The following is a 461,373-nucleotide window of genomic DNA, read 5'->3' as shown; positions in this document are numbered from 1 at the left end:
ACAGGTCCTCGACGAATGCGCGGTCCTCGTCGACGAGAACGGACCGCTGCCCCGGCAGACCCGGCCCCATGTACCCCATCTCACGGCCCCCCATGGCGTTCGGTTGCCCGGTGAGAGAGAAGGGGCCGGACCCCGGGCGGCAGATCGCGCCGGTCGCCAGATGCAGGTTGACCAGGGCGTTGGTGTTCCAGGTGCCGTGCGTGGACTGGTTGAGGCCCATGGTCCACAGGCTCATCCACTCGCCCGCCCGGGCGATCAGCGAAGCGGCTTCGCGGATGTCCGCCTCCGGGATGCCGGTGATCTCGGCGACGGTGGCGGGCGGATAGTCGGCGAGGAAGCCGGGCATCGCCTCCCAGCCCTCGGTGTGCGCGGCGATGAAGGCGGGGTCGGTGTGGCCGTTCTCGTACAGGAGGTGCAGCAGCCCGTTCAGCAGCGCGAGATCCGTACCCGGCTTGATCTGCAGATACAGGTCGGCCTTCTCGGCGGTGGCGGTACGCCGCGGATCGACGACGATGAGCTTCGCGCCCGCCTTGACCCGGTCCCTCATCCGCAGGAAGAGAATCGGATGGCAGTCGGCCGTGTTCGAGCCGATGACGAAGAAGACGTCGGCCTTCTCGAAGTCCTGGTACGAGCCGGGCGGACCGTCGGCCCCCAGGGACAGCTGGTAGCCGGCGCCCGCGCTCGCCATGCACAGCCGGGAGTTCGACTCGATCTGGTTTGTCCCTACGAAACCCTTGGCCAGCTTGTTCGCCAGATACTGGGCCTCCAGGCTCAGTTGCCCGGAGACGTAGAGGGCGAAGGCATCCGGACCGTGCTCGTCGATGATAGCGCGCAGCCGCCGCGCGGTCTCGGCGATCGCCGCGTCCACGGGCACCGGCTCCGCACCGCGCTCGTCCCGTACGAGGGCGGTGCCGAGCCGCCCGGGTGCGGCGAGCATGTCGGCGGTGGTCGCGCCCTTGGTGCAGAGCCGTCCGAAGTTCGCGGGGTGCGTCTTGTCACCGGACGCCTTCAGGACCGTACGCCGTCCGTCGGGGCCCCTCCCGATGTCGAGGACCACTCCGCAGCCGACGCCGCAGTACGAACACACGGTCCGTACCTGTGCGTTGCTGCTCTCAGGGCCCTGTACGGCCACGGCGGGCCCTTTCGGTCGTCTGGTCGCCTGGTCGATGTCCGGCGGGGTGTCCCGCGGTTGCCTGTTGATACGCAGCCCGATGCTTGAGCGTTTAATGACTGGCCGCCGTCCGGCGCTGGAAACGTGATGTGCGGCACGACCGGGTCGCGGCCCGTGTCGCTGTTGGGCCGAACGGGTGAGCATGCGCAAGAATTGCCCGGTGCAGGTAATCAGTGCGAGTCAGGTCGGGGGGAGCCGGTGAACGGCCACGACGTCACCGATGAACAGTGGGAAGGGCTCGCCCAGGTCGTCCCGCTGCGCGGCCGCGACGCCTGGCCCTCGGCGGTCGACCACCGGTCGATCCCCGACGCGGACACCGAACCGCGCCGCCGCTTCGTCGTGCTCCGGGTCAATGTCTTCGGTGACGCGCGCGAGGTCGCAGAGACACTGATGGCTGGTGTCCCGGTCCTCCTCGACCTCACCGGCGCCGAACGGGAAGTCGCCAAGCGCGTACTGGACTTCAGTACGGGCGTGGTCTTCGGGCTTGCGAGCGGCATGCACCGCGTCGAGCGGAACGTGTTCCTGCTGACGCCACCGGGCACCGAGGTGGGCGGACTGATGGAGGGCGCGGGGGTCCCCGGCGCCTGACGATCACGCGCTTGACCTGCTGATCCCTCGATCGTAGGAAGGTCTGCCGGGCGGAACGGTTCGGCAGGCCCGCGGAAGCCTACGGTCCGGATATGACCGTGCCTTTCCCGAGCGCCGCCGCCGCGGATGCCGATGCCGATGCCGTGCCCGCCGAAGACGCCGCTTGTGGCGGGGCGGCCTGCCTGGAGCGGCGGCCGAGCGTCACCGCGCTGCGCCTGTCGGCCTTCGCCGCACACCGGCGCGCGGAGTTCCCGCTCGGCCCGCTGACGCTCTTCGCGGGGCCCAGCGGCAGCGGCAAGAGCAGTGCGCTGCGGGCTTACGAGGCACTGGCGCGACTGGGCGGCGGGGCGTCGCTGGGCGAGGTGTTCCCGGATCCCGCCGCCTGCGTTCCCGAGCGGGCCCGGCCCGATGCCGGGCGGCGGCGCGGGTTCCGCATCGGCTGCACGGTCGACGGCCCGGCGGGAGTCGTACGGCTCGACCTTGCGGTGCAGGCCGAGCCCGAACTCCGCATCGTCGGCGAGCGATTGACGACTGGCGGAGTCACCCTGCTGGAGACAGCCCTCCGCGATCCCAACCGCCCCACCGTGCAGGCGGCCTGGCACACCGCGGGCTCGTCCGCCGTGACCCGTGCTCCGTTCCCCGACGACCGGCTCGGCACCGCGCTGCTCCCCCTGCGCGTGTCCGGCCGGACCGACGGCCAGCGCCAAGTCCTCGCCGCCGCCGAGCAGATGGTGGTCGCCCTGCGCTCCGTCTTCGCCTGCGACCCGGTACCCCGGCACATGCGCGTGCCCGTACCGATCGGTGCGGGACGCCTGCTGCCCGGCTGCGGCAATCTGGCCGAGGTGCTGTGGCGTACGCGGTCGGAGTGCGGACGGCGGCATGGGCTGCTGGTGGCGGCGGTACGGGAGGGGTGTGCGGGTCGGGTTGTGGACGTGCTGGCCGAGGAGGTTTCGTCCGGCGCCGGACAGGGATCGGCCACGGTGCCTACGGCTCGGGCGGTCTCGGCTGGCCGGGTGCCACCGGCGGTCCGGGCGGTCAAGGCTGGCTCGGCGTCACCGGTGGTCCGGGCGGTGCTGGACCGGGGCGACGGGCTGCGGACGCCTCTGGGACTGCTGGGAGACGGGGAGTTGAGGTACGTGGCCCTCGCCTTGGTGCTGCTCACCGGGCCGGGTGTGCTGGACGTCGACACGGCGGGGGAGGTGCCCGAGGCGCTTCAGACGCTCACGGTTCTGGCCGACGGGTTCGACCGCGATCTGGACGGGCGTCAGCGGGACCAGCTCGTACGGCTGGCGGCGCGGATGTGCGAGCGCGGGCACATCCGGCTGGTGGGGGCCGTGAGCGACGCGTCCTGGGCCTCGGGAGTGGACGGGGTCACGGTGGTACACCTTGAGCCGTGACAGAACTTGATCTGGCCCGGCTCCAGCGCAGACTGGCCGAGTTCGCGGCGGCGCGGAACTGGCAGCAATACCACACACCGAAGAACCTGGTCGCCGCGCTCAGCGTCGAGGCCTCCGAACTCGTGGAGATCTTCCAGTGGTTGACGCCGGAGGAGTCTGCCCGCGTGATGTCCGACCCGACGAAGGCGTCCCGCGTGACGGACGAAGTCGCGGACGTGCTGGCGTACTTGCTCCAGCTGTGCGAGGTGCTCGACATCGATCCCCTCGCGGCGCTGTCCGCGAAGATCGACCGCAATGAGGAGAGGTTTCCGGCAGGGGAGTCCTGACGTCCTTTTCGTCACTCTCCGGAGTCATCGAGTTGTCCACAGTCGAATTATTGTCCACAGATTTCCGGCTTCCTCTGGCCTTTTGCCCTAAGGGGCTTCACTCTGGGTAGTGGCAGGCGGAGTTCGGGCAGGCGTGTGAAGAGCGCGTCGGGACAGACGAGGACAGCGCATGGACGCGGTGCGGCTCATCGGTGCGAGCAGACGGGCCCTGATGGGAAGTGAGGACGCGGGGGGCATCATGGCGGAGGCCTGCCAGGCACAGGCCCTCGCCCAGGCGATAGGCAGTCGCCTCGCCATGTCCGGCCCTCCCGAATTACGAGGCGAGGCAGTGGGGTTGACCGAGCTGGCGGGCAGAGGCTGCAGCGTCCTGGACGTGCCCCTGTCGAGAGCCGGCACCCTGCGCGCCGCGCAACTCACGGACCTGGGCGATGCCCGCCAAGCGCTCGTCGACCTCGGCGGCCTCTTGGGCGAGGTGGGCATCGCCCTCGTGAGCGTTGCGTCGGCAGCGGATGAGGCCATGTACTGGCAGTGCATGGAAGCAATCGATGCGGCGGACGAGTCTCGCGACAGGGTGTTGGAGATGTTGCGGAGGCTGGCGGTGCGGGATGAGGCGGAGCGGGAGCGAGGGTCTGCGGCGTAGGAGAGCGCCCCGGTCGCCCCGATCCGTCCCATTCTCGGGGCGCTGCCCCGGACCCCGCCAGGAGCGCCTGCCCCCTGAACCTGGCTGGGGCGCTGCCCCGGACCTCATCGGCCTTGCGGCGAGTTGGCGGCGGGCTCCCCGGATCAGGCCGAGGCCCTGGGCGACGCTGCCGGCCTCGACTTCGAACTGAAGTGATGGTGTGTGGCCATACCAGCAGGGCCGCTTGGGCCAGTGTCAAGGGGCGGAACGACCGACGGCCCGCCAGCCGGCCATCACCAGGGCGGTTGTGCCCGAGATGAAGATCAGGTCGCCGAGCAGGTCCAGCCACAGCGGGACCTCGACCAGCGACTGCTGCGCCACGGCGAAAGCCAGATGGGGCACCAGTGCGCCGGCGGCCAGGGCGAGGTTGTGACGCGGCGACCAGTCGGGGCGGGCCGACCATCGTCTGACCGCTGTCACGCCCCAGGCGACGAGGACCAGGTAGACCGTCACCACCGCCGGCGCGGGCCCGACCTGGGCGGCGCCGGCGACGAAGAGGAGCGTGGCACTCACGGCAGCTGCTGCGGCCCGTTGAGGCTTGGGCGCCGCCCCGGCGGGAACCACGGGTTGACCGGAGGCAGCGAGTTCCGGTGGCGCCCCGGGAGGGGCGGCGCCGTCGCCTGCGGCTCGGGACGAACGACGCAGCGTGCGGGCCAGGCACCCGGCGAGCGCGATAAGTGCCATCACCGCTACCACGGCGCCGGACAGGTGTGCGGACGATGGCACGAAGTCGTCCTCGGACAGGGTGATGCCGGCCGTCGCCGCTCCGCCCAGGCCGATGGCCAGTACGGCCCAGGCAAGGCCGCGGGGGGTGAGCCAGGGTCGATCGGCGAGGTCGCCGGCCAGGGCCTCCACCAGGGCGATGGGCACGCAGATGCTCCACACGGCATGGAGCAGTACGACGAACGTCGTCCACCACGACCCGATACCGAGCGCCGGGATCCACCCGAAGTCGAGCAGCCGCAGGTCGGCGTAGTCGGGGTTGAACAGCGAGAAGCTGATGAACGACTCCTCGATCACACCGTAGGCCAAGCCCAGGGTGAAGATGACCGGCCAGGGTCGCGCGGAGCGACGGCCCGCGTCGCGGATGAGTACGGCGGCGCCGCCGTACAGGGGCGCGTAGATCACCAGCAGCCACACGTAGGTGACTGGCAAGTTGCCCGAGGCGAACTCGGCCACCAGCGGCGCCGTGACCACCAGCGCCCAGGCGAGACGACGGCGCCGCCGACGGTCGGGCGTGTCGGCCCGCGGCACGTCGGCCGGCGTCACCCCCGCCACGAGCTGACCACGCAGGCGCCGACGAACACGCCCGCGAACAGCACGGTGAGGGCGAGCAGTGTCCCGTCGGGCTCGCCCCGGGCCACGCTGACCAGGTACCACCCGGTGACGACCAGGCCGAGAACGCCACCGGCTATCGCCAACGAGCGCATGTACAGGGCACGGTTGCGCTCGTCGCCGGCGCCCCCGATGGCCCGGATGGCGTCGATGCGGCGACGGCCCAGCGCCAGGACAAGGGTGAAGACCAGCATGCTCGTACCGGCCACCAGCCCGGCCACCAGCCCCTGGCCCAACCCGAAAGCCAGTCCTGACGCGACGGCGATGCCCAGGTACCAGGCCATGTCGCCTCGCCACTCCGTCACGGGATCTACGTCCGTCATCACGCGTCACCTTCGCTCGGTGTGAACAGCTCCTCGATGGCCGTGCCGAAGAAGCCGGCCAGCGCGAACGCGAGCGGGAGCGAAGGAAGATAGCGCCCGGTCTCGATGGCGTTGATGGTCTGCCGTGACACACCCACGGCCTCGGCCAGCGCGGCCTGAGAGATCCGTCGCTCGAGTCGGTGCTCCCGCACATGGTTCCGCACGATGACAAGCTTCCTTGACACTCCAAGTAGATGTCAAGGAAGCTTGTCATTCTCCCGGCGTCAAGGCCCGCTCAGACCTTGATCAACCACAGGCTGACCCCGGCGGCAGAAGCTGATTCCTCGTACGTCGTGACATGACAGAGGAGGTGGGTTGCGCGGAGCGCGAGCAAGCGCAGAGCCGCCGAACACCCGCTGCACCGGCACCAGCGCCTACTTGAGCTTCTGGAGGGTCGTAGAAGCCGCTGCCGCGAACCCGTCCCCGCCCACACGGCAGATGATCCCGACCGCGGGCCGTCGCGGGCGGTCAGTAGTTCTCCCACTCGTCCAGTACGTACTCCAGCACGGCCGGGTCCATCAGCGTGCTCGGCCGTACGTCCTGGCGGCGGCGGTCCACGGGGAACACCGCGGCGGCCTTCAGGACCGCCTCGTCCAGGTAGCGCAGTTGCGGGGCGTCCGATGCCAGCCGCAGCGGTGGGGACGTGCCGCCGCCCGGGGTGGCCAGGACGTAGCCCCAGTTACCGAAGCTCGGTACGTCGACCTGGAACTGGTTGGTCGCGTAGCCCGCCGTCTCGATCGTCTTCGCGATCGACCAGTACGTCTTCGGCGCGAAGAACGGCGACCCGCTCTGCACCATCACCCTGCTCTGCGGCGTCAGGACCTGGCCGAGCAGGTGGTAGAACTCCACCGAGTACAGCTTGGCCAGCGCCGCCGTGTCCGGGTCGGGGAAGTCGATGACGACCGCGTCGTAGTGCTGGCGGGCGCCGCGCAGCCAGTTGAAGGCGTCGGCGTTGACGACCTTGACCCTCGGGTCGTCGAGCGCCTTGTCGTTGAGGTCGCGCAGGGGCTCGAAGTCGCGTGCGAGCCGGGTCATCGCCGGGTCCAGTTCCACGAGGGTGACGTGCTGGACGTCGTCGTAGCGCAGTACCTCGCGCAGGGCGAGCCCGTCGCCGCCGCCCATGATCAGCACGTTGGCGCGGGGGCCGGAGAGGGCGGGGTGGACGAGGGACTCGTGGTAGCGGTACTCGTCGACGGAGCTGAACTGGAGGTCGCCGTTGAGGAAGAGGCGGATGTCCGGTTCGCCGGTGAAGGCGGTGGAGCGGGTGACGACGATCTCCTGGTACGGCGTCGTCTCCGTGTGGACGATCGGGTCCCGGTACATCTGCTGGCGCGCGGTCACCTCCAGGTCGTCCGCGAGCGCGTACGTCGTACCGAGCACGGCCAGGACCGCCGTGACCCCGGCCAGCAGGGCGCCCTGCACCCAGCGCCGGATCTGCCGGCGGAAGATGAACACCACCACGATGACTCCGGCCACCGCGTTGACCGCGCCGACCACCAGCGTGCCCTTGAGCTGGCCGAACGTCGGCAGGAGCCACAGCGGGAAGCCCAGGCCGCCGACCAGCGCACCGATGTAGTCGACGGCGAACATGTCGGCGACCGCGCTGCCCGCCTCCTGCCGCCGGATCCGCTGGAGCAGGGTCATCAGCAGCGGGATCTCGGCGCCGATCAGCAGGCCGACGGCCACCGCGACCACGATCATCGCCGGGGTGTACAGCTGGAGCCAGGCGAACGCCGCGTACAGCACCAGCACCGACAGTCCGCCGACCAGCGCCAGCACACCCTCCACCAGCGCGAACGCGCCCACCGCGCGGCGGCGCAGAGGTTTGGCGGCGAGAGAGCCGAGCCCCATGGCGCACACCATCACGGAGATCACCACGGAGGTCTGGAGCACCGAGTTGCCGATGAGGTAACTGCCCAGCGCCGTCAGGGCCAGCTCGTAGACGAGGCCGCAGGCCGCGCAGAGGAAGACGGCGAACAGCAGCAGGAAGCGAGCCCCCCGGGTGTGCACGACGGCCGGGGGGCGGGAGGGCGCCGTGGTGGTTTCGCGGCCTTGCGCGGTGGTGGCGCTCATCGAGGGGCGCCGTTACGAGATCGCCGCGCCGACCATGAACCCGGTGCCCAGGTACATGCCGGCCTGAACCCAGGCGGCGGGGTGCGGACGGTCGTCCTGGTCGTCGAGGACGACCGCGCCCATCTGGCCCGGCGTGACCACGCCGATCACGATGCCGACGACGGTCATCACCAGCACCCCGGCCAGGCCGTACAGCAACGTGCTGATCAGGCCGTAGCCGAGGCCCTGCTCGGACTCGCTCGCCTCGATGGCCTTCATGATGACCAGGCCCACGGCGACGGACTGGCTGCCCAGCAGGACGGCCGCGCCGCGGTTCCGGTCGGTCCACACCACGTGGTACAGCTTGCCCGGCGTGACGAGGTCGAGGGCGATGAAGCCGACGGCCATCACGACGAGGCCCACGACTCCGTAGAGCAGGGACTGGCCGGTCGACTCGAAGATCTCGGTCACTGCGTTGCCTTTCTTGGGGGCGGGGTCGAGGCGTGATCAGGTGCTGTGCGGGAGGAACGCGGGATGCGTCGGGGGTGATCCGGCCGGTCACGGGCGTTACTTGCCCTACTTGCCCTCGCCGGGGCCGCCGCCGCGGAAGCTCGCGCTGTCCGGGTCCGGCCAGGAGATGAGGTGCCGCTTGTGGCGGCGGTAGCCGTCGCGGTAGTCATCGATCTCGATCAGACTGCCGCTCCGGTGCGGCGAGACGGTGACCAGGTCATCGTCGTAGCGCAGGAACTCCATGCTGTCGCCGGAGGTACGGTCCTGTGCCGCCCGCTCCGTGTGGATCGCCTGGGCGACCTCGCTCGGGGTGCTGTTCGAGTCGCGCCAGTCCGCCCCGGTCTCGGTGTACGTCTTACTGATCCAATCGCGCGGGACCGCGTCGTCGTCCCCGTCGCCGGAGCAGGCGGTGAGCAGGGTCGCGGCCAGCGCGGCCGCCACCGCTGCGCGGACGAGTCGGGCGCTGTTCATCGGGGCCTTCCTTTATGGATGCCCCGGCCTGAGGCCGGGGGGTACCTCCCGCTTGCGGGGGGATAAACGAAGCTCCTGCGAAGCAGGGCAGGAAAAGCCGGTTCGCCGCCAGGGCGGACCGGCGTCCACCGTCCACCGGCCGACACCTGCCACTCACCGGGCCTCCAGCTGGCTGTACGTCGATACGATCTGGCCGTTCTGCGGATACGTGTGCCAGGTGCGCCAGACGAGCCCGGCGCCGTATGGTCCCTCGACCGTCTCGACGACCACCGCGGTGACCGCCTCCGGCGAACCGGGAAAGACGCCGCACAGGCTGTGCTCGGAGTCGGTGGCCTGGCCGAGGACCTGCGCCACCTCAGCACTGAACTCCTCGGGAGTCAGCCGGCGGGTGGTGGCGCCGAAGTCATAGTCCCAGCCCGGCAGTTGACGGGTGCAGGTCTCGGGCAAACCCCTCACCGCGCCCTGCAGACAGGCCACCGTCTCTCTCACAGGACCGGCGAACACCTGGTGCGAGGCCCCGAGCAGCCGCAGCCGCACATCCAGCCCGCCGAGCGACACCACACGCTCTGCCAGCGCCGGACGCTCCATCAGGTCCAGCGAGAAGCAGAGTTGATCCGCATCCGTGTCCAGATAGGGGGCGACCAGAGAAACGGCGTACACACGGCCCCCCGGTCGTTTCTTGTCATGATCGGCGGCCGAGTATGGCACATGTACGCGTGGGACTTGAGGGGTGGGGAGAGGGATGACGCCGATGGGTCGGCTCGGTCCGATGAGTTCCGAGGCCCGGTGGGGTCTACCTCTGTACGAGCGAAAGCTGCACACGAGTTCTGGGAGGGAACCATGACCACCCACGCACTACCACCCATCGTCGACGCCACCTCGTGGGAGCGCCAACTCGAGGCGCTGCGTGCCCGGGAGAAGGCCGCGACGCGGGAGCTTGACGCCATCGCCGCCGAGCGTCGTCGCCTGCCGATGGCCGAGATGCCCGACTACATTCTGGAGGGCGAGGACGGCCCCGTTCGGCTGGCGGACGTATTCGAAGGCAAGCGGCAACTGATCGTCTACAACCACATGTGGTTCGCCGGCGAGGAATGGCAGTGCCCGGGCTGCACGGGGTTCACGTCGCAGTACACCCGCCTGGAGTTCCTGGACAACTACGATGCTCGATTCGTCATCGTCACCCAGGGCCCGATCAAAGAGGCACTCGCCTACAAGCAGCGGGTCGGCAACCAGATGACGTGGTACTCGACTGCCAACAGCTCATTCGGGGCCGATGTCGGCGCACCGCCCGACGGGGGATACGCGGTCAACGTGTTCCTGCGCGACGGCGACACGGTCTATCGCACCTGGCACACCAACGGCCGGGGCACCGAACAGCTCAGTCACACCTTCTCGCTGATCGACGTCCTGCCGTACGGACGGCAGGAGGAGTGGCAGGACTCGCCCGAAGGGTGGCCTCAGTCGCCCACCTACAGCGGGTGGGCGACCTCCGAAGACATCGCTGCGCTCTACGGCTCGGGCTCTGGCGGCGGCTGAACGACGAGAGGGGGCCTGTTCAAGGCCCGGGAAAGTTCAGCCCGTCTGGGGGCACCTCGGGGGCAACCCCCAGCGGTAGCTGGAGGAGTTTGAGGACCGGAGCCCGGGGCTGGCCCCCGAAACGGGGCCCGGGGCGGAGCCCCTAGCGGGGTCCAGGGGCGCAGCCCCTGGTGGGGCTCTGGGGCGAAGCCCCAAGGATGGGACGGGTAGGGCGGCGGGGGCGAAGCAAGCCAGCCGCAGGCGGCGTCACGCCGGCTCGGAGCCGTCCCTCGGGGACGCGTCCGGGCGCGTGGCGGACTGTTGGAGGCCGGCGTCGAGTTCGGACAGGTCCGCGTCGAGGGCAGCCATCAGCTCCTCCATCTGCTGCAGCAGCCCCTTCGGCTGCGACGGGGGAACGGCTTCCTGGGACATGACGGCCTCCTCGGCAACGCGCCGGTCGGTCCGGCTTCGACCAAGTCCAACGAAAACCACCGGGGCCAGTCACTGCCCCGCCCTCACCCCAGGCGCCGAGTTGACGCCACCGTGCAGGATGGAGGCATGGATCTTCGAATCTTCACCGAGCCCCAGCAAGGGGCCGGCTACGACACCCTGCTCGCCGTGGCCAAGGCCACCGAAGACCTCGGCTTCGACGCATTTTTCCGCTCCGACCACTACCTGCGCATGGGGTCCGGGGACGGCCTCCCCGGCCCCACCGACGCCTGGATCACCCTCGCCGGACTCGCCCGCGAGACGAAGCGCATACGCCTCGGCACCCTGATGTCGGCCGCCACCTTCCGGCTGCCCGGCGTTCTGGCGATCCAGGTCGCCGGGGTCGACCAGATGTCCGGCGGCCGGGTCGAACTGGGCCTGGGCGCGGGCTGGTTCGAGGAGGAGCACAAGGCGTACGGCATACCGTTCCCGAAGGAGAAGTTCGCCCGCCTGGAAGAACAGCTGGCGATCGTCACGGGCCTGTGGGCGACGGAGGCCGGCCAGACCTTCAGCCACCACGGCACGTACTACGACCTGACCGACTCGCCCGCGCTGCCCAAGCCCGCACAGGCCAAGGTCCCGGTCCTCATCGGCGGCCACGGCGCGAGCCGTACGCCGCGCCTCGCGGCCCAGTTCGCGGACGAGTTCAATATGCCTTTTGCGTCGATCGAGGACACCGAGCGCCAGTTCGGCCGCGTACGGGCGGCGGCGGAGCAGGCGGGGCGCAAGGGCGACGACCTGGTCTACTCCAACGCCCTCGTCGTCTGCGCCGGCAAGGACGACGCGGAGGTCGCCCGCCGCGCCGCCGCGATCGGCCGCGAGGTGGACGACCTGAAGGCCAACGGCCTGGCCGGCTCCCCGGCCGAGATCGTCGACAAGATCGGCCGCTACGCGCAGATCGGCGCCCAGCGCATCTACCTCCAGATCCTCGACCTCGACGACCTGGACCACCTGGAACTGCTCTCGTCGCAGGTCCAGTCCCAGCTGTCGTAAGGAAAGCAGGACCCCTGCCGACCGGCGGGGGCCCTCTTTCGCTTCCGTTCCTTCTTTGCCTCAGTAATCCAGTACCGCCATGAGCCCACCAGCACAGATACTCGACCTGTGTTCCTGACGATCTCCACCACCGGCACCCCAGAGCGCCCCGCGACCGACCTCGGCTTCCTGCTGCACAAGCACCCCGAGAAATCGCAGGCGTTCTCCACCTCCTACGGGACGGCCCACGTGCTGTACCCCGAAGCGAGCCCCGAGCGCTGCACGGCCGCGCTGCTGCTGGAGGTCGACGCGGTGGCGCTGGTGCGGCGCGGCAAGGGCAAGGGGCGTGGGGGTGCGCCGGACGCCGCGCTCGCTCAGTACGTCAACGACCGGCCGTACGCCGCCTCGTCGCTTCTCGCGGTGGCGCTGAGCAGCGTGTTCTCCAGCGCGATGAAGGGCATGTGTCGCGCGAAGCCCGAACTCCCGGAGCAGGCACGGCCGTTGCGTATCGAGGTGCCCGCATTGCCCGCCCGAGGCGGCGCCGAGCTCGTACGGAATCTCTTCGAACCGCTTGGATGGACGGTTACCGCCGAGCCCGTCGCGCTGGACGCCGAGTTCCCGGAGTGGGGCGAGTCCCGCTACGTAAGCCTCGTACTCGAAGGCGAACTTCGGCTGGCCGAAGCCCTGCGGCACCTGTATGTCCTTCTCCCCGTCCTCGATGACGCCAAGCACTACTGGGTGGCGACCGACGAGGTCGACAAGCTGCTGCGGGCCGGTGAGGGCTGGCTGCCCGAGCACCCGGAGCACAAGCTGATCACCAGCCGTTATCTGTCCCGCCGTTGGTCGCTGACGCGGCAGGCCATGGAGCGCCTGGAGCTCGTACGGCTGGCCGAGGCGGACGACAGCGACGTCGAGGAGATCGACAACGCCGTCGACGAGACGCAGGACACGGACGAGAAGCCGGTACCGCTCGCCGTGCGGCGGCGCGACGCGATCGTCGAGGCGCTGCGCGCCGCCGGGGCCGGGCGGGTGCTCGATCTCGGCTGCGGGCAGGGCCAGTTGGTGCAGGAGCTGCTGAAGGACATCCGGTTCACCGAGATCGTCGGTGTCGATGTGTCGATGCGCGCGCTCACCATCGCCTCGCGCCGGCTCAAGCTGGAGCGGATGGGGGACCGGCGGGCCGAGCGCGTGAAGCTCATGCAGGGCTCGCTCGCGTACACCGACAACCGGCTCAAGGGGTACGACGCCGCCGTGCTCAGCGAGGTCATCGAGCATGTCGACCTGCCGCGGCTGTCCGCCCTGGAGTACGCCGTGTTCGGCTCCGCCCGCCCGAGGACCGTGCTCGTGACGACGCCGAACGTCGAGTACAACGTCCGCTGGGAAACCCTCCCCGCCGGGCACACCCGGCACGGCGACCACCGCTTCGAGTGGACGCGCGAGGAGTTCCGTACCTGGGCGCGGGCGGTGGCCGAACGGCACGGATACGACGTGGAGTTCGCGCCCGTCGGAGACGAGGACCCCGAAGTAGGGCCGCCGACTCAGATGGCCGTCTTCACGATCACGACATCCACGACGACAGCAGCGAAGGAGGAGAAGGCCGCATGACCAGCAATGAGCCCCATGAGACCAATGAGCCCCATGGCACCAAGGGTCGTACCCTGCCCGTCACCGACCTCTCCCTCGTCGTGCTCATCGGCGCCTCCGGCTCGGGCAAGTCCACCTTCGCCCACCGGCACTTCAAGCCGACCGAGGTGATCTCCTCCGACTTCTGCCGTGGCCTCGTCGCCGACGACGAGAACGACCAGAGCGCCAGCGGGGACGCCTTCGACGTACTCCACTACATCGCGGGCAAGCGGCTCGCGGCAGGCCGGCGCACCGTGGTCGACGCGACCAGCGTGCAGCAGGAGAGCCGCAAGCAGCTGGTCGAACTGGCCAAGAAGTACGACGTGTTGCCCATCGCCATCGTGCTCGACGTACCGGAGGAGGTCTGCGCCGAGCGCAACGCCGCGCGCGAGGACCGGGCCGGCATGCCGCGCCGCGTCATCCAGCGACACATCCGCGAACTGCGGCGCTCCATACGGCACTTGGAGCGCGAGGGCTTCCGCAAGGTGCACATCCTGCGCGGAGTGGAGGAGGCCGAGAGCGCGTCGATCCGTACCGAGAAGCGGTTCAACGACCTGACCCACCTCACCGGGCCCTTCGACATCATCGGCGACATCCACGGCTGCGCCTCCGAACTGGAGTCGCTGCTCGGCAAGTTGGGCTACGTGGACGGAGTCCACCCCGAGGGCCGTACGGCCGTGTTCGTCGGCGACCTCGTCGACCGCGGCCCCGACTCCCCGGGCGTGCTGCGCCGCGTGATGGCGATGGTCGCGTCGGGCGACGCGCTGTGCGTGCCCGGCAACCACGAGAACAAGTACGGGCGTCACCTCAAGGGCCGCAAGGTCCAGCACACGCACGGGCTCGCCGAGACGATCGAGCAGATGGAGGGGCAGAGCGAGGAGTTCAAGAAGCAGGTACGGGAGTTCATCGACGGGCTCGTCAGCCACTACGTGCTCGACGGCGGCCGGCTCGTCGTCTGCCACGCCGGTCTGCCCGAGAAGTACCACGGCCGTACGTCGGGCCGGGTGCGCTCGCACGCGCTGTACGGCGACACCACCGGCGAGACGGACGAGTTCGGGCTGCCGGTGCGCTACCCGTGGGCGGAGGAGTACCGGGGCCGCGCGGCGGTCGTGTACGGCCACACTCCCGTCCCCACCGCGACCTGGCTGAACAACACCATCTGCCTGGACACCGGCGCCGTCTTCGGCGGCAAGCTCACCGCACTGCGCTGGCCGGAGCGCGAGCTCGTCGACGTACCGGCCGAGCAGGTCTGGTACGAGCCGACGAAGCCGCTGCGGACCGAGGCGCCGGGCGGGCAGGACGGGCGGCCGCTGGACCTCGCGGACGTGCACGGGCGCCGCGTCGTCGAGACCCGCCACGCGGGCCGGGTGTCGGTCCGCGAGGAGAACGCGGCGGCGGCCCTCGAGGTCATGAGCCGTTTCGCCGTGGACCCGCGGCTGCTGCCGTACCTGCCGCCGACGATGGCTCCGACGGCGACCTCGCGTGTGGAGGGCTACTTGGAGCACCCGGCCGAGGCCTTCGCCCAGTACGCGGCGGACGGTGTCACGCGGGTCGTGTGCGAGGAGAAGCACATGGGCTCGCGGGCGGTGGCGCTGGTGTGCCGGGACGCGGAGGTCGCGCGCGAGCGCTTCGGGGTCGACGGGCCGACCGGTTCGCTGTACACCCGTACCGGACGGCCGTTCTTCGACGATGCCGCCGTAACCGAGGAGATCCTCGGGCGGGTGCGTAACGCCGTCACCGAGGCCGGGCTGTGGGAGGAGCTGGCCACCGACTGGCTGCTGCTCGACGCCGAGTTGATGCCATGGTCGCTCAAGGCGTCCGGGCTGCTGCGCAGTCAGTACGCCGCTGTCGGAGCCGCTTCCGGGGCCGTGTTCCCGGGTGCGGTCGCCGCGCTCGAAGGGGCGGCGGCGCGGGGTGTCGACGTACAGGACCTGCTGGTGAAGCAGCGGGAACGGGCTGCGGACGCCGCCGCGTTCACCGAGGCGTACCGGCGGTACTGCTGGCCCACGTCCGGTCTGGAAGGTGTACGGCTGGCGCCCTTCCAGATCCTCGCCGTGCAGGGGCGGAGCCTGGCCGCTCTGCCGCACGACGAACAGCTCGCGCTGATCGACCGCTTCGTGTCGAGCGACGCGTCCGGGCTGCTGCAGACCACGCGACGGCTGTTCGTCGACACGGGCGATCCGGACTCGGTGCGGGCCGGTGTCGACTGGTGGCTGGAGATGACCGGACGTGGCGGTGAGGGCATGGTCGTCAAGCCGGTCGGGGCAGTGGTGCGCAGCAGGGAGGGGCGGCTCGTGCAGCCCGGCATCAAGTGCCGGGGCCGCGAGTACCTCCGGATCATCTACGGCCCGGAGTACACGCGCCCGGAGAACCTCGACCGCCTCCGGGGCCGCTTCCTGAACCACAAGCGCTCGCTGGCGATCCGGGAGTACGCCTTGGGCCTGGAGGCCCTGGATCGGCTGGCGGAGGGCGAACCGCTGTGGCGGGTGCACGAGGCGGTGTTCGGGGTGCTGGCGCTGGAGTCGGAGCCGGTGGATCCGCGGCTGTAGGGCGACTACCCGCGCGAACCTCCAGCGGGAACGAGAAGGCGGACCGGCCCGCCCACCGCAATCTCGTCCCCGTCACCTCGGCCGATAGGTGGGTGAACGCGTGTCCGGATGGTCAAGATGGAGGCATGGGATTCCAAGTCGACTCCGAGGCCGGGCGGCTTCGCCGCGTCATCCTGCACCGGCCTGATCTTGAGCTCAAAAGGCTCACCCCCAGTAACAAGGACGCCCTGCTCTTCGACGACGTGCTGTGGGTGCGCCGGGCGCGAGCGGAGCACGACGGGTTCGCGGACGTGCTGCGGGACCGCGGGGTCACCGTCCACCTCTTCGGCGACCTGCTCACCGATGTGCTGGGGATCCCGGCCGCCCGGGAGCTCGTACTGGACCGCGTCTTCGACGAGAAGGAGTACGGGCCGCTCGCCACGGACCACATCCGGGAGGCCTTCGACGCCATGCCGGCGGGCGAGCTGGCCGAGGCCCTGGTCGGCGGCATGACCAAGCGGGAGTTCCTGGACGCGCACGCGGAGCCGACGTCCGTGCGCTTCCACGTCATGGAACTCGACGACTTCCTGCTCCGCCCGCTGCCCAACCATCTCTTCACCCGCGACACCTCCGCCTGGATATACGACGGGGTCTCCATCAACGCCATGCGCTGGCCCGCCCGCCAGCGCGAGACCGTGCACTTCGAGGCGATCTACCGGCATCACCCGCTGTTCGCGAAGGAGACCTTCAACATCTGGTCGGAAGGGCAGGCGGACTACCCCTCCACCATCGAGGGCGGCGACGTGCTGGTGATCGGCAACGGCGCCGTGCTCATCGGCATGAGCGAGCGGACGACACCGCAGGCCGTGGAGATGCTCGCGCACAAGCTGTTCGCCGCCGGTTCGGCGACCACGATCGTGGCGCTCGACATGCCCAAGAGACGGGCCCTGATGCACCTCGACACGGTGATGACGATGGTCGACGGCGACATCTTCACGCAGTACGCGGGACTCGGCATGCTCCGCTCGTACACCATCGAACCGGGTGTGGACGACAAGGAGCTCAAGGTCACCGACCACCCGCCGGAGCACATGCACCGCGCGATCGCCGCGGCCCTCGGGCTGAGCGAGATCCGTGTACTGACCGCCACGCAGGATGTGCACGCGGCTGAGAGGGAGCAGTGGGACGACGGGTGCAATGTGCTGGCGGTCGAGCCGGGGGTGGTGGTCGCTTACGAGCGGAACTCGACCACCAATACCCATCTGCGGAAGCAGGGTATTGAGGTGATCGAGATTCCGGGGAGTGAGCTGGGGAGGGGGCGGGGCGGTCCGCGCTGTATGAGCTGCCCGGTCGTACGGGATGCAGTGTGAGCGGACTTGCCGAAGTTCGGTGCGGTGCCGCGGCCCTAAGGAGGCCGCAGGCCTCTTAGGGGTGCGGGGCTGTGGCAAATGCGGCTCCGCCGCGATGGGGGTCCCCCCGCTCTGGGGGTCCCCCCAGGCCCTTAAGAACCCTTAAGACACTGGGGGAGCAGCCGAGAGTGGGGGAGCGACCAGCCGCAACGAACCCGCAACTTCGAACGCATAGAAGTCGCGAAGGAGTCGCATAGAAATGCGGACTTTCGTATAGACTTCCAAGCGTCCGTGTCCCCGCATGTCTGGAGCGCCCCATGGCGACAGCCCCGACCGCCCTCGCCGGTCGCCACTTCCTGAAGGAGCTGGACTTCACGGCGCAGGAGTTCCGCGGTCTGATCGAGCTTGCCGCCGAGCTGAAGGCTGCCAAGAAGGCCGGGGCCGAGAGCCAGTACCTGCGAGGGAAGAACATCGCGTTGATCTTCGAGAAGACCTCGACGCGCACCCGGTGCGCGTTCGAGGTCGCGGCCGCGGATCAGGGGGCTTCGACCACGTATCTCGATCCGTCCGGCTCACAGATAGGGCACAAGGAGTCCGTGAAGGACACCGCGCGGGTGCTCGGGCGGATGTACGACGGGATTCAGTACCGCGGGGACAGTCAGGCGAACGTCGAGGAGCTGGCCGCGTACGCCGGTGTGCCCGTCTACAACGGACTCACCGACGCCTGGCACCCCACGCAGATGCTCGCCGACGTGCTGACCATGACCGAGCACACGGACAAGCCCCTGTCGGAGATCGCCTTCGCGTATCTCGGTGACGCCCGCTTCAATATGGGCAACTCCTACCTGATCACCGGCGCGATCCTCGGGATGGACGTCCGCATCGTGGCCCCGCAGGCCTACTGGCCCGCCAAGGACGTCATCGCCGAGGCTCACAGGATCGGCGAGACCAGCGGTGCCCGTATCACCTTCACGGAGACCGTCGCCGAGGGTGTCGCGGGCGTCGACTTCGTCGCGACCGACGTCTGGGTGTCCATGGGGGAGCCCAAGGAGGTCTGGGACGAGCGGATCGCCGCCCTCGGTCCGTACGCCGTGACGATGGACGTGCTGCGTGCCACCGGCAATGCGGACGTCAAGTTCCTGCACTGCCTGCCCGCCTTCCACGACCTGGGCACGAAGGTCGGGCGCGAGATCCACGAGCGGCATGGCCTGGACTCCCTCGAGGTCACCGACGAGGTCTTCGAGTCGGCGCACTCGGTCGTCTTCGACGAGGCGGAGAACCGGCTGCACACGATCAAGGCGGTCCTGGTGGCGACGCTCGCCTGAGCCCCGCGCGGAGGGTCCCGCCGGCGTCTACTCCGAGGGTCCGCGCTGCTGCGGCACCGCCGGCAGCCTGAACCAGACCGCCTTGCCGGACTCCGTGGGCCGGTGCCCGCAGGACGAGCTGAGGGCGCGGATCAGCAGCAGGCCGCGGCCGTGCTCCTGCCAGGGGTCCGGGTGGTCCGGGCCGGGGCGGGTGAGACTGCCGGGCGGGGCCGGGTCGGGATCGTGCACTTCGACCTGGCAGCCGGTCGGCAACAGCTGTACGACCAGCTCTATGGGGGCGTCGCCCTTGGTGTGCTCCACGGCGTTGGCCACGAGTTCGGCGGTGAGCAGCTCGGCCGTGTCGCAGTCGGCGGCCTGCTCGATCTCGGCCAGTGCGGTACGGACCAGTGCGCGGGCGACGGGCACGGCCGCGGCGGAGTGCGGCAGCGCGACGCGCCAGGAGGCTGGGGCTGAGGGCTCGTGCAAGGCGGGTCCGTTCATGGAGCAGGAATTCCTGCTTTCAACTATCTGAATAGTACTGCGATGTCGGCGGTAACGCCCGGCGGGTGTCTTTCTGGACGTTCGGTCTGCTTTCGGGCTGTACGGGCTGTACCCAGATCAACGGCCCGGCTCGCGCCGGAAGTCCCGCTGTTACTGCGCTGTCGCGCACCCGTGACTCCGTGACTGTTGTGTCGAGGCTGCGTCTTGTGGCGTACCAAAACTCACGTATCGAACTTCATGTCGGTTCACGTGCGGAAGCACACATACCGACGTCCTGGGTCGTCCCGGCCGCATGCGCTTATTGCGCACTCCTGACGACAGTCAAAGATGGGTGATAGATTCATGGGTAGCGCTCGCAGTGCGAGACCGCCGCCCCCGTCCGAGGAGGCCGCACCTCATGAGTCCCTTCACCGGCTCCGCGACCCGCACGCCCGACTGGCAGCATCTGCGCTGCGAGTACGTCGACGGGGTCGCCACCGTCACTCTGGCCCGCCCCGAGAAGCTGAACGCCCTCACCTTCGGCGCCTACGCCGACCTGCGCGACCTGCTCGCCGAGCTGTCCCGCGAGAAGTCCGTACGGGCCCTGGTGCTGGCCGGCGAGGGTCGCGGCTTCTGCTCCGGCGGTGACGTCGACGAGATCATCGGGGCCACGCTGTCGATGAACACGTCCCAGTTGCTCGACTTCAACCGCATGACCGGGCAGGTCGTCAGGGCCGTACGCGAATGCCCCTTCCCCGTGATTGCGGCGGTGCACGGTGTCGCGGCCGGCGCGGGCGCGGTCCTCGCCCTGGCCGCCGACTTCCGGGTGGCCGACCCGAGCGCCCGATTCGCCTTCCTCTTCACCCGCGTCGGCCTCTCGGGCGGCGACATGGGCGCTGCCTATCTGCTGCCGCGCGTCGTCGGCCTCGGCCACGCGACCCGCCTGCTGATGCTGGGCGAACCGGTCCGCGCACCCGAAGCCGAGCGGATCGGCCTCATCAGCGAGCTCACGGAGGAAGGCCACGCCAACGAGGCCGCCCAGGCCCTGGCCCACCGCCTCGCCGAGGGCCCGGCCCTCGCATACGCCCAGACGAAGGCCCTACTCACCGCCGAACTGGACATGCCACTGGCCGCTTCGGTGGAGCTGGACGCCTCGACTCAGGCCTTGCTGATGAACGGCGAGGACTACGCCGAGTTCCATGCGGCGTTCACCGAGAAGCGGCCCCCGAAGTGGCGGGGGCGGTGACGGTGGCTCCGCCACCTAGAGGGCCGCTCCGGGTCGCGGTCGTGGGAGGAGGCCCCGGTGGCCTCTACGCCGCCGCTCTCCTCAAGCGCCTCGACCCGTCCCGCGAGATCACGGTCTGGGAGCGGAACGCTCCCAATGACACCTTCGGCTTCGGCGTCGTCCTCTCCGACGAAACGCTCGGCGGTATCGAGCACGCCGACCCCGTCGTGTACGAGGCGCTGCGGGACGAGTTCGTGCGCTGGGACGACATCGATATCGTCCACCGGAACACCCGCCACACCTCCGGAGGACACGGTTTCGCGGCGCTCGGGCGGCGCAGGCTGCTGGAGATCCTGCACGAGCGGTGCCGTTCGCTCGGCGTCGAGCTGCACTTTCGTACGCCGGCGCCGGACGTGGCGCGGCTTTCGGAGTCGTACGACCTCGTCGTCGCGGCGGACGGAGTGCACAGCGCCACGCGCGAGGCGTACGCGGAGGTGTTCCGGCCGCGGGTGACCACGCACCGCTGCCGCTACATCTGGCTCGCCGCCGACTTCCCGTTCGAGGCGTTCCGTTTCGAGATCGCGGAGACCGAGCACGGGGTGATGCAGCTGCACGGGTATCCGTACTCCCGCCCGTCGCCCGACCACCACCCCTCAACGAGGCCCTCCGGGCCGCCGAATCAATTCGGCGCCTCCACCGTCATCGTCGAGATGCGCGAGGAGGTGTGGGAGGCGGCCGGGTTCGCGGAGTCGGAGGTGCAGGAGTCCGTCGAACGGTGCGCCAAGATCTTCGCGGACGCGCTCGGCGGGCGGGCGCTGCGATCCAACAAGTCGGCGTGGACGGCGTTCCGTACCGTCGTCAACGAGCGCTGGTCAAACGGCAACGTGGTCCTGCTCGGCGACGCCGCGCACACCGCGCATTTCTCCATCGGTTCCGGTACGAAGCTCGCCGTCGAGGACGCGCTCGCCCTCGCCGCCTGCCTGGAGGAACAGCCTTCGCTGGGCGCCGCGTTGGCCGCGTACGAGGAGGAACGGCGCCCGGTTGTCGCCTCCACGCAGCGGGCGGCGCGGGCCAGCCTCGAGTGGTTCGAGAATCTGGGGCTCTATCTCGACCAGCCTGCGCGGCAGTTCGCGTTCAATCTGCTCACCCGTAGTCGCCGGGTCACGCACGACAACCTTCGGCTGCGTGACGCGCCCTTCACCGAGAGCGTGCAGCGCGAGTTCGGCTGCCCGCCCGGTACGCCGCCGATGTTCACGCCGTTCCGGCTGCGCGGGCTGACCCTGCGCAACCGGGTCGTGGTTTCGCCGATGGACATGTACTCGGCCGTGGACGGTGTACCCGGCGACTTCCATCTCGTCCATCTGGGCGCGCGGGCGCTCGGCGGCGCCGGGCTGGTGATGACGGAGATGGTGTGCGTGAGCCCGGAGGGCCGGATCACGCCGGGCTGTGCCGGTCTCTACACCGGGCAGCAGGCCGAATCCTGGCGGCGGATCGTCGACTTCGTGCACGCGCAGGCGCCGGGGGCGGCGATCGGCGTACAGCTCGGCCATTCCGGTCGTAAGGGCTCCACCAAGGTGATGTGGGAGGGCATCGACGAGCCGCTGGAGGAGGGCAACTGGCCGCTCGTGGCCGCGTCCCCGCTCCGGTACAAGCCGGAGAACCAGATCCCGTGCGAGCTGACCCGGGCTCAATTGGCCGATGTACGCGAACAGTTCGCGTCCGCCGCGCGGCGGGCCGCTCGCTGCGGGTTCGATCTGCTCGAACTCCACTGTGCGCACGGCTACTTGTTGTCCGGGTTCCTCTCTCCCCTGACCAATCGGCGTACGGACGCCTATGGCGGGCCTCTGGAGAACCGTTTGCGCTTTCCGCTGGAGGTCTTCGATGCGGTGCGTGCTGTGTGGCCCGCGGAGCGCCCGATGACCGTACGCATCTCGGCCACCGACTGGGCGGACGGCGGCACCACGGCGGATGATGCCGTCGCCATCGCGCGGGCCTTCGCCGCGCATGGCGCCGATGCGATCGACGTCTCTACCGGCCAGGTCGTGGCGGAGGAGCAGCCGGAGTACGGGCGCTCCTACCAGACGCCGTACGCCGACCGGATCCGTAACGAGACGGGGATTCCCGTGATCGCGGTGGGTGCCATCTCGTCATGGGATGACGTCAACTCCCTGATTCTGGCCGGGCGTACGGATCTGTGCGCGCTGGCCCGCCCCCACTTGTACGACCCGCACTGGACGTTGCACGCGGCGGCGGAGCAGGGGTACACGGGGCCCGGCGTCAGCTGGCCTGCCCCGTACAGGGCGGGCAGTCGGCGCCCGCAGACGGGGCGCACGGATGCGCCTAAGCAGCGGCTCACGTTGGGGAGTTGAGGGCAACTCCCCAACGTGCCTCCTCCGGGCGGGGGGTTCGCATTCGTTAGCGAGTGTGGGTTGAGTGTGGCTGGCCGCGCCCACGCGGCGGAGCCGCAAATTGATACAGCCCTGCGCCCCAAGATGCGCCCTCCGGGGTGGGGGGTTTCTATTCGTTGGCGAGTGCGGGTTCGTTGTGGCTGGTCGCGCAGTTCCCCGCGCCCCTAAGGGGCGCCCCACCGGCACGTGGGTTGGCAGGGCGCCCTGTCTGCTGTTGAGCTTGACCACCCCTGCCGTCAGCGTCGCGCCTGAAGGGGTCCCCCCGGCGCGTGGGGCAGAAGGGCGCTCTACCGGAGCTTGACCACCCCTGCCGTCAGCGTCGCGCCTGAAGGGGTCCCCCCGGCGCGTGGGGCAGAAGGGCGCTCTACCGGAGCTTGACCACCCCTGCCGTCAGCGTCGCGCCTGAAGGGGTCCCCCCGGCGCGTGGGGCAGAAGGGCGCTCTACCGGAGCTTGACCACCCCTGCCCGTCAGCATCGCGTCTAAAGGGGCGCCCCCGGCACGTGGGGCAGGACGGTGTCCTACTGGAGCTCCACCATCCCCGCCGTCAGCGTCGCCCCATCCTCCGGGTCCACCAGCAGAAACGCCCCCGTCCTACGCGAAACCGCATAGTCGTCCAACGCCAGCGGCTCCGCCGTGCGCAAATTGACCTTGCCCAAATCGTTCGCGGCCAGCTCAGCCACCCCGCCCAGGTCCTTCACGAGCGCCTTCACCGTTCGCGTCGTATGCCGGACCAGCACCCGGTCACCCACCCGCAGCGGCCGGTCGGCGAGATGGCAGACGTTCGCCGAGACATCCTGTCTCAGCGTGGGCGCGTCCGACCCAGCCGTGAGCATGTCGCCGCGCGACACGTCGAGTTGGTCGGCCAGGCGCACCGTCAGTGACTGCGGGGCGTACGCCACCGGCGCGTCCTCGCCGAGCACGTCCAAGTCTGTGATCGTGGACGTCTCGCCGGAGGGGTGCACCGTCACGCGGTCGCCGACACGCAGCGTGCCGGACGCCAACTGGCCTGCGTAGTAGCGAACTTCGTCGTGCCGGATCACGTACTGGACGGGGAAACGGGCCGGTTCGCGCGCCACGTCGCCGCCGACCGGGACCGTCTCGAGGTGTTCGAGGAGTGCCGGGCCCGCGTACCAGCCCATGTGCGTCGAACGGTCCACCACGTTGTCGCCGACCAGGGCCGATACCGGGATCGGTGTGAAGCCGGGCAGGCCCAGCTCGTCGGCGTGGACCGCGAAGTCCGTGACGATCCGGTCGAACTCCTTCTCCTCGTAGCTGACGAGATCCATCTTGTTGACAGCCAGCACCACGTGTGGCACCCGGAGAAGAGCCGCGATCGCGGCGTGCCGGCGGGTCTGCTCGACGACGCCGTTGCGGGCGTCGACGAGGATCACCGTCAGCTCGGCCGTGGAGGCACCCGTCACCATGTTGCGGGTGTACTGCACATGGCCGGGGGTGTCGGCGAGGATGAACCGGCGGCGGGGCGTGGCGAAGTAGCGGTACGCCACGTCGATGGTGATGCCCTGCTCGCGCTCGGCCCTCAGCCCGTCCGTGAGGAGGGCGAGGTCGGGCGCCTGCTGCCCCCGGCTCTGCGAGAAGCGCTCCACCGCCTCCAACTGGTCCGCGAGAACGGACTTGGAGTCGTGCAGCAGTCGGCCGACGAGCGTGGACTTGCCGTCGTCGACCGACCCGGCGGTCGCGAACCGCAGCGTGTCGATGGCGGCCCCGGCCACCGGATCGATGAGGCCGGCCAAGGGGTCGATGGTGCTGGTCATCTTTAGAAGTACCCCTCGCGCTTACGGTCTTCCATCGCGGCCTCGGACAGCTTGTCGTCCGCTCGCGTCGCGCCCCGCTCGGTGAGCCGGGAGGCGGCGATCTCCGCGATGACGTCCTTCAGGGTCACCGCGTCCGAATCCACCGCGCCCGTACAGGACATGTCGCCCACCGTGCGGTAACGGACCTGCCGCTTCTCGACCTTCTCGTCCTCGCGGGGGCCGCCCCAGTCACCGGCGGTCAGCCACATGCCGTTCCGCTGGAAGACCTCACGGTGGTGCGCGAAGTAGATGGACGGCAGTGCGATGGCCTCGCGGGCGATGTACTGCCAGACGTCCAGCTCGGTCCAGTTGGACAGCGGGAAGACGCGTACGTGCTCACCGGGCGCGTGACGGCCGTTGTACAGGTTCCACAGCTCGGGCCGCTGCCGGCGCGGATCCCACTGCGAGAACTCGTCCCGCAGCGAGAACACCCGCTCCTTGGCCCGCGCCTTCTCCTCGTCCCGGCGTCCTCCGCCGAACACGGCGTCGAACCGCTCGGACTGGATCTTCTCCGTCAGCGGCACCGTCTGCAGCGGATTGCGCGTGCCGTCCGGCCGCTCCCGCAGCTTCCCGGCGTCGATGTACTCCTGCACGGAGGCGACATGCAGCCGCAGCCCGTGCTCGGCCACCACCCGGTCCCGGTAGGCGATGACCTCGGGGAAGTTGTGCCCGGTGTCCACATGCAGCAGCGAGAAGGGGATCGCCGCCGGGGCGAACGCCTTCAGCGCCAGATGCAGCATGACGATGGAGTCCTTGCCGCCGGAGAACAGGATCACCGGCCGCTCGAACTCGCCCGCCACCTCACGGAAGATGTGCACACCCTCCGACTCCAGCGTGTCCAGATGGGACAGCGTGTACGCCCGCTCGGCGCTCACGGCGGTCACACGAGCCCCCTCTCCGCCAGCACCGCGTAGACCGCGTCCGCGGACTCCTCAGGTGTCTCCCCCTGGGTCTTCAGCGCGATGGCCGGGTCCAGCGGCGGCTCGTACGGGTCGTCGACGCCGGTGAGCCCGGTCAGCTGGCCCGCGGCCTGACGGGCGTACAGCCCCTTGACGTCACGCTCGGCGCACACCTCGACCGGAGTGGCCACATGAACCTCGATGTACGGAGTCCCGCTCGCCTCGTGCCGCTTGCGGACCGCCTCGCGGCTGTCGGCGTACGGCGCGATGACCGGGACCACCGCCAGCACCCCGTTGCGGGCGAGGACTTCGGCGACCAGGCCGATGCGCTGCACGTTCGTGTTGCGGTCCTCGCGGGAGAAGCCGAGGCCGGCGGAGAGGAAGCGGCGGATCTCGTCGCCGTCGAGTACCTCCACGCGGTGGTTCTCGGAGCGCAGCCGGCCGGCGAGAATGCGGGCGATCGTGGTCTTGCCCGCGCTCGGCAGCCCGGTGAGCCAGATCGTGGCTCCCTGAGCCTTTGCCGTGTGGGTCATACGCGCAGTCCTTTCGGGGCGTCGGCGGTGCCGAGCCGTTGTTCGTGTAGTTCGGTGAACAGGGCTTCCCAGCGCGGGTGTACGGCGTCCGGGCCGTACGAGGCGGCCGTCATCACGGCCGCGACGCCCATCTCCGAACGCAGCGACTCGTCGGCCATCAGCTTGGCCATGGCCTGGGCGAGCGCGTCCGGGTCCTCCGGCGGAACCAGCAGCCCGTCCACTCCGTGCGTGAGCACATCGGAGGGCCCGGTCGGGCAGTCGAAGCTCACCACGGGCAGTGCGTGGCTCATCGCCTCGATCATCACCATGGGCAGGCCTTCGAAGCGTGAACTGAGCACGTAGAACGAGGCCTTGGCGAGTTCGTCGTCCAGCCGGTCGGTGTGGCCCATCAGGAACACATGGTTGTAGAGGTGGTGCTCCTCGATGAGGGCCCGCAGCTCGGCCTTCTTCTCGCCGCTGCCGTAGATCCTCAACTGCCAGTCGGGGTACGTCTCGACGAGCTTCGACCAGGCCTCGATGAGCATGTCGAAGCCCTTCTGCGGGAAGAGCCGCCCGGCCGCCACGGCGATCTTCGCGTGATGGTCGGAGGGGACCTGGTCGAGCGAGTGCACGGCATTGGGGATGCGTACGACCCTGGTGCCGGGCAGCAGTTGCTCGTACTCCTGGCGGTCCCGTTCGGTCAGGACGGCGACCGCGTCGAAGCTCGGATAGGTCTCCCGGATGCGCTGTTGCACATCACGCTTGTGCGTGCCGTGGTTCATGTGCTCCTGCGCGACCCGGACCACGCCACCCGTCGCGTGCCGCGCGGCCAGGAAGTTGAGCGCGGGCCGGGTGGTCACCAGGACGCCGTCGTGCAGCGCGGACAGGTACGCGATGAGCTGCTCCTCGACATACCGGTTGAAGTACCGGTAGCCGAACTCGCCCGCGGGGATGTGCTTCCCGGGCCGCTCGAGCAGCTTGGTCCGGCGCCAGTCCTGCCAGCGGCCCGCGACACCGGGCGGCGGGGTGTACGCGCCCTCCCGCAGGTCGACGACCGTGGAGACCGTCACCCGCGGATCGAGCGGGAACTGGATGTCCTCGCGGCGGCGCAGCGCACTCACCAGCTCGACGTCCCAGCCCGCCCGCACAAGGGAGTTGGCCTGGTTCATCACCGTGCGGATGGTGCCGCCGCGGCCGTACGCGTGCAAGAGCAGATAGCGGACCTTCGGACGCTTTGGGGCCTCGTGCGCCGTAAGTCGGGGCGCCTGATTCCGGACGTTCATATCGCCTCTCCCGCAAGGGATTCCGGACGGCATTCCAGCGACAGGTTGTCCTTGACCGTGTAGTACGGACGGACACTCAGGCCGCTCACCCGCTGCTCGGGGAACACCATGATCTTCTTCTTGCCGCGGATGTCGTCGAGCTGCCGCCCGACCCGCAACTCCGCCTCGCCGTCGGTGAGATGGAGGTCCCACTCCTCAACGTCCCCGTCGGCTTCCGCGTCACGATCGGCGAGGTCGGAACGGTCGGCGAGGTCGGCGATGGGCAGCTCGCTCTCGAAGCGGTCGCCCTTCACGCGCGCGTCGTAGCGCAGCCGCCGGTCGGTCCCGCGCAGCACGAGCAGCAGCCGCCAGCCGTCGGCGCTGTCGACGGCCCGGCCGTGGATACGGCCCACGAGGCGGATACGACCGTCACGCGGCCAGACCTCGTCAACCTCGGCGTGCGGCTTCATGACACATAACCCCAGGACATACACATGGGGCGCAGCAGCTCGGGGACCTCGTCGTCCTTCGGCAGCGCACGACCGGCCTGCACCTGACCGGACTTGATCTTGTCGCGCCAGTCGCCGAGCCCCTTGACCACCTGCGAGTCGTCCTTCTTGCCGTACTCGAGCATCGACGGCTCGAACTCCACATCGAGGAACCCGCACAGGCTCCGCATCTCCTTCTCGGGATCGGCGGTGATGTCCTCGTAGCGCACGGTGTGGCCGCCGGTGATGCCCTGACGGGCCTTCTCCACGGCCTTCATATAGCGCAGCGCGTCGGCCGCCGCCTCGTCGTAGGTGCGCTTCTCGGGGTCGCCCTCGTGCCAGGACTTGGCGATGGACACCGGGTGGCGGAGCAGGAAGACGAAGCGGGCGTCGGGCCAGCAGTCCTGGATGCGCTGGTAGACGAACGCGTTGCTCGGCGTCTTCTCGACCAGGAAGTCCTTGCCCGATTTGACCAGTTCGCGGTGCAGCACCCGGTCCCACAGCAGATGCTCCAGATCGCCGCGCTCCAGGTCGAGGGCGCTCATGGCGCGCTGCGACAGCTTGCTGCCGTAGTCGACCTCGAGGCGGCGGATGTGCGTCTCGTGCGGGGAGTGCAGCCGCGAGTGCGCGTTCAGGAGCATCCGTAGCAGAGTCGAGCCGGAGCGCACGGGCGACATGATGAAGACCGGCTGCCGCAGCAGTCGGTCCGTCTCCAGGTCCTCGGCCGTGGGGCGTCGGTACACCGGTGTGGGCCGCTTGGCGGTTTTCGCCGGAGCGGCCTTCGGCTGCTTCGGTACGACTGGGGCGGTAGGGGCCCGGTGTACCTGGAGACCGGTGGTGGCGGTGAGCGCCCGGTTGAGATTGCGCATCAGACTCATGCGTCGCAAGCCTAGGTAAGAAACATGAGAAGAGGCTAGGAGCGGGCTGAGCGTTGCCCGAGCTGAGGATAATGTGACGCAACTCACGCCGCCACACGTTTCGTTCAGATTTCGGACAGCCCGGCCGGTACTCCCGCAAAGGCGGCGCCCGCGTCCCGCAGCCGCTCGTGCAGCGCCCGGAAGACGGCCGCCGAGTGCGCCCCCGGCCAGTCCGGCGGCAGCAGCGCGGGCGGCAGTCCCGGATCGGCGTACGGGAGATGACGCCACGAGTCGAGGGCGAGCAGATAGTCCCGGTACGCCTCCTGTGGCGGAGTGTCCGGCCGCGGCTCCCAGTCGTGCAGCACGCGCGCGTGGCGGTCCAGAAACTCCTCGTGCTGTTTGGCGATCGAGGCCAGGTCCCACCAGCGCGCGACCGCTTCGGCCGTCGCCGTGAAGCCCAGGTGCCGGCCGCGGAACAGCTCCACATACGCGTCGAGACGCAGCCGTTCCAACGTATGACGGGTCTCTTCATAGAGGCGGGCCGGCGCCAGCCACACCCCGGGAGCGGCCGTTCCGAAGCCGAGGCCCGCGAGCCGGGAGCGCAGCACATGCCGCTTCTGCCGCTCGGACTCCGGCACGGAGAACACCGCGAGCACCCAGTCGTCGTCCTCGGGGGGCGCCGCCGCGTAGACCCGCCGATCGCCGTCCTCGAGCAACTGCCGTGCGTCCGGCGACAGTGCGTACCCGGCCGCACCCGTCGCCGTACGCGCCGAGAGAAGTAGTCCGCGGCGTTTGAGCCGGGACACGGACGACCGTACGGAGGGCGCGTCCACGCCGGCCGCTGCCAGCAGCCGGATCAGCTCGGCGACCGGTACGGGACCGGGCACGAAGCGGCCGTACGCGCCATAGAAGGTGACGATGAGGGACCGGGGAGTGTGCTGCTCGGACACGTTGATCATTCTAGGTGGTCGGCATCATGCCTGGTCACCTTGCGTGGACTGGAGATCGCTTTCCGTGCCTCCGGAACTGTCTTCCGTATGGCCGGGGTTGACGCCCGTACGCAATCGGTAGCGCTGAAGCTTCCCCGTCGCCGTCCGTGGCAGCGCGTCCATGAAGACGATCCGGCGTGGGCATTTGTACGGCGCCAGCTCGGCCTTGACGAAGGCGCGCAGCGCCTCGGGGTCCCGGCGCGCTCCGGCCCGCAGCACCGCGTACGCCACCACGGCCTGGCCACGCGTCTCGTCGGGCAGCCCGACGACCGCCGTCTCCACCACGTCCGGGTGACGCAGCAGCGCGTCCTCGACCTCCGGGCCCGCGATGTTGTACCCGGCGGAAATGATCATGTCGTCCGCGCGCGCGACATAGCGGAAGTAGCCGTCGGCCTCCCGGACATATGTGTCGCCGGTGATGTTCCAGCCGTCGCGTACGTACTCCGACTGCCGTGGGTCGGCGAGATAGCGGCAGCCGACCGGGCCGCGTACGGCCAGCAGTCCGGGCTCGCCGTCGGGCACGGGTTCGCCGGTCTCGTCCTGCACGCGCGCGTGCCACCCCGGTACCGGAACGCCCGTGGTTCCCGGACGGATGTCGTCGTCGGCCGCGGAGATGAAGATGTGCAGCAGCTCGGTGGCGCCTATGCCGTTGATGAGGCGCAGTCCGGTGCGCTCGTGCCAGGACTGCCAGGTGGCGGCGGGCAGGTTCTCGCCCGCGGACACACAGCGCCTGAGCGAGGAGATGTCGTACGAGTCCAGCTCCTCCTGCATCGCGCGGTACGCGGTCGGCGCGGTGAACAGCACGGACACGCGGTGCTCGGCGATCGCGGGCAACAGCTGCTTGGGGCCCGCCTGTTCGAGCAGCAGCGCACTGGCGCCGGCGCGCATCGGGAAGACGACCAGGCCGCCGAGCCCGAAGGTGAAGCCGAGTGGGGGGCTGCCGGCGAAAACGTCGTCGGCATGCGGCCGCAGCACGTGCTCGGAGAAGGTGTCCGCTATCGCCAGGACGTCACGGTGGAAGTGCATACAGCCCTTGGGGCGGCCGGTGGTGCCGGACGTGAACGCGATGAGGGCGACATCGTCGGCGGCGGTGTCCACGGCGGGGTACGGCTCGTCGGGGGTTCCGGGGCTCACCCGGCGCCGTATTCGGTTCAGCAGGTCGTCGGGGGCGTCCCCGCCGTACGTCGTGATCCGCAGCCCGGGGATCTCCGCCTTCGCGAGGTCGTCCACGGACCGGATGTCGCACAGCGCGTGCCCGACCCGCGCGATCTCGCACATCGTGGCCAGCTCGTGGGGGCGCTGCTGGGCGAGCACGGTGACGGCGACCGCGCCCGCCTTCAGGACGGCCAGCCAGCACGCGGCAAGCCAGGGCGTGGTGGGCCCGCGCAGCAGGACACGGTTGCCGGGCACGACACCGAGCTCGGAGGTCAGTACGTGCGCGATCCGGTCGACTCGGGTGCGCAGATCGCCGTACGTCCATGAGTCGCCGGACGGCGTACGGAAGACCGTGCGGTCCGGGGCGGCGTGGTCGAGGAGCTCGGCGGCGCAGTTCAGCCGTTCTGGGTAATGAAGCCCTGGGAGGTCGAAGCGGAGCTCGGGCCACTGGCCGGGGGGTGGGAGATGGTCGCGGGCGAAGGTGTCGACGTGGGCCGAGGTCGTCGGCCGCCCGGTGTCGATGGCGTCCCTGGAGTCCGTGTGTTCCATGGCGGTTCGCCCCCTGTGTCGTGGTGGGCTCGCGCATCGAGCGTATCGTGTTGGTGACGACAGTCAACGGCCCGCGATAGCCTTGAGGGGTGGCCCGACTGGGGTCTCTCCGGCGGATCAGGTCGGAGGAGAGCCAGGGCCCGCGTCTCCGGCATGACCCGCCGGGCAGGCCCTGGGGAGAAGGGACCGGCGTAATGACCGCATTCTCGCTCGATCCGGAACAATCCGCCTGGTGCGCGAAGCTACGGGCCGTCGCCGCCGACTGTCTGCGCCCCCTGGCCGAGAAGGGCGAACCTGGCCACGTCAACCGCCCCCTCCTCGCGGAACTGGCCCAACTCGGACTCCTGAAGCGCCTGTTCACCTCCGGCGCGCTCGACCTGTGCCTGATGCGCGAGTCCCTCGCCTACGCCTGCACGGAAGCGGAGACGGCCCTGGCTCTCCAGGGCCTGGGCGCCCACCCGGTCCACGCGTACGGAACCCCGGCCCAACGCGACCGCTGGCTGCCCCGCGTCGCCGAGGGCACGGCGGTGGCGGCCTTCGCCCTGAGCGAGCCGGGCGCGGGCTCGGACGCCGCGGCGCTGGCGCTGCGGGCGGAACCGGACACCTCCCCGCAGGCCGAACCCGACGGCGCGCATCACTGGCGTCTCACCGGCGAGAAGTGCTGGATCTCCAACGCGCCCGAAGCCGACTTCTACACCGTCTTCGCCCGCACCACACCCGACGCCGGCGCCCGCGGAGTGACCGCCTTCCTCGTGCCCGCCGACCGCCCCGGACTCACCGGCACCCCCCTCGACATGCTCTCCCCGCACCCCATCGGCACCCTCACCTTCGACGCCGTACCGGTGAACGCGGGCGACATCCTCGGCGAACCCGACCGAGGGTTCCGCGTCGCGATGAACACCCTCAACCTGTTCCGCCCGAGCGTCGGCGCCTTCGCGGTCGGCATGGCCCAGGCCGCGCTGGACGCCACCCTCACCCACACCGCCGGACGCGAGGCGTTCGGCGGCAAGCTGAGCGACCTCCAGGCGATCGCTCATCAAGTGGCCGAGATGGCCCAGCGGACGGAGGCGGCTCGCCTGATGGTCTACGCGGCGGCAGCGGCGTACGACGAAGGCGCCCCCGACGTCCCGAAACGCGCCGCGATGGCGAAGCTGCTCGCCACCGAGACCGCTCAGTACGTGGTCGACGCGGCCGTCCAACTGCACGGCGCCCGCGCCCTGCGCCGCGGCCACCTCCTGGAACACCTCTACCGCGAGGTACGCGCCCCACGCATCTACGAGGGCGCGAGCGAGGTCCAACGGACGGTCATCGCAAAGGAGTTGTACAGGGAGCTGGCCAGCAGGGACCCGCAGGCGGAGGAGGACAGCGCATGACCACCGAGCGCATCAACCCACCCGAACTCTCCCCACCCACCGGCTTCTCCCACGCCGTTACCGCCACCGGCTCCCGCGTCGTCTACCTAGCCGGCCAGACCGCCCTGGACACCGAGGGCAAGGTCGTCGGCACCACACTCCCCGACCAGTTCGAACGCGCCCTGACCAACCTCCTCACCGCGCTGAGCGCCGCCGGAGGCACCCCCACCGACCTGGCCCGCGTCACCGTCTACACCACAGACGTGGCCGAGTACCGCAAGCACGCACCCGAACTGGGCCGCATCTGGCGCAAGTTGGCAGGCTCCGACTATCCGGCGATGGCGGTCCTCGGAGTCGTACGCCTCTGGGACACCCAGGCTCTGGTGGAACTGGACGGGGTCGCGGTCCTGCCGTAGAGCTACGTCGCCGGAACGGGCGATACGGACTCGCCACCGAAGGAGTGACGGTCACGGCCGTCGCGACGAGTGCCGGGTACCTCTGGGAATCCCAGCCTAGGAGGTATTCCGATGTTCCTACCCAAGATCGTCGGCGTGGCCGCCGGTGCGGCGCTGCTGATGCTCGCCGCCCCGTCCGCCACCGCTCTCGGTGAGCCGGCCGGCCCCGAGCCCACCGAGCCCGCCGCCAGCAGCACCACCACGGCCACAGCCGAGGTGGTGACCGTGGACGAGACCGGCCGGATCGCGTCGGACGGCACCGTCACCCTCTCGGGCACCTACCGCTGCACCGACGCCTCCGGCCCGGTGTACGTGGGCTCGTCGCTGGCGCCGCGGGAGACCAGCTATGTGCGGTACGGCATCGGCGGCACCCGCGCGGTCTGCGACGGAGAGCTGCACGCCTGGACGAACACCGGGCGGACGCCCCTGGACCGCCTCCAGCCCGGACCGGCCTATGTCGAGGCCACGCTGATGGAACTGCGGGGCAGCGGCGGCATCCTCAACCTGCCTCAGCCGCGTCTCCACGCGACCGAAGAGCAGGAGATCACGCTCGTCCGGACCTGACGCCCCGCACGGACCTCGTCCACCAACGTCCGGCCCGGAGGCGCCCCAAGTCTCCGGGCCAGAAGCAAGGAGCGCGGGATGTTGTCAGTCGTGGTGCCCTGCTTCAACGAGGAGCAGGTGCTCGAGGCGTTCAACGACGAACTCCACGCGCGGCTCGGCGAACTCGGGGAGCCGTACGAGGTGGTGTTCGTCGACGACGGGTCCACCGACGGCACCCTGTCCCTGCTGCGCGCCTTCGCCTTCCGTGACCCTCGCGTCCGCTACCTGTCCCTGTCGCGGAACTTCGGCAAGGAGGCCGGACTGCTCGCCGGTCTGCGCGAGGCCACCGGGGATCACATCGCCCTCATGGACGCCGACCTCCAGCACCCGCCCGCCCTGCTCGGCAAGATGCTCGACCTGCGGCGCGAAGGCTTCGACCAGGTCGTAGCCCGCCGCTCCCGCAACCACGACGGCCGGCTGCGGACCCTGCTGAGCCGCGGCTACTACCGGCTCCTCAACCACTGGGCCGACGTCGAACTCGTCGACGGCGCCGGGGACTTCCGCCTCCTCTCGCGCCGCGCCGTGGACGCGCTCGTGGAGCTGGGCGAGCGCAACCGCTTCTCCAAGGGCCTGTTCTCCTGGATCGGCTTCAGCGCCGTCTTCTTCGACTACCAGGACACCCCACGCGCCGGAGGCAACAGCAAATGGAGCTACCCCAAGCTCCTCAACTACGCGGTGGACGGCCTGGTCTCCTTCAACAGCCGCCCCCTGCGACTGGCCCTGCACCTCGGGCTCCTGCTCTCCGGACTGGCCCTCACCTACGCCGCCTGGACGGTCGGCGCCGTGCTCATCGGCGGTGTCACCGCACCCGGGTACGTCACCCTGCTCGTCGCGATCACCGGCTTCGGCGGTATGCAGATGGTGCTGCTCGGCCTGATCGGCGAGTACATCGGCCGGGTCTACTACGAGTGCAAGCAGCGCCCGCACTACCTGGTGAGCGAGCGCCAGCCCGCGGACGCCGGCCGTTCGCCCGCACTGCGGACCCGCTCCTCGTGAAGGGTCAGCTCCTGCGGTTCGCGCTGGTCGGGGCCGTCAACACCGGGACGTACTACGCCCTTTACCGGCTGCTGTGCCTGTGGACGCCCTACCTGGTCGGGCACGTCCTGGCGACCCTGCTGAGCATGATCGGCTCCTTCTTCATGAACGTCCGCTTCACCTACCGCACGAATCCGAGCTGGCAGAAGTTCGTGCTGTTCCCGCTGACGAACGCCGCGAACCTCCTGCTGACCACGGTCGGGGTGTACGTGCTGGTCTCCGGCCTCGGCATGGACGCGCGGATCGCCCCGCTGATCGCCGCCGTCGGCGCGATCCCCGTCACTTTCCTGATCGCCCGCCGCATCCTGGTGCCCGCATGAAGACCCGCGCCGCCGGACCCGGTCTGGCCGCGGCGATCGCCATGGCCGCCTTCGTCCTCTCGGGTGCGATGCGCGGCACGTATCCCTTCGGGGACCGCTCGCGTGCCCTCAACGACCTCGGCAACCAGTTCGTGCCCTTCCACGCCCACCTGTGGGACCTGCTGCACGGCACCGCGTCCGGCGACCTCTTCTTCAACTGGAACAGCGCCTTCGGAGTGCCGTACTGGGCGGACTTCGTCAGCTTCCTCGGCAACCCCTTCTCGCTGCTCGTCGCGGCCTTCCCGCGCCGCCAGGTCGACCTGGGCGTGTACGTGGGGGAGTGCCTGAGCATCGGGCTCGGCGCGGCCGTCATGACGCTGTGGCTGCGACGGCTGCAGCCCGGCTGCTGGTGGCAGCCGGGCCTGCTCGGTGCCGCGTACGGGCTGTCGGGCTGGACGCTCAACGACGGCGCGTTCGACCCGATGTGGCTGTGGGGCCTGACGGCGTTCCCGCTGATGCTGCTGGCGCTCGACCGGTGTACGCGCGAGCGCGGCTGGCTGTGGGCCGCGCCGATGGTGGGTGTGGCCTGGGCGGGGAACTTCTACACCGGGTTGATGGCCGCCGTGGGGACCGTCGTGGTCGGTGCCGTGCTGCTGGCCACGCGCGAGTGGGGCCGGACGGGTCTGCTGCGGTTCCTCGGCCGTACGGGCCTCACCTTCGCGCTCGGTACGTTGCTCGCCGCGCCCGTGATCTGGCCCGCGTACCTGGCCGCCGCGGGCGCCCAGCCGATTCCCGCGCTGCCCTACAGCCGTCCGCCGGCATTGGAGTATCTGCTCCAACTGCTGCCCGCACAGCGGGGGTTCGGCAGTCTGCCCCGGTTCTTCGTGGGCATGCTCGCGCTGCTGCTGGTGCTCGTCTTCCCGCTGAGCCGGCATATCCCCGTGCGTACGCGAGTGGCGTGGTGCGTGGCGCTGCTCGCCGTCGTCGCCTCCTTCTGCTCGCTGCCCACGGTCCGGCTCTGGTACGGACTCTCGCTGCCCAACGGTAGTCCGTACCGTGCGACGTTCGTGCTCTCCGGCCTGCTGGTCTCGGTCGCGTGGCTGTGCCTCGCTCACCGGCCACGGCTCGGGCCACTGCTCGCCGCGGGTGCGGCCGTCTGCGTCCTCGCCGCCGCGTCCGTGCGCAACGAGAACGGCGTGAGTCATCTGACCTGGCTCGTGGTCCTCGGCTCGGGAGGGCTCACTCTCGGGCTCTTGCTGCTGCTCGTGCGCAAGCGCGGTGGTCGGCTGGTCGCCGCCGCCCTCGCTGTGCTCGTACTCGCCGAGTCCGCGGCCAGCGGTGTGGCCGTCGACCAACAGCGCCACAAGCTGGCCTTCTACACCCCCAAGCCCACCTGGGGCGCCCGGCACGACGCGGTACGCGAGGCCGTCACCCGGGTCGCCGACTGGCCCGCTCATCGCACCGACACCGGCCCGCCCGAGATCGTCAACAACGACCCTCAGCTGCTGGGCAGCGAGGGCCCGGCCTACTACAGCAGCTACGTGCCGAAGCAGACCGCCCGCCTGCTGCGACGCCTCGGCTACTCCTGGACCATGTACGGCCGCCATCTGATCCCCCAGGACAACCCGGTCGCCGACGCGGTCTTCTCCGTCGGCGCCCGCATCCGGCACAGCGACGGCCCGGGACCGGTACGCGTCGAACGCTTCCCCGCGCCACCGCTGGTGACCGTCCACCCACGCCGGGCACCTCAACTGCCACCCGGTTCCTCGTCGTTCGCCCACCAGCAGGCGGCACTGGGACACCAGGTGTACGAGCAGCCGCGGATCTCCTTCGCCGGTGCGCACGGCTCGGAGTCGCGGCGCGCGACAGGCCCGTACCGGCTGACCGCCGCGGGAGCCCCGTACCGGATCACCGCCCGATGCCGCCCCGGCAGCCGCCTGTACGTCGACGGCTCCTGGACCGACGCGATGCTCGCGGGGCCCGGCGGCAGATCCGTACGCCTGTGGGGTGAGCGCCCCGAGAAGGCGGTGGCCACCAAGCCGCTCGGCACTGTCCCGGCGGACGGCCGCGTCACGGTCACCATCGCTACGGTCTTCCGGGACACCGAACTTCCGCGCTCACCCCTGGCCTGCCTGGATCCGGCCGCACTCCGGCAGGCGGTCACGGACCTGCGAGCCCGGGGCGCCACGCACGTCACGGCGGGCGGCCACAGTGTGCGCGCCACACTCCCGGCCGGTTCCACGGGCACGGCCGTCATCGCCACCGCGCGCGTGCCGGGCTGGCGCTGCGCGGTCGACGACGGCCCGATGCGCGTCGCGCGGAGCCGTCTGGGCCTGCTCGCGGTCCCACTGCCGAAGAACGCTGCCTCCGAGCACCAACTCCATTGCTCCTTCCGCCCACCCGGCCTGCGCGCGGCGTCGGCAGCGAGCGCGGGAGCGGTGGTGCTGTTGCTGGGCCTGACCGCGTTTCTTCGTCGCAGGGCGCGGAGGGAACCCGATCTCAGCAGGTCCGGCGGTAAGGCAGTCCGGGAAGGAAGCGCTGCCACTCCTCTCGGGTGAGGTTCTGGTCGAGGGTGGCGCAGAGTTGCGTTGTCACCCGGCGTGGGGCGGTGGTCCAGAGGCGGGCCGTGTGGTCGTCGGCCGCGGTGGCGAGGGTGCGGCCGTCGGGGCTGAACGCGGCATCCGTCACCCAGCCCCGGTGCCCGCGGGCTGTCGTGCCGGAACAGCGGGATGCGCGCGGGATCCCACAGGACGACCCGCCCGCTCTCGTCGCCCGGTGCCGCGCGGGGTGGAAGGCGAGCCCGTACACATTGCTGGTGTGCCCGGTGACCCCGTACGAACTCGCCGCCACGCTCTGCCTTTTGTCCACTCTCTGAACGGGCCTGACAGACAATTCACAGATTCACAAGGGTCGTTGACACCCGTTCAGCGGGTGACCAGCAGGCCCCGGCTGCGCAGCACCCAGTTACTCGGCTACTCGGCGCCGAGACCGGCGTCGTCGATCTCGTCCTTGACCTCGGCCTTGAGGACCTTGTTCAGCGGGGCGAGGTCGTAGATGCCCTTCAGATCGGGCTTCTCCAGCAGGCCGGCCTTCACCGCGTGCTCCGCCTCGGTGTTGAGGGTGGCGGCCAGCGGGTCGTCGAGGAAGGTGATGGACTTCCAGGCCGGGTCGATGACCTCGGCGGGCAGGGCCTTGCCGGACTCCTCCTTCAGTGCCTCGTTGGCGGCGGCCTTCGCCTTCTCCGGGTTGGCGTTGATCCAGGCGTTGGTCTTCACCGAGCCGCGCAGCACGGCCTCGACGACGTCCGGGTGCTCCTTGAGGAACTTCTGCGACACGATGATGTTCGTGATCACGAACTTCTTGTCCGGCCACAGATCGGCCTCGTCCAGCAGTACCTTGCCGCCCTCGGCGACCAGCTTGGACGCGGTCGGCTCCGGCACCCAGGCGCCGTCGATGGAGCCGGACTTGTAGGCGTCCGGGGTGATCTTGTTGTCCGTGCGGACCACGGACACGTCGCCTCCGCCGCTCTGCGGGTCGACCTTCCAGCCCTTCTCCGCGATCCAGTTGAGGAACGCGACGTCCTGGGTGTTGCCGAGCTGCGGCGTGGCGATCTTCTTGCCCTTGACGTCGTCCAGGGACTTGATCTTGTCCGGGTTGACGACGAGCTTCACGCCACCGGAGGCGGAACCGCTGATGATGCGCAGGCTCTTGCCGTTCGACTTGGTGTAGCCGTTGATGGCGGGGGAGGGGCCGATCCAGCCGATGTCGATGGACCCGGCGTTCAGCGCCTCGATCTCGGATGGGCCGGCGTTGAAGGTCGACGGCTTGATCTTGGTGCCGCCGAGCTCCTTCTGGAGCAGGCCCCCCTGGACGCCGACCAGGGCGGTGGCGTGGGTGAGGTTGGGGAAGTAGCCGATCTTCACCTCGTCGAGGCCGTCGATCTTCTTGGCGTTCGCCGCGACCTCGGTCTGCTTGTCGTCGTCAGCGGAATCGGCGCCGTAGCCGCAGGCGGTGAGCAGAAGAGGCAGCGCGGCGATGACGGCGATGGTGCGCAGGGCGGTGAGCGGTCTTGCGGCAGACACGGAGGTGTCCTCTCAGGGAATGGGCGATCAGGGAGGTACGAAAACGCCAGGCGTACTGATGTGCCGGCATGCACCAGCACTCCACTCCTCGGCCTCGGCGGCACGCATGCCGTCGCGGGCTGAGAAGCGGAACGTGGGGGGAGTGGTCCGCGGACGCTGTCCGATCCGGAGGCGGAGGCGGAGGCGGAGGCGGAGCGGGCGGGGAGGCAGTCCTGGTTCGGGCAGAGTCAGGTTCTGCGCGTCAGACGGGCCGACAGATGGCACTGGACGTACGGCCGAGGTCGATGTGACGGCGCGAGGTCAGGAGGGGCAGCGACCTGCCTGTGCGGTCGAGCGTTCGCATGGTCACCCCCGCATTTCCCTAGTTTTCCTACCTGGTTGCTAGGGATCGTGCCGGAAGAAGGCGCCCACCCCAAGGGGGTGTTCGTATGGTGGACGATGCCATCCCGCATCATGAGATCGGTTGTGGGTGGCCCAGCGTGTCCGGGGTTCGCCCAGGAGTCCGGGTGCTGATCAGCACGGCTATGTCGGCGGGCAGTTGGGCCGATGCGACGTCGCCAAGCCGCCGGGGAGGGGCACGTGTCCCTCCCCGGCGGCTGCTGGGCTCAGGCCGAGGCGGGCGTGTAGTGGGCGGCTTCGTGCGGTCTTACCAACTCCTCGCAGAGGAATGGCAACGCCGATAGCCGGTCGCGGGCTTCGATGACCGGGGGAGCGGGAGACGCGGTCCTCCTGGGGGAGTGACCCCGCCGCCCCGTCAGCTGACGGGGCGGCGGGGTCACTCCCCCAGTTGTCCGTGCGCCATGGTCAGTCGTTCGTGCGGTCCGCCGTGACCTTGCCGGAGTTGGGGTTCACGCGCCAGTCGCTGCCGGTGCCGTCGGCGGCGGTGGTGTCGACCTCCCAGGCCTGGTCCTTGCTCTCCTCGTCGAGGCCGACGGAGGTCACCGTGCCCTTGGCGGCGGCGGCCTCGGCGGCCTCCGCGGCGGTTACGGAGCTGCCCTTCAGGGCGGCGCGGATCTGCGCGGTCTCGGCGGCGTCGTCGCCGTCTTCGTCCTTCTCGGTGTGCGAGCCGAGGACCTTGCCCTTGGCGGGGTCGATCTGGATGCTGTGCCAGGCGCCGCCCTTGGTCAGCACATCGACGTCCCACACGTGGGCCGTGCCCTCGTCGTCCAGGTCGGCCGAGACCGCCGTACCCTTCGTGTGCTTCAGCGCCGCCTTGATCGCGTCGGCGGCGGTGATCTGCCCGGCCTTCGCGTCGGCGGCGTTCTCGGCCTTGTCCTCGGCGTCCTCGTCCTTGTCGCGGGCGGCCTGGTCGTCGGCCCCGTCCTGGGCCTTGTCGTCAGTGTTATTGGCGTCGCCGCGGTCGTTGTCGTCGTTCGACACCGACACGGTCTTCTTCGCCGGCGCCTCGTCGTCAGCCGTGACCGCGATGGCGGTCGCGGTGCCGCCGCCGATCAGGGCGACGGCCGAGATGGTGGCGATCACGACGTTGCGCTTCATGGGATTCCTCCGGGATACGGCTGGTCATCTGCTGGTCGTCTGCTTTCGACGGGAACCAATCTGGCCGACCGATGCTGAAGCGAACCTGAAGCGCCCTGAAGGCCGCTTCAGGTTCGGTTTGCCAAGCTGCACGTATGCACGCACCCGACCCGCGCCCATCGCGATCCAGAGTGGAGGCCCGCCCGTGAAGCGCCGACTCGCCTCCGTGAGGGCCCGCGCCACCCTCGCCGCGACGCTCGTCGTCGCCATAGCCCTGGTCGCCGCGGGCACCGCCGTACTGATGTCGCTGCGGTTCAGCCTCACCGACAAGGCGGATGCCGAGGCCGACTCCGTGGCCCGCAACGCCGCCTCGGCGCTGGCGAACGGATTCGCGTACGACGAGCTGAATCTGCCGGACGGCGACGAGAACCCCGTAGAGGTCCTGGACCGGAACGAGAAGCCCGTCGCGGTCGGCGAGGACGTCGAGGCCATGAACGTGACCGCCGCCGCCTCGGACCGGCTGAACTCCGAGGCCAACGACGACGCCGACGACAAGGCGGAGGGCGATCGCGAGGCGGAGGACGGCGGCACTCTCTCCGCCGGGGAGATCACCGACGAGACCTGGTACGGAGAGGGCACAGCGACCGTCGAGGGCACGACCGCGGACTACCGGTTCGCCGCGGTCGACGTGATCACGCCGGGAGGCGTCATGCTCACCGTCTACGCGGGCGCCCCGCTCTCCACCGAGGAAGAGGCCGTCGACACCGCGCTGACGACGATGCTCATAGGGCTGCCTCTGCTGCTGTTGACGGTCGGGGGCGTGACGTACGTCGTCACCAGGCGGGCGCTGCGCCCCGTCGAGGGCATCCGCGCCGAGATGGCCGCCATCACGGCCTCCGAGGACCTGTCACGGCGCGTCCCCGAGCCGGACACCCACGACGAGATCGCCCGCCTGGCCCGCACGACGAACGAGACCCTCGCCGCCCTGGAGACCTCGGTCGAGGGGCAGCGCGCGTTCGTCGCCGATGCCTCGCACGAGCTGCGGAGCCCCATCGCGTCCCTGCGCACCCAGCTCGAAGTGGGCGCCGCACACCCGGAGTTGCTGGACCTGGACGGGGCCGTCGAGGACACCGTACGACTGCAGAGCCTCGCCGCCGACCTGTTGCTGCTCGCCCGCCTGGACGCGGGGGAGCGGCCCGCGCCGGACGCGCGCTTCGACCTCGCAAAGGCCGTGGCGGAGGAGGTGTCCTCCCGAGAATCCCGGGACGGAGTGACCCTCGACAGCGTCAAGTCCGCGGAGGTACGCGGCTCCCGCAACCAGATCTGCCGTGTCCTCGGCAACCTCCTGGACAACGCCCGCCGCCACGCCCGCGACCGCGTCGCCGTCACCCTGCGCACCGACGCCGGCCAGGCGGTCCTCCAGGTCGCCGACGACGGCTCGGGCGTCCCCCTCGCCGACCGCGACCGCATCTTCGAACGCTTCGTCCGCCTCGACGAATCCCGAGCCCGAGACGACGGCGGCGCCGGCCTGGGCCTCGCCATCGCCAAGGACATCGCCACCCGCCACGGAGGCACCCTGACCGTCACCGACGCCCCAGGCGGAGGCGCATTGTTCGAACTGAGGCTGCCGCTCACCGGCCGGGCGGCTCACCAGAACGACTGACGACTGAGCCGTACTCAGATGTCCCCTCAGTTTTCCTCTCAGATATCCCGGAAGATCTCGATCTGCGCCCCCACCGTGTTGAGCCGCTCCGCCAGGTCCTCGTACCCCCGGTTGATGACGTACACGTTCCGCAGTACCGACGTGCCCTCGGCCGCCATCATTGCCAGCAGGACGACCACGGCGGGGCGCAGCGCGGGTGGGCACATCATCTCGGCGGCGCGCCAGCGGGTCGGGCCCTCTACCAACACCCGGTGGGGGTCGAGGAGTTGGAGACGCCCGCCCAGACGGTTCAGATCCGTCAGGTAGATCGCGCGGTTGTCGTAGACCCAGTCGTGGATGAGGGTCTTGCCTTGTGCGGAGGCCGCGATGGCTGCGAAGAAGGGGACATTGTCGATGTTCAGGCCCGGGAACGGCATCGGGTGGATCTTGTCGATCGGTGCCTCCAGCTTGGAGGGGCGGACCAGCAGGTCGACCAGTCGCGTACGGCCGTTGTCCGCGAAGTACTCCGGCGTACGGTCGTGATCGAGGCTCATCTCCTCCAGGACCGCCAGCTCGATCTCCAGGAACTCGATCGGCACTCGACGTACCGTCAGTTCCGACTCGGTGACGACGGCGGCGGCCAGCAGGCTCATCGCCTCGACCGGGTCCTCCGAGGGCGAGTAGTCCACGTCCACGTCGATGTTCGGCACGCCGTGCACGGTCAGAGTCGTCGTGCCGATGCCTTCTACCCGTACGCCCAAGGCCTCCAGGAAGAAGCACAGGTCCTGGACCATGTAGTTGGAGGAGGCGTTGCGGATGACGGTCACGCCGTCGTGGCGTGCGGCGGCGAGCAGCGCGTTCTCGGTCACTGTGTCGCCGCGCTCGGTCAGCACGATCGGCCGGCCGGGGGTGACGGACCGGTCCACCTGCGCGTGGTAAAGCCCCTCGGTGGCGGTGATCTCCAGACCGAAGCGGCGCAGCGCGATCATGTGCGGCTCGATCGTCCTGGTGCCGAGGTCGCAACCGCCCGCGTACGGCAACTTGAACTGGTCCATACGGTGCAACAGCGGGCCGAGGAACATGATGATCGAGCGCGTACGGCGGGCCGCCTCCGCGTCGATGGTGCCCAGGTCCAGATCCGCCGGGGGCACGATCTCCAGGTCCACCCCGTCGTTGATCCACCGGGTGCGTACGCCGATGGAGCCGAGCACCTCGAGAAGGCGGTACACCTCCTCGATGCGGGCCACCCGGCGCAGCACCGTGCGCCCCTTGTTCAGGAGGCTCGCGCACAGCAGCGCCACGCACGCGTTCTTACTGGTCTTCACGTCGATGGAGCCGGAGAGCCGACGGCCGCCGACCACTCGTAGATGCATCGGACCCGCGTACCCCAGCGAGACGATCTCACTGTCCAGGGCCTCACCGATGCGGGCGATCATCTCAAGACTGATGTTTTGGTTCCCCCGCTCGATGCGGTTCACGGCGCTCTGACTGGTGCTGAGCGCTACGGCCAGCTGTGTCTGTGTCCAGCCACGGTGCTGACGGGCGTCACGGATGAGCTTGCCGATGCGTACGAGGTAGTCGTCTGCCATGCCGGAAGGCTATCTCGGATATGAGATGCCACCTTCCCGGGGGGTCCATTCGGGTGACGGGCCCTCAGGCCCCGCCACGAAGACGCCTGGTGAGGGCGGCACCGCGACGACGACGCCGGGTCTCTGCGCGTGTCCTGCGCCACCCGAAGGGCCCGGGCAGATCGAACGACGTGGTCCGCCGCCCGGTGCTGCTGCGCGTGTGCCGAGGCCCGTGCCGCCCGCCCGTGGTGATGGACCAGGAACGCCGGTTGATGTTCAACCGCACTCCCGGCAGGATCCGGAAACTCTTACGGAACGTGAGGGGCATGACTGCCTCCTTTCCTCCCCGGATGGGTACCCGGGAGTCTCATCCCCGGATGGGTACCCGGGATCGGGGACGACACGCCGCACCGCACGGCCACCGGCTGCTTGCGGAGGTACGGTGCGGCCCCGCGCCCCTTCGACGAAGGGGCGCGGGGCCGTGGCTACGGGAGTCTCACTGCCCGGCCGTCATCCCAAATCCCAAGCGGACCCCGGCCCTCTCCGGCAATTCCAGACGCTCGCCCCGGAACCGCTTCCGCAGCGCGCGATCATGCGTGACCAGAGCGATCGCGCCCGGGTAGCCGGCCAGCGCCGCCTCCAGTTCCTCGACGAGCGCCGGGGACAGGTGGTTGGTCGGCTCGTCGAGCAGCAGGAGGTCCGCGGGTTCCGAGACCAGCCGTGCCAGGTCCACGCGGCGGAGCTGACCGTACGACAACTCGCCGATACGCAGCCGGAGTTCCGCCGGGCGGAAGAGGCCGAGGGCCAGCAGCGCGTCCGCGTGCTCGTCGGCGGAGCCTACGCGGCCCAGTGCGAAGGCCTCCGCCACCGTCAGGTCCGGCGGCCACGGCGTCTCGTCCTGGCGAAGATGGCCCACCCGGCCCGGTACCTCCACCGAGCCTTCGTCGGGCCGCAATTCACCCGCGAGCAGCTTCAGCAGCGTGGTCTTGCCCGCGCCGTTGGGGCCGGTGACCAGCAGCCGGCCGGAGTGGCCGAGGGTGAGGGAGTTCAGGCGGAGGCGGTCTCCTACGCGTACGTCCGACACCTGGACGGAGGGGAGTTCCGCCGCTGACGCATCCGCGCCATCCCCGGCCGTACCGACCTGCGCGGTGAACGTCAGCGGCTCCGGTGGCGGAGCCACCGGGTTCGCCGTCAGCCGGTCAACCCGCTCGCGGGCGTTGCGGATCCGGGCCATCACGCCGTGCGCCCGGCCACGGGCCCGGAAGCCGCCGTGGCCGAAGTTGGCCAGCGGCGCCTTGCGTGGGATGCCGTCGAGGCGGACCGCATGGCCGACTGCCAGCCGCTCGTTGCGGGCCAGCTCGGCCCGCCAGTCCTCGTACTCCTGGAGTCGGCTGCGGCGTTCCGCAGCCTTGGCGGTGCGGTAGCCGGCGTAGCCGTCTCCGTACCGGGTGACCTTTCCCGCCTCGGCCTCCAGGATCGTGGAGGTCAGGCGTTCCAGAAAGACGCGGTCGTGGGTGACCGCGAGCACCGTGCCGCGGTGGGCACGCAGTTGCTCCTCCAGCCAGTGAACGGCCTGGTCGTCCAGGTCGTTCGTCGGCTCGTCCAGGAGCAGCAGCTCCGGGCGGCCGGCGAGGACGGCGGCCAGGGCCAGCCGGGAGCGCTCGCCGCCGGAGAGGGTGCCGAGTCGTCGGTCGCGGGGGAGGGCGGGCAGGCCGAGATGGTGCAGGGCGAGGTCGACGCGGTGGTCGGCGTCGTAGCCGCCGCGCGCCTCGTAACGCTCGACGAGAGCGGCGTACGCGGCGAGTGCCGACGGGTCCGCGCCGTCGCCGAGCGCCTGCTCGGCCCGGCGCAGCTTCGCCTCCAGTGCGCGCAGGTCCGCGAGGGCCAGGTCGACGGCGTCCTGGACGGTGGCGGTCGGCGGCAGGGGGATGGTCTGCGGCAGGTAGCCGATGCCGCCGGCGGCGGTCACGGTCAACTCGCCGCTGTCCGGGCGTTCTTGGCCCGCGATGAGCTTGAGGAGGGTGGACTTGCCGGAGCCGTTGTCGCCGATGAGCCCGGCCTTCTCACCCGGCTTGAGGGTGAAGGAGACCTGGTCGAGGACGGTGCGGCCGGGGTAGCGCTTGGTGACGTGGTGAAGGGTGAGTTGTGAGCCGCGCATGAGCGGTTCCCTCCTGGCCGCGGGCTGCGGCCCGGGCCGGATCGGGTGGATGAGAGGGCACGACGGGGCGCGGCGACGGCGGAGCGGTGCTCTACGCCATCGGCGCCGGCTTTCTCACAGGGAACCCATGCGGAGGACCGTACGGCATGGCGGACGATTTGGCAAGACGATACGTCTCGTCGCGCAAGTGGGTGCGCGCAGGGCCGGGCGCATCGCGACCCGACTCGGCCCGGCTCCGCCCCCGACCATGGGGGCATACGGACTGTCGACCCGGGCCATCTCGTAGAGGCGGGTTCACCTGCACTGTTGGACAGGCGCTGTCAGGGCTCGCAGAACTCGGTCTCGACGGCCGCGTCCTCCAGTCGCTGCTCGCCCCAGTCGCCGTTGCGGTTCATGGTCATGACGCGACGGCCGTCCGCCGAGGCGAGCGTCCGGGTCGCGGAGCCGGGGATCATGCCGCCGTGGCCCCAAGCCCAGCAGCCCTCCTTGAGCTTGAAGTGCCGTATGCCGAGGCCGTAGCGGTCCTGTGGACCACCGTGTCCCTTGTCCCCGTCGACGTGGACCGCGTCTTGCAGCTGTCGCTGTTGGGCGGGCGGCAGCAGCTCACCGGCCAGCAGCTTGGACAGGAAGGTGTTCACGTCTCCGACGGTCGAGATCATCTGCCCGGCGGAGAAGGCGACGGTGGGGCTGAACTCGGTGACGTCGCGCACCTTCGCCTCCGGCCCGTCCTCGAACAGCGTGGAGTAGTGCCGCGCGTGCGGTGCGGGCAGTCGGGGCGAGGTGCCCGGCACACTCGTGCCGCGCAGGCCGAGCGGCCGGATGACGAGACGCTCGACCGCCCGCGCGTAGGTGCCGCCGGTGGCCTTCTCGATGACCATGCCGGCGAGGATGTAGTTGGTGTCGGAATAGTCCCACCTGCCTGGCCTGCCGGGCTTGCTGCCTTGCTCCGGCTGGAAGTTGGGCGGGTGGGCGAGCGCGATGTCCACCAGCTCTTCCGGGGACCACCTGGTGTGGCGGTTCCGGTCGAACTCGTCCCCCGCGTACAGGGCGCGGAAGCCCTCGTCCATGTTGTAGTCGAAGATGCCGCTCGTGTGGTTGAGCAGGTGCCGCACGGTGATGCTCCCGGGCCGGTAGCCCTTGCCGCGCACCACTCCGGGCAGCCATTCCTCCACGCTGTCGTCCAGCGAAATCCTGCCCTCGGCTTCGAGCCCGAGCAGCACCGTGGCAGTGAAGGTCTTGGTCACGCTGGCGATACGGAACTTCTCGCCGGTGCTCCTCGGCCGCTCGGTGACGAGGTCACGGACGCCGGCCCGGCCATCCCACACACCGCGCGCGTCTCGTACCCGGGCGATGACGCCTGGGGTGCCCTGCGCGACGATCTCGTTCAGTACGGCCTGGGTCTTGGCGTGCGCGGCCTGGGCGCTCGAGGGTAATCGGGGCGGAGCATCGTGGGGTGGCACAGCCGGTGCGCCGGTGGTGGCGGCGATCGTTCCCAAGGCGACGGCTGCGACGGCAAGGGCGACGGAGAGTCCACGAGAGGACCGTTGACGGCTCATGAGAACAGCTCACCAGGCGCCCCATCCCCACACCATCGGGAATGTCCTGGAAAGGGATCGGGGACCCCACCTAGGGACCCCTAGCGGGCCTAGGGGTTTGCCGCCCGCCCGAGGGTCGCGAACCTCCCGCTGAGACGAGACAAAGGTGTCCTGTCTCAGGGGCCGTGGCCCTGGAAGCGGGCGGTGACCTGGGGTTGGACAGATGTGGTGAGACACCGGTCTTCTGGTTGTCTCACCACTGCCGGCCATTGCGGGCGGGCATGGAAAATCTCACCTGTGTGGCCAGCTAGTGCTGCTGCCAGACCAGGGTGTAGCGCCAGAACAGCCGACGGCGTAGCCGTGCACCGGGCAGTACTCGGCGGGCGTCCCGAACGATGTCGGGGAAGCCCATGGTCGCCGGTCGGGTCGGTGCGGTCATTGAGGCCGGCCGCGGGGCCTTGCGGCCCTTGTTCTTGATCCAGGCCATGGCGACGTTCGACGGAATGGCAGCAGCGCCGAGTAGATGATCGCCGAGAGACTGTGCGTAGGCGAGGCCAACGACGACCAGGGTTCCGCCGGGCGCCAAGTGCTGACGGAAGTGGCTGAGAGCGTCGCTGAAAGGCAGATGGTGGATGGTGGCGACGCAGGTGATGACGTCGTAGGAGCCAGACGGTATGTCGATGAGCGCATCGCCGACGGTGAAGGTCACGGGGGCATCCGGAGCAGTGAGCTCCCGCGCGCGAGCGACGATTGTCGGGTCGGCGTCGATTCCTTGCACTGTTCTGGCACGTGTGGCCAAGAGCCTGGCCAGGTCACCGCTGCCGGATCCGACGTCCAGGGCGCTGTCAAAGCGCCTGGGCAGCTGCCGCAGAAGCCACTGGTGGTAGTGGGCGTTGTGGTCCCAGGGGTGGTCGGCATGGAACTGTTCAAGTGCGTGAAGGACCCGGGGCGCCAGTGTCGTCATGGCGTGAGTCCATCACGTCATCGGGCGACACCACCGTCGAAGAACGCCTTCTCCAGCCGGCCGCTCCTTTAGTAGGACGGGAGGGGGATGAGGCGGAAGTCTCGGGCGGGTCTGTTCTGGGTGGGGCGGGTGGTCTCTTCGGGATGGAGCGCTCCGAAGGAGCGCGGGTAGTAGCGGGTGAACTTGTGGAGCGCGATGCGGTCGGTGATCCACCGGTAGAGGGGGTCGTCGGTTTCCTGGAGTTCGTATCCCGCGAGCACTTCCCGACGTGTGATCTCGGCGATGAAGAGCCGTAGGCCGCCCGCTCCGGCGAAAAGCCGACGCTCCCACCGGTCGGAGGCGAGAAGGCCTGTCAGCATGACGATCTCCGGATGGAAGATCGTGGGCAGGACCGCGTCCTTGGCCAGAGGGCGTCGTGTGGCGCTGGCGAGGGCGATCATTCGGCGGACAACCTCACGCTGTGAGGCGAATTCGTGCTGTTCATACCACTTCAGATAGATGGCCTGTGCTTCGCGGAAGCGTCCGTGAATCCAGCGCCGGCCGTGCCGGGCCAGCAGATTGCGGTGATGGCGTTGCGCGAGGCAGACCTGGGGCAGCCGCCGGAGATCGGCCTGGTCCTGGGGGTTTTGGCAGCCTGTGCCGATCCAGAGCCGATGGCGGAGGCAGACGTTGTGCTCGTGAGTGACCCAGCATTCCACCGATGTGGTGATCCCCGCTGCGCGGACGCATCGTCGGCAAGCGGGCCGTGCCAGTGACTGCGGTCGAGTGGTCAGGGGCCGTTCGGTGAGACCGGGCTCGTCGGTGTACTTGGCCGTGATGAATTCCGGCATTGCCAGACGGAGGGTTGAGGCGGGGTATCCGGAGACGGCGGAGAGCGGCTCCAGCAGCACGGTCACCGGGGTTGTCTTCAGGGTGCGGACGCCAAGGTAGCTGCGGAGTTCGTCGACGCGGAGGTGGTTGGCTGCGGCCAGACGTGCGATGAACGACTCGACGGTCTCGTTGTGGAACGGCCGGACCGTGCAGGGGAGACGACGGTTCGGAGGCATCAGCGGCGGGCCATCCGGTGCTGCCGGAGGCGGAGCCTGACGGTGGAGTACGACACCGAGACGGATGCTTCGTCCATCAGGTGGATCCAGATCTCCCGGGCGGACTCGCCGAGCTCGATGCGTTGGTCGATCACGGCCATGAGCGGGTCGGAGACCGTGCTGGCCTCGATGGTGTGGGGTCTCTCGCGCGGTGGTGGGAGCGGCGTCGTCAGCGCGGTGCGTACTGCGCAGCGGCTGACGCCGTGGCGGATGGCCAGGGCCGCGAGCGAACGGCCGTGGTCCTCGGCGTCCGCGCGGATGCGCCGATAGAGCTGGAACCTGTCCGGCTGCATCGGTGCGGGGCACAATCGCAGATTGTCACGACGGCGGGGAACACGGCAGTCGGTCAGGGCTCGAACGAGGACAGCCCGGGGGCGGCCGCTGACCGCGGCGAGCCGTTCGATCCGGGGTTTGCCGAACCAGAAGGGCGGGCCGCAGAGGTAACCATGGAGTGCGCTCGGCCGCAGGTGGTTGGCGCGGGCAAGGCGGCGGACGTAGGAGTCGGTGCTCTCCCCCAGGTGCGGGCGGACAGCAATGGGGAGCCGGGCGGGGACGTCACTGGCAGGAGCGGAAGGGGAGGTCATCGGCGGCGTCCCTTTTCCGACCGGGTGACGGTCGTAGCCTGCTGGGCGGTGTGGTCGAGGGGGATCTTCGTCAGACCCTCGCGCGTCACTTTCTCGGTGCCGCTCAGGATGGCGTCGAGTGCGGCGCCGCGGACCTGGAGTAACAGGGAGCCGATCATGCCGCCTGTGCGGGTGTGCAGGAAACGGTCCAGGCTGGTGAGGGTTTCCGGCTTGTGGTCGAGCAGACGGAGGTTGTCCTCTAGCTGCGCGACCAAGCCCTGCCATTCGGTGCCGTAGGGGAAGGGGCTGGTGGGGATGAGGGTGAAGCGCCCGGCGATCTGTCCGCCGCGTGTTCCGGAGAGCAGGCCCTCTTTTTCCACGTTCACACCGGCATAGACGAAGGTTGCCGGGATGCGCTCAGAGAAGTACTTGAGTGTGTCGGAGACTTCCGCGCCGGAGCGTGTGGCGAGGGAGATGTTGTGCACCTCGTCGACGAGGATCAGACCGCACCGGGTGTCGGTGAGCACGCCCACGACGGCCTCCATGATGTCGGTCATGTTCGCGCGGGTGCGCACTGGAAGACCCAGGAACCGCGCGAACTCCACCGCGATCATGCGCGGGGTCGCCGCAGGCGGAACGGTGATGTAGACCACCGGGATCCGGTCGGTGATTCCGGGGTGGCGTGCCCGGTCCTTCAACTCGTGCCGCAGACCGAGCTGGGTGATCGCCGTGGTCTTCCCGGTCCCGGCCAGTCCGGACACCATCAGGCCGCGCCGTGCGCTGATCGTGTGCCGGTTCAGCAGGATCAACCGGCTTCCGCAGATCACGGTGTGGTCCACCAGGGACGTGGCAATCACGAGCATCTGGGTGTGATGGTCGATGCGCTCCTCGTCGTAGCGCTCGCGCTCGGTGGCCGGCAGCTCACGCCACTGCCGGCGCGACAGCCGCTGGGGCATCTTGGAGGGCCGTCCCACGAAGTTGCGCCAGCCCTCCTTGGTGGTCAACTGCAGTTCAGGAGCGTCGTCTTGCCCGGTGGGCAGCGGGAGCGCGGAACTCATCGCTTCCTCCACGGATCCTCGAGCGGGTCGAACAGCCCCAGGGGGATGACCTTGGCGACGGCCTCGTCCTCGGACGCCTTCGTCTCTTCCGGGCTCTCGGGCGGGTTCTCCGGCGGGGGCGGGACAGCCGTGCGGGCGGCTGCCCGGGTGCGGGCCGCGACTCGCTTGCGGCGCGATGCCTCACTGCCGGTGAGGGCCGGGCCCTGATGGGCGCGGTCCAGCAGTTCGGCCACTGCCCGGGCGCGTTCTTCCTCGGTGCCGTCGGGCACTTCCCGGCGAGCGTGATCCCAGGCCAGCTCCCCGAACGGGCCCGGAACCGTGGACAAGTGCCTCCAGGGCACGGTGATCCATTCGCTGTTCCGCCTGCGTACCCAGATGCGGGACACGTCGTAGGGGTCGTGGTGCACCTCCCACAACCCGTGGTGTGCATGATTGCCGGAGTCCTGCCCACGCAGAGGGTTGAGATCAGTGCAGTCATAGACGCGGTGGTTGACCTTGATGCCCTGGGCGCCGACGGTCCGCCAGCACGTCGGCAGCAGTTCGACGTAGTCCTCGCTGGACAGCGCGACAGGAACGTAGCCGGCCGTGGCTACCAGAGTCGCGTACTTCTCGTTCGGGGTGAACGCCCGTCGGGGAGCCGACGGATCCCGCAGCCCGTCGTGGGGCCTGTTCTGCCACTTGGCCACGATCCACTCGTCCAGCAACTCCTGCAGCTGCAGCATCGACCACAGCGGCCCGTTTTCGACATTCCGTCCCCGCAGCTCCGCCGATCGGCCCAGATGGCTGGCCACGAACTGGCAGAACAGCGTCGAAATCGAGCCCAGGGTCCGCTCGATGTGCGGCTTGTCCGTGGGGGTGTTGGGATGCGCGGGCTGGACGCTGATGCCCAGCGCCCGGCACGAGGCCCTGAAGTTCCGCGACAAGAACACAGCCCCCCGGTCACAGACGATGAGTTCCGGCACGATGACCGGCCGGGCGGCGGCATGCTCCAGTCGCTGGTCGATCTCCAGCAACGGCTGGTAGGGCAGCACCGACCGCGCCATTGACAACGCGTCCTTCCAGCCCGGTCGCATCACCTCCGGTGTCACCGTGCGGGCGAGCAGCAGCGAAGCGTCCACCGACTTCGTGGTGGGCCGCAGCACCGCGGCGGTCACCGTCCGGGTCGCCAGATCGACCATGCCGGTCAGTTCCACCCGCCCCGGCACTCCGTCGTCCAGCAGCACCAGGACGTCGAACGGGGTGGAATCGATCTGCATCAGTTCACCCGGCCGGGATGCCGTCACCTGGCCGAACGGTCCCTCCGGCCGCTGGGCGAGGGATCGGCGGGTGCGGGCCGAGCCGATCGTGTGCCGCCCCGCATCCACCTTGGCGAACAGCCGGTAGAACGACGCCCGCGACGGCATCGCCACCACGCCGTCCCCATACTGCGCAGCCAGGATCCGCTCTGTGCGCCAGCGGAAGTACTCCACCGTCCGCGAGGACTCCTCGACCGCTTCCGTCATCGCCTGCCGCAACGCGGCCACCATCCGCTGATCGGCCCGCTCCAGCAGTGGCCGCCCTCGATCCCCACGGCGGTCCACCAGACCGGCCAGGCCTCGTTCCTGGTAGCGCTTCCGCTTGCGACGCAGCGTCCGCTCCGAGGTGCCCTCGATGCCCAACTCGGCGAGCTCGGCGGCCTTGGCGCGTTCACGTGCCGCCAGGGAGTGCACCGCCGGGTCGTATTCGGGGCGCGGCGCCGTATCCGGATCGGCTTGCGGGGGCAGCCCGGTCAGCACCTCATGCAGATGCGTCTCCCACCACTCCGCGACGCGCATCTCCTCAGAGGAAAGTCCCTCCAGCCGGCTCGTCTGGGGAAGCGGAAGCCGGTCCGCCCGGTCAACCCGCTCGAAACCGGCTGACATCAGCAGGTGCGGCAGGTGGATCACCGCCACCGATCCGCCCTCATCGGCCAGCCGTACCAACGTCCCCTCCAGCCCGACCACGCTGTGCAGCCGGTCCTCGAAGCGCACCTGGTCACCGATCCGCAGCCCCACCGGCCGTGACGTGCTCACCGCGCACCACCTTCCGGCAGCCGCACGATCGAATCGGCACTGAGCAGAGCCGATTCCAGATCCGCGACCAGCAGCTGCCGCCAGAGCAGGTGAAACAGCACCGGCAGGACCGCCAGCCGGGAACCGGCTGCCTCCGCTCCCGCGACAGCGGCCTCGGGGAGGCGAACGCGTCCCAGAGCCGGCCCGCGACCTCGGGCCGCATGCAGCGCGGGTGCCGGTAGCCGGCCAGCCACCGAAGATTTGCCTCCCGCGCCGCGGGAGGTTGCCCGATTCGCCTGAAGCCCCAGCCCGCCCGGGCACACGCCTCCGCCGTGGCTGCGAACGCCTCAGCGTCCCGAGCCTCAATCCGGTCATCCGCCCGGACATCGACCACGTCAGCCGAACCGTCAGCGCGGCGCACGAAATAGTCCGGCGCATGCCGCCGCGGCCGTGGGCCGTCGAACCAGTGCAGCCAGAACGGCTGCGACGAGATACCCACTACATCCGGGTCGAAGTCGAGGCCGATCAGCACCGCCCGCTCAAGCCACGATTCGTAGCCCACATGCGTGTCTGTCGTCGCGGTCCACCACCAACCGGTGAAGTTCTTCTGACCCCGGTAGACGGGAAACGCCCGGGACGGGCGGCAGCCCTCGAACCGGATATGCCAACACTGCGTCAGAGCCGAACGGACTACCCGGCCCACGCCGTCGACGTACTCCACTTCAAACGGATCGGCCCCGCTCAGCGGGACCGCCGCAGCTACCGGATCCGCCATGCCCACCCCCGGCACCGCAACGTACGGACTCTCGTGAACGTACGGCGGACAGCGGGGCACGTGGCCACATGGCCGAGATTTTCACTCGAACGTGGCCAGGCCAAGTGAGATCTGGCCACCTCCACGGAGACGGGACAAAAGGACACCGGGCATGACCGAACAGCGGTCATGTACTAGAGTTATCTCGACATCGAGATATCTGCCGAGACGTACCTCAGCCGCACGGACCGGTAAGGGTCACCTAACTTAGCCTTACCTTAGCTGATCGGCCAACCGGCGTGGCGGCAGGATGCGGTGGTACGCGCACATGAATGAAGGAGACTGTCGTGTCGGCGAACAGCTTCGACGCCCGCGCCACGCTGAGCGTGGGCGACGAGTCGTACGAGATCTTCCGGCTGGACAAGGTGGAAGGCTCGGCTCGCCTTCCGTACAGCCTGAAGGTGCTGCTGGAGAACCTGCTCCGGACCGAGGACGGCGCGAACATCACCGCCGACCACATCCGGGCCCTCGGCGGCTGGGACTCGCAGGCCCAGCCCAGCCAGGAGATCCAGTTCACCCCCGCCCGTGTGATCATGCAGGACTTCACCGGCGTGCCCTGTGTCGTCGACCTCGCCACCATGCGTGAGGCTGTCAAGGAGCTCGGCGGCGACCCGGCGAAGGTCAACCCGCTCTCCCCGGCCGAGCTGGTCATCGACCACTCCGTCATCGCCGACAAGTTCGGCACCAACGAGGCCTTCGCGCAGAACGTCGAGCTGGAGTACGGCCGCAACCGCGAGCGCTACCAGTTCCTGCGCTGGGGCCAGACCGCCTTCGACGACTTCAAGGTCGTCCCGCCCGGCACCGGCATCGTCCACCAGGTCAACATCGAGCACCTGGCCCGTACGGTCATGGTCCGCAACGGCCAGGCCTACCCCGACACCCTCGTCGGCACCGACTCGCACACCACGATGGTGAATGGCCTCGGCGTCCTCGGCTGGGGCGTCGGCGGCATCGAGGCCGAGGCCGCCATGCTCGGCCAGCCCGTCTCGATGCTCATCCCGCGTGTCGTCGGCTTCAAGCTGACCGGTGAGCTCAAGCCCGGCACCACCGCCACCGACCTCGTGCTGACCATCACCGAGATGCTCCGCAAGCACGGCGTCGTCGGCAAGTTCGTCGAGTTCTACGGAGAGGGCGTCGCCGCCACCTCCCTCGCGAACCGCGCCACCATCGGCAACATGTCGCCGGAGTTCGGCTCCACCGCCGCGATCTTCCCGATCGACGCCGAGACCATCAAGTACCTCAAGCTGACCGGCCGTTCGCAGCAGCAGCTCGCGCTCGTCGAGGCGTACGCCAAGGAGCAGGGCCTCTGGCTCGACCCGGCCGCCGAGCCCGACTTCTCCGAGAAGCTGGAGCTCGACCTCTCGACGGTCGTCCCCTCGATCGCCGGCCCGAAGCGCCCGCAGGACCGCATCGTCCTCGCGAACGCCGCCGAGCAGTTCAAGAGCGACGTACGCAACTACGTCGACGACGTGGACGAGGCGGGCCAGGAGTCCTTCCCGGCCTCCGACGCCCCGGCCGTCGCCCCCAACGGCGCCCCGAGCCGCCCGACCACGGTCACCGCCCCCGACGGCTCGACGTACGAGATCGACCACGGCGCCGTGACGGTCGCCGCCATCACCTCCTGCACCAACACCTCGAACCCGTACGTCATGGTCGCCGCCGCGCTCGTGGCCAAGAAGGCGGTCGAGAAGGGCCTGACGCGCAAGCCCTGGGTCAAGACCACCCTCGCCCCCGGCTCCAAGGTCGTCACCGACTACTTCGACAAGGCGGGCCTCACCCCGTACCTCGACAAGGTCGGCTTCAACCTGGTCGGCTACGGCTGCACCACCTGCATCGGCAACTCCGGCCCGCTGCCGGAGGAGGTCTCCAAGGCGGTCAACGAGCACGACCTGGCGGTCACTTCGGTCCTCTCCGGCAACCGCAACTTCGAGGGCCGGATCAACCCCGACGTCAAGATGAACTACCTGGCGTCCCCGCCGCTGGTCGTCGCGTACGCCCTCGCCGGCTCCATGAAGGTGAACATCACCAAGGACGCGCTGGGCACCGACCAGGACGGCAAGCCCGTATACCTGGAAGACATCTGGCCGACCGAGGCCGAGGTCAACGACGTCGTGGCGAACGCCATCGGCGAGGACATGTTCAACAAGTCCTACGCCGACGTCTTCGCGGGCGACGCCCAGTGGCAGGCGCTGCCGATCCCGACCGGCAACACCTTCGAGTGGGACCCGCAGTCGACGTACGTCCGCAAGCCCCCGTACTTCGAGGGCATGACGATGGAGACCACGCCGGTCACCGACTTCACCGGCGCCCGCGTGCTGGCCAAGCTGGGCGACTCGGTCACCACCGACCACATCTCCCCGGCCGGGGCCATCAAGGCCGACACCCCGGCGGGCAAGTACCTCACCGAGCACGGCGTCGAGCGCCGCGACTTCAACTCCTACGGCTCCCGCCGCGGCAACCACGAGGTCATGATCCGCGGCACGTTCGCCAACATCCGCCTGCGCAACCAGATCGCGCCGGGCACCGAGGGCGGCTACACCCGCGACTTCACCCAGCCGGACGCGCCCGTCTCCTTCATCTACGACGCCTCGCGCAACTACATCGAGCAGGGCATCCCGCTGGTCGTCCTGGCCGGCAAGGAGTACGGCTCGGGTTCGTCGCGTGACTGGGCCGCGAAGGGCACGGCGCTGCTGGGCGTCAAGGCCGTCATCGCCGAGTCGTACGAGCGCATCCACCGCTCGAACCTCATCGGCATGGGCGTACTCCCGCTCCAGTTCCCGGAGGGCGCCACGGCCGAGTCCCTGGGCCTGACCGGCGAGGAGACCTTCTCCTTCACCGGCGTCACCGAACTGAACGAGGGCCGCACGCCCCGCACGGTCAAGGTCACCACGGACACCGGCGTCGAGTTCGACGCGGTCGTCCGTATCGACACTCCGGGCGAGGCGGACTACTACCGCAACGGCGGGATCATGCAGTACGTGCTTCGCCAACTTGTCGGTTGATGAGCTGATCGGCTCGGATGTCAGAGGATCTGGTCGCTGACCCGCTGCCAACGGCCGTCGCACCAGAGTCTCGCACAAGCGTCCCGCCAGGCTTCGGCCTGGCGGGGCGCTTGCTGGTTCATGCTGATTGCGTAGTGGTCGGTACACGGTCAGGCTGACGCAAGTTGCTCTGGCTCGCGACGGCCCGCCTCGGCCTCGTGCTGCTGGGCTGTGTGCCGCTCGTCGTCGCGGCGACCCGCAACGCCCAGTACGTCGCGACGCTCTCGCTTATCTCGTTCAGGTCCGGGACACGGACACCCGGGCACGCGCCCTGGAAAGAACAAAACCGTCCCCTTCAAGGAGTTCGACAGCGACCTGCGCGGGAATCCTGACCGACAGGGTCTGCACAGCAATCAGGTCGTCGGCGGTCCCTACGTTCGCGACCGCCTGACGGCCCCCTCCGCTGGCCAGATGCTCGGAACGACTACCCGTGAACGGCACTGCTTCATCGAGCAGGCCGGCGCCGAAGCAGCATCGGAGATCGGATACGGCGTGATCAGAGATGATGAGGCCGTTCAGACGGTGAGCGAGCGGCGGTTGACTCAATGCCGCAACCAGGTGGCGAAGGCGTCGACTAGACCGGCGTAGAACCGCTCGTCGGGCACCGATCCCGGGTTCTTGCTCGCGTCGCAGAAGGCGACGTTGGTGAAGGTGGCTGAGGCGGATGCGTTGAGGTTCTTGTAGAACGCGAGCTTGCCACGACGGAATCCGACGAACAGCCAGAAGACACCAAGTGATGCGGTGTTCTGCAGCAACCAAGCGCTACAGCCGACGCCTCCAACGCGTCTACTACACCTCCGCGTTGATCAGCATCCGCTGCTGCGACGAGTCCCGCCGCTTCCACGACCGGAAGCGAGCCGAGGGAAAGCGCCACGTCCCAGCAGTAGCCACCGCTGAAGATCACCAACAGCATCCCGACTACGGGCCAGAGCCGCTCTTTTGACAGACCCGGCACTCGGTGCGCTGGAACTGACCGGTGTGTTGGAGCTGAACAGCGGATCGCCGGGGTGGGGCTTCGCCCCTGGGCTATTCCTTGCGGACGGACAGCACCTGGGTGTTGGGTGTACTCCAGCACGCCTTCGACGCCGTTCTCGGTGCCCAGGCCGGAGGCTTTGTGGCCGCTGAACTGCTGCATCGGGGACAGCATCTGTTCCTGGTTGATCCACACCGTGCCGGTCTCGATCCGGGCGGCGAGTTCCTCGGCCGCCGCGAGGTCGCGGCTCCAGACGGTGCCGCCGAGCCCGTACTCGGAGTCGTTGGCGCGGCGGACCACCTCGTCGACGTCCCGGAACCGCAGCAGGGGGACAACCGGGCCGAACGGTTCCTGGGTGACGATCGCCGAGTCGTCGGCCGGGTCGTCCACCACGGTCGGGTGCACGAAGTAGCCGGGGCCGTCCGGGATCGAGCCCTCCACCAGCAGCTTGGCGCCGGAATCGACGGTCTCCTTGATCAGGCCGACGACCTTCTCGTACTGTGCGCGGTTCTGGATCGGGCCCAGCTGGACCCCTTCCTCCAGGCCGTTGCCGACCTTGACGGACCGCGCGATCTGCGCGAACCGCTTCGCGAACGCGTCGTAGACGTCCTCGTGCACATAGACGCGCTTGGCGGCGATGCAGATCTGGCCGCTGTTGCCGAAGCAGGTCCAGAAGACACGCGGCGCGACTTCGTCCACGTCCACGTCGGGCAGCACGATCGCGGCGTCGTTGCCTCCCAGCTCCAGGGTGACCCGGGTGAGGCTGCGGGCGGCGGAGGCCATGACCTTGCGGCCGGTAGCGGTGGAGCCGGTGAAGGCGATCTTGCGGATGCCCGGGTGCTCGGAGAGCCTCGGACCGAGGCTGTCGCCGCCGCTGATGACGTTGAGCACACCGGCGGGCACCACGTCGGCCAGCAGTTCGCCTATGCGCAGCGTAGTGAGCGGCGTGTACGGCGACGGCTTGGCCACGATGGTGTTGCCGGTGAGCAGCACCGGGGCGATCTTCCACGGTTTCCGCGACTGGCGTGGCCTTCCGCCGCACTGGAGTCACGACAGGGCGGCGCCCTCAGCCACAGGCCACGCACTTTCGATCAACTGCCCTCTCCCCGCACACGACGGGTCACCCCAGGGGTCACCCCAACGCGACACGAGTCGAAGCCCCAGACCTGGTGTAAAGCGACACGACGTGCGAGGGACACGGTCACTGCCGACACAAAACCGGCGTGGAAGGGATCGTGGCGAAGCCCGCTGCGGGGCGCCTACAAGGCAGGCCGTGTGTGGTCGAAGCTGAGGCACGCGGACACGATCGATGCCACCGTGGTCGGCTTCACTGGCAGTTCCCAGCATCCAAAGGCGCTCGCCGTACGGCTGCCCAGCGGACGCGTCGCGCTGTCCCAGCGGCTGACCACGGCACTCGCTTCCACCATCGGTCCACCCCTGCTCCCCCAGGCCGGTCGCGCGTCACGAAGGCCAGCGACTCCTAGCCAACTGCCCTGTCTCACATCCGGTGGTGACGGAGGGTGTTGTTATCCGAGAAGAATGCGGTGGCGGAGGAGGGTGAAGCCTGCTCGTCCGCGCATCTGGCGGGCGATCCGCTTGGTCTTGGTGTGGACGCCCTCGGTGGGACCGTTGCTGTAACGGAGTGTGAACGCGGCGATCACGGCGTCGAAGTCTCGCTCCAGCCCTCGGGTGGAGGCATGCAGGTGCGGCAATCGGCAGTGCGGACCTGGGTGATCCAGAGCTCGAGCACGTCGGCATTGTCTGGGGGAGGCTTCAGGAGGTGGGCGAAGTCTCCGATGCAGACGGCGAGTTGGGTCATCTCGGGGCAGGCCGCGATGAGCCGGTCCAGTAGGTGCTGAGGCCCAGCAGGTGCTGTGCGCCGAAGTCGTCGACGCCGATCACGCGAGGTACTCGGCCGGCGGGCAGCGGGATACGCAGCAGGGTCCGCCGGGCGGTCTGCCGCGAGACGCCCACCGCGAGTATCGCCAGCAAACGAGCCCCGGCCCGGCCCGCCAACCCCTTGACCACGGCCTTTACTTGCCTGGTCAGACGGGCCGTGCGTAGCTGGTATCGCTCCAGTACCCCAGGCACCTGCTCACGGAAGGGGTGCGGACAGCCTTGCGGGGGACACACCAGCCGCCGCACCCGCACACGGACTACTGCCCGTCGTCCGTCCACCGGTACGTCGGCCACCGTCCGCAGGTGAAAGCCATGCACCCGTCCGGACGGCGCCCCGCAACTCGGGCACGGCACCATGTCCGCCGGCGTCCGTGCCCGCCGGCCGCGCGGACGGCGACCAGATCTCACTCAGCCTCGGCTCGCGCCGGGGCAGTTCCACCTCCTTGAGCACCTCGGGAGAACCGTGGGTGTCCTGGCGGATGGCGCGCTGGTGGGGGCATTGAATTCGTCATGCGTCCAGCGTCGCGGCGTTCCACTCCTCGGCGCCATGGCATGAATGCCAACGGGATCACGCCGTGGCGCAGGGCGGAGGCAGGCGATCTACGAGTCACCGCCTGACGAGGCGGCGGCGCCTCAGGTGTGCTGCTCAGGGCCCAGCAGGGCCTACGCCGCTCAACGCGGTCACGCCCAGCTGGTCATGGTCGGCGACTCCCCATGCTGCTGCCGGGTTGCCAGGCACCGGTGACCGCGAGGCAGGCGGAGTGCTCACGTGCCGTGGCTCAGCTCTACAACGCCTGTGGTGCTGCCCGCTCCCGGCCATAGCTTGACCTGTTGGCCGGCAAGCCCGCTCATGCGAACTGCCTCGCGAGACGATACGACGTTCGGGTGCCGCCCGGGTCCCGGCGCGCCCCCATCCAGGCACTCGGCCACGGTCGGCCGGGGAGGCACACCTGGATCTGGACACACGCGGGTTCCCGGCCATCCACGGTCGCCGCCACCCTCGCCCAACGGCAGGGAGGAGTCAGTCAGGGTCATGAGGTGGTCAGTGGAAGCGCGTTGAACACGTGGTCCTGCCAGAGGCGGCGTGAGGCTTCCTCCGGGTAGGTGGTGGTCATCGGCTCCGTGTCGAGGATGCGCGTCGGGCGGTGCTCGGTGTCGTAGGCGGGCCAGCCCGGATCGCCGGTGGTCGCGAAGGAGGTCCAGGCGGCGCGGACCAGACCGGAAAGGGCATCGGCCTCGTCGAAGTGCGCGGGGCCGATCAGTTCTCCGCCGAGGCCGCCGAACGTACCGAAGACGAGGGGGATGTCCAGCGCGTGGCAGGCGCCCAGGGCACCGCCGTTCGCCGGTGCGGCCCAGGTGAGTTCGTAGAGGTGGGCCCGGCCGCCTCCCGCCACCTGGGCTTCCGCGAGGTGCAGTGAGGGCATGCGGAAGAGCCAGTCGGACTGGACGAGCTCGAAGAGGCGCTCCGCCGGAGCATCGGGGAAGGCGGTGCGGTAGGCGTGCCCGGGGTCCGCGCCCGGCCCGAACGTATGCAGCGCTGCGGCCGCCAGTTCCTCGCCGACCTGGCCGAGGAGCCCGCCCAGTGCCATGAACAGCCGGTACTCGTCCCGGTTGTGCCCGATGATCAGCTCCACCTCGCGTGCGGCGCCGTCGGCGAGCGCCTGCCACGGTGCGGTCGGCAGGACCTCTCCGTCGACCACGGGGGAGTAGGCCGTCGACGTGTGGGCGATCGGTCCCCAGCGGTCCGCGTACTGACTCATCCGGGTGCCGAGGGCAGCCCCCGCCCCTGGGAGTTTGTGCGGATCCACCGCCGAGAGGTCGCTCACCGTGGGCCGCAGCCCGAGTTCGCCCGCCAGGGCGGTGGCGATGTCGGTGGCCAGTTCGTCGGAGAAGAAGGTGCCGCACACGCTCTGTGCGATGGCCCGTCGGAACAGGCCTCGCGCGCTCGGCATCGCCAGCAGCGCGGCGACGGACCCGGCGCCGGCTGATTCGCCGAACACGGTGACCTGGCCGGGGTCGCCGCCGAAGGCGGTGATGTTCTCCCGCACCCACGTCAGGGCCGCGACCTGGTCGAGCAGTCCGCGGTTCGCCGGTGCTCCCTCGATGCGGGCGAACCCCTCCATGCCGACTCGGTGGTTGAAAGTCACCACGACGAGATTCCCGTCACGGGCCAGCCGGCCGGCATCGTAGGCGGGGTCGTCGACGGAACCGAACTTGTAGGCCCCGCCGTAGATCCACACCATCACCGGGCGCCTCGTCGCCGGGTCCGGATCCGGTGTCCAGACATTGACGGTGAGCCAGTCCTCTCCTCCGGCGGTGGGAGCGGGTATGGCAGGGCTCAACGGCTCCTGCGGTGGCGGGGGACCGAACACGAACGTCTCGCGCGTGCCCTCCCATCGACGCACCGGCCGCGGCGCGGCGAAACGCAAGCTCCCCACCGGGGGTTCGGCGAACGGGATGCCCCGGAAGACCGCGAGACCGTCCTCGTGGCGGCCGCGCACGACGCCCCCCACGGTGGCGACGTCGGGAATCGGTTCTGTGGTCACGACACTCCTCATTGAGCTCTACCGACCGCCATGCGGTCGCTGTACGAGGGCCAGGCGTCGGCTGCGTGCTTCTCCGGGGTCCCGGACGGCCGCGCGGGTTCGATCGTGGAGCCGGGGCGACGACGAGATCCTCGTCCGGGCGGACGGGCGTCCGGGCGGACGGGCGGACGGACAGGCGGAACGGCCGCGCATCATTTTCAGGATCGTGCGGTCCGAACCCGCGGGGGCCGCCTGTCCGCGACGGGCGGGCACCTCAGGCGAGCGAGGTCCACACGCTCTTGACCTCCGTGTACGCGTCGATGGCTCCGCTGCCCATCTCCCGGCCCCAGCCGCTCGCCTTGAACCCGCCCCAGGGGGCGGAGGCGTCCACGGGGTTGGGCATGTTGATGAACACCGTGCCCGCCCGGATGGAGCCCGCCACGCGGTGCGCCGCGCCCACGTCGCGGGTCCACACGGCCGCCGCCAGGCCGTACTCGGTGTCGTTGGCGCGGGCGACGGCTTCGTCCTCGTCGTCATATGGCAGGACGGACAGCACCGGACCGAAGATCTCCTCGCGGGCGATGCGCATGTCGTCCCGTACACCCGTGAACACGGTCGGCTGGTAGAAGAAGCCCGGCAGGTCGTCGACGGGGGCCCCGCCGGCGAGCAGCTGGGCGCCTTCCTGGACCCCGCTGCGCACCAGTGCGTGGACGTGGTCACGGTGTTCGCCGGTGACCAGGGGGCCGAGCTCGGTGTCGGGCGCGCTGCCCGCGCCGAGTCGCATCCCGCTGACGGCCTTGGCACAGCGCTCGGCGAACTCGTCGGCGAGGGAGCGGTGGACGAGGAACCTCGTGTAGGCGGCGCACACCTGGCCGCTGTTGAGGAGCGCGCCCTGAAGACAGCCCGTCACGGCCGCGTCCAGGTCGGCGCCGGGCAGTACGAGGCTCGGTGCCTTGCCGCCGAGTTCGAGCGTGACACGCTTGAGGTTGCCCGCGGAGGCCCGGACGATGTCCCTGCCGGTCTCGGTCGAGCCGGTGAAGGAGACCTTGTCCACGCCGGGGTGCTCGACGAGGGCCCGGCCGGCCTCGGGACCGCCGGTCAGCAGGTTGATGGCCCCGTCCGGCACACCGGCCGCCCGGCACAACTCGACGAGCCGCACCGTGGTCATCGGGGTCTGTTCCGCGGGTTTGACGATCACGGTGTTCCCGCAGGCGAGGGCCGGTGCGATCTTCCAACTCGCGATCATGAGAGGGAAGTTCCACGGGGTGATCAGCGCGCACACTCCCACCGGCTCGCGCTTGGTGTACTGCAGCACGCCGGGGATGGACAGGGGCGCCGTCTCGCCGTAGATCTTGGTGACCCAGCCGGCGTAGTGGCGGAAGTGCTCGGCAGCCGCGGCGACGCTGACCGCCATGGAGATGCCGAGCGGCTGGCCTTGGTCGCGGGTCTCCAACTCGGCCAGTTCCTCGGCGTGTTCCTCGATGAGGTCGCCGATGCGCCACAGGATCCGGGCGCGCCGGGCCGGGGTGAGTCCCGCCCACTCCGGGTTCTCGAGGGCGGCGCGGGCGGCCCGTACGGCCGCGTCGGCGTCCGCGGTCCCCGCCAGGGACACCTGGGCGTGGGGCTGTCCCGTCGCCGGGTCCAGGGTCTCGAACTCCGCTCCGGAGGCCGCGGCTTGCCACTCGCCACCGATGAGAAGGGTATTGGTCACAGCTGTGCTCCCAGGATGAAGTCGGCGCAGCGCTCGCCGATCATGACGGCAGGTGCGTGGGTGTTGCCGGAGGTGACGGAGGGCATGACGGAGGCGTCCGCGACGCGCAGCCCGGCCACGCCGTGGACGCGCAGCTGCGGATCGACGACCGCCATACGGTCGATGCCCATACGGCAGGTGCCCACCTGGTGGTGATAGCTGAGGAGGGTCCGCTTGATGTACGCGGCGACCTCCGCGTCCGTACGCACGTACGGTCCGGGTGCGACCTCGCGGGCCCGCCAGTCGCCCAGCGACTTCTCCTCGCCGATCTCCCGCACCTGCTGCACGGCCCGCACCATGGCCGCGAGGTCCGAGGGCTCGGAGAAATAGCCAGGATCCAGGGCAGGAGCCTGGGTGGGGTCGGCCGAGCGCAGCCACAGGCGGCCCCGGCTGAGCGGACGGATCGTCCCGGCGAGGACCGAGAAGCCGTGGCCCTCTTCCGGAACGTTCATGTCGGGCACCGGCAGTGGCAGGTGAGACATCAGCGGCTGCAGGTCCGGCACGGCCAGCGCCGGGTCTGACTTGGCGAAGTAGTGGGCCTCCAGTTTGTTGGCCGTACCCTGCGGCACCGGCCGTGCCGACTCCCACACCACCGGAGCGAGGGTGTGGTCGTGCAGGTTCGCGCCCACTCCCGGCAGGTCCACGGTCGCCCCGATCCCGAGGGCCCGCAGCTCGTCCGCCGGTCCGACACCGCTGAGCAGGAGCAGCTGGGCCGATCCGATGGTGCCGCCGGACAGGATCACGTCCCCTTCGCAGCGGATCTCCGTCGTACGGCCCTCGCGCAGCAGCTCGACGCCCCGCGCCCGGCCACCGTCCACCAGGACGCGCGTGACCGCCGCGCCGGTCATCACGGTCAGCAGCGCACTGTCGAGCACCGGCTCCATGAAGGCGGTCCACGCGCTGACCCGCCTGCCGTCGCGGATGTTGCGGTGCAGCAGGTTCACACCGAGCTGGTCCTGGCCGTTGCAGTCGTCGTTGTACGGGATCCCGTAGTCCTGGCAGGCCTCCACGAAGGCGGTGGTCACCGGGTTGGGGGAGTGGTTCCGGCTGACGGGCAGCGGACCGCCGGCCCCGTGGTAGTACGACGCGCCGTCCTCGAAGTCCTCCGAGCGTTTGAAGTACGGCAATACCTCGTCGTACGACCAGCCCGCAGCTCCCTGGTAGGCCCAGCTGTCGTAGTCGGCCCGGTGGCCGCGGACGTAGATCATGCCGTTGAGGGCGCTGGAGCCGCCGAGGACCTTGCCGCGCGGCCAGTACACCTGGGTGCCGGAGGCGTGCCGTTGGGGTTCAGTGGTGTACGCGTGGTCCTGCGGGGAGTTCCACAGCTCCCACAGGCGCCCGGGGTCGTGGATGGCCGGGTTGTCGTCCCGGTCGCCCATCTCGATCAGCAGGACGGTCCGGCCGGCGTCCACGAGTCTGCGGGTGAGGGCACAGCCGGCGGAGCCGGCGCCCACCACGATGTGGTCGTAAACGGTGTGTGTTGCTCGCATGACGGGAGGGTCACAGGCGGACGGGCTGCCCGCTTGCGCTGTTGTGCACGGGCTGTTGCGGAGGCGGGCACGAACGGCTGTGCACGGACGGACGGACCGGCCCTGCGGCCGGGCGCACATTGCCCCTGCCGGCCTGTGGGCGACCTGGCAGCTGCGGTGGGTGACCGGGCCGGACCGAGTGGGCGAACGGCTGGTCCGAGGCAGCACGCGACGGGCCAGGACCACCGAGGTGGTCCTGGCCCGTCACGGGAGTCGCAGAAAGGGGGGCGGGTCAGGACACGGCGGGTGCGCTCGTGGTTCGCTCCGCAGCGCCGGCGCGGACCGCCGCCGCGTTCTTCCTGCGCAGGACGGCGGGAGCCGTCTCCTTCAGCCCGAGCGCGAGCAGGACGACCAACACGGCACCCGCCGCCGAGATGTACATGGCCGTCTCAAGCCCCCAGTTGTCGGAGGCCCACCCGGCGATCACCGGAGCGAGGAAACCGCCGGCGAGCTCCCCGATGCCCATGACCAGGCCCAGGGCGGTCGCCAGTGCGCCACGGGGGACGGTCTCCGCGGGGATGGTCGCCATGAAGAGGGTGAAGCAGCCGAGACCCGTATACGTGAGCACGATCACTGCGCCGAGCACCAGAGGGCTGCTCACATACACCACGGCCAGGGGACAGAGCGCGGCCATCACCGTGAAGACGATCAGTGTGCTCTTGCGGCCGAACCGGTCCGAGATCCCCGGTGTGACGAAGCCCCACACGACCCACGCCACCCCGAGGCAGGTCACGACGCCGCTCATCGTCGCGGGTGAGAAGCCCTTGACCGAGGTCATATAGACAGGCGCGAACGTGATGATGACGAAGAACCAGGTCATGTACGCGCAGGCGATCAGCACGCAGAGGATGATGTTGCGCTGCCGGAGGATGCTGCCGATGCTCGGCTTGGCCTCGGCATCCACGGATTCCGCCACGGGCTGCGTCATCACACGGCCACCCGGCGGCTCCTCCCGTACCGACCGCCAGATCCACAGGGCGAGCAGCAGGCCCGGGACGATGGTGATGACGAACGCCAGTCGCCAGCTGTACTGCGTGGCGATCCACACCACCGCGAGCGGGCAGAGGATGCCGCCCAGCAGCCCGGCCGAGGACCCCTGCAGCAGGCCCATGTTCAGCCCGCGCCGGTGCTCCTGTGACGCCTCCACCATCAGGGACTGCGACGCAGGCAGTACGGCACCTTCCGCCAGCCCCATCAGCGCTCGGGCCGCCAGCAGTGTGGCGAATCCGGCGACCAGTCCGCTCGACGCCGAAAAGCAGGAGAAGAGCACCACCGCGATGATGATCACGGGCTTACGGCGGCCGAGCCGGTCGGACAGGCGTCCGGAGATCATTCCGGACAGGGCCCAGGTCAGCGCGAGGACTCCGGAGAGCGTGCCCAGGGCGGTGTTCGAGAGGGGGATGTCCTCATTGATGAAGGGGACGAGGAAGAGAAGTGCCTGCCGGTCGAAGAAGACGAGGCCGAAGCCCAGGAAGAGGATGACGAGCAGCTTGTTCTCGTAGCGGCGGGCCTCGGGGCCGGCGCCACCGAGTGGAGGGGGTGCGGCGGATCGCTTTCTCAGCATGGATGCCTCATTCGTCGGATGAGCGGGAGCCGGAGAGGCAGGAAGGGGGAGTGCCGTGGGGAGAAGAGACAGCACAGGGCTGTCGATCAGCGCGGTGATGCTCTTCGGCCCTGGGGGAGGTCGGGACGTCAGCCCGTTCTTGTGTCTGCGGATGTTCCTGCGTAAGCCGCTCACCGGCGCCCGCGAGGCGGGCCCGAGAGGAGTGTGCGGCTCTCTCTCACGCACGGAGGGTGCACCACGGCGGCCCACTCCGGCTTGCGTGATGGTGCACCGGCCCTTGCTGGGGCGGGCACGATCGGTAGATCCGCCGTGTTCGGGACGTACTGCGACAGGCAGCGAAAGGGCAGCGAAACCGCGTGATCGCCGCTGAGCGCTCGCTAGGCGCCCAGCGCTGTGCGCCCGGCCCCGCGTGCCTCCGACGGGCTCATGCCGTAGGCGCTCTTGAATGCGTGGCTGAAGTGGGCGGGGTCGGGAAAGCCCCAGCGGCTTCCGACGGTGGCGACGGGCATGTGGGCGAGCGCGGGGTTTGCGAGGTCGCGCAGGCACTCGGCGAGGCGACGCTCCCGGAGCCAGCCCGAGACCGTGTATCCCCGCTCGGCCAGCAGCTTGTAGAGGAAGCGCCGCGAGATGTGGTGGGCGGCCGCGATCCGGTCGGGGCCGAGCCCCGGGTCGGAGAGCCGCTGCTCCATGTACGTGAGGATCCGCCGGGCCAGCAGCTCCCGCCCGTCGTCCTGCTGCGTCACGTGCACGGCGCACCGGTCCGAGAGCATCGCGCCGACCAGGTCGACCACGCTGTCCGCGAGCCGCTGCGTGCCGAGAGCGTCCAGTTGCCGCACCTGCCCGGCCAGTCCGCGCAGGAACGGGTGCACCACGGGCCCCAGTCCGTCGCTGCATGACACGGGGGTGGCGATCATGCGGGTCAGGTCGCGTTCGGGTAGCCGGAGCATGACCCGCGGGAACATCAGCACGAGTGTGCGGTACGGCTGGTCGAAGTCGAGTGTGTACGGGTGTCGGGTGTCGTAGATGGCCAGCTCGCCCGGCTTGAGCAGGGCCTGGCGGTCCGCCTGGGTCAGCATGCACTGCCCGGCCAGCTGAAGACTCACCTTGACGAAATCGGCCGGGTCGGAGGCGATGTGCCTACGGGTGTGGGCGACGCCGTGCGGATCCGCGGCCACGACGGACACCTGCACCGCGCCGAGTTGGGCGGTGTGCAGGGAGGCGCGGAAGTCGGGAACCTCGCGCGGTAGCGCTTCCAGCGGCACAAAACTCTGGCCGACCACGTCCCGCCAGAACTCGAAGCGTCCTGCGGAGGTGTCGTCCGACGGAGTCGTCATCGAGGGCATGGGTCTCCTCTGCGGGCCCTTCGGCAAGCCGGCAGGTAGGCGTGCCGCCGGATAGTAACTGTCGTATCCGGTTTTTACAAAGTGTGATGAATGGGATGTATGAGAAGATCCCGTGTCTGTCGAGGGCGCGGCGAGGGGTCCCGGAAGGGCTCGAAGCACCTCCGGGCCCCCACCGCCCGGAGCGTCAGCCGAGGCCGTCCGCACCCACCTGAACCGCGGACTCGTCGAGGACGGTGTCGGTCACGGGCTGCGGGCGTCCGTCCAGGTCGAGGACGGGGGCGGCATCCTTGTACCAGGACTTGATGACGGCGTTGCCCCAGAAGTCGCGGCGGCGGTCGTCGCGCACGTTCCAGCGGTACGTCTCGTGGTCCGGGTCACCGGTGTAGTAGTCCGAGGTGTAGATCTCCACGCGGTGGCCGTCGGGGTCCCTCAGGTACAGGTAGAAGGCGTTGGAGACGCCGTGCCGGCCTGGCCCACGTTCGATGTGGTGCTCCTTGCGGATCGACCCGAACAGGTCGGCGCATCGCAACACCTGGTGGGACTCGTGGGTGGCCACACCCAGGTGGTGCAGGCGCGGGCCCGCACCGCCGGTGAAGGCGACGTCGTGGACGGTCTGCTTGCGGTACATCCACGCCGCGTACAGCTCGTGCTCGTCGCCCTCGATGGTCTCCGAGCAGCCGAAACCGAGTGACTTGTAGTGGGCGTAGGCGGCGGGGATGTCGGGGGTGCAGATGTTGAAGTGGTCCAGGCGGGCGATCTCGGCGCCGTGGCGGAGGTCGTAGCGCTGGATGAGGCGTTCGGCGCGCTCGATCTCGTGGAAGAACTCCACTGGGAAGCCCAGCGGGTCGATGACGCGCACGGCCTCGCCCACGCCGTGCGTGCCCTCCCCCTTCTTCAGCCGCTTCACCGGGCGGCCGAGCCTGCGGAAGAACTTCTCGGCCTTGTCGACGTCGTCCGGGGTGCGGACGCGGTAGGAGATGTGGTCGAGGGCGGCGACGGCGCCCTTGCGCAGCACCAGGGAGTGGTGCGTGAGTTCGTCGGTGCCGCGCAGGTAGAGGGAGTCGGCGGTCTCGTGCTGGACGTGGAAGCCGAGCATGTCGACCCAGAACCAGCGGGCGGCGCCGAGGTCGGTCACGGCGAGCTGGGCGTAGGCGGAGCGGATGACGTCGGGTGCGTTCGGGTGCGGGTGCATGCTCATGCGGGGGCTCCGAAGCGGGGAGTGTGGACATCGCCGAGGGCGACGTGGACGATCTTCGACTCGGTGTAGAAATCGATGGAGTGGGCGCCGCCCTCGCGGCCGACACCGGAGGCCTTGACGCCACCGAAGGGGGTGCGCAGGTCGCGGACGTTGTGGGAGTTGAGCCAGATCATCCCGGACTCGACGGCGTGCGCGATGCGGTGGCCGCGCTTGAGGTCCGAGGTCCAGATGTAGGCGGCCAGGCCGAACTGGGTGGCGTTGGCGAGCTCGATCGCCTCCGCCTCGTCGTCGAAGGGTGCCACGGCGACGACCGGGCCGAAGATCTCTTCCTGGAAGATGCGGGCGTCGCGCTCGACGTCGGCGAAGACGGTGGGCTGGAGGTAGTTGCCGTCGGCCAGATGGGCGGGGCGGCTGCCACCTGCGACCAGACGGGCCTCCTTCTTGCCGATCTCGACGTAGTTCTGGACGCGTTCGTAGTGCTCGGGGTGGACCAGCGCGCCGACCTCGGTCGCCGGATCGGAGGGCAGCCCGACGCGGACGTTCGCCGCACGCTCGCCGAGCCGGCGGGTGAACTCCTCGTACACCGGCCGCTCCACCAGGACCCGTGAACCGGCCGTGCAGCGCTCGCCGTTGAGGGAGAACACGCCGAACACGATGGAGTCCAGAGCGGCTTCGAGGTCGGCGTCGGCAAAGACGACGGCCGGGGACTTGCCGCCCAGCTCCATGGAGGTGGTCTTCAGGTGCTGGGCGCTGGAGCGGATGATGTGGCGGCCGGTGTCCGTGGAGCCGGTGAAGGAGATCAGCGGTACGTCCGGATGGTCGACCAGCGCCTGGCCCGCCTCCTCGCCGATGCCGTGGACGATGTTGACGACGCCCGCGGGGACGCCGGCCTCGGCGAAAATCTCCGGCCACAGCGACGCGGACAGCGGGGTCCACTCGGCCGGCTTCAGGACCAGGGTGCAGCCGGACGCCAGGGCCGGGGCCAGCTTCCAGCTCTCCAGCATGAACGGCGTGTTCCACGGCGTGATCAGCCCCGCCACCCCGACCGGCTGCCGGACGACGTAGCTGAACTGCTCCCCGCCCTGCCGGAAGGCCTCCTCGCCGAGCCCGACGATGACGTCCGCGAAGTATCGGAAGTTCTCCGCCGCACGCCGGGCCTGCCCCTTCGCCTGGGTGATCGGCAGTCCGGTGTCGTACGTCTCGAAACCGGCGAGCCGGTCATGCCGCGCCTCGACGGCGTCGGCGATGCGGTACAGGATGTTCGCGCGTGCCCGGTTGGACAGGCCCGCCCAGGCGGGGAAGGCGGCGCGGGCCGCTCCCACGGCACGGTCGACGTCGGCCGCCGAGCCCCGCGCGGCCTGGGCGTAAGCCGTGTTGGAGACCGGGTCGCAAACGTCGAAGGTACGGCCGTCGGCGGCGTCGACCAGGTCGCCGCCGATCCAGTGCCGGATGAACGATGGCAGGTTCTCAGGGGTCACTTGTCGGCTCCGATCGGTGCGGTGAGGTCGCCGCCCTCGGCGAGCAGCGCGCGGATCTTCGTCAGACCGGCCTCGGTGGGCGTGGTCAGCGGCGGACGGACGAGGTCCGAGGCGATGCGCCCCTGCCGGGCCAGCACCCACTTCGCGGGCGCGGGGTTCGTCTCGACGAACAACAGGTCGACCAGCGGGTGGAGCCGGTAGTGCAGATCACGGGCGGCGTCGAACTCGCCCGCCTCCCACAGCTCGTACATGCGGGCCACGGCATTCGGCGCGAGATTGGCGACCGCCGACACGAACCCCGCCCCGCCCAGCGCCAGCAGCGGCAGGCACAGCAACTCGATGCCCGACCACACCAGCAGCGAGCGTCCGCAGGCGTGCAGCACACGGGAGAAGTGCTCGAAGTCCTTCGTGGTCTCCTTGACCCCGACGAAGTTCTCGAAGTCGGTGAACAGCCGCTTCACCGTCTCCGGCGCGATGTCGACGGCCGTGCGGGAGGGCACGTTGTAGGCGACGATCGGCAGGTCCGGGAACTCCCGGGCCACCCTTGCGTACCACTGGTAGAGGGCCTCCTGGGTGGGCCGCGCGTAGTACGGCGTGATGACCAGCGCCGCGTCCGCACCCAACTCCTGTGCTGCTGCGGTGAGTTCGAGGGTTTCGTCCAGCTTGTGCGAGCCCGTGCCGGGCAGGAAGGCCACCCGGTCGCCGATCTCCTCGACAGCGGTGCGCATCCCCGCGATTCGCTCGGCGACGCTCTGCGCGCTCGGCTCGCCCGTCGAGCCGCCGAGCGAGATGCCGTGCGAACCGGACTCCAGCTGGAAGCGGATCAGGGCGCGCAGGCCGTCATGGTCGACGGCGCCCTGCGCGGTGAACGGCGTGACGACGGGGGCGATGGACCCGCGGATCGCCGAAGGGTCGCTGCGGAACTTCACTGTGTTTCTCCCTTGCACCAGTTCTCGTAGGCGTCCCGCCAGGCCGGGCCCAGCGGATAGAGGCCGTCGACGCTCTCGCCCGCGGCGACCTGCTCGGTGATGAAACGCTCCTGCCGTTCCTGCTCGCGGCAGTCGGCGATCAGCTCGTCGGCCAGGTCGGGGGGCACGACGATCACGCCGTCGTCGTCGCCGACGATCAGGTCCCCCGGCTGCACCAGGGCCCCGCCGCACCCGACCGGTACGCCGGTGTCCCAGGGGACATGCCGGCGGCCCAGGACGGAGGGGTGTCTGCTTGCCGCGTACACCGGCAGGCCCAGGCCGGCGACGGCGGCGCTGTCGCGGACCGCGCCGTCGGTGACGACCCCGGCAGCGCCCCGCCTGGCGGCCCGCAGCGCGAGGATGTCGCCGAGCGTGCCGGCGGTCGGATCGCGCCGGGCGTCCATCACCAGGACGTGTCCGGGGCGCAGCTCCTCGATGGCCCGCTTCTGGGCGTTCATTCCGGTGCCGTACTGCTTGAAGAGGTCCTCACGCAGTGGCAGGTAGCGCAGAGTGTGGGCGACACCCACCATGCGTGTGCCGGGTGTGAGAGGGCGCACGTCGTCGATCGACATGTGCGGCAGCCCACGCCCCCGCAGTTGTGCACTGAGGGTGGCGACGGCGACCGAGCGCAGCCCGTCGGCCAGTCCCGGGGGGAGCAGCGGCATCGGTTCGTAGGCGGCTCCGTAGGCGGCCTCCCGCTCGGCCGGGTCGGTCCTGGGCATCGCGCCGTACGGAGCGAGCGTGTCACCTTCGGCGATCGGGTTGCGCAGCCGCCCGGTGGAGAGCTCTCCGCCGGTGACCTCGACCTCCACGAGGTCCCCGGGCCGCACGACAGAGGCGCCTGCCGGGGTGCCGGTGAGGATGACGTCCCCCGGTTCCAGGGTGACCAGCCGTGACAGGTCGGCGACGAGCTGCCCGAAGGGGAACAGGAGTGCGTCCGTCGTGTCGTCCTGCACCACCTCGCCGTTCACCCAGGTTCGCAACCGCAGTGCGGCCGGGTCCATTCGGCGGGCGTCCAGCAGGCGCGGTCCGATCGGCGTGAAGCCGTCCGCGCCCTTGGAACGGAGGTTGGAGCCCCGGTCGGCGTAGCGCAGGTCGTACACACCCGCGTCGTTCGCGGCCGTCACCCAGCGGACGTACGACCAGCCGTCCTCCGGTGCCACACGCTGCGCGCGAGAGCCGATCACGAGGGCGATCTCCCCCTCGAAGCCGAGGAGTTCGCACCCGGCGGGGCGGACGATCGCCTCCTTCGTGCCCGCCAGGGACGACGGCGGCTTCAGGAAGTACGACGGCTGGGAGGGAGTCCGGCCGCGTTCCCTCGCCCGACTGGGGTAGTTGAGGTGGACCGCGATGATCTTCGTCGGCGGGTTCCCGAGCGGGTGCGTCATCAGGAGCGCTCCAGGAATGCCTGCACCTTGGCCTTGTGGGGCTCACGGTCGTAGGACTTCACGTACGCGCCCGCCATACGGACCGGATCGCCGAAGAAGTAGTACTCGTACAGCGCCTGGCGGCTTGAGAACGCGGAGATGCAGGTGTCCCACACCAGGCGGAAGAGCCTGACCCGCTCGGGGCCGGTCAGGGTCGCGGACTGCAGGTACGCCTCGATGTCCTCGGCGGCTGGGCCGGTGATGTCGAGTTCGGTCGGAGTGGCCATCAGACCGGAGGCGCCGAGCTTGCGCAGGATCTGCGGGAAGCGCTGGTAGAGCTTGGGGTAGAGGTTCCGGGCGGCGTTGAGCGGGGCGAAGGCCGGGGTGAGGACGCCGTGCTCGTTGAGCTCGGCGTCGGCCTCGGCGGCGCGCAGGAAGGCCCGCAGCATCTCCAGCGTGGTGATGATCTCGGCGATGTCCTCCTGGACGTGCTGGAACTGCTCGATGCCGATGGCCTCGGTCAGCAGCGACACGAGGCCGAGCACGTACTCGGTCTTGGCGGTGGTGCGGGTGACGACCTGGTGGGTCATGTGCACCACGGACGAGGTCTGTGTGTAGAAGCCGTTGCACAGCTCGGCGTCACCGAGGGCGAAGCAGCGCTCGTAGGGCACGTGCACGTTGTCGAAGACGACCACGCAGTCGGACTCCTCGAAGCGGGAGGCCAGGGGGTGGTCGTGGCGCGGGCGGTCATGGTCGAGGGGCTCGCGGGCGATGTAGCGCAGGCCGGGGGCGTCGTTGGGGATGGCGAAGGCGTACGAGTACGGCTTGTCCTCGGGGGTGCCGCGCAGCACCGTGGACGGGAAGACGAGCATCTCGTCGGCGAACGGGGCGATGGTGGCAAGCATGCGCGCACCGTGGATCACGACCCCGTTGTCGTCCTCCTTCACGATCCGCGCGGCCAGCTTGCCGCCGGCCTGCTGGGTACCGGCGACGGACCGGTTGACCTGCGGCGGGATAAGGGTGTGGGTGCACAGCAGGTCCTCTTCGCGGACCTTCTCGTAGTAGCGGCGAATGTTCTCGCCGAATGCCGGGTTCGCCTGGGCGAACCAGTCGGCGGCCGAGGCGAGCGCCATCAGGGAACTGTTCATGTAGTCGCCGGTGCGGCCGAGCATGCCGTTGCTGTGGTCGGCCCACACCTTGAACGCCTTGCGGCGCTTGACCAGGTCTCCCGGCGTCTTCGGGGTGAGGAAAGACGTGCCGACCGGCTCACCGGAGGAGGGGGAGCTGTAAGTGAGGGTGTCTCTGTGGTCGGCGGAGTGCTGGAGGTCGTACAGCTCGGCATAGGTGCGCACCACGTTGCGGAACGCGGGGTGGTCCTGGACACCGCCGGTGAGGGTCTCGCCCTGGATGTGGACGGTGGGGCGGGAGGCGGCGAGGCGATCGAGGTATTCCTTGCCGGTGCGTGCGGCCATGTTCGTGCTCCTGGTGTTCTCGGGGGGTGAGTGGGCCGTTCAGATGAGGTGTTCGATGCCGTCGGCGGACTCGGCCGCCGTGCCGAAGCGGCTCCAGGCATAGGTGAGGGCGTCGCCGTCGCGGTGACCGAGATCGGTGACGCGGCCGAGGACGAGGGTGTGGTCGCCGCCGTCGTACGAGCGCCACGGGTCGCACTCGGCCCAGGCGAGCGGATGCGCGAGGCGGGGGACGCGGGCGCCCTCCACCCAGCGGGGCTCCGCCGCGCCCTTTGCCCCGGCGAACTGCCGGGCCAGCGGCTCCTGTTCGGCGCCGAGGATGTTCACACAGAACGGCCGGTCGACGAGCTGGTCGTGGCAGCGGGCCCGGCGGGCGATGCTGATGAGCACCAGTGGGGGTTCGGCGGAGACGGACGTGAAGGAGTTCATCGTCGCGCCGCGCGGGCCGTCGTTGCCCGCGTACGTCACGACGGTGACGCCGGTCGCGAACCGCGACATGCAGGCACGCAGCGCGCCGGGGCTGGGTGGGGCGAGTGATTCAGGCATGGCGGACTCCCTGGGAGCCGGCCGGGCTTCGAGCGTGATGCGCGGCCGGGAAGACCTGCCCTCTCGGGATCGGTGGACAGTCGACTGGAGGGGCGAAACGGTGGATACATAGACCAAAGCAAGTAATCAAAGCTTTGATTAATTGGGGACCGTACTCGTGACGAGGGCGCTTGGGAAGCCCCGAGACGAAGAATCCGTTACTCGCGGGAAACATCGCGGGAATGAGGTGGGCCCATGGTTCTCCGCCGTCGGTGGCCCGGCTTCCCGCGCGAGTCGACGGCGTGCCCGACCGCCCGCCTACACTCCTGGTGTGAACCAGCAGCCGGGCCCGGACAGCGAGCACCTGCACTTCTGGTCGTTCATCGACCACGCCGTCGACCGCGTCGGCCGGGAGTTGCCCGGCGTCGACCCGCTCGCCATGCGGCTGGTGCTCACCCTGCACCGGGCGGCCAACATGCTCGTGTACGACCTAGAGTCCACCGTGCACCGTCCTCGCGGCTGGTCGTGGCCGGGCTTCCGGATCCTGTTCGCGATCTGGCTGTCGGGCCCGGTGGAGGCGAAGAAGGTCGCCGAGCTTTCCGGTATGAGCAGGGCGGCCGTATCGGCACTGGTGAACACCCTGGAGCGGGACGGCCTGGTCAGCAAGGAGCGTGCCTCGTACGACGGGCGCGCGGTCCGGCTCGCCCTCACGGACGCCGGACTGGAAGCGATCACCACCGCGTTCCGGGCCCACAACGAGCGCGAACAGGAATGGGCCGGCTCGCTCAGCGAAGAGGAGCAACGCACTCTCATCGACCTGCTGGGCAAGCTGACCGCCCACTCCGCCCACTTCGACGCCCGGCACCGCGCGTGACGGCCGACGCACGCCGACCTGTGAAGATCGTTTGACCGCTCGGCCAGGACGGTTCTCTGGTTCTGCTGCGCCTGCGTCAGCGGGCCGCCTACGATCCGTCACCGTGTCGGTGCGCCGGAGGTCGTGGGGAGGGTATGGGGATGTCCGACCTGGAGCGGATTACGGCTCGCCGTAGCGAACTTGACGCGCTCGCCGAGGAGCTGGCCAAGCGGCTTCAGGAGGTCGAGGCCGAGCGGGAGGAGCTGGGGATCGCTGAGCTGGTCCTCGACCGCCGGCCGAACAAGGCCGGGCTGATACGGAGGCGCTGGGGTGGCGGCCCCGATGAAAGCGCAGGTGGCGGGGCGTGCGGTGCTGCTGATCCCGCACCGCGGTGAGACCGGCGACGAGGCCGCGCTGCCCGGTGACTACCGCCGGATCCTTCAGATCGTGCGGGCCGCCGGCCGTCGGGTGCAGGTCAGGACGGTGGGTGAGGAGCTGGGGCCTGAGGTGGCGGTGCGCGGGAAGCTGGAGCCGCTGCGGGTGAAGATGACCAAGCTCGCCGATCCCGGCTGGCCGCACAAACGGCCCGACGGGAAGTTCACCACGCGCCTGTAATCGCGTCGGACCGGGGCAGCAAGGGGCGTAATCGGCGGGCCCCGGCGGCAGTTGAGTTTGGTGCGAAGACTGCCACCGGCGGTACTTGCGCGGATGCTGCTGTTCCTGGGCGCGGACCAGGCCATTGCGGGACAGCACCCGGTGGACCGTGGCCCGCGACGGCGCCGACTCCAGCCCGCGGCCGGACAGCTCGTGGGAGATCCGGCGGGCACCCCACCGGGGATGCCGGCGGCGCAGCTCGCAGATCTCGGCCTCAACCTCGGCGGACAGGCGCGTGGGACTGTTCCACGGTCGGCGGGAGCGATCCAGCAGACCGGGCATGCCCTCCTGCTCGAACCGCCGCCGCCAGCTGTGCAGGGTCTGGCGCGAGGTGCCGTACCGGGCCGCGACCTCACCGATCGGAGACCCGCCGAGCACTTCGCGGACAGCCCGGTAGCGGTACTCGGCCAACTGCTGTACATCCACGACTCAGACGGAAGCACCCCTGCCGCACCGGCAGTTGGGGGATAGCGGACGTTCAGCCGAACGTGTCAACCATGTCCGGAGCACAAACGGTTAAGCATCTCCTGAGACCTCACACCGACAGCCTCCTTCCTCACGTACGAGCCGCTCTCGACTCGTCAGCCGAACGCGTCGGTTTCGCTCAGGACGACTGGTCTTCGCCTGCCCGCAGCAGCGCTGCCATGCCCACCCATGACCGACGAAGCCGGTGCCAAGCGCAGAACCTCGGCTCGGACCCCGGGTCGATCGCAACGTCGGATTTCAGGGGAGGTGGCGATCTCAAGTACCGCGACCGAAGCATGTGAACTGAGGTGCTTCACCAACTGAGAGTCAGTGCCTATTTGTATCCCTCGGCACGCCTCTGACCAGGCGTTTTGTGTGGTTGGCCGAGAGTGAGGTCAAACGGCGGCGGTGAATAGGGTTAAGAACGGCAATCGAAGCATGTCTCAGTACGTGCTGCGCTCGCTGATCCGCAAGTAGGCGGATTCGGTACGGCAGTTGAGGGCCGCATCCCTGGTAGCAGGTGTGCGGCCCTTTGCCGTACGGCAGCTTGTGCGCCAGGCGTTTACAAACGCGCCGCTCGGCGCTACTTTCCCCCTGAGTGAGGTGGGAGCGCTCCCATCAGACTCGTGGAAAGGCAGACCGGAACCTGCCCGAACCACCGGGGCCCTCCCACCTCACCCGCACGTCCTCAGAGAACCGCAGCGACCCCACATCCGCAGCGCGAAGGGACGTACGTCGTCATGAGTCCTCGAAATCCTCGATTACTGCCCTTAGCGGCATCAACTCGCTTCAGAGCATGGCTACTTGTGCTGCTCGCCCTCGTCGTCACCGCCCCCGCACTCGGCCTCGTGGTCGCGTCCGGCGGCGAGGCGGAGGCCCACGGCACCCCCATGAAACCCGGCAGCCGAACCTTCCTGTGCTGGCAGGACGGCCTGACCGACACCGGTGAGATCAAGCCCGTGAACCCGGCCTGCAAGGCGGCGCAGCAGGTCAGCGGCACGACGCCGTTCTACAACTGGTTCTCCGTACTGCGCTCGGACGGCGCCGGCCGCACCCGCGGTTTCGTGCCCGACGGCGAGCTGTGCAGCGGCGGCAACACCAACTTCACCGGCTTCAACACCCCGAGCGACAAGTGGCCGTTGACCCACCTGACCTCGGGCGCGACCGTCGACTTTTCGTACAACGCATGGGCCGCGCACCCGGGTTGGTTCTACGTCTACATCACCAAGGACGGCTTCGACCCGACCAAGCCGCTCACCTGGAACGACATGGAGGAACGGCCGTTCCTGAGTGTCGACCACCCGCCGCTCAACGGCTCCCCGGGCACGGTCGAGGCCAACTACTCCTGGTCCGGCAAGCTTCCGGAGGGCAAGGACGGACGCCACATCATCTACATGGTCTGGCAGCGCTCCGACAGCCAGGAGACCTTCTACTCCTGCTCCGACGTCGTCTTCGACGGCGGAAACGGCGAGGTCACGGGCATCCGCGAGCCCGGCAATCCCACCGAGCCGGTGCAGGGCACCTGCACGGCCACCCGCAAGACGACGGGCAGCTGGAACGGCGGCTACCAGTCCGAGGTGACCGTCACCAACTCCGGCGACGTCTCGATGCTCGGCTGGATGGTCGACTGGACGCTGCCCAGCGGCCAGAAGGTCGAGAGCCTCTGGAGCGGCAATGCGACGTACAGCGGGCAGAACGTGATGGTCCACAACGTCGACTGGAACGGCTCGCTGGATCCGGGGGAGAGCACGACGTTCGGGTACACGGTCGAGGGCTCGGGGGGTGACGCAACGGCGACCCTGCCTTGCCGGGTCGGCTGAACCTCCGCTCGGGCGGGCCCGGTGTCGGTGACAGCCATCGGCCACCGGGTCCGCCCCCCAGCGATGACCTTCAGGCGTTGACGCTCTGTGTCGATGTACAATAATGCGCACCGTCGTAGCGTCGATATGTACATTCGGGAGGTCTCGGTGGCGCTCACCCACATCGATATCGACGATGAATCCCTGGAGACAGCCAAACGCCTGGGCGGCCACCGGACCAAGACGGCCGCGGTGGCAGCGGCACTGGAGGCGTACAACAAGCGACTGGCTCGAGCAGCGGCGTACGACAGATATTTCGAGATGGCCCAGGACTGGGACATCGAGGGAGCCGAGCAGGCTCACCGCGCGGACAAGAAGGCTGTACGTCCGTGATGCGCTACCTGCTCGATTCCTCGGCGCTGTGGCGCCTGCTCCGGGACCGCGAGCTTCATGAGGCATGGAGACCGGTGGTCATGGACGGAGACGTTCTCTCCTGCTACCCGCAGCGAGCGGAGTTCCTCCGGTCCGCACGTGACTCCAAGGAGTACAGAGCGTTCAGCGACATGTTCGCAGACCTCTACGACGATGTTTCCGTAGCCAAGAGCGCAGGCCAATGGGTCAGCGCCTTCCAGGAGCGGGCAGCAGACCAAGGTGCGCACAGGGCACTCTCGGCCGTCGACCTCCAGATCTGCGCAACGGCGGCCCACCACGGACTCGTCGTTCTCCATGACGACGCCGACTTCGTCACGGCGTCCCGGTTCGCTGTGGAACTGAGCCAGCACAACGTCCACGACGGCCCTCGCAATTGACCGAGTACAGGGGGCGGGCGCGGAGACTCTCTCCGCGCCCGCCCTTCCCGTGGGGGGATTGTCCCGGCGCTCGTCAGGCCAGCAACTCCACCTCCGCCAGCGTCGCCTCGCCATCGAGGACCAGCCGATAGCGCTCGTACGTTCCCGGCTTGGCGATCGAGAACGCGCGCGTCTGCTTGTCCCAGGCGAAGGACTCGCCGGAGCGTTTGTCGAGGTCCTTCCACGTACTGCCGTCGTCGGAGGAGCCCTGGAGGACCCAGCCCTTCGGAGCCTTCGCCCGATCCGACGACGTGAGCGTGTACTGAACTGCCTTCGCCCCCTTGGCGATTGGGAGATCGATGGAGGCCGCGGAACCGGCCGTCGCCGACGTGTTGTCGAACAACGACCCTTCCCCCTCGATGACATCGGCCCGTGGCGACGGCACCTTGCCGTCATCCGTGATCGACGGCGGCGCCGCGTTCTTCCCCGTGCCCCACGACGACGGCTTCGGGCCCATGTCGAACTCCAGAACCCCGCCGCGGGAGATCAGCGAGTGGGGGAGTGAAGTCGACGTCCACGTACGGCCGTTGACCTTCAACCCCTGTACGTACACGTTCTTCGCGCTGTTCTTGGGCGCCTTGATGACCAGGTCCCTGCCGTTGTCCAGATGGACCGTCGCCTTGGTGAACAGCGGGGAGCCGACAGCGTATTCGCCGCTGCCCATCACGAGCGGATAGAAGCCCAGCGCGGAGAACAGGAACCAGGCCGACTGCTCGCCGTTGTCCTCGTCGCCGTGGTAGCCCTGCCCGATCTCGCTGCCGGTGTACAGGCGCGACAGCACCTCGCGGACGTTCTTCTGGGTCTTCCAGGGCTGGCCGGCCGCGTCGTACATGTAGTTGACGTGGTGGGCAACCTGGTTGGAGTGGCCGTACATGCCCATCCGTACGTCTCGTGCCTCGGTCATCTCATGGATGACGCCGCCGTACGAGCCGACGAACTCCGGCGATGCCGTCTCGGGCGTGGCGAAGTACTCGTCCAGCTTCTCCGCGAGCCCCGACCGTCCCCCATACAGGTTCGCCAGGCCACGGGAGTCCTGGGGTGCGGTGAAGGCGTAACCCCAGCCGTTCGTCTCGGTGTAGTCGTAACCCCACACGCGCGGGTCGTACTTGGCGGACTCGACCCGCCAGTCGCCCTTCTCGTTACGGCCCTGGAAGAAACCGGCCTTGTCATCGAAGAGGTTGACGTAGTCCTGGGCCCGGTCGAGGAAGTACTCCGACTCCTCTCTGTAGCGCTTCTCGCCCGTCTTCTTGTAGAGGGCCTGGCCCATCTTCGCGATGCCGTAGTCGTTGAGGTAGCCCTCGAGCGCCCACGACAGGCCCTCTTTGGTGTCGGTGCTCGTGTAGCCGAGGAACGGCGAGGTGCCCATCCCCTTGCGGCCGACTCCGGACGAGGGCGGGACCACGGTCGCGTTCTTCAGGGCCGCCTCGTACGCCGACTTGGCGTCGAAGTCGACGCCCTTGACGTACGCGTCGGCGAACGCCACATCCGAGGACGTGCCGGTCATCAGATCCGCGTACCCGGGCGAGGACCAGCGCGAGGTCCAGCCGCCGTCCTTGTAGTGCTGCACGAAACCGTCGACCATCTCGCCCGCCTGACCTGGCGTCAGCAGCGAGTACGCCGGCCAGGTCGTCCGATACGTGTCCCAGAAGCCATTGTTGACGTACACCTTGCCGTCGACGATCTTCGCCCCGGTGTGCGTCGGGGTGTCCGGGCCGGGCATCGGCGAGAAGGGGGAGGCGTACTGGTACTTCGACCCCACCTTCTCGAAGCCGGAGTTGGGATACAGGTACAGCCGGTAGAGGCTGGAGTACAGCGTCGTCAGCTGGTCCGGCGTCGCGCCTTCCACCTCCACCTTGCCGAGGATCCGGTCCCACTGTTTCTGGGCGCGCGACTTGACCGTGTCGAAGGACGTGCCGTCGGGGATCTCCTGGCGGAGGTTGTCCTTGGCCTGGTCGACGCTGATGAGCGAGGTCGCCAGGCGGAGAGTCACGGTGCGGTCGGGGCCCGCGTCGAAGCGCAGATGGCCCTTGACTCCGGACGCGTCTCCGTCGGTCACGGGTGCGTCGAAGGTTCCGTACACGAAGAGCCGTGTCGCGCCCGTCGACAGTCCGGACTTCACGTCCGAGTAGCCGGTGACGGTCCCGTTCTCCTTGTCCAGGGTCAGGCCCGCCTGGTCGGTGACGTTGTCGAAGAGCACGCTCGCGTCGTCACCGGGGTAGGTGAAGCGGAGGGCCGCCGCGTGATCCGTGGGCGCCATTTCGGCCTTGAGGCCGTTCTCGAAGCGGACTCCGTAGTAGTACGGGCGTGCCGTCTCGTTCCCGTGCCGGAAGGCGAGCTCCCGGGCCTCACGTCCCGTGTCCGGGGTGCCGGAGGCGGCCGACGGCATCACCTGGAAGGTCTGCCGGTCGCCCATCCAGGGGCTGGGTTCGTGGCTGGCGCTGAACGCCTGGATGGTCGGCAGGTTGTCCGCGTTGTTCGCACGTGCGTAGTCGTACAGCCAGCTGAGCGAGCCCGCGTTGGTGACCGGCGTCCAGAAGTTGAAGCCATGCGGCACGGCCGTGGCGGGGAAGTTGTTGCCGCGCGAGAAGGCGCTGCTGGAGTTGGTGCCGCGGGTCGTCAGCGCGTAGTCGGACAGATGCGCCTTGGGCTTCTCGGGAGCTACGGACCGCAGCGCCACGTCGTCCAGCCAGCCGCGGAACTTCGCGGGGCCCTTGGGGGAGTCGTACGCGACCAGGATCCGGTCCACCGTCTTGCCGGCCGCGACCGACCCGATCCGTGAGGCGACGTTGTTCCACTGGTTGACGTACAGGACCTTGGCGGCGCCCTGCCCCTGCGGGGTCAGCGCGAATCCGTGCTGGTCGGTGGCGCGCAGGCCACTCAGGTAGGTGCCGTCGGTGAAGGCCAGGTCCACGGACGCGTTGGTGGCGGCGTAGTCGCGGTCGCCGTCCGCCATCGACGGGAAGATCCGGTACGCCAGCTCGGTGTTCCGCCCGACGCGGACGTTGACGTCGAAGACCTTGTTGTACGAGTAGGCGCGGCCGTCCGCCTTGTGGGTGCCCGCGTAGCGCAGGGCTCGCTTGCCGGTGAAGCCGGCGCCCGCCTTCGCGGTCGGGGAGCCGCTTGGGCCGCGGTCCACGAGGGAGAGCATGTCCTTGGGTACGGGCTCCTCGTCGCCGCCGGTCGAGAACTGCACGTCGGCGAGTTGCAGGGCGTCGGAGGCGCCGTTGTTCTTGGTGAAGTCGAGCCGGAAGTGCTGGTACTCGGCCGGCTCGGCGAGGTTGTACGACTTCGTCTGGAAGCGCTCGCCGAAGGATTCGCCGGTGCGGCTGTCGAGGGTCTTCCAGTCCTTGCCGTCCGTGGAGCCCTTCAGGGTCCAGTCCACGGGGTCGCGCTCGTCGTGGTCGTTGGCCGAGGTCAGCGCGTAGGTGGCCAGCTTGACCGGGGCGTCCAGGTCGAACTCGGCCCAGCCGGTGGGCGCGAAGGTCAGCCACTTGGTGCTCGGTTCGACGTCGACGAGGTTCTCCTTCACCTCGCCGCCGCCGGTGTTCTCGGCGCTCGCGCGGACGTCGGTGACGTGCTCGGTGACATTGCCGGGGATGCCGGTGCTGAAGCCGCCGTCCACGCCCGAGGAGCGTTTCGTCCCGTCAGGTGTCGTATCGACCGTATTGAGCCAGTCGGGGGCCGGATCGTCCGCCTCGAAGGAAGAGGTGAACTCCCGGTCTGCTGCCGCCGCTTGGACCGGGCGGGCGACGGCGGCGCCCTGCGAGGCCACCACCAGTGCTAATGCCGTCGTTCCGAGAAGTGCCGTGGAACCCCATCTGTGCCGAGATCTGTGCCGCATCTACCAGAATCCCTCGCGAAGTGGACAACGTTGTCAATCCGCTGTGCGGGGTCCAGTAGGGCGTCAAGTGGCCAGTGGTGTCAAGGGTGTTGGAAGGGGCGTATGCGATGTGAAGAGCCGCAAGGTGCCGGCATCGCTCAATTGGCCGAGGTCAGGAGAGGTTCGGCGGACGCGCGGGAAATTCAATGGCGTGTCATATATCCGCGAGATCTCAACTAGGGAAAGAGTGCCGACCTAAGCTGCATTCGATCTTGCCCCCGCGTCGGGAAGTGGACTATACCTGTCAGCGTCCGCAGGAGGGCTCGTTCGTCCGTGGGCGTCCCAGCATGACCCGAGTTCCATCGACACCCCTCGCAGGGGCGCACCGAGTACGTCGTCCTACCCGGCCTCAGGGCCGGGGGTCCGGCCCGTGACGCAGCCGCTTTCGGCCATGTGTCGCCGGGAAAACAGAGCACATCATCGCGGTGCCCGGGAGGATCCGGTTCACCGCCTGAGTCCTGGAGAAGGCGAGGACTTGAGCATGGGATCCACTTCCGCCCACAGCGGCCGTGAAGGTGTCGGCCGCCGCGATCTGATCAAGCGGTCCGCAGCGCTCGGCCTCATCGCCGTGCCCACGATGAGCTTCCTGTCCGCGTGCGCCAGCGGTGACGGCGGCGGCGAGGACAAGGTCGAGAAGGGCCAGAAGACCAAGGAGAACCCACTCGCCGTCAACGAGAGCGCGCCGCTGGAGATCGTCATCTTCGACGGCGGTTTCGGCACGAAGTACGCCGAGGACGCCAAGGCGGTCTACGAGGAGAAGTTCCCCAAAGCGAAGGTGAAGTTCTCTGCCACGCAGAAGATCCAGTCGGTTCTCCAGCCGCGCTTCAACCAGGGCACTCCGCCGGACTTGATCGACAACTCCGGTGCCGAGCAGATGGACATGGGCGTCCTCGTCGGCAAGAAGCAGCTCGCCGACCTGACCCCGCTGCTGGACGCGCCGTCCATCGACGACCCGAGCAAGAAGGTCCGGGACACTCTGCGCCCCGGCATCGTCGAGATGGGCCAGTTCGACGGCGACCCAGTGTGGATCATGTACTACGCGTACACGGTGTACGGCGTGTGGTACTCGCAGAAGGCCCTGGACTCGCTGGACGCCACGTACCCGGAGACCTGGGACGAGATGCTCGCGGTCTGCGAGAAGGCGAAGAAGAAGGGCATCGCGGGCTGGACGTATGCGGGCAAGCACCCGTACTACATCCCCTTCTCGCTCTACCCGATGATCGCCAAGGTCGGCGGCCCGGAGACGCTCGACGCCATCGACAACCTCGAGCCGAACGCCTGGAAGCACCCCGCGGTCAAGACCTGCTTCGAGGCCTACTACGAGCTCTACAAGAAGGGCTACATCCTCGAGGGCACGCCGGGTCTGGACCACATCCAGTCGCAGACCGCCTGGACCGAGGGCAAGGCGCTGTTCATCCCGAACGGCTCGTGGGTGGAGAACGAGGCGGCGAAGACCATGCCGAAGGACTTCGACCTCGCGGTGTCCGCGCCCAGCGGAATCGACAGCTCGGACAAGATGCCCTTCGGCACCATCTGGGCGTCGGGCGGCGAGCCCTTCATCGTCCCCGCCAAGGCCAAGAACCCCGATGGCGGTATGGAGCAACTGCGCATCATGCTCAGCGAGGAGTCGTCGAAGAACTTCACCACGTCCGTCAAGTCGCTGTCCGCGTTCAACGGCGGCACCGACGGTATCGAGCTGACCCCGGGCCTGAAGTCCGGTGTCGCGGCCCTGGAGAAGGCCGGCGAGAACGTGGTCAACCCGCGCCTCCAGGACTGGTATGTGGCGCTGCAGAAGGAGAAGATCGGCGTCGGTGGTCTCGGCGAGATGATGGCCGGGCGGCTCACCCCGGCCGAGGCGATCAAGAAGATCCAGGCGTACGCCGACGAGGCGGCCAAGGACGACTCCATCCAGCACTACAAGCACCAGTGAGCGCGGCGGGGGACTCCGGGCGTGACCGGGGTCCCCCGCTCTCGATGGTCGTGGCGTCGGCGGCAGCGCCCGCGGGAAGATCGGGTCGGTAGGAATGCAGCACGGTAAATACCGTTTCATCGTGGGGTTCTTGTCGGCCCCTCTGGCGATTTACGTCCTTTTCGTCATCTGGCCCTTCATCCAGTCCATCTACTATTCGTTCACGGACTGGAGCGGACTGAGCCCCGAGTTCAAGATGGTGGGCTTCGCCAACTTCACGAGGATGCTGGAAGACGACGTCTTCTGGAAGTCGTTCCAGCACAGCGTGATGTTCGTGGTGCTGCTGCCGCTGGTGACGCTGACACTGGCGCTGTTCTTCGCCTTCATGCTGAATGTGGGCGGACGGCGCAGGAAGAACGCCGCGATCGCAGGCGTACGCGGCTCGGCCTTCTACAAGGTCGTCTACTTCTTCCCGCAGGTGCTGTCGATCGCGATCGTGGCGCTGTTGTTCCAGTTCGCGTACAACCCCAACAGCGGTGCGATCAACTCCGCGCTCAAGGCGGTCGGTCTGGACAATGTCCAGCCCAACTGGCTGGGCGATCCGGATCTCGCGCTGTGGTGCGTCTTCGCGGTCCTCGTCTGGTGCACCGTCGGATTCTTCGTGGTGCTCTTCTCCGCCGGAATGGCGTCCATTCCCAGGGACTATTACGAGGCGGCCCTGCTGGACGGCGCGAACCGCATCACCACGTTCTTCCGGATCACCCTGCCGTTGCTCTGGGACACCGTGCAGTCCGGCTGGGCGTATATGGGCATTCTGGCGCTGGGCGCCGAGTCCTTCGCGGTGGTGCAGATCATGACCGTGGGGCCGAACGGGGGTGGCCCCGACTATTCGACGACGGTTCTGCCGCTGTACGTCTATCAAAAGGCGTTCCGTGACGGCCAGGCCGCCTATGCGACGACGATCGGTGTTGCCCTGCTCATCGTGACGCTGCTGTTCGTGGCGGTCGTGATGCGGCTGGGCCGGCGCGAGCGGTTGGAGTACTGACTATGAAGACGACCGACACCCCTCCCGCCGACGCCACTTCGGACGAACCGCCGCCCGTCGCCAAGACGAAGGCCGCGCCCGGTCCGCTGGAGAAGCCGTCCGAGGGCAGGACCCTCAATTTCTTCTCGCACGGCATGCTCATCCTCTGGGCGTTCATGGTCGTGATGCCGCTGCTGTGGGCGGTGATGACCTCGTTCAAGACGGACCGGGACATCTTCAGTTCGCCGTGGGCGCTGCCGGATTCGCTGCACTTCGAGAACTGGTCGCGGGCGTGGACCGAGGCGCACATGAGCGACTACTTCCTCAACACGTTGATCGTGGTGGGGTTCTCGCTCTTCGGCACGATGCTGCTGGGTTCGATGGCGGCGTACGTCCTCGCGCGTTTCGAATTCCCCGGGAACCGCTTCATCTACTTCCTCTTCATCGGAGGAATGAGCTTCCCGATCATCCTGGCGCTGGTTCCGCTGTTCTACGTCATGCAGAACCTTTCGCTGCTGAACACACTGCCCGGGCTGATCCTGGTCTACATCGCGTACTCGCTGCCGTTCACGGTGTTCTTCATGACGTCGTTCTTCCGTACGCTGCCGACCTCGGTGGCCGAGGCGGCCTTCGTGGACGGTGCCTCGCACACCCGGACGTTCTTCCAGGTGATGCTGCCGATGGCCAAGCCCGGACTGATCAGCATCAGCATCTTCAACTTCCTGGGGCAGTGGAACCAGTACATGCTGCCGACGGTTCTCAACACCGAGCCCGACCGGAAGGTCCTCACCCAGGGCCTCGTCCAGCTCGCCGTGAGCCAGGGCTACAAGGGCGACTGGTCCGGTCTCTTCGCGGGCCTGGTCATGGCGATGCTGCCGGTCCTCGCCGCGTACATCATCTTCCAGCGCCAGGTGGTGGCGGGTCTGACGGCGGGCGCACTGAAGTAGCGAACCGGTCGTAGGAGCGGTTTGCGAGGGTGGTCCCGGATTGATGCCGGGACCACCCTTATGTATGGGCCCTGGCATGTGCCCCTCTGCTCAACCTCTTGACGGGAGGCAGCCCCAACAGCTCAGCTTAGAGTTCACTAGTTGCACATAGACGGGGTCTCACCGAGGCGGCCCCGTACGCAGGAGGTCGTCGTGGAGACTCCGGGGTCGCAGTCGTCGCTGCACCGAGCCAATCTCGAGCGGGTCGTACGCGCGGTGCGTCTGGCCGGATCACTCACGCAGGCGGAGATCGCGAGGACGACGGGCCTGTCCGCGGCGACGGTCTCCAACATCGTCCGCGAGCTCAAGGAAGGCGGAACCGTCGAGGTCACGCCCACATCGGCGGGCGGACGGCGGGCCCGCAGCGTCAGCCTGAGCGGCGACGCCGGCATCGTCATAGGAGTCGACTTCGGCCACACGCATTTGCGCGTCGCGATCGGGAACCTCGCCCACCAGGTGCTCGCCGAGGAATCCGAACCCCTCGACGTGGACGCCTCCGCCGCCCAAGGCCTCGACCGGGCCGAACAGCTGATCAGCAGGCTGATCGAGGCCACCGACGTCGACCGCAGCAAGATCGCCGGTGTGGGCCTCGGTGTGCCGGGACCGATCGACGTGGAGTCCGGCACCCTCGGCTCGACCGCCATCCTGCCGGGCTGGACCGGCACCAAGCCCGCCGAGGAGCTGCGGGGGCGGCTCGGCGTGCCGGTGCATGTGGACAACGACGCCAACCTCGGCGCCCTCGGCGAGCTCGTCTGGGGTAGCGGCCGGGGGGTGCGGGACCTGGCGTACATCAAGGTCGCCAGCGGTGTCGGCGCCGGCCTTGTGATCAGCGGACGTATTTACCGCGGACCGGGTGGTACGGCGGGAGAAATCGGTCATATTACTCTTGATGAGTCCGGCCCCGTCTGCCGCTGCGGAAACCGGGGCTGTCTGGAGACCTTCGCGGCCGCGCGCTACGTACTGCCGCTGCTCCAGTCCAGCCACGGCACGGATCTGACGATGGAAGGCGTCGTACGGCTGGCGCGGGACGGCGACCCTGGCTGCCGTCGCGTGATCGCCGACGTCGGCCGACACATCGGCAGTGGAGTCGCCAATCTCTGCAACTTGCTCAACCCGAGCCGGGTCGTCCTCGGCGGTGATCTCGCCGAAGCCGGTGAGCTGGTGCTCGGGCCCATAAGGGAGTCGGTCGGCCGTTACGCGATCCCCAGCGCGGCGCGTCAACTATCCGTTCTTCCAGGGGCACTTGGCGGCCGGGCGGAGGTCCTCGGGGCTCTCGCTCTCGCACTCAGCGAGATGGGGGATTCAACCCTTTTGGACGGGACCCTCCCCGCGGCCGCTCCTGCCTTCACTTAGAGAACGGATGGCACCGTTGCCATCTCGTTAAGGATTTACTTCTTGACGTCGCACTAATGGCCGAGTTGACTGCCAGCCACCTCGGCCGCATCGTCGCGGCCTCGTCAGGGAGGTATCTGAAAGTGAATACGCGTATGCGTCGCGCCGCTGTTGCCGTTGCCGCAGGTGCGATGGCCATCTCGCTGGCTGCCTGTGGCAGCGCCGAGGAAGCCGGCGGTGACAAGGAAGAGACCGGCGCCGCCAAGGGCGACGCGATCAAGGTCGGTCTGCTCCTTCCGGAGAACCAGACCGCGCGTTACGAGAAGTTCGACAAGCCCCTGATCGAGAAGAAGGTCAAGGAGCTCACGAACAACAAGGGCGAGGTCGTCTACGCCAACGCCAAGCAGGACGCCACCACCCAGAACCAGCAGGCCGACACGATGGTCACCAACAAGGTGGACGTGCTGATCGTGGACGCTGTGGACTCCAAGGCCATCGCCAACTCGGTGAAGAAGGCCAAGGAAGCCGGTATCCCGGTCGTCGCGTACGACCGTCTTGCCGAGGGCCCGATCGACGGCTACGTCTCGTTCGACAACGAAGAGGTCGGCCGTGTCCAGGGCAAGGCGCTCCTGGAGGCCCTGGGTGACAAGGCCACACCCTCCACCAAGATCGTCATGATGAACGGCGCGATCACCGACCCGAACGCCGCCTTCTTCAAGAAGGGCGCGCTCTCCCAGCTCGAGGGCAAGGTCGACATCGCCAAGTCGTACGACACCAAGGAGTGGAAGGCGGAGAACGCCAACGCCAACATGGAGGGCGCGCTCTCCTCGATCGGCAAGAACAACATCGCCGGCGTCTACTCCGCCAACGACGGCATGGCGGGCGGCATCATCACCGCCCTGAAGGCCGCCGGTGTCAACCCGCTGCCGCCGGTCACCGGCCAGGACGCCGAGCTCGCCGGTGTGCAGCGCATCGTCGCGGGCGAGCAGTACATGAGCGTGTACAAGCCCTACCCGCAGGAGGCGGACGTCGCCGCGGAGATGGCCGTCGCCCTCGCCAAGGGCGAGAAGCTCGATTCCATCGCCAAGACCGAGGTCGACAGCCCGACCACCAAGGGCGTCCCGTCGGTCCTCGTCCCGGTCATCTCGCTGACCAAGGACAACATCAACGACACGGTCATCAAGGACGGCATCTACACGGTCGACGAGATCTGCACGCCCAAGTTCAAGGCCGCCTGCGACAAGGCCGGCGTCAAGTAGCAGGTCCGCACAGCTCCTCCGGCGCCCCGCCACCAACAGCCCCGCAAGCTCGCGCGGGGCGCCGGACGGAACAGCTCCCAAAAACTTCAGTACTGCCTCTCCGCCGGGTCAGGCGGCTAAGGAGATGGTTTACGTGTCCGCTACGCCTGTGCTGGCGTTGCGCGGGGTCTCCAAGCGGTTCGGTGCCGTGCAGGCGCTCACCGACGTAGAGCTCGAGGTCCACGCCGGTGAGGTGGTCGCCCTGGTCGGCGACAACGGCGCCGGAAAATCCACGCTGGTCAAGACGATCGCCGGCGTGCACCCCATCGATGAGGGCGTCATCGAGTGGGACGGCAGGTCCGTCCAGATCAACAAGCCGCACGACGCCCAGAACCTGGGCATCGCGACCGTCTACCAGGACCTCTCGCTGTGCGACAACATCGACGTCGTGGGCAACCTCTATCTGGGCCGTGAGCTCAAGAGGCGCGGCGTGCTCGACGAGGTCGAGATGGAGCGCCGCTCCCGCGAACTGCTGCAGACACTGTCGATCCGCATCCCCAGTGTCCGCATCCCGATCGCCTCGCTCTCCGGTGGCCAGCGGCAGACCGTGGCCATCGCCCGTTCCATGCTCGGCGAGCCCAAGCTGGTCATCCTCGACGAGCCCACCGCCGCCCTCGGCGTCGAGCAGACCGCGCAGGTCCTCGACCTGGTGGAGCGGTTGCGTGAGCGCGGCCACGCGGTGCTGCTCATCAGCCACAACATGGCCGATGTGAAGGCCGTCGCCGACAAGGTCGCCGTACTGCGCCTCGGCCGCAACAACGGCGTGTTCGAGGTCAAGTCGACCTCGCAGGAGGAGATCATCTCCGCCATCACGGGCGCCACGGACAACGCCGTGACCCGTCGCGCGGCGCGGGGCAACGGAGGGGTGCAGAAGTGAGTATCGACAAGACACAGGACACCGCCCCGAAGACCACCGGCGCAGTGGTCGAGAACCCGGAGGCGGCCGCCGGCGCGGATGTCGCCGTCGACCCGCGGCTGCTGGTGCGTGAACGCGGCTTCGCCGGCTACGTCATCGAGTTCAAGCGCAAGATCCGCGGTGGTGACCTGGGCTCGCTCCCGGTCGTCATCGGCCTGATCGCCATCGCGATCATCTTCCAGACACTGAACTCGAACTTCCTGTCCGCCGAGAACCTCAACAACATCGCCGTCGCGATGGTCGCCACCGGCATGATGTCCGTCGGCATCATCTTCGTGCTGCTGCTCGGCGAGATCGACCTCTCGGTCGGCTCCGTCAGCGGTGTCGCGGGTGCCATCGCGGCCGTACTGAGCGTCACGCACGGCATGAACGAGTGGCTGGCCGTGCTCATGGCCCTCGGCGGCGGCGCGATCGCGGGCGCGCTCCACGGCTTCTTCTTCGCGAGGATCGGTGCGCCCGCGTTCGCGGTCACCCTGGCCGGCCTGCTGTTCTGGCTCGGCTTCATGCTCCAGCTCCTGGGCGAGAACGGCACGATCAACCTCGACGGCGACGGTGTGATCGGCAAGCTGACGACGTACTACTTCTCCGACATCGCGGCCGCCTACGGGCTCGCCACGATCGCGGTCGCCGTCTTCTTCGTCTCGTCGTTCCTCGACAGCCGCCGTCGCGAGGCCGCGGGCGTCCCGTCCCGGCCGCTCGTCGACATCCTGCTGCGTACGGGCCTGCTGGCGGTCGTCGCGTTCGCCGCGGCGGTCATGTTCAACCAGTACAAGGGACTGCCGCTGGCGCTGCTGCTGTTCCTCGTGGTCCTGGTGACCACCGACTTCGTGCTGCGCCGCACGGGCTACGGGCGCAAGATCTTCGCGCTCGGCGGCAGCGTCGAGGCGTCCCGGCGTGCGGGTATCAACGTCACGGCGGTACGGATCTCCGTGTTCGCCATCGCCGGTTTCTTCGCGGCGGTGGGCGGTCTGTTCTGGGCCTCGAAGATCGCCGCGGCCAACCAGAGCGCCGGCGCCGGTGACCTGCTGATGAACGTCATCGCGGCGGCCGTCATCGGCGGCACCAGCCTCTTCGGCGGTCGCGGCCGTACCTGGAACGCGCTGCTCGGCGTCATGGTGATCACCTCGATCCAGTACGGGCTCGCACTCGAGGGCATCGCCACACCGATCCAGTACATGATCACGGGCAGCGTCCTGCTGGCCACGGTCGTGATCGACTCCATCACGCGCAAGACGCAGCGAACGGCGGGCCGCGCGTAGCGCTCCGCTAGGAGCAGGGTTCGCCCAATAGCTCGGGGCGGATCGTAGATTGGCGGCTGCGGGTTGTATGTGGCTCGTCGCGCAGTTCCCCGCGCCTCTGCAGGGGCGCGGTGGCTCGCTCCTCTTATGACAGTGCCCGGCACCATTGGCGGTGCCGGGCACTGTCATGAAAGGCGGAACATTACACTCGACGAGCCCGGCAAAAGCCAGAACAGCTCTACAGCAAGGAGGCACGGGTGCCGCTGCTGACCCGTATCACGGGACCGCGCGATCTGGACCGGCTCAGCCTGGAGCAGCTGGACCAGCTGGCCGAGGAGATCCGGACCTTCCTCGTCGACGCGGTCTCCAAGACCGGCGGCCACCTCGGCCCCAACCTCGGCGTCGTCGAGCTCACCATCGCGCTGCACCGTGTCTTCGACTCGCCGAAGGACAAGGTGCTGTGGGACACGGGCCACCAGTCCTACGTCCACAAGCTGCTCACGGGTCGTCAGGACTTCTCCAAGCTGAAGATGAAGGGTGGCTTGTCCGGCTACCCCTCGCAGGCCGAGTCCGAGCACGACATCATCGAGAACTCGCACGCCTCCACGGTCCTAGGCTGGGCCGACGGCCTCGCGAAGGCGAACCAGGTCCTGAACAAGGACGATCACGTCGTCGCGGTCATCGGCGACGGCGCCCTCACCGGCGGCATGGCCTGGGAAGCGCTCAACAACATCGCCGACGCCAAGGACCGCCCCCTGGTCATCGTCGTCAACGACAACGAGCGCTCGTACGCCCCCACCATCGGCGGCCTCGCCAACCACCTGGCCACCCTGCGCACGACGGACGGTTACGAGCGCTTCCTGGCCCGGGGGAAGGATCTGCTGGAGCGCACCCCGGTCGTCGGCAAGCCCCTCTTCGACACGCTGCACGGCGCCAAGAAGGGCCTCAAGGACTTCATCGCCCCGCAGGGCATGTTCGAGGACCTCGGCCTGAAGTACGTCGGCCCCATCGACGGCCATGACATCGAGGCCCTGGAGTCCGCGCTGGCCCGCGCCAAGCGCTTCGGCGGCCCGGTCATCGTGCACTGCCTCACCGAGAAGGGCCGCGGCTACCAGCCCGCCCTCCAGGACGAGGCCGACCGCTTCCACGGCATCGGCCCCATCCACCCCGACACGGGCCTGCCGATCAAGGCCTCGGGCGCCGACTGGACCTCGGTCTTCGGCGAGGAGATGGTCAAGCTCGGCAGGGAGCGCGAGGACATCGTCGCGATCACCGCGGCGATGCTGCAGCCGGTCGGCCTGAAGAACTTCGCGGACACCTTCCCGGACCGCATCTACGACGTCGGCATCGCCGAGCAGCACGGCGCCGTCTCCGCCGCGGGCCTGGCGACCGGTGGCCTGCACCCCGTCTTCGCCGTGTACGCGACGTTCCTCAACCGCGCCTTCGACCAGGTCCTGATGGACGTGGCCCTGCACAAGTGCGGAGTCACCTTCGTCCTCGACCGGGCGGGCATCACCGGTACAGACGGCGCCTCCCACAACGGCATGTGGGACATGTCGATCCTTCAGGTCGTGCCCGGCCTCCGGCTCGCCGCGCCCCGCGACGCCGACCAGGTCCGCGCCCAGCTCCGCGAGGCCGTCGACGTGGACGACGCGCCGACCGTGGTCCGCTTCTCCAAGGGCGCGGTCGGTCCCGCCGTACCCGCCGTGGGCCGTATCGGCGGCATGGACGTACTGCGCGCGCCCGGCACCGACGCCCCGGACGTCCTGCTCGTCTCCGTCGGCGCACTCGCGCCCATGTGCCTGGAGATTGCCGACCTGCTCGACAAGCAGGGCATCTCCACGACCGTCGTCGACCCGCGCTGGGTCAAGCCCGTCGACGAGGCCATGGCCCCGCTCGCCGAGCAGCACCGCGTGGTCGTCACCGTCGAGGACAACTCCCGCGTGGGCGGCGTCGGTTCGACGATCGCGCAGGCCCTGCGCGACGCGGGCGTCGACCTCCCGCTGCGCGACTTCGGCATCCCGCCGCGGTTCCTCGACCACGCCTCCCGCAAGGAGGTCCTGACGGAGATCGGCCTGACCGCCCCGGACGTCGCCCGCCAGGTCACAGGCCTGGTCGCCAAGCTCGACGGGCCAAGCGAGCGCCCGACGACCCGCATCGACTCGGCGGAACCGGCCCGCGACTGACGGCCACAGGACGGCTTTGCAGGGGCCGGACGACGGCTCTGAATGGGCCGGTTTCACCCATCCTTCACGGTGGGGAGACCGGCCCATTCGCGTGAAACCGCCTGCGCCCGGGCATACGCTCCACGCCCCCTCTCGATCATGTCGAGATCGACAAGCGTGGGAGGTAAACCCGTGACCAGCCCCCTCTTCAGGACCAAGAAGGTCGAGCAATCCATCCTCGATACCGAGGAGCCGGAGCACGCGCTCAAGAAATCCCTGTCGGCCCTGGATCTGACCGTCTTCGGCGTCGGCGTCATCATCGGCACCGGCATCTTCGTCCTCACCGGCACGGTGGCCAAGAACAACGCAGGCCCCTCCGTCGCCCTCGCCTTCGCCGCGGCCGGCGTCGTCTGCGCGCTCGCCGCGCTCTGTTACGCCGAGTTCGCCTCCACCGTCCCGGTGGCGGGCTCCGCCTACACCTTCTCGTACGCCTCCCTCGGTGAACTGCCCGCCTGGGTCATCGGCTGGGACCTGGTCCTGGAGTTCGCGCTGGGCACGGCGGTGGTCGCCGTCGGCTGGTCCGGCTACATCCAGTCGCTCATGGACAACGCGGGCTGGCAGATGCCCGCGGCCCTGGGCAGCAGAGAGGCCGCCGACGGCTTCGGCTTCGACATCCTCGCCGCGGCCCTGGTCCTGGTGCTCACCGCCATCCTCGTCCTCGGCATGAAGCTGTCCGCGCGGATCACCTCCCTTGTCGTCGCCATCAAGGTGACGGTCGTCCTCGTCGTGATCATCGCGGGCGCCTTCTTCATCAAGGGTGACAACTACGACCCGTTCATCCCGAAGGCGCAGGACGTGCCGCCGGGTGAGAGCCTCGAAGCCCCGCTGATCCAGCTGATCTTCGGATGGGCCCCGTCCAACTTCGGCGTGATGGGCATCTTCACCGCCGCCTCCGTCGTCTTCTTCGCCTTCATCGGCTTCGACGTCGTCGCCACGGCCGCCGAGGAGACCAAGAACCCGCAGCGCGACATGCCACGCGGCATCCTCGGCTCCCTCTTCATCTGTACGGCCCTGTATGTCGCCGTGTCGATCGTCGTGACCGGCATGCAGCACTACAGCGAACTCTCCGTCGACGCCCCGCTCGCCGACGCCTTCAAGGCCACCGGACACCCCTGGTACGCGGGCTTCATCAGCTTCGGTGCCGCGGTCGGCCTGACGACCGTCTGCATGATCCTGCTCCTGGGCCAGACCCGGGTCTTCTTCGCGATGAGCCGCGACGGACTGCTGCCGCGCTTCTTCTCGCGCGTCCACCCCCGCTTCAAGACCCCGCACCGGCCGACCATCCTGCTCGGCGTGGTCATCGCGGTCCTCGCGGGCTTCACCCCGCTGAACGAACTCGCCGCACTGGTCAACATCGGCACCCTGTTCGCCTTCGTGGTCGTCGCGATCGGCGTTCTCATCCTCCGCAAGACGCGCCCCGACCTGCACCGGGCCTTCCGCACTCCCTGGGTGCCGCTCATCCCGATCCTGTCGGTGTGTGCCTCGCTGTGGCTGATGCTGAACCTGCCCGCCGAGACGTGGGTGCGGTTCGGCATCTGGATGGCGGCCGGTTTCCTCGTCTACTTCGCGTACGGCCGCACGCACAGCCTCCTCGGCAAGCACAGGGAGACCACGGTCGACGACGTCCTCAAGCCGCCGCCGAACGGCGGGACCCCGTAGACGCGCGCCTGCAGTAGACGTGCCGGCGGCGAACGGCGGGTCAGGGGCGGACTGTTCGCGGGCCTGTGACCTCCGCCCCCAACGCGCCCACCCTGTCTCGCAGTTCGCGGTCGGCCGTGACCACCAGACAGCGGCGCCCCGCGGCCTCGGCGGCCAGCTCCACGATGCGGTCGTCGCCGCTGCCGGGCGCCGAGTCGACCCGTACGCCCGCAACGGACGACACACCGCGGGCGGCACCCTCGACCACGAGCACCACCTCCAGGGGACCCGGGAACGCGGGCAGTCCCTCATCGGCGTACAGCACCAGCGAGTCCCGTAGCCGCTCGGCCGCCCCGCGGCGATCCCGCCACCAGCCGTCCGGAACCGAGCCAACCACATTCGCGGCGTCGACGATCATGAGAACAGGGGCGCTCATGAGGCCAGGGTCGCACGGGACCGCCCTGGTCGGCCCGACTAGAGTGGGGGAGTGTCGATGGTCCGTACAGTGAACGGTTCCTGGCTCATACGCGGCCGGGACGGCCGGCTCAGCGCATACGCTCCGCGGGACGAGGCGGTGTGGTGCTGGGCCCAGCGAACCCCGGGCGGTTCGTGGATCGCGCCCCGTACGGTGGGCGGCGACCAGCGTTTGCATCCCGTGCTCGCCGTGGGTCAGGGAACCGACGGTTACGCCCACTTGGTGGCCTGGCGTCCCACCGGCCCGCAGGAGGCGGGGCTCGTCCACACCACGCACTTCCGCCCGCATCTCGCCGCGCTCGACTGGAACCGGCTCGGGCACCCCAACAAGGCGGGGGCGCAGACCGGCGTTCCGTCCGTCGCGGTCGATGTGGAGGGCCGCGCCCATGTGTTCGTGCCCAACGCCGGTGGTGGCGTGAGCATGCGCGGCCAGAAGGAGCGCGGCGGCTGGGGCCCCTGGCGCGACCTGAAGGGTCGTGAGGTGGAGGGCGAACTGGCCGCCGTGACAAGGTTGTCGGGCCGCGTCGAGCTGTACGCGACCTCGCCGGAAGGAATCCTGCGCTGGACACAGGCAGGCTCCGGCCACATACCCGCGCTCGACGGCGAGCCCCTGAAGGCGGCGGCCCGCCCCGGCACATTGCGGGCCCTCGCCACCTCCGAAGAACACGTGACCCTCTTCTTCACGGACGAGTCGGACACCCTGTGCGCCTGGCGCCCCGGCACCGAGCCCGTCCCGCTCCTCCCTTGCGCAGGCCCCGGACCCGTCTCCGCCATACGCTTCACCCTCGACGACGTCGACTGCACCCTCCTCGCCCAACGCTCCAGAAGCGGCCGAGTCGCCTTCGCCGCCTACCCGACCGAGCAGGAGTCCGCGGGCGCCTGGTGGACGGAGTCGGGCCCCCAACTCCCCCCGGACACCCAGGTGTCGCTGAGCAAAGACCACCAGGGCCACCTCGTGGCGGCAACACTCCAGCCGGCCAAGGGGGCCAAGGGGGAACTCCTGATGACCCGTAGGAAGGCCGAACCGGGGCTGGCGCTGGAGGCGTGGCATCCCATCGTCCTCGAGTAGCGCAGATGGCCGGGTAACACCGATGCCCGGCACACCGGTTGGTGTGCCGGGCATCGGCGCGCCCCTTCAGGGGCGCGGGGAACTGCGCGACCAGCCACAGACGGGCCCGCAGTTTCCCGATCGCTCCAGCCGAGCGCTAAGCGGGAACGCTCGCCACACCAGGCTCGAGGAACTTCTTGCCGTTCACGCGCTCCGAGACGCCCTCGCGGTCCAGGTACGGCGTGATGCCGCCCAGGTGGAAGGGCCAGCCGGCGCCCGTGATCAGGCACAGGTCGATGTCCTGGGCCTCGGCGACGACGCCCTCGTCGAGCATGATGCCGATCTCCTGGGCCACCGCGTCCAGGACGCGGGCGCGGACCTGGTCCTCCGTCAGGACCGTGTCGCCCTGCTTCAGCAGCGCGGCGACCTCCGGGTCCAGCTCCGGCTTCCCGGAGTCGTACACGTAGAAGCCGCGCTTGCCCGCTTCGACGACCGCCTTGAGGTTCGGGGAGACCGTGAAGCGGTCCGGGAACGCCTTGTTGAGCGTCTCGGAGACGTGCAGGCCGATCGCCGGACCGACGAGCTCGAGGAGGACCAGCGGCGACATCGGCAGACCGAGCGGCTCAACGGCCTTCTCGGCGACCTCGACCGGGGTGCCCTCGTCGATGACGTTCTGGATCTCGCCCATGAAGCGGGTGAGGATGCGGTTCACGACGAACGCCGGGGCGTCCTTGACCAGAACCGCCGTCTTCTTCAGCTTCTTGGCGACGGCGAAGGCCGTGGCCAGCGAGGCGTCGTCCGTCTGCTCGCCGCGCACGATCTCCAGGAGCGGCAGGACGGCGACCGGGTTGAAGAAGTGGAAGCCCACGACCCGCTCGGGGTTCTTGAGCTTCGACGCCATCTCGGACACCGAGAGCGACGAGGTGTTCGTGGCGAAGATCGCGTGCGCCGGAGCGACCGTCTCGACCTCCGCGAACACCTGCTGCTTGACGCCGATCTCCTCGAAGACGGCCTCGATGACGAAGTCAGCGTCCGAGAAGCCCTCGGCCTTGTCCAGGACACCGGTGACCAGGGCCTTCAGCCGGTTGGCCTTGTCCTGGTTGATACGTCCCTTGCCGAGCAGCTTGTCGATCTCGGCGTGGACGTAGCCCACACCCTTGTCGATGCGCTCCTGGTCGATGTCGGTCAGCACGACCGGCACCTCCAGGCGGCGCAGGAACAGCAGCGCGAGCTGCGAGGCCATGAGGCCCGCGCCCACGACGCCCACCTTGGTGACCGGACGCGCCAGGTTCTTGTCCGGGGCGCCAGCCGGACGCTTGCCGCGCTTCTGGACCAGGTTGAACGCGTAGATACCGGCGCGCAGTTCGCCACCCATGATCAGGTCGGCGAGGGCCACGTCCTCGGCGTCGTAACCCTGCTGGAGGTCGCCGTTCTTGGCCGCGGCGATGATGTCCAGCGCGCGGTACGCGGCCGGGGCCGCCCCGTGCACCTTGCTGTCCGCGATGAAGCGGCCCTTGGCGACCGCCTGGTCCCAGGCCTCACCACGGTCGATCACCGGGCGGTCCACGACGATCTCGCCCTTGAGGACGGAGGCCGTCCACAGCAGCGACTGCTCCAGGAAGTCCGCGCCCTCGAAGATCGCGTCCGCGATGCCGAGGTCGTAGACCTGCTGGCCCTTGAGCTGCTTGTTCTGATTGAGCGAGTTCTCGATGATCACCGAGACGGCCTTGTCGGCGCCGATGAGGTTCGGCAGCAGGGTGCAGCCGCCCCAGCCGGGGACCAGGCCGAGGAACACCTCGGGCAGCGAGAACGCCGGGATCGCCTTCGACACCGTGCGGTACTTGCAGTGCAGGCCGACCTCGACGCCGCCGCCCATCGCCGCGCCGTTGTAGTACGCGAAGGTCGGCACCGCCAGCGCGGCCAGGCGCTTGAAGACCTCGTGGCCGCCCTTGCCGATGGCCAGCGCGTCCTCGTGCTTCTTGAGCAGCTCTACGCCCTTGAGGTCCGCGCCGACCGCGAAGATGAACGGCTTGCCCGTGATGCCGACACCGACGATCTCGTCGGCCGCGGCCTCCCGCTCGACCTGGTCGATGGCGGCGTCGAGGTTCGCCAGCGACTGCGGTCCGAAGGTGGTCGGCTTGGTGTGGTCCAGGCCGTTGTCAAGGGTGATGAGCGCGAAGCGCCCGGCGCCGAAGGGCAGGTCGAAGTGGCGTACGTGCGCCTGGGTCACGACCTCGTCGGGGAACAGCTCGGCCGCGCCCTTCAAAAGCTCAGCTGTGGTGCTCACTTCTCCCCCTCGAAGTTCGGGTTCTCCCAGATGACCGTCGCGCCCATGCCGAAGCCGACGCACATGGTGGTCAGGCCGTAGCGGACGTGCGGCTGCTCCTCGAACTGGCGGGCCAGCTGCGTCATCAGACGGACGCCGGAGGAGGCCAGCGGGTGGCCGTAGGCGATGGCGCCGCCGTACTGGTTGACGCGCGCGTCGTCGTCCGCGATGCCGTAGTGGTCCAGGAAGGCCAGGACCTGGACGGCGAAGGCCTCGTTGATCTCGAAGAGGTTGATGTCCTCGATCGACAGGCCCGCCTTGGCGAGGGCCTTCTCGGTCGCCGGGATCGGGCCGTAGCCCATCACCTCGGGCTCGACCCCCGCGAAGGCGTACGAGACGAGGCGCATCTTGACCGGCAGATTGTTCTCGCGGGCGAAGTCCTCGGACGCGATGATCGAGGCGGTGGCGCCGTCGTTCAGACCGGCCGCGTTACCGGCGGTGACCCGGCCGTGCACACGGAACGGCGTCTTGAGGCCCGCCAGGTTCTCCAGCGTGGTCCCCGGACGCATCGGCTCGTCGGCGGTGACCAGGCCCCAGCCCGTCTCACCCGCCTCCTCGTTCGTACGGCGTACGGAGATCGGCACCAGGTCGGCCTGGATCTTGCCGTTCGCGTAGGCCTTCGCCGCCTTCTCCTGCGAGCGCACGGCGTACTCGTCGGCGCGCTGCTTGGTGATGTGCGGGTAGCGGTCGTGCAGATTCTCCGCGGTCATGCCCATGAACAGGGCCGACTCGTCGACCAGCTTCTCGCTCACGAACCGCGGGTTCGGGTCCACGCCCTCGCCCATCGGGTGGCGGCCCATGTGCTCGACACCACCGGCGATGACGGCGTCGTACGCACCGAAGGCGATGGAGCCCGCGGTCGTGGTGACGGCGGTCAGCGCACCGGCACACATACGGTCGATCGAGTAACCGGGCACCGATTGCGGCAGCCCGGCCAGAATGCCGGCCGTGCGGCCGATGGTCAGGCCCTGGTCGCCGATCTGCGTGGTGGCGGCGATGGCGACCTCGTCGACCTTCTTCGGGTCGAGACCGGGGTTGCGGCGCAGCAGCTCCCGGATCGCCTTCACGACGAGGTCGTCGGCGCGGGTCTCGTGGTAGATGCCCTTCGGGCCCGCCTTGCCGAACGGGGTACGGACGCCGTCGACGAAGACGACGTCCCTGACGGTACGAGGCACGATGGCTCTCCTCCAGATGCGGGATAGGCGCTGCCGGCACGCACGGCTGAGCGCGCGCTCAGCACCATGCTACTTACGGGTAACCGCGCTGCCCAGTCCAAGACACGGGAGCGGCGAAGGTCACATGGTCACTTTGCCGCGTGGGGGTGACTGCCGCCCGTTTTGGGGCGCGGGGCTGGAACATGTGGGGCTCCGCGGGGATGGGGGTCCCCCGCTCATGGGGCCCCCCTCGCTCGAGCGAAGCCGAGAGTGGGGGAGCAGCCGAGAGTGGGGGGAGCGACAAGCCACATCGAACCCGCGGCGTGCAACGGGGCGGGACCCGGGCCCCTCCCGGAGATCACCCCAACAACGGCGTGATCTCGACGTAGCTGTTCCGCTTCAGGGCCCGTTCGGCGCGCATCGGGAGAACATCTCGGCCGGTGCGGTCCTCGTCATTCCCCGGGGGGCGACGAAGCGAGCGCCGGCAGCAGCACCGGCGTCACCTGCTCGACCTGCCACGGCCGCGCCCCGTACCCGGCGAGCGCGGCCGCGACGGACTCGGCGTTCACTTCGGCAGGCGGCTCCCAGCACACCCGGCGCACGGTGTCCGGGGTGATCAGGTTCTCCTGAGGCATGGTCAGGGTCTCCGCCAGCGCCGACACCGCGGCCCGCGCGGCGACCAGCCGGGCCGCGGCCACCGGGTCCTTCTCAGCCCAGGCGCGCGGCGGCGGAGGACCGGTCACCGGCTGCCCCGGCTGCGGCAGTTCGTGGTCCGGCAGCGCCTTCGCTCGGTCCACGGCGGACTGCCACTGCTCCAGCTGACGCCGGCCCATACGGTGCCCGAACCCGTTCAACGCGGCGAGCGCCTGCACATTGGTCGGCAGGGAGAGGGCGGCCTCGATGATCGCCGCGTCGCCGAGCACCTTGCCCGGCGAGATGTCCCGGCGCCGCGCAACCTTGTCCCGGGCCTGCCACAACTCCCGTACGACCGCCATCTGCCGCCGTCGGCGCACCTTGTGCATTCCGGACGTACGCCGCCAGGGATCCTTGCGCGGCTCGGGCGCCGGCGCCGAGGCGATCGCGTCGAACTCCTGCCGGGCCCACTCCAGCTTGCCCTGCCGGTCGAGCTCCTTCTCCAGCGCGTCTCTGAGGTCCACGAGCAACTCCACGTCGAGCGCGGCATAACGCAGCCACGGCTCGGGCAGCGGACGCGTCGACCAGTCGACCGCGGAGTGCCCCTTTTCCAGTACGAAGCCCAGGACACCCTCGACCATCGCGCCGAGCCCGACGCGCGGGAACCCGGCAAGCCGACCGGCCAGCTCGGTGTCGAACAGGCGGCTGGGGACCATACCTATTTCGCGCAGACACGGCAGATCCTGCGTGGCAGCGTGCAGCACCCACTCCACACCGCCCAGCGCCTCGCCGAGACGCGAGAGATCGGGACACGCGACGGGGTCGATGAGCGCGCTGCCCGCACCCTCGCGGCGCAACTGCACGAGGTACGCGCGCTGGCCGTACCGGTAACCGGAAGCACGCTCGGCGTCCACGGCGACGGGACCGCTGCCCGCGGCGAACGCGGCGATCACCTCGGCGAGCGACGCCTCATCGGCGATCACGGGCGGAATCCCGTCCCGGGGCTCCAACAACGGAATGGGCACCTCTGCTTCAGAGGATCCGCCGTCGTCCGGAGGGGCGCCTCCGGTGGTTCGCAGTGATGTGTCTGCTGCGGTCTCTTGGGCGTCGGTCACATGTCAAGGGTATCTGTACGCCCCACCGTCTGACCCGTACTGCCGCTCGACGCGGGGTCTGACCGGCCAGAATCGGTCTCCGCGTGGCGCAGGCCCGCGATGAGCAGCTCGACCAGCCGGCGCGCGTCGTAGTCGGGGTCGCTGTCCGCGCCGATGCAGAGGTTCCCGACGCCGCGCATCAACTCGTAGGCCTCCAGGTCGGAGCGGATCTCGCCGGCTTCGGCCGCTGCTTCGAGCAGCGCGGTGCAGACGGGCACGAGGCGGTCGAGGAAGTAGGCGTGCAGCGCCTCGAAGCCGGCGTTGTCCGACTGCAGCACGGCGGCGAGTCCGTGCTTGGTGACCAGGAAGTCGACGAACTGGTTGATCCACTGGGCCAATGCGGCATGCGGAGACGCGCTGGTCGCCAGCAGGGCCGGCCCGGCCTCGGCGCAGGCGTCGACCTGGTGCCGGTAGACGGCGATGATCAGATCCGCCCGCGTCGGGAAGTGCCGGTAGATCGTGCCGAGGCCGACGCCGGCCTTGGTCGCGATGTCGCGTACGGGCGCCTCCACGCCTGACGTGACGAAGACGGAGGCGGCCGCGTCGAGCAGAGCCTCCTTGTTGCGCCGGGCGTCCTTCCGCCTGGGCTGGGCTTCGGACTGGGCCTCGTGCCCCGAGCCCTCGTCGCTGTCGTTCACCGCGCCGCTCCTTCTGCTGCCGTGCTTGCTGAGCCTGAACGTACTTGCCAAACGGAACAGTGTTCCGTATCGTCATTCCGGAACGAGGTTCCGTTTGTTCGCGATGTTAGCAATGGAGGAACAGGTCATGCAGTACCGCACCTTGGGCCGCACCGGTGTGCAGGTCAGCTCCCTCGCGCTCGGCGCGATGAACTTCGGCAAGATAGGGCGCACCACCCAGGACGAGGCCACCGCCCTCGTCGACGCCGCCCTCGAGGGCGGGATCAACCTCATCGACACCGCCGACATGTACAGCGACGGCGAGTCCGAGGAGATGGTCGGCAAGGCCATCGCCGGCCGACGTGACGACATCGTGCTGGCCACGAAGGCGACCATGCCGATGGGTGACGAGCGCAACCACCGGGGCAGTTCGCGCCGCTGGCTGGTCACCGCGCTGGACGACAGCCTGCGCCGCCTCGGCGTCGACCACGTCGACCTCTACCAGGTCCACCGCTGGGACCCGAGCACCAGCGACGAGGAGACCCTGTCGGCCCTGACCGACCTGCAACGCGCGGGAAAGATCCGCTACTTCGGCTCCTCGACCTTCCCCGCCCACCGCATCGTGCAAGCCCAGTGGGCCGCCCGCGAGCACCACCTGAGCCGTTACGTCACCGAACAGCCCAGCTACTCGATCCTGCAGCGCGGCATCGAGACCCATGTCCTGCCTGTGACCGAGGAGTACGGGCTCGGAGTGCTGGTGTGGAGCCCCCTGGCCTCGGGCTGGCTGTCGGGCGCGATCCGCGAGGGCCGCGACATCACCACCAGTCGCTCGACGTTCATGCCGCAGCGCTTCGACCTCACCATCCCCGCCAACCGGGCCAGGCTCGACGCCGTCGAGCAGCTGGCCAAGGTCGCCGACGAGGCCGGCTTGACCATGATTCAGCTCGCGCTCGGATTCGTGACCGCGCACCCGGCCGTGACCAGCGCGCTCATCGGCCCCCGCACACTCGACCACCTGCACTCACAGCTCGCCGCCGCCGACACCGAGCTCTCCGCCGACGTACTCGACGCGATCGACGCCATCGTCGCCCCCGGCACCGACCTGGCCTCGCACGAGAAGTACGACACTCCGCCCGCGCTGCTCGACCCGGCACTGCGGCGCCGCTGATCGTCCGACGGGCGGCGGTCGTCGGGGACATGCGGAACGCCCGTCGACGGAACGTTCCGTCGACGGGCGCCTGCGGGATGTAAAGCAGTCGGCTCAGTGGATGATGCCGGTGCGCAGGGCCACCGCCACCATGCCGGCGCGGTCGCCCGTGCCGAGCTTGCGGGCGATGCGGGCGAGGTGGCTCTTGACGGTCAGGGCGGACAGGCCCATCGAGACGCCGATGGCCTTGTTCGACTGGCCCTCCGCCACCAGCCGGAGCACCTCGACCTCGCGGCCGGACAGTTCGCGGTAGCCGCCCGGGTGGCCCGGGGCACCCGGGGGGCGGCGGTGCATACGGGCAGCGGCGGCCGAACCGATGGGGGCGACGCCGGGGCGGGTGGGGAGGCCGATGTTCGTACGCGTACCGGTGACGACGTATCCCTTCACGCCACCGGCCAGGGCGTTGCGTACGGCGCTGATGTCGTCGGCGGCGGAGAGGGCGAGGCCGTTGGGCCAGCCCGCGGCTCGGGTTTCGGAGAGGAGGGTGAGGCCGGAACCATCCGGCAGATGGACTTCGGCGACGCAGATGTCCCGGGGGTTGCCGATGCGGGGACGAGCCTCCGCGACGGACGAGGCCTCGATCACATCGCGCACTCCGAGGGCCCACAGATGGCGGGTGACGGTGGAGCGCACGCGCTGATCGGCCACGACCACCATCGCGGTGGGCTTGTTCGGGCGGTAGGCGACCAGGCTTGCGGGCTGCTCGAGGAGAACGGACACCAGGCCTCCTGGGGGTGGGGGGGTGTGGGACGGGGCCGGCTCGGGGGGGGAGGGAACCGGGGGGAACCGTGCTTTCAAGGTCACAGAGGTCTTCGGCACTAAACCCGTCTGCCTTTAGAGAAAGATCACGATTTGGTGAGTAACAATCCGTGCAATTCGGACGGACGATCGATCACCCGAAGATCGAACGAGTCCACTCCGCTTCGTTACGCGGCTGAAAGTGGTCGTATCGACAAAGCGATTGGTGCGGGTGGGTGAGGGATCGGGTGGCAAACGTGAAGGGACTGATCAGAAGCGATTGATCAGAAGCGATTGATCAGGAGGGGGTGATCAGGCGGTTCGTCAGGGGGGAGCGGGGTGGGGCTCAGCGGGGCTGGGGGCCGCGGCGCTGAGGGAGGGTTACGACCGAGGGGTCGCCCGGGGTGGCCGGGGGCAGGCCGGCGATCTGGGACAGCAGGTCGCACCAGGCGGCGAGGTGGGAGGCCGTGTCCGGGACGCCGCCGAGGCCCTCGCGCGGAGTCCAGGAAGCGCGGATCTCGATCTGGGAGGCGGGTCGGCGTTCCGAGAGGCCGCCGAAGTAGTGAGAGCTCGCGCGGGTGACGGTGCCGCTGGGTTCGCCGTACGACGGGCCGCGGGCCTGGAGGGCGCCGGTCAGCCAGGACCAGCAGACGTCGGGGAACAGCGGGTCGGCGGCGATCTCCGGTTCCAGTTCCGCGCGTACGAGCGTGACCAGGCGGAACGATCCCTGCCAGGCCTCGTGTCCGGCGGGGTCGTGGAGGAGGATGAGGCGGCCGTCCGCCAGGTCTTCGTCGCCGTCGACGACAGCGGCCTCCAGGGCGTATGCGAACGGGGCGAGGCGCTGCGGCGGCTTGGTCGGGTCGATCTCGATCTCCGGCCGCAGGCGGGCCGTGCCGAGTGCGTCGACGGCTGTGCGGAAGGCCAGCGGAGTCGCGTCCGCTTCCGTTCGCAGTGCCTCGTCGTTCCTGGCTTCCCCGCCAGCGTCGTCCGAGAGTCGTCCTTGAGCCGCAGCCATGCGGGGAAGATTAAGGGGAACGGCGCCTTTGTGCAGGGAGAGACACCCTTGCCTCCGGCGGTTGGGCGGGAACGGTGCCGTTTCGTTGTGTTTGTGCTGTGACTGAGTGTCGCTGTGGGCGGATCGTCGGGGGTTGTTCGGTTCTTTGGTGCTGCGGGTTGGTTGTGGCTTGTCGCGCCCGCGCGGCGGAGCCGCAAATTGATACAGCCCCTCGCCCCTAAAGGGGCACTTGCGCGCCCCACGCGGAGAGCCGCAAATCGACATAGCCTCGCGTCCCTCACGGGGCCCGCTGCCCCCGAGGCTTCTTCTCCGTGCGGCGTGCGAGACTTTCGGCGTGAGTTCCAATGAGCGCCCTGCGGGCCAGCCGACAGCCACGTACGAATCCGCCTTCATGAAGGCGTGCCGGCGCGAGCCCGTGCCGCATACGCCGGTGTGGTTCATGCGGCAGGCCGGGCGTTCGTTGCCCGAGTATCGGAAGGTGCGTGCGGGGATTCCCATGCTTGAGTCGTGTATGCGGCCCGAGCTGGTTGCGGAGATCACGTTGCAGCCGGTGCGGCGGCACAACGTGGACGCGGCTATCTACTTCAGCGACATCGTCGTACCGCTCAAGGCCATCGGTGTCGATCTCGACATCAAGCCGGGGGTCGGGCCGGTCGTCGAGAAGCCGATCCGGTCCCGTGCCGACCTGGCGCAGCTGCGGGATCTGACGCCCGAGGACGTCGCATACGTCACCGAGGCCATCGGGCTGCTCACCGCCGAGCTCGGCGAGACCCCGGTCATCGGCTTCGCCGGCGCGCCCTTCACGCTCGCCAGCTACCTCGTGGAGGGCGGGCCGTCCCGCAACCACGAGCACACCAAGGCCCTCATGTACGGCGACCCGCAGCTGTGGGCCGAACTGCTCGACCGGCTCGCGGAGATCACGGCCGCCTTCCTGAAGGTGCAGATCGAGGCGGGGGCCTCGGCCGTGCAGCTCTTCGACTCGTGGGTCGGCGCCCTGGCACCGGCCGACTACCGCCGCTCCGTCATGCCCGCCTCCACGAAGGTTTTCGAGGCCGTGAAGGCGTACGGGGTTCCGCGCATCCACTTCGGCGTCGGCACCGGCGAGTTGCTCGGCCTCCTGGGCGAGGCGGGCGCGGATGTCGTAGGCGTCGACTGGCGCGTACCGCTCGACGAGGCCGCGCGCCGCGTTGGCCCGGGCAAGGCGCTCCAGGGCAACCTCGACCCTGCGGTCCTCTTCTCCACCACCGAGGCCGTCGAGACCAAGACGCAGGAGATCCTCGACGCCGCCGCGGGCCTGGAGGGCCACATCTTCAACCTCGGCCACGGCGTTCTGCCGAGCACGGACCCGGACGCGCTGACCCGGCTCACGGAGTACGTCCACACGCGGACCACCCGCTAGCGAGGTCTCCATGTCTGCCGCGGCCGCGCCTGCCTGCCCCACAGCAGGCCGCGCGGCTCCGGGGGCGGCGGGGTGCCCGGGCGCAGGGGCCAGGCGAGGAGCATGCCTGCCACGAAGCCGACGACATGGGCGACGTACGCGACGGTGCCGGCCTCGGTGACGCCGGCACCGGACGAGTACACCGCCTGGAGGACGAACCAGAAGCCCAGGACCAGCCAGGCGGGCAGTCGCAGCGGCAGGAAGATCAGGAACGGTACGAGGACCCAGACGCGGGCCTTCGGATAGAGGACCAGGTACGCGCCCAGGACGCCGGCGATCGCACCGGACGCGCCGATCAGCGGGTCGCCGGAGGTGGCGTTGACGTAGGCGAAGGCGTACGCCGCCGCGTAGCCGCAGACCACGTAGAACAGCAGGTAGCGGATGTGGCCGAGGCGGTCTTCGATGTTGTTGCCGAAGATCAGCAGGAAGAGCATGTTGCCGAGCAGGTGCAGCCAACTGCCGTGCAGGAACATCGCGGTGAGCACCGACAGCGGGGGCGACTTGTCGTAGTCGGGCGAGCCCACGACACAGCCCGGTCCCTGTGGGCCCACGCCCACGTCGCCGGTGGGTACGACGGTCGGCGTCCGGTCGTGGATCATCTCGCGCGGCACCGCCGCCCAATGGTCCAGGAACGCCTGCAGTTGGCAGAGCTGCGCGAGGCTGCTCTCGCCGACCAGCGAGGCGGCCACACCCGGCGTGGCCAGGAAGACAAGGACGTTGGCGCCGATCAGCGCGTACGTCACGACCGGCGTGCGGCGGGCCGGGTTCACATCATGGACGGGGATGACCACAAGGAACTCCTGCCCGCGAGCGGGCCCTTCTGAACGGGTGTGAACGGGAGCGCGGGTGTCTGCGTATGTTTCGGCAACCACCGTGATCCCAGCAACACGTGAGGAACAGGTCAATGAACGACCGAGTCACTCCGACTATGACCGCCACGCCGGACGGCGAGGCGGAAGTAGCCCTCGTCCTCAGACTGTCGTGGGAGGACGTGGCCGCGCTCGGCCAGGAAGCCGGTCGGCTTGCCGCGAGCATGCAGCGTCCCGTGACCCTCGACGAGGCCGCCAGCCACCGGCTGCGCAGCCGTCAGCCCGGTACGCACGCCCGGCCCCAGGCGGCGCCACAGCCGCCGCAGGTTTCGCCGGTCTCGTCGTTGCCGCGGTCGCCCGGCGAGCAGGCTCGGCAGGCCATAGAGAAGATCAACGGAACCACTCCTGGAGCGGCTCAGGGTGCCTGAGACGTCGTCAGGGCTCCGGGGTCCTTTGAGGCTCCAGGGCTTCGGGCCTTGACGTCCCCAGGCGTCTCCGGCGCCCTGGGCCGTGAGAGCGTGCGCGTGGCCGGCGCGGAGGGCCACGCGTACGCTCCGCTGGTTGAGCAGGGGGTTCGTTGTGGTTTTGGTTGCATCCGGGCTGCGAGTTCGTTGTGGCTGGTCGTGCAGTTCCCCGCGCCCCTGAAGGGGCGCCTCCAGTGGGCCCCCGGATAGACGGTTACCCTCGGCCGAATACCGCCCTTACCGCTTTGCGGGCCGCCACCTGTACCGGGTCCCAGACCGGGGAGAACGGGGGCGCGTAGCCCAGGTCCAGGGACGTCACCTGCTCTACCGTCATGCCTGCTGTCAGGGCTACCGCTGCGATATCTACTCGTTTGCCCGCGCCCTCGCGGCCCACTATCTGGACGCCCAGGAGGCGGCCGGTGCGGCGTTCCGCGAGCATCTTCACCGTCATCGGGGCGGCGCCGGGATAGTAGCCGGAGCGGCTGGTGGACTCGATGGTGACCTTCTCGTACTGGAGGCCTGCTCTGCGGGCGTCCTTTTCGCGGAGGCCGGTGCGGGCTATCTCCAGGTCGCAGACCTTGCTGACCGCCGTGCCGACCACGCCGGGGAACGTGGCGTAGCCGCCGCCGGCGTTCGCGCCGATGACCTGGCCGTGTTTGTTGGCGTGCGTGCCCAGCGCGATGTGCCGTTCGCGGCCGGAGACCAGGTCGAGGACCTCCACGCAGTCGCCGCCGGCCCAGATGTTCTCGTAGCCGCGTACGCGCATGGCCTGGTCGGTCAGCAGCCCTCCGTGGTCGCCCAGCTGGAGCCCCGCCGCCTGCGCCAGCGTCGTCTCCGGACGTACGCCGATGCCGAGCACCACCACGTCCGCCGGGTACTCGGCGTCCTCCGTGGCCACCGCGCGGACCCGCCCGTCCTCGCCGGTGAGGATCTTGGTGACCTCGGCGTCGTTCACCATGGTGATGCCCAGGCCCTCCATGGCCTCGTGCACCAGCCGTCCCATGTCGGGGTCGAGCGTGGACATCGGCTCCTTGCCGCGGTTGACCACCGTCACTTCGTAGCCGCGGTTCACCAGCGCCTCGGCCATCTCCACGCCGATGTAGCCGGCGCCGACCACCACCGCGCGCCGACCGGACGTACGGGCCAGCGTGTCGATCAGGGCCTGCCCGTCGTCGAGCGTCTGTACTCCGTGCACTCCCGGGGCGTCGATCCCGGGCAGCGGCGGCCGGATCGGCCGGGCGCCCGTCGCGATCACGAGCTTGTCGTACGACGTCCACGCCTCGGCCCCGGACTCCAGGTCACGGGCGCGAACCCGGCCGCCCGCGACATCCAGCGCCGTCACCTCCGTACGCATCCGCAGGTCGATCCCGCGATCCCGGTGCTCCTCGGGGGTGCGCGCGATCAGCTGGTCCCGGTCGGTGACGTCGCCGCCCACCCAGTACGGGATGCCGCACGCGGAGTACGAGCTGAAGTGGCCGCGCTCGAACGCGATGATCTCCAGTTCGTCGGGGCCCTTCATACGGCGTGCCTGGGACGCGGCGGCCATGCCCGCCGCGTCCCCTCCGACGACCACCAGGCGTTCTCTCGTACGGCTCATGTCCATATGAACACGCTACGGGGGCGCGGCATTTCAGTCCCGCCAGCCCTCCTGTCAGTCCTCCTTGCCGTCCTCTCCCGGCGCAGGCCGGGCGACCGGCAGGGACATGCCGGCGGTCGCCGTACCCGCACCCGCTGTGGCCGGGCGGCGCGGCAGCCGGGGGCGAAGGACGCGCGTCCACAGCAGCAGGAGCAGCGCCGCGCCCACGAGGAAGGGGAGTACGGCGGCCAGGGCCATCGCGATCCAGCGGAACGTCTCGATGAACGCGTTCCAGCCACCCGCGAGCGCGTCCGCGAGCCCCGGGTCCTCGTCCTCCGCCGCTTTCACCGGTGTCTCGGACAACGACAGGGTGATCGTGGCCAGGCTCGTACGGTCCTTCAGGGATGCCTGCTGGGCCAGCAGGGACTCCAGGTCGGCCTGACGGGTGCTCAACTCGCCTTCCAGCGTGACCACATCGCTGAGCTGGGTCGCCTGGTCCATCAGCTCACGGATCCGGATCACACTGGCGCGCTGCGTCTTGATACGGCTCTCCACGTCGACGACCTGGTCCGTGACGTCCTCCGCCTTCGCGGTCCGGTCGATCAGTTTGCCGGAGCCCTCCAGGTCATCGAGCACCTCCTCGTAGCGGTCCGTGGGCACGCGGAGGACGACGCGCGAGCGCTCGCGGCCCTTGGAGTCGCGGTCGGTGGTCTCCTGGCCGACGACGCCGCCCGCGTTCTCCACGGCGGTACGGGCCTCGGCAAGCGCCTTGGGTACGTCCTTGACCTGCACGGTCAGGGACGCCGTACGGATGATGTGGGCGGCGCTCAGCTTGGGCGGCGCGGTGGCCTGCCGGCCCTTGCCACCGCTGTCCCGGGCGTCGCCCGCGCCCTGCTCGGACTGGGCCGCGGCTTTATCGCCGCTGTCCGAGTCCGAGGTGGTGCCGCCGGCTTCGTCCGCTCCGGTGCATCCCGCGAGCGCGACGGCGGCGGCCAGCAGCAGGGCCACGAGGGCGTGGAGAGGCCGTGGGGATCGTACGGATCGGAGCCCGGACGTTCGCTGCCTGGGCGTGGTGCTGCGTGTCTGCATGTCGGCGTACCCCCGATGGTGTCGTAATGATTGACGCTCCTTCGACGCCGGAGCGGGGCGGGACGTTGGAGGGATCGGGTCCCGAACTGGTCACGGTCAGGACTCGTCATGGACACCGGGTGCCGGAGGGACTGTCAGTGCCGGGTGCGACAGTGGAGACATGCAGCACGCAGACACTCGTACGAGCCCGGGTCACGTCGTCGTCATCGGGGGCGGCATAGCCGGTCTGGCCGCCGCCCACCGGCTGCTCGACAGCGGCGTGCGCGTGACCCTCCTGGAGGCCTCGGACCGGCTCGGCGGGAAGCTGCTCCCCGGTGAGATCGCGGGTGCGCGGGTGGACTTCGGCGCCGAGTCGATGCTGGCACGGCGCCCCGAGGCGGTGGCGCTCGCCCGCGAGGTGGGCCTCGACGCCCGGCTCCGGACGCCCGCGACGGCGAGCGCGTCGATCTGGACGCGCGGGGCGCTGCGGCCCATGCCCAAGGGCCACGTCATGGGGGTGCCCGGCACGGCCTCGGCTCTCGCCGGGCTGCTCTCCGAGGAGGGCGTGCGCCGCATCGAGCGTGACGCCGACTTGCCGCGTACGGAGGTCGGCGACGACGTGGCGGTGGGGGAGTATGTGGCGGCTCGCCTCGGCCGCGAGGTGGTAGACCGCTTGATCGAGCCGCTTCTGGGCGGCGTCTACGCGGGCGACGCGTATCGCATCTCCATGCGCTCGGCCGTCCCTCAGCTCTTCGAGGCGGCGCGTACGCACGCGTCGTTGACGGAGGCGGTCCGGGGCATCCAGGCCCGCGCGGCTGCCGCACAGCAGACGGGCCCCGTCTTCATGGGCATCGAGGGCGGCGTCGGCCAACTGCCGCTCGCGGTCGCGGAGTCGGTGCGGGCGCGGGGCGGCGAGATCGTCACGGGGGCGCGGGTGACGGAGCTGCGCAGGGTCTCGGGGGAGGTGGCTGGGCGCTCCGGTGAGGTCTCGGGGGAGGTGGCTGGGCGCTCCGGTGAGGTCTCGGGGGAGGTGGCTGGGCGCTCCGGTGAGGTCTCGGGGGAGGTGGCTGGGCGCTCCGGTGAGGTCTCGGGGGAGGTGGCTGGGCGCTCCGGTGAGGACTCGGGGGAGGTGGCTGGGCGCTCCGGTGAGGACTCGGTGGTGGCGGCTGCGGGCGGGCCGGGAGAGGCGCGGGCGCGTGGTGGAGGGCTGCCCACCGTCTGGCGCGTCGTCGTCGGAGGGCGGGTGCTGCATGCCGACGGTGTTGTCGTCGCCGTTCCCGCCGGTGTGGCTGCCGTGTTGCTGCGGGACGAAGCGCCCGCTGCCGCGGCCGAGCTGGCAGGCGTCGAGTACGCCTCCATGGCGCTCGTCACGCTCGCCTACCGGCGCGAGGAAATCCGCCTTCCTGAAGGGAGCGGTTTTCTGGTGCCGCCTGTCGACGGGCGGACCATCAAGGCGTCGACGTTCGCCTCCCAGAAGTGGGGGTGGATCGACGAGGAGAACCCGGACGTGCTGGTCCTGCGGACGTCCGTGGGGCGGTACGGCGAGACCGAGATCCTCGGGCGCGAGGACGGCGAACTCGTCGAGGTCTCGCGGCACGACCTGCGGGAAGCCACCGGGCTCGACGCCGAACCCGTAGCGACCAGCGTCACGCGCTGGACCGACGGCCTGCCCCAGTACCCCGTCGGGCACCACGCGCGCGTGGCCCGCATCCGGGAGCACGTGGGCAAGCTGCCGGGCCTCGCGGTGTGCGGAGCCGCGTACGACGGAGTGGGCATCCCGGCGTGCATCGCTAGCGCGTACGCCGCGGTCGATCAGCTCGAGGGCGATGCGAGCGGTGTGCAGGAGCTCACCGCCCACCCGGTGCAGAGTCCGCACGGCGGAGCGGGAGAATGAGGACATGAGTGACGACGCCCCCACCACCGAGTCCGGCAGGATCCCGAACAAGGGCAAGCTGGCCAAGGACCTGAACGAGGTCATCCGCTACACCCTGTGGTCCGTCTTCAAGCTACGAGACGTCCTCCCCGAGGACCGCGCCGGCTACGCGGACGAGGTCCAGGAGCTCTTCGACCAGCTCGCCGCCAAGGACGTGACGATTCGCGGCACGTACGACGTGTCCGGCCTGCGCGCCGACGCCGACCTCATGATCTGGTGGCACGCGGAGACCGCCGACCAGCTCCAGGAGGCGTACAACCTCTTCCGCCGTACGAAGCTGGGGCGCGCCCTGGAGCCGGTCTGGTCGAACATGGCGCTGCACCGCCCCGCCGAGTTCAACCGCTCGCACATCCCGGCGTTCCTCGCCGACGAGACGCCGCGCAATTACGTCAGCGTCTACCCGTTCGTGCGCTCCTACGACTGGTACCTGCTGCCCGACGAGGACCGCCGCCGCATGCTCGCCGACCACGGCAAGATGGCCCGCGGCTACCCGGACGTGCGGGCCAACACGGTCGCCTCGTTCTCGCTGGGCGACTACGAGTGGATCCTCGCCTTCGAGGCCGACGAGCTGTACCGCATCGTCGACCTCATGCGCCACCTGCGCGCGTCCGAGGCCCGGATGCATGTCCGGGAAGAGGTCCCGTTCTACACCGGGCGGCGCAAGTCCGTGGCTGAGCTGGTCGCGGGGCTGGCCTGAGCGGCTGCCGCAGCGCGGTAGCGCGTCAGCATCTGCGCGCGTCCGAGGCCCGGATGCATGTCCGGGAAGAGGTCCCGTTCTACACCGGGCGGCGCAAGTCCGTGGCTGAGCTGGTCGCGGGGCTGGCCTGAGCGGCTGCCGCAGCGCGGTAGCGCGTCAGCGCCTCAGCAGGACCCGGCGGGTGGCCCGTGCCAGGCGGGCCGCCGGGCGGCGGGACAGCGGGGCGGGGCCTGAGCGCTCCAGCCACCAGTCGCTCAACTGCCGCTGTACGTCGGCGTCTTCGAGGCGGCCGTGCAGGAGCAGGTGTTCGGCGAAGGCCAGGGCGTCGTGGCGGTAGCCGTCGGTCATCGGGTGGTCGGTCGCGTACGCCAGGAAGTGCGTTCGGTACGTCCCGGCCAGGATCTCGGGCAGTTCCGGGGCGACCTTGGCGACGACGTCGGCCCGTTTCGCGGCGAGTGCTCGTGCCTGCACGGCCAGCCGTGAGCGGTCGAAGCCTTCGGGGGTGGGGGTTCCGGCGACGAGGGCGGAGAGCAGGGCCGTTTGGGCCAGTGCGAGGCCCTGACGGGGCGCTTCGGTGTCTTCTGCGTTGTCCTGCGGGGCGCCACCGTCCTGTACGCCGGAGGTCTCGGCCCGTACGCCTGAAGGCTGGGCGTTTGCCTTCGGGGCCTGCTCCACGGTTTCCCTGATCGCTGCCAACTCCCGCTCCAGCTCGGCCGGTTCGGGGAAGTTCTCGTCTCGCTCCAGGAGTACGCCCGGTGGGCGGACTCGGGACGCCAGGTCCGCGAGGATGTCGAGGACCGCCGGGGGTACGGGGTGGGCGTGGCTGTCGTGCCAGACACCGTCGCGTTCGAAGCCGCCGGCGACGTGGACGTACGCGATGGCCTCGACGGGCAGTTCGTCGAGGGCCTTGGCGGGGTCTTCGCCTCGGTTGACGTGGTTGGTGTGGAGGTTGGCCACGTCGATGAGCAGGCGTACGCCGGTACGGTCGACCAGGTCGTACAGGAACTGTCCCTCGGTCATCTCCTCGCCCGGCCAGGAGATCAGTGCTGCGATGTTCTCGACGGCGAGGGGTACGGGGAGGGCGGCCTGGGCGATGCGGATGTTTTCGCACAGGACGTTGAGGGCGTCTCGGGTGCGGGGTACTGGCAGGAGGTGCCCGGCCTCCAGGCGGGGGGTGGCGGTGAGGGGGCCGCCCGCGCGGACGAAGGCGATGTGCTCGGTGACGAGCGGGGCGGTGAGCGCTTCCGCGCGTTCGGCGAGGGCGGTGAGGCGGGCCTCGTCGGGGCGCTCCGCGCCGCCGAGGCCCAGGGAGACGCCGTGCGGTATGACGGTGACGCCGCGGGCGCGCAGGCGCTGCAGTGAGTCCGGGATGTGTCCCGGGCACACGTTCTCCGCCACGGCCTCGACCCAGTCGATGCCGGGCATACGCTCGACGGCCTCGGCGATTTCTGGCCGCCATCCGATTCCCGTACCCAGTGGCTGCATGACGGGGTGATGACCCCGAAGCGTGGGGTCGAACCCCTTGGCGGGGACGTTCAGAGCAACATTTGAGGTTCGTTTTTGAGTGCGGCGCGGGGTGCCTCCGGCGGTTGGGCGGTTGGGCGGTTGGGTTCGTTGTCGGCTGCGGCGCCGTTGTGGCTGGTCGCGCCCACGCGGGGTGCCTCCGGCGGTGGGGCGGCTAACGGTCCGTTGTGGCTGGTCGCGTCCACGCGGGGTGCCTCCGGCGGTGGGGCGGCTGCGGGCTGAGTGTGGCTGGTCGCGCCCACGCGGCGGAGCCGCATATGTCACAGCCCCGCGCCCCTTGGGTGGGTGGTGGGTGCGGGGCCGCGTCGGGGGTGTCCGTCCTCGGACCGGCGCGCGTTGCTGTCGGCTGGTAGAGGGTGCCGGTGTTGGCGCGCCGGCCGCTGCGGGCGCACACCCCCGCCCCGTCCCCTCGCCGCCGTGGGCGGCCGCGGGGCCATGGGGGTGCGGGCTCCCTTCCGGGCCGCGGGCTTGCTCGGGGCGCAGGCGCCTTCCGGGCACGGGTTGCTCGGGCGCGGGCCCCTTCCGGGCGGGGGTTTCGGTTCGCGTGCTCGTCGAGGGTGCGGGCAGTCGCAGGCGTTTTAGGGGCGCGGGGAACTGCGCGACAAGCCACGACGCACCCGCAGCCGCGACACGACTGTTACCCCGCCCCGGTAGGCACACCCCACCCACCCACCCGCCGTAGGCGCCCCACCGGCCGGAGGCAGGGGGCCTGGGGGCGCAGCCTCCCCACGCGGCGGAGCCGCAAATTGATACAGCCGGGAAGGGGCGGGGCTGGGGAAAGAAAACCCTCCTCCCACGAACCCGCAGCTCACCTCACGGCGACAGCCGGTAGAAGTGCCACAGCTCGTGGGCGACGGGCAGGACCTCCGTCGAGCCGTACCCCGCCTCGCGGGCATACGCCCGCACCGTAGTCGGCCGCAACACCGTGCCCGCCTCCACCTTCGCCCCCTCCGCGCGAGTAGCGGGAAGGCAATGCAGCACGCTGAACGCGTAGTTGAGCCGATCCAGATCCGGTCCCGGAGCGGTGAACCCCTCGCTCACCTTCTCGTCCGCGATGAGCACGGCACCCGACGGAGTCAGCAGCCGGCGCACCGAGGCCAGCGCCCCGATCGGGTCCGCCATGTCGTGCAGCGCCTCGAACACGGTGACCAGATCCACGGCCCCGTCGAGCCCCGCCCCGGCCGCATCCGTGTTGACGAAGGCGATCCGATCGCCGAGCCCGGCCTCGTCGGCGTGGCGCCGGGCCCGTTCGACGGAGGCGGCGTCCAGGTCGATACCGGTCAGCCGGGCGGCGGGAAAGGCGCGGGCCAGAGCGATCGTCGACCAGCCGAGGCCGCAGCCCAGGTCGAGTACCCGGGCACCGGAGTCGTCGGTGAGCCGGCGGTGGACGTCCGGCAGGGCCGCCACCCAGGAGCGGACCGTCTCCGGCTGGAACATGGGACGGTTCAGGCCCGCGATGCCCTCGCGCGTGCCCTCGCCGTAGCGCTCGTACGGCACACCCCCGCCCGTGCCGAAAGCCTCCAGCACCTCGGGCAGCGTCGCCGCGATCGAGGCGATGAACCGCGGACCGGCCGCCATGTAGCACGGGTCGTCCGGGTCTAGGAGTACGCGACGGTGTTCGTCGGGCAGGGAGAAGCGCCGCTCGTAGTCGTCCTCGGGAGTGGAGCTGGTGGACCCGGACACGGTCAGGATCCCGGCGACCGCCTGCTGCTCCAGCCACTCGCGGGCGTACCGCGCATGGACGCCCGCCGTCGCCGAGAGTTCGCGCGGCGTCATGGGACCGTGCGCGGCCAGCGCCTCGTACAGGCCGCGGCGTACGCCGACCTCGACCGTGAAGATCTCCAGGGCCGAGAGCATCCTCGTGAGGATCTCCTCGGCCAGCCGTTCGGCGTTCGGGGTGGGCGCGGGTGCGTCGGTCATGGTCGTGACCTCCTGGGTCGGCGGTCCGCCGGTGGACCGGTCCTGTTCACCGTGCCACGTACGACTTCATGGCGTCACGGCGTTGTCGCGGTGTGTACTCCCGTCAGCCCAAGGCGGTCCGTGGCGTGGGTTCCGGCTGCGGGGCGAGCAGGGACGGGTGCGCGGTCCTCGCCTGTTCCCTGGTCAGGGCTGCGGTGATTCTGCGAGCCAGGAGCGGGTCGGCCGGGAGCACGTGTGAGGCGAACCAGCGGGCGGCCGAGGGGGTGGGGGAGGGGTCGACGAACTCCGGGCCCGCGTAGTCGTCGAGCGGCGGGTCGTAGATGTAGCCGGCGATAACGCCGTGGTTCACCAGGCGTTCGACGAGGGCGTCGCGGTCGTGGACCAGGAGCGGGACGCGGAAGACGGGAGGGGGGCCGTCGTGGGTGGCTCGGTCGCGCAGTGCCGGGGAGGCCCAGGCGGTGCCTGAGAGGAGGGCGGTGCCGGCCCTGCGGTGGGCGAGGTTCGTGTCGAGGCCCGCCAGGCGGAGCCTCAACTGGCCGCGGACCAGGGCTCCATGGCGGGAGCGGAAGTCGTGCAGGTCGACGCGTACCCATGGCTCGTACGCCTTGAGGCTGGGCGCCTCGCGGGCGCTGCGGGTCAGTCGTGGTGCGTGCAGGGGCATGCGGAAGTCGTCCCGTTCCAGCAGGCCGAGGCGCTGCATCGTGCGCCATGCGGGGCGCACCAGGTGGAGGGTGCGTACGGCGGAACGCGCCAGCGGGCGCAGGGTAGCGGCCAGGTCGGTGCGCAGGCGGGCCGGTTCGAGGAGATCGTCGCGCAGGAGCTCCAGCTCGCGTCGGGTGCGCGCGTCCTCGACGGCCAGGAAACCGCCTGCCATCGCCGCCACGTGCTTGGACAGGCTGAACGCCGCCGCCTTCCCGAACGTCCCGATCGGCTGCCCGTCCACATGCGTGCCGATCGCGTGTGCCGCGTCCTCGAGCAGGGGGATGCCCAACTCATCGCAGCGGCGCCGTAGTTCGATGACGCGGTCCGGCATGCCGTACAGGTTCGTGGTGAGTACGGCGTCCACGTTCCGCCAGGTCGACTCGGGTACGGCGGCGGGGTCGATGTTGCCGTCCCACATGGACACCGGGGCCTGCACCGGGCGCAGCCCGGCCGCGAGGACGACGAAGAGGATCACGTCGTCGTTCACTGGCGACATCAGCACGCGTGCGCCCGGCCGGCACCAGCGTCGTAGCGCCAGATACAGCGCCAGCCGTGCCGAGGGCGTGTAGACGCATTCGCGTCCGAGCCGCCGTGTCATCGTCGCGGCGAGTCGCGATCCGTACGGCATGGTCACCTCTTCCGTCGAAGGGCCGTTGAAGGGTCGTTCGCGGGGGTGCACAAGGGGGATGAGCATGGGGCGTACGGGGGTGTGCGGGCGTGGCCTGCTCAGCGGGCGCGGGGTGCGGCTCCGGCGGAGCTCGTCCGGGCCGACGTACGCAAGGTGCCGACCGTCTTCAGGAGCCGGTCGGCCGGTTCGCGCAGGGTGGGGTGGGCCAGGACCGTGTTGCGCAGGCCGCGTACCGGTCTGCGCCACAGGCGGTGTGCGGTCGCCACCGGGTGGGGGCGGGTCGCGAAGCCTTCGGCGACGCGCAGTTCACGGGTCTTGAGCCAGTCCTTGTACTCCTTGTCGCCACGGCCCATGTCCATGAGGCGTACGCCGTCCCGGGCCGCCGCCTCGGCCATGCGCAGGTGCATGATCAGGCCGGGGGAGTAGTAGCGGAACTCGGGGTCGTATGCCGTGAACCAGGCCGCGAAGACCGTGCGCGATCTCGGGCCGAAGTGGGCGGCCACCGGGCGGTCGCCCGCGTACACGACGGACAGCACACCGGTGAAGTGCTCCTCGCGCACCTGGAACAGATGGTCCACCAGGTCCACGATCCACGGCCGCGCGAACCGGTCCATCCGGCCCGTCCTGCGGTACTGCGCGGACTTCCACCGCATCAGCGTGCGCAGCGCCCTCGGGTCGCGCTCGTCGAAGACGAAACGCATCTCGCCCAGGTCGCGCCCCAGGCGGCGTTCCTTCTTCAGCGTCGTCTTGGCCAGCCCTGGGTACGTGGCCCGCAGCCACTGGGCGTAGTCGCCGTCGCCGGGCTTCAGGTCGAGGACCGGTGAGGGGAACGTCCCCGTGACGTACGGGCCGAACGGCTGCTGCTCCGCGACGAGATGGTCGAACTCGAAGACGGACAGCCCGCAGGCGCGCAGCAGTTGCCCGGTGTCCCATGTGATCCCGGGGCGGTGGACGAGGGCCTGGCAGTCGGAGAGGCCGAGGCCTATGGCCCGGCCGACGCCGAAGGAGTTGCGTTCGTACGGGAGGAAGCCGACGGGTTCGCCGTCCTCGTGCAGGACCGCCACCCGCGCCCCACCGCGGCATCCGCCGATCCCGGCCGCGAACTCCGGCGCCAGGAAGGGGTTGGCGAAGTCGGGCGACTCGTCCATCGCCTTGTGCCAGGCCCGGCTGAGCGAGGCGTCGAGCTGCCCGGCTCTGTGGATGGTGATGTGCGTGCCATTGCTGATCGATCGCATGGGCGACCGCCCCCCGTTTCCCCAACGCGCTTTGTTCGCGCCCCACTTGTTCTGCACAGTGGCAGAGCTCAAACGTGGCGAAACGGCCTGCAAGCTGTCAAGGGTGTCTGTTGCAATGAAATGCTATAGATCGGGTGACAAGCTCTGTTCAGGGATATCTGCCGCAACTCTCGTGAACTCGCGGCGAATTGGCGACTCATGGCAACTCCCGACCCCTTCAGCTCTGTGGGCACCTCCGCGGTAGCTGGGGGAGGTGGCTGGGGGGAGTTCGAGGACCGGAGGCTCGGGGACCGGGGTTCGGGGTCCGGGGTTCGGGGTTCGGGGTTCGGGGTTCGGGGTTCGGGGTTCGAGGACCGGAGGCTCGGGGAGCGGAGGGCCGGGGGTCCTGGGGCCGGGGGTCCGGACCCGGGGGCCCGGGGGCCGGCCCCCGAAACGGGGCTCGGGGCGGAACCCCGACGGGATCCCAGGGGCGTAGCCCCGTGGAACCCACCCATACTCCGCCCGCGTCCGAGCGCACAGTGAGGTGCGTATTCCGCGCCTGCCGGACATCATGGACGGCACAGACATCCGGGGAGCAACACGCCCTCCGGCTGGTTCAGGGGGGCCCATGGCACAGCCGTTGGAAAACAGCGACCCGCGGCAGGTGGGGCCGTACCGCATCATGGGGCGCCTCGGAGCCGGCGGGATGGGGCGCGTCTATCTGGGGCGGTCACCGGGCGGGCGTGCGGTCGCCGTCAAGACCATCCGGCCCGAATTCACCGACGACCCCGAGTTCCGACAGCGGTTCGCCCGGGAGGCGGCTGCCGCCCGGGCTGTCAGCGGGGCGTTCACGGCCGCGGTCGTCGACGCGGATCCGTACGGGGACCCGCCGTGGCTCGCCACCGTCCATGTCGCGGGTATCTCGCTGGACGCCACCATCGCGCGGCACGGACCGCTGCCCGAATCCTCGGTGCTCGCGCTGGGCGCCGGGCTGAGCGAGGCGCTCCAGGCCATCCATGCCGCGGGCCTCGTCCACCGGGATCTGAAGCCCTCCAATGTGCTGCTGGCTCCCGACGGGCCCAAGGTGATCGACTTCGGGATCGCGATCAGCGCCGGTTCGAGTTCGCTGACCCGCAGCGGAGTCGTCGTCGGCACGCCCGCGTTCATGTCGCCCGAGCAGCTGACGGGTGGGCGCGCCGGTACGCCCGCCGATGTGTTCGCCCTCGCGAGCGTGCTCGTGTACGCGGCCTGCGGCGAAGGGCCCTTCAGCTCCAGCCCCGGGGCCGGGATCGGCTTCGGCGTGGTCCACGACGAGCCCGATCTGTCCTCGGTGCCGGCAGGGCTGCGCCCGCTCCTTGCCGACTGCCTTGAGAAGGATCCGGCACGCCGGCCCACGGTCGCGGAACTGCTCACGGAGTTCGCCCGCCGGATCCTTGCGGCGCCCGCGGCGGCCTCCGGCCAGTACGGCCCGTACGGAAAGGACACCGTCACCGTCGCCCTGCACGGCGGGGCCTGGCTGCCCGCGCCCGTGGCCGCCTCGGTGCGGCGGGCCGAGGAGGCCGGCGCGGGCCGCCAGGTGTCACCGACGGGCCCGCGGGCCGCGACAGCCGGGGCTGCCGGAGCCGGCGTCGCGGTGGATCCCCGCCTGCCGCAGGAGCCGTCCGGGCATACGGCGGGGGCACCCGAGGCGCTCCGGAGACCGACCGTCGTCTCGCCCGAGGGCCCGCGGTATCCCGGTCCGGGCGCCCCCGGCCCTGTACCCCCGAGCGGTCCACCCACCTGGACGGACGCGGGGCTGAGACCGCAACCGTCACCACTCGGGACGTCGGGCCATCCGTCGCCGTGGCCGTCGGGGAGCGGGCAACTCCCGACCGGCGGACCACATCCGACCGGCGGACCGCTTCCGGGCGGCGGAGGAGACCGCGACCCCGGTACGCCCACCCGTCGCCGCGTGCTGATCGCACTCACCGGAGCGGGCGCCGTCGCCGCCCTCGGCGTGGGCTCCTACCTGCTGGGGCTCGGCGACCAGGACGACTCCGACAAGAGCACGGGCAACGACCCCCTCAACGACCCGGCGGCCGCCCCGACTCCGGGCAGCCAGAGATGGGCGTACAGCACCGGAGGCCCGGTCGCGCCCGCCCTTCTCGCCGCGGGCGGGCTGGTGTTCGCCGGCAGCAAGGACGGCAGCATGTACGCCCTGGACGCCGAAACCGGCAAACGACGCTGGGCGTTCAGCACCGGCAACGGCGTCTACACCTGTCCCGCCGTGGCCGGGGGCCTCGCCTACTTCGGCAGCGCGGATTACCACCTCTATGCCGTCGACGTGAAGACCGGCGACCAGCGCTGGCAGTTCAGCGCTCGTGGAGAGGTCAACTCCTCACCCGTGGTCGCCGGGGGAGTGGTCTACGCGGGCAGTGACGACGGCCGGCTGTACGCGGTGGGCGCCCGTTCCGGCGACCGGAAGTGGGCGTTCGCCGCCGAGGGCCGGATCCGTTCCTCCCCGGTGGTCGCTTGGGGCAAGGTCGTCGTCGGCAGTGAGGACTCCCGGCTGTACGGCATCGACGCGGCTACCGGAGAACGAGCCTGGGCCTTCGATACGGACGGCGACGTCAAGTCCTCACCGGCGATCGCCGATCGCGTCGTCTACGCGGGCAGCTACGACGGCAACCTCTACGCCGTCAACTGCGATACCGGCGAACGCCTTTGGACCTTCGCCACCCGGGGCGGCGTGGGCTCCTCGCCCGCGGTGTCCGACGGAGTCGTCTACGTGGGGAGCGACGACGGCCATCTGTACGCGGTCGACGCCCTCACCGGGAAGCAGAGGTGGAAGTTCACCATCGGCAGCATCGTCTACTCCTCACCCACGGTCCTGGGCGACACCGTGTACGTGGGCAGCAAGAGCGGCAACCTTTACGCCGTGCACAAGGCCACGGGCAAACAGCGGTGGAGGCACCGCACCGGCGCGGACATCCGCTCCTCACCCGCGGCGTCCGGCGGCACGGTGTACGTCGGCAACGACAGCGGCACGGTCTTCGCGGTCAACCGCTGAACGCCGCGGGGAGACTGGCGGCGGGTGCCCCGGTATGCGCCACGGCCCTTGAGCATCTGTCGGACTCGAGGGAGTCAGGGGCGTGACATCTGCTCATAGCGGGAGAGACGGGATCGCCCTACGTTCGGTGTTGCGGCAATCCGCGCGGGTGATCCCCGCCCAGCTTCGCCGACGAGTTCGGCCTGCTCCGCCGCCAAGGGAGCCTTCAATCCCGTACTGCTCTCGGCTGTTTGTATGCGCCCGCGCCGTGTCACCGTGCCCCGCCAACCGCGCTCCACCCCGATGGGAGTAGTCCATGAGCTTCGCCAGCAGTCGTCCCGTGCCGGGAACCGCCGGCACCCGCCGCCGACCGGATGTGGACCAGGAATCCGAGGATCCGAGTGACCCCACATGCCACTGCGGGCGATCGCTCACCCGATGCGGTGGCTGCCAGACGCTCCGATGCCTCGACTGCGACCCGTACCGCTCAGATGACTGCGTCTTCGTTCTCTGAGGGCGAGGCGGAGCAGCAGTACTACGTCGTGATCGGCGGCGATGCGGCGCGCAGGGTCTGCGGTTCTCTGCAGTCGGCGGAGAACGACGTGTGCCACCTGACCCAGCCCACGGACGACGAACTGCGCAAGGCCCTGGACCGGAATGTGGCCGGCGTCGCGGTCCTCTTCGACGACGACGCCGAGTCCCTGCGCTACGCGCTCGCCGTCGAGCACATCCGTCCGGGCGTCGCCCTGGTGGTGACGGTCTTCGACCGGACGGTCGCGGGCCAGCTCGAGAGCACGGTTCCCAACTGCCGGGTGACCTCACCGGCCGATGTCGCCGCCCCCGTCCTGCTGGCGGCCTGTCTCCAGCCCGAGTTGCTGGCGCTCCACGGGACGCCCTCGGGGCATGTCGGCGCCCGCTGGGGCGAGGAAGCCGTACGTCTCGAGCCGTACCGGCCGCCGCGCTCCCTGCGATACCGGGCCCGCCTCGGCAAGATCAGAGGCCAGCTACGGCCCCACGACGGCAGCTCACGGATCATGCTGACCGGACTTGCCGGTCTCTTCGCGGTGCTGTTGGCGGACTGGATCTGGGCCGTCACCCTCAACCACCGGTCGCCGGTGGAAGCCCTCTTCGAAGCGGCGCGCATCCTGGCGACCGTCGGCCCAGCGGCCGCGCACGGCGGGACCGCCTACCTGGTGTTCAGCAGTTTCGCCATGCTGATCACCATCGTGTTCACCGCCGTCTTCACCGCCGGAATGGTCGACCGCCTGCTGGCCCCGCGCTCGATCGGCATGGTGGGCCCCAGGGCGCTTCCCCGGGCGGGCCACGTCGTGGTCGTCGGCTTCGGACAGGTCGGGCTCCGGCTGTGCACCCGGTTGCAGGCGCTAGGCCTCGGTGTGATCGCGGTGGAACGCAACCCGGCGGCCCCCAACCTCCGGCTGGCGAAGGCACTCGGGATCCCCGTCGTCGTCGCCGACGCCCGGGACAGGTTCGTACTGCGGAAGCTCGGCCTCGACACGGCCCAGGCCATGGCCGCCGTCGCCTCCGACGACCTGGACAACATCGCGGTGGCCGTGGCCGCACGGGCCGTCGCACCCGATCTGCGGGTCGTCATACGGGCGGGCGACCACGAGGCCATCGCCGAGACCCAGTCCCTGTTCAGCATCGGCATCGTCCGCGACCTCGCCAGCCTGAGCGCCGCCTACACGACCGCGAGCCTGACCGGGCTGCGGCCACGCGGAGTGCTGCCACAGGGCCGGCGGTTGTTGGTGGAGCGCGAGAACGGGTCGTTCACGCAGTGGCCGCACGCGGCGCGGTGCTGTCATCAGCAGGACACCTGATCCGGTTCAAGTGATGCTGTTCGATCCGTCTCGGCGCCAGGTGACCGGTCGGCGCACGCGTTCCGGCAGGGCGCCGGCCCGGTCGTATCCCTCGACGGCGACCGTCAGCCCGGGCGCGATCTCCGTGAAGCCCGCGTCGCGTACCAACGGGAGCCCGCTCGTGGTGAGTTGGGCCCACAGGGCGGGACGCGCGGTGCGGACCGAGAGGGGAAAGCCGGCGTCGCTCCAGGCTTTGCGGGCCTCGTCGGGGAGTTCCCACCAGGCGAGCTGGGCGCCGTGACCGGCCTGGGCCATGGCCTTACCGGCCGACATGTCGACATCGGGGCTCATCCAGAGCACGGGGGCCGTCGGGTCGGGGTCCCCTGGTGTTTCCGGGTCGTCGAGTTCCGTCCCGGAGACTTGAAGGCGGGCCAGGTCCTTGGGCCAGCCGTCCAGCGGGACCGGCGGAAAGACGCGGACCTCGGCCGACCTGCCGGTGACCGTGATGCCGGGCAGGGCTTCGGCCCGTCGCCACTCGGCGCCCCGCGCCCGCCGCACCACCTTGCGGATCCGGGCGTCCTGCCAGTCCCGCATGGCCTGCGCCCACTCCCCGTCCCCTTGCGACCGCTCGTCGCTGAGCATCACCAGAACGGCGCGGGCAGCGGTTTCGAGCGCGTCCGTACGCGCCGGGGGCTCGCTCCGCTCGATACGTACGACCAACGGCAGCACGTACTGAGGCGCCTTGTCGCGGTGGGTCAACTCATGACGGAAGGGACTGTCCTCACCACCGACCCCGCCACCCGAGGTGGCCGTCTGCTCGCTGCTCACGCCCTCAAGTCTGCCAGGCGCAAGATCGGTTCTTCTGCGCATGGCCGAACGTATGGGCGACGATGGCCCGCATGAACCGCGAGTGGTTGCTTGAGGGAGTCGGTCGCCGCTATGGCCTCGGCGGCCCCTGGTCCTGCGCGGAGTCGACCTGACACTGGCCCCCGGCACGCAGGCCCGCGTTCGCAGCGCGGGTCGGGAAGGCACGCCCGTGCTCAGGCGTAGTCAATGCCGACGGCGCCACTCCTAACGGCTCCCTGATCGACGAGATCGTCCGCGAGGGCGCCCGGAGGATGCTTGCCGCCGCGCTGGAAGCCGCGCGACGGTCCGGCTGCGGACGAAGGCCACCCGGGGGGGCCGGCAGTGCGGCCACAGCCCTGGCCATGGTGTTCAAGCTGGTCGAGTCCGCCCAGGTCCGCTGGCGGGCCGTGAACGGCATCCCATCTGGTCGCCCTGGTGCGGTCCGGCGCCCGCTTCGAGCACGGTCAGATGATCGAACGCTCCGAAGCTCACGCAGCCTGAACAACTTCAACTGACCTGCAGGTTTTGGCAATTGCTCGGACTATCGCCCCTGAAGCCGGTGAGCGGCACACTGGCACCACCTCCGAAAGTTGTTCTAGTATGACGCGAACAAGGGGGTAAAAATGACTCGCTCCGCAGGACGCGGCACCCTCGCCGCGCTGGCCGCACTTCCGTTCACCGTCGCGCTCATCGCCGACCTGACCCTGTTCGCCGTCGTGCGCGACCGGCTGCCCGACCCGCTCGCCATCCACTTCGCGGGCACCACACCCGACCGCTTCACCAGCACCACCTGGTTCCTGGCCGCCTGCGTCGGGGCGCTCACCGGGACCGGCGCGCTGTTCACCGGGATCTGCGCGGCCCGCGGAGCGTTCACCCGCTGGGCGCTCACCATCGGGTACGGGCTCGCCGGGCTGCTCGGCGGGGCCCTTGCCTCGGTGCTGCTCGTAAACGCCGACGCAGGCGGGAACGCCACCGCCACCAGGATGCCGCTGTGGCACATGGCCGCCGCCGCGGCGGCGGGCGCGGCGGCGGCCGGGGCAGGATGGCTGACCGCGCGGGCGCTACGCCTGCCCGACAGCGGGCGGCTGTCGACCGCCGGGAACGCCCCCGTCCTCGGCCCCGCCCTCGCCGAGGGCGAGATCGTGGGCTGGACCCGTACCGTTTCCTCCCGCCCTGCCCAACTCCTCGGCCTGCTGGTGGCTGCCGTCGGCTGTGTGCTGCTCCCGCCTGTGGGATGGGCGGTCGCCGTACCGCTTCTGCTCCTCGGGCTGCTCATGCTCGGCGCCTCCCGGCTCCAGGTCACCGCGGGCCCGCGCGGCCTGACCGTGTCACCCGCCGTGGCACCATGGCCCCGCACCCGGGTCCCGCTCGCCGAGATGGACCTGGCCGTGAGCCGCGACATCCGCCCGGCTGCGGACTTCGGCGGCTGGGGCTACCGCATCCGCCCCGACGCCACCGGTGTAGTGGTGCGCTCCGGTGAGGCCCTGGTAGTACGGCGCACCAGCGGTCGCGAATTCGCCGTCACCGTCGACGACTCCGCGACGGCCGCAGCCCTCCTCAACTCCCTGCTCCGCACCACCGTGAGGCACTGACATGCTCATCCGGGTCGACACCGGCTCCGCCACCCCGCTCGGCGACCAGATCGCCGCGCGGGTCCGGCTCGCGATCGCCGACGGCGAGGTGGCCCCCGGCGACCGCCTCCCCTCCGCCCGCGCGCTCGCTGAGTCCCTCGATGTCAACATCCACACGGTTCTCCGCGGCTACCAGCGTCTCCGCAACGAGGGCATGATCGAGCTCCGCCGTGGGCGCGGCGCGGTCGTCCTGGACAACCAGGGCACGTCGGCCCGCGCCCGCCTCCTCACCTACGTGGACACCTTGGTCAGCGCATCGCGCGAACTCGGCCTGAGCGACGAGGAGATCCTCGGGCTCGTACGGACGGGGATGGCCACGCCGGAGCCCCGAGAGCGCGGTGCGCCCCGGCTGGTCGACGTGAGGGATGCTCGGCCGCCGCATGGACGCACGGCATCGCCGGATCTGTGAGCTCACCCAGGCCAAGCCCTCGTGCTCATAGAAAACGACAGCACCAGCGGCTCGGGCAATTCGACGCTTGTCGGGCGATTCGCGAACGGCCCCCTGTTCGAGCGACCCGAGACCGACGCAGCCTGATCACCAGTCAGCCGATCCACAGCTCTTGACAATTACTCCACACAAGCAAGAGGCCCCCAACTATGCGCCTTGCTCACGTAGTTGGGGGCGCTCAGTGTTCGCGCGACCAGCCACGACGAACCGTCAGTCGACAACGAACCCAACCGCTCAACCGCCGGAGGCAACCGCGTCCAGGCGGGACAGCTCCTCGGCCGACAGCGTCAGCTCGGCCGCGGCGACCGAGTCGCGGATCGTCTCCGGCCGGGAGGAGCCCGGAATCGGGATCACCACCGGCGCCTTCGCGAGCATCCACGCCAGGCACACCTGCTGCGGGCTCACCCCGTGCGCCTGCGCCACGTCCGCGAACGCGGCGAACCGCGAGCCCAGCTCGCCGGCCTGGGCGATGCCGCCCAGCGGGCTCCACGGCAGGAACGCGATGCCGAGTTCCGCGCACAGTTCCAACTCCCGCTCGCTGGAGCGGAAAGCGGGCGAGAACTGGTTCTGTACGCTCACCAGCCGGCCACCGAGGATCTCGTTGGCCAACCGGATCTGGTCGGGGTCGGCGTTCGAGATGCCCGCGAAGCGGATCTTGCCCGCGTCCAGCAGATCGCGAATCGCCCCGACCGACTCCGCGTACGGGACCCTCGGGTCGGGCCGGTGGAACTGGTAGAGGCCGATGGCCTCGACACCGAGCCGCTCCAGCGACGCGTCGCAGGCCTTCTTCAGGTACTCCGGCGAGCCGTTCAGTGTCCACGAGCCGTCGCCCGGACGCAGGTGACCGCCCTTCGTCGCGATCAGTACGTCAGACGTGTCGCCGCCGTACTCGGCGACCGCCCGGGCGATCAAGGACTCGTTGTGACCGACCTCGTTCGCGTCCCGGTGATAGGCGTCCGCCGTGTCGATCAAGGTCACGCCCGCCTCCAGCGCGGCGTGGATCGTCGCGACGGAACGCCGCTCGTCGGGGCGCCCCTCGATGGACATCGGCATGGCGCCCAGACCGATCGCGCCGACCTGTACCTCGCCGAGGTTGCGTGTCTGCATGGAGGTTCCTCCTGGGGCTCCTGGGGGTTCATTCGGTACGGCCCAGCCTCCACCTCGACGTTTTCGCCGTCCAACACGAGGATTCGATCGCTTTCAGCAGCAGGGGTGATGAATCGACAGGTTCAAGCCGCCGACTGCCCGCGCTCGGCACCGCATGGCGGGGCGGGGCTACCTACGCCAGGGACCCGTCACCGCGAACGTCGTTCCCGGCGCGTAGCAGTTCACATACATCGTCTTGCCGTCCGGCGAGAAGGTGACGCCCGCGAACTCGCCCCACTCCGGCTCCTCGGGCGTACCCACGTTCTGGCGGTTGCGGGCCATCGCGTACACCTCTCCGCGCCGCGTCACGCCGTACACGTGCTGGGCGCCTTCGCCGTCCTCGCAGACCATCAGGCCGCCGGAGGGGGCGAGGGCGATGTTGTCGGGGGACTCGCCAGGGAGTTGTACGTCGGTGTCGGGGCCGAAGACGATCACCAAGGTGAGTTGGCGGGCGGCAGGGTCGTAACGCCAGATCTGGCCGTAGTGGTCGGCGGCGGAGCCTTCGTCGCTGCGGGCGAAGGACGAGACGAAGTAGACGCTCCGGCCGCCCCAGTAGCAGCCCTCCAGTTTCTGGGCGTGGGTGATGCCCTTGGGGCCGAAGTCCTGGAGGCGGATGGGGGTTTGGGCGGCGAGCGGGTCCGGTACGTCCGCCCACTCGATGCCGTCGAAGGTGGCGCCCGTCTCCTGGATCTTGGACAGGTCCGGTACGCCGGGCACGCGCATCGCCTGGAGCCGGCCGCCCGCGCGGAGCGAACCGCGGCCGCCCTCAGGCTTGTTGGGCAGGAAGCGGTAGAAGAGGCCGAAGGGCTTCTCGAAGGCGTCCTCGGTCTCGTAGACGATGCCGCGCTTCGGGTCGACGGCGATCGCCTCGTGCTGGAAGCGGCCCATCGCGGTGAGGGGCACGGCGCCGGTGCGGTGCGGGTCCGCCGGGTCGACCTCGAAGATGAAGCCGTGGTCCTTGGTGTAGCCGTTCGTGCCGGCCTTGTCCTCGGTCTCCTCGCAGGTCAGCCAGGTGCCCCAAGGGGTCGGTCCGCCCGCGCAGTTGACGGCGGTACCGGCGATCGCGACGCATTCCTCGAGCACCTTCCCGCGCGCGTCGAGCGTCAGCGTCGTACAGCCGCCCTTGCCCTCCGGGTCGTACGTCAGCCCCTTGACCGTCGGGACGGCGAGCTTCGCGGTGTTGCGGTTCTCGTGGTTGCGGACCAGGTGGACGCGGCCTGAGTGCCTGTCCGCGGAACGTCCGGCGAAGGCGGCCATGCCGTCGTGGTTGCTGGGCACCTTGCCCTCGCCGGAGCGGAGTTCGTCGCCCTCGCGGGACAGCACGCGGTAGCGGAAACCCTTCGGCAGGTCGAGCAGGCCCTTCGGGTCGGGGACGAGGGGGCCGTATCCGGAGTGGCCGAGCGCGGTGGCCGTAGTACCGACGAAGAGTTCGGACAGGGCGCCGGAGAACGCGATGCCCGCTCCCAGGGCACCGGAGCGGGCGAGTACTTGGCGTCGTGTGGTGGACATGGGGGGCCTTCCTGTTGGCGGACAGGACTATGACCCGCACGTGTGTATCACGCGGTGGGGGCGGCGTGAACCACGCGCGTAGCGTGGGGTCTCACTGATCGTCGGGCGACGCGGGGGATCCGAGCGGCTCGCGTGACCCCTGCGCCTCGGGCGCCTCGGGCGACCCGGGGGACCTGAGCGAGTCGGGCGGTGACTGATCGTCAGGCGAACCGGACGGCGCGGCAGTCGCGGACTGCGAGGGAGTCGCAGGCTCCCCCCGCCCCCCTTCGCCAAGCGCCGGAGCGCCCTGCTGCGCCCGCTCCAGGAACCGCAGCAGCTCCACCGGGAACGGCAGCACCAGCGTGGAGTTCTTCTCGGCGGCGACCGCCACCACAGTTTGCAGCAGCCGGAGTTGGAGCGCGGCGGGCTGTTCGGCCATCACTCCGGCGGCCTGTGACAGCTTCTTCGAGGCCTGGAGTTCCGCGTCGGCGTTGATGATCCGGGCGCGGCGCTCCCGGTCGGCCTCGGCCTGGCGGGCCATCGACCGCTTCATCGTCTCCGGCAGCGATACGTCCTTGATCTCGACGCGGTCGACCTGTACGCCCCAGCCGACGGCCGGGCTGTCGATCATCAGCTCCAGGCCCTGGTTGAGTTTCTCGCGGTTGGACAGGAGGTCGTCGAGGTCGCTCTTGCCGATGATCGAGCGCAGTGAGGTCTGCGCCATCTGGGAGACCGCGAAGCGGTAGTCCTCGACGCGGATGATCGCGCTGGCCGCGTCGATCACCTTGAAGTAGACGACCGCGTCGACCCGCACCGTGACGTTGTCCCGTGTGATGCCCTCCTGGGCCGGCACGGGCATCGTCACGATCTGCATGTTCACCTTCTGCAGCTTGTCGATGCCGGGGATGATCATGGTGAAGCCGGGCGGGCGCGGGTCACCGAGCAGCCGCCCGAGCCGCAGGACCACACCCCGCTCGTACTGCCTGACGATGCGGGCCGCTGCCGCGAAGTACACCAGTCCCGCGCTTCCGGCCGCGATGCCTGCGGCCAGCAACTCCTCAAGCATGGTGACGACCCCCTGTCGTTTGAGTCGTCCGAGTCGCCGCTTAAGTAACTTCTTTCACGATATGCCCGGTCCGAGACTCGGTCGAGCCTCGGACCAGGTTCTTGATCGCGCGTGAGGGCCGGTTACGGAGTGTTGACCTTCACCGGCTCCGTTCCCGTCGCGCTGTGCCGCTCGGCCCAGTTCTCCAGGGCGGTACGGCAGGCGTGGTCCAGGTGGTGCAGTCCGGACAGGTCCAGCTCCACCGGCCGGTCCTGGGGCAGCGCCTCCAGGTTGTCGAGGATCTTCGGCAGTCGCAGGAAGGTGGCGTTGCCGGACAGGTACGCCTGTACCGGACCCGCCCCCTTGTCGATGATCTCCAGCTTGATGTGCGAGGCCTCCCAGGCCGTCTTGGCGACGGCCAGGGCGAGTCCGATGAGGACGCCCTCGAACATGTTCACCGCGACGATCGACACAGCCGTGACGATCAGGATCAGCGCCTCGCCCCGGTGCTCACGCCACATCGACGCGATCCCCCGCAGCGGGATGAGCTTCCAGCCCGCGTGCACCAGGATGCCCGCGAGCGCCGACAGCGGAATGTAGGCGAGCACCGCGGGCAGCAGCGCCGCGAACAGCAGCAGCCATACGCCGTGCAGCACCCGGGACGCCTTGGTCTTCGCGCCCGCCGCGACGTTCGCCGAGCTGCGCACGATCACCGCGGTCATCGGCAACGCGCCCAGCACACCGCATACGGTGTTGCCCGCGCCCTGCGCCATCAGCTCCTTGTCGTACTCGGTGCGCGGTCCGTCGTGCAGCCGGTCCACGGCGGCCGCGCTGAACAGCGACTCCGCGGAGGCGATCAGTACGAAGGCCGCGATCGTGCCGAACAGGCCCACGCTCGCCAGCTCACCGAAGGCGCCGAGGCCGGGCGGCTGGATCGAGTCGAGCAGGCCCTGGACCTCGACGGTCGCGACGGGCAGCGAGAACACCAGCGCCGCGATCGTGGCCAGCGCGACCGCGCCGAGCGCCCCCGGCACCGTACGGACCTGTCGCGGCAGGTGCTTCCACAGCACGAGGACGGCGATCGTGCCGGCCCCGAGACCGAGCGAGGCCAGCGCCTCGGTGGACATGGCGGAGTCGGCGAGCAGCCCCGGCAGCCCGGCCAGCTTGGCCAGACCGGAGGCGGGGGCTTCCACGCCCGCCGCCGAGTAGAGCTGCCCGGCGATCAGAACGAGCCCGATGCCGGCCAGCATGCCCTCGACGACGGCCACCGAGATGGCCCGGAAGTAACGCCCCAACTTCAGGGCGCCCATGAGGAGTTGGATCAGTCCGGTGGCCAGCACGATGACACCGAGTACGGACAGCCCGAATTCGCGTACGGCCTCGAAGACCAGCACGGTCAGACCGGCGGCCGGGCCCGAGACCTGAAGGCTGCTGCCGGGCAGGAACCCGGTGACGAGCCCGCCCACGATGCCGGTGACCAGGCCGAGTTCGGCCGGCACTCCGGAGGCGACGGCGACGCCCACGCACAGCGGCAGGGCGACGAGGAAGACGACGAGCGAGGCAGTGAAGTCCTGCCGCAGATAGGGGTACTTGTTGAGCATCCTGGCCTCAGAGCTCCGTGAAGACGTCGGACTGGGCGTCATGAGCCAGTACGGAGCCGGTGTGGATCTCGTAGAACCAGCCGCTCAGGCGTAGCTGACCGGCTGCCAGGCGACGCTCCACGCACGGGTACGAGCGGAGCCTGAGCAGCTGCGTGAGTATGTGGCCCTGAACGGCGTCGGTAACGGTCGGGTCCTCAACTGCCCCTGTCGGCTTGGGCGTTGCGTGCGCGAGCCAGTCGCGGACGGCGGGTACGGCGGTCAGGTCCTCGTCGCGCACCAAGGCGCCTACGGCACCGCAGTGGGAGTGGCCGCAGACGACGATGTCGTCGACCCCGAGGACTTCCACCGCGTACTCGATGGTGGCAGCCTCGCTGGTGGGCTGCTCGGAGGCGTAGGGGGGCACGATGTTGCCCGCGGTGCGCAGTTCGAAGAGTTCACCGGGCCGGGCTCCGGTGATCAGGGCCGGGACGACCCGCGAGTCGGAGCAGGTGATGAACAGCACCTGCGGGGACTGGCCTTCGGCGAGGCGGGCGAACTCCTCCGGGCGTTCGGCGGACTGCTTGCGGAAGGAGCGTGCGTGATCGATGAGGGGCTGCATGTGTCAGTTCCTCCTGGCGCGCCATGAGGGGGCGCGTCGGTGTGTACCTGGCGTGCCGTGACGGCACGTCGGTTGACAAGTCAGAGCGCATACGGGCACGTCGGCGACCCCCACGTCGCGCGCTCGGCAGACGTGGCGTGGTGAGGGTGGGTCGTGAACGGTCCGTTTCCGGCGGTCAGATCAGCAGCGAAAGACCTGAAGTGCCGCCGGGGAGTGGGCTCTTGACCATCTGGGTGTACGGAGCGACGCGGCGGCCACGGCGTGTGCCGGGTCCCCGTGCTCGGCCTCGGGATTCCGGGCGCACAGGGCGCGCGCCGGATTCTCCTGGGCGGAGTCCGCGGAGCGCTGCCGGTCGCGGACCCTCAGGGGTGCTGTCTCGGCGTTGAGATGCTTGCCCTCGCCGCAGCCTGCCGGTTCGGCGCCGGCTGCGGATTCGGTCGTCGGGTGTGCGGACGCGACGGAGACAGTGGGAGCAAAGAGCTGCAGGGCCAGTAGGACGGCGGCGAGTACGCCATACAGCGTCCGGGCCGTCGTGCCTTGTAACATGCGCCCCCTCTCAGCCGCTCTCCGGTCAAGACTTCTCACGTCAACAACCAAGCTAACGCGGGAAGTTGTTTGCAGGGTTAACTTAGCGTTTCACCCTGAAGAGAACCTGAAAGGTACCCGTGAGAGTTCCCGGGGATCAGTTCTCCACGTTCTCCACGAGACCCTTGGCGTCGCGGGCCAGCGCGGTGAGCCGCGAAATGGCCCGGAAGTACTTCTTCCTGTAGCCGCCCTTCAGCATCTCCTCGCTGAACAACTGGTCGAAGGGCAACCCGGAGGCGAGGACCGGCACTTCACGGTCGTACAGCCGGTCGGCGAGGACCACGAGCCGCAGCGCGGTCGACTGGTCCGGGACCGGTCCCACGTCCGTGAGGCACACCGCCTTCAGGCCGTCGGTCAGTGCGCCGTAGCGGCTGGGGTGCACCCGGGCGAGGTGTGCCAGCAGATGCGGGAAGTCGTCGAGCGCGGCGCCTTCGGTGGCGTACGCCGCCTTGGTGACCAGCTCGTCGGAGAACGGCGGCGGGGCCTCGGGCAGCCCGCGGTGGCGGTAGTCCTCGCCGTCGATGCGCAGCGCGCGGAAGTGCGCCGACAGGCCCTGGATCTCGCGGAGGAAGTCGGCCGACGCGAAGCGGCCCTCGCCGAGCTTGCCGGGCAGCGTGTTCGAGGTGGCCGCGAGCGCCACGCCTGCCTCCACCAGCTTGCCCAGCAGCGTGGACACGAGGACGGTGTCGCCGGGGTCGTCGAGCTCGAACTCGTCGATGCACAGCAGACGGTGACCGGACAGCGTCTTCACGGTCTGCTGGAAACCGAGCGCGCCGACCAGGTTCGTCAGCTCCACGAACGTGCCGAAGGCCTTGAGCGCGGGCTCCGCCGGGGTCGCGTGCCACAGGGAGGCGAGCAGGTGGGTCTTGCCGACGCCGTAGCCGCCGTCGAGGTAGACACCGCGCGGGCCGGCCGGCCGGGCCTCCGGCTTCCGGGAGAACCAGCGGCGCCGGCCTGTATTGCCGGCGTGCGCTCCGCCGAGCCCGGTCGCGAAGCCGTCGAGCACCCTGACGGCCTCGCTCTGGCTGGGCTGGTTCGGGTCCGGGATGTACGTACTGAAGCGGACCGAGTCGAAGCGCGGCGGCGGCACCATCTCGGCGACCAGCCGGTCCGCGGGGACGTGCGGCTCGCGGGCGCACAGGGACAGCGGGGTCGCATCGGCACTCGGGCCGGTCCCGGAGGCTGCGGTGGAAGTGGACACGCTTACTCACTCTACGGGGCGTGCCACACTGCCGATATGCGACGCCTGTTCCCTGTGACCGATGAGACAGCGCCCTCGGGGGGCGACGCGGACCGCGAGTGGAGCCTGGCCGAGCTGGCCGCGGCCTACGCGTATCCCGAACACGGTCCTGGCGGCCGCGAGCCCTGGCTGCGGGCCAACATGGTCGCCACGCTCGACGGCGCCGCCCAGCACGACGGCCGCTCACAGCCCATCTCCGGCGCCACCGACATGCGGATCTTCGGCACGCTGCGAGGGCTCGCGGATGTGGTGGTGGTCGGTGCGGAGACCGTACGACAGGAGGGGTACCGGCCCGCACGCGCGCGCGAGGGCTTCGCCGCGCTCCGGGAGGCCGCCGGACAGGGGCCCGCGCCCGCGATCGCGGTGGTGAGCGCCAGCCTCGAGCTGGACTTCACGCTGCCGCTGTTCACCTCGCCGCTGGTGCCCACGCTGCTGCTCACAGGGGCCGCGGCGGCTCCCGACCGGATCGCGGCCGCCGAGAAGGCCGGTGCGCAGGTGGTGATCGCCGGGGACGGCATGGGGGTGGACCCCGCCCGTGCCGTACGCGCCCTGGGTGAGCGCGGTCTGCACCGGCTGCTGACCGAGGGCGGGCCGCGACTGCTCGGTCAGCTGGTGGCGGCGGGGGTACTCGACGAGCTGTGTCTGACCGTTTCGCCGATGCTGACGGCGGGGGACGCGCAGCGGATCGCGGGCGGGCCTCGGGTGGCGGTGCCGAAGCGGTTCGAGCTGACGTCTTTGCTGGAGGAGGCCGGATTTCTGTTCAGTCGCTACCGTCGGACGTGACGTGACGTGACGTGACGTGACGTGACGTGACGTGACGTGACGTGACTGGCCTGGACTTGGGACGTGACGGGGCGGAACTGATCGTTCCGATTGACCGTCGCGGGCACACTAGTTCCCGCGGTATCCGTGCGGGTACGGGGCAGGATGATTTTCGCGGGCCTGGAAACGGGTCCACGGAGGAGCAGGGCCGACGACGGCCCTCACTGGAGAAGGGGCGCCTGTCGTGTTCACAAGCGTTTTGATGATCGAGAAGGCCCTCACGTCCGCCGACGTGGAGTTCGTCACCGGCTTGCACGGGGACGAGGAGGTCGCCTTCCACGTGCTGCTCCAGCCACGTGGCGAGCAGGCGGCGCGGCTGCTGCGGGCCATCGACGACGTGGCGCTCGGCTCGCTGGACGAGGCGGCGCGCGAGCTTGAGGCTCCCGCCGGGGAGCAGGCGGTCAGTGAGGGGCAGCGGGCCCTCGACGTCTCGCTGGTTGCCCTGCGGGCTGCGGGGGCGCAGGCGGTGGGGCGGTTGATCGAGCACCACCCCTTGGACTCACTCAAGTCCCTTGTCGACGAGGCCGACGCCGATGAGGTGATCGTGCTCACGGATCCCCACTACGTGGAGGAGTTCTTCCACCGCGACTGGGCCTCGCGGGCTCGGCACAAGGTGGGGGTGCCGGTTTTGAAGCTTTTCTCGCACAGCAAGGTGTAGCGGTGCCGCGGGTTGCCTCCGGCGGTTGGGTTCGTTGTTGGGTGCGGGCCCGTCGTGGCTGGTCGCGCAGTTCCCCGCGGGTGCCTCCGGCGGTTGGCGGGTGCGGGTGCGGGTGCGGGTGCGGGTGCGGGTGCGTTGTGGTTGCTCGCGCCCCGCGGCGGAGCCGCGAATGTCACAGCCCCGCGCCCCTTGGGTCCGTGCGTGAGTCGGGGCCGCGGGCCGGTGCGTCAGCCCGTCGCAGGGCGGGCATACGGCCCTTAGCTGGTACAGGGTCCTGGTTCTCCGAGACCGAACCTGAGCGACGGGCATACGACGCACCGGCCCACGACCCCTCCCGCCGGAGGGCAAGTGCGGGCACATCGTGGCTGACGGCAAGACAGGACTGCGTGACGGGCACCTGACGCGGCGGCCCACGTCCCCTCCCGCCGGTGGGTAAGTGCAGGTACGGAATAGGCTGGGGCCGCGTCCGTACGGGGCGCGAACCGTTGTCGTACCGCACCCTGGGAGAAACTCGCATGGCAGCCGGCCTTCCTACCGCCATGGACCGACCGCACTTCATCGGGATCGGTGGGGCCGGGATGTCGGGGATCGCGAAGATTCTTGCTCAGCGTGGGGCCAAGGTGGCGGGGAGTGACGCCAAGGAGTCCGCGACCGCGGATGCGTTGCGGGCGCTGGGCGCGACCGTGCACATCGGGCACGCTGCCGAGCACCTCGCCGAGGACGCCACGTGCGTGGTCGTCTCGTCCGCGATCCGTGCGGACAACCCGGAGCTGGCCCGGGCCGCCGAGCTCGGGATCCCGGTGGTCCACCGGTCGGACGCCCTCGCCTCGCTGATGGAGGGACTGCGGCCCCTCGCGGTGGCGGGTACGCACGGCAAGACGACGACCACGTCCATGCTGGCGGTGTCGCTGTCGGAGCTGGGCCTTGCTCCCTCGTACGCGATCGGTGGGGACCTCGACGCCCCCGGCTCGAACGCGCTGCACGGCGACGGTGAGATCTTCGTCGCCGAGGCCGACGAAAGCGACCGCAGCTTCCACAAGTACGCGCCCGAGGTGGCCATCGTGCTGAACGTGGAGCTGGACCACCACGCCAACTACGCCTCCATGGACGAGATCTACGAGTCCTTCGAGACGTTCGCGGGCCGCATCGTGCCCGGCGGCACGCTGGTGATCTCGGCGGACCACGAGGGCGCGCGGGAGCTGACGTCGCGGGTTGCCGGTGGGCCCAGGGTCGTGACGTACGGCGAGGCCGAGGACGCGGACGTACGCATCGTCTCGATCGTGCCGCACGGCCTGAAGAGCGAGGTCACGGTCCTGCTGGACGGCGAGGAGCTGACCTTCACGGTCTCGGTGCCCGGCCGGCACTACGCGGGCAACGCGGTGGCCGCGCTGGTGGCAGGCGTGGCGCTCGGCGTCCCCGCGGCCGAGCTGGCGGAGGCGCTGGGTGCGTACACCGGAGTCAAGCGCCGCCTCCAGCTCAAGGGCGAGGCGGCCGGCGTGCAGGTCATCGACTCGTACGCGCACCACCCGACAGAGATGACCGCCGACCTGGAGGCGATGCGGGCGGGCGCCGCCGGCCGCATCCTCGTCGTCTTCCAGCCGCACCTCTTCTCCCGTACCCAGGAACTGGGCCGGGAGATGGGCCAGGCACTGTCCCTGGCCGACGCGTCGATCGTCCTCGACATCTATCCGGCGCGCGAGGACCCGATCCCCGGCGTGACGAGCGAGCTGATCGTCGAAGCGGCTCGGGCGGCGGGCGCGGAGGTGACGCCGGTGCATGACAAGGCGGACGCCCCGGCCGTGGTCGCGGGAATGGCCGGGCCGGGGGATCTCGTTCTCACCATGGGCGCGGGTGACGTGACCGACCTGGGCCCGCGGATCCTGGACCGCCTCCAGTCGAAGTGAGGGGCTGAGCTTCATGTCGTACGACATCGAAAAGCCGGACGAGCAGTGGCGAGCCGAGCTGACCCCGGCCGAGTACACGGTTCTGCGCCAGGCCGGCACGGAGCCCGCGTTCACCGGCGAGTACACCGACACCAAGACGAAGGGCGTCTACTCCTGCCGCGCCTGCGGCGCCGAACTGTTCACCTCCGACACGAAGTTCGAGTCCCACTGCGGCTGGCCTTCGTTCTACGACCCCAAGTCGGCGGACAACGTCGAGCTGATCGCGGACCGGTCACATGGGATGGTGCGGACGGAGGTGCGGTGCGCCCGGTGCGGCTCGCACCTGGGGCACGTCTTCGAAGGTGAGGGCTACCCGACGCCCACGGACCAGCGGTACTGCATCAACTCGATCTCGCTGCGGCTGACGGCTGACGAGGGCTGACGCGCGACCGGCCGTCGATGGGCTGGAGGATACCTCGCAAAAGGAGTCTTTTGCGGGGCATCGGTGCCTGGGAGGTGCTCTCCCCGCCTCGGCCTACGAGGCGCGTTGCCGGTACGTCGTGGAGCGCCCTTTCCCCCCGAGCTGCTCGACGAGACCCCGCTCGCGCAAGTCGCGGAGGATCTTCCTGATGTTGGGTGCTGTGAGGTCGAGTTGTTGTTGGAGCTCTGCGACGCTGCGGGGCGCTGCGGCAAGGGCGTCGTAGACCCGCAGCGCGTTGGTGTGGAGCTGAGGAGCTGCGGGAGTTTCCACGGTGCGGTGCAGGAGGACGGTGAAGCGGATTCCCGCGTCCATGTAGCGGGCCGGTGGCAGTCCGGCGTGGGCCAGCGCCTCGGTGACGGTGGGGATTCCGGTGGCGAGGGCTTCGATGACGCGGGCGCCGGATTCAGGAGTGCGGGCGTGCTGGCAGAGGGCGACGAGGCGGGCGTTGCGGGCGGAGGTGACGGCGTCGTGGCCGAGGCGGTCGACGGTGATTCCGTACAGGCCGCCGGGGTTGGACATCACAAGCCGGTCGCGGCGCAGGCGTACTTCGACGGCCATACCTGTGGACCAGTGGTCGAGATCGCGGTGGACGAGTGCGTTGGCGATCAGTTCGCGGAAGGCGATGTAGGGGTAGTCGGGCTGATCGCGGACGGTGCCGTCCGGGGCCGCGACGATGGTCGTGTCGAAGGAGCGTCGGGCCCAGTCCAGGGCGGCGTCGAGCATGCGGGGGATCGGTCCGGTGATGGTGGTTTGGTTGCGTGCCCGGCTGGAGGTGGGGTAGCCGTCTTCGGGTTCGGCAGAGGCTTGGATGACGAAGCGTGGGAAGAACTGCTGGGGGTGTACTCCGAGGGTGAGCAGCCCTGCCACGGTGGGGGCGCTGTCCGGGGAGACGGCTCCTGCGCGGCGGAGTAGTTCGCTGTCATCGGTGAATCGGCCGAGGCCATGGGGGTCGTGTTCCCGTACCGAGCTGAGGAACTCGGCGGTGAGCTCTTTGTCAAGGTCGTCGATGGTTGCGTCTGTGACTGGGCTTCGGTCGAAGCGGGGTGCGCTGCGTGCGGCCAGGAAGGCCTGTTCCTCGAGAGGGGAGAGCTGGAAATCACCGTCGTACCCGCGGAGGTACGAGGCGCCGGATGCGGTGATTCGGCATGGCTTGGCCGATGGATCGCATTCGTGCACCTGCGCAACGACCACGGGATGGCCGTCGGCCTCTGCATCGCTGATGGTGAGACGCACCGGAGGTGTGAAGGAGCGGGCTTTGAGCGCGAGCCCCTGCTTCAGGGCCTGCGGGTCGGTCAAGGGGGAGGGGCGGAACCCCGTCCGTTCGTCGAGGCCCAGGACGACCGTGCCGCCGCCAGGGAGGTTGGCCAGCGCGCTGAGCGTCGAGGCGAGCGACTGGGGCAGCCCACCGGCGGCGGACTTCACCTCGATGTCGTCGCAATCGCCCCCTGCGGCGCGTAGACGTGTGATCAGTGCATTCAGGTCGGTCGTCACACCGCAAATGTAACGACGCTGGAGTTACATTTGCGGCGGTCCTGATTACATTTCATTCGGATGGGTGAGGCGTACGCGCAGGTGGTTGACGTGCGGGCCTGTCGCCGGACGGATCCTGATGCGCGGCGGCAGGTTCGAGCCCGAGGACCGGTGGCCGGCGGGCCGGGAACGTTCCTGGCCCTCGGGGCGTTGTAGGCAGTGGTTGTAGTTGAAGTTTGCGAACGTGGAAGCGCCCGCGGAGTTCTGACAGCGGGCGCTTTGTCGTTTTCGGGGGTTTTCTTCGACGGCTGGCGACCAGCAGCCCGGGAGCGTGCGAGTGCGCGTTCCCGCACTATTCGCCATCTCGAAGGAGACATCACATGGCTCAAGGAACCGTGAAGTGGTTCAACCCGGACAAGGGATTCGGCTTCATCGCCCCCGATGAGGGCGGCGCCGACATCTTCGTCCACCACTCGGCGATCGACACGGATGGTTTCCGCTCCCTGGAGGAGAACCAGAGGGTGGAGTTCACCGCCAGCCAGGGCCCCAAGGGCATGCAGGCCGACCAGGTCCGCGCGCTCTGAGGGCAGTCGGCCGAACCCCGTTCCGAGGCAGGCCCGCGCCGCGGGCCTGCCTCGTGCTGCCTCCGTACGGTGCCGCAACCGGCGCCCCTCCCCACGCCGGGCAGGCAGCGCCCGTGCACCCCGAAAGGAAACCTGTGGCCACTGACATCAGCGCCCGGAGTACTGATCCGGCGGACTACGCCGCGACGACCGAGCCGCCGCCCGGCAGCCGGGGCAGCGACTACGCCGTGCTCTCCCGAGAGGTGAAGCAGCGCGGGCTGCTGAAGCGGCGACCCGGCTACTACTCCGTCAAGATCGGGGCGAACCTGCTTCTGCTGGCCGCCGGATGGACCGCGTTCGCCCTGATCGGAGAGTCGTGGTGGCAGCTGCTGACCGCCGCCTTCCTCGCGGTGATGTTCACCCAGACCGGGTTCATCGGGCACGACGCCGGCCATCACCAGATCTCCGGCTCCAAGCGCGTCAACAACCTGCTCGGCCGCGTGCACGCCGACTTGCTGATCGGCCTCAGCTACGGCTGGTGGATCTCCAAGCACAACCGGCACCACTCCCACCCCAACCACGTCGACCGCGACCCGGACATCGAGGACGGCGCGATCGCCTTCACCGAGGACCAGGCCCGTGTGCGCAGCGGAGCGTACGCCTGGCTGGCCCGCCACCAGGCCTGGCTGTTCTTCCCGATGCTGCTTCTGGAGGGACTCGCCCTGCACGTCGCCGGCGTGCGGGCGCTGCTCGAGCGCACCGGTGCCCGTACGACGCGAAGGACGAAGCTGGCCGAGGCCGGCCTGCTGACGGCGCATCTCGGCGGCTACCTCGGCGCCGTGTTCTGGGTACTGCCTCCCCTGCAGGCCGTGTGCTTCGTCGCCGTGCACCAAGGGCTGTTCGGGCTGTACATGGGGTGCTCGTTCGCCCCCAACCACAAGGGCATGCCGCTGTTCGCCAAGGACGACAAGATCGATTTTCTTCGCCGACAGGTACTGACCTCACGCAACATCCGCGGTCGACGGCTCACCGACTTCATGCTCGGCGGGCTGAACTACCAGATCGAACACCACCTGTTCCCCTCCATGCCGCGGCCCAGCCTGCGCCATGCCCAAGAACTGGTGCGCTCCTTCTGCGCCCGGCACGGCATCGCCTACCACGAGACCGGGCTCTTCGACTCCTACGCCCAGGTGCTGCGGCACCTTCACACGGTCGCCGGCCCGCTGCGCCTGCGCCCCGAGCTGGAGTACTGATCACCTGTCGGCCCCCAGACGGCCCGTACGACGTCGGCTGGAGGGCCGTCGAGCCGGCCGGCCGCGTCACCTTCGCAGGGTGGGTTCGCCGGTCGGCCGACCCTCACATGTGCACCACGGGCGCCGCGTCCGGGTCGGTGGACGGTACGCCGCGCCGGTAGAGGATCACGCTGATGACCAGGCCGGCGATGAAGAAGACGGCCGACCACCAGTACGCGGTGGAGTAGCCCTCCAGCCCGGCCTGGGCGAGGACGGCGGGGTCCTTGGGGTTCTTGCCGTCCAGGTAGTCGGTGACGGCGCCGGAGAAGAGGGTGTTGAGCAGGGCCGTGCCCAGCGAGCCGCCGACCTGCTGCATGGTGTTGACGGCGGCGGAGGCGACCCCGGAGTCCTCGGCGGCCACGCCCTCGACGGCCAGGCTCATGGCGGGGGCCATCACCATGCCGAGGCCGAGTCCCGCCACGATCAGCGGGGGCAGGATGCCGGTGGCGTACGAGCTGCTCATGTCGAGGCCGGTCAGCCAGATCATGCCGGCGGCCGCGGTGCCCATGCCGAGCGGCACGATCGTCTTGGGGCCGATACGGGGGATGAGCACGGTGGAGGCGAGGGTGGCGGCGAGCATGAGCGCGGCGGTCATCGGCAGGAAGGCCAGGCCGGTCTTTACGGGCGTGTAGCCCAGGCTCTGCTGCAGGTAGTAGGTGAGGAAGAGGAAGACCCCGAACATGCCGGCGCCGGTGATCAGGATGGCGATGAAGGAGGCGCCGCGGTTGCGGTCGAGCAGGACGCGCAGGGGCAGCAGGGGGTGGCTGGAGCGGGTCTGCCACCAGGTGAAGGCGGCGAGCAGTACGGCGCCGGCGAGCAGGTAGCCCCAGGTCTGCACGGAGCTCCAGTCGTGGCTTTCGGCGTTGGCGAAGCCGTACACGATGCAGAACAGTCCGCCGCCGACGAGGATCGCGCCGGGGATGTCGATGGTGGCGGTCTTGTCGCGGGTGGTGCGCTGCAGCAGGAGGGCGCCGCCGACGAAGGCGACCGCGGCGAAGACGAGGTTGACGTACATCGTCCAGCGCCAGTCGAGGTACTCCGTGAGCAGGCCGCCGAGCAAAAGCCCGATCGCGCCGCCGGCCCCGGCGATGGCGCCGTAGACACCGAAGGCCTTGGCGCGTTCCTTGGCGTCGGTGAAGGTCGTCGTCAGTAGGGACAGGGCCGCCGGAGCGAGTAGCGCGCCGAACACGCCCTGTCCGGCCCGCGCGGCGATGAGCACCTCGAAGCTGCCCGCGGCGCCGCCCAGGGCGGAGGCACCGGCGAAGCCGACAAGGCCGACCAGGAACGTCATCTTTCGGCCGAACAGGTCGGCTATACGTCCGCCGAGCAGGAGCAGGCTGCCGAAGGCGAGCGCGTAGGCGGTGACCACCCACTGCCGGTCGCCGTCGGAGAAGCCCAGGTCCTTCTGCGCGGAGGGCAGGGCGATGTTCACGATCGTCGCGTCCAGGACCACCATCAGCTGGGCGATGCCGATGACGGCGAGGATCCACCAGCGGTGACGGGGCGGTGTGTCGGCGGTGGGGAGCGGGGACACGGTGGCCGTACCGGCCGTGTCCTCGGAGGTCTTGGGCATGACGAAACTCCAGAAGAAGCGAGGTAAGAGGGGCGGGGCGGTGCCGGGTGACGGGACGGCTGCGTCGATGGAGCTCGTCATCTGGTCCGGCCGACGCGGGAGCCCGTGAGTCGACCGGGACTCCACATCGTCTGACGTATGTCAGATTAGGCCGTATCTGACGCCTGTCAAGTAAACTGGGCGAGGGTCCCTAGGATGGCCGGCGCAGTACGCGGCGCACGGGCACGTACAAGCAGCGATGGAGGAACCGGTGGGAGCAACAGCCGAATCCGCTCGACGGCCGGGCCGCCCCGGCGCGCACACACCCGCAGTGCCCGAGGAGCAGAGCATCCTGCGACGAGGGCTGGAGGCCTTCGCCGAGCTGGGCTACGACCATGCCTCCGCACGCGAACTGGCCCGCCGCCTGGGCGTCAGCCACAACTTCATCAACGACCGGTACGGATCCAAGGCCGCGTTCTGGCGCGCGGTGGTGGACGCCGCCCTCGGGGCACAGGTGGCGAAACTGCCCCAGCCGGACCCCGCGCTCGACGAAGCCGAGCAGCTGCGGCAGATGGTCACCGGCTTCTACCTGACGGCGGCGAACGATCCGCTGGTCGGGCGGCTCTTCGTCAACGAGTTCACTCTCGACACCGAGCGGCTGGACTACCTGTACGAGAACTACCTCGGCCCGATACTGCAGACGCTGGTGTCCGTCATCGACAAGCTCGTGGCCGCCGGACGTATGACGCCCGTCCCGATCGACGTGCTGTTCTTCGCCGTCATCCCTCCCGTCTCGGGAATGGTGGAGACGCCTCTGGCCCGGCGCATGGGCAGGCCCGACCCCGAATCACCGCAGCAACTCACGGCCACGGCAGAGGCGTTGGCGAATCTGGTGGTCAACGGACTGCTCGCGACCGGTTCGGGGACCGGCCGCTGAGCTGCCCTCGGGTGTCTCGCCGACGGTGACGAGACACCCGGCGCCTGTGTGGCTCAGGGCGTGGTCAGTTCGTAGAAGCCCCTGCCGAACGTCGCGGCCAGCAGGCGGCGGTGGTCCGGGTCGTACTCGATGTCGTCGACCGGTACCTGAGGCATGCCGCGGCCGAGGCGCAGCCAGCGGTTGCCGCCCGTGATGCTGGTGAACACGCCCTGGTCGGTTGCCGCGTAGAGGCTGCCGCCTCGCGCCACGACCAGGTCGTTGACGGGCGCCGCCGGGAGGTTGCCCGACAGGTTCCGCCAGTGTTTGCCGCCGTCGGTGCTGCCGTACACGTGAGGGAGTGGGGAGCCGGAGCGGTAGCCGGAGTGCGTGGTCCAGACGCGGTGGGGGTTCTTCGGGTCGACCACCGGTACAGCCCCGTCCCCTCGTACGTGATGCTGCCGCCGCCCGGATTCGGCTCACCCGTGCCCACGTACAGCGTGCCGTCCGGCGCGGTGGCGACCGCGCCCATGGCCTGGGTCCAGTTGTCGGGCCACACCGAGTGGAACGTCTCCCCGGCGTCGGTGCTGCGCCACAGCCCACCGCTCGCGGCAGCCGCGTACAGGGTGTCCGCGCGCTTCAGGTCGAGCGCGAGGGAGACGATCCGCACCCGCCGATGTTGGTGGGCCCAACGCCCTTCCAGCGCCCGCCGACGGTGGGCAGTTCGCGCGCCTGCGCGGCGGCCAGCTCGTGCGCGTGGCGCGGAATCGACTCTCCCGGCACGGTCTTCTGCATATAGCGGTACTCCGCCGGGGCGGACGGCCCACGCACGGGCCGGTAGACATCGCCCGGCGGGGGAGGCGCCGCGGCTCCCGACGCGCCTGACACCGGTGCCGTGGCCGTCGGCGGTGCCGCGGCGGCCGGTGCGACGAGCAATGCGGCACTGGTGGCCGCGGCGAGAACCAGCGAAAGCAGACCTCTGCCCATAAGACCCTTCCCAACGTCATGCCCACAACAAACAGCAACGACGTTACGAGAGAAGGGAGTTGAGCAGAAGGGCGCGAGTGAGCCCCTGTGACGCCCCGGTCGGCCTCCCGAGCCCCGGGGCGTACCGCGCGTCGGCTTATAGCAGGCTTACAGCACCTTGCGCTGCACCAGCCACGAGAGCACCAGCATCCCCGGCAGCAGCGGCACCCAGATCGTCAGAACCCGGTAGCCGATGATCGTCGCCGTGGCCAGGCTCATGGGGGCGCCGAAGAGGACCATGGTGAAGATCAGGGCCGCGTCGATGGGGCCGATGCCGCCCGGTGCGGGTACAGCCCCGGCCGCCGTGCTGGCGACGAGGAGCGCGAACGTCACCTGCGCCCAGCTCAGCGGCAGGCCCAGCGCGAAGCCGACCGAGGCGATCACACTGGCCTGGAGCAGCGGGGTGGCGGCGGCTCCGCCCCAGAGCGCGAGGACGCGGCTGGGCCGGGTGTGCAGGATCCGTGCGTCGGTCAGGGCGGTGCGTACGAAGTTGAGAATCGGGCGACGCAGCGGGTGTACGAACTTCAGGAGCAGCGCGGCCACGGCCAGAGCGAGGCCCGCGCTCCCGGCGATCAGGTGCAACGTCCGCTCGTCCGGCACGAGTTCAGCGAGCCCCAGCACCCCCGGGAAAGCCAGGAGGAAGACGAGTAGTACCACCGTCTTCGCCAGCGGTTTGACCAGCGAGTACAGCGCGAGCGAGGCGGTGCCCCTGGTGAGGGAAATGCCCTGCCGCTGGAGGAAGCGAAGGGTGACGGCATGGGCGCCGATGCTCGCCGGGAGTACGTGGTTCGCGGTGCCGGCGGCGACCTGGGAGGCGAGCAGCAGCCCCGGTGGGAGCCGTTCGGGCACGGCGCCCTGCCGGACGCAGGCGGCCGCCACCCAGCCCATGCACATGAAGAAGAACGCGGACAGCAGCCACAAGGGGTCGGCGGAGGCCAGCTGGACGGCGCCGTCGGACACGGTTCGCCAGTCGAACGCCGCCCAGACCGCGACCAGCAGCAGGGGGAGCAGGCTCAGCGCCCGTAGGGAGTGGCGGCTGTAGGAGGGGGAGTGGGTGGGGGAGTGGGTGGGGGCGGGGTCGGGGCCGGGGGTGGTGGCGGGGAGCGGCCCGGGGAGTTTGTCGAGCGGGAGCAAGGACACAGGGCACGTCGTCCTTTCGCGTCACGACCGTGGGGGCGGCCGTGGCGGATTCAAGGCAAGGCAAAACGGGGACAGCGGGAACCGTTCCCTCCCGGTGTGACGGCACGGTGTCCTGGAGCCGAAGGGGCGCCAGCGGGCGGGCGACGGTGCCGGAGATGATGCCCTGTTTCCGTGGCAAGAATGGCTCTCTGTGTCCTTTGTCTCTTTACGCCCCGTCTGGTCTTGTCTTCTTACGACTCTTCTTACGGCGCCGGGGCTCTTGTTTACTCACGACGCCGAGGCTCTAGTTTCCTTACGACAGTTTCCTTACGCCGTTTCCTTACGACGCCGAGGTCTTCGCCGAAGCCGCTATCAACTGGTCCAGCAGAGCGATCAGTACATCCCGGGATGACTCGCGCTCGCGGGCGTCGCAGAGCAGCACCTGGGTGCCCTCCGGCAGCGCCAGGGAGTCCCGGATCTCCTCGGGCGTGTACGGATGCTTCCCGTAGAAGCCGTTGACGCCGACGACGAAGGGGATGCCCCGCCGCTCGAAGAAGTCGATCGCGGCGAAGCTGGACTCGGGTCTGCGGACGTCGAGGAGGACCACGGCCCCCAGTGCGCCGATGGCGAGGTCGTTCCACATGAACCAGAACCGCTGCTGTCCGGGCGTACCGAAGAGATACAGCACCAGATCCCGGCCCATGGTGATCCGGCCGAAGTCCAGCGCCACGGTGGTGGCCGTCTTCCCGGCGAGGCCCTGAAGGTCGTCGACGCCCAGACTGGCCGAGGTCAGTCGCTCCTCGGTGCGCAGCGGGACGATCTCGCTGACCGAGCCGACCATGGTGGTCTTCCCGACCCCGAAGCCGCCGGCGATCAGGATCTTGACCGTGTCCGGTGCCGAGGCCCCCTGGACCGCGGCCCGCGAAGTCCGAGGTGCTGGAGTCCCGTTGACGGGTGCGTCAGAGCCGGCCAAGGCCGTCCCTCACTTTCTGCAGCAGGTCCCGGTCCAGGGTCCCGGAGGCGGGACAGGGCGGATGGACGGTGATCCGGCCCGCCGCCAGCAGATCGCAGAGCATGATGGAGACCACGCTCACCGGCAGGTCGAGATGCGCCGCAAGCTCGGCGACGGCGATCGGCTCGGCGCACAGCCGCAGGATCCGGGTGTGCTCCGGCTGCGTCCGGGCGGCCCAGGCGGGCGGCGGGTCCACCGCGGACACCGTCGTGATGAGGGAGAAGTCAGTGCGGTCGGGGCTGGTCCGGCCGCCGGTCAGCGCGAACGGCCGTACGAGACGGCCGGCCGCCTCGCCTCCGCTCACCTCACTCGCCGCGGTCGGCGGCGACCGGGCCCCGCGGCGCCGCACTCAGGTGCTCGCCGATCTTCTTCACGAGCAGGTTCATCTGGTACGCCACCACGCCGACGTCCGCGCCCTGGTGGGTGAGCACGGCGAGATGGGCGCCGGTTCCGGCGGCGGTGATGATCAGGTAGCCGTTGCGCATCTCGATGAGCGCCTGGCGTACGGGGCCGCCGCGGAAGTCCATGCTGACGCCCTTGCTGAGGCTCACCAGGCCGGAGGCGGTCGCCGCCAGCCGCTCGGCGTCGTCGCGCAGGAACGCCGTGGACCGGCTGACGACCAGTCCGTCGTCGGAGAGCACTACGGCGTGGTTCACCTCTGCGACCCGGTCCACCAGTCCGGTGAGCAGCTGGTCGAGCTGGCTGTGCGTGGCGGGGATGGGGCGTGTCATTTCTGTGTCCTTCATGAGCGGTCTGCCGGCGGAGTCGAGGTGACGGTTCTTCCGGGGACGGGGACCTGCGTACCTGGGCTCGCTGGTGGGGCTTCCTCTCCTGCGCTTTCTGGTTCTGCCGGTTCGTTTCTTCCTTCGTTGTACGTCCACTCCTCACCGTCGTCACGGGCCCGAAGCGTCCCGCGCTGGAACCCGGACAACGAGGAGGCGGCGCGCTCGGCGTCAAAGTCCTCGAGCGGGTCGTCTGGGCGGGCGGGTGCGGAGTCCTCTCGTAGCTCGTTGGCGAGACTGGTTTGCGGTACGCGGCGGGGGAGGGGAGGGGGGCCGCTGCGCTGGCTTGAAGCGGGGGCGCTGCGCTGGCTTGAAGCGGGGTCGGTGTCGGAGCTTGGCGTGGTTCCGGAACCCGGCCTGGACCCGGACCCGGACCCGTCCACGGAGCCCGCGCTGGACCCGGACCCGGAACCCCGGCCGGACCCGGCCACGGAGCCCGCGCTGGACCCGGACCCGGAAGCCCGGCCGGACCCGGACCCGGACCCGTCCACGGAGCCCGCGGCGGACCCGGACCCGGCTCCGGAACCCTGGCTGGACCCGGGTCCGGCCACGGAACCCCGGCCGGTCCCGGTCCCGGAACCCCGGCCGGACCCGGACCCGGAACCCCGGCCGGACCCGGACCCGCGGTCGGACCCGGCTACGGAGTGCGGGCCGGTCCCGGTCCCGGACCCGCGGTCGGACCCGGCTACGGAGTGCGGGCCGGTCCCGGACCCGCGGTCGGACCCGGCTACGGAGCCCGCGCCGGTCCCGGTCCCGGACCCGCGGTCGGACCCGGCTACGGAGCCCGCGCCGGTCCCGGTCCCGGAACCCCGGCCGGACCCGTCCACGGAGCCTGCGCCGGTCCCGGAACCCCGGCCGGACCCGTCCACGGAGCCTGCGCCGGGCCCGGACCCGGAACCCCGGCCGGACCCGGCTACGGAGCCCGCGCCGGTCCCGGTCCCGGACCCGCGGTCGGACCCGGCTACGGAGCCCGCGCCGGACCCAGCCGTGGAGCCCGCGCCGGGCTCGGCGGTATCGGCCGTCCGCGGCCGGGTTGCGGGCCGGGCCGCGCGGCTGCGCGCGTGGCTGTGCCGGCCGGGGCCCTGCCTGTCGGCCGAGCCGGGTCCGGTCGAGCCGGGTCCGGTCGAACCCGATCCGGGCTCGCCCGGGCCTGCCGAGCCCGGGCCTGCCGAGCCCGGGCCTGCCGAGCCCGGGCCTGCCGAGCCCGGCCCGGACCTACCGGTCGAGCTCTCCGCGAGAGCCGCTGCCGGCTCGGCGTCTTCCTCGGGCTCCCTAGCCGACCGGGTTTCCGGGCCCGTCTGGGCAAGGACGGCCGCTTCGCCCGCCGAAGCGTCCGCCGGGACCGAGCCGACGGCATCCGTATCCGCCGTCGGCCGCTCCCGCACCACGATGTCGTGCGGCACCAGCACGATCGCCGTCGTGCCGCCGTACGGAGACGATCGCAGCGTTACGGCGATGCCGTGCCGGGTCGCGAGGCGGGCGATCACGAACATGCCGAGGCGGAGGTCGTCGGCCAGCGCCACCACGTCGAACTGCGGCTCCACCGCCAACTGGGCGTTGAACGCCTCGTAGTCGTCCTCCGACATCCCGAGGCCGCGGTCCTCGATCTCGATGGCCAGGCCCTTGGCCACCATCGCGGCCCGTACCCCGACAGGGCTGGGCGCGGGCGAGTACGCGGTCGCGTTGTCGATGAGTTCGGCCAGCAGATGGATGACGTCCGCCACTGCGGGCGGGGCGAGATACACCTCCTCGTCGGTGTGCACCTCCACCCGCTGATACTCGGCGACCTCTCCGACGGCACTGCGCAGGATGTCGATCAGCGCGACCGGTTCGGCCCAGCTGCGTCCCGGCCGCTCGCCACTGATGATGACCAGGTTCTCTTCGTAACGGCGCAACTGGCTCGCGTTGGAGTCGAGTTCGTACAGGCCCTTGAGGATCTGCGGGTCCTGGTGCTCGCGTTCCAGCGAATCGAGCTTGCTGAGCTGGAGGTTGACCAGGTTCTGGCTCTGCCGGGCGATCCCCAGGATCACCTTCTGGAAGCCGCGCCGGGTGTCGGCGAGTTCCACCGCCGTATGGACCGCCGTGCGCTGGGCGGTGTTGAACGCCTGCGCCACCTGGCCGAGTTCGTCCCGGCCGTAGTCCAGCGGGGGCGCGGCGGAGTCCACGTCGACCTTCTCGCCCCGGTCGAGCCGTGCGACCACATCGGGCAGCCGCTCCTGGGCCAGGCTCAGCGTGGCCATCCGCAGCCCGCGCATCCGCCGGAACAGGGAGCGGGTGATGCGCCAGGACAGTACGACGCTCAGCAGCAGCGCTACGAATCCGCCGACGCTCAGGAGGGCGGCCTTGACCAGCAGGTCATGGGCCTCATCGCTGCTGCGGTCGAGCAGTTCCCTGGTCTGCCGTTGGATCAACTCCGGGTACTGGATGGTCAGTTGGCCCATCGCGTCGTTCCATTGTTCCCGCGCATCCGGCAGGTTGACCTTCCGGGCGTCGCCTCTGCCTGTGACAGGTGCCTCGAGCACCCGGGCCTCGATGGCCTCCAGGTTCTTCCAAGCCGCCCCCTGGAGGATGCGCTCGGTCTGCGACTTCACCGAGCCGGTCAGAGAGTGGATGATCTGGTCCTCCACCAGCCAGCGCCGGGCGTTCACCAACTGGACGAAGGCGGCGTGCGACTCCTCGTCCAGCCGGCCGGACGGCCAGGCCAGGGTGAGCAGGGTGTTCTCCTGGGAGACCAGTTCCGCGGCGTGTTCCAGCGCGACGAGCGGTTCGGCCTGTGAGGTGAGGTCGCCGTCGTCGACCTTGGAGAGCTCCTGGAAGGCGTGGATCTGGTCGTCGATGATCGCGGTGTACTGGTCCAGTGCCTGCGCGCCGCTGATGCCTTTGCTGTCGCCGACGTGACCCTGGTCGATCTGATTCCGGTAGAACTCCAGGCTTCCCGCCGCGGCGATGACCGAGTACAGCCGGTCTCCTATCCGTTCGGGTGCCCTGGCGATCGCTTCCGACCGGCCGATCAGTTTGGCGACCTGCGCGTCTGTACGTTCCCGCTGCTTGTCGAGGGCGACCCTGGAGCCGCCGGGATCGGCCAGCCAGGCGGCCGACAGGCTCCGCTCCCGTTGCAGCGCGAGCGTCGCGTCGGTGCCCATGGCGCCGGTCGACCTGCTCAGCTCCGTCTGGGCCCGCAGCCGTAGCCCCTCGGAGAACATCTGCGTGGTCGTCACCCCCCACATCGCGGCGAGGGTGACGCTGGGGACCAAGGCCAGAAGGATCAGGGAGAGACGTATGGAACCGAGACGGCGGGGACCTGTCCGTGGAGACATCGTCGTCCTAGTAGGGCGAGGAGCGATGAACTGTGAGCTATGAGCTATGAGCGGTGAGCGGGCGGTATGGGGCAAAGGGGAGGCGGGCGGCGATGCGAAGGCGGTGGGTGGCCGCGTGTCCGACATCACACAAGGGGTGCGCAGGATGCTATCCGTACCAGCGTCCGTACGCACCGTGAGAGACCTAAAACCTTGGTGATGGACCGGTAAGAGAGCGATCTGTGACCGTACGCTGACTCCCCGTCCGCAACGCTTCGTTGAGGACCACCGCGATCTCCGGAAATCTTGTTCCTCCACCGCGTCGCCTCGTGGGAATGTGCCAGCATGAGACCTGATACCAGCACCGATGTCCTGCGCTACTCCGCCTTCACCCCGGAAAGGTCCGGCGCTGACGGCGGCAATCCCGCCGGGATCGTTCTGGACGCCGCCGGGCTCGACCCCGACCGGATGCTGGCCATAGCCGCCGAGGTCGGTTACTCGGAGACGGCGTTCGTCACGGCGCGGGACGATGCCGGTCGCCGCTTCCGGGTGCGGTACTTCAGCCCTCTCGTCGAGGTTCCGTTCTGCGGGCACGCCACCGTGGCGACGGCCGTGGCGCTCGCCGAGCGGGAGGGGCCCGGGGAGTTCGTCTTCGACACCCCGGCCGGAGAGATCCCGGTCTCCACGACCGCCGACCCCGACGGGACCGTGCGCGCCACCCTCACCAGTGTTCCCACCCGCTCCCGCCCGGCCACCCCGGACGAGACGGCCACGGCGCTTGCCGCACTGCGCTGGGCCGAGGCCGACCTGGACCCCGAACTGCCGCCGCACGTCGCCTTCGGCGGAGCCGAGCACCTCGTCCTCGCCGTCGCCTCCCGCGCCCGGCTGGCGGATCTCTCGTACGACTTCGACGGCCTCGCCGAGGTGATGCGGCAGCACGGCTGGACCACGCTCCAACTGGTCTGGCGCGCGGCGGACGACCTCTTCCACGCCCGCGACCCGTTCCCGGTCGGGGGCGTGGTGGAGGACCCCGCGACGGGAGCGGCGGCCGCCGCCTTCGGCGGGTATCTGCGCACCCTCGGCCTGGTCCGCGAGCCCATGACCCTCACGGTCCGCCAGGGCGAGGACATGGGGCGCCCCAGCGAGCTCCTCGTGGACGTCGACCCGACGGATCCACGGGTACGGGTCACCGGCCGGGCGCGCCCGATCGGTGACCCGCACTAGGCGCTCCGCGCGAAATGCAGTATTCAAAGGTGCGGGCCATCCGTGGCTGGGCGCGCCCACGCGGCGGAGCCGCAAATTGATACAGCCCCGCGCCCCTTACGGGGCGCGAGTCACCGGCCGAGCGTGCCCGGCCGGTGACTCGCGCCGAGACAGACCTACTACGGCAGCCCCCACGGCTCGCCCGGCTCGCTCAACTCCACCGGAGCGATGTCGAGTTCGGGGCGTTCACCCGCGTACAACAGCACCTCCCGGCCCTTGGCCAGCTCGATCACCAGGGTGCCGTCGTCCGTCGTGTGCGTGCGCGCCCGGCTGCCGTCGTCGAGCACCGCCGTCACCGCCCCGCCCGTCAGACCGTGCCGGATCTCGAGCCGCTCACCCGCCAGGCTCCGTACGCGTACGAAACGGGTGACCCCGCCCTTGCGGACCGCGCTGACCAGGAAGGCCCCCTGCGTGCGGAAGTCGTGCAGCGTGACATCGGCCCAGGAATCCGGAACGGCGGGGAAGACCCGTACGACACCGCCCCAGCTCTGGCAGAGCATGTCGTGCAGCGACTGCGACGCCGACAGCGGTGTCTCGATGACCGGACCGGCCTCCGTGTAGTGGGTGTTGGCCCGGCAGGGATACCGCGTGCTGGGGTCGAAGAACTTCTTCAGATACTCCAGCGCCGTGGAGCCGCGGCCCATCATCGCGTACATGGAGGCGGCGCCCGTATAGCTGTAGCCGCGGTGGGAGCCGGTCACCGCGTGCCAGTGGACGATCGACTTCTCGATCAGCTCGCGCTGCTCCGGCTGCTCCCAGTTCACGAGATACAGCGGGTACACCATCAGCAGGTGCGAGTAGTGCCGATGGGACTGCGCGTACGGGGTGTCCGCGCCGATCATGTAGCCGTTCTCGTCCACCGGATACGGCGTCAGCTTCGCCAGCACCTCCTGCCAGCGCGGCTTCAGCGGATCGTCGACCCCCAGTCGCTCGGCCGCCTCCAGGAGCGTGGTGCAACCCCAACGGATCAGCGCCAGATCGTAGTTGGTGTCCTTCGGCGGTACGACGGGATACTCCGGCGACAGCGTCGACGGCAGGTGCAGCTTGCCGTCGCTGTCGGGCTGGAGGAAGTGCAGGTAGTAGTTGATCGTGCGGCGCAGCAGCGGGTACACCGTGTCGCGCAGCAACGCCTCGTCCATGGTGTGCCGGTAGCTCAGCCATACGTTGTGCAGCGCCCAGGTCAGATTGCCCGACTCACCTCCGCTGCCCGGGGTGGGGGCGCTGCGGTTCATGAACATGTCCGAGCTGCGGCCGACTCCGGCGCTGTCCGAGCGGTACGCGGCGGGCACGTTCGCGATCAGCTGTTCCTGGTTCTGCCTCAGGGTGGTGGCGAGCGAGTCGAGTTCGAGGTGGTTGGAGCCGTGGATGAGCCAGTACTCCAGCTGCACGTTGAGGTTCCACCACACGGCGGGCCAGGGTGTGGGCTCCAGCCAGGGCCCGCAGGTGGCCATCACGGGGCCGTCGGCGCGGCTGGCGGAGGCCACCTTGTAGAGCTGGATCCAGTGGAAGCTCTGCAGCCGCTCGTCGGGGAACGAAACGAAGCTCTTGCGGTAGAAGGCGTGCCACCAGCGGGTGTGCAGCCTGCGCAGCACGCCGTACGAAGGGGCGCGCTGGATCTTCCGCAGCGAGACCTCGCCGGCGCGGGTGTCGGAGGGGTGGCTGTGGGCGACGCTGAGCAGGAGCGTGTCGCCCGAGCGGCGGTAGGCCGTCGCGGTCTGGCCGCCGCCGAGGAGCGGCTGGAGCACCTGCTCGACGTCACCCGAAGTCCGGGTGCTCCAGGGCGGGTTGGCGACATACCCGGCTGGCGGTGCCTCGCTGATCTTCCGGGGGCTGATGGCTTCCTCGGGATGGAACGTCCAGCGCACCTCCTCGTCCCCGTCGGCCCTCACGCGCGCCGCGAAGATCCCGTCATGGATGAGCGCGGAGAGCGTCAGGGTGCCCTTGTCGGTGGTGATCGTGCCGGTGAGTTCGGCGTTCCACAGGCTCAGCCGCCAGTCGACCGCACTGATCGTGCCGACCGGGTCGAGCGTCAGATGCCCCACGGGCAGTCGGCACGTCCCCCAGCCGCTGCCGAACTGCGGCCGGTGGTCCTGCACTTCACCGTGCTGCACCGTGAAGCGAATGCTGTTCGCCTCCGGCTCCCGGTAGACCATGCTGCCCAGCCGCCCGTCCCCCAGGAACGGCCCTTCGTGCCACAGCGTGGGCATCCTGCGCCACACCAGATCCTGCTTCCGCAGAAAGTCGGCCCACGCGCCGTCCGACTCCATACGGTTCCGCAGCTTCCAGCGACGACCGCTGCCCTGCACGGGGGAGGAGGGGGCGGCCGGAGCGGCGTGGGCACCTCCCGGGAGAGCGGCGGCAGTTGTGCCGACGATCGCCGAACCGAGTACTGCTCTTCTTGAAGTCATGGCTCACCGCGTCCAGTACGTGATGTTGCGGAAGCGCGCCTCGGCGCGACCGCTGCCGTGGTGGTAGACGCCGTTCTTGAAGTGGCGGGTGGCCGGGCCGCGGTCCTCGGCCGTCAGCACCAGCTCGTCGTCGAAGTAGACCTTGATGTCCCGGCTGGAGGCGTTGTGCTCGAGCTTGACGTTGAACCACTTGTTGTACGCGTTGGTCTTGAGGACCGTACGGTCGTACGCCCGCACCGAGCCGCCGCTCGCGCTGTACGCGTTGAGCATGAAGTCCGTGGCGGGGGTGCCCTCGGGATGGATCACCCGGAGGATCTGCACAAAGGTCGCGCCGTTCGTGCCCGACGGGATGTACACGTCGGCGTCCCACATGTGCTGCCCGGTCTTGTACTCCTGCCGCCAGCGCATCTCGGTGCGCGGGTCCGTGGAACTGCCCTGCGACATGGGCTCGTCGGTGTCGTACACCCACATCCGGTGCACGCCACCGCTGTTGCTGTATCGCTCGCTCAGGCTCAGATTCCACGGCTTCTGCATGCCGTACGTGAACGAGGTCTTCTCCCAGCCGTCCGTGGGAGACGCGGACACGGCGGAGGACACCGACGGGGTCATCGCCCAGGCGGCGCCTCCCGCGAGTAAGCCTCCGGCGGCAAGAACCGTACGTCTTGTTGGGTGCATGTCACTCCCTGGTGATTCATCGGATCTATCCTCGACGCAACGTAGAAGGAGCGAGAGAAGCCCGTCAATATGTCGGACACGTCGAGGATAGATCCGATGTACTGGTCGCTAAGTCTGGACCTTACTCACCAGGCGTGGTACCTGAAGGGAGACCCTTCACCAGGTGACCGGGAGGGCACGAACGCCGTGCACCGAGCTTGCCGGGCCGGGTGTGTGGGGAGGTCATTCCGCGGGCTCTTCTTCCTTGGTGTCTGCATCTTCAAGTCCCGCGAGCCGCAGCAGCAGCGGCTTGACGTCCGTGGCCGCGAACTCCGTACACGCCGCCCCTGGTTCCGAACACAGCAGTACGGGCCCATGGTCCGGATCCTCCGGCAGCCGGCCGTGGCTGCCGCGCACCCCGGATGGGTCCAACGGGACGGTCTGGATCCGGTAGCGGAACCCGAGCTTCTTGCGGGCGATCTGGCCCACGGCCTTCAGCTTCACCGCCGGGACTGTCTCGTCGTACAGCAGCTCCGCGGGGTCGTAGCCGGGCTTGCGATGGATCTCCACCTGGCGGGCGAAGTCCGGGGCGCGCTCGTCGTCCAGCCAGTAGTAGTACGTGAACCAGGCATCGGAGTCGGCTACGGCGACCAGTTCGCCGGACCGCTCGTGATCGAGCCCGTACGCCGCCTTGCCCTCCGCGTCCAACACCCGTTCCACACCGTCGAGTTCGCCGACGATCTTCGCGACGGCCGTCGTGTCGGCCGGGTCCCGTACATACACGTGCGCCACCTGGTGATCGGCGACGGCGAAGGCGCGGGAGGTCCAGGGGTCCAGGTACTCCATGCCGTCCTGCGTGTAGACGTCCAGAAGTCCGGCGCGGCGCAGGGCGCGGTTGATGTCGACGGGGCGGGAGACCGGGGTGATGCCGTACTCGCTGAGCGCCACGACGGTGGCGCCCTCGCTGAGGAAGTGGTCGATCAACGGGCGCAGTGCGTCGTCGAGTTGGCGGGCGGCGCGGGCGGTCGCGGGGGAGTCCGGGCCGGATCGCTGCGGCTCGTAGTCCATCTGCGGGATGTAGACGAGGGTCAGGTCCGGGCGGTGCTCGTCGAAGATCTGGCGGGCGGCACCGAGGATCCACTGAGTGGAGGGCATGCCCGCGTTCGGGCCCCAGTAGGTGAAGAGGGGGAACGGGCCGAGGCGGTCGGTGAGTTCGTCGTGCAGGGAGGGCGGCCAGGTGTAGCAGTCGGTTTCCTTGCGGCCGTCCGAGTAGTAGACGGGCCGCGGGGTGACGGTGAAGTCGACGTCCGCCCCCATCGCGTACCACCAACAGACGTTGGCCACCTTGTAGTTGGGGTCGCTCTTCCTGGCCGTCTCCCAGATCTTCTCGCCGCCGACGAGCGCGTTGTGCTGCCGCCACAGCAGCACCTCGCCGAGGTCGCGGAAGTACCAGCCGTTGGCCACCGCGCCGTGCGTGCTCGGCGGCTCCCCGGTGAGGAAGGTCGACTGGGCCGTACAGGTCACCGCGGGCAGGGTCGTCCCGAGCCGGGCCTGGAACCCGCGTTCACCGAGGGCGGCGACGGCGGGCATATGGCGCAGCAGCGTCGGGGTGAGCCCGACGATGTCGAGCACGACGAGCCGGTCGGTCATGAGGTTTCCTCCTTCAGGCCGAGCCCGGTCAACCGGTCCCTGGCCCAGGCGAGTTCGGCGGCGATGCCCCCGGCCAGGTCGGCGGGCGGCCGGGGCAGTACGGACCAGGTGTAGGTCTCCACCTCGATGTGGTCACATCCGGCGACCGGCCCGCCGAGCAACTCGGCGAGTACGGCGGTGAGTTGGGGAGCGGTGGTACGGAGCGGGGGTTCGGGTTCGGCGTGCAGCGGGGCGTGGAAGTGGACCCGCCAGGGGCCACGGTCGGTTGGGAGCCTGCCGGCCAGGGCATCGGGGAGATCGTCCACGCCGAGGATCGTGCCCTCGGGTAGGGCGCCGTACCCGCCCGGCGTTCCGTGGCCGCCAGGCGCTCCGTACCAGTCGGGCGTTCCGTGGCCGCCAGGAGCTCCGTATCCGCCGGGAACGCCGAACCCGCCGGGCGCTCCGTGTCCGCCGGCGTCGCGGTAACGCCAGGACCCGGCGGGGCCGTTCGGGTCGTCGGACGCCCCGACGGACCTCTGCCCGGCGGGAGATCCACCGCTCTGCCCGCTCGCCGATGTACCGGTCCACCCGCCCGCCGATGTGCCGGTCCAGTGCGGGCCAGGGCCTGGGCCCTCGCCCGCCCTGCCGTGCCCGCCCGCCCTGCCGTGCCCGCCCGGCGCTCCGTGCCCGCCCGAGCGATAGGCACGCCCCGAGCCAGCGGGGCCAGTCGGGTCGCCGGGCTCGCCGTCGGACCTAGGCCCGGCGGGAGATCCGCCGCCGTGCCTGTCCGACTGACGGGCGCCCCGGGTATCGCGGGGACCGTTCGGGTGCCAGGTCCCGTACGCGAACCCGGTCCCGTCCGCCTCCTCGCCCGCCGCCACCCCCCGCTGGCGCGGGATCCGCGGCCCCGCGGCACCGCGGGCCGGTCCCTCGCCGGGACCGCCCGAGGCGTCCCAACTGCCCTGCGCAGCAAGCCTCGTACGCGTCTGATGCAGAAACCGCGGCTCCGCAAGCCGTCCCAGAGCCGCCCGCGCAGCCGGATCCGCCGGATCGACCGCCTCCACCGCGCACGACGCCTGCACCTTGACCACCGGCAGCCCGGCGGCGGCAAGGCGGGCCAGAGCGGCTCGCGGGTCCTCGAACTGGACCGCGAGATGGCAGGCGTCCAGGCAGATGCCGAGCCGTTCCGGGTCCAGGCCGCCCAGTTCCCGTACCGCCTGTGCGGTCGTCTCGACCACGCACCCGGGCTCCGGCTCGAAGCCGACGCGGACCGGACGGCCGGTCTCGCGCTCGATGGCGGCGAGGCCGTCGGCCAGCCGGTCCAGGGCGCGGCGGGCGGTGTTGGCACGTTCGGCCGGCCAGGGCGTGCGCCAGGCGAGCGGAAGCGTGGAGACGCTGCCGCGCCGGGCGTCGTCCGGGAGGAGCGTGGTGAGGACGCGGGCGCAGGCCAGCGTGTAGTCGAGGCGGGCCTGGTGCGTCCAATCAGGCAGGTAGACGTCCTTCTTGACGACCTCGCGATGGAAACCGGAGTACGGGAACGCGTTCAGCGTGACCGTCTCCAGCCCCCGCGCGCTCAGCTCGTGCTTCAGCCGCCCCAACGCCCGCGCGTCACCGACGAGTTCGGTGACGACGTCGCGGGCCAGCCACAGGCCGATACCGAGCCGGTCGACACCGAGCCGTTCCCGTACGGGTTCGGCGTAGGCGGCGAGCTGTGCGAGCACCCCGTCCAGGTCCTCCGCCTGGTGCACGTTGCTGCAGTACGCGAGATGAACGGGCGTCCCGTCGGGGTGGCGCAGGCGCATGCCCCGCTCACTCTCCGCCGCGCTTGATGGAGTTGCCCTCGTAGGTCGCCGACTCGTCGGGCTTCGGCTCGTCCAGTACCGGGTCGAGGTCCAGCCGGCCGCTCTGCCCGTAGAAGGCGACCGGGTTGCCCCACAGCACCCGGTCGACCTGGTCCACCGCGAACCCGGCCGCCAGCATCGCCAGACCGGTCTTACGGGTCTTCAGCGGATCACTGCGCCCCCAGTCCGCCGCCGAGTTGACCAGCATCCGCTCGGTCCCGTGCTCCTTGAGGATCGCCACCATCCGGTCCTCGCTCATCTTCGTCTTCGGGTAGACCGAGAACCCGGCCCAGCAGCCGCTGTCGCGAACCATGCCCACCGTGAGCTCATTGAGATGGTCGAGCACGACCAGCTCGGGCGCGATCCCCGACTCCCGTACGACATCCAGCGTGCGCCGCGTGCCCGCCTCCTTGTCGCGGTGCGGGGTGTGGACGAGGGCCGGAAGCTCGTGCTCGATGGCGAGCTGGAGCTGCCGGGCCAGGGCCTCGTCCTCCTCCTTGGTCATCGAGTCGTAGCCGATCTCGCCGACCGCGACGACCCGGTCCTTGGCCAGATAACGCGGCAGCTCGTCCAGCACCGGTATGCAGCGCGGATCGTTGGCTTCCTTCGGGTTGAGGGCGATCGTGCAGAAGTGCTGGATCCCGAACTGCGCGGCGCGGTACGGCTCCCAGCCCAGCAGCGAGTCGAAGTAGTCGTAGAAGCTCTCGGGCGAGGTACGGGGCTGGCCCAGCCAGAAGGCCGGTTCGACGAGGGCGCGTACCCCGGCGGCATGCATCGCCTCGTAGTCGTCCGTCGTACGCGACGTCATGTGGATGTGGGGGTCGAAGATGCGCATGTTCAGGAGACTCCATCGAGGGCGGCGGGGCGGTCATCGGCGGGGGCGAAGGCACGGCTGACGGGTGTGATGTCCTCCGGTACGGCACGTCCGGCCGCGATCCGCTCGCGCGCGAAGTCGGCCAGCATCCGGCCGAGTTCGGCGTCGGCCCGCTCGTCGAGTCCGGCGACCCGCTCGAGCGGTATCTCGTAGAAGACGCACTTCAGGACGGCCTGCCGGTACTCGTCATCCGGCAGATACCGAGCCGCGTACGGCCCGAGCGCGGCCTCGATCAGCGTCGTGTCGTTGCCGCGCAGCGTCTCCCGTACCAGGAACAGGAAGCGGCCCTCGTCGTCGATCAACGGCAGCGTCCGCAGTACGGCCCGCTGCTCGGCCGGGTCGCCATGCCGATGGAGCGCTCCCACAGTCTCGACCAGCACGGGCTTGTGCAGCGGCAGGGCGGTGAGCAGTACGGCGCGGGCGGCCTCGTCGATGGTCCAGTGGTCGTCGAGCCTGGCCCGGCCGCAGCGGCGGCGGACGGCGGGGAAGAGGGCGCCGATGGCGGTGGGATCGGCGAGGACGCGGTCGACGGCGGCGTCGAGCCAGGCGCGGGCCTCGGGCTCGAGTGCCGTACGGAGTTCAGGTATGCCGGAGATCATGGGCGCGCTCTCTGTGCTCACTGTGCTGCTTCTTGAACTGCCTCTTGTGCTTTCTGCTCGCTCTGCTCCGTCTGAACCTTCGGTGTCTTCGGTGTCTTCGGTGCCGCCTGTCGGAGGAACTCGATGGAGCGCCGGGCGACTTCGGGGGCGTCGAGCGAGCCGCCCTGGATCTCCACGGAGACCAGCCCCTGATGCCCGAGTTCGCCGAGCGCGCCCAGCACCGGCCCGAAGTCGATCTCGCCGTCGCCGAATTCGAGATGCTCGTGGACACCGCGCCGCATGTCCTCGATCTGCACGTTCAGCAACTGGGGCGCGGCCAGCCGTACGCACTCCAGCAGGGGAATCTCCTCGACGCAGTGGGCGTGCCCGATGTCCAGCGTGATCCCGAACAGCTCATGCCCGCCGAGCCGTTGCCCCAACTCCAGGCACCGCTCCACGGTGTCGATGAACATGAACGGCTCCGGTTCGAAGGCGAGGGCCACGCCATTGGCCTCCGCCGTCCGCAACACCGTCTCCATGCCCGCCGTGAGCCGCTTCCACGCGTCCTCCTCCGGCAGCCCCTTCGGCGCGGCACCACTGCACAGATGCACGGTGGGCGACCCCAGGTCGGCCGCGATCCAGATCGCCCGCCGCAGCAGATCGACGCGCCGCTGCACCCCCTCCGACATCAGCGTCGGCTCGTGCATGCCCCACGGGTCGAGTAAATAAGGCGCCCCCGTCTCGACCGTGACGCTGAGCCCGTACCACGCCAACTCCCCAGCGAGCGCGTTGACTTGGCGCGGCAGGTCTTCGGCGTACGGATCGAGGTGGCCGTGGTCGAGCGTCAGCGCCACCCCGTCGTAGCCGAGGTCGGAGAGTACGGCGAGCACATCGCTCAGGCGGTGGTTGGTGAAACCGTTGGTGCCGTAGCCGAATCGCAGATTCATGAGTGGCTGTCCTCGGGTCGCTTTCAGGTCGCTCTTCGGGTCAGGTCGGTGACACGCGCCGGGCCAGCCGCCGCGCCAGCGGATGCACGGCCCCCAGCGCCGCCGCCACCACCGGCGATCCGCCCCGAGCGGTCAACGCCGTTTGCAAGGGCACAAGCCCCAGAATCCCGGCTCCCACGGCCCGCCGTACGTTCTCCCCGGACGGCTCCCGTACGGCCTTGACCTGCGCCAGTCCGTACGTACCGAGGTAGCCGAGCGCTCCGGCGGCGGCGACCGCGGCGGTACGTGCGTCAGGGTGCCGCCCCGGCCCGGAGGGTGCAGTGCCCGCCGCCGCCAGCGCTGTCGCGGCCGACACTCCGAGCGTGGTCGCGGGCAGCCGCGCCGGGGCGCCGGAGATCTCGTGCCGGCTGAGGGCGGTGAGCGTGTAGGTATGCAGCCCGACCAGGGCCGCGGGCACGAGCCCACGCCGCCCGGACTTCGTTCCGCCGGCTGCGACCGCGCCCGCGAGCACGTCCAGCGCCCGTGCCCCGGCCATCGCGGCGGGCCCGGCCTTCGTCGACTTCAGCTTCAGGTCGTACGCCCAGATCAGCCCCGTAAGCGGCAGTGCGACGCCGAGGCCGCGGCGACCGCCGGAGAGGGCCGCGAGTCCGAGCCCGGCGGCGGTCAGTCCGCCGGCCAGGGAGAGGGCCGTACGACGGGGGACGCGACCGGAAGGGACGGGACGTTGGGGGCGTTCGACGGCATCGATGGTGGCGTCGGCGTAGTCGTTGAGGGCCATCCCGGCCCAGTAGAGGCAGACGGAGGAGGCCATCGTGCCGACCGTCCGCGGTCCCAGTGGGCGTCCTGCGGCAGCGGCCCCCGCGAGGATGTCGCCGGGCACGCTCAGCGCGGCCGGGGCGCGTACGAGACTTGCCAGGTCAGCGAGGCGTACGGGCCGGGATCCGAAGCGGAGGTTCGCTTTCCGGTCGTTCATGAAATCACGCTACACGCGCTGATTGAACATTCATTCTTGAGCTTTGTGGGAATTCTGTGATGAATGTGGCTAGCGGTGGAAGTTTCCATTTGCGCGCTGGGTGCCTCTAAGGGCGCACCTATAGCTGAATCGACCATCCATCCACCTTATTGACTTCCGGCTCAGTGAACCAGAGGATTCCCGGGGTGACCCACACCGAGCACCCGTACGCCGGCGGTCCGGCCCCCCTCCCTCCCGACCTGGACGAGGCCGTCCACCGCTGTCTCGTCGCCGGATTCGACGGCACCACGACCGTCCCCGACACCCTGAAGCGGCTCATCGACCGTGGCCTCGGCGGCGTCATCCTGTTCACCCGCAATGTGCGCGACGCGGCACAGCTCCGTGAACTGACGGACACCCTGCGGGACTTCCGCCCCGATCTGCTCGTGGCCATCGACAACGAGGGTGGCGGCATCGGCCACCTGGTGAGCGCGGGCGCACCAGAAGTCCCCGGCTCCTACGCCCTGGGCGTCGTGGACGACACCCGACTCACCGCCCGCTGCGCCGACGCACTGGCCGGACACCTGGCCTCCCTCGGCATCACAGCCTCGTACGCCCCTGTCGCCGACCTTCAGCACCACCCGCTGAACCCGATCGTGCGCACCCGCTCCTTCGGCGCCGACCCCCAACTGGTCTCCCGGCATCTGCGCGCCTGGATCACCGCCACCCAGGCACGGGGCGTCGCCTCCTGCGCCAAGCACTTCCCGGGCCACGGGGGCACCGTCACCGACAGCCACCACGATGTGGCGGTCGATCCGCGTCCGTACGACGAACTCGATCTCGCCCCCTTCCGGGCCGCGATCGCCGTAGGCGTACCGATGCTGATGAGCGCGCATGTCGTGTTCCCCGCACTGGACCCCGACCGCCCGGCCACACTGAGCCCCCGCATCCTGAGCGGCCTGCTGCGTGACGAGCTGGGCTTCGACGGCGTACTGGTCAGCGACGCCCTGGAGATGAAGGCGATCGCGGACAGGTACGGGGAGTCGGCGGGCGCTCGGCTCGCCCTCGCGGCCGGCGCCGACCAAGTCATCGTCGCCGTACCGGACTTGGGGGTCACGCTCGGCTGCCGGGACGCGGTGCTGGACGCGGTGAGCAGCGGTGCGTTGCCGGCGGAACGGGTACGGGAGGCCGCGGACCGGGTCCGTCGGCTGGCCGATCGGTATGCGGCGCCGGTGGCTGCGGGTGCGGTCGCCAGGTGGGATGTCGGGGCCGGGTTGGAGGCGGCGCGACGGGCGGTACGGGGGACTGTGCCGCATGTACGGGGCGCCCATGTCGTCGACCTTTTCCCGCCGCCGCACCCTGCGCTCAACTGGGGCGGCGAGGACCTGCTGACGGAGGTACGCGCCCTCGACCCCACGACCACGGGGACGGCGGTCACTCGGGCTCCGGCGGATGTGGCGGACCTCGCCGACCTCGCAGCCGAGATCCTGCGCCGGGCCGAGGGCGCACCGCTGGTGGTGGCCACGTGCGACGCGGGCCTGCATCCCTGGCAGGGCGAACTCCGGGATGCGCTGCTGGCCGGGCGGGCGGATGCGATCCGGGTGTCGACGGGTCTGCCGGACGGCGGTGATGTGTGCTCGTACGGGCGGGGGCGGGTGAACTTGCGGGCGCTGGCGGAGGTGTTGGTGTGTGCTGCTTGAGCGCGTCAGCGGCGACCGCGCGGTTGGGTCGTTCCCTGTCGCGTGACTCATTGGATGCGTCGGGCGAGCCCGGTCGCCCTGCCCATCAGCCATTCGAGCGGCCCTCGTTGGAAGAAGCGGGACCAGAGGGTGGCGAGGACGGTGACGGAGGCGATGAAGCCGAGTAGGACGTGCAGGGGCTGGACGGGCGGTTCGTCGGTGTCCAGGAGCCAGATGACGACGATGTGGTAGACGTACGCCGTCAGCGACATCGAGCCGACCGCGATGACGGGCTTGGCCAGGCGGCGCAGCCGGGGGAAGGCGTCCATGGCTGCCAGGCATGCGGTGATCACCAGGATCGCCACACCGGTGTTGCCCACGATGGACAGGGTCGCCTCGCTGTGCGGGGAGGAGACCAGCATCGCGGCGGGGGTGTCCCCGAAGATTTCGACGCTGCCGAGCGATGCGGACGACATGGACGGCATGGATGACATCGACGGCATGGACGACATGCCCGCTCCCTCCTCGGCCTTTCGGATGGCTTCGGCGGCGCCGGGTACGAGGCGCAGCGCCAGCCAGGAGCCGCCGTAGCCGGTGACGGCGAGGGCTGCGCCGGAGAGGGCGAGGCGTATGCGTACGGCGGTTGAGGCCAGGTCGAGGCGGGCGACGGCCATACCGGCGAGGACGAACGGGACCCAGGTCAGGGCCGGATAGCCGCCGGTGAAGAACAGCGAGACGAGGCCGTCGGCCTGGCCGACGGTGGTGAACGAGCGACCGCCGACCAGCGGCTTCAGCAGGTACAGCAACTGCGGACCCACCAGCGCCCAGCCCACGGCGATCAACGCCAGCGGCTTGGCGCCCAGCCGGTACAGCGGCAGCACGAGCAGGAAGAACAGCCCGTAGAAGGCAAGGATCGGCACGACCGGAGTGCCGGTCATGGTCAGGGCGGTGCCCAGGGCTATCAGGATCACGGCCCGGATGACGACCTTGGCGACGGCCTGGCGTCCGGCCAGCCCGGTCTTCGGCGTGCGGCGCCCGGTGATGAGGGCGACCGCGAAGCCGGCCAGGACGGCGAAGAGGGCGGAGGAGCGGCCCTGCGCCAGTTCCATCAGGAAGCCGATGACACCGTCCTGGCCCGGGGCGGGGCCCACATGAACCGCGTACATGCCGAAGACGGCCAGGCCGCGGGCCAGGTCCAGCCCGATCAGTCGGCCCACGGCGGGTGCACTGGTCGGCCCGCTGGGTGGTGCGTTGGTCGGCGGGCTGGCCGAGGGCTCACTGCGCGTGTGTTCAGGGAGCGGGGACTCACTGAGCTCGCGTTGTTTAGAGGACGGTGCGTCGGCCGGGAGTAACGGGGATTCTGAATGCGGTGTCATGCAACTCAGCCTCGAGACCGCGCCGTTCACGGAGTATCCGGCAGAAGGCTGCGGTGTCCCTGCCGACCGGCGGGTGATACCCCGCCGTGTGGCTGGAGCTGCCGTTCGCCGTGCCGCAGGGACTCCGCGTGGCTTTAGGGTCGAGAGGGTCGTGTCGGTATGGTCCGGACGGCATGAACGCCGGATGGCATGACCGAAGGTGAGGCGGATCCCGCGTGATCCGGGTAGTGGTGGTGGACGACGAGGCACTGGTCCGGTCGGGGTTCGGTCTCATTCTGGGCGCGGCCGAGGACATCGAGGTCGTAGCGACGGCTGGCGGGGGCGACGCCGTCGAGACCGTCCGCCGGGAGCGGCCCGACGTGGTGCTGCTGGACATCCGGATGCCGGACGTCGACGGGCTCACCGTCCTGCGCGAGCTGCGTACGATGCCGGAGGCGCCGGTGGTGGCGATGCTGACGACGTTCGACGCCGACGAGTACATCCTGACCGCGCTGCACTGCGGCGCCGCCGGTTTCCTGCTCAAGGACACCGAACCGGAGCAACTCGCCCAGCTGGTACGCACTTTGGCCGCGGGCGGCGTGGTCCTTTCCCCCAAGGCGTCGCGCACGCTGCTGCGCGGCCACCCCGGCACCGAGGCGGCCGTCGACGAGGAGGCGGCCCGCGTCCGGCAGCTCACCGCCCGCGAGCGCGACGTTCTCGTCCTGGTGGCCGAGGGGCTGTCGAACGCCGACATCGGGGCACGTATCCACCTGGGTGCCGGCACGGTGAAGGACCACGTCAGCGCGATCCTCACAAAGCTGCGGGTGACGAGCCGGGTGCAGGCCGCGCTGCTGGCGCAGCGGGCCGGACTGCTCGATGAGCGCCCGCAGCCGGAGGCCACCCGATGAATCGCGCACGTGTCCTGTGGCAGCGTGTGCCCGCGCCGGTCGTCGACATCATCGTGGTGGCGGTGGCAGCCGTGGACGTATGGCTGAGTCTGTGGGACGCCACGCGTACCGACGTCGCGCTGGCCGTGCTCGGCTGCGCCGCGCTGGCCTTCCGGCGCAGGTTCCCGCTCGGTGTCTTCCTGCTCACCCTGCCCGTCGCGGTCACGCAGCCGGTCGCTGTCGCTCCGCTCGTGGCGTTGTTCACTCTGGCCGAACGCTGCCGCAACCGCCGTCTCCTCGCGGGGTGCGTCGCCCTGGCCGCCGTGGCGAGCAGCGTTCCGTGGCCCGCGGCTTTCACCGAGGTCGGCCGGACCATGACGCTGATCGACTTCGTGTACAGCCTGGCGACCGCTGTCGCCCCGGTCCTCTTCGGCCAACTCCTCCAGGCACACCGGGACTTGGCGAGGCGGCTGGTCGAGATCGAGGAGGCCAGGGAGTACGAGCGGTCCCTGCACGCCCAGGCCGTGCTCGCCCGCGAACGCGCCCAACTGGCCCGCGAGATGCACGACGTGGTCGCCCACCAGGTCAGCCTGATCGCCGTACAGGCCGGAGCCCTGCAGGTCGCAGCCGGGGACGCGGACGCCAAAGAGGCCGCCCGCACGATCCGTTCGCTGAGCGTCACCACGCTCGACGAACTCCGCACCATGGTCACGCTGCTGCGCGCCTCCGGCGGCAACGCCACGGAACTGACCCCTCAACCCACCCTGGCCGACCTGCACAAGCTCCTGGAGTCCAGCGGCACGCACACCGAGCTGAAGGGCGAACTCCCGCCCACGGTGGGCACACCCGCCCAACGCGCCCTCTACCGCACGGTCCAGGAGGCCCTGACCAACGCCCGCAAACACGCCCCCGGCGCCACGGCCCACGTCGAACTCTGGCAGGACGGCGACGACGTAGGAGTAACCATCACCAACACCCCACCCACCCGCCCCTCCCTGTCCCTCCCCGGCTCCCAACACGGCCTGGTCGGCCTACGAGAACGAGCCGACATCCTCCATGGCACCCTGGACTCGGGCCCGACCCCGGAGGGCGGCTACCGGGTGCGGTTGCGGATCCCCTTGAGCGCGGACTGAGGGGACCAGGTCTTCACGCTGTCCCGTCGTCCGCTGAGCGCGGACTGAAGGACCAGAGCTTCACGCTGTCCCGTCGCCCTCACCCCGCACGGCCAGCGGCTCGACCGCGGGCACGCGCAACGCCGGCCCTTCGTCCAGCCCCAGCACGACGGCGAGTCCACCGGTCGCGTACCGCTCACTTCGTACGGTCCGGACAGCGCGCCACTCTCCCCGCACCCGCACGCGCTGTCCGGGCCGGACCATGACGGCGGCCACCTGCCACTCAACAGGCTCCGCCACGATGTCCGACGCTTTGAGCTCCGCCCATACGGTCTTCCCGATCCCGCCCGCGCGCCGCTCAACTCCCCATCGGTGAGCCAGCGCCTCCACGAGCAACAGCCCGCGCCCACCGGTCTCGTCGTCACTGGGCTTCCGAACTTCGGGTCTGCCCGAGCCGGCGTCGCTGACCTCCAGCCGCAGCAGGCCATCCTCCGGCGATCGCGCGATCCGTACGCTCACCTGCCGATCACTCGGCACCGGTACGCGCAGCGCGTTGGTCACCAACTCCGAGAGCACCAACTCGGCGGTTTCCAGGACGTCTTGGGCGACTTCCCATTCGCCGAGTACGGCGTGCAGCGCCGCTCGGGACCTCGGCACGCTTCGACGGCTACGGGACAGCCGAAAGGTGACTTCGTTCGAGCCGAAGCTCTCTGCCATGACGCCCCCTGAGGGTCGATAGACGGTGCTCAAGTCCCCGTACGGGAGCGCTGGTTGGTGACGCGCCACGTACAGCGTTCCGCAGCATATGAATCGGCGCAATATTGCATGGAGCCTGCGAGCCCTGTTTCACTCTTTCGGGTAAGTCCCACGTCCTTCTGGTCCGGCCTCTGGTAGGAGTCACGCATGCCTACTGTCAAACCGTCCACCGTGCTCGGACGCCAACTCGGTGATGAACTCCGCAAGCTCCGTGAGGTGGCAGGTGTGTCCATGGCCGAAGCGGCCGAGGTGCTCGACTGCACCAAGGGAAAGATCAGCCGCATGGAGAACGGGCACGTACCCGTCCGCATCCCAGATCTGACCGCGCTCATGCACGCGTACCAGGTCGAGGACCCGGAGACGCGCAGCCGCCTGGGCGCCATGGCGCAGCGAGCCAACCGACGCCGCCGGGACGGCTGGTGGCATCAGTACGGCTCCGTTCTGGGAGATTCGTACCGCGACCAGATCGAGCTGGAGACCATCTGCGACAGCGTCCGTACGTACGAGGTGCAGCTGATCCCAGGGCTTCTCCAGACCGCGGAGTACGGTCGCGCAGTGACGGTCGCGTCCCGCGCCTGGAAGACACCTGAGGAGATCGATCAGTTCGTCCAGGTGCGTCTCGCCCGACAACAACGGCTCACCGACGACGACCCCATGTCGCTCTGGGCGGTGCTGGCGGAAGGAGTCCTCCGCCAGCACGTAGGCGGTCCTGCGGTGATGCAGGCGCAACTGGAGCACCTGGCCGCAATGGCGGAGCGTCCCAACATCACTGTCCAGGTATTGCCGTTCTCGCGCGGTGCGCATTCAGGTATGTTCGGCCCGTACCTGCTGCTGAGCTTCCCCCAAGTGACCTCTTTCGACCTCGTGTTGACGGAAACCCCAACCGGCAACATCTGGATGGAGCGCGAACCCGAGGTCGCGTACTACCGCACCCTCTTCGACGACGCCCGCACCACAGCGCTGCCGCCGACGGAATCGCTCAGGTTGATCCGTCGCATCGCCAAGGAGTACCGATCATGAGCCAGGACCACCACATGGAGTCCGCACTCGCCGGAGCGGTATGGCGTGCCAGCAGCTACAGCGGCGGGCAGGGCAACTGCGTCGAAGTCGCCGACAACATCCCCACCCTCGCTGGAGCGGCATGGCGCATCAGCACCTACAGCGGCGGGCAAGGCGAGTGTGTCGAAGTCGCCGACAACATCCCCTCCGTCATCCCCGTCCGCGACAGCAAGCTCCCCACCGGCCCCGTGATCACGTTTACCCCTCACGCCTGGCGCACCTTCATCGCGCACCTGGGCTGAACGCCCACTCTCGGTACGGGCGCCCGAGCCACACGCCATCGGGTGAACGTTCGACCGACCTGGACCGATGGCATCCTGAATGTGCAAGCATGCGGCAGCGCACGCCGTATCGAAGGGAGGTGAGGATCATGATCGACAGATTTGATGAGGGTCTACTGACATCGACGGAGACCTCCCAGTACTTGCAGATTCCTCGGTTCACCCTGGACACGTGGCTGCGCAGGCAGGCCGCCGGCGCTCCTCTGGTCCATCACATCGTTTCCGTGCGGCGAGGTCAGCCGTCCGTTCCTTTCGTGGCTGTGGCCGAGGCCTACGTCCTGCGCTCCTTGCGCGATCTGGGCCTGAGGATGACGGAGATCCGGGAAGCCGCCGCAGCCTTGCGCAGGGCCTTCGACACGCCTTACGGCCTGGTGTCGAAACGCATCGCGACTGACGGCGTCGACATCTTCATCGACCACAGTTTGGGTGATCTGCGCCGTGCCCGCGACGGCCAGGCCACCATCCAAGAGGCCGTGGCGGACTATCTCCGCTATCTGTCATGGGACGCCGGTGATGAGTTTCCCTCCAGCCTTCGGCTCCGCCAGTACCCGGAATCGGTGCCGGTCGTCATCGACCCGCGGTTTGGCCACGGGCTCCCGGTGGTCGAGGCCAACCGCGTACCGGTGAAAGCCGTGGCAGATCTGTGGGACGCGGGCGAGTCGATCGAGGACATCGTCTACGAATACGACATGACCGCCGAAGAGGTGGAGGAGCTTTGCCGAGCCGTGGTGCGTCTTGCCGCCTGAGAATCCACAAGGCGCTGGCCCGGGGCGGTCCCGCCGCCTATGCCGTCCGAGCAGATCGAATCGAACGCGCCTGGCCGTGACGCATGACGAACCCGTGGCCGCCCTAGCGCACAACCCGCGGAGCGAGTTCGCGCTCCAGGCGGGCCAGCGCCACCGCACCGCCGCAGCCGTCCGTCACCCGGTCGACCTCCAGCCCGAGTTCCCGCAGGCGGCGGTGCACGGCCTCCGTGAGAGGACCGTCCGCGCCGAGTAGTCCGCCGGTGGCAACCAAGTGCTCGCCAGGTCGGCAGCCCAACGCCCGGACGGTCTCGGCCAGTTGATCGGCCGCCTCGCGGAGAATGGCTGTGGCGACGGTGTCCTCGTCCCGGGCCGCCTCGCTCACCAGTGGCGCGAGAGCGGCGAGGCGGGTCGGGGGCTCGGCCATGACGGCGGGTAGCAGTCGCATGCGGTACGCCTCGCGCTGTTCCCGTGACGCGAAGGCGGGCCCCTTCGCGCCGCCGTCCGGCACCACCTCGTCCGGAAGCCCGTACGCCCGGGCGACCAGCGCCGCCAGGACCGTAGGGCCACCCCGTCCATCCGCCATACGCAGCGCCGTACGCACCGCCTCGCGTCCGATCCAGAAGCCACTGCCGTCGTCGCCGAGGAGCCAGCCGTCGCCGCCCGCGGTAGCGGTGCAGCGGTGGTCGGTGATGCGGGCCGCGACCGCGCCGGTGCCGGCAACCAGGGCGAGGCCGTTCGCGGGGGTGCCGGGTGCGGCGGCGAAGGCGGCCTCGATGTCGCTGTAGATCTCGACGGATGCGGCGGTGATGCCGAGCTGTCGCAGCGCCGAGGTGAGGGCGGAGTGGGCGTTGAGGCGGCCGGGCTCGTCCGCGGCGGTACGTGACGCTCCCGCGAACCCGCCCGCCACCGCCACCACCCGGCCGCGCAGCCCGTCCGGCACGGCCTCCGCGATCGCCTCGGCAAGGTGGTCGGTGAGTTGAGGAACCGGGACGGTCAGGGCGTTGCCCGGCCCCGCGGCGCCCTCACCCCGCGGGCGGCCGTCGCGCGCGGACGCCAGGACGGCGCGCGTACGTGTTCCGCCCGCGTCCAGGCCGACCACGAAATCCTGGTTCAAATCATTGTTCATTGGCGACCATGGTGGTTGATACATTCGCCGGAGGCAAGGTCCGACGAGGGGCGATAGGGCCCGACGAGTTCCAGACGAGGCCTTACGCGTTCCGGCCGGGCCCGAACAGGAGGAGGTCCCCATCAACACTCCCACCGCGCCCGCGAACCTGCGCTTCGGCGTCAACTACACCCCCCGTCGCGGCTGGTTCCATTCCTGGCACGACTTCGACCCGGCGCACGCACGCGAGGACCTGGCGCAGATAGCCGGTCTGGGCCTCGACCACGTACGGATCTTCCACCTCTGGCCGCTCCTCCAGCCCAACCGCACGCTCATCCGCACCGCCGCCGTCGACCAGTTGGTGCGCCTGGTCGACCTGGCTGGCGAGGCCGGCCTCGACGTTCTCGTGGACGGCATCCAGGGCCACCTGTCCAGCTTCGACTTCTACCCGGAGTGGACCCGCAGCTGGCACCACCGCAATGTGTTCACCGACCCCGAGGCCATCGAGGCCCAAGCCGAACTCCTACGAGTCCTGGGCCGCGCCCTCGCCGACCGCCCCAACCTCCTCGGCCTCCAGCTCGGCAACGAACTCAACAACCTCGTCGAACACAACCCCGTGACACCCGACCAGGTCGACCACTACCTCGACACCCTGCTGACCGCCGCCCGCTCCGGACTGGGCGCAAAAGGCCTGGTCACCCACTCCGCCTACGACGCCGCCTGGTACGGCGACGACCACCCCTTCACCCCCGAGGCCTCCGCCCGCAAGGGCGACCTGACCACCGTCCACCCCTGGGTGTTCTCCGCCAACTGCGCACGCCGCTACGGTCCCCGCTCCCCGCAGGTCCAGCACCTCGCCGAGTACGGAGTGGAACTCGCCAAGGCGTACGCCACCGAACCGGCCCGCCCGGTCTGGGTCCAGGAGACCGGAGCACCCGAGCCTCACATCCCGGCAGCCGACGCACCCGATTTCGCCCGCGCGACCGTCCTGAACGCGGGCGACTGCACGGACCTGTGGGGCGTGACCTGGTGGTGCTCGCACGACGTGGACCGCTCCCTGGCCGACTTCCCGGACCTGGAGTACACCCTGGGCCTCTTCGACTCCACGGGCCGGGCGAAGCCCATCGCCACGGCTCTCGCGGACGCGGTGGCGAAGCTGCGCACTGGGGCGCACCCGGCGCAGCCGCGCGACACCGCGCTGGTCCTGGACTGCACGCCGGCCACCCGGTCCGTGTCCGGCCCGGGTGGGGCGTACTTCGACGAGTGGATGCGACTACGGACGCAGGGCGTGCGCCCGGCGGTAGTGCCGGCCGCACGGGCGGATGACGCGGAGTATTTGGCGGCACGGGGTATCAGCGAACTCATTCAGATGCCGTGACCGCCCTCTATCGCAACCCCGCCGCCCCCATCGAAGCCCGCGTCCGTGACCTGCTCAGCCGAATGACGCTGCGTGAGAAAGTGGGGCAGCTCAACCAGCGCATGTACGGCTGGAACGCCTACCGCCGCACCCCTTCCGGCTTCGAACTCACCGAAGCCCTCCACGCCGAAACCGAACGCTTCGCCGGACTCGGCGCCCTCTACGGACTGCTGCGCGCCGACGCCTGGTCGGGCGTGGACCACGTCACCGGAGCCGACGCCGCGGACAGCGCGGCGCTCGCCGACTTGGTGCAGCGCCACGTCGTCAACGAAAGCAGGCTCGGCATACCCGCCCTGCTCGTCGAGGAGGTCCCCCACGGCCACATGGCCCTGGACGGCACCGTGTTCCCGGTGAACCTGGCCGTCGGCGCCACCTGGGATCCCGAGCTGTACGAGCAGGCCGCGGCCCACGCCGCAGCTGAACTCCGGGCGCGCGGCGGGCACTTGGCGCTGGTCTCCGCACTGGACATCGCCCGCGATCCCCGCTGGGGCCGCACCGAGGAGTGCTTCGGCGAGGACCCGTACCTCGCGTCCCGTTTCACCGAGGCGCTCGTACGCGGCATGCAGGGCAGGAACCCCGGCGAAATCTTCGCCCCCGACAAGGCCCCCGTCGTGCTCAAGCACTTCGCCGGCCAGGGCGCCACCATCGGCGGCCGCAACTCCGCCGAGTCCGAGCTCAGCCCCCGCGAACTCCACGAGATCCACCTCCCCGCCGCCCGCGCCGGTGTCCGGGCCGGAGCCGCCGCCGTCATGGCCGCGTACAACGAGGTCGACGGCATGCCCTGCTCCGGCAATCGCGCCGTGCTCACCGATCTCCTCAGGGAACGCTGGGGATTCGAGGGCCTGGTCATGGCGGACGGGTTGGCGGTGGACCGGCTGGCCCGGATCACCGGCGACAAGGTCTCCGCCGGTGCTCTCGCCCTCAACTCCGGTGTCGACCTGAGCCTTTGGGACGAGGGCTTTACGCACCTGGAAGAGGCGGTCGAGCGGGGTCTCGTACGGGAGGAAACCCTGGACGCGGCCGTCACCCGCGTCCTCCACCTGAAATTCCGCCTCGGCCTCTTCGAACGCCCCTATACGACAGACCAGTTGGCCTCCCCTCCCACAGCCCTCGGCCGAGACCTGAGCACCGCCCTGGCCCGAGCCGCGGTTACCCTCCTCCACAACAACGCCGACGTCCTCCCAATCCCCCCGACCGCGACCCGTATCGCCGTCCTGGGCCCGCACGCCGCCACCACCGCGCACCAACTCGGCGACTACACAGCCCCGCAACGCCCCGGCACCGGCACGAGCGTGCTCGACGGGCTGCGGCTGCTCGCCGCGCCCGGGGTGCAGATCACCCACGCCCGCGGCTGCGCCCTCACCGGCGCCGACACCTCCGGCATACCCGAAGCCGTCTCCGTCGCCGACGCCGCGGACCTGGCCGTACTGGTACTCGGCGGCAGCAGCGCCCGTACCCCCGAGACCGACTTCGCGACCAACGGGGCCGCCCAGCAGGCCAGTTCGCAGATGACCTGCGGCGAGGGCGTCGACCTCGCCGGGCTGCGGCTCGGCGAGTCGCAGTACGAGCTGTTGCGCGCCGTCTCGGCGACCGGCACCCCCGCCGTGGTCGTCCTGGTGCAGGGGCGCCCACACGCCGTCCCGGAGGCGGCGGACCTCGCGGCGGCCCTGCTCACCGCCTGGTACCCGGGCCCATGGGGAGGAGACGCGATCGCCGAGGTCCTGCTCGGCCACGCAGAACCGACCGGCCGCCTCCCCGTCTCCGTCCCCCGCTCGGCGGCCCAACTCCCCGTCTACTACAACCACAAGGACACCGAGTACGGCTCCTACGTGGACGAAAGCGCCGAGCCGCTGTACTCCTTCGGGCACGGCCTGTCGTACACGACCTTCGCGTACGGCCCGCCGCGCCTATCGGGACGGGAGGGGCACACCGTCGAGGCCGACGTCACCAACACGGGGGAGCGGCACGGGCGTACGGTCGTCCAGGTCTACGTCCGGCGGCTACTGACCCCCGTCTGGCCGCGCGCCCTCGAACTCCGTGCCTTCCGCTCCGTCGGCCTCGCGCCGGGCGAGTCCCGTACCGTCGACATCCCACTCGAAGCCGACCAACTCACCCTGGTCGACGCTGGCTTGGAGACGACCGTCGCGCCCGGCACGCTGGAGATCCGGGTCGCCCAGTCGTCACGGGCCGCCCTGACCGCCGTACCAGCCCTCCTGCGTATGGAGGGCTGATCAGAGCTTCACGGCCCCCGAAGAAACCCCCCGATAGAACCACCGCTGCGTGATCACAAACAGAATCAGCACCGGAATCACCGAGATCACCGACCCCGCCATCACCATCCGCTGGTCGTACCCGAACGACGAGGAGGACAGCCGCGCCAGACCCAGCGTCAGCGTGAAGTGGTCCTCCGAGCGGAGGACGATCAGGGGCCAGAGGAAGTCGTCCCAGGCGCTGATGAAGGTGTTGATGGTGACGACGAGGATCGCGCCGTATGCCGACGGCAGGTACAGATAGCGGAATCGCTTCCACTCGCCAGCCCCGTCCAGCATCGCCGCGTCCTCGATCTCGCGCGGGACGGCCAGGAACGCCGCGCGCATGATGAGGACGTTGATGGCGGCTACGAAGCCGGGGAGCCAGACGCCGACGAGGTTGTCCACCAGGCCCAGGTCGCGGATGCTGAGGAACAGCGAGACCATGATCGACTCGAAGGGGAACATCATGGACGCCATCAGCAGCACCCACACCAGCTTGCGCCCCTTCCAGGCGGGCTTGGAGAGCATGTAGCCGGCCATCGTGGAGAAGACGAGCTGGCTGGTGATGGAGATGACGGCGACGAAGAAGCTGTTCCTGATGTACGTCCACACCGGGACCTGGTCGAAGACCTGGCGGTAGGCCCGTAGGGACGGGTCCTGGGGGAAGAGGGAGGCGCCCGCGCCGAAGACGTCCTCGCCCGCGCCCTTGAGGGATGACAGCAGTTGCCACAGCAGCGGGCCGACGGTGATGCCCAGGACGAACAGCAACAGCAGGTAGCGGACGATGAGTTCGCGGGGGCGGCCGTAGTCTCGCCAGCGGGGCATCAGGCGGCGGCGTTTCACGACGGCAGTCGTAGTCGTCATGCCTCGTCCTCCTTTGTCAGGCGCTGGGCGAGCAGCGTGAGGCCAAGGGTGAGTGCGAACAGGGCTACGGAGACGGCGGCGCCGTAGCCGGCGTTGCCGGTGAGGGGGTCGAGGCCTACGTCGCGGATGTAGAAGGGGAGCGTGCGGTCGGCGCCGCCGGGGCCGCCGGTGGAGCCGCCGAGCATGTAGATCTCGGTGAAGACCCGCAGCGAGCCGATGCCGGTGAGCGTGCCGACCAGCATCATCGACGTACGGACGCCGGGCATGGTGACGTGCCAGAAGCGGCGGACGGCGCCCGCGCCGTCCACGGCGGCGGCTTCGTGCAGTTCCTTCGGGACGTTTCCGAGGGCGGCCAGGTAGAAGATCATGTACCAGCCGAGGCCCTTCCACAGCGTCAGGCCCATCGCCGAGAGCAGGATCAGCCATGAGTCGGACAGGAAGGGGATGGCCTCTTTGATCAAGTGGCCTTTCTGCAGCCAGGTGTTGACCAGGCCCTGGTCGCTCAGCAGCCACTGCCAGCTCAGGCCGACGACCACGCTGGAGGCGAGCACGGGGGTGTAGAAGGCCGAGCGGAAGAAGCCGATGCCGGGCAGGTTCTTCTCGACCAGTACGGCCAGCATCAGCGGCAGCAGCACCATCAGGGGGACGACGATCACCGCGTACAGCACGCTGTTGCGGGTGGCGAGCCAGAAGTCCGAGTCGCCGAACATCCGGGTGTAGTTCTCCAGGCCCACGAAGCCCGCGGCGCCGCCGAGGGGTTTGGCGTCGGTGAAGGACAGGATGAGCGTGTTGAGGAACGGCCACACGCCGAAGACCGTGACGCCGACGACGGCCGGGGCCATCCACAGCCAGGGCAGCCACCACTTGCGGTAGAGCGCCGCGCCCCCCGCGTCCGGCGCCGGGCCGGGCGTCACGGAGCGGAGGACACGGCGCAACGGCCCCGGCGGAGGTGGCGCGGGGGAAGCGCCGGGGCGCGGGGCGCCCGCCCCCGGGGAGGTGGGGGCGGGCGCCTTGTCGAGAGTGCGCAGGGGGCGTACGGCCATGGGTCAGCTGCCCTGCTCGATCAGCTCGTTGGACTTGGACTGGGCCTCGTCGAGGGCGTCCTGGGCGCTCTTCTTGCCCTGCATCGCCAGTTGTATCTGGGCCGAGATGGCGTTCAACTCACCCGGTGTGAGGGCGATTTCGTCGGCCGTGGCGGTCTCGCGGTCATTGGCGACGATCTTCCGGGCCTCGGCGAAGGGGTCGGTGCCCTCGACCTTCTGGAAGAAGGGGTCCTTCAGCGACTCGGTGGTGGAGGGGAAGATGACGACGTTCGGGTCCTTCGCCCACTTCAGCTGGTTCTCGGCGTTCGTCAGGAACTGTGCGAAGGCCAGCGCGGTCGAGGCGTTCTTGCTGGTGGAGGCGACACCGACGTACTGCGGGGCGCCGACGGTATGGCCGAGTGCGTCCAGCATGAAGGGGGCGACGCCGGTCTTCTCGTAGACGGTCGGGTTGTTCTGCTGGATGAAGCGCAGGAAGTTGGGGTTGGTGGGGCCGTAGACCAGCTTGCCCTGGCCGTAGACGTTGGCCGGGTCCTGGGTGGAGGACAGAGAGTCCCTGGGCATTCCGCCGGCTTTGTAGAGGCTGGTCATGGCCTCGACCCACTGCACGGTCTTCGGGTCGTCGGCGAAGGTGAACTTCTTGCCGTCGGCCGACTTCACCTCGATGCCCATCTGCTGCCAGTCGGCGGGGATGCGCAGCTGCGGGTTGGCGAGGAAGGCGTAGTAGTCGCCGTCGGAGGCCTTGGCGACCTTCTCGGCGTCGGCGAACAGGCCGAGGACCGTGGTCGCGGGCTTGGCCGGGTCCAGGCCCGCCTTCTCCATCAGCTCGGTGTTGAAGGTCTGCAGAATGCCGCCGGAGTACCAGGGCAGCACGCTGTGCACCTTGCTGCCCTCGGCGTCGGCGTACGTGGCGGACTTCCACATCGCGTCCGTGAACGGCTTGCCCGCGTCCGGCGCCTTCTCGTCCAGGTTGAGCAGGTAGCCGTTCTTCGTCAGCGCGATCGCCGTGTTGACGTTGATGTTCACCACGTCCGGCAGGGTGCAGGCCTGGGCGTCCGCGACCAGGCGCTGGGTGAACTCGGCGTCGCCCGGATCGTCGATCCACTTGATCTTCGTGTCCGGGTTGGCCTTCTCGAAGGCCTTGATGACGCCGTTGAAGTAGTCCCCGAAGTCCTTCTTCACGTTGGTCGTCTGGAAGGTGATGTCGCCCTTGACGTCGCCGGTGAGCTCCCCCGAACCGACATTGCCCTCGTCGACCTTGCAGCCGCCGGCGGTGGCCTCGCCGCCGTCCGAGCCGCCGAGGCCGCAGCCGGCGGCCGTCAGGGACAGTACGACGATTGCCGCCACGGATCCGGTCAGTCTTCTCGCACGCATGGGATGCCCTCCTGCGAACAGGTATCTGGGGATGTGCCGGGGTTTGCTGGTTCAATTCACCAACTTGGACTCCGATTGATGAAAATGTGGACCAGAATTCATCGGAGGTCAATGGGCTGCTGTGTTGCTTTTGGGTTCCGGGTCGGGTCGGGGAGGGGTGGGTGGCGGGCGGGTGTCGGGCGTAGGTTGGTGGCAAGTGCCGGGCGGTGCCCGTCAGTGCCTCTCAGTGGCGGTGCTCGTGGTCCGGGTGTGATGGGTCGCCGGGGTGTTCGTGGCCGACGGCGTAGACGACATCGGCGCGGGCCCGGTCCAGCCAGGCGAAGAAGGCGCGGCGGCCGGCCGCCTGGCGCAACCCGTGGGCGATGCCGTCCCGTACGTCCGTGTACGGGAGGAAGTCGGCCGGGGCCGCGCCGCTGAAGGGGTCGACTCCTCGCCGTAGGGCGTCCTGGGTGAGGAAGCGGTCCCGGTTGCGGTCGTAGTAGTCACGTACGGCTGCTTCGGGGAGGTTCTGCTCGTCTGTGAGGTGGGCCAGGAGGGTGCGGGCGGCGGGGGAGTAGGCGAGTACGACTGCGACGATGCTGCCGAGGTCGGCGACGTCGGCTTCGTCTACGGCGAGCGTGTGGGGCTCCGCCCGGGCGGGGGGAGTGAGTCCGCGCTCGGCGCAGGCGCGGTGGGCTAGTTCGTCGGCTACGACGACTTGGGTGGCCCAGCGGCGGCGCTGCCGCTCGGCGAGGGCGGTTTGAGACCTGCGGGCCGCCTGTGGCTGGTCGCGCGGTTCCCCGCGCCCCTGATGGGGCTCTGTGTCGCACCGGACTTTGTCTGCGCCGTTCGCTGCATCCGGACCGGGCACCTCGTCGCGCGGAGGTATTGCTCTCAGCAGCGCGTCCACCCGCGCCGTAGCGATCGCCTCGCCCCCCACCAACGCCGCGACCCCCTCCGGCAAGTGCCCATGCGTCACAGCGTCACCTCCAGCGGAACCGCCTCGGTGTAAGCGACCTGCCCGTGCCAAGCCACCTTCGCCAGCAGCCAGTACGAGCCCGGTGGCACCGCCCCGCCGTCCACCTCGATGGCGCACTCCGCCTGCTCCCCGGGCGCGACCGTCAACCCCTGGCAACCAGGTCCCACCCCGGGCCAGGTGCCCCACGAGGAAACGGCCCACAGGGTGCCAGTGATCGGACCACGGGTCGTGTTGCGCACGCTCACCGGAACCCGCGCCCGCTCACCCCTGCGCACCCGGACTCGCTCAACTCCCAACCGTGACACGAGAGTTGGGCCGGTACGCCCATCCTGCTCGCCCTCCCGGACCTCGCCCGGCACATCGAGGGCCACGACATCCTCGTACACCTGCCCGCCGTACGACAGCCGCGCCGCGAGCCAGTGCCGCCCGGGTACGGCACCGGGGGCGGGCGTCACCGTGCACTCGGCGAGGGTGAAGCCGCCGGGGCCCAGTGCGTACGGCAGTCGGGCGGGCTCGGCGAGCCAGCCGGGCGGTACGTGCAGGGTCACCTCGCCCGACACCGGTGCGTCGGTGAGTTCCGAGGCGATCCGCACGGTCGCGGTGACGGGCCGCCGCCCGTCGACGGTGAGTGCGCTCGGCGAGACGTACACGGTCACGGGCATGTTCCCGCGCGGCGCGGGGCCGGAGTTGTGCAGCCAGTACCGGGTGGGGACGGGCTGGGCGGGTTCGTACGCGGCGATCCCGGGCCCCTGCGTCGTACCGGGGGAGCCCGAGCTGGCTGAGGCGGGGTCCGCTGTTGCCGACGGGCCGGGCCCGGTCGCCGAGGCTTCGGGCGTCGCCAGCACCGTCGCGACCTCGAACCCGGTCAGCCCCACGCCGAGCGCACCGTCCTCCGGGACCAGCGGCTCCCCCGGCGTCTCCAGGACATCGGCCCGCGAGCCCCCCGTCCAAGGCACCGGCCCGCGCACCCGCGCCCGCACCGGCCGGCCCGACACCTCGTGCATGCGCACCGCGATGCCCCGCGCCGGGTCGGCCGGTGCCACACTGCCGCGAGCCAGAGGCGAGCCGAGTGGCTTAAGGGCGTCGAGGAGTACCCGGCCCTCCGGCTCGAGCGCCAGCAGAGCCGTCCGCCTCGGCAGTACGGGGTCGTCCGCTGCCTGGTCTGGGGCCGTGCGCAACCGTGCCGTCAGCGGATGGTTGAACTCATGCCCCGCCTGCGGGAGTTGGAGTTCGCGCCAGTCGCCCTCGCCGCCCATCACCGCGTACTCGAAGGTGTGGGACCAGCGCTGGAGCTGGAAGGACGAGCCGTCGGGGGCGGTACGGCGCGGAGGGTCGATCCAGATGCCCGAGGGCCAGCCGGTGCAGGAGCGCATCAGGGACATGTAGAGGTCGCCGGAGGAAGTGACCACGCAGCCCGGCGTGCCCCGGTTGAAGATGGCGAAGCTGCGGCCGTCCCAGGCGTCACCCGGTGGCAGGGCCTCTCCACCGCCGACCGCGGTGGCCCGTACCGTCGCGTCCTCCAGGTCCGCCACCAGCTCGGCGACCGCCTTCGCGTCGTCCTCCGGGCGGGCGCCCGCCACCACGAGCAGCGGCAGCCGCTCCAGGTCACGGAGGTCCGCCCCCGGCACCCACTCCTCGCGCAGCCCCGCGCGCGGTGCGACCCACACGACCGCCACACCTCGCTCGGCCAGTTGGCGCCGCAGTTCGCGCCCGGCGGCGGGGTCCCAGCCCAGCGCCTCGGCGACCACAGCGTTGCGGTCGGGGGCGCCGACGGCGATACGGATGTCGGGGAGGTTGGAGTCCACCTCCAGGTCGCCGTACCGAGGACCGTCCGCGATCGTCGAGGTCGCCGTGACGCCCGCGCGGACGAGGGCCGCCGCGAGCGGAGCCCCGAGCTCGCCGGCCTCGTCCCAGGAACCGTAGATCAACTCGGCGACCCCGATCGACCGGTGCCCGAGCAACGCGCCCGCGTCGTCCCGGAGTTCGGTCCGCGCGGTGGAGCCAAGCCCGAACCACGTGTTGGCCGGGTTGTCCAAGGTCCAGGGGAACTGCTCGCTGTCGACGTCCACGAATCCGAACCCGCGCCCGATCACCGCATCCGCCACCTCATGTACCGGCAGCCCGCCCCGTACGTCCGACGGCCACCGCACCCGGATGAGCCGGTCGGCGCCGTCGTAACCGTCGATGGTGGTGGACACGTCCAGCCGCGCGATCCCCTTCCACAAGCACAGCCGCTGGGTGTAGCGGAAGAGGCCGAGGTCAGCGGTGACGGTGACACGCGATCCGGCAGGGGAGTGCTCGACCTGTACGTCCGCGGTCACCTCGCCGCTGCGGGCGACGGTCGTGCCGGTCGGCGTGAGATGCCAGGGGCCCTCGCCGAAACGTGGATGCCTCGGGTACTCCTCCTGTACGACCAGCTCGTTGCCGATGTCCCCGGCGCGCAGCAGGTCGCGGCCGCCCTCCGCCATGGCGCGCAACCGGCTGACGCCCCCGCCGCGCGACGGGTCGACGGTCACCTCGTAGAACTCGTTGCCGATGGTTGTCCCTTCGCCCGGCGTCCACCCCGCCACGGAGCCCTCGGCGAGCGGCAGGGCGCGCAGGCCCATGCCCGGCACCTGCGGTACGACCACGCGGAGTTGGCCGTCGTCGTCGCGTACGGCGGGTAGCGGCAGACCGGTGTCGTCGAGCGGTACGAGACCCGGGTCGGCCACGGTGAGAACGTCCCGCCGCTCGCGGGTGGCGGCGTTGAAGACGACCAAGTCCGGGGTGCCGCCGGGGAGTTGGGCGACTCGTCGGGCCAGGGCGTCGGTCGCGTCGGCGTGCACCGTGCCGGCCAGGTCGTACAACTCCCGCCAGCCCGTCAGCAGATCGACATAAACCTGGTCGGACTCGGAACCGGTGATGGCGTCGTGATGCGCGCCGTAGATCAGTTGCCGCCACGCCTTGTCGAGCGCCGCGTCCGGATACGGATGCCCGGTGACCATCGAGGCGAGCGTCGCCCACGCCTCCGCGTCGGCGAGCAGGGCCTCCCCGTACCGCTGCGCCTGCTTGGTGTCGATGTACGAGACGTCCTTGCCTGTGTAGACGGGGTTCATGTCCCGCGTCTGCGGGGAGGCCTTGCGGCCTTCCTCGTCGAGCTGCGTCCGTACGGCGGCGAAGAATTCCCTCGGGATCGCGCTGATGAAGCGGGGCCAGACGTAACGGGCGTTCCAGTCCCGGTGGATGTCCATCACCCAGCGGCAGGGCGGCGCGTAGTCTCCGCCGACCGGCAGCAGCGCATTGCGCGTGAGCGCGACTTGCTTGAGCCCTTTGAACAGCTTGTACGCGGCCTGCTCGGCCTTCGGGAGCGTGGGCGCGTTGTCGATCGCCCAGCCCGCCCCGTAGTGGTTGACCATGTACGCGGTCAGCAGGCCGCGCCCCGAAGGAGCGATCCAGGAGAACTCCGCCGGGAACTGCATCCGGTTCGGATCCCTCGGCTCCTCCCCGAACACGGACAGCGTCGGCCCCCACTGGTGGAAGGGCCCGCGCGCCCATGAGCTGGAGCTCAGCCCCGCGTCCGCCATCAGTCCCGGGAACTGGGGATCGTGCCCGAAGGCGTCCAACTGCCAGGCGGTTTCGGGGGACGCGCCCATGACGGCTCGCTGGAAGCCGTCGCCGTACACGGCGTTGCGTACGGTTGCTTCGGCGCCGGTGAGGTTGGTGTTGGGCTCGTTGTACGTACCGCCCATGATCTCGACGCGGCCGGTGCGGATCAGTTCGCGGAGAAAGGCGCGCTCCTCCGGGAAGGCGTCCCAGTACGGCTTGAGGTAGTCGACCTCCGCGAGCACGAAGGTGTACGCCGGATCGCGCCGCGCCAGATCGCAGTGTGCGCGGACGAGACTCATGCCGGACTGGCCGCGCGAGTCGAAGGTGCGCGCCGGTAGGCCGGTGGAGGCGGGGTCGTCGGCGACGTCCCAGGTCTCGGTGTACGCGGCCTGGGTGTTCCACCAGACGGGGTCGTAGTGGAAGTGGCTGACCATGAACATGGTCCAGCCGGGTTCGGCGACGGTGAACTCGGCGGTGTGGTGGGCGAGTTGGTCTCCCTGGTCTCCGTCGTTGGCTGTGATGGTGATCTCGCGACGGTCGCCGACAGGGAGATCGGTGGCGACGGGGATCTCGGCGCGTACGGTGCCGTCCTCGGCGGTGGTGGCCTCGGTCTCGCCGGTCACGCCGGGGCCCTCGACGGTGAGGCGGACGGTTCGGCCGGGGAGGTGGCTCAGCTCGACGGCAACCACCTGGCGCGGCTGCTCGGCGGTTCCGACGAAGAGCTCGGTCGACTCGACAGAGGTGACGCGCATGGGGCTCCTACGAGGGGGCTCGGGGGAGCCATATCCTGACACCGGGGGGTTGGTTCAAACAACCATGCATGGGTGTTGTTGGTGGTTCATCCATGCAGGGCGCCTACGCGGCCTTGGCGATTTCCGGTGCGGTAAGCGCCCGCTTGAGGGGCCGCAGGCCCCGATAGAGGGGCGGGGCCGTGACTTTTGCGGCTCCGCCGCGATGGGGTCCCCCGCTCGAGCGCAGCCGAGAGTGGGGGAGCGACCAGCCCCCACCGACCCGCAGCCAAATAACTGCGCTTCCAGCGGAGCTACCGGCTGCGGCGAGACTTCACCGCATGCTGCGGCGTGATGTGATCGGTCAGCGCCAGCGAGGCGCTCGCCCGCTGGTAGGAGAGCTGGGCGACCCGCACGTACAGGCAGTCGATGAGCACCAGCACCGAGTGCCGGCCGCCGATGCTGCCGGTACGCCCGGGGAAGATGGTCTCCGTGGAGGTGGAGACGAGGCGGATGTCGGCGGCCTTGGCGAGCGGCGAGCGCGGATCGGAAGTGATCGCCACCGTCGTGGCACCGCGCTCCTTGGCGAGCTCGAACGGCTCGATGGTCTCGCGGGTGGCGCCCGAGTGCGAGATGCCGATGGCGACATCCGCCGGGGTGAGCAGGGCCGCGGAGGTGGCCGCGGCGTGCACTTCGGTCCAGCCGCGCACCGAGCAGCCGATGCGGAACAGCCGGGTCTCGGTCTCCTGTGCCACCGCGCCGCTGCCGCCGACGCCGTAGATGTCGATGCGCCGGGCGCGGGCGACGGCCTGGGCCGCGCGCTCCATCGCGTCGAGATCGATCCGGTCGATGGTCTGCTGCACCGCGCGCAGGTCGGCGCTGCCCACGACCTGGACGACGCGTTCGAGGTCGTCGTCCGGAGAGATGTCCGGGCCGATCTCGGCGCTGCCCCAGTCGGAGACCTCGCCGCGCCCACGTTCCTGGGCGAGTTCGATCAGCAGATGCTGGTACGAGTCGAGCCCGATGGCCCTGCAGAAACGGGTCACCGTAGCCTGCGAGGTCCCGGTCCTGCGGCCCAGCTCGGCGGCCGAACAGTGCGTGACGCCCGCCGGATCCTCCAGGACCAGCTCGCCCACCTTCCGCAGGGAGCCGGCCAGTCGCGGCAGCTCGGTGCGGATGAGAGAGGTGACGTCCGTCGGGGGCATCCGATCTCCTTGGTGCTGGTCGCTACTGACTCGCTGCTGAGAATGTGACAGCCACCGTATAACTCCGTAGTTGAAATTCAGGACCGGAGGGAACTCGGCGGGTACGGGCTGCTGTGAGCGTGGGATGGGCGGGCGGGTGGGCGCAGGGGTGGATGTTGCCCGCCCACCGCCCCGTGTGTTTTATTCATTCACGCATAGTTGTACGCGATGGTGGTTCAATCCACCGGTGGGGAGTACCCCGTGTCAGTCGACTCCGTGAACGCTGACTCCGTGAGTGCCGACGGGTTCGCGCGCGAGAGCCTGGCGGTCCTGGACCGCATCACCGAGTCCGCGCGCACCGAGGTACGGCGCGCCGCCGAGCTGATCGCCGACTGCGTACGCGCGGACGGCGTCATCCAGGCCTTCGGCGCCGGCCACTCCCAGGCCATCGTCCTGGAGCTCGCGGGCCGAGCCGGCGGCCTGGTCCCCACCAACCGGCTGAGCATCGCCGACCTCGTCCTGTACGGCGGCGAAGCCCCCGCCGTCCTCGACGACCCGCTCCTGGAGCGCAAGTTCGGTGTCGCCCGCCGGATCTACGACCTAGCCGCCCCGCGCCCCCAGGACCTCTTCGTCATCATCTCCAACTCCGGCGTGAACAACGTGATCGTGGAGATGGCCCTACACGCCAAGGAACAAGGCCACCGCCTCCTGGCCATCACCTCGGTAGCCCACACCCGCGCGGTCCCCGCCGTCCACCCCAGCGGCGCTAAGCTCGCCGACCTCGCCGACGTAGTCCTCGACAACGCGGCCCCCCGAGGCGACGCCCTCCTCGAACTCCCCGACGGCGGCGCCGTATGCGCCCTGTCCACCCTCACCGGCGTCCTACTGATCCAAATGGCGGTAGCCGAGGCAACCTCCCTCCTCCTCACCACCGGCCACCGCCCCCCGGTCTACGTCTCGGCCAACGTCCCCGGCGGCTTCGAAAGCAACCTGAAACTGGAAAAGCACTACGCGGGACGCATCCGGCGTACGGCTAGCTGAGGGCGGCGACTCATTCCCGACGCACGCCGCTCGGTCGATGGTCGATGACCGAGTCACGGCTCCAGGCGACGAACCTGGAAGGTCAGCCCCTCCGGGCTGCTCAACCGCACAACACGACGCCCGGCCTCGTCGGACCAGGCAACCGAGTCCTGGCCGTGGCGATGGCCGTGTGCGCGGGCGACGACGCAGTCCAAATCCCCGACCCCGACCGCAAGTTCCCACTGCGGGGCGGATGCCCTGGATCCTCCTGTGGCGATGAAATCGGCGCAGGTCAGAGGGGCGCCAGTCGTCTCCTCGTAGAAGCCCCGGGCCTTGTCAGGCCGATCGCAGGCCAGGACCATACGATGCGGTGCACCGGCCAAGCGGGGCGGGAACGTCCATCCAGCGAAATGGTGCGGCTGCCACAGCGAGAAGGCGGCACCCACCGGATCGATCAATGTCGCCATGCGGCCCTGATCGCCCGCGTCGAATGGTGGCACGACAAGGCGAGCGCCGTTCGCCTCCGCCGCTTCGACGCGGCGATCGACGTTGTCGACTGCCAAGTAGTAGGCGATGTGGGCAGGCGTATCCGGTGGATAGACCGGATTCGCCAAATCACTCACCCCGCCGATCAGATGGCCACCGACGGCAATCTTGGTGGCCCTGCGCCAGTCCTCCTCATCCACCGCGAACCGCCAGCCCAGCGTCCTCGAGAAGAAGGTGGCGGTGCCGGCCAAGTCGCGGGTCTTGAGGTCCATCCAGCAGAACTCGTTCAGTGAACCCAGACGGGTCGTCAACCTGTGCTCCTCGTCGCCTCGAGTTGTTGTCGGCGAATCCTCGCGGGCCAGGTGGTCTGTCCCGGGAATGTGACAGACGGGCGGCCGACTGTCACATTCCCGCGACTGCCTACCGGGGGCCCGGGAGCGTCGGGCGATGCGCTCGCACTGCCGCCGGGATTCGCCAACGGCATCTCGCCTCGATGCAGGGCAGCGGGAGCTGATCCGGCTATCAACTGACGTGGGCGGCGATGGTTCGCGCACACACCAGAGACTCGGTATGCGTCGTGTCCACCTCCAGGTCATAGACCACGCCCTCGTGAACCACATCAGCCTGCGACGCAGCCATCCCCTGGATGCGATCCCCTCGTGCGACCTCACGCCCTGCGGCGACCGCGCTCTCACACCTGACCCCGACCCACAACACGGCCATCTCACCCAGAGCCTTCTGCCACCGCTCCTGGGACGCCGCTCCGCCGAGGAAGACGTCATCGATGATGACCCTGGCCCCCGCACGGGCCATCGCCACGACGCCCTCCGTCCAGGCCGCCTCCAACGCTCGGAAATCCGCCCCGACGCTCACGCCGCCGTCCGCCGCGAACACGATCCCTTCGTCCGACGACTGCATCTTCGCGGGCATCGCATCGACAAACGAGTCGCACCCGAACGCCAGACACGGATCCGGCAGTACGGCCTGCAGACACCGCACGATCCCGGACTTCCCCGAGTTGGAACCACCGTTGAGAATGATCACCTGAGTCGTCACCGCGCCACGGTAAGACGCTTCCCGCACAGCACGAAACGAATATCGTCGGTTTCAGTCCAGGTGTGCGATGAAGGTGCGCCAGGCGTGGGCGGTGAAGGTGATCACTGGGCCGGTGGGGTGCTTGCTGTCGCGGACGGGGACGAGTGCGGGGATGTTGTCAGCGACTTCGACGCAGTCGTGCTCCGCGCCGCTGGCGGATGCCTTGCGCCATATCGCGCCGGCGAGGTCGGATGCGTACAACACGGCCTTGGGGTCGGTCACTTCCGGTGGCCCTCTTCCAACTCGGCGATCCTCGCGAGTGAGTCCTCCACGGGAAGCGCCGTCGCACGGATGCGTTCGAAGGCCTTTGCGAAGGGCGTCGCGTCGTCGCCCTCAACGTACGTCGCGCCGCTGAGGTTTTCCAAGAGCACTACAGATGGCATGGGTTGGGGAAATCCGGTCAGGGTGAAGCCGCCCACCACGCCAGGATGCGCGGTGGAGTCCAGCGGCATCAACTGAACGGTGACGTTCGGCATGTCCGACACGTCGAGGAGCCGCCGGAGTTGCTCCCGCATGGTCGGGGGACGCACCGCGAAGCGCTGGTGCAGCGCTGCCTCGTGGACGATGGCCCACAATTCCGGAGCTGTACCTGGACGGGAGAGTACGGACTGCCGGGCCATCCGTACCTCCGCCAGAGCGGTCACTTCCTCCGGCGTGCGTGACGTCGTCACACCGGCGATCGTCTCGCGCGCGTAGGCGGCTGTCTGCAGCAGCCCGGGCACGACCAGCGGGGACCACGCGCAGATCATCTCGGCGTCCGCTTCGAGGGAGATGTAGTCGGCGTAGGTGGGCGAGACGATCGAGCTGTACGTCTGCCACCAGCCTTTCTTCCCGGCGTCGCGCGCCAGGGCGCCCAGAGCGCCCCTCACCCGGGTGTCCTCGACGCCATAGACCGTCAGCAGGGAGTCCACATCCGCGGGCCTGATCGACTGCGTGGCACCCTCGATCTTCGAGAGCTTCGGTGCCCTCCAGCCCATGGCCCCGGCAGCGGCGTCGAGCGTCATCCCCGTTTCATTACGCAGGCGCCGCAGGCTCGCGCCCAGTCGACGGCGCCGAACGGTCGGTACGAGTGGTGAGTTGGGCATGTGCGGAGTCTGACAACGCTCGCGAGGAGATCGCACACCGTCGCGAGAACATCACTCATTCGGGTCGGAACTTTTCTACCTCAGGGAGAAAAGTTCGTGTGTGGCCGAAGCTGGGGCAGTTCCAACCGCCCGCCCAGGAGGCCCACGCCATGCAACCCACTCCATCCCTCGCCACCCTCCTCGACGCCGCCACAGCCGCCACACCCCATGTACGAACCATCCCCGGCTTCTACGTTCGCTCCCGCCCCCACGGCTTCGCCGCACACATCTGCGCCTCGCCTCAAAACCTTTGCGAGGTACGGCAATTGACTAGTACAGAACTGCTGGCACAGGGCGTGAAGGTCGACACCGTAGACTCCGCTCAGCTCGTCCTCTCCGAACTCGTAGGCAACTCGGTACGGGCCTACGGCGATCACGTACCGCTCGTGGTCGAGGTGTACGTGACGTCGTACGGCGTCGCGGTGAACGTCCACGACCCGGATCCCAGCGCCCTGCCGAGGCGTCGGGCGACGCCGCTCGACAGCCCGGAGGCAGAGACCGGGCGGGGACTCGCGTTGGTCGACCTCCTCGCACCGGGATGGCACGTACGGCGCTCGGCAATCGGGAAGCAGGTGCGATGCCGCGTACCCGCCGAATCCGGGTGGGAGTGAGGAGACGCCCCGCCCGGGGGAGGAGCTCCAGGTGAGCGGCGAGCGGGCGGTGGCCCTGTGTCCCAAACCTTCCAATCGGTGGATCAATTCCCGGTGGCGGCACTCCGGCACCACGTGTGAGGAAGTGACAGCCCGGGCGAATCAGACCCGGTCGGCGGTCGGCGGTTTCTCTCCTCAGCCTCGGTCCCGCCGCCATCACCGGGATCGCCCGCGCCGCCCTGGTCCTCCTCCACCTCGAACACGACCGCACCACCTGAACGAAGATCACGAGCAGGAGTGGCAGCGCCACGTAACGCTTTACCCGATCCGCTGCAGCGCTTTCTCGCGGCGCTCGGCGACGGCGGACCCGGACTCTCGGCGGGCCATCCGGCGGAGCACGATCGGTGCCGCGATCAGGCCGAGCGCGGCCCAGGCCCCGAGGGCGCCGACGGTCTCCAGATGCCGCCAGGATTCGCCGAGTTCGATGCCGGCCGCGCTGTCGGGGAGCAGGGCTGAACGCATGCCGAGGCTGAGCCAGTAGAACGGGAACGCCTGGGCGATCCACTGCAGCCACTCCGGCAGGGCGGTGATGGGGTAGAAGATCCCGGAGATCGCGACCAGGCCCATGACGGGGATCGACATGTAGCCCGCGCCGCGGGGTGTGGCGATCAGCGCGCCGAGCATGGCGCCGATGGACTGGGTTGCCACCAGGCCCAGGGGTAGCACCCAGGCCAGGGTGAGCCAGGACGCCACACTGCCGACCTCCAGGCCGTCGACGATGAACAGCCCGGGGATCAGAAGGATCGTCACGTACGCCAGGGTGCTTCCCGACGCCGTGACGAGCTTGCCGATGAAGTAGCCGCTGATGCCGTTCGGCGTGGCCTTGGCACGCAGCAGGGTGCCGTCTTCGCGCTCTGCGGTGAGGTACTGGATCACCAGGAGCGCGCCGAACGCGATGAACATCCCCAGGGCGCCCGGCAGGGCGAGGGTGCCCAGCGTGAACCCGCTGGCTCCGTAACCGTTGTCCCGGAGGAAGAAGATGGCCACCAGGGTCGCCACGGGCCAGAGCAGTTGGCCGATCAGGTCGGAGCCGGAGAAGGACTGCCTCAGTTCGATGAGGCCACGGCTGAAGCCTGCTCGTAGCGGTGTGGCGGTAGGGCTCATCGGGCTGCCTCCTTCCGGAGGTCTTTGTGGCTGCCCGCCTCGGCTGCTCGGTTCCGGCCGGACTCGGCCTGGTGCACCAGGGAGAGATAGGTGTCCTCCAGCGAGGACCGGCGGACTTCGAGGTCGGCGATGGCCTTGCCGTACCGCTGAAATAAGTCGAAGACGAACGCCGTGGATTCGCTGGTCTGCCGCGTGAACTGCTGTCCGCGGCAGGTCCAGCGCACCTCGTCCTCGCCCGCGATCTGCTGCGCGAGTTCCTCCGCCGTGCCGTCGGCGACGATCCGGCCGCCGCCGAGGATCAGGATGCGGTCGGCGAGCTTCTCCGCCTCATGCAGGTCGTGGGTGGTGAGCAGAATCGTCGTCCCGTGCTCATCGGCGAGGTGGAGGACGAGATCGTGGAACTCGCGCCGTGCCTGCGGATCGAGCCCGGCGGTGGGCTCGTCGAGGAAAAGCAGTTCGGGGCGGCCCACGATGCCGATCGCCACGTCCAGTCGGCGTCGCTGTCCACCGGAGAGCATCTTGATCTTCTTGCCGGCGTGCTCGGTCAGGCCGACCGCCGCCATCAGCTCGTCCGGGTTCCAGGGCCGCCTGATCTGGTCGGTGGAGTAGTCGGCGTAGTACGAGCCGAGATGGGCCAGCAGCTCGCGCACCCTCCATTTGCCGTGGTCCCGCCAGGACTGCAGCACCACTCCCACTCGCGCCCGCCACCGTTCGTCACCGTGCGCCGGATCGTTGCCGAGCACCTCGACCCGGCCGGCCGATCGCATCCGGAAGCCTTCGAGTATCTCGATCGTGGTCGTCTTGCCCGCGCCGTTCGGTCCGAGCAGGGCCAGTACGTCTCCGCGGCGCGCCTGGAACGTCACCTCGTGCAGGACGTCGGTCGTGCCGTAGCGCATGCGCAGGCCGTCGACGCTGAGGGCGACGGGCGTCATAGCTCACCCCGCACGCGCTCGATCAGGTCGGTCCGGTCCACGCCCGCCATGGCCAGAGCGCGCGGGACCGTGCCGACCTCGGCCTGGAGGATGCCGAGCAGCAGGTGGCCCGAGCGCAGGTCCTTCTTGCGGTGCACGGCCGCCATCCGCTCCAGGGCGAGCTTGAACGAGGCGCCCAACTGCGGGCGGCGCGCCGGGTCCTGGGTCGCCCGCGGCAGATCGAACTCGCGCAGCGACACCCCGGCCGCGCTCAGGCTGTGCTCGAACTCCCGGTACAGCGCGTCCTTCAGCGCCGCATGGTCGAGCCCCGCCGAGTCCAGGGCGCGCTGCGCGTCGGTGCCGTCCTGGACGGCTACCGCCAGCAGGACGTGCTGCGCCTCGACTGTCGCCGAGCCGTCCTCCCTGGCCTCGAGCTCGGCCCGGTCCAGGACTGCTTGGAGGTACTTGTCGAACGTCGTCATCCCCGCCTCCTCAACGTGACTCCGGCGGCGATGAGCCGCTTGGCATGCTTCTTGTGGACCGCCTGACGCGTGACGCCGAGCGCCTCGGCGACCTGGGGCCAGCTCCAGCCCGCCCGCATCGCCTGCTCGACGGCGGCGTCCTCGATGTGATCAGCCAGGCGGCGCAGTGCGGCAACGGCCGCCAGTGACTCCGCTGGATCTTTGCTCGCCATGTAAGCAACCATAGTTGACTAACTCGTTTAGTCAACCCTAGTTGCTAATGGTCCCGGGCAATGCGAAGCCAGCTGCTGCGCGCCCACCGAGGCGCACCGGGAGGGCACGTCCCGCGTTCGGTGATCGCGGCAATGTGCTGATCAACACCGGGAAATGAGCGACACGGTCGCCCTGTTATGGTGCGCCGATGTCGTCGATCAAGCAGTTCCAAGTCACCTTCGACTGCGCAGAACCTGCGCGCCTCGCCAGCTTTTGGTGTGAGGTGTTGGGGTACGTCCTACCGCCGGTCCCGGAGGGCTTTGCCACTTGGGAGGACTACCATCGCTCGCTGCCGCCTGAGGATCAGGTCAACTATTTCGCGTGCAGTGATCCCTCGGGTGTGGGTCCGCGCCTGCTGTTCCAGCGCGTTCCCGAAGGGAAGATCGTCAAGAATCGGGTGCATCTCGACGTGCGGGCCGGTACCGGGCTCGTGGGTGAAGAGCGCCTCGCCACACTGGAGGCCGAATGCGCCCGACTGGTCGCGCTCGGTGCGGTACACGTGCGAACGATGCTTGCCGATGAGGACAACGAGTCGTGCATCGTGATGCAGGACATCGAGGGCAACGAGTTCTGTCTCGACTGAGCATCCTGAGTGTGCATCCTGCGAGATGGCGAGGTGGGGAGCCGTCTGCGAGGGGGCCGCTGACCCCACAGCAACACCTCGGCCCTTCCACCGGACCACTGTCCGGTGGAAGGGCCGAAGCGAACACACCGTCCCACTACGGCTTACGGGCAACCGCCCCGTACATGGCGATGTCCTCATCCCGGATCGGATCCGAATCGGTGCCGTCCGGGCGCCACTTGTGGACCTGCGTGATCCCGGGCTCGACGAGTTCGAGGCCCTCGAAGAACTCCTCGGCCTCCGGGAACGTACGCAGGCGCATGGGCATGCTGCGTGCCGCGTACTCGCGGGCGACTCGGCCCACTTCCTCGGGGGCGAACTCCGCGGTGCCGATGGACATCGCGAGGTAGCTGCCGGAGGGGAGCGGTTCGAGGAGGCGGCGGACGATGCCTACCGCGTCGTCCTCGTCCAGGACGAAGTGGACGATCGCGATGACCGTCAGGGCTACCGGCTTGGACAGGTCGAGGGTGTCGCGGAACTCGGCGGAGTCGAGGATGGCCTCCGGGTGCTGGAAGTCGGCCTCGATGTACGACGTCCTGCCCTCGGGCGCGCTGGCCAGCAGGCCCTGGGAGAGGGTGAGGACGATGGGGTCGTTGTCCACGTACACGACGCGGGACTCGGGGGCCACCGACTGGGCGATCTCGTGGAGGTTCGGGGAGGTGGGGATGCCCGTGCCGATGTCGAGGAACTGGCGCATCCCCGCTTCCTCGGCCAGCCAGCGCACCGCGCGGTTCATGAAGTCGCGGTTGGCCCGCATATGGATCGGCAGGGCGGGCCACTCATGCGACATGGCGTCGCCGGCTTCCTTGTCGGCGGGGTAGTAGTCCTTTCCGCCGAGGATGTAGTCGTAGATGCGCGCGGAGTGCGCGCTCTCGGTGTCGATTCGGTCGGCAGGCCATCCGTTGTCGGACAACGCGGCCCTCCCATCAAGTCGTCGGAGAACAAGGGTAGTTCGGTCAACAAGGGTGTTTCAGACAGCGGGTCGATCAGACCAGACAGCGGTCGATGAGATCAGACAGTGGTCGATCAGAGCAGGCAGCGGTTGATCAGAGCAGAAAGTCCGCGTCGCCCGCCTTCACGCCCGTCAGGAAGCTGGTGATCTCGCGATCGGTGAAGACCAGCGCCGGACCGGCCGGGTCGGTGGACTGACGTACTGCCACCCTCCCGTCGCCCAGCTTCTTCACCTCGACGCAGGCGCCGCCCGCGTCGTCGCTCCACGGCTTGTGCCAGTCCTGCGCGCCGAGATCACGGGCCGGCATGCCGTTGCGTATGTGGTGGTGGTGCACGTCAGAGCTCCTTGCGTATCGCACCGAGGAGAGCCTCGGTCCTGCTGGCGGGCGTCGACTGGGCGCCCAGCCGGTCCAGGGCCTCGCGATAGACCAGGACGTCGTCGGCCTTGTCGAGATACACAGCGCCCACCAGGCCGCTGAGATACACGATGTCGGGCAACTCCCTGGCCCTGAACCGGAAGAGATGGAAGGCGCCGGCCCGCATCGCCGGATGCGGGCCGCTGCTGAACGGCATGATCTGTACGGTCACATGGGGCAGCGCATTCAGCGTGATCAGGTGGTCGACCTGGGCGCGCATCACCTCGGGTCCGCCGACCGGCCACCTCAGCACCGTCTCGTCCATCACGATCCACACGCGGGGAGGGTTCGGACGGGACAGCAGTTCCTGGCGCTGCATACGGAGTGCCACCCGGCGCTCGGTAGCCTCCTCCGAAGCGTGCGGATTGCCCGCGCCGAGCAGGGCACGCGCGTACGCCTCGGTCTGCAGTAGTCCGTGCACGAACTGCGCCTCGTACGCCCGGATCTGCAACGCCGCCTGTTCCAGGCTCAGATACGCGGCGAACCAGTCGGGCAGTACGTCACGGTAGGTATGCCACCAGCCGCGCTTGTTGGCCTCGCGGACCGACTTCAGGAAGGTGTCGATCTCCTGCTGGTCCTTGACGCCGTAGATCTGGAGCAGCTTCTCGGCGTCCGCGAGCCTGAGCCGCGCCACCTTGGCGGACTCCATCCGGCGGATGGTGGAGTGGCTCACCCCGATCGCCATGGCCGCCTGCTCGTACGTAAGACCGGCCCGGTTGCGCAGTTCCTCGAGCTGCTTGCCCAGGATCATGCGCAGGACGGAAGGCGCGCCGCCCCAGTCGGTTTCCGAGGTCACGCCCTACCTCCTCACCCGCAGTCCGGGCCAATGCATCGCAGTCTGTCACGATCATCGGCGACCGGGGCGGTCTGTGCCCTACAAAATGCAATTTTCAACTTGCTGGTTGCGAGACGTAGTCGGCAGGTGTCAGAGTGGTGGTACGGCCCGGACGGTGAACGAAGGGGCTATGCGGCCCAGTTGGGGGATCAAGGCCGCGACTCGGAGTGTTGTGCTCTGCAGACGAAAGGCGTACGGCGATGGTCTCGCCCTCCTTCCCTCAGTCCTTGGGCCGACTTTCCGGTGACGAACTCCTCCACAAAGCAGGCGTGTTCGGCCTGCCTGCCGTCCCCGTTTCGGTGGCCGCGGCCCGCAGAAGCGTGCGGGAGCTGCTGAGCGAATGGGGCATCAGCCGCGAGACCTGCGACAACGCCGAACTGGTGACCTCCGAGCTCGTCACCAACGCGCTCACGCACACGGAGAGCGACCTGATCGTGTGCAGACTCCGCACCGCCGCCGACCTGCTCCATCTCGAGGTCGAGGACCAGAATCGCAGCCGAACGCTCCCCGCCCGCAGACAGCCGAAGCCCGACGATCAAGGTGGTCGCGGGCTTCTGCTCGTGGGCATGCTGAGCAGCGACTGGGGGGTACGGGACGCGCCGCAGGGGGCCGGCAGGATCGTATGGGCCGAGCTTCCGACGGACGCGACGGAGGCGGCGGACGCCGCGGACATGACGGAGGCGACGTGCGCGGCTGAGGCGGCCATGTCATCGGCGGTACCGGAGCCCCGGGACGGATCGGCCGACGCCCATGCGGCCGATCCGTCCTGGACCTGAACCATTCGTCCTGGACCTGAACCATCCGTCCTGGACCTGAACCATCCGTCCCCGGACCCTGACCCCGGCTTACGGACCAGAGGCTGCCGGACCAGCTGCGCGATCAAGCCGTCACGGTGCCGCGTCGGCGCATATCCTGTGATCCCGCATATCCTGTGATCCCGAACACACCGCCGTCCAGGACGTGTTGGAGCAAATGGCCCGCCATGGCAGGAACCGGCGGGTCAGCGGTGGCGTCCCCCGCTGAGGAGTGACCGGCAGATCGCAGGAGCACCGGGCCGACCGGTGCTGAGTCAGGAGAATCGCGCTTGCCCACCGCATCCCCGTCCCCCGGATCGTCGTTCCTGGACCGCAAGGTCCTGGGCAAGGAGTTGGAGGAGCTCCTCAACGAGCACTCCTCCCAGCTTGCCGTACGCAAGGCCGAACTGGCCGCTCTCGCCGATGACTTGACCCACGGCAACCGGCTCGACCGATGGGCCGAGATCGACCTCGTCCATTCCTACGTACGCCCCGAAAGCGTTACGGCCCCGCCGCCCGCGGCCCCCGCCCAGCCTTGGCGGCGTTGGATACCGGGGCATGGCCTGCTGGAGGCCGCGCTCGGCGTGCTGGTGTTCATCCCGTTGCTGGTCACCTGGTTCGGGCTGCGGGAAGCGGTGCGTGCCTACGGGGAGTTGGCCGCGGAGGACCGCGATCAGGCGACCCGTCCCTTTCTCCAGCTGTGGCAGACCGGCTTCGGCGGGCATCTGTCGGCGATGGGCCGCTTCGAGAACGTGGCGCTCATGGCCGTCGTACTGATCACAGGGCTGGTCCTGCTGTCGGTGGCGCACGCCTATGTCAGGGCACAGACGGAGCGGAAGGAGCAGGACCGGGAGGCCGGGGACGAGCGGCTCCTGGGGGCGCTTGCCGCCCTGCTGACCCGGGTGCAGATGTGCCTGACGCCGCATCGGGCCGCGTCTCCGGATCAGTTCACGAAGGAACTCACCCGTACGGCACGGCAGTTGCAGAACCTGCTCAAGCAGGCGGACGGCAGCCATCAGAAGCTGGTGGCCAGCGCCACGGCGGTCGGCGACGCCACCGACGCTCTGCAGAAGGCGGCCGGAGCGCTGTCGTCCGAGGTACCCGGCATCGCCAAGGCGGCCGACCGGGTGGAGGCGGCGGTCAAGGCGAGCATGTCCGCCTCGGACCAGGTGCGGCAGGACAGCAAGGACGCGGCGCGTACGGTCGCGGACCGGGTGCAGGCCGCCGGGGACGCCATGCAGACGGCGGTCACCTCGCTGATCACCGCCCAGCAGGCGCTCGCGGCGAAGTCCGACGCGGTGGCGCAGTCCGCCGAGCGGGCCGCGCAGGCCGTCGCGGCGGGCGCGGGCCGCACCAACGACGCCGTCGACGGCATGCGCGAGGCGACCGAACGCTGGGACGCGGCGGCCGCCCACTGGCAGGACGCCGCGGCGCGACTCGACCACGGCATCCGTGTCCTGTCCGGCGGACAGCTCCCGCCGGGGCAGGTCAACGGCGCTCGCGTACCGGCGCCCTCGAACGGTGCGGACGGCGGTGAGACGTGAGCGCTCGCCCCCGGCGTCGTACGCGCGGGCTCAGCGTCGTCGTGCTGGCGGGGTGGCTCTTCGCCGACCTGCTGCTCGTACTGGCGCTGGTGTCGATGGCCGACCGACCGGACCCGAAGGCCAACGACAAGCCCAAACCCACCCGCAGCCCTTCCGGCTCCCCCAGTCCGTCCCCGAGCCCCTCGCCGACTGGGCCGCAGGGGGTGTCGCGGGAACCGGAGCAGTTCCGGGTGAAGGGCGATGACACCGACGCGCTGCTGCGGCAGATCCGGTCGGGCACGGAGAAATGGCGCGGGCGTACCGCGGCCATGGTGCTGACGTTCGGCGGCAGCCAGGGTGGTACGGCGTACGCGCACCGGGTGAACGGGCTGCTCGCCAAGGCCCGGCCGGAGATGTTCGGCGGCCGGACGGCGACGGACGACTTCCACGATCTGAGTGAGGCACCGCAGAGCGCGGTGGTTCGCGTGTACTTCTTCACCCGGCCGGGCGAGTGACCTCCGGTCCCGCGGCGGCCGGAGCACGACGAGGGAAAGGACCGTACGGAGTGGCACAGCGGCAGTGGCGTCCCGGCGAGCGGGTGTCATCGGACGACGGGGCGCCACGTCCGCCTCTGCCGGATCTGCCGTGCCTGCCCGCGATGCGCGGCTACGGCCGGCTGCGCGAGGGCCTCGACGCGTTGGGCTTCCTGCATGTGGCGGACGTGCTGCGGCCGCCGACGGCGGCCCGGCACGCGTCGTTCGGCTCGCTGCCGCAGGCCGAGACGGACCGCGGCTTCCGCGTCCTGGACGGCTTGTGGTTCACCGGCCGGGGCAATCTGTGGCAGCGGGTGGACTTGGACTACGTCCAGAAGGTACGTACCGACTGGCTGGCCTCCGGCGATACGCGGGCCGCCGGGGCGGCGGGCATCGTGGACACGCTGGTGGCGTACGTCCGGCACGAGCCGATGGGGCTGCGCCGGCTGCTGCTGTGGCAACTGGGCTGTCTGCTGCGGGACGGCGCCGACGGGCCCACCGAGGAGGCGGCCGTCGCACTCGGCGTCCACCGCGACGAGGCGCGACCCCTCGCGTCGGCCGTCGCCGCCGCTTTCCCCGCCGCCGGAACCGCCCGTGCGGCCGCCGAGCGGCTGGGCGACATCTGGCCGGGCGGCCGCCTACGCGAAACCGAGCGGCTGGTCACGCAGGTGCACGACACCGGCCGAGACCCCGCCCTCACCCAACTCCTGCAGTCCCTGCACGCCCGCGCCACCGAGGTGGCCCACCTAACGGCCGAGGCAACCCGCCTGTCGGCGACCGGCTCCGCCCGAGCCGCAGCCCCCGCCTGGCTCCGCGCCGCCCGCCGCGCCGCCGACGACCCGGCCATCGAGGCGGAACTCCTGTCCGCCGCAGCGGCCGCGGGCCCGACGGCCACGAGCGCCCACCTGGAAGTGACGCTCGACGCCCGGACGGTGACTCTGACTTGGCCAGCGGCCCGGTCGCGGGCGGGTGGGGTGACATACCGGGTGTTGCGCTTTCCGGATGGGGCACCGGGTGATGCGACGGAGTTGAGCGCGAACGGTTCGACGGGGTCGGGGCAGGCGGGCGGGGCGACCGCGTCGGCGGACGCGGCCCGGCCTGGCGGTGCGGGGCCGGAAGATGCGGTGGGGGCGCCTGGCGGAGAGCGCGCGGCGGTTGCGGTGGATGCGGCCGTCCCGGCGGGCGCGCTGAACGCGCCTGGCTCATCGGATGCTCCGGGCGTGGCACCCGGCACGGCGGGTGCGGCCCATCCCGGTGGCGCAGAGCCGGAAGATGCGGCGGGGCCAACCGGCGGAGAACGTGCGGCGGTTGCGGTGGATGCGGCCGTCCCGGCGGGCGCGCTGAACGCGCCTGGCTCATCGGATGCGCCGGGCGTGGCACCCGGCACGGCGGGTGCGGCCCATCCCGGTGGCGCAGAGCCGGAAGATGCGGCGGGGCCAACCGGCGGAGAACGTGCGGCGGTTGCGGTGGATGCGGCCGTCCCGGCGGGCGCGCTGAACGCGCCTGGCTCATCGGATGCGCCGGGCGTGGCACCCGGCACGGCGGGTGCGGCCCATCCCGGTGGCGCAGAGCCGGAAGATGCGGCGGGGCCAACCGGCGGAGAGCGCGCGGCGGCTGCGGCGGACGCCACCGGCACGGCGGGTGCGGTCACGCCGGAGCGCGTGGATGGCCATGTGGGCGCGGGTGCGGCCCATCCCGGCGGGGTGGAGCCGGAAGATGCGGCGGGGCCAACCGGCGGAGAATGTACGGCGGTTGTGATGGACGCGGCCGGCACGGCGGGTGCGCTGAACGCGGCTGGTGGATCGGATGGGATGGACGCAGCCGGGACGGAGGGTGGTGCGGGGCCGGAGGATGCGGCGGGGCCAACCGGCGGAGTACGTGCGGCGGTTGTGATGGACGCGGCCGGCACGGCGGGTGCGGTCACGCCGGAGCGCGCGGATGGCCTTGTCGGCACTGATACGGACAGCGCAGGTGGTGTCGGCGCGGAGGGCCGGGTTCTGAGTCGTACGGACGTCGATGCACCCGTGGGGCGGCCCCTGCGGTATGCCGTCGTCCCCGTGCGGCGAGGGGTGATTGCCGGTGTGCCGTTGGTGGGGGCGCCCATTGTCATCGCGCCCGATGTGGGCGGGGTGGCCGTCACGCTGGTGCCGGAGGGGGTGCGGCTGCGGTGGGGGCGGCCGGATGCGAGCTGTAGCGAATTGTCGGTGCAGCGGCGTGCCGTCGGCGGACCTGCCGTGTCTGTGGCGTGTGGGCGGGACGGGGTGTTGGATGTGCCGCTTGATCCGGGGGAGTACACGTACGAGGTTCGCTGTGGTTATCCGGGGCCCGGTGGGCAGACGGTGTGGTCTCCCGGTGTGCGGGTGGGGGCTCGGGCGGAGGAGTGGCCGGGGCAGGTGGAGGATCTGGCGGCGCGGTTTGTCGGAGACGGAGGGCGGGTGGCGTTGACCTGGCGGCCGCCCGAGCGGGGGCTGAGTACGGTGCTGCCCTGGCGGAGCGTTCCCGTGGGGCCGGGTACGGATGTGTCGGCGCGGGCGGGGCTCACCGTTCCGGAGGCGCCCGCGGGCGCTGAGCCGTCCGTCGAGGTCGCCGTGCCCGAGCGGGCGCGGCTGCGGATGACGTCGGTGAGCATGCTGGGGGAGCGCAAGGTGACCGGACCGGACGTGGTGGTTGAACACCCGGGACAGGTCAGGGACTTGACGGTTCATCGCGTCACGCCTGATCGCGCCACCGTGCGGTTCGAATGGCCGGAGCCCGCCGTGCTGGTGGTCGTCACGTGGGAGGGTGGCGGGCGTCGCGAGGAGCGCCGGGTGGCCCGCAGCCGCTATCTCGCCGACCAGCAGGTGTCGTTCGGGGTCACACGGGACGCGTACCGGGTCACGGTCGCGGCCCTCCCGCGCCCCGACGCGCTCGCCGTTCCGGCGGACGCGGCGGTCGTGGACCTTCCCGAGGTCCCGGCGCCGCCGCGTCTGTTCCTTCCGGCCTGGCCGGCCCGATCTCCCTCGCCGCATGGCTGGCGGACACGTTGGCGCCGCTGGTGGCCGTTGCGCAGGTGAGAGGCCTGAGCGGCCCGCGGGACCTCAGGGGCCCTGCAGCCCGCGGGACCACGGGCCCTTGCACTATGCCTGCCCGGGTCACGCGGCCTGGCAGCGCACCTCACCGCGCGCCCCCGGCACCGCATCTCGCAGCGCGGCCTAGCACCGCACCTCGCCGCGTCGCCGAAGGGCCCAGTAGCTCCGCTACGAGGACCCTTCCGGCGCCTCGCGATGCCCGGCACCAGACCACCCGCCCGACCGCACGCACACAGTGCCAGGCCCCCTCAGTCCTGAACCACCGCTTCCGCCCCGCCACCGAACTCCAACTGCAGCCCGGTACTCAAGCCGATCGTCTTGCCCGGATCGACGTCATGGACGGACCCGTCCGCCCGTCGGGCCGTCCAACGGCGCCCGGTGCGGTTGGTGATCCCGAACCGCCCCCGCTGCTTGGGGTGTTCGGTCACCTCGGCGACCACGGCGGTGAAGTCGTGCCGTTCCGGGTCGACGTCCAGATGGTGCGCGTACATACGAGCCTGAGCGCCGAGCCGGATCGACCGGGGCCGGCTGCGCGAGGTCGCCGTGCCCGTGGTCAGACGCAGACGCGGAGGCAGACTCACGGTGCGCCCGCAGCTCCAGCAGGCGGGCGCGGGCCCGTCCGGTTCGGTCAGGTTCTGTCGGCCGCAGCCCGCACAGAGGCAGATCGTGTCGAGGGCCTCGCTGAGGGCGTCCCGCCACTGCCCTTCGCGCACCCGCAGCGAGGGCTTCTTCAGCCCGTCGGTGAAGGTCTGCTCGAACAGTCCGCGCAGTACGGGCGGAAGGGCACCCCAGGTGGCGACGACGGTCTGCTGCTCCTCGGGCACCGGCCGGTTGCGTGCGTCGGACGGGTCGTAGATGAAGACCGGATCGGTCCCGTACAGCTTGCGCCGGGCCGCCTCGTCCAGGCAGCGGATCTGCAACGCCAGTGCGCCCTCGAGCGGGTGATGGTTCATCAGCAGCAGGAAGAGCAGGACGGCCAGGGAGTGGAGGTCGCTCTGGATGCCGGGCTGGGCGCCCTGGTCGCCGCGCACGAGTTCCGGCGCCATGAAGTCCATCGTGCCCGCGACGCCCGTACTCTCGCCCTCGACGACCGCGTTGTCGTTGTCGCACACGAGGACGTCACCGGTGTGCGGGTCGAAGAAGATGTTGCCCCAGTTGATGTCGCGGTAGGCGATGCCCTTGGCGTGCAGGGCGCGGTACGCCTCGACCGTGTGCAGGGCGGCCATGACGAGGGTGCGCGTGGTGGTGGCGGCGAGCGCGGGGTCGCGGCGGAACAGCGCGGGCAGGTCGTGGAAGCGGGCGGGGCGTACGTCCATGAGGTACCCGAAGCCGGGCCGCTTGCCGTCGGCGTCGACGACGATGGTCTGCGGCCACAGGAAGCGGTCGTCGCCCCAGCCGCGCCCGATGAGCCCTTCGAGGATCTGCCGCTGGCGGCCGTCGGCGAGCTGGGGGTAGTACCACTTGACGGCGCGGTCGCCCTTGCGGGTCTTCACCCGGTAGACCTCGCCCTGGCCGCCGGAGCCGAACATCTCGGCGACCTTGACCTTCTCTCCCTCCTCGGTCACCAGGGTCTGCCCGGCGGCGAGCATGCCGTTCACCATGCGCGGTTCCTCTCGTGGCTCACATCTGGCGCGTCGTTCTGCTGGGGCGCGAAAGCGTCGGTGGCCTCGAACGCGCCCACGAGTGTCGTGTCGTCCCCGGAGTACTGGGCGGCCCGTCCGAGCCAGTCCGGCAGCCGGGTCCGTACGGCGGGCATCCCCAGTTCGGTCGCGCGGCCCTGCACTCCGGCAGCGAAGTCGAGGAAGCCCTGGTGGTCGGTGAAGCTCTTGGACAGTCCGTCGGTGGAGAGCAGGAGGCCCGACGGACTCTCGTTGGTGAGGGGCTGCCAGTGGCAGCGCGCACGGTGCCAGGACTCGGCGGCGCACAGGGAGTCCGTCTCGTCGCCGAGGTCGGGACCGGTGTACAGGGGGGTGTACGGGGTGCCGACCGCGTCGAGGACTACGACATCACCGTCGCCCAACTGCCAGCACACCAGCAGCCGTCGGGTGAGGACGGCGCCGACGAGCGTGGCGCCGTACGCGGTGAGGTCAGGGCCCTTCGGATGCTGCGTGGCCTCCGGGCCCTTCGGGTGCAGCCCGGAGTCGGAGCCCTTCGGGTTCTGCGCGGAGGGAGTGACGGGCAGGCCGCCGTGGGCGGGGGAGTTGCAGTCGTGCAGCGTCGCCCGCCCGTACCACCGGTGGGCCACATGCTCGGGCAACCGCCGCGCCTGGGCGTGCAGTTCGGCCAACCCGGCATACCAGTGGCCCTCGTCACCGTTCTTCCTGGCCTCGGCGTCGACCTCCACCGCCGTCGTCGCGAACTTCCGTGCGCACGCGACGAATTCGTCGACCGCCCAGCGCGCACCCAGGTCACTGCGGAAGTGCGGCGCCGAACCATGCCCGTCGGCCACGGCGAGGACGACGGCCTCTCCGCCGGCGATGTGCAGTGCGGCGCAGCGGTCCTGGCTGTACTTCTTGCCGGCGCCCTTCACTGCGCCCTCGAGCAGTTCCCAGCGCCCGGGCGGTGTCACACCGCCGTTCACCAGACGGGGTCTTCGTCCTCGTCCTTGCCCAGCGCCACGGGCGGCGGGGCCTGCATGGGACCGGCCCCGTCACCGTCGGCCCTGGGGGTGGAGGCCTGCTTCACCGCCGTGGACATCCAGCGGATCGCCGCGGCGAGCTGGCGCGGGTTCTTGGCATGCAGCGGTTCCAGCTCCGGGTTGGCCAGGAACTCCTTGAGCATGCTCTTGTCGGCGTCGTCACCGATGGCGAGGGCCACCCGCACCGCACGCTTGCCCCAGGGCGTGTCGTCGATGGCGCGCAGCCCGGAGCGCCAGTCGTCGGTCGGCTGGCCGTCGGAGACGAGGGCCAGCACCGGCGGCAGGGCGCGCTGCGGCATGGGCGGCGTCTGCAGCGCGCCGGCCGCGAGCCGGAACGCGGCGCCCATGTCGGTGCCGCCGTAGGTGTGCAGGTCCTCCCAGGTGAACTGGTCGACCGGGGTCGGGTCGTTGATGTGCCAACTGGCGCCGCTGGCGAAGGAAACGGCCCGGATCAGGAGGGTGGCTCCGGGGTTGGAGCGGGCGGCCTGCTGCATCTCCGGGATGGCCTCGCGGATGGCGAAGTTCAGCTCGGCGATCTTTCCGTTGATGCTCATCGAACCGGAGCAGTCCAGCAGCCAGATGAAATGGACGGGACGGCTGGCCATACTGCCGCCGGGCAGGTCGAACGTGTCGTTCACGCTGGTCCTCTCCCCCGAGACCGGGCGCGTGTCCGCCCAGGAGTTGTCGTCAAACTCTTCGCGGGCAAGCGTAGTTGAGATGTAGGCAGAAGATCAGGTGTGAGGAACTTTCGCCCGCGAAGCGGAGCGCCTTCTGGGATCATCCGTGCCCCCGCGCGCCCCCGTGGCCCTTCAGGTCACGCCTCCAGTCGGCCCAGGCCTGCACCCACTTCTGACCGCCCGGGCGCTGGGACAGCAGGTTGACCACCTCGTTGACGCCGAGCTCGCCCAGCTGCGTCAGTGCGGAGCCGATGATGTCGTCGGTCAGCTGGTCGGTGGTGTTGCGCCAGCCGCCCCGGGCCCCTTTCCTGCGCTCGTTCCAGACGACGAACAGGGTGACCACGCGCCGCGGTTCACGCAGCGAAGCCGGGTCCAGGGCTCCGCCCGGGCGGTGGGCGTCGGTCACGGCCCGCTTGTAGTGGCTGATCAGCTGCGGGCTGCCGTTGGCCACGTAGTCCAGCGCGTTGGATTCGTGCACCTCCTGGGGGTCGGCGCGGGCGATGCCGTAGGCGATCCCTTGGTCGACCGCGTCCCGCAGCACGATGTTCAGGGGCCTCGAGGCCTGCTCCAGGGCCGGCAGCTGTTCCATGACTCGGGCCAGGCGTTCCCGCCCCTGCGCGAGGTCGTGGGCGAGGACCAAGAGACGGGCGACGGCCCGTTCCAGTGAGTTGAACTTCCGTGAAGCAGTGGTCTCGCGCGCGAAGTCGATGAGTTCGCGAGTGACCCGGTCCGGATGCTTGAGCCAGTGGGTGAGGCGGACTTCCAGCCCCGCCTCGACGATCAGCCGGGGGGAGCAGACCTCGGTGACCCTGCTCTGGTCGCGGGGGGCCGGCTGGCCGTTCGGCGGCCAGACCAAGGCCCACATGGTCCGCAGGGTGGCGCCGTCCGGCACCTTGCCGTTCAGATGCTGTCGGGCCAGCTCGACCCAGAGTTCGCCGCCCGTCATGCCGTACGGAGGGTGGCTCAGGTCCGTTGCCGCCACGGCGAGGCGTACGGTCAGCGGGGCCCCGTCGAGGTGGCTGCGCAGCCAGGCGCCCTGCACGGTGCGGGCCAGCTCGCGCAGTCCGCGGATACGACGCTCGCTGGGGTCCTGGACCAGCCGTTCCAGGACGCGCCGGACCAGCCCGCGGTCCTGCAGCGAGATGAGCAGATCGACGGCGTCGGCGCAGCTCTGCTTCTTGTCGGGGTGGCTGAGGGCGTCGGCGAGCTTCGTCACGGCCGCGTCCGGTACCGCACTCGCGTCGGCACCAGAGGCGAGCAGGCCGCGCAGCGGCTTGTACCAGGTGTCGAAGGAGTACGGCAGCAGCTTGCGCAGCTCCTCCTCGGGCGGCGGACCGTACTCGCCGCGCAGCGTCTGCCAGGCCGCCTCGTCGAGCGGCAGATCGCGGCAGGACTTCAGCACCTCATCGGTGTCCTGTGGGCCGGCCGCCTTCAGACGCCGCCGGGCCAGTGCGAGGGCGAGCCGCTGCACCGCGTCCGGCTGGTCTCCGCCGATCCGCCGGCAGAGCTCGGAGACGAACTCCTCGTCGTCGGCGTCCAGTTGGTCGCGCTCGGCTGCCTCCGTGGCGGCGGCCGCGATCTCCGGCAGTACGTCGCCACGGAGGGCGGCGAGTTCGTCCCAGGAGCCGGAGCCGGAGCCGGAGCCGATGGCCAGGGCCTGGCGGGCGAGCGGAAGCAGGGCGAAGGGTTCGTCGCCCGGGTGCGGGGGCGCTCCTGCGCGCCAGAGCCATGCGGTCAGCTCGGCCCAGGCATCGCTCAGCGACGGGCTTCCCGGACCACCCAACCCGTCGTGGACCCGGTAGTGGTGAGTGACGGTCAGGGCATCGCGTCGGTCGAAGACCTCCGGGTCCGTGTCCGGGCCGATCCCGACAATCTGCTGCGGGGCACGGCCCGGGTCGGCGGTGGCGGTCGTGAAGGTCAACGACCGCGCGTGCGCCTCGGGCAACGAGGCGCACGCCAGGGCGATCCAGCGGGCCACGGTCTCCTGCCCGGCCTCGGCCACGACGATCTGCCGCCCAGCGGGGTCGGCGAAGAGCCTGCGTACGTCGGCGAGGAAGGGGGCCACACGCGGGGCATGTTCGCGTGCGTGCTCCACCAGCAACGGCTCGTGCCAGGGATCGCCGGCGTCCGCGAACGGTACGCCGCCCTGCTCGTACGGAAGCGCCGGCCGCCAGGCGTCGACGGGTCGCTGCGGCAAGGCGGCGACATCGTCACCCGCCGCGTAGTGCAGCACGTCGATACGCAGCCCAGCCTCCTTCCCGTCCGGCCGGGAGCTGCACAGCAGCCCGCCGCCGTCGCGGTGGGGCAGGCGGGTGTAGCTGAGGGCCGGGCGCGCGAGAGGTCCCGCATCGTGCGTGGCGATGACGACCCGTTCCAGCAAGTGGTCCGGCATGCCGTCGGGCGCCGTGGACACCGGGGTGAGCCCGTCGTCGCCGGTCTTGGGATCACGGCGGAGCACATAGCTGAGTTCGCGGATGACCATGCCCCTGATTCTGGCGGTATGCACCCAACGGCGCAGGCGGACGGGGAAGTTGAGATCAGTGGGCCGCCCGAGAAGTTCCGATCGCCGCCTCCTTCACCTCGGACGCCGGAGACTCCGTAGCCGACGTCGCCATCGACACCGCCTCCGACCAGGCATTCGCCGCGTGGCAGGACTTCGGCAACCCACCGGAGGAGGGCGACGGCGTCGGACGGCTCGCGGTCTACCACACGGCGGCTCTGAAGGGCGTTGGTGGGGGCGTCGAACTGCCGGGTGTCACGGGGCAGTTGGGCAGTTCCTCGGTCGTGGTGACACCGGGCGGCGAGTCGGTGTTCGTGGGCAGCCCCGCCGATGGGTCGGTCACGACGTTCAAACGACCGCAGACGCCGCCGTCCGAGTCACTTTCGCCGTCCGGCTCTTCGTCACCGTCGCCGTCGTATGGGCCCTCGGAGCCGGAGCCGGAGCCGGAGCCGGATCCCAGCGGCACGGATGCGACCGGTGACCCGACTGCCGCCCCGAGCGCGTCGGATGGCGTGGTCCCCATCGACATCCCCACGTTCGAGGGGATCAACGGCAGCGACGGGAGCGGTCCGGCCGGTGGTGCCGGTGGCAACGGAGACGGGGGCACGCCGACGACGACCACCACCGGCGGCGGCTCGACGGCGCCGTCCGGCGACGGCGCCCTCGCCTCCACCGGTACGACCGTCCTCCTGTCCGCCACGACAGCCGCCGCCCTGCTGGCAGGCGGCACAACCGCGCTCCTGTGGCGCCGCAGGGCAACGGCGAACGGAGGGGCTGCCGACCAAAGGGGCCTGGCGGCGACTGGCCGAGTGCTGCGACGACTGGCCGAGTCCGGCGTAGTCCGCCACTGTTCGGCAGCGGGCCCTGCTCGCCTCGGCACTACTGCGGCCCTGTGGCGCCACAGGGCGACCGTCAACGGACCGGCCGCCGACTAAGCAGGCCCGGCGAAATCCGCCACGGTTCGGGGAGCGCCCCTTAAGGGGCGCGGGGGACTGCGCGACCAGCCACAACGGACCGCAAGATGCCGCGCAGCGAAGCACCTAGCAGCGGCCGCGCCGCAGATACCCCAAGCGCCGGACGGGCTGATCTCAGCCCGTCCGGCGCTTGAGGACGAGGCCGTCAGGCCGATACAGGGGGTCTGGGGGCGGAGCCCCCAGCAGGGGTCCGAGGGGCCGAGCCCCTGGTAGTAAGGGCCACGTATCAGTGCTGTTGCGGCTTCTGCGGAGTCGCCTCGCTAGGCCGTACCACCACGTACCCCTCCCCCTGCAACACCAACTGCACCGCCTCCCCCGAGCCACCCCGCAGCATCGAACCGATGGACTGCGAACGGTGCAGCGAGGTCTGCAAGTTGGCGGTCCAGCCGACGATCGCGTCCGTGTCGACGTACACGGGGTACTGCGGCGAGACCGGGATGACCAGCGGATTGCCCTCGCAGACGAGGCCGAGCCTGCCCTGCCCGGTGAAGACGCTGTTGAAGAGGCCGCCGCCGGTCATGCCCGCGCCCTTCACGGTCTTGATCTCGTACTGCAGGGAGGCGTCGAAGCACAGGACGTTGCGGCCGTTGACGGTGAAGACGTCGCCGGGGTCGATGTCGACGATGAAGCAGTTCTGTGCCTCCTGCGCGAACCAGGCCTCTCCCTGCCCGCGGACCGCCATGAGCGCCAGCCCCTCCCCGGTGACGGCGCGCTTGAGCATGCCGCCGACGCCCTGGCCCTTGCGCTCGAACTGCAGGTTGCCCCGATACGCGATCATCGCCCCCTGCCGCGCCAGCATCTCGCCGTTGACCATGTACCGGATCGACTTGGCGTTCTGCACGCTCATGCCCACGGTGGTGGCGGGCTGCACCATGTACTCGCTGGAAAACAGATCACCCTTCATGGGGGCATCGTGTCCCGGACGTGCACGTTCCGCCAACCGGCGTCGGAATGAAAACAACCGCCGAAAGTATCCGTCTGCGAAACGAAGGGCGGGGCGGCCGACGCCCGCTCGCGTCGGCCGCCCCTGTGGGGGGTGGCGGTCTGAAGCTGCCAGAAGCTCAGCAGCAGTTCGCCTGAAGGCCCTTCATCAGGCCCTTTGTCAGGCCTTCGTTCAGGCCCTTCAGAAGGTCAGCTTCCAGCTGTTGATCCGGCCGGTGTCGGCGGAAGCGACGTCCTGGACGCGGAGCTTCCAGGTGCCGTTGGCGGTCTCGCTGGACGCGTTGACCGTGTACGTGGTCTTGACGTCGTCGGCCGAGTCCGAGCCGCTGGACTTCAGGCGGTACGCCGTCCCGTCCGGGGCGATCAGGTCGATCACCAGGTCACCGCGGTAGGTGTGGGTGATGTCCACGCCGACCTGGAGAGCCGAGGGGGCGTTGCCCGTACGGCCGGTGACGGCGATCGGGGACTCGACGGCCGCGGCGTTGTCCGGGATGGAGACGGCCGAGGTGCTGGTGAAGGTGGTGCCACCCGTGGAGCCGTCGGACCCGCTCACCGCCTGCACCGTCTTGGCCGCGTCGGCCAGACCCGCACCACAGCCGCCCGAGCAAGTACCGGGCAGAGCACGCGAGTTGGTCTTGATCGCGGACTCGATCTGGGCCGGGGTGAGCGAGGACTTCGCCGACTTGGCCAGCGCCGCGAGGCCCGCGATGTGCGGGGCGGCCATGCTGGTGCCCTGGTAATAGTTGTACGACTCCGAAGACGGGCCCTGCGCGCCGGAGTTCAGCGTGGACAGGATGCCGTTGGCGGTGGTGGTACGGGTCTCGCCGCCGGGGGCCGCGATGTCCACGGTCGAACCGAAGTTGGAGTAGTACGTCCGGGAGCCGGCACGGTTGAGCGCGGCCACGGAGATGACGTTGTTGCAGCTCGCCGGGGAGAAGTTGGCGGCGTTGGCGTTGCTGTTGCCCGCCGCGACGACGACCGTGGTGCCGCGGTTGACGGCGTTGTTGATCGCGGTCTGGGTGGCGCTGGTGCAGGCGCCGCCACCGCCGAGGCTCATGTTGATGACCTTGGCGACGTTCGTGTTGGCGGGCACGCCGGAGACGGTGCCGCCGGACGCCCAGGTGATGGCGTCGATGATGTCGGAGTCGTAACCGCCGCACTTGCCGAGGACGCGGACCGGGGAGATCTTCGCGTTGTACGCGATGCCCGCGATGCCCTTGCCGTTGTTGGTGGCGGCGGCGACGGTGCCCGCGACGTGAGTGCCGTGCCAGGAGGAGGTGCTGCCCTCGGGCTGGCCGCACTCGCCGTCCGCGTACCAGTCGCCCGGGTCGGCCGGGTTGCTGTCACGGCCGTTGCCGTCGACCGCGACCGCGGGGTCGGCGATGAAGTCGTAGCCGCCGACGATGTTCGCGGCGAGGTCGGAGTGGGCGACGTAGCCGGTGTCGATCACGGCGACGGTGACGCCACTGCCCGTGGTGGTGTCCCAGGCACCCGGCACGCGCATGCCCGCGGTGGTCTCGAACAGGTCCCACTGCTTGCTGTACTCGGTGTCGTTCGGGTCCGCGAGGGGCTTGTTGAGGCGGTCCGGCACGACGTACGCGACCTGCGGGTCGGCCTGGTACTCGGCGACGACGTCGGCGACCGCGGCCTTGCTCAGCTTCTTACCCAGGTCGACGAGCGCGGCGCCGGTACCGAGGCGGCGCTGGAAGTCGAGGTTCTCGCCCGCGTCCTTGCCCTTGGCCTCGGCGTCTTCGCCGGCGGCCTTGTTCGACCTGGCCTCGCTGGCGCCGGACTTGTAGCCGACGATCAGCCGCTCGGCCGGGGCGGCCACGGCGGAGGCGGCGGCCGTGGCCTGCTCGGCGGCGGCAGCCTTGGTCTTCTCGGCGGGGGCGGCGGCGACCGAGGTGGCGGTGCCTGCCAGCAGCGTCGCGGATATCGCGGTGACGGATATCAGGGTCCGTCTCGCGGAGCGTGGAGTACGCAAGAGTGTGTGCCTTTCGGGGCCGGCTCCGGGGCGAGGCGCCCAGCGCTACGCAACACGGAGCAGCGTTCGAATCGCTTCGACGTCGAAGCGGCGGGGGGTGCGATCGAAGAGACAGTGCGATCGAGAACACGCGGCGGCCAGCCAGATGCGAGCGACCCTTACGGGGGTGACCTGTGGGTCAGCTGTGTTCGAATAGTAGGCGGGGTCTCGCTCCTCCGGATACGGGGAAAACCCTCGATCCCTGCCCGAGATCCCCCTACGGGGCGCCCAGTTGAGGACCGGAAGACACCGCTTTCCGCCGCTCGGTCCGGGCTCGTCCCGTCATTCCGTACCGGCGTTCCGCATCGCGTTCGGTGGGAGGGGCGGTGCGGCTGCGGGCCCGTCGTGGCTGGTCAGTTCCCCGATCCCGACCCTTCCCGGCTGTATCAATGTGCGGCTCCGCCGCGTGGGGGGCTGCGCCCCAGGCCCGCCAGGGGGTGGTGGGTGACACTGCGTGTCGCGGCTGCGGGTGCGTCGTGGCTGGTCGCGCAGTTCCCCGCGCCCCTTACGGGGCGGTGGTCGCGCCCCGCGGCGGAGCCGCACATGCCACGGCCGCGCCCCCGTGAAGAGGCGCTTCCGTTGCGTCAGATGGACCGTCAGGCGTCCGTCGATGCCAGGAACTGGGTGGCCGCCAGTTCGGCGTAGAGGGGATCCGCCGTCACCAGTTCGCGGTGGGTGCCTACGGCTCGTACCTTTCCTGCGTCCATGACGACTATTCGGTCGGCCATGGTGACCGTGGAGAGGCGGTGGGCGACTACCAGGACCGTGGTTGTGCGGGCTACGTCGGCGACCGTGTCGCGTAGTGCCGATTCGTTGACCGCGTCGAGTTGGCTGGTGGCCTCATCGAGGAGTAGTAGGCGGGGGCGGCGTAGTAGGGCGCGGGCTATGGCGACTCGCTGGCGTTCGCCGCCGGAGAGCTTGGTGCCTCGGTGGCCGACCAGGGTGTTCAGGCCGTTCGGCAGGCGGTCGACGAGGGTGTCGAGGCGGGTGGTCTTCAGGGCGCGGAGGAGATCGGCCTCGTCTGCGTCGGGGTTGCCGAGTGCGAGGTTGTCGCGGAGGCTGCCGGAGAGGACGGGGGCGTCCTGTTCCACGTAACCGATGGCTGAACGGAGTTCGGACACGTCCCAGTCGGCGAGGTCCCGGCCGTCCAGGGTGATCCGGCCCTGGGAAGGGTCGTAGAAGCGCTCGATGAGGGAGAAGACCGTGGTCTTGCCCGCGCCGGACGGGCCGACGAAGGCGGTCATGCCGCGCGGTGGGACGGTGAAGGTCACGCCGTGGTGGATGTACGGGAGGTCGTCGGCGTACCGGAAGCGGACGTTCTCGAAGGCGACCGCGGCGGGTTCGGCGCCGGGGAGGGGCAGTGGCGCGGGGGCGCTCGCCGGTTCGGCGGGCAGGCGGCGGGCCTCCTCTATCCGGGCCAGGGCCGCCGAGCCCGTCTGGTACTGGGCGACGGCGCCCACGACCTGCTGGATCGGCGACATCAGGTAGAAGACGAACAGGAGGAACGCGACCAGCGTGCCGATGTCGATGGCACCCGTCGCGACCCGCGCCCCGCCCACCGCGAGCACGGTGATGAACGCGACCTGCATCGACAGACCGGCCGTGTTCCCGGCCAGCGCCGACCACTTGGCGGCCTTCACGCTCTGCCGCCACGACTCCTGGGCGGCGGCGTGCACGGCCTGCTCCTCACGGTGCTCGGCCCCGGACGCCTTGACCGTACGCAGCGCGCCCAGAGTCCGCTCCAGAGCGGCACCCATCGCCCCGACCGCGTTCTGCGCCTGTCTGCTGGCCCGGTTGATACGGGGCACGATCACTCCGATCACCACACCCGCGCCGACCACCACGCCCAGGGTGACGGCGAACAGCACAGGGTCGACCACCCCCATCATCACGAGCGTGGCGACGAGGGTCAGTCCGCCCGTACCTATGCCGACCAGCGAATCCGTGGTGACCTCGCGCAGGAGTGTGGTGTCGGAGGTGATCCGGGCCATCAGATCGCCGGGTTCGCTGCGGTCGACGGCGGCGATACGCAGCCGCAGCAGATGCGACACCAGCGCGCGCCGCGCGCCGAGGACCACCGACTCGGCGGTGTACCGCAGTACGAAGCCACCCAGCGCGCCGATCGCGGCATTCGCGACCACGAGTGCGGACATGACCAGCAACGCCCCGGTGATGGCCCGGTCGTGCTGCAGATCCTCGATCAACCCCCGGGCCACCAACGGCAAGGCGAGCCCGGTGGCCCCCGTCATCAACGACAGAACGGCCCCGCCCAACAACGCCCAGCGATGCGGCCGCACATAGCCGAGCAACAGCCGCCACGGCGGCACATCGCTCGACACGGACGCCTCGCTGGACGCCTCGGTATCCGACTCCGACACGGCACTCCCCCCATTCCCCGTCCCCATTCAGCCAAGGTACGGCACGGGTCTGACACGACCTGGGGATGTGGAAGGAGTGCCCCGCAGGGTGCCCGGGTGCCCCTCAGCCCAGTCGTACGTCCTGCCACACCAGCCGGTGGTCCGACGTCGGGACGTCGGCCCCGCCGCCGACCAACCGGTACAGCGGATCGTCCGGCGTCGGCCAGAAGATCCCGTTCCCGGCCGGGACGAGGCCGCGGGACGGGATGACGTGGTCGACGCGGAGGTTGCCGGGGGCGTTGTCGTTGAAGTCGGCGGTGTCGTAAGCCGGGTTGCCGGTGTGGGTGGCGTTGGCGCCGCCCTGGAGACGGGCCGCCTCGACGCCGCCGCGAGCGGCCGGAGGCGTGGCGGGCAGGTTGACCGCCTCGTGGTCGAGGAGCTGAAGGATGGCCTTGTCGTAGCTGTCGCCGTCGTGCGGGTCGGCGTTCAGATCACCCGCGATCACAAACCGCGCGCCGGGCCGCAGACCGCCCCATACACCCTTGTCGTCGTAGAGATACGCGCTACGGCGGCGACCGCCGATGTAGTCCGCCCAGAGGCGGATCTCATCGTGATTGCGACGGCCGTTACGGTCCTCCGGGCCGTCGAAGCTGGGCGGAGTGGGATGCGAGACGAGGAAGTGGACGGTGGAGGACCGGCCGGGGCCGAGCCGGATGGGCAGATCCCAGTGGCTCTTGGAAGAGAGCCGGAAGATCGCCCGGGCCTCCTCGCTGTAGTAGCCCGGCGGCATGACGTTCCCCGGCATGTCCTTCCACAGGAAGCGCTGGAACGTACGGGCCGCCCGGACGTCGATCGGGTACTTGGAGAGCACGAGCATCCCGTACTGCCCGGGAAACCAGCCGTACCCGAACGCGTCCTGCCCGTACGCATCCGAGCCCGGCGTGGTGACGGCACCGTTCTTGCCGTCGAGGTCCACGCCGGAGGCCACACCCGTGTTCACGGGCGCGGTGAAGCGGAACGGATAACGGACCGGCTTCGCGCCGTTCTGCCCGACGGCGAGGTAGTTACGCAGGAACAGCCGGGCCGCCGTGCCGTCCTCGTCGTAGTCGAACTCGTTGATCACAAGTACGTCCGGGTCGACGCGCTGAATCGTCTCGGCGGCGTTCCGCGCCTGCTGGTTGTCCGGCGTGGACAGGTCCTTGACGAGTGCGCCCTCGGTCCCACGATTCAACGAGGCGTTGAAGGTGGCGAAACGGATGGTCCGCCGGTACGAGTTCGCGGTCGCGGCGGACGCGTTCGCACTGAACGCCGTCGTACCGGCCAACGCGGCACCGGCAAGACCGGCGAGCGCGGCACGGCGCGAGAACGGTGGACGCTGCGGTCTGGGGTGGTTCATCGGGGCTCCGGAGGAGGAGGGGGAACACGTGAACTCCCGTAGTCTCTGCGCGTAGACGCCGCCCCCACAAGGGGGTTGGGGTTTCTCGAGGGTTGACGGTGAAGCGGGGCTGTCGGATCGCCGACACCACGGTGTACGCCCGTCGAACCAGGCCCGGGAAAACAACTGGCCCCGCACCCGCCAGCCGACGACGATGGCCCCATGCTCAGCACCCTGCTCGCCTTCCTCGGCGCCTGTCTGCTCATCGCCGCCTCGCCCGGCCCGAGCACCGTACTGATCATCAAGCAGTCGATCCGCAGCAGACGTTCCGGCTTCCTGACCGTGCTCGGCAACGAAACCGGCGTCTTCATCTGGGGGATCTTCGCCGCGTTCGGGTTGACGGCGCTACTGGCGGCATCGGAAGTGGCGTACGACGTGATGCGCATCGTCGGCGCCGTCGTACTCGTCGTCTTCGGCGTGCAGACGCTGTGGCAGGCGCGCCACGCCAAGGTCACGGCGGACGCGGGCGGAGAGGAAGCCGTCGAGCAGAGCGGCTGGTCCTCCTACCGGGGCGGGCTGCTGCTCAATCTCGCCAACCCCAAGGCGGCGATCTTCGCAATGTCCTTCCTGCCGCAGTTCGTGCCCGAGGGGGCGCCGCATCTGCCCACCATGGTGGCGCTCGCCGCGCTCTGGGCGGTCTTCGAGGTCGGCTACTACGGCCTGTACGTGTGGTTCGTGGGCCGGATGAAGGCGGTGCTGTCCCGCGCCGGGGTGCGGCGCCGACTGGAGCAAGTCTCCGGAGGCGTACTGCTGCTTCTGGGGGCACGGCTGGCGCTGGAGAACTGATACGCGCGCTGGAGGCCGGAGTCACCACCTGCCTCAGGACCCGAAGTACCCACCTTTTTGTGGGTACTTGGCGGCGGGCGTCAGCCGGGCGAACCTGGTGAAGGGCGGCCGATGGGCCGCGGGATCCTGGTGAGAGGTGGGTGCAAGCGTGATGAATCAGGAGGCTGACTGGCTCTCGGCGAGCTTCTCCAAGCGGCGATAGCCCCAATCCGAGAGGGGAGCCAGCGCTTCGGAGAGTTCTCGGCCGAACGCGGTCAAGGAGTACACGGTCTTCAGCGGAAGCACATCGTGTACCTCCCGGTGCACCAGTCCGTCGGTCTCCATCTCGCGGAGCGCCTGAGTCAGCACCTTCTCGCTGAGGCCCGGCAACTCCCGGCGCAGCTCACCCGGACGGCGCGGGCCGGATTCCAGCAGCCAGAGCAGAGCCGTCTTCCACTTTCCGTCGATCACGGCGATCGCGGCAGTTACCCCGCAGACAGTCGGATCCTGGGCACGACCGCGCGTCATCTTGACCCCGTTCATAGCAAGTTGTCGATATTTACACGGAGTTGAGCCATGTCCTTACACACAACCGAGCACACCGAACTCACCGAACACATCGACCAGTCTGCCGTCACCGTCCTCGGGCTGGGGCCCATGGGCCGATCCCTGGCGGGCGCCTTCCTGGATGCCGGCCTGCGCACCACGGTCTGGAACCGGACGCCGGGCCGGGACCGGGAGCTGGTCGCGCGGGGCGCGGTCAGTGCCCGGTCGGCCGAGGAAGCCGTTGTCGCGAGCGGGCTGACCGTGGTCTGCGTCGTGAACTACGACGCGGTGGACGCCATTCTGCGCCGTGAGGCGGTCGCCGACGCGCTCAAGGGGAGGACGGTGGTCAACCTGACCGCGGACACGCCCGACCGGGCCCGGGACGCCGCGGCATGGGCGGCGGAGCACGGCGTGCGCTACCTGGACGGTGCGATCATGACGCCGGTCACGACCATCGGGACTCCGGCCACCGTCTTCCTCTACGGCGGCCCGGAGGACCTCTACCGCGAGCATCAGCCTGCCCTGCAGGCGTTGGGCGGCACCCACACCCACCTCGGCGACGACATCGGCCGGGCGGCGGCATACGACATCGCGCTGCTCGACATCTTCTGGACCGCCATGGCGGGATACGCCCATGCCTTGGCGGTGGCCCGCGCGGAAGGGATCTCCGCACGACAGCTGGCGCCGTTCGCCAAGGGCATCGGCGACATACTCCCGCCTCTCTTCGAAGAGCTCGCCGAGGAAGTGGACAACCGGACCTTCTCCGGCGAGGACAACCCCCTCACCTCGGCCGCGTCGTCCATGGCCCATATCGTCCACACCTCCGAGGCCCACGGCATCGACGCGGGCGTGATGCGCGCGGCGGAAGGCCTGGCCCGCCGGGCCATCGGACAGGGGTACGGGGGTGACGGATTCCTACGGATCGCCGAGCTCCTGGGCGGCCGTCAATGAGGAGGCCTCGTGGGGTCACGTACGTGTGGTGCCGGAACGTGGTGCTGTCGCGCGCCGGGTGCGGCGCCGGCTGGAGCAGGATTCCGGAGTCGTACTGCTGATCCTGGGGGCGCGGCTGGCGCCGGAGAGCTGATTCCGTCCCTGGGCGCCCCGTCTGACCCCGGAAAGTGCTGTTCACCGGCTCGCGTCGCCCCCGCTGTCCGGGCAGGATGCTGACCGTAGTCCTTTTGACCTACGGAGACCGGGACACCGAACGGCGACGGCGCGACCATGACCCAGGCAACGACACCCACGGCGGACACCGTACGACGCCTTGTCCGCTCCCTGCTTCCGGACGGCGGGAGATCCGACATCCGGCCCGTCGGCACGGGCGCGGAGGCCGCCACCTGGTACGTCGGGACGCGCCACGTGCTGCGGCTCGCCCCGGACCGCGAGGCGTCCGTACGCCAGCGGCGCGAGCTGCGGCTGCGCGACGTGGTGCGGCCGCACCTGCCGGTCGCCGTCCCGGTGAGCATCGCGCACGGTGAGTGGGCGAGCGGGCTGACGTACACGCTCGACACCCTGATCCCGGGCGGTTCAGGCGAGCGGCACGACGTGTCCGCGGTGGGGGAGGCCGATCTGGCGGGGCTGCTCACGGGGCTGCGCGAGGTGCCCGTACGGCAGGCCGAGGCGCTCGGTGTGCCCCGTACCGCGCCACGGTCCCTGGAGGCGCTGCGGGCCGCCGCCGCGCGGGCCGCCGAACGGCTCGGTGCCGCCGACGAGTTCGACGCCGCGCGGCTCCACCAGCTCACCGCGCCCGCCGCCGTCCAGCTCGCGGCGCAGCCCGGGGCGGCCGTTCTCGTCCACCACGGCCTCACGGGGGACCGCCTCGTGGTGAGCGCCGACGGGCGCGTGCGCGGCGTCCTCGGCTGGGACGACGCCCTGGTCGGCGACCCCGCCGAGGACATCGCCGGTCTCGCCCGCGCCGTCGGCGCCCCCGCCGCGGTCCGCGCGGCCACCCTCGCCGGATACGGCGCCCGCCCCTGCCTGCGCGGCCTGTGGCTGGCCCGCTGCGACGCCCTGATCCGCCTCGCCGACCGCCTCCGGGGCCACGGCAGCGACCCGCTGCCCCCACTGCGCACCCAGCTGGACCGCGCCTGGGAGGCGATCCTCCTGGAACGCGTCACGGAGCTGCGGGACGAGGACTGATCACTCCGGCGTCCGATTTCCTGCCTCACTCCCGCGCCAGCGCCACTGCATCGCCACTTGTCACTCTTGCGTGAGCACCACGCACGACTCGCCCGGCAGGCTCAACAACCCGTCCGCGCCCGGCACTTCCACCGGCTCCCACGCCGCCAGCATGCGCACGCGAGCCGTTCCGAGGGGGATCGACGCGGGCTCCTTGCCGAGGTTCACGGCCACCCGGACGTCGCCCCGGCGGAATGCCAGCCAGCGGCCCTCCTCGTCGTAGGCGACCTTGACGTCCGAGAGGTCGGGGTCGGTGAGGTCCGGCTGGTCGTGCCTTAGGGCGATGAGTTCGCGGTACCAGGCGAGCACGCGCGCGTGGGGCTCGTTTTCCGGCTCGGACCAGTCCAGGCAGGAGCGGTCGCGGGTCGCCGGGTCCTGCGGATCGGGGACGTCCTCCTCGGCCCAGCCGTGTGCGGCGAACTCCCGGCGCCTGCCCCGGCGTACGGCCTCGGCCAGCTCGGGATCCGTGTGGTCCGTGAAGAACTGCCAGGGAGTGCCCGCCGCCCACTCCTCGCCCATGAACAGCATCGGCGTGAACGGCCCGGTGAGCGTCAGCGCCGCCGCGCAGGCCAGCAGACCGGGGGAGAGGGCGGCCGAGAGCCGGTCGCCCTGGGCGCGGTTGCCGACCTGGTCATGGGTCTGGGAGTAGCCGAGCAGGCGGTGTGAGGAGACGCGCGTACGGTCCAGGGGGCGCCCATGACGCCGGCCGCGGAAGCTGGAATACGTGCCGTCGTGGAAGAAGCCGCCCGTCAGGGTTTTCGCGACGGCCGCGAGCGGGGCCCGGGCGAAGTCCTCGTAGTAGCCCTGCGACTCACCGGTCAGCGCGGTGTGCAGGGCGTGGTGGAAGTCGTCGTTCCACTGCGCGTGCAGACCGAGCCCGTTCTCCTTGCGGGCAGTGATCATCCGCGGGTCGGCCAGGTCGGACTCGGCGATGAGGAACAGCGGCCGGTCCACGTCCCCGGACAGCGCGTCCACGGCGGCCGACAGCTCCTCCAGGAAGTGGTAGGCGCGCGTGTCCCGCAGCGCGTGCACGGCGTCCAGCCGCAGGCCGTCGATCCGGTAGTCGCGCAGCCAGGCAAGGGCACTGCCCAACAGATACGCGCGCACCTCGTCCGAACCGGGCGCGTCCAGGTTGACGGCCGCACCCCAGGGCGTGTGATGCGTGTCCGTCAAGTACGGGCCGAACTCGGGCAGATAGTTGCCGGACGGGCCGAAATGGTTGTGTACGACGTCCAGGACGACACCGAGACCGAGCGCGTGCGCCCGGTCGACGAACCGTTTCAGCGCCTCGGGGCCGCCGTACGGCTCGTGCACCGCCCACAGCGAGACCCCCTCGTACCCCCAGCCGTGCCGCCCCGGGAACGGGCACAGGGGCATCAACTCGACGTGCGTGACGCCCAGTTCCGCGAGATGCCCGAGCCGCTCGGCAGCCGCGTCCAGGGTGCCCTCGCGCGTGTACGTGCCCACATGCAGCTCGTACAGCACCGCGCCCGGCAGCCCGCGTCCGGCCCACTCGGTGCGCCACTCGTACCGCTCGTGGTCGACCACCGCGCTCAGCCCGTCGGGCCCGTCCGGCTGCCGCCGCGAACGCGGATCGGGCCGTACGGGCCCGTCGTCGACCGCGAACCCGTAGCGCGTGCCGTGCTCGGCCTCCGCCTCCGCCGTCCACCATCCCGCGCGCTCCGGATCGCCTTCCATCGCCTGTGTGCCGCCCGCGCAGTGGAGCGTCATACGGCCGGCCTGTGGTGCCCACACCTCGAACTGCACGAACGGTTCTCCCTCGTCTGCTCACCCTGATCTCGCCGGTCCCATGGTGCGCCACACGAGATCAGTCGCGCGGCTGAAACCGCTCGAACGAAGGATTGAGCCTCTGTCGGTCGCAATACCGAACCAGAGCCGAACCAGAGGTGTACCAAGTTCCCGGCCAGTTCCTGGTTTTCTGGACACCTCGGCGCCGCTGACCGACAATCACCAGCGTGACGTCGTCTTTCGAGTTCCACACTTATCCCGCCGCGCGGCTGTCGGACGCCGAGCGTGACAGGGCGTTGAGTGTGCTCCGAGAGGGCGCCGCGCTGGGGCGGATCTCGCACAACACGTTCGTCCACCGGATGGAACTCGCGCTCGCCGCCCGCACCTCCGACGAACTCGCCGCGCTCACCGCCGATCTGCGCAAGGAGAACCGGTTCTCGCGGCTGGTGTTCGGCACGGTGGAAGCGGTCTCCGGCTTCACCGTACGGCTGCGCAGGGCCTGGCAGTCCGAGAAACTCCCCAAGTTGCTGCTGCCGCGCCCCGACAACCCGTACCCGCTGCGGATCGGCCGCGACCCGGCCAGCGGACTCAGACTCAGCCACGAGACGGTCTCCCGTGTGCACGCCGAACTGACCCGCCAGGGCGGCCTGTGGGTGCTGCGCGACCTCGGCTCGACGAACGGCACCGCCGTGAACGGGCGACGCGTGATCGGCGCCGCCGTGGTCCAGGCCGGCGATCAGGTCAGCTTCGGGCGCATGACGTTCCGGCTCGCCGTCGACTGACGACTCCTGCCCCGACGGGCGGAACCGCTCCCTCCAGGTAAACGGCCCGCAAAGGGCGAACTTCCTGCTCGGCGGCGGTGTTGACGTACCCGCGCGATCGTGACTCACTGTGCGTACACCATCCACAGCAAGTGAAGCAACGGCTACTCGCAGCGGAGGTAAGACCCTGCCGCAACTCCTCCGCTACCCGTCCGTGGACGAGCTGCGCGTCCAGGCGGCGGCGCTCGTCCAGCGTCACCCGAAGGACGCCCGGCTGCGCCGGGTGGGCACATCCCGCGCCGGGCACCCGATGTGGCTGCTGTCCGTCGGACACGGCAGCCGTCAGGCCCTCGTCGTCGCCGGCCCGCACGCCAACGAACCCGTGGGCGGCGCCACCGCCCTGCGCCTCGCCGAACGCGCGCTGGCCGACCCACGCCTGTGCCAGGGCGCCGACGCCACCTGGAACCTGCTGCTGTGCCTCGACCCGGACGGAGCCCGGCGCAACGAAGGCTGGCTGTCCGGGCCGTACACCCTCGGCCACTACTTCCGGCACTTCTTCAGACCCGGCTTCCGCGAACAGCCCGAGTGGCTGCCCGACGGCGCCGACGCCGCCGCCCTGCCGGAGACCCGCGCCCTGCTCGACCTCCAGGACGAACTGCGGCCCTTCCTCCAGTGCTCCCTGCACGGCGTAGACGTGGGCGGCGGCTTCGTCGAGCTGACCCGCGAACTCCCCGGCCTCGCCCCGCGCCTCGCCCACACCGCGGCCCGACTGGGCATCCCCCTCGAACTCGGGCCGTACGACACGCTGTACTGGCCCACCCTGGGGCCCGCCGTCTACCGCATCCCGCCCCCGCGGCGCGCGGACCTGGCCGCCGCCATCACGGAGGCGGCGGTCGAGTCCACCTGGTTCCACCCGCACCGGTACGGCACGGTGACCGCCGTCGTCGAGGCCCCCATGTGGGGCGTACGGGCCGTGGGGGACGCCTCGCCGTCCGCCGACCCCGATGCGGCTCTACGGGCCGTCAGCCGCACGCTGCGCCGCGACACCCGGCTTCTTCAGGCGCTGCTCACCCGGATCCGCCCCGGCCTCGGCGCGGCCGCGGACACGGCGTCCCTGCTCGCACCGGTCGACGACTATTTACTGGTCTGCCCCGGCCTCGCCGACTCCTGGGACCCCGACACGGCGGTCGACGACGGTACGCACCCGCTGCCGCCGCTCGATACGGCGCGGCTGACCGCGCTGCGTATCTCCGCGCGGCGGATAGCGCTGCGTACGGCCGGGCTGCTGCACCAACTCGTGACACGCGCCGGCCGTGATCCGTCCGGTGCGCTGCCGGATCTCGAGCGGCTGATCGACGCGTGGTGCGCTGATTACCACGATGGGTATCAGGCGCGGTGGATTCCGGTCGCGCGGCAGGTTGAGTACCAGGCGCGGGTGGTGCTGCACGCCTTTCAGCTCGCGGGCCGCCGGGCGCCGGTGTCGCGGCCTGGGGCCAGCGCGCTCGGCACGACGCCGGCGAAGGCCGAAGTGCCCTTTGAATGAGCTGAGCGCTCGGCTGGATGGGCCGGTTCGAAGCTGCCGGTTCGCTGTGGCTGGTCGCGCAGTTCCCCGCGGGGTGCCTCCGGCGGTTGGGCGGCCGCGGGTTGACTGTGGCTTGGCGCGCCCCGCGGCGGAGCCGCAAATGTCACAGTCCCGCGCCCCTAAGAGGCCCGCGGCCTCCTTTAGGGGCGCGGTATGGCACCGGACTTCGGCCGGTCGCCTCTGGGGCTTGGGGCGCGGTGCTTACTCCGCCCGCTCCCGTGCATGATGTGCCGCCGCCACGACCGTACGGCTCTGGTGTTCCACCTGGTGTTCCAGGGGTACCCAGCGGGCGCGGAAGCGTTCGGCGAAGGCTTCGCTCCAGGAGGCGACCAGGTGTTGCAGGTGGGGGGCCGCGCGGTCGTCCGTCTGCTGGAGGACGCGGAGGAGCATCGCGGCGGCCCGGAGGGGGAGGCGGCGGCCGAAGGCGTCCACGCTGCCTACGTACGCCATCGTCGTGTCCGCCGGAGGGCGACCGGCCCAGTCGTCGGCCAGCCCCGGCACCAGCTCCAGGGCCCACTTCGCGGCCCGCAGCAGGGGGCCGTCGGGGACCGGCAGGCGGGGCAGCGCGTCGGTGAGGACGCCCTCCACCTGGAGCGAGTCCCGCAGCAGCCGGCGCGCGAGATGCCGCATCGCCGCGTCCGGCGCGGGATGCGGCGCCGGGTCGTCCACCAGGTCGCTGGCCCACATCGGCACCTCGACGACCGCGGTGAGACCGCCGTACCGGTGGGCGTGGTACCAGGTGCTGTGCCGGACGTCGTCCGGGATGCTCGGGTACGGCGCGTTCGTGCCCGGCTCCGGCATCACGTGCACCCCGGGTCCGGAGGCGGGCCAGCCCGCCGCGTCCGAGGCGCCCCTCTCCACTGGGATGTGCAGCTCGGCCGCGGATTTGGCGAACGGCTCGGCGAGTCCCGGCACATCCTTCGTCAACTGCACCCAGCTGCCGCCGAGATCCGTCCCGTGGAGCGTCGCCTGGAGGTAGGGACGCAGCTCGTCGATGACCTTCGTGAGGGCACGCGTCTCCGGCGGCAGCCGGTCGGGCGACAGCACGGACGGCGACCACTCCGGCTGCTCGGCCCCGGCCGGGCGGAAGAACCCGAGGTGATAGTCGAGCAGGGTCCGCGGCGCCGGAGTCTCATGAAGACTCGCCCCGTCCGGATCCGCACAGAGCAGGAAGTGCCACGACGTATCGGCCCTCAACTGCCGCTCGTGCAACACCCGTTCGGCCAGCGCCAACAGAGTGGAACCCCCGGTGGGCTCATTGGCATGCGCCCCCGCGACCACCAGCACGGCCCGCTCGGCATGCCCCATGGACAACAGGTGCAGGGGCCGCCCGGCGCGCGAGACGCCGACCTGTCTGAACGAGCACAAACCCGGCCGATGAGAGGCCAGCGCCTGGGCGCACGAGACGAGTTCGGTCACATTGGGGTAGCGCGGTTCCGGCAGGACACTCACCGTTCCTCGGCAGTGAACGGGTGTGAGTCCGTGCACTGGCACGCCCCGAACGGTCTTGGGCGCTTCCCCACTGCCTTAAGGGCGTGGGAGGTGCCCCCAGGTCGTCCGCTTTCGCAACCAGGTGGCGACACGGATCGTGTCCGTGGTCCGGTCCTGGAAGGACGGAGTCCCTCACGACCTGCCCAAGTGGATGCGGCCAGAGGCGACGGGGAGGCCCTGAACCATCTCGCTGGTGGAGCAGGGGCCCCGCACACTGGCGCCGCACCCGGCGTCCCAGGTCGCACACTCACGCTACATCTCTCCCTCCATGGCGCCGCAAGCCTGGAATCTGATCATCACTCCATCGAGCTAAAACGCCCCAACATGAGTGCTCTGGCGAGCGGTTGCTGACCCTTGTCCAGGTCCCGGCGTCGCAATCCGCAGTACTCCACGGACTGGATGAACTGTCAAGGAGGCCTCCGCGGGCGTACGGAGGTATGAGTGGCGCTGACCTCAGCCACGCGAGCCCTCGGCTTCACCCACCCTCTCCAGGAGCACCACGGGCAACCGCTCGAAAAGCGCCTCCACGCGCGCGTGCCCCGTGAACTCCCGCCCTGGAGTGAGCAGATCGGCCCATCGCCCGGCGGGCAGTGGCAGCAGTGTGTCGCGCCAGCCGCCCGCCTCCTCCAGACGCAGGGACAGGCGGGTGACGGCGGTGATCGCCTCCCCGGAGCGCATGAAGGCCACGCAGTGCGCGGCGGCCGGGCCGTCCGCCTCGAGCGGGGTGTACGTCGCCGACTCGCCGAAGACAGCGGGGCGTTGCCTCCGCAGTCGCAGCGCGGTCGCGGTGAGCGCGGCCTTCTCGGCGGACAGGTCGTCCGGTTCCTGGGGCGGGAAGTGGGCCGAGCGGCGGTTGTCGGGGTCCACGAGGGCTCGGTATTCGATCTCCGTGCCCTGGTAGACGTCCGGCACGCCCGGCATCGTCAGGTGGACGAGGGCGGACCCGAGGACGTTCGCCCGTACATGCGGCTCCAGGGAGGCCCTGAACTCGGCCGCACGCCGCCCGGGCGCTCCGCAGGGCCCCGCCCTGAGGAAGGCGGCGACAGAGGCCTCGTACGCGGGATCCTGTTCCGTCCACGAGGTGAACAGGCCGGCCTCCCTGACGTGCTTCAACATGGCGCCCTGGAGCCGTTCCTCGGCCGCGGGCCCGAGGCCGACCGCCGTCTGCCACGCCGCCCATGCCACCTGCGGATCCGGTGCGCCCACCCCGTCGACCGCCGTCTGCCCGGTCACTTCGGCCAGCAGGTCGGCCCAGCGCAGGGGGCACTGGGTGAGGACGGAGATCGCCGCCCGGACGTCGGCGCTGCGCTTGGTGTCGTGGGTGGACAGCGCCGTGCCGGTGGCGGGCCAGTCGCGCTGCACGCGCGCGCAGTACGCGTGGAAGTCCTCCGGGGGCACAGCGGGGTACTCCGGCTCGCCGCCCACCTCGTTGGCCGAGAGGACGGGCACGTACCGGTAGAAGGCCGTGTCCTCGACGGACTTGGCCCGCAGCGCCGACGCGGTCTGCGCGAACCGGGCCCGGAAGCCCTCGCGCGCCGGCCCCTCCCCGGTGAGGCCGAGCACCAAGTCCCGTACGGCATCCACCGCATGGGCTTCCTCGGGCACCGTGAAGGCCCCGCGCGCCTCGTGTGCGGCTTCCTCGGTGACGACCGCCGCGGCGTCCCCGGAGGCGTACGGCCGGTAGACCTGGAGGCGTACGAGGAGCTCGCGCAGCGCGGTGCGCAGGGCCCAGGGGGCGTGGTCGCGGAGCGCGGGGTCCGGGGACGTACGGCACAGGCGGTCGGCCTCGCGGGTCAGGCGGTCGATCTCGGTGGCCAGCTCGTGATGGACCACCTTGTACGCGGCCCGCCGCACCGTCGCCTCCCAGACGCCGCCACGGTCGGCCTGGGGCGCCGCGAACCGCCGGTACTGGCCGAGGAGTTCGCCCGCGCCCGCCGGGTCCGTGAACAGGCCGTCGATGTGCCGCAGCGCGTCATAGCCGGTGGTGCCGGCGACAGGCCAGGCGGCGGGCAGCGGTTCGCCCTCCGCGAGGATCTTCTCGACCACCGTCCAGCGCCCGCCGGTCGCCTCGTGGAGCCGCTGGAGGTACGCGTCCGGGTCCGCGAGGCCGTCGGGGTGGTCGATCCGCAGCCCGTCGACCACGCCGTCGTCCAGCAGCTGAAGGATCTTCGCGTGCGTGGCGTCGAACACCTCAGGGTCCTCGACCCGTACCCCGATGAGCTCCGAAATGCTGAAGAAACGGCGGTAGTTGAGCTCGGTGCGGGCCAGCCGCCACCACCCCAGGCGGTACCACTGGGCGTCCAGGAGCTGCGGCAGGGGCAGCTTCTCGGTGCCGGGGCGCAAGGGGAACACGTGTTCGTGGTAGCGCAGCACTTCGCCGTCGACCTCCAGATGGTCGAGCTGCGTACCGAGCCGCCCCCCGAGCACCGGCATCAGCACCCGGCCGTCCTGGGCCTCCCAGTCGATGTCGAACCAGCGCGCGTACGGCGAGTCCGGGCCCTCGCGCAGCAGCTCCCACAGGGCGCGGTTGTGCCGCGGGACCATCGCCATGTGGTTCGGCACGATGTCCACCACGAGGCCCAGGCCGTGCTCCCGGGCTGTGCGCGCCAGGGAGCGCAGGCCGTCCTCGCCGCCGAGTTCGTCGCGCACGCGCGCGTGGTCCACCACGTCGTAGCCGTGCAGGGAGCCGGGTACGGCCTCCAGCACCGGAGACAGGTGCAGATGCGAGACGCCGAGCGCGGCGAGATACGGCACGGCAGCCGCGGATGCCTCGAACGGGAACTCCGGCTGCAGCTGGAGGCGGTACGTGGCGGTCGGCGCCGGATCGTTGCGCTCAGGTGTCATGGCAACGTACGTACCCGCAAGTGAGCCTTTCGTGTCATCGACACGCTTGCGCTCCGCTAGGTGGGCAGTTTTGACGCTGCGGGTCCGTTGTGGCTGGTCGCGCCCGCGCGGCGGAGCCGCAAATCGATGCAGCCCCGCGCCCCTGAAACGAAGGCCTGCGGCCTCCTTTCAGGGGCGCGGGGACAAGGGGCGCGCGATACGGGGCGCGGGTTTCTACATCACGCCGGCCGCTGCAGCACCATCACGCTGCGGTCCACCAGTGTCAGACGATCCCCCGCCTGCACCTTCGGCCCCGTCCCCGGCGGCACCCCCTCTGCCCGCGACGTATCGACCACCACCTGCCACTGCCTGCCGTGATCGACCGGCACCACGAAGTCCATGGTCTTCGGGGACGCGTTGAACATCAGCAGGAACGAGTCGTCGGTGATGCGCTCGCCGCGCGGGCCCGGCTCGGAGATCGCGTTGCCGTTGAGGAAGACGGACAGGGCGCGGGCCTGCGTGGAGTTCCAGTCGCGTTGGGTCATCTCCTCGCCTGCCGGGGTGAACCAGGCGATGTCCGACAGCTCGTCGTGGGTGCCCTGCACGGGGCGCCCGTGGAAGAAGCGGCGCCGTCGGAAGACGGGGTGCTCACGGCGCAGCCACACCATCGCACGGGTGAACGCGAGCAGTCCCCCGCCGTCCGCAGGATCTTCGAGGTTCTCCGGCCACGGCACCCAGGCCAGCTCGTTGTCCTGGCAGTACGCGTTGTTGTTGCCGCGCTGTGTGCGTGCGAACTCGTCGCCGTGGCTGAGCATCGGCACGCCCTGGGAGAGCATCAGCGTCGCGATGAAGTTCCGCATCTGCCGCGCCCGCAGCTCCAGGACCTCGGGATCGTCGGTTTCGCCCTCGACGCCGCAGTTCCAGGACCGGTTGTGGCTCTCGCCGTCGCGGTTGTCCTCGCCGTTCGCCGCGTTGTGCTTCTCGTTGTACGACACCATGTCGTGCAGCGTGAAGCCGTCGTGGCAGGTCACGAAGTTGATCGAGGCCAGCGGGCGCCGACCGTCGTCCTGGTAGAGGTCCGAGGAACCCGTCAGCCGGGACGCGAACTCCGCGAGCGTGCGCGGCTCGCCCCGCCACAGGTCCCGTACGGTGTCGCGGTACTTGCCGTTCCACTCGGTCCACAGCGGCGGGAAATTGCCCACCTGGTAGCCGCCCTCGCCGACGTCCCAGGGCTCGGCGATCAGCTTCACCTGGGAGACCACCGGGTCCTGCTGCACCAGGTCGAAGAACGACGACAGCCGGTCCACCTCGTGGAACTGCCGGGCGAGCGTCGCCGCGAGGTCGAAGCGGAAGCCGTCGACGTGCATCTCGGTGACCCAGTAGCGCAGCGAGTCCATGATCAACTGGAGCACGTGCGGGGAGCGCATCAGCAGGGAGTTGCCGGTGCCCGTGGTGTCCATGTAGTAGCGGGGATCGTCGGTGAGCCGGTAGTACGAGGCGTTGTCGAGGCCCCTGAAGGACAGCGTCGGCCCCAGGTGGTTGCCTTCCGCCGTGTGGTTGTAGACGACGTCCAGAATGACCTCGATGCCCGCTTCGTGTAGGGCGCGTACGGCCGACTTGAACTCCAGGACCTGCTGTCCGCGGTCGCCCCAGGAGGCGTACGCGTTGTGCGGGGCGAAGAAACCGATCGTGTTGTAGCCCCAGTAGTTGTTCAGGCCCATGTCGACCAGACGGTGGTCGTTCACGAACTGGTGGACCGGCATCAGCTCCAGCGCGGTGACCCCGAGCTCCGTGAGGTGCTCGATGATCGCGGGGTGCGCCAGCGCCGCGTACGTGCCGCGCAGCTCGTCCGGCAGCGCCGGATGGCGCATGGTCAGGCCCTTCACATGGGCCTCGTAGAGCACCGTTTCGTGGTACTCGGTGCGCGGGAGCCGGTCGTCGCCCCAGTCGAAGTACGGGTTGACCACCACCGAGGACATCGTGTGGGGAGCCGAGTCGAGATCGTTGCGCTTGTTCGGCGAGCCGAAGTGGTAGCCGTACACCTCCTCGCCCCAGTCGATGCTGCCGCTGATGGCTTTCGCGTACGGATCGAGCAGCAGCTTCGCGGAGTTGCAGCGCTGTCCGCGTTCGGGTGCGTACGGACCGTGCACACGGAAGCCGTAGCGCTGTCCCGGCATGATGCCGGGCAGGTACGCGTGCCGCACGAACGCGTCGGCCTCCCGCAGCTCTATCGCCGTCTCCGAACCGTCGTCATGGAGCAGACACAGCTCGATTCGGTCGGCGGCCTCCGAGAAGACCGCGAAGTTGGTGCCGGCGCCGTCATATGTGGCACCGAGTGGGTACGCCTGTCCAGGCCAGACCTGCATGGATACGACTCTTCCAGTTGTGCGACGTCGCGTGGGGCGACTCCGGCCCGAGTCTCCCCGAAAGTGATGGAACCACCTATGACTTACGTCCCTCTTACCGACCGGCCAGTGCAACGCGGTATGTCAGTGGGGTTCAAGTGACTCCTAGGGACTACAGGGAGCAGGGGGAAATGTGCGCAAGATAGTGCACCGCCATCTCGGCAAGGTGGTCGCGGGGGCGGGTATAGCGGTCGCCACGACCGCCGTGATGGTCGCCGTCACACTGCCGGGCTCGGCGGGGGCCGATGACTCCGGCACCGGCGCGGGGGCCGGTCAGAGCGGCCAGCAGGCGGGCCAGGAGGGCCAGGGGACGGGCCAGGCCGGTGTGCGGCCGGGGGTCGTCGAGCGGGCCCCGGCGGAGGGTGACACCGGTGAGGGGCGTGATCCGCTCACCGAGGACGAGACCGAGCGTGTCGAGCAGCTCGCTCTGGACCGGCAGCTGCGGAACTCGAGCGAGAACGTCGAGGGCGAAGCGGGCGGGCCGCAGCCGCTCACGGTCGACCTCGCCGATCCCGAGGCGAGCGAACTGGACGACGCGGACGCGCCGCGCCGTGCCGAGGTGTCGTTCTACGACTACAAGGACGACGCGCTCGTCACGAAGACCGTCAACCTCGACACCGGCAAGGTCGAGGCGACGGACACCCAGGAGGGTGTCCAGCCGCCGCTCAGCCGTGACGAGAACGTCGAGGCCGCGGAGCTTCTGATCGCCGACCCGCTCGGCGAGGGCCTGAAGGCGGACTACAAGGACGCCACCGGCAACGAACTGACCAAGCCCGACCAACTGCTGCTCAACAGCATGGTCTACCGGGCGAACGCGGGTGCGCCCGCCGCTCTCGCCGACTGCGGAGAGCACCGCTGCCTGCGTCTGTTCGTGAAGGTCAAGAACGGGCCCTGGATCGACACCCGTGACCTGGTGATCGACCTCAGCGCCCGCAAGATCGCCAAGGTCGGCTGACCCGAGCCGCATCAGTTCGTCTTTCCAACTCACGCTCTTCTTTAAGGAAGTCATCACTCCATGCGCGTGAACAGAATCAGCCGTGCCCGCAGCCGGACGATGGTGGGCCTGTCGGTGGCCGCCCTGACCGTCGGCGCGACCTCCGCCGCGGGACCGGCCGCCGCCAAGCCCGCGGCCAAGCCGAAGGCCGCCCCCGCGGCGGCCGCCGACTGCAGCGCGGCGTACAAGATCGAGCAGAAACTGGCCGCCGGTACCAAGTGGACGATGTGCTGGCGCTACGACAGCTATGCCGGACTCGTCCTGGAGAACGTCTCGTACCAGCCCAAGGGCGAGGCCCGTCCGATACGCGTCCTGACCAGCGCGAAGGTCGCCCAGATCCACGTCCCCTACGACGACGGCTCGGTCGAGTACGACGACCTCACCGGCGCCGGCTTCGCGCAGGGCCTGATGAACATGGCACCCGGCGAGTGTCCCGGCGGCACCATCAAGACGGTCAAGGTCCCCGACGCCGTGGACCCGGCGAACTCGAACGTCAAGGGCCTGTGCACCACGACCCGCTCCCGCGGACACGCCTACCGCATGCAGGGCGACACCGCGAACAAGGTCTGGCAGCGGCAGGGCAAGGACCTGCTCGTCTACACCGTCAACCAGACCGGCTGGTACGAGTACATCACCGAGTGGCGCTTCCAGGACGACGGCCAGATCAACATGAACGTCGGCGCCACCGGCAGCCTCTCACCCGGCGACTACGACGCCGGCGACGGCCGCGGCTGGCCGATCGGCAAGGGCGCCAAGGACTACGCCACCAGCCACAGTCACAACGTCTTCTGGCGGCTCAACTTCGGCCTCGACGGCAACCCCAAGAACAAGGTCGAGCAGTACGACTCCAAGGTCAGCCCGCCCGCCCAGGGCGGCGAGGCCCCGCGCAACAAGACCACCCGCACGCCGATCACCAAGGAACTCGCGGGCGACGCCAAGAACATGCGCTGGTGGCGGGTCGTCAGCACGACCGGCAAGAACAAGGACGACCACCCCCGCTCGTACGAGATCGTCCCGGGCGCCACGTCCAAGTACCCGGGCCGCAGCTACACCAAGCACGACGTCTACTTCACCCAGTACAAGAAGTGCGAGCAGTTCGCCAGCCACAACCCGCGCAACTGCGGTGCCGGAGGCGGCAAGTCCGTCGACAAGTGGGTCAACGGGCAGAACCTCACTCACCCGGTGGCCTGGGTGAACATCGGCTTCCACCACGTTGCCCGGGACGAGGACCAGCAGCCGATGCCGGTCCACTGGCAGGGCTTCTCCCTCACCCCGCGTGACGTCACCGCTATGAATCCGCTCACTCCGCCCGCCCTTGCCGATCAGAACGGTCAAGTGGAATAAGGACGTTGAGAAACGACCTGTCCATCCGGCTGCACCGTTGACCGCGCACGGAGTACCCTTCCTTGATCGTTGGCTGGGGGAGTGCTCGGGGGAGCGGAAGGCGGTGCGCGGGTGGGCTCGGGAGGGCGGGAGTTGCCTCCTGGTGACGTTGGTCACGAGGGGAACTCCACGGACGTCCCGCCCGGGGCGGTGTCTCTGGCGAGACCGATGGAAATCGGTGCGGAGCTGGACTGGGGCGCCGACGCCTGGGGCGAGGTGCGCACGCGCGCGCAGCGGGCCGGGCGCGCGTACATATGGCTGAACCTGGTCGAACAGCGGCTGCGCGCGGTCGTGGCCGCTGTTCTGCGCCCCATCTACGAACCCGTGCACGGCGAGGACGACTGGGTGGTCGCCGCCGCCGGGCCGGCCGGCCAGGAGTGGGTGCAGCGCGCGGTCGCGGTACGTGAAGTCAGCCGCCGCAAGGGCTACTTGCTCGACCCGGCCGACGACAACGTCCTCAGCTTCCTCACCCTGCCGCAGCTTCGCGAGCTGATGGTGCAGCACTGGCCCTGCTTCGAGCCGTACTTCGACGAGCGCCGGGACGTCGAACTCGCCCTGGACGAACTGGAAGTCACCCGGAACGTCGTATCGCGCAACCGCGCCCTGTCCGAGGCCGTGCTGGCCCAGGCCGAGCGCGCCTCGGCGAGACTCCTGGAGATACTCGGGGCGGGCAGCGATGTGCCGTCCGCGCGGCGGCTGCCCGTCGACGCCGTCGAGAACCTGGTCGGTGATCGTTACGCGGACGTGGTGGGCGTACACCCCGACCGGGTGCGGCTGATGCGGCAGTTCCCCGCCGAGGACCTCTTCGGCAGCGCCCGCCGCCTCGACGCCATCGGCATCGGCCTGAACCTCCTGGTGCAGAACTTCTCCGGACGGCGGCTCGTACGCCTCGCCGAGTCCGGCTGCCGGGTGCGGCTGCTGTTCCTGAACCCCGCCTCCAGCGCCGTGAAGCGGCGCGAGCGCGAACTCGGCCTCAAGCGCGGCGAGTTGAGCCGATCCGTCGAGATGAACATCCTCCATATGCGGCGCGTGAGGTCCCGGCTGCGCGATCCCGGCGCCTTCCAGATCCAGGTCTACGACGAGACGCCCCGCTTCACCGCCTACCTCGTCGACGGGGACGGCTCGGACGGCATAGCGGTCGTCCAGTCGTATCTGCGCCGGACGCGGGGGATGGAGGCACCGGTGCTCGTACTGCGCGGTGGGGGCCGCCTGGTCAAAGCGGAGGACACCGGCGAAGAGGGGCTTTTCGGTACGTATCGCGAGGAGTTCGAGCTGGCTTGGGCGGATTCGCGGCCTGTGTCCTGACAACTCCCGTGACCGGCAAGGGGAACGAGCGGTGCGCGCGGCGAAATGGGTGCCGGATGGGAGGCGGATGGGGTGGCGATAAGCGGAACGCGGTCCTCTGATTGTCAGTGGCTCATGGGATCGTAGAGATCACTGGGGGAACGCACCACGAAGAAGGGGGCCCGGTATGGGCTGGCACGGCGAGCTGCTGATCGGCTTCGACCTGGAGACGACCGGGACGGATCCGCGCGAGGCGCGCATCGTCACGGGAGCCGTGATCGAGGTCAGGGGCGGGGAACCGATAGGGCACCGCGAGTGGCTGGCCGATCCGGGAGTCGAGATTCCTGCGGACGCGGTGGCGGTACACGGCATCAGCAACGAACGGGCGGCCGCGGAGGGCCGCCCGGCCGATGAAGTGGCCGATGCCATCGCCTCGGTACTCGTCTCGTACTGGAAGACGGGCGTCCCGGTCGTGGCGTACAACGCGGCCTTCGACCTGACCCTGCTCTCCGCGGATCTGCGCCGCTACGACCTGCCCTCACTGCGCGAACGCCTCGACGGCCTCGCTCCGGCCCCGGTCATCGACCCGTACACCATCGACCGCTCCGTGGACCGCTACCGCCGCGGCAAGCGCAACCTCGAGGCGGTCTGCGCGGAGTACGGCGTCGCGCTCGACTCCGCCCACGACGCCTCGGCGGACGCCCTCGCCGCGGCCCGGCTCGCCCACGCGATAGCCGTCCGCCACCCGAAGATCGCGGCCCTCGGCCCGGCGGAGCTGCACCGCCGCCAGATCGAGTGGTACGCCGAGTGGGCGGCCGACTTCCAGAGCTTCCTGCGCCGCAAGGGCGACGCGACCGCGGTGGTGGACGGGACGTGGCCGCTGCGGGATTCGGCTAGCGAGCGGGTCTGAGGACGCGCGCCGACCGCACGGCCGCGCACGGGACGTGGTGACACCGCAGCCGCGGCGTGGCCGCCTTGCCCGGCGTCGGCTGTCTCGGCTGCGGAGCGTGAGCTCGTACGGTGCGACCGCCGTACTGTCTCGGCGGTCGGCGAACGGCGGTCGACGTGCGGCGAACTGGTCGACGGCTGCGGCGTACCGCTGAGCGGTGGGCCCGTGTCCTCGACGAGGCCGCGACGGCGCGACCGGTTACGGGGTCGGCGAACGGCGAACTGGCCGACGGCTGCGGCGTATCGCTGAGCGGTGGGCCCGTGTCCTCGACGACGCCGCGACGGCGCGGCGGCGCGACCGGTCAGGTCACGGCGTCAGGGACATCACTCCGTGCTGCGCAGCGCGACCCAGGTCTCGCGGGCCACGACGCCGTCGGAGGCCAGTCCCTTGCCGCTTTGGAAGCTTCGCACCGCGGACTCCGTGCCGGGGCCGAACTCGCCGTCCACGCCTGAGCTCCCCACGCTGTGTCCGCGCTTCGTCAGCATGCACTGCACCTGCAGCACGCGTTTGCCGCTGTCCCCCGGGCGTGTGCGTCCGTTGCCGGAGTAGTGAGTGCAGTCGGAGATCCAGGGCGGGGTTGCGGGCTCGGGAGGCGAGCCGCTCGGGGACGGAGTGACGTCAGTGGGGGCGCTGGTCTTGGGGCCGGGAGCAGAGGGATCGTTTCGCCGGTTGTCGTCGGCGGTGTTGGAGACCTCAGGACGCGAGGCGTCGACGCCGCCGACGCCGTTGGCGCCATTGCCGGACGCGCCATTGCCGGACGCACCTGGGGCAGGCTTCCCGGCCGAGGCGTCCGGCACCGGCGAGACGCCGGCATCGCCGGGCACGGTGCCGACGGCGGTCGGCGCACCGGCTCCCGGAGTGGAAGCGCTTGTGTCGGTGTCCTGACGAGTGAGCATGAAGACCCCCGCGGCCACCGCGCAGAGGGTGATGCCCACGGCGACGGCCAGCACAGGCTTCCTCCGTGCCCAAGGACGGGCTCCCACCGGGCGTGACTGCCCCGTGGACTGCCCCGCGGACTGTCCCGGCGGTGTGACGTCGGAAGGAGCCGCCGCCTGTACCGGCGGTCCGGAACCGGGCGGAGAGGGCTGGGACACCGGCCTGGAACCGGGCGGAGCGGGCTGGGACGCCGACCCGGAACCGGGCGGAGAGGGCTGGGACGCCGACCCGGAAGGGGTCCGCGGCTCCGCCACCGGCCGGTCGTCCGAGGACCGTAGACGAGTCGTCAATTCGACGGGCAGGCGGTGCAGCGCCTCGTACGCCCGCTGTCGGGCCAGCACCTTGCCGCCCAGCGGCTCGGGCCAGGCGGATGTCCCGGAGTGCGCCCCGGCCGCCCCGGCCGCCGCGTCGATCAGGTCCTGCGGGGCGGGCCGCATCGCAGGTTCCTTCGCCAGACAGTCGGACAGCAGCGAACCGAGCGCCGCGTCCGCCGCCGAGACCTTGCCCATCACCTCCGAATTCGGCTCCTCGAACGCCACCCGGTGCATCACATCCACACCCGTGCCGTCACCGAACGGACCACGCCCCGTTGCCGCGTAGACCAGCGTTCCGGCCAGCGAGAAGACATCCGACGCCGTGTCGCACAGGCCCGTCCGCAGGTGCTCCGGCGACATATAGGCCGGAGTTCCCACCCGGTTGCCCGTACCGGTGATCGCGCTCGCGTCCGCGGCCTTCGAAAGGCCGAAGTCGATCACATGCGCGCCCTGGACGGACAGCAGAACGTTGGACGGCTTCAGGTCCCGGTGCACGATCCCCGTGGCGGCGAGGTCGGAAAGCGCCTGCCCCAGTTCCATCACCAGACGCCAGACCGTGGCCGTCTCCAGGGCGCCGTCCTCACGTATGGCGTCGGCCAGATCGACTCCCGGGACGTACTCGGTGGCTATCCACAGCAGTTCGTCCTCGAAGCCCGTGCCGCATAAGCGCGGCGTGCGCGGTGTACGGACCCGCGCGTGCACCGACGCCTCATGCTTGAACCGGCGCCGGAACTGGGCGTCCTCCGCGTATTCCGGCCTGATCACCTTCACCGCGACCAGGCCCGGGCCGTCGTCCGCCGGACGAGCCAGATAGACCCGCCCCATGCCACCGCTGCCGAGCGTCCCCAGCGGCACATATGGGCCGACACGCCTCGGGTCGCCGGGCCGCAGAGGTACGGCACCGGTTTCCCGCAGTGCGGCAGCCTCGTTCGTCGCTGAGTCCGCTGAGTCCGCTGAGTCCGCTGAGTCCGGTGAGTCCGGTGACTCCGGTGGCGCCGGTGACTCCGGTGGCGCCGGTGGCGCCGGTGGCTGTTGTGACACGTACCCCCCGAAGTGCTTTCATGCGTACGTCAGTTCGCCCCCACTGGGATCACGAGGCTAACCTCCGCCCGGACCTGCGGTCAGCCCTTCAACCACTTCTGTCACGCGAGCCACCAGGGATGGCTTGATCTGGTGCAGGACTCGCGATCCGCTCCACCCGTGGCTCGGCGACACGGGCGTAGTCCTCGCCGGAGATGACCAGGGAACGGTCGAGGCGGGCGGCGTTGAAGTAGAGCCTCGGCTGCGCCACGACGTCCGGGTCGGCGACGAGTTCGAGGTCGGGGTCGAAGCTGAAGGGGAGGACGGTGCCGGGTACGGCGCGGGCCAGGCGCTCGGCGGTGGCCGCGTCGCTGAAGCCGGCGTAGCGGGCGGCGTAGAGCGTCCGGACGGCGTCCAAGTCCACGCGGCGGTCGCCGGGGACGACCGCGAGGACATGGCGCGTGGTCTTCCTGTCCAGCTTGACCCTCAGGACGATGCACTTCGCGGCCTCCGAGGTGGCGTGACCGCGCAGTGCGCTGACGGCTTCGGTGGTGCCTTCGGGCTCGTGGTCGATGAGTTCGTAGGCGATGGAGGAGGTCTCGAGCAGGGTGATCAGACGGTCGTAGGTTTCGTGGGTGTGGGTGTGGGTGTGGGTGGCGCCGGGGCTGTCGGGCATGCGGGGTCCTCTTCGGTGGCGTTCAGGTGCGTGGGGTTCGAGGGCTTGGCGTCCAGGTGCGTGGCGGTCGGGTGCGTGGCGGTCGTGAAGTCCGTGGTGCGGTGGGCGCGTTCGATGGCCTGGCCCCAGTACGTTCCGGCGACCATCAGGGCCGCGCCGAGACCGGTGAGTACGGTGAAGTGCTCGCCCGCGAGGCCGATGCCGACAGCGGCGGCCCAGATCGGTTCGGTGCCGAGCAGGAGGCTGGCCCGGCTGGCCGAGGTGCGCTGGACGGCCCACGTCTGCGCGAGGAACGCGAACACACTGCAGAACAGGGCGAGATAGAGCAGCTGCCCCCAGGCCGCGAATCCGACGTGCGCCAGGTCCGGAAGGTCGCGGGCAGCGGGCGCCAGGAACAGGGCCGAGCCGACCAGAGTCTGAACTGCCGTCAGCTGCAGCGGACGTATCGTCCGGCCCGCGGTGAGCCGTCCGACGAGTACCACGTGCGCCGCCCGTACCACTGCGGCGCCCAGCATCAGCAGGTCACCGAGGCGGAGTGCGTGGAACCCGTTGCCGGCCATGAGGAGCCCGACGGCCAGCACGCACACCCCGGCGGCGACGAAGAAGACCGGAGGCAGACCGCCACGGTGACCCGAGCGGTCCAGGAGAGGGGTGAGCACGATGGTCAGGCTGATGATCAACCCCGCGTTGGCGGCGCTCGTGTGGGCGACGCCGTAGGTCTCTATCAGCAGGACGGCCGCCTGGGTGACTCCCAGTGGCACACCGGCCCGGATCTCCTCACGGGTCCACCCGCGGGCCCGCCCATGGGGCCCTCGACGGGCGGTGGCGACCAGGCCGAGGCAGGTGAGCGCGGACAGCGCGTACCGCGCGAAGAGCACCACCAGAACGGGGAGCGCGGCGGCCGCCGTCTGGGCGGAGAGATAGCTCGAGCCCCAGACGAGGGCGACAAGGAGAAGTACCGCATCGGTACGGCGGGCATCAGGCACGCGCCCACCTTGCCTTTCCCGCTCGATGAAGCCCATAGCCACCTTCTTAAGCAACCCTTTAGCATCCCTACACTGAGGCAATGGACGAACGGCAGCTGAGGATTCTGCGGGAGCTCGGGGAACTGGGCAGCGTCACGGCGGTCGCCGAGGCCCTGCTGGTGACACCCTCGGCGATCTCGCAGCAACTGCGGCTGCTGCAACGCGCGATGCCCGTCCCGCTCACCGAGCGCCAGGGGCGACGACTGGCCCTCACGGACGCCGGTCAGGCCCTGGCCGACGCGGCGATCGAGGTGGAGACGGCGCTGGAGCGGGCGCGCCACACCGTCGCCGAGTTCGTCGACCGGCCGGACGGCGAGGTGTCGCTGGCGGCCTTCCACAGCGCGGGCTCGGCGTTCTTCCCCTTGCTGCTACGGGCCGTCGCCGCACCCGGCGGACCCCAGCTCGCCCTCGCCGACGAGGACGTCCCGCAGGCCGACTTCCCACCGCTGACCAGGCAGTACGACCTCGTACTCGCCCACCGCCTCGAGCACGCGCCCCCGTGGCCGCGCACCGTGGCCGCGACCACGCTGCTGCGCGAACCGCTCGACGTCGCCATGCCCGCCGATCACCCGCTGGCCGTGAAGCGACGGCTCGTACCACGCGACGTGGCCGACCAGCCGTGGATCACGGTGCACGACGGCTTCCCGCTGATGGCCACCATCGAGGCCATCGCCACCGCCGCGGGCCAACGCCTCCAACTCGCCCACCGCATCAACGAGTTCGCCGTCGTCGCAGAGGCGGTCGCCGCAGGCGGAGGCCTCGCCCTGATGCCCCGCTGGACCACCCGCCCGCATCCCGACCTCGTCCTCAAGCCCCTCACCGGCGTACGGGCCCGACGGCGCATCGACGCCCTGTACCGCCCCGAACGCACGGCGCGGAAGGCCGTCCGCGCGGTCCTGACCGAGCTGCACCGTGCAGCCGACGTGATCCGAAGCCAGGACCGCTGAACCTCAGCCGGCCCTCAGAACGAGTACCAGCGCACGGTCGCGTCCCCCTCCCGCAGCGAAGCCACCCGCCGCTCGAACTCCTCCCGTGCCTTCGGGTTGCTCGGTGCGTGCTGGGCCACCCAGGCGCAGCTGGCCGTCTCACGTGCCCCGCGCAGTACGGCGCAGCCGTCCCAGCCGCGTACGTCCCAGCCGTATGCGTCGATGAAGGCGTCGTACGCCTCGGCCGGGAGGCCGTAGCGGTCGCGGGACAGGGCCATGACCACCAGGTCGTGTTCGCGCAGGTCGGCGGAGAACGTTTCGAGGTCGACCAGGACGGGGCCGTCGGGGCCGACGTGGACGTTGCGCGGGAGTGCGTCGCCGTGGATCGGGCCCGGGGGCAGATGCGGGGTGAGCGCGGCGGCGGCGGTCGTGAAGCCGTCGCGGCGTTCGCGCAGATACGCGGCGTCCGCCGGGTCGATCGCGTCGCCCGCGAGCCGCAGCCAGCGCTCGACGCCGCCCAGCAGTTCGCGGCGCGGCAGGGCGAAGGCGGGGGTGGGCAGGGCGTGCACCCTTCGGAGCAGTTCGGCGAGATCGCGGGGCTCGGCGGGGCGTATGGGCTCGGGTAGCCGGTGCCATACCGTCACCGGGTGGCCGGCCACGAGGCGCGCCTCGGGTTCGGCGGCCCGTACGGCGGGGACGCCGGCCTCCGCGAGCCAGTGCGCGACGGCCAGTTCACGCCGTGCCCGGTCGAGGAGTTCGGCGTCGCGCCCTACCTTGACGACCAGGCTGCCGGCGGCGAACACGGCGTTCTCGCCCAGGGCGAGGAGCTCCGCGCCGCCTCGGCCGAGTCCCGCGTCGGCGAGCACGTCGCGTGCTCGTGCCTCGTCCATCACTTGCCTCCCGTGGCTGCCTGTCCGCTCCGCTGGGGGGTGCGGTTCGAAACTGCGGGTTCGTTGTGGCTGGTCGCTTCCCCACTCTCGGCTGCGCTCGAGCGGGGGCCCCATCGCGGCGGAGCCGCAAATGTCACAGCCCCGCGCCCCTGAAGGGGCGCGGTACCGAAGCGGACTTCGGGAAGTCCACCTAGTCCGGCATCAGACACGTACGCGCCTCGTGCCCGCGTACGACGTCGAGATCGCGCCATCCGCCGACCAGTGTCGCATTCGCCCAGGTGGGAGCCCTCATCGGATCCCGCCACCCCATAGGACGGGAGCCCGAAAAAAGATTGCACGAGACGTATCGTCTCGCGTACTGTCTCCGGCATGACCACACCCCGCCCCGCCCACATCGCCATGTTCTCCATCGCCGCCCACGGGCACGTGAACCCGAGCCTCGAGGTGATCCGGGAGCTCGTGGCCCGCGGGCATCGCGTGACGTACGCGATTCCGCCCGCCTTCGCCGAGAAGGTGGCCGAGACCGGTGCCGAGCCGAAGCTCTGGCAGTCGACGCTGCCCGGCCCCGACGCCGACCCCGAAGCATGGGGGAGCACGCTTCTCGACAATGTGGAGCCGTTCCTTACCGACGCGATCCAGGCCCTGCCGCAGCTCATCGAGGCGTACGAGGGCGACGAGCCGGACCTCGTGCTGCACGACACCGCTTCCTACCCGGCCCGTGTCCTCGCCCACCGCTGGGGCGTCAAGGCGATCACGCTCTCCCCGCACATGGTCGCCTGGGACGGCTACGAGGAGGAGGTCGCCGAACCCATGTGGGCCGAGCCGAAGAAGACCGAGCGCGGCAAGGCGTACTACGCCCGCTTCCAGGCCTGGCTGGACGAGAACGGGATCGGCATGAACCCCGACTCCTTCGGCGGCCGGCCCGACCGCTCGCTCGTCCTCATCCCCAAGGCGCTTCAGTGGAACGCCGACCGGGTCGACGAGAACCGCTACACCTTCGTCGGCGCCTGCCAGGGCAACCGCTCGGCGCAGGGTGACTGGCAGCGGCCAGCCGGCGCGGACAAGGTACTCCTCGTCTCCCTCGGCTCCGCCTTCACCAAGCAGCCCGGCTTCTACCGCGAATGCCTCAAGGCCTTCGGCGACCTGCCCGGCTGGCACATGGTGCTCCAGATCGGCAAGCACGTAGACCCGGCCGAACTCGGCGCGATCCCCGCCAACGTGGAAGTACGGGACTGGGTCCCCCAGTTGGCGATCCTCAAGCAGGCCGACGCCTTCATCACCCACGCGGGCGCGGGCGGCAGTCAGGAGGGGCTGGCCACCGGGACGCCGATGGTCTGCGTGCCCCAGGCCGCCGACCAGTTCGGCAACGCCGACGTGCTCCAGTCCCTCGGCGTCGCCCGCAACGTGCCCACTGAAGAGGCGACAGCCGAGACCCTGCGCGAGGCCGTCCTCACCCTGACCGACGACCCGGAGGTGGCGCGCCGACTCAAGGAAATCCAGCAGCAGATGGCCGCCGAAGGCGGTACGAAGCGCGCGGCAGACCTGATCGAGGCGGAACTCGCTGTGGCCCAGGGGAACCCCTAAGCCACCCCTAAGCCCGGGTCAGCTCCGCAAGCTTGACCACAGTGTTCCAGTTGCGGCTCGTGGCGATCAGGCCCTTCAGCAGCCGCGGCTTCGACAGGGCCTCGGCCAGCTTGGAGCGGCCGAGGCCATCAGGGACGTACAGGTAGAGGCAGCGGTCGCCGAGGCGGAACTCCTCGGGGAGGAAGGCCTGTTGGTCAATCGGCGCGAAGCGCTCGGGGGCGACCGGCGCGGAGAAGTACGTGATGTGCAGCTGCTTGGGCTGGAGTTCGGCCGCCGGGAACGGGCAGGCCTCCAGCACCGCCTGGAGATACGCGTGGTCGCGGACCAGGACGTCGACGGTGAAGCCGAACTGCTTCTCGATGGCCGCGGTGATGTCGGCGGCGAGGGAGTCCTCGTCGCCGCCGTCCGCGGTGAAGATCGCGTTGCCGCTCTGGAGGTACGTGCTCACCCCGCCGAAACCGACTCCCTGCAGCAGCGTGCGCAGTTCGGCCATCGGCACCTTCTTGCTGCCGCCCACGTTGATCCCGCGCAACAGCGCCGCATACGTCGTCATACGCACACAATAGAACCGCCGCACACGACAGATCCGCGTACGACGAACACGACAGATCCGCATACGACGAAGCGGCCGCCGTGCCCCGTGGGGGCGAGCACGACGGCCGCGGTCGGAGACGTTACTCGCTTATTCGACGATCTTCAGGAGCTTGTTCGGCGTGCCCGGGGACGCGTTGGAGATCGTGTCCGGGATCGCGCCGTCGGAGAGCGCCTTGGTGACCGCCGCCGGGTCGGCGTCGGGGTTGCCGGCCAGGTAGACGGCGGCGGCGCCCGCCACGTGCGGGGTCGCCATGGACGTACCGGAGATGGTGTTGGTGGCGTCGTCGCCGGTGTTCCAGGCGGAGGTGATCTCCGAGCCGGGGGCGTAGATGTCCACGGCGGAACCGAAGTTGGAGAAGTCCGACTGCTGGTCGTCCTCGGTGGAGGAGGCGACCGTGATGGCCTCGGGGACGCGGGCCGGTGAGCCCTGGCTCGCGTCGGCCGACTCGTTGCCCGCCGCGACGGCGAAGGTGACGCCGGACGCGATGGCCTTCTTCACGGCCGCGTCGAGGGCTTCGTCGACGGTGCCGCCGAGGCTCATGTTGGCGACGGACGGGCCCTCGGCGTTGGCGGTGACCCAGTCGATGCCCGCGACGACCTGCTCCGTGGTGCCGGAGCCCTGGTCGTCGAGCACCCGTACGCCGACGATCTTCGCCTTCTTCGCGACGCCGTGCGCCTCGCCCGCGATGGTGCCCGCGACATGCGTGCCGTGGCCGTTGCCGTCCTGCGCGACGTTGTCGTTGTCGATCGCGTCGAAGCCATCCGTGGCACGGCCGCCGAAGTCGCTGTGGCTGACGCGGACTCCGGTGTCGATGACGTACGCGGTGACGCCCTCGCCGGCGCTGTCGGGGTAGTTGTAGGCGCCGTCGCCCGCGGTCTCGGTCTGGTCGATGCGGTCCAGGCCCCAGGACGGCGGGTTGGCCTGGGTGGCGTCGATGTGGAACTTCTTGTTCTGGACCACCTTGGCGACCGACGGATCGCCGGCCAGCCGCTTGGCCTCGGTCTCCGAAAGCCCGGACGCGGAGAAGCCGTTGACGGCCGAGGCGTACGTGCGCTTCAGGGAACCGCCGTACTCCTGGGCGAGGTCCTTCTTGGCGCCCTTGGAGGCCTTCTCGTCGAGCAGCACGATGTAGCTGCCGGAAACGGCGCCCTTGGCGTCGAGGCCGTAGACCTTGCCCTCGGCCACAGGGGCCGCACCGGCGGTGGTGCCGGCGACGACGGTCACGCCCACCGCGGTGGCGGTGGTGGCTATGGCCGCGATCAGCCTGGTTCTGCGGGCACGCTGGGTTGTTGCCATGGAGAGGGTTCTCCTCTTGGTTCTGTGGGGGGATTTGTGGGGGGACTTGCTTGTGTGGGGAAACTCGCCGCCGGGCACGGAAAGTTACCCGGCGGTTGGCACGAAACCCTGTCTGATTGACGCGCGCAGATCAACACCTACATACACCTGTGACACATTCAACAAGTGTTCGCAATAACAAAGGGGTTCAGGCCTGACAGAAGGGACGCGATGCCCGACGGGCCGGACGTCGTGATCGCGAACCCCGAGAAGTCAATTTAGGTGTAAGGGGCCACCTCCTCCTTGGTGCTGATATCACGGGGGCCGATCGGAGGAGTCGATCCTCCGTCAGTTCACCGGGCAGCACGACGAGATGCGCTTATCCCGCCCATACCTTCAAACAAAGCCATGGGGACGGCAGGGGGTCGTCACCACAGACAAGGGGGCAAGCCCGTCATGGGGAACGGAGACACACGGGTGCGGGGCATAGCAGCCCGGGCCGGCGGCTGGAGCGCCCGGCACCGCTGGGCGGCCGTCGGGATCTGGATGCTGTTCGTCGTCCTGACGATGGGGCTCGGCTCCGCGGCGGGCACGGTCGAGGTCAAGAACAGCGAGCAGATCAGCGGCGAGACCAGCCGGGCGGCGACCATCGCCGAAGAGGCCGGCATCGACGAGCCGGCGGGGGAGACCGTGCTCGTCCAGGCCAAGGACTCCGGCACGAAGGCGACGGACGCGGACTTCCGCGCCGCCGTCACGGCCGTGATGCAGGCGGTCGAGAAGACCGGCGAGGTGACCGCCGTGACCTCGCCGTACGACACGAAGACCATCTCCAAGGACGGCCGCAGCGCGCTCGTGCAGTTCGACATGCGCGGCGAGGCGGACACCGCGGGCGAGCGCGTGGAGCCCGTACTCAAGGCCGTCGAAGAGGTGCAGAAGGACCATGAGTCGCTGACGATCGAGCAGATCGGCGGCGCCAGCATGATGAAGACGTTCGACGATGCGTTCGGCGAGGACTTCAAGCAGGCCGAGTACTCCGCCGTGCCGGTGGCGCTCGGCATTCTGCTGGTCGCGTTCGGCGCGGTGGTGGCGGCGCTGGTGCCGGTGGCGCTCGCGATCACCGCGATCATCGCGACGATGGGTCTGATGGGCATCGTCAGCCATGTGATGCCCATGAGCGACACCGCCAGCTCCGTGATGCTGCTGGTGGGCCTCGCGGTCGGCGTCGACTACTGCCTGTTCTACCTGCGCCGCGAGCGCGAGGAGCGGGCGGCCGGACGCGACGCGCAGACCGCGCTCCAGATCGCCGCGGCGACCAGCGGCCGCGCCATCATCGTCTCCGGTGTCACGGTGTGCGTGGCGATGGCGGGCATGCTCTTCACCGGGATCGCCGAGTTCGAGGGCATGGGCCTGGCCTCGCTGATGGTCGTGGCGGTCGCCATGGTCGGCTCGGTGACGGTGCTGCCCGCGCTGCTCTCGCTGCTCGGTGAGCGGGTGGAGAAGGGGCGGATCCCGTATCTGCACCCGGAGAGCAAGCTGCGGCGCAACCGTGGGCGTGGCAACCGTGAGAGCCGCTTCTGGACGGCCGTGCTCAAGGGTGTGCTGGCGCGGCCCGCACTCTCGGTCATCGTCGCGGCCGGTGCCCTGCTCGCCGTCGCGGCTCCCGCACTCGGCATGAAGACCCAGAACCTCACCCTGGACCAGGAGTTCGGCGACTCGCTGCCCATCGTGGCGACGTACGACCGGGTCAACGAGGCCTTCCCCGGCGGTTCCGATCCGGCCGAGGTGGTCATCAAGGCCGACGACATCAACTCGCCCGAGGTGAAGTCCGCGATCGCCGACTTCCGTACGCAGGCGGTGGAATCGGGTGCCTCGCGCGGCCCGGTCGACGTCAAGGTGCACGACGAGAAGAACGTCGCCTTCGTGTACGTACCTCTGGTGGGCGGCTCGGACCTGGACAAGGCCGAGAAGAGCCTGACGACCATCCGCGACGAGGTGCGCCCGGCGACGCTCGGCAAGGTCGACGGCCTCGAGGCGCCGGTCACCGGTCAGGTCGCGGGCTCGAAGGACTTCAACGACCAGCTCGGCGGCGCGGTGGCCCCGGTCTTCGCCTTCGTCGTGGTCTTCGCCTTCCTGCTGATGCTGCTGTCGTTCCGCTCGGTGACGATCGCGATCACCGCGATCGTCCTCAACCTCCTTTCGGTCGGGGCGGCTTACGGCATCCTCGTCGGCGTCTTCCAGCACGGCTGGGGCGCCTCGCTGGTCGGCGCGGAGGGCGTGGGCGCCATCATCACCTGGCTGCCGCTGTTCCTCTTCGTGATCCTCTTCGGCCTGTCCATGGACTACCACGTGTTCGTGGTCTCCCGGATCCGCGAGGCGCGACTGCGGGGCCGGGACACGAAGGACGCCATCCAGCACGGCGTCGTCACCACGGCCGGTGTCGTCACCAGCGCCGCCGTCATCATGGTCGCGGTCTTCGCGATCTTCGGCACGCTGTCCATGCAGTCCATGAAGCAGATGGGCGTCGGCCTCGCGGCGGCGGTCCTCATCGACGCGACGATCATCCGAGGCGTCCTGCTCCCAGCGGCGATGGCCCTCCTCGGCGAACGCAACTGGTACTTCCCGAAGTGGCTCAACCGCCTCCCGGACCTCACCCACGACGAGTCCCCCGGCGACGCGGTGGCCTCACCGCCTCCGTCTCCGCCGGCGGTGGAGGGAGAGAAGGTGAGGGTCTGACCTTCTCGCGGTAGTCGCGGTAGTCGCGGAGTTCGGTACGTGGCCGGGGTGGGCGCATCGCGCATCCCGGCCACGTTGCTGTGTGCGGGGGGCTGCCCTGGTCGGCGCGTTGCGATTTTCGCAAGACGTGGTTTACGGTGGGTGCATGAACGAGACTGTGATCGACCGTGTGCGCAGGGTCATGGACGCAGCCTCCATCAGCCAGGCCGCGTTCGCCGAGAAGGTCGGGCTCACCCCCGACAAGTTGTCGAAGTCCCTTGCTGGGGTGCGTCGATTCAGCTCGCTCGATCTGGCGCTGATCGCCGAGGCCGGCGGCAGGACGGTGGACTGGCTGCTCACGGGGCGCGAGCCGCTGCGTCCGTCGTTCGCGGCGCGTACCACCGCTGGGTCGGCTCCCCGGCGGGACCGCGTGAGTGATGCCGCAGACCGCTTCACCGCGGCGTACGAGGTGCTGGAGCTGTTGGGGAGACCGTCGAAGCTGCCGCAACTGCCCTCCCTGCGCTCCGATCTCAAACGCTTTGTGGACCAGGGAACACAGCTCGCTCAGGATGCCGTTGGTGTTCTGACGGCGGCAGGCAAGTCCCGTACCGTGGCCGATCTCGAGACCGATGCGCTGATCACGGAATGCGCCCAACTGTTCGGCGTGGACGTCGCGGTGACACGACTGCCCGACGGAGTGGACGGGCTCACCTGGCAGACGGATGCCTTCCGGCTCATCCTCGTCGGGCCCACGGAGACCTGGACCCGGCAGAGGTTCACGCTGGCTCATGAACTCGGCCACATCCTGGCCCGCGACGCCCAGGACCTCGTCGTCGAGTCACATGTGGCACCCGGCCGGCAGAAGGACCTCACGGAGGTACGGGCCAATGTCTTCGCCTCGAACCTGCTGATGCCCGAGCCTGAAGTCCGGCACCAGTTCCGGCAGGTGGCCGACCGGCACAGCAAGCTCACCGACGAGGCCTTCGCCAAGCTGGTCGTGGCCTTCAAGGTCTCGCCCAGCGCGCTGGCCGCACGGTTGAGCCAACTCCGCCTGATCGACGCGCAGTCGGCGCCGCACTTCCGTGGTCTGACGACGGAGACCTGCCATCTGCTGGCGGGTGCGACGGACGCCTTCCAGAGGCAGCTCGCCTGGGCGGCGGCCGAGCGATTCCCTGTACGCCTCGTGGCATCCCTCTACCAGGCCTACGCCGACGGCGAGACCACTCTCCGCCCCCTCGCCGCGCTCCTGGGGATGGACGTGGACCAACTCCACGACCTTCTCGACCCGGCCGAGCCAGCCACACCTGAACCGGTCCCCGGCGACGCGGAAGAAGGGGACCTGGTCTTCCAGCCATGAAAATCTGCTGGTTCCCGGACAACACGGTGCTGTGCAACTTCGCGGCCGTCGACCGCCTGCCCCTGCTGGAGAAACTGCTCGACGGCCGCGGCCGCTGGACCGAGGCCGTGGCTCACGAAGCACAGCAGTCAGCCGCCTACCTTCCCCGCTTACGGGACAGAGTGGTGGCCGGCATGCTCGGCGAGCCGATCGCCATCACGGACATCCGGGAGATCGCCGAGGTCGACCGTATACGCCGAGCTGTCTTCGGCGGTGTCGCCTCGGCACCGACCAAACACCTCGGCGAGGCCGAGACCTGCGTACTGATCATCATGCGTCGCGAATTCCGCGACTCGGTATGGATCACCGATGACCGGTCGGCCGGCGCCTTCGCCCGGCGACGAGGCATCACCACGAAGGAGACCTACGACCTGATGCACGAGGCCGTCGTCGGTGGGCTGGTCACTGCCGCGGACGGTCACGAGCTACTCGGCCGGATGGTGGCCGCCGGCCGCCACTTGCACCGCGTTTCGACGCGGCCCGACGACCTTATGCGCTGAAGCCGCGGCGGTTCGCGCGGGCCTTCTCACACGGGATTCCAGTAGCCGGAACATGCGAACTGCCGGGGGCGGTGGCCGAGTCGAGCATTGGGTGGGCGCCGGCCGCGGCTGTGGCAGGCTCGGACTCATGCGATACATCATCATCGGAGCGGGGGCCGTGGGCGGGGCGATCGGTGGGCGCCTTGCCGGGGCCGGGTGCGAGGTTGTGTTGGTTGCGCGGGGTGCTCAGTACGAGGCGTTGCGTGAGCGTGGGTTGCGGCTGGTGGTGCCCGATGGGCCGCACGTGCAGCGGTTGGCCACGGTCGACGGGCCGTACGCCCTGGGGGAGTTGCGGGCGGAGGACGTGCTCGTACTCGCCGTCAAGACGCAGGACAGCGCGGCGGCCCTGGAGAGTTGGGCTCCGGTCACGGTGGCGGGCGGGGGGACGGCGGGGGAGCGGCTGCCCCTGGTCTGCGCGCAGAACGGCGTAGAGAGCCAGCGGCTCGCGCTGCGGCGTTTTCGGCGGGTGTACGGCATGTGTGTCTGGCTGCCCGCGGCCTTTGTCGAGCCGGGCGTTGTGTCCGCCGCCGGTACGCCTCTTACCGGCATTCTGCACCTCGGCCGTTACCCGTCCGGCATGGACGAGACGGCCCGTCGTATAGCGGCCGATCTGGAGAAGTCCCGGTTCGAGGCACCGGTCGTGCCCGATGTGACGCGCTGGCAGTACGCCAAGCTCCTCGGCAACCTCGCGAACGCGATCGAGGCGGTCAGCGGCGTGCTCGCCAGCGAGGAGGGCATCGCGCTCTACGACCGCGTTCGCGCCGAGGGTGAGGCCGTGCTCGCCGCGGCGGGCATCGCGTACGCCGGTGACGAGGAGCAGAAGCAGGCGCGCGCGGACAAGATGCGGTTCGAGCCCTTCGACGGCTCCGAGCGTGGTGCCGGCTCCTCCTGGCAGTCGCTCCACCGTGGCACCGGCACGATCGAGGCCGACTACCTCAATGGCGAGATCACCCTCCTGGGCCGCCTGCACGGCGTGCCGACCCCGCTCAACGACCTGCTGCAACGGCTCGCGAACGACTTCGCGCGCGAGCGCAGGGAGGCGGGGTCGATGCCGGTGTCCGAGCTGGTGCGGCTGGCCGACGAGGCGGTCGCGTCGGTTCAAGAGGACTGAGCGCCGCGTTTGGCTCGGGCAGGGAAGCAGCCGCGGGTCGTCCAGGGAAGAAGGTGTGGGCGTCCGCGGCTGCTCAAGCCCCCAGCGCCGCCATCACCGGCACCCGCGCCCCGTCATACCGCTCCAGCAGCACCCGAGCCACCTCCGGCGCCGGCCCCAGCACATCCGCCAGCACGTCCGCCTCGGCCGCGCCCCGCGCGATCCGGTCCGGCAGGAAGCCGGGGGCGAGGACGTACGGGGCGACCGCCACGCGGGCGCAGCCCAGCGCCCGCAGTTCCCGCACCGCGTCCTCCGTGCGGGGAAGGGATGCGGAGGCGAACGCAGGTCGCACGGCGCACCAACCGGTGTGCCGCCACTCCCGCGCGATTTCTGCGATCACTGCGATCGCCTCCGGGTCGGTGGACCCCGCCGAGGCCAGTACGACCCCGGTCGAGGACTTGTCGGCCGGGGTCAACCCGGCCTCGTACAGCCGCCGTTCGAGCGCGGCGGTCAGCAGCGGCGACGGGCCGAGCACCTCGGCCTGCCGGATCCGCAGCCGCGACGGTGCCTCCCGCAGCACCGCCGGGATGTCGGCCTTCGCGTGGAAGGCCCTGTTCAGCAGCAGCGGCTGGGCCACGACATCACGTACGCCCTCTGCCGCCATGGACTCCAGCACCGCGGGAACGGAAGGGATGTTGAAGTCCAGGAAGCCGGTCTCCACGCGCAGGCCCGGGCGCATGGCGCGTACCCGGCGCACCAGGGCGTGCACCGTCGCGGCATGGCGCGGGTCGCGGCTGCCGTGGGCGATGACGAGTAGGACCGGTCGACGCATGGGACGTGACACTCCCCGGGTCAGCGGTTCGGGAGGAGACCGCGGCTGCGCAGCACCGACCGCTCCAGCGGACTGAAGATCAGCAGGTCGATGGCGATACCGACGATCAGGATCAGGAGGATGGCGAAGAAGACCATGGACATGCTGTTCGCCGTACGGCCGTTCTCCAGCAACTGGCCGAGGCCGATGCCCAGTTCCGGCGAGGACGCGATGATCTCCGCGGCCATCAGCGAACGCCAGGAGAACGCCCAGCCCTGCTTCAGACCGGCCAGATAGCCGGGCAGCGCGGCCGGCATCACGATGTGCCAGGTGCCGCGCAGGCCCGTCGCCCCGAGCGTACGGCCCGCCCGCAGGAACAGCGGCGGCACCTGGTCGACGCCCGACACCAGGCCGTTGGCGATGGAGGGCACCGCGCCCAGCAGGATCACCGCGAACATCATCCGGTCGTTCAGGCCCAGCCACAGCACGGCCGGCGGCACCCAGGCCACCGACGGCAGTGACTGAAGGCCGGACAGGATCGGGCCGATCGCCGCCCGGACGAACTTCACGCGCGCCACCAGCAGACCCAGCGGTGTACCGATCGCCAGCGCCAGCAGGAAGCCCAGCAGCCCGCGGGAGACGCTCGTCCAGATGTACTCGTGGAGCGTGCCCTGCAGCCAGGCCTCGCGGACCTCGCCCCAGACCTCGGACGGCGCGGGCAGCTTGTAGCTGTCGACGACCTTCGCCCACACCAGGATCTGCCAGACCACCACGACCAGGAGCACGGCGACGACCGGCGGCAGGATCTTGTCGACGAGGGTCTTCCGGAAGGGCGTACGCCGGGTCTGGACTGTCTCGAGGGCGTCCAGGCCCGCTTCGAGCCCGGCGAGATCGTTGCCGTCCGCAGCGGCCTTGCCGCCGGTTCCGGTCTTGGCGTCCGTCGCCTCAGTGCTGGCCATGACGGCGGATCTCCCCACGCAGTTGATCGGTGATCTCGAGGGACAGCTCTGCCACCGCGGCGTCCTCGATACGCCGCGGTTGCGGAATGTCGACCGTCCACTCCCGTGCGATACGGCCGGGGCGCGAGGACAGCAGCACGACGCGCTCGGCGAGCCGTACCGCCTCGCGCACGTTGTGCGTCACGAACAGCACCGACAGGTTCGTCTCCCGCCAGATGCGCGTCAGCTCGTCGTGCAGCACGTCACGGGTGATGGCGTCGAGTGCCGCGAACGGCTCGTCCATCAGCAGGAGTTTGCTGTCCTGTGCCAGTGCGCGGGCCAGCGCGACCCGCTGCCGCATACCGCCCGACAGCTCGTGCACCCGCTTGCCGTGCGCGCCCTTCAGCCGGACGAGCTCCAGCAGCTCCTCGGCCTTGTCGCGCCGCTCGGACTTCGCGATGCCCCGGAGCTTCAGGGCGAGTTCGATGTTCTTGCCCGCGGTCAGCCACGGGAAGAGGGCGTGCTCCTGGAACATCAGCGCCGGGCGGCCGTCCGTGGTGATGCCGCCGGCGGTCGGCTTGTCCAGGCCGGCCACCAGGTTCAGCAGCGTCGACTTGCCGCACCCGGAGGCCCCCAGAAGGGTGACGAACTCGCCGGGCGCGACATCGAGCGTGATGTCGTCGAGGACGAGCTGCTGTCCGGCCGGGCCGGCGAAGGACTTCGAGACATGCTCGATGCGCGCGGCGTGCGCCACCGACGTACCGGCGTCGGCGGCCTTGGCGAGGGCGGTTGCCATGGTCGTCACCTCCTGTGAACTCATCGATTTCCGGACTTACTTGACGCCGAGGCCGGCGTCGTCGACTGCGGGCTCGCCCTCGGCCTTGAGGACCTTGTCCAGTGGTGCGAGGTCGTAGATGCCCTTGAGGTCGGGCTTCTCGAGCAGACCCGCCTTGACCGCGTGCCGCGCCTCGGCGCCGAGGGTGGCGGCCAGCGGATCGTCGGTGAACCGGATCGACTTCCAGGCCGGATCGATTACATCGGCGGGCAGCGGCTTCGAGGTCAGCTCCTGGAGCTTGGCGTTGGCCGCGGCCTTCGCCTCCTCCGGGTGGGCGTTCATCCAGGCGTTGGTCTTCACCGAGCCGCGCAGTACGGCCTCGACGACGTCCGGGTGCTCCTTCAGGAACTTCTGCGACACGATGATGTTCGTGATCACGAACTTCTTGTCCGGCCACAGATCGGCCTCGTCGAGCAGCACCTTGCCGCCCTCCGCGACCAGCTTGGACGCGGTCGGCTCCGGCACCCACGCACCGTCCACGGAGCCCGACTTGTAGGCGTCCGGGGTGATCTTGTTGTCCGTGCGTACCACGGACACGTCGCCCTTGCCGCTCTGCGGGTCGACCTTCCAGCCCTGCTCCGACACCCAGTTGAGGAATGCCACGTCCTGCGTGTTGCCGAGCTGCGGAGTCGCGATCTCCTTGCCCTTGACGTCCTTCAGGGACTTGATCTTCTCCGGGTTCACCACGAGCTTCACACCGCCGGACGCCGAACCGCCGATGATGCGCAGGCCCTTGCCCTCGGTCGTCGAGTAGCCGTTGATCGCGGGCGACGGACCGATCCAGCCGATGTCGATGGAGCCCGAGTTGAGCGCCTCGATCTCGGCGGGGCCCGCGTTGAACTGCGAGTACGTGGCCTGCGTGCCCCCCAGCTCCTTCTGGAGCAGCCCCTTCTTGTCACCGACGAGCGCCGTGGCGTGGGTCAGATTCGGGAAGTAGCCGATTCGTACGGTGTCGGCGGAGAGCTTCTTGCCGTGGGCGGCGACGTTCTCCGTGCCGTTGTCCTTGGCCTGGGAGCCGTACCCGCAGGCCGGCGCGGCGAGCGCCAGCAGGGGCACGGCCACCACCACGGCGAGACCGCGGCGGAGGGCGGAGGGGAGAGCAGGCACGGGAGGGGTTCCTCTCGTCGGCCCGGCGGTCACGCTCTCAGGGCGTGGCCGGGAGATCGGCAGGGGGTTTTCGTCGGTACGGGGCGCGTCGGCAAGGCGCGTACGCCTTCACCGCTGAGGGCGTCACACCGCACATCGCGCCACCCCGCCCTGCCCGCTGCCAAGGGCGCCGCTGCCAACGCGGCCGCCCTCCTTCGCGAACGTCGAGAAGAACCCGTCGGTCGTCATGTCAGAAGTCCCAGCCGTCGTCGTCGGCCGCGGTCTTCACCGGTTCCGGCGAGGCGAAGGACTCGCCGACCATGCCCGCGGTCAGCGTGGTGCCGTCCGCCGGGTCGATCAGGATGAACGAGCCGGTGCGCCGGGAGTCGGCGTACGCGTCGACCGGCAGCGGCTCGGCGGTACGGATCTTCACCCGGCCGATGTCGTTGGCGACCAGGTGCCCCGGGTGCGGATGCAGGGACAGGTCGTCGAGGGTCAGCCGGGAAGGGATGTCCTTGACGATCGCCTTGACCGTGCGGGTGCCGTGCTTGAGCAGCACGCGGTGGCCGATGGTCAGCGCCGCGTCCGCGACATGGCACACCGTCGCCTCGATGTCCTGCGTGGTCGCGGGCGCGTCCTTGCTGGGCACGATCAAGTCGCCGCGTGAGATGTCGATGTCGTCCTCCAGCAGGACGGTCACCGACTGCGTCGTCCAGGCCACGTCCACCGGCCGGCCCAGCAGGTCGATCGCGGAGATCTTCGACGTGCGGCCCGAGGGCAGCACCGTGACCTCTTCGCCGACGCGGAAGGCACCGGCCGCGATCTGGCCTGCATAACCCCGGTAGTCGGGGTGTTCGGCGGTCTGCGGGCGGATCACGTACTGCACGGGCAGACGTGCGTGGCAGGTGGCCAGGTCATGGGTGACCGGGACCGTCTCCAGGTGCTCCAGGAAGGTCGGGCCGCCGTACCAGTCCATGTTGGCGGACGGGTCCACGACGTTGTCCCCGGCGAGCGCCGAGATGGGGATCGCGGTGATCTCGGGGACGCCCAGTTCGGAGGCGTACGCCGTGAACTCCTCGGCGATCGCGGCGAAGACGGTCTCCTGGTAGTCGACGAGGTCCATCTTGTTGACGGCCAGCACCACGTGCGGGACGCGCAGCAGGGCCGCGATCGCGGCGTGCCGGCGGGTCTGCTCGACGACGCCGTTGCGGGCGTCGACGAGGATGACCGTCAGCTCGGCCGTGGAGGCACCCGTCACCATGTTGCGGGTGTACTGCACATGGCCGGGGGTGTCGGCGAGGATGAACCGGCGGCGGGCGGTGGCGAAGTAGCGGTACGCCACGTCGATCGTGATGCCCTGCTCTCGCTCGGCCCGCAGCCCGTCCGTGAGCAGCGCCAGGTCGGGTGCGTCCTGACCGCGGTTCCGCGAGGCGTGCGCGACGGCCTCCAACTGGTCGGTGAGAACCGACTTGGAGTCGTGCAGCAGCCGGCCGACGAGCGTGGACTTGCCGTCGTCGACGGACCCGGCGGTCGCGAACCGCAGCAGGGTCGTCGCCGACAGCTGCTCGACCGACAGCGGCTCGGTGGGATCGGTGGTGCTGGTCATCTTTAGAAGTACCCCTCGCGCTTACGGTCTTCCATCGCGGCCTCGGACAGCTTGTCGTCCGCGCGCGTCGCGCCCCGCTCGGTGAGCCGGGAGGCGGCGATCTCGGCGATCACCGCGTCCAGCGTGGTGGCGTCGGAGTCGACGGCGCCGGTGCAGGACATGTCGCCCACCGTGCGGTAGCGGACGAGACGCTTCTCGACGGTCTCGTCGTCCTTCGGGCCGCCCCATTCGCCTGCGGTCAGCCACATGCCGCTGCGCTGGAAGACCTCACGCTCGTGGGCGAAGTAGATCTGCGGGAGTTCGATCTTCTCCCGGGCGATGTACTGCCACACGTCCAGCTCGGTCCAGTTGGACAGCGGGAAGACGCGTACGTGCTCGCCGGGCGCGTGCCGCCCGTTGTACAGGTTCCACAGCTCGGGCCGCTGCCGGCGCGGGTCCCACTGGGAGAACTCGTCGCGCAGCGAGAACACCCGCTCCTTGGCCCGCGCCTTCTCCTCGTCCCGGCGTCCTCCGCCGAACACGGCGTCGAACCGCTCGGACTGGATCTTCTCCGTCAGCGGCACGGTCTGCAGCGGATTGCGCGTGCCGTCCGGCCGCTCCCGCAGCTTGCCCGCGTCGATGTACTCCTGCACGGAGGCGACATGCAGCCGCAGCCCGTGCTCGGCCACCACCCGGTCCCGGTAGGCGATGACCTCGGGGAAGTTGTGCCCGGTGTCCACATGCAGCAGCGAGAAGGGGATCGCCGCCGGGGCGAACGCCTTCAGCGCCAGATGCAGCATGACGATGGAGTCCTTGCCGCCGGAGAACAGGATCACCGGCCGCTCGAACTCGCCCGCCACCTCACGGAAGATGTGCACACCCTCCGACTCCAGCGCGTCCAAGTGCGAGAGCGCGTACGGGCTGTCCGTCTCCTCGGACAGAGTGGCGACGGTCGTCATGCGAGACCCCTTTCAGTGAGCAGCGCGTGGACCGTGGCTGCCGACTCCTGCACGGTCTGGTTGTGCGACTCGATGCGCAGATCGGGCGACTCAGGCGCTTCGTACGGGTCGTCGACCCCGGTGAGCCCGGAGATCTCGCCGGCCGCCTGCTTGGCGTACAGCCCCTTCACGTCGCGCTCGGAGCACACCTCGACCGGCGTCGCGACATGCACCTCGAGGTACGCGGTGCCGCTGGCCATGTGGCGCTTGCGCACCGCCTCCCGGCTGTCCGCGTACGGTGCGATCACCGGGACGAGCGTCTTGACGCCGTTACGGGACAGCAGGTCGGCGAGGTAGCCGATGCGCTGCACGTTGGTGTGCCGGTCCTCGCGGCTGAAGCCGAGGCCCGCCGTCAGGAACGTACGGATCTCGTCGCCGTCGAGCACCTCGACGCGGTGGCCCTCCGCACGCAGCCGGTCGGCCAGCTCGTACGCGATCGTGGTCTTGCCGGCACTCGGCAGACCCGTGAGCCAGATGGTGGCTCCGGTCACTTGGTTCTCCTGGTTCCTCGGCATCGTCGAAGGCACGGTCGTGCTCACTCGTGCAGCCCGCACTCGGTCTTGGCGCGGCCCGCCCAGCGGCCGGCGCGCGCGTCCTCGCCCTCGAGCACCCGGCGGGTGCAGGGGGCGCAGCCCACGGAGGGGTAACCGTCCATGAGGAGCGGGTTGGTGAGGACGCCGTGCTCGGTGACGTACGCGTCCACGTCGTCCTGCGTCCAGCGGGCGATCGGCGAGATCTTGATCTTGCGGCGCTTCTCGTCCCAGCCGACGACCGGGGTGTTCGCCCGGGTCGGGGACTCGTCGCGGCGCAGGCCCGTGGCCCATGCGGTGTACTTCGTCAGCCCTTCTTCCAGGGGCTTGATCTTCCGCATCGCGCAGCACAGGTCGGGGTTGCGGTCGTGCAGCTTCGGCCCGTACTCGGCGTCCTGCTCGGCCACGGTCTGCCGCGGGGTGAGCGTGATGACGTTGACGTCCATCACGGCCTCGACCGCGTCGCGGGTGCCGATGGTCTCGGGGAAGTGGTAGCCGGTGTCGAGGAACACGACGTCGACTCCGGGCATGGCACGGGCGGCGAGGTGGGCGACGACCGCGTCCTCCATGGAGGACGTCACGCAGAACTTCTTGCCGAAGGTCTTCGCGGCCCACTGAAGGATCTCGAGCGCGGACGCGTCCTCGAGGTCACGGCCCGCCTGCTCGGCGAGCGCCTTCAGTTCCGCGTCGGGATCCGTCTCGATATCCGGCTCTGCCTGAACCGTCGTCATATCTGTTCCCCTCCACCGTCAGTGCGCTGAAGACCCCGGGACAGCAACCCGAGGAACTTCAACTGGAAGGCCCGATTGCACGCTCCGCATTCCCAAGCCCCGTGCCCCTGCTCGCTCGGACGCAGGTCCTCGTCGCCGCAGTACGGGCAGTAGAACGGCGCGGCTCGCTCGCTCACCGCTGCCGCCCTCCGTCCGCATCCATACGTACGTGACCTGCGAGGGCGCCGAATACCGCACCCGCACCGGCGAGCAGGAGGGCGCTCATAGCCGCGACCACGAGGGCGCTCATGACAGCGACTCCTCACTGGCGCGAGCCGCCCATGTGGCGAACCTCTCGCCCTCCTCACGCTCCGCCTCGAAGCGCTTGAGGACTCGCTCGACGTAGTCCGGCAGCTCCTCCGAAGTGACCTTCAGGCCACGGACCTTGCGGCCGAAACCGGCCTCCAGGCCGAGCGCGCCGCCGAGGTGCACCTGGAAGCCCTCGACCTGGTTGCCCTCGTCGTCCAGGACCAACTGGCCCTTGAGACCGATGTCCGCGACCTGGATACGGGCGCAGGCGTTCGGGCAGCCGTTGATGTTGATGGTGATCGGCTCGTCGAACTCGGGGATGCGGCGCTCGAGTTCATCGATCAGCGAGGCCCCGCGCGCCTTGGTCTCGACGATCGCGAGCTTGCAGTACTCGATGCCCGTGCAGGCCATCGTGCCGCGCCGGAACGGCGACGGCCTGGTGGTGAGGTCGAGCGACTCCAGGCCCTCGACGAGCGAGGCGACCTTCGACTCCTCCACGTCGAGCACGATCATCTTCTGCTCGACGGTCGTGCTGAGCCGGCCCGAGCCGTGTGCCTCGGCCAGCTCGGAGATCTTCGTGAGGGTCGTGCCGTCCACCCGGCCCACGCGCGGTGCGAAACCGACGTAGAAGCGGCCGTCCTTCTGCCGGTGCACCCCGACGTGGTCGCGCCAGCGCTCCACGGGCTGGTCGGGCGCCGGGCCGTCGACGAGCTTGCGCTGCAGGTACTCGTCCTCGAGGACCTGACGGAACTTCTCCACGCCCCAGTCGGCGACCAGGAACTTCAGCCGGGCGCGCGTACGAAGGCGCCGGTAGCCGTAGTCGCGGAAGATCGAGATGACGCCCTCGTACACATCCGCCACCTCGTCCAGCGGCACCCAAGCACCAAGCCGCTGGCCGATCTTGGGGTTGGTGGACAGGCCGCCGCCGACCCAGAGGTCGAAGCCGGGGCCGTGCTCGGGGTGGTTCACGCCGACGAAGGCGACGTCGTTGATCTCGTGCGCCACGTCGAGGAGCGGCGAACCGGAGATCGCGGACTTGAACTTGCGGGGCAGGTTCGAGAAGTCCTTGTTGCCGATGATCCGGCGGTGGATCTCGTCGATGGCGGGGGTGCCGTCGATGATCTCGTCCTCGGCGATCCCGGCGACGGGCGAGCCGAGGATCACGCGGGGCGTGTCACCGCAGGCCTCGGTCGTGGACAGGCCGACGCCTTCGAGGCGCTCCCAGATCTCGGGCATGTCCTCGATACGGATCCAGTGGTACTGGACGTTCTGCCGGTCGGTGAGGTCGGCGGTGCCGCGCGCGAACTCCTGCGAGATCTCACCGATCACCCGCAGCTGCTCGGTGGTGAGCCGGCCGCCGTCGATCCGCACCCGCAGCATGAAGTACTTGTCGTCCAGCTCCTCCGGCTCCAGGATCGCGGTCTTGCCGCCGTCGATCCCGGGCTTGCGCTGGGTGTAGAGGCCCCACCAGCGCATCCGGCCACGCAGGTCGTTGGGGTCGATCGAGTCGAAGCCCCGCTTGGAGTAGATCGTCTCAATACGTGTCCGTACGTTGAGACCGTCGTCGTCCTTCTTGAACTGTTCGTTGCCGTTGAGCGGGGTGAAGTGACCCACGGCCCACTGGCCCTCGCCGCGGTGACGGCTCACCTTGCGGCGGGGCGCGGCGGCAGCAGGCTTCTGTGGGGTGGCGGCCATGGTGTACGTCCTTCGGGACAGACGGGGAAAGCGACTCGGAACCTGCGCATGCGGGGGCATGTGGGCACATGCGCGCGTCATTGCGCTAGGCGAGGCAAGAGGGAGGGTTCGGCGGCGGTGCTGCCCGGGACCGGAAGGGCCCTGTCGGATGCAGCTGCTCAGCTCGCCGGACAGATGGCGCTGGACATGCGGCCGAGGTCGACGTGGCGCCGACTCACCAAGGCAATTCCAGTTCCAGACATGACGGAAGCGTGTCATGGCGATCTGGACAGAGTCCAGCTTCGTCCGCGATGCGGACACCCTTGTCCCGTATCGCGAGACAAGGGTGTTGTTGGTCACAAGCCCTGACAGAGGGCTTGTGTTTCCCGGTCTCACCAGGTCAGAAGCATCCTAGGCGCCGGGCCAGGGACCGGCGGTGGCGATGTCCGGCTCCTCGGCGACCTTGGTGTCGAAGAGCTTGAAGCCGCGCCGCAGGTAGTTGTCCATCGCGTGCTCCCCGTCCTTGCTGCAGGTATGCAGCCAGACCCGCTTCGTCGGCGGCCTGCCCGGCCAGCGCTCGGCCAGGTCCCAGGCGCGCGCGACCCCGTGCGACAGGAGATGCCCGCCGATCCGCCGGCCGCGGAAGGCCGGGATCAGCCCGAAGTAGACGATCTCCACGACGCCTTCCGGCCGGCCTTCCAGTTGTACGTATCCCGCGGGCGTCCCGCGCTCGTACGCGACCCACGTCTCGACCCCCGGCCGCTCCAGGTCCTCCTGCCACTGGGCGTACGTCCAGCCCAGCCGGTCGGTCCAGCGGATGTCGCCGCCGACCGAGGTGTACAGGAAGCGGCTGAACTCGGGCGAGGGCACCTCGGAGCGGACGATCCGTACGTCGCCGGCCGGCTCGGCGGCGGGCAACAGGTCGGCCGGAGACGTCTGCTCCAGCGACCAGGTGGTGACAGCGATGCTCATGCGGGTCAGCGATACCACGAGGGCGAGCCCCGCTTCAAAACAACCGGGTCACTCCAACGAGTGGTCCACCGCGGACAACGGAACCGCGTACAACACCCGTTCGGACACCGTGCCCGGCTGCCACGCGGTGGCCCGATCCGCCGTCCGCCCGGGAAGCTCGTGCGCCCGGCCCGAAGCGGTCGCCGCCCGCCCGGTCAGCGTCCACAGCTCGCCGGTCTCCTGCCAGTACGACAATGACTCCGTGTCCCGTCCCCAGCAGGCGTACGACTCCTCGGCGCCGCACTTCGCGGCCTTGGCGGCGCTCTCGTTCTGCCGCCACAGCGTGCCGTGCTCGCCGCGCGCCCCCGGCGCGTGCCCGGCGTACCAGTTCGGCTCGCTCGCGCCGCTCGGCCGGTGCGAGAGGACCCCTTGCAGGCCGACGGCCTCGGTCTTGTACGCCTCGTCGGCGTGGACGCGTCCAAGGCGGTCGGTGGCGAGCAGGCCCGTACGGGCGCTCGCGGTGCTGTAGTCGTAACGCCACACGCGGCCCGGCTCGCCGCTGTCCGGGCGGAACCACTCGTTGGCGACCAGGCTGTGCGGCGTGGAGGTGCGGTCCAGGGAGACCGAGGCGAAGCAGGGGACGCGGTCGTTCGTGGTGGCGTCGCAGGCGCCGCCGGTGAGGCTGTACGAGCCCATGGCCGGCATCACATAGCGGTAGCCGTGCGCCGACCAGCCGTCCTTCACCTTGCCGACCGCGCCGCTGGTGACGTCGGCGCGCAGGATGCGGTTCATGTCGAAGACGAACAGGGCGTCGTCGCCGGCGGCGCCGTTCCTGGCGGTGACGATCAGCTTGTCCTGGTACCAGACCATGCCGCCGATCCGGGAGCGGACCGCCTCGAAATCCTTGCCGCCGTCCAGCGGGACGACCAGCAGGACCCAGCGGTACTTCAGATTCGCCGGGTCGTTCGCGTCGATGAAGGCGACCCGGGCGAGGCCCTTGTCCTCCTCCTGGGCGCCGGCTGCCTGACCGTCGTGCGTCCAGCCGGAGAGGATCACACGGTTGGCACCCCACCTGCCGTCCTCGTCGGAGTCCCCGGAGGTGGTCACGGACTGGGGCTGCCACTTCTGGGTCCGGGAGTCGTTGTCCGCCCAGCAGTACACGCGCGTAGCGTCCGGCTCGACGGGCAGTGCGGCCTTCTCCGAGGCACTGCAGTCGGCTCTGCCCCGCATCGAGTGGTTGGCGTTCTTCAGGACGGCGTCCACGCCGACGTTCCCGCCCATCCCGCCCTCGAGGGCGTCGAGGGTGCCCTCGTCGACGAGGTTCTCGCGGAGCTGGAGCTTGTCGGTGTCGGACGAGGAGCCGAGCGCGGTGAGAGCGCCCGGATTGTCGCTGCTCGCGGCCTGTGACGTGCTGATGAGCCCCGCCGCGACAGTGAGGGCGAGAGCGGTCCCGGCCAGGCTCGCGCGCAGCGCGCGGCCCTTCTTCCGGCGGCGGTGCCTGCCTCGATACGCCATCGTTCCTCCCGCGTCGTCGGCCAACTGCCCTTCCCGATCAGTGCGTTGAACCGGGCCGGACAGCGTGGGGGGCCGTGGGAGGGATGGTACGTCAGGTGTCGCCGGGCCTGGGCGAATACGCCGGAATAGGTGGTACGAGAGGGAGGCGCCGGTTCGACACGGCGCCTCCCATGTCGTACATCTGCCTACGGCCCGTGCCGTACGCCTGCCTGGGCCCGAGCCGTGTGTCTGCCTACGGCCCGAGCCGTGGGTCCGCCCAGGGCCCGACTACGAGACGGGCCGCGCCCGCTCCACCACCGAGGCCAGGTCCAGGCTGTGCGGCAGGGTCCCGAACGCCGCGCCCCAGTCCCCGCCGAGACGCGAGGCGCAGAACGCGTCGGCGACCTCCGGTGGCGCGTACTGGACGAGCAGTGCGCCCTGGAGCACCAGCGCGATCCGCTCGGCCAGGCGCCGGGCGCGGCCCTCGATGCCGTCCAGGTCGGCGAGTTCGGCCAGCAGGTTCTTGATCGCCCCGTCCAACCGGTGGTCGGCGCCGCGGGCCCGGCCGATCTCCTCCAGGTAGGCGTTCAGGGCCTGCGGCTCGCGCTGCATGGCGCGCAAGATGTCCAGCGCCTGGACGTTGCCCGCGCCCTCCCAGATGGAGTTCAGCGGCGACTCGCGCAGCAGGCGCGGCATGCCGGACTCCTCCACGTACCCATTACCGCCCAGGCACTCCGAGGCCTCCACGACGAGCGGTGGGCAGCGCTTGGTCACCCAGTACTTCGTGGCCGGCAACGCGAGCCGCAGAAACGCCCGCTCCTGCTCGCTCCCGTCGTCGTACGCGGCGGCCAGCCGCAGCGACAGCGTCGTCGCCGCCTCGGACTCCAGCGCCAGATCGGCCAGTACGTTCCGCATCAGCGGCTTGTCGATCAGCTTGCCGCCGAAGGCCTCGCGGTGGGTGCAGTGGTGCACGGCCTGCGCGACGGCCTGCCGCATCAGGGCGGCGGCGCCGAGCGCGCAGTCCAGCCGCGTCACCGCGACCATCTCGATGATCGTGCGCACCCCGCGCCCCTCGTCCCCGACCCGGCGCGCCCAGGTCCCGTCGAACTCGACCTCGCTCGACGCGTTCGACCGGTTCCCCAGCTTGTCCTTCAGCCGCTGGATCAGGAACACATTGCGCGTGCCGTCCTCGAGCACGCGCGGCACGAGGAAGCACGTCAGCCCGCCGGGTGCCTGCGCCAGTACCAGAAAGCCGTCCGACATCGGTGCCGAGCAGAACCATTTGTGGCCCGTCAGCTCGTACGTCCCGTCCTCGGCGAGCGGACGCGCCACCGTCGTGTTCGCCCGTACGTCACTGCCGCCCTGCTTCTCCGTCATACCCATGCCGAAGAGGACGCCGTCCTTCTCCGAGGCGGGCCGCAGCCCCTGGTCGTACACGGTGGACGTCAGCCGCGGCTCCCACTCGGCCGCGAGCTCCGGGTCCGTGCGCAGTGCGGGCACCGCCGCGTGCGTCATCGACAGCGGACAGCCGTGGCCCGCCTCGACCTGCGTCCAGACCACGAACCCCGCCGCCCGCCGCAAGTGCCCGCCCGGCCGCGCCCACGCCGCCGTCAGACCCGCCGCGACGCCCTTGCCGAGCAGCCGGTGCCAGGACGGATGGAAGTCGACCTCGTCGACGCGGTGACCGTAACGGTCGTGCGTACGCAGCCGGGGCGGATTCTCGTTCGCCAGCACTCCCCAGTCCTGGGCCTGCGCGGAACCGGCGGTGCGCCCAAGCCCCGACAGCTCCTCACGCACCACGTCCAGCAGCCCCGGGTCGAGATGCCGCTCGACCGCTTCCGTCAGGACCCGGTCGGCGCCGTAGACGTCATAGCCGACTAGGGGCGGAACCTGGTTGGTCACTGCGTGGGTGCCGGTAGCCATGCAGAAAAACTACCCCCGAGTAGGACGGCCGTCACCCTCGAGTGCGGAGGGTGAGGAACGCACGTCGCGACCGATACGGTTAGGAGCGTGCAGCCAGCAAGTGAAACACCAGAGAGCCCGCCCGGCCGGCTTCACCGGGCACGTGCTCTCTACCGGAATGTCTCCAAGCGGAGGACCGCCTGGCTGCTGGTCAAGGACACCGTCAACTCCTGCATCGAGTACCGGATCCTGGGCCTTGCCGCGGAGGCCGCCTTCTTCACGCTGCTGTCCGTTCCGCCGCTGCTGCTGAGCATGCTGGGACTGCTGGGCTACGTGGACTCCTGGACCGGCGCCGACACCATCGCCAGCGTGGAGACCAACCTGCTGGAGGCCTCGCGCACGATCCTCACCGACAAGGGCGTCACGGAGATCGCCCAGCCGATCCTCCACGACGTGATGAAGGGCGGCAGACCCGACGTCATCTCCCTCGGCTTCCTGTTCGCCCTGTGGTCGGGCTCGCGTGCCGTGAACGTCTTCATCGACACCATCACCGTCATGTACGGCCTCGACGGCGTGCGCGGCATCGTCAAGACCCGGCTGATGGCATTCCTGCTGTTCCTCGTGGCGCTGCTGATCGGCTCCGTGGCGCTGCCGCTGATGGTCGCGGGCCCGGACGCCGTGGTGAACCTCGTGTCGTGGTCGACGACCGTCGTACAGATCCTGTACTGGCCTACCGTCATCGTCCTGTCGATCATCTTCCTGACGACGCTCTACCACGTGTCCGTCCCCGTGCGCTCCCCGTGGATCGAGGACGTGCCCGGCGCCCTGGTCGCGCTCGGCATGTGGGTGCTGGGCAGCTTCCTGCTGCGGATCTACCTGTCCAACACCGTCGAAGGGCCCACGATTTACGGATCCTTGGCCGCCCCCGTCGCCGTACTGCTGTGGATCGGCGTCTCGGCCTTCGCCGTGCTCGTCGGAGCGGCCGTCAACGCGGCCATCGACCGGGTCTGGCCGGCCGCCGCCACGGCCGCCGCCCGCGCCGTCAACGAGCAGCTGCGCGCCGCCCAGGCCGCCGACCTGGTCGCCCGCGCGGCGGCCGCCCGGGCCGCCGCCGACCCCGACGACCCGGACATGCCCTCCGAGTTCCCGGAGCGCTGGTCGCGGTTCCTTCCTCCGGAGGACGTGACGTCGCGGCTGCGGACGCATGTGAAGAGCTCGCCTAAGAACGGGGAGGAGCCGCCCGCGCAGGACTCCGCTGGGTAGCGGTTTCGAAGCCGCGGGTTCGTTGTGGCTGGTCGCTCCCCCACTCTCGGCTGCTCCCCCACTCTCGGCTTCGCTCGAGCGGGGGGACCCCCATGAGCGGAGGGGGACCCCCATCGCGGCGGAGCCGCAAAATGACACAGCCCCGCGCCCCTCAGAGGCCTGCGGCCTCATCAGGGGCGCGTACGCACCGGACTCCGGCGAGTCCACTCAGACCTTCCACACCCCCTGCGCCGCGTGCTCCCGCGCAAAGTCCGTGAAGTCGCGCGGGGCGCGGCCCAGGACCTGCTGGACAACGTCCGTGGGGTGCTCGATGTGGCCGTCGAGCAGTGACTCGAAGATCTCCTGCATGCACGCGACCTCCTCGGGCGGCATCCCGAATTCGGCCAGCATGCCGCCGTATTCCTTCGCCGACACCGGCACGTACCGGATCTCCCGGCCCGCCGCGGCGGAGATCTCCGCGACGGCCTCACGGAAGGACAGCAGCCGTGCCCCGGTGACCTCCAGGGTCCGCCCCGCGTACGAGGCATCGGTCAGCGCCGTCACCACGACATCCGCGATGTCCCGCGTGTCGACGAACGGCGCCGGCACCTCGCCCGCCGGGAAGACGAGCTCGCCGCCGCGCATCCCGTCCAGTAGCAGCCCCTCGCTGAGGTTCTGCATGAACCAGGTCGCCCGCACGATGGTCCACTCGGCACCCGACTCGCGCAGCGCAAGTTCGGCCGGCTCCGCCTGGACCTCACCGCGCGCCGACAGCAGCACCAGCCGCCGCATACCGAGCTCCAGCGCCCGCCGCGCGAAGGCACCGATGGTGTCATCGGCGCCCGGCGCGCCGATGTCCGGCATATACGCGAGGTACGCCGCGTCGGCGCCGCGCAACGCCTCGTCCCACAACGAGGAGTCGTACCAGTCGAAGCGCACCGCGCCACCGCGCGAAGCGGCCCGTACGTCGAACCCCGCGGCCCCTGCCGCGTGAGCCACCTGACGCCCCGTCTTGCCCGAGGCTCCCGTCACCAACACCGTCTCGTTCCCTGTGTTTTCCGTCATGAGCCCAGTGAACGGCCGAGCCCGGCAAGGGAACATCGCTGAACCTCTCCTTCCCATAAGCGCGCGTCTACTCTGAGGTGATGGACCCCCTGGCAGGCCTGCTGGACGGCCCCCGCGCGCGTGGTGCCTTCATGCTCCGGGCGTGTTTCGACCCGCCCTGGAGCATCCGTGTCGAGGACCGCGCCCCGCTGACCGTCATGCTCATGGTCCGCGGCGACGCGTGGGTCACGCCGGACAAGGGGGAGCCGCTGTTCCTGCGGGCCGGCGACCTGGCCATCGCACGCGGCCCGGACCCGTACACCTGCGCCGACGACCCGGCGACCGCGCCGCAGGCGCTGATTCAGCCGGGCGGCGAGTGCTTCAGCCCTGACGGGCGGTCCCTGAGGGACACCATGACCCTGGGGGTGCGCACGTGGGGCGCCCGGCTGGAGGGCTCCATGGTGATGCTGATCGGGACGTACCTCATGCGGGGCGAGATCAGCGGCCGGCTGCTCGACGCCCTGCCGCCGCTGCTCCGCTTGACCTCCGACGAGTGGGAGTGCCCCCTCACCCCGCTGTTCACCGAGGAGATCGTGCGCGACGAGCCCGGCCAGGAAGTCGTCCTCGACCGCCTCCTCGACCTGCTGGTCATCGCCGCGCTACGGGTCTGGTTCTCCCGCCCGGAAGCCGAGGCGCCCGCCTGGTACCGGGCTCTCGCGGACCCCGTCGTCGGCCGGGTGCTCCGGCTCCTCCAGGACGACCCGTCCCATCCCTGGACGGTCGCCTCCCTCGCCGCGAAGGCGGGCGTCTCCCGGGCGGCGCTCGCCCGCCGCTTCAGCGAACTCGTCGGCGAGCCCCCGATGGCGTACCTCACCGGCTGGCGCCTGGCCCTCGCCGCGGACCGGCTGCGCGACACCGACGACACCATCGGCGCGATCGCCCGCCAGGTCGGCTACGGCAGTGCGTTCGCCCTGTCCACCGCCTTCAAGCGGGTGTACGGGGTCAGCCCCCAGGAGCACCGGACGCGAACCGCGTAGCGTGGTGTACGTGTACACGGAGCGGTCCTCCCGTCTCGCGGGCGCCGTCGTCTGGACGAACACCCCGTCCGGCACCGGCGCCGGGCCCGTCCTGCCCGACGGCTGCATGGACCTCCTGTGGAACGAGGGACGACTGCTGGTCGCCGGACCCGACACACGGGCGTACGTCACTGAAGGCGCCCCGCGGTCGTGGGCGGGCGTCCGCTTCTATCCGGGCACGGCGCCCACGCTCCTCGGGGTGCCCGCCCATGAACTACGCGACCGGCGCGTGGAGTTGACCGACCTCCGGCCGTCCTACGAGGTGCGGCGCCTCACCGCGCAGGTGAACGCGGCCGACGACCCGGCGAGCGGCCTCGAACAGGTGGCGCTGCGCTGGGCATCCACCGCCGCACCCCCCGACCCGCTGCTCGGACAGGTCGTCGCCGCCCTCCACGCGGGCCGCCCCGTCGCCGCCACCGCCGACGAACTCGGCGTAGGCGCCCGCCAGTTGCACCGCCGCTCCTTGGCCGCCTTCGGTTACGGCCCCAAAACCCTCGCCCGGGTCCTACGGCTTCAGCGCGCCCTCGCCCTGGCCCGCGCCGGGGTGCCCTTCGCGGACACGGCGGCACGGACCGGCTTCGCCGACCAGGCTCACCTGGCCCGGGACGTACGGGAGTTGGCGGGCATGCCGTTGGGCGAGCTACTGGCCCGCACCGGATAGCGGCGCGAACAGCCCGACGTCGTTGCCGTCCGGGTCCAGCAGGCTCGCATACCGCTGCCCCCAGTCGGCATCCCACGGCTTGAGCCCGCTGCCGTACCCGGCGCCCACCATCTCCTCGTACACGGAGTCGACCTCGGCCGGACTCTCGCACAGCAGGGCCAACGACATACGCCCGCCCCCACTCGGCGGCTGCCACTCCGGCGCGAACTCGTGGATGCCGTCCTCGCTGTCGAGCATCAGCCGCAGCCCGCCCGGCAGTTGGGCCTCGGCATGAGGCTGCTTCTCGGAGCCCTCGGGGAATTCGAGTCCGAGACGGCGGTAGAAGGCGACTGAGGCGGCCATGTCGGAGGCCACTATGCCGATCGCATCGAATCGTGGAGTCATGCGGCCACGGTAGGCAGGCAGTTGGGGCGTGGTCTTGTAGGAATCGGACACGTCCTGGCCGTTCCGGGGTCCGCGGAATGTTCGAGGCGCTCGTCGCAGGCGCACAGCGCACGATCTGAGAGGGGAACCTGCCACGGGAACGGCAGGCGGAGCTGTTCGCGGGCCGGAGGAGGGGCGGGGCACCGGGTGTGGTGAGGCCCGTCACCTTACCCGCGGGTTGGGATGTTTGCCCCTGGCTCTGCCTCATCGCCAGCCCTTAGCGTCGCCGTCGCCGGGAACTCCCGGCCTCCCTCCTCGCCCAGTGCGGAGCCGGTTCCGCAGAACAAGGGGTTTGTCATGCATGAGTCAAAAACGGCGGACGGGTCTCCCCGCCGGGCTGGGCACCGACGAAAACGCCCTCTGATGATCCTGCTCGGAGTACCCGCGGTCATCGGAGCGCTCGTCTTCGGCTACGTCAGCCTCGACGACTCGAACTCGGCGAACGCGGCCATCGTCGACCCGACGAACTGCATCGAGCTCCAAAACACGGTCCTGACCTTCGAAGCGCAGCTCCTGGACGAGGGCGAACGCATCGACGCCGACCTGCAGCTCATGCGCGACGAGGGTCCGACCGAAAACGCCACGACTGCCGCGTTCCGGCTGGACGATCTCCCGACGAGCGCGATTCCAGAGTGGGAGCGGCAGGAAGCCATCCTGGTGGGCGACCAGGAGACGCTGGACTGCGACACCGAACTCGATATTACCGCCGGGCTGGTAAACATCGACAACGAGCTCGTCCAGATCAACCAGGCGCTCACCCTGGACGACAACGAAGAGCTGATCAACGATGTGATCACCTCGGAGGAGGACGGCTACGACCCGTGCCTGGACGATGCCTCGGTGCACGCCGCACCGGCGGCGGGCAGCGGTTCCGGCGACGGCAACAACAACGTGGTGCCCCTCGCCGGTAACCCCGTCAAGGTCGACGTGAGCGAGTCCAAATACCCCGAGTCCACGCAACACATCAAGGACGCCATCGCCGCGGGCGCGCCGGCTGTGCTGACGCTGGACCGGAGGGACCCGGCGGGCACCGCAAACAAGGACAAGAAGTGCAACAAGCGGCGGAAGCTCTCCCTGAAGGGGCACAAGAAGGTGAAGGGCAAGGATCTCGACGAGTATCCGTTCGCCATGAGCGCCGAGGGCGGCACCGGGGCCAGCGTCCGCGCCATCGCGTCCAGTGACAACCGGGGTTCCGGCTCCACCATCGGCAATGCTTTGCGCAACCAACCCGACGGCACACAGTTCGAGATAAATATCGTGCCGTAACCCGCGAGCCCACTGGCCCACCAACCCACGGCTCACGGACCGGGCCCGGACAGCCGAGCTGTCCGGGCCCTTCACAGGAGGTTTCATGAGGGATCAGATCAACTCCCTGATCCGGGACAGCGGAGTCGCCCGGGCCGCGGAGGAACTGGCCGGTCTGCTGAGGCCGGCCGTCGCCGTCGCCGAGGACGAGCAGGAGAGCGTCACGGCGGACCGCTCCGCCTTCGGGCCTGCCGCCGGGCTTCCCACCGGGCTCGACTGGCCGACCTGGCGCGGCGAGCCGCTGCCGCTCCTCGCCGACCTGCGGCCGGCGGAGCTCCGGCCCTTCGACGGGGCGGGTGAGTTGCCCCGCGACGGCCGGCTGCTGTTCTTCTTCCAGGCATCCGCGCTCGAGGACTACCCGCCCGAACCCGGCAGTTGGCGGGTGATCCCCTGTCCCGACGGCCCTCGAGGCTCCGATGACGCGATACCGGCGGCCGGGAGCCCCGCTCCCCGGAACCTGCGCTTCGCCCACCGGCTCACCCTCCCGCCGCTGGAGTCCGCCGCCGTGGAGGCACTCGCCCTCGACGAGGACGAGTCCGACGCGTACAGCGACCTGCTGGAGAGCGTCGACGAGCTGTACGCGGCGGAGGGGGCGCACCAACTCCTTGGACACCCCTGGCAGTTGCAGGGGGACCTGCAGCAGGAGTGCCTGGCCGACACCGGGCGGGGGTCCGCGCCCGATGACTGGCGGCTGCTGCTGCAGCTCGCCGAGTCGAAGGACATGGTGTGGGGGGACGGCGGCATGCTGTACTTCTTCGTCCGTGAGCAGTCGTTCCGGGTGGGGGACTTCTCCGACGTCCACCTCGTGATGCAGTCCGGCTGATGCCCAAGGGGCGTGGTTGACTGTCGTTACACCGCACGAAGGGGAAGTCGTGACGCGCAAGTCAGTTGCGGAACTGCTGGACACCGACGAACCTGCCTGGCCGATGATCCAGGAATGGCTCGCCTCGGCGGGCGACCGCGTCGAGGTCCTCCCGCGAGACGAACGGCAGGCCGAGCAGACCCTTCAGCAGTTGCAGGTCACCGTCCGCTCGCCGCTCGGGGCGATCGCCTACGAGACCGGGGGGCTGCTGATCGACTCCGGCTGGTTGCGGGTGCTGGGGTCCGGCTCGGAGCGGATGTCCGGGAGCCTCAGGTCGTGGAACGACGGCTCCGTCGACACCTTCGGCCTGTCCGGCAAGGCGCTGTTGGTCGCCCACGACGCGGTCGGCGGCTTCTTCGCGCTCAACGGCGGCGCGTTCGACGGCGACCCGGGCAACGTGCACTACCTGGCTCCGGACACGCTGGAGTGGGACGACCTGGAGCTGCCGTACTCGGACTTCCTGTCCTGGGCGCTCACCGGTGACCTGGACTCCTACTACGCCGACAACCGCTGGCCGGACTGGCGGGAGCAGGTCGCTCCCCTGTCCGGGGACCAGGGGATCCTGGTCTACCCGCCGCTGTGGGCGGCCGAGGGGGGCGAGCGGGCGCGGCGTTCGAAGAACGTGGTACCGGTCACCGAACTGTGGGGGCTCTCTCACGATTGGCGAACCCAGCTGGGCCTGACCGCCGAGTAGCACTCGGTTCGGATTGCCGGAATCGCCGGGGCCGCCGGAGTCGATGGTCTGCGAGTACCTGGAAACCTTCCATAACCGACAGCGCAGGCACTCTGCGCTGGGCATGCTCAGCCCGGTGGAGTACGAACTCCGCACCCCACCGGTAGCGCGAAACCAAGCAACTCGACTCCACCCGACTCGGGACAGTCCGGAGTCTCTATGCGAACCGGGGCGGTTCACCCGACCCCGGCCCCGGCTCAGAAGCAGCCGTTGACGGTGGCGGCGAGGCCGTCGAAGACTTTCTTGGTGTCGGCCGGGTCGGCAGAGGCCCCGTTCTCGACGAAGGAGAAGACCTTCCAGCGTCCGTCCTGGCCGACGGTGAGACCGCTCAGGGCCAGGGCGCCGGTCAGAGTGCCGGTCTTGGCCTGGACCTCGCCCGTGGCGCAGCTGCTGGGTTCGGTGTCGAAACGGCCGAGGCCGGGCCCCAGAGTGCCGGTCTCGCCCGCGACCGGGAGCCCGTCCAGGATCGGCCCGAGGACGGTCTTGTGGCGCGGGTCGGTCAGCAGATCCACTATGTCCGCGAGAGTGGTGGCGGGTATCCGGGCGGAACGGGACAGCCCGCTGCCGTCGAACAACTCCACGCCGTCGAGCGGGACGTCGTACTCCTCGCTGAGTACCGTGCGTACGGCTGTCGCCCCGCCCTCGAACGTGGCGGGCTGCCCGGCGGCGATCGCGGTCATCCGCAGCAGCGTCTCCGCGATGTTGTTGTCGCTGTCGAGGATCATCCTCTTGACGATCTCGGACAGCGGCGGAGAACTGTGGCTCGCCACCGGCACGTCGCCGGCCGCGGCGGTGCCCCGGGCGACCGTGCCGTCCGTGGTGATTCCCTGGTCGGCGAGCAGCCCGGCGAAGGCCTCCCCGGCATCGAGGGAGGTGTCCATGACGGGGTTGCCGTCGACCACCAGGGGCCGCACGGGGGAGACCACGTCCGGGAAGTAGCCGTCGGTCCAGCCGGTGGCGAGCGCGGGCTCGGGGAAGAGGCTGTCGTCGACGCGCACCTTGACCGAAGTCAGACCGGCGGCGGACAGGCCGTCGGCGGCCGTCTTCGCGAGGACGGAGAGATCGTCGGTGGTCAGGACCCGGTCGCCGCCGCCGATCAGGGTGAGCGTGCCGTCGCCGTAGACGACGCGGGTGGTGAAGCGGTGGTCCGGGCCCAGCACGGTCAGGGCCGCGGTCGCGGTGGCGAGCTTGGTGTTGGACGCGGGCATCAGCGCGGTGGACGCGTTGTTGCCGAAGATCTCACGGTCGGACTCGGCATCCATCACGAAGCCGCTGAGGTTGTCGCCGAGGCCGGCCTCTTTGATCCGGGACTCCAGATCGTCGGCGATCTTCTGGTCGGTGGGACTCAGGGGGGTGCCGTCGGCCGCGAAGGCCGAGTAGCCCGCCAGAATGGATCCGATGATGGGTCCGGTCGCGGTGAGGCCGAGCACGCGCCGGGCCGTCGGGCTCATGGGTTTTCGCTTGCGATGACGCCCGCCGGCAGACGCGCCGCCGTGGGCGCTGTGCCGGGGGGTGGATGCCGACACTGAGGAGCGGGGCGGCGGAAGGCTCGTACCGCTCCTGCCAACCGTGGTTTCTGACATGGCAGTTCCGTTGGCTCGATGGGGAGAGACGGTCGCGTAGCCTGCCCGCCCGTACAGACCTCCCCGAGAACCGGACGGCGGCTTCGCGGAGACCTGAGTGTCTGCTGGGGGTCGGGGCCGCAGTAAGAGTCAAATATCCCTACCGGCACGTAAGTTGTGCGGGTCACACGATTCAAGGTGCCAGGCGCACGGTGCTGGGATGGCGACTGCTCAGCCTGCCTCGATCCTTCATGACGGTCCGTCGGTCTACTCGGCGGGCCGATTCGGTTGTCCGGGCTGGTGGCGGTCAGGCTGGCGGCTCGGCTGTCGCGCCGGGGTGTGCGCCGGGGTCCACGGCTCCCGGTCGGGTCCCCTCAGCCGGGCCCCGGCACCGGCCCCGCGCTTGAGACCCTCGTGGGTTTCGCCGTACTCGCGGGCCTGCGTGACAGCAAAGGCATCGAGTTGCGCAGGATGGTGGTCGCCCCGACCAGCCGGGGAGCAGGGCGGGGGCGTGCGCTGCCCCAGGCCGTGCTCGACCGGGCCTACCAGTACCAAGGCGCACAGACGGTCTGGCTGGACGTGAAGAGCCGCAACCACCGCGCACGCTCGCTGTACGAAGCGTCAGGATTCGTTGCCCGGGAAACGTTGAGGAGCGCGATCGTCGAGCCCGATGGCGCCGCCTCCGACCTCGTCATCATGGTCCACCAGCCCCACTGACGGAAGACAAGGCGCCGTCGTCTCACAGTGCTGCATACCGCGGACGTCGACGTCTTTCACCATGGCCATGCCGGTCATTCTTCCTCCCTCAACGGACGACGACCCCGTAGATGGGCGTGCCGGACCACCGCGCCCGCGGCGCGATCCGCCGGACGGGTCCTGGGCAATTCCCATGTCCCTGCCCGCGGCCGGCAGATGCTCGACGGCAGTGCAGGCGCTCAGGTCGACGCTGCGGACCCCCGGGTATGTGGTCGCGGGAATGTGACAGTGCGGCCCTCGACTGTCACATTTCCGCGAACGACTACCTGGGCGGGGAGAGCTGTCTGCGGACCCATGCTGGATCGGGATTGGTGTGCGGTTGGCCGTTCACGACGACAGTCGGCACGGTCTCGTTGCCGTCGTTGGCTTCCCTGACCGCTGCCGCTCCAGCGGGGTCACGCCAGATGTTGACCCAGTGCGCCTGGTGGGCGTTGCGGCCCAATCGGATGCGCAGGCGCAGGCAGTACGTGCAGCCCGGCCGCCAGTAGACGACCGGCCGGCCGTCGACCGTACTGCGGTGTTGGGCCTCCAGCGCACCGATCGTTTTCGGGAAGATCAGGGGCGATTTCACGCCTGCGAGCAGTACGAACACCAGCAGGAGTGCGGCGGCTGGGCCGGGACTTCCCCCGAGGATCAGACCAGTCGCGGCGAGTGAGCCGCAGAGCACAAGCAGCATCGGCAGAATCCAGGCGCGCATCATGGTGACGCAGGCTATCGATTCAGGCGACGGTGACCGGGCTCAGCTTGGGGCGGGGGAGTCTGCCGGCGGCTGCCCGTGCCGCTCGAGGCCACGAGCCAATCGCTGCTCGAGTCTCGCCCGGCACTCCGGCCACTCCGCCGCGATGATCGAGAACATCGCGGAGTCACGGAGTCCGCCGTCCTCGCCCGGCGCCCAGGATGGGGACCAGTTCCGCAGTACGCCCTCGAAGCGTGCGCCCGTCCGTTCGATGGCGGCGCGCGAACGGCCGTTACGTGCGTCCGTCTTCAGATCCAGGCGTGCAACTCCCCAGTTCTCGAACGCGTACCGGAACAACAAGTACTTGGCCTCGGTGTTCAATCCTGTGCCTTGGGCCGACGCCGCGAGCCAGGTGAAGCCGACCTCGATCGCGCACAGACGGTCTCCGTCCGGCCACAGCCGCGGCTCCCAGTAGGCCGTGACGCCGACTGCCCGCCCCGACGCCTGTTCCACCTGCGCGTATGGGGCCAGTTTCCCGGCAGCGGTACGGGCGAGCTGGGCGTCGATGTAGTCCTCGACCTCCGCTGCCGTGGGCACCCACGTGAACCGGTAGGAGGTCCGGTCCTCTTCCGCCGCCACAGCCAAGTCCGCGGCATGGCGGTGATCCAGCGGCTCCAGACGCACGAGCGTGCCTTCCAGAACCGGTCCCTTCAGCGTGAAACTCATCGATCGCCCATCCAATTCCCGTGCCGGCTCAGCTCGTTCGCATCAAGTCCGCAGCCCCGTAGCGTTCCAGAGCCGTCGCGGCATGTCGCGAGAATTCTGGGCGTAGCGGACGGTCCCATCGGACGGGGACGGCGCAGGACTACTGGCGCAGAACGCCGGAGCCTGGTCGGTCCTCCTCACCGCGGCAACAAGCGCTGGACTCGGCGCCCTTGTCGTCGCGAGGGGCAGGGCCGACCTGGCCTCCAGCAGCACCGCCACCGAACCCTGACCTGAGCGGCCAACCACGACGGGTTTCCCAGGGCGCTCGGGCACGCAGTGGGGACGTACAAGGATCCGGGCTTCCGGGCGCACATGCTCGGCGGCATCACCTGGGCGGCGCGCCTCCATTCGTAGGCCTTACGGGTCTTACGCGCCCCCCGGCACCACTCCCGTACTCTCCCGCACCACCAACCGCGTCGACAGCTCCGTCCGCGTCCCCTCCGGTCGTTCGCCCGCCATCATCCGCACCAGCAAGCGCAGCGCGGTCGCGGCCATCTCTGACAGGGGCTGGCGGACCGTGGTCAGCGGGGGAGTGGCCCACTGGGCTTCGGGCAGGTCGTCGAAGCCGACGACGCTGATGTCGTCGGGGACGGTCAACTTCCGTTCGTACAGGGCCTGGTAGCAGCCGAGGGCCATCTTGTCGGAGCAGACGAAGACGGCTGTGGGCGGTTCGGGCAGGTCGAGGAGTTCCAGCATGCGTCGGTGGGCGCCGGCCTCGTTGAAGCTGCCGTAACGGAGGTACTCGGGCCGGTGCCGGATACCGGCCGCCGCGAGAGCCGAGCGATAACCGGCCACGCGGGCGCTGCTGCACATCTTGCGCCGGGAACCGGCGATGACCGCGATCCGCTCGTGGCCGAGGGCGAGCAGATGCTCGGTGGCGGTCACACCGCCCTGCCAGTTGGCGGCGCCCACCGAGACCACGCCGGGCGGTGGATCGTTCACCGGGTCGATCAGGACGAAGGGGATGCGGTGCTGGTCCAGCCAGGCGTACTGGGACGGGGTGAGCTCCGCCAGGTTGAACAGCACCCCGGCGGAGCCGCGCGTGGACAGCTTGTCCAGCCAGCCGCGTTCGGGACGGCCACCGCGCGTCCGGGTCAGACCGGCCGAGACGACCACCTCCAGGCCCGCGTCGTGCGCCGCCTCCTCCACGCCGTGCAGCACGGCACCCGACCAGGAGGAGTCCAGCGAGTGCACGACCAGATCGACCAGGCCCGGTGACTTCGTGGCGTCGAACCGCGGCCGGCGTACGTAACCCAGCCGGTCGAGCGCCTCGGTGACCCGGCGGCGGGTCTCCGGCGCCACGTCCTCCCGGCCGTTGACCACCTTCGACGCCGTCGGCACGGACACCCCGGCCTCGCGGGCCACGACCGCCAGCGTCGGGCCGGCCTCGGTCCCGGTACGCACCATGGAAGCCCCACCTCTCCGCCCCGTCCCGGGGGCCGGCGAAAGTTTCGTATCACCACGGTCTGGCACGCGGGAGGGCGTCGACCGGCTAGAAAGCGCTTCCTACATTACGGCCGCCGGAAGTGTACGGGGAAGGGGTGGTGTTCCTGGGAATTCCCGGAAGCCGAAACTTTCGAAATGTCGAACAGGTGGGGGTGGGCTTCTGGACCTGGTGGCCGGTTTCAGTCGCTGAAGCCGAGGTCCGTCGCGAGACCCCGGGCCTCCCGGGCCCAGCCCGCCAGGAAGGCCAGCACCACGCCGCGCTCGCGGTAGCGGTGCTCGGCCTCCACGGTGCGGCTGCCGCCGTAGTCGAGCTGCTGGGCGTCGCCCGCGCGGGACAGCATCAGGGCGGTGAGCCAGTCGTACTTCACGGCGGAGGCGCACACGCCGAGCCGGACGAGCCGTTCGTCGCCCTGCCAGCCGCTGTCGCGCAGACCGCGTACGTAGCCCTCGTACACGGCGGTCGCCAGCTCGGGCAGTCGGGCGGCGGGCAGGAACCCATCGAAGATCGTGTCGGGGATGTAGTTGCCGATGTCCTCGCCGAGGGCGCCGTCGCCCGCGAACGCCCAGTCGAACAGCACACTTTGGCCGCGGTGCGGCGAGGTGAGGTTGGCCGGCCACTGGTCGAGGTGGCTGAAGACGCGCGGCAGTGACTCCATGATCCGCAGCAACCACTCGCGTTCGTGGTGCAGCCGCACCATGTCCTCGCGGAGACCTTCGGGGAAGTGGTCGCGTACGAGCGGCTGTTGCCAGGCGGTGTCGTCGTCGAGAAGGTCCCGGCCGGTCGTCTGGGCGGCGCTGTAGTCGCGGAGGAAGCGGCGGCTCAGCCAAGAGTGGTCGAGCGATTCGGTCTGGTCCGCGAGTGTCCGGCCGTGGGCCGCGCCCAGGCGGCGGGCATGCCCTGCGTGCGCGGCTACGGACCAGCCCGTGGCCGGTTCGCCCCGCACATCCTCCAGCCACAACGCCACGTCGCCGTCGGGGCGTTCGACGGAGGCGAGCAGCTCGGGAGCCGTGATGCCCCACGGCTCCCAGGCCCGGGCGACGCCCTCCTCGTACACGCACGCCTCACGCCGCCAGAAGTTCCAGTGCCGCGGGTCCTCCGAGGACGCCCAGGTCTCGGTGGTGTCCTTGCCCCGGGTCAACACCTTCAGCACGGCCGACCGCTCGCCGACGCTTACGCGCCACACGCCTGCGGTGACGCCGTTCTTGGGGTTGTGCGTGAGGGACTGGAACTCGGCGCGCTCCGGGGGGACTTGGAAGAGCTCCCGGATTTCGTCGGTGATTTGGGGAGAGGTCGGGGAGGCGGCTTCAGGCATGCCGGGATGTTAAGGGGTCTCCCTAAGGCCGGGGGGCTCACGTCACGACTGGAGACGGACCGTCAGCTTCACCGTCACGTCGTCGCCTCTCAAGAGGCCTTGCGGCTTGCGTACGGCGTCCTTGAGCGGCAGGAGGTATCCGCCGTCCTTGGGGAAGAGCGACGTTTTGAAGGCGAGCTCGCCGATCCGCACCTCGACCGGGATCACGCCCCAGCCGTACGTGGCCATCGCGGCCACCTCGCGGATGTCGTCGCACTCGTCGCCCGGCACGCGGACGAAGTAGTACGGCGCCGGCCCGCGCCATTCGATCACCCGGCTGGAGAATACGAGCTCCATGAGGTCAGCCCCGTTCCTCGAAGTCACCGTCGCTCATGGCGTCAGAGTAGGGCTGTGACAGCCCAACTCGCGCTGGTGGCAACGAGACAGAGCGCCGGAGGAAACTCCCGAGCGGACCGCGCCGCTCCCCTGCTACGGTCCCCGATATGAAGCGCGCCCACATGACGACGACGCCGGAGAGTGTCCCGGCGCGCTGACCGATGTCTGAGTCCGAAGCCCCGGGGCGAGTGCCCCGGGGCTTCGGCTTGTGCGGTCACTCGCCCGGAGCCAAACCCGCGAGGAGACCGCCATGAACGACCACCGCAAACTCGGCCGTGAGCTCGGCCTGTTCGACACCGACCCGCTGATCGGAGCGGGGCTGCCGTACTGGTTGCCCGACGGCGCGGTCGTACGGCACGCCCTGGAGGAGTACATCCGTACCGCCGAGCGAGAGGCGGGGTACCGGCATGTGTACTCGCCGGTGCTAGGCAAGCGGGAGCTGTACGAGATCTCGGGGCACTGGTCGCACTACAGCGACGACATGTTCCCGCCGATGGACCTGGGCGGGGAGCAGGTCGTGCTGCGGCCCAGCCTGTGTCCTCACCACGCCGTCATCTATCGCTCGCGCTCGCACAGCTATCGCGAACTTCCGCTGCGCATGGCGGAGTTGGGCGGCATGTACCGTGCCGAGCTGTCCGGCGTACTGGGCGGGCTGACCCGCGTACGGGCCATCCAGCTCAACGACGCGCACATCTTCTGCACCCTGGAGCAGGTGGCGGGGGAGGCGCAGGCCGCCCTGGAGATGATCCGCCGGGCCTACGAGGCGCTCGGTATCAGCCCGGCGCGCTACCGGCTGTCCCTCCCCGGCCCCGGCGGGAAATGCGTCGCCGCCCCGGAGTTGTGGCAGCGGTCCACCGCTCTCCTCATCGAGGTGCTGGAGCGGTCAGGTCTGCCGTACGAGGCTGCCGAGGGCGAAGCCGCGTTCTACGGGCCGAAGATCGACGTCCAGGTCATCGATGGTGCGGGGCGGGAGTCCACCCTGTCCACCGTCCAGGTCGACTTTCACCAGCCGGAGCGGTTCGACCTGCACTACATCGGGGCGGACGGCGCGAAACACCGGCCCGTCATGGTTCACCGCAGCATCATCGGCAGTGTCGAGCGGGCGGTCGCGCATCTCATCGAGGAGCACGGTGGCGCCTTCCCGGCCTGGCTCGCGCCGACCCAGGTGGTCGTTCTTCCCGTCTCCGCCGCCGAGTTGCCGAACGCCGTTGCATTCGCGCGGAGTTGTGCCCAACGTGGGCTGCGGGCCGAGGTCGCCGAACCCGAACGCGGCAGCCTCGGCGCCCGTATCCGGGAGGCCCGCCTGGTGCCGTACCAGGTGGTGATCGGCGCCAAGGAGGCGGCTGATGATCTGGTCGCCGTACGACTGCGGGACGGTCGTCGGCTCGATCCGCTGCCCGTCGAGGATGTCCTCGGCCGGATCGGTGCGCTGGTCGACGCCCACCGCACTGACCTGTGGGACGGCGTACCACGCTGAGGCCGTGCCCCGGGGCGGGCCAGTTCGAAGTGCCCGGCGGGACCTCCTCGCGGAGGGCCGACGCACCACAACTACCCAACGCCAGCCCCCGTTTCAGGGCTCTGAAAGCGTCGTGAAACCGCGCTGAATGCGCCCTCCCGCAAGCTCTGCGCCATGACGACAACGACATCGCACTCACTCGCCATCGCGGCCAAGGGGCTGCGTAAGGCGTACGGGGACAAGACGGTCCTCGACGGCATCGACCTGGCGGTGCCGACCGGCACAGTCTTCTCGCTGCTCGGTCCGAACGGTGCCGGCAAGACCACCGCCGTCAAGATCCTCTCCACGCTGATCACTGCCGACGCCGGTGATCTGCGGGTCGGCGGCCACGACCTGGCCGTCGACCCGCAGGCGGTACGCGCCGCGATCGGCGTCACAGGGCAGTTCTCCGCCGTCGACGGGCTGATCACCGGAGAGGAGAACATGCTCCTGATGGCGGACCTGCACCTGCTCTCCCGCAGCGAGGGGCGCCGTACCGCGGCCGAACTCCTTGAGCGGTTCGACCTCACCGAGGCCGCGAAGAAGCCCGTCTCCACCTACTCCGGCGGCATGAAGCGCCGCCTCGACCTCGCCATGACTCTGGTCGGCAACCCGCGGATCATCTTCCTCGACGAACCGACCACCGGCCTGGACCCGCGCAGCCGCCACAACATGTGGGGCATCATCCGCGAGCTGGTCTCCGACGGGACCACCGTCTTCCTCACCACTCAGTATCTGGAGGAGGCCGACGAACTCGCCGACCGCATCGCGGTGTTGAACGAGGGCAAGATCGCCGCCGAGGGCAGTGCCGACGAGCTGAAGCGGCTCATCCCGGGCGGGCATGTGCGGCTGCGGTTCGCCGACCCCGCCGCGTACCAGGCCGCCGCCGTCGCCCTGCGCGAAGCCACCCGCGACGACGAGGCACTGGCCCTGCAGATCCCCAGCGACGGCAGCCAGCGCGAACTGCGTTCCATCCTCGACTGGCTGGACTCGGCCGGTATCGAGGCCCACGAACTGACCGTGCACACCCCCGACCTCGACGACGTGTTCTTCGCCCTCACCGGGCCCGCCAACGTCCCCAACCAGCCCAAGGAGTCCGTCCGATGAGCACCCCCCTGGCTCCCGCCCGCCCGACCCGGATCTCCCTGGCCGTACGCAACTCGAACACGATGCTGCGCCGCAACCTGCTGCACGTGCGGCGCTACCCGTCCATGACCCTGAACCTGCTGCTCACACCGATCATGCTGTTGCTGCTCTTCGTCTACATCTTCGGTGACGCGATGAGCGCGGGCATCGGTGGCGGCGGCGCGGACCGCTCCGACTACATCTCCTACATCGTCCCGGGCCTCCTGCTGATGACCGTCGGCTCCACCGTGATCGGAGCCGCGATCTCCGTCTCCATGGACATGACCGAGGGCCTCATCGCCCGCTTCCGCACGATGGCCCTCTACCGCGGCTCGCTGCTCGTCGGGCACGTCGTAGGCAGCGTGTTGCAGGTACTCGCCAGCCTGGTCCTCGTCGGCGCCGTCGCCGTGGCCATGGGCTTCCGCTCCACCGACGCGACAGCCCTGGAGTGGCTGGCGGCGTTCGGGCTGATCGCGATGTTCACCCTGGCGCTCACCTGGATCGCGGTCGGGATGGGCATGGCCAGCCCGAACCCCGAGGCGGCCAGCAACATGACATACCCGCTGATCCTGCTGCCGCTCATCTCGAGCGCCTTCGTCCCCATCGACGCGATCCCGGGCTGGTTCCAGCCCATCGCCGAGTACCAGCCCTTCACCCCGGCCATCGAGACATTGCGCGGCCTGCTGCTCGGCACCGAGATCGGCAACAACGGATGGATCGCGATCGCCTGGTGCGTGGGCCTGACCGCGCTCGGCTACCGCTGGTCGACGGCACTGTTCAACCGGGACCCGAAGTAGCCGCAGTGACAACGGCGTTGTTCAGCCGTGCGCCGAACTCGCAGCCATAGCAATGGCGTTGAGTCACGATCTGAATTCGCCGCCACGGCAACGGCATTGCTCAGCCCCGACCCGAACTCACCGTCATGACAGCCCGAGCCGCCTCCCGCAACTCGTCCCGCCCCAGGGCGGCGTACTCCGACACCACGTCGGCGTACGCCGCCCCGTCGGCGTCCTGGGCCGCCTTCCGGGCGCGGTCCGCCGACATTGTCGGCTGGAACTCGCGCAGCACCCGCAGCCGTTCGGCCAACGCGATCATCCGTACGGCACTCGTGTCGCCGGAGGCGAGCCCCGCCATGCCGAGCGCGTGGAGCACCGTTCCGAACAGATGGAGATCCGTGGGTGAGCCGGATGGACCGGAGAGCAGGGTCCGCAGCCCTTGCCGCAGCCGGTCGACCGGCCCCGCGACCAGCTCGACGCGGCCGGCGTGCGCGTGCGCCGTCACGGCCACCGACTGGATCTGCAGCGCCCACCGGTCGAGGAACGGGTCGCCGCTGTGCGTCGAACCGAACTCGGCCATCTGCTCCGCGGCAGTGCGCCACAAGCCGAGCCCGACCTCCGTCAGCCCGCGCGCGAGCGCGATCTCGGCACGGCCGCCGAGGTCGGAGAAGTCCTCGTTCTGCAGGGAGTTGGCGTCTTCCGCCTGCCGCAGCCAGTACTCGGCCTCGCCGGGTTCGCCGCGCTGCAGGCAGGCGAGGGCGAGGCCCCAGCGGACGCCGATGAAGTCCTGCGCGCCGCCGAGCCGCGGTAGCGCGTTGAGCACCGCCTTGAGGTGCTCGTACGCGGCCTCGCCCTGCGCCGTCTTCAAGCACAGCTCGCCCAGCCGGGCGTGGCCCATGACATGCAGGAACGGGTTGTCGATCGGCGCCAGTGAGACGACGATCCGGCGGGCCGAGGCGAGCGCGCGGTCGATGTCGTGCTCGTACTCCCAGACGTAGGTGGCGACGCACTCGGCGATGCCGGCGAGCAGCGGCTGCTCGCTGTCGCAGAGCTTCCGCAGCACTTCGTAGTCGGGAGGCCGCATCTCGGGAATCGCGCTCAGCACCACCGCCGTCGCGCGCAACAGCGTGTCCGGCGGGGCCGGGGGCAGCCGCCGGAGGGTGACGAGCTGGCGTACGGCGACCGGGCCGTAGCCCATGAACAGGCTCGCCGCGCACATCACCGCGGCGGCGCGGGCGACTTCGACGTACTCGGGCTCCGGGTAGTAGTGCGACAGCGGCGGGCCGGTGTCCGCGGCGAGGTTGGCGAGGCGGGCGTAGTCGGAGCCGATGGACCACAGGCCGGTGAGGACGGCTGCGAGGGCGGCGATGGTGGGACCGTCCGTACGGGCCAGGGCGTGCCGCAGGGCCAGTACGAGGTTGTCCTGCTCGGCCCTGATCCGCTCCGAGGTGGCCAGCGGATGCGGGCCGAAGAACCAGTCGTGGTACACGACCCCGAAGTCCCGCGCCCAGGCGAGGAACCGGTCGACGGCCTCCTCGTCCTCGCCCGCCTCCGTACGCCGGGCCGCGCTGAACTCCCGTACGGTCTCCAGCATCCGGAACCGCACCCCGGTTGACGTGTCGGCGACGGTGAGCAGCGACTGATCGGCCAACTGCTCCAGCAGGAACAGCGCGTCCTCGCCCAGCACGTGCTCCGCCGCCTCACCGGTGAAGCCGCCGGGGAAGACGGACAGCGTGCGCATGGCCGCCCTGGCGTCCTCCTCCAGCAGATTCCAGCTCCACTCCACGACCGCGTGCAGCGTGCGATGGCGCTCCGGCACGTCCCGCGCCCCGCCGCGCAGCAGCGCGAACCGGTCGCCGAGTCGGCGGGCGACCTCCGACACCGACAGCACCCGCACCCGCGCCGCGGCCAACTCCACGGCGAGCGGCAGCCCGTCCAGGTGGCGGCACAGCTCGGCCACCGAGTCCGGCGGCAGCTCCACGCCGGGCCGGGCGGCGCGGGCGCGTTGCGTGAACAGCTCGATGGAGGTGCCGAGTTCGAGCTCCGGCAGCGCGTACACCGCCTCCGAGGTGAGACCCAGAGGAGCCCGGCTGGTGGCGAGTACCCGTAGATCCTTCGAGGACGAGACCAGGGTCCGTACGAGGTCGGCGGCGCCCCGGATGACCTGCTCGCAGTTGTCGAGGACCAGCAGCGCGGGCCCGGAGCCGAGCACGCCGAGGATGCCGGACACCGGGTCGGCGGAATCGGCGTAGCCGCTCATGGCGCCGTGCCGCCTCTCGCCCGCCCCGAGCGCGGAGGCCACCTCCGCCGCCACGTCCTCGTCCGCGGTGACGCCGGCGAGCGGCACGAAGTACACCACGCGCTGTTCGGCCCGGCGGCTGACGGCGTGCGCGAGCCGGGTCTTGCCCAGCCCTCCGGGGCCGACGACGGTGACGGCGCGGGAGGTGTGCAGCAGCCGCTGCACCGCCGCGATGTCCTCGTCGCGGCCGAGGAGCGGGTTCGGCTCGTGCGGCACGCCGTGCCGGGCCGTGGGCGGCTCGCCCCGCAACAACTCCTGCTGTACGGCCCTGAGTTGATCGCCCGGATATGTGCCGAGCGTCTCGCGCAGCTCACGGCGGTACGACTCGTAGCGCGTCAGCGCGGCGGACGGGCCCGCTGTTGCCGCCTCGACGCGCAGCAGCTCGGCGAGCACTTCCTCATCGCGCGGATGCTCCGCGGCGGCCTCGGCCAGCGACCCGGCGGCCTCCGCGTGCCGCCCGAGGCGGGCGAGCGCGAGCGCCCGTGCGCGTACGAGTGTGCCGTGGACGGGGGCGCGTTCGGCACGTAACGCGGTGACGGGGTCGTCGGCGTCACCGCTCGCGCCAGGGGTGCCCTCCCATAGCGCGAGCCCGGCCTCGGCGGCGGCCAGCGCTCCCGCGTGGTCCCCCGCCCTGGCTCGTTCCGCGCTCGCGGCGGCGTGCAGCAGCAGGGCGGAGCTGTCGACCTGGTCTTCGGCGAGGGTCAGCCGGTATCCGGTCGGCGTGCTGACGACGGCGTCGGTGCCGAGCAGCATCCGCGCCCTGGACACGAGGACCTGCAGCGCCTTCGCTGGCCGCTCCGGCAACTCGTCCGGCAGCCACAGCCCGTCCACCAGCCGCTCGGTGCTGCAGCCTGTGCGTAGGTCGTCCGCGAGCAGCGCGAGTAGACCACGGAGTCGGGGCGCGGTGACCTCCTGCCCGCGATAGGCGACGCGCGGCAGAAGGGTCAGGTCGGTGGTCACTCATGCAGATTACGGCGCCTACTGGGAGGGTGAGTTCGGTTCGTTGTCGACTGACGGTCCGTTGTGGCTGGGCGCACACGCGGGGTGCCTCCGGCGGTTGGGCGGCTGACGGTTCGTCGTGGCTGGTCGCGGCCACGCGGGGGAGCCGCATATGTCACAGCCTCGCGCCGCTTGGGTGGGTGGTGGGTGCGGGGCCGCGTCGGGGGTGTCCGTCCTCGGACCGGCGCGCGTTGCTGTTGGCTGGTAGGGGGTGCCGGTGTTGGCGCGCCGGCCGCTGCGGGCGCACACCCCCGCCCCGTCCCCTTGCCGCCGTGGGCGGCTGCGGGGCCGTGGGGGTGCGGGCTCCCTCCGGGCGGGCTTTCCGGACCGCGGGCTTGCTCGGGGCGCAGGCGCCTTCCGGGCACGGGCTGCTCGGGCGCGGGCGCCTTCCCGGCCGAGGGCTGCTCGGGCGCGGGCGCCTTCCGGGGCGCGAACTATTTCGGGTCGCTTGCTCGTCGGGGTGCGGGCAGTCGCAGGCTTTTGCCTTTAGGGGCGCGGGGAACTGCGCGACAAGCCACGACGAACCCGCAGCCGCGACACGAAGTGTCACCCACCACCCCCTGGCGGGGTCTGGGGCGCAGCCCCCCACGTGGCGGAGCCGCAAATTGTTACAGCCGGGAAGGGGCGGGACTGGGGAAAACTACGCGACCACTCACAACGTACCCGCACCTTCAAACCGCACCCCCAGCGGAGCGCCCCCGCATCCACACGTACACCGGAATCCCCGCGAACAAGAACAACACCCCCTGATAAACCGCCGCATACCCCGCCCCCGCGATCAGCCAGAACGAGAACGCGAAGGACAGAAACGCCACGATCAGATCGCGGGCCAGCCCCGCAGGACGTACCCGCTCGCGGCTGCCCTGCGCGAGCCAGTACAACTGCGCAGCCGCCGACAGCAGGTACGGCACGCACCCGGTGAACGTCGTGATGAGGACGAGGACGCGGAACGTGGTGTCCGGGCCAGCCGTGTAGTTGAGGCCGATCAGCAGCGTGCCGAGGACCGCGCAGGCCAGCACGCCGAAGCCGGGGATTCCGCCCTTGCCGACGCGTGCGAAGGCCGCGGGGAAGAGCCCGTCGCGCGCGGCAGCGTACGGCATCTGGGCGCTCATCAGGATCCAGCCGTTGAGGCAGCCGACCATCGAGGCGACGGCGACGGCGGCGATGAGCGTGCCGCCCCAGTGACCGCCGGCCATCGCGTCCACGGCGTCGGCGAACGGCGCCCCGGACTCGGCGAGTTCACCGTGCGGTACGAGGCCGAAGACCGCGACCATGCCGAGCAGATACACGAGCGCGGAGCCCAGCGTGCCCAGCACGCTAGCGCGGCCCACCGTGCGCTCCGGGTCGCGGACCTCGCCCGCGCTCATCGCGGCCGACTCGACGCCGAGGAAGCTGTAGAGGAGCAGCGCGGCGGAGGCGGCGAGAGCGCCGGGCACGCTGTCGCCGGAGGCGTTGAAGGGGCCGAAGTTGTCGGTGTCGATGAAGAAGAGGCCGACGGTGGCGACGAGGAGCAGCGGTACGAACTTCAGGATCGTCGAGACGATCTGCACACCGCCGACCCAGCGGGTGCCTGCGAAGTTCGCGGCTGCGGGCAGCCACAGCGCGGCCAGCGCCACCGCCGCCTGCAGCACCTTGTCGTCGCCCAGCGGCAGCAGCACATCGGCGTAACCGACGGTCGCGACGGCGAGCGCCGCGATGCTGACCCAGGTCATCGTCCAGTACGACCACGCCGACAGGAAGCCGGCGAACTCGCCGAACGCGTCGCGCGGGTACACGTACAGCCCGCCGGTGACGGGACTGCGGCGTGCGAGCTTCCCGAAGAGCAGCGCGAGCAGCACCGCGCCCACGGACAGGATGAGGAACGCGAGCAGACTGACCGTGCCGTACGGGGCGACGGTGGCGGGCAGGGCGAAGATGCCGCCGCCGATGATGTTCCCCATGACGAGGGCGGTGGCGGCGGCGAGACCGAAGCCCTTGGGACGTATGGACGCCGGGGTCTCGTCGGTCGGCGACGGCGGTACGGGCTCGGCGGCGTCGGTGGTGTCTGCGGCAGGCATGGGGCGTCCACGGGAGAGGGGGAGGGGATGTCGTGATCGTAACCCCCGATCCCACATGGTGGTCGATCTGTTCATGTACTGGACACGCAGGGGGGTTTGTGTCCTCTTCGGTTAGCGTCGTTGCATGACCAGCGACGCCCTCTCCTCGTCTTCTCTCCTCGTCGACGCCCTCGCCGCGGGGACGCTCGTGCTCGACGGCGGCATGTCCAACCAGCTGGAGTCCGCCGGGCACGATCTGAGCGACGAACTCTGGTCGGCGCGGCTGCTCGCGGAGCGGCCCGAGGCGATCACCGAGGCGCACCTGGCGTACTTCGAAGCGGGTGCGAACGTCGCGATCACCGCCAGCTACCAGGCCACCTTCGAGGGCTTCGCGAAGCGCGGGATCAAGCGGGAGCGGGCGGCCGAACTCATGGGCCTGAGCGTCGACTTGGCCCTGGACGCGACCCAGGAGGCGCGCGCCAAGGGCATCACGCGGCCGCTGTATGTGGCGGCCTCGGTCGGACCGTACGGCGCGATGCTCGCGGACGGCTCCGAGTACCGCGGCCGGTACGGCCTGAGCGTGACCGAACTGGAGGCCTTCCACCGGCCCCGCATGGAGGTACTGGCAGACGTCGAGCCGGACGTCCTGGCGCTGGAGACGGTGCCGGACGCCGTCGAGGCCGAGGCGATGCTGCGGGCGGTGCGCGGGCTCGGGGTGCCGGCCTGGCTGACGTACAGCGTGGCCGGCGACCGCACCCGCGCCGGGCAGCCCCTGGAGGAGGCGTTCGCCCTGGCCGCCGACGTGGACGAGGTGATCGCGGTCGGCGTGAACTGCTGCGCCCCCGAGGACGTGGACGGCGCGATCGAGACCGCAGCCCGTGTCACCGGCAAGCCGGTCGTCGTCTACCCCAACAGCGGCGAGACCTGGGATGCCCAAGCCCGCGCCTGGGCGGGCCGCTCTACCTTCGCGACCGAGCAGGTACGCGGCTGGGAGGCGGCCGGTGCGCGGCTGATCGGCGGGTGCTGCCGGGTGGGGCCGGAGGCGATCGCGTCGATCTCTGGGGCGCTCAGGGCGAGTTGAGGTTACGACCGGTCGGCCCTACGCCCCGTGGACGTTCGGGGGACGGTCGCTCGCACTCGCTTCGGACCGGCCGTTCTCAGGGGGCCCTCAGGCGTCGAAGCTGCGGCGGGAGGCCTCGATGTGGGCGAGGTAGTGGCGGGTCCAGGCGCACATTCCGTCGATCGTCGCTCGTAGGCCTTGGCCTGCCTCGGTGAGCGTGTACTCGACCCGTGGCGGCACGGTGGGGTGCACGCGCCGCTCGATCAGTCCGTTGCGCTCCAGCATGCGCAGGTTCTGGGTGAGCATCTTGTGGCTGATGCCCTCGACCTCGTTCCGCAACTCGCTGAAGCGCAGGGTGCGGTCACCGAGGAACTCGATGATCAGAAGCGCCCACTTGTTGGCGACGTCCGAGAAGATCTCCCGCGCCAGAGAGTCCGCGCGCGCCAGATCCGCGTCCTCGGGTGAGCCCGTGAACTGCTTGGTCTCCATTTGGTTCCCCAGTCACCGAAAAGTGCGTTCTTCCATGTCAGCGTTCACTCTCCTATGGTTTCTGAGTAACCACAAGAGAGCACGAGCTCTCGGATTCTCATGACAAGGAGGCCGACACCATGGCCATCAAACTGCTCAACCCCAGCGGTCTTCCGGAGATCCCGGTCTACCGGCAGGTGTCGATCGCGACCGGTTCGAAGCTGGTCTACCTCGCCGGGCAGGTCGCCTGGGATGCCGATGGGGTCACGGTCGGTGAAGGTGACCTCACCGCTCAGGTCGAGCGGGCCTACCTCAACGTCGGCACCGCCCTGACCGAGGCCGGCGCGACCTTCGCCGACGTGGCGAAGCTGACCGTCTACGTCGTCGACTGGACCCCCGACAAGATGCCCCAGCTCCTGGAGGGGATCGACCGGGCCTCGGCAAGGCTCGGCGTCACTCCGGTGGCGCCGGCCACGCTGATCGGCGTCGCGGCACTGGACGTACCGGAGCATCTGGTCGAGGTGGAGGCCACCGCGGTCATCGCCTGAGCCCGTCAACCCTCACTCGCTGAACGCCGTAGCCCGAGTCACCTTCTCCCAGGCCGCGATCTCCCCCCGTACCCCATCGAGATGCCCGACCACCGCATCTACGGCGTCGTCGCCCAGGGGGAGCCGTAGCGGAGTCTGCTCGGCGTTCAGCGCCGCGAGGATCGCAGCCGCCGCCTTCGCCGGATCGCCGGGCTGGCTGCCGTCACTGGAGGCGACCATCTTCCGCGTCGGCCCCACCGTCTCGGCGTACGCGTCGAGTTCCGCACTCGTGCTGATGTTGCCGAACAGACCCGTACGGAAGGCACCCGGTTCGACGATCAGCACCTTGATGCCGTACGGCCGCACCTCGTCCGCCAGCGCCTCCGACATGCCCTCAAGCGCGAACTTCGTCCCGCTGTACGCGGAGAAGCCGGCGAAGGACATCTGCCCGCCCATGCTGCTCAGCTGCACGATCGCCCCGGAGCGGCGGTCGCGCATGTGCGGCAGCACGGCGCGGACCAGGGCGGCGGGGCCGAAGACGTGCACGTCGAAGAGGTCCCGCAGTTCGGTGTCCGTGGTCTCCTCGAAGGCGCCGACGTGGCTGCGGCCCGCGTTGTTGACCAGCACGTCGACCCGCCCGTGCCGCTCCACCACGTCCCGTACGGTCGTTTCGATCCCCGCCGCGTCGGTCACGTCCAGGGCCACCGCCTCCACCTGGTCGGGATGCGCCGCGACCAGGTCGTCCAGCGTGGCCGGACGGCGCGCCGTCGCCACCACGACGTCGCCCGCCGCGACCGCCGCCTCGGTGATCGCCCGCCCGAATCCGCTGTTCGCCCCGGTCACCAGCCATACCTTGCTCATCTCGGACTCCTCGCTCGTCAACTCCCTGTGCCGACAAGCCTGTCCGCGCACCCGGTCGCCCGTCCAAGACCTGTCGTGATAACCGTTGGTTATGGACGTGCACGGCAGGGATCTGAGGTACTTCGTGGCGGTCGCGGAGGAGCTGCACTTCACGCGGGCCGCCGAGCGGTTGTACGTCTCGCAGCCCGCCCTGAGCAAGCAAGTCAGGTCGCTGGAGCGGCAGTTGGGAGCGCCGCTGTTCGAGCGGGACAGGACGAGAGTACGGCTGACGCCGGTGGGCGCGGCGCTGTTGCCGTACGCCCGTCGGGTCCTCGCCGACTGGGAGGAGGCCCGGGACGCGATGGAGCGGGCCAAGGCCGAGCAGGCCGCTGTCCTCGTCGTGGGCATGAGTACCAGCCCCGCGCGGGGCGGCCTGCTTCCGGCCATCCGCTCCCGGTTCACCGAAGCGTGCCCGGAAGCCACCGTGCGACTGCGGCAGATCGGCTGGGAGGACGCGACCGCCGGGCTCGCGGACGGCTCGGTCGACGTCGCGTACGTATGGCTGCCGGTCCCCGCCCCCGACCGTTATACGTACGTCGTGGTCGCCGAGGAGCCGCGCCTGGTGGCCCTGCCCCAGACGCACCCCCTCGCGGTGCGCGAGTCCGTCGACTTCGCCGATCTGCTGGACGAGCCGTTCCTCGCCCTGCCGAAGAGCACCGGCGTGCTGCGCGAGTACTGGCTCGCCCTCGACGAACGGCCCGGCGGCCCGCCGCGTATCGGAGCCGAGATCGCGAGCACGGACGAGACGTACGAGGCACTGGTGGACGGCCGCGGCGTCTGCCTGGTCGCGGCCGGGAACGCGCCCCTGATCAGCCTGGGCGGAGTCGTCACCCGCCCGGTCCACGGCCTGTCACCCAGCAGACTCGCCCTCGCCGCCCGCGCCGACGACCACCGCCCGCTGGTACTCGACTATCTGCGGGCGGCCCGGAGGGTGTCGAACCTCGTCGGCTGACCGTCCAAGAAGGCTCACGCCGCATGCCGCCCACCCCGCCCTCCGGCGCTGCCCCGAAGTCCGCCGCCACCCAGATTGCAGGGGCAGCGGTGATTCAGGGGTGCGGGTGTGCCGGGCCTGGAGCGGGCCCGGGGCCGTCAGCCCAGGCCCGGTGGTGTCCAGTCGGCATGCCGCAGGATGGTGTGGACGGTTGCGCGGGAGGGGGCCAGCCGGAGAGCGGTGTTGCGTGCGGCGACGGCCAGGGGGTGCGTCAACTGCTGGCCCATCCGGCCGGCCTGGCGGGCGGCGCGGGCGACGGACTGGGTGCGCGGGCGGCGTTCGGCGTCGTAACGAGCCAGCGCCGATTCGACGGTGGGCTCGGTGGTGAGTGCGGCGGCCAGCACGACCGCATCCTCCAGTGCCTGGCAGGCGCCCTGGCCGAGGTTCGGGGTCATGGCGTGGGCCGCGTCACCGAGCAGGACGATCCGGCCCGCGGTGAAGGTGGGCAAGGGCGTTGCCAGTTCGTGGATGTCGTGGTGCAGGACCGCGTCCGGTCGGGTCGCCTCCAGCAGCGCGGGGATCGGATCGTGCCAGGTGCCGAACCGTCGGTGCATCGCGGCAAGGGCGTCCGTATGCCGCACCCCGGGCGGCGAGTTGAGCACCGCGTGCCACTCGGCCCGGCCGTCGGCGAACGCGATGTGGCCGAATTCGGCGCCCTCGCCCCAGGTCAGTTCGAAGTCGGTGTCCAACTCGACCGGGCGCTCGGTGATGGCGCGCAATACGGTCGACCCGCTGTAGGCCGGGCCGGGGTGCTGGGGGAACAGTTGGGCGCGCAGCCGGCTGCCCACTCCGTCGGCGGCCACGATCACGTCTGCCTCCAGGGCGGCGTCCCCGAGCGGTATCCGCAACCGGCTCGGACGGGAGGGGTCGACGGACGTCACGTCGGCCCCGTCCACCAGGCACTCGGACGGCAGTGCCGTACGCAGCAGGTGGTGCAGCGTGGCCCGGGGGATACCGACGATCGGCGTGCCCAGCTTGCGCTCAAGAGTGGTCCCGTCCATCCGGGCCAGCCAGCCGCCACCGGGGACACGGGTGCCCCCGGTGTACTGCGGCCGGGCAGCCGCGCGCACCGCCTCGCCCACGCCGAGGACGTCCAGGGCCCGGACGCCGTTGGCGTGCAGGGAGATACCCGCACCCGCATCGGTCAGGACGGGGGCGCGTTCGACAACCGTCACCTCCCAGCCGACCAGGCGCAGGCCGATCGCGGCAGCCAGCCCGCCGATGCCTCCGCCCACGACCACCGCGCTGCCACCCATACCGCCGGCCTCCCTCGTCCGCCCTGCCGTAATCCTTCTACAGGTGTAGAAGGAGAGTACCTCGCTCCTCTACAGGTGTAGAAAAGAGGGATGCCTACAGACCGACGTACCGTCCTCGCCGATGCGGCCATCGACGTGCTCGCCGAGACCGGAATCCGAGGGCTGACCCATCGCGCGGTGGACCGGGCAGCACATCTGTCAGTCGGCACCACGTCCGCCTACTACCGCACCCGCCAGGCACTGCTCACCGCGCTGGTCCGGCGTCTGGTCGCCCTCGACCAGGCAGAACTACAGGCGATCGGAGAGCAGACACCCGTGCCGCGGAACGCCGAGGAACTGGCAGCCGGAATCGCCGCCTTCATCGAGCACCGGCTCACGGGAGACGGCCGTCGGCGCTCCCTCGCGCGCTACGCGTGCGCCCTCGAGAGCGTGCACCACCCCGAGCTGCGGGAGATCCTCGTGCCGCGCGAGAACGCAGGGCGCCAAGTCGTACGCGCCTTCCTGGTTGCACAAGGCGTCGCAGACAATGACGCCGAGGACCGTACCGTCACGCTGCTGACCTGCGTGGACGGGCTGGTCTTCGACCGCCTGGTCAACGGGGGAAGCGTGTCGTCCCAGGAGATCCGCGGGCTGGTGGCGGCGGCCCTGCGATAGCCCACACCTGCCGACACCGGGCGGGCCCGAACGGTCAGATGCTTCTGGGAGCCCGTCGCTCGTTGGGGTGACGTCTTCCGCGCCCGCGTCATGGAGCTCCGCGGGGTGTTCCACCATCGAGCTCCGCACTCGCGCTTACGGCGTGGCGCCTTCGATTTCGATAGCGAGAGCGCCGAGGGCTTCCTTCTCGGGCGGGTAGATGGCGCGGATGTCGGCGAGCTGTTGGTCGCGGGTGGCGGTCGGGTTGACGTTGACCGGTCCCTCGCCGTCGAGCAGGGTCTCGAAGTCGGGGTACTCGGTGACCCGTTTGACCTTGACCTCGCAGGTCTCGTCGGTGCCCTTGATGCGGAAGCGGATGACGTCGCCTGCGGCGAGGTCGGCGAGGTGCGGGTATTTCACCCGCACCTCGATGGTCTTGGTGCCCGCGGCGACGAGGTCGAAGTACTGGCGGTAGAGGTTGAGTTCGCGGACGCGGGCGGTGCTGTCGGTCATGGCGTAGGTCAGCTCTGTCTCTCGCCGAGTGCAGTGCGGAGCCAGTCCAGGGACCCGGTCGCGAGCACCGCGTCGGCGAGTTCATTTGCCGACTTGGTGGTGAGCCGGCTGCGGCTGTTGTCGATCCAGCGCTGCGCGTTCTCGTAGCCCTGGGCCTTGTACTCGATGCCCTGGATCATGCACTCCAGTTTGTCGGCATCCCGGGCGCAGATCGCCTCGGCGGATTCCTTCGCCTCATATTCGGCGACGAGTTCCCGCACGGCCGAGGCCAGGATCTCGGGCATGCCGGCGACCTGGTCGGCAGTGACCGCCTGGGGGTCCGCCTCGGTGGCGTACTTCTTTCCGAGGTGGTTCACGTCACCGGTCCGCGTCTCCTGGGAGTCGTGCCACACCGCGAGGTACGCGGCCCGCGCGGGATCGGCGCCTTCGAGCTTCGCGATGATCGTCGCAAGCAGAGCGGTACGCCAGGAGTGCTCTGCCACCGACTCCGGGTCGCGTACGCCGGCCATCCACCAGCCGGTGCGCTTGGTCTGCTTCAACGTCCCCGCCTCGTACAGGAAGCGCGCCACTGCGGACAGGTCTTCGGCCACCGTCGGACTCCTCTCACGCCTCGGCGATGAAAGTACCGCCCACGCCCTTAAGGCAGTGGGGGAGGATCGCGTAGCGGATGCACTCCAGCTCCCGGCGCCCGCGCTCTGGACTCGATGCCGCTCGCCGATGAGGAGTACGTCCTGGTCGCCGCCCCGCCTGGTCCTCGGGTTCGCAACATGCGGCAGCACGCTACCTCAGCGCAGCTCGCGGATCATGCAGTCGTACAGCGGCGCCTCATCCCATGGATGGGACACGCCGACCTTCCGGTACCGTTCCTAGTCACTGAGTGGTAGTGAGTCCTGCGTCCAGGTCTGCACGTCAGTGGCCCGCTCCGAACGGTGTTGGGCGGACTCGGCCGTCGCGTGGGGTCTTCGGCGGCGTGCATCGTGTGCACGATCCTCCGGGCGCGCTCGGGCCGTGGGGGTGCGGTCGGGGTCGGACTGGGTGGTGAACGCGGGTGGGCGATGGTCTTCCGTACCGGTCCCGGGGTGCGTCGTCGCGCACCGCCTGCCCTCCCTGACGGGGTGGGCGGGAACGGCTTCCGTCTGCTTGCGGGGTACGGTCTTCTCTGCCCTGCGCCGCGCGCCCAGCCCCTGGCCGCGCCTGCCGATCACCACGGCCGCAGCCTGATGACCGGAAGTCTTCTCCCTCTTGGTACTGGTGGCGCGCTTCCAGTGCCGGGCGCCCCACCGGCTGGAGTACGCCGGATCCACCACGATCACGGCGAGGTGGGCGCGGTGCGCCATCGCCACCAGCCGGGCCGCGAACTTCGCCACCGGCATCCCCGCCACCGTGCGCCGGAACGCCATCCCGGACCGGCCGTTCCAGCCGCAGGACTCGCGGCCGGTGTCGAAGCCGAGGTCCTCGATGACCAGCGCGGTGGCCCCGGACTCCTTCGCGAGGCGGATCAACCGCGAGCAGGCGTGCCGCACCTGGGCGTCCCGGCGGCTGCTGGTGCCGGTGTAGTCGACGTCGATCCGGTGCGGGCGGCCCGTCGGGTTGCCGTGCGCATCCAGCCGCCAGGCCGCCAGGTGATCGCTGTTGTGGTCGATGCCGATCACCCCGCCCGCCCGGGCGGCGGCCATCAGCGCCGCGTCGTCCACGCCGTCGGGCAGGTCGGGGCGGGCCGGGGTGAAGGAGGCGGTCAGGTAGCAGCGCCCGTCCTCGAAGGCGATGCGGTAGCCGACCGCGCGGTGGGCGCCTGCCTGGGCCCGCCACTGACGGTCGCGGTAGGCGAACGCGCACCGTGCATCGAGCGGGTAGCGGCCATGAGCGTCGCACCACGGCGCGTGGCGGGCGGCGAGTTCGGGCGGCAGCTTGATCGTGATCGCGCCGTCGAGGGTGATCTGGATGCTCTGGTTGCCGTGGCGTTTGCCGCTCTCCCCGTCCGCCTCGATGCGGGTGCGCGCCTCGCGCCACCGGCGCCGCCACTGCGCCTGGTCCAGCCCGGCCTGCTCCAGGTGCAGCCGGGTGTGCAGGAGTCTGCGGCCGCCGCGCACCACCCGCACATGGCCCTGCTCCCACGCCGCCCGTACCCGGGCGGCCTCGGCCTGAAGGTGGGCCAGGCGGCGCTGCTTGGCCGCCCGGGCGGCCTGGCTGGGATAGCCCTCGATACGGGTCGTGCTGTGGCAGGCACCGACGGGGACGGCAAGCCGCGCGGACACCGTGGCGATGGCCTGTTCCAGCTCCGCCAGGTGTGCGGCCTGGGCGCGGCGGGCCAGCGCCCACTGATCGTTACTGCCCCGGGTGATGGTGCCCGCCCACCGCGACGACGACAGTGCGGTCAGCTCCCGCTTGCGCTGAGCGAAATCCTCCGTGGTGTGCCCCGCCCCCAGGAAGATGCGTTCGGCCAGATCCCGGCTCGCCAACTCGCCGAGAAATTCCCCGAGTTCGGCCAGTACCCGTTCGTCACGCCGGGACAGGTGCAGCCGGGTACGGATCGCCATCGCCCCGGAATGCTCCGCCAGCCGGGGCGGGGCCAGCACCCGCAACCCCGACACCGAACGCACCACCGACCCCGCAGCCACCACCCCACCCCCCTGTATCCGAGTCCGTCGACAGGGCTAACGACCCCAGCAGCACAAGGTCACCCATTCGGCCCAAGAACTTCCGTTCCCGCCGGTCCGCCATCGGCCGCAGCGGCAGCCGCCGGCGCCACCCCGGCCCGGTGGCGCGCGGAGCGCCGCCCGTACAGCCGCGCACAGAACGACGTCAGAACCCCGGTCACCTCCCGCACCAGGTCGTCGTCCACCTCCCGCTCTCCCCGCACCACCAAGGAACGCCCCGACGCAGACAGGGCCGCCTCCACCAACTCCACGTTCATCCGCGGCCAGTAGAGAGAGGCAGCCGAAGGCGTGCCCTTCGAGGGCCAGGTCGTCGGCGCAGTGCTTTGGGCGGCGGCGTGACGCGGCGATGCGGTGCCGTTTGAGCTGCCGAGTTTCTTATCAGGCGGCTCCGGTCACGCCATGGCATCACGTTGCGGCAGGCAACGCTCCGCTGATCGGACGAACCGGGGACGGGGGAGTGGGGCGACGACGGCCTGCGCCGCTAGAGCTGTCGCAGGTGGTCACGGAGTGTGCGGGCGACCTGTGCCATGAGGGCCTCGGCACCGGGCTGGGAACTGGCCGGAACGAGTGATTCCGTAAGGGCGGCGATGGCGAAGGCCTGACCGTCGGAGTGCTCGACGACACCGATCTCGTGGCGGAGGTTCAGGAGCGTGCCGGTCTTGGAGGACCAGGTGGTGGCGTCGGAGCTGAAGTCAGGGGCGAGCCGGTGCCGGAGCACGTTGTGGGCCATGAGGTCGCGTACGTGCTCGGCCACCTCGGGGTGGATCTTCGACGGTGTCCACAGGGCCTGGAGCAGTTCGGCCCAGGCGCGTGCGCTGCCGGTGTTGGCGCGGGTGGTGTCGAGCTGCGGCACCCGGTGTCCGCGGCCGCTGGTGCCGGCGTCGATGGCGAGGGCGTGGGCGAGATGGACGTCGGCGGCGTCGAAGCGCTCGACGGGGGTGTCCATGAGCTCGTTCATGGTGTGCCGGACGGTGATGTCGCGCAGGCCGAGCTCGTGGAGGATGTCGGCGACCCGGGCGGGCGGGGTGAGGCCGAACAGCGCGTCGGCGGCGTGGCTGTCACTCAGGCAGGTGCTCAGGTAGAGGAGGTCGTCGACCGCGATCCGGGCGGGGTGGCGAAACCGGCTCAGCCCGATGGGGCCGACTGTGGTGATCCGCCCGGGTGGCACGTCGAGGGGCGTCGCTCCGTCGAGCTCGCCCCGTCGGACGCGTTCGAGCGTGGCCAGCGCGAGCGGGACCTTGACCAGGGACGCGGACGGCAGTTGGGTGTCCGGCTCGATTCCCAGCTCCTCTCCCGTGTGCAGGTCCCGCACGAGCAGGCAGCCGTGCAGGCCGCCGTCGCGCAGTTGTCCACGCAGGTCGTGCAGTAGTGCCTCGGTGTTCAAGTCCCTTCCCTTTCTGAGGTTCCCGCGCCCAGACAGCGGGCGACGGCATCGCCCAGGCGCGCTTCGATGAGCTGTGGATTGCCGTCTCCGGCGGCGGCGAGGGCGAAGCCCCGGCTGATCGTGATCTCGCCGATGGGCCGCCAGGCCAGGTCGAGTTCCTCGGCCTGGGCGGGGGAGCACAGCAACAGGTCGCGTGAGCACAGGACTTCCGCCGCGGCGGTCGTCAGGTCGGGTGCGGCGACGAGTTGTGTGGGCCGCAGGCCGACCGCGTCGCGCAGGCGCGTCAGCGGGTCGCGGATGTGCGGCACGTCGTCCTCCGGCTGGATCCAGACGCGGCGGGCAGGGCCGGAGGACGCTCTTCCGACCCGCAGTGTTTCGAGATAGACGCGCTTCACGCCCGGTTTCCGGGCACCGCCGAGCCCGAGCGGCACGGACCACTTCGCGTCGTCCGGCGGCACCGCGAGCAGCGCGGCCCGCACTTGCTGTGCGTGGAGGAGCTCCGTGCGCTGCGTCGGTCCCGCGACGCGCAGATCGAGGGTGACGCCGTGCCCGCGTGCCTCGGCGACGAGGCGGGCGAGACCGGCCGTGGAGCAGATGCCGGGCACCGCGAGCCGCCACGGCTTGCGCTTGGCGGCCTCCGCCTCGTGCAGCAGCACGTCGGCCGCCTGCACGAGTTGCCTGGCCGTCGGCAGCATGTCCCGGCCGAAGGGGGTGAGAACGGCCCGTCGTGACGTGCGTTCGAACAACGGCTCACCGAAGCGTTCCTCCAGGGCGGCGACGCGACGGCTGGCCACGGACTGGGACATCTGGGCGGCGGCCGCCCCGACGGTGAAACCGCCGTGCTCGCTCACGCTGACGAACGCACGACACGCTCCCACCAGATCCACAGCCGGAACCTTATGCCAGATCCATGGCCCGTTCTCATGCCGAATCGGCATGGAACGGCGCGTTCGCGTATTGGACCGCATGGCCGCCTGCCGGTGAGGGTGATCCCCGAACTCATGACCACCCAGGAGGTTGGACCATGCAACACGCCCATGCCCGCCGCGCCCTTCGCGGTGCGCTCGCCGCACTCGCCCTCGTCGTCCCGCTCGTCGCCTGTGGCCAGGACGGTTCCTCGGCCTCGTCGTCGGCGCGGTCCGCCGTGACGACGACCCCAATCGCGGCGACGACCTCGTTCACCGGCGAATTAAAGGAACTGGAGCGCAAGTTCGACGCCCGGCTCGGTGTCTACGCCATCGACACCGGCACCGGGCGCGAGGTGGCCCACCGGGACGGCGAGCGATTCGGCTACCACTCCACGTTCAAGGCGCTCGAAGCCGGCGCCGTGCTGCGGAAGTACTCCCTGAACGGCATGAACAAGGTGATCAAGTACTCCACTGACGACCTGGTCGCCAACTCGCCCATCACCGAGAAGCACGTCGAGACCGGGATGACCCTGCGCGAGCTGTGTGACGCCGCCGTCCGCTACAGCGACAACACCGCAGCCAACCTGCTGTTCGACACACTCGGCGGCCCCAAAGGGCTCGAGGCGGACCTCAGAAAGCTGGGCGACAAGGTCACCCTGATGGAGCGCATCGAGCCCCACCTGAGCGACTGGGTGCCGGGCGAGACCCGGGACACGACCACCCCGCGGGCGCTCGCCAAGGACCTGCGCGCGTACGTTCTCGGAGACGTCCTCCGCAAGCGCGAGCGCGCCCAGCTCGCGACGTGGCTGAAGACCAACACCACCGGGAACGAGGTCATCCGGGCCGGGGTGCCCGAGGGCTGGGTGGTCGGCGACAAGACCGGCAGCGGCAGCGGCTACGGGGCCCGCAACGACATCGCCGTCGTGTGGCCCCCCGACTCCGCCCCCATCGTCATGGCGATCCTGACGAACTGTGGGAAGGCGGAGGACGTCCACGACAACAAACTGATCGCGGAAGCGGCGTCCGTGGTCGCCGAAACGCTGTCCTAGCGGGAAACGGGGCCGCGGCCGAGCACCCGGGGCGCCGAACCGCCAGGCCGCGGCGGTCGCAGCGTGTCCCGGTCGCATCGGTGACGTGCGGGGACCTTGTCCACGACGGGTCACGCAGCATGTCGCCCACCCCTCCGTCCCATACGCGTACGCCTCCGCCTGCTCACCGGCACGATCAGCGCCGCCAGGCCACCCAGAACCGCCCCGGCCACCCACCACGCGAGCGGTATGGAACCCTCGTCGCTCGCGTTCGCGGTGGTGGCGGACTTTGGGGCGTTGCCGGAGGGGAGGGGAGCGGTGCGGGAGGTTGCTGAGGGGCTTGCCTTGTCGGTGGTCAGGACTACGTCGTTGCCGTCGCCGCCTCGGTAGGTGATCTGGTACTCGGTCTTGCCCAGCTTGACCTTGGCGCCTTCCTTCAGGCCCTTGAACGTGCCCTTCGTCTTCGCCTTGCCGGTGTGGTCGATCACGGTGACCGTCTTCGACGGAGTCCCAGCAGGCGCGGAGGCCGGCTCGACCACCAGCTTCCCGCCCAGCCGCAGCGCGCCCCCGACCTTCAACGCCCGGTCCTTCACGGTCAGTTGACCGCCCCCGCCCTGCGTGTAGTCCCCGGTCACCGTCACCCCGCCGGAGACCTTCCCCGTACCGGTATTGCTCACCGCCCCGACGACCTTGCCCTTCCCCGACAGGGACGAGTTCAGGTTCAGCACCCCTCCGGACGCCTTCCGCACATCCAGCCGCGCTCCCGACGACGTAAGCCGGATCCCCTTGCTGCGCTCCAGGCTTGCCCCATCCAGCGCGAGCGTGCCCTTCGTGACCGTCGTCGTGCCCGTGTACGTCACGCCGCTCGTCAGCGTGCTCGTCGCCGCCCCCGACTGCGTAAGCGAGCCGCTGCCGCTGATCTTGGACAAGGTGATCGGCTTGGCTGCATTGCGCAGCACCAGCGAGCCATCGTTGACGAGCTTGTAGAGGTCACCCTTCGTATACAGGCCGCCGTCGCCGCCGGACTTGCCGCTGCCCAGGCGCAGTACCGCGCCCTTCTCGACCGTCGTCGAGCCGTTGTAGTACTGGACGGCGGCGAAGGTGACGTCGTTGCCCGGCGTCCCCTTGATGACGATGTCGCCGGCGCCGGGTGCGGACAGGGTGTCGTGGAAGACGCCGCCGCCGATCGGGGCGCCCAGCGTCACGGGTCCGTTGTAGTTGAAGGTGAGCAGTGAACGGGACCTGGCCGACAGCAAGTTGATGTATACGGTCTCGGCGGTGCCTGGCATGAAGATCTTGTTCGTGGTGCCGTCGCCCCACTGGACGTTGGCGCCCTTGATGTTGGTGCCGCGCTTGTTGATGTTCTTGTGCGCGGGCGTCCAGTTGAGGGCGGGGTCGCTGAGTGAGGGGTTGGTGTCGCCGCCCTGGTTCGACCAGCTGTACTGGCCGGTCAGGACGACCTTGCTGCCGGGCCGCGACTGGACGTTGATGTCGCTGCCGTACTCGCGCTGGTAGAAGTCCATGCGCTGGGTGACGGTCTGGCCCAGCGGGGTGTCGACGGTCCAGGTGCCCTGGTTGAGGACCTTGCGCATGTTGGGCAGTGACGTCGCGTACTCCGGTCGTCCGGCGTTCGCCTGTGTGCCGTTGTCGATCACCCCGGAGAAGGGGTGGGTGCCCGAGATGTCCCAGGTGCCCCAGAGGAACCTCGGCTGGGCGATCAGCCCGGAGCCGCTGATGGTGCCCAGGTTGTAGGCGCTCGTCAGGGAGAGCCGCAGGGTGCCGTCGACCCGTACGTTGTTCTGGTTGAGCCGGAACGCCGGGGTGTTGTACGGGAAGTGGCCGATCAGCCCGGTGGTGCCGCCGTTGCCGTACTGCAGGGTCGCGCCGCGCTCGACCGTGATCGCGGGCGGGTCCGGGTTGGTCGTGGTGACGTACGGGTGGTTGCCGCCCTGCGTCCGCACGGCTTGCCGCTGCCGGGACTTGGGCAGCGTGAAGTCGCTGTCCTTGGTCAGGATCAGGGTGCCGGAGCCGCGCACGGTGAGCGTGCCCTCGCCCCGGAACACCCCGTTGTACGTGGTCTTCCCGGCCGGCACCGTCACCACCGTGTCGCCGTCGAGCGTCACGTCGCGGCCCGCGAGTACCGCCGCGGTGACGTCGTCGGCCGCGGCCGGTGCCGCCATCGCGCTCGGCGTACTGATCACTGTCGCGACGACCGCCAGCGCCGCGCCCGCTCCTGCTGCCCGTACACGGATGTTCTTGTTCACGCCTGTGGAGACGGGGGCGGGGCGGGGGCGATAACAAAAATTTGGGCCCGACTTCAGCTCCGAAAGTATCGGACTTTTTCTAAGCTCCTGACCCGTTGACCTCCTCGTAACACACCCTTACCGTTTCGGCGTTCGGAATGACAGATACCGTTCGATATGGCGAATGATCGAGTGTGAGGGAACCGCATGAGCCGCCTTGACGAGACCCCCGACATCCCCGGCCGCAGACTCGTCCTGAAGGGCGCCCTCGCCGCGGGCGCGCTCACCGCCGTGCCCGGAATCGCCCAGGCCGCCACCCCGGACGCCGCCGGCGGGAGCCGCTCGTACGTCAACCCGCTCGTCCGCAACCGCGCCGACCCGCACATCCACCGTCACACCGACCACCGCTACTACTTCACGGCCACGTCCCCGGAGTACGACCGCATCATCCTGCGCCGCTCCCGCACCCTGCGCGGCATCGCGACCGCCGACGAGGCGGTCATCTGGCGCAAGCACGCCACCGGTGTCATGGGCGCGCACATCTGGGCGCCGGAGATCCATCACATCGACGGCAAGTGGTACATCTACTTCGCCTCCGCGCCCGCCGAGGACATCTGGGCGATCCGCATCTGGGTCCTGGAGAACTCCCACCGTGACCCGTTCAAGGGCATCTGGGTGGAGCGCGGCCAGCTCAAGACGGCCTGGGAGACCTTCTCCCTCGACGCCACCACCTTCACCCACCGCGGCACCCGTTACCTCTCCTGGGCGCAGCACGAGCCCGGCATGGACAACAACACCGCCGTCTGGCTGTCGAAGATGGCCGACCCGCTGACGCTGACGGGGCCTCAAGTACGGCTCACCACACCGGAGTACGACTGGGAGACCATCGGCTTCAAGGTCAACGAGGGCGCGTCGTTCATCAAGCGCAACGGCCGCATCTTCATGTCGTACTCGGCCAGCGCGACCGACCACAACTACTGCCTCGGCCTGCTCACCGTCGACGCCGACGCCGACCTCATGAACCCCGCGAACTGGTCGAAGTCCCCGACCCCGGTCTTCACCAGCAACGACACCACCAAGCAGTACGGCCCCGGCCACAACTGCTTCACCGTCGCCGAGGACGGCCGCACCGACGTCCTCGTCTACCACGCCCGCCAGTACAAGGAGATCGTCGGCGACCCGCTGAACGACCCCAACCGCCACACCCGCATCCAGAAACTGCGCTGGAAGCCGGACGGCACACCGGACTTCGGCATCCCCGTCGCCGACACCCCTGCCCGGGGTTGAGGGCGACCGGCCACCCCCAACTGACCGGCTTCGCACGTCACTTCACCGTTCTGAAGGAGAGTGTCCAGATGCCACCTGGGATAAGACGTTCCGTAACACGACGTGGTGGAGCCGGACGTGCCGGGATGAGACGTCTGTACGCCGTCCTCGTCGCCCTCTGTCTCGCGGTCGCCGGAGCACTCGCGACCGCGGGCCCCGCCCAGGCGGCACCCCAGACCATCACCAACGGCACGCAGTTCACCGACACTTCGGGCAATCCGCTGCACGCGCACGGCGGCGGGGTCCTCAAGGTCGGCTCGTACTACTACTGGTTCGGCGAGAACCGGAACTCCGACAACACCTTCCGATATGTGTCGGCCTATCGCTCCACCGACCTGAAGAACTGGGAGTTCCGCAACCACGTCCTGACCGAGGCCACCGACCCGGAGCTGGCGACCGCCAACATCGAGCGGCCGAAGGTCATGTACAACGCTGCCACCGGCAAGTACGTGATGTGGATGCACAAGGAGAACGGAGTCGACTACAGCGAGGCCCGCGCAGCCGTCGCCGTCTCGGACACCGTCGACGGCGACTACCGGTGGCAGGGCAGCTTCCGCCCGCTGGGCCAGCACATGTCCCGTGACATCACCGTCTTCACCGACACCGACGGCACCGGTTACATGGTCTCCGCCGCCCGCGAGAACTACGACCTGCACATCTACCGGCTGACCAGCGACTACACCGGCATCGCCGCCCTGGTCGCCGACCCCTGGCACGGCGGCCACCGCGAGGCCCCGGCGCTCTTCAAGCGGGGCGGCGTGTACTTCATGCTGACTTCGGGCTCCACGGGCTGGAGCCCCAACCAGCAGCAGTACGCGACGGCCACCTCACTCGCCGGCCCATGGACGGCGATGCGGAACATCGGCGACTCGACGACGTACGGCTCGCAGACCGCGTACGTCCTTCCCGTGCAGGGCAGTTCGGGCACCTCCTACCTCTACATGGGCGACCGCTGGGGCAACTCCTTCGGCGGGACGGTCAGCGACTCGCGGTACGTCTGGCTGCCGCTGACCTTCTCGAACTCCACCACGATGTCCATGTCCTGGTATCCGGAGGTCACCATCGACACGGCCGCCGGGACGATCACCGGTCGGGGCGGCCCGTACGAGACGCTGGCGGCCCGGCACAGTGGCAAGTGCGCCGACGTCCCCGACCAGTCGATCCTCGCGGGCGCCCAGATCAAGCAGTGGACCTGCAACGGCGGCGGCAACCAGCGGTACTGGTTCAAGGACCTCGGCAACGGCCATGTTCAGCTGATGGCCCGTCACAGCTCGCTGTGCCTGCGGGAGAACGCCTCCAACGTCACCCAGGAGGCCTGCTCCACCTCCGCCACCACGCAGCAGTGGTCCGTCACCACGTCCGGCGGCTACGTCACGCTGAAGTCCCGCGCCAGCGGCGAGTGCCTGGACGTGAACGGGGCGTCGACCGCCGACTCGGCCGCGATCATCACGTACGCCTGCAATGGGGGGACCAACCAGCAGTGGGCTCGGGCCAGTTGAGCCCGACTCCGGGAATGGTTCACTGATTGGTTCACTCTGTCTGGTGGAGGAGCAGTTCGGCTGCCTCCTCCACCAGGCGGTGCAGTACCGGTACGTGGGTTTCGTCGCCGCCGAGTTCGGTGAGAAGGCGTTGGGCTTTGTCGCGGAAACGGGCCAGGTCGGCTCGGTAGTGGTGAAGGGCGGAGGGGGCGAGGAGGGATTCCGTGAGTTCCGACCTCGCTTCTTCGCAAATTCTCGCGGCGGCGTGCAGGTTCAGGAGACGGTTTTTGGATGGGGGTGACGCGTTTTCGAGGGCGCAGGCGAAGAGGTAGGTGACCGTTCCGTTCCGCAGGTCTTCATTGCGGCCGGAGAGGATGTCCTCCTGGTCGTTGAACAGTTGCCACAGGATGCCGAAGACATCGCCGAAGTCACGCCACTTCTGTATTCGTTCGTGTTCCGCGCCGGCTAATATCGCGCCCATCGCGGTGATCATTCCGAAGGGTGCTCCGGATTTGCCTCGGTAGGTTTTGATCACCGAGTCGCGCGTGGCGTCGGCGGTGTCTCGGCGCAGGTCGTTCAACTGGCCTTCGGTGCCGGTGATCCAGCAGGTCGCGAGCTCGGCCGTGAGGGCGCCTCGCACTGAGTCGGGGACCTGCTGTGAGTGGATGATGTGCAGGGGGAGACTGTTTCCGCTGATGATCGATGCGAGCAGGGCTTCGTTTCCCCCGAGTTCGCGGGAAACGGTCGCTGCCTGACCGTCGGCCAAGTCGTCGAGATAGCAGGCAGAAGTCCACCACAGGACATGGATCGCGGACAGGGGAACGGCCGGTCCGGGGTCTCCCGTTTCGGCGCCGTGTACCAGGAGCGGGAGTACTTGCAGGGGGTACCTGAACGTTTGGTGGCGCAGGAGTTCGGTGACGGCGGTCTGGACTGTGGTTGAGGAGGGGCCGAGTTGTTCGATGCCGGAATTCAGTTCCGCGTCGATATCCGTGGAGAACTGGTGGTACAGGTCCAGATATGAGGTGGAATTCATGGTGGCTTCCCTTTTTGTTGTGCCGCTCGTCTCTCGGTTCGGTCGATTCGATCACTCCGGTACACGTGTCAACCAGGGCGCCTTCCAGTCATGGGTGGCTTCTTTTCGGTGGTGCGGAAGCGAGGTGGCGCACGCCTCTAGAAAGCGCTTGCCATCGCAGGGTACCGTCCAGCGACCAGGAGAAGCCGCCCTGTTGGAGGAGCCGCGTTGAAACGACTCAGACGCACGCTGATTGCCGTGTTGGCCGCGCTGGCTGTCGCTACGGGGCTGTCCGCTACGTCGGCTTCTGCCGCCGCCCCGGCCTCGTCTGCCGCCTCGGCTTCGTCTGCCGCCTCGGCGCGGGCGGGCGGTCACGGCGCGGGTCTGGAGAACTGCACCGCGACGGCCTGTCACTTCGATGTCGCGCCAGGCACGTATGACGTGCGCGTCCTGCTCGGCGGCGACACTGCGGCGAGTACCGGCATCAGCGGCGAGACTCGCCGCACGCTCCTTCCCGAGACGGCCACGGCGGCGGGCGAGCGCGTGGCTCGTAGCTTCACCGTGAACGTCCGTACCCCTGAGGGCGAACCCACCGGTCCTGACGGCACCGCCGGCCTCGACCTCGTGCTCGGGGGCTCGGCTCCCGCGCTGGCCGGTATCCGCGTTACTCCGGCCCGGCATGGTCGGCAGATCTTCGTCGTCGGTGACTCCACCTCCTGCGATCAGCCTGGCGCGCCGTACTCCGGCTGGGGGCAGCAGTTGCCCCAGTACCTCCGTAAGGGGCTCTCTGTCGCCAACTATGCGGATTCCGGGGAGAGTACGGTCAGTTACCTTGAGAATCCCGCGCTCTTCGCGACTGTTCAGCCGTTGATTCGCAAGGGAGATCTGGTTCTCATCCAGCTTGCCCACAACGACAAGCAGACCGATGAGGCGACGTATCGTGCCAACCTCGAGACGCTTGTTGCCGGTGTGCGCGAACGGGGTGGGCGGCCTGTGTTGCTCACGCCCATCGTTCGTCGGTGGTTCAGCGCCGACGGCACTCTCAACAACGACACGGCGCTGTTGGTCAACGGGCTTGGCGTTGACCACCCTGCCGTCACGCGCGCCGTGGCCGCCGCGCACGGCGTGCCGCTCGTCGATATGACCGCCAAGACCAAGGCGCTGGTGGAGTCGCTTGGTGTTGAGGGCTCCAAGGTGCTGTATCTGTACAACGAGAAGCGGGATAACACGCACACCTCCGCTCATGGCGCGACCGTTTATGCGGACCTTGTCCGTGATGAGCTGGTTGCTCAGCGGCTGGTCCCACGGGGCCTTGTGAGGTGACTCAAGACCCTGGGGCGTCCCGACCGGAACCGGGGCGTCCCAGGTACCAATGCGCTCCGCTGGTTGCGCAGTGATGAAACCGCGGGCTGGTGGGGGCTGGTTGCGCAGTTCTCCAAGCCCGCCCCTTCCCGAAACTGGGGCTGCGCCCCAGACCCCCGCCACGGGGTGGGGGGTCGGGATCGTGTCGCGGCTGCGGGCACGGTGGGGGCTGGGCGCGCAGTTCCCCGCGCCCCTACGGGGCGCAGACTTGACCAAGGCACCCTAGATAGGAAGCACGACCCCATGATCGCTGGCGTTCCCGACGACGACCGCACCCTCAGCCCGTACACCGGCTATATGCGCGCCCATTGGGAGGCCGCGGCCGACTCCCTGCTTGCCGCCGTGGAGCCCTACGCCTCCGAGCATCGCGCGCTGTATCACCTGCCCGGTGATCGTGAGAGCTGGTCGGGGCGGCTGTCCGACGGCCTGGAGGGATACGCCCGTACGCTCCTGCTGGCGGCCTTTCGGCGGGACGAGAAGGCTCTTGCGCGGTACGCCGACGGGCTTGCCGCCGGGACCGCGGGTGTGTGGCCGCGTATCGAGGACCGTAGCCAGCCGCTCGTTGAGGCCGCATCGATCGCCCTTGCTCTGCGGCTGACCCGGCCGCTGCTGTGGGATCGTCTCGATGACGGGGTGCGGCAGCGGGCGGCGGAGTGGCTCGGGGGCGCGCTGACCGCTGAAGCCTGGCCCTGTAACTGGGAGTTGTTCCCGGTCACCGTCGGCGGGTTTCTGGAGGAGATCGGGTACGAGGTCGAGTCGTCGCGGGCCGCGATCGAGCGCGGTCTCGAGCGCATCGAGCAGTGGTACGTCGGCGACGGCTGGTACACCGACGGCGACGGCCGCAAGTTCGACTACTACAACGGCTGGGCGATGCACCTGTACCCGGTCCTGCACGCCTGGCTCGCGGACGACACACGCCTGCTCGACCTGTACGGCGGCCGGCTGTCCACCCATCTCGCCGACTACGCCCGCCTGTTCGGCGGCGACGGGGCGCCGATGCACCAGGGTCGCTCCCTCACGTACCGTTTCGCGACCACCGCGCCGCTGTGGCTGGGCGCGCTCACGGGACGTACGCCACTGCCGCCGGGCCAGACGCGACGGCTGGCCTCCGGGGCCCTGCGCTACTTCCTCGACCGGGGAGCCGTCGACGACCGCGGCCTCCTCACCCTTGGCTGGCACGGCCCCAACTCCGGTGTCCTGCAAGGCTATTCGGGCCCTGCGTCCCCGTACTGGGCGAGCAAGGGCTTCCTCGGACTGCTCCTCCCCGCGGACCACGAGGTGTGGACGGCGACCGAGGAGCCCGGTCCGGTGGAGCGGCAGGACGAGGTGCGGCCGGTCGGGCCGCCCAACTGGCTGCTGCAGTCGACCAGTTCGGACGGTCTGGTGCGCCTCCACAATCACGGCAGCGAGGACGTCCGCTACGACCCGTACTACACACGGCTCGCGTACTCGACGGTGACGGCGCCTTCAGAGACGTACGACAACAGTGTGATCGTCGACGACGATTCGAGCCGAACGGGCATTGAGCCGCTGGGAGTTGGCGACGGCTGGGTGGCGTCGCGACACGAGGCGGGTGGCGGCGCACGGGTCACGAGCCTGGTTGTGGCGTCCGGGGCGGTGGAGGTACGCGCCCACCTGGTGACGGGCGCGCCTCCCGGAACCGTCGTGCGCGTTACGGGCTGGTCGGCGGGGGAGGGCCAGGGCGGTCAAGAGGGACTGCGGGCTGAACTCCTCCCGGCCTTCGGCCTGTTGGGTGCGTCCACGTCCGGTCTGACGGGCGTGACGGGCGAGGAGGTGACCCTGTTCGTAGCCCTCGCTCGTCTCACCGCTGAAGCGGACCCCCTCCCGCTCCAGGCCCTGGTGTCCGTGGAGGTGGAGGGTGCGTATGAGGTGCGCGTCCGATGGGCCGATGGGCCTGAGACGCGGTTTCGGTTCAGCGCTCCAGGCGGGCTATCCGCAGGGTCTTCTTGGTCGGTGACGGCCCTGTGAGCGGCTCGGCGGCGGCGGTGCGATGTTGTGGTGTTGCTGGTGGTGTGGATCTTGCAGATGCCATGCCTTCGAGTTGCCGCCGCGCCGGGGAGGGTTGCCGCGCGTTCAAGGACGAGCGGTGGATGAGTGCTCAGGTGCGACTCGACGATCTACATAGTTTTCTGTATAGTTTAGCTCCATGACGATACTGCGCGACGCCCACGAACTGACGGTGACCGAGGCATCCCAGCGCGGTGTGGCCAAGCTTGTCGCAGAAGCCGAGCAGGGCTCGGATCTGGTCGTCACACGCCGCCATCGGCCCGTGGCAGCCGTCGTCGGAATGGACCGGCTCGCCGCTCTGGAGGCTGCCGCCTCCGACCTGCACGATCTTGCGCTCGTACTGGCCCGGAGCGCCTCTGACACTGGGCAGCGAACCTCGCTCGACGACGTACTCGCCGCCTTCGGGCACACACGCGAGTCCCTCGACGCTCTGCCGGACGACGACTGAGCCATGCCTGAGATCACTTTCACGGACGCCGCCATTGACGATCTTCGGCGTATCGGCCCCGATGCCGTGCCCAAGGTGCTCAAAAAGGTTCTTCTTCTCTTGGACGACCCAGCCGCCGGATATCCGCTGGGAGGCGAGCTGACCGGCTATCGCAAGCTGATTGTTGGTCGGAACACCTGGCGAGTCGTCTATCGGATCACCGAGGACAAGTCGGTGGAGATCTGCGAGATCTGGGCTGTCGGCGCCAGAGCCGACGCGGAGGTGTACGAGGAGGCAACCGCACGAGTGCGGGAGGCCGAGGTGGCGCAGCCTGAGTTCGTGCAGCTCTCCGATGTTGTGGAGCGGCTCGGCCGTTTGGCCGGGGACATCACCGTACGCGTGGAGGCGGTCCGGGAACCCGTGCCCGACTGGCTGGCCAACCGTCTGATCCACACGGCCGGCATCCCTCGTGAGCGGGTAGCCGCGCTGGACCTGGAGGCGGCGGTCGACCTGTGGGCCCAGTTCACGGCGCGCCCGCGGTAGTCGCTGGTCTGCGGCCGCCGACATGCGGGCCGGGCGCACGCCCAGCGGGAGCGTCCCCGCGTACGCCCAGGTGGAGGCGCTGAGCCCGTGCCGAGGCGGCTGATCCTGGTACGGTTATAGCTTTCGTGGGTACGTAGCCCTGTGGACTCCGACCGGCAAGGGACCGAGGAAACCATGGATATGGAGATCCCCGGCGACAAGCGACTGGCCGCCGCCGTTGTGATGCACAAAGGGCGTGTGCTGATGGTGCGGCGTAGTGAGACCGAGCGGTTTCTGCCCCGGGTGTGGGGGGTGCCCTGCGGGAAGCTCGATCCGGGAGAGAGCCCGGAGGACGGCGTTTTGCGGGAGTTGAAGGAAGAGACCGGGCTGCTCGGTGAGGTCGTGCGGAAGGTCGGCGAATCGTCGTTCGTGAGCGAGTACCGCGGGCACGAGGTCAAGAACTGGCAGGACAACTTCCTGGTCAGGCCCCTCTCCCGGCACATCACGCTGCCCGAGCCGGACCAGGCGTACGCCTGGCTGAGCCCGGCCGAGCTGGGCAGCGTCGACATCGACGAGTACAACCTCGAGATCGTGCGCCAGGCGCTCCAGCGCCCCTGACCAAAGGCCGCCCAGGCCCTCATGAGCTGCGTATGACCAGGGCCCAAGGGCTCGTCAGCTCCTGAGCAGCTCCGCCAGCGCGGCGAGTTCGCTCAGATACTCCTCCACCCTCAGCGGCACCTTCGGCACCGCGCCCGGATGCGGTCCCGCCGCCGTGAAGACATCGGTGTGGCGGCGCCGTCCGCTGCCCGTCTCCAGGAAGAGCGTCACCGTCGGCTCCGCCGTCTCGGTCCATGCGCGGTGCAGGGTGTTGGCGGGGAGGGCGTAGGTGCTGCCCGCCGCGTACTGAGCCACGTGCGTCAGATGCAGCCGGGACGGGCCCGCGGGTTCGAGGAGCCAGTCGGCGGACTCGTCGGGGGACAGGGACTCCTGGTAGCGGTCCGCCTCGACTCCGCCGTCGGGCACGGGGGCGTACAACTCCATCGTCAGGCGCCCGCGTACGACGTAAGAGGCAAGCGGGGAACGGTGGTTGTGGATGTCCTCCTTGCCGACTGCGCCGCGGCCCGCGTGCCACAGGTGGGCGCGGAGCATGTGGTGGGGGCCGCCGTCGATGAGCAGGAGCTTGTCGAAGCCGAGGACATGGCGGTACGAGAGCCGGGCGCAGCCCTCCGGATCGCCCTCGCCGGAAGCGAGTTCGGCGGTCAGTTCCAGCAGCCGGTCGGGGGAGCCGAGTTCGGCGATGACGGTGCGGGCCGCCAACACCCGTTCGTGCTCGGGCAGTTCGCCTTCCAGTGCCTCGGCCAGCAGCCGTCGTGCCGCCTGGACCTGCCGACCACCCATGCACGCTCCCTCCGACTCAGTCATGCGGCTGGTACATCCATACGGCATGAGCGCGCAGCGCCGAAAGCCCCTGATAGGTCATCCACATCGGACGGCGCAGCTCACTGGTGGTGTCCTCGCGGGGCCAGGTCCAGATGCCGTCCGTCTGTGCCGCCCATACGGCGGTGGCCGCGCCGTCCAGCCGCTCGCGCCACTCCGCCTCCATGCCGTCCTCGCGCGCGATGTCGCGGGCGCCCGGAGTGAGCAGGGCGCGGACGACCCAGGAGGCGGTGAAGTGCCGTACGTTCAGGACCTCGTGGCGGGACGGGTCGTCGGGGCGCGGGCGACGCACCTCCTCGCGCAGGCTGGTCAGGTCGAGGCACTCGTGGTGCGGGGCGTCCGGGCAGGCCAGCAGCCAGCGGATGCCGTCCTCGCGGGCGGCGCGGGCGTTGGCGCTCTCGCCCAGGACCCGGGCCGCGCGGTCCAGGGCGACCACGGCCTGCGAGGTGTGCAGCGCGGATGGCGGGCCGTGCCGGGGCGCCAGGCGGTAGCTCCAGCAGCGGCGGTGCTGGCGGCGCGGGTCCGTGATGGCGCCGTCGACGAGGGCCTCCCGGAGCAGCGGCAGTACGTCCGAGCGGGGTGCGGCGCGTAGCAGGCCGCGCAGCACGGTCGTCACGACATGCGTCAACTCGCGCCCGGCACGGTCGAGTTCGGGAGTGAAGCCGGACTCGCAGCGCGCCACCTCCGCGGCCACCCGGTCCGGGTCCACACCGGCCCGTGCCATGGCGCCCAGTACCAGCGCCGTCACCTCAGGCCGGGCCACCGTCCCCTGCGAGCGCGCCGACCAGCCGCCGTCCGGCAGGCGCAGCCGCCACAGCGTCTCGACCAGGTCGCCGGTGCTCAACCGCCCGTCGGGCACGCCGAGATCGAGCGCGATGTGCAGCCCGTACGCCGTACCGACCGGCGTCGGCCGGCCCGCGCTCTCGCCGAGCGAGTGGGGCCAGCCGGTGAGCCGCCCACACTTCGGATCTTCGACGACGCAGAGCTGCCCGGTGAGCGTGTCGTACGCCGACGAGAACAGCTGAGGGAGGGGCCCCGGCCCGGACAGCGACGCCGATCCCGCGCCGAACTGCCCATTCCCCGCAGACGCGTTGCGCTCCGACCGGGCCCGCAGCAGCTCCGCCGCCAGCCAGGCCGACAGCGCCGTACCGAGTCCGGCGACCCCCGCGATCGCATACCGCGCGGCCTGCCCCTCGATGCTGTCCGGCAGCAGGCCGAACAGCGCCTGGAACACCGCGTAACCGGCGGCCGCACAGCCGAAGCCGCCCAGCCACCGTACGAAACGGGGTGGCCGGGGGCCGTGCGGCACGGGCGGCTCGGGATCCGTTCTCAACGGCCCCCGTCCCAGCTGCTGTTGAGTCAAGGCGCGCTCCCTCCCCAGGGGCGGCACATGTGGGTCATGGCGAAGCTTCCAGTCTAAGTGGTCAGAGGGACGCCTGGTGTTGGGACCGGAGGCAGCCTCTCCATCGGTGACGCATCGGTACGCATCGGTGATACCCAGGTGATACCCGGTGGCCTCAGGAAGACTTCCTCTCCTCCGGGGCCGCCTCCTGATCGTCCTTCCGGTCCTCCTTGGGCCAGTGCTCCAGGAGTACGTGCAGGGCGTCCAGGGCGCGCTCCCAGGACGCCTGTACGTCGCGTGGGGCGCTGAAGCCGCCGCCGGCCTCGAGGCTGCAGTAACCGTGGAAGGTGCTGCGCAACAGGCGTACGGAGTCCGTGAGATCGGGCTCCGACAGCCCGTAGCCGCGCAGCATTCCGTACGTCACCTCGGCGGTCCGTCGCAGTACTTCGGACTCGGCGGCCACGGCCGGGTCGACCCGGATCTGCGTGGCCGCGTACCGTCCGGGGTGCTCCAGCGCGTACTCCCGGTAGGCGTCGGCGAACGCGACCAGCGCGTCCTTCCCGGCCCGCCCGGCCACGGCGAGCTCGATCCGGCCGATCATCTCGCCGCCGGCCAGCAACGCGAGCCGCGTGTGCAGCTCACGTACGTTCTTGACGTGCGAGTACAGACTTGCGTCCTTCACGCCGAACCGCCGCGCCAGCGCCGTGACGGTGACGTTCTCGAACCCGACCGCGTCCGCGAGCTCGGCGGCGGCCTCGACCACGCGGGCGGTCGTGAGCCCGGCTCGGGCCATGGGACGTCACCTCCGGCAGAAAGAACCTAGGGGTCCTAGGTTTTACCACCATGAGCCACATGGACCACATGGACGAGATCGCCGCGGATGGAGTCGACCTCACCGCGTTCATCAACGGTCAGGAATGGCACGTCGCGTGGTATCCGCCGCCTGATCCACCACCGGGCACGCCGCACGGCGCGGAGGCGGTGTGCGGCGTACCTGGTGACCGGATTGTCGTGGTCAGTCGGGACGGAGAGCAGTGGGGTCTGCCCGCCGGTCGTCCTGAGGGGCGGGAGCAGTGGGTCGACACGATGCGCCGCGAGGTTCGTGAGGAAGCTTGCGCGGAGGTGAGGGAATGCCGGCTCCTCGGGTTCAGCCGGGGTGTCTGCGTGCGCGGTCCGCAGGAAGGACTGGTGCTGGTCCGGTCGATGTGGCGGGCGGAGGTGAGGCTGGACGCGTGGGAGCCGCAATACGAGATGGCCCACCGGCGTCTCCTGCCGGCCGAGGAGGTGTTCCGGTTCCTGACCATCCCCAGCGGCCTCGGCCCCTTCTATCGCCGGCTGCTCGCCGAAGCCGAAGCCGACGTCGCTGGAGGGTGACGGGGGGGTGATTGGGAGGTGGCCTCCGCCCGGACGGAACGTAGGAAAGGGCCGGGCGGAGGCACGCACATGAACCGCTGCCGTCAGCGGATAGGCGCGTACAGCACCCCCAGCTTGTCGATCTCCGAGCCCGCGCGGCCCGTGAAGCCGACGATCTGCCAGCCGGCGGGGGCCGTGTACGTCACGGTGTTCGAGGTGGGTGAACCGGCCGACACCGTACGGGACTTGTCCGTGGTGAAGGCCGCCGAGAAGATGCGCGTGTGGCCGTTCCGCTGGCCGCTGGTGAGCTTCACCGAGGTGAGGTGTTCGTCGGCGCCCAGGGTGAGGGACGTGGCCGTGCCGCCCGTACCGCCGTGGGTGAGGGTCGTACCGCCGTCGTGGTTCAGGGTTACGGCGTCCAGGCGGGAGGCGCCGCGCAGGGTGAGCGTGCGGGGTGCGGGCGTGGCCGGGAGGTCGTCCGCGTCGTTGAAGGCGGTGCCGTGCGGGCCGCCGAAGGTGTCGCTGGCGCGGAGGTTCGAGGGCAGTTTCCAGGAGAAGTCGACCGTGTGCGGGAAGTGGTCGGAGAGGTTGCCGCCGGCCTCGTCCAGGAACTTGGACCAGTCGTTGTTGTAGCGGGTGGCGTCGAGGTCCACCAGGTCGCTGCCGCGGTAGAGGATCTTGTCCACCACCTCGCAGTCGTTCGTCGGCGCGGTCTGGGGGCAGACGAGCGCTTCGCTGCCCGGGGCGGGGGCGTTGCCGCCGCGGACCAGGTCGACCCAGGGGTCGCTCAGGCCGTTCTCGTTCACGAGCGTGCGGATGTTGTCGCCCGCGCGCGTGTAGCGGGTGTTGGTGTCGCCCATGACGATGACCGCGTTGCCCGCCGAGTTCGCCTTGATGAAGTCGGAGAGCTGGCTGATGTTGGCGCGGCGGGCCGCGAGGGCGGCGTCGTCGGAGTCGGCGTTGGTGTGCACGTTGTACACGTCGACGAAGACACCCTCCGCGAGCCGGACCCGGGCCAGTGAAAAGCCCTTCGGGGTCAGGCAGTTGGTGCCGGTGCACTTGTTCCACTTCACCCGCTGGAAGTCATCGAACCAGTAGTCCGAGAGGGTGTTGAGGCCGTCGCCGAACGGGACGCCGCCGCTGGTCGCGGTGCGGTGCGGATGGTCGTCGCCCGCGTACAGCGCCGCGTGGTAGTTGAAGTCCTCCTGCACATTGACGATGTCGTACGCCCCGAGTCGTGGGGAGATCAGCGGGGTGTTCTTCGCCGGTTTGCCGGAACTCAGGCCCTCCGGGAGGCCCGCGACGTTGTATGCGAGGACGTTGAAGGTGCCCGACGAGGGGGCGGCGGCGGCCGCCGCGGATCCCGTGGACGCGGCGGGAGCACTTGCCGTGGCGGTGGTGGCGAGACCGGTCAGGGTCAGCGCGCCCGCCACAAACGTTCCGATGAGCCTTCTCATGGGGGGTTGTCTCCTGGGGACGGAGGAACGGAAGTGGGAGCTGAACGGTGCTCAGGTTCGAGGTCAACTCGGGTGCTGTACAGGGGCCGTTGGGAGAACGCTGTGAAAATTGTGAAACGTGGAACGAGTTGATGCGACCAAGTCACCTGCGAATCACGGTGTGGTTGAGCATTGTTCATGTTTCGCGCAGAGTCTCGCACCCGCGCGGTCATACCGACAGCGCGAAGGCGAAGAAGGCACAGAAGGCAGGCCGACATGGGTCACGGGCACGGGCACGCGCATGGACATGGGCACGGACATGGGCATCACCACCACGAGCACGACCACCAAGGGTCCGAACTCCCGGCCGCCTTCGACACCTCCGTACCCGACGAGGCCCTGACCCCCGAACAGCACTCACGCCGCTCCATGCTGCGGCGCGCGGGCCTGCTCGGCGCGGGCCTGACGGCGGCCGGAGTGCTCGGCGGGACGGCCGCCGCACAGGTCACCGATGCCAGGCAGGCCGCCCCCAGCGGCCGGAAGCGCAAGGGCTTCCTCTGGCTGGCCGGCGACCACCACATCCACACCCAGTACAGCAACGACGGCAAGTACCGCGTCGTGGACCAGGTCCGCCAGGGCGCCAAACACGGCCTGGACTGGATGGTCATCACCGACCACGGCAACGAGACGCACGCCAAGATCGGTGTGGAGAAGGTCAACCCGGACATCCGCGAGGCCCGCGACGCGTACGAGGACACCCTCGTCTTCCAGGGCCTGGAGTGGAACATCCCGGCCGCCGAGCACGGCACCGTCTTCGTCCACCCCGGCAGGAACGAGGTCTCCGTCCTCAAGCAGTTCGAGACCGACTACGACGGCGGCGTGAAGAAGGCGACGGACTCCACGCCCGCCAACGAGGCCCTCGCCATCGCGGGCCTCAACTTCCTTGCGGAGCAGGTCCAGCGACGCAAGGTCAAGGACATCCTGATGCTCGCCAACCACCCGGCGCGCAAGGGCATCGACTCCCCGCACGAGATACGCGCCTGGCGCGACGCCACGTCCCGGCGCCACCAGATCGCGGTCGGCATGGAGGGCGCCCCCGGCCACCAGGCCGCCGGCATCGAGAAGTCCGTCGGCATGGGCCGCGCCCGCGGACTGTACGACGGCAGCCCCGGCGCCAACTCCTTCGCCGGTTACCCCCTGGAGAGCTACCGCACCTGGGGCGGCTTCGACTGGATGACCGCCACGGTCGGCGGCCTGTGGGACAGCCTCCTCGCCGAGGGCAAGCCCTGGTGGATCACCGCCAACTCCGACTCCCACAACGTCTACACGGACACCGCCAAGCGCGGCGGCCCCGACAGCGAGTACACCGCCAACGGCAAGCACGCCGACCCCGTCTACAGCGGCAAGATCGACCTCACCGAAGGCGACTACTGGCCCGGCCAGTACAGCCGCACCCACGTCGGCGCCGACGGCTTCACCTACGCCGCCGTCATGGACGGCATCCGCGCCGGCCGTGTCTGGGTCGACCACGGCCAGCTCATCAGCGGCCTGGACGTGCGGGTCTCGGGCGGCGGCCGTTGGGCCACGCTGGGCGGCGCGTTGCAGGTCAGGAAGGGCACGCGCGTCACTCTGACCGTCGAGGTCGCGCTCGCGGGCGGCGCCAACTGGGCTGGTTATGTCCCCGAGTTGGCCCGAGTCGACGTCATCCAGGGCGACGTCACGGGTGCCGCGAAGGACAAGGACACCTTCACCGCGCCGACCGCGAAGGTCGTCAAGTCGTACGAGGTCGGGAAGTCCTCCGGCAGGGTCAAGCTCACGTACGAACTCGGCCGCGTGGACCGGCCGTTGTACGTCCGCCTGCGCGGGACTGACGGCAACCGTTCGGCAACGGGCTTGATGGGCAAGGCGGTTGACCCGGCGGGCCCGGCGATCGACGTCGTGGGTGACGCGGACCCGTGGATGGACCTGTGGTTCTACTCGAACCCCGTGTGGGTCCTGCCGTCGTGACGACGCCGGGGCAGCAGCAGCCTGGCGCCTCCTTCTGGATCGACACCGAGGCGACGACGCTACGCGAGGCGGACCACCTGCTCCAGTCGCTGACCGCCGAACTCGCCCTCCCGGAGGGCGTGTTCGGCTGCACGCATCTGGTGCGGGGGGAGCGGCCGCGGGTTGTGCTGTCGTTCACGGGCGCGTCGGAGGAGGCGCGGCGGGGGCTGTCGGCGAAGGGGTACGAGGTGACGGTGGGCGTTCCTGACGCTGCGGGCCGCGCCGTCGTGTACCCCGGGGTCGCGGGGCTGACCGGGGCGGTAACGGTCGCGGAGCTGGTGGCGGGCTCGGCGATCGACCGGGTCGCGGTGCTGGGCGGGTCCGGCGAACCCGCGCCCGAACAGCGGATCGTGACGAGGGATCACGTACGTCCGGAATGGCGGGACGGGGAACTCGTCCTGACCGCGATGCCGGCCGCGGGCGGAGTCCTGGTCCCGTTCGAGGTACCGGACCCTACGCCTTGCTGCGCGGATCACTGAGGCGTGGTCATCGGTACGGGGGGGCGGGGCGGATGGCCTCGCCCCGTAGCACTTGCGGAGCGGCAAGCGGCATACTGCCTACCCTGAGCCCGAGGGGATACTCATGAGTTCACGCCTGCAGTGGATCCACGGTCGCGGACAGCGGATCATCGTCGAACGCGACCGGACGCCCGAAATCCTCGTTAAATTCATCGTCCTGGTCGGCCTGCTGTACCTCGCGACTCGCATCCTCTATTGGGGCGAATGGGTCGCATTCGCCGGAGCCAGCGTCTATCTGCTCTGGGAACTGGGCCGCATCAACAGCACTCTTGCCGCACGTGCCGACATCCGGGCCGGCTCCGGGAACGAGCAAGAAGAGCCCTGCAGCACCTGACGCTTCGCCGGATTCCGTAGAGCTATTGCACCGCAGGGCGCTCCGGGGGCATGGGTCGCCCGGGGCGCGGTCGGCAGGGGCCGAGGGGTCCCGGCCGACAGTGCTCCCCCGCGAAGCACGCCACGCAGAATGCTTCACTGCGACCCTCCACATCGCGCCCCGCCTGTCGCCGATTCGTGCCACGGAACCGCAGAATTCCCCTTGGGCGTCTGGAACTTGGGCTCCCCATCCCAACCGGGCCTCACCACGACGAGGGAACGAGTACGACGGGTTGGCCTACGTTGCGGCCTCGACGAGCTCCCAGCCTCTGCGCTGACGCGACTTGTCAGCTGTGGGCCGCGTACGTGACGAACTTCGTCCAGGTGGTGGGGGAGAGGGTGAGTTGGGGGCCCTTGGTGTTCTTGGAGTCGCGGACGTGGATGGTGGTGGGGCGGGTGGCGATCTCTATGCAGTCGCCGTCTCCACCGCTGCTGTGGCTGGACTTGCGCCAGTCGGCGGCTACCTCGAGGCAGTCGCCGCTGGAGTCCCCGCTGTAGCTGGACTTGCGCCAGTCCAGGGCGACTTCGAGGCAGTCGCCACTGGAGCCGCTGCTGTAGCTGCTCTTGAACCACGCCAATTTGTCGGTGCTCATCGCGCTCCTCGCAGTTGCTTCAGCAGGCTCGCTGAGTCCTCGGGGGTGAGGGCCTGCGAGCGCAGTTTCGCATACCGCATCTGGAGCACGCTGATCGTTTTCCGGTCGGAGATGAGCTGGCCGGTCTCCTGGCCTTCGAGGTACCCGTACCACTGGTTCTGCGGGGTCTCGAGCAACTGCAGGGGGCCGTCCATCCCGGCGTGTACGTCCCGCGCCAGCGGCATGATCTGGATCTCTACGTTCCGCAGCGAACCCAGCTCCGCGACGTTGTCGATGAGTTCGCCAGCGGCCTCCGTCCCTTCCGTTCCGCGCCGGAACAAGTGCTCATCAAGGATGAAGCTGAAGGCCGTGTTCTGCCGCTCCCGCAGCATCCGTTGCCGATCCCGGCGGGCGGTCAGCCGGTCCTCGATCTCCTCGTCGGTGAACAGCGGAAGCCTGTTCTCGAAGAGCGTCCGCGCGTAAGCCTCCGTCTGCAACAGGCCCGGAATCAACCGGCATTCATACGTGTAGAGACTGATGGCGGTCTCCTCCAGCCCCGCCCACTTCCGGAACCAGGCCGCGAGCCCCGGCTGCCGTCCGATCTTGCGGGCCGCCTTCCGGAGGATCCCGTGCGCGTTGAGGGCCTGCTCGGCGGCCTCCACGAAGTCGTCCGGAGGCAGGCGTCTGCCCTGCTCGACGGAGGCGAGGAAGTGCACGGAGAACTTCATCTTCCGGGCAAGTTCCTCCTGGGTGAGTCCCGCGTGCTCGCGAAAGCCTTGCAGGACCGCGCCGAAGGTCTGGAGGCTTTCGGAGGGCTCGGGTTCGGTGTTGCTGCCGGTGGTCATGGATCGCGTACTCCTGGGTGGTGTTGTGTGCGCAACCGCGCGAAGTCACCCATGGTTACGGTCAGTTAAGCGTCCTGTCCACCCTGCGTACTCGTACGCTGACGTTGCGTACGGGTAGCAAGGCTGGTGACCGCGGCCGTGCGCCGCCACCGTGGACGCATGACGAACCAAGCCCTTCCTCAAGTCCCGGTCACCGTACGCACGTTCGTGCAGCAACTGAGCTCGACGCGACGAGGAGCACGCCTCGCCCGGCGTCTCGTCGCGCACCGGCTGGACGAGTGGGGCTACCCGTACGGCGGCGAGACCAACGACACCGTCACGTCCATCGCGGCCGAACTAGCCGCGAACGCGGGTGCGCCATGAGGCGCTCTGTTGTATCCCCGGTTCAACCGGGAGGAACTGAAGGGAGGTTTCTGGGTCTGATGGCTTACCCGGGTCCGAAAGGCGAAGGGGACAGCAGCATGCCAGAAAATCAACGATCACGTTCAGGTATGGAAGTGATGCGCTGAGGGACCCGCGCGATATGGCGAAAGCTGTACTGCCTGAACCCCAATCTCCAAGGGATGAAAGGGCTGGCATCCATCGGAAACATACCTGACACCGATGCCGCCTCCTGTGGTGGAGTAGCTGCGTATCCACCACAACCTTCGGGGCGCGGACTGATTCCCAGTGAGGGAATTCAAGGAGATGAGTGGGGCGCCTAAGTCGCGCTAGATACGTACAACAGAGACGAACATGGGATCACCTAAAGGGCGTGAGCCCCATGGTGACGGAGGCCTCGTAGTAGTCGCAGGAGTAACGATCTGCCAAGGAGGACGGGAAAGCCGTCCGCAGGGCGAAGGGGGCCAGGTGATCGGACATCACGATGCTGGGAGGTATGCGTAATGCAGAACGCCGTAACGGTGCTTGATGTCCTGCGTGAACGCGGCAGGCAGAGTCTGCCGTGCGATGAACTGTATCGGCAGATGTTCAATCCGAACCTGTATCTGCTGGCATACGGGCGCATCTACGCCAACCACGGCGCGATGACGCCCGGTGCCTGCGGGGAAACCGCAGACGGCATGTCCGAAGCCAAGATCGGACGCATCATCGAAGCCATGCGCCACGAGCGCTACCGCTTCCGCCCGGTGCGGCGCGTCCACATTCCGAAATCCAACGGAAAGACACGCCCACTCGGTCTGCCGTCCTGGTCGGACAAACTCGTCGGTGAAGTGATTCGCCTTCTTCTTGAAGCGTATTACGAGCCGCGTTTCTCCGGCCGCTCCCACGGTTTCCGTCCCGGCCGGGGCTGTCACACGGCACTGTCCGAGGTGACACACAACTGGACCGGGACAACCTGGTTTGTTGAAGGAGACATCTCCGACTGCTTCGGCTCGCTCGACCATGAGGTCCTGCTGGCCATTCTGTCGGAGAAGATCCACGACAACCGGTTCCTCCGCCTCATCCAACAGATGCTGAAGGCGGGATACCTGGAGGACTGGAGATGGCACGCCACCCTGTCGGGATCTCCGCAAGGCGGTGTGCTGTCCCCGCTCCTGTCCAACATCTACATGGACCGGCTGGACAGATTCGTCGAGACAGTTCTCATCCCGGAATACACCCGAGGAACAACCCGCCGCAAGAACCCGGCCTACAAGGAGCTGGAAAATGCGATCGGAGCTGCCCGGAAGCGGCTCGCCTACAGGAAGGAGAACACCGAGTCCGCTCAAGTCCGCCAATGGCGAAAAGAGTTACGCCGCCATCCGGCCGGAGATCCAAATGACCCCGGCTACCGGCGGCTACGCTATATCCGTTACGCAGACGATCACCTCCTCGGGTTCATCGGACCCAAGGCCGAAGCCGAGACGATCAAGCAGCGTCTGGCCACATTCCTGCGCGACGACCTCAAGCTGGAACTCAACCAGGACAAGACACTGATCACCCATGGCCGCACCCAGGCGGCCCGCTTCCTCGGCTACGAGATCACCGTCCAGCACGCAGACGAAAAGATCTCCCGGGGCGGCCGTGTCAATCGCGGTCTCCGCTCCATCAACGGGAAGATCCAACTCCGTGTGCCCAAAGACGTGATCAAGGCCAAATGCGCCCCGTTCCTCAGCCGTGGCAAACCCACACACCTGCTCCCGCTAACGAGTTGCACACCCTTCGACATCGTCAGCCTCTACGGAGCTCAGTACCGGGGCATCGTTCAGTACTACCTGCTGGCCGGCGACGTCTGGAGACTCGACCGGCTCAAGGGGGTCATGCTGACCTCCATGCTCAAGACCCTGGCCGCCCGGCACCGGTCGCGGGTGACCACGATGGCCAACCGCTACAAAACAACCATCAGGACACCCCAGGGGCCACGCAGGTGCTTCGAGGCCAGGATCGAACGCGAGGGCAGGAAACCACTGATCGCACGGTTCGGTGGTATTCCCCTCACCCGGAAACGGACGGCCGTCCTCGACGACCTCCCGTCCACCTTGTTCACCCCGCGCAGCCGCCCGCGCGGCAGCCAGCTGATCGACCGGCTCCAACGCGGACGGTGTGAACTCTGCGAGAGCCGAACTGAAGTGCAAGTACACCAAGTTCGCTCCCTCGCCGAGCTAAGCAGCGCAGGAGAACAGCCCGCATGGGCGCAACTGATGCTCAAGAAACGGCGCAGAACCCTCGTGGTCTGCCCGCCTTGTCACGGAAGCATCCATACGTAACCCGGGTGAACAGCACGCAGTAGTCACTGGAGAGCCCGCTGCACCAAAAGGTGCACGGCGGGTTCGGGCCGGGGGCCACTGGAAAAGGACCCGCACAGCGGAAACCTCGCCAGTGGCCTACCGGTACTGCGTCACGGGCGGGTGCCCGGCCGGGACTTCCGCGTACGACTGACGGAGGACGAGCGGGTGCTCCGTATCGAGGTGTCCGACCAGCGTGGGGATCGGCTGCCGGTGCTGGGGGTGCCGGGCGGCGAAACCGAGGGCGGGCGGGGGCTGTTGCTGGTCGCGGGGCTGGCGGCTCGGTGGGACGTGGATCTCCACTCGGACGGTCCGGGCAAGACGGTGTGGGCAGAGGTGCCCCTCCCTGTGGCGTAGCCGCCGGCGCTGGCTCCGGTCCGGTTTCCCAGCGGTGTGGGGATTGGAAGCTTTGGGGCAACGGCAGTTGGTGAAGTCCCTGGTCACGGCGTGGGCGGGCGGTGGTCGCGTGTCCCAAGCCTTCCAATCGCCGGCCCCCACGTAATCCAGTGGTGGGCGGAAGCCTGGTCCCGGCAGAGTGGCCGTATGCCGACACCACTTCCCACTCCACCCAGCGCCGCGTTCCTCCCCGGCCTCGAACTCTCCTGGATCCTGTACGAGGAGGCCGTGCGGCCGATCCTCGCCGAGGAGTACCCGGGGCTGCGTTACACGGCCGCCCGGATCGGCTCGGGTTCCGAGGTGCTCGGCTTCGACACGGCGCGGTCGGCGGACCATGAGTGGGGGCCGCGGCTGAACCTGTTCCTGTCGGACGAGGACATCGCCGAGCACGGGGAGCGCATCCACCGGCTGCTGGCCGAGCGCCTGCCCAAGGAGGTGCGCGGCTGGCCCACGCACTTCCGCCGTTGGGACGACGATGCGCTGGATCCGGTGTCGGGCCACATGGAGCTGGTCGACGGGCTCGTCGACCACCGGGTGTCCGTGGACGGGCTCGGGCCGTGGCTCGTGGCGCAGCTCGGGGTGGACGCGCTCGCCACCCCCGAACTGACCGTGCAGGACTGGCTTTCCATGCCCCAGCAGCGGCTCCTCGAGGTGACCGCGGGAGCCGTCTTCCACGACGGACTCGGCACGCTTGACGCCGTACGGCGGCGCCTCGCCTGGTATCCCGACCAGGTGTGGCGTTACCTGCTGGCCTGCCAGTGGCAACGGCTGTCACAAGAGGAGGCGTTCGTCGGCCGTTGTGCGGAGGTCGGGGACGACCTCGGCTCGGCGGTGGTCGCCGGGCGCTTGGTCCGCGACCTGATGCGGCTGTGCCTGCTTCTGTCGCGGACGTACGCCCCGTACAGCAAATGGCTAGGCAGTGCCTTCGCCCGCCTGCCGCTGACCGCCGACCTCACCCCGTCCCTGCGCGGCGCTCTCGCCGCGAAGCAGTACGCGGACCGAGAACGGCACCTCTGTGACGCGTACGAGAAGGTCGCCACCCTCCAGAACGCCTCCGGTCTCACCGCCCCGATCGACCCCACCAGCCGCCGCTACCACAGCCGCCCATTCCTGGTCCTCCACGCCGAACGCTTCGCCCAGGCCCTGAGTGACACGGTTACCGACCCGGAGCTGCGCTCTCGCCCACTGATCGGCAGCGTGGATCAGTGGGCGGACAGCACCGACTTCCTCTCTGGCACGCCCCGTGGGATCGCCGGCCCACACCCCTATCCGTGAAAAGCGTGAACAGTCACGGGGAAGATGCCCTTCAGACGCTCAAACGAGCAGTACGTGAACACCGTTGGAGGAAGTGCTCTCGCTTTGCGACACAGCACTCCCCCGGGGATGCGGGATCTTCGTCATTCCCGGGGCCGTTCAAGTCCACTACAGTGCGACATGGGCCGTGACTGGCGCTGAGGTGGAGCACCACCGGGGAGCGGTCTGACGAATCGGTCGATGCCGTGCGCCTGGGCGAGTGGTCAACTACGCCTGGGAGGCGGCCATGTCCCCGACACAGACGGCCCAGCTCATGAACGGCACCGGCCTCGCCCGGCGCATCATCGAGGAGACCGCCGCCCGCGCGGCGCAGATCTCACAGCGCACCAACGTGGCGCCATGCCTGGCGACGGTGCTGGTGGGCGAGGACCCGGCATCCGTAACGTACGTCCGTATGAAGCGGGCCCGGTGCGCGAAGGCCGGCATCACCTCCCGCCATGTCGGTCTGCCCGCCACCACCACGACCGCCGAGCTCGTCGACACGCTCGCCGCCCTGTCCCAGGACCCCGGGGTGCACGGCATCCTGCTTCAGCACCCGGCCGGTGAGCACATCGACGAGCGCGCGGCGTTCGAGGCCATCGCCCCGGAGAAGGACGTCGACGGCGTCACGATGCACTCCTTCAGTGCGATGAGCTTCGGGCTGCCCGGCTTCGTATCGTGCACGCCCGGCGGGATCATGCGGCTGCTGGACGAGTACGACGTCGACCCCACGGGCCGGCACGCCGTCGTCGTCGGCCGCAGCGCGATCCTCGGCAAGCCGATCGGGATGCTTCTGCTCGCCGAGGACGCCACGGTGACGTACTGCCACTCCCGCACCGCGGACCTGTCCGCGGTCGTCCGGGAAGCGGACATCGTGATCGCGGCCGTGGGGCGGCCCCGGCTGATCCGCGGAGAGGACATCAAACCCGGCGCGGTGGTGATCGACGCCGGGTACAACCCCGGCAACACCGGCGACGTGGACTTCGACACCGCCCGCACCCGTGCCCGCCTGATCACCCCGGTTCCCGGCGGCGTCGGGCCGATGACCATCGCCGTTCTGCTGGAGCAGACCGTCGATGCCGCCGCGAGGCAACTCGGAGTCCAGGGACGCTGACACCGTCGTCAACCCGAAGGCGCCGTCACTCCCGTACCCACCCCGCCAGCACCGCCGCCCCCAGCGCCGACACGATCAGCGTCACCAGTGCCAGTCGTAGGTCGGCCGCGCCCGCGAGGAGGCCCACGGCCGGGCCGGCGAGGAGGAAGCCGGGCCACTGGCCGATGGCGATGACGGAGACGCCCTCGCCGGGCGGGACTCCGGGCTGGCGGCCGGCCAGGGTGATCGCCGCCGGGAGGACGCAGGCGATGCCCAGACCTACGACGGTGAAGCCGGCCAGAGCGAGCGGCAGGCTGGGGTGGGCGAGGACGAGGGCCGTACCCAGGGCGACCGTCAGCAGCGAGAGTCGTACGAACGTGCGTTGGCCAAGGCGGGTCACGAAGCGGTCGCCCAGCAGGCGTTGCACCAGGATCGCCACGGAGAAGCACGTGTACGTCGCCGCGCCGAGCGCCGAGCCCTCGCCCAGGTAATCGGCCGTGTAGACCGAGCTCCACTGGGACGCCGCGCCCTCGACGAAGGACGCCAGGAACGCGATGGAGGCGAGCAGGATCAGCTGGGGAGTGAAGCGCTGCCGTACGGACCGGCGGCGTTCCTTGCGGATCTCCTCGTCCGGCAGCCAGCCGGCGGTCACGAGCAGCAGCGTCCCGAGGATGCCGCTGCTCACCGCCATCTGCACGCCCGGCGACACCCCGGTGGCCGCGGCGAGCGTGCCGAGGGCGCCGCCGGCCAGCACCCCGCAGCTGTAGGTGGCGTGGAAGCTCGAGAGCAGGGGCCTGCCGTAGCGGCGTTCGACGGCGACTGCCAGCGCGTTCACGGGTGTGGCCAGGAAGGTCGCCGCGACACCCCAGAGCGTCAGCCCGGTCACCAGGGCGGGGACGGTCGACGCCCCCGCCAGCAGCGGCGCGTTGAGCAGGATGAGGGCGGCTGCCGAGAGGCCCAGCAGGCGGGTGCTCACCCGTCCGATCAGCGCGGTGATCAATACGATCGCGACGAGGTCCCCGGCGGCGGACGTACTGCTCAACAGCCCCCACTCGGACACGTCCACGCCGACCGCACCGCGGATCGCCGGGATGCGCGCCATCCAGCCGCCCTGGGTGGCACCCAGGATCACGAAGACCAGGCAGACCGAGAGACGGGCTCGTAAGTCTGAGGAGGACGGGGTCGGGGACGAGGGCGATGACGTCGTGGCCGCCTTCACCCGTTCACCCCTGTGTAGTGCCGCAGACTCCACCTCCACAGCAACCTCGTGCCCAGGTACGCCACCGCCCCCAGCAGCGGCGAAGCCGCCGCCAGCCAGTACGGCACCCCGGTGTCGTGCCCGTGCCCGGTCAGTACGGCCGCGGGGAAGTACGCCACGAACGCCAGCGGCAGCGCGAACGTCAGGAAGCCGCCCACTGCCTTCGGCAGGACGTTCAGCGGATAGCTGCCGAAGGTGCCGAGCAGTTCCTCCAGCCAGCGGCTCCAGTAGTCGGCGGCCGGGAAGCGGAGGGCGGCGCAGGCCACCACCGTGAAGAGGGCTGCCTCGAGGAGCATTCCGCCTAGTACGCAGATGATGAGGTATGTGATCCGGCCCGCCGTCCAGTCCAGTTCGCTGCGGGTCAGCGCGCCCACCATCAGGCCTGCCGCCACCGTCAGGTCGCCGATCGCGTTCGTGGGGAAGTACTGCAGCTGGAGCTGGCGGTAGACCGGCATCGGGCGGACGAGGTACGTGTCGATCACGCCCTCCTGGATGTGCCGGCTCAGACCGTGCACCCGGCCGAGGAAGAGGACGAACAGGCCGTGGGCCAGCATCCGGATCGCCGCGATCAGCAGGACGTCCGCGCTCTCCCAGCCGCCCATCCCGGCGAACCGGGTCAGCAGCACCGTCGCGAACACGATCACCGACACCTGCCAGATCGCACCGATCGCGATCATCATCAGGAATTCGGAGCGATACTCCAGCTGCGAACGGAAGTTGAGCTTCGTGATCCGCCACACGGTCCGCCAGGGCTTCAGCGAGAACCAGGGCTTCGGCGACGACATGGGCTCCGTCGAGGGCATGGTCTTCTGCGAGGACACGGTCAGCCTCCCTGGGAGATCACGCGCCGGGCGGCCCGCCGCCACACCAGCCGGGTGAGCAGCGCGAGGACCACCACCCAGGCGGCCTGGATCGCCAACTGTGCCCCGGCGTCGGACAGTTCGATCCGGCCCACGTACAGCGACAGCGGCACGCTCAACGTCGCCTGGAACGGCAGGAAGCCGCTGAGCGTGATGAACCAGTCCGGGAAGAACCACAGCGGCGCGTACACCCCGGACAGCAGGTTCTGCGCGAAGATCAGGATCAGCATCGCGGCGCCGTTGCGGAGCGTGAAGAAGCACAGCTGGTCGATGGCGAGCATGATGTAGTACAGAACCCACTGGCCCAGCAGCAGGCTCACCATGAACACCCCTGCCACGGCAGCCGACTTGGGCTGCTGTACGACTCCGGCGGCCACGCACACCGCGTAACCGACGATGGCCCACGCGAAGCCGTAGATCTGCTCGCCCAGGGCTCGCAGGGCGTAGTAGCGCTGCGGCGGCAGCGGGCGCAGATACCAGTACACGATGGTGCCGAAGTGCATGTGCTGGAGGACCGTGTCGCGTCCCGAGTACTGGTCCAACTCCCGTACGCGCGTGGCCAGTACAGCGAGCACGGCGTACGTGACGGCCTGCTCGCGGTCGAGCCCGGCGGTGGTGCCGGTCGCCGCGTACAGGCCGCGCCACAGCGAGGCGACCAGCACCACCTGGACGGCCAGTCGCACCAGGGCGGCGGTCATACGGGGCGGGGTGTGCAGCTCGCCGAGCGGGGTGACCCGGGCGGCCCGCCAGGCGCGCAGGGCGGAGGGCATGGAGGGCGCGGAGGGCGTCGCCACGGGATCAGCCTCCCTGCGTCTGAGCCGGTGTCTGGGCTGCCACGTCACCAGCCACCTCGGCCGCCATGTCCGCGGCCAGGTCGTCGCCCGCCTGGGCGTACGCCGCCCGCATCACATCCTCCAACTCGGCCTCGTCCAGGGCGATATCGGTCACCTCATACCGCTCGATGACCTGCTTCAGCGCCTGGTGCACCGTCGGCGCGGCCGGCCCGTCCGGGCCGAACACCACCTGCGGACCCTCCCGTCGTACGAGTACGACGCCGGGCCACGGCTCGACGGCGGCGTGCGCGTCGGCGAGCGTGGCCCGCACCTGCCAGGTCCAGCCGAACTTCCGGCGGATCTCGTCCAGCGTGCCGTCCAGGACGAGCCGCCCGTGGTTGATCAGCACAACGCGCTCCGCGAGCCGCTCGACCTCCGTCATGTCGTGCGTGGTGAGCAGCACCGTCCGCCCGCGCTCCTCCACCTGGTACCGGAGGAACTCCCGCACCTGCTCCTTCACGACCACGTCCATGCCGATGGTCGGCTCGTCGAGGAACACCACCGGCGGGTCGTGCAGCAGCGCGGCGGCCAGGTCGGAGCGCACGCGCTGGCCGAGCGAGAGGTGTCGTACGCGCGTGTCCCAGAACGAGGACAGGTCGAGCAGTTCGTCGAACTCCCGCAATCGCGTGGCGTGTTCGTCCGCCGGTACGTCGTAGATGTCGCGCAGGATCGCGAAGGACTCGCGCACGGGCAGGTCCCACCACAGTTGGGTGCGCTGTCCGAACACGGCCCCGATGTTGCGGGCGTTGCGCTCGCGCTCCTCGTACGGGACGACGCCCGCGACCCGCGCCTCACCGGACGTCGGCGTGAGGATGCCGGTGAGCATCTTGATGGTGGTGGACTTGCCCGCACCGTTCGGCCCGAGCAGGGCGAGCAGTTCGCCGGGCTGCACCTCGAAGCTGATGTCGGAGACGGCGTCCTTGGCTATCCGCTCTGGGTTGACCAGCGATCGGATAGCCCCCAGGACACCGGGTCGGCGCACGGTGGTGTGGAAGGTCCGGGACAGTCCCCGGACCTCGATGCTGCCGCTCATGCGGCGGACCTCCTGGTCAGCGTCTCTGATCGGCTTAGTGATCCTGAGTGTTGCTCAGGGATGTGAGCCGATCGTCTTCGTGCCCTGGTGCTGATGACCGGAGTCGCCAGCCCGCGTGACACGTCCCTCCGGACGCTGTTCGGCCAGGTCTTGCGACCTCGCCGAGGAGGGTGCCCGACGTCGCCTGGGCGCCGGGCGTGCGCGTCACACTCTGCCACAGGATCACTACCTTTCGCTAATCAGATTGGTGAGCCTGATCAGCCATACGGTTGCGACGAGACCGGCCCCCGACAACGCTGTCAGCAGCCAAGGCACCGCGCGGATGCCGGAGACCTCGATGCCCATCCCGAGCAGCGGAGGAGCCGCCACCCCACCGATCATCGACGCTGCGATCACCCAGGCGCCAGCCCTTTTTGCCTGCGGGAGGGCCCTGTTGAGCCAGGGCAGTCCGGTCGGGAAGACCGGCGCGATGAACAGGCCCACACCCGCGTACGCCCATGGGGCCGCCCCCGGAATCAACGCGAGCAGCAGGCACACCGTCATCCCGGCCGCGCACACCGTGAGGATGCGCTCGGGCGAGTACCGCAGTGTGAGGGGGACGACGAGGAAGCGGCCGACGGTCATCATCAGCCAGAACACGGAGGTGGCGGAGGCGGCGACGGTGGTGCTGTAGCCGATGGTCTCGAGGTGTGTGGGCTCCCAGCCGCCTACGCCCGTCTCGACGGCCACGTTCAGGATGTAGAGGACGAGGAAGCCGATCAGTACGCGGGAGAGGAGGCCGCCGGTGGCGGCAGGTTTCTCAACCGATAGCGCGGGCTCCTCGCTGCCCACCCCGCCCGTGCACAGGATCAGCGCGCCCGCCAGCACCGCACACGCCCCGAAGGCGTACGCGTACCCGTCCGGGCCCGTCCACGCGATGAGCGCCGGGCCGAGTACGGCGCCGATGCCGAAGTGGGCGTGGAGAATGTTGAGCATCGCGGTCGATCGCTCGCCGAAGCCGACCGCGAAGAGCTGGTTGAGGCCGTAGTCGATGCCGCCGAAACCGAGACCGGCGAGGAAGGCCGCGGCGAGGGCGAGCGGCCAGTTGGGCGCGAGCGCGAAGCCCGCGCCGCCGGCCGCCATCAGGGCGTAACTCGCCCCGAGCAGCGCCCTGTTGCTGATCCGGGAGTGGATCGCGTTGAAGACCAGTACGCCCGCGACGCCGCCCGTGAAGTGCAGGCTGAGTCCGAGCCCTGCCCCGGAGGGGGTGAGGCCGTACTCCTCGCGCAGGCCCGGAACCGCCGGGCCGTAGAGCGCTTGAAGCATGCCGATGAGGACGAAACCGACACACGACGCGACCGCGGCCGGACGGCTGAAGAGCCGCCCGGCCGCGGTCGAGGTGACCTTGTCACTCACGAAGGTCCGAGAACACGAACGAGAACTCGGCGGGTGCCGCCCGCAGTTGGTACTGCGGCAGCGCGCCAGGACCGCAGGACTGCGAGCCGATGCCCTGCTGGCCGTGGTCGAGGTTGACCCACACCGTGTCGCCGGGTGTCAGGTCCGTCAGGTGCTGGGCGGCGTCCAACTGCTCGTTGGTCCAGCGCCTGGCCGAGAACCAGAACTCCGGGTCGCCCTCGATCCGCAAGCCCCCGAGCTCCGCCCAACGGACGTCGGCCCGTGCCCCGTTCTCCTGCGGACGCACGTACGGAGTCTGCAGCTCGTCCACCGAGGAGTGCCAAAGACCCAGCATCGAGGCCGACTTGGTGTCCGGGTACGCCTCACCGGGGCCGCCGCCGTACCACTTCACCTGGCCGGCCTGCGCGAGCCCGAAGCGAATGCCGAGCCTGGGCAGCGGCACCGTCCAGTCGCCCTCGGGCGCCACGGACACGGTCAGCTTCAGCCGCTTGCCGTCGGACGTCCACCGGTACACCGTGCGCAGGCCCACCTCCCAGGCGGCGGGCGCCACCCGGGTCCGTACGGTCAACGCGTCGTCGCTCAACTCGACGCCGTCCAAGCGGTGTTGCATGCGGTGCAGGCCGTACTTGCGCCACAGTGAAGCCCAGCGGATGTCGTCCTGCCAGGAGGCGCCCTCGTCGTTGTCGGTCGGCGCCCGCCACACGTCGAGACGCAGGTCCGTCACGCTCAGCCTGCCGATCGTCTTCAGCGCACCGGTGCGTACGTCGAAGGACGCCGGGCCGACGTAGATCAGCCGCTCACTCGCAGAAGGGGTATCGCTCGCCACGACGGACGGCAACGACCGTGCACTGACCGGCAGTTGAGCCCACGCGACCTGATGGTCCTTCCTCCCCCACGCGGTGTCCTCCGCCAGCAGCGCCCGTACCGTCCACTGCGTCTCGGCCCCGCGCCCGTCACCCGACGGCGGCTGAGGCAGCTTCACCTCCGCCGACTCGCCCGGTGCCAGCGCGGGCACGTTCAGGGAGCCGTGCTCGACCGTCTTGCCGTCGACCTGGTACGACCACTCGAAGGCCAGGGCCGACAGGTCGGCGAAGTCGTAGCCGTTGGTGACCCGTACGGTCCCGTCCGCGCCGTCGCCTTCGATACGGACCGGCTCGATCACCTTCTTGAACTCGACGAGCCCCGGCGAGGGCTTGCGGTCGGGGAAGATCAGCCCGTCGCAGACGAAGTTCGAGTCGTGCAGTTCCTCCCCGAAGTCACCGCCGTACGCGAAGCCGAACCGCGCGTCCTTGATGCCGTGGTCGATCCACTCCCAGATGAAGCCGCCCTGGAGCCGCTCGTACGTTTCGAAGATCCGCTGGTAGTCGGCGATGCCACCGGGGCCGTTGCCCATGGCGTGCCCGTACTCGCAGAGGATGAAGGGGAGCCCGCGCCGCCTGTGCGTGCCGCCGTCGAGGTCCCGGCCGATCTGCTCGACCTCGTCATGGGCCGCGTACATCCGTGAATACATGTCCGTGTCACGGCAGTTGATGTCGCCCTCGTAGTGGATGAGGCGCGAGCCGTCCCGGCCGCGGATCCACTCGGCCATCGAGGTGAGGCCGCGCCCGGTGCCGGCCTCGTTGCCGAGGGACCAGATCACGACGGACGGGTGGTTCTTGTCGCGCTCGACCATGCGGGCCGCACGGTCGATCAGCGCCGGAGTCCAGCGGTCGTCGTCCACCGGATTGTCGCGCCAGGCCTGCTCGACGAAGCCGTGGGTCTCCAGGTCGCACTCGTCGATGACCCACAGCCCGTACTCGTCGCACAGGTCGAGGAAGGCCGGGTGCGGCGGGTAGTGGGAGGTGCGGACGGCGTTGATGTTGTGCCGCTTCATCAGCAGCACGTCCTCGCGCATCGTCTCCAGGTCGAGGGCACGGCCGCGCTCGGGGTGCCACTCGTGCCGGTTGACGCCCTTGAACAGGATCGGCATGCCGTTGACCTTGATCAGGCCGTCCTCGAGTACGACCGTGCGGAAGCCGATCCGCAGCGGGATCTTCTCGCCCTCGGTGGCCAGCACACCGTCGTACAGCTTCGGCGTCTCCGCGGTCCACGCCTCGACCGGAACCGTCACCGACTCACCGGTGGCGACATCGATGTCCAGCTCCGGGACCGTGACCCGGCCGTCGACATCCGATTCGACACGTAGGGTCCCGAGACCGCCCACGTGGTCGTAGGCGGCGTGCACGAAGAAGTCCAGCGCGCTGCCCGCCGGGCGGTGCAGCAGCGTGACGTCCCGGAAGATGCCGGGCAGCCACCACTGGTCCTGGTCCTCCAGGTAGGAGCCCGCCGACCACTGGTGGACGCGGACGGCAAGCACGTTCCCGGTCGGCTTCAGCAGATGGCCGACCGCGAACTCGTGGGGCAGCCGGGAGCCCTTGAACTCGCCGATGTCGGTGCCGTTCAGCCAGACCCGGGCACAGGACTCGACGCCGTCGAAACGGAGCACCGAGCCGCCCTCCGTGAGAGCGGGCCACTCGTCCGGCAGGTCGAAGACCCGCAGATGGTCACCGGTCGGGTTCTCGGTCGGCACGCGCGGCGGGTCGACCGGGAACGGGTAGAGGTGGTTGGTGTAGATCGGCGAGCCGTGGCCCTGCAGGACCCAGTGGCCGGGGACCCGCACCTCGGCCCAGTTGCCGGCGTCGTACCCGTCCGCCGCGAACGAGTCGTCCTCGGCGTCGGCGGTCGCCGACAGCCGGAAGCGCCAACTCCCGTTCAGCGAAAGGGAGGCGGCATCGGAGGACGCGTACCAGGCGCGGGGCGGCAGGGCCCCGCGCCCGGGCGAGACGTCCTCGACGTAGTCGATGGCCGTGGTGGTGCGGAAAGACATCGGTCTCCTAAGCAGAATCGACTCCGGTGCACACCCGCGCCCCAAAGGGGCGCGGGTGTGTGACATACGCGGCTCCGCCGCAGGGGCCCGAGAAGCCCCCACCGGCCCGCAGCCCTTCACACCGCACCCCGCGGAGCGGCACGTCAGCCCTTGATGCCGGTCTGTGCGACCCCCTGTACCAGCCAGCGCTGGAGGAAGAGGAACACGAGCACCAGGGGCAGGATCGAGATGGCGGTGGCCATGAAGATCAGGTGGAAGTTGACGGTCTGGTTGGTCATGTACGAGGAAAGCGCCACCTGGACCGTCCACGCTTCCTGGTCCTGGCCGATGACCAGGGGCCACAGGAAGGCGTTCCAGCCCTGGATGAACGTGATGGTGGCGATGGCCGCGAAGAAGTTCAGCGAGTTGGGCACGACGACGCGCCAGTACGCGCCCCAGTACCCGAGTCCGTCCACGCGTGCCGCCTCCTCCAGCTCCTTGGGGAACCCCAAGAAGTACTGCCGGAACAGGAAGCAGGTGAAACCACTGAAAAGCCCCGGAATGATGAGACCGCGGAAACTCGACACCCAGCCGAGCGACGAGACCAGCACGAAGCTCGGTACGAAGGTGACGGCGGCCGGCACCATCAGGGTCACCAGGACCAGGTAGAAGATCTTGTTGGCGTGCTTGTACGGGATGCGCGCAAGGCCGTACCCCGCCAGCGAACACACCAGCAGGACGCCCACGGTGTGCGCGACGCCGACGACCGTGGAGTTCCACAGGGACGTCGCGTACGGCACGGTGTTGTCGCTGAACAGCTCGCTGACGTTGCCCCACTGGATGTCGGTGGGGAAGAACTTCCATGTCTCGCCGGTGATCTCGGCGTCCGTGGAGAGCGCGTTGCGGACGATCAGATAGAAGGGGACCAGGAAGAGGAAGGCCGCGACGCCGGTGGCGATGTAGAGGCCGGTGTTGCCGATGACGTTGCCGCGCTTGATGCGTTGCGGCTTGTCCGCCCGGGGCGCGGTTTTCTCGATCTCAGGCGTGGTGGTGGTCACTTGTTCTCGTCACCCCTTCCGAGGCCCATGAACCTGCCCTGCAGCAGCGTCACCGTGCAGATCAGGACGGTGAGGATCATGGCGCCCGCGCTGCCGGCGCCGTAGTCCTGGCTGTCGCCCAGGGCGGTGTAGTACAGCTCGACGAGTGGTGGCCGGCCCCATGTCGTCTTCGGGAGCAGGTTGAAGAACTCGTCGAAGGCCTGGTAGGCGGCCACGAGCAGCAGCAGGATCACGGCGGTCGACGTCGCCCGCAGTTGGGGCAGCGTGATGTACCAGAAGGTCTGCCAGCCCGGCTTGGCGCCGTCGATGGCGGCGGCCTCGTACAGCGACGGCGGGATGTTCTGCAGTGCCGCCAGGAACAGGATCATGTAGAAGCCGGACTGCAGCCACAGTCGCAGAGTGAGGATGACCAGCCAGTACCAGGGGGGATTGGGGTCGGCCAGCCAGGCGACGTTCTCGATGCCGACCCAGTCGAGGACGGTGTTCATCAGCCCGAAGCGCACGCCGCTGAAGATGGACATCTTCCAGATCAGCGAGGCCGCGACGAAACTGACCGCCGTCGGCAGGAAGAAGACCGACCGGAAGAACGCCTTCATGAAGCGCAGTCGGTGCACCATCAACGCCAGGCCCAGCGACAGCGCCCAGGTGACCGGCACGACGATCGCGGCGAAGACGCTGAAGGTCCCCAGCGACCTGACGAAGTCGCCGTTCGTCAGCATGTACTCGTAGTTGTCGAAGCCGACGAACTTGTCCGGCGTGACCGTGTAGCGCGCTTCGTAGAAGCTGAGCCAGGCGCTCCAGAGGATGGGGATGTAGACGAAGATCAGCAGACCGATGAGGAACGGTCCGGTGAAGAGCCAGAAGTTGAACGTGGTGCCCCGCACGCCCCGCCGCGGCTTGGTCTTGGAGACCTTGGCCGGGGCGGGGCGCGTGGCGTCACGCGTAGTCGTGGTCGACATGTCGTTACCTGTCCGGCGGCCTATCCGAAGAGCTTCTTGAGTTCGCGGTTGACCTTCGCATCCGCGGTGTCGAGGGCCTTCTCCGGTTCCACGCCCTTGCGCACGACGTCGGCGATCAACTCTTCGAACGCGGTGATCATCGCCTGCGTCCAGGACGGGTTCTCGAACCGTCCGTACTCGTTGAAGAACTTGACGCCCTCAGCCGGCAGACCGGACTTGAGCTTGTCGGCGGACTCGGCGATCGACGTGCGCGGCGGGACGTGGAAGCCGTAGCTGAGCGCCCAGTCCTCCTGGTGCTCCTTCTGATCGATCCACAGCCACTTCACGTACTCCTTGGCCAGGTCGACGTTCTTGCCCTTGGCGTTCACGAACATCGACCAACCGCCGTTGAAGACGGACGGCTTGGCCCCGTCCGCGGCGACGGGGTAGGGGAAGATGCCGAGGTCGTCGCCGAGCGCCTTCTGCAGTGCGGGCATGGCCCACATGCCGCTCCACTGGATCGCGCACAGGCCCTGGATCAGAGCGGAGGGGTCCCAGGAGTCGGCGGGCGCGCCGGTCAGCAGATGGCCGGCCTTGAACATCGTGCGGTACTTCGACAGCGTCTCGGCCACGGCGTCCGTGTGGTACGCGATCTGGTTGTCGGCGGTGAGCTGGTCCGCACCCGAGGACCACACCAGGGGGTACTGCGTCTGGACCATGTCGTTGCCGATGAACAGGCCCTTGACCTTGTCGGTGGTGAGCTTGGCGGCGGCCTCGACGAGCTCGTCGAGGGTCTGCGGCACCTCGACGCCCGCCTTCTCCAGCATCGACTTGCGGTAGTAGAAGAACTGCGGGTCGTCGATCATGCGGACGCCCCATATCTTCCCGTCGATGGTGTGCGACTTGATGTCGGCCGGGTTGAAGTCGTCCTTGACCGGGTTGACGAGATCGCTGAGGTCGGCGACCTGACCGCTCCTGATCAGCTGGAGCTGCGGGTGGAACTCGAAGACGTCGGGCGCGTTCTTGGTGAGCAGGGCCGAGAACAGCTTGCTCTCGAAGTTGGTGCCGGTGATCCACTGCGTGGCCACGTTGGCCCCGTCGAAGTCCTTCGCGTACCGCTTGATGGCCTCCTGCGTGCCGGCCTCACCGTACGCGTGGAAGTACTGCGTCAGAGACTTGCCCGAGGCGCCTCCCTCGGAGCGGCCGGTGTTGCCGCCGCACGCGGCCAGCCCGCCGGTGGCGGCCAGGCCCATGGCGGCCCGCAATACGGTGCGACGGTCCCAGTTGTTGCTGTTCAGTGCCGACATGCTGACGTCCTTGTCTCTCAAGTGCGGCTGCGGCGCAATCACTCAGTGAGCCGGTGGCTCAAAACTCAGGTGCGGTGCGGGACGTTAACCTTCGGCTAAGGCTTCGGCAAGGGGTTGGACGAAGTCTGTGCGAAGCGTTGTACAGGGTTCGGAATTCCGAACGAATGGGGCCGATGAGGGTTGACCCGGGGGCGGTTACTGCTTGGACCAGGTGCGTCGGTTGGACCTCTGGCCGGCCTTCTGGGTGATCGAGGACAGCGCGCCTTCGAGCGCGAACGTCGCCGCGCCGAGGCACACCGGATCGGTGGGGATCGGGGACAGGACGATCTCGGTGGCGGCCAGTGGCCGATTCAAGGCATGCCTGGCCACCGCCTCGCGCACCTCCTCGAGCAGGGGCTCGCCGAGGGCGGCCGCGACCCAGCTGCTGAGCACGACCACCTCGGGATTGAGCAGGTTCACCAGGTCCGCGATGCCCGCACCGAGGTAACGGGCCGTGTCCCGGACCACCTTGACCGCCACCGGATCCTGGGCGGCGACCCCACGGGCCAGGGCATCGATGGTCGCCGTCTGGTCCTCGGGGTGCAGCAGCGGGCTGCGCGGGCTCAACTCCCGTATGTTCAGCATGATTCCGGGCGCTCCCACATACGTCTCCACGCAACCGTGGTTGCCGCAGTGACAGAGCCGCCCGTCCAGTACGAGCGTGGTGTGGCCCCATTCGCCCGCGCTGTTGCTGACCCCGCGATGGAGCCCGCCACCGAGAGCGAGCCCGGCGCCCACCCCCGTACCGAGGTTCACCACCACGGCGTCCCCGCGCCCGCGGGCCGCGCCGAACCACAACTCGGCGACCGCGCAGGCGCGCAGCGGATTGTCGAGATACAGCGGATACGAGATGTGCTCGGAGAGCAGATCGAGCAGCGGCACATCGTGCCAGTCCCAGTTCGGCGCGTACTCCGCGATCCCGGTCGCGCGGTCCACCTGCCCCGGCACGCTGACCCCGACCCCGAGCACGCGCGCACCGTCGACGCCGGCCTGTGCGACCACCGACTCGACGGCCGTGGCGACGTGCCCGACGACCTGCGCCGGACGGCTCTCGCCAGGGCGCATGTCCTCGTCCGCGCGGGCCAGCACATTCAGCGCGAGGTCGAACAGCTCGACGCGTACGTACGTCTCCGCGATGTCCACGCCGATCAACGCGCCCCCCGACGCGTTGACGGCCACGAGGCCCCGCGGGCGGCCACCCGCCGAGTCCTCGAACCCGACCTCGGTGAGCATCCCGAGGTCCAGCAACTCACCGACCAACGTCGCCACCGTGGCCAGACTCAGCCCCGTGGCGGCCGCCAGCTCCTGCCGGGAGGTGGGCGACTCGGCGATGATCTGGCGCAGCACCTCATAGCGGTTCGCAGTGCGTATGTCGCGGGATGTGCCGCGCTTCATTGGACTCCCCTCGCTGACCAGCACCGGGCTTGCGATCCGGACCTGCTTTTCGGCCGGCGTCCGGCCCGCGGCGGAGCCGCTGTCGGATGCAGCGTCCCCCGGGAAAGCACAGCACCGGGCGGCCCCCTCGATCCCTTCAGAACCATGCCGAGCCACGTCGGCCCCGGCGCGGCGCAAGGCTATGGCCTGCGACGGACTTTCGACAAGGGGTTAGGAAAGGGGTTGTAAAAAGACGGGCTCGGGTACGGGCATGGCTGGACGTCAGTCGCCCAGAACCTCTCGGACGAAGGTGTTCCGGAACGTGCCCGCCGGGTCCAGCTCCTCCGCCAGCGCCGTGAACGCGTCGATCCGCGGATAGCGTTCGCGCAGCGTAGCCGGTGCTGTGGTGAACACCTTGCCCCAGTGCGGGCGCGCATCGAAAGGCGCGAGCGCCTCCTCGATCCGCCGCACCACGGGCAGCACAGCTGCTGTGTCCGGGACCCACGTGAAGTGGAACGCCGCCGTGTCCCGCCCGTACGCCGGGCTCAGCCACTGGCTGTCGGCGGCAACCGTACGGACCTCGCAGATCTGCAGCACCGGCGCGATCGTCGCCCGGATCGCGTCGAGAGCGCGCAGGGCGTCGAGCGCGTACGGGCGCGGCAGCAGATACTCCGACTGCAGCTCGGCGCCACTGCTCGGAGTGAACTCGGCCCGGAAATGCGGCAGTCGCTCATGCCAGGGACCCGGCACGCCGAACTGCTGCGTGCAGTTCTGGGCGGGCATGCCCGGCACCGGGTGCATTGCCTCGGTGGCGGGCGCGGCCCACGGGAAGTCGTGGTGCGGCTGGTCGGTGCGCCGCTTCACCCAGGCCTGTACGAAGCCGGACTGCCGCCAGTCGGTGAACAGACTCACGCTGTACGCCGCTGCCGACATCGTCTCGAAGTCCAGCCCCGTGAGGGGGAGTTGGCCGTACACCTGCTGGGCGACCTCGAAGTCCGGCTCCAGGTCGAGGGTGAGCGCGGTGACCACGCCGAGCGCGCCCAGAGAGGTCACGGCGCCGTCGAAGCGGGCGTCGCCGCGGCCGATCGTCAGCAACGAGCCGTCGGCGGTGACCAGTTCGACCTCGCGTACGGCCGAGGCCAGCGAGCCGTTGGAGTTCCCCGAGCCGTGCGTGCCGGTCGCCACGGAGCCCGCCACCGAAATGTGCGGCAACGAGGCCATGTTGTGCAACGCGAGCCCGCACTCGTGCACGCGCCGGGCCAACTCCGCGTACCGCACCCCGCCCGCCACCCGCACCGTACGGGCCGCCGTGTCCACCTCCACCGACGGCGGCAGCGCGGTCAACGAGACCAGCACGCCCTCACTGCCCGGGTCGGCGACCTCGTTGAACGAGTGCCCGCTGCCCAGCACCCGCACCCTCGCGCTCTGCGCGAGGAGCGCGCGCAACGCGTCGAGCGAGCGCGGGCGGTGCAGCTCCTTGGCGGAGTAGGTGATGTTGCCCGCCCAGTTGGTCACGCGCTCTTTGGCTACGGCTTCTGTCGTCCCTGCCATCGGTGTCGTCCCTCCCCAGGAAGCCCTCTGTTGTAGATGGAAGCTACCTTGACGGGGCGGATGGGCTTCCGCTGCGGATAGGGAGGCGGTGTTCGCTGTATCAGTAGCGGGCCCTTCCGGGGCTCTCAGCTGGCTTCCGGTGCGGCATACGCGAAGTCGTACGCGGCCCAGTCGGTGAGCGTGCGATAGCCGAGGCGCTGGTAGAGGGCGTTGCTGGTGGGGTTGGACAGGTCGGCGAACAGCACGACATCCCTCGCGCCCGCGGCCAGCGCGGCCCTGCTCACCTCTGCCGTCACGGCGCCCGCGTAGCCGTGACCGCGCAGGTGGGCCGGGGTGTAGACGACGTCCACCTGGACCTGGCCGCCGATCATCGGGTTCATGCCCGCGATGGACACGGGAGTGCCGTCCGGTGTCTCCCAGAGCGTGTAGCGCTTGTCGGCGTAGCGTGTGTCGGCCCATGAGTCGGCGTCGATGGAGACGTCCTCCCCGACGGCCTTGGCGAACTCGCCGCACCAGAACATGACTTGCTCAAGGTCCGGCTCGCCCAGGACGCGGCCCCGGCCCGCCGGCAGCGGCTCCGGTGGGGTGAGCTTGCCCAGGCGGTACAGACGGAGCCGCGTGTCGCGGATTTTCGGCGTTGCGCCGGTGTGCCGCTGCCAGGCCTCGGCGAAAGCGGTGGCGGTGCTGTGGTCCGCGCTGACGGAGGGAAGTGAGTGCCCGGCGGCGGCCAGGTGCGCGGCGAGAGTGTCGGCCTGTTCAGGTGTGAGCGGGGTCGGGCACAGTGCACGGGGCGGGAGGCGGTGGAAGGTGGCGTGGACCTCGCCCCCTTGCTCCAGCACGCCGAAGACGGGGGCTGCGGTGCCGAACGCGTCCGCCCCACGCGCTTGCAGTCTCGCGGCCCACGTCAGCGGCATGACGTGCAAGCCGGGCCGCGAGTGCAGGAACTCCCCGGCGCGGGCGAGAAAGTCGTCGACGTCTTCGGTGAGGTGCCAGCCATCCGATCGCATGCTTCATGATTGCTTACGGGGGCAGCTCCTTGCCCGTCGTTCCCGCCAGCCGCGCCCCCTGACCGTTCACGAGGAACTGCTTCGCACTGCTCCTGTCGGCCGCCATAGGCGAATCCCCGCGGCAGTGCGGGCACATCGGCCGAGGGTGCCGGACCCCAGTAGGATGTCGCGGCAAAATGTGACAGTCGGGTGCCGAACTGTCACATTTTGCCGCGACAGCCCCCTGGTCTGGGGATGAGTCGCCCACGGCATCCTCGTCGTGTGCGGGGCCATGGCGCGTTTCTCGGTGGTCAGTCGATCCGCTAATCGGTTGCCGTTTCGTCTGCTATCGGTTCGTAATCCCATGCACAGCCCCTAAGTTGAGCAGGTGACGCTGGACCCCTGGTCGTCGACAAGCTGTGCGTCCTCCCGCTGCGCGGGCCAAGCCGGCCGAGCCACCTGCACCGTGCTGCGCCGGTCTTCCGGCGGCGGGGCCCCTGGACCGACCTGCACACCATCGACGCGACGACCGAAGGGGCCTGGTACGAGGGCGAGTTGGCCACCACGGCGCCGTACACCTCGCTCCGCCTCCACGACGCCCACGACGGCCGGTGCAATCTCGCCGAGGTCAAGTTCTGGTATTACGCGGCCGAGGAGGGCTGAGGCACGCCGGGCCGTGACCGCGGCATCGCGGTCCGCTCAGGCGTGTCGGTTTGCCGGAGGACTGCGGTCCCATATCGCCTCTGTCGTACGGGAGTTGGATTTCGGTGGTCGGCTGATCCACCGCCATGAGAGGTTCTTTCCGCACTATTCGATGTGTCGTCACAGATGCCCGGAGTTACCGGGCGGGATGGAGCAGCGATGGCGGTCAGCGGCGTACGCAGCGGGTTCAGAGGGCGGATCCGGAGGGCGGTGGCCGTCGGCGCGTGTGTCGCGGCGGTCGGCCTGGTGCCCTCGACGGCACTCGCGACCCCCGGCAGCGGGGTCACCGGAACCATCCTCGCCAAGGGGACGTCCGACGACGGTCTGAAGATCAAGACCCGTGGGCGCACCGACGTGGTGGTCCGCACGATCACCGTCGCGCCGGGCGGCTCCACCGGCTGGCACTACCACCAGGGCGAGCTGATCGCCGTCGTCCAGTCCGGGACGCTCACCCGCACGATGCACGACTGCACGGTGGAGACCACCACGGCCGGGAAGTCCTTCGTCGAGCCCGCCGGACCTCACCATGTGCACATCGGCCGCAACCTGGGCACCGAGCCCGTCGTCCTGTACGTGACCTACCTGCTGCCCGAAGGGGCACCGCTGTCCGTCGACGCGCCCGACCCCGGCTGCGGCGTCTGAGGGACCCGGCACCGATCCCGTCCAGCCGGGGGCATACCGTGAGGAGTGGAGCACAACCGCCGCCGGGAGCGAGGAGTTACGGGATGGGCAGCCGCACCGCGCTGGTCGAGGATCTGATGGAACGGTTCCCGCACGTACCGCGGGAGGCCGTCTTCAAGGAGGACCTGCTCAGGGGTGGGGTCGCTTTCGACGCGTCGGCCCTCAGTGACAACGAGGACGGCGAGGTCAAGCCGAAGTCGTACTTCATCTTCTCCTTCGACCACGGCACCTTGCCGGAGCTTGGCGAGGCCGCGCTCCGGCGTCCGCCCGAGGAGATCATCCTCACCGGCGGCCCGTACGACCTGCGGCGCACCGTCGTCTCCGTACGCGTCAATCCGTCCTCGCCCTACCGGGTGGCCGCGGGCGAGGACGGTGTGCTCGGGCTCTACCTCGACGGGAAGCGGATCTCGGACGTCGGGGTGCCGCCGATGCCCGAGTACTACCGGCACACGCTCGCGAGCGGGAAGTCCGTGATGGAGGTGGCCCCGACGATCCAGTGGGGCTACCTCATCTACCTCACCGTCTTCCGGGTCTGCCAGTACTTCGGCGCCAAGGAGGAGTGCCAGTACTGCGACATCAACCACAACTGGCGCCAGCACAAGGCGGCGGGGCGCCCGTACACCGGTGTGAAGGACGTCGAGGAGGTCCTCGAGGCCCTCGAGATCATCGACCGGTACGACACCGCCAAGGCGTCCACCGCCTACACCCTCACCGGAGGCGCGATCACCAAGACGGTCGCCGGACGGGACGAGGCCGACTTCTACGGGCACTACGCCAAAGCCATCGAGGAACGTTTCCCCGGGCGGTGGATCGGCAAGGTGGTGGCCCAGGCGCTGCCGCGCGACGACGTGCAGCGCTTCAAGGACTACGGCGTGCAGATCTACCACCCCAACTACGAGGTGTGGGACGAGTACCTGTTCAAGATGTACTGCCCGGGCAAGGAGCGCTACGTCGGCCGCGACGAGTGGCACAAGCGCATCCTCGACTCGGCGGAGGTCTTCGGCGCGCGCAACGTCATCCCCAACTTCGTGGCCGGCGTGGAGATGGCCGAGCCCTTCGGCTTCACGACCGTGGACGAGGCGATCGCGTCGACGACCGAGGGCCTGCGCTTCTTCATGTCGCACGGCATCACGCCCCGGTTCACCACCTGGTGCCCCGAGGTGACGACACCGCTGGGCAAGGCCAATCCGCAGGGTGCGCCACTGGAGTACCACATCCGGCTGCTCGAGGCGTACCGCTCGACCATGGACGACTTCGGGCTGTCCTCGCCGCCCGGATACGGCCCACCCGGACCGGGTAACGCGGTCTTCTCGGTGAGCTCGTTCATGGACAGCTTGCCGGCCAACGAGGAGGCGTCGGCGGTCTGAGGGTGGGCGGCCCGGTGCGGGGCGGGGAACGGGAGTTTGCGCTGGTGGGGACGGGGTTGGTGTGAGCTGCTGAGGCAGCAGTGGTCAGTGCATATGCATGTGACGCTTGTCAGTTGTGCGGGTCGCGTGAAAAACTCTGACCCCCCTTGAGTTGTCCCCGCTCAACTGCCGTATTGCCCTGGTGAGTTGACTCCCCTCTTTTTCGGATGCAGGTGAAGTCCCCGCCCATGCCTGACCTGCCGACCCCTGAAGACGCGGCCGAGGCCACCCTGTTCTCGGAGTGCTGGGACGCGGTGCTGTCGTACGCCGATCTGTGCACCGCCGGTTCCTCCGGTGCCCGACAGCTGGCCTCCGAGGCGTTCTCCCATGGCATACGTGAGGTGCGCGCCTCCGAGGACAGCGGCGGCAAGAGCTTCGGGCGCCGGTCGCGGACGCCCCGGCTGCCGCGAATACCGCTGTTACTGACCTCCGTACGCAAAACGGCTGCCCGCTGGGAGTCGCGAGGCCAGGGCGACCGCCTCGATCCGGAACTGCGGCTGTGGCTCAACTCCGAGAAGTCGGAGCGCTATTCGGGGCCGCCGTTGCAACGGCCGCTCGCGTTGCGCGCGCTCAGGGACATGCAGGAAGCGGACGCGGCGCTGCTGTGGCTGGCCGAGGTCGAGGCGATACCGCTGCCCGCCGTGGCCGGCCGGCTCGGTCTCGATCCGGAGGGCGCTGCCGAGGAACTCGAGCAGGTGCGCCGCGTGTTCCGCGACCGCTGCCACCGCAACCATCTCGACACCCCGCTCGACGCGGAGTGCCGCCGTTACGCCCGGCTCCTCGACGCGGTCACCCGCTCACCCGGTGCCGACACCCCCGAGGACCTTTCCCGTCACCTAGCGCGATGCGTGCGGTGCGCGGAGGCCGCCGCCTGTCTGCGGCCGACCGGCGGCGGGGTGCCCGCGGCGCTCGCGGGCGGCGTGCTCGGCTGGGGCGGACTCGCGTATCTGGAACGGCGGCGCAGAGCCGTGGAGTCGGGGCTCAGCCGGTCGAGCACCGACCCGGATGAGGTGGCGCCGCCGCCGGATGCCGAGGAGGGCAAGGCCCGGATCGGGCGCGCCGGGCTGCTGGTCGCGGCCGTCATCGTGTCCCTGCTCGCGCTCGTGGTCTCGCTGGGCGCCTTCAACTCCGACTCCGACAGCGACCCCGTCGCACAGGACGAGTCGGCCTCGGACCGGGAGCCGGTGGGTGACCAGGTGCCCCCGCCGAACGCCCTGCCGCCCGCCACCGCCTCCCCAGCGCCGGAGCCCTCGGACTCCGACCCCTCGGATCCGGGGGCGGGCTCCGACGGCGACAAGGATGACCAGAACGACGAGAACGACGAGGGCGGCGACAAACAGCCTGGCCAGAAGCCCCAGGGCGAGGCGACGGACTCCCACGAAACCGACCCCGAGCCCACCAAGTCCGCGTACTGCAAGGCCGGTTACGACCTGGTCAACCAGTGGCCGGACGGCTTCCAGGCCAACGTCATCGTCACCACCACCAAGGCCCTCGACGACTGGCGCGTCGGCTGGAAGTTCCGTGACGGCCAGCGCATCACCCAGATGTGGGACGGCAAGGCCGACCAGGACGGCTCCCGGGTGACCGCCACCGCCGCCGACTACAACAAGCACGTACCCGCCGGCGGCAAGCTCACGGTCGGTTTCCTCGCGTCGTGGGAGGGCGAGAACTCGGCGCCGTACGACGTCACGCTGAACGGGCACAGCTGTACGGACGCGAGCTGAAGGGCTCGCTCCGGAGCGACCCCGGATTGGCCGTGCTCGCAAGCGGCTCAGCCGGCGGAGGTCCTTGTCGCTGAGTAGGGCGTCTGCTTGACTCCGCCACGTCAGGACGCCGACGCAGTGGCGGAGGACGCCATGGAGATCACCCGAAGACGGCTGTTGTCCGCCCTCTCAGCCGCCGGTCTGGTGGCCGTGATCCCCTCGGAGCCGGCGAGCGCGGCGGAGGTGGCCGTGGGCAGTGCACGTCTCCTGGCCAACACGGTGGCGGTGTTCGCCGGGACCGCCGAGTCCAACGCCCGGCGGGAGACGGCCGCCAAGCTCGCCGCCATCGACACGGCCGCGCGGACGAATCTGGCGTCGATGGAGGCGGCGGGCGCGGGCGAACTGTTCGCCGGTCTGGTGCTCGGCACCGACGAGGCGAACCTCAACACCGCGTTCCGGCGGCTGTACGAGATCGCCCTCGCCACCCGCACACCGGGCGCCCCAGCCTCCGACCTGTACGGGAACACCGCCGTGCAGCACCGGGTGATCGACGGCCTCGGCCGGCTGCACGAGCGCTACTACGGCGACCAGTCCAAGGGCTACTACGGCAACTGGCACCACTGGGAGATCGGCCTCTCCCAGCACATCAGCAAGACCCTGGCGTTACTCTCCGACGAGGTGAAGGCGTACCGCCCCGACCTCATCCGCACCTACGTCACCTCGATGGACGCCTACCTCCGCAACGGCGTCGACGGAGACGTGAACCTCGACTCGCGCTTCCACACCGGCGCCAACCTCGCCGACATCACCACCAACCGGATCCTGCAGGGCGCGCTCCTCGGCGACGACGGGCGCATCCGCAAGGCCCTCACCGACCAGCTCACGGTCTTCGTCACCATCGACCCGTACCACCTCAACCACGGTGTCACGGACGGCCATTACGCCGACGGGTCCTTCATCCAGCACTCCTCCGTCGCCTACACCGGCTCGTACGGCAAGGCCCTGCTGACCCGTGTCGTCCAGGCCCTCAAGATCCTCGACGGTACGGGTTTCGCGCACGGCGAGGAACTGGTGCCGACCGTGCACGGCTGGGTGAAGAACGGCTTCGCACCGCTGATCTTCGAGGGCTGGATGATGGAGATCGTCAAGGGGAGGGCGGTCTCGCGGACGGACACCGGCTACACCGATGTCGCGGTGGTCGTAGAGGCCGTCGTCGACCTCGCCTCACTCGCGACCGGCGCCGAGGCCACCGCCCTGAAGAGCTACGTCAAGTACATCCGGTCGACCTCGCGCACCGCCCTCGACCCGGCCGCCTTCGTCTCCCCGGTCAGCATCGTGCGCTACGCCGACATCATCGGCGACACCACCGTCCCGCCCGCGGACCTCAGCCCCGCCTCGCGCAGCGTCGCCTTCAACGCCATGGACCGGACCGTGCACCGCAGACCGGGGTACGCCTTCGCTCTCGCCCGCAGTTCCGACCGGATCAGCAAGTACGAGTACATGAACGGCGAGAACCTCATGCCCTGGTTCCAGGGCGACGGCGCGTACTACCTCTACCTCTCCGGTCAGGACCAGACCCAGGCGTACGGCGTCGACTACTTCACCACGGTCTCGCCGTACGGCCTCGCGGGAGTCACCGCGCCGGTCGAGCGGCGGCAGACGATCCCCGAGCTGTACGGGAAGCCGTACTACGACAACCCCGGCCACCCGCTCAACTTCACTTCGTCGTCCGAGTCGCAGAACAAGTACGTGTACTTCCCGCGCGGCACCAACCGGTACTCCGGCGGCGCCGTCCTCGGGGCGTACGGCGCCGCCGGGATGGTGCAGTCCGACGACCTCGCCCACCGCGACAAGGAAGCGGGGCTGCTGCCGGACGACTTCGTTGCCTACCGCAACGCGACGGCGACCAAGTCGTGGTTCCTGCTCGACGAGGAGATCGTGGTGCTCGCGGCGGGGGTCGGCGACAGCGCCGGGCGGGCCGTGACCACGACGATCGACGCCCGCACCGCCGCACCTGACGATCAGCTCTCCGTCACCGGAATGCGCCCTGACGGCCGCCCCTGGACCGGCCCGGGCCTCGGCGACCTGCACTGGCTGCGCTACGCCAACGCCACACAGCGGACCGCCGTCGGCTATGTCTTCCTGGACACCCCGCCGGTGCGGGTCGCGCTGGACAGGGTTACCCGCAGCCGCCGGGTGGTCCGCACCTCGAACCCGGACACCGCCGTGACCCGCACCGTGCTCGGTGTGACGGTCGAGCAGGCTCCAGGAGCTGAACCGGCCCGCCTGGCCTACGTGTTGGTGCCGAACGCGGCGGAGACGGGCCTGCGTTCGTACCTGCACGACGGGCCCCTGAAGGTCCTGGCGAACACGTCACGCCTGCAGGCCGTCACCCATACCGGCCTCGGCCTGACGGCCGCCAACACCTTCACACCCGGCCGTCATGAGGCAGTAGGGATGCGTATGCGCATCGACGGCCCCGCCTCGGTGATCGTGCGACGCGAACGCCGAGGCCTGACCACCGTCGCCGTGTCCGACCCGACCATGCACCGCGACACGGTCACTGTCCTGCTCCCTGGCCCGCCCCTGCGAGAGGTCACGTCGGACGACGGGGTACGCGTACGCGCGACCCACGGCGGAACGCGGCTGGACTTCGACACCCACCACGCGTACGGACGGAGCTTCAGGGCCACGCTGCGCGGCTGGGCCTGACATAGGGGTACAGTTTATAGAGGTGTAGTTCTATATTCTGCTGTCCGTCGGAGAGGTGTGGGTCGGAGAGGCATGGACAAGCCCGTCGAGATGTTCGACCGCGACTACGAATGGTCGGCGCTGACGCGTTTCATCGAGGATGACCAGCCGGGCGCGACGCTCGGGGTGGTCTCCGGGCGGCGCCGACAGGGCAAGACCTTCCTGCTCGACGCGGCCTGCCGTGCCGTGGGCGGGTTCTACTTCGGCGCAACCGAAGCCACCGATGCCGAGTCCTTGCGGAGGATCAGTGCCGCGCTCACCGCGCATGTGCGCCCTGCCAGTCCGTACCACTTCTCCGACTGGGCCGAGGCCGTCGACGCGCTCCTCGCGCTGGGCACGGAGCGGCCCGTGCCCGTCGTGATCGACGAGTTCCCGTACCTCGTCAAGGCGAATCCGGAGCTCCCCTCGATCATCCAGGAGGCGCTGCGGACCCTGCGCGACGAGCGCAGCGGGTCCCGTACCCGGCTGCTGCTGTGTGGCTCGGCGCTGTCGTTCATGGGCAGGCTGCTGTCCGGCAATGCTCCCCTACGAGGCCGGGCAGGGCTGGAGTTGGTCGTCCGCCCTCTCGACCACCGCCTGGCCGCCGAATTCTGGAACATCACAGACCCGCGCCTTGCTCTGCAGGTCAACGCCATCGTGGGCGGTACACCTGCGTATCGACGGGAATTCGCCCGTGGCGACACCCCGGACGGAGCCGACGACTTCGACGACTGGGTCGTCCGCACTGTCCTCAACCCGGAGACCCCCTTGTTCCGCGAGGCCCGCTATCTGCTCGCGGAAGAGCCCGACCTGCGGGACACCGCCCTGTACCTGTCCGTGCTGGCGGCGGTCGCCGACGGCAACGCCACCCGCGGGGGCATGGCCGGGTACCTGGAGCGCAAGGCCACCGACATCGCTCACCCCATCAACGTCCTTGAAGATGCCGGCCTGTTGCACCGGGATGCCGACGCCTTCCGCGAGAACCGCCCCACCTACCGCATCGCCGAACCACTGATCGGCTTCTATCACGCCATCATGCGGCCGGTCTGGGACCAGCTGGAACGCCCCGGCAGCGCGGCCCGCGTCTGGCAGGCCAGCCGTCGCCGCTTCATCAGCAACGTCCTCGGTCCCCATTTCGAACAGGTCTGCCGCGAATGGGCACTGCACCACGCCGACCCGGAACTGTTCGGCGGCCTGCCCGCCCGCGTCGGACACGGCGTGGTGCACGATCCCAAGGCCCGTGTCGGACACGAAGTGGATGTGGCGGTCATCGGTATCGCCGACGGCTCCAGGCCACCGCTCCTTGCGATCGGCGAGGCCAAGTGGAACGACACCATGGGCATCGCCCACATTGAGCGCCTCCGGCACATCCGCGACCTCATCGCCCAGGCCGGACGTTACGACACCACCGGCACCCGACTCATGTGCCTCAGCGGCGCGGGCTTCAACGAGAAGGCCTACGCGGCTGCGCAGGCTGACCCTGATGTCCAACTGGTCGACCTGGAGGCGCTCTACGGACTGGCGTGACGCTATCCCGTCGCGCAATGGCCGGCGTTCATGGGTTGCCGAAATTCGATGGCGTCGTGGCTCAGGTGTCTCTAGTGTCGGGGCTGTTCGAGCGGTGGCCTGAGGGCGCCGCTGGTGACTTGGGTTGGTTGGGAGGTGTGACCGATGGCTGTCTCTGTGATGGGCGCTGCCCGCATCCGGAAGTTCATCAAGTCCACCTCTGTGGCCACCGGCTGACATCTTCCCGGGGCCACCCTTCGAAGGGGCAACCCCTTGTCTTTGTCTGCTGGTTCTCTTTCTCCGCATCCGCTCGCGTCCTATGGCTGGGACGACGCGTGGGCTGCGGAATTCGCCCCGTATCTCGAGCGGGGGCTGGTGCCCGGGCGGGTCGTCCGGGTTGATCGTGGGCAGTGCGATGTGGTCACTGCCGACGGGCTGGTGCGGGTCGACACCGAGTTCGTCACGCCGAACGATCCGCTGCGGGTCATCTGCACCGGCGACTGGGCCGCCGTCGACGCCGGCGGGGATCCCCGTTACGTACAGGCGTATCTGCCGCGGCGTACCGCCTTCGTGCGCTCGACGTCCTCGAAGCGGTCGGAAGGGCAGATCCTTGCCGCCAACGTCGACTACGCGGTGGTCGCGGTGTCGTTGGCGGTGGAGCTCGATCTCGGGCGGATCGAGCGGTTTCTGGCGCTTGCCTGGGAGTCGGGGGCGCAGCCGCTGGTCGTGCTGACCAAGGCGGATCTCGTGCCTGACGGTGCGACGCTCTCGCATTTGGTGCAGGACGTGGAGACCACCGCGCCGGGTGTGGCGGTGCTGCCGGTCAGTTCCACCGTGGGGGACGGTCTCGATGTCCTCGCCGCGGTGGTCTCCGGCGGTACGTCCGTGCTGCTCGGGCAGTCGGGTGCCGGTAAGTCGACCCTCGCCAACGCCCTCCTCGGCGAAGAGGTGATGTCGGTGCACGCCACGCGTGACGTGGATGGGAAGGGGCGGCATACGACCACGACCCGCAACCTTCTCGTGCTGCCGGGTGGCGGTGTGCTCATCGATACGCCTGGGCTGCGGGGAGTTGGGCTCTTCGATGCCGAGGGTGGGGTCGGGCAGGTGTTCTCGGAGATCGAGGAGCTTGCCGCGGAGTGTCGTTTCCAGGACTGTGCGCATGTGGCTGAGCCGGGGTGTGCGGTGTTGGAGGCCGTGGAGTCGGGTGTGCTGCCGGAGCGTCGTCTCGACAGCTATCGGAAGCTGTTGCGTGAGAATCAGCGGATCGTTGCCAAGACGGATGCGCGGGCTCGGGCGGAGCTTCGGAAGGAGTGGAAGCGGCGGGGGGCTTTGGGGCGGGCCGCGATGGACGCCAAGCGGGGGCGTTGGCGCTGAGCGTTGGCGGGTTTCGTGCGGGTGGGTGGGGCGGGGTTTCTTTCCCCAGCCCCGCCCCTTCCCGAAGCTGGGGGCTGCGCCCCAGGCCCCCGCCAGGGGGTGGTGGGTGACGCTGCGTGTCGCGGCTGCGGGTTGTGTGTGGCTGGTCGCGCAGTTCCCCGCGCCCCTGAGGTGGTTGGTGGGTGCGGGGCCGTGGTCCGGTGCGTCAGCCCGTCGCCAACAGGGCGTACGGCCCCTTGCTGGTACAGGGTTCTGGTGTGCCCAGACCGGAGCTAAGCGACGGGCATAGGACGCACCGGCCCACGTCCCCTCCCGCCGGAGGGAGGATGCGGGTAGTTGGGGGTCCGGGCTTTTCGGGGCCCCTTGCTCGTCGGGGTGCGGGCAGTCGCAGGTTTTTAGGGGCGCGGGGCTGTGTCAATTTGCGGCTCCGCCGCGTGGGCGCGACCAGCCACAACGTACCCGCAGCCGGCGATCAGGCCGGTAGCCCCCATCGCGGGGCCGCCTCGTTCGGCTCGACCGGAGCGATTTGTAGGTCCGGGCGGTCGCCCTTGGCGGTGATCAGTGCCGACTCGCCCTTACGTAGGGGGATTTGGATCGTGCCGTCGTCGACGGAGTCGTATCGCAGGGGGCGTCCGCGGGCGTCCCGTACGTCGACGGCGCCCGCGATGCCGTGACGTACGACGCACGGCGCGCCCGCCTCGCTCGCCAGCCGCACCCAGCGCGTCGCCCCTCCCTCCCGCACCGCGCTGAGCAGAAACGCCCCCTGCGTGCGGAAGTTGTGGACCGTCAGGTCCGACCAGGCCGCGGGGAGGGCGGGGAAGACGCGGACGATGCCGCCCCACGACTGGCAGACCATGTCGTGCAGGGACTGGGCCGCCGACAGGGGGGTTTCGATGACCGGGCCGGTTTCCTTGTACATGGTGTTGGGCTGGATGAAGCGGGACATCAGCTGGCCGAGGTAGGTGAGCGCGTCCTCGCCTTTGCCCAGCAGGGCCGAGATCGAGGCCGCGCCTGTGAATGTGTAGCCCTGGAGGGCGCCCTCGAAGCCGACCCAGTGGGCCAAGGACTTCTCGATCAGGGCCTTTTCAGTCGGCGTACTGCCCGTCAGTTCGTACAGGGGGTACACCGCCAGCAGATGCGAGTAGTGGCGGTGCGACTTCGCGAAGGGGATGTCCGCGCCGATCATGAAGCCGTTCTCGTCGGTCGGGTACGCCACCCGCCGGGCCAGCACCTCGCGCCAGCGCGGTGCCAACTCGTCGTCGATGCCGAGGAGTTCGGTCGACTCCAGGAGCGTACGACAGCCCCATGTCAACAGCATCAGGTCGTAGTTGCAGTCCTTGGAGTTGCCGCCGTACTCGGGGGAGAAGGTGGCCGGCAGGTGGAGCTTGCCGTCCGCGCCCGGCTCCAGGAAGTGCAGGTAGTAGTTGATCGCCTTGCGGAGGAGGGGGAAAAGGACGTCGCGGAGGATCGACTCGTCCATGGTGTGGCGGTAGCTGAGCCAGACGTTGTGGAGGGCCCAGGTGAGGTTGCCTACCTCGGGGGTCGGCGGGTCCTGGCCCGGGATGCCGACGCCATAGCCGAGTACGGGGCCTGTCGCGCCGCCGTTGACCAACGAGGCGTCGGTGGTGCGCGGGATGCCGAGGGAGTCGGCCCGGTACGCGGGTGCCATCTCGGCGGTGAGGTTGTCGCGGAACTCGCTCAACGCCCTTGTCACCGCGTCGAGCTCGAGATGGTTGGAACCGTGGATCAGCCAGTACTCCAGCTGCACGTTCAGGTTCCACCAGGTTGCCGGCCACGGCGTGGACTCGACCCAGGGGCCGCAGGTCGCCATCACGGGGGCGTCTCGGCGGGCCGCGGACGCCGTCTTGTAGAGCTGGATCCAGTAGAAGCGCTGGATGCGCGCGTCGGGCAGCGAGAGGAAACTCTTGCGGTAGAAGGCCCGCCACCAGGCGCGATGCGTCACCGCCAGGAGGTCGTACGAGAGGAGCGCGGCGCCGCGGACGGCGGCCAGTGCCCGCCCGAGCGCCGTCGACTTGGGGTACGAGTGCCCGACATGCGCGTACAGCGTTCGCGTACGGCCCCGGGTGCGCTCCCGCCACGCGGTGACATGTTGTCCGCCAGAGAGTAGGGGTTGTACGGCGGTGGAGACGCCGTCGTGTTCCCCGGTCTCGGCGGGCGGGTTGGCCGCGTATCCCTCCGGGAGCGGACGGAAATCGGCGCGCGGGCTGACCGCCTTCGCCGGGTGGAAGACCCACCTGAAGTCGCGCTCGCCGTCGCTCGGCGTGACCTCGATGGCCAGTACGGAGCGGGAGTTGTGCACCAGGGCACGGATCGTGAGCTTGCCCTTGTCGGTGGTGAGCGTGCCGGTCAGTTCGGCGTCGCGCAGGCCGAGGCGCCAGTTCAGGCCGGTGATCGTGCCGACCGGTTCCAGGGTGAAGTGGCCGATCGGCAGCCGGGCCAGCCCGAAGAGGGAGCCGAACTCCGGGCGGTGGTCCTGGACTTCGGAGTGCTGCACGTTGAAGCGGACGGCCTCGGTTTCCCTGCCCGGTTCGGCGTAGATGCCGGAACCCAGGAAGCCGTTGCCCAGGAACGGGCCCTCGTACCAGGTCTTCGGCATCCGCTGCCAGACCAGGTCGGCGTCGTCGAGGACGGTACGCCAGGGGTCGGAAGCGGGGTGCGGGGCAGCTCCGGAGGCCGTTGTGGAGGTCGCTGTGCCGGACGCCGCCGTGGCCGGTGCGGGCAGGCCGCCTGCGAGCAGCGTCCCGCCGAGTGCGGAGCCGGTGGCGAGCACGGTACGTCTGGAGGGGCGGCTGGACCGAGGGCTGGACGGGCTGGGCATGACGCCTCCTGGCGGCTCGCATGACACAGGGATGCGATATAGCTCCGCTGGATTCATCGGAGCTATCCCCGAACGCAAGTTAGAGTTGACGCGAGAGCCAGTCAATAAGTCGGGAGAGATCCGATGTGTTGGGGGCGCACGCCGACCGGCGCGGTTCGACCGCGCCCCAAAGGGGCGCGGGGCCGTGACATATGCGGCTCCGCCGCGATGGGGTCCCTCCCGCTCGAGCGAAGCCGAGAGTGGGGGAGGAGTCGAAAGTGGGGGAGCGACCAGCCACAACAGACCCGCAGAGCCGAACGGCCCTCCTAGCGGAGCGCTAGCGCTCCCGGACCACCCAACCCCGCTCGTACGCCTGCCACCCCAGCTGGAGCCGCGTTGTCACGCCCGTCAGTTCCATGAGGCGTTTCACCCTGCGCTGTACGGTCCGCAGGCCCAGGTCGAGTTGCTTGGCCACGCTCGCGTCGGTCAGGCCGGCGAGGAGCAGGGAGAGGATCTCCAGATCGGCGGTGTCGGGGCCGTCCGGCTCCTCTTCAGTAGCTGTGCCGGTCGCGCCGAGGCGCAGTGGGAGCGCGTCTCGCCATACCGACTCGAACAGCGCCGAGAGCGAGGCGAGCAGTCCGGTCGCGTGCACCACGAGCGCGGCGGGTTCTAGGGCCCCCGGGGTCAGCGGCACCATGGCGAGCGTGCGGTCGGCAATCACGAGGTGGGTCGGGACCTTGTCCACGACCCGTATCTGTTCGTCGCGGCCGAGCGCCTCGGACAGTTCGGCTATGCCGGTGGGGCGGTGCAGCACGGCGCGTTCGACGACCATCCGGCGGCCGGCGGGCTTCTCCTTCGCGTCGTCCTCGGAACCGGTGACCGCGTACGCGTCGGCGGTGACCAGCGCGCACACCTCTTCGCGCGCAGCGAGCCGGAGTTGCAGCAGCCGCTGCGAGACGGCCGCCGCGCCCGTCACCACCTCGACCAGGTCGTGTCCGGCGGGCTCGGCGGCCTGTGCGCGGTACTCCTCGGCCAGCCGCGCCGCCGCCAGCTCCGCCTTCTCCAACTCCTGACGTCGCTGGGTGAGCAGTGCGCCGAGGGCGACCCCGGGCGGCGCCGCGACCCAACGCCCCGGCCGGGCCGAGGACTTGGCCGCCAGGCCGTGCCGCTCCAGCCGACGCAGCGCCCGCTCCGTGTCGTACTCGCCGAGCGTCAGCCGCCGCGCGAGGTCCGGCACGTCGGCGGCGCCCACGGACACCAGCGCCCGGTACGCCGACTCATGCGTCTCGTCCAGACCGATCGCTCCCAGCATTCGGCGACGCCCCCTCCCTCGTTGACCGGCCGTGGCGGAAAAGTGCCACGGCGCAAACGTGCCGCGGCACATCATTCCCGTACCACCCGCCTCTCTGCCACGGTTACGTCACCCTGGCACCGTTACGTCACCGAGGACCAGCCGCCGTTCGGCATCGGAGGCACTTGCCGGTTTTTCCGGATGCGCCGTTTTCAACCGGCCCGTCCGGTGGACAATTAGGGGCATGAGCCAGCAGGGGGAGACGCCGACCGGTCATGAGGACGACTGGTGGCGGCAGTTGTACGACGACTCCACCGAGGACACGGGGCCGGCGGCCGCGGCCGACTCCCTCGACGACCGGTTCGCCTCGGCGGCGGGAACGGTCGGAGTTGTTCCGCCACAGGGTCCGCCCGGCGGGGGCACCCCCGCGAAACCGTCGGCCTCCGGGCCGCCCTCCTCGATGCCGCAGCCTTCGGTGGCGGAGCCCTCGACGCCGCCGGGCGCCGACGCCTTGCGGCGCAGCGGGCTTCAGCGACAGCGGGCGCCCTGGGAGGCACCGCCCCCCGAACCGACGGAGCCGGCCTCCTTTCCGCCGAGCCCCCGGCGGACTCCACCGGGTCCCAAACCGCCGGGATTCCGCACGGAGGCGTCCAGCAGCGATACGTCCACGGAGACGCCGGGGGCGGCGCCGGTCGCTTCCGCCTCCGCCGGGGCGGGGCGGGCCGATGCGCCTGCGGATGCCTCGTACGGGATTGGGGTCGATCGGGTTGATACGCCCGCGGATGCCTCGTACGGCAATGGGGCCGAGCGGACCGATGCCTCCGCGGGCGCCTCGTACGGGAATGCGGCCGACCGGGTCGATACGCCTGCCGATGCCTCGTACGGGACTGGGGCTGATCGGGCCGATACGCCCGTGGATGCCTCGTACGGATATGAGGCTGAGCGGGCCGAGCCGTCGGCCGGCGGCCCCGCCACCTTGATTGACGCCCCTTCAGGCGCCCGGTCAGGCGCCCCATCGCGTGCCCCTTCAGGCGCTCCGTCAGCCGTCCCGGCGGACACCCCGCCGCAAACCCCGTCGGATCCCCCGCCCGACGCCCCGTCATCACCCTCCTCGGACACCCCGTACGCCCCTCGACCCTCCACCCCGCCCACCATCGGCTACGTAGGCTCCGGCCCGCCCACCTACGACCCCGAACCCACCGCCCTGCCGCCCGCGGACCCCGACGATCTCGATGACCTGGTTGCCGACACCGTGCTGGACGGGGCCCACTACGGGGCCTGCACGCTGCGGGCCGCTTCCGTGCGCGGGGACTCCGCGCGATACCGGGGGGAGCCGCGGCGGGACTCGTTGCTGACCGCGCGGTTCGGGACGGGGGAGCAGGCGCTGGTACTCGTCGCCATGGCGACCGGAGCGCGGGCCACGCCCGGTGCGCATCTGGCCGCCGCCGAGGCCTGCCAGTGGATCGGGCGGGCCGTGGGCCGCAGTCACGCGCGGCTCGTCGAGGACATCAGGGCGGCCCGGCGCGGCGACCTCAAGTCCGGGCTGCACCGGCTCACCGACCGCAGCCTCGGCAAACTCCGGGCCACCGCCGCCGAACAGGGCGTCGACCCGGAGGAGTACACGGCGAGCCTGCGCTGTCTGCTGCTTCCGGCCGACCCCGAGTGCCGTACGCGCGTCTTCTTCGGAGTCGGAGAGGGCGGCCTGTTCCGGCTGCGTGACGGCGAACTCCAGGACATCGAGCCGCGGGTCGCCGAGACCACCGGTGAGGCCGTGGTCGGCTTCGGCTCGCCGCCCTCCGAGACGCCCGAGGGCGACCGGCTGACCATGGACCTCGGCATCGCGACACCCCCGAGCCCGTACGAACCCGCCCCCCAACCGCCCCGCCCGCCCTTCCGTTTCCGCGCCTCCGTCGCCCGCCCCGGCGACACACTGCTCCTGTGTACGGGCGGCCTGGCCGAACCGCTGCGCGGCGAACCCGAACTCGCCCACCACCTGACGGACCGCTGGGCCGACACGGCGCCACCCGGCATGGCGGCCTTCCTCGCCGACGTCCAGGTGAGGGTCAAGGGGTACGCCGACGACCGCACGGCGGCGGCGGTCTGGGAGGCGTGACGCCTGCGCGCGGAGCGGACGGGTTGTGGCTGACTTCTGCCGGAATGTCCTCCCTCGTACGGGGAACCCGTGGCCGTATCGCAGGTAGTTGACCATTCGACATGACTGGCCCGTGCCCGGCGGGGCATGCATCCCCTGTAAATGTTCGAGCAATTCGAGCAAGAGGGGGCGACGTCGGCGTGCGGGCGGGGGTCATGAAGAGGCAGGTACGAGGGGGCGGTCCCGTGGTAGTCGGGGCGTTCTCGGCGAAGACGGTGAAGGCAGCGAAGGATTCGGGAAACGGCGTGAAGGGCCGGCGCGGTCCGCAGCTCAGGCGCAGACTGCGGCGGGCCGATCTGCGGGCGGTGCCCGAAGTGCGCAGAGCGCTAAGGGAGTTGCTCTCGCACTGGGGGCGGCCCGGCAGGTCCGAGACGGCGGAACTGCTGACCAGTGAGCTCGTCACCAACGCCCTCGTCCACACCGACACCGACGCGGTGCTCACGGCCACGGTCGGCCCGCGCGGACTCCGGGTGGAGGTAAGGGACTTCCTGGGCCGCAAGCCGAGTCTGCGGCAGACCAACGGGCAGGCGAACGCCGACGAGGGCACGCATGGACGCGGACTGGTGCTCGTGCAGTCACTCGCGGACGAGTGGGGCGTACGGGCGCACGGCGTGGGCAAGTCGGTGTGGTTCGAACTGAACGGCGGCGCGGCCTAGTTCAGGCCACGCCGCCGTAGAAAAGTAAGGCCACGAGGTGGGGGAAGCCTCAGGGAGCGTCAGATCAGCACCGGCATCTGTCCTCAGCCGAACTGCTGCTCCAGGTCCTTGAGCTTGCGCTCCAAGGAGTCGAGCCGCGGCAGAGCCATCGTGTCGTCCTCGGCCGTGAGGTCGACGGTGAGCGGCTCGGCGCCGCTTCCGCTCTTAACGGCCGCGAGGGAGGGACGGGGGGCGCGCATGGGCAGTGGTTCCGGCGTCGATATGGCAGGCTCCGCGGCCACCTGAGCCGGGGCCGCGGGGGCCTGCACCGCCTGCACCTCGACCTGCCTGCCGCCGCGGCCGATCAGTCCGCGGTGGCCGCGGGTGAGCGCCTTGATACGGGCCCGGTCCAGGCGCTCCTGGTCGCGCCGGCGCTGCCGGTTCTGCTCCTTCTGCCGCTTGTCCTCGCGCACTTCCTCGACCGCCTCGTCCAGGCTGCGCACACCCTCGAGAAGCATCAGCGACCAGGCGCCGTACGTCTCACGGGGAGCCCGCAGCCAGCGGACGATACGGATCTGCGGCAACGGGCGGGGCACCAGGCCCTGCTCGCGCAGCGCCGCCCGGCGGGTCTGCTTCAGCGCCCGGTCGAACAGCACCGCCGCCGACAGCGACATGCCGGCGAAGAAGTGCGGAGCGCCCGCGTGCCCGGCGCCCCGGGGTGCGTGCACCCAGTTGAACCAGGCTGCGGCCGCCGCGAACGTCCACACGAGTATCCGGGAGCCGAGGGCCGCGTCGCCGTGGCTGGCCTCGCGTACCGCGAGCACCGAGCAGAACATCGCGGCGCCGTCCAGGCCGAACGGAACGAGGTACTGCCAGCCGCCGGAGAGATTCAGGTTCTGCTCACCGAAGCCGACCAGTCCATGGAAGGAGAGCGCTGCGGCGACCGCGGCGCAGCAGAACAGCAGCACATAGGAGGCGGTGCCGTAGATGGCCTCCTTGCGCCTGCGTCGCTCTTCGCTGCGCTCCCAAGAGTCGTCGGCTTCCGCTGCTTTCTCCCCGGCGCGCTTGCCGCGCGCGAGCACCGCAACCGCCGCCAGCATGCCCAGGAGCAGTACGGCGCCCGGAAGCAGCCAGTTAAGCGATATGTCGGTCAGTCTCATCTGGGGTCCCTTGCATTGGGATAGGGCGTAACGCCCGCCATAGTGGCCCAATCCCGTCGGCCCTCAGGGGGTTTCGGCGCAAGAGGCCGCCAAGGGAGTGCAAGGGGATGCGCAGGGCGACGTTCTGCTCGAACTGCCGGTCGAGGGACAGGAGTTGAGTACGAATAAGACTACCCGTAACGGTGGTTCGACGGATAGTTCCTGCGGCAAGTGAGGAAGTTGTGAATCGCCTGTAACCAGCGGGGGTCGACGGGGGCTGTTTTCAGCCCCAGGGCTCAACCGGCCGCTTGCGCGGTCAGCTTCTCGATGCGGAGCTTATCGCTGTTGCGCGGGCAGTTGGCGCAGGTGTCCTCGGGCTCGATGGTGTAGAAGAAGCAGCAGCTGGCCCGGTCGCGGGTGGGCAGCGATTCGCCGCAGGGGCCGGTCAGTTGGCGGAACGCGGGGGTGCCGACGTACGGGCGGGTCGTGCCCGGGAGCAGTCGCTCCAGCTCGGCCATCACCCGCTGCTCCTCGCCGAGTTGCTGGCCGATGTAGTGGAGGCTCTCGACCAGGTCGTCGGTCACCGTGCCCCACAGGGCGCGGCCGCGGCGGCGCATCCGGGGGCCGAAGCCGCCGAGTACCGGCTCCAGGTGCTCGGCGACGGCCGCCCGTACCTCCTCGCGCAGGGTCTCCTCGTCCGGTACGACGCGGGCGCCGGGCAACGTGGCCGCCGGGTCGTCCGGCAGGCAGGCGAATTCGGCGACCCGTACCGTCATGTGGCCGAGCTCGCGCTGGTAGGAGACGTTCTCCGCGGGGATACGGGGCACGCGGCGCAGCAGGAACCACGGCACCGTGAAGAGGAGGCAGGCCGGCCAGGCGTACCGGTGCAGGCCGAAGCTGGCGATGACGTCGGGGCGGGCCCGCTGTCCGTAGTCCTTGAGTACCTGTGCGTCGTCCCGTGCGAGGAACGCGTCGAGGTCGGGTCCGCCCGCCGCGAGCTCGTCGACGGCGAACCATCCGCCGCCCCGCGGGGTCTCCTCCTCGGGGCCGAGTTCTGTAATCACCAGGTAGGGATAGGCCTCGGTCAAGCGGTCGTACGCCTCCGTGACGACCATGTACGGATCACCCATCACGCTCGGCTGCCAGGTAAGGCTTACCTTATCCGATGTGGTCGAGGTTTGAACTGCCGTCCGTTCCGCCTATCGTGCTGGCTTACGACCACATCACCCGCAATAGCCACAAGTACCGCCAACCCGGAGGAGGCCCCCGTGAACCTTGCCGGCCCGAGTGACGGCTCCGCCGGGAGTACGGGGGGTACGTCGACGCAGGCTCGGTCCGGGTCGGATGCCCGCCCGACGTCGGGGGCTCGGTCCGGGTCGGACGCCGGCTCGGCGACGGGAGTTGGCTCCGGGCCGGACGTCCGCTCGGTGACGGGGGTCCGCTCCGAGACGGATGCTCGCTCGGTGACGGGGGTCCGCTCCGAGACGGATGCTCGCTCGGTGACGGGGGCTCGCTCCGAGTCGGATGCTCGCTCGGTGACGGGGGCTCGGTCCGGGTCGGACGTCGGCTCGGTGACGGGGGTCCGCTCCGAGACGGATGCTCGCTCGGTGACGGGGGTCCGCTCCGAGACGGATGCTCGCTCGGTGACGGGGGCTCGCTCCGAGTCGGATGCTCGCCCGACGTCGGGGGCTCGGTCCGGGTCGGACGTCGGCTCGTCGTCGGGAGTTCGCTCCGGGCCGGACGTCCGCTCGGTGACGGGCGCTTGCTCCGAGACGGACGCTCGCTCGATGACTGGGGTCCGCTCCGAGTCGGATGCTCGCCCGACGTCGGGGGCTCGGTCCGGGTCGGACGCCGGCTCGCCGACGGGAGCTTGCTCTGAGCCGGGCGCCCGCGCGACGTCGGGGGTTCGCTCCGAGTCGGACGCTCGCTCGGCGACGGGGGCGGCTCGGGTGCCTTCGAGGCAGGAGGCGGGGGCGGCCCAGGTGCCCCAGCAGCAGGGGGCGGGGGATACGGGGGCTGCGGACCGGGAGCGTACGCGCGGAGCGGCGGGCCGCCGCACCGAGGCGGGACCCGGGAGCGGTACGGCGCAGGGCGGTGCCGCGCACTCGGACTTCGCCCGGGGTGAGCACACGCACAGCGAGACTCCGATCCCGGGGCCGCGCGCGGCGCACGGGCGTCCGCAGGCCGGTGCGGCGGGCGGGGCCACCCTGGCTGACCCCGAGCAGGGCCGGGCCGTCCCGGCCGATCCAGGCGGCCCCGCCCGGGCCGGCCAGTCGGCGGCCCCCCGGCCCGTCGTCCAGCGGGCCTCCGTCCGGGGGCAGATCCTGGACGCCCTCCGTGTCGCCCTCGCGGGCGGAGAACTTGAGCCCGGCGAGGTCTACTCCGCACCCGTGCTCGGCGAGCGCTTCGGGGTGTCGGCGACTCCCGTGCGCGAAGCCATGCAGCAGCTCGCGGTCGAGGGGGCCGTCGAGGTGGTGCCGAACCGGGGGTTCCGGGTCGTCGAGCGGGGGGCGCGGGAGTTGGCCGAGCTGGCCGAGATCCGGGTGCTGCTCGAAGCGCCTGTGATGCAGCGGCTGGCCCGTAACGTGCCCGCCGAGCGCTGGGCGGAGTTGCGCCCGCTCGCCGATGCGACGGCTCGGGCGGCGGCTTCCGGCTGCCGGGCGACGTACGTCGAGTCCGACCGTGCCTTCCACCGCGCGGTGCTTGCCCTCTCGGGCAACGAGCAGCTGGTACGGATCGCCGACGATCTGCACCGGCGCGCCCAGTGGCCCTCTGTCACCGGGCCCGCCTCGCGCCGCCGCGCCGCCCTGGCCGCGCACGCGGCCGAACACACCGCGCTCCTGGACGCGTTGAGCAACCAGGACCTGGCGGCGACGCAGGCCCTTGTGCGGGATCACTTCGCCGGGGCGTGAGCGCTCCGCTGGCGGTGCAGTGATTCGGCTGCGGGCCCGTGAGAGCTGGTCGCGCCCGCGGCGCGGCGGAGCCGCACATCGATACAGCCCCGCGGGGTGCCTCCGGCGGTTGGGCGGCTGCGGGTTCGTCGTGGCTGGTCGCGCAGTTCCCCGCGCCCCTTAAGAGGCCTGCGGCCTCCTTCGGGGGCGCAGTGGCGCGCGGACTTCACAGGCCGCCCAGCGCGGCATGTCACGCCGCGCCCGCTGGCGGAGCCAACCGTGGCGCCAGCCACGTCGGTACGTCCCGAGGAATACCTGCGGGCCCGTGGGGGCGGATTGCGCCCACGCGGCGGAGCCCGCATATCAATACAGCCCCGCGCCCCTTACGGGGCGTGGTGCCGCGCCGGACTTCACAGGCCGCCGAGCGCGGCCCTCTCACCCCGCGCCCGCCAGCGGAGCCAACCACTACACCCTCACGCCGCCCCCGCCGGCGGAGCCAACCGCGGTGCCAGCCACGTCGGTACGCCACCCAGGAGCCGGAACAGCCGTGCCGCCTCCGCCCGTAGCCGGGACGCGTCCGGTTCGATCTCGGCGTCGGCCAGGGAGGCCAGTGCGGGCGCCGTGCCCACCAAGTAGCCCAACTCCTCGCGGATCCGCAGCGATTCGCTGAAGCCGTGCCGGGCCTCCGCCAACTCCCCTTCCCGCAGGGCGAGTCCGGCGAGGTGACGCCAGGTGAAGGAGAGCAGCAGCGCGTCGCCCTGGGCGGTCGCGCCGGCGTGGGCGCGGCGGTACGCGGCGCGGGCCGCCTGCGGGGAGTGCGCGAGGTTCTCGGCGAGGAGCCCGCGGCGGAAGTCGAGCAGTGCACGGCCCGGGGCGCTCGGCGCGATCAGCGCGGCGGCCCGGCCGAGCGCGGCCCGCGCCTCGTCCGCGCGGTCGCGCACCGCGAGCAGCGTGGCCGCGTACGCGAGCTGCCCGCGCTCGCAGGCCGCCGCCCCCCGCTCCTCGTCACTCCGTGCCAGCGCCTCCGCCGTGCGCAGCGCGTCCTCGGCCCCCGCCCAGCCCTGCTCGGTGTAGAGGCACCGTTCGACCAGGAGCGACGCCCGCTGGAGCGCGGCGCTCGCCGTGACGGGTTCGAGGAGCGCGGCTGCGTCGGCCCAGCAGGCGCGCGAACGCAGCCGCCATACCGCGGTCTGGAGTGGATCGTCCCCTGCAGCCGTTCCGTAACCAGACATGGCGGGATACGCCACGTTGCCCTCCCCGAGCACGCCATTGAGCTGTTGAGTGGTGGCCGCATCTCAGCATGAATCGGCGTGCCTGGCCAAGGGGGTGGGTGAAGGATTTCACAAAGTCATTAGAGAAGGAGTGGCACTTCGTGCCTCCAGATCCACATCCCCGTGACCTCAGCTCATCCGCAACGCCAGGAAGAAGTCCAGCTTGTCCTCGAGTCGTGACAGGTCGCGGCTCGTCAACTGCTCGATGCGGCCTACCCGGTAGCGCAACGTGTTGACGTGCAGATGCAGGCGGCTCGCGCAGCGCGTCCAGGAGCCGTCGCAGTCGAGGAACGCCTCGAGGGTGGGGATCAGCTCGGCGCGATGGCGGCGGTCGTAGTCCCGTAGCGGATCGAGGAGGCGAGCGGTGAAGGCGCGGCGTACGTCGTCCGGTACGAACGGGAGGAGCAGCACGTGCGAGGCCAGCTCGTGATGCCCTGCCGCGCACACCCGCCCGGGGCGGGCGGCCGCGACCCGGCGGGCGTGCCGGGCCTCCTCCAGGGCGCCCCGCAGGCCCTCCGCCGAGTGCACGGCCGCGCTGACGCCGAGCGTGAGCTGCCCGTCGTCGTTCAGGCCCGCGGACAGTGGGCCGCGGACGGCCGCCAGCAGCGTGTCGGCGAGCAGGCCCGACTCCAAGCCGTCGTGTTCAGAGGCCACCGCCGGGATCGGTACGAGCGCGATCGCCTCCTCGCCCGTATGAGCCACCGCGATCCGGTCGGACGGCTCGGGCCCGGACGACAGCGGATCGACGAGGATCTCCTCAAGCAGCGACTGGGCCACCGGACCGCCCTCGATCTCCCCGCCGTCCCACTCGACACGAGCCACCACGACCTGCCAGTGCGGAGCCGCACCGAGCCCCGGCAGCAGCACGGGCGCGGCAACCCGCAGCCGCGCCGCGATCTCCGCGGGCGCCGCCCCGCTCTGCACCAACTCCAGTACTTCCTGGGCGAGTCGGCGCCGCACCGTACGCGCCGCGTCCCGCCGGTCCCGCTCCACCGCGATCAGCTGCGTCACCCCGTGGAGCAGGTCGAGCCGCTCCTCCGGCCAGTCCCCGGCATCCGCCTCCACCGCGAGCAGCCAGTCCGACAGGACCGTCTCGCGTACGTCGCGGGAGGCCGCCGCCCCTCTTCCGCTGCTGAGGATCGGGAAGAGCGAGTACGTCGTGCCGCCCACCGCCACGCGGTACGGCCCGCGTCGCCCCGTGCGCACCGCCGCCAGGTGCTCGGCGGCAAGCTGGGCGCGGATCTCGGCGGGCGGCCGGGCCCCCGCGAGGTTCGAGCCCGCTATCGCGCGCCCGGCAGGAGACAGCACCCAGGCCCGTAGATCCAGATCGGAGCCGAGCAGGTCCAGGACCACCTCCGGACCGCCGCCCGCCGGGCCGGAGGTCATCATCCGCCGGTGCCGGTCCACCACGGCCGCCAGATCCCCGGCCCGCTCGCCGGAGACCTGCCGTACGACATGCTCGGTGATCGTCGCGAAGGCCACCGACTCGTCGACGGCGAACAGCGGCAGCCGGTGTCGGGCGCAGGCCAGTACCAGATCGTCGGGGATGTCGCCCAGTTCGGCCTCACCGGCGGCCAGGGCCGTCACCCCGGCCGCCACGAGGATCCGTACGAAAGGCTCGGAGTCCGCCGCGCTGCGCCGCCAGGCGAGACCGGTGAGGACCAGTTCACCGCCCGAGAGATAGCGGCTGGGGTCGCGCAGATCCGTGGTCATCACCCCGCGCACGGTGCGGTCCAGCTCGTCCTCGCCGCCGAGCAGCCTGAGGCCCAGCGCATCGGTGTCCAGCAGTGCGCGCAGCCGCATTCTCGTCGCCGCCGTTCCTTGTCTGGAAATCTTTGGTTCCCGGGAGACCGCGTTCGATGTTTCCCGAGGAAAACGATGAGGTTGCCGACGTCCCCCGTTCAGACGAATCTACAAGAGCGTCGCCCTGGCCAGCCGACTCCTTCATGGTTTCCGTGACTGACCCAGGTGAGGGACCCCGAGGTGTACTGGCTTCAATCGCTGTGAACAGCTCCTGATCGAGCCGATACCGTCGCCGTCCCCGGTCTGGCTCAAACGGAACGCCCCACGATACGAAGAGAGAGCCCCTCATGGACTTCCTTCGCCCCGGCAGCTGGGAGGAGGCGCTCGCCGCGAAGGCCGAGCACCCCACCGCTGTGCCGATTGCGGGCGGCACCGATGTGATGGTCGAGATCAACTTCGATCACCGCCGGCCCGAGTACCTCCTGGACCTGAACCGCATCGGCGATCTCTACGAATGGGAGGTCGGCGAGGACAGCGTGCGACTGGGCGCCTCGGTCCCGTACACCAAGATCATGGAGCACCTGCGGCCCGAACTGCCCGGCCTCGCCCTCGCCTCCCACACCGTCGCCTCCCCGCAGATCCGCAACCGCGGCGGCGTCGGCGGCAACCTCGGCACCGCCTCCCCGGCCGGCGACGCCCACCCCGCACTCCTCGCGGCGGGCGCCGAGGTCGAGGCCGAGTCCGTACGAGGCTCCCGTCGCATCCCGATCGACGACTTCTACACCGGCGTGAAGCGCAACGCGCTCGCCGCCGACGAGCTGATCAGGGCCGTACACATCAAGAAGGCCGACGGGCCGCAGCAGTTCTCGAAGGTCGGCACGCGGAACGCGATGGTGATCGCGGTCTGCGCCTTCGGTCTGGCCCTGCACCCTTCGTCGCGCACGGTCCGCACGGGCATCGGTTCGGCCGCGCCCACGCCCGTACGGGCCAAGGCCGCCGAGGAGTTCCTGAACGCGGCGCTCGAAGAGGGCGGTTTCTGGGACAACGGAAAGATCATCACCCCGTCGGTCGCCAAGCAGTTCGCGGACCTGTGCGCCGCCGCCTGCAACCCGATCGACGACGTCCGGGGCACCGCGAGCTACCGCCGCCACGCGGTGGGCATCATGGCCCGCCGGACGCTTACCTGGACCTGGGAGTCGTACCGCGGCACCGCCGCCCACACGGAGGGAGTCGCGTAATGCGCGTGCATTTCAAGGTCAACGGCCGTCCCCAGGAAGCCGACGACGTCTGGGAGGGCGAGTCCCTGCTGTATGTGCTGAGGGAGCGCCTGGGGCTGCCGGGTGCCAAGAACGCCTGCGAGCAGGGGGAGTGCGGTTCGTGCACGGTACGGCTCGACGGCGTACCGGTGTGCTCGTGTCTGGTCGCGGCGGGTCAGGTGGAGGGTCGTGAGGTCGTCACGGTGGAGGGTCTTGCGGAGTACGCGCGGCAGCGGGATGCGGGGTGCGCGTCCGGTTCCTGCGGTACGTCCCTCGACGAGGCCAAGCGGTGGGGCGCGCACGGCACCGACTCCCAGACCGGCGAGGGCACCGAACTCTCCCCGGTCCAGCAGGCGTTCATCGACGCGGGCGCGGTGCAGTGCGGCTTCTGCACCCCCGGTCTGCTGGTCGCGGCCGACGAGATGCTGGAGCGCAATCCGACTCCGACCGACGAGGACATCCGCGAGGCGCTGTCGGGCAATCTCTGCCGCTGCACCGGTTACGAGACGATCATGAACGCGGTCCGCCTGGCGGCCGCCCGGCAGTCGGAGGCGGTGTGAGCATGGCCGGCATCAACGCTCCCCTCGGCACCCCCACCAAGGTCATCCAGGGCTCGCGGACCAAGGGCGGCATCGGCGAGTCCACGCTCCGCCTGGACGGCACGCTGAAGGTCACCGGCGAGTTCGCGTACTCCTCGGACATGTGGCACGAGGACATGCTGTGGGGCCAGATCCTGCGCTCCCCGGTGGCCCACGCGGAGATCGTGTCGATCGACACATCCGAAGCCCTCGCTCAGGCCGGCGTGTACGCCGTCATGACGTACGACGACCTGCCGACCGACGTACGGCACTACGGCCTGGAGTTCCCGGACACCCCCGTACTGGCCCACGGCCGCGTGCGCCACCACGGCGAGCCCGTCGCGATCGTCGCCGCCGACCACCCGGAGACCGCACGCCGCGCCGCCGCCAAGATCAAGGTGGAGTACCGCGAACTCGCGGTCGTCACCGACGAGTTGAGCGCGACCGCTCCCGACGCGCCGCTGATCCACGAGAACCGCGACGATCACTACTTCCCGCACGTGTCGCACCCCAACATCCTGCACCGCCAGCCGATCATCCGCGGAAACGTCGAGGAGGCCCGCCGTCGCGCCGACTTCATCGTCACCGGCGAGTACACCTTCGGCATGCAGGACCAGGCCTTCCTCGGCCCGGAGTCGGGTCTCGCGGTACCCGCGGAGGACGGCGGCGTCGACCTCTACATCGCCACGCAGTGGCTGCACTCCGACCTCCGCCAGATCGCCCCGGTCCTCGGCCTGCCCGAGGAGAAGGTGCGGATGACGCTGTCCGGCGTCGGCGGCGCGTTCGGCGGGCGCGAGGACCTGTCGATGCAGATCCACGCCTGTCTGCTGGCGCTGCGCACGGGCAAACCGGTGAAGATCGTCTACAACCGCTTCGAGTCCTTCTTCGGCCACGTCCACCGCCACCCCGCGAAGCTCTCCTACGAGCACGGGGCAACGAAGGACGGCAAGTTGACGCATCTGAAGGCGCGCATCGTCCTGGACGGCGGCGCGTACGCCTCGGCCTCACCCGCCGTCGTCGGCAACGCGGCCTCGCTCGGCGCGGGCCCGTACGTCATCGACAACGTCGACATCGAAGCCCTCGCCCTCTACACGAACAACCCGCCCTGCGGCGCCATGCGCGGCTTCGGCGCGGTGCAGGCCTGCTTCGCGTACGAGGCGCAGATGGACAAGCTCGCCGACGAGGTGGGCATGGACCGGGTCGAGTTCCGCCGGCTCAACGCCATGGAGCAGGGCACGATCATGCCGACCGGCCAGCCCGTCGACTCTCCCGCCCCGGTCGCCGAACTCCTGCGCCGCGTCAAGGCGATGCCCCTGCCGCCGGAGCGAGGGGGGCACCTCCCGCTCGAGCGAAGCCGAGAGTGGGGGAGGGAGAGCTCCGAGGGCGCCGACGTGCGCCAGCTGCCGGGCGGCCTGTCCAACACCACGCACGGCGAGGGTGTCGTACGGGGCGTCGGCTACGCGGTCGGCATCAAGAACGTCGGCTTCTCCGAGGGCTTCGACGACTACTCAACTGCCCGCGTCCGCATGGAAGTTGTGGGCGGCGAGCCGGTCGTCACCGTCCACACCGCGATGGCGGAGGTCGGCCAGGGCGGCGTCACCGTCCACGCACAGATCGCCCGCACCGAGCTCGGCGTCACGCAGGTGACGATCCAGCCGGCCGACACGCAGGTGGGTTCCGCGGGTTCGACTTCGGCGTCGCGTCAGACGTACGTCACTGGTGGCGCCGTCAAGAACGCCTGCGAACTGGTCCGCGAGCGGGTCCTGGAGATCGGGCGCCGCAAGTTCGGTACGTACCACCCCGCTTGGGCCACCGCCGAGTTGCTGCTGGAGGGCGGCAAGGTCGTCACCGACGCCGGTGAGGTGCTGGCCGACCTGGTGGACGTACTCGAGGACGAGGCGGTCGAGGTCGAGGAGGAGTGGCGGCACCGGCCGACGGAGCCCTTCGACCGGCATACCGGGCAGGGCTTCGGACATGTGCAGTATTCGTTCGCCGCGCACCGGGCCGTGGTCGAGGTCGACACCGAGCTGGGGCTGGTGAAGGTGATCGAGCTGGCCTGCGCCCAGGACGTGGGCAAGGCCCTCAACCCGCTGTCGGTCGTCGGCCAGATCCAGGGCGGTACGACGCAGGGCCTGGGCATGGCGGTGATGGAGGAGATCCTCGTCGACCCGAAGACGGCGAAGGTCAGGAATCCGTCCTTCACGGACTACCTGATCCCCACGATTCTGGACACGCCGACGATGCCCGTCGACGTGCTCGAACTGGCCGACGCGCATGCGCCGTACGGGCTGCGGGGTGTGGGCGAGGCCCCGACGCTCTCATCAACTCCGGCCGTACTGGCGGCAATTCGGAACGCGACGGGGTTGGAGCTGAACAGGACGCCGGTACGGCCGGAGCACCTCACCGGCATGTGATCCTCCGGTCGGATAGGCGAGAGGAGACCGAGACATGCTGGACATCGCCGAAGAGTTGCACCGGTGGGTCGAGCAGGGCCGCGACTTCGCCGTGGCCACGGTGGTGGCCGTCAGCGGCAGCGCTCCGCGCGGGCCCGGCGCGGCCCTCGCGGTTGACTCCGAGGGCACGGTGATCGGCTCGGTCTCCGGGGGATGCGTGGAGGGCGCGGTGTACGAGCTGTGCCAACAGGCTCTGGCGGACGGGGAGTCGGTCCCGGTCCTGGAGCGCTTCGGGTACAGCGACGAGGACGCCTTCGCGGTGGGGCTGACGTGTGGCGGCGTCATCGACATCTTGGTGACGCCGGTACGGGCCTCGGCTCCCGAGCGGGAGGTGTTCGCGTCGGCGCTGTCCGCGGCTGCCCGCGGGGAGGCGGCGGCGGTCGCGCGCGTGGTCTCCGGCCCGGGGGAGATGCTGGGCCGCGCGCTGCTCGTACGATCCGACAGCTCGTCCGGCTCGTCCGGCTCGTCCGGCTCGTCCGGCTCGTCCGGCTCGTCCGGCACGTTTGGCTCATACGGCTCGTACGAGGGCGGATTCGGCGCTCATCCCGAGCTGGACCGCACGGTGGCGGCCGAGGCGGGCGCCTTCCTGGACGCGGGCCGCACCGGCACCCTGGAGATCGGAGAGCAGGGCTCTCGTTGCGGAGCACCGCTCACGGTGCTGGTCGAGTCGTCGGTGCCGCCGCCACGGATGCTCGTCTTCGGCGCGATCGACTTCGCGTCGGCGCTGGTGCGCATCGGCAAGTTCCTCGGGTACCACGTGACGGTCTGCGACGCGCGTCCCGTCTTCGCGACGGCGGCCCGCTTCCCGGACGCGGACGAGGTCGTGATCGACTGGCCGCACCGCTACCTGGAGCGAACGCCGGTGGACGCCCGTACGGTCCTGTGCGTCCTGACCCACGACGCCAAGTTCGACGTACCGCTGCTGCGGCTCGCGCTGCGGCTGCCGGTGGCGTACGTCGGGGCGATGGGCTCCCGGCGCACGCACCTGGACCGGAACGAGCGGCTGCGCCAAGTCGGCGTGACTGAGCTGGAGTTGGCACGGCTCAGGTCGCCGATCGGGCTGGATCTCGGGGCGCGTACGCCGGAGGAGACGGCACTGTCGATCGCCGCAGAGATCGTCGCCAACCGCCGTGGCGGCAGCGGGGTTTCACTGACCGGGGCGCATACGCCGATCCACCATGACGCGACGTCGGCGACGGCCCCGGCGGGGCGGATCGGGTCGGTGGCCTGACGTCTGATGCCTGACGCCCGGACGGGATCATCGTTGCGTATGCTGCCGGGCATGTTGAGGCTCGAGCGGCTCCGGGAAGACCACGCGCCTGCTCTGCTGACTTTCGAGCAGGAGAACCGGGAGTACTTCGCACGGTCCGTGCCGGACCGGGGTGACGCGTTCTTCGCCGAGTTCACCTCCCGCCTCCTCGCCCGCCTCGCCGAGCAGGACGCGGGCGACTGCCACTTCCATGTCGTCCTCGACGAGCGGGGGGACCTGATCGGCCGCGTCAACCTCGTCGACGTCGACGTAGACGGCGCCGAACTCGGCTATCGGATCGCCGAGCGTGCCACGGGCCGGGGCGTCGCGACCGCCGCGGTCGCGGAGGCGTGCCGCCTCGCCGCCGCGACCTACCGGCTCCCCGTACTCAGGGCGCGCACGACCCTCGACAACCCGGCGTCCATGACCGTGCTCGCGCGGAATGGGTTCACCCCGGTGGAGGACATCACGCTCGATGGACGCCCTGGCATCCGGTACCGGCGCCGGCTTGCCGCCATTGGCTGATCGCCCACATCGGGGTCGGGGTCGGGATGCGTCAGACGTGAGCTTGCCAGTGCAGCTCCTCCGGCCTGAAGGCTTCTCGTTTCACCCGGGCTGACGCGTCGCGGATCGGGTCGGTGGCCTGAGGGCGCTTCGGCGTACCGTCGGCTGGTCAGGCCAGTGGAACGCGTAGTCCGGATCGCCTCCTCGGCCCAGCCGGACGTAGCGCATCAGTTCCCGTGCGATGCCCGCGTTGCCCATCGCCCAACCCGTGCGGGGTTCGAGGTCGCTCGGGATGGCCCTGTGCTCGAAGTTGGACCAGCGAGCGCCGTCGGCGTCTCGGATCGCGCGGTCGGTGAGGTCCGCGACCAGGACCCGGGCGAAGTCGTGGCCGTCGTCCTGCTCGGCGATGCGGTCGCAGGCCTGGGCGAGGACCCCTGCGGTGCCGCAGCAGCGGGCGTTGTTGTCCCAGAAGCCGGGGCGCAGTCGGGCGGGCAGGCCGGAGTGGGTGACTGTGTGCCAGCAGCGGTCGGCCAGGGCGGACCAGGCGGCCGTGTTCTCGGTGAGGACGTCCCGGAGTTGACGGAAGACCTGGGCGTCACCGGCGGGGCCGTGGCACCAGCCGAAGCTGTAGCGCGCGTTCAGTTCGGGCCAGTGGGCCGGGTCGGAGTGCGCGACAAGGAACCCGTCGAGGCCGTCCTCGTCCCGCGCCACGACGCCCGCGGCACCGGCCCGGGCCAGCTCGACGAGGTCCGTCCGTCCCGTCGCGGTGCCGACGGTGGCCAGCGCGTACACGATGCCCAGGGTGCCGTGCGAGATGTGGTGCATACGCCCCTCCCTGCCCGTACGGAACTCCCAGTGCACGCCCGACGGGACCTCCTCGGCGGTACGCAGATAGGGCTCAAGGGCGAGTACGGCCAACTCCTCGTCGCCGAGCCGCAGTGCACCGAGCCCGATCCCGGCGTTCCCACCCATCAGCTCGAACAGCTCGCCCCAGCGGGTCCCGTCGAAACGCGACCGCACGATCTCCATGGCCCGGTCGGCGGCGGCGCGGGAGACCGTGTCGCCGAGTTCGTCGTGAACGGCCCGCAGGGCCAGGGCCATGCCGGTGAGCCCGAAGTACAGCGAACTGTCCTCGCACCCGTCGACGGCATCGGCGAGACTGCGAGCCGCGCGCACGGCGGTGTCCGCGAACGAGTCGTCCCTGAAGTGCCGCCACCCCTCCAGAAGCGCCGGTACGACCCCGGCGGTACCGCAGTAGAACATGCTCTCGCGCTCGTCATCGGAGGGCTTCTTGGGCCAGCCGAGCCCGCCGCCTCCGGTGTCCCGCGCGGCGGCGAGCATCCAGCGCAGGGCATCGCCTGCTAACGCCTCGACCTCGTCAATTTCCGCGTACCGCAGGTCCGTTGCCGTCATGGCATCCACTTTTGCATGTGCTCAGGGGTACTCCTGCTCAGGCCCGCGCACGAAGCAACGCAGGCCACCCGGCTCCAGGTCGTCAGCTCGGTGTCAGGCGATGTCGAGGGCTTGGCGTGCCTGGCTGATCACGCGTTGCGCGTCGGCACCGTAGACGGCGGACTCCCGCAGCGCGCTCCATACTTTCAGGTGCGTCGAGACGCTGTCGGCGTCGTCGAGCCACAGCTCCGCGTGCCAGTTCTCCACGATGAGCCGACGTGATCCAGCGGGGGTGCGCATGAACGGATACACGCCGGAGATCGGTGACCTCGTATGGGACGAGGCGACGCGCAAGGTCGGCCGGGTCATGGACCGCGTCGGCTCGTACTGGCAGCTCAAGCCGCCCGGTGGCGGGCGGGAATGGGACGCGCGTGGCCTGCTGAGGCCCGCCACGACGGCCGAGAGGCTGTCGGCCGGCGTGGCCCTGGCCAACGCGCGGAGCCGGGGAGAGGTGCCGTGAGCGGAGGTGGCGTGGCATTGGCGCGACGGCAGCGGTCGAGCGAGCCGCCTACAGGCCGAGGTCAGCGACGTCGAATACGGCCGGCACCAAACGGCGTACCGCGCGTACGTCGAGCATGCCTCGGCCTGCCCGGACTGCGTGGAGGGCATCTGTCCTACGGCGCGGAGGCTGTGGCGCGTGGTGAAAGGACGCGAGGAGCCCGGCGCGTAGGGCGCCGGGCGGCGGACGGAGCGGGCACGACCCTGCGTCTTACCGACTACTGCACTCCAGTGTGCGGCCCACTCCATCCCTTGGTGCTGCGGCCCGCAATCGCGCGGAAGACCCTGTCCTCAGGCGGACCGTAAGCGAGGTCGAACACGACCAGGACGCCGGTGCGGCGGTCCCGGCCCTCCTCCGCGTCTCTTGACTGGACATCGATACGGCGGTCACGGATGGTCCCGATGATCGCGGGGAGTACTGCGATGGCCAGTACGGCCAGAGTGACGACAGTCTGGACGGCGAGGTCGAATGTGTTGTTCATGCCTCCCAGCCTGGTCACTGGCACGACCAGGCAACAGCGGCAAGGCTGTCAGCCGACATCGGATTCCTGCCACTTTTGTGCGCCTATTGCGCCTATGAGGACCTTGCGATCGCGGCAGCGGCCACAACCCGGTCCTGCCATGACATGCGGTGCGTCAGCTGCCCGTCGTGGCGAGCTTTGCGGCGAACCCGAGGAAGAGAGCGCCGGCTCCGCTGGTCAGACCCGCCGACAGGCGCCGGCGTCGGCGGAACTGGGCCGAGAGGTACGTGCCGCCGAGGATCAGCAGGGTCACATAACTGATGCTGATCACCTGGTAGATCAGCGCGAGCAGCCCGAAGGACAGCACCGGGTGCGGATAGGACGGGTCGACGAACTGAACGAAGAAGGAAATGAAGAACAGGATCGCCTTCGGGTTGAGCAGAGTGATCAGCAGCGACCGACGGAACGGCCGCTCACCGTCCTGGGCGCCCTCCGGCCCTTCGGCCGGTGATTCCACCTTGCGGGTGCGCCACATCTCCCATGCCCCGCGGATCATTCCGAACGCGATCCAGGCCAGATAGCCGGCCCCCGCGTACTTGATGACGGAGAAGACGAGTTCGTTGGCGCGCAGCAGCGAGGAGAGCCCCGCGGCGGTGAGCAGCATCAGCAGGGTTTCGCCGATGAACACGCCCGCGGCGGCCCGGTACCCGGTGCGCACGCCGCGCCGCGCCGCCACGGACAGCGTGTAGAGGGAACTGGGCCCCGGCAGCAGAATGATGAGGAGGGTCCCCAGGGCGTAGGTGGAAAGGTTGGACACTCCCAGCATCTGCTGCTCCCTCCGTGGCTGCTGCGGCTGTCCGGCGTCGTCGCCGGTGACCAGCCCGACGTCGTTGCCGGTTCTTGCGTTGTGCGACGTGACCAACTGGTCGACATGCGCGATTAGTTGAAGAGCGTAGTCCTCGGTGATGTTGGTGCAGGTCTCGGCCCATGCAGTCGCGAGTTCGTCGATGTCGAGCAGGTCCTGCCCGCCGAACCGCTTGTAGGCACCGAGGCGGTTCCCGAGCTCCGTCCGGTGCCGCCGCGAGCCGCCCGCTGCAGCCACCTTGACGGGTTGCCCCGTGCGCGACGAGGCTCATGGGAGCGCTCCCGCAAGTCCGCAAGTCCCCGGTGACCGTTGCGAACCAGGAGTGAACCCATGAGACGTATCTCAACAGGCCTGGCTGCCTTAATGGTTGGCCTGGCCTCTCTGCTGAGCGCGCCGACGGCAGGCGCGGCTGATGTGGTGGATGTTGTGGCTGATGCGGCGGAGCCTGAACGGCGCAGATCCGGCCTGTACGTCCCCGACGCCAACCCGGCGGCGTACCGCCAGGCCTTCGAGTTGGCCCGCACCGGCCAACTCCGGGACGCGGCAGGCATCCTGGCCATGGCCCACACGCCGCAGGCGGTCTGGTACGGCGACCAGACGCCGCCCCAGGTCGAGCGGCAGATCCGCGAGGTGGCGCGCGACGCGGACCGGCACAACGCGCTGCCCGTCTTCGCCCTCTACAACGTGCCCGGCCGCGACTGCTCCAACTACTCCGGCGGCGGCGCCTCCAATACGGCCGAGTACAAGGCGTGGATCGACGCGATCGCGCGCGGCATCGGCGGCCGTGACGCGCTCGTCGTCCTCGAACCCGACTCCCTCGCCCTCGTCCCCGCCGACTGCGGCCAGGACGACGCCCAGGGCACGCTGACCGCGGCCCGTTACACCGAGGTCAACTACGCGGTGGACAAGCTGGAACCGCTGCGCGGAACCCGGGTGTACCTGGACACGGGCCACCCCGGCTGGCACACCGTCAACTCGATCGTCCCCCGCCTCCTCAAGGGCGGCATCGACCGGGCCACCGGCTTCTACACCAACACCTCCAACTACCAGACCGACGACGCCAACTCCTGGTACGGCAAGCTGATTTCGTCCTGCCTCGCGTACGTGGACGCAGGCGGCGACCCGGCCGCCTGCCCCAACCAGGGCTGGCCACGCGCCGACGCCCAGGCCTGGCTGGAGGAGAACGTACGCGTACCACCCTCCCGTATGAAGCACTTCGTCACCGACTCCAGCCGCAACGGCCAGGGCCCGTGGACCCCGCCCCCGGGCAAGTACACGGACCCCCAGGACTGGTGCAACCCACCCGGCCGCGGCCTCGGCACCCGCCCCACCCTCCGCACGGGCGACCCACTCCACGACGCCCGACTGTGGATCAAGATCCCGGGCGAATCGGACGGCCTGTGCCTGCGCGGCACGGAGGGCCCGGAGGACCCGGAGCGCGGGATGGTCGACCCGGATGCGGGGGACTGGTTCCCCGAACAGGCCCTGGAGCTGGTGCGGTTGGCCAATCCGCCGATTTTGGGCGGAGGTTGAGACGCGGGGCCCGGGAGTTTGATGAGCAGCGGGCGCGCCCTCGCCGACGCGCCCGCTGCCCAGGCTTCAGGCTTACGAGGAATTCGGCCGACTCGGAGCACTTCGCCGCCAACTGTGGACAACTGGCCCACGGCGCCGCCCGGTTCGAACTGCACAGGAAGACCCGAACGCTCTTGCCTGACGGGAGGACCGGCCGGTGGTGCTGACGATCAACGTGGCGTTACTCCTCGCTGTGATCATCGTCGTACGACTGCGTCGCCGAACGGAAGCCAGAAGCAGGAACGACGAGAAACTGACCGTGGCCAGCGCCCCTCACCCCGAGGCTGTTGCGGGAACTTGTGACACTTGCACGTGCAAGTGTCACAAGTTCCCGCAACAGCCATGCCCCCCACCCCCAAACTCGTGGACGGCATCTCAGAGTCGGGGCGGTGAGCTCCGCCCGACCCTTCGTGGAGCGTTTGCCTCAGGGGGCCGCTTCAGGACCTCTCTCCCACCCGGACGGTCCATCTCGCGCCACTCCGGCCGCAGTCCTGCCAGGTTCGTGGTGAGGAAGTACGCGGCCCCGCAGGCGAGCAGTACGGGCACAAGCCCGACGGAGGCCACCGCCGCCCCGGCGATCAGCCCGCCGAGAGGGATACCTGACCAGGCCAACGAGTCGCCGAGCGCGTTGACCCGGCCGAGCATCCGGCGCGGCACGCGTTCGAGGAGGATGGCCCCGATCACCGGGTTGAGGAAGCCCGCACCGAATCCACTGACGGCGAAGACGGCCAGTACCGCTCCCAGCGGGGCGTCGAAGGCGAGGATCAGATATCTCGGCGCGCCGGCCAACAGGAATCCGGTGAAGAAGACGACCCTGCGCCGCAGTCGGTGTGCGGCCACTGCGGCGATCAGGCTCCCGGCGACCGCGGCGGCCCCCATCGCGCTGCCTGTGAGGCCGATCGCGGCCGGCCCGTTGCCGGACTCCTTGGCCCAGACGGGCAAGAGAACCGTCATGAACGCCGCATCGAGCAGGTTGGTGATGCCCACCATGATGATGACGGTGAGCAGCAGTGGCTCGCTGCGCAGGAAAGTGAAGCCTTCGCCGAAACGTTTCCAGTAGCCCGTTTTCGTCTCTTCGGCTTGCGACGAGGCGCCCTCGGCCGACTCGCCCATGCGGCGAGGCAGCGTCACTGCGATGATCACCGATCCGAGAGCGAAGCAGCCTGCGTTGACGACAAGACCTGTCAACGGGCCGAGCAACGCCACCAAGGAGCCGCCGGCCGCCGGGCCGACGGTCGAGGCGAGCCGCTCGGTCACGCCGGACAGACCCGTGGCCCGCTCCAACGGCACCCCAGCGCGCTCAGCCGCCTCCGGGACCATGACTTCCTTGGCCAGGTCGCCGGGTCCGCGGGCGGCGCCGATCACCGCAACCAGGGCCAGCAGAAGCGGAAAGGACAGCAGGTGCAAGGCGTGGAACAGGGGGACGGCGGCGGCAGCGGCTGCGCTGGCGAGGTCCGTGGTCCAGGAAACCTTCCGTGGGCCAACTCGGTCCACCAGCGGCCCGGTGAGCGCCTTGACCACCACGTAGGGAGCCATCTCGAAGAAGGCGACCAGCCCGGTCTGGGTGGCGCTGCCGGTCGTGACCAGTACGAACCAGGGGAGCGCGACCGCCGATACCCGGGTACCGGTCAGCGACACGGCCATGGCCGCCAGCACCCCACCCAGAGGTCGTAAGGACCGCCTTCTGGATAAGCCGTCAGCGCCTGGAGCGTCCCCTGTCACGACGACGTCTCCGTTCCTGGCGCAGTCTCAGGACTGGAGTGCACCTCCGACGGTGCGGGCGCATCCAGCTCCGGCAGAAGCTGCGTGATAACGCCAACCCGCTCGGCTCCTTCCGGGGCACTCGCCGCAGCCTCGGGCGTATCCCTCCGGTACCGGGCGATGACGGCCCTCAACTCGTGCCGCAGGGCGACGGCCTCTTCGGGCGTGAGCCGCAAGGCCATGTCGCTCATGTCGAAGGTGTCCCGCCACGCGCGGGGCATGGTCTGCAACTCGTTCAGCGTCTGCTGGGTGCGCATGGTGTACGTGGTGGCGACGGATTGCAGGTAGGCCAAGGCGGCCTCGGGCTCTCGATCGGCCAGCTCCCGGTCGTTGAGCTCCGTCATCTGATGTACGGAACGCCACCAGCGCTCTCGCGCATTGCCGCGCTCAGCGTCCTCCTCGACGAAACCAGCCGCGTCGAGCTGGCGCAGGTGATAGCTGGCCGTCCCGGAGTTCACGCCCAGCCGCTCCGCGAGACGCGTAGCCGTCGATGGGCCGTACTTCCGCAGCAGCCCAACCAGCTGCACACGCACCGGATGCGCCATGGCTCGCAGCCCCTTGGCATCCAGAACAACGGAGCTCTCTTCAACGTACGGGCCCTCTGCCCTCTTCATCGCGTCGGTCACACCGCACAGGATAAACTGCAAAGAGTTCTTTGCGAAGAGCTCTTTGCGGTCAGCTTCGTGGGCTCGCAGTCAGTCCCTACGGCTGCGAAATCCGGTCGCGCAGCCAGGAGCCGACGCCGCTGAGTGCCGTCCTGGCCATGGCCGTGGGGTGGCTCGTGAAGCCGTGGGGTGCGTCGGGGTTGGGCACTGCTGTGGGTGTACTGAGCGGGAGTGACTTTTGGTGAATGTGAGTGAATGCCCAGGCCGGACGTCGTGCCGCCCGGCGCCTGCGCCGGGAGGGTCATCCATGCCGTGGTGCGTTCTTGGTCTCCGTTCTTCGGGACGGGAACTGGGGTTCTTGGGTCGAATGGGTGACCTTTGCGGGTGCTGCTCGTTGACTGCCGTGACGGGATCTTCGGCTGGGCAGGGGGTGAAGGGGTGGGGGCTGCGGGAGTTGGCGCCATCGTTCGTGGTGCCTGGCCCTGCCGGGGTGGCCATCCGGGACCGGCTGCGGGTGTCGGAGACGGATGCGGTCGTGCTGGCCGAGGTCGGACGGTTCCTTCTGGCCGCCTGGCACCTCGATGTGCACGGCAACCCGGTCGGGGAACCGCAGCGCTTCTTCTACGACCTCTCGGGCAGTGCGGTCAGCCGTTGCCGACATCAGAGTGTGCCCTACACCCTCGCACCGGGTGCCGCAGCAGCAGGCAGAGGCTAAAACTCAAGCTGGAGAGCCGCGAGAGGTCGTGCCGCAGGGCCGCTGGCGCTCAAGACGGCTTCAACAACCCGTCCATGGCGCGCCCGAACATCCGCCGGGCCACCCATGCCAGTGGCCGGTCGAAGGCAGTCGGCAGTCGGCGTACGCGCAGTTCCTCCTGCCACACCACGCGTGAACCTCCGTTCCCGTATGGATGCACGGTGATCTCGGCCCACCCCGTCACGAACGTCCCGCGCTTGAGCAGGCGGCACGTCCCGGGGCATCCGTCCGTGGGTGGTCGCCAGGTCACGACCTCCATCGGGTCGTCGAACGTGAGGGGGCCGATTCCCGATCGCGCAACGAAGACTGTGCCCGCGCGGGTCGGTGGTGGGGTGACGACGGTGATCCGGGTGAGTGGTACGACGTCCCCGTGGCGTTCCCATGTCGTCAGCCGCCGCCAGACCTGGGCGACCGGACTCGGCGATACGCGTTCCAGGAGGAAGAGGACCACGGGTCGATCGTAGGCAGCAGGCGAGCCGCGCCGGTGACCTGCTGCTAGGAAAGGGCTCGACGTCCAACCGCCGTAACCTCAGCCATCAATGATCTCTGCTGCTGTGAGTGACATCTGCCCCGGCCGGTGGTCATTCGATCCCGAGGGGCCCGGCGCCCAGATCCTCGCGCATGAGGCGGCGCATCTCTGCCATAGCCGTGCGGCGCTGTTGGACCAAGGTTGTGTCCTCGGCGGAGCCGACCGCCACCCCGCGGGCATAGGCGTCACGCATCCGGCGCAGGCTGTGAAACGCCTCGTTCCCTGCCGCGACAACGGGCCGCGGACCCACGAGCCAGAGCCGCTCGCTTGCCGTGTGCAATCCGGTCCCGCGGAAGGCTTCGCGCACTGCCGCATCACGCGCTGACTCGGACATATTGTCGCCCAAAGCGACAGCCCGTATCTCTTCACCCGCGTCCTTGAGGGCGGTGGCGTACTCGGTGTACGCGGCGCGCCGCACCTCCAGAGAGTGTCGTGCTTCCTCACGCCGCCACCTGTTGCGATCGGCGATCAGGGTAGCGGTGATGCCGATCGCGGCACCTGTCAGTGTGGAGAGCAGAGGCATCCAGTCCATGCGCCGCATGCTGTCGGAACCGCTGCTGCGACACCAGCGGCTCTCGCCTTACACGAGGGGCCTGCTACTGGCGGTTACGTTGCACCGTCGGCGGAGATCCGCTCCAGTCTGTGGGGCCGCCGGGGACGTAACCACGTGTTGTGCGAAGGCGCGGATACGGGCCGTCTCGCCGGTGCGTGGCCAGACGAGGCGCCAGGTGGCCGGTGGTGCGTCATGGAAGGGCACGTACGTGATGTTGGGGCGTGCGAAGTAGCGGGCGACGTGTGCACCCAGTGGGCAGATGCCGCTGCCTGCCGCGACAGCGGCGAGCAGTTCCTGGAACGTGGTGGTGGCGGGGGCGCGCTCGATGGTCTTTCCGCCGGGGGTGTGCCACGGGTGGGGTGGGGCCACCCAGTACGGCCGTACCGGTCGGGCGGAGGGGAGGACCGGGGTGCGGGCCAGGTCCTCGAGTGTGACCGCTTGGGCGCGGGCCAGCGGGTGCTGGTCGGACACGGCCAGAACCATCGGTTCGACAACCGCGGTGGGGCCTTCGACGAGACCGGGTTCGGTGACGGGGGCCTGGATGACTACGACGTCGGCTTCGCCCGTGCCGATGATGCCGAGAGGGTCGTGGAACGGGGCCTCGCGCAGGTGGACCAGGCAGCCCGGGTGTCGGCTGCGGAAGGTGTCGATCGGTGCGGTGAGGTGGTCGGCGAGCGCCGGTGCCTCGAATCCCAGGCGCAGTGCGCCGTCGACGCCGTGGCCGGCTGCGACGGCGTGGGCGATGGCGTCTTGGATCTGCTGGTAGGCCGGGGCGAGATCGTCTCGCAGCCGGCGTCCGATGGAGGTCAGCGCGACCCGCCGACTGGTGCGGTCGAACAGGGCGGCGCCGATCTGCCGTTCCAGTTTCTTGATCGTCTGACTGACCCGGGCCTGGGAGATGTGCAGTTGTTCGGCGGTGCGCCGGAAATGAAGATGTTCGGCCAGGGTCAGGAAGATCTCGATCTCACGTTGTTCCACGACCATCTCCGCCTTGATCAATAACCTCTGCACTATCGGTCGTTGCAGGATCAGCCCTTGTTCCCTCTTTTGTGAGCGTCTGACCCTGAAGGCATGACTCACACTGTTTCGGACTCTCTGGCCGCATCACCTGTCAAACGCTGGTTAGCCGTGGCCACCGTGGCGGTGGGCATCTTCTCGCTGGTGACCGCGGAACAGTTGCCGGTCGGGCTGCTCTCCGCTGTCGCCGACGAGCTGCGGGTGTCGAAGGGGACGGCTGGGCTAATGGTGTCCGTGCCCGGTGTCGTGGCAGCGGTTGCGGCCCCTCTGCTGCCGGTCGCCGTCGGCCGGCGGGATCGGCGCACCGTGCTGACCGGCCTTGGCGCGCTGATGGCCGCAGCGAGTCTGGCCTCCGCGCTGGCGCCCAGCTTCGCCCTGCTGCTGGCCTCCCGCGTCCTGGTCGGTGTGACCATCGGCGGGTTCTGGGCGATCGCCGGCGGGATCGCTGCCCGGCTGGTCCCAGCGGGGTCGGTGTCGCGTGCCACTGCCGTGATATTCGGCGGCGTCGGCGCGGCCTCCGTACTCGGCGTGCCGATGGGAACGCTGATCGGCGAGTTGGCCGGGTGGCGTGCCGCCTTCCTCGCGCTCACCGGTCTCGGCCTCCTGGTGTTGACCGGACTGCTCATCTTGCTGCCGCCGCTGCCCGCAGCTCAGCCGGTCCGCCTGAAAGACCTGGCCCGGCTACTGCGTCAGCGCGCCCCTACGGTGGGGGTGATCGCCACCTTCTTCCTGGTTGCCGGGCACTTCATCGCATACACCTTCATCAGCCCCACGCTCCAGCACATCTCCGGCATCGCTGCGCACCTGATCGGCCCGCTGCTCCTCGGCTACGGCTTCGCCGGCATCATCGGCAACTTCTTCGCGGGCCCGGCCGCAGGCCGGCACCCACCCCGCGCCCTGCTGATCATCGCCGCCACCCTCGCCCCGGCCATGGCCCTGATGCCCGTCCTGGGCACGCATGGCGCAAGCGGTACCGCCCTGCTGCTGGTCTGGGGCGCATCCTTTGGAGGCGTATCGGTCAGCTTGCAGACCTGGATGCTCGCCGCCGCGCCACGCGCCCCCGAGGCCGCCACCGCCTTGTACACGGCGATGTTCAACCTTTCCATCGCCCTCGGCGCTCTCGCCGGCGGAACCACGCTCGACGTGACCGGCCTTCCTACCGTGCTGTGGGTTGGCGCCGTCTGCGTCGCAGCCACCATCCCGTTGATCTACGCCAGCCGCCAGAGCCGTTCCCTGGCCGGCCGGGTGGGCGAAGCCGGGCCCGGCCGACCGACTACGAGCCACTCGCCGAGGTACACGAAGGCGACCTGCCCAACCGGAAAGGACTGACGTGACTACCGCAGGAAACTCCTCCCCAGGCCCAGACCCCGTGCCGACCCTGACAGGCTCCGCCCTCAACACCCTGAAGGCTGCTCTGGACGGAGCCCTCCTACCGCCCGGAACCGGCGACTATGAGCGGGCACAGCTCGGCTTCAACCGCATCGTGCGAGGACGCCCCGCCGCAGTCGTACGCGCCGCTGATGCTGCCGACGTCGCTGCTTGCGTGCGCTTCGCCGCGGACCACGGTCTGCCCCTCGCAGTCCAAGCCACCGGGCACGGGGTCTCGGTGCCCGCCGACGGGGCCCTACTGATCGACACTCGGGACATGGACGAGGTCCGTATCGACCCCGGGACACGGACGGCGCGGATCGGGGCCGGAGCGAGCTGGAGCCAAGTCGTCCAAGCGGCTGCCGCCCATGGTCTGGCCCCCCTGAACGGCGCCGCGCCATCGGTCGGCGCGGTCGGCTACACCCTGGGCGGCGGGCTCGGGCCGCTGGGCCGGTCGTACGGCTACAGCGCCGATCACGTACGGTGCCTGGACGTGGTCACCGCCGACGGCACGCTGCACCGGGTAACCGCGGACAGCCACGCGAACCTGTTCTGGGGGCTGCGGGGCGGCAAGGGGAACTTCGGCGTCGTCACCGCCATGGAGGTCGCCCTCTTCCCCGTACCGAGCCTGTACGGCGGCGGGCTGTTCCTTCCGGCCGACAGGCCGGACAGGTTGCTGCGCGCCTGGCGGGACTGGACGCGCGCGATACCGGACGCGATGCAATCCTCGCTCGCGCTCGGCCCATTCCCGCCCGATGATGCGCTGCCGCCCCAGGTACGCGGGCGCTTTCTCGCCCACATCCGCGTCGCCTTCAACGGCCCCGCCCAAGAGGGCGAGGCGTTGGTACGTCCGCTTCGGCAGCATGGCGAACCGGTCGCCGACACACTCACGGACCGGCCCTACGCACAGGTCGCCGCCATCCACCTGGACCCGACCGAACCGGGCGTCTACTACGAGCGCTCGACGCGGCTGCGCACGCTGGACGACACGACGATCGACACCCTCGCAGCGCTCGCCGAGGAAGGCGCTGTCGCCTGGCGCCCAAACATCGAACTGCGCCACCTGGGCGGGGCGTTGGCCCGTCGGCCCCGGCATCCCAACGCCGTGCCCTACCGCGAGGCCGCGTACACCCTGTTCAGTGGGGCAAGGACAGCAACTGACGACGAAGCCGCCGTGGCCGCCGACTACCAGGATCGCCTCATAGGGGCGATGGGTCCGTGGCGCATCGGCGGCCCTTTCCTCAGCTTCATCAGCGCCCGCGAGCCCACCGACATGCACCTGCGGTCCGCCTACGACCCTGACACCTACCAAGAGCTCGTCCAGCTCAAGGATGTCTGGGACCCCGGCAACATCTTCCGCGTCAACCACAACATCCCGCCAACCACCCTTCCGCCTACAGGCCAAGGGCAGGGCTGAGCACAACGGCAGGAGACAGACATTTCAGAGGCGCAGCCGTCCACGGCACGGAGGTCGGCGCTGCCTACGTCACCGTCAGCTCGGTGACCAACTCATCCAGGCTGTTCGACCGCCAATCGAAGGTGTCGGTCCTCTTCGGAGGGTCCCCAACTGGCCGCTGAACGTAGGCAGTTCGCATTCCAGTTGCCTGTGCTCCTCGTAGGTCCCAGGCGTGGGCGGCGATCTTCAGTATGCGTTCTGGTGGGCATCCTGCTGCGTCGATTGCGAGCCGGTAGACCTCCGGGGCGGGTTTGTTGGCTCGGGCTTCTTCGGCGGACAGGGTTTGGTGCCAGCGCAGGCCGGCGTGTGCGTTGAGGTGGAGCAGAGTGGTGCGGCCGGCGTTGGAGAGGCCCAGTGCGGGGAAGTGCCGGGCCAGGCGCGTCAGGGCGGTGACGGAGTCGTTCCAGGGTTTGAGGCGTCGGCTTGCGGTCGCCAGTCGGGCGATGGCCGCCGGGTCGGTGAGGCCGGCACGGTCGGCTACGCGTTGCGCTGCCTCGCGGTCGATGGTCTCGGTGTTGGCGTACGCCCGGCTTCGTTCCTCGATGCGTCGCTGTTCGTGCTCGACGTGCTCTTGCCACACGGTGAGTAGATGGTCGACTGATGTATCGGCGGTCGCGGGCACCGCGTCGCGGATGGCCGCTCGTAGTCCGCCTGGCTCGTCGACCATCGTTCCGAGGATGTCGAAGACGACGACCTCGATGTCGGGCGCGTCGGGCATTTGGTCTCCTGTGGAAGGTGTACGGGCGCGGGCGCGACGCACCTTGCCGGGTTTGAACTCGGCTGCGGTGGGCTGCACTTGGTGATTCGGCCAGTAGCAGGCACGTCCACTGGCGAGATGCAGGGCTGCAAAATGTGACAGCGCATGGGTGATCTGTAACATTCCTGGATCTGCCTGCCCCTGCCGGTGGGCAGCCGTCGTTCACCACACCCACATCCGTGTTCGCGGCCGGGCACCCGTCGTGGGCGCGACCGGTCACGCACAACCCGCACCCACGCCCACGACCCGCCAAGAAGCCAACCCCTCACACGTCCAGCAAATCCCGAGCCCGAACCACCGCCCCCGTCTCAAACGACCGATTCGCCGCCAGCCCCGTCACCAGCGACCGCGCCCCGTCCACCGCGTCCGCCGCGCGGCCCAGGTCATCCGGGGCGCCCGTCCGCGAGCCGAACAAGTCCGCCAGCATGCGGACGTCCCCGCCCCCGTGCCCGCCCTCGCCCGTCGCGACCTTCACCTCACGCGGCGGCTCCCAGAAACGCCTCAGCAGCAGCTCCGTACGACCCGCCTCCTCGCCGACCGCCGAGCCGTGAATTACGGGGCTCGAGCTCTCCGAGCCGACCACGTCCGGACGGACCCACGTCGTCTCCTCCACCAGCAGCTCCAGCCGCCCCGAACTCCCGTTGAACGAGACCCGGTAGCCCTCCCAAGGTGCGTACGCCGTCAGGTGGTACGTCAGGGTCGCGCCGGACGCGTACCGCACGAGTACCGCCATGTCGTCCTCGATCGTGACGCCGGGCCCGAAGACGTTCTGGTCGCGGTGGTAGCCGTCCTCGCCCTCGGCGTCGAGATACAGCGAGCGGAGCACGGGCGAGTCCGTGAGGCGTACGGCGAAGGGGTCGCCGTCGGCCGCCGGGGAGCCGTGGGCCCGCGCGTAGGGACGAGCAAGTCCGCGCCGCCGCCCCGCGCTCTCCCCGTAGAAGAAGAGACCACCCTGCGCGAAGACCGTCTCGGGCGACGTCCCCAACCACCAGTTCACCAGGTCGAAATGGTGCGTCGCCTTATGGACCATCAGGCCACCGGAGTTGGCCTTGTCGCGGTGCCACCGCCGGAAGTAGTCCGCGCCGTGCCGCAGATCGAGCAGCCACTCGAAGTGGACTGACCCGACCTCGCCGATCTCGCCGGCCGCGATGCACTGACGTATGGCCGAATGCACCGGGTTGTAGCGGTAGTTGAAGGCGACCCGCACCTCGCGGCCCGTGCGTCGCTGGGCGTCCAGGATGCGCCGGGCACGCGAGGCGTCCGTCGTCATCGGCTTCTCGGTGACCACGTCGCAGCCCGCTTCCAGGACGCGCACGATGTACTCGTCGTGCGTGCGGTCCACGCTGCACACCACCACCAGATCGACGCGTTCGCGACGCAGCATGAGGTCGAAGTCCTCGGCCGCGTACGCCGGTACGGGCTCCCGGCCGGGGTGGTCGGCGGCCAGCCACTCGTTGTGGACGGCCATGCGGTGGGCGTTGACGTCGCAGAAGCCCGCCAGCTCGATGCGGTCCGCGTAGGGACCGGCCAGCGCCTCCGTGAAGAGCCGGGCCCGTGCGCCCAGCCCCACCACGGCACACCGACGGCGGCGACGTGCGGCCCCAAGGCGCTCGTTCTCAACGCGCTCGTTCTCAACGCGCTCGTTCTCAACGCGTTCGTTCTCCAGGGGCATAAACGCCTCCGTTCGCTGGGCATCGATAGCGCAGGTTCGCGGGTGTCGGCAGCGCCCGTGAAGATCCGTAGCAGTTCCAGGAAAGTGCTCTACGGGGGCTTGTACGGACATCCGGACGATCCCTAGGGTCGTTCTCCTCGCAAGCGCTTTCTGCCCGAGAGAGGTGACCCCACACATGCCCGGAAACAGGACAACGAGGTCCTGCGTGACGGCGACGGCGACGGCCGCGGTGCTGGCACTCTGTGCGGCGCTCACCGGCTGTACGGGATCCGGCGACACCGTCGGAGGCGGCAAGGTCGTACTCCGCTACACCTGGTGGGGCAACCCGGACCGGGCGGCCCGTACCGAGGAGGCCGTCGCGCTGTTCGAGAAGCGGAACCCCGGCGTCGACATCCAGACGTCGTTCTCGGGATACGACGCGTACAAGCAGAAGCTGGCCACGCAGGCGGCCGGCGGCGACGCCCCCGACGTGATGCAGCTCGACTACCGCATGATCGACCAATACGCGTCCGGTGGCGTCCTGTTGGACCTCGCGAAGCAGAAGTCCGCGCTGAGCACCGCCGACATCGACAAGGGGCTGCTGGCCACGGGCGTCGTGGACGGCAAGCAGTACGCGATTCCGCAGGCCCGCGGCACCGAGACGATGGCGTACGACGCGAAGCAGTGGAAGGCCTCCGGCGTCGAACTGCCCCGTGAGGGCTGGACGTGGAGCGACTGGGCCGACGCCATGCGCGCCCTCGCGAAGGCGACCGGCAAGCCCGGCGGCACCGACCCCGGCCAGAGCGAGGACGCTTTCGAGGTGTGGCTGCGCGGCCAGGGCAAGGAGCTCTACACCAAGGACCGCCAACTCGGCTTCACCGCCGACGACTTGACCAAGTGGTGGACCTTCACCGACAAGCTGCGTCGCGAGGGTGCCGTCTCGCCCGCCGAGGAGACCACCCAGCTCGACGGCACGGTCGAGAACACCCCGCTGGGCCGCGGAAAGGCCATCTCCGACATGAACTGGGACGCGCCCGCCAGCGGCTTCCTCGCCCTTGTCCCCGGCGGAGTCACCCTCGCGCCCATGCCGTCGGGCGAGGACGGGACACCCGGCCAGTACTTCAAGCCGTCGATGTTCATGGGCGTCGCCAAGACCTCCGAACACCCCAAGCAGGCCGCCGAGTTCATCGACTTCATGCTGAACGACATGGACGCGGCGAAGATCCTCGGCGCCACCCGCGGCATCCCCATCAACGCGACGATCCGCGAGGCCATCGGCCCCGAGCTGAAGGACTTCGACAAGACGATCGACGACTACCAGGCCTCCGTGGACGGCGACCTCAACGCCCCGCCCCAGGCGCCCCCTTCGGGTGACAGCGCCCTGCAGACCACTTTCATGCGCGACTACGACCAGGTGTCGTACGAGCGGATGTCGCCCCGCGAGGCGGCCGAGGACTACGTCACCGAGGCGAAGGCGGAGCTGAGGTCATGACCACCACTGAGATACCGGCCCCCGCCGCTACCGCGAAGGCCACCCCCGCCAAGCGACCCAAGCGCCAACGCGAGGGCGCCGCCTGGGTGTTCCTCTCCCCGTGGGTCCTCGGCGCGGCCGTGCTGACGCTGCTCCCGATGGCCGTCTCGCTCTATCTCTCCTTCACCGACTACGACTTGTTCAACCCGCCGCAGTGGGTGGGCCTGCGCAACTACACGCAGATGTTCACCGAGGACCCGCGCTACTGGCGCTCGGTCGTCGCGACCCTCACATACGTCGTGATCGCCGTGCCCCTCCAACTCGGCCTGGCGCTGGTCGTCGCGCTCGCCCTGAAGTCCATGAAGCGCGGGCGCGGCTTCTACCGCTCTGCCTTCTACGCGCCCTCCCTCCTCGGCGCCTCCATGTCCATCGCCCTCGTATGGCGGGCGGTCTTCAACGACGGCGGCACGGTCGACAACCTGCTGGGAACGGGCGGTTGGGTCAATCAACCCGGCTGGGCGCTGTTCGCCGTCGCTCTGCTGACGGTGTGGCAGTTCGGAGCGCCGATGGTCATCTTCCTGGCCGGGCTCCAGCAGATCCCGGGGGAGTTGTACGAGGCGGCCGCCGTGGACGGGGCGAGCCGATGGCGGCAGTTCCTGTCCATCACCGTGCCGATGCTGTCCCCGGTGATCTTCTTCAACCTCGTACTCCAGACCATCCAGGCCTTCCAGGTCTTCACCCCCGCCTTCGCGATCAGCGCGGGCAAGGGCGGCCCGGCGGACTCGACGCTCTTCTACACGCTCTACCTCTACGACCGCGGCTTCGTCGCCTCCCACATGGGCTACGCCTCCGCGATGGCCTGGGTCCTGCTCCTCGTGATCGGCGCCGTCACCGCCGTACTGTTCCGGACCTCGCGCTCCTGGGTCTTCTACGCGTCTGACACTGATGGGGGAGCCCGATGACCACCTCAACCGCCGCAACTCCCGCCGTCCGCAAGCCCATCGCCTGGCGGCGCGTCGCCCTCCACGTCGGCTGTCTGGCCGCGCTCCTGGTGATGCTGTATCCGCTGGCGTGGCTGCTCGCGACCTCCGTCAAGCCCGCCGACGAGGTGATCGCCAGCCTCAACCTGCTGCCCAGCAGCCTGGAATGGTCCAACTACACGACCGCCCTGGAGGGCGTGAACGAAGTCTCCGTGTGGCAGCTGCTCGGCAACTCCCTGTTCATCGCGGGCGGCGCCGTCATCGGCAACGTACTCAGCTGCTCCCTCGCCGCGTACGCCTTCGCGCGGCTGCGCTTCCGCTTCCGCGGGCCGCTGTTCGCGTTCATGATCGCGACGATCATGCTGCCGCACCATGCCGTGCTGATCCCGCAGTACATCATCTTCAACCAGCTCGGCATGGTGAACACGTACTGGCCGCTGATCCTGCCCAAGTTCCTTGCCACGGAGGCGTTCTTCGTCTTCCTCATCGTGCAGTTCATGCGGGGACTGCCGCGTGAACTGGAGGAGGCGGCGCGGATCGACGGCGCCGGGCCGTTCCGCAGCTTCTTCAGCGTCATCCTGCCGCTGACCCGGCCCGCGCTGATCACCACCGCGATCTTCACCTTCATCTGGACCTGGAACGACTTCTTCACCCAGCTGATCTACCTCTTCTCGCCGGAGAAGTTCACGCTCACGCTGGCACTCAGGCAGTTCGTGGACGCCTCCAGCCAGTCGGCCTTCGGCCCGATGTTCGCGATGTCGGTGATCGCGCTGCTGCCGATCGTGCTGTTCTTCCTCGCCTTCCAGCGCTTCCTGGTCGAGGGCATGGCGAACTCCGGGATCAAGGGATGAAGGGATGAAGGGGCAAGGGATGAGCGCCGGGCAGGCCCGCGAGACGGGCGAGATCTTCGGGCCGCGGATGACCTTGTTCGCGGATGTGCTGAGTGTCGGGGTCTGTACGGCGCTGGTGTCGCTGCCGGTCGTCACGCTGCCCGCGGCAATGTCCACGGCGTGCGCGGTGCTGCGCGGCACGCGCGAGGACCAACCCGCCACGGCCGGACGGTACTTGACGTTGCTGCGACAACGGCTGCGGGCCGGGGACCTCGCGGCCGGTGCGCTGTCCGCGGCGGGCGTGCTGCTCCTGCTGGCGGACTTGGCGCTGGCCCGGGCGGGCCTGCCGGGCGCCCCGCTCTTCGCCGCCGTCGCCGCACTCATCGGCACGTACGCCACTGTCGTCGGCCTGCGCGCCTGCGGCCGCCCCGAGTCCCTCACGGACTGGCGCGCGGCCGTGCGCGAGGCGGCACGGGACTCCGTACGGGATGTGGGCGGCAGCAGTCTTGTACTCCTGGCCCTGGCGGCGGCAGCGCTGTGCGCGTGGATGCTGCTGCCGCTGGCGTTCCTGGCACCGGGGCCGCTGGCGCTGGCGCTGACGGCGATCGACGTACGGCTGTCAGGGCGGGCCTGAGAAGCGGACGCGCGCGCGTCCGTCAGGAGAGGGGCAGGCCGTACTTCTCGCCGACCCGGTGGATCTCCTCCACCGGGTACGGCGTCTGCCTGCTCTCGTCATGGAACGCACGGTTGAAGCCCGACACCACCTCGGCCAGGGGTGCCCAGCGGGCGATGACGGACGCCGCCGCGTCGGGGATTCCGGTGAGGCGCTCGCCCCGGGCGCTGGCGCGCACCGTCGCCTCGCGGTCGTCCCGCTCGTAGTCGTACAGGTCTTTGAGCAGCCAGTTCACCAGCCAGGTGGCCGTGTAGGCGCGGTCGTAGACGCGATGCCGGTCGTAGAAGGCGGCGTGGCTCGGCGACAGGTCGAAGCGGGAGGAGAGGGCGAGGCCGAAGTCGGTGAAGTACAGGCGGTGGCCGTCGGTGAGGATGTTCCGGAAGTGGGCGTCGAAGTGCAGGAGCCCGCGCGCGTTCATGAAGGAGACGCCCGCCTCCAGTTCCCGCTCGACCATGGCGCAGGCCGCGCTCGCGTGCTCCGTGCGCGTCCGGGCGGCCAGCCAGGTGTGCAGGTTCTGCGGGATGTACTCCAGGAACAGCGCGACGCTCGCCGATGACCGGCCGAGCGCCTCGATCCGGTGGCGTATCTCCGGCCCGCCTCCCCAGTAGGCGACGGCCCGGTCCACATCGGCCAGTTCTTCGGGGAGGGGCTGCGCCGGATCGGGCAGTACGCGCCAGTGGTACAGCAGCGGGAAGCCCTGGTGCTCGTCGCGAATCACCCAGTTGGTCGTCATGATGTGCGTGGCGAGCTCCCGCCAAACGCCGAAGCCCGGCATGCCGATGGCACCGATGCCGTACTGGCAGAAGGCGGGTAACCCGAACAGGTTCGCCGTGGACCGGACGTTTTCCGGCAGTGACTCCAGGTCGGTGAGCGGCACCCGCTTCACGAAGACCGGGCGTCCGGCGACCTCCATCAGCACCGACTTTCCGCCGATGCCGGTGCCCAACGGCGCGGCGGCGTCGATCAGTTGACGCAGTCGGTGATCACTGCAGAGGGCGAGTGAGGTGGAGACAGCGCTGTGGGCGGCCAGGCGGGCATCGCGTGACATGTCAGGGGACTGCGGCTCCGCCATTACCGCGCCCGCCCACCCGTCTCCTGGCATGGCCGCCACCCTACGTAACTGCTCTTGGGGCGGCCAGATGGCCCAGCCGCGCTGCGTCCCCCCACGGCACGCGTTAATTTGTCCAAGTTTTATAGTTTCCGGCTATTTTCGGATTAGTTCATGTCGGGTTTCCTCAGGCCCGTGTGGAGGGTGCACCATGCCCAAGACCTTGCACGTCCCGCTCGTCGACGCCGAGCGGCGCCGACCATCGGCACGGGCACGCACCGTGCGGCGCCTCGGCGGTCAGCGCGGGCTCGCCCTCGTCGCAGGTGCCTTCACGGTGGCTCAACTCACGCTCGTACGGCCCGGGATGGGCCTCGGGTGGGACGAGGTGGTGTACGTCAGTCAGGTCAGTCCGCAGGCTCCGGCGGCGTTCTTCAGTGCGCCGCGTGCCCGCGGGATTTCGCTGCTGGCCGCGCCCATCGCCTCGTGGTCGACGTCCACGGAACTGCTGCGGGTGTATCTGGCGCTGCTGTCCGGGCTCGGACTGTTCCTCGCGCTGCGCGCCTGGCGGGGGCTGTTCCCCATGCGCGTGCTCGCCCTGGCCGGTGCGCTGTTCGCGACGCTGTGGATCACCCTGTTCTACGGGCCGCAGGTCATGCCCAACTACTGGGTCGCCGTCGGCGCCCTGGCCCTCGTCGGCTGCTTCCTGCGCGCCCAGTCGAACCGTTTCGATCGGGCGGCGCTGTGGGGCGTGGGTCTGAGCGCGGCGCTGATGGCGTGGATGCGGCCCACCGACGCGGTCTACGTGACCTTGCCGCTGCTCGTGCTGCTGGTGGGCGTGCGCCGTTGGCGGCGGTGGCCCGTACTGGGCGCGCTCGTCGCGGGGCTGGCGGCCGGGGCGGTCGAGTGGGTGGTCGAGGCGTACGTCGCTTACGGCGGCCTGAGTCAGCGGCTGGCCGACGCCTCCCTGGTCCAGGGCGGCCTGGGCTGGAACTTCGCCGTCGACGACCAGTTGCGCTCCCTGGTCGGCCGTACGCTGTGCCGCCCGTGCACCGCGCCGTGGCCGCACCCGGCGGTGCTGATCTGGTGGTTCGTCCTGCCCCTGCTCGCCGCCCTCGGCCTCGCGGTCGCCGTCCGGGCGGGCCGGACGGCCGTCACCCTCCTGCCCGTGACCTGCGCCGCGACGGTCGCCTTCCCCTACCTGTTCCTGATCGGGTACGCGGCCCCACGCTTCCTGCTGCCCGCCTACGCCCTGCTGGCGCTGCCGGTCGCGGGCGCGCTTGTCCACCTGGTCACCGCGCCGCGGAGCCGAAGGCGGAGGAAAGCGGCCGTGACCCTGGTCGCGCTCGGTCTCGCCGGGCACCTCGCGATCCAGTACGCGGTGCTGAACCATGTCGTGGACCGCACCTACGCCGCCCGCCGCGAGTGGGCCCGCACGGCGGCGGAGCTGCACCGGCTCGGCGTACGGCCGCCGTGCCTGCTGACCGGGCACGAGGCCATCCCGATCGCCTTCTACACCGGCTGCTCCTCCGCCCAGATCGCGGGCAACAACGCCAACACGACCGCCGGGAACATCGTGCGAACCGCCCGGCGGCTGCCGGTCGCCGCGCTCGTCACGCCGGAGGGCCGGCCGCCCGCGTACGCCCGTACATGGGCGCAACACCGGATCGGTGAGGTGCGTATGTATGTGGCACCCGTCTACGTGGCTGCCGCTGCTCCGGCGGGGCGGGGCGGGGCACATGACCGCAGGCACGCGATCGCCGACACACGACCGCGGGCACATGACCGCGCCGGTGTGCGCATACCTGGTCTCACCTTGGGGTACGCGAAAAACGCCCCAGATCGGAACCCCCCCACGCACTGATGAGGATGAAGGCCATGATCGCCATCCCCGAGGCAGTGCTCACGGCCGCGGCGCAGGACGCTCTGCGTGATCTCAAGCGCCACCGTTACGACGCTTCGGCCCTGGACACCCTGATCGCCAGCGATGTCCTCGTGCCGCTGCCGTCCGACATCGCCGCGCGCGATGCCGAGGACGCCGACTCGATGACGCTGCCCGTGCTCGAGTACCCGCCGGGAACCCAGGCCGTCGTGGTCTTCACCTGCGAGGAACGGCTTTCGGATGCCTTTCCTGAGATCGACTGCTATCGGCAGTTGCAGCTCGAGGTGCTGGCGGCCAACTGGCCCACCGAAGCGGACCTTACTTTGGCCATTGATCTTGGCCATCCGGATGCGGTGACCTTCACGTCGGCGGCTGTGCGGGGTGTGCTGTCCCACTGCCAGCGGTGACGCTCCGCGTGGGGTTCGGATTGAAGCTGCGGGTTCGTTGTGGCTGGTCGCGCAGTTCCCCGCGCCCCTGAAAGGAAGGCCTGCGGCCTCCTTTCAGGGGCGCGGTATCGCGCCGGAGGTCCCGGTCGTACGGGCGTGACCGAGGGGCGATTGTCAGTGGCTGGTGTCACGCTGTTGGGACGGACAGGATCTGCGAAGGGAATCGCCGTGATCACCACTGAACCGACCCCTGGCTCCCCCTGTTGGACCGACCTCGGTGCGCCTGACGTGCCGGCCGCCGCGGCCTTCTATGGCGCGGTGCTCGGCTGGGAATACCAGTCCATGGGCGACGAGGGCGGCGAGATGGAAGGCGGGATGTTCCAGAAGGACGGGAAGACCGTCGCCGGGCTCGGGAAGCTCAGCGAGGAGGGTGCCCGGTCCGCCTGGATGATCTACTTCTGCGTCACCGACGCGGACGCCACGACCCGGGCCGTTCAGGAAACGGGCGGCACGGTACGGGTGGCGCCGCGGGACCTCGACGACTGGGGGCGGATGGCGCAGTACAGCGACCCGCTCGGCGGCCAGTTCGCCGTCTGGCAGCCGGGGAAGAACAAGGGCTTTGAGCTGGTGGAGGCGCCGGGCTCGCTGTCCTGGACCGAGCTGTACACCAGCGACGCCGCCTCCGCGAAGGAGTTCTACGGCGAGATCTTCGGCTGGCAGTTCGGTGACATGGAACTGCCGGGCGGCGGGGGCACGTACTCCCTGATCACCCCGGCCGGGCTTCCGGAGGAGCGGATGTTCGGCGGTGTCATGGAGCTCAGCAAGGAGGACCTCGCGCTGGCGAACGGGGTGCCGTACTGGCACCCGGTGTTCAACGTCACCGACTGCGACGCCGCGGTCGCCAAGGTCACCGAGAACGGCGGCAGCGTGCAGATGGGGCCGCAGGACGCGGAGGGCGTGGGCCGCCTCGCCGTCTGCCTCGACCCGGCGAACGCGGATTTCGTCGTGCTCAAGCCGGAGACTCCGGCGACCCCGGCCTAGAGCTGAGCCCCGCGGGGGCCATTGGCAGCACCCGCGAGCAGTCCGGGCGGTCCTGCGCACCGCCCGGACACCGCCTGCGCGGGATGCTGTCCGTCCGCCGCCACTGCCTGCGCGGGATGCCGTCCGTCGTCCACCACCGCCCGGGCGGAATGCTGTCCGTTCTCCGCCATCGTCCGCACGGGATGCCGTCCGTCCTCCTCCGCCACCGCGCGCACGGGATGCCGTCCGTCCTCCTCCGCCACCGCGCGCACGGGATGCTGTCCATCGTCCGGTCACTGGTCGTCCGTCACGCCGCCGCGCGTCAACTGCCCACCCCCGCGCGGGATTTCCCCTCTTGACGGACCTTCACCTTGCGCCTGCCCGCTCCCGGTCTCGCGGCGTACGCGGCGAGCCGAGCATGGACACCATCGCCGGCCTGAAGTCCGACCTCATCGTCGCCAGCAGCGACCTGCCGCCGGCCGCCGTGAAGCAGATGCGCGACATCGCCCCGGTCCTGCAGATCAAGTCCGCCGACGCCGCCGACCCGATCGGCAAGATGACCGAGAACCTCGACGTCATCGGCGAGGCCACCGGCACCACGGAGCAGGCCGAGAAGCTCAAGAAGGACTTCGAGGCGAAGATCGCCGAGGGCAAGAAGGCCCTCGCCGACGCCGGTCTCGCCGGCGCGGACTACGCCTTCGCGGACGGTTACCTCGTCTCCAACCAGACCACGATCCGCCCGTTCACCAGCGGCTCGCTCATCGGCGCGGTCAACGAGCGGATCGGTCTGAAGAACGCCTGGACGGTGAAAGGCGACAAGGACTACTGGCTCGGCTCCACCGACGTAGAGGGCCTCACCAAGCTTGGCGACGACGTGCAGTTCGCGTACATCGGCAACGACGGCGACAAGACCAGCACCCCCCCTTCAGCGGTGCTCTGACCAAGGACAAGGTGTGGACGTCGCTGCCGTTCGTGGAGAAGGGCAACGCGCACCGGCTGCCCGACGGCATCTGGATGTTCGGCGGAACCGGGTCGATGAGCGCGTACATCGACGCCGTCGTCGCCCAGGAGCCGGGGCGTGTTCCTCACGACCACGGGCGTACTGGTGGCCGTGCTCGTCGGCGTGACGATTGCCGCCGTGTTGCTGGGTGACAGCAAGTTGCTGCTGGGTGATGTGGCGAACTGGGTGCAGGGGCGCGCGGGGCAGACCGTCAGTTTCGTACTCGACACTCGGGTGCCCCGGGTTCTCGCGGCGCTCCTCGCGGGGGCGGCACTTGCCTTGGCCGGGACGCTCGTTCAGGCTGTGACGCGTAATCCGCTCGCGGACCCGGGCATCCTGGGCGTTTCCGGCGGGGCTGCGCTTGGGGCCGTGCTTCTTGTGACGACGGTGTCTTCCGTTGGGTCTTGGGGTGTGGCCGGGGCGGCGTTTGCGGGGGCCGCGGTCAGTTCTGTGCTTGTTTTTGGGCTCGCCGCGCGGGGTGGGTTTCAGCAGAACCGGCTTGTTCTGGTCGGGTTCGGTGTTGCCACCGGGGCGTCTGCGCTGATCAGCCTGCTGATCATCCTTACCGATCCGTTCAACGCGACCCTTGCGTTGACGTGGCTGTCGGGGTCGACTTACGGGCGGACTCTGCCCGATGTGGTGCCGCTCGCGGGCGTATTCGTTGTTGGGCTGCTCGTGGCCTGCCTGCGGCGCACCGAGCTCGATCTTGTGTCGCTCGATGAGGACACGCCGAGGCTTCTGGGGCTTGGGCTGAGCCGGGGGCGGCTTGGGTTCCTGGCGGTGGCCGTGTTGCTCAGCGGCACCGCTGTGGCTGCCGCGGGCACGATCGGGTTCGTGGGATTGGTGGCACCGCACGCGGCCAGGGCCCTGGCCGGCCGGCAGCACGCCAGGGTGGTGCCGGTCGCGGTGCTGCTCGGCGCGACGCTTGTGTGTACGGCGGATTTGGTGGGCCGTACGGTCATCGCGCCGGCTCAGCTTGGGGCCGGCCTGATGACGGCGGTGATCGGTACGCCGTACTTCTTGCACCTGCTTGTGCGGAGCCGACGGTAAGTCGCATACCGTGCGTTTGCGCTCCGCTGGAAGGACGGTTTGACGCTGCGGGTCCGTCGTGGCTGGTCGAGCCGTACGTTGGCACAGGCACCCGCCCCTATGGCGCGCTGGTCGAGACCTACGTGGGCACAAGTCCCGCGCTCCTGACGGGCGCGGGACTGGCCTACTCCGCTTAAGATCCGGACCCCATCCGTGCGCCCGCACGACAGAAGCGGGCCTCCCTCCGCGAACAGGAACCCCCTCGTGATCTCCGCCGTCGTCATGACCGAACCCGGTGCGCCTCTCGAAGTCCGCTCGTTCGACCGGCCCGAACTGGAGCCGGGCTCGGTCCTGTTGCGGACCTTGGGCAGTGAGGTGTGCGGTACGGATGGGCACTTGTGGAAGGGGCAGCTTGCGGGGGTGCCGTATCCGATCATTCCTGGGCACGTCAGTGTGGGGCGGATCAGTGCGTTGGGGCCGGGGGAGGCCCCGAGGGACGTGGACGGGGTTCCGCTGCGGGTCGGGCAGGTCGTGACGTTTCTTGATGTGTACGGGACCTGTGGGCGCTGCTGGTACTGCACCGTCGCCCACGCGACCACGCGCTGCCCGGAGCGGAAGGTCTACGGGGTGACCCTCTCTGCCGACGACGGACTACTGGGCGGCTGGGCGGAGTACATCCACCTGAAGCCGGGCGTCCATGTGATCCCGTTGCCCGATGAGCTGGACTGGCGCGCGTTTCTTTCCGGCGGTTGTGGGATGCCTACCGCCCTGCATGCCGTGACGCTTGGCGAGATCGGGTTCGGTGACACGGTCGTGGTTCAGGGCGCGGGGCCCGTCGGCCTGTGTGCAGCCGTGCTAGCCCAACTGCGTGGCGCCGGGCGGGTGATCGTCATCGGTGGGCCGGAGGGCAGGCTGGCGGCGGCGACGCGGTTCGGTGCCGATGCCGTCATCGACATCGGCAGTACGACGCCGGACGAGCGAAGCGAGATGGGGGTCCCCCCGGCCGGAGGCTGGGGGAGGATCGCGGCGGTGCGGGACGCGACCGCGGGGCGCGGCGCCGACGTCACGATCGAGGCGACCGGAGTGCCCTCAGCCGTGCCCGAAGGCATGCGGCTCACTCGGGACGCCGGGCGGTACGTGATCGTGGGCCAGTACACCGACGCCGGCGACGCGACCTTCAACCCCCATCTCGACCTGAACCAGAAGCACTTGGACGTCCGCGGCTGCTGGGGCAGCGACGTGGGGCACGTGTACCGGGCGGTCCAGGTCATGGCCCGGTACGGGCGGATCTTTCCCTGGACCGACCTCATCACCAGGGAGTACGGGCTCGCCGAAGCACAGGCCGCGCTGGAGGACGTCGCCGCTCAGCGCGTGGTGAAGGCGCTCATCGTGCCGGGGCAGGAGTAAGTCCACCGAGGCCGTGTGTCACAGGCTCGCCGCGTGGTCGGGGACGTAGGTCTGCAGGTCGCGCGGCGGGCGCTCGTAGCCGGTCGACTCGGGGCGCTCCGGCAGTTTGAGGACCGGCGGCGGGACGTCGTGGTACGGCACGGAGTCCAGCAGGTGGGCGATCATGTTCAGGCGGGCTCGGCGCTTGTCGTCGCTCTCGACGACGTACCACGGTGCCTCGGTGATGTCGGTGTGCACCATCATCTCGTCCTTGGCCCGGGAGTACGCCTCCCAGCGGGTGATCGACTCCAGGTCCATCGCGGACAGCTTCCAGCGCTTCAGCGGGTCCTCCAGCCGGCGCCGGAAACGCTCCTGCTGCTCGGTGTCGCTCACGGAGAACCAGTACTTGCGCAGCAGGACCCCGTCCTCCACCAGCATCCGCTCGAAGATCGGGCACTGGCGAAGGAAGAGCTGGTACTCCTCCTTCGTACAGAAGCCCATGACGTGCTCAACGCCGGCCCGGTTGTACCAGGACCGGTCGAACAGCACGATCTCTCCGGCGGCCGGCAGGTGCTCCACGTACCGCTGGAAGTACCACTGGGTGCGCTGCCGCTCGGTCGGCGTCGGCAGCGCGGCGATGCGGGCGACGCGGGGGTTGAGGTGCTCGGCGACCCGCTTGATCGTGCCGCCTTTGCCTGCCGCGTCCCGGCCCTCGAAGACGACGACCAGCCGGGTGCCCTCGGCACGCACCCACTCCTGGAGTTTCACCAACTCGGTTTGTAGGCGCAGCAGTTCCTGCTCGTATGCCGCGCGCGGCACCTTGTCTGCCTTCTTGCCGGTCATGCCGCCTCCATCGCCCGAGGGCCTACGTCGATGACCTCAACGTAAGCGCTCCGCTCGGGGGACGGCTACGAGCTGCGGGTTCGTTGTGGCTGGTCGCTCCCCCACTCTCGGCTGCTCCCCCCGCTCGGCTTCGCTCGAGCGGGGGGACCCCCATGAGCGGGGGGACCCCCATCGCGGCGGAGCCGCAAATTGACACAGCCCCGCGCCCCTAAGAGCCCCGCGCCCCTAAGAGGCCTGCGGCCTCTTCACAGCAGGCTTCCGCTGCCGTACGGCGCGTACAGGTCCAGCAGGCGCGTGCGGGCCGAGCGGAGGCGGCGGGCCAGGACGCCGCCCACCCTCCCCCACTGTCTAAAGGGCGTGGTAGGTGCCCCCAGGGCGACACTGGCCCCGAGCGCGGAGTCGTCGTGGCACATCGCGCGGATCGCGGTGGCGTCGAACTCGTAGGCGCGTACCGGAGTGGTCGCCGTGGCGCCCAGATGCCAGGTGTGGGGGGCGAACAGCCAGGACCAGCCGATGAGTTCGTTGTGATGGAGGGTCTCGATGACGGCGGCTCGGCGGCCGGGAACGTGCATGTCGAGGTCGACGCTGCCGGTACGGATGATCCAGAACCGGTCGGCGCGGGCCCCTTCCTGGAAGAGGCGCGTGCCCTCGGGGAACGAGACCTCCCGGGGCACGTCATGAACGCTCCCGCCACGGCCGGCATGCTGCACGCACTGCCCATCGAGCACCGCGACCGGCTGATGCGCTACGCCTCCAGTCAGGGGCGTACGAACCTGGCCCTTCCAGCGTGCTCCCGCGCCCTGCGGCGGGGGATGGGGCACCCGGCCCTATAGGTGGGCCGTCCGGTACCGCGTCCGGACCGGCACCGCCACGGTGGTGACCGAACCCGCCGAGCACGCCCGCCTGGCCCGTACCGGCCCGGTCTCCTGGGCGCCCGCGCCGCAGGAGGTCTTCGTCCGTATCGAGCCCGAGCTGTCACCGGGCGCGAGCTCGCCGGCGGACGCACCCTGTACGGGGTGGACCTCACCGCCTGAGTTCCTCGTCCCCGCTTTCCCCCGATCTTTTCCTCCGGCCGGAAGGGGCCGGTCGGCCCTGTCGGGTACTCGGTGGGACGGGGGAGGGTGGGGACGTACGCACGGACCCGCAGGCACCTCCGACCGAACCCCGATCGATCCGGAAGGGAACCCATGATGTCCGTCGACACCCAGCAGGCGCCGACTCCGCTCACCGACTACGAGCTCAGCACGCTGGACGCCCACTGGCGCGCCGCGAACTACCTCTCCGTCGGCCAGATCTACCTCATGGCGAACCCTCTGCTGACCGAGCCGCTCCGCCCCGAGCACGTCAAGCCGCGGCTGCTCGGCCACTGGGGTACCTCGCCCGGGCTGAACCTCGTCTACACCCACCTCAACCGCGTCCTACGGACCCGCGGCCTGGACGCCCTGTGCATCTGGGGCCCCGGTCACGGCGGCCCGGCGGTGGTCGCGGGCTCCTGGCTGGAGGGGTCGTACACCCAGACGTACCCCGACGTCACGCGGGACGCCGCCGGGATGGCCCGCCTCTTCAAGCAGTTCTCGTTCCCCGGCGGGGTGCCCAGCCATGTGGCGCCCGAGACGCCCGGCTCCATCCACGAGGGCGGCGAACTCGGCTACTCCCTCTCGCACGCGTACGGAGCTGCCCTCGACAACCCGGACCTGCTGGTCGCCTGCGTGATCGGCGACGGTGAGGCGGAGACCGGGCCGCTGGCCGCGTCCTGGCACTCGAACAAGTTCCTCGACCCCGTGCACGACGGCGCCGTCCTGCCGATCCTGCACCTGAACGGCTACAAGATCGCGAACCCGACGGTGCTCGCCCGGCTCCCGGAGTCGGAGCTCGACGAGCTGCTGCGCGGCTACGGCCACGACCCGATCCACGTCACCGGCGACGATCCGGCCGCCGTCCACCAGGCCATGGCGCAGGCCATGGACACCGCGCTGGACCGCATCGCCGCGTTCCAGCGCGCCGCCCGCGAAGACGGCACGACCGAGCGCCCCCGCTGGCCGGTGATCGTCCTGCGCACCCCCAAGGGCTGGACCGGCCCGGCCGAGGTGGACGGGCTCCCGGTGGAAGGCACCTGGCGTTCCCACCAGGTCCCGCTGTCCGCCGTCCGCGACAACCCGGATCACCTAAGGCAGTTGGAGGCGTGGCTGCGCTCGTACAAGCCGGAGGAACTCTTCGACGAGCACGGCCGCCCCCGCGAGCAGGTCGTCGCCTGCGTCCCGGACGGTGACCGCCGCCTCGGCGCCACCCCGCACGCCAACGGCGGCCTGATGCTGCGCGAACTGCCCCTGCCCTCGCTGGAGAAGTACGCCGTCCCCGTCGACAAACCCGGCGCCACCCTGCACGAACCCACCCGCGTCCTCGGCGACTTGCTGGAAGACGTCATGCGGAACACCGCCGGCCGGCGCGACTTCCGCCTCGTCGGCCCCGACGAGACCGCCTCCAACCGCCTCCAGGCCGTCTACGCCGCCAGCGGCAAGGCCTGGCAGGCCGGCACCCTCGACGTGGACGAACACCTCGACCGGCACGGCCGGGTGATGGAGATTCTCTCCGAACACACCTGCCAGGGCTGGCTGGAGGGCTACCTTCTCACCGGCCGACACGGGCTGTTCTCCTGCTACGAGGCGTTCGTACACATCGTCGACTCGATGGTCAACCAGCACATCAAGTGGCTCCGCGTGACCCGCCGCCTGCCCTGGCGCGCCCCCATCGCCTCCCTCAACTACCTGCTGACCTCGCACGTCTGGCGCCAGGACCACAACGGTTTCTCGCACCAGGACCCCGGTTTCGTCGACCACATCATGAACAAGAGTCCTGAGGCGGTACGGGTCTATCTGCCGCCGGACGCCAACACGTTGCTGTCGGTGGCGGATCACGCGCTGCGCAGCCGCGACTACGTCAACGTGATCGTGGCCGGCAAGCAGCCCTGCTTCGACTGGCTGTCGATGGACCAGGCGGTCGCGCACTGCGCGCGGGGCGCCGGGGTCTGGGACTGGGCCGGCACCGAGAACGGCAGCCGCGAGCCGGACGTGGTACTGGCCTGCGCGGGCGACGTGCCCACCCAGGAGGTGCTGGCCGCCGCGCAGTTGCTCCGCCGCCATCTGCCGGAACTCGCGGTCCGGGTGGTCAACGTCGTCGACATCGCCCGGCTGATGCCGAGCGAGGAACACCCGCACGGGATGAGCGACTTCGAGTACGACGGCCTGTTCACCCCCGACAAGCCGGTGATCTTCGCGTACCACGGTTACCCCTGGCTGATCCACCGCCTGGCCTACCGCCGTACCGGCCACCGGCACCTGCACGTACGCGGCTACAAGGAGATCGGTACGACGACCACACCGTTCGACATGGTGGTCCGTAACGACATGGACCGCTACCGCCTGGTCATGGACGTCATCGACCGCGTCCCCGGCCTCGCGGTGCGCACCGCCGCCGTACGCCAGCGCATGCAGGACGCCCGTCAACGCCACCACGACTGGATCCGCGAGCACGGCACGGACCTGCCGGAGGTCGCCGACTGGTCGTGGGGCGGCTGACCACCGCCAACTCCAACAGGCCGTTCGGAGGAACTACACCCCGTAGTCGATGCTCGGGTACCAGTCCCCACGGCCCTGCGGGGTGAGGTCGAGAAGGTGCCAGACGGGGGTCAGCAGGTCGATGCCCCGCTCGCCGATGGTGTCGGCCATACGCGGGTGCGCGGAGTAGAAATGGCGGACCGTTCCGTCGCCGTCTCGCGTGAACACCGAGACGGTGGAGTCCTGTTCGCCGTCCTTGTCCTCGCTGCCCGTGTCGTACTTGAACGTGCTGTCGCCGCAGCTCAGCAGGCGCAGTCGGCGCCAGCCCCGGTTGCGGGCGTGCTGCCGCAGGGCCGGTGGGTCGGCGGCTGCCGCGATGGCGAAGTCGGCGTTCCGGGCGATGTGGTGGGCGATGCCGTTGAAGCCGTCGGTCCACAGGGTGCACATCGGGCAGGGTTCGGTCTGCGCCTTGCCGTACATGAGCTGGTAGACGATCAGCGGGCGGTCGGGGGCGGTGAACAGTCCGCTCAGGGTGACCTCGCGGACCGGTGTGTCGCCGGCGTCGAGGTCGGCGGGGCCCTCGAGGAAGACGTAGTCCTCGACGGCCGGTCCTGGCGGGAGGGCCCGTCGCCGGCCGGCCACCTTCTCCTGGTGGCGCATGAGCTCGATCTCGGCCAGGCGCAGCTCCTCGCGGGCGGCGAGGTAGTCCTCGGATTCCCCGGCCAGTCTGGTGTGCCGCAACATCGGCTCCTCCTGGGGTGGCCATTTCCCCCGCGGCGGTCATCCAAGTCTAGGGCGGTCGGCCCGCCGCCGCGGGCGGACTGGGCGGCTTCCTGCCGCCGCTGGTCATGAGCTCGCTGTATGGGGCGTATGAGTCGTACGCGATCGGCCTGGCGCTGTACGGGGCGTACGAGTCGTATGCGATGGCCTGGCGCCGCACGGGGGACGCAGCTCTGCCCGTCGCGCTGTATCCGCCTCACGCGTCCCTTGGATGAGGCGTGACGCTCCCTGGTGAACTGCCCTTTCCTCAGGGAGAGTTGGCGGGACGCCAACCTGGAGTCCCCCCACAGAGGAGCTCGAATGTCTCGACTCAGACGGATAGGCCTCGTATGTACGGTGGCTGCTCTGCTGTCCGCCACGGTCGCGCCGGCCGCGACCGCGGAGCCGGACGGTTCCGGTCCCGGTGTGCCTCTGGACCAGTTGACGGTGGTCACCACCCCGGTGGCGACCGGTCTGGCGCAACCGGTCGCGATGGCCGCGGCCAACGACCGCAGCGGACGGATGCTCATCGCCGAGCGAGCCGGCACGGTACGGGCCTTCCACCCGAAGGACGGGCTCGCCGCCGACCCGGTGCTGGACATCAGGGACCGCGTGAACAGCACCGGTCTGGAACGCGGCCTCCTCGGCATCGTCCCGGCACCCGACTTCCAGCAGACCTCGCAGGTGTACGTGGCCTACACCAGCAAACCGGACGGGGCACTGACGCTGTCCCGCGTCCCGCTCGGCGAACCGGCGCGGGAGCAGGTGCTGCTCACCCAGGAGCACTCCCAGTTCGCCAACCACAACGGCGGCCAGCTCGCCTTCGGCCGTGACGGCTACCTGTACTGGGGCCTCGGCGACGGCGGAGGCGGCGGCGACCCGCTGGCCACCGGACAGAACCTCGGCACGCTGCTCGGCAAGATCCTGCGCCTGGACGTGAGCCGTTCCTGCGGCGAACTCCCGTACTGCGTCCCGAAGACCAACCCGTTCGTCGGAAAGCCCGGGGCCCGGCCGGAGATCTGGGCCTACGGACTGCGCAACCCGTGGCGGTTCTCCTTCGACAGGCAGGACGGCTCGCTCTGGGTGGGCGACGTCGGGCAGAGCGCGTACGAAGAGGTCAACCACGCCAAGGCGGGGCGCGGCGGGCTGAACTTCGGCTGGTCCTGCAAGGAGGGACCCGCGGTGTTCAACGCCGAACGATGCGCGGCGGACGCCACGTACACCGACCCGGTGTTCCACTACCGGACCGGCACCGAGGGCTGCTCGGTCATCGGCGGGCACGTGTACCGGGGACACCGGTACGCCGGCCTCGCCTTCGGTACGTACGTGGCGACGGACTGGTGCTCCGGGACGGCGTGGGCGGTGCGGAAGGGCGATGACGGCACCTATCGCAGCGCCACGATCGGGAAGTTCCCGACTCAGGTCAGCTCGTTGGCCGAGGACCGGTCCGGCGAGCTGTACGCGATCACCGACCGGACCGGGGAACTGCATCGCGTCGGTTTCGAACGCGTCGCACCGCGAGCGGACTGACCGTAGGGCCGGGGTCGGGCGGGAGACGGAGCGCCACCTCCCGCTCGGCCCTGGTCTCCTTCACCGGCTCCACCGGGGTTGGGCGTCAAGTCGCTGCGCAGGCAGCCGGGTTGGCCAAGCGCGTCCATCTCGAACTCGGCGGCAAGGCCCCGTTCGTCGTCTTCGACGACGCCGACCTGGAGGCCGCCGCCCGCGGTGCCGTGGCCGGTGCCCTCATCAACGCCGGCCAGGACTGCACGGCCGCCACCCGCGCGTACGTCCAACGCCCCCTGTACGAAGCCTTCGTGGACCGCGTCGCCGAGCTGATGGACGGCGTAAGGCTGGGTCCGGTCGACGACCCGGCCACCGACATGGGCTCCCTGATCTCGTTGCAGCAGCGGGACAAGGTCGCCGCCATGGTGGAGGCCGCCCGCGAGGCCGGAGCCACCATCGTGCGCGGCGGGCGGATCCCCGACGGACCGCTGGGGCAGGGCGCCTACTACGAGCCCACCCTCATCACCGACGCGGCACAGGACTCCGCCATCGTCCAGCAGGAGATCTTCGGCCCGGTCCTCGTCTGCCTGCCGTACGACGGAGACGACGACGCCCTCCGCCTGGCCAACGACACCCCGTACGGCCTCGCCGCCTCGGCCTGGACCAGCAACGTCTTCCGCGCCGGACGGGCCAGCCGCGAGATCCAGGCGGGCTGCGTCTGGATCAACGACCACATCCCGATCATCAGCGAGATGCCGCACGGCGGCTACAAGGCCTCCGGTTTCGGCAAGGACATGTCGGTGTACTCCTTCGACGAGTACACCAACGTCAAACACGTCATGTCGGAGAACACCGGCACCCCGCACAAGTCCTGGCACGACACGGTTTTCACCAGCCGCTGACCGCTCCGTCGCGGAGCGTTCACTCCTACAGGGCGCCCAAGCGCGCACGTACGGCCCATACTGGCCCATCGTGGTTTCTCCGCCGATGTCGAGGAGTCGGATGATGTTCGCCAAAGTTCTCGTGGCCAACCGCGGCGAGATCGCGATCCGGGCCTTCCGGGCCGCGTTCGAGCTGGGAATCTCCACGGTGGCGGTGTTCCCGTACGAGGACCGCAACTCGCTGCACCGGGCGAAGGCCGACGAGTCCTACCTGATCGGCGAGCGCGGGCACCCGGTGCGGGCGTATCTCTCGGTCGACGAGGTGATCAAGGCCGCGCGCAAGGCTGGTGCGGACGCGGTCTACCCCGGCTACGGCTTCCTGTCGGAGAACCCCGGCCTGGCCGCCGCCTGCGCGGACGCGGACATCACGTTCATCGGTCCGCCCGCGCAGGTGCTGCACCTGACGGGCAACAAGTCCCGGGCGATCGCGGCGGCCCGCGAGGCCGGGGTCCCGGTCCTGGCGTCGTCGGCGCCGACAACGGACGTAGAGGCTCTGCTGGCCGCGGCCGACGACGTCGGGTTCCCGCTGTTCGTCAAGGCTGTCGCCGGCGGCGGTGGACGCGGCATGCGGCGGGTCGCCGAGCCGGCGGAGCTGCGCGACGCCATCGAGGCGGCCATGCGGGAGGCGAAGTCCGCCTTCGGGGACGACACCGTGTTCCTGGAGCAGGCCGTGGTGAACCCGCGCCACATCGAGGTGCAGATCCTCGCCGACGGCGTCGGCAACGTCGTCCACCTCTACGAGCGGGACTGCTCGGTGCAGCGCCGGCACCAGAAGGTCGTCGAGATCGCCCCGGCTCCGAATCTGGACCCGCGGCTGCGGGAGCGGATCTGCGCCGACGCCGTCGCCTTCGCCCGCCACATCGGCTACGTGAACGCGGGCACCGTCGAGTTCCTGGTCGACGAGCGCGGCAACCACGTGTTCATCGAGATGAACCCCCGGATCCAGGTGGAGCACACGGTGACCGAGCAGGTCACCGACCGAGACCTGGTGATGGCGCAGCTGCGGATCGCATCCGGCGCCACCCTGCCCGAACTCCGCCTCACCCAGGACGACATCGTCCTCTCCGGCGCCGCCCTGCAATGCCGCATCACCACCGAGGACCCCGCCAACGGATTCCGGCCCGACACCGGCACCATCTCCGCCTACCGGTCCCCGGGAGGCCCCGGCGTGCGGCTCGACGGCGGCACCGTCCACACAGGTGCCCAGGTCAGCGCCCACTTCGACTCCATGCTGGTCAAACTGACCTGCTACGGCCACGACTTCTCCAACGCAGCCCGCCGGGCCCGCCGCGCCATCGCCGAGTTCCGCATCCGCGGGGTCTCCACGAACCTGCCCTTCCTGGCCGCCGTACTCGACGACCCCGACTTCCAGGCCGGGCACGTCACCACCAGCTTCATCGACGAACGCCCCCAGCTCCTGCGGGCCCGCCCCCCGGCCGACCGCGGCAGCCGCATCCTGCACCACCTCGCCGAGACCACCGTCAACAAGCCGCACGGGCCGCGGCCCGCCGTCGTCGAACCCGCCGAAAAACTCCCCGCCACCGACCTCTCCGAGCCACCGCCTGAGGGCTCCCGGCAGCGCCTCGCCGCGCTCGGCCCCGAGGCGTTCGCCGCCGACCTGCGCCGGCAACGCGCGGTCGCGGTCACCGACACCACGTTCCGCGACGCCCACCAGTCGCTGCTGGCGACCCGGGTACGGACCCGGGACCTGCTCGCCGTAGCGCCGCATGTCGCGCGCATGGCACCGCAGTTGCTCAGTCTGGAGTGCTGGGGCGGCGCGACCTACGACGTCGCCCTGCGGTTCCTGGCCGAGGACCCATGGGAACGGCTCGCGCTGCTGCGCGAGGCGGTGCCCAACATTTGCACGCAGATGCTGCTGCGCGGCCGGAACACCGTCGGCTACACGCCCTACCCGACGGAGGTGACCGACGCGTTCGTCGCCGAGGCCGCCGCGACCGGCATGGACGTCTTCCGCATCTTCGACGCGCTCAACGACGTCGCGCAGATGCGCCCGGCCATCCAGGCCGTACGGGCGACCGGGACCGCGCTGGCCGAAGTGGCCCTGTGCTACACCGGCGACCTGTCCGATCCGGCCGAGCCGCTCTACACCCTCGACTACTACCTGCGGCTGGCCGATCAGATCGTCGAGGCCGGCGCGCACGTCCTGGCGATCAAGGACATGGCCGGGCTGCTGCGCCCACCCGCGGCCAGGAAGCTGGTCACCGCGTTGCGGGAACGCTTCGACCTGCCGGTGCACCTGCACACCCACGACACGGCGGGCGGGCAGCTGGCCACCCTGATCGCGGCGATCGACGCCGGAGTCGACGCCGTCGACGCGGCCGTCGCGTCGATGGCCGGCACGACGAGCCAGCCCTCGCTGTCCGCCCTGGTCGCGGCCACCGACCACACCGACCGGGCCACCGGCCTGTCTCTGCAGGCCGTCGGTGACCTCGAGCCCTACTGGGAGGCCGTGCGCAAGGTCTACCGGCCGTTCGAGGCCGGGCCGGCCTCGCCCACGGGACGCGTCTACCACCACGAGATCCCCGGCGGGCAACTGTCCAACCTGCGCCAGCAGGCCATCGCACTCGGACTCGGGGACCGCTTCGAGCTGATCGAGGACTGCTACGCCGCCGCCGACCGGATGCTGGGCCGGCTGGTGAAGGTCACCCCTTCCTCCAAGGTCGTGGGCGATCTCGCGCTCCACCTGGTCGGCGCCGGAGTCGAGGCCAGCGCCTTCGAATCCGACCCCGCCAAGTTCGACCTGCCGGACTCGGTGATCGGATTTCTGCGCGGCGAACTGGGCGATCCGCCCGGAGGCTGGCCGGAGCCCTTCCGAACCCGCGCCCTCGAAGGCCGCCCCGCGCAGGCACAGCCGCCACAGCTGTCCGACGACGACCGGAGCGGGCTGCGCGACGCACCACGGACCACGCTGAACCGGTTGCTGTTCCCCGGCCCGACCAAGGCGTACGACACACACCGCGAGACCTACGGCGACACCTCGGTGCTCTCCACCAAGGACTTCTTCTACGGCCTCGAACCCGACACCGAGCACACCGTCACCCTGGAACCGGGCGTGACCCTGCTGATCGAACTGGAGGCGATCTCCGAAGCCGACGAGCGCGGCTACCGCAGCGTGCTGGCCAGCCTGAACGGGCAGCTTCGGCCGGTGTCGGTGCGCGACACCTCGATCGTCACCGACGTCAAGGTCGCCGAGAAGGCCGATCGCGGCGACGACCGTCAGGTCGCCGCGCCCTTCGCCGGTGTCGTCACGCTGCAGGTCGAGGAAGGGGCGTCCGTCGATGCCGGGCAGACCGTCGCCACCATCGAGGCCATGAAGATGGAGGCCGCCATCACGGCCCAACGCGGCGGCACCGTGGCCCGCCTGGCGATCGGCTCCATCCAGCAGGTCGAGGGCGGCGACCTTCTGCTCGAGATCCGCTGAGGTGTCGCGTCAGACGCCGGGCCTGTCCGGTCGGCGGCCGAAAGAGCAGTCGGCCGAAGAGCGGGCGGGCCCGGTGGCTCGTAGTGTCATACGGGCCCGGCGGCTCGTAGTGTCTTACGAGTCCCTTACGCGGCCGTATCCGGTGACGTGACGCACCTACGTTCGCAGGCATGGCAACCATCCGAACCATCGCCCTCGTCACCGCCGCCCCTCTCCTGCTCGCCGTCGCGGGCCTCGCGCATCCGCACGGGCTGTCCAGGTCGACGGCCGCGGACTGGACCGACCTGCACATCGCGCTGCTCCCGGTCTTTCCTCTGCTCACGGTCGGCCTCCTGGTCCCGCTGTGGCGTCGGCCCCGACTCGATCTCGCGGGCGTCGCCACGGTGGTGGCCTGGGTGTGCGCCTTCGGCTACGCGGCCTTCTACACCGGCCTCGACGCCGTCGCCGGCATCGGGGCCGGAACCGCGGTCGAGCACGTCGCCGAGACCGCGGCACTCGGACCGGTCAAACGCCCGCTCTACGACACGGGCGAGGCACTCGGGCAGGCCGGTGTCTACGCCCTCATCGCAGCCATCGTCGCCACGGCGGTCGCGCTGCTCCCGAGGCACGGCGTCCGCATCCTTCCCGGCACGGTGGTGCTCCTGGTGGCCGGCTGGTTCTTCGTCGACAGCCACATCTTCTGGCCGCGCGGTGTATGGACGATGCTCGGCTTCGCCCTGGGCTTCGCGCTGCTCGCCTGGGGGACGGCCGGGAGGAGCACCCCCAGTAGGTGAGCATCCCTGCGGGGGAACGCAGCACTGTGCGGCCAGGCTCGGCCTGGCCGCACAGCCATGCACCGGACACATGGGTCCTACAGGGCAACGTCCTTGCTCGCCCCTTGGACCAGGGCGTCCACCCGGCTGAGCACCTCCCGCTGACCCGGCGGCGGGACACCGTCTCAGCGCTCGAACTTCCAGGTGACGGAGCGGTCCGAGGCCCTGACCACGGTCACGCGGATGTCGACGGCCTTGCCGTCCTCGTCCTTGCCGGTGCAGGTGAGGGTGGTCCCGGCGACCGCCTTCAGGCCGGTCGGGCAGGTCACGCCGGTGATCTTCTCGCCGACCCAGGGCAGCGGGTTGTACTTGGCCTCAGTGCGGCCCTCGACGATGTTCGCCGACAGGGCCTTCTGACCGTCCACCCTCACCGTGCTGTAGCCGTTCAGCATGGTGTTCGACTCGGTCCCGGAGAGCAGATACGTGCCGACGCCGCCCACGGCGACCACGGCGATGGCACCGCCGACGGCGCCGACGATGAATCCGCTGCGCTGCTTCACGTACGTACTCCTGAGGTCCTGCTGTCCGAGGAAAGGTAACGGCTCCACCCTCGCCCCCGGGCCCGGGCGCCCGCATCGGCCGAACGGCCACGATGCCACAGCTCACGGCCGGGCCCCTCGGCCGTTCGGCCGATCCCCGGGGTCGGCGGGCTCGCTTACGGTGACCGCATGAAATCCGTTTCTGCCCAGGGCTGCGCCCGCGGCTTCGGCTTCGGCGCCCTGCTCGGGGTGAGTCTCCTCGACTTCGCCGCGGTGGGCGCCGAGGGGCATGACCTCCGGCCGAGCGCCGCCGTGCTCGCCGTCGGCCTCGCCGCCCTCCTGTGGCCGGTCGGCCGGCGGCCCGCATGGCTCACCCCGCAGGTCCGTACCGCGGCGCCCGCCGTCGTTTCGCTGGCCCTGACGGTCGCGGTCGTGCTGACCGGCGGACAACGCGTTTTCGGCCCCGGCGAGATCACGATCATGCTGTGCCTGCTGTTCATCGCCGTACGGCACTGCCCGCCCCGCTGGGCTGTGGTGTGCGGCACGCTCGCAGGCGTCGCCGGGCTCGCCCTGCCCGTGGGCTTTGCCCGGTCACTGACCGACGATCAACCACTGGGATTCATGGTGGTCGGCCTGCTCCTGATCGGCCTGGTCGGCATGCTCGCCGGGTATCTGCGTTCGCTGGACTTCAAGCGGACGGTCGCGGTGGCCGAGACCCGACGCGACGAGCGCGTGGCCATCGCCGCCGACCTGCACGACTTCGTCGCCCACCATGTCACCGGGATCCTCGTGCAGACACAGGTCGCGCGCATGATGGCTGAGGCCCGGACCTCCGGGACCTCCGAGAGCTCCGGGACCTCCGAGACCTCCGGGCTCTCTGGGAGTGACGACCTCGACCCCGTCCTGGCCGGCATCGAACGCGCCGCCACCGAGGCTCTCGCGTCCATGCGCCTCACGGTCGGTGTGCTGCGCGACACCGGGCAACCGGACGCGGCCGACCACCGGCCCGTCGGAGATCTCGCGGGCATCTCCGACCTGCTCGAGGGTTTCGCCAGCCCGGGCCAGAAGGTCACGCTCCACCGGGACCCCGCCCTCTCCGACGACCTCCCGCACGAGGTGCAGGCGGCTGCCTTCCGGGTCGTACAGGAGGCCCTGACGAACGTACGACGCCACGCGGCCGACGCCACGGAGATCAGCGTCGGCCTGTGGTGCGAGGATCAGCGCCTGATGGTCGCGGTGGCGGACGACGGCCGCGGCGGCACCCAGCTCCCCGCCGCCGCACGAGGCGGCGGCTTCGGCCTCGTCGGCCTGACGGAACGCGTCACCGCGCTGGGCGGCACACTGTGGGCCGGGCCCCGGGTCGGCCACGGCTGGGAGGTCCGAGCGGCTTTCCCGCAGCGTAAGTCCCTCTGAGCGCGGCTCCTCAGGATGCCCCCGGGCTGAGGTTCTCGAACAGGACCATTCCGGCCGCCGTGTTCGACGCGGGCACGTGGTACGTCTCGTGCACGCGTCGGATACGGGGCCCCAGCGCGCCGCGCATGATCAGCCACATGATCAGCTCGATGCCCTCGGAGCCGGCCTCGCGGATGTACTCCTCGCGGGTCAGCGCGGCCAGCTTCTCGGGGGCGTGCTCGATCGCGTCGAGGTACATCCGGTCGAAGTCCTGGTTGATCAACCCCGCGCGGGCGCCCGCGAGTTGGTGCGACATGCCACCGGTGCCGAAGACGGCGACCTTGAGGTCCTCGGGGAAGGAGCGGATCGCCTCGCCGAGCGCGTGGCCCAGGGCCAGGCAGCGCGCGGCGGTCGGCTGCGGGTACTGGATGACGTTCACCAGGAGGGGCACGACCGCGCACGGCCAGCGTTCGCCGGGGTCCGGGCAGTACACCGACAGCGGGACGGTCAGACCGTGATCGACGTCCAGTTCCTGGTAGACGGTCAGGTCGAAGGAGGCGTCGATCAGGCTCTCCACGAGATGGTCGGAGAACTCGGGGTTGCCCATGACCGCCGGCACCGGTCGGCTGCCCCACCCCTCGTCGGCCACCCGGTACGACTCGGCCGTCCCCAGCGCGAAAGTCGGAGTGACGCTCATGTCGAGGGCGTTGGCGTGGTCGTTGTAGACGACCACCGCGACATCGGGGGTGTGCTCGGCCATCCACTCCCGCGCCGGCCCGTACCCGTCGAACAGCGGCTTCCAGTACGGGTCTGCCGTCTTCCCGTGGTCCATGGCCGCACCGATCGACGGCACATGCGAGGTGGCCAGACCCCAGATCACCTCAGCCAAAGTTCCGCCCTCCCGCTTTCAGCGACTCCGCGAACTCCTCGGTGGTCATGCCGGTGAAGACCCCGCCGAGGTACTGCATGGACTTCCCGTCGACCATGGCGAGCTTGAAGACGTAGAAGATGGAGCCGCCCAGCTCCATCATCCGGTTCCAGTCCCGCCGCAGGACGGCCTCCCGTTGTTCGGCCGTGAGCCCGTACGCCTCGCAGTACGCGGCTTCGTCGGCCTTGAACCTCTCCCGGCTCCCGGCGTCCTTGAGGGACCCGCAGAGCCGGTTCAGCGCTCGGCCGCGGCGACTCTCGGCGGCGTCGAAGACGTACGTGCCGGGCACCTGGGGTGTGCTGCTGGACATGCCGTTCCTCTCCTGGGGGCTCGTGCGGGGGCGCGCCGTCAGTGCAGGAGCCCGCCGCCGTCGCAGACGAACGTCTGGCCGGTGACCAACTCCGCGTCCGGGGAAGCGAGATACGAGACGAGCCCCGCGAAGTGCTCCGGCGTGACGAACTCCTTGATCGCCTGCTGACGCATGGTCGCGGCGAACACCTCGTCGCCGGAGTGCTCCCGAGTGCCCGGAGTGGCCACCTGCGCGGGCGCCACCGCGTTGACCGTGATCCGGTGCTCACCCAGTTCGCGCGCCATCACCCGGGTCATGCCGATGAGGGCGCCCTTGCTGGCGACGTACGCGATCTGGCCCGGGGCCCCCGTGAAGAAGGTGCGGGACGCCACATTGATCACCCGTCCACGGTGCGGGCTCTTGGTCAGCCAGGGCACGCATGCCTGGACCATGAGGAGTGGGCCGACGGCGTTGACGTCGAAGAAGCGGTGCATCTCGTGTGGGCTTGTCTCCAGCAGGGGTGCGCGGCCGGAGAGCAGGCCGGCGTTGTTGACGAGGACGTCGACTCCGCCGTACGCCTCGGTGATCTCGCCGACGGTCTGGCGGGTCGCGGCCGGGTCGCTGATGTCGCACTGCCATGGCCGTACGCCGGAGGCTTCGCCGCTGCCGCCGGGGTCCGAGTCCGAGTCCGAGTCCGAGTCCGGGTCCGGGTCCGGTTCGGCGATGTCGAGGGCGGCGACCGTGAATCCGTCCCGCGCCAGCCGGCGGGCGATGGCCTTCCCGAGTCCGCCTGCGGCGCCCGTCACCACGGCGACTCGTCGGTTGCCCCGGCCGTCCCCGCCGGTCAAGGCGCCTTCTCCTGTGGGTGGGTGGCGAGTGCCTCGACGGTGATGTCCATCCACTTCCACATGGGCAGGGAAGCGAGGGCGTCGTGCAACTCCGCCGGGTCGGCCGCCTCGTACAGGCCGATCGTGGCGTTGCGGCCCGGGACCCGCCACAGCCGTTTGAGGATGCCGGCCTCCCGCAGCTGCATGGCGCGTTCACGCTCGCCCTTGCGCAGGGACTCGCGTACGTCGTCGGGGGTGTCCGGGGGCAGAAGATTCTCGGTGCGTACGAGGAATTCCATCGCGCGTCCTTTCACGGGTCAGGCTGCGGCGATCTCCAGCAGCAGTTCGGCCAGTTGGTCGGGTGCCGTGACCATGGCCTCGTGCCCGGTCGCGATCTCGTGGACCGGCCAGCCACGGGCCGCGGCTCGCTCGGCGTGCGGGGTGAACACCCGCATCCAGTCGGTGCATTCGATGAAGACGCCGGGGACCTGCTCGGCCTTGCCGGTCAGCCGGAGCGGCTCGGTGTAGGTCAGCCACGGGTGCGGGGTCAGCCGGGGCCCGAGCCAGTCCAGGTCCGACTGTTCCTCGACGCCGAGCACGCTCAGCGAGCGCACCGGGATGAGCCAGCCGAAGCCGGGACCGGCCACGGACTCGCGATAGTGCCCGGCGATGGGTTCGGGAAGGAGATCGATCGCCGCGTCACCGTCGTCGCCCACGAAGGCGTCGAGATGGACGCGCTTGGCCAGTCGGTCGGGGATGCGGTCCGCGACCCCGGTGACGACCTGGCCCGCGTAACTGTGCCCGACGAGTACGACATCCCTGGCGTCGTACGCCTCGAGCAGCGCCACCACGTCCTGGATGTGCGTGCCGAGCCCGACCTGCGGACTGAGGAGGTGGGCGCGGTCGCTCACCCCGGTCAGCGTGGGGGCATGCACTTCGTGCCCGGCCTCACGCAGCCGCTGTGTGACGTGCTGCCACACCCACCCGCCGTGCCAGGCTCCGTGCAGCAGTACGAAGACGCGTCGGCCGCTCATACGGACGCCGTCCGGCTACGTGGGATGCGGGCGCCCTGCTGCTCACTCTGTTCGTGCTGCTCACGCTGCTCGCGGGCGAGCATCTTCGCCACCGCGCGACGTCCGCGGAGGGCGGCCAAGTCGGACTTGATGCTGGACTCGGCCTTGCCGCCAGGGTCGGTGGCGTACATGACCTCCTGCGCCTCCAGGGCGTAGACGTCCTCCTGCATGACGGCGAGCTGCTGCTCGTGCTGGAACTTCGTGAGCTCCTGGTCGTCGATGAGGTAGTCGCGGCCCAGGGCGTAGAAGTCGTGCGTCTCGTTGCCGCGCGCCGGCGTCAGCCCGTACAGCACCTTCATGTGGAAACCCTCTGGCTCCTCGGTGCCGGTGGCGGCGACGCGGATGTTGAGGATGAAGATGCCCGGCGGGTAGAAGTCGCCGTCCTGCCAGCGGTCCACCGGCGAGGTCAGTCCGCAGGACTTCTCGTAGAACGGAGGCGCTTCGATGCCGATCATGTGGCGGCTGAAGCTGACCCGGTCGCCGTCCACGGTCACATCGATGGGGGTCGCGGCGACGGCGGCGTTGCCGATGGTCGTCGGGTGCAGGAACGTCTCGTGGGTGAGGTCGAGGAGGTTCTCCAGGAGCAGCATGTGCCGTGCCTTGAGCGGGACCACGCCGTGTACGTGTGTCCAGCCCGGGTCGGTGAGCCAGGAGGTGTCGGGCAGCAGGCTCTCGTCGGCCAGGTCCGGGTCACCGGGCCAGATCCAGATCGCGCCGTCCCGCTCGACCAGCGGGAACCGGCGCAGCGCCGCCTTGGGCCGGTCGGCCTGCTCGGCGACCCCGACGCACACGCCCTGACCGTCGAAACGGTAGCCGTGGTAGTCGCACTGGAGCGTGCCCTCGTCGTTCAAGTGGCCTAGGGACAAAGGGTACTTGCGGTGCGGGCAGCGGTCCTCGACGGCGGTGACGGTCTGGTCGGGCAGCCGGTAGAAGCAGACCGGGATGTCCGTGATCCAGCGCTGTGTGAGCGTCCGGCCGATCTCGTCGGACCAGGCTCCCAGGTACCAGCCGTTGCGCACATACTGCGTCAGTGTCATGGCGGTCGGTCCTTCCGTATACGCGTTGACGGTGGGTCAGAGATCCAGTACGAGCCGGCCGCCCCGCGCGCGCGAGACGCAGATCAGCATCGTGTCGTTCGCGGCCCGCTCGTCCTCGGTGAGCAGTGAGTCGCGGTGATCGACCTCGCCGTCCAGGACGGGGGTCTCGCATGAGCCGCAGATGCCCTCCTCGCAGGAGGACAGGACCGGGACGCCCGCCTCCTCCACGGCCTTGAGTACCGACAGCTCCGGCGGCACGGTCAGCGTCATCCCGGACGCCCGCAGCTCCACCTCGATGGGCTGCTCGGCGGCCGCACCGTCGGCGGGCCCCGCGCTGGCCGCCGCCGCGAACCGCTCGACGTTCAGGGACCCGGACGGCCAGGTGGCGCAGTACGCCTCGACCGCGTCGATGAGCGGTGCCGGGCCGCAGCAGTACACCAGGGCGGACGGGTCGGGGTCGCCGAGGAAGCCGGCGAGGTCGAGCAGCCCGTACTGGTCCTGCGGGCGTACGGACACACGCTCGCCGTAGCCCGCCAGTTCGGGCAGGAAGGCCATGGAACCGTGGGTCCGGCCGCCGTAGAGCAGGGACCACTCGGCGCCCGCGGCCTCCGCCTCGGCGATCATCGGGAGCAGGGGGGTGATGCCGATGCCTCCGCCGACGAACAGGTACCGGGCCGCCGGCCGCAGCGGGAAGTTGTTGCGCGGGCCGCGCACCCGGAGTTCGTCGCCCTCTTGGACGTGGTCGTGGATCCACTGCGAGCCGCCGCGTCCGTGGGGCTCGCGCAGCACGGCGATGCGCCAGCGGGTGGAGTGCCCCGCCGCGTCGATCGGGCCGCACAGTGAGTACTGCCGGGTGACGCCTGTGGGCAGGACGACGTCGATGTGCGCTCCGGGCTGCCAGAGCGGTAGGGGCTCGGCTTCCCCGTCGCCGGTGCTTGGCGCCAGTTCCAGCGATACGACACCGTCCGCCACCGTCTGCCGGGACCGTACGGTGGCGGTGCCCTCGAACTCGGCGCCGCGACGGGTCGGGACAGGGGCTTCGGCCGTACCGAGGGGGCGCGTGTCCGGGGCGGCGGCTGAACGGCTCGTCACGTACGTCATCTCCTCGACTGCGGTCGGCGGGCGTCACTTCGGCCGCGGTCGGCGGCGGCACGATCGACGCTAGCGACCGGGGAACGCCCAGGTCATCGCGCGAATGACCGGACCGGGGCGGCGCAACGTCGTGGCTCGGACTACGTCATCCGTCGTGCGTGCGCGGTGTCCCGTTGTCGCCGTCGGGCCGAGGCGGTGCCTGGTCGAGGTGGATCCGGACCTGGCGGCCGTCCTCGTGCCAGAGGGCCTCCACCACGGCGTGCAGCCGCTGGGCGTCGATGCGCCACATCGGTGCGCCGTAGCGGTCGTCGCGCGTGATGCCGTCCTGGGGGACGGCGTTGGCCAGGAGGCCCCGGCGATCGGACGTACGGGCCGTTGCGCCGACCTCGTCCGCGAACTCCACGTAGAGGGACGTGCTGCGGAAGGGCACCCAGATGTGGGTGGCCGCACGTTCGTCCGTCTCGCTGCGCGTCGTCATCGGGATTCCTCCGTGGATACCCCCGCGTTCAGGCGGGGGAGGAAACGGACTCCTGCGGAGCAGGGCAGGGAGCGGGGTTTCGCCCGCTGGGCGAAAGACCGTTCGTCACCGAGCGTCAGGAGTAGTGCTGATCGGGTGATAGGGTCGGCAGTGCCCGGTCGGCGATAACCAAGCCGTCCGGGTCTACCGCCGGGCTGGCGGGAAGTCAGGTCTGTGGAGCTTGCGTAAGACCATGGGCGGTACACCGTCCCTTGCTGGTAACCCCGGGTGGCTGCGGGCTGTGAAGCAGAAAGCCCAACCCGCGAGGGAAGGAATCCCCTTCGTTCACGAAGGGGAGGAGGTCAAGCCAGTACGCCCGTCGTCTGCGGGTAGAGCCGTACGTACGCCTCGCCCATGGTCGTGTGGGGGAGGCCGAGGTTCGGGCCGGCGTTGCGCTTCAGTTGGACGCCGCGGCGTTTGGCGAGGTCCGTGTAGTAGTCCCACATGTGCTGCTGTGCGGCCAGGCACTCCATGGCCTTGCGCTTCTTGTCGAACACCGGGGTGATGTCCAGCAGGACGTTCGGCTTGAAGTCGCACTGTTCCGGCTGGTGCGGCTCGAAGAAGAACACCGGGGGAGCGCCGAGGGGTTCACCGGGGGCGTCGTAGCCGATGGCCTGGGCGAGCACGCGGGCCTGGAGTGCCATGCGGGCGGCGGCCGGGTGGTCGCCGTTGTAGGGGTCGGCGAGGGTATGGGTGAGGACGACCGCGGGGTTCACCTCCCGGTACACGCGCACGATCCGGTCCACCAACTCCGGGGTCTCCAGCAGCGGGTAGTCCCCGGCGTCCAGGAACTCGATCTCCGCTCCCAGCGCGGCCGCGGCGTTCGAGGCCTCCGTGCGGCGCAGCTCCTTGATCTCGTCGAGCTGGAGGCCGTCGCGCCAGGCGCGGGCGGACTCGCCGCGCTCGCCGAAGCTCAGGCACAGCACCTTGGCGCGCTGGCCGCGTTCGGCGGCCAGGGCTATGGCGCCGCCGGCCCGCCAGACGAAGTCGCCCGCGTGGGCGCTGATCACCAGCAGCGCTCCTTCGGACGGGGTGGAGGTGGTGTCGAGTGTCATCGGGACTCCTCGGGATCAAGCGGAGGGAAGGAGGTTGACTCGTCAGCTGCGAGCTTATCGCTGACGTTTTTGTTGACAATAACGTTGACTTCAAGAATTCTCGTGACATCAGACCTGAGCACCGCGGAGGAGACATGCCCCGACGTCATGTCGTCGTCAGGAACATCGACCGGCCCGCCGCCGAGGTCGTCGCCCGGCTCGCCGAGGCGGGGGTGTCCACGGTCCACGAGGCCATCGGCCGCCGTGGCTTCGCGGGGACCGGTCTGCGGCCGAACCAGCGGGATGTGCGTATCGCGGGCCCGGCGGTGACGGTCAGCTCCCACCCGGGGGACAACCTGATGATCCACGCCGCCGTTGAGGTCTGCCGTCCCGGCGACGTCCTCGTGGTGACCACCACCTCGCCCTCCACGGACGGCATGTTCGGCGAACTGCTCGCCACCTCCCTCGCCGCCCGGGGCGTCATCGGCCTGGTCACGGGGGCCGGTGTACGCGACACCGCCGAGCTGCGGGAGATGGGCTTCCACGTCTGGTCGCGGGCCGTGTCCGCCCAGGGCACGGTGAAGGCGTCCCCGGGCTCGGTCAACGTGCCCGTGACGCTCGGCGGGGTGTCCGTGTCCCCCGGTGACGTCGTGGTCGCCGACGACGACGGCGTGGTCGTAGTGCCCCTCGCGGAGGCGGAGGAGGCTGCGGACCTCGCGGAGAAACGGCTCGCCAAGGAAGCCACCACCCGCGAGGTCCTGCGCTCCGGAACCCTGGGCGTCGACTACTACGGACTGCGCGCCAAACTCGCCGAGTTGGGCGTCACCTATCAGGACTGACCGCGTCCGAACCTCGTGACGAGGCGGCAGGTGCGTACGGAATGCGCGGCGAGGCGGCAGGCCCGTACGGGAACTGCGGCGAGGCGACAGGCGCGTACGGAAGCCAAGGTCGCCAAGGTCACCGCGGCCGCCGTTCAGCACGTCTCGCACGCGTCCGTCACGATCCGTCGCCCGCGCCCGCGCCCGCGCCCGCGCCCGCGCCCGCGCCCGCGCCCGCGCCCGCGCCCGCGCCGGAGTCCTGAGCCGTCTTCCTGGCCCAGGCGATCTCGAGCTTGCCGGTCGGGGTGCGCGGCAGGGTCTCCGTCAGGACGACGGAGCGCGGCACCTTGTAGCCGGCGAGGCTCCGCCGTACCCAGTCGCGGAGTTCCTCGACGGTGACCGTCGCGCCCGGCGGGATCGCCACGACGGCCGCCACCCGTTCTCCCCACGTCTCGTCGGGGATGCCCACGACGACGCAGTCGGTCACCGCGGGGTGCTCCAGCAGGATGTTCTCCACTTCCTGGGGGTGCACCTTCTCGCCGCCGGTGTTGATCACGCCCGAGCCGCGGCCGAGGAAGCGAATCGCACCGTCGGCATCGATCTGGGCGAGATCGCCGGGGATCGCGTACCGGACCTCGTCGATCGTGCGGAACGTCGTCGCGCTCTTCTCCGTGTCCTTGTAGTAGCCGAGCGGCATCGGGCCGCAGTAGGCGAGTAGCCCGGCCTCGTCACTGCCGGGTTCGACGAAGCGGTCGTCGGGGCCGATCACCCGCGTCGCCGGTACGGGGAAGAAGCGCGCGGGCAGGTCTCGTACGGACGTGGTGATCGCGAAGGCGAACGGGCCCCCTTCGCTCGACGCGATGGCGTCGATGACCGTGACCTCGGCGCGTTCGTGCAGCGCCTGCTTGAGCGGGTCGCTGAGCGCGGTGCCGGAGCTGATGATCCTGCGTACGGAGCTCAAGTCGTGTGCTGCTCCCGCCTGTTCCGCGCGGACGAGTTCGTCGACGAGCGGCCGGCATACGGCGTTGCCCGCGATGATGACCGTGTCGGCCCGCTGCTCGGCGATCGTGTGCCAGATGTGCTCCGGATCGAGCCCGCCCTGCCGTGCCGTGACCGCCCGGCCGCCGACCATCAGGGCGCCCATGGTGTTGAACAGCCCGGTGGCGTGCATGAGCGGCACCACCGGCATGGTCGTCGGGGCGCTGCCTTCGCCGTGTGCCTTGACCGCGAGGGCCACGGCCTCGTCGACGGTCGCCGGGAGTTCGGTGACGCCGAGCGGGTGGAAGATCGGGACGACGAGGGAGTGCAGCAGATCGCTCTGCCGCCACACCACGCCCTTCGGCTTGCCCGTGGTGCCGCCGGTGTACATGAAGAGCCGGTCCGAGCCGGGACGCGGCTGCGGCTCGCGCGGGGCGTGCGCCGCCAGCAGGTCCTCCAGTTCGGGCACGGCGGGTCCGGTGGGGCCGTCGGCGGGCGGATCGCCCGCCCTGACCAGCAGCTTCAGTGTGGGTACATGCTGCGCGGCGTGTGCGACCCGGTCGGCCAGGGTGCCGCTGAAGACGAGGGCCGCCGCGTCGGCGTCGGTGAGGAGTTCGGAGAGTTCCTCGCCGGTGTAGCGGTAGTTGGCGTTGACCGGCACGGCGCCGAGCTTGAAGGCGGCGAAGGCCGTCTCCAGGTAGGCGGCGCCGTTGTACAGGTAGCAGGCCACGGTGTCGCCCTCGCGTACCCCGGCCACCTCCAGTGCGGCGGCCAGCCGTGCCGCGCGCTCGTCGAATTCGCGGTAGGTGGTCTCACGACCGGGTTCCGCGATGGCGACGGCTTCGGGCAGCGCACGGGAGACCGCCTCCCAGATCGTGCCGATGGACACGTCCATCCTCAGACCTCCTCGTCCTCGGGGGGCTCGGGCGGACCTAGGGTCCTTCTGACGGATCTCCGCGGCGTCGCGACGCCCAGCACGCACCCTTGCCGCACGGTGCGGAGGGACAGGTGGCTCCGCCACATGCCCCTCCGCACCGCACGCCGAGGGCACGCACCGGACGCCGCTCCTTCCTCCACGGAGATCCATCAGAAGGACCCTGGGGTGCCCTCCTCAACGTATGCGGGGTGTCGTCCGTGCGGGAACGCGAGCAATGACGCGACCGGCTCGGCGCTTCGACCCGGCGGTGAACAGGTCGAATGACGTAGGCCCGGCCCGAATCCGCCGGGCTACCCTCGGAGCGGGCTTCGTCGCTCGTCGACGATGACGATGGTGAGGAGAGCGCTCATGCCCGCTACGCCGCTCGTGGGCTGGGACGACATCGCGGCCGTCGCGCCGGACGGTCTCGCCGTACTGGACTGCGTGGGCCGGTTCGTCCGGCTGAACCCGGCGGCGGTCGCGCTGTGCGGCGCCGGGGAGGAGGCCGAGCTGCTCGGTGCTCCGGCTCCGTTCGCGCTCGTGGAGGGTGATGGCGCCTGCTGGGTAGGGCCGCTGGACGAGCAGTCGGAGGGCCAGGCTCAGGAGCGGTCGGACGAGTCGCCGGCGGACCACTCGGACGAGCCGTCGGAAGATCGGTCGGACGAGCAGGTGGCCCACTGGGAGTCCCCGTCCGGAGCCCGGCGCGAGTTCGCCTACCGGGCCCGTACGCTGGCGTCCGACCCGAACTTCACCGTCGTGTCGTTCCGCGATGTGACCGACGAATCGCACCGGCAGCGCAGGCTCGTGGCGATCGCCCAGACGTCGATCGCGCTGGCCACGGAGGGTTCGCTCGGCTCGACCCTGGATGCCGTGGCCCAGCAGATCGTGCAGGCCGACGGGCTGGCCGGCGCGCAGATCCTCACCCTGGACAGCACCGGCCGGGAACTGCGGCTGATGGGTTCCGCGGGGCTGCGGCACTGGGATGTGTTCCTCGACCGTCTGCTGGAGTGCCGTGACCGGGGCGCCCGGCTCTGCATGCTCGACACCCTCAAGGAACGTAAACCCATCGTCGTCCCCCACCGGTGGGCCCAGATCCGCGAGGACCCGGCCTGGGAACCCCTGCACGCCTATCTCGGCGAGCTGAACTGGGACTCTTTCGTCAGCGTTCCGCTGATGGCGCGCGGCCGTCCCGAAGGCGTACTGAACGCGTACTTCGCGCCGGGCCAGGAGATCGGCAGCCGCACCCTCGAATTCCTTGGCGCCATGGCGGAACAGGCCGCCCTCGCCGTGGACTACGCCACGCTGCTGCAGAGCGAACGCGAAGGGGCCCGCCGCAACGAGCGCCAGCGCCTCGCCCGCGATCTGCACGACTCGATCGTCCAGCAGGTGTTCTCCATCGGCATGCAGGCCAACGCGGTCGGCGTGCTCGGCACGCGCGGCGGGCCGGTCCCGGCCGAGTCCGTCCAGAAGTTCGCGGACGAGGTCGGAGCCCTCTCCCGGACCGTGCTCGCCGACCTGCGCGCGATGGTGCACGAACTGCGTCCGCCCTCCTCCGCCCGGCTCGGTCTCGAGGACGCGGTGAGCGCGCTCGTCAAGAGCACCGAGCACCGTACGGGCCTTACCATCCGGCTCCTGTGCGAACACGAACTGGACGTAATCGAGCCGGAGTTGGCCGAGGACATGTACCGGATCGTCGCCGAGGCAATCCACAACGCGGTCAAGCACGCGGAGGCCACCACCGTCACCATCCGCCTCGGCGTCCGCGACCACACACTGACCGCGAGCGTCCGCGACGACGGGCACGGAATCGCGGAATCCGCCGGGCGAGGAGACGCCGCCCCGGAGGGGAAGGCCGGCCGGACGGCCCGCCATCACGGCTACGGACTGACGACCATGCGGGAAAGGGCGGAACGATGGGGCGGCACCATGAGGATCAGGTCCGGCGCGAAGAGCGGTACGACCGTGCGCGTCGTCATTCCGCTTCCCGTACGGGTGCCGGAGTCGCCCCCTACGGGTCCGGTGAGCTCCGGGAGCGTCCGGCAGGCGGTTCCGCTCCGGGAGACGGCGAAGCCCGCCCGATCCGGGTCCTGATCGTCGACGATCATGCTGTTGTACGCCGCGGAATCCGCGCGTATCTCGAGGTTCTGGACGATATGGAGGTGGCCGCGGAGGCCGCCGACGGGCAGGAGGCGCTCACCCGGCTCGACGCGATGGCCGCGCACCGGGAACTGCCGGACGTGGTGCTGATCGACCTGCTCATGCCGAGGATGGACGGGGCGACGACGATCGGAGTGATCAAGAACCGTCATCCCGAGGTACGGGTCGTGGTGCTCACCAGCTTCGGCGAGATGGAACGCGTCCACGCGGCCCTCGCGCAGGGCGCCGCGGGCTACCTGCTCAAGGACGCGGAGGCGGGCGAGGTGGTCGCCGCGATCCGTGCCGCCGCACGGGGCGAGGTCTTCCTCGATCCCGAGGTGGCCAGGGGACTCACCCAGGAGATCGTCTCCCCGCCGACCGGGCTCGCCGCGCTCACCGGCCGCGAACGCGACGTCCTCGTCCTGGTCGCCGAGGGCCGCTCGAACCAGCAGATCGCCGACGAGCTGGTCATCAGCGAACGCACCGCCCGCACCCACGTCAGCAACGTCCTGCGCAAACTCCGGCTCACGTCACGGACGCAGGCCGCCCTGTTCGCCGTACGGCAGGGGCTGGTACCGCCGCGGGCGTGAGACAGGACGACGTTCACGCCTGGGCGGAATCCTCCCGGGTGGTCGACGTGTACTAGGCGGCCCTTTGAAGTTCGGTGCGGTACCGCGCCCCATAAGGGGCGCGGGGCTGTGTCGATCTGCGGCTCCGCCGCGGGGCGCGACCAGCCCCCACCGGCCCGCAGGTTCGTCACCGTTCCTCCAGCGAAGCGCTCAGCCACTGCTCGGTGTTGCTGACGTGCAGCAGCGCGGCCGCCTGGCTGAGCGGTGCGTCGCGGCGGGACAGGGCCGTGAAGATCGCCTCGTGTTCCGCGAGGGTCCGCCCCGCGGCCCGGTCGTCGACCAGGCCGCGCCAGATGCGGGCCCGGAGAGTGCGGCTCGAGACGGCCTCCAGGAGGGTGACCAGCGGTTCGTTGCCCGTGGCGGCGACGACGGCGCGGTGGAACGCCGCGTCGTGCGCGTTGAGTCGCTCGACGTCGTCGCGGGCCTCCCGTATGGCGTCCAGGTGCCGCTTCACCTCGGCCAGGCCCTCCTCGGAGATCCGAGTCGCGGCCAGTGCGGTGGCCGTGGGCTCCAGCAGCCGCCTGACCTCCATCAGGTCAAGCAGGGCGCCCGAGTCGCTCTGGAGCAGGTCCACCGCACCGCCGAGACCCTCCAGCAGCAGACTCGGCTGCAGGCTGGTCACGTACGTGCCGTCGCCCCGTCTGATCTCCAGCACCCGGGCGACGGCCAGCGCCTTGACCGCTTCCCGCGCCAGGTTGCGGGACAGCCCCAACTGGGCGGCCAGGTCCGGTTCCGGAGGCAGCTTCTACCCCGGCGGCAGCGCGCCCGAGCGGATCAGCTCACGGAGCTGATCGATGGCCTTGTCGGTCAGAGAGATGTGATGTCTCCCCTTGATAAGTAGGGCAGTTAAGGAATAATACGGTCAACTCGCCTGCTCGGCAGGCACATTCATCCCTTCACACCCGTTGACAGTAACCAGTGACATGCCTGACGTTCGTTCGTATGTCGCATTCGATCAGCAGGCGCAGACTACTGGCCGGCACCACGGCCGTCGTGGCGGCCACCGTGGCCAGCAACGTGTTAGCGGCCGGGGGTGCCGTGGCCGCTCCGAGAACCTACGAACCCACCTGGGATTCCGTGAACCGACACCCCGCCGCCCCCGAGTGGTTCCGGGACGCCAAGTTCGGCATCTACTTCCACTGGGGCGTCTTCAGCGTGCCCGCGTACGACAACGAGTGGTACCCGCGCAACCTGTACCAGAGCGGCCAGAAGGCGAACCGGCATCACATCGCCACGTATGGCAGCCCGTCCGCGTGGCCGTACCACAACTTCGTCAACGGGGCGGACGACCTGGCGGGCAACCACAAGGAGTTCGCGCCCAAGCTCAAGTCCGAGGGCGGCCACTTCGACCCCGACGAGTGGGCCCAATTGTTCGTCGACGCCGGCGCCAAGTACGCCGGTCCTGTCGCCGAGCACCACGACGGCTACTCGATGTGGGACAGCCAGGTCAACGAGTGGAACTCCGTGCGCAAGGGCCCGCGGCTTGACCTGCTGAAGCTGTTCACCGACGCCATCCGCGCCAGGAAGCTGAAGCTGCTGGTGGCGATGCACCACGCGTACAACTTCACCGGCTTCTACGAGCACGCGCCCGCCCAGTCGGACCCGAGCCTGAAGAAGTTCTACGGGCAGCTGAGTCCGGAACAGGAGAACCAGCTCTGGTACGACAAGCTCAAGGAGGTCGTCGACCGGGCCAGACCGGACATCCTGTGGCAGGACTTCAACCTGACCGAGGTCGACGAGCGGCAGCGGCTGAACTTCCTGGCGTACTACTACAACCAGGCCGACAAGTGGGGCAAGGAAGTCGTCGCCACCTACAAGGACGGCTTCAACAACCACGGCCAGGTCTTCGACTTCGAGCGGGGCGGCCCGGCCGACCTCACCGCTCCCTACTGGCTGACCGACGACAGCATCTCCAGCTCCAGCTGGTGCTACACCGAAGGCATCGGCTACTACACGCTGGCGCAGATGCTGCACTCGTTCATCGACCGGGTCAGCAAGAACGGCAACATGCTGCTCAACATCGCGCCGCAGGCCGACGGCACCATCCCGCAGGGCCAGCGCGACCTCCTGCTCGGCATCGGCGACTACCTCAAGCGCTTCGGCGAGTCCATCTACGGCACCCGGGCCTGGAGCGCGTACGGCGAGGGCCCGACGAAGATGGGCGGCGGCTCCTTCACCAAGCCCACGGCCGGCACCGCGCGGGACATCCGGTTCACCCGCGACAAGGCGGGCACCGTTCTGTACGCCACGGTCCTCGGCTGGCCCGGCAGTTCGCTGACGATCACCACGCTCAGCTCCGACCGGATCGACCTGGACTCGCTGTCCTCGGTGCAGCTGCTCGACTCGACCGCCGGCGAGTACATCGACCTCCCCACCCCGGCCCAGGACGAGACCGGGTTGAAGGTGACCCTTCCGCCGACGGCGCCGTTCGAAGCCCCCGCGTACGTACTGAAGCTCCGCTTCTCCGGCCGGATCCCCGTACTTCAGCCCCTCACGGGCGCCCTGCTCTTCAAAGACGCGGGCTACCGCGGCAACACCGCCGTACTCGCCCTCGGCAGCTACACCGCCGAAGAACTGACCCTCGCCGGAATGCCGCCGCGCACCCTCTCCTCACTCAAGCTCGCTCCGGGCTACCGGATCATCGGCTACTCCCGCGACGACTTCACCGGCACCTCGTGGACCTTCACCGCGGACAGCACCGACATCCGCAAGAAGATCACCTCGCTGAAGGTGATCCTCAACCCGTCGGCCTCGTTCAGGATCACCAACGTCACCAACAGCCTGGCCCTGGACGGCGGCGGCGACGTCCCCGGCGGCTCCGACCTCAAGCAGCGGACCTGGGACGGTGACGCCGACCTGCAATGGCACGCGGTCGACCTCGGCAACGGCTACTACAAGCTGGAGAACCGCACCAACGGCATGGTCGCCGACGGCTGGGGCGCCACCGCCAACGGCGCCACCGTCCGCCAACAGGACTGGAACGGCCACACCAACCAACAGTGGCAGCTCACCCACCGCGGCGACGGCCGTTACTCCATCGCCAACCGCACCACGGGCCTCGTCCTGGACAGCGGCGGCAACGTGCCCTCCGGCTCCGCCGCCAAGCAATGGGCGTGGGACACCAGCACCAACCTGCTCTGGACGCTCACCGTCGCCTGAACCATGGACCAGTCCTCCTGACGCAATGACGCACACGGGACGAGTGACCGCTCAGGCGCCGGCGGTCACTCCATCAACCCGGCCGCGACCGTCGCACCCAGCTCCCAGCAAGCCTCGATGTCGGCCTTGCCCGGCTCACCAGTGACGGTCACCGGCTCGGCCGCGCGGCGCCAGCCGAGCCCCGTCGTGATCGACTCGATCCCGCGCAGGGCCCCGGTCACGTCGCTTCCGCCATGCACGTAAAAGCCGAAGGGGCGGCCTCGTGTCGTGTCCAGGCAGGGGTAATAGACCTGGTCGAAGAAATGCTTGAGGGCGCCGGACATATAGCCGAGGTTCGCAGGAGTCCCGAGCAGATACCCGTCCGCGGCCAGTACGTCCGAAGCCGTCGCGGACAGCGCGGCGAGCCGTACGACCCGTACGCCCTCGATCTCCGGATCCGTCGCCCCGGACACGACGGCTTCGAACATCGACTGGCAGTTGGGCGAGGGCGTGTGATGCACGATCAGCAAGGTGGTCACGCCCCGAACCGTAACGCCGGTCGGGCGGCGGTGTCGTGCACCCTGACTCAGCCCTCCAGCGGCTGAGCCAGTCGCCCCAACAGCCCCGCGACCAGAGCCGTCTGCGCGGGCACCGTGTCGGGGTAGAAGAACTCACCCTGAGCGTGGGCCCCGTCCGCGGGCGCCGGTGAGCTTGTCGCCGGTGCGGTAGGCGGCGATGAAGCGGTGTTCGGTCAACTCCCCGTCCACGACGGTGACTTCGTCGTGGCCGCGCAGGTGTCCGTACGCCTGGATCTTCATGTCGTACTGGTCGGACCAGAAGTACGGCACCGGTGCGAACGGCTTGCGAGCGTCAGGCGCGGCGAGCAGGTTGCGGGCGGCGGCCATGCCCTGCTCGGCGGCGTTCGTACGGTGCTCGATCCGCATCGACGTCCCGAACAGCGGGTTGTACCAGCGGGCCACGTCCCCGGCCGCGTACACGCCCCTGGCGGCTTCGCAGTACTCGTGGTTGCTTGGCGACGGGGCTGTGGTTCTCCGGGGCTCGTCGGTCAGGCCGCTCGGTTGCGGTGCAAGCCGATCACCTTGGTGTGCTGCACCGTCAGTTCGTCGCGTTCCTGGGTGGGGGTGAGGCGGATGCCGATGTGGTAGTTCTGCACGAGCATCCAACCGAGGAAGCCGGCGCCGAGGGTGCAGGCCAGTCCGGCTGCGGCGAGTGCGAGTCCGCGGGTGGCTCCGGTGGCGGGGCCGTTCCAGTGGCTGGCGTACGTTCCCAGGTTGATGGCGAACAGGGCGAGCGCGGCGACGTTGAGGCCGGCGTGTGCCAGGCCGACGGTCTTGGCCGCGGAGCCGCGCGGGATGCCGAAGGCCCAGTCGGCGAATCCGGGCAGGGCGGCGAGCAGCGCACCGCCGACGCCGACGACGTTCAAGGCGATGGCCAGGTTGAGCCAGAACTGGTTGCCGTTGGCCGCGTAGACGGCGAAGCCCACCAGCGTGCCGGTGTAGCAGGCGACCGGGTAGCCGATGAGCATGGGGTGGATGGGGTGACCAGCGATGGTGACTTTGCTGTACATGACACCTCCTGGAGGATGCAGTAGGCACAGGCTGCGTGCCCTGCTCTTCCAGCGTCCCTCTTTCGGCGGGGCACGCAATGAGAGCTCTGAGTGCATTCGATGCGTCCGGGTACCCGCGCCGGAGAAGGAAGCCGTCAGCGGAAGTAGGGGCCGGCCAGATCGCTCACTGGCGAGACGGGAGGGCTGGCGTATCCCGTACGGCGATCCACACGGCCTTCGAGGATCTCGCACGGAGAGGACGGCCGCCATCGGCCGGTAGTGCTTCAGCGCTTTGTGCCGACTCGCGGTGAACGGCAGTGCGCGACGCGCACGGGCCCCGGTGAGGACGGAACCATGGCTCAGCCGCAGAAGAAGGAAGTGGTGGAGGCCCTGCTGGACCGGTACGGCCGACGCAGCCTCGCTGAAGAGGCAGAGATTCACCTCAAGAACCAGCCGCACACCATGTTCCAGTTGCTGCAGCTGGCGCTGCTGATGGACGCGAGAGTGGCCCCCGAAACAGCAGTACGCACGTTCATGACCCTGCGCGGTCGCAACTGGTCGACTGCGGGAAAGGTACGGACGGCCGGGACCACGAAGATCGCGGAGGTTCTCGCCGATGCCGGGTACCCCGAGGGCGACCGCAAGCGCATCTCCACGGCTATGACCGATGCGGCACTGCACCTGCTAGAAGATCATGGAGGCGACCTCGGCGGACTGCGCCAGGACGCGGACAACGACCCGCAGCGGGAACGGGAACTGCTCCGGCACTTCGCCAATGTGGATGACGGCGTGGTGGATGCCTTCTTCCGGGAGACCCAGCTGCTGTGGCAGGAGCTGGGCCCGTTCGCGGACAAGAAGGCGCTCGACGCAGCCGATCGGCTCGCCTTGGGCAAGGATGCGGACTCCCTGCGTTCTCTCGTGGATGACGACCGGCAATTCGTACGGCTCATCGACTCACTGGTGAGGATCCGGCACGAGGAGGACGGCTACCAGAAGGTGCGCGAACTGGCCGGCCAGAAGGGCTGAGTTCCTCGGCATGCCGGACAAAGCTGGGGGCCGCCGCCGCGCGGCCCCCAGCCCCGACGCCCGGTGCCCGATGGCTGAGCGGGCCGGGCCCGGGACCGGCCATCAGGTGGCGGATCCGCCTCCGACTGCCATGACGGCGTCGTCGATCCGGTCGGCGAGGTCGAAGTCGAGCGGGGTCACGGCCTGCACCGAGCGGGTCTGGACGGTGAAGCGCACTCCGTCGTCCGTCCGCTGGGTGCGGGGCCGGTGGCCGAGTTCGCCGGCGGCCTGCTCCACGTGGGTCAGCAGTAGTTGAACGCGGTCGGCGGGAAGCGCCACCGTACGGGACAGCTCGTGGGTGTCGCCGGTCCAGCCGGGGCGCTGTCGTAGTGCGGTGGCGACCTCCTCGTCGTTGAGTGGCCTCGGGGCGTCCGTGGCGCGGCTCGACCGCTCGGGAAGCGGGTCGGGTTCGGTGAACAGCGTGCTGAATTCGTCGGGCAGGCAGCTGCGCAGGTCAACCATCAAGCTGGTGTCATCGGTTGTGACACGGGAGACCACGGTCTGTGCCAGGAAGAGCGCCTGCTCCGGCGTCGCGCCCACGGGCTTGGCGACCTCTGCCAGCAAGTCGCTCAGCCGCCCGGCGGATCTTTTCCCCTCGATCGCCGCTGCCGAAGGCCACGGCGTCGCGTTCGTGCGCAGGTACGGATTGGCGCAGATGCTCCCGTCGCGGTTCATCGAGGCGGCGGCTCAGCGCCGCAAGGACGAGGTGAACGGCGGCGTCGGCGGCGTCCGCATCGTCGAGCCGGGCCCGCGACGCCACCTCTTCCACCAGATGCTGATGGCTGATCATGTTGCCTCCCGCAGGTGCGGTCGAGTGCGGCCCGAAGGTGCGGTTTGCTCCACCGGCCCCCGGGGACTCCGGTGCGACGAGTGCCCCTGAGGCCGGCGCGTACACGGATCACTGGAGTCCGCCGCGTACACGGACCGCGGCCGTCCGCCGCGTACACGGACCGCGGCCGTCCGCCGCGCTCACGGACCGCGGCCGTCCTCCGGTTCCACGCTGTCGTGTGCGGCGGTCGCGATCAGGCAAGATCCCCGGTTTCCGCCGACGGTCGGCGCGGGGACCACTGGACACGTACCGGATGTCCGGGCAGCCGGGGACGGCTCGGGTGCGGGCCCGGGCTCCGGCGGCCGGGGAACCGGGAGCGGTTTGGGCGACGGACCGGGCGGGGGTTCGGGCACCGGAACACCGGACCTGGTGGGGACGGCCGCGTCCGGCGGGCCGGGGGTCGGCTCGGGAGGTACGGGAACAGGCGGCTCGCCCACCATCGCCTTTTCTGGGCCACAGGAAAACGGCAGGCACGGCAGGTTTCCTTCGCAGGGGTGGGTACACGGCACAAGGTCCGCTACGCAGTCGGCTGCGCAGTCCGACAGCCGAACGCTGAGGAAAGCAGGTGACGTCCGTGATCTCCCACGTGGTGTCGGTGCCCGCCGCTCGCCTTACGCTCCCAGGTGATCTCGTCCTGCCGGAGTCGGCCCGGGCCGTGGTGCTGTTCGCGCACGGCATTCAGACCTCCCGGCACAACCCTGCCATCCGGTTGGTTGCCGCCGAACTGCACCAGGCCGGCCTCGGCACGCTGGCGCTGGACCTGTTCAGCGAGACGGAGGCCCACCGGGCCGAGGCGGTGCGGGGGCAGCGCGTTGACATGGAGATGCTGGGCCGCCGCCTGATCGCCGCGGTGGACTGGCTGAAGACACAGCCCGAAACCCGGGCACTGCCGGTGATCCTCTTCTCCGCGGGCGCCGAGGCGGCCACGGCAGTGATGGCCGCGGCGCAGCTGCCCGACCGGGTGCTGACGGCGGTGTCCTGGGACGGGCAGCCGGAACTGGTGGGTGAGGAGGTCCCGGACCGCATCCGTGTACCCGTTCTGTTCGTCGTCGGCGACCGGGACCCGGATGCGGTGCGGACGAACCGGGAGGCCGCCCAGCGGGCGGGAGCTTCGCATGCCGTGCGCGAAGTGCCCGGCGCTTCGCACCGGTTCGAGGAACCCGGTGCCCTCGACCGTGCCGCCGAGCTCACCCGGGAGTGGGTCGACGACCGTCTGCGGTCCCTGTGAGAGCCCGCCGACCGCAAGTCCTCGGCTTCCGTCGCAGCGCGTGTTCCGACGGCCACGATGGGCGGCCGGTTCGATGGCCGCATGACTGCTCGTTCGTACCGCACCGCCGTCCGGACCGGCTCGCACCCGGGGCGCGTGCAACGGACCATGCCGCAGCCTCTCGTGGAACACGTGCCGCATCGCCGTCGCGAGCGCTGCCGGGGCGGTGGCTCGGCTAACGCCACTCGCCCTTGGTCAGTGGTTCTGTGGGGTGCTTCTCGCGCGGCATGCGCAGGCGGCGGAAGATCTCGGCCGACTCGGCGTCCTCGGCCTCTGCATCGAGCCGGACGTCCAGCTCCTCCTCGACGTCGTGGGCGGCGCCGATCAGCACGAACTCGACGCCCTCCTCGTCGAGCAGTTCGGGATCGGCACTGGTGAACCGTCGCCCCCCGAACCGTTCCTGCTCCCGGCCTCGCAGGTCGGCCCGTTGCTGCGGGGCCAGACCCGCGCCCGCCGGTGCGCCGGCCAGGGGGTTCTTGATCGCGAGAATGTAGCTTGCCTCGGGTTCGATGGTCAGCTCCTGCTGGACGGCGCCCGGCTGTTCCGGTAGTTCGAGTGCGTAGGTGAGATGGGTGTGGTCGCCGTGCCGGACGATCGCGTAGCGGCCTTCTCCGGCCGGCCGCGCCTCGGGTTGCGTCCGCTTGCCGCGCGTCTGGGTGTCGTATGTCCGCCGCTCCAGTTCCGCTTCGACGGGTTCCGGCCGGTCGGCCACCTCGTCGACGAAGCCCCAGAACCGCTCGTGTTCCTCCGGCCGTGGCAGGTGCTTGCGTCCGATGGCCAGCCGGCGGCTGCGGTTGCCGTCGGAGGGCTGAAGGATCACGAAGAGGCGCTGGACGTCTTCGATGTCGTGAACCTTCTCCTGCTCGACTCGGGGTCGGTACGCGAAGTAGATGTCGCCTCGTTCGAGGACGTCGCTCGCCATGGCCACTCGCCACCCCTCGTACGCCGGTGATCAGCGAGTACCCGGTGGGGCGCGGCCGATGTGCGCCGGGCCAGGGCGGACCCGTCCGCCGTTGCCTGCGGCGCGGGCCGATCGCGCATCTGCCCGGTGCCGTGCATCTGAGCTGAGGGAGGCGAACCATGTCGGCCTTGGGCTACGGCGCGCCGCCGCTGGGTGCCAAGAGCCGGTAGTTCGAGGCCGACGGACCCTACGTCTTCTTGCTCGCCGGAGCCAGTGAGGAGGACCTTCTGGCAGTGGCTTCGGATGTGGCCGCGTTACCCGAGGTCCCTGCCGGGACCTACGCGGTCATCAGCGACGACGAGGCCGAGGACTTCGGCCTGGGAAGACGCGTTGCGCTTCCGCAGTCCACTGCTCCACACCAGCGCGGTCCTGAACAGGGCGGGAGCTTGGCCGGGGCCCGAGACGCATACCCCCGAGCGGCAGGCGTGACGATCAGGCCGGGTCGCTGCGTTCGGCCCGCACCCGCTGGGCCAAGTCGCGCAGTTTGATGTTGTGGTGCTGGGAGATGCGGCGCAGCACGTTGAAGGCGTCCTCTTCGCTCAGCTGGTGGCGTTCCATGAGGATGCCCATGGCCTCGCCGATGGCGTGCCGGGTTTCCATGGCGTGCTCGAGCTGGTCGATGGTGCGGGCGCTGGACAGGGCCACGGCGGCGTGCGAGGCGAGCAGCCAGCCCGCGGTTTCGATGTCCTCGCTGAAGGTTCCGGGGCGGCGGGCGTACAGGTTGAGCGCGCCGAAGTCGTCGTTGTCGGTGTAGAGCAGCACGCCGGTCATGCCGCCCACGCCCAGCTTGAGGGCCTCCGCGGCGAAACGTTCCCAGGTGGGCTGAGGTTGGCTCAGGTCCGCGATCCGGTATATGCGCTCGCCGTCCGTCCCGCGGGCAAGATCGAAGCAGGGGCCCTCGCCCAGCTCGCCCTGCAGGCGGTCGGACTCCTGGACCACGTCGCCGCAGGCGGCCAGGGTCACGGCCCGGCCCTTGCGCACTGCGAGGATCCCGGCGGCACTGCAGCCGTCGACCAGCTTCACCGCCGACGCCACGATCTCATCCAGCGTCTCCTGGACCGATTCCTTTGCCAGCAGATCCCGCCCGAGCAGAGCCATCTGCTCGGCGTACTCCCGCCACTGCACCGCCACCACCCGCTTCCCTCACCGCCCCGCCCACAGTACGCCAGCCTCTCCATGCACCGATGAGCCGCTGGTACCAGGAGATCCTGGACATCTTCGACGAGCTCAACGGCCTTCGGAGCGGGGGTCCTGGGAGACGGCTTCTTCCATGTCATCGGAAATGTGCGCCAGAGGTGAATATCTGAATACTGCAGCCAAATAGGTCGCCCTGTTTTCCTGCGGTGGATGGCGGTGTAACACGGCGGCGCCTGCATGACGCAGAGGTAGGCAGAAATCGGCCACAGTCCGAGGCTGAATCTCACTACCTGGGCCCCCGGCCGACAGAACACTCGTCAGATCGGATTTTCCCGTGAGCAACACCGATCCGGTTTCCGTATACCAGACCTACGACCAGTCCCCGGGGCCCGACCGCTCCGCGCGCAACCAGGCCACTGCACGGCGCGCACCCCTCGCCATCTGCACGATCGCCGATGTCGCGGCCGGTGTGCTCGGCCTGTGGATCGTGCTCTACATACTCGGCGCGAACCAAGCGAATCCATTTGTTGAGTTCGTGCACGGAACGGCGGACTGGCTGTCCGGATGGGCACAGGATATTTTCACGATGGACACAGAGGGCCTACGTGTTGCCCTCAATTACGGTCTGCCGGCCGTCATCTATTTGCTGCTCGGCCATGGCATCGCCGCCCGGCTCAACCGGGCCTGACAGCCTTACGGGAATTCTCCCAGTTCGGCATGACAGCGAGTGTGCGGAATGAATACGACAGTGGAAGGGTCAGTGCTGTGATGCGTACTTCCAGTGAAAGTGATCACCATCCGATCTATGAGGATCTGGTGCGTGAACGGGGTGATGTGGTGGCGGAGGCCCAGTTGGCCGCAGAGCACATACAACGCCAGGCAGCGGAACTGCTGGGCAGACAGCATGCCGACCAGTCGCGCCTCCCAACGGGGCGACAGGCGTGAGTGCCTGCGCTGCCGGGGCGGGCCGTGGCTCGCACCCCTCAGGGCAGCCGCTCTCACGGCGATTACTCAGAGCCAGTCCCGCCGCTTGAAGATGACGTACAGACTGGTGCAGACGACCGCCATCAGGACGATCGCGAACGGGTATCCGAGTACCCAGTGCAACTCCGGCATGTGCTTGAAGTTCATGCCATAGATCGTCCCGACCAGCGTCGGGGCGAACAGGATCGCCGCCCACGACGAGATCTTCTTGATCTCCTCGTTCTGTTCGAAGCCCGCCTCCGCCAACGCCCGCATCTCCGCGTTCTGTTGCTGTGTGACCAGCGTCGCGTTCACCGTGAGGATGTCGGTGAGGGCTTGGCGGAAGCCGTCGACGCGTTCACTGGTGTGGGTGACGTGGTCGGCTACGTCTCGCAAATACCGTTGCAGCTCCTCGTCCGTGCCGTACTTCGCGAAGCCCGCCATCAGGCCGTGCAGCATGCCGACCAGGGGACGGGTGGCCCGCTGGAACTCGACCATTTCGCGGGACAGTTCGTAGATACGGCGGGAGACCTCGGGGTCGCCGCGGAAGACCTCGGTCTCGATCTCGTCGATGTCGTTCTGGACGCCGGAGACGACCGGGACGTAGCCGTCGACCACCGCGTCCAGGATCGCGTAGAGGACTGCTTCGGGGCCCAGTTTCAGCAGCTCCGGGCTCTCTTCCATCCGGCGGCGTACGGCCGAGAGGTCGGGGGCCGCGCCGTGCCGGACCGTGATCAGGAAGTCGGGGCCCACGAACACATGCAGCTCGCCGAAGTCGACCTCCTCGGGTGCGTCGAGGTAGCGGGCGGCGCGCAGGACGACGAACAGGGTCTCGCCGTAGCGTTCCAGCTTGGGGCGCTGATGGGCCTCCATCGCGTCCTCGACGGCGAGCGGGTGGAGGTCGAACTCGTCGGCCAGCGAGAGGATTTCGGCCTCCGTCGGACGGGCCAGCCCTATCCACGCCATACCGTCCTGCTGCTTGCGCAGCTCACGGTAGGTCTCGGCGAGCGACTCGGGCGTGGAGACGCGTACGCCGTCGCGATAGAGCGCCGCCTGGACGATGCTGCGCGGCTCCGCCTCAGTCGCGGACGAAGGAGCGGTGCGGGGAGTCGGCGGTTCCGAGGACGGTGGCCCCGACGGGGTCATGGCGCGTCGCCACACCGACTTGCGATTGCTCTTCGCGGCGGGTGCGGGGCGGGTACGGCGCTCCGGCATCGCGGCTGCCTCCCGTGTCGAGTCGAAATCGAATCGAATGGCTGTCTCTGCTGGCTCGGTTGTCTCCACCGGCTCTGGTGTACTTGCTCATCTCTGAGTCTTGCCTGACCTCGAGTCTGGCCCATCCCCGAGTCTGACTGATCCCGGGAAGCCCCCGGAAATCCCCAGGAATTCCGGGGAATCCGATCCCATACGAGGACAGAACCTGTCCGCCTTCCTCGCTAACCTGCGAAGCATGACGAAGACCTCGACCGCCCCCGTGCTGAGCGCCCGCGCCCTGAACCGGGCGACCCTCGACCGGCAGTTGCTTCTGCGCCGGGCCGCCCTGGCCGCGACGGACGCCGTCGAGCACCTCGTCGGCCTCCAGGCGCAGAACGTCAAGCCCCCGTACTACGCGCTCGCCGCCCGCCTCGCGGGCTTCGATCCCGAGGAGTTGTCGGCGGCGATGGGCGCCCGCGAGGTCGTACGCATCGTGACCATGCGCTCTACCATCCACACGCACACCGCCGACGACTGCCTCACACTGCGGCCGCTGGTGCAGGCCGCGCGCGAGCGGGAGTTGTACGGCTTCCGCAAAGGCCTCGTCGGCGTCGACCTGGACCGGCTCACCGCGATCAGTCGGGAGCTCGTCGAGGCCGAGCCGCGCACCATGAAGCAGTTGCGTGAGGCGCTGCTCGCCGAGTGGCCCGACGCCGACCCGCTCGCCCTCTCCGTCGCGGCCCGCTGCCGACTGCCCCTCGTCCAGGTCACCCCGCGCGGCATGTGGGGCAGAAGCGGCCAGGTCGCGCTCACCACCGCTGAGCACTGGCTGGGCCGGCCCACCGAACCCGCCCCCGCGCCCGACGACACCGTGCTGCGCTATCTCGCCGCCTTCGGCCCCGCCTCCGTCAAGGACATGCAGACCTGGGCCGGCCTCACCCGGCTGCGCGAGACCTTCGAACGGCTACGACCCCAACTCATCACCTTCCGCGACGAGAACGGCGTCGAACTCTTCGACCTCCCGGACGCCCCCCGCCCGGACGCGGACACCCCGGCCCCACCCCGCCTCCTGCCCGAGTTCGACAACCTGCTCCTCTCCCACGCCGACCGCTCCCGCGTGGTCCCCGCCGAAAACAAGGGGCGCCACTGGCAAGGCAATCAGGCCTACCGCACGCTTCTCGTCGACGGCTTCCTCCGGGGCATCTGGCAGCTCGAGGAGTCGCGCGACCGCGCCGTGGTCACGATCGAGCTGTTCGCCCCCCTCACCGGGCGCGAGCGTGACGAGGTGGTCGCGGAGGCGGAGCGGATGCTGTCGATCCTGAGCACGGCAGCCTCGTACGACATCCGATTCGACACCTTCGTACGCACGTGAGGGCGCCGCCGGTCGTACGGTCCAGAAGCCGGACGCGTCCGGGCGCGTGGATAGGGGGCGTTGCGAACCGCTCGTGGCGGCTCGCAACGCCCCCTGGCTTTACCTGAGTTGGTTACTCAGGAGTCTGTTGGTCAGGAGTTGATCTGGGTCGTGACCAGCGAGGAGAAGGTGGTCAGCCGGGTGTAGACGCCGGGGACGCCCGCGTCGGCGCAGCCGTCGCCCCAAGACGTGATGCCGGCGAGCCTGCCGCCGATCACGAACGGGCCGCCGCTGTCGCCCTGGCAGGTGTCGACGCCGCCCTGTGTGTAGCCCGCGCACACCATGTCGCCGGCGATGAAGCGCGAGCCGTACGCGGAGGAGCACGAGGAGTTCGAGACGGTGGGGACCGTCGCGGTGCGCAGCTGGTTGGAGGAGGAGCCGCCCGAGCTGGTGGTGCCCCAGCCGACGATGCGGGCGGTGGCGCCGGTCGCGTAGACGCCGGTGTCGGAGGAGGAGACGTAGCCGATGGGGGAGTACGGCATCGATGTCGACAGGGTGAGTACAGCGACGTCGTCGCCCCGGGTGACGGATCTGTAGTCGGGGTGGATCCATATCTTGCTGACTCTGGCCACGGTGCCGTTCGTGCCGTTGCGGTAGGTGCGGCCGCCGACCACTCTGATGCTGCTCGTGGTCTCGCCGACCAGGCAGTGGGCGGCGGTGATGACCTTGTTCCCCCGTACGAGGGTGCCGCCGCAGAACTGGTTCTGGGAGGCGTCGGTGATCTGCATGACGTACGGGTACGCGGAGGCCGTGGTCGTCGTGCCGCCGACGATGGGGTTGGAAGCGGCGCTTGCGGTGGTCGCGCCGAGCAGGCCGGTCGTCGCGGCGGCGGCGACCGCCGCGGTGACGGCGACGGCCTTCTTGGCAAGGGTGAGCCCGAACATGAGTCTCCTCAGGAGTGCCGGTGGGGGTTGCACTGTGGGGGGAGGGGGAGCGGGTGGGGGGGCGCGGTGCGACGGCCTGCGGGCGTGGTCCCACGCTAGAAGCGGGGGCCCTTGTTTCCCAACTAGGGAACCCCCTGCGGGAGTTGACGAGGGATTACCCTCGATCACCCTTCGCGCGACCGGACTTGCGGGGCACCGGGTTCCGTCGGCGGAAGGTTCCTTTCCCCAGCCCCGCCCCTTCCCGAAACTGGGGGCTACGCCCCCAGGGCTCCTGCCTCCGGCGGGTTGGGTGCCCACTGTGGGTGGGTGGGGCGTGTGGTGGGTGGTGCGCCCCCAGGCCCCGTTGCCTCCGGCGGTTTGGGTGCCCACTGCGGGTGGGTGGGGCGTGGAGGTGGGTGGTGCGCCCTCGGCCCCCCTGCCTCCGGCAGGTGGGGCGCCCTCGGCCACTCGCCGCGTGACGCCTCCCGGCTATCCGCCGCGCGACCGCCTTTGAGTACCGGCCGAGTGACCGTCTCGGCGGTCCAGCGCGTGACCGCCCTTTGAGTACCGGCCGAGTGACCGTCTCGGCGATCCGCCGCGCGACCGCCCTTGTCGCCCGCCGCGCGGTTCCCTTCGGTCCCTCTCCGCGAGTGGGTGGGGGCGGGGGTCTCTCACCCCGTCCGCTGTTGCCCCGCCGCCAGCCGCACGATGTCGACCCGCGACCTGATCCCCAGCTTCCGGTAGACCCTCGTCAGCGTCGCCTCTACCGTCTTGACGCTGATGAACAGGCGTGCCGCGATCTCCCTGTTGGTGGCGCCTTCCAGTACGAGCGCGGCGACCTGGCGTTCCGTCTGGGCGAGTCGGTCGAGTTCCACCGGAGCGGACCGGGCGCCGGTCGGTGAGCCGGCGCCGACGACGGATCCCATCGGGCCCACCGAACCCACGGCGCCTGCGGAACCTACCGCGCCCATCGGACCCACAGCCCCCGTGCCGCCCGCGACAGCCGCCTCCACCTGCCGCAGCCACGGCACAGCCCGGCACCGCCGCAACAGCCGCGTCGCCTCGTCGTACGCCTCCCGCATCGACCGTCCCGATCCCCCTGCTCCCACCGATCCCCTGGGTCCCCCGGAACCACCGGATCCCCGCGCCCGTTCCGCCCGCAACCGCCCCAACTCCAGCGCCACGCGCGCCTCTTCGAGCCCGTACCCCAGCTTCGCCAGCTGCTCCTGTGCCGACGTCAACTGCCGTACGGCCGCGTCGTGTTCGCCGTGTGCGGCCTTCAGTAGGGCCTCCGCCCGGTCCAGTACGGCCAGGACGCTCGCCCGCCCGAGCCGGGACGCGTGTTCGCGTGTGGCGTCGATGACGTCCTGTGCTTCCTCCAGCTCGCCGATCCGGATCAGCGCCTCGGCGAGGTCACCGTGCCAACGGCCGCGTGCGGGATCGAAGATGCCGAGCCCCTGCTCCAACTCCCGTGCTCTGCGGAGCGATTGGACCGTTCCTGCGGCGTTTCCGGCCACGAGCTGGGCGTGGCCGCGCGCTCCCAGTGCACGCGAGAGGTAGATCAGGTCGCCGTCCTCCTCGGCGCGGCTGACCGCGTCGCCGGCCAGGGCGAGGGCCCGGTCGACGTCGCCGCCCGCGGCCTCGGCGAGCGAGGTGAACATGTGGCCGGCCGCCTCGCCGATCCCCGTGTCCCGCCCGAGCGCCAGGCTCTCGTGGGCGAGGTCGAGGGCTCGGCCGCAGTGCCCGGCGCGCAGTTCGGTTTCGGCGAGCCCGCGCAGGAAGTGCACTTCGGCCTCGACCATGCCGCGCTTGCGGACCTCGCCGAGGAGTCCGGTGATCGTCGTACGGGCCTCGGTGAGCTGGTCGCTCATGATCTGCCAGCGGAACCGGGTGGCGCCCGCGCCGTTGTGATCGCAGGCCACCTGCGGGTCCTGCGGTTCCGTGAGCGCCCGTTCCAGGGTCGCCGGGGCATCGGGATGCCCCATCAGGGTCTCCATCTGGGCCTGGAACGACAGCGCCATCAGCTCGGTGCGCCGGTCGGCGGCCGTGGCGGCGAGCCGCGCGGCGTGCGCGGCCTCCTCGCGGCCCTTGGTCATCTCACCCTCGACGAGCAGGGCCCGCCAGGCGAGTTGGTAGCGGACCAGCGCGAGCAGCCGCGGGTCCTCGCCCGCGTCGGCGAGGGCCTGCGGGAAGACGGACTCGACCTCGGCCATCGCCTGGCCGGCCGCGTCGATGACGACCATCCAGGCACGTACCCGGATCGCCGCGTCGGTCGCCCGGTCCAGTACGTCACGGGCCACCTCCCGCGCGAGGTCGATGTCGCCGGAGGTCAGCGCGTCCTCGGCGGACCTCAACCGGCGTTCGTCCGCGCCCGGTTCGGCGTCCGGCGGGGTGTGCCGGGCGGCGAGCAGCCCGAGTTGGGCCGCGACCGAGGGGGCGCCGCGGTCCCGGGCCAGGGTCGCGGCCTCGGCGAGCCGTGCGGCGACCGTCTCGTCCGTGCCGGTGGTGGCCAGGGCCAGGTGGCGGGCCCGTTCGATCGGGTCGGAGGCCGCAGTGGACAGGGCGGCATGGGCGTCCCGCCGCTCCTGGGGCGTGGCCTGCGCGTACAGCGCGGCCGAGACGAGCGGATGCGCGAACCGTACGGTCCCCTCCTGGCCGTCTGGACCACCCGTCGCCACCAGTCCGAGGGAGGCCGCGAGCGCCGTCTCCGACTCCGCGTCGTCCCGGCCCGCGGCGCGCAGCAGCGCAAGCGTGGGGCGCGCCCCGGCGCTCGCGACGAGCAGCGTGCGCCTGGCCTCGGCGGACAGCAGGTCGAGGCGGCTGAGGACCAGGGCGCGCAGCGAGGTCGGTACCGGCAGTGGCTCGCCGGGGCGGGGCGGTGTCGGGCTTTCGGCCAGGGCGCGGCCGAGTTCGAGCGCGAACAGCGGGTTGCCGCCGCTGGTGTGGTGGATGTCCCGGACGGTCGAGCGGCGCAGGCCGGTGTAGCCGCGGGCGGTGAGGAGTGCGGAGACCTGGGAGCCGGTGAGCGGGGCGAGGCGCAGGGCGAGCGACTCCGGAGGATACGCGCGTAGATACGGAGCGTGTTCCTGCTCCTTCGGCTCGGTCCGCGTACGCACCGCGCCGAGCATCCGCACCGGCATCCCACCGAGGCGACGGGCCGCGAAACCGAGCAGCTCGGCACTGGGCGCGTCCAGCCACTGAAGGTCGTCGGCGACGAGGAGAACGGGCCCCCTGGCCGCCAGCGCACGCAGCACCGACAACACCGCGAGGCGCAGCGCCAGCCCGTCCCGGTGGAGGGACGATTCGCCGCGGCCGGTCAGCGCCGCCTCGAGCGCGGCACGCTGCGGGAGCGGCAGTGCGTCCGCCACCTCGTCGGCGACGAGGCCGAGCAGATCCACGAGGGCGAGGAAGGGGAGGTGGGATTCCGACTCGGTGGCCGAGCAGCGCAACACCGTACGGGCCGATTCGGCGTATTCCGCGTCCAGCGCGCGGAGCATGGTCGATTTCCCGATTCCGGGTGGCCCGTGCAAGAGGACGCTGCCGCCGCCGGAGAGCTGGTCACGCGCGCGCCCCAGCAGCTCGTCCCGGCCGATGACCTGGTCGGAACGGGGTCTGACAGGCTCCTCGACATCCCGTCGCACGCGCACCGCCCCTCTCATGTCGTGTCCGTTTCAATATTAAGCAAAGACCGCCTGAATTTCGGAGGGGTGGACGGTGAGGGAAATAACAAGTTCAGACGTGGTTCACGGTTTCGGTATACGGGATTTCAGGGCGCCCGATCTTGAATGGCCGCCCACTGCCAGCCCTCACGTCAGGGCAGCAGCCCCGCCCGTCGAGCCGCCACCACCGCCTCCAGTCGCGTATGCGCCCCCAACTTCCGCATGGCGGACCGCAGATACGCCTTCACCGTCTCCGGCCGCAGCCCCAGCCGCTCCGCGGCCACCGCGTTGGTCGCACCGCCGGCCACACAGACCAGGACGTCCAGCTCACGCGGAGTGAGCCGCACCCCACCGGCCGCGACCGGAGCCGGTGCCTCCGCCAAGGTGTCGCAGACCGCGAGGAGCTCGGCCCGCAGCTCCGGGTCCGCGACCCGCGGAGCCAGCGCCCGCAGCGCCCCGTGCGCCTCTCGGACCTGCTCCCACGCCGCGCCCGCCTCCGGCTCGCGCGCCGCCGCCAGCAGACCCTGCGCCTCGTCCCGTACGACCAGTGACTGCTCCACGTCCCGCGCCGCCTCCACCGCCGCGTTCAACGTCCGGTCACCCAGCGGCTGAGCCGTACGCAGCGCCCCGTACAACACCCCGCGCACCCGGCGGCGTACGACAACCGGCACCGCGAGCACCGACCGCAGCCCCTCCGCGGCGACCGCGGCGTCGTACTCGTGGCTGATCTGCCGCGAGGAGGAGTAGTCGGTGACGGCGCAGGGCCGGGCCAGGGCGACGGTCTTGCCGCCGAGCCCGTTGCCCGACGTCACCGCGAGCGCGCGGAGCGCCGTCGTCCTGTTGCCGTTCAGCTCGCTGATCCGCATCTGCCCGCGATCCGGCTCGACCAGGCCGCCGAAGGCGACCGGCAGCCCCGTCGCGCGCCGCAGCCGTATCAGGGCGCCCCGCATCTCCACCGCTCCGGTCACATCCGCCACCATCTGCCCGTTCCCTCCGCCGCAGCGCACCCCCCGTTCGGGGGTAGTGAGATCCACGTCACGACTACACGATGTCATTGAGTCGCCCGGCAATGTGGCCGGGTTCGAGGAGGAAGACGGATGACGACGCCGACGGAGCGCTTCCGCAGCGCGCGGGACTTTCTGCTGGAGCACCGCGAGGACTACGCCACGGCCTACAAGGGCTTCAGCTGGCCACGGCCGGAGTACTTCAACTGGGCACTCGACTGGTTCGACGTCATCGCGCGCGGCAACGACCGCACGGCCCTGCACATCGTCGAAGAGGACGGCGAGCGCGTCGAGCTGTCCTTCGCCGCGATGTCCGAGCGTTCCGCCCGGACCGCCAACTGGCTGCGCCGGCAGGGCGTACGCGCCGAGGACCGCGTCCTCGTCATGCTCGGCAACCAGGTCGAACTGTGGGAGACCGCCCTCGCCGCGATGAAGCTGCGCGCCGTCGTCATCCCCGCGACCCCGCTGCTCGGCCCCGCTGACCTGCGCGACCGCGTCGAGCGCGGGCGCGTACGGCATGTGATCGTCCGGGCCGAGGACACCGCCAAGTTCGACGACGTACCCGGCCGCTACACCCGCATCACCGTCGGCGGCGAGCGGGACGGCTGGCGATCGTACGAGGACGCCTACGCGGCCCCCGCCCACTTCGAGCCCGACGGCGTCACCCACCCCGACGACCCGCTGATGCTGTACTTCACCTCCGGCACGACCGCCCGCCCCAAACTCGTCGAGCACACCCATGTGTCGTACCCCATCGGCCACTTGGCGACCATGTACTGGATCGGCCTCAAGCCCGGCGACGTCCACCTGAACATCTCCTCGCCCGGCTGGGCCAAGCACGCCTGGTCCAACCTCTTCGCCCCCTGGAACGCCGAGGCGACCGTCTTCCTCCACAACTACACGCGCTTCGACGCGCCCCGCCTGATGGCGGAGATGGACCGCGCGGGCGTGACGACCTTCTGCGCCCCGCCCACCGTGTGGCGCATGCTCATCCAGGCCGACCTGACCCAGCTGCGGACCCCGCCGCGCGAGGCCGTCGCCGCCGGGGAGCCGTTGAACCCCGAGGTCATCGAGCAGGTCCGGCGGGCCTGGGGCGTGACGATCCGCGACGGTTTCGGGCAGACCGAGACGGCCGTGCAGGTGTCCAACAGCCCCGGGCAGCCGCTGAAGACCGGCTCCATGGGGCGGCCCAGCCCCGGTTTCAAGGTCGAACTGCTCGATCCGGTCTCCGGAGTGCCAGGCGTGGACGAGGGCGAGATCGCACTCGACCTGTCCCACAAGCCCGTGGGGCTGATGACCGGCTACCACGGCGACCCCGACCGTACGGCGGAGGCGATGGCCGGCGGCTACTACCGGACGGGCGACATCGGTTCGCGCGACGCCGACGGCTACATCACGTACGTCGGCCGCAGCGACGACGTCTTCAAGGCCAGCGACTACAAGATCAGCCCCTTCGAGCTGGAGAGCGCGCTCCTGGAGCACGAGGCCGTCGCCGAGGCGGCCGTCGTCCCCGCCCCCGACGAGCTGCGGCTCGCCGTCCCGAAGGCATACGTCGTGCTCGCGGAAGGCTGGGAGCCGGGCCCCGACACGGCGAAGGTCCTCTTCGAGCACGCGCGCACCACCCTCGCCCCGTACAAGCGCATCCGCCGCCTGGAGTTCGGCGACCTCCCCAAGACGGTGTCGGGCAAGATCCGCCGTATCGAGCTGCGCGAGGCGACGGCGGCGGGGTCGGACGCCGAGTACCGCGAGGAGGACTTCCGGTGACTGAGCTGTCGTACGCGCATGGGACGAGCACGACGCCGCTGCTCGGCGACACCATCGGGGCCCGTCTCGACCGGGCCATCGCCACGTATCCCTCGCGGGACGCGCTCGTGGATGTGCCCTCCGGACGGCGTTGGACGTACGAGGAGTTCGGCGCGGCGGTCGACGAGGTGGCGCGTGGGCTGCTCGCCAAGGGTGTGGTGAAGGGCGACCGGGTCGGCATCTGGGCGGTCAACTGCCATGAGTGGGTGCTCATCCAGTACGCGACCGCCCGCATCGGCGCGATCATGGTGAACATCAACCCCGCTTACCGCGCGCATGAGTTGGAGTACGTGCTGAAGCAGGCCGGGATCTCCCTCCTGGTCGCCTCACTCGCGCACAAGGGGAGCGACTACCGGGCGCTGGTCGGCCAAGTGCGCGGAAAATGCCCGCAGTTGCGCGAGACGGTGTACATCGGCGACGAGAGCTGGGACGCGCTCGTGGCGGGCGCGGCGTCGATCCCGTACGAGCAACTGGCTGGTATCGAAGCCGAGTTGAGCTGTGACGACCCCGTCAACATCCAATACACCTCGGGCACCACCGGCTTCCCGAAGGGCGCCACGCTCTCCCACCACAACATCCTCAACAACGGCTACTGGGTGGGCCGGACCGTCGGCTACACCGAGCAGGACCGGGTGTGTGTGCCGGTGCCGCTGTACCACTGCTTCGGCATGGTCATGGGAGTGCTGGCCGCCATGGCCCACGGCGCGTGCGTCGTCCTCCCGGCCCCGTCCTTCGATCCCGCGGCAACGCTGAAGGCCGTGGAGCAAGAGCGCTGTACGTCCCTGTACGGCGTCCCGACGATGTTCATCGCCGAACTGAACCTCCCCGACTTCGCGACGTACGACCTCACCTCCCTCCGTACCGGGATCATGGCGGGCTCGCCCTGCCCCGTGGAGGTCATGAAGCGGGTCGTGTCCGAGATGCACATGGCCGAGGTCTCCATCTGCTACGGCATGACCGAGACCTCGCCGGTCTCCCTCCAGACCCGCCGCGACGACGACCTGGAGCACCGCACCGGCACGGTCGGCCGCGTCCTGCCGCACATCGAGGTCAAGATCGTCGACCCGGCGACCGGGGTGACGCTGCCGCGCGGCTCCGCCGGCGAACTGCGTACCCGCGGCTACAGCGTGATGCTCGGTTACTGGAACGAGCCCGAGAAGACCGCCGAGGCCGTCGACTCCGGGCGCTGGATGCACACCGGGGACCTGGCCGTGATGCTGGACGACGGTTACGTGCAGATCGTCGGCCGGATCAAGGACATGATCATCCGGGGCGGCGAGAACATCTACCCGCGCGAGATCGAGGAGTTCCTGTACGCGCACCCGAAGATCGCGGATGTCCAGGTGGTGGGCGTACCGGATGAGCGCTACGGCGAGGAGGTGCTGGCCTGCGTCATTCCGCGCGATCCCGGCGATCCGCTGACGTTGGAGGAGCTACGGGCCTTCTGTGCCGGGCAGTTGGCGCACTACAAGGTGCCCAGTCGGCTGCGGATCCTCGACTCCTTCCCGATGACGGTGTCGGGGAAGGTGCGGAAGGTGGAACTGCGGGAACGGTTCGCGGACTAGCGAGTACTGCGCCCCGGGCTCCTGCTCCCGCTTCTGCGAGAGGCGCCCGGGGCGTAGTCGTACCGCTTGTGTGATCCGCGTTATCCGAACATGCCCGGCTGGTAGTCGCCGGCGGGTGTCTGGATCATCACGTTCCCGCGGTTGAAGGCGTTGATGATGGCGATGACGCATACCAGGTCGGCGAGTTGGTCCTCGTCGTAGTACTTGGCGGCGTTCGCCCAGGCCTCGTCCGTGACACCACCGGCCGCGTCCGCGATACGGGTGCCCTGCTCCGCCAGCTCCAGGGCCGCGCGCTCGGCCTCGGTGAACACGGTGGCCTCCCGCCAGGCCGCGACCAGGTTGAGGCGCAGCGAGGTCTCCCCGGCGTGTGCGGCGTCCTTGGTGTGCATGTCGGTGCAGAAGCCGCAGCCGTTGATCTGGCTGGCGCGAAGCTTCACCAGTTCCTGCGTCGAGAGCGGCAGCGTCGAGTTCTCGAGCGCCTTGCCCGCCGCGACGATGTGCTTGAAGGCCTTGGCTGCGTTCGGGCGGGCCATGATGTCCAAGCGAGCTTCCACGATGAGCTCCTCCGTCGTTTGTGGTGGCTTCACCTGTACGACGGGGCGACGCGACGAGATGTGACACGCGCGAATGTGACCTGCGTCTCTACGTGTCTTTACGCGTCTTTATGTGTCGGAGGTTCGGCGCATGCAGACCCGCGGCCAGCGATCGAGGCCGTGTTCGGCTTCGGTGGCGCGGATCTTCCGCAGGCCCGGGGTGAGTTCGGGGCCGGTCAGGGCGCGGAAGCCGAGGCGTTCGTAGTACGGGGCGTTCCAGGGGACGTCCGCGAACGTGGTCAGCGTGAGAGCGGTCAGCCCCTCGTCACGCGCGCACTCGGCGGTGTACGCGATAAGGGCCCGGCCCACGCCCCGCCGCCCCGCGTCCGGGTGGACGGTGACCTGCTCGATATGAAACGCACCGTCCACCGGCTCTCCGACCAGATAAGCCACAACGCGCCCACTGGCGTCATCCTCGGCGACCCAGGCGTGTCCCGCCTGCCGGAACCGCTCCAGCACGTCGAGCGAGGGCGGCGCGTCGTCTGCGATCTCCGGCATACCGAGCGGGCGGAAGAGTTCACCGGCGGCGCGCTCGATGTCTTGGAGGAGGGGGAGGTCGGCGGGGGTGGCGGGCCTTATGGGCATGGGGGCAAGTATGAGGTGCCGGTTGGTGGTTGATCTGCTGATTTTGGAGCCCGGTCCCGCCACCAATCAGTCCGAGAGGCGGAGGCTGTTGCGCACATGGCGGGGCAGGTCGATTTCGGCTCGTACGGTTTTGCCGGGGGGTTCGCGGTCCAGGATCTCCCAGCGGTCGGCGAGCGTCTCGACGAGGAGGAGGCCGCGGCCGGAGTCGGCGAGGGGGGACGGGGGCTTTACGTCGCCGGGGCCGGGCGGGCGGGCCTCGGTGCGGGTGTCGGTCACCTCGATGCGGAGGCTGCCGGGGATGAGGGAGAGGCACAGTTCGAAGTCGCGGCCCGGTACGCGGCCGTGGGTCACCGCGTTGGCAGCCAGCTCGGCGATGATCGCGGCGGCGGTGTCGGATGCGCGGGTGCCGTGCGGGATGCCCCAGTCGTGAAGCTGGTTCAGAGCGAGGTGCCGGGCGAGCCGGGCGCCGAGCGGGGTGGCACTGAAGCGCTGGGTGAACACACGTACGGTGACGGGGTGTTGGCGGGTGGCCGGTGGTGTCATGCGCCCAATGTGGCGGCCGGGAAGGCCACTTCACCAGGCCTGACCCGCGTACGCTGCGCGAGCGTACGCGGTTACGGACTGGACAGTACTCATAACGTCCCGTAACGATGGGCGGGTTGGGTGTGTGCGGCGGGGCGGGTGCGCGGGAGGTGGCCAAGGGTGGCCGAAGACACGGTCGGTACGGATGTCGGCGGAGCGGACGCGGACGGTACGCCGGCGGAGGCGACGGCCGGAGTCCCGGCCACCTTCCGCGGCGAACCGGAGTCCTCGGACAGCCTGCGCACGTTCGGTGCCGTACTCCAGGCCCTGCGTGAGCATGCGGGGCTGAGCAGGCAGGAGTTCGCCGAGTTGGTGCGATTCTCCAAGCACACGGTGGCGTCTGTGGAGTTGGGGCGCCGGATGCCGGACCCGATGTTGGTGGAACGGTCGGAGGAGGCTACGGGGAACACGGGGGCGCTGCGGAAGTCGGTACGGCATCTGGCGCGACAGCCGGGGTTGGCGGCGTGGTTCCGGCAGTGGGCTCGGCTGGAGGCGACGGCGATCACGTTGTACACGTACGAGTGCCGCATGATCCCGGGGCTGTTGCAGACCGAGGCGTACGTGCGGGCGTTGTGCGCTGACCAGCTGCCGCCCATGGACGACGCCCAGATCGAGGAGCGGTGGGCTGCTCGGGCGGAGCGACAGCTGCTGCTGAAGGGGCGCCCGAACACCGCCTTCGGTTTCATCCTCGAGGAGCACCTGTTGCTGCGGCGCACGGGCGGCGACGCGGTCACGCGGGAGCTCATCGACCACGTGCTGGAGATCGCCGAGCTGCGGAACGTCGAGATCCAGATCATGCCGCTGGTGCAGCAGTCACACTCTGGACTGCACGGGCCGATCCGCCTGCTCGAAACCCCTGAGAACAAGTGGTTCGGCTACAACGAGGGGCAGGAGAGCGGCCAGTTGATCTCCGACTCGAAAGTGGTCAGCGTGCTCCAGAGGCGGTATGCCAGGATGCGTTCACAGGCTCTCACCATCCAGGACTCCGTGAGCCTGTTGCAGCGGATGCGAGGAGACCTATGAACACGTCCGACCTGGCCTGGTTCAAGAGCAGCTACAGCAGCGCCTCCGGCGACGACTGCGTTGAGGTCGCCGCCTGCCCCAACTCGGTCCACATCCGGGACTCCAAGGACAAGCAGGGCCCACAACTCGCCCTATGCCCCACCGCGTGGACCGACTTCGTGTCGTACGCCGCCCAGACCTGACCGTTCACAACGCAGCGCCCCGCACCGGGCCCAACTCCGGGATGCTGTTGGTTAATTCGGGGCCGCCGAGGCCGTTCAGGCCGAACGGGGTCTGGGGCGGAGCCCGAGCGGGGCTCAGGGGCAGCGCCCCGCCACGCGGCGGTAGCCGCATATCTGATGCAGCGGGAAGGGGCGGGGTGGGGAAAAGAAACGAGCTCAAGCCCCCGCCTCGACCAGCTCGTCAGCCAAGCTGTTCACCGGCTGCGGCGTCCCCGTCAGGTCCAGCACGAAGAGCGGGACGCCGAGGGAGTCGGCGACGGAGCGAGCGTCCTCCGCGTACCCGGCCAGGGAAAAGTAGACGCACCCCGTCGACTCCGTCATCGCCGTAAGCCACAGACACTCCACGTCACGCAGCGAGGCCGGCCGCAAGGTCGGATCGACCTGCGCGAGAACGCCGCGCGCGGCCAACCCGATCCCGGAGGGCGGACGCTGGTCAGCCCGCCGGATGTCCTGGTAACCGAGCCACCGGAGGTACAGAGCGGCGGCGGTCACGGCGTCCCGGGCCGTACGTATCGTCACCGGGTTGAAGGGCGGCCTGGGGGAAGGCGCCGCGCGGGGGAGAGGGATGCGGGGGCGGCGGGAGCCGGGTGGAGCGGCCGACGGCTGGCCAGTTCCCTCGCCGGTGCCGTCGGCGGTGCCTTCGTCGACGTCAGCTCCGGGGTCTGTGGCTTCCGGCTCACCGCCCGTATCCGTACTCGTACCTGCACCCACACCCACCCCCGAGCCGCGCTCCTCAGTCAACGGCACCCGCAGCACCGTCCCGCAGGGACACCCCAGTTCGGGCCGCGGCCACTGGTCCTGCCGGCCGCAGGCAGCGCACTGGACCGTGATCCAGTCGTCGTCCCAGGTGTGATGCGTAAGGGACTCCGGGACCGCGTCCCGGTCGAGCTCGGGCGTGACGGGTGCACCGCACACACAGGGGTACGACGGCGCCGCATAGACATGCTCGCGCCGACAGGCCGGACACCGCACCGGCACGCTCTCGGCCATGGCCCACTCCAGAAAACGTCGCGTCCACAAACACCCCACGGACAGACCTCCATCGTCCTCCAACCGGTCGGTCCACGGCAGGCAGTTGGAGCAACGGGCACTCGGTCCGTCGGGGACGGCGGAGTGGTTCCTGCCGGATGGGTGCCGTGTCTTGACGCCCCCTGAGGCCCCGCCTACATTGCTTCCAGATAGTAGAAATTATTTTCCGTATCACGGAATTCAGTGAAGATCCCGGTGAACATCGAAGCTCTCTCCGGGGCGAGACGGGAGCCCGGACCGACGGCCGAAGCAGGAGTACTCCATGGCGCGAATGACCGCTGCCCGCGCGGCAGTTGAGATCCTCAAACTGGAGGGCGTCACCGACGCGTTCGGTGTCCCGGGCGCGGCGATCAACCCCTTCTACGCCGCCCTCAAGGCCTCCGGCGGCATCGACCACACCCTCGCCCGCCATGTCGAGGGCGCCTCGCACATGGCCGAGGGCTTCACCCGCACCCGTCCCGGCAACATCGGCGTCTGCATCGGTACGTCCGGTCCTGCCGGCACCGACATGATCACCGGCCTGTACTCCGCGACCGGTGACTCGATCCCCATCCTCTGCATCACCGGCCAGGCGCCAACTGCCGTGATCCACAAGGAGGACTTCCAGGCCGTCGACATCGCCTCGATCGCCAAGCCGGTCACGAAGATGGCGGTCACCGTGCTGGAGGCGGCGCAGGTGCCGGGCGTCGTCCAGCAGGCCTTCCACCTCATGCGCTCGGGCCGCCCCGGGCCCGTCCTCATCGACCTGCCCGTCGACGTCCAGCTCACCGAGATCGAGTTCGACCCCGAGACGTACGAGCCGCTGCCGGTCTACAAACCATCCGCGAGCCGCCCGCAGGTCGAGAAGGCGCTAGGAATGCTGAACGCCGCAGAGCGCCCGCTGATCGTCGCGGGAGGCGGAGTCATCAACGCCGACGCCTGCGAACTCCTCCTGGAATTCGCGGAGTTGACGGGTACCCCTGTCATCCCCACGCTCATGGGCTGGGGCGCCCTCCCCGACGACCACGAGCTGAACGTCGGCATGGTCGGCCTCCAGACCTCGCACCGCTACGGCAACGCGACCTTCCTGGAATCCGACTTCGTCCTCGGTATCGGCAATCGCTGGGCCAACCGCCACACCGGCAGGCTGGACGTCTACACGGCCGGCCGGACGTTCGTGCACGTCGACATCGAGCCGACGCAGCTCGGGCGGATCTTCGCGCCGGACTTCGGGATCGCGTCCGATGCGAAGGCGGCGCTTGAGCTCTTCGTGGAGGCGGCACGGGAGTTGAAGGCGGCGGACGCCCTGCCGGACCGGTCCGCGTGGACCCGATCGGCGCAGGAGAGGAAGGCCCGGCTCCAACGGCGTACGCACTTCGACGACATCCCGATCAAGCCGCAACGCGTGTACGAGGAGATGAACAAGGTCTTCGGACCCGACACCCGGTACGTGTCCACGATCGGCCTGTCGCAGATCGCCGGCGCCCAGATGCTGCACGTCCGCCGACCGCGCCATTGGATCAACTGCGGTCAGGCGGGCCCGCTCGGCTGGACCGTCCCGGCCGCCCTGGGCGTGGCGAAGGCCGACCCGGAGGCGTCCGTGGTGGCCCTCTCCGGCGACTACGACTTCCAGTTCATGATCGAGGAGCTGGCGGTCGGCGCCCAGCACCGCATCCCGTACGTGCACGTCCTGGTGAACAACGCCTACCTCGGCCTGATCCGCCAGGCACAGCGCGCGTTCGACATCGACTTCCAGGTCAACCTCGAGTTCGAGAACCTCAACTCCCCAGAGCTGGGCGCCTACGGCGTAGACCACATCAAGGTCGCCGAGGGCCTCGGCTGCAAAGCACTCCGCGTCACGGACCCCCGCGAACTGGCCGCCGCCTTCGAACATGCCCTGAAGCTGGCCGCCGAGCACCGCGTCCCGGTCGTGGTCGAGGCGATCCTGGAACGCGTCACCAACATCGCGATGTCCACGACGAACGACATCAGCGCGGTGGTGGAGTTCGAGGAGGTCGCTACGGAGGCGTGGCATGCGCCAACGTCGATCAGGACGCTCAAGACTTGAGCCCCTGCATGCCCGGTATGACCTGCATGCCCTGCATGAGGCCCGCCGCCCCCGTGCCGGCGGGCCTCATGTGCTGAGGATGTGCCCGCTGGTGGGGTGAGTTGAAGCCCCCGGGGCAGTATTCAGAGCTTCATTTGAGGCTTTCGGTCCGATTACTTGGCAGCGCGACGGGCCGACCCGTAGGGCTAGGCAGTTGAGCAGGGCAGTGTTCCGAGTCTGCGCTATTGGGGGAGGGTGAGCAGGATGCGGCCGTGGCCACCGCCGGCGTCGACGTGGTCGTGGGCCTTGGCGATGTCGTCCAGCGGGTGACGGTCGCCGACGGCGACGGTTAGGGCGCCGACGGCGGCGGCGGAGGTGAGGTCGCGGGCGGCCTGGCGCTTGGCCTCGGCGGGGAAGTCGTCGCTGCCGAGCAGCCGCAGGGTGACGTTGTTGAACAGCAGGGGCCAGAAGGGGATCTCAGTGCGGTCCGTGCGGCTGGCATAGGCGGCGATGACGGCGTTGTTGGCGGCGACGGCGTTGTCGAGGTCGGCGTTGTCGGACAGCGCGACCTCGACGATCCGGTCGACCCCCCGCGGCGCGTACGCGCGGATGGCAGCGGCGGGCTCGTCGGTGTCCAGGGCGATGGCGTGGGCGACGGCCGGGTCGACGTGGTCGAGGTCCGCGGTGCGGCGGACGGTGGCGATCACGGTGGCGCCGGCCCAGTGGGCGAGCTGGGCGGCCAGGGAGCCGACGCCGCCGAGGACTCCGTGGACCAGGACCAGTTGGCCGTCGACCGGGCCGTCGGCGAAGACGGTGCGGTGGGCGGTGATGCCGGGGATGCCGAGGCTCGCCCCCAGCTCGTCACTGAGGTGGTCGGGCAGCGGGACGGCCAGATCCGCAGGGACGGCGGTGTACTGGGCGGCGGTGCCGAAGGGGCGGTAGGACTGGGCGCCGTACACCCAGACTCGTTGTCCGACGCGGTGGGCGTCGACTTGGGCGCCCACGGCGTCGATGACTCCGGCGCCGTCGCTGTGCGGGATCACCCGCGGGAAGGGCATGGACGAGCCGAGCCAGCCGCGCCGTTTCTTGGTGTCGCCGGGGTTGACGCCCGAGACGGTGACGCGGACGCGGACCTCGCCGGGGCCGGGGATGGGATCAGGGAGTTCGCCGACGTGCAGGACATCGGCGGCCGGTCCCTGGTCGTTGTACCAGGAAGCAAGCATCGAGGTTCCTCCGTGGGCGGTCAGTTCGCGGGAGCGGCGGGTGCATGTGGATCGCTGTCGGTGCATCCGGTGTCGAATACGGGCGGTTCCTCCCCGAGGGTCTCGCGCAGCCAGGTCCGTTCGGCGCGGCTGGTGGCGCGGGCGGTGAGCAGCATGCCCCGCCGGTAGGGGTCGGCGATCTCCTCGGCTCGCAGGGGCCGCTCGTTGTCGTAGAAGAAGCTCGCCGGTTCTTCCAGGAACTCCAGCCGTCTGCGCAGCACCGCCTGCTGTTCGGCCACGTCGGGCAGGTGGGAGAGGAAGGCCAGGACGACGTAGAACCGGGTGAAGTCGGTGATCTCGTGGTCGGCGGGCTTGCGCAGGCGCTGAAGCATGTCGGCCCGTCCGGGCTCGGTCAGGCTGAGCATGTACCGGGCCGCCCCGGCGGCCGGGTCGGCGCGCCGCTCGATCAAGCCCGCCCTGGTCAGACGGTTGATCGCCGGATACAGGCTGCCGTCACTGACCGGCCGCGTATAGCCGGTCAGCTGTGAGACGCGGCGGCGCAGCTCGTGTCCAGGCAGGGGGGTCTCGGCCAGGAAGCCGAGTATCGCGAGTTCCAGCATGAGTCCATCTTCGCACGCGAACATCGAATCGATGTGAACATCGATTCGATGTTACGCTCGCAGGTACCCGCGCAAACGTCTCTGGAGAGGCACAGCAAGATGCCATCGCAGTCCACCGAGTCAGTGATGAACCGCTTCGTCGAGTTCATCAACACGGGCAACGAGGATCTTGCCCGCGAGGTCATTTCTCCGGACGCGGTGTTCCACGCGCCAAGCCACCCGGAACCACTGCGGGGGCCCGATGGGTACTTGGAGGTCATCGGGATGATGCGCAGCGCCTTCCCCGACGTCCAGTGGATGCTGGAGGAGACGGTCACCGAACGCGACACCGTGGCCGCGCGGTTCACCATGCGGGGAACCCACGACGGTGAATTCTTCGGGATCCCGGCGAGCGGCAACAAGATCTCGGTGCAGGCCATGAACTTCTACTACCTGGCCGACGGCCGGATCGTCGGCGAACGGGGCCAGCCCGATCTCCTCGGGGTGATGCAGCAGATCGGTGCCGTACCGGCGCCGTGAACCTTGGTGATCGAGAGGAGTTGCTGAGTGGCCCGGTTAAGTGGACCCGTTCTGCGCACCCAGAGGCTTGTGATGGAGCCGATCCGACGCGGGGACGGCGACGATCTCTTTGAGGCTGTGGTCAGTCAGGACAGCGTCATGCGATGGCTGGCGACCGGCCGGGCGGACAGTCGATCCGCGGCCGAGGCCATGTGCGACGGCCACGTCGCCCACTGGACCAGACACGGCTACGGCGACTTCGCGGTCAGGGACGCCGCAACGCAAGCGTTTCTCGGCCGGGTTGGACTGCGCAACCGGGCCAAGTACGGGGTCGACCTCGGTTTCGCCCTGCACTCACGGGCGCAAGGCCGTGGGATCGCCGGCGAGGCCGGCCGCGCGTGCCTGGAGCTGGCATTTCGCCGCCTCTCGCTCCCCGCCGTTTTCGCGTTCGTCCTGCCCGGCAACACGGCCTCGATCGCGGTACTGCGCCGCCTGGGCGCCCAGGCGGACGGGACGGTCCAGTCCAGCGGCCGGCACTGTCTGCGCTACCGGTTCGACCCCGCTGCCGTGGCCGCTGCGGAGCGTGTGGTGGACGACGGTGGCGCGGACCTTCAGTTGATGCATGCACCGGGCCCCGGTTCGCCGGAGGACAGAGCCGCACTCTGTGATGGCGAGTCCGACCCATCCGGGGTGAAGGGGCTCGGTCTGGTGTGGGCCGACAAGCAGCACACCCTCACCGCTGTCTCCGGAGGCCGACCGGTGGGCTCCGCGGGTTGGCTGCTGCGGGACATGGCCTTCGACGGATTGCCGCGCCGCGCCGCGGGGCTGGGCGCTGTGCTGGTGCACCCTGCCCATCGAGGCCAGGGCATCGCCCGTACGGTGATCAGCGTGGTGGTCGAGCACGCACGAGCGGCCGGCGCCGAGACGATGATTCTGCTCTGCCGCCCGGAGTTGATCCCGCTCTACACGCAGCTGGGATGGAGCCGGCTCTCCGTGCCCGTCACCGTCCAGCAGCCCGGCGGCCCGCGGACCTCGCCACTGACCACCATGATCTACGACCTGGCCGGCCTGCCTCATCCCACCATCAGCGTGGACCTGCGCGGCCTGCCCTTCTGAGATACCGGGGCGTCAGACCTGTGCGCCGGAGAGGCGCTCGACCGCGCGCAGCAGCGCCGAGTGGTCCAGGCCGCCGTCGCCCTGGGTGCGTAGGGAGGCGACGAGTTGGGCGACGACGGCGCCGACCGGCAGCGCGGCGCCGACGTTGCGGGCGGCGTCCGTGACGATGCCCATGTCCTTGTGGTGCAGGTCGATACGGAAGCCCGGGTTGAAGTCGCGGTTCAGGAAGTTGTTCTTCTTGCGGGTCAGTACGGTTGAGCCGGCGAGGCCGCCGTTCAGGACGTCGAGGGCTGCCTTCAGGTCGACGCCCGACTTCTCCAGGAAGACCACGGCCTCGGCGCACGCTTGGATGTTGACGGCGACGATCAGTTGGTTCGCGGCCTTTACCGTCTGGCCGGAGCCGTGCGGGCCGCAGAGGACGATCGTCTTGCCTAGTGCCTCGAAGAGGGGCTTTGCCTCGTCGAAGTCGGTCTGCTCGCCGCCGACCATGATGGACAGTACGGCCTCGATGGCGCCCGCCTCGCCGCCGGAGACTGGTGCGTCGAGGACGCGGATGCCCTTCGCCGCCGCGGACTTGGCCAGGTCGACCGAGGTCTGCGGGGTGATGGAGGACATGTCGATCAGGAGGGCGCCGGACCGCGCGTTCTCCAGGATGCCGTCCGGGCCGTACGCGATGGCCTCGACCTGCGGCGACGCGGGCACCATCGTGATCACGACGTCGGCGTCCCGTACGGCTTCGGCGATGGAGCCGGCCGCGGCGCCTCCGGCGGCGGCCAGGCGGTCGAGCTTGTCCTGCTCCAGGGTGTAGCCGGTGACGCCATAACCCGCCTTGATCAGGTTCTCGGACATGGGGGAGCCCATGATGCCGAGGCCGATCCAGGCGACTTTGGGAAGTTTGCTGGTCATAAGGGGGCCTCTCGTGCCTCTCCAACTGCTGTGCTACGTCTGTGGGTTGGCGTTCAGCGGACGGCGCGGGCCTCCTGCGGCAGCCACTCGAAGGCCTCGGCGCTGGGGCGGTCGCCCGGCTTGTACTCCAGGCCGACCCAGCCCTCGTAACCCGCCTTGCCCAGCTGGTCCAGCAGGTCCTCCAGCGGCAGCGTGCCGGTGCCGGGGGCTCCGCGGCCCGGGTTGTCGGCGATCTGGACGTGGCCGGTCCGTGCGGCGTACCGCTCGATCAGGGACGGCAGGTCTTCGCCGTTCATGGACAGGTGGTAGAGGTCCATGAGGAAGCGTGCGTTGCCCAGCCCCGTCGCCTCGTTCACCTTGTCGACGATCCCGACTGCGGCTGGCGCCGACACCAGCGGATACAGCGGCGACTCGCGTCGGTTCAACGCCTCGATCAGCAGGATCGCGCCGATGCGGTCGGCGGCGTGGGCCGCGAGGGAGAGGTTCTGCAGAGCGAGGGCGTCCTGCTCGGCCGGGTCCACGTCCTCGACGCGGTTGCCGTACAGCGCGTTGAGGGCCTTGCAGCCGAGGGACCGGGCGAAGTCCGCCGCCACATCGACGTTCGCGCGGAACTTCTCCGACTCCTCGCCCGGAATCGACAGCGCGCCACGGTCCGGGCCCGGCAGTTGCCCGGCGTAGAAATTCAGCCCCGTCAACTGGACGCCCGCCTCCGCGATCGCCTTCCTCAGGGAGTCGAGTTCGGACCGCTCGGGGGTGGGGGAGTCGACCCACGGCCACCACAGCTCGACCGCGGTGAAGCCAGCCGCGGCGGCTGCCGCGGGGCGCTCCACGAGCGGGAGTTCCGTGAAGAGGATGGACAGGTTGACGTTGAAGCGCTGCTCCGCATATCCCATCGGGGTCGGCGCCTTCCCTTCCGAGTAATTCCGTATTGCGGAAATATATTTCTGCTTAATGAAAAGGCTGCCTGGGGCTGAGGATCCCTGTCAAGAGCCGTAGCAGAGAAACGCCCCCCGCGCGATCTGCGCGGAGGGCACGGTCAGTGAGTGGGCTCAATGGTCAGTGAGTGGCTCAGAGGGCATCGACCGCGCTCACCTTCCAGCCCTCGGAGGTGCGGTCCAGTGTCATCCGCACCCGGTTCAGATCCACCCGCGGCCCCGAGACCTGGGTGCTCTTCGTCACCTGGTTGACGAAGAGCAGCACCACCGCCTTGTCCGGTGAGGCCGATACGACCGAGGCGGCGGGAGTGCCGCCGGCGGCGGGTTCGACGACGGTGGCCTTCACCACGCCCTCGTACTTCCTCGCCGTCGGCCCGACCACCGTCTTCGTGGTCTTCCCGTACTCGTCGCGGAAGTTCCCGGTGAGATGGGCGCGCGCCGCGGTGAAGTCACGGTCCAGGTGGCGGTAGTCGTACGACAGCACGACGGGCGCCGCCTTCCGCGCGGCCGTGAGTGCTTGTTCACGTGCCTGCTCGGCCCGCTGCCCCTCGCGGTACTGCCATCCGAGTACGGCGACCGCGACCAGACCCGCGATGAGGAGGACGGTCAGGATCGCGGTGAGCAGTCGCCCGCGGGATCGCCGCGCACCGGGACCAGGGCCAGCACCACCATCTGAGCTGGTCTCGCTCCCGTCCCCGTCCCCGTCCCCGTTCCCGTCCTCCTTGTCCTTGCCCTCCGGCTCGTCCTCACCGAAGGAGTCCAGTGACGGCTCCGGTGGGTCGTCCCAGCCGTCCGGGACCTCGATGACCAGGGTGGGCCCGGACTCCTGTCCCTCCGGGCGCCGTGGTGTCTTCTTGGCGGCGGCTTCCTTCCGGGACGGGGCCGCGGGATCGCCGGTGACGCCTTCCGCGCGCTTGGACGCGGTGCGCTTGGCCGCCGCGCGGGCCGCCGCCGTCAGGGTGCGGCGGGCGGGCGAGCCGGCGCCGCGCGTTCGGGAGGTCGGGTTCGCCACGGTCTTGCTCCTTACTGGGCGTACGGCACTGGGCTGGTCGTACGGCGCCGGAACTGGTCGTACGGCACTGGTTGTTCGGCGGGACGGAGCCGGGTCAGCCGACGAACTCCACGTCGGACGTCAGCCAGCGGCCGTCCTTCAGGACGAGGTCGAGTTGCAGCCGGTACGTGCGCGCCTCCCCGTCGGGTACGGCGGTGTTGGTCACCTTGCTGTCGGCGACGACCAGGACCCGGGCCGAGCGCTCGTCGGAGCGGACGATGCCCGCATCGAGGACCCGGCCCTCGGACACCGACTTGTTCTCGGCGACCAGCGCGGTCAACTCCTCGGTCTGCGCGGCGAACTGCTCCTTGAAGTCGCCCGTGGCGCCCTTCAGCACGTTCCCGCTGTCCCGGTCGTAGTGCCGGTAGTCGAGCGAGGTGAAGTTCAGTGCCGACTGGCGGGCCGCCGCGAGGACGGCCTGGCGCCGCTGGTCCGCCTCGTGCCGCTCGAGCAGCTGGAAGCACAGCCAGATGGTCAGTGCGGTGGTCACGGCTGTTGCCACCGCGAGTCCCACCGACAGGGCCCTGCGCGGGCGCTCCGTGGGAAGGGCAGTGGGGCGACCGCGGGTCGGCTGTGGCTGGTCGCTCCCCCACGCTCGAATCGAGCTCGCGCGGGGGGACCCCCATCGCGGCGGAGCCGTATATGTCACAGCCCCGCGCCCCTTACTGGGCGCGGCCTGCACCCCAGCCCACGCCCAGACCCTCAGCGCTTGCAGCCTTCCGGTCACGCCATCGGTCCCACTAGCAGCCATTGCCACGACTCCCTTCCAAACACGGTCTGTTGCCCGCCCGTCGAGCCGATCTCGACAGGCGTTCCGTCCGGGCCGGTCGCCGTGCCGGTCTCCGGGTCGTACGGCGCGACGTACGCCGCCCGGTCGGCACCGCCGGAACCGGAACCGGACCCGTCCGACGCACCGGGCGCGTTCTGCGCCCCCCGCACCGACGTGCCCCCGCCCCGCGGAGCCGTGCAGCGCGCGTCGGTGTTCGCCGGGCGCGTGCTCGTGTCCGCGGGGTCGCGCCGCGCCGTCCCGTAGCCCTCGGTGCACGCGGGCGGGTCGTCGGCGTTGAGGACCAGGCCGAAGTGGGTGGTGCCGTCGCCCGGGATGACGGTGTAGCTGCCGGCGACCACCACCGGGAAGGTGACGAGGGCCTGCTCCACGCCGGGCAGCCGGGCCACCGTGACCTGGCCGCCGCTGATCAGGTTGGCCAGGAGGACCCGTAGATCCGGCCCGGTGGACTTGAGCAGCGAGTTGACCTCCTGCGCGGCCGGTGCCGTGTTGCCGATCAGCTTGCGCAGGTCGCCGTCGCTCGACTTCAACTCCGCGGTGAGCGCCGCGAGATCGCGGGAGAACGACTTGATGGACGAGCCCTGGTCGGCCTGCGTCTTGAGCACCTTCCGCGAGTCCTCGATCAGCGAGACCGTCTGCGGGAGCGAGCCGGACGCCGACTCCACGAGCGCGTTGCCCGAGTCCACAAGGCGGCTCAGCGACGGTCCGGTGCCGGCGAAGGCCTTGCCCAACTCGTCGACGGTGACCCGCAGATCGTCCTTGCCGACCGAGGTGACCAGCCGGTCCAGACTGAGGACCATGTCCGTGGTGGGCAGCGGAACCCGCGTGCTCTCCCGTGGGATCGAGCTGCCGTCGAGCAGATACGGGCCGCCGGAGTCGCGCGGCTGCAGATCGACGTACTGCTCGCCCACCGCCGAACGGTTCGCCACCACGGCCAGCGTGTCCGCCGGGATGCGCGGCCCGTCGCCCTTGATGTCGAGCGACACCGAGACGCCCTCGGAGCCGGTGAGCCGCAGCGCGCCGACCCGGCCCACCGGCACCCCGCGGTACGTCACCTCGGCACCGGCGAAGATGCCCCCGGAGTCGGCGAAGTCGGCCCGTACGGTGTAGCCGCGGTCGAGGAGTTCGTCCACCAGGCCCGTGTATTGGGCGCCGACGTACGACACCCCGACGGCGGTGACGGTGGCGAAGGCGAGCAGCTGGGCCTTGACCGTACGTGTGATCACGGCTGTATCCCCTTCAGCATGAGCTCCGCGAGCGCGAGGTCGATCCCTGACGGAAGTCCGCCTGAAGCTGAGGTCCCGTGGGCGGCGTAACTGCTGGTGCACACCGGTGGGCAGAGCGGGCCGCCGCTCGAAGGCGCCGAAGGGTCGTCGGGCGAGTCGGGCAGGTTCGGCGTGCTCGGCAGCCCTGTGGGGGTCGGCACATCCGGCAGGTCGGGTACGTCCGGTACGTCCGGGAGTCCGGGCAGATCCGGTACCTCGGGTCTGTCGTCCTGGCCCTTGTCCTTCCCGTCCCCTTCTCCGGGCTTGTCGGTGAGGTTGCCGTAGATGCCCTCGAGATCGAGGTCTGCGGTGATCTTGAGGTTGACATAGTCGCCCTTGACGGCGTCCACCGCGTTGCGCGGAAACGGGTAAGTGGTCAGCAGCTCAAGGGAGTTGGGCAGATCGTCACCCGCCTTGTTGAGTTGTTGCAGGATCGGCCTGAGCTGCTTCAGGTTCGCGACCGTGTCGTCCCGCGAGGCGTTGATGACCTTGGTGCCCGTCTTGCCGAGCTTCGACAGCGCCGTGAGCATCCTCGTCAGGTCGCGTCGCTGGTCGGCGAGGACCTTCAGCGCGGGCGGCATGGTGTCGACGGCCCGGGCGATGGTCTTCTTCTCCTTCCCGAGCCGTTTCGCCAGCCGGTCGATGCCCTCGAGTGCGCGCACGATGTCCTTGCGCTGCTTGTCCAGGCCGCCGATGAAGGTGTTGAGCTCCTTGAGCAGGGACTTGACCCGGTTCTCCCGGCCGGCCAGGGCCTTGTTGAGTTCCACGGTGATGGTCTTGAGCTGGGCCACTCCGCC

At 69.8% G+C, this 461,373-nt stretch carries 392 protein-coding genes, 18 pseudogenes and 1 riboswitch (2 of these 411 running past the window's edge); of the genes and pseudogenes, 172 read left to right on the top strand and 238 right to left on the bottom strand.

Annotation, left to right across the window (positions count from 1 at the left end):
* Positions 1-1,132, bottom strand: partial view of a molybdopterin oxidoreductase family protein gene (locus tag OHT21_RS11100; RefSeq protein WP_328768109.1) — the 5' portion only. It extends 1,028 nt beyond the left edge of the window; only the first 1,132 of its 2,160 coding nucleotides appear in the window; the start codon lies at positions 1,130-1,132; the stop codon falls past the left edge of the window.
* Positions 1,133-1,369: 237 nt separating this feature from the next.
* On the opposite strand from OHT21_RS11100, the gene OHT21_RS11095 reads away from it, so the two are divergent.
* The 4 genes from OHT21_RS11095 to OHT21_RS11080 all read left to right on the top strand — a co-directional run bounded on the left by OHT21_RS11095 (position 1,370) and on the right by OHT21_RS11080 (position 4,122).
* Positions 1,370-1,759, top strand: a complete 390-nt coding sequence (locus tag OHT21_RS11095; RefSeq protein WP_328768108.1) for a cell division protein SepF — start codon at positions 1,370-1,372, stop codon at positions 1,757-1,759.
* Positions 1,760-1,851: 92 nt separating this feature from the next.
* Positions 1,852-3,156 (top strand): ATP-binding protein, encoded by a 1,305-nt coding sequence (locus OHT21_RS11090; protein ID WP_328768107.1) that lies wholly within the window; start codon positions 1,852-1,854, stop codon positions 3,154-3,156.
* Positions 3,153-3,482: a nucleotide pyrophosphohydrolase gene (locus OHT21_RS11085; protein WP_328768106.1), complete on the top strand. Its 330-nt coding sequence runs from the start codon at positions 3,153-3,155 to the stop codon at positions 3,480-3,482. The genes OHT21_RS11090 and OHT21_RS11085 overlap by 4 nt, the downstream gene beginning before the upstream one ends.
* A 169-nt stretch (positions 3,483-3,651) precedes the next feature.
* Positions 3,652-4,122 carry a DUF6099 family protein gene (locus OHT21_RS11080; RefSeq protein WP_328768105.1) on the top strand — a complete coding sequence of 157 codons (471 nt, stop codon included), beginning with the start codon at positions 3,652-3,654 and terminating at the stop codon, positions 4,120-4,122.
* Positions 4,123-4,356: 234 nt separating this feature from the next.
* Here OHT21_RS11080 and OHT21_RS11075 read toward each other — a convergent pair whose 3' ends face one another.
* The 7 genes from OHT21_RS11075 to OHT21_RS11045 all read right to left on the bottom strand — a co-directional run bounded on the left by OHT21_RS11075 (position 4,357) and on the right by OHT21_RS11045 (position 9,551).
* Positions 4,357-5,430 (bottom strand): hypothetical protein, encoded by a 1,074-nt coding sequence (locus OHT21_RS11075; RefSeq protein ID WP_328768104.1) that lies wholly within the window; start codon positions 5,428-5,430, stop codon positions 4,357-4,359.
* Positions 5,427-5,819: a hypothetical protein gene (locus OHT21_RS11070; RefSeq protein ID WP_328768103.1), complete on the bottom strand. Its 393-nt coding sequence runs from the start codon at positions 5,817-5,819 to the stop codon at positions 5,427-5,429. The genes OHT21_RS11075 and OHT21_RS11070 overlap by 4 nt, the downstream gene beginning before the upstream one ends.
* Entirely contained in the window at positions 5,819-6,022 is a 204-nt protein-coding gene (locus OHT21_RS11065; protein WP_328768102.1) for a helix-turn-helix transcriptional regulator, read from the bottom strand. Before OHT21_RS11065 ends, OHT21_RS11070 begins: the two co-directional genes overlap by 1 nt.
* A 304-nt stretch (positions 6,023-6,326) precedes the next feature.
* Positions 6,327-7,931 (bottom strand): polyamine aminopropyltransferase, encoded by a 1,605-nt coding sequence (locus tag OHT21_RS11060; protein WP_328768101.1) that lies wholly within the window; start codon positions 7,929-7,931, stop codon positions 6,327-6,329.
* 12 nt (positions 7,932-7,943) lie between these two features.
* Positions 7,944-8,381: a DUF350 domain-containing protein gene (locus tag OHT21_RS11055; RefSeq protein WP_328768100.1), complete on the bottom strand. Its 438-nt coding sequence runs from the start codon at positions 8,379-8,381 to the stop codon at positions 7,944-7,946.
* Positions 8,382-8,486: 105 nt separating this feature from the next.
* Entirely contained in the window at positions 8,487-8,891 is a 405-nt protein-coding gene (locus OHT21_RS11050; protein ID WP_328768099.1) for a DUF4247 domain-containing protein, read from the bottom strand.
* Positions 8,892-9,044: 153 nt separating this feature from the next.
* On the bottom strand, positions 9,045-9,551 hold the full coding sequence (locus OHT21_RS11045; RefSeq protein WP_328768098.1) for a DUF2617 family protein: 507 nt from the start codon (positions 9,549-9,551) through the stop codon (positions 9,045-9,047).
* A 180-nt stretch (positions 9,552-9,731) separates the two neighbouring features.
* On the opposite strand from OHT21_RS11045, the gene OHT21_RS11040 reads away from it, so the two are divergent.
* On the top strand, positions 9,732-10,427 hold the full coding sequence (locus tag OHT21_RS11040; RefSeq protein WP_328768097.1) for a DUF899 domain-containing protein: 696 nt from the start codon (positions 9,732-9,734) through the stop codon (positions 10,425-10,427).
* A 246-nt stretch (positions 10,428-10,673) separates the two neighbouring features.
* On the opposite strand, the gene OHT21_RS11035 is transcribed toward OHT21_RS11040, so the two are convergent.
* Complete coding sequence (locus tag OHT21_RS11035; protein WP_328768096.1) at positions 10,674-10,838, bottom strand: hypothetical protein; 165 nt, start codon at positions 10,836-10,838, stop codon at positions 10,674-10,676.
* Between the two features lie 126 nt (positions 10,839-10,964).
* Between OHT21_RS11035 and OHT21_RS11030 the strand changes: the two genes are divergently transcribed.
* The 5 genes from OHT21_RS11030 to argF all read left to right on the top strand — a co-directional run bounded on the left by OHT21_RS11030 (position 10,965) and on the right by argF (position 18,692).
* Positions 10,965-11,888, top strand: coding sequence for an LLM class F420-dependent oxidoreductase (locus tag OHT21_RS11030; RefSeq protein WP_328768095.1), 924 nt, complete (start codon positions 10,965-10,967; stop codon positions 11,886-11,888).
* A 108-nt stretch (positions 11,889-11,996) separates the two neighbouring features.
* Positions 11,997-13,472 carry a 3' terminal RNA ribose 2'-O-methyltransferase Hen1 gene (locus OHT21_RS11025; protein ID WP_328768094.1) on the top strand — a complete coding sequence of 492 codons (1,476 nt, stop codon included), beginning with the start codon at positions 11,997-11,999 and terminating at the stop codon, positions 13,470-13,472.
* On the top strand, positions 13,469-16,039 hold the full coding sequence (locus OHT21_RS11020) for a polynucleotide kinase-phosphatase (protein WP_328768093.1): 2,571 nt from the start codon (positions 13,469-13,471) through the stop codon (positions 16,037-16,039). Before OHT21_RS11025 ends, OHT21_RS11020 begins: the two co-directional genes overlap by 4 nt.
* A gap of 125 nt (positions 16,040-16,164) precedes the next feature.
* The gene (locus OHT21_RS11015) at positions 16,165-17,388 is read left to right on the top strand and encodes an arginine deiminase (protein WP_033318747.1); all 1,224 of its coding nucleotides are present in this window, start codon (positions 16,165-16,167) and stop codon (positions 17,386-17,388) included.
* Between the two features lie 296 nt (positions 17,389-17,684).
* The gene (gene argF / locus OHT21_RS11010) at positions 17,685-18,692 is read left to right on the top strand and encodes an ornithine carbamoyltransferase (RefSeq protein ID WP_328768091.1); all 1,008 of its coding nucleotides are present in this window, start codon (positions 17,685-17,687) and stop codon (positions 18,690-18,692) included.
* A 27-nt stretch (positions 18,693-18,719) separates the two neighbouring features.
* Here argF and OHT21_RS11005 read toward each other — a convergent pair whose 3' ends face one another.
* Positions 18,720-19,172 carry an ATP-binding protein gene (locus tag OHT21_RS11005; protein WP_328768090.1) on the bottom strand — a complete coding sequence of 151 codons (453 nt, stop codon included), beginning with the start codon at positions 19,170-19,172 and terminating at the stop codon, positions 18,720-18,722.
* A 397-nt stretch (positions 19,173-19,569) separates the two neighbouring features.
* On the opposite strand from OHT21_RS11005, the gene OHT21_RS11000 reads away from it, so the two are divergent.
* Positions 19,570-20,397: an enoyl-CoA hydratase family protein gene (locus tag OHT21_RS11000; RefSeq protein ID WP_328768089.1), complete on the top strand. Its 828-nt coding sequence runs from the start codon at positions 19,570-19,572 to the stop codon at positions 20,395-20,397.
* Positions 20,382-22,745 carry a bifunctional salicylyl-CoA 5-hydroxylase/oxidoreductase gene (locus OHT21_RS10995; RefSeq protein WP_328768088.1) on the top strand — a complete coding sequence of 788 codons (2,364 nt, stop codon included), beginning with the start codon at positions 20,382-20,384 and terminating at the stop codon, positions 22,743-22,745. The genes OHT21_RS11000 and OHT21_RS10995 overlap by 16 nt, the downstream gene beginning before the upstream one ends.
* A gap of 558 nt (positions 22,746-23,303) precedes the next feature.
* Here the strand turns inward: OHT21_RS10995 and OHT21_RS10990 are convergent.
* From OHT21_RS10990 to OHT21_RS10955, 8 genes are all read right to left on the bottom strand, one after another.
* Positions 23,304-24,557, bottom strand: coding sequence for a sulfate adenylyltransferase subunit 1 (locus OHT21_RS10990; protein WP_328768087.1), 1,254 nt, complete (start codon positions 24,555-24,557; stop codon positions 23,304-23,306).
* A gap of 2 nt (positions 24,558-24,559) precedes the next feature.
* Positions 24,560-25,480, bottom strand: a complete 921-nt coding sequence (gene cysD / locus OHT21_RS10985; RefSeq protein ID WP_328768086.1) for a sulfate adenylyltransferase subunit CysD — start codon at positions 25,478-25,480, stop codon at positions 24,560-24,562.
* Positions 25,477-26,028, bottom strand: a complete 552-nt coding sequence (gene cysC, locus OHT21_RS10980; RefSeq protein WP_328768084.1) for an adenylyl-sulfate kinase — start codon at positions 26,026-26,028, stop codon at positions 25,477-25,479. The genes cysD (OHT21_RS10985) and cysC (OHT21_RS10980) overlap by 4 nt, the downstream gene beginning before the upstream one ends.
* Positions 26,025-27,290 carry a glycosyltransferase family 4 protein gene (locus OHT21_RS10975; RefSeq protein WP_328768083.1) on the bottom strand — a complete coding sequence of 422 codons (1,266 nt, stop codon included), beginning with the start codon at positions 27,288-27,290 and terminating at the stop codon, positions 26,025-26,027. The genes cysC (OHT21_RS10980) and OHT21_RS10975 overlap by 4 nt, the downstream gene beginning before the upstream one ends.
* A complete protein-coding gene (locus OHT21_RS10970; protein ID WP_328768082.1) occupies positions 27,287-27,739 on the bottom strand; it encodes a hypothetical protein in 453 nt (150 codons plus the stop codon). The genes OHT21_RS10975 and OHT21_RS10970 overlap by 4 nt, the downstream gene beginning before the upstream one ends.
* On the bottom strand, positions 27,736-28,635 hold the full coding sequence (locus OHT21_RS10965; protein WP_328768081.1) for a sulfotransferase family protein: 900 nt from the start codon (positions 28,633-28,635) through the stop codon (positions 27,736-27,738). The genes OHT21_RS10970 and OHT21_RS10965 overlap by 4 nt, the downstream gene beginning before the upstream one ends.
* Before the next feature lie 104 nt (positions 28,636-28,739).
* On the bottom strand, positions 28,740-29,573 hold the full coding sequence (locus tag OHT21_RS10960; protein ID WP_328768080.1) for a PaaX family transcriptional regulator: 834 nt from the start codon (positions 29,571-29,573) through the stop codon (positions 28,740-28,742).
* 15 nt (positions 29,574-29,588) lie between these two features.
* Positions 29,589-31,307, bottom strand: coding sequence for an AMP-binding protein (locus OHT21_RS10955; protein WP_443050341.1), 1,719 nt, complete (start codon positions 31,305-31,307; stop codon positions 29,589-29,591).
* A gap of 194 nt (positions 31,308-31,501) precedes the next feature.
* Here OHT21_RS10955 and OHT21_RS10950 point away from each other — a divergent pair, with 194 nt between their 5' ends.
* From OHT21_RS10950 to OHT21_RS10925, 6 genes are all read left to right on the top strand, one after another.
* Positions 31,502-32,680 (top strand): acyl-CoA dehydrogenase family protein, encoded by a 1,179-nt coding sequence (locus OHT21_RS10950; protein ID WP_328768079.1) that lies wholly within the window; start codon positions 31,502-31,504, stop codon positions 32,678-32,680.
* Positions 32,677-33,075, top strand: a complete 399-nt coding sequence (locus OHT21_RS10945; protein WP_328768078.1) for a RidA family protein — start codon at positions 32,677-32,679, stop codon at positions 33,073-33,075. Before OHT21_RS10950 ends, OHT21_RS10945 begins: the two co-directional genes overlap by 4 nt.
* A gap of 111 nt (positions 33,076-33,186) precedes the next feature.
* Positions 33,187-33,678: a DUF6299 family protein gene (locus tag OHT21_RS10940; protein ID WP_328768077.1), complete on the top strand. Its 492-nt coding sequence runs from the start codon at positions 33,187-33,189 to the stop codon at positions 33,676-33,678.
* 78 nt (positions 33,679-33,756) lie between these two features.
* Positions 33,757-34,713: a glycosyltransferase family 2 protein gene (locus tag OHT21_RS10935; protein ID WP_328768076.1), complete on the top strand. Its 957-nt coding sequence runs from the start codon at positions 33,757-33,759 to the stop codon at positions 34,711-34,713.
* Complete coding sequence (locus tag OHT21_RS10930) at positions 34,710-35,072, top strand: GtrA family protein (RefSeq protein WP_328768075.1); 363 nt, start codon at positions 34,710-34,712, stop codon at positions 35,070-35,072. Before OHT21_RS10935 ends, OHT21_RS10930 begins: the two co-directional genes overlap by 4 nt.
* A complete protein-coding gene (locus tag OHT21_RS10925; RefSeq protein ID WP_328768074.1) occupies positions 35,069-37,609 on the top strand; it encodes a YfhO family protein in 2,541 nt (846 codons plus the stop codon). Before OHT21_RS10930 ends, OHT21_RS10925 begins: the two co-directional genes overlap by 4 nt.
* Here the strand turns inward: OHT21_RS10925 and OHT21_RS10920 are convergent.
* The 4 genes from OHT21_RS10920 to OHT21_RS10905 all read right to left on the bottom strand — a co-directional run bounded on the left by OHT21_RS10920 (position 37,551) and on the right by OHT21_RS10905 (position 40,630).
* Entirely contained in the window at positions 37,551-37,919 is a 369-nt protein-coding gene (locus OHT21_RS10920; protein ID WP_328768073.1) for a WD40 repeat domain-containing protein, read from the bottom strand. The genes OHT21_RS10925 and OHT21_RS10920 overlap by 59 nt on opposite strands.
* A 104-nt stretch (positions 37,920-38,023) precedes the next feature.
* Complete coding sequence (locus tag OHT21_RS10915) at positions 38,024-39,133, bottom strand: ABC transporter substrate-binding protein (RefSeq protein WP_328768072.1); 1,110 nt, start codon at positions 39,131-39,133, stop codon at positions 38,024-38,026.
* 241 nt (positions 39,134-39,374) lie between these two features.
* Positions 39,375-39,476 (bottom strand): putative leader peptide, encoded by a 102-nt coding sequence (locus OHT21_RS10910; protein ID WP_328774041.1) that lies wholly within the window; start codon positions 39,474-39,476, stop codon positions 39,375-39,377.
* 461 nt (positions 39,477-39,937) lie between these two features.
* Positions 39,938-40,630: a PepSY domain-containing protein gene (locus OHT21_RS10905; RefSeq protein WP_328768071.1), complete on the bottom strand. Its 693-nt coding sequence runs from the start codon at positions 40,628-40,630 to the stop codon at positions 39,938-39,940.
* A 184-nt stretch (positions 40,631-40,814) separates the two neighbouring features.
* Here OHT21_RS10905 and OHT21_RS10900 point away from each other — a divergent pair, with 184 nt between their 5' ends.
* Complete coding sequence (locus tag OHT21_RS10900; RefSeq protein WP_328768070.1) at positions 40,815-42,272, top strand: sensor histidine kinase; 1,458 nt, start codon at positions 40,815-40,817, stop codon at positions 42,270-42,272.
* Positions 42,273-42,310: 38 nt separating this feature from the next.
* Here the strand turns inward: OHT21_RS10900 and OHT21_RS10895 are convergent, their stop codons facing one another.
* The 10 genes from OHT21_RS10895 to OHT21_RS10850 form a co-directional block, all read right to left on the bottom strand.
* Complete coding sequence (locus OHT21_RS10895) at positions 42,311-43,840, bottom strand: UDP-N-acetylglucosamine 1-carboxyvinyltransferase (RefSeq protein ID WP_328768069.1); 1,530 nt, start codon at positions 43,838-43,840, stop codon at positions 42,311-42,313.
* Positions 43,841-43,904: 64 nt separating this feature from the next.
* Entirely contained in the window at positions 43,905-44,147 is a 243-nt protein-coding gene (locus OHT21_RS10890; protein WP_328768068.1) for a DUF4236 domain-containing protein, read from the bottom strand.
* A gap of 168 nt (positions 44,148-44,315) precedes the next feature.
* On the bottom strand, positions 44,316-45,977 hold the full coding sequence (locus OHT21_RS10885) for a TlrC/CarA/OleB/SrmB family ABC-F type ribosomal protection protein (protein ID WP_328768067.1): 1,662 nt from the start codon (positions 45,975-45,977) through the stop codon (positions 44,316-44,318).
* 320 nt (positions 45,978-46,297) lie between these two features.
* Positions 46,298-47,533, bottom strand: a complete 1,236-nt coding sequence (locus tag OHT21_RS10880) for a serine hydrolase domain-containing protein (RefSeq protein WP_328768065.1) — start codon at positions 47,531-47,533, stop codon at positions 46,298-46,300.
* Positions 47,534-47,819: 286 nt separating this feature from the next.
* Complete coding sequence (locus OHT21_RS10875; protein WP_328768063.1) at positions 47,820-48,476, bottom strand: class I SAM-dependent methyltransferase; 657 nt, start codon at positions 48,474-48,476, stop codon at positions 47,820-47,822.
* A 68-nt stretch (positions 48,477-48,544) separates the two neighbouring features.
* Entirely contained in the window at positions 48,545-49,522 is a 978-nt protein-coding gene (locus OHT21_RS10870) for a TniQ family protein (RefSeq protein WP_328768062.1), read from the bottom strand.
* A complete protein-coding gene (locus tag OHT21_RS10865; RefSeq protein ID WP_328768060.1) occupies positions 49,522-50,145 on the bottom strand; it encodes a hypothetical protein in 624 nt (207 codons plus the stop codon). The genes OHT21_RS10870 and OHT21_RS10865 overlap by 1 nt, the downstream gene beginning before the upstream one ends.
* Entirely contained in the window at positions 50,142-51,182 is a 1,041-nt protein-coding gene (locus OHT21_RS10860; RefSeq protein ID WP_443050340.1) for a TniB family NTP-binding protein, read from the bottom strand. Before OHT21_RS10860 ends, OHT21_RS10865 begins: the two co-directional genes overlap by 4 nt.
* The gene (locus OHT21_RS10855) at positions 51,179-53,083 is read right to left on the bottom strand and encodes a Mu transposase C-terminal domain-containing protein (protein ID WP_443050625.1); all 1,905 of its coding nucleotides are present in this window, start codon (positions 53,081-53,083) and stop codon (positions 51,179-51,181) included. Before OHT21_RS10855 ends, OHT21_RS10860 begins: the two co-directional genes overlap by 4 nt.
* A 112-nt stretch (positions 53,084-53,195) precedes the next feature.
* The gene (locus OHT21_RS10850) at positions 53,196-53,987 is read right to left on the bottom strand and encodes a TnsA-like heteromeric transposase endonuclease subunit (RefSeq protein ID WP_328768058.1); all 792 of its coding nucleotides are present in this window, start codon (positions 53,985-53,987) and stop codon (positions 53,196-53,198) included.
* A gap of 326 nt (positions 53,988-54,313) precedes the next feature.
* On the opposite strand from OHT21_RS10850, the gene acnA reads away from it, so the two are divergent.
* Positions 54,314-57,028, top strand: coding sequence for an aconitate hydratase AcnA (gene acnA, locus OHT21_RS10845; protein ID WP_328768057.1), 2,715 nt, complete (start codon positions 54,314-54,316; stop codon positions 57,026-57,028).
* A gap of 276 nt (positions 57,029-57,304) precedes the next feature.
* On the opposite strand, the gene OHT21_RS10840 is transcribed toward acnA, so the two are convergent.
* Both OHT21_RS10840 and OHT21_RS10835 read right to left on the bottom strand, forming a co-directional pair.
* The gene (locus OHT21_RS10840) at positions 57,305-57,613 is read right to left on the bottom strand and encodes a DUF6308 family protein (RefSeq protein ID WP_328768055.1); all 309 of its coding nucleotides are present in this window, start codon (positions 57,611-57,613) and stop codon (positions 57,305-57,307) included.
* Entirely contained in the window at positions 57,610-57,822 is a 213-nt protein-coding gene (locus tag OHT21_RS10835; protein ID WP_328768054.1) for a VWA domain-containing protein, read from the bottom strand. Before OHT21_RS10835 ends, OHT21_RS10840 begins: the two co-directional genes overlap by 4 nt.
* 2 nt (positions 57,823-57,824) lie before the next feature.
* On the opposite strand from OHT21_RS10835, the pseudogene OHT21_RS10830 reads away from it, so the two are divergent.
* Positions 57,825-57,953 (top strand): annotated as a pseudogene (locus OHT21_RS10830) (IS110 family transposase); the annotation flags it as partial.
* A 183-nt stretch (positions 57,954-58,136) separates the two neighbouring features.
* On the opposite strand, the pseudogene OHT21_RS10825 reads toward OHT21_RS10830, so the two are convergent.
* The 13 genes and pseudogenes from OHT21_RS10825 to OHT21_RS10765 all read right to left on the bottom strand — a co-directional run.
* Positions 58,137-59,042, bottom strand: a pseudogene (locus tag OHT21_RS10825) (aldehyde dehydrogenase family protein); the annotation flags it as partial.
* A gap of 524 nt (positions 59,043-59,566) precedes the next feature.
* Positions 59,567-60,317: pseudogene (locus OHT21_RS10820) on the bottom strand (transposase family protein); the annotation flags it as partial.
* A 653-nt stretch (positions 60,318-60,970) separates the two neighbouring features.
* On the bottom strand, positions 60,971-62,485 hold the full coding sequence (locus OHT21_RS10815; protein WP_328768053.1) for a carboxylesterase/lipase family protein: 1,515 nt from the start codon (positions 62,483-62,485) through the stop codon (positions 60,971-60,973).
* Positions 62,486-62,738: 253 nt separating this feature from the next.
* Positions 62,739-64,175: an aldehyde dehydrogenase family protein gene (locus OHT21_RS10810; protein WP_328768052.1), complete on the bottom strand. Its 1,437-nt coding sequence runs from the start codon at positions 64,173-64,175 to the stop codon at positions 62,739-62,741.
* Positions 64,172-65,704 carry a GMC family oxidoreductase gene (locus tag OHT21_RS10805; RefSeq protein WP_328768051.1) on the bottom strand — a complete coding sequence of 511 codons (1,533 nt, stop codon included), beginning with the start codon at positions 65,702-65,704 and terminating at the stop codon, positions 64,172-64,174. Before OHT21_RS10805 ends, OHT21_RS10810 begins: the two co-directional genes overlap by 4 nt.
* 271 nt (positions 65,705-65,975) lie before the next feature.
* Complete coding sequence (locus OHT21_RS10800) at positions 65,976-67,307, bottom strand: MFS transporter (RefSeq protein WP_328768050.1); 1,332 nt, start codon at positions 67,305-67,307, stop codon at positions 65,976-65,978.
* Between the two features lie 377 nt (positions 67,308-67,684).
* Entirely contained in the window at positions 67,685-68,641 is a 957-nt protein-coding gene (locus OHT21_RS10795) for a helix-turn-helix domain-containing protein (protein ID WP_328768049.1), read from the bottom strand.
* Between the two features lie 193 nt (positions 68,642-68,834).
* Complete coding sequence (gene hpaD / locus OHT21_RS10790) at positions 68,835-69,848, bottom strand: 3,4-dihydroxyphenylacetate 2,3-dioxygenase (RefSeq protein WP_328768048.1); 1,014 nt, start codon at positions 69,846-69,848, stop codon at positions 68,835-68,837.
* Complete coding sequence (gene hpaE, locus OHT21_RS10785; RefSeq protein WP_328768047.1) at positions 69,845-71,326, bottom strand: 5-carboxymethyl-2-hydroxymuconate semialdehyde dehydrogenase; 1,482 nt, start codon at positions 71,324-71,326, stop codon at positions 69,845-69,847. Before hpaE ends, hpaD begins: the two co-directional genes overlap by 4 nt.
* Entirely contained in the window at positions 71,323-72,255 is a 933-nt protein-coding gene (gene dapA, locus OHT21_RS10780; RefSeq protein ID WP_328768046.1) for a 4-hydroxy-tetrahydrodipicolinate synthase, read from the bottom strand. Before dapA ends, hpaE begins: the two co-directional genes overlap by 4 nt.
* Positions 72,252-73,682: a fumarylacetoacetate hydrolase family protein gene (locus OHT21_RS10775; RefSeq protein ID WP_328768045.1), complete on the bottom strand. Its 1,431-nt coding sequence runs from the start codon at positions 73,680-73,682 to the stop codon at positions 72,252-72,254. The genes dapA and OHT21_RS10775 overlap by 4 nt, the downstream gene beginning before the upstream one ends.
* The gene (gene hpaB / locus OHT21_RS10770) at positions 73,682-75,133 is read right to left on the bottom strand and encodes a 4-hydroxyphenylacetate 3-monooxygenase, oxygenase component (RefSeq protein WP_328768044.1); all 1,452 of its coding nucleotides are present in this window, start codon (positions 75,131-75,133) and stop codon (positions 73,682-73,684) included. The genes OHT21_RS10775 and hpaB overlap by 1 nt, the downstream gene beginning before the upstream one ends.
* Before the next feature lie 39 nt (positions 75,134-75,172).
* Positions 75,173-75,676, bottom strand: a complete 504-nt coding sequence (locus OHT21_RS10765; protein WP_328768043.1) for a flavin reductase family protein — start codon at positions 75,674-75,676, stop codon at positions 75,173-75,175.
* Positions 75,677-75,986: 310 nt separating this feature from the next.
* On the opposite strand from OHT21_RS10765, the gene OHT21_RS10760 reads away from it, so the two are divergent.
* The 3 genes from OHT21_RS10760 (at position 75,987) to OHT21_RS10750 (ending at position 77,123) form a co-directional block, all read left to right on the top strand.
* Positions 75,987-76,529 (top strand): MarR family winged helix-turn-helix transcriptional regulator, encoded by a 543-nt coding sequence (locus OHT21_RS10760; protein WP_328768042.1) that lies wholly within the window; start codon positions 75,987-75,989, stop codon positions 76,527-76,529.
* Between the two features lie 140 nt (positions 76,530-76,669).
* Positions 76,670-76,903 (top strand): hypothetical protein, encoded by a 234-nt coding sequence (locus OHT21_RS10755; protein WP_328768040.1) that lies wholly within the window; start codon positions 76,670-76,672, stop codon positions 76,901-76,903.
* Positions 76,851-77,123 carry a hypothetical protein gene (locus OHT21_RS10750; RefSeq protein WP_328768039.1) on the top strand — a complete coding sequence of 91 codons (273 nt, stop codon included), beginning with the start codon at positions 76,851-76,853 and terminating at the stop codon, positions 77,121-77,123. Before OHT21_RS10755 ends, OHT21_RS10750 begins: the two co-directional genes overlap by 53 nt.
* 69 nt (positions 77,124-77,192) lie before the next feature.
* Here the strand turns inward: OHT21_RS10750 and OHT21_RS44635 are convergent.
* Positions 77,193-77,588, bottom strand: a pseudogene (locus tag OHT21_RS44635) (helix-turn-helix domain-containing protein); the annotation flags it as partial.
* Between the two features lie 779 nt (positions 77,589-78,367).
* Here OHT21_RS44635 and OHT21_RS10740 point away from each other — a divergent pair.
* The 3 genes from OHT21_RS10740 to OHT21_RS10730 all read left to right on the top strand — a co-directional run bounded on the left by OHT21_RS10740 (position 78,368) and on the right by OHT21_RS10730 (position 80,235).
* A complete protein-coding gene (locus OHT21_RS10740; protein ID WP_328768037.1) occupies positions 78,368-79,447 on the top strand; it encodes a lytic polysaccharide monooxygenase auxiliary activity family 9 protein in 1,080 nt (359 codons plus the stop codon).
* Positions 79,448-79,573: 126 nt separating this feature from the next.
* Positions 79,574-79,819: a type II toxin-antitoxin system VapB family antitoxin gene (locus OHT21_RS10735; RefSeq protein WP_328768036.1), complete on the top strand. Its 246-nt coding sequence runs from the start codon at positions 79,574-79,576 to the stop codon at positions 79,817-79,819.
* Entirely contained in the window at positions 79,819-80,235 is a 417-nt protein-coding gene (locus OHT21_RS10730; protein ID WP_328774039.1) for a PIN domain-containing protein, read from the top strand. Before OHT21_RS10735 ends, OHT21_RS10730 begins: the two co-directional genes overlap by 1 nt.
* 73 nt (positions 80,236-80,308) lie before the next feature.
* Here the strand turns inward: OHT21_RS10730 and OHT21_RS10725 are convergent, their stop codons facing one another.
* Complete coding sequence (locus OHT21_RS10725) at positions 80,309-84,115, bottom strand: GH92 family glycosyl hydrolase (RefSeq protein ID WP_328768035.1); 3,807 nt, start codon at positions 84,113-84,115, stop codon at positions 80,309-80,311.
* 520 nt (positions 84,116-84,635) lie between these two features.
* Between OHT21_RS10725 and ngcE the strand changes: the two genes are divergently transcribed.
* From ngcE to OHT21_RS10680, 9 genes are all read left to right on the top strand, one after another.
* Complete coding sequence (gene ngcE, locus OHT21_RS10720) at positions 84,636-86,084, top strand: N-acetylglucosamine/diacetylchitobiose ABC transporter substrate-binding protein (RefSeq protein WP_328768034.1); 1,449 nt, start codon at positions 84,636-84,638, stop codon at positions 86,082-86,084.
* A 94-nt stretch (positions 86,085-86,178) separates the two neighbouring features.
* The gene (locus OHT21_RS10715) at positions 86,179-87,108 is read left to right on the top strand and encodes a carbohydrate ABC transporter permease (protein ID WP_328768033.1); all 930 of its coding nucleotides are present in this window, start codon (positions 86,179-86,181) and stop codon (positions 87,106-87,108) included.
* A gap of 2 nt (positions 87,109-87,110) precedes the next feature.
* Positions 87,111-88,034: a carbohydrate ABC transporter permease gene (locus OHT21_RS10710; RefSeq protein ID WP_328768032.1), complete on the top strand. Its 924-nt coding sequence runs from the start codon at positions 87,111-87,113 to the stop codon at positions 88,032-88,034.
* Between the two features lie 192 nt (positions 88,035-88,226).
* Complete coding sequence (locus OHT21_RS10705) at positions 88,227-89,426, top strand: ROK family transcriptional regulator (RefSeq protein ID WP_328768030.1); 1,200 nt, start codon at positions 88,227-88,229, stop codon at positions 89,424-89,426.
* Positions 89,427-89,560: 134 nt separating this feature from the next.
* The gene (locus OHT21_RS10700; protein ID WP_328774038.1) at positions 89,561-90,664 is read left to right on the top strand and encodes a sugar ABC transporter substrate-binding protein; all 1,104 of its coding nucleotides are present in this window, start codon (positions 89,561-89,563) and stop codon (positions 90,662-90,664) included.
* 124 nt (positions 90,665-90,788) lie between these two features.
* On the top strand, positions 90,789-91,580 hold the full coding sequence (locus tag OHT21_RS10695) for an ATP-binding cassette domain-containing protein (protein WP_165339604.1): 792 nt from the start codon (positions 90,789-90,791) through the stop codon (positions 91,578-91,580).
* Entirely contained in the window at positions 91,577-92,878 is a 1,302-nt protein-coding gene (locus OHT21_RS10690; protein WP_328768029.1) for a sugar ABC transporter permease, read from the top strand. The genes OHT21_RS10695 and OHT21_RS10690 overlap by 4 nt, the downstream gene beginning before the upstream one ends.
* A gap of 236 nt (positions 92,879-93,114) precedes the next feature.
* Entirely contained in the window at positions 93,115-95,043 is a 1,929-nt protein-coding gene (dxs, locus tag OHT21_RS10685; protein ID WP_328768028.1) for a 1-deoxy-D-xylulose-5-phosphate synthase, read from the top strand.
* Between the two features lie 171 nt (positions 95,044-95,214).
* A complete protein-coding gene (locus tag OHT21_RS10680) occupies positions 95,215-96,741 on the top strand; it encodes an amino acid permease (protein WP_328768027.1) in 1,527 nt (508 codons plus the stop codon).
* Positions 96,742-96,781: 40 nt separating this feature from the next.
* On the opposite strand, the gene OHT21_RS10675 is transcribed toward OHT21_RS10680, so the two are convergent.
* Positions 96,782-97,156: an NTP pyrophosphohydrolase gene (locus OHT21_RS10675; RefSeq protein ID WP_328768026.1), complete on the bottom strand. Its 375-nt coding sequence runs from the start codon at positions 97,154-97,156 to the stop codon at positions 96,782-96,784.
* A gap of 69 nt (positions 97,157-97,225) precedes the next feature.
* Between OHT21_RS10675 and OHT21_RS10670 the strand changes: the two genes are divergently transcribed.
* Entirely contained in the window at positions 97,226-98,263 is a 1,038-nt protein-coding gene (locus OHT21_RS10670; RefSeq protein ID WP_328774037.1) for a hypothetical protein, read from the top strand.
* Between the two features lie 136 nt (positions 98,264-98,399).
* Here OHT21_RS10670 and OHT21_RS10665 read toward each other — a convergent pair whose 3' ends face one another.
* The 4 genes from OHT21_RS10665 to OHT21_RS10650 form a co-directional block, all read right to left on the bottom strand.
* Positions 98,400-100,529: a 3-hydroxyacyl-CoA dehydrogenase NAD-binding domain-containing protein gene (locus OHT21_RS10665; protein ID WP_328768025.1), complete on the bottom strand. Its 2,130-nt coding sequence runs from the start codon at positions 100,527-100,529 to the stop codon at positions 98,400-98,402.
* On the bottom strand, positions 100,526-101,743 hold the full coding sequence (locus OHT21_RS10660; protein ID WP_165339612.1) for a thiolase family protein: 1,218 nt from the start codon (positions 101,741-101,743) through the stop codon (positions 100,526-100,528). Before OHT21_RS10660 ends, OHT21_RS10665 begins: the two co-directional genes overlap by 4 nt.
* 431 nt (positions 101,744-102,174) lie before the next feature.
* Complete coding sequence (locus tag OHT21_RS10655) at positions 102,175-103,470, bottom strand: ribonuclease D (RefSeq protein ID WP_328768024.1); 1,296 nt, start codon at positions 103,468-103,470, stop codon at positions 102,175-102,177.
* On the bottom strand, positions 103,467-104,147 hold the full coding sequence (locus tag OHT21_RS10650) for a TetR/AcrR family transcriptional regulator (protein WP_328768023.1): 681 nt from the start codon (positions 104,145-104,147) through the stop codon (positions 103,467-103,469). Before OHT21_RS10650 ends, OHT21_RS10655 begins: the two co-directional genes overlap by 4 nt.
* A 127-nt stretch (positions 104,148-104,274) precedes the next feature.
* On the opposite strand from OHT21_RS10650, the gene OHT21_RS10645 reads away from it, so the two are divergent.
* Positions 104,275-105,294 carry an aldo/keto reductase gene (locus OHT21_RS10645; protein ID WP_328768022.1) on the top strand — a complete coding sequence of 340 codons (1,020 nt, stop codon included), beginning with the start codon at positions 104,275-104,277 and terminating at the stop codon, positions 105,292-105,294.
* A gap of 93 nt (positions 105,295-105,387) precedes the next feature.
* Here OHT21_RS10645 and OHT21_RS10640 read toward each other — a convergent pair whose 3' ends face one another.
* Positions 105,388-106,053 (bottom strand): response regulator transcription factor, encoded by a 666-nt coding sequence (locus OHT21_RS10640; protein ID WP_328768020.1) that lies wholly within the window; start codon positions 106,051-106,053, stop codon positions 105,388-105,390.
* A 364-nt stretch (positions 106,054-106,417) separates the two neighbouring features.
* Positions 106,418-107,086: a DUF3000 domain-containing protein gene (locus tag OHT21_RS10635; RefSeq protein ID WP_328768019.1), complete on the bottom strand. Its 669-nt coding sequence runs from the start codon at positions 107,084-107,086 to the stop codon at positions 106,418-106,420.
* Between the two features lie 334 nt (positions 107,087-107,420).
* Between OHT21_RS10635 and hemE the strand changes: the two genes are divergently transcribed.
* A complete protein-coding gene (gene hemE / locus OHT21_RS10630; protein WP_328768018.1) occupies positions 107,421-108,485 on the top strand; it encodes a uroporphyrinogen decarboxylase in 1,065 nt (354 codons plus the stop codon).
* Here the strand turns inward: hemE and OHT21_RS10625 are convergent.
* Positions 108,482-109,315, bottom strand: a complete 834-nt coding sequence (locus tag OHT21_RS10625; protein ID WP_328768017.1) for a rhomboid family intramembrane serine protease — start codon at positions 109,313-109,315, stop codon at positions 108,482-108,484. The two genes, hemE and OHT21_RS10625, sit on opposite strands and share 4 nt — an antisense overlap.
* 113 nt (positions 109,316-109,428) lie before the next feature.
* Here OHT21_RS10625 and OHT21_RS10620 point away from each other — a divergent pair, with 113 nt between their 5' ends.
* Entirely contained in the window at positions 109,429-109,761 is a 333-nt protein-coding gene (locus tag OHT21_RS10620) for a hypothetical protein (RefSeq protein ID WP_328768016.1), read from the top strand.
* A 250-nt stretch (positions 109,762-110,011) separates the two neighbouring features.
* On the opposite strand, the gene OHT21_RS10615 is transcribed toward OHT21_RS10620, so the two are convergent.
* Both OHT21_RS10615 and OHT21_RS10610 read right to left on the bottom strand, forming a co-directional pair.
* Positions 110,012-111,400, bottom strand: a complete 1,389-nt coding sequence (locus OHT21_RS10615) for an FAD-dependent oxidoreductase (protein ID WP_328768015.1) — start codon at positions 111,398-111,400, stop codon at positions 110,012-110,014.
* A 48-nt stretch (positions 111,401-111,448) separates the two neighbouring features.
* Positions 111,449-112,462, bottom strand: a complete 1,014-nt coding sequence (locus OHT21_RS10610; RefSeq protein ID WP_328768014.1) for a DUF4349 domain-containing protein — start codon at positions 112,460-112,462, stop codon at positions 111,449-111,451.
* A 160-nt stretch (positions 112,463-112,622) separates the two neighbouring features.
* Here OHT21_RS10610 and hemG point away from each other — a divergent pair, with 160 nt between their 5' ends.
* The 3 genes and pseudogenes from hemG to OHT21_RS44630 all read left to right on the top strand — a co-directional run.
* Positions 112,623-114,335, top strand: a complete 1,713-nt coding sequence (hemG, locus tag OHT21_RS10605) for a protoporphyrinogen oxidase (protein ID WP_328768013.1) — start codon at positions 112,623-112,625, stop codon at positions 114,333-114,335.
* A 4-nt stretch (positions 114,336-114,339) separates the two neighbouring features.
* Entirely contained in the window at positions 114,340-115,071 is a 732-nt protein-coding gene (gene hemQ, locus OHT21_RS10600) for a hydrogen peroxide-dependent heme synthase (protein WP_328768012.1), read from the top strand.
* Positions 115,072-115,097: 26 nt separating this feature from the next.
* Positions 115,098-115,202: pseudogene (locus tag OHT21_RS44630) on the top strand (hydrogen peroxide-dependent heme synthase); the annotation flags it as partial.
* A gap of 25 nt (positions 115,203-115,227) precedes the next feature.
* Here OHT21_RS44630 and OHT21_RS10595 read toward each other — a convergent pair.
* The 4 genes from OHT21_RS10595 to OHT21_RS10580 form a co-directional block, all read right to left on the bottom strand.
* Positions 115,228-116,556 carry a DUF692 domain-containing protein gene (locus OHT21_RS10595; protein ID WP_328768011.1) on the bottom strand — a complete coding sequence of 443 codons (1,329 nt, stop codon included), beginning with the start codon at positions 116,554-116,556 and terminating at the stop codon, positions 115,228-115,230.
* Between the two features lie 852 nt (positions 116,557-117,408).
* The gene (locus tag OHT21_RS10590; RefSeq protein WP_328768010.1) at positions 117,409-118,515 is read right to left on the bottom strand and encodes a class I SAM-dependent methyltransferase; all 1,107 of its coding nucleotides are present in this window, start codon (positions 118,513-118,515) and stop codon (positions 117,409-117,411) included.
* 103 nt (positions 118,516-118,618) lie between these two features.
* The gene (locus OHT21_RS10585; protein ID WP_328774036.1) at positions 118,619-119,845 is read right to left on the bottom strand and encodes a DegT/DnrJ/EryC1/StrS family aminotransferase; all 1,227 of its coding nucleotides are present in this window, start codon (positions 119,843-119,845) and stop codon (positions 118,619-118,621) included.
* Positions 119,846-119,943: 98 nt separating this feature from the next.
* Positions 119,944-121,080 (bottom strand): GNAT family N-acetyltransferase, encoded by a 1,137-nt coding sequence (locus OHT21_RS10580; RefSeq protein WP_328768009.1) that lies wholly within the window; start codon positions 121,078-121,080, stop codon positions 119,944-119,946.
* Between the two features lie 607 nt (positions 121,081-121,687).
* On the opposite strand from OHT21_RS10580, the gene OHT21_RS10575 reads away from it, so the two are divergent.
* Together OHT21_RS10575 and OHT21_RS10570 are read left to right on the top strand one after the other, a co-directional pair.
* The gene (locus OHT21_RS10575; RefSeq protein ID WP_328768008.1) at positions 121,688-124,108 is read left to right on the top strand and encodes a serine/threonine-protein kinase; all 2,421 of its coding nucleotides are present in this window, start codon (positions 121,688-121,690) and stop codon (positions 124,106-124,108) included.
* Between the two features lie 470 nt (positions 124,109-124,578).
* Entirely contained in the window at positions 124,579-125,925 is a 1,347-nt protein-coding gene (locus OHT21_RS10570) for an NAD-binding protein (protein WP_328768007.1), read from the top strand.
* Positions 125,926-125,931: 6 nt separating this feature from the next.
* On the opposite strand, the gene OHT21_RS10565 is transcribed toward OHT21_RS10570, so the two are convergent.
* The gene (locus OHT21_RS10565; RefSeq protein WP_443050339.1) at positions 125,932-126,774 is read right to left on the bottom strand and encodes a peptidyl-tRNA hydrolase; all 843 of its coding nucleotides are present in this window, start codon (positions 126,772-126,774) and stop codon (positions 125,932-125,934) included.
* Positions 126,775-127,048: 274 nt separating this feature from the next.
* Here OHT21_RS10565 and OHT21_RS10560 point away from each other — a divergent pair.
* The 3 genes and pseudogenes from OHT21_RS10560 to OHT21_RS10550 all read left to right on the top strand — a co-directional run.
* Positions 127,049-127,251: pseudogene (locus OHT21_RS10560) on the top strand (IS256 family transposase); the annotation flags it as partial.
* A 122-nt stretch (positions 127,252-127,373) separates the two neighbouring features.
* Positions 127,374-128,342 (top strand): DUF1648 domain-containing protein, encoded by a 969-nt coding sequence (locus OHT21_RS10555; protein ID WP_328768005.1) that lies wholly within the window; start codon positions 127,374-127,376, stop codon positions 128,340-128,342.
* Position 128,343: 1 nt separating this feature from the next.
* Positions 128,344-128,790: a GntR family transcriptional regulator gene (locus tag OHT21_RS10550; protein ID WP_443050338.1), complete on the top strand. Its 447-nt coding sequence runs from the start codon at positions 128,344-128,346 to the stop codon at positions 128,788-128,790.
* A 273-nt stretch (positions 128,791-129,063) separates the two neighbouring features.
* Here the strand turns inward: OHT21_RS10550 and OHT21_RS10545 are convergent, their stop codons facing one another.
* The 7 genes from OHT21_RS10545 to zapE form a co-directional block, all read right to left on the bottom strand.
* Positions 129,064-129,936: an aldo/keto reductase gene (locus OHT21_RS10545; protein WP_328768004.1), complete on the bottom strand. Its 873-nt coding sequence runs from the start codon at positions 129,934-129,936 to the stop codon at positions 129,064-129,066.
* Positions 129,937-130,104: 168 nt separating this feature from the next.
* On the bottom strand, positions 130,105-131,484 hold the full coding sequence (locus tag OHT21_RS10540) for a PhoX family protein (RefSeq protein ID WP_328768003.1): 1,380 nt from the start codon (positions 131,482-131,484) through the stop codon (positions 130,105-130,107).
* A gap of 91 nt (positions 131,485-131,575) precedes the next feature.
* Positions 131,576-132,529 carry an SPFH domain-containing protein gene (locus OHT21_RS10535; RefSeq protein WP_328768002.1) on the bottom strand — a complete coding sequence of 318 codons (954 nt, stop codon included), beginning with the start codon at positions 132,527-132,529 and terminating at the stop codon, positions 131,576-131,578.
* A 122-nt stretch (positions 132,530-132,651) separates the two neighbouring features.
* Positions 132,652-134,109, bottom strand: a complete 1,458-nt coding sequence (locus tag OHT21_RS10530; protein WP_328768001.1) for a SulP family inorganic anion transporter — start codon at positions 134,107-134,109, stop codon at positions 132,652-132,654.
* 7 nt (positions 134,110-134,116) lie between these two features.
* A complete protein-coding gene (locus OHT21_RS10525) occupies positions 134,117-134,707 on the bottom strand; it encodes a carbonic anhydrase (protein WP_328768000.1) in 591 nt (196 codons plus the stop codon).
* A gap of 180 nt (positions 134,708-134,887) precedes the next feature.
* The gene (locus tag OHT21_RS10520) at positions 134,888-135,253 is read right to left on the bottom strand and encodes a hypothetical protein (protein ID WP_328767999.1); all 366 of its coding nucleotides are present in this window, start codon (positions 135,251-135,253) and stop codon (positions 134,888-134,890) included.
* A gap of 136 nt (positions 135,254-135,389) precedes the next feature.
* Positions 135,390-136,493, bottom strand: coding sequence for a cell division protein ZapE (zapE, locus tag OHT21_RS10515; protein WP_328767998.1), 1,104 nt, complete (start codon positions 136,491-136,493; stop codon positions 135,390-135,392).
* A 36-nt stretch (positions 136,494-136,529) separates the two neighbouring features.
* On the opposite strand from zapE, the gene OHT21_RS10510 reads away from it, so the two are divergent.
* The 4 genes from OHT21_RS10510 (at position 136,530) to msrB (ending at position 140,337) form a co-directional block, all read left to right on the top strand.
* Entirely contained in the window at positions 136,530-137,315 is a 786-nt protein-coding gene (locus OHT21_RS10510; protein WP_328767997.1) for a pyrimidine reductase family protein, read from the top strand.
* Between the two features lie 223 nt (positions 137,316-137,538).
* Positions 137,539-138,012, top strand: coding sequence for an indole-3-glycerol phosphate synthase (locus OHT21_RS10505; protein ID WP_328767996.1), 474 nt, complete (start codon positions 137,539-137,541; stop codon positions 138,010-138,012).
* A 515-nt stretch (positions 138,013-138,527) separates the two neighbouring features.
* Positions 138,528-139,916 carry a UDP-N-acetylmuramate--L-alanine ligase gene (murC, locus tag OHT21_RS10500; RefSeq protein WP_328767995.1) on the top strand — a complete coding sequence of 463 codons (1,389 nt, stop codon included), beginning with the start codon at positions 138,528-138,530 and terminating at the stop codon, positions 139,914-139,916.
* 13 nt (positions 139,917-139,929) lie between these two features.
* Positions 139,930-140,337, top strand: a complete 408-nt coding sequence (gene msrB / locus OHT21_RS10495; protein WP_328767994.1) for a peptide-methionine (R)-S-oxide reductase MsrB — start codon at positions 139,930-139,932, stop codon at positions 140,335-140,337.
* A 93-nt stretch (positions 140,338-140,430) separates the two neighbouring features.
* On the opposite strand, the gene OHT21_RS10490 is transcribed toward msrB, so the two are convergent.
* Positions 140,431-141,867, bottom strand: coding sequence for an ATP-binding protein (locus OHT21_RS10490; protein WP_328767993.1), 1,437 nt, complete (start codon positions 141,865-141,867; stop codon positions 140,431-140,433).
* 359 nt (positions 141,868-142,226) lie between these two features.
* Between OHT21_RS10490 and OHT21_RS10485 the strand changes: the two genes are divergently transcribed.
* Both OHT21_RS10485 and OHT21_RS10480 read left to right on the top strand, forming a co-directional pair.
* A complete protein-coding gene (locus OHT21_RS10485; protein WP_328767992.1) occupies positions 142,227-142,430 on the top strand; it encodes a cold-shock protein in 204 nt (67 codons plus the stop codon).
* Between the two features lie 134 nt (positions 142,431-142,564).
* On the top strand, positions 142,565-143,662 hold the full coding sequence (locus OHT21_RS10480; RefSeq protein ID WP_328767991.1) for a fatty acid desaturase family protein: 1,098 nt from the start codon (positions 142,565-142,567) through the stop codon (positions 143,660-143,662).
* Positions 143,663-143,765: 103 nt separating this feature from the next.
* Here the strand turns inward: OHT21_RS10480 and OHT21_RS10475 are convergent, their stop codons facing one another.
* Complete coding sequence (locus OHT21_RS10475; protein ID WP_328767990.1) at positions 143,766-145,274, bottom strand: MFS transporter; 1,509 nt, start codon at positions 145,272-145,274, stop codon at positions 143,766-143,768.
* A gap of 250 nt (positions 145,275-145,524) precedes the next feature.
* On the opposite strand from OHT21_RS10475, the gene OHT21_RS10470 reads away from it, so the two are divergent.
* The gene (locus OHT21_RS10470) at positions 145,525-146,190 is read left to right on the top strand and encodes a TetR/AcrR family transcriptional regulator (protein WP_328767989.1); all 666 of its coding nucleotides are present in this window, start codon (positions 145,525-145,527) and stop codon (positions 146,188-146,190) included.
* A gap of 53 nt (positions 146,191-146,243) precedes the next feature.
* Here the strand turns inward: OHT21_RS10470 and OHT21_RS10465 are convergent, their stop codons facing one another.
* From OHT21_RS10465 to OHT21_RS10435, 7 genes and pseudogenes are all read right to left on the bottom strand, one after another.
* Positions 146,244-146,594, bottom strand: coding sequence for a WD40/YVTN/BNR-like repeat-containing protein (locus OHT21_RS10465; RefSeq protein WP_328767988.1), 351 nt, complete (start codon positions 146,592-146,594; stop codon positions 146,244-146,246).
* A 211-nt stretch (positions 146,595-146,805) separates the two neighbouring features.
* Positions 146,806-147,153 (bottom strand): hypothetical protein, encoded by a 348-nt coding sequence (locus OHT21_RS10460; RefSeq protein WP_328767987.1) that lies wholly within the window; start codon positions 147,151-147,153, stop codon positions 146,806-146,808.
* A gap of 147 nt (positions 147,154-147,300) precedes the next feature.
* Complete coding sequence (locus tag OHT21_RS10455) at positions 147,301-148,332, bottom strand: lysylphosphatidylglycerol synthase transmembrane domain-containing protein (protein ID WP_328767986.1); 1,032 nt, start codon at positions 148,330-148,332, stop codon at positions 147,301-147,303.
* A 319-nt stretch (positions 148,333-148,651) separates the two neighbouring features.
* The gene (locus OHT21_RS10450) at positions 148,652-149,284 is read right to left on the bottom strand and encodes a GTP-binding protein (protein ID WP_443050337.1); all 633 of its coding nucleotides are present in this window, start codon (positions 149,282-149,284) and stop codon (positions 148,652-148,654) included.
* A complete protein-coding gene (locus OHT21_RS10445; protein WP_328767985.1) occupies positions 149,271-149,627 on the bottom strand; it encodes a DUF742 domain-containing protein in 357 nt (118 codons plus the stop codon). The genes OHT21_RS10450 and OHT21_RS10445 overlap by 14 nt, the downstream gene beginning before the upstream one ends.
* Before the next feature lies 1 nt (position 149,628).
* Positions 149,629-150,054, bottom strand: coding sequence for a roadblock/LC7 domain-containing protein (locus OHT21_RS10440; RefSeq protein WP_328767984.1), 426 nt, complete (start codon positions 150,052-150,054; stop codon positions 149,629-149,631).
* A 1,001-nt stretch (positions 150,055-151,055) separates the two neighbouring features.
* Positions 151,056-153,422 (bottom strand): annotated as a pseudogene (locus OHT21_RS10435) (nitrate- and nitrite sensing domain-containing protein); the annotation flags it as partial.
* A 324-nt stretch (positions 153,423-153,746) separates the two neighbouring features.
* Here OHT21_RS10435 and OHT21_RS10430 point away from each other — a divergent pair.
* Positions 153,747-154,625, top strand: coding sequence for a PhzF family phenazine biosynthesis isomerase (locus tag OHT21_RS10430; RefSeq protein ID WP_328767982.1), 879 nt, complete (start codon positions 153,747-153,749; stop codon positions 154,623-154,625).
* Positions 154,626-154,783: 158 nt separating this feature from the next.
* Here the strand turns inward: OHT21_RS10430 and OHT21_RS10425 are convergent, their stop codons facing one another.
* From OHT21_RS10425 to OHT21_RS10385, 8 genes and pseudogenes are all read right to left on the bottom strand, one after another.
* Positions 154,784-157,072: a glycosyl hydrolase family 95 catalytic domain-containing protein gene (locus OHT21_RS10425; RefSeq protein ID WP_328767981.1), complete on the bottom strand. Its 2,289-nt coding sequence runs from the start codon at positions 157,070-157,072 to the stop codon at positions 154,784-154,786.
* A 3-nt stretch (positions 157,073-157,075) separates the two neighbouring features.
* Positions 157,076-157,747 carry a cinnamyl alcohol dehydrogenase gene (locus tag OHT21_RS10420; RefSeq protein ID WP_328767980.1) on the bottom strand — a complete coding sequence of 224 codons (672 nt, stop codon included), beginning with the start codon at positions 157,745-157,747 and terminating at the stop codon, positions 157,076-157,078.
* Positions 157,748-157,969: 222 nt separating this feature from the next.
* Positions 157,970-159,376: an alkaline phosphatase family protein gene (locus OHT21_RS10415; RefSeq protein WP_328767979.1), complete on the bottom strand. Its 1,407-nt coding sequence runs from the start codon at positions 159,374-159,376 to the stop codon at positions 157,970-157,972.
* Positions 159,377-160,314: 938 nt separating this feature from the next.
* Positions 160,315-161,157: pseudogene (gene eboE, locus OHT21_RS10405) on the bottom strand (metabolite traffic protein EboE); the annotation flags it as partial.
* Positions 161,158-161,164: 7 nt separating this feature from the next.
* The gene (locus tag OHT21_RS10400) at positions 161,165-162,031 is read right to left on the bottom strand and encodes a TatD family hydrolase (RefSeq protein WP_328767978.1); all 867 of its coding nucleotides are present in this window, start codon (positions 162,029-162,031) and stop codon (positions 161,165-161,167) included.
* 2 nt (positions 162,032-162,033) lie between these two features.
* On the bottom strand, positions 162,034-162,690 hold the full coding sequence (locus tag OHT21_RS10395; RefSeq protein WP_328767977.1) for an EboA domain-containing protein: 657 nt from the start codon (positions 162,688-162,690) through the stop codon (positions 162,034-162,036).
* Positions 162,687-163,595, bottom strand: a complete 909-nt coding sequence (locus tag OHT21_RS10390; RefSeq protein ID WP_328767976.1) for a sugar phosphate isomerase/epimerase family protein — start codon at positions 163,593-163,595, stop codon at positions 162,687-162,689. The genes OHT21_RS10395 and OHT21_RS10390 overlap by 4 nt, the downstream gene beginning before the upstream one ends.
* 40 nt (positions 163,596-163,635) lie before the next feature.
* Positions 163,636-164,568, bottom strand: a complete 933-nt coding sequence (locus OHT21_RS10385) for an SCO3242 family prenyltransferase (RefSeq protein WP_328767975.1) — start codon at positions 164,566-164,568, stop codon at positions 163,636-163,638.
* Positions 164,569-164,753: 185 nt separating this feature from the next.
* Between OHT21_RS10385 and OHT21_RS10380 the strand changes: the two genes are divergently transcribed.
* The gene (locus OHT21_RS10380) at positions 164,754-166,247 is read left to right on the top strand and encodes a glycoside hydrolase family 3 N-terminal domain-containing protein (protein WP_328767974.1); all 1,494 of its coding nucleotides are present in this window, start codon (positions 164,754-164,756) and stop codon (positions 166,245-166,247) included.
* A gap of 47 nt (positions 166,248-166,294) precedes the next feature.
* Here OHT21_RS10380 and OHT21_RS10375 read toward each other — a convergent pair whose 3' ends face one another.
* A complete protein-coding gene (locus OHT21_RS10375; RefSeq protein WP_328767973.1) occupies positions 166,295-167,602 on the bottom strand; it encodes a DUF418 domain-containing protein in 1,308 nt (435 codons plus the stop codon).
* Positions 167,603-167,817: 215 nt separating this feature from the next.
* Between OHT21_RS10375 and OHT21_RS10370 the strand changes: the two genes are divergently transcribed.
* Both OHT21_RS10370 and OHT21_RS10365 read left to right on the top strand, forming a co-directional pair.
* A complete protein-coding gene (locus tag OHT21_RS10370; RefSeq protein ID WP_328767972.1) occupies positions 167,818-168,489 on the top strand; it encodes a response regulator transcription factor in 672 nt (223 codons plus the stop codon).
* Entirely contained in the window at positions 168,486-169,601 is a 1,116-nt protein-coding gene (locus OHT21_RS10365; RefSeq protein WP_328767971.1) for a sensor histidine kinase, read from the top strand. Before OHT21_RS10370 ends, OHT21_RS10365 begins: the two co-directional genes overlap by 4 nt.
* A gap of 60 nt (positions 169,602-169,661) precedes the next feature.
* Here the strand turns inward: OHT21_RS10365 and OHT21_RS10360 are convergent, their stop codons facing one another.
* Entirely contained in the window at positions 169,662-170,297 is a 636-nt protein-coding gene (locus tag OHT21_RS10360; protein ID WP_328767970.1) for an ATP-binding protein, read from the bottom strand.
* A 186-nt stretch (positions 170,298-170,483) separates the two neighbouring features.
* Between OHT21_RS10360 and OHT21_RS10355 the strand changes: the two genes are divergently transcribed.
* The 3 genes from OHT21_RS10355 (at position 170,484) to OHT21_RS10345 (ending at position 172,422) form a co-directional block, all read left to right on the top strand.
* Positions 170,484-171,356: a helix-turn-helix domain-containing protein gene (locus OHT21_RS10355; protein ID WP_328767969.1), complete on the top strand. Its 873-nt coding sequence runs from the start codon at positions 170,484-170,486 to the stop codon at positions 171,354-171,356.
* Positions 171,353-171,637: a DUF397 domain-containing protein gene (locus OHT21_RS10350; protein ID WP_328767968.1), complete on the top strand. Its 285-nt coding sequence runs from the start codon at positions 171,353-171,355 to the stop codon at positions 171,635-171,637. Before OHT21_RS10355 ends, OHT21_RS10350 begins: the two co-directional genes overlap by 4 nt.
* Before the next feature lie 128 nt (positions 171,638-171,765).
* Entirely contained in the window at positions 171,766-172,422 is a 657-nt protein-coding gene (locus OHT21_RS10345; RefSeq protein WP_328767967.1) for a DUF433 domain-containing protein, read from the top strand.
* A gap of 103 nt (positions 172,423-172,525) precedes the next feature.
* Here OHT21_RS10345 and OHT21_RS10340 read toward each other — a convergent pair whose 3' ends face one another.
* Positions 172,526-173,548 carry an N-acetylglucosamine kinase gene (locus OHT21_RS10340; protein WP_328767966.1) on the bottom strand — a complete coding sequence of 341 codons (1,023 nt, stop codon included), beginning with the start codon at positions 173,546-173,548 and terminating at the stop codon, positions 172,526-172,528.
* A 121-nt stretch (positions 173,549-173,669) separates the two neighbouring features.
* Between OHT21_RS10340 and OHT21_RS10335 the strand changes: the two genes are divergently transcribed.
* Together OHT21_RS10335 and OHT21_RS10330 are read left to right on the top strand one after the other, a co-directional pair.
* Positions 173,670-174,905, top strand: coding sequence for a glycoside hydrolase 5 family protein (locus OHT21_RS10335; RefSeq protein WP_328774034.1), 1,236 nt, complete (start codon positions 173,670-173,672; stop codon positions 174,903-174,905).
* A 62-nt stretch (positions 174,906-174,967) separates the two neighbouring features.
* A complete protein-coding gene (locus tag OHT21_RS10330; RefSeq protein WP_328774033.1) occupies positions 174,968-177,175 on the top strand; it encodes a glycoside hydrolase family 3 N-terminal domain-containing protein in 2,208 nt (735 codons plus the stop codon).
* Here OHT21_RS10330 and OHT21_RS10325 read toward each other — a convergent pair whose 3' ends face one another.
* The 6 genes from OHT21_RS10325 to OHT21_RS10300 form a co-directional block, all read right to left on the bottom strand.
* Entirely contained in the window at positions 177,176-178,060 is an 885-nt protein-coding gene (locus OHT21_RS10325) for a carbohydrate ABC transporter permease (RefSeq protein WP_328767965.1), read from the bottom strand.
* Entirely contained in the window at positions 178,057-179,103 is a 1,047-nt protein-coding gene (locus OHT21_RS10320) for a carbohydrate ABC transporter permease (RefSeq protein ID WP_328767964.1), read from the bottom strand. The genes OHT21_RS10325 and OHT21_RS10320 overlap by 4 nt, the downstream gene beginning before the upstream one ends.
* A 3-nt stretch (positions 179,104-179,106) precedes the next feature.
* The gene (locus OHT21_RS10315; protein WP_328767963.1) at positions 179,107-180,474 is read right to left on the bottom strand and encodes an extracellular solute-binding protein; all 1,368 of its coding nucleotides are present in this window, start codon (positions 180,472-180,474) and stop codon (positions 179,107-179,109) included.
* 223 nt (positions 180,475-180,697) lie between these two features.
* Complete coding sequence (locus OHT21_RS10310) at positions 180,698-181,432, bottom strand: peptidyl-prolyl cis-trans isomerase (protein WP_328767962.1); 735 nt, start codon at positions 181,430-181,432, stop codon at positions 180,698-180,700.
* Positions 181,429-185,769: an NEW3 domain-containing protein gene (locus OHT21_RS10305; RefSeq protein ID WP_328767961.1), complete on the bottom strand. Its 4,341-nt coding sequence runs from the start codon at positions 185,767-185,769 to the stop codon at positions 181,429-181,431. Before OHT21_RS10305 ends, OHT21_RS10310 begins: the two co-directional genes overlap by 4 nt.
* A gap of 290 nt (positions 185,770-186,059) precedes the next feature.
* Positions 186,060-186,950, bottom strand: a complete 891-nt coding sequence (locus OHT21_RS10300) for a MurR/RpiR family transcriptional regulator (RefSeq protein ID WP_328767960.1) — start codon at positions 186,948-186,950, stop codon at positions 186,060-186,062.
* A 255-nt stretch (positions 186,951-187,205) separates the two neighbouring features.
* Between OHT21_RS10300 and OHT21_RS10295 the strand changes: the two genes are divergently transcribed.
* Complete coding sequence (locus OHT21_RS10295; protein ID WP_328774032.1) at positions 187,206-187,970, top strand: SIS domain-containing protein; 765 nt, start codon at positions 187,206-187,208, stop codon at positions 187,968-187,970.
* 53 nt (positions 187,971-188,023) lie between these two features.
* Here OHT21_RS10295 and OHT21_RS10290 read toward each other — a convergent pair whose 3' ends face one another.
* From OHT21_RS10290 to OHT21_RS10275, 4 genes are all read right to left on the bottom strand, one after another.
* Positions 188,024-188,746: a VOC family protein gene (locus OHT21_RS10290; protein WP_328767959.1), complete on the bottom strand. Its 723-nt coding sequence runs from the start codon at positions 188,744-188,746 to the stop codon at positions 188,024-188,026.
* A gap of 211 nt (positions 188,747-188,957) precedes the next feature.
* Positions 188,958-189,491 (bottom strand): chloramphenicol phosphotransferase CPT, encoded by a 534-nt coding sequence (cpt, locus tag OHT21_RS10285; RefSeq protein WP_328767958.1) that lies wholly within the window; start codon positions 189,489-189,491, stop codon positions 188,958-188,960.
* A 51-nt stretch (positions 189,492-189,542) separates the two neighbouring features.
* Positions 189,543-189,752: a DUF397 domain-containing protein gene (locus OHT21_RS10280; protein ID WP_328767957.1), complete on the bottom strand. Its 210-nt coding sequence runs from the start codon at positions 189,750-189,752 to the stop codon at positions 189,543-189,545.
* Positions 189,749-190,615, bottom strand: coding sequence for a helix-turn-helix domain-containing protein (locus OHT21_RS10275; protein ID WP_328767956.1), 867 nt, complete (start codon positions 190,613-190,615; stop codon positions 189,749-189,751). The genes OHT21_RS10280 and OHT21_RS10275 overlap by 4 nt, the downstream gene beginning before the upstream one ends.
* Positions 190,616-190,764: 149 nt before the next feature.
* Between OHT21_RS10275 and OHT21_RS10270 the strand changes: the two genes are divergently transcribed.
* Positions 190,765-191,265, top strand: coding sequence for an ATP-binding protein (locus OHT21_RS10270; RefSeq protein ID WP_328767955.1), 501 nt, complete (start codon positions 190,765-190,767; stop codon positions 191,263-191,265).
* Between the two features lie 297 nt (positions 191,266-191,562).
* On the opposite strand, the gene OHT21_RS10265 is transcribed toward OHT21_RS10270, so the two are convergent.
* From OHT21_RS10265 to OHT21_RS10250, 4 genes are read right to left on the bottom strand one after another with little or no spacing between them, the layout of a single operon-like run.
* Positions 191,563-192,408, bottom strand: coding sequence for an ABC transporter permease (locus OHT21_RS10265; protein WP_328767954.1), 846 nt, complete (start codon positions 192,406-192,408; stop codon positions 191,563-191,565).
* Positions 192,405-193,340, bottom strand: coding sequence for an ABC transporter ATP-binding protein (locus OHT21_RS10260; protein ID WP_328767953.1), 936 nt, complete (start codon positions 193,338-193,340; stop codon positions 192,405-192,407). The genes OHT21_RS10265 and OHT21_RS10260 overlap by 4 nt, the downstream gene beginning before the upstream one ends.
* Positions 193,337-193,801 carry a Clp protease N-terminal domain-containing protein gene (locus tag OHT21_RS10255; RefSeq protein WP_328767952.1) on the bottom strand — a complete coding sequence of 155 codons (465 nt, stop codon included), beginning with the start codon at positions 193,799-193,801 and terminating at the stop codon, positions 193,337-193,339. The genes OHT21_RS10260 and OHT21_RS10255 overlap by 4 nt, the downstream gene beginning before the upstream one ends.
* Positions 193,798-194,013 (bottom strand): hypothetical protein, encoded by a 216-nt coding sequence (locus OHT21_RS10250; protein ID WP_328767951.1) that lies wholly within the window; start codon positions 194,011-194,013, stop codon positions 193,798-193,800. The genes OHT21_RS10255 and OHT21_RS10250 overlap by 4 nt, the downstream gene beginning before the upstream one ends.
* A gap of 188 nt (positions 194,014-194,201) precedes the next feature.
* On the opposite strand from OHT21_RS10250, the gene OHT21_RS10245 reads away from it, so the two are divergent.
* Positions 194,202-194,636: a VOC family protein gene (locus tag OHT21_RS10245; protein ID WP_328767950.1), complete on the top strand. Its 435-nt coding sequence runs from the start codon at positions 194,202-194,204 to the stop codon at positions 194,634-194,636.
* A 136-nt stretch (positions 194,637-194,772) separates the two neighbouring features.
* Here OHT21_RS10245 and OHT21_RS10240 read toward each other — a convergent pair whose 3' ends face one another.
* From OHT21_RS10240 to OHT21_RS10230, 3 genes are all read right to left on the bottom strand, one after another.
* Positions 194,773-195,588, bottom strand: coding sequence for an SAM-dependent methyltransferase (locus OHT21_RS10240; RefSeq protein ID WP_328767949.1), 816 nt, complete (start codon positions 195,586-195,588; stop codon positions 194,773-194,775).
* Positions 195,589-195,721: 133 nt separating this feature from the next.
* Positions 195,722-195,934, bottom strand: coding sequence for a DUF397 domain-containing protein (locus OHT21_RS10235; RefSeq protein ID WP_328774031.1), 213 nt, complete (start codon positions 195,932-195,934; stop codon positions 195,722-195,724).
* 28 nt (positions 195,935-195,962) lie between these two features.
* A complete protein-coding gene (locus OHT21_RS10230; protein WP_328767948.1) occupies positions 195,963-196,838 on the bottom strand; it encodes a helix-turn-helix domain-containing protein in 876 nt (291 codons plus the stop codon).
* Positions 196,839-197,104: 266 nt separating this feature from the next.
* Here OHT21_RS10230 and OHT21_RS10225 point away from each other — a divergent pair, with 266 nt between their 5' ends.
* From OHT21_RS10225 to OHT21_RS10210, 4 genes are all read left to right on the top strand, one after another.
* Complete coding sequence (locus tag OHT21_RS10225) at positions 197,105-197,653, top strand: ATP-binding protein (protein WP_328767947.1); 549 nt, start codon at positions 197,105-197,107, stop codon at positions 197,651-197,653.
* Positions 197,654-197,961: 308 nt separating this feature from the next.
* Positions 197,962-199,215: a hypothetical protein gene (locus tag OHT21_RS10220; protein WP_328767946.1), complete on the top strand. Its 1,254-nt coding sequence runs from the start codon at positions 197,962-197,964 to the stop codon at positions 199,213-199,215.
* Positions 199,212-199,709 carry a hypothetical protein gene (locus OHT21_RS10215; protein ID WP_328767945.1) on the top strand — a complete coding sequence of 166 codons (498 nt, stop codon included), beginning with the start codon at positions 199,212-199,214 and terminating at the stop codon, positions 199,707-199,709. The genes OHT21_RS10220 and OHT21_RS10215 overlap by 4 nt, the downstream gene beginning before the upstream one ends.
* 50 nt (positions 199,710-199,759) lie before the next feature.
* Positions 199,760-202,780: a hypothetical protein gene (locus OHT21_RS10210; RefSeq protein ID WP_328767944.1), complete on the top strand. Its 3,021-nt coding sequence runs from the start codon at positions 199,760-199,762 to the stop codon at positions 202,778-202,780.
* A 263-nt stretch (positions 202,781-203,043) separates the two neighbouring features.
* Here OHT21_RS10210 and OHT21_RS10205 read toward each other — a convergent pair whose 3' ends face one another.
* The 5 genes from OHT21_RS10205 to OHT21_RS10185 all read right to left on the bottom strand — a co-directional run bounded on the left by OHT21_RS10205 (position 203,044) and on the right by OHT21_RS10185 (position 209,133).
* Positions 203,044-204,396: a serine/threonine-protein kinase gene (locus OHT21_RS10205; protein WP_328767943.1), complete on the bottom strand. Its 1,353-nt coding sequence runs from the start codon at positions 204,394-204,396 to the stop codon at positions 203,044-203,046.
* Positions 204,390-205,376: a protein phosphatase 2C domain-containing protein gene (locus OHT21_RS10200; RefSeq protein ID WP_328767942.1), complete on the bottom strand. Its 987-nt coding sequence runs from the start codon at positions 205,374-205,376 to the stop codon at positions 204,390-204,392. Before OHT21_RS10200 ends, OHT21_RS10205 begins: the two co-directional genes overlap by 7 nt.
* A complete protein-coding gene (locus tag OHT21_RS10195; RefSeq protein ID WP_328774030.1) occupies positions 205,373-206,038 on the bottom strand; it encodes a vWA domain-containing protein in 666 nt (221 codons plus the stop codon). Before OHT21_RS10195 ends, OHT21_RS10200 begins: the two co-directional genes overlap by 4 nt.
* Positions 206,039-206,210: 172 nt before the next feature.
* Positions 206,211-208,592 carry a GTPase-associated protein 1-related protein gene (locus tag OHT21_RS10190; RefSeq protein ID WP_328767941.1) on the bottom strand — a complete coding sequence of 794 codons (2,382 nt, stop codon included), beginning with the start codon at positions 208,590-208,592 and terminating at the stop codon, positions 206,211-206,213.
* Between the two features lie 220 nt (positions 208,593-208,812).
* On the bottom strand, positions 208,813-209,133 hold the full coding sequence (locus tag OHT21_RS10185) for a hypothetical protein (protein ID WP_328767940.1): 321 nt from the start codon (positions 209,131-209,133) through the stop codon (positions 208,813-208,815).
* On the opposite strand from OHT21_RS10185, the gene OHT21_RS10180 reads away from it, so the two are divergent.
* On the top strand, positions 209,123-209,545 hold the full coding sequence (locus tag OHT21_RS10180) for a hypothetical protein (RefSeq protein ID WP_328767939.1): 423 nt from the start codon (positions 209,123-209,125) through the stop codon (positions 209,543-209,545). The two genes, OHT21_RS10185 and OHT21_RS10180, sit on opposite strands and share 11 nt — an antisense overlap.
* A gap of 265 nt (positions 209,546-209,810) precedes the next feature.
* Here the strand turns inward: OHT21_RS10180 and OHT21_RS10175 are convergent, their stop codons facing one another.
* The 4 genes from OHT21_RS10175 to OHT21_RS10160 all read right to left on the bottom strand — a co-directional run bounded on the left by OHT21_RS10175 (position 209,811) and on the right by OHT21_RS10160 (position 216,302).
* Positions 209,811-210,488 carry an AIM24 family protein gene (locus OHT21_RS10175; protein ID WP_328767938.1) on the bottom strand — a complete coding sequence of 226 codons (678 nt, stop codon included), beginning with the start codon at positions 210,486-210,488 and terminating at the stop codon, positions 209,811-209,813.
* Between the two features lie 219 nt (positions 210,489-210,707).
* The gene (locus OHT21_RS10170) at positions 210,708-212,510 is read right to left on the bottom strand and encodes a S8 family peptidase (protein ID WP_328767937.1); all 1,803 of its coding nucleotides are present in this window, start codon (positions 212,508-212,510) and stop codon (positions 210,708-210,710) included.
* A 635-nt stretch (positions 212,511-213,145) separates the two neighbouring features.
* Positions 213,146-214,954 (bottom strand): ABC transporter ATP-binding protein, encoded by a 1,809-nt coding sequence (locus OHT21_RS10165; RefSeq protein WP_443050336.1) that lies wholly within the window; start codon positions 214,952-214,954, stop codon positions 213,146-213,148.
* Between the two features lie 76 nt (positions 214,955-215,030).
* Positions 215,031-216,302: an endonuclease/exonuclease/phosphatase family protein gene (locus tag OHT21_RS10160; RefSeq protein ID WP_328767935.1), complete on the bottom strand. Its 1,272-nt coding sequence runs from the start codon at positions 216,300-216,302 to the stop codon at positions 215,031-215,033.
* A 201-nt stretch (positions 216,303-216,503) separates the two neighbouring features.
* Between OHT21_RS10160 and OHT21_RS10155 the strand changes: the two genes are divergently transcribed.
* The gene (locus OHT21_RS10155; protein WP_328767934.1) at positions 216,504-217,127 is read left to right on the top strand and encodes a LysE family translocator; all 624 of its coding nucleotides are present in this window, start codon (positions 216,504-216,506) and stop codon (positions 217,125-217,127) included.
* Positions 217,128-217,283: 156 nt separating this feature from the next.
* On the opposite strand, the gene OHT21_RS10150 is transcribed toward OHT21_RS10155, so the two are convergent.
* Entirely contained in the window at positions 217,284-217,634 is a 351-nt protein-coding gene (locus OHT21_RS10150) for a winged helix-turn-helix transcriptional regulator (protein WP_328767933.1), read from the bottom strand.
* Positions 217,635-217,682: 48 nt separating this feature from the next.
* Between OHT21_RS10150 and OHT21_RS10145 the strand changes: the two genes are divergently transcribed.
* Positions 217,683-218,603, top strand: a complete 921-nt coding sequence (locus OHT21_RS10145) for an NAD(P)-dependent oxidoreductase (RefSeq protein WP_328767932.1) — start codon at positions 217,683-217,685, stop codon at positions 218,601-218,603.
* A gap of 270 nt (positions 218,604-218,873) precedes the next feature.
* Positions 218,874-219,791, top strand: a complete 918-nt coding sequence (locus OHT21_RS10140) for an aminoglycoside phosphotransferase family protein (protein ID WP_328767931.1) — start codon at positions 218,874-218,876, stop codon at positions 219,789-219,791.
* A gap of 60 nt (positions 219,792-219,851) precedes the next feature.
* On the opposite strand, the gene treZ is transcribed toward OHT21_RS10140, so the two are convergent.
* A complete protein-coding gene (treZ, locus tag OHT21_RS10135; protein WP_328767930.1) occupies positions 219,852-221,597 on the bottom strand; it encodes a malto-oligosyltrehalose trehalohydrolase in 1,746 nt (581 codons plus the stop codon).
* A 209-nt stretch (positions 221,598-221,806) separates the two neighbouring features.
* On the opposite strand from treZ, the gene OHT21_RS10130 reads away from it, so the two are divergent.
* Positions 221,807-222,361 carry a DUF1707 and FHA domain-containing protein gene (locus OHT21_RS10130; RefSeq protein WP_328767929.1) on the top strand — a complete coding sequence of 185 codons (555 nt, stop codon included), beginning with the start codon at positions 221,807-221,809 and terminating at the stop codon, positions 222,359-222,361.
* 193 nt (positions 222,362-222,554) lie between these two features.
* A complete protein-coding gene (locus tag OHT21_RS10125; protein ID WP_328767928.1) occupies positions 222,555-223,883 on the top strand; it encodes a M14 family zinc carboxypeptidase in 1,329 nt (442 codons plus the stop codon).
* Between the two features lie 240 nt (positions 223,884-224,123).
* On the opposite strand, the gene OHT21_RS10120 is transcribed toward OHT21_RS10125, so the two are convergent.
* From OHT21_RS10120 to glgX, 3 genes are all read right to left on the bottom strand, one after another.
* The gene (locus OHT21_RS10120) at positions 224,124-225,374 is read right to left on the bottom strand and encodes a M14 family zinc carboxypeptidase (protein ID WP_328767927.1); all 1,251 of its coding nucleotides are present in this window, start codon (positions 225,372-225,374) and stop codon (positions 224,124-224,126) included.
* A 492-nt stretch (positions 225,375-225,866) separates the two neighbouring features.
* Positions 225,867-228,257: a malto-oligosyltrehalose synthase gene (gene treY / locus OHT21_RS10115; protein WP_328767926.1), complete on the bottom strand. Its 2,391-nt coding sequence runs from the start codon at positions 228,255-228,257 to the stop codon at positions 225,867-225,869.
* 218 nt (positions 228,258-228,475) lie between these two features.
* Complete coding sequence (glgX, locus tag OHT21_RS10110; protein ID WP_328767925.1) at positions 228,476-230,602, bottom strand: glycogen debranching protein GlgX; 2,127 nt, start codon at positions 230,600-230,602, stop codon at positions 228,476-228,478.
* A gap of 172 nt (positions 230,603-230,774) precedes the next feature.
* On the opposite strand from glgX, the gene OHT21_RS10105 reads away from it, so the two are divergent.
* The 4 genes from OHT21_RS10105 (at position 230,775) to OHT21_RS10090 (ending at position 235,212) form a co-directional block, all read left to right on the top strand.
* Positions 230,775-231,596 carry a Tat pathway signal sequence domain protein gene (locus OHT21_RS10105; RefSeq protein ID WP_328767924.1) on the top strand — a complete coding sequence of 274 codons (822 nt, stop codon included), beginning with the start codon at positions 230,775-230,777 and terminating at the stop codon, positions 231,594-231,596.
* 60 nt (positions 231,597-231,656) lie between these two features.
* Positions 231,657-232,979: a copper amine oxidase gene (locus OHT21_RS10100; protein WP_328767923.1), complete on the top strand. Its 1,323-nt coding sequence runs from the start codon at positions 231,657-231,659 to the stop codon at positions 232,977-232,979.
* Positions 232,980-233,090: 111 nt separating this feature from the next.
* The gene (locus tag OHT21_RS10095) at positions 233,091-234,323 is read left to right on the top strand and encodes an SAV2148 family HEPN domain-containing protein (protein ID WP_328774029.1); all 1,233 of its coding nucleotides are present in this window, start codon (positions 233,091-233,093) and stop codon (positions 234,321-234,323) included.
* Between the two features lie 166 nt (positions 234,324-234,489).
* Entirely contained in the window at positions 234,490-235,212 is a 723-nt protein-coding gene (locus OHT21_RS10090) for a 3'-5' exonuclease (protein WP_328767922.1), read from the top strand.
* A gap of 362 nt (positions 235,213-235,574) precedes the next feature.
* Here OHT21_RS10090 and OHT21_RS10085 read toward each other — a convergent pair whose 3' ends face one another.
* From OHT21_RS10085 to OHT21_RS10075, 3 genes are all read right to left on the bottom strand, one after another.
* The gene (locus OHT21_RS10085) at positions 235,575-237,416 is read right to left on the bottom strand and encodes a protein kinase domain-containing protein (RefSeq protein ID WP_328774028.1); all 1,842 of its coding nucleotides are present in this window, start codon (positions 237,414-237,416) and stop codon (positions 235,575-235,577) included.
* 214 nt (positions 237,417-237,630) lie between these two features.
* Entirely contained in the window at positions 237,631-238,197 is a 567-nt protein-coding gene (locus OHT21_RS10080) for a YbaK/EbsC family protein (RefSeq protein ID WP_328767921.1), read from the bottom strand.
* The gene (locus OHT21_RS10075) at positions 238,134-239,183 is read right to left on the bottom strand and encodes a DMT family transporter (RefSeq protein ID WP_328767920.1); all 1,050 of its coding nucleotides are present in this window, start codon (positions 239,181-239,183) and stop codon (positions 238,134-238,136) included. Before OHT21_RS10075 ends, OHT21_RS10080 begins: the two co-directional genes overlap by 64 nt.
* 80 nt (positions 239,184-239,263) lie before the next feature.
* Between OHT21_RS10075 and OHT21_RS10070 the strand changes: the two genes are divergently transcribed.
* Positions 239,264-240,169: a LysR family transcriptional regulator gene (locus OHT21_RS10070; RefSeq protein WP_328767919.1), complete on the top strand. Its 906-nt coding sequence runs from the start codon at positions 239,264-239,266 to the stop codon at positions 240,167-240,169.
* Positions 240,170-240,183: 14 nt separating this feature from the next.
* Here the strand turns inward: OHT21_RS10070 and OHT21_RS10065 are convergent, their stop codons facing one another.
* Positions 240,184-241,038 carry a phosphotransferase enzyme family protein gene (locus OHT21_RS10065; protein ID WP_328767918.1) on the bottom strand — a complete coding sequence of 285 codons (855 nt, stop codon included), beginning with the start codon at positions 241,036-241,038 and terminating at the stop codon, positions 240,184-240,186.
* Positions 241,039-241,346: 308 nt separating this feature from the next.
* On the opposite strand from OHT21_RS10065, the pseudogene mgt reads away from it, so the two are divergent.
* A pseudogene (mgt, locus tag OHT21_RS10060) lies at positions 241,347-242,622 on the top strand (macrolide-inactivating glycosyltransferase).
* Between the two features lie 7 nt (positions 242,623-242,629).
* Here mgt and OHT21_RS10055 read toward each other — a convergent pair.
* Positions 242,630-243,175 carry a DUF1697 domain-containing protein gene (locus tag OHT21_RS10055; RefSeq protein ID WP_328767917.1) on the bottom strand — a complete coding sequence of 182 codons (546 nt, stop codon included), beginning with the start codon at positions 243,173-243,175 and terminating at the stop codon, positions 242,630-242,632.
* 129 nt (positions 243,176-243,304) lie between these two features.
* Positions 243,305-244,513: a S8 family peptidase gene (locus OHT21_RS10050; RefSeq protein WP_328767916.1), complete on the bottom strand. Its 1,209-nt coding sequence runs from the start codon at positions 244,511-244,513 to the stop codon at positions 243,305-243,307.
* 435 nt (positions 244,514-244,948) lie between these two features.
* Between OHT21_RS10050 and OHT21_RS10045 the strand changes: the two genes are divergently transcribed.
* The 4 genes from OHT21_RS10045 (at position 244,949) to OHT21_RS10030 (ending at position 250,250) form a co-directional block, all read left to right on the top strand.
* A complete protein-coding gene (locus tag OHT21_RS10045; RefSeq protein ID WP_328767915.1) occupies positions 244,949-247,225 on the top strand; it encodes an MMPL family transporter in 2,277 nt (758 codons plus the stop codon).
* Positions 247,226-247,370: 145 nt separating this feature from the next.
* Positions 247,371-248,561, top strand: coding sequence for a helix-turn-helix domain-containing protein (locus OHT21_RS10040; protein WP_328767914.1), 1,191 nt, complete (start codon positions 247,371-247,373; stop codon positions 248,559-248,561).
* Positions 248,558-249,100: a hypothetical protein gene (locus tag OHT21_RS10035; RefSeq protein WP_328767913.1), complete on the top strand. Its 543-nt coding sequence runs from the start codon at positions 248,558-248,560 to the stop codon at positions 249,098-249,100. Before OHT21_RS10040 ends, OHT21_RS10035 begins: the two co-directional genes overlap by 4 nt.
* Positions 249,101-249,227: 127 nt before the next feature.
* Positions 249,228-250,250, top strand: a complete 1,023-nt coding sequence (locus tag OHT21_RS10030; RefSeq protein ID WP_328767912.1) for a ketopantoate reductase family protein — start codon at positions 249,228-249,230, stop codon at positions 250,248-250,250.
* Between the two features lie 73 nt (positions 250,251-250,323).
* On the opposite strand, the gene OHT21_RS10025 is transcribed toward OHT21_RS10030, so the two are convergent.
* From OHT21_RS10025 to OHT21_RS09960, 14 genes are all read right to left on the bottom strand, one after another.
* Positions 250,324-251,061 carry a sirohydrochlorin chelatase gene (locus tag OHT21_RS10025; RefSeq protein WP_328767911.1) on the bottom strand — a complete coding sequence of 246 codons (738 nt, stop codon included), beginning with the start codon at positions 251,059-251,061 and terminating at the stop codon, positions 250,324-250,326.
* A gap of 20 nt (positions 251,062-251,081) precedes the next feature.
* Positions 251,082-251,999, bottom strand: a complete 918-nt coding sequence (locus tag OHT21_RS10020; protein ID WP_328767910.1) for an ABC transporter permease — start codon at positions 251,997-251,999, stop codon at positions 251,082-251,084.
* Positions 251,986-252,774: an ABC transporter ATP-binding protein gene (locus tag OHT21_RS10015; RefSeq protein WP_328767909.1), complete on the bottom strand. Its 789-nt coding sequence runs from the start codon at positions 252,772-252,774 to the stop codon at positions 251,986-251,988. Before OHT21_RS10015 ends, OHT21_RS10020 begins: the two co-directional genes overlap by 14 nt.
* A 36-nt stretch (positions 252,775-252,810) precedes the next feature.
* Positions 252,811-253,920, bottom strand: coding sequence for an aliphatic sulfonate ABC transporter substrate-binding protein (locus tag OHT21_RS10010; protein ID WP_328767908.1), 1,110 nt, complete (start codon positions 253,918-253,920; stop codon positions 252,811-252,813).
* A 229-nt stretch (positions 253,921-254,149) separates the two neighbouring features.
* Complete coding sequence (locus tag OHT21_RS10005; protein ID WP_328767907.1) at positions 254,150-255,505, bottom strand: sulfate adenylyltransferase subunit 1; 1,356 nt, start codon at positions 255,503-255,505, stop codon at positions 254,150-254,152.
* A 2-nt stretch (positions 255,506-255,507) separates the two neighbouring features.
* On the bottom strand, positions 255,508-256,443 hold the full coding sequence (gene cysD / locus OHT21_RS10000) for a sulfate adenylyltransferase subunit CysD (protein WP_328767906.1): 936 nt from the start codon (positions 256,441-256,443) through the stop codon (positions 255,508-255,510).
* Positions 256,440-256,997 carry an adenylyl-sulfate kinase gene (gene cysC / locus OHT21_RS09995; protein WP_328767905.1) on the bottom strand — a complete coding sequence of 186 codons (558 nt, stop codon included), beginning with the start codon at positions 256,995-256,997 and terminating at the stop codon, positions 256,440-256,442. Before cysC (OHT21_RS09995) ends, cysD (OHT21_RS10000) begins: the two co-directional genes overlap by 4 nt.
* Before the next feature lie 20 nt (positions 256,998-257,017).
* Complete coding sequence (locus tag OHT21_RS09990) at positions 257,018-257,743, bottom strand: phosphoadenylyl-sulfate reductase (protein WP_328767904.1); 726 nt, start codon at positions 257,741-257,743, stop codon at positions 257,018-257,020.
* The gene (locus OHT21_RS09985) at positions 257,740-257,919 is read right to left on the bottom strand and encodes a hypothetical protein (RefSeq protein ID WP_189327815.1); all 180 of its coding nucleotides are present in this window, start codon (positions 257,917-257,919) and stop codon (positions 257,740-257,742) included. Before OHT21_RS09985 ends, OHT21_RS09990 begins: the two co-directional genes overlap by 4 nt.
* Before the next feature lie 109 nt (positions 257,920-258,028).
* On the bottom strand, positions 258,029-259,726 hold the full coding sequence (locus OHT21_RS09980) for a nitrite/sulfite reductase (RefSeq protein WP_328767903.1): 1,698 nt from the start codon (positions 259,724-259,726) through the stop codon (positions 258,029-258,031).
* 158 nt (positions 259,727-259,884) lie between these two features.
* Positions 259,885-259,968 carry a putative leader peptide gene (locus OHT21_RS09975; protein ID WP_309486338.1) on the bottom strand — a complete coding sequence of 28 codons (84 nt, stop codon included), beginning with the start codon at positions 259,966-259,968 and terminating at the stop codon, positions 259,885-259,887.
* A gap of 148 nt (positions 259,969-260,116) precedes the next feature.
* Entirely contained in the window at positions 260,117-260,677 is a 561-nt protein-coding gene (locus OHT21_RS09970; protein ID WP_328767901.1) for a GNAT family N-acetyltransferase, read from the bottom strand.
* 48 nt (positions 260,678-260,725) lie between these two features.
* Complete coding sequence (locus OHT21_RS09965) at positions 260,726-262,171, bottom strand: hypothetical protein (RefSeq protein ID WP_328767900.1); 1,446 nt, start codon at positions 262,169-262,171, stop codon at positions 260,726-260,728.
* A 267-nt stretch (positions 262,172-262,438) separates the two neighbouring features.
* On the bottom strand, positions 262,439-264,073 hold the full coding sequence (locus OHT21_RS09960; protein WP_328767899.1) for an acyl-CoA dehydrogenase family protein: 1,635 nt from the start codon (positions 264,071-264,073) through the stop codon (positions 262,439-262,441).
* Between the two features lie 87 nt (positions 264,074-264,160).
* On the opposite strand from OHT21_RS09960, the gene OHT21_RS09955 reads away from it, so the two are divergent.
* The gene (locus tag OHT21_RS09955; protein WP_328767898.1) at positions 264,161-265,315 is read left to right on the top strand and encodes a YihY/virulence factor BrkB family protein; all 1,155 of its coding nucleotides are present in this window, start codon (positions 264,161-264,163) and stop codon (positions 265,313-265,315) included.
* A 207-nt stretch (positions 265,316-265,522) separates the two neighbouring features.
* Here the strand turns inward: OHT21_RS09955 and OHT21_RS09950 are convergent, their stop codons facing one another.
* Positions 265,523-266,359 (bottom strand): NmrA family NAD(P)-binding protein, encoded by an 837-nt coding sequence (locus OHT21_RS09950; protein ID WP_328767897.1) that lies wholly within the window; start codon positions 266,357-266,359, stop codon positions 265,523-265,525.
* Positions 266,360-266,439: 80 nt separating this feature from the next.
* On the opposite strand from OHT21_RS09950, the gene OHT21_RS09945 reads away from it, so the two are divergent.
* Positions 266,440-267,375, top strand: coding sequence for an AraC family transcriptional regulator (locus OHT21_RS09945; RefSeq protein WP_328767896.1), 936 nt, complete (start codon positions 266,440-266,442; stop codon positions 267,373-267,375).
* Between the two features lie 10 nt (positions 267,376-267,385).
* The gene (locus tag OHT21_RS09940) at positions 267,386-268,075 is read left to right on the top strand and encodes a helix-turn-helix transcriptional regulator (protein ID WP_328767895.1); all 690 of its coding nucleotides are present in this window, start codon (positions 267,386-267,388) and stop codon (positions 268,073-268,075) included.
* Here the strand turns inward: OHT21_RS09940 and OHT21_RS09935 are convergent.
* Positions 268,055-268,459, bottom strand: a complete 405-nt coding sequence (locus OHT21_RS09935; RefSeq protein WP_328767894.1) for a VOC family protein — start codon at positions 268,457-268,459, stop codon at positions 268,055-268,057. The genes OHT21_RS09940 and OHT21_RS09935 overlap by 21 nt on opposite strands.
* Before the next feature lie 402 nt (positions 268,460-268,861).
* Here OHT21_RS09935 and OHT21_RS09930 point away from each other — a divergent pair, with 402 nt between their 5' ends.
* The 4 genes from OHT21_RS09930 (at position 268,862) to OHT21_RS44625 (ending at position 271,612) form a co-directional block, all read left to right on the top strand.
* On the top strand, positions 268,862-269,764 hold the full coding sequence (locus OHT21_RS09930) for a NucA/NucB deoxyribonuclease domain-containing protein (RefSeq protein ID WP_328767893.1): 903 nt from the start codon (positions 268,862-268,864) through the stop codon (positions 269,762-269,764).
* Between the two features lie 85 nt (positions 269,765-269,849).
* Positions 269,850-270,626, top strand: a complete 777-nt coding sequence (locus OHT21_RS09925) for a YwqG family protein (RefSeq protein ID WP_328767892.1) — start codon at positions 269,850-269,852, stop codon at positions 270,624-270,626.
* 49 nt (positions 270,627-270,675) lie between these two features.
* Positions 270,676-271,359 (top strand): DUF2625 domain-containing protein, encoded by a 684-nt coding sequence (locus OHT21_RS09920; protein WP_328767891.1) that lies wholly within the window; start codon positions 270,676-270,678, stop codon positions 271,357-271,359.
* Between the two features lie 43 nt (positions 271,360-271,402).
* Positions 271,403-271,612 (top strand): IS3 family transposase, encoded by a 210-nt coding sequence (locus OHT21_RS44625; RefSeq protein ID WP_443050624.1) that lies wholly within the window; start codon positions 271,403-271,405, stop codon positions 271,610-271,612.
* On the opposite strand, the gene dacB is transcribed toward OHT21_RS44625, so the two are convergent.
* Positions 271,596-272,849, bottom strand: a complete 1,254-nt coding sequence (gene dacB / locus OHT21_RS09910) for a D-alanyl-D-alanine carboxypeptidase/D-alanyl-D-alanine endopeptidase (RefSeq protein ID WP_328767890.1) — start codon at positions 272,847-272,849, stop codon at positions 271,596-271,598. The two genes, OHT21_RS44625 and dacB, sit on opposite strands and share 17 nt — an antisense overlap.
* A 525-nt stretch (positions 272,850-273,374) precedes the next feature.
* Here dacB and OHT21_RS09905 point away from each other — a divergent pair.
* The gene (locus tag OHT21_RS09905; RefSeq protein ID WP_328767889.1) at positions 273,375-273,677 is read left to right on the top strand and encodes a GNAT family N-acetyltransferase; all 303 of its coding nucleotides are present in this window, start codon (positions 273,375-273,377) and stop codon (positions 273,675-273,677) included.
* A gap of 301 nt (positions 273,678-273,978) precedes the next feature.
* Here OHT21_RS09905 and OHT21_RS09900 read toward each other — a convergent pair whose 3' ends face one another.
* From OHT21_RS09900 to OHT21_RS09880, 5 genes are all read right to left on the bottom strand, one after another.
* Positions 273,979-274,416, bottom strand: coding sequence for a glutaredoxin domain-containing protein (locus OHT21_RS09900; RefSeq protein WP_328767888.1), 438 nt, complete (start codon positions 274,414-274,416; stop codon positions 273,979-273,981).
* A 39-nt stretch (positions 274,417-274,455) separates the two neighbouring features.
* Positions 274,456-275,118: a GNAT family N-acetyltransferase gene (locus OHT21_RS09895; RefSeq protein WP_328767887.1), complete on the bottom strand. Its 663-nt coding sequence runs from the start codon at positions 275,116-275,118 to the stop codon at positions 274,456-274,458.
* A 405-nt stretch (positions 275,119-275,523) separates the two neighbouring features.
* Positions 275,524-276,564: a LacI family DNA-binding transcriptional regulator gene (locus OHT21_RS09890; protein WP_328767886.1), complete on the bottom strand. Its 1,041-nt coding sequence runs from the start codon at positions 276,562-276,564 to the stop codon at positions 275,524-275,526.
* 218 nt (positions 276,565-276,782) lie between these two features.
* Entirely contained in the window at positions 276,783-277,916 is a 1,134-nt protein-coding gene (locus OHT21_RS09885; protein ID WP_328767885.1) for an aminoglycoside phosphotransferase, read from the bottom strand.
* 42 nt (positions 277,917-277,958) lie between these two features.
* Positions 277,959-278,252, bottom strand: coding sequence for a DUF1905 domain-containing protein (locus tag OHT21_RS09880; protein ID WP_328767884.1), 294 nt, complete (start codon positions 278,250-278,252; stop codon positions 277,959-277,961).
* Between the two features lie 247 nt (positions 278,253-278,499).
* On the opposite strand from OHT21_RS09880, the gene thrS reads away from it, so the two are divergent.
* From thrS to OHT21_RS09865, 3 genes are all read left to right on the top strand, one after another.
* The gene (gene thrS, locus OHT21_RS09875) at positions 278,500-279,768 is read left to right on the top strand and encodes a threonine--tRNA ligase (protein ID WP_328767883.1); all 1,269 of its coding nucleotides are present in this window, start codon (positions 278,500-278,502) and stop codon (positions 279,766-279,768) included.
* Between the two features lie 153 nt (positions 279,769-279,921).
* Positions 279,922-280,893, top strand: coding sequence for an ATP-binding cassette domain-containing protein (locus OHT21_RS09870; RefSeq protein ID WP_328767882.1), 972 nt, complete (start codon positions 279,922-279,924; stop codon positions 280,891-280,893).
* Complete coding sequence (locus OHT21_RS09865; protein ID WP_328767881.1) at positions 280,890-281,708, top strand: ABC transporter permease; 819 nt, start codon at positions 280,890-280,892, stop codon at positions 281,706-281,708. Before OHT21_RS09870 ends, OHT21_RS09865 begins: the two co-directional genes overlap by 4 nt.
* A 100-nt stretch (positions 281,709-281,808) precedes the next feature.
* On the opposite strand, the gene OHT21_RS09860 is transcribed toward OHT21_RS09865, so the two are convergent.
* Positions 281,809-284,946, bottom strand: a complete 3,138-nt coding sequence (locus OHT21_RS09860) for an ATP-binding protein (protein WP_328767880.1) — start codon at positions 284,944-284,946, stop codon at positions 281,809-281,811.
* 710 nt (positions 284,947-285,656) lie between these two features.
* Positions 285,657-287,042 carry an amino acid permease gene (locus OHT21_RS09855; RefSeq protein ID WP_328767879.1) on the bottom strand — a complete coding sequence of 462 codons (1,386 nt, stop codon included), beginning with the start codon at positions 287,040-287,042 and terminating at the stop codon, positions 285,657-285,659.
* 124 nt (positions 287,043-287,166) lie between these two features.
* Between OHT21_RS09855 and mmuM the strand changes: the two genes are divergently transcribed.
* Entirely contained in the window at positions 287,167-288,102 is a 936-nt protein-coding gene (mmuM, locus tag OHT21_RS09850; protein WP_328767878.1) for a homocysteine S-methyltransferase, read from the top strand.
* Between the two features lie 87 nt (positions 288,103-288,189).
* Here the strand turns inward: mmuM and OHT21_RS09845 are convergent, their stop codons facing one another.
* Positions 288,190-288,570 (bottom strand): winged helix-turn-helix transcriptional regulator, encoded by a 381-nt coding sequence (locus OHT21_RS09845; RefSeq protein WP_328767877.1) that lies wholly within the window; start codon positions 288,568-288,570, stop codon positions 288,190-288,192.
* A gap of 119 nt (positions 288,571-288,689) precedes the next feature.
* Here OHT21_RS09845 and OHT21_RS09840 point away from each other — a divergent pair, with 119 nt between their 5' ends.
* Complete coding sequence (locus OHT21_RS09840; protein ID WP_328767876.1) at positions 288,690-289,097, top strand: RidA family protein; 408 nt, start codon at positions 288,690-288,692, stop codon at positions 289,095-289,097.
* Positions 289,098-289,109: 12 nt separating this feature from the next.
* Here OHT21_RS09840 and OHT21_RS09835 read toward each other — a convergent pair whose 3' ends face one another.
* Positions 289,110-289,937, bottom strand: coding sequence for an oxidoreductase (locus tag OHT21_RS09835; RefSeq protein ID WP_328767875.1), 828 nt, complete (start codon positions 289,935-289,937; stop codon positions 289,110-289,112).
* 91 nt (positions 289,938-290,028) lie between these two features.
* Between OHT21_RS09835 and OHT21_RS09830 the strand changes: the two genes are divergently transcribed.
* On the top strand, positions 290,029-290,928 hold the full coding sequence (locus tag OHT21_RS09830) for a LysR substrate-binding domain-containing protein (RefSeq protein WP_328767874.1): 900 nt from the start codon (positions 290,029-290,031) through the stop codon (positions 290,926-290,928).
* A 137-nt stretch (positions 290,929-291,065) separates the two neighbouring features.
* On the opposite strand, the gene OHT21_RS09825 is transcribed toward OHT21_RS09830, so the two are convergent.
* Positions 291,066-292,223: an FAD-dependent monooxygenase gene (locus tag OHT21_RS09825; protein ID WP_328767873.1), complete on the bottom strand. Its 1,158-nt coding sequence runs from the start codon at positions 292,221-292,223 to the stop codon at positions 291,066-291,068.
* 90 nt (positions 292,224-292,313) lie between these two features.
* On the opposite strand from OHT21_RS09825, the gene OHT21_RS09820 reads away from it, so the two are divergent.
* Complete coding sequence (locus OHT21_RS09820) at positions 292,314-292,877, top strand: TetR/AcrR family transcriptional regulator (RefSeq protein WP_328767872.1); 564 nt, start codon at positions 292,314-292,316, stop codon at positions 292,875-292,877.
* A gap of 135 nt (positions 292,878-293,012) precedes the next feature.
* Here the strand turns inward: OHT21_RS09820 and OHT21_RS09815 are convergent, their stop codons facing one another.
* The 6 genes and pseudogenes from OHT21_RS09815 to OHT21_RS09790 form a co-directional block, all read right to left on the bottom strand.
* Positions 293,013-293,369: an ASCH domain-containing protein gene (locus OHT21_RS09815; RefSeq protein WP_328767871.1), complete on the bottom strand. Its 357-nt coding sequence runs from the start codon at positions 293,367-293,369 to the stop codon at positions 293,013-293,015.
* A gap of 8 nt (positions 293,370-293,377) precedes the next feature.
* Complete coding sequence (locus tag OHT21_RS09810) at positions 293,378-293,959, bottom strand: HD domain-containing protein (RefSeq protein WP_328767870.1); 582 nt, start codon at positions 293,957-293,959, stop codon at positions 293,378-293,380.
* A gap of 276 nt (positions 293,960-294,235) precedes the next feature.
* Positions 294,236-295,987, bottom strand: coding sequence for a transposase (locus tag OHT21_RS09805; protein ID WP_328767869.1), 1,752 nt, complete (start codon positions 295,985-295,987; stop codon positions 294,236-294,238).
* A gap of 59 nt (positions 295,988-296,046) precedes the next feature.
* Positions 296,047-296,286, bottom strand: a pseudogene (locus OHT21_RS09800) (hypothetical protein); the annotation flags it as partial.
* A 221-nt stretch (positions 296,287-296,507) separates the two neighbouring features.
* Positions 296,508-297,410 carry a serine hydrolase gene (locus OHT21_RS09795; RefSeq protein ID WP_328767868.1) on the bottom strand — a complete coding sequence of 301 codons (903 nt, stop codon included), beginning with the start codon at positions 297,408-297,410 and terminating at the stop codon, positions 296,508-296,510.
* Positions 297,407-298,297, bottom strand: a complete 891-nt coding sequence (locus OHT21_RS09790) for a LysR family transcriptional regulator (RefSeq protein WP_328767867.1) — start codon at positions 298,295-298,297, stop codon at positions 297,407-297,409. The genes OHT21_RS09795 and OHT21_RS09790 overlap by 4 nt, the downstream gene beginning before the upstream one ends.
* A gap of 137 nt (positions 298,298-298,434) precedes the next feature.
* Between OHT21_RS09790 and bla the strand changes: the two genes are divergently transcribed.
* Complete coding sequence (bla, locus tag OHT21_RS09785; protein ID WP_328767866.1) at positions 298,435-299,367, top strand: class A beta-lactamase; 933 nt, start codon at positions 298,435-298,437, stop codon at positions 299,365-299,367.
* Between the two features lie 110 nt (positions 299,368-299,477).
* Here the strand turns inward: bla and OHT21_RS09780 are convergent, their stop codons facing one another.
* Complete coding sequence (locus OHT21_RS09780) at positions 299,478-301,526, bottom strand: autotransporter (RefSeq protein WP_328774027.1); 2,049 nt, start codon at positions 301,524-301,526, stop codon at positions 299,478-299,480.
* A gap of 270 nt (positions 301,527-301,796) precedes the next feature.
* Here OHT21_RS09780 and OHT21_RS09775 point away from each other — a divergent pair, with 270 nt between their 5' ends.
* The gene (locus OHT21_RS09775) at positions 301,797-302,876 is read left to right on the top strand and encodes a glycoside hydrolase family 43 protein (protein WP_328767865.1); all 1,080 of its coding nucleotides are present in this window, start codon (positions 301,797-301,799) and stop codon (positions 302,874-302,876) included.
* Positions 302,877-303,001: 125 nt separating this feature from the next.
* The gene (locus OHT21_RS09770) at positions 303,002-304,414 is read left to right on the top strand and encodes an RICIN domain-containing protein (protein ID WP_328767864.1); all 1,413 of its coding nucleotides are present in this window, start codon (positions 303,002-303,004) and stop codon (positions 304,412-304,414) included.
* Positions 304,415-304,445: 31 nt separating this feature from the next.
* Here OHT21_RS09770 and OHT21_RS09765 read toward each other — a convergent pair whose 3' ends face one another.
* A complete protein-coding gene (locus OHT21_RS09765; protein WP_328767863.1) occupies positions 304,446-305,426 on the bottom strand; it encodes a polyprenyl synthetase family protein in 981 nt (326 codons plus the stop codon).
* A 207-nt stretch (positions 305,427-305,633) separates the two neighbouring features.
* Here OHT21_RS09765 and OHT21_RS09760 point away from each other — a divergent pair, with 207 nt between their 5' ends.
* The 5 genes from OHT21_RS09760 to OHT21_RS09740 all read left to right on the top strand — a co-directional run bounded on the left by OHT21_RS09760 (position 305,634) and on the right by OHT21_RS09740 (position 310,362).
* Entirely contained in the window at positions 305,634-306,728 is a 1,095-nt protein-coding gene (locus tag OHT21_RS09760; protein WP_328767862.1) for a rhamnogalacturonan acetylesterase, read from the top strand.
* Positions 306,729-307,010: 282 nt separating this feature from the next.
* Positions 307,011-308,756 carry a DUF2264 domain-containing protein gene (locus OHT21_RS09755; RefSeq protein ID WP_328767861.1) on the top strand — a complete coding sequence of 582 codons (1,746 nt, stop codon included), beginning with the start codon at positions 307,011-307,013 and terminating at the stop codon, positions 308,754-308,756.
* A 178-nt stretch (positions 308,757-308,934) separates the two neighbouring features.
* On the top strand, positions 308,935-309,243 hold the full coding sequence (locus OHT21_RS09750; RefSeq protein ID WP_328767860.1) for a type II toxin-antitoxin system Phd/YefM family antitoxin: 309 nt from the start codon (positions 308,935-308,937) through the stop codon (positions 309,241-309,243).
* A 3-nt stretch (positions 309,244-309,246) separates the two neighbouring features.
* The gene (locus OHT21_RS09745; protein ID WP_328767859.1) at positions 309,247-309,765 is read left to right on the top strand and encodes a type II toxin-antitoxin system RelE family toxin; all 519 of its coding nucleotides are present in this window, start codon (positions 309,247-309,249) and stop codon (positions 309,763-309,765) included.
* Between the two features lie 174 nt (positions 309,766-309,939).
* Positions 309,940-310,362, top strand: coding sequence for an NUDIX hydrolase (locus tag OHT21_RS09740; RefSeq protein WP_328767858.1), 423 nt, complete (start codon positions 309,940-309,942; stop codon positions 310,360-310,362).
* Positions 310,363-310,416: 54 nt separating this feature from the next.
* Here OHT21_RS09740 and OHT21_RS09735 read toward each other — a convergent pair whose 3' ends face one another.
* From OHT21_RS09735 to OHT21_RS09725, 3 genes are all read right to left on the bottom strand, one after another.
* Positions 310,417-311,142 (bottom strand): hypothetical protein, encoded by a 726-nt coding sequence (locus OHT21_RS09735; protein WP_328767857.1) that lies wholly within the window; start codon positions 311,140-311,142, stop codon positions 310,417-310,419.
* 16 nt (positions 311,143-311,158) lie between these two features.
* Positions 311,159-312,544 carry a hypothetical protein gene (locus OHT21_RS09730; RefSeq protein WP_328767856.1) on the bottom strand — a complete coding sequence of 462 codons (1,386 nt, stop codon included), beginning with the start codon at positions 312,542-312,544 and terminating at the stop codon, positions 311,159-311,161.
* Between the two features lie 154 nt (positions 312,545-312,698).
* Positions 312,699-313,316 carry a TetR/AcrR family transcriptional regulator gene (locus tag OHT21_RS09725; RefSeq protein WP_328767855.1) on the bottom strand — a complete coding sequence of 206 codons (618 nt, stop codon included), beginning with the start codon at positions 313,314-313,316 and terminating at the stop codon, positions 312,699-312,701.
* 68 nt (positions 313,317-313,384) lie between these two features.
* Between OHT21_RS09725 and OHT21_RS09720 the strand changes: the two genes are divergently transcribed.
* Complete coding sequence (locus OHT21_RS09720) at positions 313,385-313,897, top strand: NUDIX hydrolase (RefSeq protein ID WP_328767854.1); 513 nt, start codon at positions 313,385-313,387, stop codon at positions 313,895-313,897.
* An 83-nt stretch (positions 313,898-313,980) separates the two neighbouring features.
* Here OHT21_RS09720 and OHT21_RS09715 read toward each other — a convergent pair whose 3' ends face one another.
* A complete protein-coding gene (locus OHT21_RS09715) occupies positions 313,981-315,333 on the bottom strand; it encodes a jacalin-like lectin (protein ID WP_328767853.1) in 1,353 nt (450 codons plus the stop codon).
* 255 nt (positions 315,334-315,588) lie between these two features.
* Here OHT21_RS09715 and OHT21_RS09710 point away from each other — a divergent pair, with 255 nt between their 5' ends.
* From OHT21_RS09710 to OHT21_RS09700, 3 genes are all read left to right on the top strand, one after another.
* Complete coding sequence (locus OHT21_RS09710; protein WP_328767852.1) at positions 315,589-317,319, top strand: PHP domain-containing protein; 1,731 nt, start codon at positions 315,589-315,591, stop codon at positions 317,317-317,319.
* Positions 317,316-317,837 (top strand): hypothetical protein, encoded by a 522-nt coding sequence (locus OHT21_RS09705; RefSeq protein ID WP_328767851.1) that lies wholly within the window; start codon positions 317,316-317,318, stop codon positions 317,835-317,837. The genes OHT21_RS09710 and OHT21_RS09705 overlap by 4 nt, the downstream gene beginning before the upstream one ends.
* Before the next feature lie 103 nt (positions 317,838-317,940).
* Complete coding sequence (locus OHT21_RS09700) at positions 317,941-318,210, top strand: hypothetical protein (protein ID WP_328767850.1); 270 nt, start codon at positions 317,941-317,943, stop codon at positions 318,208-318,210.
* A 325-nt stretch (positions 318,211-318,535) separates the two neighbouring features.
* On the opposite strand, the gene OHT21_RS09695 is transcribed toward OHT21_RS09700, so the two are convergent.
* Complete coding sequence (locus tag OHT21_RS09695; RefSeq protein ID WP_328767849.1) at positions 318,536-318,841, bottom strand: DUF397 domain-containing protein; 306 nt, start codon at positions 318,839-318,841, stop codon at positions 318,536-318,538.
* Positions 318,838-319,665 carry a helix-turn-helix domain-containing protein gene (locus OHT21_RS09690; protein WP_328767848.1) on the bottom strand — a complete coding sequence of 276 codons (828 nt, stop codon included), beginning with the start codon at positions 319,663-319,665 and terminating at the stop codon, positions 318,838-318,840. The genes OHT21_RS09695 and OHT21_RS09690 overlap by 4 nt, the downstream gene beginning before the upstream one ends.
* Before the next feature lie 159 nt (positions 319,666-319,824).
* Here OHT21_RS09690 and OHT21_RS09685 point away from each other — a divergent pair, with 159 nt between their 5' ends.
* From OHT21_RS09685 to OHT21_RS09665, 5 genes are all read left to right on the top strand, one after another.
* Positions 319,825-320,028, top strand: a complete 204-nt coding sequence (locus OHT21_RS09685; RefSeq protein WP_328767847.1) for a hypothetical protein — start codon at positions 319,825-319,827, stop codon at positions 320,026-320,028.
* A gap of 521 nt (positions 320,029-320,549) precedes the next feature.
* Positions 320,550-322,352, top strand: coding sequence for a reverse transcriptase domain-containing protein (locus tag OHT21_RS09680; protein ID WP_328767846.1), 1,803 nt, complete (start codon positions 320,550-320,552; stop codon positions 322,350-322,352).
* 141 nt (positions 322,353-322,493) lie between these two features.
* Positions 322,494-322,727 (top strand): ATP-binding protein, encoded by a 234-nt coding sequence (locus tag OHT21_RS09675; protein WP_328767845.1) that lies wholly within the window; start codon positions 322,494-322,496, stop codon positions 322,725-322,727.
* A gap of 186 nt (positions 322,728-322,913) precedes the next feature.
* Complete coding sequence (locus OHT21_RS09670; protein ID WP_328767844.1) at positions 322,914-324,041, top strand: DUF4037 domain-containing protein; 1,128 nt, start codon at positions 322,914-322,916, stop codon at positions 324,039-324,041.
* A 156-nt stretch (positions 324,042-324,197) separates the two neighbouring features.
* A riboswitch (ZMP/ZTP riboswitch) is annotated at positions 324,198-324,284 on the top strand.
* Between the two features lie 22 nt (positions 324,285-324,306).
* Positions 324,307-325,173, top strand: coding sequence for a bifunctional 5,10-methylenetetrahydrofolate dehydrogenase/5,10-methenyltetrahydrofolate cyclohydrolase (locus OHT21_RS09665; protein WP_328767843.1), 867 nt, complete (start codon positions 324,307-324,309; stop codon positions 325,171-325,173).
* Between the two features lie 25 nt (positions 325,174-325,198).
* Here OHT21_RS09665 and OHT21_RS09660 read toward each other — a convergent pair whose 3' ends face one another.
* The 12 genes from OHT21_RS09660 to OHT21_RS09605 form a co-directional block, all read right to left on the bottom strand.
* A complete protein-coding gene (locus OHT21_RS09660; protein WP_328767842.1) occupies positions 325,199-326,284 on the bottom strand; it encodes an MFS transporter in 1,086 nt (361 codons plus the stop codon).
* 83 nt (positions 326,285-326,367) lie between these two features.
* The gene (locus tag OHT21_RS09655) at positions 326,368-327,195 is read right to left on the bottom strand and encodes an ABC transporter permease (RefSeq protein ID WP_328774026.1); all 828 of its coding nucleotides are present in this window, start codon (positions 327,193-327,195) and stop codon (positions 326,368-326,370) included.
* A gap of 38 nt (positions 327,196-327,233) precedes the next feature.
* Positions 327,234-328,040 (bottom strand): ABC transporter permease, encoded by an 807-nt coding sequence (locus OHT21_RS09650; protein ID WP_328774025.1) that lies wholly within the window; start codon positions 328,038-328,040, stop codon positions 327,234-327,236.
* A gap of 28 nt (positions 328,041-328,068) precedes the next feature.
* Positions 328,069-329,136 (bottom strand): ABC transporter ATP-binding protein, encoded by a 1,068-nt coding sequence (locus tag OHT21_RS09645; protein ID WP_328767841.1) that lies wholly within the window; start codon positions 329,134-329,136, stop codon positions 328,069-328,071.
* 225 nt (positions 329,137-329,361) lie between these two features.
* Complete coding sequence (locus OHT21_RS09640) at positions 329,362-330,531, bottom strand: MFS transporter (protein ID WP_328767840.1); 1,170 nt, start codon at positions 330,529-330,531, stop codon at positions 329,362-329,364.
* Positions 330,524-333,397 carry a glycoside hydrolase family 2 TIM barrel-domain containing protein gene (locus OHT21_RS09635; protein ID WP_328767839.1) on the bottom strand — a complete coding sequence of 958 codons (2,874 nt, stop codon included), beginning with the start codon at positions 333,395-333,397 and terminating at the stop codon, positions 330,524-330,526. Before OHT21_RS09635 ends, OHT21_RS09640 begins: the two co-directional genes overlap by 8 nt.
* 143 nt (positions 333,398-333,540) lie before the next feature.
* Positions 333,541-334,434: a carbohydrate ABC transporter permease gene (locus tag OHT21_RS09630; protein ID WP_328767838.1), complete on the bottom strand. Its 894-nt coding sequence runs from the start codon at positions 334,432-334,434 to the stop codon at positions 333,541-333,543.
* Positions 334,431-335,393, bottom strand: a complete 963-nt coding sequence (locus tag OHT21_RS09625; protein ID WP_328767837.1) for a carbohydrate ABC transporter permease — start codon at positions 335,391-335,393, stop codon at positions 334,431-334,433. The genes OHT21_RS09630 and OHT21_RS09625 overlap by 4 nt, the downstream gene beginning before the upstream one ends.
* Positions 335,394-335,413: 20 nt before the next feature.
* The gene (locus tag OHT21_RS09620; protein ID WP_328767836.1) at positions 335,414-336,679 is read right to left on the bottom strand and encodes an ABC transporter substrate-binding protein; all 1,266 of its coding nucleotides are present in this window, start codon (positions 336,677-336,679) and stop codon (positions 335,414-335,416) included.
* Positions 336,680-336,874: 195 nt separating this feature from the next.
* Positions 336,875-338,113: an ROK family transcriptional regulator gene (locus tag OHT21_RS09615; RefSeq protein ID WP_328767835.1), complete on the bottom strand. Its 1,239-nt coding sequence runs from the start codon at positions 338,111-338,113 to the stop codon at positions 336,875-336,877.
* A 261-nt stretch (positions 338,114-338,374) separates the two neighbouring features.
* Positions 338,375-339,643: a D-arabinono-1,4-lactone oxidase gene (locus tag OHT21_RS09610; RefSeq protein ID WP_328767834.1), complete on the bottom strand. Its 1,269-nt coding sequence runs from the start codon at positions 339,641-339,643 to the stop codon at positions 338,375-338,377.
* A gap of 125 nt (positions 339,644-339,768) precedes the next feature.
* Entirely contained in the window at positions 339,769-340,650 is an 882-nt protein-coding gene (locus OHT21_RS09605; protein ID WP_328767833.1) for a GNAT family N-acetyltransferase, read from the bottom strand.
* An 840-nt stretch (positions 340,651-341,490) separates the two neighbouring features.
* Here OHT21_RS09605 and OHT21_RS09600 point away from each other — a divergent pair.
* From OHT21_RS09600 to rsgA, 6 genes are all read left to right on the top strand, one after another.
* On the top strand, positions 341,491-341,973 hold the full coding sequence (locus OHT21_RS09600) for a cupin domain-containing protein (protein ID WP_328767832.1): 483 nt from the start codon (positions 341,491-341,493) through the stop codon (positions 341,971-341,973).
* An 83-nt stretch (positions 341,974-342,056) separates the two neighbouring features.
* Positions 342,057-343,379 (top strand): radical SAM protein, encoded by a 1,323-nt coding sequence (locus tag OHT21_RS09595; RefSeq protein WP_328767831.1) that lies wholly within the window; start codon positions 342,057-342,059, stop codon positions 343,377-343,379.
* A gap of 227 nt (positions 343,380-343,606) precedes the next feature.
* Positions 343,607-345,142: a cellulose binding domain-containing protein gene (locus OHT21_RS09590; RefSeq protein WP_328767830.1), complete on the top strand. Its 1,536-nt coding sequence runs from the start codon at positions 343,607-343,609 to the stop codon at positions 345,140-345,142.
* A gap of 132 nt (positions 345,143-345,274) precedes the next feature.
* Positions 345,275-347,833, top strand: a complete 2,559-nt coding sequence (locus OHT21_RS09585) for a polysaccharide lyase family 8 super-sandwich domain-containing protein (protein ID WP_328774024.1) — start codon at positions 345,275-345,277, stop codon at positions 347,831-347,833.
* Between the two features lie 72 nt (positions 347,834-347,905).
* Positions 347,906-349,378 carry an AAA family ATPase gene (locus OHT21_RS09580; RefSeq protein ID WP_328767829.1) on the top strand — a complete coding sequence of 491 codons (1,473 nt, stop codon included), beginning with the start codon at positions 347,906-347,908 and terminating at the stop codon, positions 349,376-349,378.
* 252 nt (positions 349,379-349,630) lie between these two features.
* Positions 349,631-350,731, top strand: a complete 1,101-nt coding sequence (gene rsgA / locus OHT21_RS09575) for a ribosome small subunit-dependent GTPase A (RefSeq protein WP_443050335.1) — start codon at positions 349,631-349,633, stop codon at positions 350,729-350,731.
* A 472-nt stretch (positions 350,732-351,203) separates the two neighbouring features.
* Here the strand turns inward: rsgA and OHT21_RS09570 are convergent, their stop codons facing one another.
* The gene (locus OHT21_RS09570; protein ID WP_328767828.1) at positions 351,204-353,570 is read right to left on the bottom strand and encodes a glycosyl hydrolase family 95 catalytic domain-containing protein; all 2,367 of its coding nucleotides are present in this window, start codon (positions 353,568-353,570) and stop codon (positions 351,204-351,206) included.
* 316 nt (positions 353,571-353,886) lie between these two features.
* On the bottom strand, positions 353,887-354,861 hold the full coding sequence (locus OHT21_RS09565; protein WP_328767827.1) for a helix-turn-helix domain-containing protein: 975 nt from the start codon (positions 354,859-354,861) through the stop codon (positions 353,887-353,889).
* A gap of 223 nt (positions 354,862-355,084) precedes the next feature.
* On the opposite strand from OHT21_RS09565, the gene OHT21_RS09560 reads away from it, so the two are divergent.
* Complete coding sequence (locus OHT21_RS09560) at positions 355,085-356,953, top strand: protein phosphatase 2C domain-containing protein (protein ID WP_328767826.1); 1,869 nt, start codon at positions 355,085-355,087, stop codon at positions 356,951-356,953.
* A gap of 224 nt (positions 356,954-357,177) precedes the next feature.
* Entirely contained in the window at positions 357,178-357,648 is a 471-nt protein-coding gene (locus OHT21_RS09555; RefSeq protein WP_443050334.1) for an ATP-binding protein, read from the top strand.
* Between the two features lie 83 nt (positions 357,649-357,731).
* Here the strand turns inward: OHT21_RS09555 and OHT21_RS09550 are convergent, their stop codons facing one another.
* Both OHT21_RS09550 and OHT21_RS09545 read right to left on the bottom strand, forming a co-directional pair.
* A complete protein-coding gene (locus OHT21_RS09550; RefSeq protein WP_328767824.1) occupies positions 357,732-358,787 on the bottom strand; it encodes a DUF2637 domain-containing protein in 1,056 nt (351 codons plus the stop codon).
* A gap of 275 nt (positions 358,788-359,062) precedes the next feature.
* On the bottom strand, positions 359,063-359,896 hold the full coding sequence (locus OHT21_RS09545) for a (2Fe-2S)-binding protein (protein ID WP_328767822.1): 834 nt from the start codon (positions 359,894-359,896) through the stop codon (positions 359,063-359,065).
* An 819-nt stretch (positions 359,897-360,715) separates the two neighbouring features.
* Here OHT21_RS09545 and OHT21_RS09540 point away from each other — a divergent pair.
* Entirely contained in the window at positions 360,716-361,678 is a 963-nt protein-coding gene (locus OHT21_RS09540; RefSeq protein ID WP_328767821.1) for a GntR family transcriptional regulator, read from the top strand.
* A 452-nt stretch (positions 361,679-362,130) separates the two neighbouring features.
* Here OHT21_RS09540 and OHT21_RS09535 read toward each other — a convergent pair whose 3' ends face one another.
* Positions 362,131-362,904 (bottom strand): hypothetical protein, encoded by a 774-nt coding sequence (locus OHT21_RS09535; RefSeq protein ID WP_328767820.1) that lies wholly within the window; start codon positions 362,902-362,904, stop codon positions 362,131-362,133.
* A gap of 153 nt (positions 362,905-363,057) precedes the next feature.
* Positions 363,058-364,731, bottom strand: a complete 1,674-nt coding sequence (locus OHT21_RS09530; RefSeq protein ID WP_328767819.1) for a PucR family transcriptional regulator — start codon at positions 364,729-364,731, stop codon at positions 363,058-363,060.
* A 287-nt stretch (positions 364,732-365,018) separates the two neighbouring features.
* Here OHT21_RS09530 and OHT21_RS09525 point away from each other — a divergent pair, with 287 nt between their 5' ends.
* The 5 genes from OHT21_RS09525 to OHT21_RS09505 are packed head-to-tail and all read left to right on the top strand — an operon-like array spanning position 365,019 to position 370,732.
* Complete coding sequence (locus OHT21_RS09525) at positions 365,019-365,909, top strand: FAD binding domain-containing protein (RefSeq protein WP_328767818.1); 891 nt, start codon at positions 365,019-365,021, stop codon at positions 365,907-365,909.
* Positions 365,909-366,487: a (2Fe-2S)-binding protein gene (locus OHT21_RS09520; protein WP_328767817.1), complete on the top strand. Its 579-nt coding sequence runs from the start codon at positions 365,909-365,911 to the stop codon at positions 366,485-366,487. Before OHT21_RS09525 ends, OHT21_RS09520 begins: the two co-directional genes overlap by 1 nt.
* Before the next feature lie 2 nt (positions 366,488-366,489).
* Positions 366,490-368,919 carry a xanthine dehydrogenase family protein molybdopterin-binding subunit gene (locus OHT21_RS09515; protein WP_328767816.1) on the top strand — a complete coding sequence of 810 codons (2,430 nt, stop codon included), beginning with the start codon at positions 366,490-366,492 and terminating at the stop codon, positions 368,917-368,919.
* 34 nt (positions 368,920-368,953) lie between these two features.
* The gene (locus OHT21_RS09510) at positions 368,954-370,189 is read left to right on the top strand and encodes an XdhC family protein (protein WP_328767815.1); all 1,236 of its coding nucleotides are present in this window, start codon (positions 368,954-368,956) and stop codon (positions 370,187-370,189) included.
* A 51-nt stretch (positions 370,190-370,240) separates the two neighbouring features.
* Entirely contained in the window at positions 370,241-370,732 is a 492-nt protein-coding gene (locus OHT21_RS09505; RefSeq protein WP_328767814.1) for a GNAT family N-acetyltransferase, read from the top strand.
* Positions 370,733-370,813: 81 nt separating this feature from the next.
* On the opposite strand, the gene OHT21_RS09500 is transcribed toward OHT21_RS09505, so the two are convergent.
* Positions 370,814-372,124: a lanthionine synthetase LanC family protein gene (locus OHT21_RS09500; protein WP_328767813.1), complete on the bottom strand. Its 1,311-nt coding sequence runs from the start codon at positions 372,122-372,124 to the stop codon at positions 370,814-370,816.
* A gap of 93 nt (positions 372,125-372,217) precedes the next feature.
* Positions 372,218-372,418: pseudogene (locus tag OHT21_RS09495) on the bottom strand (Scr1 family TA system antitoxin-like transcriptional regulator); the annotation flags it as partial.
* Here OHT21_RS09495 and OHT21_RS09490 point away from each other — a divergent pair.
* Positions 372,402-372,623, top strand: a complete 222-nt coding sequence (locus OHT21_RS09490; RefSeq protein WP_328767812.1) for a hypothetical protein — start codon at positions 372,402-372,404, stop codon at positions 372,621-372,623. The pseudogene OHT21_RS09495 and the gene OHT21_RS09490 sit on opposite strands and share 17 nt — an antisense overlap.
* A 256-nt stretch (positions 372,624-372,879) precedes the next feature.
* On the opposite strand, the gene OHT21_RS09485 is transcribed toward OHT21_RS09490, so the two are convergent.
* Both OHT21_RS09485 and leuE read right to left on the bottom strand, forming a co-directional pair.
* Entirely contained in the window at positions 372,880-373,143 is a 264-nt protein-coding gene (locus OHT21_RS09485; RefSeq protein ID WP_328767811.1) for a hypothetical protein, read from the bottom strand.
* Positions 373,144-373,297: 154 nt separating this feature from the next.
* Positions 373,298-373,948 carry a leucine efflux protein LeuE gene (gene leuE / locus OHT21_RS09480; RefSeq protein ID WP_328774022.1) on the bottom strand — a complete coding sequence of 217 codons (651 nt, stop codon included), beginning with the start codon at positions 373,946-373,948 and terminating at the stop codon, positions 373,298-373,300.
* A gap of 465 nt (positions 373,949-374,413) precedes the next feature.
* Here leuE and OHT21_RS09475 point away from each other — a divergent pair, with 465 nt between their 5' ends.
* Positions 374,414-375,520, top strand: coding sequence for a glycoside hydrolase family 6 protein (locus tag OHT21_RS09475; RefSeq protein ID WP_328767809.1), 1,107 nt, complete (start codon positions 374,414-374,416; stop codon positions 375,518-375,520).
* 414 nt (positions 375,521-375,934) lie between these two features.
* On the opposite strand, the gene OHT21_RS09470 is transcribed toward OHT21_RS09475, so the two are convergent.
* From OHT21_RS09470 to OHT21_RS09460, 3 genes and pseudogenes are all read right to left on the bottom strand, one after another.
* The gene (locus tag OHT21_RS09470; RefSeq protein ID WP_328767808.1) at positions 375,935-377,203 is read right to left on the bottom strand and encodes an MFS transporter; all 1,269 of its coding nucleotides are present in this window, start codon (positions 377,201-377,203) and stop codon (positions 375,935-375,937) included.
* A gap of 74 nt (positions 377,204-377,277) precedes the next feature.
* The gene (locus OHT21_RS09465) at positions 377,278-377,934 is read right to left on the bottom strand and encodes an ArsR/SmtB family transcription factor (RefSeq protein ID WP_328774021.1); all 657 of its coding nucleotides are present in this window, start codon (positions 377,932-377,934) and stop codon (positions 377,278-377,280) included.
* An 88-nt stretch (positions 377,935-378,022) separates the two neighbouring features.
* Positions 378,023-378,124, bottom strand: a pseudogene (locus OHT21_RS09460) (alpha/beta hydrolase); the annotation flags it as partial.
* Between the two features lie 291 nt (positions 378,125-378,415).
* Here OHT21_RS09460 and OHT21_RS09455 point away from each other — a divergent pair.
* Entirely contained in the window at positions 378,416-378,640 is a 225-nt protein-coding gene (locus OHT21_RS09455; protein ID WP_328767807.1) for a hypothetical protein, read from the top strand.
* A gap of 49 nt (positions 378,641-378,689) precedes the next feature.
* On the opposite strand, the gene OHT21_RS09450 is transcribed toward OHT21_RS09455, so the two are convergent.
* The 3 genes from OHT21_RS09450 to OHT21_RS09440 all read right to left on the bottom strand — a co-directional run bounded on the left by OHT21_RS09450 (position 378,690) and on the right by OHT21_RS09440 (position 380,745).
* Entirely contained in the window at positions 378,690-379,130 is a 441-nt protein-coding gene (locus OHT21_RS09450) for an SRPBCC family protein (RefSeq protein WP_328767806.1), read from the bottom strand.
* A gap of 130 nt (positions 379,131-379,260) precedes the next feature.
* Complete coding sequence (locus tag OHT21_RS09445; RefSeq protein ID WP_328767805.1) at positions 379,261-379,740, bottom strand: hypothetical protein; 480 nt, start codon at positions 379,738-379,740, stop codon at positions 379,261-379,263.
* Between the two features lie 48 nt (positions 379,741-379,788).
* On the bottom strand, positions 379,789-380,745 hold the full coding sequence (locus OHT21_RS09440) for a LysR family transcriptional regulator (RefSeq protein ID WP_328767804.1): 957 nt from the start codon (positions 380,743-380,745) through the stop codon (positions 379,789-379,791).
* Between the two features lie 144 nt (positions 380,746-380,889).
* Between OHT21_RS09440 and OHT21_RS09435 the strand changes: the two genes are divergently transcribed.
* Both OHT21_RS09435 and OHT21_RS09430 read left to right on the top strand, forming a co-directional pair.
* Positions 380,890-382,107 (top strand): MFS transporter, encoded by a 1,218-nt coding sequence (locus tag OHT21_RS09435; RefSeq protein WP_328767803.1) that lies wholly within the window; start codon positions 380,890-380,892, stop codon positions 382,105-382,107.
* 40 nt (positions 382,108-382,147) lie between these two features.
* Positions 382,148-383,563, top strand: coding sequence for an FAD-binding oxidoreductase (locus OHT21_RS09430; RefSeq protein WP_328767802.1), 1,416 nt, complete (start codon positions 382,148-382,150; stop codon positions 383,561-383,563).
* A gap of 64 nt (positions 383,564-383,627) precedes the next feature.
* On the opposite strand, the gene OHT21_RS09425 is transcribed toward OHT21_RS09430, so the two are convergent.
* Both OHT21_RS09425 and OHT21_RS09420 read right to left on the bottom strand, forming a co-directional pair.
* Positions 383,628-384,320 carry a haloacid dehalogenase type II gene (locus tag OHT21_RS09425; protein ID WP_328767801.1) on the bottom strand — a complete coding sequence of 231 codons (693 nt, stop codon included), beginning with the start codon at positions 384,318-384,320 and terminating at the stop codon, positions 383,628-383,630.
* 304 nt (positions 384,321-384,624) lie between these two features.
* Positions 384,625-386,031: a Gfo/Idh/MocA family protein gene (locus OHT21_RS09420; protein ID WP_328767800.1), complete on the bottom strand. Its 1,407-nt coding sequence runs from the start codon at positions 386,029-386,031 to the stop codon at positions 384,625-384,627.
* 175 nt (positions 386,032-386,206) lie between these two features.
* Between OHT21_RS09420 and OHT21_RS09415 the strand changes: the two genes are divergently transcribed.
* From OHT21_RS09415 to OHT21_RS09400, 4 genes are read left to right on the top strand one after another with little or no spacing between them, the layout of a single operon-like run.
* Entirely contained in the window at positions 386,207-387,502 is a 1,296-nt protein-coding gene (locus OHT21_RS09415; protein ID WP_328767799.1) for an ABC transporter substrate-binding protein, read from the top strand.
* Positions 387,499-388,443, top strand: coding sequence for a carbohydrate ABC transporter permease (locus OHT21_RS09410; protein ID WP_328767798.1), 945 nt, complete (start codon positions 387,499-387,501; stop codon positions 388,441-388,443). Before OHT21_RS09415 ends, OHT21_RS09410 begins: the two co-directional genes overlap by 4 nt.
* A complete protein-coding gene (locus tag OHT21_RS09405) occupies positions 388,440-389,312 on the top strand; it encodes a carbohydrate ABC transporter permease (protein WP_328767797.1) in 873 nt (290 codons plus the stop codon). Before OHT21_RS09410 ends, OHT21_RS09405 begins: the two co-directional genes overlap by 4 nt.
* A gap of 19 nt (positions 389,313-389,331) precedes the next feature.
* On the top strand, positions 389,332-389,925 hold the full coding sequence (locus tag OHT21_RS09400) for a hypothetical protein (protein WP_328767796.1): 594 nt from the start codon (positions 389,332-389,334) through the stop codon (positions 389,923-389,925).
* Between the two features lie 22 nt (positions 389,926-389,947).
* Here OHT21_RS09400 and OHT21_RS09395 read toward each other — a convergent pair whose 3' ends face one another.
* Complete coding sequence (locus OHT21_RS09395) at positions 389,948-391,066, bottom strand: protein kinase family protein (RefSeq protein WP_443050333.1); 1,119 nt, start codon at positions 391,064-391,066, stop codon at positions 389,948-389,950.
* 157 nt (positions 391,067-391,223) lie between these two features.
* On the opposite strand from OHT21_RS09395, the gene OHT21_RS09390 reads away from it, so the two are divergent.
* From OHT21_RS09390 to OHT21_RS09380, 3 genes are all read left to right on the top strand, one after another.
* Positions 391,224-392,873, top strand: a complete 1,650-nt coding sequence (locus OHT21_RS09390) for a hypothetical protein (protein WP_328767795.1) — start codon at positions 391,224-391,226, stop codon at positions 392,871-392,873.
* Between the two features lie 14 nt (positions 392,874-392,887).
* Entirely contained in the window at positions 392,888-393,298 is a 411-nt protein-coding gene (locus OHT21_RS09385) for an SseB family protein (RefSeq protein WP_328767794.1), read from the top strand.
* A gap of 207 nt (positions 393,299-393,505) precedes the next feature.
* Complete coding sequence (locus tag OHT21_RS09380; RefSeq protein WP_328767793.1) at positions 393,506-394,318, top strand: VOC family protein; 813 nt, start codon at positions 393,506-393,508, stop codon at positions 394,316-394,318.
* Here OHT21_RS09380 and OHT21_RS09375 read toward each other — a convergent pair.
* Positions 394,315-394,569 (bottom strand): hypothetical protein, encoded by a 255-nt coding sequence (locus OHT21_RS09375; protein ID WP_328767792.1) that lies wholly within the window; start codon positions 394,567-394,569, stop codon positions 394,315-394,317. The genes OHT21_RS09380 and OHT21_RS09375 overlap by 4 nt on opposite strands.
* Before the next feature lie 125 nt (positions 394,570-394,694).
* Between OHT21_RS09375 and OHT21_RS09370 the strand changes: the two are divergent.
* From OHT21_RS09370 to OHT21_RS09360, 3 genes and pseudogenes are all read left to right on the top strand, one after another.
* Positions 394,695-395,359, top strand: a pseudogene (locus tag OHT21_RS09370) (ABC transporter substrate-binding protein); the annotation flags it as partial.
* Between the two features lie 4 nt (positions 395,360-395,363).
* A pseudogene (locus tag OHT21_RS09365) lies at positions 395,364-396,347 on the top strand (iron chelate uptake ABC transporter family permease subunit); the annotation flags it as partial.
* Between the two features lie 243 nt (positions 396,348-396,590).
* On the top strand, positions 396,591-397,733 hold the full coding sequence (locus OHT21_RS09360) for a zinc-binding dehydrogenase (RefSeq protein ID WP_328767791.1): 1,143 nt from the start codon (positions 396,591-396,593) through the stop codon (positions 397,731-397,733).
* Between the two features lie 18 nt (positions 397,734-397,751).
* Here OHT21_RS09360 and ppk2 read toward each other — a convergent pair whose 3' ends face one another.
* Positions 397,752-398,555 carry a polyphosphate kinase 2 gene (gene ppk2 / locus OHT21_RS09355; RefSeq protein WP_328767790.1) on the bottom strand — a complete coding sequence of 268 codons (804 nt, stop codon included), beginning with the start codon at positions 398,553-398,555 and terminating at the stop codon, positions 397,752-397,754.
* 245 nt (positions 398,556-398,800) lie between these two features.
* Positions 398,801-399,265, bottom strand: coding sequence for a cyclic nucleotide-binding domain-containing protein (locus tag OHT21_RS09350; protein WP_328767789.1), 465 nt, complete (start codon positions 399,263-399,265; stop codon positions 398,801-398,803).
* Between OHT21_RS09350 and OHT21_RS09345 the strand changes: the two genes are divergently transcribed.
* The 3 genes and pseudogenes from OHT21_RS09345 to OHT21_RS09335 all read left to right on the top strand — a co-directional run bounded on the left by OHT21_RS09345 (position 399,233) and on the right by OHT21_RS09335 (position 402,130).
* A complete protein-coding gene (locus tag OHT21_RS09345; protein ID WP_328774459.1) occupies positions 399,233-399,388 on the top strand; it encodes a hypothetical protein in 156 nt (51 codons plus the stop codon). The two genes, OHT21_RS09350 and OHT21_RS09345, sit on opposite strands and share 33 nt — an antisense overlap.
* 19 nt (positions 399,389-399,407) lie before the next feature.
* Positions 399,408-399,589: pseudogene (locus tag OHT21_RS09340) on the top strand (pyridoxamine 5'-phosphate oxidase family protein); the annotation flags it as partial.
* 156 nt (positions 399,590-399,745) lie between these two features.
* Positions 399,746-402,130 carry a phosphoketolase family protein gene (locus OHT21_RS09335; protein WP_328774019.1) on the top strand — a complete coding sequence of 795 codons (2,385 nt, stop codon included), beginning with the start codon at positions 399,746-399,748 and terminating at the stop codon, positions 402,128-402,130.
* A 33-nt stretch (positions 402,131-402,163) separates the two neighbouring features.
* On the opposite strand, the gene OHT21_RS09330 is transcribed toward OHT21_RS09335, so the two are convergent.
* Positions 402,164-402,853, bottom strand: coding sequence for a DUF899 family protein (locus tag OHT21_RS09330; protein WP_328767788.1), 690 nt, complete (start codon positions 402,851-402,853; stop codon positions 402,164-402,166).
* Positions 402,854-402,957: 104 nt separating this feature from the next.
* On the opposite strand from OHT21_RS09330, the gene OHT21_RS09325 reads away from it, so the two are divergent.
* From OHT21_RS09325 to OHT21_RS09305, 5 genes and pseudogenes are all read left to right on the top strand, one after another.
* Entirely contained in the window at positions 402,958-403,104 is a 147-nt protein-coding gene (locus tag OHT21_RS09325; protein ID WP_328767787.1) for a hypothetical protein, read from the top strand.
* 121 nt (positions 403,105-403,225) lie between these two features.
* Positions 403,226-404,398: a PQQ-dependent sugar dehydrogenase gene (locus OHT21_RS09320; RefSeq protein ID WP_328767786.1), complete on the top strand. Its 1,173-nt coding sequence runs from the start codon at positions 403,226-403,228 to the stop codon at positions 404,396-404,398.
* A 47-nt stretch (positions 404,399-404,445) separates the two neighbouring features.
* Positions 404,446-405,273 (top strand): annotated as a pseudogene (locus OHT21_RS09315) (aldehyde dehydrogenase family protein); the annotation flags it as partial.
* Positions 405,274-405,376: 103 nt separating this feature from the next.
* The gene (locus OHT21_RS09310) at positions 405,377-408,754 is read left to right on the top strand and encodes a pyruvate carboxylase (protein ID WP_328774018.1); all 3,378 of its coding nucleotides are present in this window, start codon (positions 405,377-405,379) and stop codon (positions 408,752-408,754) included.
* A gap of 170 nt (positions 408,755-408,924) precedes the next feature.
* Positions 408,925-409,527 (top strand): hypothetical protein, encoded by a 603-nt coding sequence (locus OHT21_RS09305; protein ID WP_328767785.1) that lies wholly within the window; start codon positions 408,925-408,927, stop codon positions 409,525-409,527.
* A gap of 164 nt (positions 409,528-409,691) precedes the next feature.
* Here OHT21_RS09305 and OHT21_RS09300 read toward each other — a convergent pair whose 3' ends face one another.
* Positions 409,692-410,066 carry a DUF4333 domain-containing protein gene (locus OHT21_RS09300; protein ID WP_328767784.1) on the bottom strand — a complete coding sequence of 125 codons (375 nt, stop codon included), beginning with the start codon at positions 410,064-410,066 and terminating at the stop codon, positions 409,692-409,694.
* A 168-nt stretch (positions 410,067-410,234) separates the two neighbouring features.
* On the opposite strand from OHT21_RS09300, the gene OHT21_RS09295 reads away from it, so the two are divergent.
* Positions 410,235-411,458, top strand: coding sequence for a sensor histidine kinase (locus OHT21_RS09295; RefSeq protein ID WP_328767783.1), 1,224 nt, complete (start codon positions 410,235-410,237; stop codon positions 411,456-411,458).
* A gap of 10 nt (positions 411,459-411,468) precedes the next feature.
* Here the strand turns inward: OHT21_RS09295 and OHT21_RS09290 are convergent, their stop codons facing one another.
* The 9 genes from OHT21_RS09290 to OHT21_RS09250 form a co-directional block, all read right to left on the bottom strand.
* Positions 411,469-412,317, bottom strand: coding sequence for a class III extradiol dioxygenase subunit beta (locus OHT21_RS09290; RefSeq protein WP_328774017.1), 849 nt, complete (start codon positions 412,315-412,317; stop codon positions 411,469-411,471).
* 1 nt (position 412,318) lies between these two features.
* Positions 412,319-412,675 carry a protocatechuate 4,5-dioxygenase subunit alpha gene (gene ligA, locus OHT21_RS09285; protein ID WP_328767782.1) on the bottom strand — a complete coding sequence of 119 codons (357 nt, stop codon included), beginning with the start codon at positions 412,673-412,675 and terminating at the stop codon, positions 412,319-412,321.
* Between the two features lie 38 nt (positions 412,676-412,713).
* Complete coding sequence (locus tag OHT21_RS09280) at positions 412,714-413,502, bottom strand: SDR family NAD(P)-dependent oxidoreductase (protein WP_328767781.1); 789 nt, start codon at positions 413,500-413,502, stop codon at positions 412,714-412,716.
* Entirely contained in the window at positions 413,499-413,780 is a 282-nt protein-coding gene (locus tag OHT21_RS09275) for a muconolactone Delta-isomerase family protein (RefSeq protein WP_165338486.1), read from the bottom strand. The genes OHT21_RS09280 and OHT21_RS09275 overlap by 4 nt, the downstream gene beginning before the upstream one ends.
* 18 nt (positions 413,781-413,798) lie before the next feature.
* Positions 413,799-414,515 (bottom strand): alpha/beta fold hydrolase, encoded by a 717-nt coding sequence (locus tag OHT21_RS09270; protein ID WP_328767779.1) that lies wholly within the window; start codon positions 414,513-414,515, stop codon positions 413,799-413,801.
* The gene (locus tag OHT21_RS09265; RefSeq protein WP_328767778.1) at positions 414,512-415,591 is read right to left on the bottom strand and encodes an aromatic ring-hydroxylating dioxygenase subunit alpha; all 1,080 of its coding nucleotides are present in this window, start codon (positions 415,589-415,591) and stop codon (positions 414,512-414,514) included. Before OHT21_RS09265 ends, OHT21_RS09270 begins: the two co-directional genes overlap by 4 nt.
* Positions 415,592-415,627: 36 nt before the next feature.
* Positions 415,628-416,683: a PDR/VanB family oxidoreductase gene (locus OHT21_RS09260; RefSeq protein WP_328767777.1), complete on the bottom strand. Its 1,056-nt coding sequence runs from the start codon at positions 416,681-416,683 to the stop codon at positions 415,628-415,630.
* A gap of 145 nt (positions 416,684-416,828) precedes the next feature.
* On the bottom strand, positions 416,829-417,161 hold the full coding sequence (locus OHT21_RS09255; protein ID WP_328767776.1) for a hypothetical protein: 333 nt from the start codon (positions 417,159-417,161) through the stop codon (positions 416,829-416,831).
* Positions 417,162-417,502: 341 nt separating this feature from the next.
* Entirely contained in the window at positions 417,503-418,255 is a 753-nt protein-coding gene (locus OHT21_RS09250) for a PIG-L deacetylase family protein (RefSeq protein WP_328767775.1), read from the bottom strand.
* Positions 418,256-418,389: 134 nt separating this feature from the next.
* Between OHT21_RS09250 and OHT21_RS09245 the strand changes: the two genes are divergently transcribed.
* Positions 418,390-419,073, top strand: a complete 684-nt coding sequence (locus OHT21_RS09245; protein WP_328767774.1) for a 4-carboxy-4-hydroxy-2-oxoadipate aldolase/oxaloacetate decarboxylase — start codon at positions 418,390-418,392, stop codon at positions 419,071-419,073.
* 157 nt (positions 419,074-419,230) lie between these two features.
* Here OHT21_RS09245 and OHT21_RS09240 read toward each other — a convergent pair whose 3' ends face one another.
* On the bottom strand, positions 419,231-420,925 hold the full coding sequence (locus tag OHT21_RS09240; RefSeq protein ID WP_328767773.1) for an AMP-binding protein: 1,695 nt from the start codon (positions 420,923-420,925) through the stop codon (positions 419,231-419,233).
* A gap of 390 nt (positions 420,926-421,315) precedes the next feature.
* Between OHT21_RS09240 and OHT21_RS09235 the strand changes: the two genes are divergently transcribed.
* Both OHT21_RS09235 and OHT21_RS09230 read left to right on the top strand, forming a co-directional pair.
* Positions 421,316-423,037: a GAF domain-containing sensor histidine kinase gene (locus OHT21_RS09235; RefSeq protein ID WP_328767772.1), complete on the top strand. Its 1,722-nt coding sequence runs from the start codon at positions 421,316-421,318 to the stop codon at positions 423,035-423,037.
* Positions 423,025-423,672 (top strand): response regulator transcription factor, encoded by a 648-nt coding sequence (locus OHT21_RS09230; RefSeq protein WP_328774016.1) that lies wholly within the window; start codon positions 423,025-423,027, stop codon positions 423,670-423,672. Before OHT21_RS09235 ends, OHT21_RS09230 begins: the two co-directional genes overlap by 13 nt.
* A 166-nt stretch (positions 423,673-423,838) precedes the next feature.
* Here OHT21_RS09230 and OHT21_RS09225 read toward each other — a convergent pair.
* Positions 423,839-424,528: pseudogene (locus tag OHT21_RS09225) on the bottom strand (FadR/GntR family transcriptional regulator).
* A 125-nt stretch (positions 424,529-424,653) separates the two neighbouring features.
* Between OHT21_RS09225 and OHT21_RS09220 the strand changes: the two are divergent.
* Positions 424,654-426,870: an alpha-L-fucosidase gene (locus OHT21_RS09220; RefSeq protein WP_328767771.1), complete on the top strand. Its 2,217-nt coding sequence runs from the start codon at positions 424,654-424,656 to the stop codon at positions 426,868-426,870.
* Between the two features lie 65 nt (positions 426,871-426,935).
* Here the strand turns inward: OHT21_RS09220 and OHT21_RS09215 are convergent, their stop codons facing one another.
* The 3 genes and pseudogenes from OHT21_RS09215 to OHT21_RS09205 form a co-directional block, all read right to left on the bottom strand.
* Positions 426,936-427,388: a flavodoxin family protein gene (locus OHT21_RS09215; RefSeq protein ID WP_328767770.1), complete on the bottom strand. Its 453-nt coding sequence runs from the start codon at positions 427,386-427,388 to the stop codon at positions 426,936-426,938.
* A gap of 147 nt (positions 427,389-427,535) precedes the next feature.
* Positions 427,536-427,871: pseudogene (locus tag OHT21_RS09210) on the bottom strand (oxidoreductase C-terminal domain-containing protein); the annotation flags it as partial.
* Positions 427,872-427,915: 44 nt separating this feature from the next.
* On the bottom strand, positions 427,916-428,437 hold the full coding sequence (locus OHT21_RS09205; protein WP_328767769.1) for a DUF2231 domain-containing protein: 522 nt from the start codon (positions 428,435-428,437) through the stop codon (positions 427,916-427,918).
* Positions 428,438-428,770: 333 nt separating this feature from the next.
* Between OHT21_RS09205 and OHT21_RS09200 the strand changes: the two genes are divergently transcribed.
* Entirely contained in the window at positions 428,771-429,442 is a 672-nt protein-coding gene (locus tag OHT21_RS09200; protein WP_328767768.1) for a hypothetical protein, read from the top strand.
* Positions 429,443-429,544: 102 nt separating this feature from the next.
* Here the strand turns inward: OHT21_RS09200 and OHT21_RS09195 are convergent, their stop codons facing one another.
* Entirely contained in the window at positions 429,545-430,156 is a 612-nt protein-coding gene (locus tag OHT21_RS09195) for a 4a-hydroxytetrahydrobiopterin dehydratase (RefSeq protein ID WP_328767767.1), read from the bottom strand.
* A gap of 719 nt (positions 430,157-430,875) precedes the next feature.
* Between OHT21_RS09195 and OHT21_RS09190 the strand changes: the two genes are divergently transcribed.
* On the top strand, positions 430,876-431,538 hold the full coding sequence (locus tag OHT21_RS09190) for a dienelactone hydrolase family protein (protein WP_328767766.1): 663 nt from the start codon (positions 430,876-430,878) through the stop codon (positions 431,536-431,538).
* Between the two features lie 214 nt (positions 431,539-431,752).
* Here OHT21_RS09190 and OHT21_RS09185 read toward each other — a convergent pair whose 3' ends face one another.
* A complete protein-coding gene (locus tag OHT21_RS09185) occupies positions 431,753-432,499 on the bottom strand; it encodes a hypothetical protein (protein ID WP_328767765.1) in 747 nt (248 codons plus the stop codon).
* Positions 432,500-432,970: 471 nt separating this feature from the next.
* A complete protein-coding gene (locus OHT21_RS09180; RefSeq protein WP_328774015.1) occupies positions 432,971-433,663 on the bottom strand; it encodes a GAF and ANTAR domain-containing protein in 693 nt (230 codons plus the stop codon).
* Between the two features lie 346 nt (positions 433,664-434,009).
* Between OHT21_RS09180 and OHT21_RS09175 the strand changes: the two genes are divergently transcribed.
* The gene (locus OHT21_RS09175; RefSeq protein ID WP_328767764.1) at positions 434,010-434,363 is read left to right on the top strand and encodes a hypothetical protein; all 354 of its coding nucleotides are present in this window, start codon (positions 434,010-434,012) and stop codon (positions 434,361-434,363) included.
* Between the two features lie 323 nt (positions 434,364-434,686).
* On the opposite strand, the gene OHT21_RS09170 is transcribed toward OHT21_RS09175, so the two are convergent.
* Positions 434,687-435,853, bottom strand: a complete 1,167-nt coding sequence (locus tag OHT21_RS09170; RefSeq protein WP_328767763.1) for a magnesium and cobalt transport protein CorA — start codon at positions 435,851-435,853, stop codon at positions 434,687-434,689.
* Positions 435,854-436,088: 235 nt separating this feature from the next.
* Here OHT21_RS09170 and OHT21_RS09165 point away from each other — a divergent pair, with 235 nt between their 5' ends.
* The gene (locus OHT21_RS09165; RefSeq protein WP_328767762.1) at positions 436,089-437,204 is read left to right on the top strand and encodes a winged helix DNA-binding domain-containing protein; all 1,116 of its coding nucleotides are present in this window, start codon (positions 436,089-436,091) and stop codon (positions 437,202-437,204) included.
* A gap of 131 nt (positions 437,205-437,335) precedes the next feature.
* On the opposite strand, the gene OHT21_RS09160 is transcribed toward OHT21_RS09165, so the two are convergent.
* From OHT21_RS09160 to OHT21_RS09150, 3 genes are all read right to left on the bottom strand, one after another.
* Positions 437,336-438,127 carry a S1 family peptidase gene (locus OHT21_RS09160; protein ID WP_328767761.1) on the bottom strand — a complete coding sequence of 264 codons (792 nt, stop codon included), beginning with the start codon at positions 438,125-438,127 and terminating at the stop codon, positions 437,336-437,338.
* Between the two features lie 650 nt (positions 438,128-438,777).
* Entirely contained in the window at positions 438,778-441,747 is a 2,970-nt protein-coding gene (locus tag OHT21_RS09155) for a helix-turn-helix transcriptional regulator (RefSeq protein WP_328767760.1), read from the bottom strand.
* A gap of 170 nt (positions 441,748-441,917) precedes the next feature.
* Positions 441,918-442,745: a response regulator transcription factor gene (locus tag OHT21_RS09150; RefSeq protein WP_328774014.1), complete on the bottom strand. Its 828-nt coding sequence runs from the start codon at positions 442,743-442,745 to the stop codon at positions 441,918-441,920.
* A 117-nt stretch (positions 442,746-442,862) separates the two neighbouring features.
* Between OHT21_RS09150 and OHT21_RS09145 the strand changes: the two genes are divergently transcribed.
* A complete protein-coding gene (locus OHT21_RS09145; protein ID WP_328767759.1) occupies positions 442,863-444,533 on the top strand; it encodes an AMP-binding protein in 1,671 nt (556 codons plus the stop codon).
* Positions 444,530-446,137 carry an AMP-binding protein gene (locus tag OHT21_RS09140; RefSeq protein ID WP_328767758.1) on the top strand — a complete coding sequence of 536 codons (1,608 nt, stop codon included), beginning with the start codon at positions 444,530-444,532 and terminating at the stop codon, positions 446,135-446,137. Before OHT21_RS09145 ends, OHT21_RS09140 begins: the two co-directional genes overlap by 4 nt.
* Before the next feature lie 80 nt (positions 446,138-446,217).
* On the opposite strand, the gene OHT21_RS09135 is transcribed toward OHT21_RS09140, so the two are convergent.
* The 3 genes from OHT21_RS09135 to OHT21_RS09125 all read right to left on the bottom strand — a co-directional run bounded on the left by OHT21_RS09135 (position 446,218) and on the right by OHT21_RS09125 (position 447,858).
* Positions 446,218-446,691: a carboxymuconolactone decarboxylase family protein gene (locus OHT21_RS09135; protein WP_328767757.1), complete on the bottom strand. Its 474-nt coding sequence runs from the start codon at positions 446,689-446,691 to the stop codon at positions 446,218-446,220.
* Positions 446,692-446,799: 108 nt separating this feature from the next.
* Positions 446,800-447,315 carry a GNAT family N-acetyltransferase gene (locus OHT21_RS09130; RefSeq protein WP_328767756.1) on the bottom strand — a complete coding sequence of 172 codons (516 nt, stop codon included), beginning with the start codon at positions 447,313-447,315 and terminating at the stop codon, positions 446,800-446,802.
* A gap of 66 nt (positions 447,316-447,381) precedes the next feature.
* The gene (locus OHT21_RS09125) at positions 447,382-447,858 is read right to left on the bottom strand and encodes an ATP-binding protein (RefSeq protein WP_328767755.1); all 477 of its coding nucleotides are present in this window, start codon (positions 447,856-447,858) and stop codon (positions 447,382-447,384) included.
* Between the two features lie 159 nt (positions 447,859-448,017).
* Between OHT21_RS09125 and OHT21_RS09120 the strand changes: the two genes are divergently transcribed.
* Positions 448,018-448,920: a helix-turn-helix domain-containing protein gene (locus OHT21_RS09120; protein ID WP_443050332.1), complete on the top strand. Its 903-nt coding sequence runs from the start codon at positions 448,018-448,020 to the stop codon at positions 448,918-448,920.
* Positions 448,917-449,102, top strand: a complete 186-nt coding sequence (locus OHT21_RS09115) for a DUF397 domain-containing protein (RefSeq protein ID WP_328767754.1) — start codon at positions 448,917-448,919, stop codon at positions 449,100-449,102. Before OHT21_RS09120 ends, OHT21_RS09115 begins: the two co-directional genes overlap by 4 nt.
* A 195-nt stretch (positions 449,103-449,297) precedes the next feature.
* Here the strand turns inward: OHT21_RS09115 and OHT21_RS09110 are convergent, their stop codons facing one another.
* Complete coding sequence (locus OHT21_RS09110) at positions 449,298-450,131, bottom strand: hypothetical protein (protein WP_328767753.1); 834 nt, start codon at positions 450,129-450,131, stop codon at positions 449,298-449,300.
* A gap of 301 nt (positions 450,132-450,432) precedes the next feature.
* On the opposite strand from OHT21_RS09110, the gene gcl reads away from it, so the two are divergent.
* Positions 450,433-452,217: a glyoxylate carboligase gene (gene gcl, locus OHT21_RS09105; RefSeq protein WP_328767752.1), complete on the top strand. Its 1,785-nt coding sequence runs from the start codon at positions 450,433-450,435 to the stop codon at positions 452,215-452,217.
* A 221-nt stretch (positions 452,218-452,438) separates the two neighbouring features.
* On the opposite strand, the gene OHT21_RS09100 is transcribed toward gcl, so the two are convergent.
* Entirely contained in the window at positions 452,439-453,419 is a 981-nt protein-coding gene (locus tag OHT21_RS09100) for an NADPH:quinone reductase (RefSeq protein ID WP_328767751.1), read from the bottom strand.
* Between the two features lie 20 nt (positions 453,420-453,439).
* On the bottom strand, positions 453,440-454,018 hold the full coding sequence (locus OHT21_RS09095) for a PadR family transcriptional regulator (protein ID WP_328767750.1): 579 nt from the start codon (positions 454,016-454,018) through the stop codon (positions 453,440-453,442).
* A gap of 126 nt (positions 454,019-454,144) precedes the next feature.
* Here OHT21_RS09095 and OHT21_RS09090 point away from each other — a divergent pair, with 126 nt between their 5' ends.
* Positions 454,145-454,537, top strand: a complete 393-nt coding sequence (locus tag OHT21_RS09090) for an ester cyclase (protein ID WP_328767749.1) — start codon at positions 454,145-454,147, stop codon at positions 454,535-454,537.
* A gap of 72 nt (positions 454,538-454,609) precedes the next feature.
* Positions 454,610-455,632: a GNAT family N-acetyltransferase gene (locus OHT21_RS09085; protein WP_328774012.1), complete on the top strand. Its 1,023-nt coding sequence runs from the start codon at positions 454,610-454,612 to the stop codon at positions 455,630-455,632.
* Between the two features lie 12 nt (positions 455,633-455,644).
* Here OHT21_RS09085 and OHT21_RS09080 read toward each other — a convergent pair whose 3' ends face one another.
* The 6 genes from OHT21_RS09080 to OHT21_RS09055 form a co-directional block, all read right to left on the bottom strand.
* Positions 455,645-456,538 carry a 2-hydroxy-3-oxopropionate reductase gene (locus tag OHT21_RS09080; protein WP_328767748.1) on the bottom strand — a complete coding sequence of 298 codons (894 nt, stop codon included), beginning with the start codon at positions 456,536-456,538 and terminating at the stop codon, positions 455,645-455,647.
* A 53-nt stretch (positions 456,539-456,591) separates the two neighbouring features.
* Positions 456,592-457,431 carry a TIM barrel protein gene (locus OHT21_RS09075; protein ID WP_328767747.1) on the bottom strand — a complete coding sequence of 280 codons (840 nt, stop codon included), beginning with the start codon at positions 457,429-457,431 and terminating at the stop codon, positions 456,592-456,594.
* Between the two features lie 175 nt (positions 457,432-457,606).
* Positions 457,607-458,485 carry a hypothetical protein gene (locus OHT21_RS09070; RefSeq protein WP_328767746.1) on the bottom strand — a complete coding sequence of 293 codons (879 nt, stop codon included), beginning with the start codon at positions 458,483-458,485 and terminating at the stop codon, positions 457,607-457,609.
* Between the two features lie 94 nt (positions 458,486-458,579).
* Positions 458,580-459,014 (bottom strand): hypothetical protein, encoded by a 435-nt coding sequence (locus OHT21_RS09065; RefSeq protein WP_328767745.1) that lies wholly within the window; start codon positions 459,012-459,014, stop codon positions 458,580-458,582.
* Positions 459,015-459,247: 233 nt separating this feature from the next.
* Positions 459,248-460,537, bottom strand: a complete 1,290-nt coding sequence (locus tag OHT21_RS09060) for an MlaD family protein (protein ID WP_328767744.1) — start codon at positions 460,535-460,537, stop codon at positions 459,248-459,250.
* Positions 460,534-461,373: the 3' portion of an MCE family protein gene (locus tag OHT21_RS09055; RefSeq protein WP_328767743.1), read on the bottom strand. 471 nt of this gene lie beyond the right edge of the window; only the last 840 of its 1,311 coding nucleotides appear in the window; its start codon lies off the right edge, out of view; the stop codon is at positions 460,534-460,536. Before OHT21_RS09055 ends, OHT21_RS09060 begins: the two co-directional genes overlap by 4 nt.

This window comes from Streptomyces sp. NBC_00286 (assembly GCF_036173125.1).
In the GTDB taxonomy this organism is placed as follows: domain Bacteria; phylum Actinomycetota; class Actinomycetes; order Streptomycetales; family Streptomycetaceae; genus Streptomyces.
The sequence above is the reverse complement of the archived record's forward strand: the minus strand, read 5'-3'. Positions and strand labels throughout refer to the sequence as shown.

Coding starts and splice junctions, on each gene's coding strand:
- OHT21_RS09490 (WP_328767812.1), top strand. CDS start 372,402: ATGAACGGATACACGCCGGAGATCGGTGACCTCGTATGGGACGAGGCG.
- OHT21_RS09550 (WP_328767824.1), bottom strand. CDS start 358,787: ATGAGACTGACCGACATATCGCTTAACTGGCTGCTTCCGGGCGCCGTA.
- OHT21_RS10885 (WP_328768067.1), bottom strand. CDS start 45,977: ATGCGCGGCTCACAACTCACCCTTCACCACGTCACCAAGCGCTACCCC.
- OHT21_RS09650 (WP_328774025.1), bottom strand. CDS start 328,040: ATGCCCTCCGCCCTGCGCGCCTGGCGGGCCGCCCGGGTCACCCCGCTC.
- OHT21_RS09525 (WP_328767818.1), top strand. CDS start 365,019: ATGGACTTCCTTCGCCCCGGCAGCTGGGAGGAGGCGCTCGCCGCGAAG.
- OHT21_RS10375 (WP_328767973.1), bottom strand. CDS start 167,602: ATGACACCGCATTCAGAATCCCCGTTACTCCCGGCCGACGCACCGTCC.
- OHT21_RS09965 (WP_328767900.1), bottom strand. CDS start 262,171: ATGGCGTATCGAGGCAGGCACCGCCGCCGGAAGAAGGGCCGCGCGCTG.
- OHT21_RS10795 (WP_328768049.1), bottom strand. CDS start 68,641: ATGACGACTCCGTCGGACGACACCTCCGCAGGACGCTTCGAGTTCTGG.
- OHT21_RS10620 (WP_328768016.1), top strand. CDS start 109,429: ATGAACGACCGAGTCACTCCGACTATGACCGCCACGCCGGACGGCGAG.
- OHT21_RS09465 (WP_328774021.1), bottom strand. CDS start 377,934: ATGAAGAGGGCAGAGGGCCCGTACGTTGAAGAGAGCTCCGTTGTTCTG.
- OHT21_RS10245 (WP_328767950.1), top strand. CDS start 194,202: ATGTCGTCGATCAAGCAGTTCCAAGTCACCTTCGACTGCGCAGAACCT.
- OHT21_RS10250 (WP_328767951.1), bottom strand. CDS start 194,013: ATGGCGAGCAAAGATCCAGCGGAGTCACTGGCGGCCGTTGCCGCACTG.
- OHT21_RS09130 (WP_328767756.1), bottom strand. CDS start 447,315: ATGCCCATAAGGCCCGCCACCCCCGCCGACCTCCCCCTCCTCCAAGAC.
- OHT21_RS09620 (WP_328767836.1), bottom strand. CDS start 336,679: ATGTCGGCACTGAACAGCAACAACTGGGACCGTCGCACCGTATTGCGG.
- OHT21_RS09385 (WP_328767794.1), top strand. CDS start 392,888: ATGATCGCCATCCCCGAGGCAGTGCTCACGGCCGCGGCGCAGGACGCT.
- OHT21_RS10735 (WP_328768036.1), top strand. CDS start 79,574: ATGTACATTCGGGAGGTCTCGGTGGCGCTCACCCACATCGATATCGAC.
- OHT21_RS09570 (WP_328767828.1), bottom strand. CDS start 353,570: ATGCCCAGCCCGTCCAGCCCTCGGTCCAGCCGCCCCTCCAGACGTACC.
- OHT21_RS09185 (WP_328767765.1), bottom strand. CDS start 432,499: ATGGCGAGCGACGTCCTCGAACGAGGCGACATCTACTTCGCGTACCGA.
- OHT21_RS10015 (WP_328767909.1), bottom strand. CDS start 252,774: ATGGCAACCGCCCTCGCCAAGGCCGCCGACGCCGGTACGTCGGTGGCG.
- ligA (WP_328767782.1), bottom strand. CDS start 412,675: ATGTCCAGCAGCACACCCCAGGTGCCCGGCACGTACGTCTTCGACGCC.
- OHT21_RS09960 (WP_328767899.1), bottom strand. CDS start 264,073: ATGGCTACCGGCACCCACGCAGTGACCAACCAGGTTCCGCCCCTAGTC.
- OHT21_RS10970 (WP_328768082.1), bottom strand. CDS start 27,739: ATGAAGCCGCACGCCGAGGTTGACGAGGTCTGGCCGCGTGACGGTCGT.
- OHT21_RS10645 (WP_328768022.1), top strand. CDS start 104,275: ATGCAGTACCGCACCTTGGGCCGCACCGGTGTGCAGGTCAGCTCCCTC.
- OHT21_RS10415 (WP_328767979.1), bottom strand. CDS start 159,376: ATGACCGACCGGCTCGTCGTGCTCGACATCGTCGGGCTCACCCCGACG.
- OHT21_RS10030 (WP_328767912.1), top strand. CDS start 249,228: ATGCGATACATCATCATCGGAGCGGGGGCCGTGGGCGGGGCGATCGGT.
- OHT21_RS09405 (WP_328767797.1), top strand. CDS start 388,440: ATGACCACCTCAACCGCCGCAACTCCCGCCGTCCGCAAGCCCATCGCC.
- OHT21_RS09735 (WP_328767857.1), bottom strand. CDS start 311,142: ATGGGTGGTCGGCAGGTCCAGGCGGCACGACGGCTGCTGGCCGAGGCA.
- OHT21_RS10895 (WP_328768069.1), bottom strand. CDS start 43,840: ATGGCAGACGACTACCTCGTACGCATCGGCAAGCTCATCCGTGACGCC.
- OHT21_RS10730 (WP_328774039.1), top strand. CDS start 79,819: ATGCGCTACCTGCTCGATTCCTCGGCGCTGTGGCGCCTGCTCCGGGAC.
- OHT21_RS10805 (WP_328768051.1), bottom strand. CDS start 65,704: ATGCGAGCAACACACACCGTTTACGACCACATCGTGGTGGGCGCCGGC.
- OHT21_RS10080 (WP_328767921.1), bottom strand. CDS start 238,197: ATGCCCGACAGCCCCGGCGCCACCCACACCCACACCCACACCCACGAA.
- OHT21_RS10150 (WP_328767933.1), bottom strand. CDS start 217,634: ATGACGCGCGGTCGTGCCCAGGATCCGACTGTCTGCGGGGTAACTGCC.
- OHT21_RS09610 (WP_328767834.1), bottom strand. CDS start 339,643: ATGGCAGGGACGACAGAAGCCGTAGCCAAAGAGCGCGTGACCAACTGG.
- OHT21_RS10205 (WP_328767943.1), bottom strand. CDS start 204,396: ATGGTGAACGGCATGCTCGCCGCCGGGCAGACCCTGGTGACCGAGGAG.
- OHT21_RS09500 (WP_328767813.1), bottom strand. CDS start 372,124: ATGACGGCAACGGACCTGCGGTACGCGGAAATTGACGAGGTCGAGGCG.
- OHT21_RS09720 (WP_328767854.1), top strand. CDS start 313,385: ATGGACGAGATCGCCGCGGATGGAGTCGACCTCACCGCGTTCATCAAC.
- OHT21_RS10590 (WP_328768010.1), bottom strand. CDS start 118,515: ATGACCGACGCACCCGCGCCCACCCCGAACGCCGAACGGCTGGCCGAG.
- leuE (WP_328774022.1), bottom strand. CDS start 373,948: ATGCTGGGAGTGTCCAACCTTTCCACCTACGCCCTGGGGACCCTCCTC.
- OHT21_RS10365 (WP_328767971.1), top strand. CDS start 168,486: ATGAATCGCGCACGTGTCCTGTGGCAGCGTGTGCCCGCGCCGGTCGTC.
- OHT21_RS09505 (WP_328767814.1), top strand. CDS start 370,241: ATGTTGAGGCTCGAGCGGCTCCGGGAAGACCACGCGCCTGCTCTGCTG.
- msrB (WP_328767994.1), top strand. CDS start 139,930: ATGTCGTACGACATCGAAAAGCCGGACGAGCAGTGGCGAGCCGAGCTG.
- gcl (WP_328767752.1), top strand. CDS start 450,433: ATGGCGCGAATGACCGCTGCCCGCGCGGCAGTTGAGATCCTCAAACTG.
- OHT21_RS09305 (WP_328767785.1), top strand. CDS start 408,925: ATGGCAACCATCCGAACCATCGCCCTCGTCACCGCCGCCCCTCTCCTG.
- OHT21_RS10715 (WP_328768033.1), top strand. CDS start 86,179: ATGCAGCACGGTAAATACCGTTTCATCGTGGGGTTCTTGTCGGCCCCT.
- OHT21_RS09110 (WP_328767753.1), bottom strand. CDS start 450,131: ATGGCCGAGAGCGTGCCGGTGCGGTGTCCGGCCTGTCGGCGCGAGCAT.
- OHT21_RS10005 (WP_328767907.1), bottom strand. CDS start 255,505: ATGACCAGCACCACCGATCCCACCGAGCCGCTGTCGGTCGAGCAGCTG.
- OHT21_RS10550 (WP_443050338.1), top strand. CDS start 128,344: ATGCTCATCCGGGTCGACACCGGCTCCGCCACCCCGCTCGGCGACCAG.
- OHT21_RS09725 (WP_328767855.1), bottom strand. CDS start 313,316: ATGGCCCGAGCCGGGCTCACGACCGCCCGCGTGGTCGAGGCCGCCGCC.
- OHT21_RS09880 (WP_328767884.1), bottom strand. CDS start 278,252: ATGGAGCTCGTATTCTCCAGCCGGGTGATCGAATGGCGCGGGCCGGCG.
- OHT21_RS09245 (WP_328767774.1), top strand. CDS start 418,390: ATGCCCCGACGTCATGTCGTCGTCAGGAACATCGACCGGCCCGCCGCC.
- OHT21_RS09345 (WP_328774459.1), top strand. CDS start 399,233: ATGAACGCTCCCGCCACGGCCGGCATGCTGCACGCACTGCCCATCGAG.
- OHT21_RS10855 (WP_443050625.1), bottom strand. CDS start 53,083: ATGTCAGCCGGTTTCGAGCGGGTTGACCGGGCGGACCGGCTTCCGCTT.
- OHT21_RS10990 (WP_328768087.1), bottom strand. CDS start 24,557: ATGACCAGCACCATCGACCCCTTGGCCGGCCTCATCGATCCGGTGGCC.
- OHT21_RS10440 (WP_328767984.1), bottom strand. CDS start 150,054: ATGACACGCCCCATCCCCGCCACGCACAGCCAGCTCGACCAGCTGCTC.
- OHT21_RS09160 (WP_328767761.1), bottom strand. CDS start 438,127: ATGTTCGGGCTCACCCTTGCCAAGAAGGCCGTCGCCGTCACCGCGGCG.
- OHT21_RS09440 (WP_328767804.1), bottom strand. CDS start 380,745: ATGGTCGTGGAACAACGTGAGATCGAGATCTTCCTGACCCTGGCCGAA.
- OHT21_RS09445 (WP_328767805.1), bottom strand. CDS start 379,740: ATGGACTGGATGCCTCTGCTCTCCACACTGACAGGTGCCGCGATCGGC.
- OHT21_RS09865 (WP_328767881.1), top strand. CDS start 280,890: ATGAGCACCCCCCTGGCTCCCGCCCGCCCGACCCGGATCTCCCTGGCC.
- OHT21_RS10270 (WP_328767955.1), top strand. CDS start 190,765: ATGCAACCCACTCCATCCCTCGCCACCCTCCTCGACGCCGCCACAGCC.
- OHT21_RS09775 (WP_328767865.1), top strand. CDS start 301,797: ATGAGCCGCCTTGACGAGACCCCCGACATCCCCGGCCGCAGACTCGTC.
- OHT21_RS09745 (WP_328767859.1), top strand. CDS start 309,247: ATGCCTGAGATCACTTTCACGGACGCCGCCATTGACGATCTTCGGCGT.
- glgX (WP_328767925.1), bottom strand. CDS start 230,602: ATGCAGGTCTGGCCTGGACAGGCGTACCCACTCGGTGCCACATATGAC.
- OHT21_RS10345 (WP_328767967.1), top strand. CDS start 171,766: ATGATCGACAGATTTGATGAGGGTCTACTGACATCGACGGAGACCTCC.
- OHT21_RS10040 (WP_328767914.1), top strand. CDS start 247,371: ATGAACGAGACTGTGATCGACCGTGTGCGCAGGGTCATGGACGCAGCC.
- OHT21_RS09970 (WP_328767901.1), bottom strand. CDS start 260,677: ATGAGCATCGCTGTCACCACCTGGTCGCTGGAGCAGACGTCTCCGGCC.
- OHT21_RS09275 (WP_165338486.1), bottom strand. CDS start 413,780: ATGGAATTCCTCGTACGCACCGAGAATCTTCTGCCCCCGGACACCCCC.
- OHT21_RS09975 (WP_309486338.1), bottom strand. CDS start 259,968: ATGTCTGGAACTGGAATTGCCTTGGTGAGTCGGCGCCACGTCGACCTC.
- OHT21_RS11015 (WP_033318747.1), top strand. CDS start 16,165: ATGGGATTCCAAGTCGACTCCGAGGCCGGGCGGCTTCGCCGCGTCATC.
- OHT21_RS09750 (WP_328767860.1), top strand. CDS start 308,935: ATGACGATACTGCGCGACGCCCACGAACTGACGGTGACCGAGGCATCC.
- OHT21_RS09585 (WP_328774024.1), top strand. CDS start 345,275: ATGGAGATCACCCGAAGACGGCTGTTGTCCGCCCTCTCAGCCGCCGGT.
- OHT21_RS09740 (WP_328767858.1), top strand. CDS start 309,940: ATGGATATGGAGATCCCCGGCGACAAGCGACTGGCCGCCGCCGTTGTG.
- OHT21_RS09265 (WP_328767778.1), bottom strand. CDS start 415,591: ATGACACTGACGCAGTATGTGCGCAACGGCTGGTACCTGGGAGCCTGG.
- OHT21_RS09200 (WP_328767768.1), top strand. CDS start 428,771: ATGGCTCAGCCGCAGAAGAAGGAAGTGGTGGAGGCCCTGCTGGACCGG.
- OHT21_RS09890 (WP_328767886.1), bottom strand. CDS start 276,564: ATGGTGCGTACCGGGACCGAGGCCGGCCCGACGCTGGCGGTCGTGGCC.
- OHT21_RS09255 (WP_328767776.1), bottom strand. CDS start 417,161: ATGACGACGCGCAGCGAGACGGACGAACGTGCGGCCACCCACATCTGG.
- OHT21_RS09170 (WP_328767763.1), bottom strand. CDS start 435,853: ATGCCGGAGCGCCGTACCCGCCCCGCACCCGCCGCGAAGAGCAATCGC.
- OHT21_RS10140 (WP_328767931.1), top strand. CDS start 218,874: ATGACCCAGGCAACGACACCCACGGCGGACACCGTACGACGCCTTGTC.
- OHT21_RS10755 (WP_328768040.1), top strand. CDS start 76,670: ATGTCCGACCTGGAGCGGATTACGGCTCGCCGTAGCGAACTTGACGCG.
- OHT21_RS10145 (WP_328767932.1), top strand. CDS start 217,683: ATGTCCTTACACACAACCGAGCACACCGAACTCACCGAACACATCGAC.
- OHT21_RS09295 (WP_328767783.1), top strand. CDS start 410,235: ATGAAATCCGTTTCTGCCCAGGGCTGCGCCCGCGGCTTCGGCTTCGGC.
- OHT21_RS10265 (WP_328767954.1), bottom strand. CDS start 192,408: ATGAGCCCTACCGCCACACCGCTACGAGCAGGCTTCAGCCGTGGCCTC.
- OHT21_RS09930 (WP_328767893.1), top strand. CDS start 268,862: ATGATCCTGCTCGGAGTACCCGCGGTCATCGGAGCGCTCGTCTTCGGC.
- argF (WP_328768091.1), top strand. CDS start 17,685: ATGGCGACAGCCCCGACCGCCCTCGCCGGTCGCCACTTCCTGAAGGAG.
- OHT21_RS10425 (WP_328767981.1), bottom strand. CDS start 157,072: ATGACTTCAAGAAGAGCAGTACTCGGTTCGGCGATCGTCGGCACAACT.
- OHT21_RS10350 (WP_328767968.1), top strand. CDS start 171,353: ATGAGCCAGGACCACCACATGGAGTCCGCACTCGCCGGAGCGGTATGG.
- OHT21_RS10595 (WP_328768011.1), bottom strand. CDS start 116,556: ATGCAGCCACTGGGTACGGGAATCGGATGGCGGCCAGAAATCGCCGAG.
- OHT21_RS10975 (WP_328768083.1), bottom strand. CDS start 27,290: ATGAACGTCCGGAATCAGGCGCCCCGACTTACGGCGCACGAGGCCCCA.
- OHT21_RS09830 (WP_328767874.1), top strand. CDS start 290,029: ATGGACGTGCACGGCAGGGATCTGAGGTACTTCGTGGCGGTCGCGGAG.
- OHT21_RS10575 (WP_328768008.1), top strand. CDS start 121,688: ATGGCACAGCCGTTGGAAAACAGCGACCCGCGGCAGGTGGGGCCGTAC.
- OHT21_RS09590 (WP_328767830.1), top strand. CDS start 343,607: ATGCCTGACCTGCCGACCCCTGAAGACGCGGCCGAGGCCACCCTGTTC.
- OHT21_RS09670 (WP_328767844.1), top strand. CDS start 322,914: ATGCCGACACCACTTCCCACTCCACCCAGCGCCGCGTTCCTCCCCGGC.
- OHT21_RS09425 (WP_328767801.1), bottom strand. CDS start 384,320: ATGCCCGACGCGCCCGACATCGAGGTCGTCGTCTTCGACATCCTCGGA.
- OHT21_RS10800 (WP_328768050.1), bottom strand. CDS start 67,307: ATGCTGAGAAAGCGATCCGCCGCACCCCCTCCACTCGGTGGCGCCGGC.
- OHT21_RS10950 (WP_328768079.1), top strand. CDS start 31,502: ATGACCGCATTCTCGCTCGATCCGGAACAATCCGCCTGGTGCGCGAAG.
- OHT21_RS10850 (WP_328768058.1), bottom strand. CDS start 53,987: ATGGCGGATCCGGTAGCTGCGGCGGTCCCGCTGAGCGGGGCCGATCCG.
- OHT21_RS10530 (WP_328768001.1), bottom strand. CDS start 134,109: ATGCTCAACAAGTACCCCTATCTGCGGCAGGACTTCACTGCCTCGCTC.
- OHT21_RS10965 (WP_328768081.1), bottom strand. CDS start 28,635: ATGAGTCTGATGCGCAATCTCAACCGGGCGCTCACCGCCACCACCGGT.
- OHT21_RS10050 (WP_328767916.1), bottom strand. CDS start 244,513: ATGGCAACAACCCAGCGTGCCCGCAGAACCAGGCTGATCGCGGCCATA.
- OHT21_RS09595 (WP_328767831.1), top strand. CDS start 342,057: ATGGGCAGCCGCACCGCGCTGGTCGAGGATCTGATGGAACGGTTCCCG.
- OHT21_RS09565 (WP_328767827.1), bottom strand. CDS start 354,861: ATGCTGGGAGCGATCGGTCTGGACGAGACGCATGAGTCGGCGTACCGG.
- OHT21_RS09520 (WP_328767817.1), top strand. CDS start 365,909: ATGCGCGTGCATTTCAAGGTCAACGGCCGTCCCCAGGAAGCCGACGAC.
- OHT21_RS09420 (WP_328767800.1), bottom strand. CDS start 386,031: ATGCCCCTGGAGAACGAACGCGTTGAGAACGAGCGCGTTGAGAACGAG.
- OHT21_RS10160 (WP_328767935.1), bottom strand. CDS start 216,302: ATGAACCACCCCAGACCGCAGCGTCCACCGTTCTCGCGCCGTGCCGCG.
- OHT21_RS09710 (WP_328767852.1), top strand. CDS start 315,589: ATGGGTCACGGGCACGGGCACGCGCATGGACATGGGCACGGACATGGG.
- OHT21_RS09325 (WP_328767787.1), top strand. CDS start 402,958: ATGAGCTCGCTGTATGGGGCGTATGAGTCGTACGCGATCGGCCTGGCG.
- OHT21_RS09885 (WP_328767885.1), bottom strand. CDS start 277,916: ATGCCTGAAGCCGCCTCCCCGACCTCTCCCCAAATCACCGACGAAATC.
- OHT21_RS11040 (WP_328768097.1), top strand. CDS start 9,732: ATGACCACCCACGCACTACCACCCATCGTCGACGCCACCTCGTGGGAG.
- OHT21_RS09330 (WP_328767788.1), bottom strand. CDS start 402,853: ATGTTGCGGCACACCAGACTGGCCGGGGAATCCGAGGACTACCTCGCC.
- OHT21_RS09840 (WP_328767876.1), top strand. CDS start 288,690: ATGGCCATCAAACTGCTCAACCCCAGCGGTCTTCCGGAGATCCCGGTC.
- OHT21_RS09645 (WP_328767841.1), bottom strand. CDS start 329,136: ATGAGCGGCAGCATCGAGGTCCGGGGACTGTCCCGGACCTTCCACACC.
- OHT21_RS11070 (WP_328768103.1), bottom strand. CDS start 5,819: ATGACGGACGTAGATCCCGTGACGGAGTGGCGAGGCGACATGGCCTGG.
- OHT21_RS09095 (WP_328767750.1), bottom strand. CDS start 454,018: ATGCTGGAACTCGCGATACTCGGCTTCCTGGCCGAGACCCCCCTGCCT.
- OHT21_RS09945 (WP_328767896.1), top strand. CDS start 266,440: ATGGACCCCCTGGCAGGCCTGCTGGACGGCCCCCGCGCGCGTGGTGCC.
- OHT21_RS09605 (WP_328767833.1), bottom strand. CDS start 340,650: ATGCGATCGGATGGCTGGCACCTCACCGAAGACGTCGACGACTTTCTC.
- OHT21_RS09815 (WP_328767871.1), bottom strand. CDS start 293,369: ATGACCGACAGCACCGCCCGCGTCCGCGAACTCAACCTCTACCGCCAG.
- OHT21_RS09625 (WP_328767837.1), bottom strand. CDS start 335,393: ATGTCGACCACGACTACGCGTGACGCCACGCGCCCCGCCCCGGCCAAG.
- OHT21_RS10315 (WP_328767963.1), bottom strand. CDS start 180,474: ATGCGTGCGAGAAGACTGACCGGATCCGTGGCGGCAATCGTCGTACTG.
- hpaB (WP_328768044.1), bottom strand. CDS start 75,133: ATGGCCGCACGCACCGGCAAGGAATACCTCGATCGCCTCGCCGCCTCC.
- OHT21_RS09530 (WP_328767819.1), bottom strand. CDS start 364,731: ATGCGGCTGCGCGCACTGCTGGACACCGATGCGCTGGGCCTCAGGCTG.
- OHT21_RS09515 (WP_328767816.1), top strand. CDS start 366,490: ATGGCCGGCATCAACGCTCCCCTCGGCACCCCCACCAAGGTCATCCAG.
- OHT21_RS09220 (WP_328767771.1), top strand. CDS start 424,654: ATGTCGCATTCGATCAGCAGGCGCAGACTACTGGCCGGCACCACGGCC.
- OHT21_RS09665 (WP_328767843.1), top strand. CDS start 324,307: ATGTCCCCGACACAGACGGCCCAGCTCATGAACGGCACCGGCCTCGCC.
- OHT21_RS10700 (WP_328774038.1), top strand. CDS start 89,561: ATGCGTCGCGCCGCTGTTGCCGTTGCCGCAGGTGCGATGGCCATCTCG.
- OHT21_RS10585 (WP_328774036.1), bottom strand. CDS start 119,845: ATGCCGTACGGATCGCGACTCGCCGCGACGATGACACGGCGGCTCGGA.
- OHT21_RS09655 (WP_328774026.1), bottom strand. CDS start 327,195: ATGTCGTCGCCGAAGCCCTGGTTCTCGCTGAAGCCCTGGCGGACCGTG.
- OHT21_RS10750 (WP_328768039.1), top strand. CDS start 76,851: ATGAAAGCGCAGGTGGCGGGGCGTGCGGTGCTGCTGATCCCGCACCGC.
- OHT21_RS10540 (WP_328768003.1), bottom strand. CDS start 131,484: ATGTCCACCACACGACGCCAAGTACTCGCCCGCTCCGGTGCCCTGGGA.
- OHT21_RS09560 (WP_328767826.1), top strand. CDS start 355,085: ATGAGCCAGCAGGGGGAGACGCCGACCGGTCATGAGGACGACTGGTGG.
- OHT21_RS10535 (WP_328768002.1), bottom strand. CDS start 132,529: ATGCTTGAGGAGTTGCTGGCCGCAGGCATCGCGGCCGGAAGCGCGGGA.
- OHT21_RS10090 (WP_328767922.1), top strand. CDS start 234,490: ATGGGCTGGCACGGCGAGCTGCTGATCGGCTTCGACCTGGAGACGACC.
- OHT21_RS10725 (WP_328768035.1), bottom strand. CDS start 84,115: ATGCGGCACAGATCTCGGCACAGATGGGGTTCCACGGCACTTCTCGGA.
- OHT21_RS11005 (WP_328768090.1), bottom strand. CDS start 19,172: ATGAACGGACCCGCCTTGCACGAGCCCTCAGCCCCAGCCTCCTGGCGC.
- OHT21_RS10860 (WP_443050340.1), bottom strand. CDS start 51,182: ATGAGTTCCGCGCTCCCGCTGCCCACCGGGCAAGACGACGCTCCTGAA.
- OHT21_RS10300 (WP_328767960.1), bottom strand. CDS start 186,950: ATGCCCCCGACGGACGTCACCTCTCTCATCCGCACCGAGCTGCCGCGA.
- treY (WP_328767926.1), bottom strand. CDS start 228,257: ATGACACCTGAGCGCAACGATCCGGCGCCGACCGCCACGTACCGCCTC.
- OHT21_RS10275 (WP_328767956.1), bottom strand. CDS start 190,615: ATGCCCAACTCACCACTCGTACCGACCGTTCGGCGCCGTCGACTGGGC.
- OHT21_RS09600 (WP_328767832.1), top strand. CDS start 341,491: ATGGCGGTCAGCGGCGTACGCAGCGGGTTCAGAGGGCGGATCCGGAGG.
- hemG (WP_328768013.1), top strand. CDS start 112,623: ATGCAGCACGCAGACACTCGTACGAGCCCGGGTCACGTCGTCGTCATC.
- OHT21_RS09935 (WP_328767894.1), bottom strand. CDS start 268,459: ATGACTCCACGATTCGATGCGATCGGCATAGTGGCCTCCGACATGGCC.
- OHT21_RS10185 (WP_328767940.1), bottom strand. CDS start 209,133: ATGGGGACCACGCCATCCGACGCGCTCGGGGCGGCAGTCGGGTCACCG.
- OHT21_RS09695 (WP_328767849.1), bottom strand. CDS start 318,841: ATGAGCACCGACAAATTGGCGTGGTTCAAGAGCAGCTACAGCAGCGGC.
- OHT21_RS09390 (WP_328767795.1), top strand. CDS start 391,224: ATGCCCAAGACCTTGCACGTCCCGCTCGTCGACGCCGAGCGGCGCCGA.
- OHT21_RS10190 (WP_328767941.1), bottom strand. CDS start 208,592: ATGGTCATCCGCGAACTCAGCTATGTGCTCCGCCGTGATCCCAAGACC.
- OHT21_RS10325 (WP_328767965.1), bottom strand. CDS start 178,060: ATGACGACTACGACTGCCGTCGTGAAACGCCGCCGCCTGATGCCCCGC.
- OHT21_RS10330 (WP_328774033.1), top strand. CDS start 174,968: ATGACGCTGCGTGAGAAAGTGGGGCAGCTCAACCAGCGCATGTACGGC.
- OHT21_RS09100 (WP_328767751.1), bottom strand. CDS start 453,419: ATGCTTGCTTCCTGGTACAACGACCAGGGACCGGCCGCCGATGTCCTG.
- OHT21_RS10875 (WP_328768063.1), bottom strand. CDS start 48,476: ATGACGACACTGGCGCCCCGGGTCCTTCACGCACTTGAACAGTTCCAT.
- OHT21_RS10305 (WP_328767961.1), bottom strand. CDS start 185,769: ATGCGCGTCACCTCTGTCGAGTCGACCGAGCTCTTCGTCGGAACCGCC.
- OHT21_RS09980 (WP_328767903.1), bottom strand. CDS start 259,726: ATGGCCGCCACCCCACAGAAGCCTGCTGCCGCCGCGCCCCGCCGCAAG.
- OHT21_RS10765 (WP_328768043.1), bottom strand. CDS start 75,676: ATGCCTGAATCACTCGCCCCACCCAGCCCCGGCGCGCTGCGTGCCTGC.
- OHT21_RS09235 (WP_328767772.1), top strand. CDS start 421,316: ATGCCCGCTACGCCGCTCGTGGGCTGGGACGACATCGCGGCCGTCGCG.
- OHT21_RS09715 (WP_328767853.1), bottom strand. CDS start 315,333: ATGAGAAGGCTCATCGGAACGTTTGTGGCGGGCGCGCTGACCCTGACC.
- OHT21_RS09635 (WP_328767839.1), bottom strand. CDS start 333,397: ATGTCTTTCCGCACCACCACGGCCATCGACTACGTCGAGGACGTCTCG.
- OHT21_RS09085 (WP_328774012.1), top strand. CDS start 454,610: ATGGAGCCGATCCGACGCGGGGACGGCGACGATCTCTTTGAGGCTGTG.
- OHT21_RS10320 (WP_328767964.1), bottom strand. CDS start 179,103: ATGGCCGTACGCCCCCTGCGCACTCTCGACAAGGCGCCCGCCCCCACC.
- OHT21_RS09310 (WP_328774018.1), top strand. CDS start 405,377: ATGTTCGCCAAAGTTCTCGTGGCCAACCGCGGCGAGATCGCGATCCGG.
- OHT21_RS09845 (WP_328767877.1), bottom strand. CDS start 288,570: ATGGAGACCAAGCAGTTCACGGGCTCACCCGAGGACGCGGATCTGGCG.
- OHT21_RS10880 (WP_328768065.1), bottom strand. CDS start 47,533: ATGAGCCGTCAACGGTCCTCTCGTGGACTCTCCGTCGCCCTTGCCGTC.
- OHT21_RS11020 (WP_328768093.1), top strand. CDS start 13,469: ATGACCAGCAATGAGCCCCATGAGACCAATGAGCCCCATGGCACCAAG.
- OHT21_RS09925 (WP_328767892.1), top strand. CDS start 269,850: ATGAGGGATCAGATCAACTCCCTGATCCGGGACAGCGGAGTCGCCCGG.
- OHT21_RS10165 (WP_443050336.1), bottom strand. CDS start 214,954: ATGGGGACGGGGAATGGGGGGAGTGCCGTGTCGGAGTCGGATACCGAG.
- OHT21_RS09835 (WP_328767875.1), bottom strand. CDS start 289,937: ATGAGCAAGGTATGGCTGGTGACCGGGGCGAACAGCGGATTCGGGCGG.
- OHT21_RS10390 (WP_328767976.1), bottom strand. CDS start 163,595: ATGAATCTGCGATTCGGCTACGGCACCAACGGTTTCACCAACCACCGC.
- OHT21_RS09690 (WP_328767848.1), bottom strand. CDS start 319,665: ATGACCACCGGCAGCAACACCGAACCCGAGCCCTCCGAAAGCCTCCAG.
- OHT21_RS09335 (WP_328774019.1), top strand. CDS start 399,746: ATGTCCGTCGACACCCAGCAGGCGCCGACTCCGCTCACCGACTACGAG.
- OHT21_RS10710 (WP_328768032.1), top strand. CDS start 87,111: ATGAAGACGACCGACACCCCTCCCGCCGACGCCACTTCGGACGAACCG.
- OHT21_RS10100 (WP_328767923.1), top strand. CDS start 231,657: ATGCGCGTGAACAGAATCAGCCGTGCCCGCAGCCGGACGATGGTGGGC.
- OHT21_RS09545 (WP_328767822.1), bottom strand. CDS start 359,896: ATGGGTGATCCGTACATGGTCGTCACGGAGGCGTACGACCGCTTGACC.
- OHT21_RS10035 (WP_328767913.1), top strand. CDS start 248,558: ATGAAAATCTGCTGGTTCCCGGACAACACGGTGCTGTGCAACTTCGCG.
- OHT21_RS11050 (WP_328768099.1), bottom strand. CDS start 8,891: ATGAACAGCGCCCGACTCGTCCGCGCAGCGGTGGCGGCCGCGCTGGCC.
- OHT21_RS10420 (WP_328767980.1), bottom strand. CDS start 157,747: ATGCACCCAACAAGACGTACGGTTCTTGCCGCCGGAGGCTTACTCGCG.
- OHT21_RS10910 (WP_328774041.1), bottom strand. CDS start 39,476: ATGCGAACGCTCGACCGCACAGGCAGGTCGCTGCCCCTCCTGACCTCG.
- OHT21_RS10025 (WP_328767911.1), bottom strand. CDS start 251,061: ATGCGTCGACCGGTCCTACTCGTCATCGCCCACGGCAGCCGCGACCCG.
- OHT21_RS09825 (WP_328767873.1), bottom strand. CDS start 292,223: ATGGGTGGCAGCGCGGTGGTCGTGGGCGGAGGCATCGGCGGGCTGGCT.
- OHT21_RS10255 (WP_328767952.1), bottom strand. CDS start 193,801: ATGACGACGTTCGACAAGTACCTCCAAGCAGTCCTGGACCGGGCCGAG.
- OHT21_RS10890 (WP_328768068.1), bottom strand. CDS start 44,147: ATGCCCCTCACGTTCCGTAAGAGTTTCCGGATCCTGCCGGGAGTGCGG.
- OHT21_RS09780 (WP_328774027.1), bottom strand. CDS start 301,526: ATGGCGGCACCGGCCGCGGCCGACGACGTCACCGCGGCGGTACTCGCG.
- OHT21_RS09755 (WP_328767861.1), top strand. CDS start 307,011: ATGATCGCTGGCGTTCCCGACGACGACCGCACCCTCAGCCCGTACACC.
- OHT21_RS10235 (WP_328774031.1), bottom strand. CDS start 195,934: ATGCCGGCCCGTGATCTCGGCGCGCAGGACTGGCACAAGCCGTGGAGC.
- OHT21_RS09895 (WP_328767887.1), bottom strand. CDS start 275,118: ATGAGTTTCACGCTGAAGGGACCGGTTCTGGAAGGCACGCTCGTGCGT.
- OHT21_RS10460 (WP_328767987.1), bottom strand. CDS start 147,153: ATGGGCAGAGGTCTGCTTTCGCTGGTTCTCGCCGCGGCCACCAGTGCC.
- OHT21_RS10615 (WP_328768015.1), bottom strand. CDS start 111,400: ATGGACATGAGCCGTACGAGAGAACGCCTGGTGGTCGTCGGAGGGGAC.
- OHT21_RS10485 (WP_328767992.1), top strand. CDS start 142,227: ATGGCTCAAGGAACCGTGAAGTGGTTCAACCCGGACAAGGGATTCGGC.
- OHT21_RS10155 (WP_328767934.1), top strand. CDS start 216,504: ATGCTCAGCACCCTGCTCGCCTTCCTCGGCGCCTGTCTGCTCATCGCC.
- OHT21_RS10525 (WP_328768000.1), bottom strand. CDS start 134,707: ATGCAGCCCCTCATCGATCACGCACGCTCCTTCCGCAAGCAGTCCGCC.
- OHT21_RS10360 (WP_328767970.1), bottom strand. CDS start 170,297: ATGGCAGAGAGCTTCGGCTCGAACGAAGTCACCTTTCGGCTGTCCCGT.
- OHT21_RS10385 (WP_328767975.1), bottom strand. CDS start 164,568: ATGAACGACCGGAAAGCGAACCTCCGCTTCGGATCCCGGCCCGTACGC.
- cysC (WP_328768084.1), bottom strand. CDS start 26,028: ATGACCCACACGGCAAAGGCTCAGGGAGCCACGATCTGGCTCACCGGG.
- OHT21_RS09165 (WP_328767762.1), top strand. CDS start 436,089: ATGACGAAGACCTCGACCGCCCCCGTGCTGAGCGCCCGCGCCCTGAAC.
- OHT21_RS09125 (WP_328767755.1), bottom strand. CDS start 447,858: ATGACACCACCGGCCACCCGCCAACACCCCGTCACCGTACGTGTGTTC.
- OHT21_RS10945 (WP_328768078.1), top strand. CDS start 32,677: ATGACCACCGAGCGCATCAACCCACCCGAACTCTCCCCACCCACCGGC.
- hpaD (WP_328768048.1), bottom strand. CDS start 69,848: ATGAGCATGCACCCGCACCCGAACGCACCCGACGTCATCCGCTCCGCC.
- OHT21_RS10045 (WP_328767915.1), top strand. CDS start 244,949: ATGGGGAACGGAGACACACGGGTGCGGGGCATAGCAGCCCGGGCCGGC.
- mmuM (WP_328767878.1), top strand. CDS start 287,167: ATGACCAGCGACGCCCTCTCCTCGTCTTCTCTCCTCGTCGACGCCCTC.
- OHT21_RS09685 (WP_328767847.1), top strand. CDS start 319,825: ATGACGAACCAAGCCCTTCCTCAAGTCCCGGTCACCGTACGCACGTTC.
- OHT21_RS10940 (WP_328768077.1), top strand. CDS start 33,187: ATGTTCCTACCCAAGATCGTCGGCGTGGCCGCCGGTGCGGCGCTGCTG.
- OHT21_RS09145 (WP_328767759.1), top strand. CDS start 442,863: ATGACGACGCCGACGGAGCGCTTCCGCAGCGCGCGGGACTTTCTGCTG.
- OHT21_RS10925 (WP_328768074.1), top strand. CDS start 35,069: ATGAAGACCCGCGCCGCCGGACCCGGTCTGGCCGCGGCGATCGCCATG.
- OHT21_RS10055 (WP_328767917.1), bottom strand. CDS start 243,175: ATGACGACGTATGCGGCGCTGTTGCGCGGGATCAACGTGGGCGGCAGC.
- OHT21_RS10065 (WP_328767918.1), bottom strand. CDS start 241,038: ATGGACGAGGCACGAGCACGCGACGTGCTCGCCGACGCGGGACTCGGC.
- OHT21_RS09240 (WP_328767773.1), bottom strand. CDS start 420,925: ATGGACGTGTCCATCGGCACGATCTGGGAGGCGGTCTCCCGTGCGCTG.
- OHT21_RS10570 (WP_328768007.1), top strand. CDS start 124,579: ATGACTGCGTCTTCGTTCTCTGAGGGCGAGGCGGAGCAGCAGTACTAC.
- OHT21_RS10020 (WP_328767910.1), bottom strand. CDS start 251,999: ATGGCCAGCACTGAGGCGACGGACGCCAAGACCGGAACCGGCGGCAAG.
- OHT21_RS09195 (WP_328767767.1), bottom strand. CDS start 430,156: ATGAACCGCGACGGGAGCATCTGCGCCAATCCGTACCTGCGCACGAAC.
- OHT21_RS09900 (WP_328767888.1), bottom strand. CDS start 274,416: ATGATGCGCGCCTGGATTCTGCCGATGCTGCTTGTGCTCTGCGGCTCA.
- OHT21_RS10955 (WP_443050341.1), bottom strand. CDS start 31,307: ATGGAACACACGGACTCCAGGGACGCCATCGACACCGGGCGGCCGACG.
- OHT21_RS10520 (WP_328767999.1), bottom strand. CDS start 135,253: ATGTTACAAGGCACGACGGCCCGGACGCTGTATGGCGTACTCGCCGCC.
- OHT21_RS09250 (WP_328767775.1), bottom strand. CDS start 418,255: ATGACACTCGACACCACCTCCACCCCGTCCGAAGGAGCGCTGCTGGTG.
- OHT21_RS10510 (WP_328767997.1), top strand. CDS start 136,530: ATGCGACGCCTGTTCCCTGTGACCGATGAGACAGCGCCCTCGGGGGGC.
- OHT21_RS09485 (WP_328767811.1), bottom strand. CDS start 373,143: ATGAACAACACATTCGACCTCGCCGTCCAGACTGTCGTCACTCTGGCC.
- OHT21_RS10635 (WP_328768019.1), bottom strand. CDS start 107,086: ATGGCTGCGGCTCAAGGACGACTCTCGGACGACGCTGGCGGGGAAGCC.
- OHT21_RS10960 (WP_328768080.1), bottom strand. CDS start 29,573: ATGATCAACGTGTCCGAGCAGCACACTCCCCGGTCCCTCATCGTCACC.
- OHT21_RS11090 (WP_328768107.1), top strand. CDS start 1,852: ATGACCGTGCCTTTCCCGAGCGCCGCCGCCGCGGATGCCGATGCCGAT.
- OHT21_RS10400 (WP_328767978.1), bottom strand. CDS start 162,031: ATGCGCATCTTCGACCCCCACATCCACATGACGTCGCGTACGACGGAC.
- OHT21_RS10175 (WP_328767938.1), bottom strand. CDS start 210,488: ATGAAGGGTGATCTGTTTTCCAGCGAGTACATGGTGCAGCCCGCCACC.
- OHT21_RS09400 (WP_328767796.1), top strand. CDS start 389,332: ATGAGCGCCGGGCAGGCCCGCGAGACGGGCGAGATCTTCGGGCCGCGG.
- OHT21_RS10865 (WP_328768060.1), bottom strand. CDS start 50,145: ATGACCTCCCCTTCCGCTCCTGCCAGTGACGTCCCCGCCCGGCTCCCC.
- OHT21_RS10610 (WP_328768014.1), bottom strand. CDS start 112,462: ATGCAGACACGCAGCACCACGCCCAGGCAGCGAACGTCCGGGCTCCGA.
- OHT21_RS09765 (WP_328767863.1), bottom strand. CDS start 305,426: ATGAATTCCACCTCATATCTGGACCTGTACCACCAGTTCTCCACGGAT.
- hemQ (WP_328768012.1), top strand. CDS start 114,340: ATGAGTGACGACGCCCCCACCACCGAGTCCGGCAGGATCCCGAACAAG.
- OHT21_RS10340 (WP_328767966.1), bottom strand. CDS start 173,548: ATGAACAATGATTTGAACCAGGATTTCGTGGTCGGCCTGGACGCGGGC.
- OHT21_RS09680 (WP_328767846.1), top strand. CDS start 320,550: ATGCAGAACGCCGTAACGGTGCTTGATGTCCTGCGTGAACGCGGCAGG.
- OHT21_RS10545 (WP_328768004.1), bottom strand. CDS start 129,936: ATGCAGACACGCAACCTCGGCGAGGTACAGGTCGGCGCGATCGGTCTG.
- dacB (WP_328767890.1), bottom strand. CDS start 272,849: ATGAGCCCGACGGCCCGGCGCGTGCTCGGCCTCACCGCGACCGGACCC.
- OHT21_RS10675 (WP_328768026.1), bottom strand. CDS start 97,156: ATGAGCGCCCCTGTTCTCATGATCGTCGACGCCGCGAATGTGGTTGGC.
- OHT21_RS09615 (WP_328767835.1), bottom strand. CDS start 338,113: ATGAAGCGCGGCACATCCCGCGACATACGCACTGCGAACCGCTATGAG.
- cysC (WP_328767905.1), bottom strand. CDS start 256,997: ATGCCGAGGAACCAGGAGAACCAAGTGACCGGAGCCACCATCTGGCTC.
- OHT21_RS10775 (WP_328768045.1), bottom strand. CDS start 73,682: ATGACGCACCCGCTCGGGAACCCGCCGACGAAGATCATCGCGGTCCAC.
- OHT21_RS09150 (WP_328774014.1), bottom strand. CDS start 442,745: ATGGTGGCGGATGTGACCGGAGCGGTGGAGATGCGGGGCGCCCTGATA.
- ngcE (WP_328768034.1), top strand. CDS start 84,636: ATGGGATCCACTTCCGCCCACAGCGGCCGTGAAGGTGTCGGCCGCCGC.
- OHT21_RS09990 (WP_328767904.1), bottom strand. CDS start 257,743: ATGACGACGGTTCAGGCAGAGCCGGATATCGAGACGGATCCCGACGCG.
- OHT21_RS09580 (WP_328767829.1), top strand. CDS start 347,906: ATGGACAAGCCCGTCGAGATGTTCGACCGCGACTACGAATGGTCGGCG.
- OHT21_RS09205 (WP_328767769.1), bottom strand. CDS start 428,437: ATGTACAGCAAAGTCACCATCGCTGGTCACCCCATCCACCCCATGCTC.
- cysD (WP_328767906.1), bottom strand. CDS start 256,443: ATGACGACCGTCGCCACTCTGTCCGAGGAGACGGACAGCCCGTACGCG.
- OHT21_RS10070 (WP_328767919.1), top strand. CDS start 239,264: ATGGACGAACGGCAGCTGAGGATTCTGCGGGAGCTCGGGGAACTGGGC.
- OHT21_RS10260 (WP_328767953.1), bottom strand. CDS start 193,340: ATGACGCCCGTCGCCCTCAGCGTCGACGGCCTGCGCATGCGCTACGGC.
- OHT21_RS11000 (WP_328768089.1), top strand. CDS start 19,570: ATGAGTCCCTTCACCGGCTCCGCGACCCGCACGCCCGACTGGCAGCAT.
- OHT21_RS09395 (WP_443050333.1), bottom strand. CDS start 391,066: ATGCCAGGAGACGGGTGGGCGGGCGCGGTAATGGCGGAGCCGCAGTCC.
- OHT21_RS09770 (WP_328767864.1), top strand. CDS start 303,002: ATGAGACGTCTGTACGCCGTCCTCGTCGCCCTCTGTCTCGCGGTCGCC.
- OHT21_RS09820 (WP_328767872.1), top strand. CDS start 292,314: ATGCCTACAGACCGACGTACCGTCCTCGCCGATGCGGCCATCGACGTG.
- ppk2 (WP_328767790.1), bottom strand. CDS start 398,555: ATGACCGGCAAGAAGGCAGACAAGGTGCCGCGCGCGGCATACGAGCAG.
- OHT21_RS10430 (WP_328767982.1), top strand. CDS start 153,747: ATGAGACCTGATACCAGCACCGATGTCCTGCGCTACTCCGCCTTCACC.
- OHT21_RS10695 (WP_165339604.1), top strand. CDS start 90,789: ATGGTTTACGTGTCCGCTACGCCTGTGCTGGCGTTGCGCGGGGTCTCC.
- OHT21_RS10580 (WP_328768009.1), bottom strand. CDS start 121,080: ATGCGATCGATCAGCAATGGCACGCACATCACCATCCACAGAGCCGGG.
- OHT21_RS10195 (WP_328774030.1), bottom strand. CDS start 206,038: ATGGCCAGCCGTCCCGTCCATTTCATCTGGCTGCTGGACTGCTCCGGT.
- OHT21_RS09270 (WP_328767779.1), bottom strand. CDS start 414,515: ATGAGCGGCCGACGCGTCTTCGTACTGCTGCACGGAGCCTGGCACGGC.
- OHT21_RS10475 (WP_328767990.1), bottom strand. CDS start 145,274: ATGCCCAAGACCTCCGAGGACACGGCCGGTACGGCCACCGTGTCCCCG.
- OHT21_RS09870 (WP_328767882.1), top strand. CDS start 279,922: ATGACGACAACGACATCGCACTCACTCGCCATCGCGGCCAAGGGGCTG.
- OHT21_RS11030 (WP_328768095.1), top strand. CDS start 10,965: ATGGATCTTCGAATCTTCACCGAGCCCCAGCAAGGGGCCGGCTACGAC.
- OHT21_RS09075 (WP_328767747.1), bottom strand. CDS start 457,431: ATGGGATATGCGGAGCAGCGCTTCAACGTCAACCTGTCCATCCTCTTC.
- OHT21_RS10740 (WP_328768037.1), top strand. CDS start 78,368: ATGAGTCCTCGAAATCCTCGATTACTGCCCTTAGCGGCATCAACTCGC.
- OHT21_RS09080 (WP_328767748.1), bottom strand. CDS start 456,538: ATGACCAGCAAACTTCCCAAAGTCGCCTGGATCGGCCTCGGCATCATG.
- OHT21_RS11060 (WP_328768101.1), bottom strand. CDS start 7,931: ATGAGCGCCACCACCGCGCAAGGCCGCGAAACCACCACGGCGCCCTCC.
- OHT21_RS10905 (WP_328768071.1), bottom strand. CDS start 40,630: ATGAAGCGCAACGTCGTGATCGCCACCATCTCGGCCGTCGCCCTGATC.
- OHT21_RS10355 (WP_328767969.1), top strand. CDS start 170,484: ATGCCTACTGTCAAACCGTCCACCGTGCTCGGACGCCAACTCGGTGAT.
- OHT21_RS09950 (WP_328767897.1), bottom strand. CDS start 266,359: ATGACGGAAAACACAGGGAACGAGACGGTGTTGGTGACGGGAGCCTCG.
- OHT21_RS09090 (WP_328767749.1), top strand. CDS start 454,145: ATGAACCGCTTCGTCGAGTTCATCAACACGGGCAACGAGGATCTTGCC.
- OHT21_RS11080 (WP_328768105.1), top strand. CDS start 3,652: ATGGACGCGGTGCGGCTCATCGGTGCGAGCAGACGGGCCCTGATGGGA.
- OHT21_RS09855 (WP_328767879.1), bottom strand. CDS start 287,042: ATGCCTGCCGCAGACACCACCGACGCCGCCGAGCCCGTACCGCCGTCG.
- OHT21_RS09470 (WP_328767808.1), bottom strand. CDS start 377,203: ATGGCCGTGTCGCTGACCGGTACCCGGGTATCGGCGGTCGCGCTCCCC.
- OHT21_RS09700 (WP_328767850.1), top strand. CDS start 317,941: ATGAGTTCACGCCTGCAGTGGATCCACGGTCGCGGACAGCGGATCATC.
- OHT21_RS09410 (WP_328767798.1), top strand. CDS start 387,499: ATGACCACCACTGAGATACCGGCCCCCGCCGCTACCGCGAAGGCCACC.
- OHT21_RS09415 (WP_328767799.1), top strand. CDS start 386,207: ATGCCCGGAAACAGGACAACGAGGTCCTGCGTGACGGCGACGGCGACG.
- OHT21_RS44625 (WP_443050624.1), top strand. CDS start 271,403: ATGGTCTGCGAGTACCTGGAAACCTTCCATAACCGACAGCGCAGGCAC.
- OHT21_RS10555 (WP_328768005.1), top strand. CDS start 127,374: ATGACTCGCTCCGCAGGACGCGGCACCCTCGCCGCGCTGGCCGCACTT.
- OHT21_RS09115 (WP_328767754.1), top strand. CDS start 448,917: ATGAACACGTCCGACCTGGCCTGGTTCAAGAGCAGCTACAGCAGCGCC.
- OHT21_RS11035 (WP_328768096.1), bottom strand. CDS start 10,838: ATGTCCCAGGAAGCCGTTCCCCCGTCGCAGCCGAAGGGGCTGCTGCAG.
- OHT21_RS10870 (WP_328768062.1), bottom strand. CDS start 49,522: ATGCCTCCGAACCGTCGTCTCCCCTGCACGGTCCGGCCGTTCCACAAC.
- OHT21_RS10565 (WP_443050339.1), bottom strand. CDS start 126,774: ATGCGCAGAAGAACCGATCTTGCGCCTGGCAGACTTGAGGGCGTGAGC.
- OHT21_RS09510 (WP_328767815.1), top strand. CDS start 368,954: ATGCTGGACATCGCCGAAGAGTTGCACCGGTGGGTCGAGCAGGGCCGC.
- murC (WP_328767995.1), top strand. CDS start 138,528: ATGGCAGCCGGCCTTCCTACCGCCATGGACCGACCGCACTTCATCGGG.
- OHT21_RS10935 (WP_328768076.1), top strand. CDS start 33,757: ATGTTGTCAGTCGTGGTGCCCTGCTTCAACGAGGAGCAGGTGCTCGAG.
- bla (WP_328767866.1), top strand. CDS start 298,435: ATGCAACACGCCCATGCCCGCCGCGCCCTTCGCGGTGCGCTCGCCGCA.